Origin of the sequence: Flavobacterium commune, assembly GCF_001857965.1 — a bacterium.
GTDB lineage: Bacteria > Bacteroidota > Bacteroidia > Flavobacteriales > Flavobacteriaceae > Flavobacterium > Flavobacterium commune.
This window is the reverse complement of sequence record NZ_CP017774.1, coordinates 749,729-1,211,101: the sequence shown is the minus strand read 5'-3', so window position 1 is coordinate 1,211,101 and position 461,373 is coordinate 749,729. Positions and strand designations below refer to the sequence as shown.

Here is a 461,373-nt window from a genome sequence, read left to right as displayed (position 1 = left end):
TTTTGCTTGTTAGGTTTTGGTTGTCAATTTTCCAGGTTGCCACATATTTTTTCTTTGTATTTAAAGCTAATGTTATTGTAAAAGTGTACCATTGATTTCTTTTGATTTTGCTTTGAAAAGAATGGCTTGGATTAGCTTGCGAAGTGGCATAAACAATAAGATCATCGGATGCAGCATTCAGTCCCTGACGAACAGTTTCTTTGCCATAGCCAATTTCAAAATCGAGTTCGTGGGTATCATCACTGTATAAAAAAGCACCTATGCTGGCACAATCGCCCACTCCCATTTCAGGGACAAAAACGCGCCAGGAATACGTTCCTGTAGCATAAGTAGCAATCGATTTTATTTTAGTTCGATCCCAAGTATTAGCATTGGTAAACAGGCGTAAATTTCCATTTTCGATAAAATAATTAGCTTCACCCACCTGAGTAGCATCATCCCATTCATCTAAGTTGTTAAAATCCCAAAATTTAGAAATATTGTTTTTAACAGGGGTGGTTTTTGACGTTTCGGAAGAATTCGTATTAGATGCTGCTGTAGAATTTTGACTATCTTCTGTTAAGTCTTGGGTGGAACAGGAGAATAGTAACATTCCCAGAGCAAGACAGGCTGCTTTGTAGAATTTTATCATAATGTTTTGGTTTTCTGTTGGTTATTGTAAATATAAGCAATTGTTGTAGTAATCAATTATGGCTTTGCCTTTTAGTAAAATATCGGCTCCAATGATTCCGTCAACAGTTTTTGATTTGTAAGCCGTCAAGGCTTCATTGACATGTGACATATCAAATATGATCAAATCGAAATTATTATTTTTCCAAGAACCAAGTTGTAATTTATTTGCTCTGGCCGTTTGGGTGAGCATTCCTGTTGCTCCGGCTCCAGAAGCCATGGTCTTAGAATCTTCGGCGTTTAAATTAAATAATGCAATGTGTTCAAAGCCTACACAACTATTAGAAGCTCCCGTATCTAAAATAAAATTACCTTTCACGCCATTGATTTTGGCTTTTACCAACAGATGTTGTGTTTTGGTAATTTTAAATTTTACTTTTTTATATTGATGCTTTTTTAGGATTTCCTGAAGATTTTTCATTTTCGATAGCGATTGAAAACCAAAAGTAAAGCAATTAGAATCAATATACCAAATATATAAAAAATATAACTAATTGACTCTTTGGTGGTTTGTAAATCACCATAATAAATAAAAGTACTCCAGTAATAAGGTGATTTTTTAGCATTGGAAATATCCGGATTTTTTAAGAAATCACGTTTGGCATTAGCATTGGCTTCCAAATAAGATTGACCGTTTTTGATATTTTGGTAAAAAGAATCCATAAAAACTGAGGTCGTATAATCATTAACTTTCCATAGTGAAAATAACAGATTTTGCGCTCCAGCCAATTGAAATCCGCGGGCAATACTCATGGCGCCTTCGGATTTATAGAGTTTACCAATGCCAGTTTCGCAAGCACTCAAAACGACCAAATCAGGATTGATATTTAAATGATACAATTCGGAATACAGGATTTCCTGATCGTAAAATTTTATACTTGCCGGACTAACTACATCGCCAGCATCAGCATGAGTGGACAGATGCAGAATGGAATAATCAGCTGCATTTTTTTTAAAATTATCGAAAGTAGCTTCGGTATTCTCTAAATATTTCCCTTTGAAGTTTTTTTGAATCGAATGCAACTCGTCTTTGGAATAAGTCAGTGTGTAAGGCGTGTTTTCGAAAACTGGAAAAATTCCTAAAACAGTTTTATATTCATTTGTCATCCTGAGCTTGTCGAAGGACAAATAAAATTGCGCCGAATTCTGATACCCAATATTGTAATCATTCAACAAATAATGCATTTGAGCAAAATTAGTTGTGTTGGATTCTTTAGTAATTAAGGCTTCAAAAGGCATCAAACAAAGAAGACCATCAGGGATGATGATGAGGTTTTTGTAGTTTGATTTTTTCGGTAATTGTAAATAACGATAAGCAGAAAAAGCATCTTTTTTGAATAAATCAAGAAGGTTTGTAATGGCACTGGCATCATGAAAAAATCCTATAAATGTGAATACTGATTCTCCACACATAGAACCAATGCAAAATGATTTTAGCGAAATTTTGCCATTTTGAATTGTAAACGAAAATATGTTTTTAGTACCCCAAAAATATTCAACCATAATGGCATCCTCTTTTTCTAATCGGGCATATAAATCATTCAAATTAATGTCGTTATTTGATTTGTTTTCGGTTTTTGATTGTATTTGCTTGATTTGCAACATCAACTCATTTTGTGTTTTAATGGCTTTGTTGATTTTTTGGATATCAGCTAAATCCCCTTTTTGTTGTTCTTTAACAATAATAGTATTTTGGTTTTCGAGTTGTTCTATAAGGGATTTTTTTTGTTTTGAACTCTTTTGATTATTGAACAATCGCTCTTTTAATACAATCGATTTTGTTTTTTCAACGAGTTGAAATGCTTTTTCTATGTAAATCGATTTTTTTTCTTTTTCAAATAAAGATTGATAAATACTAATACATTTTTCAATGCGTTTCCGGTTTCTGGTTTGCGTAATAATTTTTGAGTTTTCATACACAATTAGATTTTGAAATAAATCTTCAATGTGAAAAGCAAGAGCGTAACTGTCTAAAGCCTTTTGGGGTTGATTTTGAATTGTAAATAAGTCAGCTTGAAAGTCTAAGGCATCAAGTAAAATGGTTTCTGCATAGAGGTCTTTTTCTTTAGGGAGAATGTCTTTTTGACTAGGATAATTTGGAATTAAGGTTTTATAAACGGTTTTAAGTACTGTTTGAGCTTCGGTTAATTTATTCTGATTGAGTAATAAAATAATCTTCTCTAGATAAAATTGGGCTTTACTTCTAGGGTTTTTGTTGGGTAGCTTTTCAAAAATAGTTCTTGCTTTTTCGTAATAATTAAATGCTACATTCCGAGGATTACTAATATTGAATTTGTATAAATTGAGATAGGCATTTAATAAATATTCCTGTTGGGATTTATCTTTTTTTAATAATGGAATTGCTGCAATAAAAGTATTTTCGGCACTCAATTCATCATCATTTATTCCTCTTAAAAGATAACTGTTTCCTAAATTGTTTAATAAAATTCCTTTTTGGATGTCAGAAATGGGCTGTGTTTTAATTGTTTTTTCAAGTAAATCAATTGCTTGGTGGTTTCTGCCCGAGTTTTGATATACATTCGATAAATTAAGTATCGCTGCTATTTTTTCATCCTGATTTTTTTCCTGATTGGAAATGTAATAATACTGTTTGATGGTATTTTCGGCATTGTCGTAATCGCCCAGAATGGTGTATAAATTCCCCAAAGGTTTCAGGCAATATTCTACAATGTCGTAATTGTTGAGACGGTATTTTTGATGTATTTTCCAGGCTTTTTCATAACTGCTAACTGCTTCCTGGACTTTGTTGAATTGGTTTTCATAATAGGCTTTGTTGCAATTTAAAATAACAATTGCCAGCAGTTCGTTTTTAGTTTTCGGCGTTGGATTTTTCCAGAATGCGTGTTCGGTACTATTGAGGTTTTTTAAATTTTCTGTTGTTGGATTTGCTACAAAAGTATCTACCGCATTGTAGATTTTGTCTTCTTGAGTAAGTGGCTTTTGTCCGAAAAGAATCAGGGAAGAAACTAGAAGAAAATAGCAAAAAAGTTTTTTCATAAAGAGTTGTTTCACAAAGATACGCAAAGCATTTCACGGAGATTCACGAAGAAATTATTAAAAAAATCTGTGTCAATCTGTTTAATCCGTGTTCCATAAATTTAAAACTTCCATATTCCATACACTTGAAAATAATTGAAATTCTCTTTGAAATTCATCACATAACGGGCGCCTAAACTAGGGCCGATGCGGGCGAAACCCAACGTTAAATCAAACAATAATCCCGATTTGAAATTGCTGAAAGTTTTGCTGTCGGAACTGCTGCTTTCTTCGGTTTTGATAATTGGAGAATCTGGTTTTTCTGATTCGAAATATTCAATTTTAGTGTGTTGTTCCTGTTTTTCCGAAGCATTAATATTGGCTTGGACACCCGCTCCAATACCGATGAAATTGTTGATGTTGTAACGAAGGAGTAATGGAACCTCATTATTAAAATTTGAATAACTTGTAGTTTTGCTAGTACGTGTAGCTTGGCGGACTCCGTTAGCAGTGGTAGTGAAACCATTGGTGATTGAGGTGGTTGAATTGAAATCATGAACACTATTGATTAATTCGGCTTGCCAATACAAACGATAGGATTTATATGGAGAAATGGTCGCGCCCACAAAATAGCTTCTGGATTTGTCTAAATTTGGGTAATAATTATAACCTGCTTTAGCACCAATAGAAATTCCGGGAAGGAATCGGGTGGTGGCGTAATTGGTTATAATAGGTTCGTTTTTGTCGAAAATAATTGCGGTTCTGCTTCGGGTGTTTATTTTATGAAAGTCTTTGTTGAATTTCAAAGAGTATTTTACAAAACCTTTGGTACTGTCTTTTTCTTTTACATTTTTCTGTTCGCTTCCCGGCAGATAAATGTTTTTGAAGGTAAAGAAGATTTGGTTTTGCTTAATTATTGTATCCAGACAGCTAGTAGTTGGGATTTCGCCTTTTGGACAAATAGGACATTTAGGATACATGTCTTCAATTTGAAATGTTTTCTTGTCAAACATATCCGGAATATCGGTTTCCAGACGAATTATTCTTGCAGGACCTTCACCGTTGTTTTGAAAACGGGTTTTGAAATTCACTCTTTTAAAACGAACGAATCGATAATTCATAAAACTTCCGTTAGATCCCATTTTGTTAGGGTCGTGGGAAGTGACAATTTCCATTTCCAGATTTTTTACTTTGTGGTTTTTATAACTACGATTTGGGACATAAATACCTCGCATAGTAATTGTCGCGCTGGTGTCTTTGAGCATTTCGGGAGTAGTCTTGAAAGTGTAAAAAACATTGCGGGTTTCCTGCGGATTAGCATCGTCAAATTCTAAGATGGAAACGTTTTTGAACGTTTTATGCGCTTCGGCCAGAGTGGCGTCTAAATCTTCTTCGGTGGTGGTGTTCTCGTATTTTCTTATTGGTAAATAAGTATTGTTGGATGCCAAATATGAATTGGATTGGTCAATATCGTTGATAGCGGCAAAAGTGTTTTCTGTGACTGTTCTTTCTCCTGCATAAGTTCGAAAATCAGCTAATTGAAAGTTGTTGTCCTTGAATTGCGTTTCGTTGTAAAAAAGATAGATTTTTCCATTGGCGACATAGTTTTCCAAGTTTTGATAGCTCAGGATTACTTCCATTTCCTGGTCGGGAATAGGGTCGCAGTTTTTTTGAAGAGCAAAACCATTTTGGTCAGCAACGGATGCGATTTCGTCAAAATTTTTATCTGATACTTCGTTAATTACTACTTTTTTTGGTCGGGTAGCGGGTGGTTTTCCGTTGTCGTAATTATTGGTAACAGTCAATCGGGTAGTGTAGGTTCCTTTGTTTTTATAAGTATGTTTAGGTTCGGCGGCTTTGCTGTAGTTGCCATCTCCAAATTCCCATAGATAGGAAAAACTAGGTTTTGGTGCGCCAGCAATAGGAATTAATGGTGGCGTTTCGGGTTTGTATGAAACCGTATTCGCATTTTGACTGTAGTTTATTGCGGCTCTTCGGGTAACGGTATCTTTGACTTTTTTTTGTGAAAAGGAGACAACAGAAAGCAGAATAAAGAAAATAGATGCTAGTGGTTTCATAATCAAATCTGGTTTTAGCCCTGATGGTAGCGGCATCCTCTTGTGGCGGTGTTCGCCGCAAGAGATATAGCGGACAGCAGGAATAAGCTACTAATTCTTATTTGGTTAACGGTTAAAAATCTTTTAAAAATAGAAAAAAGCGATGAGCAAATCACCACTTTTTTCAGAAATTAAATTTGGGAATCTTTATTGGATCGCATTGATTGCGGCAATTAATTGAGCTTCGGTACCTACAGTGGTTTCAGCCATTGTGAAAGTGTAAACGTCATTGGCCTGAACGGTTACTCCTTTGATGGCGTATCTCCAGTTTCCATTGTCTTCGGTCGCAAAGATGATGTGACAAGCAAGGCCTACTGGAATTTGACCGTAGTGTTCGCTGAATAAACCTTCGGCTGTGTAAGTATCAAGTTTTGCTAAAGCGTTAGTTCCTTCGCCGTCATAAGATAAATAGATTGCACAGTTGTTGTTGTCGTATCCTTCGGGAGCATCAACAAGAATAGTAGTTTTAGGTCTTGGATCGCTGTAGAATTTATCCACATTTGTCCATCCAAAGTTTCCAAAACTCACATAGTAGTTGTTCCCTTCGGCTTGAACGCCACCTTTTCCACCATTAGTTCCATCGGCTTTACGGGCATCTTCCCAGGCTAAGTTTCCTTCGTCATCGATGATTCCTTTCCATAAAGTCATCATATTGTCAACGCCATCAGTAAGGCTGGCAGGAACTAATAAAGTAATGTTGCAAGTGGTTGCTAATTCTTTGCCATTTTGAGTTGCTTTGATGAAGAATTCTCCTCCAGAGATTAGTAGATTTCGGTTTCCATCGGGCATGATTCCCATTGTTGGTTTGTTAGTTACTAACATGTTTCCTTTGTCGAAAAGTTCTACATACTCAATTTGTACATCGCCGGTTACAGGATTTCCGTCTTTAGTCAAGCAACTTCCGTTGATGGTAATTTTCACTCCGTTTTCAGAAGTTAGGGTTGTAGCGCCATCTTCGGCAGTAATAGTAAATTCCTGAGTGATTTTTTCTAAGGCTGCTTCTCTGACATTTGCAAATTCTGCTGCTGTTGCCGGCGTGTTTTCGATGTTCTCGTTTTCGCAACTTACGAATGAAATTGCCGCTAAAAATAAAAGTCCGATGGTTTTAAAATTTGTTCTCATGATTTCTTGATTTTAATTATGGTTAAAATGGTTTTTACTTGTTTTATACTGTTATATCAATTCGGGTTTTAAATTGTTACCCCAGTATTTTAATTTTTTTTAATTGTTTCTGATTCTGTTGTTATATCAATTCTTGTTTTAATTTGTTACCCCAGTTTCCAAAATATTTTTTTAGTACTTCGGGTTTCTATTGGTATATCAATATGGGTTTTGAATTGTTACCCTTTAATTTGAATTTATTTCAGATTATTTTTTTAAAGCCTGTTTGAAATTTATCAAAATTATTTCCCCAACCCTAAAGGGTGTAATTTTGATGCGTTTTAAGAAATTTTCCCGGTTTCTAACAGCTGGTTTTTTTCTTTAAACATTCAAACAGGCTTTTTAATTGAGTAGGCATTTTTCTTCAAACACATTTCCGTCTTCATCAATAGCAATTAGGATTTCTTTTTTTGGAGTATGGGTTAATGTCAAATAAATCCAGACCACGGACCAGATCCCGAATGTGATGCAAAAGAGTTGAAGATGTAAAGTATGATTGATGCTTTTTTGCTCTTTTGTCAAAACCACATAAGGCAATTTGGCGTTGTATTCGGAGATTTTAAAACCCGCCTGAATTTTATTCGAAAGTTTTTCAGAAAAACTATCAATAATGATTGGAGAGGATAATTGTTCATTTTTCATGATTTATCAATTTGAAAGGTTTCACATCTATATCCACTTGATTTTATATTTGTTACCCATTAAACCGATTTTTATTTCAGATTCTTTTCTACATTAGCAGTTCAATTTTTTTCCTATGTCAGAAAACAAAATTCATCCGGATCAGTATTTTATCGAAGGATTAGCGAATAATGATTCGGCGATTATTCGGTCTATTTACAAAAAGTTTGTTCCCAAAGTGGTTTCCTATATCAGGAACAATTCGGGCGATGAAGATCAGGCTCAGGATGTGGTCCAGGAGATCCTAATTTTGTTGTTTAATCAGGCAAAAGCAAAGCAGCTACAACTGAGTTGTCCTTTTGATGCTTACTTTTTTTTGTTGTGCAAAAGAAAATGGCTTAACGAATTAAAAAAAGCGTCGAATAAAGGGGTAACAATTCAGGATGATTTGACATCTACTAATGAACCCACGGAAGAGATGGTGACACAAACAGAAATATTTGAAGAAAAACAACAGCTTTTTGATATGATGTTTCAAAGATTAGGCGAAAAATGCCAGGAAGTTTTAAAGTGGAGTTTTACTTTGAAATCCATGGAAGAAGTAGCCATGAAACTTAACGTAACCTATGGTTATGTTAGGAAGAAAAAATCCTTGTGTACGGGTCAGCTTACCCAATGGATTCAGGAACACAGTAGTTTTAAAACATTAAAAATTTAAGGAGCCATGAAAGAAGAGAAATATATAGTATTCGATCAATACCTTCAAGGCGAATTGTCGGACGAAGCCCGATTGGATTTTGAAAAACAGCTTTCAGAAAATGAAGAACTGGCATCGGAATTTGAAACTTTCAAAGAAGTACAAATACAGTTAGAAACAAAATTTGATTTCGCAGCTGACAGAGAGGCTTTCACAGCAAATCTAAAAGTGATTTCGAAAGAACATTTTAAAGCAGATAAATCGAAGGTGATTTCAATTAAACCCTGGGCTTATCTGGTTGCTGCCTCGGTGGCGATTTTGTTTGGATTATTTTTGTTTAATCCTTCTGACCCCAATTTTGAAGATTACAATCAATATGAAAACGCTTATTTGACCGAAAGAAGCGAAGGAGTTGATAATCTAAAAAAGGCTGAAGAAGCTTTTAATGCTAAGAATTACAAAGCTGCGATTCCGTTTTTTGAGGCTATTTTGAGAGAAAATAAAACCGTAGAAGTTCAGTATTTTTATGGGATTTCTTTATTGGAAAACAATCAAATTAAGCAAGCCGAGGCTGAGTTTAACTCGATAAAATCAGGGAATTCTATTTATAAAAACAAGGCGATTTATGCTTTGGCTTTGGTCAAATTAAAACAAAAAAACTATAAGGCTTGTAAAGAAATCCTGTTGACGATTCCTCCCGATTATGAGAATTATGATAAGGTTCAGGAATTATTGGATAAGTTGGATTAAAAGGATTCAACACAAAAGACACAAAGAAAAAGTACAAAAGACACAAAGGGTAAAATAGATTACTCTTTGTGTCTTTTGTTTTTAAATATAATTGAGGCGAAACTTTTGTGTCTTTTGTGTTTAAATTTTAAAAAACTTTAGAACTTTGCGTTTTTAAAAATTACAATTGGAAACAAAACCCATAATTACCGATACCCACGCACATTTATACAGCGAAGAATTTGATCAGGACAGAGACGAAATGATGCAACGCGCCTTAGCGGCTGGTGTGACTCGTTTTTTTATTCCGGCAATCGATTCGGCTTATACTGAAGCCATGTATGATTTGGAACAAAAATATCCCGAAAATGTTTTTTTAATGACTGGAGTGCATCCTACGCATGTGAAGGATAATTATCTGGACGAATTGCAATTTGTTGAAGAGGAATTAAAGAAGAGAAAATTCTATGCTATTGGAGAAATTGGAGTCGATTTATATTGGGATAAAACCCATTTAAAAGAGCAGCAATTGGCTTTCAAACGCCAAATCCAACTGGCAAAAGAATACCAATTACCTATTGTGATTCATTGTCGTGATGCCTTTGATGAAGTTTTTGCAGTTTTAGAAGAAGAAAAATCGGCTGATTTGTTTGGAATTTTTCATTGTTTTTCGGGGACTTACGAGCAGTCTTTGCAAGCTTTGTCTTATAATATGAAATTGGGAATTGGTGGTGTAGTGACTTTTAAAAATGGTAAGATAGACCAGTTTTTGAATAAAATAGATTTAAAACACATTGTTTTAGAAACCGATGCGCCTTATCTGGCTCCGGTTCCTTTTAGAGGGAAAAGAAACGAAAGTAGTTATCTGGTGAATGTAATTGATAAGTTATCACATATTTACGGAATTTCAGCAGAGGAAATAGCGAAAATCACTACTGAAAATTCGAAAGCAATTTTTGGGATTTAAAGCAGAATTCGCTAAAATTTAATATTTTTTTTGTTCATTTGTTTTTCTAATAGTACCAAAATGCAAAAGTTTGACGAGATTCGGCCTTATTATGATTCCGAAATAAATAAAGCGATAAAAAAAGTGCTTCATCACCCGATGTTGAAGTCATTGATGAATTTTTCTTTTCCTGATGTAGCCGATGAAGTTTGGAAAGAACAATTGCTAAAAACGCATTCTATTCGTGATTTCCAATGTAATTTTATATACCAGTCGGTTCAAAAAGTATTAGAAAAAAGTTCAGAAGGCTTGATGACTGCGGGCTTTGAACACTTAGAGCCTAATACTCCTTATTTGTTTATCTCTAATCACAGAGATATTTTATTAGATACCACTTTGTTGAATGCCACTTTGTTTGAGCACGATTTGGTAATGACTGCTTCGGCTATTGGGGATAATTTGGTTAAACAACCTTTTTTGAATGTGTTGGCTAAATTGAATCGAAATTTCCTGGTTCAGCGCGGTTTAGGACCAAGAGAGATGTTGCAGAGTTCTAAAACATTGTCAGAATATATCAGTCAGTTGTTGCAACACGAGAACCGTTCGGTTTGGATTGCACAACGTGAAGGACGAACCAAAGATGGAAATGATGCGACCAATCCGGGAGTATTGAAAATGATAGGAATGGCTTCGGATGAAGCTAATTTGATGGATTACTTCAAAAAATTGAAGATTGTTCCTGTTTCTATTTCTTATGAATATGATCCTACCGATGCTTTAAAAATGCCTCAATTATTGGCGGAAGCCAATAATGAAGTCTATGTCAAAGAAGAGAATGAAGATTTTATGACCATTTTGAGTGGTGCTTTAGGACCTAAAAAACGAATTTTTATCCATATAGGGAAAGTTTTAGATACTGAAATTGATGCCATAAAAGCAGAAAACGATAATGTAAATAAACAAATTCAGGCTTTGGCGCAAGCCATAGACGATTCGATTTTGACCAGCTATAAATTGTGGCCTACTAATTATATTGCTTACGATATTTTACATAAAACCGATAAATATTCGCATTTATATACTGAAAACGAAAAAGCAGTTTTCGAACGAAGATTAGAAAAACGAATCGATGCAGAAAATCCTATTGCATTGCAGGGAATATTGGCTATGTATGCCAATCCGGTAGTCAATAAACTGAAATACACCCATGAACTCAAGGACTAAAATTCTTTTAATTTATACTGGAGGAACCATTGGAATGCGCAAGGATTTTAATACCGGAGCATTAAAGGTTTTTAACTTTAGTAAATTATTACAAAGAATTCCTGAGTTGAAACAATTGGATTGTGAGATTGAAACCATTTCGTTTCAGAATCCAATTGATTCTTCAAATATGAATCCGGCAAATTGGGCCGAAATTGCCTTTATAATTGAATCCAATTATTCAGGATTTGATGGTTTTGTGGTGCTTCATGGTTCTGATACCATGTCGTACACGGCTTCGGCTTTGAGTTATATGCTCGAAAATTTATCCAAACCGGTTATTCTTACGGGTTCGCAATTGCCTATTGGTGATTTGCGCACTGATGCTAAAGAAAATTTGATAACGGCCATTCAGATAGCATCTTTACAGGAAAATAACACCCCTGTTATTGCTGAAGTTTGCCTTTATTTTGAACACAAATTGTATCGGGGAAACAGAACAACTAAGATAAATGCAGAGCATTTTAATGCTTTTGCTTCGCCAAATTATCCGGCTTTGGTGGAATCGGGTGTGAATTTGAATTTTAAATCAGAATTGCTTTTGTCGAAAGGCAGTACTAAAGGGTTAAAGCTCCATTCTGTTTTAGATACGAATGTGGTAATCATAAAAATGTTTCCCGGAATAGGAGAAACGGTTTTTTCTACGTTGCTTGAAATTCCAAATTTGAAAGGAGTTGTCTTAGAAACCTACGGTTCGGGAAATGCGCCAACAGAAGATTGGTTCTTGAATGTAATAGAAAAAGCCATTGCTAAGGGTTTGTATATTGTGAATGTTACCCAATGCACGAGCGGAAGTGTTAATATGGGGCAATATGAAACGAGTTCGGCAATGAAGCAAATAGGAGTGATTTCAGGAAAAGACATCACTACCGAAGCTGCAATTACCAAATTGATGTTCTTATTAAGCCAAAATATTCCGTCCAAAGATTTTCAAACTGTATTTGAAACTTCTTTAAGAGGAGAAATGATGTAATTAATTGCAATTTGGCTTTTGTAACTCAGATTTTTTTGTGTTATTTGCAAACCGAAATAGAGAGGTGTCCGAGTGGTTGAAGGAGCTAGCCTGGAAAGCTAGTATGTGGGTAACTGCATCGAGGGTTCGAATCCCTTTCTCTCTGCGATATTGTCTGATTATTAGGGTTTTGTGGTTTTTACACCCAGTTTTACACCTATAAAATTAGATTACAATAATAAAAGGTTGTCTGAAAACTACTTTTCAGACAACCTTTTTGCATAAATTACACTTTTACCATAGCCATTAAATCCTCAATAGCTGAAAGTGAAATATCAGGATTAGCACCTGGCGCCTGAGCTACTAAGGCTCCTATTGCGCAAGCAAAATCAATTGATTCTTGTGGTGCTTTACCAGTTAATAAGGATGTAATTAAAGCAGCTAAAAAAGAATCTCCTGCTCCAACAGTATCCGAAACTACAACAGCATAACCTTCGTTTTTATAAAGTTGTCCTTCCCATAATAATATAGCACCATGTTTCCCTTTAGTAACACACATGGCAGTAGCTTTCGTTTTTTCAGCGAAAAAAAGCATATTTTCTTCCAGAGTTTCAAAAGGAGAATTAATGGCTGAGGCTATTTCTAACAATTCCTCATCATTGAACTTAATGAAATTGGCCGAATTCATTAACTGTGCTAGAATTTCGTAGTTATAATGTGGTTTTCTTAAATTAACATCAAATACTTTGTACACATCCATTTGCAGCAATTCTTCAAGTGCTTGTCTTGACACCTGGTCTCTACAAATTAAACTCCCGTAAATTAAAACATCAGCTTCTGAAACTAAATTTTTAGCTAAATCATTCAGTACAATTTTATCCCAAGCCGATGGATATGCAATTTCATAACTAGCCGAACCACGTTCGTTTAAAGTTACATTAACCAATCCTGTTGGAAAATCTTCCGATTTAATAATAGCATCGGTTTCAAGCCCTAAACTTTTAACTTGATTGATTATAGCTTCTCCATCCTCATCATTCCCTACGCAACTAATCATTCCTACTTCACAACCTAATGTTTTCATGCGTAAAGCTACATTTAGTGGTGCTCCACCAATCTTTTTTTCATTGCCAAAAACATCCCAAAGCACCTCTCCATAAGCTACCGCCTTAAGGTTTTTTCCTTTATTCATTTCTATTCTGTTTTTTAATGTTACTCAGCTTGTGTAAGTTGAAGATTACTAACTGTAGCACTTTGTCCTTCAGCAATAATTCCCCAATTGTACTTATCTCTTCCGTAAATACGGTTTGTTAAGGCTACTTTTCCATTAATATAAAATACCACTACACTGCCTTCGGTAATTATTTCCACATCGTATTTTGTATTTACTTGCAATCCAAATGGTATTCTGGTTGTTTCCTGTGAAGCTGAATTGTATCCTATGATGGCATTTTTTGTAGCATCTAAAACAATTTTATAATAACTTCCTGTATTATTAGTATGAAAAACAAATCCAGTAGTTCCAGTTGTAGTTGTCAAAGTAAGTTCCGCATTTATTTTGGCTCTTTTACCAACAGGCTTAAAAGTGACCATAGCTTTATTGGTAGTGCTACTCAAACTATAACTACCATTATTTACAGTAACACCTCCTAAAGTAGCATCGACCTCAATAGTGCTATTTTTAGAAAAGAAGCTTTTTACTGCTTGTGGCGCCTGAGTTCCTAAAGTTCCATCTGAATTTTGTATTAACTCATGGATGACCATATTTCCAGCCCAATCTTTATTGCCTAAATCAGTTTCGGGTGTTTTTCTGGCATTCCAACCAAAAACATATCTTTTATTTCCATCAGAAGCTGTTTTTCCGGCATAAAAATATTCTCCATCAATTCTATCATTTTGCGGTGTTGTCCAAGGTCCGTTGATAGAAGTTGCCATCTTATAATGTGTTCCTTTAGTAGTACTCCAGTTCTCAGAAAACATTAAATACCAATAATTCCCCATTTTAAAAATATCAGCACATTCCATCATCAAATAATTTTCCTGTGGAGTTGTGGTATAAATAGGTGCCTGAACATCCCAATTTCCAGAAGCTGGATTAGCAGTTGTAAAATGCAACAACACCGCTTTTCGGCCTGGTTCCGTTTGTGTACTTACCAACATCGAATATTTGCTCAACTCTTCATTGTAAAAAACATGTGGATCTCTAAAATCAAAATTATAATATCCGGCAGGTGCCGTAATTTTAAACGAAGGTATTTTTGTCCATGTTTTTAAATCCGGACTTGTAGCACATAAGACACTTTCTCTTGCGTTAGATTGTAAAAAAGCAGGAGTTCCATTGTGTCCTGTGTAATAAAAGTAATAGAGATTTCCCACTTTAACAACAGAACCAGTACCGATGCCAAAATCAGCATCGGTAGTTGTTCCATAAGGAATGACTTGCCCTTCGTAGCTGAAATGAGCCAAATCAGTACTTTGAAATTCGTGGATATCATGAAATCCTTTTCCTGCCGGTTTATTTTTGGCATCATGGAGAAAGTAAATATGGAATTTTCCATTGTCGAAAAATGGCATAATATCACCGGTATAACCCGCACTGTAATACGGTTCACTTCCTCCTCCAATCCATAGTGATGGCGGTACTGGAAAAATATTGGCTATTTCTGATTCTCCACCCGAAATAGAGCCTCCAATATAAGTATCATCCTGATTACAAGACAATAACGAAAAGAAAATGGAAGCTATTGTAATTATATTTCTATAGTTCATTTTGTTGATTTTAATGAGGTTAATTGCCCGCTAAATAATTGATGCTGTTTTGAGTCAAAAGTTTGATATTACCTATGAATTCATTGGCTTGGCTAGGAACTCCGCTACCATTGGTTTCATTGTACCAATCATAAGCTCCCATCGAGATTACTATTACATTTTTATTAGCATTGTTATTTGGCCATTCTGCAATAGTTACACGACCGTCTAAATTATCATCCCAACCTTCACTGGCTAAGTTTGTACCACCTGTTTGATCTCTCCATCCAGCTCCATTTACATATCCGCCCCATTCCGGTACAAACCACCAGGCAGTATGGTTTAATCTATAAGTTCCACTTTGAAGTAAGTAGGCTTTTCCTGTTTCATAAGTGGTAAGACCATTAAAAATAGGATGTGATTCATGACTTCTAAAAGACATTCCCCATGAATTTCCATCAACCCATCCTGCTGGCAAAAAGTCTCCAAAAACATTATTTGGTCCTTTCCCGGAAGGAACAATTCCTAAAGCATCTACATATTGTGAAGCAAAAGAAGTCAGCAATAAGTTTCCTCCATTAGTTCTAAAGTTTTTAAGAGCTGTAGTCACTGCCGGATTATAGGCCACAGCAGGTAAATTTGTAGCAGAATCAAAATGCCACCAAATTACATCCACATTACTTAAATCGGCACCATTTAAAACACTGTCAAAAGAGATGTATTTGGCTCCTGTGAAATTAGCAAACAGCCAGTTTGCAGCTGTAATTTCGTCCATATTAGTAATTTCTGCTCTTGTTGCAGCAGTTCCTAAAAAGGCTACAGTCAAACCACTAACAGGAACTCCCACATTAGCAGTATAATTTACCGTTTTTCCATTTGCAGTAATTACAAAAGTTACAGCATTAGTAAAATTAATGGTAGTTCCTGATGCTGGCGAAATAGAAACTCCCTGAGTCAATTCTATTACAGGTTGCAATGCTGTAAGATTAGTATCCTCAGGTAATACCAGCGTAATGGTTTTGCTAACATCATTGATTGTTGCCGCTACATTATTGATTTTAAAACTCTTTATTGGACTTAAAACCGTAACATTTACAGTATAATCTTTGTATAAATTACCATTTATAACTCTAAATTTTACTGCGTTTGTAAAATTAATAGGGGAGTTTAAAATCAAATTTGATGTTGCTCCTTCCTCTAAAATAATTTCAGGATTTACCGCTGTAATATCGGTGCCATAAGGCAAGGTTACTGCAATTGTTGCTGTTTTTTGATCAATAGTTCCAGCAACTCCGTTTATCTCAAAGGAAGTCACATTAGAAGGCGAATCGACATCAAGACCATTAGTATCGAAACTGTCTTCGCAGGCAGAAACCATAAAAATCAATGCCAGTATCAAAGACCATTTTGTCCAAGACTTATATATAAAATTTTTCATATTCGTTTTCGTAAATAGATTAATAATCCAGATTTTGTTTGTACAATCCTTGACTGAAATTAATTTGCTTCAACGGAATTGGACAATATTCTTCCTTATTGGCGTCAAAGAAAGCATCTTGATAATACGCTCTTTTTGTTTTTTCTTCAGCATAAAACGCATTCATTACCTCATCAGTAACACCCCAACGAACCAAGTCGAAAAAGCGGCTTCCTTCCATTGCTAATTCTAAACGACGTTCCCAACGCAAAGCTTTTCGAGCAAATTCCTGTGTCCAGTTACAATTCGTTCCGTCCACATAAGTATTGATTTTAAAGTTATTCACATACGGAAGTCTTCCTGTGCTTTGCGCAGCTCTTTCTCTAATTTCATTGATTAATGGTAAAGCTTCTGATTGTCTTCCTAACTCAATCAAGGCTTCAGCGCGCATCAAAATCACATCGGCATAACGAATTTGGATTCTGTTTTTTGAATTACCATAAAAAGGATCAATATTGACTACACAACTACAATTTGGCGCTACATTTTCTTTTAACGAAGCATAGTATCCATAAGTTCCCGGAGAACGTACCCATGCTTCAACATATAAAAATTCCGGATCATATTTATAAGGCAAACCAGGCATTGCAACAGTATGATACAATCTAGGATCAACAGTATTTGCATCTATATTTTTATAATCAAAATCGGTATCGTTGTAAGTGTCAAATTCAGGTAAACCATTAGCTCCGGTTTTAAAAGCATTCACTAAGTTTTGACTTGGTTTATGAAAATCACAACAACCTAAACCTTGAGGAGTTGAAAGAACATCGGAGAAATTTAATCTTCCATACAAAGTGCCATCATTATCTGAAAACTGAATAGAAAAAATGGATTCTGCTCCGTTTTCATAAGTCCCCGGTAAAAAGTTATTCGCAAAATCTGGCTCTAAACTCGCTTTTCCTATTACTTTATCTGTAGCTGCAATTACTTCTTGTAAATGTTGCGTATTTGTTCCTGTAACTGTATAAGTTTCATCTTGTGTATAGGCTTGATACAAACGTGTTTTTGCTAAATAAGCATAAGCCGCTTTTTGTGTAGCACGTCCCGCTTGTGGCTGTGTTTCCGGTAAATCATTGGCTGCAGCCTCAAAATCTTCGGCTATTTTATTCCAAAGTTCCTCATTTGAAAATTGTTTGTTCGAAATGGTTTTGTAATCTTCAACAGGAATATCTTCTGTAATGTAAGGCACACTTCGGAACATAATTTTTAACATAAAGTAAAAATGCCCTCTTAAAAAACGCATCTCAGCCATACGTGTTTTTTTCAATGGATAATCTGCTTCCGAAATTTGTTCTAAGGCTTTCAATGCTTTATTGGCTCTTGAAACCCCCACATAACTGATGTACCAGAAATTATCTAATTCGCCAAAATCAGGTCTGATATTATTAGAAACTTCAAAAAAGTGAAAATTCTGAATATCATTAGTTCCACTACCTCCTTTATAGGCATCGTCAGAACGAACATTTCCAAAAGGCCACAAACTATAAGGCGAATCATAATGATCATTTCCTAATTGAGCATAAGCCGCATTCATAAAACCTTCTATAGATTGAGGAGTAACAATATCTTCTTCTGACAATACACCACGAGGGTTATTTTCCAGAAAATCCGAGCAGGAAGCAAAAACTCCCAGCACTAAAAACCCAATTATATATACTATCTTTTTCATGTTTTTCGATTTAATCTTTTGTATTAAAATGTAAAATTAAGACCCGCTGTAAAAGTGGTAGGCTGCGGATATCCAAATCCTGCATTTTCAGGATCTACACCTGTAAAGTTTTTAGCATCAAGGATTAATAAATTTTGTCCGCTGATGTAAAATCTAAAAGTTTCTAAACTTAATTTTTCCAATAAATCTTTTGGAAAACTATATCCAAGTTGTAAAACGCGAAGTTTAAGATAGCTTCCGTTCTCAACAAAATAAGTGGAGAATCTCGATTCGGCATTTCTATCCACTGTTGTTAATGCCGGAATAGTAGAATTTGGATTATCTAAAGACCAGGCATTTAACAAACGTGTTCCTTTGTTTGACCCTACATCATCAACACTCCAAAAATCAGTTTGATATTTGGTATTATTAATTACATCAACATTTGCTGTTCCTTCCCAAAAAGTTGAAAAATCGAAATTTTTATATCCTAGTCCTAAATTAAATCCATAAATCAAACCTGGATTTGGATTTCCTATCCATGTACGATCCTTGTCTGTAATCACTCCGTCTCCGTTTAAATCTTTGTAACGAATACGTCCAAGTCCTTTCCCATCCTGATCAGCCCAAAGATCAACTTCGTCCTGACTTTTAAACAAACCATCAGCAACATAACCATACATAGAATTTATAGGACGACCCAAAATGTTGTCTTCTAGACCATCGCCTCCATAATTGTTTTTTACTTCATCCGGTAATTGTGTGATTTTATTTTTATTGCCCGAAATATTAGCTGAAATATCATATTTCAATCCAAATGAAGTCTCATCATGGTATCCTAAAGAAACTTCCCATCCTTCATTTTCCATCGATGCCCCATTTACCCAACGATTTCCTCCTTCGCCAATTACTCCTAAATAAGGTGGCAAAACCAAAATATCTTCTGTTTTTTTGATGTAGTAATCAACCGAACCACTTAATTTTTGGTCGAATAATCCAAAATCCAAACCAATGTTAGTTTGAGTAGTTGTTTCCCATTTTAAGTCATCATTCCCGGATTGCGTTGCAATAAAACCTGATGGCAGTAAACCATTTCCGTTTCCGGCAATATCATAAGCTGTTCCAAAAGAAGTATTCCATGTAGGATTCCCACCAGCATAACTGGCTAAATAAAGAGAGTAAACAGCTGTATTACTAATTTCCTGATTACCAGTTTGTCCCCATCCTGCTCTTAATTTTAAATCAGAAATAACGGGAGCATTGTCTTTTATAAAATTTTCATTACTTATTCTCCAACCTGCAGAAACTGCCGGAAATACTCCAAATTGATTATTCTTTCCAAAACGAGAAGAACCATCTCTACGAATTGTAGCCGAAAGCAAATAACGGTTATCGAACTCATAATCTGCTTTTCCAAAATAAGACAATAGTGAATAGGATGTTGAAGTTCCGCTGGTAAAAGATTCTCCTGTTCCGGCATCGGGATACATATAGTCAGGAGTTTCAATTAAAAAGTCATTTTTACGCAAACCTACATTGTCAAAAACTTCTTTATACATCTCAGTTCCTGCCATCAAATTCAAATTGCTTTTTCCAAAATTTAAACTATAAATAGCGGTATTGGTCCAAGTCCATTTATCACTAACGGATTGATCAATACTCACTGAAGTTTGGTCATTTTGCAAATAACCTGATTGATAACTTCTTTGTAAACTACGCTTTTTGAAAAAACCATAATCAATACCAAAACTAGTTTTGATGTGTAAATTTTTAACTAATTCTAAATCGGCATACATGTTTCCGAAAAGACGTAAATAATCGTATTTATTGTCTTTATTGTATTCTAAAAGACGAACCGGATTTTGTCTGTCGTTCATTCCGCCTACTGGACCACCCCAGCCTTTTCCATCAACAGTACGCACCGGAATTATAGGTAATGCACGCAGCGCTGGATCTAAAACACCCGGATCAGTAACTTCATTAGTACGATTGAAGCTGAAATTTTCGCCAATAACTAATTTTCCATCAAGATATTTATAAGAACCATTCATTCTGGCAGTAATTCTTTCAAAATCGGTAGTTTTAACAACACCTTGGTTACCGTAATAACCCAATGAAAATACATAATTCCCTCTTTCTGATGCGTTTGAAACTGATAAATCATAAGAATTAGCTACACCTGTTTGCGAAACTTCATCATACCAGTTTGTATTAGCTGATTTCAGTGTTTGATTAGCATCTAAATATTCCGGAACTAAAACCTTGTTTAATTGAGGCTTATTATCTACTACCGACCAATCAAATTGATAACGCAAATTGTTGTTGTTTGGATTTAATCCATCATTAATATTAGCCTGCCAAAGGGCTTGTCCAAATTGATCTGCATTTAAAACACTTAGTTTTCTTGAATAATCAGAAAAAGAAGTATAGGCGTTAAAATTAATTCTCATTTTGCCCGCCTTTCCTTTTTTGGTAGTAATAATAATTACCCCGTTTGAAGCCCGAGATCCATAAATACTCGCTGACGAGGCATCTTTTAAAACCTGAATCGTTTCAATATCATTCGGATTCAATTCGTGCATTCCTGATTTTGTTGGCACTCCGTCAATTACATAAAGAGGATCGGTATTATTCAGGGTTCCTACTCCACGAATAACCACTTTAGTATTTCCTCCACTCGGAGAACCGTCTGATGAAACTTTAACCCCGGCAATTCTTCCCTGTAAAGCTTTAATTGGGTTAGGTTCAGGTTGTTTCATAAGATCCTTCATATCCACAACAGCGACAGCTCCTGTAATATCGGCCTTCTTTTGTTTTGAGTATCCGGTAACCACAACTTCGTTTAGTTTATTGTCATCTGTTTTTAAAGTTATATTGATTACTTTTTGACCTTTTACGGCTATAGATTGTGGAGCAAATCCGACAAAAGAAACTACAATAGTAGCATCGGGATTTATTTTTTGGAAAGAGAAATTTCCGTCTAAATCAGTAACTGTACTGCTGGTAGTTCCTGAAATAAGGACAGTTGCTCCTGGTAATGGCATTCCGTCATCAGACGAAATTACCGTTCCTTTAATTCCGCCTTCCTGAGCCGATAATAGCAGCACTGGAAAGAAGAAAAACAGAAAATAAATAATTTTACTTTTCATAAGTTAATAGTTTTGGTTTTTAGTTTATATTTAATTGGTTAATTACAAGATTATTCAATTCTATTTTTTGACTTGAAGAAACAGAAAGTTCAGTAAATGGCTGGTTAGGGAAGAAGAGCTCAGTCATTACTTTTTCGCCATTGTTATAAAAAATTTCAATAGATGTTTTATCCAAAATGATTTTAAAAGCAGCTTCTTTTTGGTTTCCGTCTAATGGTGCTTTAGTAATTGTAGAAGCAAATTTTTCAGAGAAATCAGTTTTCCCGGATTTTGTTCTGTCTAAAAACAAATAATGATCTGAATTATTAATTCCGAAAGTCAAAGATTCACCTACAGCATTAGAAAGCGTAAAAGTATAAGTGTCTTGTTGTAGATTTTTTAAATCAAAATTGACAATTGCTTTAGTCAAATCTATTTTAGCAGTTGGGACAAGAGCTAATTTTCCTTTTCCTTTTAATGACTTTTCTTTAATGGTTTTAGAAATGTACTTGTTGATTTCTTTTACGGGCTTATTAATCAGACTATATTTATTTCCTTTTTTGATTAATTGGATTTCACGCGCAATAGTAGTGCTTCCTCTCCAGTCAAATGTGGGAACTTGCGATGCATAATCCCAATTAGACATCCATCCGATAATGATTCTTTTGTTATCAGGAACATTATCAAAAGACACACTTGCATAATTATCACGCCCCCAATCCAGCCAAGCGACTTTTTCTTTTTCGAGTTGCTTTGTAAAAATAGCATCCATCTTAAAAGTTTTCCCGTCAAAATCGCCTACAAAATATTGTGCAGCAGAACCGCCATTGGGACCACCCGGATTAATGTTCACGATAAGTACCCATTTTTCTTCATTAGTTCCGTTTACTTTTATTGGGAAAAGATCCGGACATTCCCAAACGCCGCCGTGTCCACCGACATCTTTGCCAAATTCTGAAAGAAAAGTCCAGTCTTTCAGGTTTTTCGAGGCATAAAAATGCTGTCTGTCCTGTGCTGCTAATCCCATTACCCATTGTTCTCTTTTAGCATCCCAAAAAACTTTAGGATCTCGGAAATCTTTAATTCCCGGATTTTTCAATACAGGATTGTTGCTGTATTTAGTCCAGGTTTTTCCGTTGTCTAATGAATAAGCTATTGCCTGAGATTGTGCGTCAATTTCTCCCGCTTGCTCTTTTTTCATATTGTGGTAGGTAAAAATTGCTACCAAGGGTACATTTTTTCCATCACCAAAACCTGATGTATTATCTTTATCCACAACAGCACTCCCTGAGAATATCGCACCTTTCTCATCATAAGCAAGTGCCGGAGTCAATTCTTCCCATTTTATAAGATCTTTACTTATGGCGTGTCCCCAATGCATTTTGCTAAAATCCGGAACACTTTGAAACGGCGTATGCTGGAAAAACAAATGGTACGTACCATTGAGATAGAACATTCCATTAGGGTCATTCATCCAGCCTTTTTTTGGAGTGTAATGAAAATTAGGACGGTACATTTGTTCCTCCATTGTAGTTACAACAGTATTAGTTTGCGCTACAGCTGAAGTGCTTTTGCAACTTGCTATTGATAGCAATACTACACTACAAAATACTAGCGGTAGCTGTTTCTTTAATTTCATCTTTGGTTTTTTTATTGGTTAGATTTTCGCTTAAAGTTTCTAAAGAAATTCCTTTAGTTTCGGGCATCATAAATATTACGAATAACAGCTGCAGTACCATCATGATGGTAAAGATTAAGAAGACTACTTCTGGTCCGATTTCTGAAAATAGCATCGGAATCAATGACGGAATAATCGCTGCCAGAACCCAGTGTACTGAACTTCCAAAAGCCTGTCCTGAAGCACGAATGTGATTTGGGAAAATTTCAGAAATAAAGACCCAGATTACAGCTCCCTGACCAATGGCATGTGAAGCGATAAACAAGAAAAGAAAACCAGGTACTGATAGTCCTCCCCAATCGTAATAAAAAGAAGCAGAAACTAATCCAAGAGAAATAATATATCCAATAGAACCAATGTACATTAACAACTTCCTTCCTAATTTGTCAATTAATGCAACACCAATTAAAGTAAATATTAGATTAGTAATCCCGATTCCAATACTGCTTAATAAGGCGGTATTTTGTCCTAAACCGGCTTCTTCAAAAATTCTGGGTGCGTAATACAGGAATGCGTTAATTCCGGAGAATTGATTAAAAAAGGCAATTAGAAAAGCAAGCATTAATGGGAAACGGTATTTTTTCATGAAAATGTTTTCATGTTTGTTAATACCATTTTCTCTGGAGTCATCCATAATGTCACTCAATTTTGCAGATGGATCAATTTCAAATAACACTTTGCGTGCTTCTTCATCACGATTTTTAGATAGCAACCATCTTGGACTTTCTGGAATTGTAATTATGAAAAGAATATAAATCAGTGATGGAAAAGCCTGAACACCTACCATCCATCGCCAGGCATTTTCTCCAATATCTTTTAAAAAGTAATTGGATATAAAAGCAATCAAAATCCCTAAAACGATGTTGAATTGGTATAAAGCTACTAAGCGGCCACGTTTATCTGCGGGAGCAATTTCTGAAACATAAGCTGGAGCAGCAATAGTTGAAGCCCCAACACCAAGACCTCCAATAAATCGAAATGCAGCAAATACATAAGGATCATTTGCAAAAGCAGCACCTATTGCCGAGACAAAATATAAAATCCCAATCCAGAATAGGGTCTTTTTACGACCTATTTTATTAGTAGGAATTCCACCAAAAATGGCTCCTATAACTGTTCCCCAAAGTGCCATTGCCATAACAACAGATCCATGAAAAGCATCAGATGATTGCCATAAAAGCTGTAATTGTTTATCAGCTCCAGAAATAACTACGGTATCAAAACCGAAAAGAAAACCTGCCAGTGCAGCAGTAACAGACCAAAGTAATATCTTATTCATTGTACATGTATTAAAAACTTGTTGCTAAGATATATTCAATAAAAACAACTTATTTTTAACGATGTTACAATTTAATTAGAGAAATACTGGTGTTTTGATATTTTTACGCGAGTATCTTTGTTTTCAGGACTTTAGCGGTTTTCTTTTTTATTTACGAAAACCTTGTAGGTTTGATATTGTTACTTTTGCTACGAAATTGTTACTTAAAATGTGTCGGTTTTGAACCTGGAATTATAGATTGGATTTGTATTCCTTTGGTGAAATTCCAAATTTATTCTTAAAAGCTGTAGAAAAGTAGTTGGAAGAAGAAAATCCTAGAGAATAAGCGATCTCTGTAATATTCATTTCATTGGCTTTTAAAAGCTCGGCAGCTTTCTCTAATTTTATATTATTGATATGGTCACTAATATTAATTCCTATAATGGCTTTTACCTTTCGATACAATTGTACTCTGGAAATACCTAATTTCTCAGCTAAATCTTCAACAGAGAATTTAGGGTCTTCGATATTCATCGTAATCATATTATTCATCTTTGTAATGAAGGATTGTTCTTGATTTCCAAATCTGGATTCAGCTTCGACAAGGTAAATATTGTTAGTATAATAGTAGCGTAGTTTTTCTCTGTTGAATAGTAAACTTGAAATAGATTGCTTTAAAATAGAAAGGCTAAATGGTTTTGTCAGATACTGATCTACTCCAATTTGTAGACCTTTTAAAACGGATTCTTTATTGCTTTGTGCTGTTAAAATAATAATTGGAATATGAGAAGTGCGTAAATCTTTTTTTAATACTGTGCTTATTTCATAACCATCTTTGTCCACTAAATTAATATCACAAATGATGATGTCCGGAACAATTTCAGTTGCTTTTTCGATGGCATCACTGCCGTCAGAAGTATGAACTACAAATTCATTTGATAATTTAGTTCTTAAAAAATAAACTAAGTCTGTATTGTCCTCAATCAGTAAAAGAGAGGGTTTTTCCGATTCGGAAATTAGATTTTCCTCTTTAAAATCAGCATCTAAATCAGTATCTAAATCAGAATTATCAGTTATTAAATTATTAAAATTGTTTTGAACGTCTAATTTGTTACTGATTTCCGAAGTTTGCAAATGGCTGTTTCCTTTTAATAAAGTGATTACAAATTCGCTGCCATGTTTTGATTTTAATTCAATTGTTCCATGATGCAAAAGCACAAATTCTTTTGACAAATGGAGTCCAATTCCGGAACTGTTTTTATCATTGTTTGAAGCTCTGAAGAATGGACTAAAAACAGTATCTAATTCCTCTTCGGGTATTCCAATTCCGGAATCTTTAAATCCTATTTTTACCGTATTGTCCTGACTTTCTGTTATTGAGATACTTATTTTTCCGTTGTCGGGGGTGAATTTAAAGGCATTTGAAAGTAAATTAAAATAAACCTTATCCATTAATTCTTTATCAATAAAGAGTTCTAATTTTTTGTTTTTACAAATTAGCTTAAAATCAATATTTCTACGAGCTGCTTCTCCTTTAAAATTACTCATTACTTCATTTGTAAAATCATAGATTTTAGTGTTCGAAGCTTTTAAAGTAAACTTTTGTTCTTCTATTTTTCTAAAATCGAGCAACTGATTAATTAGTCGTAATAATCGGTTGGAATTTTTATGAATCAATTTTACTTCGTCGATTAGTTTAGTTTCTTTAATTTTTTTGTTTTCTATTAAAGATTCTACGTAACTCATAATCAGGGTTATTGGGGTTTTGAATTCATGAGAAAGCCCTGTGAAAAAATTAAGTCTGTTTTCATTGCTCTGCTTTATTTGCTCCGCAAATTTTTCTATTTCATTTCTTTGGCTTATAATCTTTGCATTCGTTTTTTCAAGTTCTTTCTTCTTTCTGCTTATTATGATGCGTGAATAGATACTATGGGCAGCAAATAAAAATAATAGCAGACTCAAAGTGATTGAGATTTTTAAAAGATTTCTTTGACTACTGTATTTTTCTGATTGATCTTTTATGAAATTTTGTTGGTTTTCGATATCGGATTGCTGAAGCGATATTTTGTCAAATTGACTACTCATAATTTCTGCATTTAGAGAGTCAATTAATGTAGTATTAAGCTTGTTGTTTTTGGGAACTATTTCTTTATTGCTTATTCTTAATGCTAACTTAATGGCTTCAGCTCCGCCTGTTGGATATAATACTGTAGCTGTCAAAATTCCGTCTTTAACAAATTGTAAGCCTCCATTTGGTACATTAAGTCCATCTACACCTATAAATTTAATTTTATTATTTGGTTTCTTCTTTTTAGAAATTTTCCAGGCATTATATGCTATAACATCATTAAATGCAAAAACATAATCAATATTTGGAATGCTATCTAATATTTTGACATACTTACTGTTTGTTGAATTAAAATCATCCGCATCAATGCTTATTCTATCGATATCAGGAAATTGATCTATTATTTGTTTAAAACCTAAGCTTCTTTCGGTGCCTGGAGATGTTACAGATTCACTTCTAATTTCAACAACGTTAGCACGGCCTTTGGATAATGAAACTATTTGTTTACCGGCAATTCTGCCTACCTCAATATTATCAGCTCCTAAAAATGCAGTGTAATTTGATGTATTTACTTTTCTGTCAACAATAATGACAGGTATCCCTTTTAAATTTGCTTTTTCAATTACAGGAACAATTGAATCAGATTCATAAGGTGCAATTATGATTACATCCATATCTTGCTCAATCATTTTTTCAATATCCTGGATTTGTTTTTTTACTTCTCGATCAGCATTGTAAATCGTTAACTTAACTTCCGGGTGCAGTGAGGCCTCAACTTTCATAGCATGATCCATCGATTTTCGCCACATATCATTATTGATAATTTGAGAAAAACCAATAGATATTGAATCTTTTTTTTCATGAGTGGAATCACATGAGCTTAAGAAATTTCCAATAAATAGTATGATTGTGATTATATGTGTTTTTGACATAAAATTTCAATTATTTTAAAAAGGATAAAATAGTATAGGGTTGGTTTTAGATAGCTATCTAAACAAGGGGATTGCTATATCAGAATTTGAATTACTTAATAAATTTTGAAATTTATGATACGGTGTTTAAGTAATAGAACCTTGTAGGATGGTTGTTTTTTTTAAATCAAAATTACCATTTAGGAATGCTTTTGATATTCACAAATATAAAAAATAAATATAGATTATTATCTGTGTCATCAGGACAAATACATGAGTTTTATTTTTGCCACGAATTACACTAATTTGCCTCAATTTTATCTTCGTGCATATCCGTGGAATGTTAATTCTTTTATTTTTACAAAGACCCTCTTACTATAAGACTGCTTTTATTTTCTATTTGTTCTTTTTTATTATTGAGGATTAATTCGGCAAGGATGCGTCCCATTTCGTTAAAGTCGGTGGATATGGTTGTGATTCCTTCTGCAACTACTTTTTTTAGTGGGGTATCATTGTAAGAGATGATGCCTACGTCCTGACCAATGACTAATTTTTGCTTTTTAGATTGTTCGATAACATTTACCAGATGGCGATCATCGGGGATGATGTAAAGATCTCCTTTCTGGATTTCGTTGTTTTCGAAATTTGAAATGATATCGTAATAAAACTGATGTTTTTTGCAAAAATCAATAAAGCCATCCCTCATTCCGATAGGTTGTTTGTAACTGGAGAAAATCAAAATGAGTTTTTTGTATTTTTCAATCTTATTTTTGCCCGATTCTAAGGCGTTGTAAGTGTCTTTAGCGTGATTTTGATGTACCGAAGGATAGTCTTTTAGTTCCAGGTTAGTCTGATCCAGAATAAAAACATCTTCTTCAGGTAATGTTTTAATTATGGATGCGGCATTGACCAAATTGGTAGGCATGATGATGTACTTGGAATAATTTCCATTATTGTCATGGATGAGTTTTTTAAAAACTTCGGGATTGAAATAATGGAAAAAAATATCTATTTCTGCATTCCGGTTGATGGTTTCCATGAACGAATTGTAGAGGTCTTCCTTGAAGGCGTTTAATTCGTCGAATAATAAGAAAATGCGTTGTTGAAAACTGAAATCTTCACTTTTTACATAATAGCCTTTGCCTAATATCGCATAAATAATCCCTCTTTTCTTAAGTTCATCATAAGCCAGTAAAACCGTGTCTCTCGAAATTCCAAATTCAAGAGATACTTTATTAACAGACGGTAGTTTATCTCCTCTTTTTAACCTTTTTTCGGCTATAGATATTTCTATAGACAAAATAATCTGCTTGTATTTTGGGAGATTTTGCCTTTTGTTGATGGATATTATTTTCATGCTTCAAAATATAAGGCGATAAATATATGTAAAATAACTGGTATATAGTGGTATGGTTTTTTAGACAGGATTTTAAAAACTACTGATTTCTCAGATTATTTATTAATGAATTCTGTGTTGCATTTGAGTTTTATGTTGTAGTTGCTTATTTATCTGGTAGATAAATCTAAAAACTGGTTGGTACTGGTTTGTTTTTGCAAATGTTGTACATACATTTGTTGATTACTCCATAAAAAAGACATTAAAAAAAAATAGATTTGCTATTTTATTCTAAAATCTATTACATCAAAGCAGGATTCGGAATGTAATAAGTGGCAACCTTTATAAAAAACAGCATGAATAGAAATTTACGAATGTGTTCAAGTACAGTTACTGTCGTCGTTAAGAGTGTGTTTTTGATGATTGCTTTTTTTTCCTGTACAGTAAACGCTCAGTTACAAATTAAAGAAAGTGAAATAGGTTTGGGCTGGAGCAATAATTCGGTCAATACTGTCATTTTTAGGAGTAGTGCGCTCACTACTTTTAAGAAAGTACAGTACACTGCTTATTACAATCCTGAAGGGAAAATGGTTTTAGCAAAACGAAAAATAAATTCCAAAAAATGGGATGTAAGAGTTACACCTTATGGCGGTAATGTGAAGGATGCTCATAACGATATTAGCATCGCAATCGATAGTGAGGGCTATCTTCATGTGAGTTGGGATCATCACGATACCCGTTTGAGATATGCTAAAAGTAAAGTGCCTTTTAGTTTAGAATTGGGTGAGGAGCAAGCCATGACCGGCAAAGATGAGGTTAAAGTAACCTATCCTGAATTTCATAATTTGCCTGATGGGAAATTGTTGTTTTGTTACCGTTCTGGGGCTTCAGGACGAGGGAATATGATTATGAAGGTGTATGATGTGAAAACCCAAAAGTGGACTTCATTACAAAATAATTTAATTGATGGGGAAAATCAACGTTCTGCCTACTGGCAAATGTGTGTAGGCAAAAAGGGGATTTATCTTTCCTGGGTTTGGAGAGAAAGTTGGGATGTATCTACTAATAATACTATTTGCTATGCTTTTTCGGCTGATGGAGGGAAAACCTGGCAAAAATCTACGGGTGAGAAATATAATTTACCAATAACCAAGGCAACTGCTGAACACGCCTGGGATGTGCCTCAAAACAGTAGTTTAATCAATCAAACCGCGATGACTGTGGATGAGGCGGGAAATCCTTATATTGCAAGTTATTGGAATAATGATGCTGTACCGCAGTATAAAGTGGTTTATTTATTAGATGGAAAATGGAATTTAATCAATACTGATTTTCATAAAAAATCTTTCACTCTGGGAGGTGGCGGAACCAAAAGAATTCCAATTTCACGCCCTGAAATTTTAGTAAACAAATCGATGTTATACCTGCTTTTTAGAGATGAGGAGAGAGATAACAAAATAACATTGGGGTATACTAATTTGGATAAAAAACAATGGGAACTACAAGATGTCAGCCGTTTTACGGTAGGACAATGGGAACCTAATTTTGATAAGGAACTTTGGAAAAAGAAAAAGCGATTGCATATTTTTTCTCAAAATGTAAGTCAGGCCGATGGAGAAGGATTGACAAAGGTAGAACCACAGCCAGTACAAGTTTTAGAGCTTAATAAGTTACCTTTATTACAAGCTAAATAGTAAAAAACGCACACACTAAAAACCACCAAAATAGATTAAAAATGAGAAGTAAAATAATTTTTGCGCTTTTGCTTGCCGTACAGCTCATCACGGCTCAGCAGCAAAATGAATGGGAGAATCCCAACATTGTAGAGCGAAACAAAGAAGCAGGGAGAACTTCATTTGTTTTGTATCAAAACGAGACTGTAGCAGCTTCAAATAAACCGGAAACTTCGGCTTATTACCAGAGTTTAAATGGCGACTGGAAATTTAATATTGTTAAAAAACCGGTTGATCGTCCTGAGGATTTTTACAAAGTAGATTTAGATGATAAAAAATGGGCTACTATTCCTGTACCATCAAACTGGGAATTACATGGATTTGATATTCCTATTTACACTAATATTACCTATCCGTTTCCAAGAAATCCGCCTTTTGTAGATGATAATTACAATCCGGTAGGAAGTTATAGAAAAATATTCACCGTGCCTGAAAATTGGAATGGCAAAGAAGTGATACTACACTTTGGTTCTATTTCAGGTTATGCGCGTGTTTACCTGAATGGAAAAGAAGTAGGAATGACCAAAGCCGCTAAAACAGCAGCTGAATTTGATGTGACTTCGTTTTTACAAAAAGGAGAAAATCTATTAGCAGTTCAGGTTTTTCGTTGGCATGATGGAAGTTATTTAGAAGACCAGGATTTTTGGAGGTTGAGTGGTATTGAGCGCGATGTATATTTGCAGGCTACACCTAAATTCACCATTTGGGATTATTTTGTAAATGCCGATTTAGACCAAAATTATACTAACGGACTTTTTAAAACCACCGTTCAATTAAGAGCTTTTAAGCAAAATAAAATTAAAAATGCCAATCTGACTTTGACATTGGTAGATGCTCAAGGCAAAAAAGTATATGACGAAACTAAAAAAGTAAACAGTGCGACTAAGGAAGTTGTTTTTACTTCAGTTGTAAATAATGTAAATAAATGGAGCTCGGAAACTCCTTATTTATACCGTTATGTTTTAAAATTAGAAAGTGCTAATCCTGCTGATAATTCAGTGGTTTATGGAAAAACAGGTTTTAGAAAAGTAGAACTAAAAAATGCCCAGCTTTTAGTTAACGGTAAGGCAATATTGATTCGTGGTGTAAATACTCAGGATCATCATGAAACCAAAGGACACGTTCCAGATCACCCAACGATGCGCAGGGATTTAGAATTGATGAAACAAAATAACATCAATGCTATCAGAATGAGTCATTATCCGCACGATCCTTACTTATATCAATTGTGTGATGAGTACGGAATGTATGTGGTAGACGAAGCCAATATAGAAAGTCATGGAATGGGAGTTGAAGGACAAAATATTTCTGTGGAGTCAAAGCATCCTTCTTATGTGCCAATGTGGTTTCCGGCGCATCTGGATCGTATTGGACGAATGTTAGAAATTAATAAAAATCACCCATCGGTTATTATTTGGTCAATGGGGAATGAATGTGGAAACGGACCTGTTTTTCATGAAGCTTACAAGTGGTTGAAAAATCGAGACGCTTCTCGCCTGGTACATTCAGAACAAGCTAAAGAAAATGCCAATACAGATATTGTAGCGCCAATGTACCCAAGTATCAAGTACATGAAAGAATATGCTGCTGCAACCGATAAAACGAGACCTTTTATCATGTGTGAGTACTCGCATGCTATGGGAAATAGTAATGGTAATTTTCAGGAATATTTTGATATTATTAATAGTAGTCCACACATGCAAGGTGGTTTTATCTGGGATTGGGTTGACCAAGGAATTAAAACGAAAGACGAAAACGGAACTCCGTTTTATGCTTATGGAGGAGATTTAGGAGGAAAAGATCTTCTTAATGATGAGAATTTTTGCGCTAATGGATTGGTTAATGCTGGTAGAATTCCTCATCCGGGACTGGCTGAAGTTAAAAAGGTATATCAGGATATTTTGTTTAGTCTAAAAGGTGAAAACCAATTGACGATTAAAAATATATTTCATTATACTAATTTGAAACAATACCAATTCAAATTTGAATTAGTTAAAAATGGTCAGTTAATTCAGGAAAAAACATTCAATGTTGATTGTGAACCTCAAGAAAGTGTAACTATTGATTTGCCTCTTGAAGCTTTAAACGCAAAAGGAGAATATTTCCTGAATGTGTATGCTTATACTAAAACAGCGACCGATTTAGTTCCAGTAAATCACGAAGTAGCCAGAGAACAATTTGCTATTGGAAAAGGGAATTTCTTTGCTGAAAAAACAGTCGAGATTTCGAAAAAGGCAGCGTTGAAAATCAGGAAAAAAGGAAATGAATTGTCTTTTGAAACCAAAACAATTGCCGGGACTTTTGATTTAGTTAATGGTGAAATTAAAAGCTATAATTTTAAAGAAGGAAGTGCTGAGGTTATCACTAATTTCCCTAAGCCTTATTTTTGGAGAGCACCAACCGACAATGATTTTGGAAGCAAAACGCAAATAAAATTAGCTGTTTGGAGAGAAGCACATTTGAATCCGGAAGTAAAATCGGTTACGGTAGGAAAACAAACGGATTTAGGTTTGCCAATTGCCGTTGAATATGCTTTGGCTGAAGCTAAAATACCTTATGTTGTAAATTATCTTATTCAAAATAATGGCGAAATCAAAGTAACAGCAAGTGTTGATATTACCGATAAAAAAATGCCTGAAATGCCGCGTTTTGGAATGCGTTTACAGCTTCCAGGATCTTATGAAAATTTGAGTTATTATGGTCGTGGGCCATTAGAAAATTATTCTGACAGAAAAACAGCTTCGTTTCTGGGAACTTATCAGGACAAGGTAGCTAACCAATTTGTTTGGGAATACATTCGTCCTCAGGAATGCGGTTATAAAACCGATACGCGTTGGTTTAGCTTACAAAACGCTAATGGATTAGGACTTAAAATTACAGGAGAACAAGCTTTAGGTTTTAGTACTTTAAATGTCTCTACAGAATCTTTAGATCCCGGAACGACTAAAATGCAGCGTCACACCACTGATGTGAAACCGCAAGATGCTGTTTTTGTGCATGTAGATTTAGCACAACGTGGTGTGGGTGGAGATAACAGCTGGGGTGCTCTTCCGCATGAACAATATTTACTTACGGCTCCAAAATACAGCTATAGTTATACCTTGAGTTTAATTGCTCCAAATAATTAATATTAAATCAAAATTGATGTTTCAATGAATATAAAACGAATACAATCTGCATTTTTAATGATTTCGATAAGTCTGGTTTTAGTCTTCTTTTCGTCTTGTAGTGCTACTAAAAAAGTAACCGAAAATAACAGTGCTTACTTATTTGTTTACTTCACCGGAAATGCAAAAACCGAAGAAGCCATTCGTTTTGCAATCAGTAAAGATGGCTACAATTATTATGCTTTAAATGATAACAAACCCGTTATCGCTTCGGAAACAATAAGTACAACTGGCGGTGTTCGTGACCCTCATATTCTAAGAGCTGCCGATGGCAAAACTTTTTACATGACCGTTACCGATTTACAAACGGCAAATGGTTGGGATAACCAGGCTATGATATTGTTGAAATCTACTGATTTGGTGAATTGGACTTCTTCCAAAGTAGATATTTCAAAAGTGTTTGCCGGATTTAAAGACGTAACTCGTGTGTGGGCACCTCAAACTATTTATGACGCTAAGGCTAAAAAATACATGGTGTACTTCTCTATGTTGCAGCCTGGAGGAAAAGACATTGTTTATTATTCTTATGCCAATAAAGATTTTACAGCCTTAGAAACCGTTCCAAAACAATTGTTTTTCAGTCCTACAAAAGGATCTTGTATCGATGCTGATATTATAGAAAAAGACGGGAAATTTCATTTGTTCTTAAAAACGGAAGACACTGCCGATAAAGGGATTAAAGTGGCAATTTCAGATAAGCTGACTTCAGGATATGTGTTGAAAGAAGAGTATGTTGACCAAACGAATGAATCGGTTGAAGGTTCAGGAGTTTTCAAACTAAACAATTCGGATACTTATATTTTGATGTACGATATGTATAGAAAAGGAAAATATCAATTCACCTCTTCAACTGATTTGAAAAATTTCAAGGTGATTGATGAGAATGTTTCGATGAATTTCCATCCAAGACATGGTACTGTTTTGCCAATAACCAAAGCGGAAGCCGAATCTTTGATTAAAGCTTATGGCTGGTTTGCAACTGAAGGAACGGTTAAAGCGCAGTCGGCGGCAATTAAACAAAACAACGTTATAATTGATATTGAAAACAAAAAGATGTTGCTTCCAGTAAAGAACGGAACCGACTTGAAACATTTTGACCCTGAATTCAAAGTAAATCAGGGAGCAACTGTGAGTCCGTCAGGAGCGCAGGATTTTTCAAAACAAGCGGTAAAGTATGATTTTGAAATGGGCGATTTAGGGAAAATGTCTTTTGATGTCGAAGTGGCGGTTAGAAATAATCCTTCATTGACGGGTTATTATGCCGATCCTGAAATTTTGTATTCAAATAAAGATAATCGCTTTCATTTGTATCCTACCAGCGATGGTTTTCATGAATGGAGCGGCGATTATTTCAAGAGTTTTTCGTCAACTAATTTGGTGGATTGGGTTGATGATGGAGTTTTGTTAGATTTGAAAAAAGATGTTTCCTGGACTGATGTAAAAGCCTGGGCACCTGCAGCAGCCGAGAAAAAAATAAATGGGCAATACCGTTATTTCTTCTATTACACTGGCGATGCAAAAATAGGTGTGGCGACAAGTGATCATCCGCAAGGGCCGTTTACGGATATTGGAAAACCATTAGTAGCTGCAAAACCTAACGGAATTACCAGAGGTCAAATTATTGATCCGGATGTATTCACTGACCCTGTTTCGGGAAAAAGTTATTTGTATTATGGAAACGGATTTATGGTGGGAGTCGAATTGAATGACGATATGATTTCGGTGAAAGAGAATACTTTGACAGTTTTAAAACCGGATAAGACTTTTAGGGAAGGGACAGAGGTTTTCTATAGAAAAGGGAAGTATTATTTCTTATGGTCAGAAGACGATACCCGAAGCGAGAATTACAGGGTGCGTTATGCTACATCCACTTCGCCACTAGGAGATTTTAACATTCCAAAAGATAATTTGATATTGGCTAAAGATCCTTCTCAGGGAATCTATGGAACAGGTCATAATTCGGTAATCCAAATTCCGGGTACTGACGAATGGTATATTGTGTACCACCGTTTTACTATCCCAAAAGGAATCACCATGGGGCGTGCAGCCGGATATAATAGAGAAGTATGTATTGACCGACTTTATTTTGATGAAGAAGGAAATATCATTGCTGCGAAACCTACATTAGAAGGAATTCAGCCTGTTAAGAGATAAATTAAACCATTTTTAACCATTAAGGAATTAAGAAAATTTAGATTGAATGTCTCTTAATTTCTTAATGGTGAAATTAAATGTTTCAAGGTGAATTCAGGTGTTTTTATTATTTCGCACCTACGGAGCTTAAATGTTTTTGTTGTTTTTTTTCTATAGATATATTGCCACTCTGTGGCTTATCAGCTTTATTTTTAAGCTCTGTAGAGCCTATGTCTATATAAAATTTTTATTATTTCTATAAGCATTTTGTCATTCTGAGTTTTATTAGTTTGGTGTTTTAGCTCCGTAGGAGCGTAATGTTTATAGAAATTAACGTTGTTAGGTTTAAGCTCCATTGGAGCGATATGTTTTTTATAATCCAGTTTAGGTGCAAATTAATTTATAAATAATGAGAAACTACAATTTGATATTTAAGAGTTTGTCGGTGTTTTTTTTGTTTTCAATTTTGGCTAATGCCCAAAATAAATCAGCAACAATTTCGGTAAAAAACAATCTCGATTTTTTGCGAAAAGAAATTGTGGTTGTTTCAGGCAAGCAACTTTCGGATTTGATAAAAGGAAATAAAGCAAACGATTTGCGAATTAAAAAAGAAGGTACGCAGCAATATGTGGTTTTGCAATGGATCGATTTCGATCAGGATGGAGTGGCTTATGAATTGTTGTTTCAGGCTGAGGTTCCGGCTAAAGCCAAAGCAAATTATCAAGTGGTTTTTGATGGAAACATTCCATTAGCTGAAAGCAGAATAGCAACTTATTCTCGTTTTGTACCCGAGCGAACCGATGATTATGCCTGGGAAAATGATAAAGTAGCTTTTAGAACTTATGGTCCTGATGCTCAAAAAAGAGTCGAAGAAAAAAGACAGGAAGGAACATTAACCAGCGGAATTGATCTTTGGTTAAAAAGAACCGATAAACCCATTATCAATAAATGGTATGCCGAGAATGCTAAAAAATCAGGCTATTATCATATTGATCACGGCGAAGGTTATGATCCGTATCAGGTAGGACCAAGTCGTGGAACCGGAGGAACCGGGATTTGGGAAGACAATAAATTATTGGTTTCTAAAAATTTCGTCAGTTATAAAACCATTGCTGTTGGACCTTTACGTACTGTTTTCGAATTGCAGTATGCGGCATACAGTCCGTATGAAGTTAAGGAAACCAAAAGGATTTCATTAGATTTAGGTTCGAATTTTTCTAAGTTCGAAATTTCGATTGATGTCCAAAAAGCATTACCAAATTATACCACAGGTATCACATTACATGAAAATAAAGGCGAAGTAAAAATCAATAAAAAAGAAGGTTGGTTTCGTCATGCCGAGAAGATTGACGGCGTTTTATTAGGCGAAGGAATTGTACTGAATCCAAAGTTAGTTAATGATGCTTTTTCGAATGTTTCAAAAGAGAAAGACCGTAGTGATTTGTTGGTTGTAATGCAGCCAAAAGAAAATAAACTAACTTATTATGCTGGTTTTGCCTGGCAAAAAAGCGGTCAGATTTCGAACGAATCAGATTGGGATGCTTTATTACAAAAAAAGGCTAAAATGTTAGCTAATCCCCTTCGGGTGACTATAAAAGGAGATAAATAAATCTTTTTTTGTAGTTTCGCTAAAAACTAAAAAAACTAAAAAAATTGAAATGGATATAATTGCAGGACTAAAAGATAAGGTAGTCGTAATAACCGGAGGTGCTGGAGTATTAGGTGCCGGATTCACAAACGCATTAGCAAAACAAGGAGCTAAAGTAGCAATATTAGGAAGAGACTTAGTAAAAGCACAAAAATTAGCTGAAGAAATTAATAATGCAGGCGGAAAAGCTTTAGGAGTTTCAGCCGATGTTTGTGATGAAGCGAGTTTAAGAAAAGCACATGCGGCAATTAATGAGCAATTAGGTTTAGTTGATATTTTAATCAATGGTGCTGGAGGAAATCACCCAAAAGGAACTACTGCCGATGTTTTTTTCGATAGAAATAATACATCAGGATTGCAAACATTTTTTGGTTTAGATACTGAAGGTTTACGTTTTGTATTCGACCTTAATTTTATTGGTACCTTGTTACCAACTAAGGTTTTTGCTGCCGATATGATAGGGAGAGAAGGTTGCAGTATTTTGAATATTTCTTCGGTAAGTGCTTTTCATCCTTTGACAAAAGTGGTTGCTTACAGCGCTGCCAAAGCCGCTATCAGTAATTTAACAGAATGGTTGTCTGTTTATTTTGCTAAAGAAGGAATCCGTGTGAATGCACTTTCTCCTGGTTTTTTCTTAACAGAACAAAACAGAACTTTATTGACTAACGAAGACGGAAGTTTGACTGAAAGAGGAAATAAGATTCTTTCACAAACACCAATGGGACGATTTGGTCAGCCAAATGACTTAGATAGTACATTACTTTGGCTTTGTAATCCGGATTCTCGTTTTGTAACAGGAATTGTTGTTGCTGTGGATGGAGGATTTTTAGCTTATTCTGGAGTTTAAAAACACATAAATTAATCAAAAATACAATGGGAATAGAACAAACTTGGAGATGGTACGGTCCAAATGATACAGTGCCACTTTCTCATATTAAAATGGCAGGAGCTACAGGGATTGTAACTGCATTGCACCATATTCCAAACGGAACAGTATGGAGTGTTGAAGAAATTCAAAAAAGAAAAAAAGAAATCGAAGATGCGGGATTGACCTGGTCAGTTGTTGAAAGTATCCCGGTTCATGAGAATATTAAAACCCGTAAAGGAGATTATAAAAAATATATTGAAAATTACTGTCAAAGTATCCTTAATCTGGGAGCTTGTGGTATTGATACAGTATGTTATAACTTCATGCCAGTTTTAGACTGGACAAGAACCGATTTGTCTTTTGAAGTTGAAGATGGTTCTAAAGCCTTGCGTTTTGACAGAATGGAATTTGCTGCTTTCGAATTGTTTTTGCTAAAAAGAAAAGGAGCTGAAAACGATTATACTGCCGAAGAAATTGCTAAAGCTACTACCGTTTTCGAAGCAATGACTGAAGACCAAAAAACATTATTGGTTAAAAATATTATTGCAGGATTGCCGGGAGCCGAAGAAGGGTATACAGTAGAGCAATTACAAGTTGCTTTAGATGATTATGCTGAAATTGGAGATGCTGAATTGAGAAATAATCTTTATGAATTCCTGAAAGAAATTATTCCGGCGGCTGAAAAAGCAGGAATTGTGATGGCAATTCATCCTGATGATCCGCCTTATGCTATTTTAGGTTTACCAAGAGTTGTAAGTACCGAAGCTGATGCAAAACAATTGATTGAAGTTGTGGATAGCAAAAGCAATGGATTGTGTTTTTGTACAGGTTCTTACGGTGTAAGAGAAGACAATGACTTGGTAGGAATGGTAAAACGATTAGGTCACCGTATTAACTTTATTCACCTAAGAGCAACTAAACGCGATGCGGAAGGTAATTTCTATGAAGCAGATCATTTAGATGGCGATGTAGATATGTATGGTGTGATGAAAGCAATTGTTGAAGAACAAGATAAAAGAATCGCTAATGGTCGTCCGGATTACCGATTGCCAATGCGTCCGGATCACGGTCACCAGATGCTTGATGATTTAGACAAGAAAATGAATCCGGGTTATTCTGCTATCGGTCGATTAAGAGGTCTTGCTGAGTTAAGAGGTCTTGAAAGAGGAATCAGAGGAAATCAAAATTAAATAGTATTAAAAAGGAGCAATTTTTTTGCTCCTTTTTTTTGCAATGTCTAATTTGAAACCTTAAGAGAAATAATATAAGTAGGAATTTTGTAAGATTTATTTATATATTAGCGAAAAAAATAATCCTCGTTACCAGTAAGGCCAATATCTATTAAAACGATTGATAAGCACAATAAGTGAGTGAAAAACTGAGTGTATAAAAGAGTTGGTAGCAATTATAACGCAGAATCAAAAATATATTAAATGAGCTATAACGAATTACTCAACGATCAGAGATGGAGAACTAAAAGAAATCAAATTTTGGTTAGAGATAAACATACTTGCCAACGTTGTGGAATAAGTCCAAGTTCAAATTTTAACGCTACCTCATTTAAACTAGGAACAAATTTTCAAACCAATTTTGGTATAGAATACATTAATGAAGATTCAAATACAAAAATAATCCGTTTGGTGAAAAATACAGGACAAGAAATTATATGCAAAACATCACTCGCAGAATATCAAATTAATTTAACTACAGAATATACAATTTTAGTTAATTTCGCAATTAAAAACTTCATTAAATACCCATACAATGGGGCTACAGTAAATAATTTAAAAGATAATATTTTCATTTCTCCAGGAACAAATTCAGCTTTGATTAAAGCTTTAGAAAAACATAAATCAACTCTAGCGATAGATTTGGAAGGTATTTGGTTTGTTGAGAAAAAAAACGAAGAAGAATTTTCTAAAAATTCCCAAGCACTGCACGTTCATCATAAATGTTATAGAAAAAATTATGAGATTTGGAATCAAGATGATGACGATTATGTCTCACTTTGTAATGTTTGTCATCAAATTGTTCATATAAATCAACTAATTCCATACTATGATGAAGTTGGTAGAATTTATCAATATATGAAACCTTGTCCAAGATGTAATGGGAAAAGAATATTAGAATGCTATAAACACGTTCAGAACGGGATATGCTTCCAATGCAAGGGCGAAGGAGTTTTTATGACATAACTGGCCAACATACTACAAGCTATTTGGGTATTATGTTTAATTTTAAATTGGTCTTGTACAAGGAAAACTTGTGGGTAATGGAAAAAACTCGCCTCTTTAATTTCAAACTTCATATAAGACAAGAAAGTTCTTCATTTTTTATATTGAAACAGATAGTTTAATTAAAAATAAGGAATTAGCATAAGGAATTAGCATAAGGAATTAGCATAAGGAATTATTGTTCATAGAAAAATTAAAATTTTTTAAAATATAGATGTTATGGGCTTTAAAATTTTACCAATTTGTTCCAATTGTGGTTACAAAACAAAGTCAATAGCAATTGGCGGAGGAAGGTTAAGTCATCTTACTAATTTTGGCGCACCAGCTTTGAATACTGAATCTAACGAAATTGAGCAAATCAACCTATATGCTTATAAAAAAACTGTAATTGTTAAAAAGAAATTTCTGTACTTTTTTTCCAAAAGCAGTGCCATTGAAATTGAAACAATGGATGAAAAATATATTCCGTATTACGAGCCAAGTATGTTTACTGATGATTTGGAAATTGAAAATCATTATTGGGGTGGTAAATGTTTTAAAAAAAGTAAAAACTTCTGTCCAAAATGCAAATCATACAGTTTAGCTTTTATAGATGAAGGAATTTGGTTTGATTAATTAAAAACAACCCCAATCGATTACTATGATTTTACCAAATAAAAATTTCAAATATGAGATTCTCAAGAGGCTGATTGTTGTTTTTTCAAAGACTGAGGAAATGAGCAATTTTTTTTGCTCCTTTTTTGTTTAAATAGTTTAACAGTTATGTTTTAAAACAGCTATTTTTACCGTTAAGAAATTAAGGGAATTTAGACTCAATGAACCTTAATTTCTTAATGGTAAAAATAAAAGTGTTAATGGTGGAATTTAAAAGAAAACAACAAACGATGAATCTACTTCAAAACCAGTTTAGAGAAAAATTATTTTTTAGTGTTTTGCTACTATTGCCATTTTTCAGTGCTTTTGCGCAAGGAGAAAAAAAATCTAAAGAAACACAAGTAGTAAAAATAGATTCTTTGTACAGAGAAGATCAGTTTTATTTTGGGTTTACATACAATACGTTGAAACAAATGCCGGAAGCTGCCTCTCAGCAAAAATTCTCCATTGGGATTTCGGGCGGTTTTTTGAGAGATATGCCTATTAATAAAGACAGAACCGTAGCTTTTGCATCTGGTTTAGGACTTAGTTATAATAATTACAACCAAAATATCGGAATTAGCGGGACGGCTAAGGAAGCTGTTTATACTATTTTAGGTTCGTCTGCTTTTGATAAAAACAAATTCACACAGTTGTTGATTGATGTGCCAATCGAATTCAGATGGAGAACATCAACGTATGAGAGTTATAAGTTTTGGCGAATTTACGGCGGAATGAAATTGAGTTATTTGGCGTATAGTAAATCGGTTCTTGAAAACAGTGAAGACAGAGTAGTGATTACTAACAATGCCGATTTTAACAAATTCCTCTACGGATTGTACGTCTCAGCGGGCTATAATACCTTTAACGTGTATGCTTATTATGGTTTAAATCCTATTTTTAAATCGGCTAAAATTGACGGTCAAAAAATAGACATGAATGCAGTTACAGTAGGTGTTATTTTCTATATATTATAGCCATAGCCCAGCCATACAAATAATAAAAGAATTTGTGGAATACTGCCTAAAAGTACTCCAATAATTAACTCTTTGGGAGTATGAGCTTTCATGATTAATCTTGATGAGGCTACAAATCCATTCATTAAAACCAGAAAAATCATTAGAATAGTATTCGGAGTTTGGTGATGCAGGCTCAAACCGAATACAAAAAAAGTTAAGGCACTGATCCCCATCATGTGCAAGCTTGCTTTAATGTTAAAAAACAAAAGCGACAATGCTATCAGAGTACTGAATAAGGCGGCTAGCAGAAAAAAATGCAGTTCGGGATAAAGTTCCAGAGTGATGCTTTTTCGAACCAAAAGTATGATTAGAAAACATTGAATGATTAAAGGGAATTTTCGCTCTGATAATTCAGGAACCATAACCGAAGTGATTTTTCCGGTTAATCGCAACAGCAAAAAAAACAGCATTGGAATTACAAATGTGATGATGCTTACCTGAAGTAAAACCAAATATTTTTCTTTATTTATAAAATAAGAATGATTTGAAAAAAGATAAAAAAGGGTTGCATATATCGGTATAAATACCGGATGAAAAAGATAAGAGAAAAACGGAAGGATTCTTTTTGGCATTGTAAAATAACTTAGACTCACAAATATAACGAAACTTATAAAATGACATTGTCTATTGTGATTAGATTTATGCTGAGTCCCTTTTTTTAACGCACGCTGTATGGTTTCAATTTAAAAAGAAGTCTTATTTTTGATGAAGCATAGTTTGCCTTAATTTCTTTTCAATTCGATGAGTATAATAATAAAAAACAGTATTCCAATTCTGGATGCAAAATGGTTTGGAAACCATCCCGAAGCAATAATAGATAATATTTCGATTGATAGCCGCTCCTTGCAAAATAGCGAACATACACTGTTTTTTGCTTTGGTAGGGCCTAATAATGATGCGCATCATTATATCAAGGATTTAATTGCTATCGGGGTACAAAATTTTGTTGTGACTCATATTCCTGAAGAATGTAACGATCAGGCTAACTTTTTAGTGGTTAAAAATACGCTTGTTGCGCTTCAGCGATTTGCGGCATACTACCGCAGTCTTTTTCATTTTCCTATTATCGGTTTAACGGGTAGCAACGGAAAAACCATTGTCAAAGAATGGCTTAATTTTCTGTTGAGTCCGGATTATAATGTAATCCGAAGTCCTAAAAGTTACAATTCGCAAGTGGGCGTACCCTTGTCAGTAATTGCCATTAATGAAAAACACAATCTGGGGATTTTTGAAGCGGGTATTTCTACCGTTGCTGAAATGGATAAGTTAGAAAAAATAATCAAACCGACTCTTGGTGTTTTGACCAATATTGGTTCTTCCCACGACGAAGGTTTTGCCGATTTAGAAGAAAAAATCCAACAAAAAATGCTTTTGTTTCAAGATGCTGCCGTTTTGATTTATCAAAAAAACAGTCAGATTGAAAAGTATATAAGTCCTAATACAAAAGCATTTTCGTGGAGTTTTAAAGAAGAGAATGCCGATGTTTTTGTGTTTCACAAAGAGATTGGAAATCATGAAACCACATTGTCTTATAAATACAAAGACAACTCTTATCAGTTAAAGATCCCTTTTGTGGATAAGGCTTCTATAGAAAATGCCATTTCGAGTTTGATGGTGTTGTTGTATTTTGATTATGAAAGTGATGTTATCCAGTCGAGAATGGAAATGCTTTTTCCGGTCGAAATGCGTTTGGAAGTAAAAAACGGAATCAATAATTGCAGTATTATTGATGATAGTTACAGTTCGGATTTTCAGTCTTTGAAGATTGCCTTGGATGTTTTGGAAAGTCAGAATCAATTTCAAAAGAAGACGGTAATTCTTTCGGATATTTTTCAAAGTGGTTTTCCTAATGAACAATTGTATGCTAAGGTAGCCCAGTTGATTGTTTCCAATAAAATCAATCGCGTAATCGGAATTGGGGAAACTATTTCGGAGTTTAAAGAGCAATTTTCGAATTGTATTACGTTTAAAACTACGGCTGAGTTTATTTCGAATTTTGAAAAACTGGATTTTTCCAATGAAAGCATTTTGATAAAAGGAGCGCGTTCGTTTCAGTTTGAAGAAATCGTGACTTTGCTTGAAGAGAAAACCCATGAAACGGTTTTGGAAATCAACCTGAATGCGATTAGTTATAATCTGAATTTTTTTAAATCGAAGCTAAAACCTAAGGTGAAAATCATGGTGATGGTAAAGGCTTTTGGTTATGGAAACGGCGGACTCGAAATAGCCAAATTACTGGAACATCACAAAGTAGATTATCTGGGTGTGGCTTTTGCTGATGAGGGAATTTCGTTAAAAAACGGCGGAATCAAATTGCCTATTATGGTTTTGAATCCGGAGAGTACCAGTTTTTCGGCCATTATTCAGTACGGTTTAGAACCCGAAATTTACAGTTTGAAAGGCTTGCATGCTTTTCTTAAAATAGCAAAGCAAAAAAATCTGCATCATTTTCCTATCCATATCAAAGTGGATACCGGCATGCACCGTCTGGGATTTGAGGAAGATACGGTCGATGAGTTGATTGCAACTTTAAAAGGAAATTCGACCGTAAAAGTGCAAAGTATTTTGTCGCACATGGCTACCAGCGATGATCCCAATCATTATGAGTTTGCACAATCGCAAATACGTTTGTTTGACAGCCTGTCTTCAAAGATAATTTCCGAATTAGGAATAAATCCTATTCGTCATATTTTGAATACTTCGGGGATTAGTAATTTTCCTGACACACAATTTGATATGGTTCGTTTAGGAATCGGTTTGTACGGTGTTTCTAATGATGCCGAAGAGCAAAAACAGTTAGAAAATGTAGGGACTCTAAAATCTATTATTTCTCAGGTTAGAAATATTCCCGCCGGAGACAGTGTGGGTTATGGCCGGCGTTTTATGGCCGATAAACATACAAAGGTAGCTACGATTCCTATTGGTTATGCCGATGGAATTTCGCGCGCCTGGGGTAATGGTGTGGGTTTTGTAAATATCAAAGAACAAAAAGCAATTATTCTGGGCAGTGTTTGTATGGATATGCTGATGGTGGATGTAAGCAATATTGATTGTATCGAAGGCGATGAGGTAATTATCTTTGGTGAAAATCCTAGTGTTTCGTTCATAGCCGAAAAATTAAATACCATTCCGTATGAAATCTTAACGAGTATTTCTCAACGAGTTAAGCGCGTTTTTTATCGTTAAGAATATTTTTTTTGATTCTAATAATACTTTTTTGTCAAAAAAAATGTTAATTTAGAAATTCAAAAAAGAAGTTTAATCTTTTAAAAATATTAAAATATGGGATTTTTTAGCGATTTTAAGGCCTCTTTAATGAAAGGCGATGTGTTGAGTTTAGCTACTGCCGTAGTAATTGGTGGAGCTTTTGGTAAAATTGTGGGTTCGGCCGTTGATGATGTTATCATGCCAATCGTAGGTTTGCTAACCGGTGGAATCGATTTTACGACTAAGTTTATTTCTTTAGATGGAAATAGTTATGCCGATTTGGCTGCTGCCAAAACTGCAGGAGCTGCTGTGATTACTTATGGTAATTTGGTTCAGGCGATTATCAATTTCGTGATTATTTCATTTTTTATCTTTGTGGTTTTAAGAGCTGCCGAGAAAATGAAAAAGAAAGAAGAGGCTGCACCAGCTGCACCAGCCGGGCCAACTCAGGAAGAATTGCTTACTCAAATCAGAGACTTGTTGAAAAAGTAATACCGCTTCACTATATGTTCAACTAAACCATGCGCCGCGGCGCATGGTTTTTCTTTTATGTTATATTTGTAACTTTTTGTTACTTTTTGTGAACGCGCTTGTTTTCGTTTGAATATTAATTACTTTTGCAGTTCAAAATTTGAATTTTAATAAAATAAAGATATAGCATATGAAAATTGCAGTTGTAGGTGCAACCGGAATGGTTGGAGAAGTAATGTTACAAGTATTGGCAGAAAGAAATTTTGTTACTGCTAATGACGAATTAATTCTTGTAGCTTCTGAGCGTTCAGTAGGTAAAGAAATGGAATTTCAAGGGAAAACATATAAAGTGGTAGGATTAGCTACTGCTGTGGATATGAAACCGGAAATTGCTTTATTCTCTGCGGGTGGAGACACTTCATTAGAATGGGCACCAAAATTCGCTGCAGTAGGAACTACAGTGGTAGATAACTCTTCGGCTTGGAGAATGGATCCAACTAAAAAATTAGTTGTTCCTGAAATCAACGCGGGTGAATTGACTGCAGCAGACAAAATTATTGCTAACCCAAACTGTTCTACTATTCAGATGGTTTTGGCTTTAGCACCTTTGCATAAAAAATACAACATCAAGAGAGTTATCGTTTCTACTTACCAATCAATCACAGGAACTGGTGTAAAAGCGGTAAAACAATTAGAAAACGAATATGCAGGAATTGACGGAGATATGGCTTATAAATACCAAATTCACCGCAATGCGATTCCTCAATGTGATGTTTTTGAAGACAACGGATACACTAAAGAAGAGATGAAATTAGTTCGTGAGACTAAAAAAATCTTAAGTGATAATACTATTGCAGTTACCGCTACTGCTGTTCGTGTGCCTATCGTAGGTGGACACTCTGAGGCAATCAATGTAGAGTTCTCAAATGATTTTGACATCAACGAAGTAAGAAGCATTCTTGAAAGCACTGACGGAGTAGTGGTTCAGGACAACTTAAAAGAGTTTGAATACCCAATGCCACTTTTTGCTCAAGGTAAAAACGAAGTATTTGTTGGTCGTTTAAGAAGAGATGAGTCTCAACCGAATACTTTAAACATGTGGGTTGTTGCTGATAACTTAAGAAAAGGAGCTGCTACAAATACTATTCAAATTGCTGAATATTTAGTAGCTAACAAATTAGTTTAATACTAAATACTTTTTATAAACGGAAAGCTTCTCGATTGAGAAGCTTTTTTTATGGGTTAAATTGTTAATGTCAAAAGAAAGGATTAAGAGGTAATCAGAGTGCGCAATCTTGTCATTCCGAGGAACGAGGAATCTCATCTTTGTGGGCAAGGATTGCAAATCCGCGCTATCGGGATATAACTTAGTTTAATACTGGCGATACTTAAAAACAAAAAAAACTTCTGGAATAGAAGCTTTTTTTTCTCATTGTTGCGGGTACTGAATACTCCCGAAACTTCGGGACTACGCTAACTTTTGTGAATATCAGTGCGGTCGGGGTTTAAAAATAGTGATTCAATAAAATGCCTAATAAAATTATCGTAACTAATGGAAGAAAGATTAGAGTCATCCCAAAAATGTAATCTGTGAATGTCACTTTTCTGTTTTTTGGGTAACCTGAACCTAATACTTTTGATCCAATTTTTTCCCTATATGGTGAATATGGATATTTACCTATGAGAGGCATGAAAATAATCCGAAGTATTTCGTAATAAAAAACGTAGAGTAATGGTAGTAATCCAAAAACGAAATAAGAAAATTTTCTATCTCCTTTAGAAAATATTTCCAATACTATTCCAAAAATTAAACTTACAATTGATAATATTATTCTTTTCTTATACCTTTCTTTTAGTGTTGATCTGCTAATTGTCGCAACATATCCAGATATTAAAAGAAAAGGAATAATTAAAACATTCATTTGATTTAGATTATGTTGTTTTCTGATTTTGAGCTAAGATTAATGCAAACTGTAGTATTAAGTGTAGAAAAAATCACCGTAATATTTAAAATCAAATATATCAAAATATTTTTTACAAATTATTTTGAAAAGCTAATGTTTGTTTTACTCATTAGGATTTTTTATTTCCACCGCTTAACTTTGCAAATGATGAAAAGAAAACAGCTTCTATATAGTTTTACTCTGGCAGCGGCGGTATTGTTCTCGATACTGTTTCAGTCTTTTCACGGTTACGAGCATTTAGAAAAACAACTTTCGCATAAATTCTGTGTTCACAATCATACACAAAATAAAGCCGAACTGACCCACCAGCACAAGGTATTTGAACAATGTGCTGTTTGTCATTTTGAATTTGGGAGCAGTCTTTGTCCTAAATTTATAAGTTACCATTTCTTTTCTGATTTTAGGGCAATCCCTTTTTTCAGTAAAGAACAAAAAGAGATTATTTTTTTTCCGGGGAGTTTGTATGCACTCCGGGGGCCTCCTCAAAGTATTGTTTAATACTATTACTTTTAAAATTACCGCGAAAATCTTTTGTTTTCACCATTAAGAAATTAAGGGAGTTAAGATTTTATTCTTAATGAAACTTAAAAACTTAATGGTTTAGAATATTACAATGGTTTATGTTGTAATTAAAGTCAATTCTAATTTTACTTTCTCCTGTTTTAATTAAAACGGGATGAAATAAACAATACAATCATTTCATGAAAAAATATATAATTGCCCTATTCTTGGGTTTTTCGGCTATGCTGCAAGCTCAAAATGCAGTTTCAGGAACAGTAACTGATGTTTTAAATCAGCCTATAATTGGTGCTTCAGTTTATATTCCGGAATTGCACAAAGGAACAACTACTGATGCCGATGGGAAATTTGCTTTTAAAAATTTACCCAACGGAAGTTTTAGAATTGTTTTTTCGTATGTGGGTTTTAAGACCGTAAATCAATGGATAGAAAAACTCACTAAAAACACCGTTGTCAATATCCGCATGGAAAATGCGGTTCTTGAGATAGACGAGGTGATTGTTTCTACTCCTTTTAACAAAATGCAATCACAAAACGTAATGAAAGTGGAGCACGAAAGCATTGAAAGTTTACAACAAAAAGGAACTTCGACTTTAATAGAAGGACTGGCAACTATTCCCGGAGTTTCACAAATTGCTACAGGAACTTCAATAGGTAAACCTGTGATTCGTGGTTTGAGTGGAAACCGAGTTTTAGTGTATTCACAAGGCGTTCGTATCGAAAATCAGCAGTTTGGAGCAGAACATGGCTTGGGCTTAAATGATGCCGGAGTTGAAAGTGTTGAGGTTATCAAAGGTCCGGCTTCCTTATTGTATGGCTCGGATGCAATGGGAGGAGTTTTGTATTTTAATCCTGAAAAATTTGCCGACGCTCATACTTTTAAGGCTAATTTTAATCAAAAATATTTCAGCAATACGCTGGGAAGTAATGCTTCCATGGGAGTGAAAACATCAACGGATAATTGGAAGTTTTTAGCCAGAGGAACTTACAATACGCATTCGGATTATAAAATTGGACAAGGAGATAGAGTAACCAACAGCCGCTACAATGAAACCGATTTTAAAACCGGAATAGGATACAATAACAGCAAATTTTCTACTGTTGTCCGATACAATTTTAACAAACTGGATTTAGGTATTCCCGAAGAAGGTATTGCTGAGCAAACTTACAGTAAAGATCCTGAATCTCCTCGTCAGGAAGTTGATAATCATTTGTTGAGTTTGAATAGTGTGATTTATTTTGGTCATTCAAAATTAGATGTCGATTTAGGTTATATTTCTAATAATCGTATGGAATTTGAAGATGGCAATGAGGCTTCTTTGGATATGCTATTGAATACATACAATTATAATACTAAATACCATTTGCCTAAAATGGGGCAGTTTGAGGCTGTTTTAGGAGTTCAGGGAATGCACCAAACCAATAAAAATTCGGGTGAAGAATATTTGATTCCGGATGCGACTACGAATGATTTTGGTGTTTTTGGAACAGTGAATTACGAATGGGGAAAAAGTGTTTTGCAGGCAGGATTGCGTTTTGATAATCGTAATTTGAATTCCCTGGCACATGAAGCCGGAGAGGAAGAACATCATGAAGAAACTGAGGAAGAGCATGAAGAACACGAACATCATGGAGGAGATATTGATGCTTTGAGTCGATCTTTCAACAGTATTAATGCTTCATTAGGATACAAAACAAATCTTTCAGAAACCTTGGTGCTACGCATGAATGTAGCTTCGGGTTTCAGAGCTCCTAATTTGGCCGAGTTGACTTCTAATGGGGTGCATCATGGAACGAATCGTTACGAGATAGGAAATGCTAATTTGAAAACGGAACAAAATGTACAAACGGATATTAATTTAGAGTACGGAAATACACATTTTGAGTTTTTTGTAAACGGATTTTACAATCACATTAATAATTATATTTATACTTCGCCTACGGGTGAAATTATGGATGATAGTGATGTTTTTGCCTATGTTCAGGATAATGCCAGATTGTATGGAGGCGAAGTAGGATTGCATTTTCATCCGCATCCGTTGGATTGGTTGCATTACGAAACCAGTTTTGCATCGGTTACAGGAAAAAAAGATAAAGGCGATTATTTGCCATTAATTCCGGCTAACAATTGGAATAATACCATCAGAACCGAATTCAAAATTAAAAACTGGTTTGAAGAAGGATTTGCCAGTTTGAATGTTAATACTACTTTCAATCAAGACAATGTAAGCGGTTTTGAGACCAGTTCTAACGGCTATACTTTGGTGAATTTAGGTTTTGGAGGAAAAATAAAATGGGGAAAAACGGCGTTGAATGTTAGTTTAAACGGGAATAACTTATTTGATAAAAAATACATTGCCCATCTTTCCAGATTAAAAACCGATGGAATTCCTAATATTGGACGAAATATTGTCTTGGGAATGAATTTTAATTTGTAAAACGTTTTTTTACCGCAAAAAATATTTACCGCAAATTCGCAAATTAAAATTTTTAATCTGTGAATCTGCGGTATTTTTTATCCCTATTTTTGTCTAAATCAATAGTTCTATTACTATGCGAAAAACAATTATTATAACCACAATTATCAGTTCTGTAATGACATCATTTGCCCAAAAATCAAAGCCTATTCAATATCCTGAAACCAGAAAAGACAATACAATAGATGATTATTTTGGAACCAAAGTCAAAGATCCCTATCGCTGGCTTGAAGACGACCGTTCGGCTGAAACAACTCATTGGGTAATTGCCCAAAATAAAGTAACCAATGCCTATTTAGACCAAATTCCATTTCGAAATCAATTGAAAGAAAGACTGGAAAAATTGTGGAATTATGAAAAAATCAGTGAGCCTTTTATCGAAGGAGATTTTACTTATTATTTCAAAAATAACGGGCTGCAAAATCAATCGGTTTTATACCGAAAAGACAACGCAGGTAAAGAAACCGTTTTCTTAGATCCGAATACTTTTTCTAAAGAAGGAACGACTTCTTTGGGAGAATTTGCTTTTTCTAAAGATGGTAGAAAAGTAGCCTATTCCATTTCCGAAGGTGGCAGCGACTGGCGAAAGGTGATCATTTTAGATGCTTTGTCTATGCAGGTTTTAGGAGATACTCTGGTTGACGTTAAATTCAGCGGCTTGTCCTGGAATGGTAATGAAGGCTTTTATTATTCCAGTTATGAAAAGCCAAAAGGCAGCGAATTATCGGCTAAAACCGACCAACATAAATTGTACTTTCATAAACTGGGAACTGCTCAAAAAGAAGACAAGGTTATCTTTGGCGAAAGCCAAAAAAGAAGGTATGTAGGTGGAAGTGTTACCGAAGATAATCGGTTTTTGGTAATCACGGCGGCAACTTCGACTTATGGAAATGAATTATACATTCAGGATTTGTCAAATCCGGAAAACCCTATTGTAACTATTGTTGATAATTTTGACAGTGACCATACAATTATCGATAATGATGGAACGAAGTTATTGATTGTAACCGACAGGAATGCGCCCAACAAGCGAATTGTAACGGTAGATGTTACTAATCCAACACCCGAAAACTGGAAAGATTTAATTCCCGAAACGACTCAGGTTTTACAGCCAACAACTTGTAGTGGTTATATTTTTGCACATTATATGAAAGATGCGGTTTCTGTGGTAAAGCAATACGATTATTCAGGGAAATTTTTGCGTGAAATTGAGTTGTCAGGACCGGGGACAGCGGATGGTTTTAGTGGCAAGAAGAAAGACAAAATGGTGTATTATTCGTTTACCAATTATATTACTCCGGCAACTATTTTTGCATTAGAACCGAATTCCGGGAAATCAATGCTGTATCAAAAATCGAAAGCCCAATTTAAAACAGAAGATTATGAATCGAAACAAATATTCTACACTTCGAAAGACGGAACCCGGATTCCGATGCTGATTACCCATAAAAAAGGATTGAAACTTGATGGCAAAAATCCAACTATTTTATACGGTTACGGCGGATTCAATATTAGTTTAACGCCAAGTTTTAGTATTTCTAATGCGGTGTGGATGGAAAACGGAGGTGTTTTTGCAGTGCCTAATTTGCGTGGTGGTGGCGAATACGGTAAAGAATGGCACGATGCGGGAACACAAATGCGTAAGCAAAATGTGTTTGACGATTTTATAGCCGCAGCCGAATATTTGATTAAAGAAAAATATACTTCTTCTGATTTTTTGGCAATCAGGGGAGGCTCTAACGGAGGTTTGCTGGTAGGAGCTGTAATGACCCAACGTCCTGATTTGGCTAAGGTGGCTTTGCCGGCTGTGGGTGTGTTGGATATGTTGCGTTACCATACTTTTACCGCAGGTGCCGGTTGGGCTTACGATTACGGAACGGCTCAGGATAGCGCAGCAATGTTTGATTATCTCAAAGGCTATTCGCCTTTGCACAATATAAAAGAAGGAGTGCAATATCCCGCAACGCTTGTTACTACAGCTGATCATGACGATAGAGTAGTGCCGGCACATAGTTTTAAATTTGCTTCCGAATTGCAAGCCAAACAATCCGGAGAAAATCCTGTTTTAATCCGTATCGATGTAAAAGCCGGTCATGGTGCCGGAAAATCAGTCACAGCAACCATACAGGAAAATGTCGATATTCAGGCTTTTACTTTGTTTAATATGGGAATTACCCAATTACCGAAATAATATTTAGGAGCAGAATGAATTTGTCTTTTTACAAGCCGTCAGTCGGGAGATTGCTTTCAGCCAGTTCGGCTAAAGCCTCGAGTGGCGGTTTTTTTGTTCAAATTGCATGCTAAAAACAGGGTAAATCTTATTTAACAAATAACATCGAAGCCAGTAATTCATCTCTTTTATAAATGTCATTGTAAAAATGAATCGTTCCGTCATTATCAACCCAGGCTGTAAAATAGCCAATATATACAGGGATTTTTTCTTTTAAGGTGAGCCAGCTTTCTTTGCCGCTGTGCATTGCCGAATCAATTTTTTCGGGAGTCCATTCGGGATTGTCTTTTAGGATTTCTATAGCCAATTCTCTTGGTTTTGCCACACGAATACAACCATGACTAAAGGCTCTGGTTTCTTTTTCAAAAAGACTTTTAGAAGGCGTGTCATGCAGGTAAATATCATTCGAATTGGGGAATAAAAATTTAATCAATCCCAGAGAGTTTTTAGGTCCCGGTTTCTGTCTGATGTTGTTGCCGTTCCATTCCATATTGTGTTCGGCTAAATAATTGGGGTTTTTGGCTATGGCCGGAAGAATTTCGTTTTTCTTAATGCTTGCGGGGACATTCCAGTACGGACTAAAAACAATATATTTCATAGGAGCACTAAAGATAACGGTTTTGTTCAGGATTTTACCAACCACAACTTTTGAACGCAAAACCACCTCCTGATTTTTAAAATAAGACAATTGAAAAGAAGGGATATTAATAGCAATTAATTCTTTGGATTTTGGAATATCGCTCGAAACCCATCTGCAGCGTTCCATATTAATCATAATGGTTTTAATACGTTCGCTGATGGGAATGTTTAGATCCTGAATCAATTCTTTTGAAATAATATTGTTGGCCAGATAGCCTCGTCTTAGTTTGTAATGCAAAATTCCCTTAGATAATTCCGTATCATAAACAGGGCTTTCTGAATTGGATTTGAGATCTTCGGAAAGAAATAGTCGTTTTCTGATGTCGGCAATAATTGCAGCACTATCGCCAATTTTGTATGAAGCAACAGCGGTGTCAATTGTAATTGAGTTCCAGCCGCCTTTTTTTTCTATTTGGCGGTATTTATGGAGGGCTTTTTTAAGTAAAGAATATTGACCAATTAGATTTTTTTCATCCTTATTGATTAAAGTAGGATTGGTTAACAGAGAATCCAGATAGTTAATGTAAGATTGTTTTTTTCGGGGAATATACCATTCGGCCTCTTTTGATTTATTGCTGTCCAGACCATGGTAAACATTCATCACATAGAAAAAATACAGCGATGAATGCAATAGTTCGGTTTCAATATTGGGTTTTGAGTTTCCGTTTAAGCTGTTGTGAATTCCGTCAAATTTAGCTTTATAAGGTACATTTATAGCAACGCCTTCTTCTTCCAGATTGTTTGTTTTGTCGTATAAAAGGTTGGCAAATTCGTTGATGCCGTTTTGATCAAACCAAATGTAATGGTATTGGTGTTTTTGATAGAGTTTTTTTACCTCTGGTTGGTATTCTTTTAGTTTGGGATAGGTTTCAAAGAAATCGTTAATAGCCGTGCTGTCAAAAGTAGTCTCGTGTTCCTCAATTACAGCAAGAGGCTGGATGTTTTCATTTTGTTCCTTTGCGTTTTTACAGGATAACAATGTGGAGAAAACAAGCAGTGTAATAATTGAAAAATTGAAAACTATTTTTTTCATGTAGCAACTTTTTAGGTTAATACTGTGATGCAAAACAGAATAAAGAGTTCTTGTTTTATGAAAAATTACAACTTTTTTTTCAAATTTTAGAGTTAGAAATCTTTTTTGTTTGATTTTTCTAAAAAACGGAAAAATATTTTTCTCATTGAAAAGATTGAAAATCTTTAAAATTGATAATTTTTTTAAACAAAATTGTCTCTGCTATGTTAAAATAAGGTTATTTGTTACGGACTTACTTATTTTAGGGGTATGGATGTTATAAATATAAATTATTTTTAAATTTGCCCCGAATTTTAATGGGTTAAAGCTAAAAAATATGAAAATCGAGAAACGTTGGATCATTTCTTTTGTAATTATTAGTATTGTTTGTATTTCAGGACTTTTTTGGGAAGTGCCTTTAGAACCTAAAGCTGTTCATTCACAATTTGGAACAACTGACCAAATTGTTGCTGCTGATGTTGCCTGGATGCTTACCTCCTGTTGTTTGGTGTTGATTATGACACCGGGTTTGGCTTTCTTTTATGGTGGAATGGTAGGGAAGAAAAACGTAATTTCTACGATGTTGCAAAGCTTTATCTGTATGGGAGTTGTTACATTAATATGGGTTGTGGTTGGATTTAGTCTGGCTTTTGGAGAACCCCTTGGCGTTCAGATAGGAGACGGTTTTTACAGTTTTGTAGGTAATCCGGCTACTTTTACTTTTATGGATTTTGTGGGGGTTTTGCCTCATAAAGCTATTGCTAAAACAGTTCCGTTTATGCTTTTTGCTTTGTTCCAAATGAAGTTTGCCGTTATTGCTCCGGCTATCATTACGGGTTCGTTTGCTGAGCGCGTTCGTTTTATTTCGTATCTGCTTTTTATCTGTTTGTTTAGCATTTTTATTTATTCTCCTTTGTGTCATGCGGTTTGGTATCCTACTGGGATTTTAGGCTCTTTCTTTGGTGTTAAGGATTTTGCAGGAGGAACTGTAGTACACATGAGTGCAGGATTTGCAGCTTTAGCAGGAGTTTTGGTTTTAGGAAAAAGAAAAAATAATAATCATGTGCCAACGAATATTCCTTTTGTTTTATTGGGAACAGGAATGCTTTGGTTTGGTTGGATTGGTTTTAATGCGGGATCTTCCATGGAGGCTAATGGTGTTGCAGCCATGGCTTTTGGAACAACCACTACAGCTTCGGCAGCAGCTATGTTAACCTGGATATTTTTTGACAGAATCAATGGAAGAAAAGTTTCAGCTCTTGGTGCTTGTATCGGGGCAGTGGTAGGATTGGTATCTATTACGCCGGCAGCTGGTTATGTAACGGTTCCGGAGAGTATGTTCTTTGGTTTTATTGCTGCTTTGGTTTCTAATAATGTGGTATATTCTAAATATTTAAAAGGAATTGATGATACCTTGGATGTTTTTGCCTGTCATGGTGTAGGCGGAATTATGGGAATGATTTTGACGGCTATTTTTGCTCATGGTGAAGATGCCAGTTTGTTGCACGGTGGCTGGGGAGTTTTTGGACATCACATGACGGCTTTGCTATTGGTTTCTATTTATACTTTCTTTGGAGCTTATTTGTTGTTTAAAATTACCGATAAGATTATTCCAATGCGTGTTTCGGAAGAATCAGAAAGTATGGGATTGGATTTATCACAACATGATGAAACCTTATTTCCTATTGAGTGCGCTGATTAGGTTGTTTCTAAGTTCAGTTTATAGGCTCGGGCAAGTTTTTATTTTGTAAAAGCTTGCCCGAGGTCTTATTTATTTGATTAATTTTGCGCAAATATTTAAAAAACAGTGGGAAGTAAAAATAAATTAAAGCGATTTAAGGAGAACGAGACATTTAATAACGTTTTTCAGCCAACAAGAGAAGAAGTAGTAGGTAATTTGTTTCCTTTAAGAGGGAAATGGAATACTGATTTCTTTAAAAATGATAATCCTGTAGTGTTAGAATTAGGTTGTGGAAAAGGCGAATATTCTGTTGGTTTAGCCGAGAGATACCCTAATAAAAACTTTATCGGAATTGATATCAAAGGAGCGCGTTTTTGGCGTGGTGCTAAAACTGCTGTAGAAACAGGCTTGCATAATGTTGCTTTTGTTCGTACTCAAATCGAATTGATTAATCATATTTTTGCCGAAAACGAAGTAGATGAAATCTGGATTACTTTTCCGGATCCTCAAATAAAATACAAACGTACCAAACATAGAATGACTAATTCTGAGTTTTTGCAGTTGTATAAAAAAATCCTTAAAAAAGATGGTGTAGTCAATCTTAAAACCGATAGTGAATTCATGCACGGTTATACTTTAGGATTGCTTCATGGTGAAGGACATGAGGTATTGTATGCTAATCATAATGTTTATGTAAACGAGGGAAGTCCTGAGGAAGTGACTGCTTTTCAAACTTTTTATGAGAAACAATATTTAGAAATTAATAAAGCAATCACGTACATTCGGTTTAAAATTAAAGAGTAGTTCTCGGGAATTTCAAAACCTTTTATAAACTTTCCTATGAACTTAATTATCTCCCTTTTTTCTGGTTTTATTTCGGCTTTCATAGGAATTACTCCTCCTGGTTTGCTTAATATGACAGCGGCCAAAGTGAGTATGAAGGAGGGAAAACGCAATGCTTTTTGGTTTGTTTTAGGTGCAGTATTGGTTATTTTTTGTCAGGTCTATATTGCGGTTTTATTTGCCCGAATTATTAATGCCCGACCTGATATTATCTTGTTGTTGCGTGAAGTAGGCTTTGTAATTTTTACCGTTTTAACGGTTTATTTTTTGTGGATTGCTAAGCAGCCAAAATTAAAACAGCCTAAAATTAAGAAACACAGTCAAAAGAAGCGTTTTTTTATGGGAATGCTGCTTTCGGGACTCAATTTTTTTCCTATTCCTTATTATGTTTTTGTAAGCATTTGGTTGTCGTCTTATGCTATTTTTTCTTTCGATTTTACTTCTGTCTCAATTTTTGTGAGTGGAGCTGTTTTAGGTTCTTTACTTGTGTTTTATTTTTATATTGGTTTTTTTAAAAAAATAGAAAAGAAAGCCGATTTCATTCTTAAAAATATGAATACAATTATTGGAGGTATTACCGGATTGGTTTCGGTGATTACTTTAATTAATATCCTGGAATATTATTTGGGATAATTAGTTTGTTATCGCATTCAATTGAATTGTTTTGCAGTATTTTACGTATTGAAAATAATGTAAATAATTCCAAATCATCCTTTTTTTAGGTTATATGTCGAATGTTTTTTTGCGATTGATAAGAAAGTTGGATAATTGTATACCTTTATTTTTTTATCCTAAGTAAATTGTAGTCAAGTATGTTTTTAAGTCTTGTGTTTTTTGTAACAGGATTGTTGGGTTTTCTGACTTTTACTGTTGTGGCTGCGCAATATCAATGGAACAGAAAGGTGAATTTTTATCTTTTAATTTTACTTTTAGCCGCCTCATTTCGGTTTTTCTTTAACGGAATTCATATTTTGATTCCTTTTCCAATTGATGAAAATATTGGGATGTTTTTCAGGTCTTTCGGTTGTGCTGTTTTTCCTTGTATTTATTTGTATTTCAAAAATTTAATAGAGGATAAAAAAAATCCATCTCATGTTGATTTATTTCATTTTGTAGTGCCGTTATTATTTGGTTGTTCGATTTTTTGGATTCGTGAATACGCTCCTTTTTTAGTGTTGTATTATTATTTTTTGTTTGCAGGAATTGCATTGTTCTATTTGTTTTTAAGCTATGTAGTACTGAAAGATAAATTTTGGACACAGGAACTGCAAGGTAGTAGCGATAATCAACAGGAGTTGCTGATTCGAAATTGGGCATTCTTTTTTTTCGTTGTTTGTGTATTAATAATATTGCGTTTAGTAATTACACTTTTCTTTGATTTGTGGGTTGCGACTTATTCGGATGGGGAAACCTGTTTGTGGATTACAGCTGTAGTAGCTAGTGTTTTGTTTTTCAAAATTTTATTGACTGACGAAAACTTGCTTCATTTGGCTGTAAAAAGGGATGTTAAGGTAAAATTAGCCTTAGTTTTTGATGATTTTTGGATTTTGTCTAAGCCTGTTTCGGTTGATACTGAGGATTTGAAACTTAAGTATATTGTCGAGACAAAATTATTGATCTATCTTCAGGAAATGGAGCGAATGGCTTTGAAGCAATTATATTTTAGAACTCCATCAGTTTCTTTAAGTGATTTTGCGGTTAAATTAGATATTCCTAAGAGCCATTTGATTTATATTTTTAAGTATCATGCCAATGTTAGTTTTGTAGAATTTAAGAGAATTGTTCAAATTTATGATTCTATTGATTTGATAGATGAGGGTTATTTACAATCAAAAACATTGCAATCATTATCTAAAAAAGCGGGTTTTTCTTCCTATGATCCTTTTTTGATTAGTTTTAAAGAAGTTACAGGAGTGATTCCGCAGGAATATGAAAAAATAAATTATAATGGATTCAAATCAGACTAATTTTTTTGAGCGAGTTTATGAGGTGGCTAAGCAAATTCCATATGGAAGAGTAACTTCTTATGGTGCTATAGCAAAATTTCTAGGTGCTGCCCGCTCGGCAAGAATGGTGGGTTGGGCTATGAATGCATCGCATGCAATGGAAGATGTTCCTGCACACAGAGTTGTTAATAGAAAAGGTTTGCTTACAGGTAAATTTCATTTTGACGGAACTAATTTGATGCAGCAATTATTAGAAAGTGAAGGTTTGAAAGTAGTTGATAACCAAATAGTCGATTTTGAAAAATACTTTTGGGATCCGGCAGATAAAGATTAGTCTGTTTTGATGATAAAAATCACAGTAAAGTACTTAATAGTTAGAACTAATTTGGCTATTAATAAATCCAATTTAAATCCTTTAAATTAAGAACTTAATCTCTTATCTTTGCAATCTCAAATCAGTTTAAATAAATACTTGTTTTGACTGAGATTAGCAATTGAAAAACAGTAAACTTAGTAATGAAATTAGATAGAAAAGAAATTCTGAAAGCCCTAGAAACAATCACTGTTGCGGGAGAAGGAAAAAATATGGTAGAAAGTGGTGCTGTTACTAATGTAATCACTTTTGGCGACGAGGTGGTGGTTGATTTAGTTTTGGGTACACCGGCAATGCACATAAAAAAACGTGCAGAGGACGATATCAAAAAAACAATTCACGATTTAGTGAACGCCGAAGCTAAGGTTAAGGTAAATATCAAGGTAGAAGTTCCGGAGAAGCCTGAAATTAAAGGGAAATCAATTCCGGGAATTAAAAATATTATTGCTGTAGCTTCTGGAAAAGGAGGAGTAGGAAAATCTACTGTTACAGCAAACTTAGCAGTTAGTTTAGCTAAAATGGGATTCAGTGTTGGTGTTCTTGATGCCGATATCTATGGTCCATCTATGCCAATTATGTTTGATGTAGAAAACGAGAAACCAATTTCGATTCTTGTTGACGGAAAATCAAAAATGAAACCTATTGAGAGTTATGAGATAAAATTGCTTTCAATCGGGTTTTTTACTTCGCCAAGTCAGGCGGTAATTTGGAGAGGGCCGATGGCTTCTAAAGCTTTAAACCAGATGATTTTTGATGCCGATTGGGGAGAATTAGATTTTATGTTAATCGATTTACCTCCGGGAACAGGCGATATCCACTTGTCAATCATGCAATCACTTCCGGTTACCGGAGCAGTTGTAGTGAGTACACCTCAGGCTGTGGCTTTGGCTGATGCCAAAAAAGGAGTTTCGATGTTTTTATCAGAAGCTATTAATGTACCTGTACTTGGAATTATCGAAAATATGGCTTACTTCACACCTGAAGAATTGCCTAACAATAAGTATTATATCTTTGGTCAGGAAGGAGCAAAAAATCTTGCAGCAGATTTAGCAGTACCATTTTTAGGTGAAGTACCAATTGTTCAATCTATTCGTGAAGCGGGAGATTACGGTCGTCCGGCAGCTATGCAAACAGGTTCAGTAATTGAAACTGTTTTTGAAAATATTACACGTAAAGTAGTTGAAGAAACGGTAAGCCGAAACGAAAATTTACCTGCTACCGAAGCAATAAAAATTACTACTATGGCTGGTTGTTCAGCAGTAAAAAAATAATTTAATAAAAGAAAATGACAACAGAAGAATTAACAATCGAAGTTCAAAAAGCACTTGACGAAATCAGACCTTTTTTAGAGTCAGATGGTGGTAATATTACCCTTATCTCTATTGAAGAAGATAAGCATGTAAAAGTGCGTCTTGAAGGTGCTTGTACTAATTGTAGTGTGAATCAAATGACGCTTAAAGCGGGTGTTGAGACTACTATTAAAAAGTTTGCTCCGCAAATAGAAACTGTTGTAAATATCTTGTAAGGCTAATTTAGTCTTGGATTATTTGCTTAAACTGTTATATTCTTAAAATCAATCAATTCCAAATAGTGAAAAATGGATGTATTAATAAAAATTAAAGATAGAGAAGGAGTTGTTCACGAATTACAGGCTCCTACGGATATGGCTATGAATATCATGGAACTTTGTAAGGCTTATGAATTGCCTGTAGAGGGAACCTGTGGAGGAATGGCCATGTGTGCTTCTTGTCAGTGTTATGTTTTAAATGATGTAAGTTTGCCTGAAATGGGAGAAGATGAAGAAGCAATGCTTTCTGAAGCTTTCTATGTGAAGTCAAATAGTCGTTTGGGTTGCCAAATTCCAATCACAGTTGACTTAGAAGGTCTTGAGTTAGAATTAGCTCCTGAGAGTTAATAAATGATTCTTATATAAAAAAAATGTCCCAAATAATTGGGACATTTTTTTTTGTAATATAAATGCCATACATTCGTAACCTTTTAAGTAAATCAATTGATGTTTTTAAATGAATTCAAATTCGTATTCCCCAGGTTTACATAAGCTAGTTACTCTTCAGGTTGATAATATTCAAAAACTTACCGACAGCAAAGGATATATAGCTGTTACAAATAAAATTTTGAATAGATACGGATTAGAACAAGTAGGTGTTATTGTGCATGATTTTGATAATAGTAGCTTTACTATTTCAGTTTGTTTAAAAGAATCACATATTTGTATTCACACTTGGCCAGAATTTAATCAGTTAACTTTGGATGTTTATTTGTGTAATTATCTTCAGGATAATACTCAAAAAGTAAAAGATGTTACAGAGCAGTATATATCCTATTTTGAAGGAATTGTTTTGAAAGATTTTGAAATTAACAGGTAATGTTTATGGAAGTTAGCTGTATTAATTGCAAACATACTACTCAAATTGATTTAAATTTTGAAGTAAATATTTATGCTTGTACCAATTGTGTTTTTGTTTATAAAAACCAAGATGGGTTTAAGGTCAAAGATCAATTCAGACCCTATTCTTTTGATGAAAAATTAGAGGTAGGGCAAGAAGGTGTTTTTAATGATAAAAACTACATAATAACCGGAATTCTTGTAAAAGACAATCAAGGTTTTGAATGGACAGAATACATTTTGCAAAGCAAAGAGGATTATTTGTATTTGTCTGAGGCAGATGGACATTGGATTGTTTTAGAAGAAATAACGTTAGATGAAAATGTTGGCAATCATCCGGCAACTGTTGAATACAATGATATTACCTTCGACTGTTATGATTATTGTTATCCTAAATTATTAGCCGCCAGAGGTTTTTTTGATTTTGATATTTTTGAAAAATCCGAGCTGATAGAGTATATAAATCCTCCACTATTACTTTCTTTTGAAAAATTAGGCAAGCAACAAACTGTTTTTTTAGGAAAACATATTTCTAAAAGAGCTATTAAGAAAGCTTTTCAAACGAGCATTTTACCAACAAAAAGAGGTGTTGGTTTGGTACAGCCATTTTTGTTTAATTTAAGGGATTTAGCCATTATTTTATGTACTGTTGCATTACTGATTTTAATTTCAAATTGGTATTTAAATAAAGACCGAATAAAGACCGATGTCCTGGATACACAAATACCTTTTGATCATTATGGGGTTAAAGATTTTGTGAGTCCAAGTTTCGTTTTAAAGGGCAGTGCTGCTCCGCTTTCGATTTCATTATACTCGCCAGTTGATAATTCCTGGGCAAATGTTCAAGTGGCTTTGGTTAATGAAAATAATGGAGAAGAAATATATGCGAGCAAGGATATTGAATATTATCACGGTTACACAGATGGAGAAAATTGGGCAGAAGGTTCTAATTCCGAAAACTTTAATTTATGTGGAGTGCCTGCAGGTAAATACCATTTAACCATAACGCCATCTAAAGCAGTAGAAGACAGATCGAGTAGTTTTGTTCAGGTTAAAGCCACTTGGAGTGCTCCATCATCAAGGAATGTTTGGCTAATTTCTATAATTATGATCGGTTTTTTAATAGTGGTTTACTATTTTGAGAAAAATTTTGAAATAAAAAGATGGAGTGATAGTAGTTATTCACCATATAATAACGAATAGATTATGGATAAACTAATGGAATTTTTTAAAAACAATTATCTTTCTCTTGGAGTAGGTTTGTTGTTTTATGTTTTGTTCTTGTATTACAATACATCAGGGAGTCAGTTGTGTGACTGCGAAACTACCGAAAGTTATAGACCGACTGGGTCTTATCGCGGAGGTGTGAATCATTTTTATCATAAATAAATAATATAAACTTACATAACATGGATTTTATCGCGTCAAAACCAATTTTAAATTCGCTTATTTTCTCTTTTTTGGGAATCATTATTTTATTAGTTGCTTATTTTATCATTGAAAAACTTACTCCTGAAAATACATGGAAAGAAGTGACTCAAAAGAATAATATTGCTGTAGCCATTGTTTTTGCTGCCTTTATTATTGGGATTTCAATGATTATTAGTGCAGCTATACATGGGTAAGAAGTTTTTAAGATTTGAATATTTACTTCTTTTTGCGGTATTTACTATTGCAACATGTGGATTAGTTTATGAATTGGTAGCAGGTACTTTAGCCAGTTATCTTCTTGGGGATTCCGTAAAACAATTTTCATTCATCATTGGAGTGTATCTTTTTTCGATGGGAGTGGGGTCTTATTTTTCAAAATTTCTGACAAAGAATATGCTCAACACTTTTGTTGAAATTGAAGTTTTGGTAGGTTTGATTGGAGGGCTGAGTTCAGTAGTGCTTTTTCTGTTGTTTGAAAGTGTGTATTCTTTTCAGTTTATTCTTTACTTGTTGGTTTTTGTAACGGGCTGTTTGGTAGGATTGGAAATCCCGTTATTAATGAATATTCTTAAAGATAAAGTACAGTTTAGGGATTTGGTTTCTAATGTATTTACCTTTGATTATATAGGGGCTTTATTGGCCTCTATATTGTTTCCTTTGGTTTTAGTTCCTCAATTAGGGATTATGGGAACTTCATTGTTTTTTGGTATGATTAATATAAGTATAGCCATCGTGCTATGCTTTTTGTTAAAATCAGAGCTAAAGAAGGTCTATTTGCTCCGTACTAAAGCAATTGCAGCTTTTCTTTTATTGTTTGTTGTTTTTATATTTTCGAATACTATTTTGTCGTATTCGGAAGGGAAGTTGTATGGCGAGAATGTTATTTATTCCAATTCTACTCCATACCAAAGAATTGTTTTAACACACAATAAAAGTGATTATCGGTTGTATCTGAATAATAACCTTCAATTCAGTTCTTTGGATGAATATCGTTATCACGAAGCGTTAGTGCATCCTGCAATGTCAATGGCAAAGAAAGTCGATAATGTATTAGTTCTTGGTGGAGGAGATGGTTTAGCTGTTCGGGAGATATTAAAATACAATGATGTGAAAAATGTTATTCTTGTGGATTTGGATGAAGGAATGACGCAGTTGTTTAAAACGAATACCATTTTAACTGATTTTAATCGTAATTCACTCAATAATCCTAAAGTGAAAGTTTATAATAAGGATGCTTTTGTTTGGGCAAAAAACACTGAAATCAAGTTTGATGTAGTAATTGTCGATTTTCCTGATCCATCTAATTATAGTTTAGGGAAATTATATTCTTTGAGTTTTTATAATACTTTAAAACAACTTCTTACTCCAGATGCAGTGGTGGTAGTACAGACTACTTCTCCTTATTTTGCACCAAAATCTTTTTGGTGTATCAACAAAACTTTAATGGAAATTTTTCCTCAAGTCGATGCTTATCACGCCTATGTTCCATCTTTCGGAGAATGGGGTTTCTCTATTGCTATGAATGGTTTTGAAACTAATTTTAATAAAGTAAACAGAGAAGTTCAAGGGTTACGTTTTTATAATTATCAGTTTGATAAATTCAATTATTTTTCTAAGGATATGATTTCAAAAAACATTGAAATTAATCGTTTGGACAATCAAATTCTAGTACGTTATTTCGATGAAGAGTGGGGAAAATTATAAGCATTCCAGACGTTTCTTTCTGAAAAGTATTGCAGCTTCCTTACTCGTGATTCCATTTTTTCAAGCGTGTCAGGAAAAAGTAATCACTTTGCTTATTCGTTTGTCGGGAACTAATCATATTTTAGGACATCGGTTACGGGTTAAAAATTTTCCAAAACCGACAAGTCAAATTCATATTCCTTATTTAATTGTAGGCGGAGGAATTTCGGGTTTGAGCGCTGCACGTCAATTTTCTAAAAAAGGGATTGATGATTTTTTGTTGATAGAATTAGAAAATCATCTGGGAGGAAATTCTTCTAATGGAGAGAATAAATATTCTAAATTTCCATTGGGGGCACACTATTTACCGCTGCCTAATAAGCAGGATAAGGCTTTGTTTCAATTTCTTGAAGAAGAGAAAATAATTTTGGGTTATGATTCAAAAGGCTTTCCTGAATTTGATGAACTACAGCTCACTTTTGCACCTGATGAACGGTTGTTTTATAGGAACAATTGGCAGGAAGGATTGGTTCCTAAAACAGGAAATTCTTTAGAGGATGATATCCAGTTTAAAAAGTTCTTTTTAAAAATGGATGCTTTTCGTGCGGGAAAAGGAATTGACGGGAAATATTTTTTTGATATTCCATTAGCATTGTCTTCGAATGAAGAATCGATTCGAGTTTTAGATACTATTACAATGGAACAGTGGTTTGAGAAAGAGGGATTTAATTCTAAACCATTATTTGATTATATAGATTATTGTTGTAGAGATGATTTTGGGTTAGGAATTAAGTATGTGTCCGCTTGGGCTGGTATTCATTATTTCGCAGCAAGAAAGCAAGACGCGACAGAAGATGCTAAAGATAATGTTCTTACCTGGCCAGAAGGAAATGCCAGATTAGCCCATCATTTGCAAAAATATGCAGGAAATAAAACGCTAAAAAATCATTTGGTTTATGAAGTCAAAACTACTGATGGGAAAGTTGTTGCTACTGTTTTTGATGCAGAAGAAGAGAGAACAATAGAGATAATTGCCGATAAAGTAATTATGGCTACACCACAATTTGTAAATCAATATATAATTAAGGGTGGAAAAACGTTAGCGCAAAATTTTCATTATGCTCCGTGGCTTTTGGCAACTTTGGTTGTTTCTGATTTAAGAGATAATGAAAGTTTTCCTTTGTGTTGGGATAATGTTATTTATGGATCAAAGGGGTTAGGTTATGTTTATGACCAACATCAATCTTTGCAACAAGTGCAGTCTAAAAAAGTAATTACCTATTACCATAGTTTTTCTTCTGCAGATGTAAGGAAAAGTAGAAAGGATTTATATTCTAAAAAAAGTACGTATTGGAAACAATTAGTTTTTGATGATTTGAAAATAGCCCATCCTGATATTGAAAAAGTTACCGAGGAAATAAATATTCATCTTTTAGGGCATGGAATGATTAGCCCTGTGGTTGGTTTTATCTTTGGTGAAGCTAAAAAACAAGCCGCACAAAATATCGAGAACAAAATTTTCTTTGCACATTCCGATTTGTCCGGGATTTCAATTTTTGAAGAAGCTTTTCATCAGGGAATTAATATTGTAAATCAAATTATAGATGGTTCAACCTTGGATTGATAAACCTCAAACAGATGGTTTTTTTATTCTAGCACCTTCATTTGTTGTGGTGGCTATTGTTTTTTTATTTCATGAAACGTTGAAAGATATTGAAGCTAATTATTCTTTTTATACTTGGCTTTTTTTAATTGTTTTTATTGATGTTGCCCATGTTTATGCCACATTATTTAAAACTTATTTCGTTGCCGAAGAGTTTAAAAAAAGAAGAAAATTATTAATTACTCTGCCTATAGTTTGTTTTGTTATTGGAATCATTCTATTCAGTTTTGGAAATGTCTTTTTTTGGTCAGTTTTGGCATACATAGCAGTTTTTCACTTCATACGACAACAATATGGTTTTATGCGTCTATATTCTCGGAAAGAAGTGAAAACAAATTGGAGCATAGCTATTGATAATTTAATTATTTACACTGCAACAGGATATCCAATGTTGTATTGGTTTTTATCTTCACCTAGGGCATTTAACTGGTTCACGGAGAAAGATTTTATTCGCTTTGAGAATCAATTGTTGCTGGAGATTCTGGGTTGGATTTATGGGATAATAGTAGTTTTTTATATTGTAAGAACGGCGTATAAAAGTATTAACTCCCATTATTTTAATATTCCTAAAAATGCAATTATCATAGGGACATTTCTGTCGTGGTATTTTGGGATAGTGTATTTTAATAATGATTTGGTTTTTACATTACTTAACGTTGTTTCACACGGGATACCCTATATTGCATTGATTTATCTTAATGAAATAAATAAAAAACAACAAGTTGATTTAGGAGTTTTAAATGCTGTGAAAGGACTTAAGGGAATACTTTTTTTTATTGCTTTTTTGTTCGCAATTGCTTTTTTTGAAGAATATGTTTGGGAGATTTTTGTTTGGAATGAACAATTTTCAGGGTATGATTTTGATTTTTCAAATTGGCAATTTTTGCTGGTTCCGTTACTAACGGTACCTCAGTTTACACACTATATTTTAGATGGGTTTATATGGAAATCAAAATAGAAAAATTAATTTAGTAATTGCTAAAATTTTGAAGTCTCATCTCCAGAGGGTTAATTTCTCGCTTTTAGTTTTGTAATATCGCAATTGCTTTCGGGAGCAGGCGTTGTACAAATAAGGTATAGGCATCGGTTGATGGATGCAGACCATCACTGGCAACTAAATTACTGTTGCTTAATCCTTGGCGAGTAATATCGGTGATGTTGATGAAGAGTATCGAATTGGTTTCGCAATAGGATTTTGCAAAAGCGTTGTAACTGTCAATTTCTGTTGAAATAATAGTTGGGTTTCCATAGCTTTGTCCAAAAGGAGTATAAGCATAATCAGGTATTGAAACTACTATCAGTTTTGCTTTGTTTCCTTTGACAAGACTAATGGCTTTAGCAACTAATTCTGGAAATTCCTTTTCATAAACGCTAAAATTTATTCCTTGGTATTGATTGTTTACGCCTATCAAAAGGGTAACCAAATCAAATTTGGCATCTGGTTTTTTGTTCTCAATTGCCGAAATTAAATTAGTTGTTGTCCAGCCTGTCTGAGCAATTATTTCCAGAGAAAAATTGTTTTGCAGATTACTGTTTTTTAAAGACTGTTTGAGTTGTTCAGGAAATCGGCAGGTTTCACATACACTTTGGCCAATGGTGTAACTGTCGCCAAGAGCTAAGTAGTTTATCGTTTCCGGTCGAGTAGGGAGTTGTAGAGAAGAATCGGTTTTCGGCGGTGTTATTTCAGATTCCATAATTGAGTTTTCATTGCTACAGCTTGTGTTTATAACAAAAGTAAAAAACGTAACTATTATTTTTAATGTCGTTCTCATGAGTATGAAATTGAGTTTTAATAGTAGTTACGTTTTTTATCTAATTCCGGATTGCTTTTTTAAGCCATTTCCACTTTCATGGTGATGATTTCTTCGATGGCATTCCAGAGTTCGATTCTTTTTTCGAGTGCTAAAATGGAAACTTCTTTAACTTCTTCCCATTTTTGAGCGTCTTTTTCGCAAAGCTCTGTAATCATTTGCATAGCCATAGGCCCATGTTCGTCAGCATCTAATTCGATATGTCTTTCGAAATAATAAATCAATTTGCTCAAATCGGTTTCCGGGAATTGCTCCTGAAAATTTTTCAATATAGCATGAAACATACTCGGAATCAAATCTTCTCTTCCAAAAGTGAATGCCGCGGCAATTTCATGGGGTTTTCCTTCTTCTATTACTCTAAAAGTAAAGTCCAGAAACGCTTTAATATTGGGGTGTAAGTCACTTTTTTTAATAGCGACAAATATGTTTTGTAAAGATTGTATTTCGGACAGAAAAGTGTTGACTTTGTTAGTGTCGGCACCACAGGCTTCCATGGCTTCAAGGTACATTTCGTAGTGACTTTGATGTCTGCCGTCCAGTGTTAAATCAGTTTCTTCAGCCAGAACAATTTCGTTTATCAAATATCTTGTTTCAGGGTTGCTAGTGGCAAACCAAGGGGTAGTGGTACAGGTTAATCGGGCTTGTAAGGCTTTTAATAAAGACATGAAATCCCAAACGGCATAAACATGGTTTTCTAAGAAAATGTGAAGATCTTCTATAGTTTTTACCTTGTTGTAAAGTGAATGCTCTAATAATGCACTTTTTTGGGTTTTAATGCTGTTGTTGATATGCTGAATGTTCATTGTGAAATAATTTGACGTAAAGATAAAAAAGATGCTATTTTTCAAAAGAATTAGTTATCAATTTTATCAATACTTTAATAAGTGTTTATTTTATTCGATGTCTAAATTCCTTTTATGGTATTTACGATTTTTTTTGAATAAAGGTTTTAAAAGCTATTATTTAAAGGCCGAAATTCCGGTGATATCCATTCCGGTAATCAATAAATGAATATCATGAGTTCCTTCATAAGTAATTACTGATTCGAGATTCATCATGTGGCGCATAATCGAATAGTCGCCTGTAATTCCCATAGCTCCTAAAATCTGACGCGCTTCACGGGCGATGCTAAGAGCCATGTTTACATTGTTTCTTTTTGCCATCGAAATTTGGGCTGTAGTTGCCTTATTTTCATTTTTTAAAACTCCCAATCGCCAGGTTAATAATTGCGCTTTGGTGATTTCGGTAATCATTTCGGCTAATTTTTTCTGTTGCAATTGCATTCCTGCAATGGGTTTGTCGAATTGGATTCTCTCTTTGGCATAACGCAAAGCGGTATCGTAGCAATCCATGGCTGCGCCAATGGCTCCCCAGGCAATTCCATAACGCGCCGAATCCAAGCAACCCAGCGGTGCACTCAATCCTGATTTATTAGGTAGAAGATTTGATTTTGGAACTTTTACATTATTAAAAATCAATTCTCCTGTTGCCGATGCGCGAAGCGACCATTTGTTGTGGGTTTCAGGAGTAGAAAAACCTTCCATGCCGCGTTCAACAATCAGTCCGTGTATTCTTCCTTCTTCGTTTTTTGCCCATACTATCGCAATGTCAGCAAATGGAGCGTTAGAAATCCACATTTTAGCTCCGTTTAGTAAATAATAATCACCCATGTCTTTGAAGTTGGTGGTCATACTTCCGGGATCTGAGCCATGATTAGGTTCTGTTAGTCCAAAGCAACCCATTAATTCCCCAGTGGCTAATTTGGGTAAGAATTTTAATTTTTGCTCTTCGCTGCCGTATTTCCAAATAGGATACATCACCAACGATGACTGAACCGAAGCTGTAGAACGAACGCCAGAGTCGCCTCGTTCTATTTCCTGCATAATCAAACCGTATGAAATTTGGTCTAATCCAGCTCCGCCATATTCGGTGGGAATGTACGGGCCAAAAGCGCCTATTTCGGCTAATCCTTTGATGATTTGATTGGGAAATTCTGCTTTTTGAGCATATTCTTCGATAATATGGGAAACTTCACGTTTGACCCATTCCCGTGCGGCATCACGTACCAATTTATGTTCGTCTGTCAATAGTTCGTCAAGGTTGTAATAATCCGGGGCTTGAAATAAGTCTGGTTTCATGATTACGGCTTTTATGAAATTTAATAAGCATCTAATGTTATTAAGTATCTATAAATTTACATAAAGCAATTTAACCGTGTATGAAAAATAGAGTTAATTTTTGATAAATTGATTTTTTTCTCAATTACATCTTCAAATAAAAATCTTTCGTCAAAGCAATATATTCTGGAGTATAGATATGTCTTGCGGTTTCGATGATTAATTCATCAACTAGGAAATTAAGATTTTCATTTCGGCTAAATGCTAAAAGACTGCGTTTGATTTCAGAAGTGGGTGTTCCTTTTACGTGGGTAATTTTTAAAGGGTATAATTCATGTTCATTGGCTAAAGCCAAGAATTTTTCTTCTTCTTTGAAAGGAATAATAACGGAGAAGATTCCGTTTTCAGAAAGTAATAAAGCAGCGGCTTCAATCAAATCTTCAAAAGGCATGGCGTCTTGAAAACGCGCCAAGTCACGTTGGTCGTTACTGGATTTGTAATCTTCAGCATAAAAAGGAGGATTGGAAACAATTAAATCGTATTCATCTTCCGGTTCTTCGACAAATTCATCTAAACCAGCGTGAAAACAAAACAAGCGGTCATTCCAAGGGGAATTTTCAAAATTATCTGTGGCTTGCTCGTAAGCGTCTTCATCAATTTCTAAAGCGTCAATTTGTTCGGCATGACTTCTTTGGGCTAACATCAATGCAATGATTCCGGTTCCAGTGCCAATATCCAAAATACTAAACGGATTGTTTTCAAGAGGAGTCCAAGCACCAAGTAAAACACCATCTGTGCCTACTTTCATAGCGCATCGGTCTTGTTCGATAGAGAATTTTTTGAATTGGAATATAGACATGAAGATTTCAGATTGTAGATTAACGATTTTTGATTTCAGATTTTTTCAAATAACCGAATAAACAAATAACCGATTAAACCTTTTAAAGATACATCTCCACTAATCCTTCTGGTAAATCCATGATGATTTTTTTGTTTTCTCTGTCAACTTTAACTAAGAAATGATCAATCATTGGAATTAGGATTTCGGCTCCGTCTTTTATTACTTCAAAAAGAGGCTGTGCTGTAGTGTCGTTAATAGATTGAATTTCTCCAACGTATCCCAATCTTTTATCTTCGATTTTAAAACCAATTACTTCATGGAAATAGAATTTGTTTCCGCTAAGTTTTGGTAGCATTTTTAAAGGAAGATAAATGTCGCTACCTATAAGATTGTCAGCATCAGCTTCGGTATTGATGTCTTCAAAAAGGACTCTTAGAAAGTCGTTTTTGTGTAATGAGCTGTTTTCAATAAAAAAAGGAATCAAGTGTTTGTTTTGTTCAACAAACACTGATTCCAGATTTTCGTATAACTCAGGTTCATCCGTATCTAAGTAGATAAGAACTTCCCCTTTAAAACTAAATTTTTTGGCGATTTTGCCTAAATAGAAACAATCTTCTTTACGCATCTTCGCTGTTAAAATTATGCTTGAGTTTCTTCGTTGTTTTCTTCTGCAACTGGAGCTTCTTCTTCAGTTTCAGTTGTAGCTTCTTCAGCTTGAGCAGCAGCAATTGCATCAGCTTCAGCTTGAGCAGCAGCAGCGATACGTTTAGCGTTTACTTCTTGTTCAGCTTTGAATGCTTTAGCTTTAGCATCAGCTTGCGCTTTTGATAAACCATCTTTTTTAGCGTCAACTTTACCAGCTTTAGCTTCTAACCAAGCAGCTAATTTTGCATCAGCTTGTTCTTGAGTTAAGGCTCCTTTACGAACTCCTCCATCTAGGTGGTGTTTCAATAAAGCTCCTTTGTAAGAAAGAATTGCTTTAGCAGTATCAGTTGGTTGAGCACCATTGTGTAACCATTTAACTGCGCAATCAAGGTTTAAGTCGATAGTTGCTGGGTTAGTATTAGGGTTGTAAGTACCGATTTTCTCTAAGTATCTACCATCTCTTTTTGAGCGTGCATCTGCAGCTACTACCCAGTAAAAAGGTTTTCCTTTTTTACCGTGTCTTTGTAATCTAATTTTTACTGACATAATCTATATGATTAAATTTTGAGGTACTCGACCCCGATTAATTAAGGCTGCAAAGATACATTATTTTTTTATATGACAAGAGTTAATTTAGTATTTTGATATGTAATTGTTTAGTGGGGTTTTTTGAGGCTTTTTTTGGTGATTAATTAGATGATTTTAGTATTAAAAGTTTATTTTTGTTTGTAAAACTTTCTATTTATGAAAAAATATTTTCTGTTTTTGATTGTGCTGTTCTCTTTGTTTTCCTGTCAGGAAGACGTGAGATTTAATAATCCTTCTTTTCAGGGTACGAAGGATAATGAATTCTGGAGAGCTGTTCAGTCCATTGCTACGGTTAATTCAGGAGGTTCATTGGTGATAGAGGCATATACTGCAACTGAAGTTGTTACTTTAAAAACAAATTCAGCCTTAGCCGGAACTTATTCTATTGGAACAACTCCAATGAATACTGCTTCTTATGTTTTTACGGATCCTTTGACTAAAGAAACAATTGATTTTTCTTCGGGTTTTAATGTGGGTGATGGTCAAATTGTTATTACAGAATATGATGCGGTAGCTAAGACTATCTCTGGTACGTTTAAGTTTAATATTGTAAATACTTTTGATAATCCTTTAGCAGGGCCTACTTTGAATTTTCAATATGGCGTTTTTTATAAGATTCCCGTTACTGTTCAATAGTGGTGAGTTAGATTGTTTGGTGATTTGTTAGAATTTTCAATAATTTATTATTGAGTGCTTTTGTTGAATATTTTCATTTGCAATATAAATAAGCTTATTTATAGTTGGTTATAGAAAAATAAGATTACATTTGTGACTATTATTATAAATAAGTATATATGAATATTTTTGTTGGAAGCCTTCCATTCAGTATTGAGGAAGCAGATTTAAGAGAGTCTTTTGAGGCTTATGGAGCAGTTGACTCTGTTAAAATTATTACTGATAAATTTACTGGAAGAAGTAAAGGATTTGGTTTTGTTGAGATGCCAGTTGATGCTGAAGCTCAAAAAGCAATTGATGAATTGAACGGAGCTACTGTTCAGGGGCGTACAATTGTAGTAAATAAATCAGAGCCAAAACCAGAAGGTGAAAGAAGAAGTTACAACAACAACCGTGGAGGTGATTCTCGCGGAGGTTACAGTAACAACCGTGGTGGTGACCGTGGAAACAGAGGAGGATATTAATATTTTTTCTTTATATAAAAAAAGGGGACAATGTAAATTGTCCCCTTTTTTGTTATGCAAATGTTTCGCCCTGAAATAGCGATCCGCAAAACAATCGTTATGAAGAAAAAAACAAATTAAAAGTAAGTCAACAAGATTATAGTTTGTCGTTAAATCTTAAAATTGTTAGTGAAAGGAAAGAGGTTTAGCAACCGTTACCCAAGTCCGAAACAATACGGTATTGAAAAGAAGAAAATTCTTTATTAATTATTTTAGCTGCGTAAGAAATAATCCCAAACAACTATTATATTTGTGATTACTAACCATTGATTATTTACTTTATGAAAAAAATTCTATTCATCGCAATTGCTTTTTTTACAATAGAACTCGTTTCTGCTCAAGAAACGACAACTGATTCAAATGATCCCATATATAGTACTGCTGGGCTAGAAAAAAAACCTGAGTTTCCAGAAGGGGTTACGGCTTTTTATAAATTTATTGCCAAAAATTATAAAACCCCATCTAAATCTGTAAAAGGTAAAGTCTATGTAACTTTTATAATTGAAAAAGACGGTAGTCTTTCAAATATTAAAGTGCTACGAGATATTGGTCATGGAACTGGGGAAGAAGCAATAAGAGTTTTGTCAATATGCCCTAATTGGATTCCAGGAGAGAAAAATGGTCAAAAAGTAAGATGTCTTTATAGTTTGCCTATTTCTATAACGTCTTAGTTTTATTGGAAACTCTCGGAAAAGTAATTCTTGACAAAATTAGCCATAAAAAAAGCTGCCAAAATTGACAGCTTTTTTTGATTTTATAAAAAGATACTAATTAGATATTAGCAGCTAACCAATCTCCAACTTCTTTAGTTCCGTATGCTTTACCACCATCGGCTAAATCTTCAGTAACGATTCCAGCTTCTAAAGCTTTGTTTACAGCATCTCTCATTGCTTTTCCTTCTTCCATTAATCCGAAGTTTTCAAACATCATAGCAGCTGATAAAACAGTAGCCATTGGGTTAGCAATGTTTAAACCAGTTGCTTGTGGATAAGAACCGTGAATAGGCTCAAATAAAGATACTTCAGCTCCCATAGATGCAGAAGGCATTAATCCCATAGAACCTGAGATTACAGAAGCTTCGTCAGTTAAGATATCACCGAATAAGTTTTCAGTAATTAATACGTCATAAGAATTTGGCCATTGAACCAAACGCATAGCAACTGCATCAACAAATTCGTAGCTTACTTCAACTTCCGGATAATCTTTCTCCATTGCCTGAACTGTTTCTCTCCATAAACGTGAAGTTTCCAAAACGTTAGCTTTGTCTACACAACATAATTTCTTAGAACGAGTCATCGCTAATTCGAAACCTTTTTTAGCTAAACGTTGTACTTCTGCTCTTGTGTAAACACAGTTGTCAAAAGCAGTGTCTCCGTTATCTCTTCTTCCTTTTTCACCAAAGTAAATACCACCTGTTAATTCTCTTAAGAAAACTAAGTCAGTTCCTTCAATTCTTTCTCTTTTTAATGGAGATTTATCTAATAAAGACGGGAATGTAAACGTAGGTCTTACGTTAGCAAATAAACCCAATGCTTTACGCATTTTTAATAAACCTTGTTCTGGTCGTACAGGTGCAGAAGGATCGTTATCGTATTTTGGGTGACCAATTGCTCCAAAAAGAACTGCATCAGCATTTTTACAAACTTCATGTGTTGCATCAGGATAAGGTTCACCTACTGCATCAATTGCAGCAGCACCGGTTAAAGCTGGTTTCCAAGTAATTTCATGTCCAAATTTTTGTGCAATTGCATCTGATACTTTTACTGCCTGATCAATTACTTCCGGTCCGATTCCGTCCCCTGCTAAAAGTGCGATATTTAACTTCATTATTTTATGTTTATATTAATTTATTGTTTTTGTTCTAATTTAAACTGCTATTACGTTGAGCATTTTTTGAGTTGCAATTATAGCTGCTACCGTTTGGTCAGAATCCAATCCTCTTGTTTTGAATTCTTTCCCCTCGTTTACCCAGGTGATAATGGTTTCGCATAAAGCATCCGAACTACTTCCAGGAGGGATTCTTACCGCGTAATCAGTAAGTTTAGGTAAAGTCATTTTTTTGGTTTTATAAATTTTTGTCAAAGCATTCATAAAAGCATCAAACTGACCATCTCCTTGTGCGTGTTCCTCAATGATTTGTCCGTCTATTTTTAAGCAAATAGTAGTTGACGGTCTCATTCCTTTGGCGTGAGATAACAAATAGGATTCTACGGTAACTTTTTCCTGATACGTATGACTGTCTAATACGTCAGAGATGATATAAGGCAGATCTTCTTTGGTAACTGTTTCTTTTTTGTCTCCCAATTCAATAATTCTTTGGGTGACCAATTTTAAATCTTCCTGATTTAATTGCAAACCTAATTCCTGAAGGTTTTTTTCAATATTAGCTTTTCCGGAAGTTTTTCCTAAAGCGTATTTTCTTTTTCTTCCAAAGCGTTCCGGAAGTAAATCGTTGAAATATAAATTGTTTTTATTGTCTCCATCAGCGTGAATTCCGGCTGTTTGAGTAAAAACATTGTCGCCTACAATTGGCTTGTTGGCTGGGATTCGGTAACCGGTAAAGGTTTCGACTAATTTACTAACTGAGTATAAAGAAGTTTCTTTTACACCAATTTCGATTTCGGGCATGAAATCATTGATTACTGCAATCGTACTGGCCAGTGGCGCATTTCCGGCGCGTTCTCCCATTCCGTTTACGGTCACGTGCAATCCGTGAATACCTGCTTTTAAGGCTTCCATTACGTTAGCAACGCTTAAATCGTAGTCGTTGTGTGCGTGGAAATCAAAATGAATTCCGGGATATCTTTGAGTGATTTCTGAAATATATTCGAAAGTTTCCGAAGGAATAAGTACGCCCAAAGTATCTGGAAGCAATATTCTTTTTACGGGTTGGGTGCTGATGAAATCTAAATATTGGTAAACGTATTCAGGTGAATTACGCATACCATTACTCCAGTCTTCTAAATAAACATTGGTTAAAATTCCATTTTCGTTCGCTAAAGCAATGCTTTCGGCAATTTCAGAAAAATGCTGTTCAGGTGTTTTTTTTAATTGATGTGTAAGATGGTTGAGTGAACCCTTGGTTAAAAGATTTTGAACTTTTGCACCCGATTTTTTCATCCATTCAATAGAGAGCCCTTTGTCAACAAAAGTTAATACTTCGATTTTATCGGTATATCCTTTTGTTTCTGCCCAAGTCATAATTCCTTTTACACCTTCAAATTCTCCTTCGCTTACACGAGCCGAAGCTATTTCGATGCGGTCAACTTGTAACTCTTCTAATAATAATTGGGCAATGGTTAGTTTTTCTGCAGCAGAAAATGATACTCCTGAGGTTTGTTCACCATCACGAAGCGTCGTATCCATTATTTCAATTTTTCTTTTTCCCATTATAAATTTGATGCTAAAAAAGGTTCTGATTTCATTATTTCGAAATCATTATTTTGTGTGTTTTATAAAACGGTAAAAGCAGCTGCCAGATAATTCCGTGTGGAATGTTTTAGCAGCTGCATTTTTGTATGATTGTATTATTTAGTAAGGAAGCTTGCTGGCAAAACTTACGATTTCTTCTTTCACACTTTGTAAATAGTCAATATCATCAAAACCATTGATCATATTGTTCTTTTTGTATCCGTTGATGTCAAAGGATTCTTTTTCGCCTGTAGCTTTCAAAGTAATTGTTTGCTCTGGTAAGTTGATTTCTAATTCTGTATTAGGATCAGCTTCGATAGCTGCAAAGATTTTATCTGAGAATTCAGGAGAAACTTGTACTGGTAAAACTCCGATATTTAAACAGTTTCCTTTGAAGATGTCAGCAAAGAAAGAAGAAACTACAGCGCGGAATCCGTAATCGTAAACTGCCCATGCAGCGTGCTCACGAGAAGAACCTGAACCGAAGTTTTTTCCACCTACAAGGATTTTTCCGCTGTAAGTTGGGTTGTTTAAAACGAAATCAGCTTTAGGAGTGTCATCTCCATTGTATCTCCAGTCTCTGAAAAGGTTGTCTCCAAAACCTTCACGTTTTGTAGCTTTCAGGAAACGAGCCGGGATAATTTGATCAGTATCTACGTTTTCTATCGGTAGTGGCACTGCACTACTGGTAAGTATATTAAATTTATCGTATGCCATTTTTATTTTAGATTTCAGATTTCAGAATTCAGATTTTAGATTTTCCATTAAGGGAAATAAACCATGAATATTTAAAATCTTTTTATTTTTATTCTTTTTTGAAATTGTTATTGCTGTTGAAATTCAATTACAACAAATCTCTTGGGTCAGTTAATTTTCCAGTAACTGCTGCTGCTGCTGCCATAATAGGCGAAGCTAACAATGTTCTTGAACCTGGACCTTGACGACCTTCGAAGTTTCTGTTTGAAGTACTTACTGCATATTTCCCAGCAGGTACTTTGTCATCGTTCATAGCTAAACAAGCTGAACAACCTGGCTGACGCAATACAAAACCAGCTTCAGTAAGAATATCTAAAATTCCTTCTTCTTTAATTTGAGCTTCAACAACGTGAGAACCTGGAACTAACCAAGCTGTAACATTATCTGCTTTTTTACGACCTTTTACAATTTCAGCAAAAGCTCTAAAGTCTTCGATACGACCATTAGTACAACTTCCTAAGAAAACATAATCAATTTGTTTTCCAATCATTACATCGTCTTCTTCGAAGCCCATGTAAGCTAATGATTTTTTGTAAGTTTCCTCACCACCTTCAACTTGGTTGGCAGCTGGGATATGTTTAGTGATACCAATTCCCATTCCAGGATTTGTACCATAAGTAATCATTGGTTCGATATCTTCTGCGTTGATGTTTAATTCAGCATCAAATACTGCATCAGCATCAGTTTTTAAAGTTTTCCAATATTCTACTGCTTTAGTCCAAGCTTCACCTTTAGGAGCATACAATCTGCCTTCTAAGAAATCAAAAGTAGTTTGGTCAGGAGCAATCATACCTCCACGAGCACCCATTTCGATACTTAAGTTACAAACAGTCATACGACCTTCCATAGTCATTTCTTCGAATACATTTCCTGCGTATTCTGCGAAATATCCTGTACCTCCGGAAGTAGTCAATTTAGCAATGATGTATAACGCAACGTCTTTAGGAGTAACTCCTTTGCTTAATTTTCCGTTTACGTTAATACGCATTTTTTTAGGTTTTGGTTGCATGATACATTGAGTAGAAAGAACCATTTCTACTTCAGAAGTACCAATTCCAAAAGCAATAGCACCAAAAGCACCATGAGTAGAAGTATGTGAATCTCCACATACAATTGTAGCACCAGGTAAAGTAATCCCGTTTTCAGGCCCTACTACGTGTACAATTCCATTTTTTTGATGACCTAATCCCCAGTGAGAAATACCGTATTCAGCCGCGTTAGTTTCTAATGCTTTTAATTGATTAGCAGATAAAGCATCGGCAACAGGTAAGTGTTGGTTTATAGTTGGTGTATTGTGATCGGCAGTTGCGAATGTGCGCTCTGGATATAATACTGATACGCCTCTTGATTTTAGACCCAAGAAAGCTACTGGACTTGTAACCTCGTGAATGAAGTGACGATCAATAAAAAACACATCTGGTCCGTCTTCAATTTTACGCACAACATGCGAATCCCATACTTTGTCAAATAATGTCTTGCTCATTTTTTAATTTTTTTTAGTGTATTTCTGTGTTTTGCACTACCCGGTTTTCTAACAGAGTAATAACAAGGACGCAAAAGTATAAAAATGAAATCATGTATTCAATTAATATTATCGATTATATACGATACCCAAACTATATTAATAAGATTGTATGCTTTTATTTTGCTTGCTTGTGTTTTAGAGAGTTAGTTTTTTTATTTCTGTTTGAGAATTATAAAGTTGCGTTTGTAACAGTTGGTAGTTGCTTTGGGTTTTGTGAATTTTTAAGGGTTTTTGATGAATTTCGTTGTTTTGTTTAATAAATCATTGAATGTCTGATTGAAAATAAAAAAATCAACAAGGTTTTGTTTTTGGGTTGTGTTTGTTAAAATCTTTTTTTGTTTAAAAATAAACTACAGTGAGTTGTTTTTTTAAGATGATTTTATTTTGATGAAATATTACGACAACCAAAAAAATAAGAAAGTTGAATTTAATAGGTGTTTTTTATGTTTTTTATTCGTTAATTGTTTGAAAGTTTGTCTTTTTTTAATATTGTCTTTTGTTAATAACTTCCCTTTTCAAGGCCTTAAAAAAAGACTAAATTTGAACTTCTTCTGTTTTCTGTTTATCATTTTTTTATATTTCATGAAATCAATGGTTTATAGGGGTGATAAATTGGAATTTGGAACTTTTTAATTTGGCTTTTTTTTAAATTATGTATTTAATATTCGATACCGAAACTACGGGATTACCTAAGCGTTGGGATGCGCCTATAACCGATACGGCTAACTGGCCGCGATGTATTCAAATTGCATGGCAGTTGCATGACGATATGGGACAACTCATCGAGCATCAGGATTATCTGGTAAAACCGGAAGGTTTTAATATTCCCTATGATGCCGAACGAATTCACGGTATTTCGACCGAATTAGCAGAGGCGGAAGGAATCCCTTTAACCGAAGTTTTAGAGAAATTCAATATAGCTTTAGGCAAAGCCAAATTTATTGTGGGTCAGAATTTAGGTTTTGATGTCAATATTATGGGCTGTGAGTTTCATCGAATGGGAGTCGATTCGCCTATGGCTTCGATGCCGGTTTTGGATACTTGTACCGAAGTAACAGCTTCTTTGTTGAAATTACCGGGAGGTCGTGGAGGAAAATTTAAACTACCAACTTTAACGGAATTACACGAATATTTATTCAGCGTTCCTTTTGCCGAAGCGCACAATGCAACTGCTGACGTTGAGGCAACCACGCGTTGTTTCTTAGAATTAATTAAAAGAGAGGTTTTTACTAAGGAAGAACTGGATGTTCCAGCTTCTTATTTTCAGGAATTTCAGGCTAAAAATCCGAGAGAAATTCAACTCATCGGATTAAAACATATCAATTTAAAAGCGGCTTCGGATAAAATCAGGGAGCAGCTGCAAAAAGCGGAACCGAATGTTTCGCAAACCACGATTTCAGCAGCCGACAAAGAAGGTTTTGCTGCGGCAAAGTTTGCGCATTTGCATAACCATACCCAGTTTTCAGTTCTGCAATCGACTATTGGGATTGGACCGTTGGTTTCGGTTACGGCTAAAAATGGCTTTCCTGCTGTTGCCATGACCGACACTGGAAACATGATGGGTGCTTTCCATTTTGTGAGTGCGGTAATGAATCACAATAAAGGGGCTTCCGCTAAAAATAAAGCTTTAGTAGAAGCTGGCGAAGAGCCAACAGAAACCGAAATCAAACCGATTGTAGGTTGCGAATTCAATATTTGCGAAAACCATTTGGATAAAACCAAAAAAGACAATGGTTACCAAGTCGTTTTATTGGCAAAAAATAAAAAAGGCTATCACAATTTGGCCAAAATGGCTTCGATTGCCTATGTAGATGGTTTTTATTATGTACCAAGAATTGATAGAAAAGTTGTAGAAAAATACAAGGAAGACATCATGGTTTTGTCTGGGAATTTATACGGAGAAATTCCGAGCAAGATTTTGAATATTGGCGAAAACCAAGCCGAAGAAGCTTTACTTTGGTGGAAAGCACAATTTGGAGATGATTTTTATCTCGAAATCATGCGCCATAATCAGGAAGATGAAAATCGTGTAAACAAAACTTTGATTGAGTTTTCGCAAAAGCATAATGTTAAGTTAATTGCAACGAATAATACCTATTATTTAAATAAACAAGATGCCAATGCGCACGATATTTTATTGTGTGTAAAAGACGGAGAAAAACAAGCAACACCTATAGGACGTGGTCGTGGCTATCGTTATGGATTACCCAATCAGGAGTATTATTATAAGTCGGGAGAGGAAATGAAAAATCTCTTTGCCGATTTGCCTGATGCCATTATCAATATACAGGAAATAGTTGACAAGGTCGAAATTTACTCGCTTTATCGTGATGTATTGCTTCCAAAATATGATATCCCTCAGGAATTTGTTGATCCTGAAGATGAAAAAGACAATGGTGTTCGTGGTGAAAATGCCTATTTGCGTTACCTTACCATGGAAGGAGCCAAAAGACGTTACGAAGAAATAACCCCCGATATTCAGGAACGTTTGGATTTTGAGTTACTGACCATTTCAAACTCTGGTTATCCGGGTTACTTTTTGATTGTGCAGGATTTCATTGCCGAAGCGAGGAAAATGGATGTTTCTGTCGGACCAGGACGTGGATCGGCGGCAGGTTCGGCGGTGGCTTATTGTTTAGGAATTACCAATATTGACCCGATTAAGTACGATTTGCTTTTTGAGCGTTTCCTGAATCCGGATCGTGTGTCCATGCCCGATATTGATATCGATTTTGATGATGAGGGGCGTGGTCGTGTAATGGATTATGTAATCAATAAATATGGAGCCAATCAGGTAGCACAGATTATCACTTATGGTAAAATGGCGACCAAGTCGGCAATTCGTGATACGGCGCGTGTACTGGATTTACCTTTATTTGAAGCCGACAGAATTGCGAAATTAATTCCGGCTATGATGCCATCTAAGTGGAATTTGGCGCGTTTTATTTCTGAAAGCGAAGAAGATGTAAAAAAGTCATTGAAATCTTCGGAAGAATTTGACAAGGTAAAAGAACTAATTGGAATTGCTAATGAAGATGATTTAGCAGGAGAAACCATTCAACAAGCCAAAATATTAGAAGGTTCGATGCGAAATACAGGTATTCACGCCTGTGGAGTAATTATCACGCCTTCGGATATTACCAATTATGTGCCGGTAACCACCGCAAAAGATTCTGATTTATATGTGACTCAGTTTGATAACTCGGTGGCTGAAAGTGCAGGATTGTTGAAGATGGACTTCCTGGGGTTGAAGACCCTGACTTTGATAAAGGATACCGTCAAGTTGGTAAAATACCGAACAGGAATTCAATTGGATCCCGATACTTTTCCAATTGATGATGTTAAAACCTATGAGTTGTTCCAAAGAGGAGAAACAGTAGGGATTTTCCAATACGAGTCACCCGGGATGCAAAAATACATGAAGGATTTGAAGCCGACGGTTTTTGGGGATTTGATCGCAATGAATGCTTTGTATCGTCCGGGACCTTTGGAATACATTCCTTCTTTCGTTCGAAGAAAAAATGGAGAAGAGCCTATCGTTTATGATTTGGACGCCTGCGAAGAATATCTTGGGGAAACATATGGGATTACAGTTTATCAGGAGCAGGTAATGCTTTTGTCCCAATCCTTAGCCGGTTTTACTAAAGGTGAGGCCGACGTTTTGCGTAAGGCGATGGGTAAGAAGCAGAAGGACGTACTGGATAAAATGAAACCCAAATTTGTAGAACAAGCAGCTACTAAAGGACATGATCCAAAAGTTTTGGAGAAAATATGGAAAGACTGGGAAGCTTTTGCGAGTTATGCCTTCAATAAATCGCACTCGACCTGTTATGCCTGGATTGCCTACCAAACGGCTTATTTGAAAGCTCATTATCCGGCTGAATATATGGCGGCGGTACTTTCGAATAACATGAATGATATTAAACAGGTTTCGTTTTTTATGGAGGAATGTAAGCGAATGGGCTTGCAGGTTTTAGGTCCTTCTGTTAATGAATCCTACTATAAATTTACAGTAAACGATGATTATGCCGTTCGTTTTGGAATGGGAGCTATCAAAGGAGTGGGAGCCGGAGCAGTGGAAACCATTGTAGAAAATAGAAAAAACGGATTATACAAATCAATTTTTGATTTGGCTAAGCGAATTGATTTGCGTGCCGCTAATAAAAAAGCTTTTGAGAATTTAGCTTTAGCTGGAGGATTTGATTGTTTTGCGGATACTCACCGTGCGCAATATTTTCATGATGAAGGTGACGGAATTACCTTTTATGAAAAAGCCATGCGTTATGGTTCGAAATTTCAGGAGAATGAAAATTCGTCTCAGGTGAGTCTTTTTGGGGAAGCCAGTGAAGTGCAAATTGCCGAGCCTGTAGTGCCGCCTTGTGAGGATTGGAGTACGATGGAAAAATTAGCCAAAGAGAAAGAAGTTGTTGGTATTTATATTTCAGGGCATCCGCTGGATGACTTTAGATTTGAAATGAAATATTTCTGTAACGCTAAGTTGGAAGCACTCAAGAATCTCGAAGCTTATGTGGGTAAAGCATTGACTTTTGGAGGAATTATCAATGATGTACAACATCGTGTGGCTAAGAATGGTAAAGGCTGGGGGATGTTTACACTGGAAGGATATGATGAGAGTTATGAATTTCGGATTTTTGGAGAAGAGTATTTAAAATTTCGTCATTTTCTGATACAGAACAATTTTACCTATATGAAATTAACGGTAAAAGAAGGTTGGGTGAATCAGGAAACTGGCAAAAGAGCAGAACCAAGATTACAGTTTGTAGAAATAAAACAATTGCAGGATGTTTTAGAAACTTTTGCAAAAAAACTAATCGTATTGCTGAACATAAAAGATTTGTATCCTGAATTTATACATAAGTTGAGTCATCTTTTTAATGAAAATAAAGGAGATAATCAGGTGACTTTTGAAGTGATGGAGATAGAAAAAATTAAGAAACTGGTCGAAACAGTTCCGGTTATGGAGGATAATGAAGAAGTAGTTTTCGAAGACGAAAATGACGATTCTGAAGCTTCTGATGTACCGATAACCAAGGCGGTTCAGGTTACCGAAGTAGAAGAAGTAAAGGTAGTAACTAAGTTGAGTATGGCCAGCAGAAAGTTGAAAATTAAAATTTCGACCGAATTATTACAGGAATTAGAGAAAATGCAGGTTAATTTTAAGTTGAATTGATCCATTGAGATAGTTATAAAAACCCGTCTTGTTTTATAGAATGAGACGGGTTTTTTGTGAGTTTCATTTTGTGTCTATGGCATTATTGTTGTGGAATCAGGATTTGTTTTTAAGAAAAGAAATCGAGCAGCGTTAACAGGACGGAACAGGATGCTTTAGAAGCCGATGTTTTATAATTTCCCCAAATAGAATTAGAATCATTTAGTTCCTCTTAATGATTTATAAATAAATTAAATGTATTAATATAAAATAAATGAAAAAGAAACTCAATTACATTCCGTTTTTTGCCGGGATTCTATTTTCTTTAAATGCTGTGGCTCAAACAAATCCTTGGCCAGAAACTAAAAACGTCAACAAACCATGGGCTCGTTGGTGGTGGATGGGAAGTGCAGTAGATAAACCTAATTTGAAATCCAGTTTGGTTGATTTTCAAAAAGTGGGAATTGGAGGAGTTGAAATCACTCCTATTTATGGAGTAAAAGGTGTGGAGAATAATTTTATCGATTATTTGTCTCCAAAATATATGGAAATGCTGGGCTACACGGTAAAAATTGCTGATAGTTTAGGATTGCAGGTCGATATGGTTCTTGGGACGGGTTGGCCTTACGGAGGTTCTCAGGTCACGCTTCCACATGCAGCTACAAAATTAGTAGTTGAGAAATATGAGGTTAAGAAAAACGAACAATTCAATAAAGAAATAAAAGTAGATCCAACAAAGGAAAAAGTACCAGCCCAATTATTGGCGGTTTCGGCTTATGGTACTGACGGTTCTTATCTTGATTTGACAAGCCAATTAAAAGGAAATCAGTTAAATTGGAAAGCTAAAAAAACAGATTATACGCTGTATGCTGTTTTTGCCGGAAAAACAGGTCAGCAGGTAAAACGTGTTGCACCCGGAGGAAAAGGCTATACTTTAGATCATTATTCAGAAGAAGCGTTGAATGCTTATGTAGTTCCTTTTGATAAGGCATTAGCAGGGTTTGAAGGGAAATTGAGAGCTATTTTTAATGATAGTTATGAAGTATATGGTACCGATTTTACGCCTCAATTTTTGCAAGAATTTGAGAAGCTTAGAGGTTATGATTTGAAGAAATATTTGCCTCAGTTGTTGAGTAAAGAAGATTCTGAAATTGGAAACAGAGTAAAAAGTGATTATCGTGAAACCATTTCGGATTTATTGTTGCATAAATTTGATTTGCCTTGGACGAATTGGGCAAATGCTAAACAGTTTAAAACTAAATTACAGGCGCATGGTTCGCCGGGTAATTTAATTGATTTATATGCATCGGCAGATATTCCGGAGTGTGAAACCTTTGGTTCTATGCCGTATGATATTCCGGGATTCAGACGTGAAAAGGAAGATATTAGAGAAGGTGATGCCGATCCTGTAATGTTGAAGTTTTCTTCTTCGGCGGCACATATTGCCGGAAAACCATTGACTTCTTCGGAAACTTTTACCTGGTTAAGAGATCACTTTAAAACGGCTTTGTCACAATGTAAGCCGGAAGCCGAGGATTTATTACTGAACGGAATCAATCATATCTTTCTTCATGGTTCCACTTATTCGCCTAAAGAAGCAGCCTGGCCAGGATGGAAATTTTATGCTTCAGTAAATTTTAATGCTACGAATTCTATTTGGGAAGATGCTCCGGGATTGTTCAATTATATTGCTAATTGCCAATCGATGTTGCAGGCTGGAAAACCAGATAATGAAACCTTGTTGTATTATCCAGTTTATGATACTTGGGGAAAAAATTTAGAAGGGAATTTATTTTTCCAGTTCAAGATTCATTCTTTAAAAGAATGGTTGCACGGAACATCATTTTATGATACGACTAAAAAATTAATGGGGAATGGATATGGAGTTGATTTTATTTCGGATAGTTTTATTGCTCAGGCCAAAGTTGAAAACGGAATACTTGTATTGCCTGGAGGTAGTTATAAATCATTAGTAGTACCAAATTGTGATAAAATGCCATTGGCAACTTTAGAAAAATTAATCGAATTGAAAAAAGCGGGTGCTTCGATTATTTTTGAAGGATTGCCGGAATCAGTTCCGGGATTGAAAGATTATGAAGCTCAAAATACAAAGTTAACTTCATTACTTTCAGATAATAAATCGATTGTGACTCCGGTTATCGATTTGTTTCAGGCATTACAACAAGCTAATATTCAATCGGAAGATTTGGTTAAAACAGGTTTGAAATTCATCAGAAGAGATTTAGATGGAGAAAAAATCTATTATTTAGTGAATCATACGCCTAAAACAATTGAAGGATTTATTCCTTTGGCTGTAGCCAATAAAGAAGTGTTGATTTTAGATCCATTGAATAGAAATGTTGGTAATGCGATTGTTAAAAAGGAAGGACAAATTACTTTGGTAAAATTGGGCATCGAATCAGGAAAATCATTTATTCTGAAAACAGAAAATACAGCTTCTGAAAAACCTTGGAAATATTACGAAGCCGCAGCTGAGCCAATTGCTTTGAAAGGAGATTGGAAATTGACTTTTGAAAAAGGTGGGCAAGCTTTACCCGCTCCTGCAAAAGTAAGTACTTTAGAATCATGGACTAAAATTAGCCCAGAAACTGAAGCTTTCTCAGGAACAGCATTATATACTTTACAATTTGATGCTCCAAAAGTAGCTGCCGATAACTGGCAATTAAATTTAGGTGATGTGAGAGAAAGTGCTAAAGTTTGGTTGAATGGAGAATATATCGGTGATACCTGGTCAGTGCCATTTACTATCAATTTAGGGAAATTGAAGAAAGGCAAAAACGAATTGAAAGTTCAGGTTACTAATCTTTCTGCGAATAGAGTGATTGATATGGAAAAGAAAGGAAAAGAATGGAAAATTTTCTACGAAATCAATATGGTAGATAAAGATTATAACAAATTTGATGCGACTAAATGGGCTCCAATGCCTTCTGGGTTATTAGGGCCAGTTACCATAACTCCTTTAAAGAATTAGATTTTACTTTAATTCTTAGTACTAAAAAAACTTCCTAAGTGCTCCGGTTTATAGAGTATTTAGGAAGTTTTTATTTTTAAGATAATTTTAATGAATATCTGTTTCTTGTACCAATTATTGAAATGGCACACAGATAAAACTGATTTTAACGGATTATCGCAGATTGTGATTTACAAAGAGCTATGAAAATCCGTTTTTATCTGTTCAATCAGTGTCACCTGCCTGTCGGCAGACAGGTCTGTGGCCTGTTTTATTATTTAGTCTGCTAAGCGGACAGTAATATTAATTTTTTTTAAACCATTTTGTATTCTGCGTATTTGAGCTAGAACGAACAATAATCGAATCAGAAAGTTCTCCTTTGATATCGAGTTTTGCTGCTTTAGGTGTTTTAAAATCAATTTGGTTAAAAACAATATTTCTAGAATCTAATAAAAACAATGTTGAATCTTTTGTTGTAATTGATAGGTTCTTAAAAGTGGCATCTCGAAGGTCGTGAGCATTAAATAATTCTTGACAATTTACTTTAGCATTTTTAATAGTCAAATTGGTTACTGGCGATTCAGGAATGCCAAAAACCTTTATAAAAGTGGAGCAGTTTTCGACAATAATATCTTTAATAACGATATTACGGTATTTTGGAGTAAGTTTATTAATTGCTCTTGCCGGTAAACGATCGGCGAGATCACCAACACTGCCTGAAGCGCCTAACATATCCCATTTGATGGCTGTTAGGTCAAGATTCATTCGAATGCGTTCGTAAGTTAGGTTTTCACCACCACCACCACGTGATCTTCGGGTTTTGAATAAAATACCAACTCCCGAATTTTTAAATACACAATCGTGAACATATAGATTTCTAATCATTCCCGCTGTTTCACTTCCGCAGGTAATTCCGCCATGTCCTTGCAAGGCAAGACAATAACGCACCACTACATTTTCGGTGGATTTATTTACTCTAATACCATCTTCACCGCGACCTGCTTTCATGGTAAAACAGTCGTCGCCAGTGCTTAGATTACAATATTCGATTAATACATTTTTGCTGGATTCAATGTCAATTCCATCACCACGAGGAGTATTTACTGAATTTACGGTTACACCACGAATAATTACATTGTCACAGTAAACAGGAACAATATTCCAAAAAGCAGAATTTTCCAGAGAAACACCTTCGATATAAACCTTTTTACAATTGATAGGCGAAATAAACATTGGTGGAAAAATCCAGTCTTGTTTCTTTCCGTCAATAATACGTTCGGCTACAGGAGTATTAGGATTAATAACATTGTCGATTACATCTTTTGTTAAAATTCGGTTGCGAATAGAACCTTTTTGAGGGCCTGTTAATTTTCCTTTTCCAGTTACGGCAATATTTGTGGCTCCATTGGCATAAATACAAGCGCCGAGTGACATGACTTCAATTCCTTCAATTCGGGTAAAAACTACAGGAAGGAAATCTTTTATTTCGCCACTAAAAACTAACTGAGCTTCATTGTCTAAATGAAAATTAATATTGTCTTTCAGTTGAATTCTTCCGGTGAGCCATTTTCCATTTGGGACAACAATTGTTCCTCCGCCTTTAATACTTAATTGATCAATTGCTTTTTGAATTGTAGCAGTATTTATTTCAGTTGTAGAAAGTGTTAGTGTAACTTTTTCTGATGGGAAAGTTGGTTTTGTAAATTGTATGGTTTTAAAAGGAGCTTTTACAGGCGCAATTTCTGCCGAAAGCATTTTGACACCCACTTCGTTTTCTGTTGGAATGTTTATGGTTGCAGTTGGATTGTCGAGTTGTTTTTTAGTGCTACAAGCAAATACTATTGCTGCTAATAATGTCAGGAATATTGTTGTTTGTAATTTCATGGAGGGGATTTTCTTAAAATTAGTGTGATTCTTCTTTAAAGAAGTAAAATTTCATAGCAAAACTAATTATTAATTTTAATTTAGCAGGATGCTACAGGACAGGAAATAGGGATTTCTAAACTATTTTTACCAGATTAATTTTTATATTAAAATTATTAAGCTCTAAAATTCATTATTAATTCAAAAAAAACAAAAGACAAATGAAGAAATTGGTTTTCATCTTTACATCCTTTTTGTTATACAATTCGGCTTCGGTTGCTCAGCAAACTTTAGATAAAAAAGCAGTTTTGGCACAGATGGAATTGGCTAATAAATATTTTATGGACAAATGGCCTGATACAGGTAAAACCATCATTACAAATAAAGAGCGTCCAAGTAATATTTGGACTCGTGGGGTTTATTATGAAGGATTAATGGCTTTGCACGAAATCTATCCTAAAGAGGTATATTATAAATATGCTTACGATTGGGCCGAATCACACAAATGGGGATTTAACGGAGGTAACACCACTCGTAATGCCGATAATTATTGTGCTGCTCAAACTTATATTGATTTGTACAATTTAGAACCGGATGCTAAGAAGTTGAAAAATACCAAGGCAAATATCAATATGTTGTTGAATACACCTCAAAATGACGATTGGTCCTGGATTGATGCTATCCAAATGGGGATGCCGGTTTTTGCAAAAATGGGTGTTTTGGAAAAAGACAATCGTTATTATGAGAAAATGTATGAAATGTACATGTATTCCAGAAATAATCATGGAGACAACGGATTGTATAACCCAAAAGACGGATTATGGTGGCGTGATGCCGATTTTGATCCTCCTTACAAAGAACCAAATGGAGAAGATTGTTACTGGAGTCGTGGAAACGGGTGGGTAATTGGCGCATTAGCAAAAGTATTGACAATTATTCCAGAGGATGCACCACACAGAGAGCAATATGTAAAAGATTTAAAAGCGATGGCTAAAGCCTTAGTGCCTATTCAAAGAGCCGATGGTTTCTGGAATGCAAGTTTGCATGATCCAAATAATTATGGAGAAAAAGAAGCTTCGGGAACGGCGTTGTTTGTTTACGGAATTGCGTACGGAATTAACAATGGAATTTTAGATAAGAAAACCTATTTACCTGTAGTTGAAAAAGCCTGGAAAGCATTAACAACCGAAAGTTTACATAAAAATGGATTCTTAGGATATTTACAATCTACAGGAAAAGAACCAAAAGATGGTATGCCATTAAGCTATGATAAAATTCCTGATTTTGAAGATTATGGATTAGGTTGCTTCCTGTTAGCGGGTTCTGAAATTTATAAAATGAAGTAATATAAAATCCTATTTTAAATAAGTTTGAAATAGTTTGTAATAAAAAAAGGGAAGTTAATTAACTTCCCTTTTTAATGGATATTAATTGCTAAAACGCCTAATTTAATTGATTTTTAATGAAATTTAAGATTCTAATTGCAGTAGTTTTTTTGAATAGTTTCTTTTGTTTAGCAAAAGAATTCTACGTCGCTCCTTCAGGAAATGATACTAATGACGGAGCAATTAAAACTCCGGTTGAAACAATCAAAAGAGCGCAGGAATTAGCCAGTTCAGGTGATACCGTTTTTATAAGAGGCGGAGTTTATACCATGCGGGAAGACCATATTGCACAACAAAAAAGTATTTGGGCTTTTGTTACCAAATTAGATAAAGACGGAATTTCGTATTTAGCCTATCAAAATGAAAAACCTGTTTTTGATTATAAAAATATTAAACCTGCTGGAAAGCGTATTATTGCTTTTTTAGTCGATGGGAATAATATTCATATAAAAGGAATTGAAGTAGTAGGCGTTCAGGTAACACTTAAAAAACACACACAATCCGAATGTTTTGAAGTTCGTGGAAGCAACAATAAGCTGGAACAATTAAGTATGCACGACAATATGGCTATTGGAGTTTACATGCTTAGTGGTTCTAATAATTTAGTTTTAAATTGCGATGCTTATAATAATTGGGACTCGGTTTCCGAAGGCGGAAAAGGTGGAAATACCGATGGTTTTGGATGTCATCTTGAAAAAGGAAGCATAAATAATGTTTTTAGAGGTTGCCGGGCTTGGTTTAATAGTGATGATGGTTTTGATTTGATTAGTAATGCTGAGCCGGTAATAATTGAAAATTGCTGGGCTTTTTATAATGGCTATTCTACCGGTTTTATTGGGCGTGCTGATGGAAACGGTTTTAAAATTGGAGGCTATGGAGCAGGAAAGAGACCTTATAATGATCTCATAGAAAACTATGCTCCGATACCTAAAAATACAATCCGATTTTGTTTAGCCGTAAAAAATAAACAAAGCGGATTTTATGCGAATCATCATTTAGAAGGCAATTATTGGCAAAACAATACGGCGTATCTGAATAAAAGGAATTACAATATGCTCAATTGTGTAGCTTTGAATCCAACAGATTTTGGTACTGATGGGCCGGGATGGAATCACGAAATGGTTAATAATTTAGGTTTTAGGGCAATTTCAGAAGAATTGACTAATATTGATAAGTCACGTTGTATTTTGAAAAATAATTATTTTGATTTATCTCAAATTACGATTTCAGCTGCTGATTTTTTAAGTTTGGACGAAAAATTATTGATGGCACCAAGACAGGCCGATGGGAGTTTGCCCGATATTGATTTTTTAAAATTAGCTCCATCGAGTGATTTAATTGATGCCGGAGTTACTATTGGTTTTCCATTTAAAGGGAAAGCCCCTGATTTAGGTTGTTTTGAACAAAAATAAAAAGCAGTAAAATGAATAATGAACCGCGTATTGTAGTAATAGAATTTAAAAAAATGATGAATAAAATGAACAAAACACTATTTGGATTGGTACTTTTTTTAGGATTGTCCATTAATGGATTTTCACAGGAAAGTGCAGCATTTCCCTTGTGGGATAAAATTCCCGGAGTTATTAAAAATGAAACTTATAAAGAAGAAGCCCGATTAGATACTCAGGGCAATCGAACAGGAATCAGAAAAGTAGTAGAGCCTACTTTAATGCCTTTTTTGGTCGAAAATAAATCGGGTAAAAACCCAGCGGTTATTATTTGTCCCGGTGGTGGATATTCGGTTTTGTCTATAGATAAAGAAGGAATCAATGTGGCAAAATGGTTTAATTCTATTGGCGTTTCGGCTTTTGTTTTGAAATACCGTTTGCCATCGGATGAAATCATGAAAGACAAAACTGTTGGCCCATTGCAGGATGTTCAGGAAGCTATCAGAACATTGCGAAGAAATCCTGCAAAATGGAATTTGGATGAAACAAAAATCGGAGTTATGGGATTTTCTGCCGGAGGGCATTTGGCTTCAACAGCATCCACGCATTATTTAGATAAAGTATATGACTCGAAAGGAGAAATTAGTGCCAGACCTGATTTTTCAATGTTGATTTATCCGGTAATTTCAATGGAAAATGGAATTACTCATAATGGTTCGAAGGAAAGTCTTTTGGGAAAAACAGCTTCGGCTGATTTGATTGCTAAATATTCGAATGAAAATGCAGTTGATGAAAAAACGCCGCCAACATTTTTAGTTCATGCTACTGATGATCATGCTGTTCCTGTAGAAAATAGTATTAATTACTACATGGTTTTAAAGAAAAACAAAGTAGCTGCCGAAATGCACCTGTACCAAAACGGAGGTCACGGTTTTGGATTGGGAACAAAAGGCACACATACTGATTGGTCTGCTTCTTTAGAACATTGGTTGGTAGCCAATAAAATAATTGCTGAAAAATCGGTTTATCTTTTTTCATATTTCAAAGGAAATGGAGAAGATGGTTTGCATTTGGCTTATAGCGAGGATGGTTACAAATGGCTATCTTTAAAAAAAGATGCTTCGTTTTTAACTCCCGAAGTTGGAAAAGACAAGTTAATGAGAGATCCTTGTATTATTAAAGGTGGCGATGGTTTGTATCACATGGTTTGGACGGTAAGCTGGACCGATAAAGGAATTGGATATGCTTCTTCTAAAGATTTGATTCATTGGTCAAAACAGGAATTCTTGCCTGTCATGGCTCATGAAAACGGAACTCGTAACACCTGGGCTCCCGAAATTACTTATGATGAGGTGAATAAAGAGTACATGATTTATTGGGCAAGTACCATCGTGGGGAAATTTCCTGAGACACAATCTACTGAAGATAGCGGTTACAATCACCGAATTTATTATACAACCACAAAGGATTTTAAAACTTATAGTCCAACAAAATTGCTGTATGAGCCAGGTTTTAATGTGATTGATTCTTCGATTTTAAAAGATGGTAAAGGCTATATAATGTTTTTGAAAGACGAAACAAAAGTTCCTGCTCAGAAAAACCTAAAAGTAGCTTATAGCGATAAATTAACAGGGCCGTATTCAAAAGCAAGTGCTCCAATTACGGGGAATTATTGGGCAGAAGGGCCAACAGCTATTAAAATTGAAGGGAAATGGTTGGTGTATTTTGATAAATACCGAGATCATAAATATGGTGCTCTGAAACAAACCGATAATGGCTGGGAAGATGTTTCGGATAAGATGGTTTTTCCATCAGGAATTCGTCATGGAAGTGTTTTCGAAGTACCAAAATCAATGCTTGAGCAGTTGATGAAAGAATAGAAAGAATTTTTACGAGATGAAGTTCCTTAAAAGTGATTGTTATAAGGAGTTTTTACTTTAATCTTATACTAAAACCCGATTGATTAGTTTGTACTAAATCAGTCGGGTTTTTGCATATATGATATGTTTTCTTTCATAATTTAGTGTTTTTTGTTTTATTTTGAGTCTTTTTATTTTTATAGTGAAATAATTTTTTATATTTGGTAATCGATTACAAGTTTTTATTTGGGATTATTGCTTTTTTTTAGCAAAGAATAATGCAAAGGATTTTTAGGTGTTGTAAAGAAATAGAAATATAATTTAGAAGTAAAATGGAAAAGTTTTTGACAAAAGAAATGGTTGATGAAGGAGTTTCCTTTACAATAAGTTTAAGTGAAAATTCGAGAATCCCAAAATACAAACAAATTGTAGATTCGATAATTAATAATATTTCTACAGGCAAATTGCAGATGGATCAAAAGTTACCTTCTATCAATATGCTGAGTGAGGAATTTTATCTTTCCAGAGATACAGTTGAAAAAGCCTATAATATTTTAAAAAAAAGAAAGATTATTACTCCTATTAGGGGAAAAGGCTATTATGTTACCCGTACCAAATTAATTGCAAAAGTAAATGTGCTTTTCCTGATTAATAAATTGAGTTCCTATAAAATGAGAATTTATAACTCTTTTATTAACAGTATTGGAGGGAACTCTCAAACCGATTTACATATTTATCATTGTGATCAGACGCTGTTTTTAAATCTTATTGATAAATACCTTGGGGGTTATGATTATTATGTAATTATGCCTCATTTTAAATCAGATGATTTAACTCATTTTAGTTCGGGTGAAGGGGTGCTACAGGCAATCAATAAAATTCCGAAAGAGAAATTAGTTATTTTAGACAATAACAAAGGTATAGAAGACTCAGTAATCGAAGTTTGTCAGGATTATGAAAATGATATTTATGGTGCTTTGAAACAAGGTTTAGCAAAAATTTCAAGATACAATAAACTAATTTTAATTTATCCCGAAAGTTCTGTTTATCCTTATCCAAGACGAATTTTAAACGGTTTTAAACGTTTTTGTGTCGATTCAGGATTGGAGTATGAAGTTCTTAGAGAAGTTTATGATGATATTGTATTGAAAAAAGGTGATTTGTTTATTACCATAGAGGAATCTGATTTGGTGAGTTTAGTAAAACAAATCAGAGATAAGGATTTTGAATTAGGAAGGGAGATTGGTGTTATTTCATATAACGACACACCGTTGAAAGAGTTGCTTGGAATTACCGTAATTTCAACCGATTTTAAAATGATGGGAGCCACTGCTGCCAGTATGATTTTGAATAAAGAATCCGGGAAAATTAAAAATCCATTTAATTTTATTGACAGGAATTCTATTTGATTTTTTATAGAGTAGAGAAAATAAAAAAAGCTTGTAAGTCTTACGATTTACAAGCTTTTTCTTTTATTCAATTCTTCAGAATAATAAGTTTTAGGGATAAAAAAATGGAGATCATTTGACCTCCATTTTTGATGAATTGTAACGGGTTTTTAATAACCAGGATTTTGCATTTCTTGTTTTTCGGCTGCCGTTAAAGGTCTTCCATTTACGTATACTCCATCTAAGAACGTTTGAGGTATAGGGCGTAAGTTGTGGTAGTCTTGTATATTAGGTTTTGCTTCAGGATTGTATTCTTTAGCTCTGGCTACCAATGTTTTTGTTCTGCTTAGATCCTCCCAACGGTGGAATTCACCACAAAGTTCTCTGGTGCGCTCGTTTAGGATTAAACATAGCATACGGTCATAATCAGCCGTGTAACCTAATTTGGTTATTACTGCCTGATCGGCTGCCGGAAGTGCATTAATACCAGTAATAGTTAAATCGGTAGCAGCTGTCGTGTTTGAGATGTTGTTTGACTCATAGTAAGAGTTTTCCGCTATAAAAGAACTAGCTCTTCCTCCTTGTACAGCAGTAGTCCATGCAGCTGAACCATCAGTGTAAGCGGCTCTGTCTTCACCTGATTTGTAGGTAGCACGATTACGAACGGTGTTGATGTAGCTCAAAGCATCACTATAAGAGCCAGTCCCTAATTTTGCTAAACGAATTTTAGCTTCTGCTGCCATTAAATAGGTTTCTGCTGAACGAGCTAATATGATGTCACGACTTCCTTTTGTGGCGTTAAAATCAAGTCTGGATCCATCCATGTATTTACTTAATGAAGGGAATCGTACATCTTTCATTAATCCAAAATTGTCTGCAGCATAAGCTACAAATACGCGAGGAATAGTTTTTCCTGTTTTGGAATAGATTATAGTTCCATCGTTTCTGGTTAAGGCAAATCGATTGTCTGTTGGACTATTCATTACATACATGATACCTAGATCGCCATTAACGTATCCGCTTCCTGCTGCAGCATTATTAACAATACTTTTAGTTTGAAAACTTTTCCAGAAACGCGAGTCGTTTACCTTGTCATATATATCGTAAGTAAAGTAGGTAGGGGCTAAACGGCTAAATGGTCGTCCTCCGGCTGTATTACGAATCATTTGAGGTAATTGATCATAAGTAGAAAGGAAATACAAATGTTGTTGGTTTCCTCCTGTAGTTAATTGATTAGAATTAAAATCGGCTGATAAAATTAATTCAGATAATTTTTCATTGGCTCCATTGGCAGCTTTAAAATCCCATAAGTTAACATAGTTGGATGTTAATGGGTGATTTGCAATAACTTGGTCGGATAAAGTAACCACTTGCTGTAAGTCGGCTGCTTTAGTGGATGAATTCCAGGCATCGTTAATTTCGCTTGCACGGGTTAAATAGGCTTTTGCCAGATAATGTGCAGCGGCGTCTTTGGTAATTTTATTTGGACCTCCTGTATTACTTAATAAATTGTATGCTTGGGTGAAATCAGCTATAACCTGACTTAAAACTTCTTCACTGGTTGCTCTGGTGAATTCTCGTTCTACTACATTGCTTGTGTTTAATTTTATTGGAACACCACCATATTGTCTTACTAATTTTAAATAATTGTAAGCTCTCATAAAATGACCTTCTCCTAAGGCTATTTTTTTAACGGCATCATTGGTGGAAGCAATTGCAGTAGCCGATTCAATTAATTGATTGGCATTTCCTATTCCGATGTATAGGTTGTCCCAATTGGTATTAGCAGCAACCGTATTGGAGTTGGATACGGTTACAAATGATCCAAATCCTGAAGCATAAGAATTCCATAATCCGTTAGATGGGTCGCCTCCAACATGGAACTCGTCTGTTCCTGATTGATTTGCTGTAAGCGGAACTTCTCGGTTCATATCTAAGGCAAAAACCTGATAGTAGGTTCCAACTGATAAGGCAAGGATTCCTTCTTCTGTTTTTAAATATCCTGAATTGTAACCAGTAGTTAATTCTTCGTCTAGGAAATCCTGGCTGCAAGAGGTGCTAAGTCCTAATGTAGCTACCAGCATTAGGTTGATATATAGTTTTTTATAATTTTTCATAATTTATTTATTTAATTTTCTTAGAATTGAACATTTAACCCTAAGGTCATACCTCTGTTAGAATATGTAGTTTGAGTGTCCAGATCAACCCATTTCACTTTTGAGAAAATCATACCCGGATTAGCTGCCTGTACATAGACTCTTAGTCTTGATAGTCCTAATTTTTGAACTAAATCTTCTTCGAAATTATATCCCAATGAGATGTTTCTTATTTTTAAGAAAGAACCGTTTTTGTAACCAAAGATCGTATTGTATAAGTCACCAGTACCAGCTGAAAAGAATGGTTTTTGGTATTCTGCATCGGTGTTGTCGTCTGTGTAATAATCCAGTTTTCGTTGACTTGTTTTTCCGCTTAAGTTTTCTCCGCCTACATTGTATAAATATCCAAAACGTCCAATAACGAAAAAGGATAATTCGATGTTTTTGTAATTGAAGGTGTTGGTTAAACCGGCGATGTATTTTGGTTCAGTACTTCCTAAGATTACACGGTCATTATTTGCATCAATTTTATAATCACCGTTTTGATCTACCGGTCTGGCGTTACCAAATGTGAAAATAGGTGAGTTGACAGGAAAGAAGGCATTAAATTTAGCCATTTCTTCTGCATCTTCCGGTTTCCATACACCATTATTTTCAAAACCGTAGATAATACCTCGGGTCTGTCCAATAAATAGGTTATTGTTAATATCGTCAAATTTACCAGTTTGTAATTCAACAATGGTACTTTTTTGATAAGAAGCGCTTAGGTTAGAACTCCATTCAAAATCAGCAGTTTTAACGTTTACAGTATTTAAGGTAAGTTCAATACCGTTCCCCTTTGTTTTTCCAATGTTTGCAAGGGAGCTACTGAATCCAAGAACTGTTACAGTGCTTGCGTCAAATAATAAGTCACCAGTTTTAGAAGTATAATATTCTAAACTTCCTGAAATTCTGTTGTTGAACAAACCAAAGTCGATACCATAGTTATATTGCGTAGTTTTTTCCCAGCCTAATGCAGTATTACCCAACTTTAGATTGGTTTGAACTCCAGATGAATTGGAATAAAGTACTTGTGTTAATGGAGGTTGCGTTGCATAAGCCGGTACCGCAGCGTTACCGGTTACTCCGTATCCTGCTCTTAATTTTAATGCACTAAGCCAGGAGATGTTTTGTAAAAAATCTTCTTTGTCTATACGCCAAGCTAAAGAGGCACTTGAGAATTGGTCTCTTCTGTTTAATTTTGAAAGTTGTGATGCTGAATCATAACGAAGTGATGCGGTTACAAGATATTTGTCATCATAGCCATAGGTTAGTCTTCCCATGTAAGAATATAGTCCGGTTTCTGTGATGTTTGAAGAATAGTTCTCTAAGGTCACATTAGCAGGAGTCAACGCATTCCACTTGTTGTCAGCATTTTTTATATTTTGTGCAGACATAGCGCTTTCTTCATTAAAGTATTCTGTCTGGCTTTGTAATAAGGTTACGCCAAAATCATGCTTTCCAATTGTTTTGTTGTACAAAAGTAAATTATCCAAAGTGTAGGATATGGTTTGATTTTTCGCTAATGAGGCAAAACTGGTTCCGGAACGGGCTGAAGATAGTCCATTTAAAAATACTCCATTGCGATAAGAAGTAAGATCCGGTCCAAAATTGATCCGGTATTTTAAACCATCTAGTTTGGAAGAAAATCCACCAAAATCCAATTGAGCATACAAACTACCAAAAGCACGTAATGTTAAGCGTTGATCCTGAGAGTATTTGTGTTCTTCAAAAACGTTCCTAATGGTAGAGTCTCCTCCCGGATTTTGAATTCTGTTGCCATTGGCATCAAGTGGTACTGCATAAGGTAAATTTTGTCTGGCAGTAAGGTAAATCCCATCAGAAGATGCAACTGCAGATCGGCCTACATTGGATAACCCATATTCGTTCAAACCGTAACTGGTGTTAAGGCTAACTCCCATAGAAAACCATTTTGTAGGTGTGATATCAACATTAGCAATACCGTTGTAACGTCGGTAACTTTGCCCTTTTAAGGTTCCTGTGTTGTCAAGGAATCCGAAAGAACCATAAGCTTTTATTTTTTCGGCACCACCGCTAACGCTCAAAGTATGTTGTTGGGTAACTCCTGTTTGAGTAACATATTTAGTCCAGTCGGTTGTACTTACTTTTGAACCGTCCCAAGTTCCTCCAGCCCATCCTTTTTCTATATTGGCCCAAGCAGCAGGATCGGCTGTTGCTAAAAATATGTCTCGGTCATTGGCAATAGTTGGTGCATTTCCTTTTGGAAAACCTGCCGGATTAGAATAATGTCTGGCCCAACGACGTAATTCAATGTATTCTCCGGCATTCATCAATGGTGCTCTTTCATTGATTGTTTCTGTACTAACAGCAGAGTCGTAATTGATAGTGAATTTTCCGTTTTTTCCTTTTTTGGTAGAAACAATGATTACACCATTAGCTCCACGAGATCCGTAAATGGCGGTTGCGGAAGCGTCTTTAAGTACGTCAATAGATTCAATGTCAGTAGGATTGATAAAATCGATACCTCCGGAGTTTAATGGGATTCCATCGACTACATACAAAGGAGAATTAGATGCTGTCAAGGAACGTGATCCACGAATATTAATATTACCTACAGTTCCGGGACGTTCGTTAGAACCAATGTCAACACCAGCAGCTTTTCCCTGCATGGCCTGTACAGCATTTTGTACAGGTCTGGATGCAATTTCTTCAGCGCCTACACTAACAACGGATCCTGTTAAGTCTTTTTTCTTTCTTGTACCATAACCTACCACGACTACTTCTTCTAATTTTGCTCCTTCCTCTTCTAGTTTAAAGTTAATATTGGTCTGGTTGCCTACTTTTACTTCGGTTGTTTTCATTCCGATAAATGAAGCAACAAGGATGTCGTCCGGTTTTGCTTTGATAGCAAATTTTCCGTCAAAATCCGTTTGTACACCACTCGTGGTGTTTTTGATTAATACATTGGCACCAGGTATTGGCATGCCTGCATTGTCTTTGACAGTTCCTGTGATGGTATTGGTTTGTGCTAAGGCAATCATGTTGGTCAGCATGATGCTAAAGAACACCAAATACTTTACGAATGAATGTTTCATAAAAAATGGTTTTTGTTAATTAATTAGGTTTGGTTTTTTTTGTGTAATGATAATATGTTAAAAATTTGTGACTATAATTTAAAAATACAAAAAAAATAGTTAAAATAATTATGGATGCTAAAATAAAATTAACTTTTAATTAACGTATCCTGTACCTACCTGTTTTTCGAAAAAAAATAAGCATAAGATTAAAATGCTGGTTTTTTTAATAAAAAGGCTTACAAATTATCCATTTTTTGAAAAAAAAATTAACTCAAAAACTATTTTGAAAGAATTTTTAGTTATTGTTTTTTGTTAAAAAGTAAAAATGTGATTTGTTAATATTTTCTTGTGTTCAATTTTAGTTACTAAAAGAGTGAATTTGTTGGCAACCTAACAGTGCAGGATACTGCTTTGTCCTGAATAAGCTACTTTAGTCCTTTATTTAAAAAGTAAATCAGATATTTTATGATTCGAAAAAACAAGATGGTTTTCCTAATGCTTTTATGGTGTAGTTTTCAGGTTGTAAATGCAGCAACCGTTACTGAAGAAATACTAGCAAAAACTATTGTAAAAGATTCTAATACAATAGGAGAGAAAGTTTTTTTATTTGGAAAAAAAGTAAAGAAAAGCAAAAAGGCTGTAATGCTTAATAAATCAGTAAGCTATGATTCAGCTACGGGATACGGATTTGATTTTAATACTGTGGTAAATGTGAAAGTCAATAAAAATTCTTTTGCAACTGAGAAGCCAACTTATTTTTCGGTAAAAGTTCCTGAAGGCAATTATCAGGTTACGGTAACTTTTGGCAGTAAAACTAAAAGTACTACAACTACTATTAAAGCTGAATCCAGAAGATTGTTTTTAGACCAGCAAGTACTTAAAAAAGGAGAAACGACTACTAAAGTTTTTAATGTAAATGTGAGAACTTCCAAAATTGATGAAAAATCGCAAATTCAACTAAAAGACAGGGATTTGGGACAATTAAATTGGGATGAAAAATTGACTTTGGAATTTCTGGGAACAGTTGAAATTAAAAGTATTAGTATTACTCCAATAACCAATGTTAAAACAGTTTATCTGGCTGGAGATTCTACAGTAACCGATCAGGATTTAGAGCCTTGGGCATCATGGGGGCAATTCATTACCAATTATTTTGACCAAAATGTGGTGGTGGCAAATTATGCGGTTTCCGGAGCTACATTGCGTTCTTTTAAGGCAAGTTTGCGTTTGAAAAAAGTCTTGTCTATTATCAAACCGGGAGATTATTTAATTGTTGAATTTGCTCATAATGATGAAAAAGAAAAAGGCGAGGGCATTGGTCCTTGGGATTCCTATTCAGCTTCCATTCGTGAATATGTTCAAGCAGCCAGAGACAAAGGTGCAATTCCAATTTTGATAACTCCGGTTCAACGTCGTGCTTTTAATGCCGACGGAACTTTAAAACCAACACATGGGGATTATCCTGATGCCATGCGAAAAGTAGCTCAGGAAATGAATGTTCCTTTAGTAGATATTACAAAATTAACTACAACACTTTATGAAAGCTGGGGAGATGAACCATCCAGAAAAGCATTTGTTCAATATCCAGCGAATACTTTTCCGGGGCAAAAAGAAAAATTAGAAGATAACACCCATTTCAATTCTTTTGGAGCCAATGAAATTGCACTTTGTGTGATGAAAGGACTTCGTGATTTAAACAGCCCTTTGGCTCAATATTTCTTAAAAGAAGTGCCTCAATATAATCCTAATCAGCCGAATGCTTTCGCAAAATGGACGCTGCCTATGAGTAATCGTTTTGAAATTGTAAAACCAGACGGAAACTAATTCTATAATCAAATTTTATGTTTTTTAAAAAATCATTACAAGCTGCCTTTGCATTATTTCTACCGTTTTTATGTGTAATAACTGCAAATGCTCAAGAAACTAAAAAAGTGTTCCTCTCAGGGACAGATTTTGAACATCCTGTAAAATGGGATTTTATGTGTACCGCTGGAAATAACAGCAAGCAATGGTCTAAAATTAATGTGCCGTCAAACTGGGAACTGGAAGGTTTTGGCGAATATACTTATGGCCGTTGGTACAAAGAATTAAACCAAAAGGAACCAAGTAAAGAAGAAGGTTTCTATAAACATGAATTCCAAATTTCGGCTTCAGATAAAGGCAAAACCATTTATATTGTTTTTGGCGCAGCCATGACTGATACAGAAGTTAAAATTAACGGAAAATCAGCAGGACCCATTCATCAGGGTGGTTTTTACGAATTCAAATATGATATTTCGTCTTTGTTGAATTATGGAGGAAACAATGTTTTAGAAGCACATGTTTCTAAACATTCGGCTAACAATTCAGTAAATGCTGCTGAAAGAAAGGCCGATTGGTGGCTTTTTGGAGGAATTTATCGCCCGGTTTGGCTAGAAATCATGGCAAAAGAAAATATAGCTCATGTTGCTGTAGATGCTAAAATGGATGGAACGTTGAATGCACATTTAGATCTTCAGAATATTTCTCAAAAAGGCTCGATTACGGCTTCTATTTCGGCTGATGGAAATAATAAAATCATTGGAACACATACTTTTGATGTTAATGCTAAAGAAGCTAAAAAAGTCATTAACATGCAGTTTCCAAATATCAAGCCGTGGAGTCCGGAAACGCCTAATTTGTACAATCTAAAATTAGAATTGAAACAAAACGGGAAAACCATTCACGAAATTACTGAACGTATTGGTTTTAGAACCTTAGAATTCATCAAAAAAGACGGAATCTATGTGAATGGAAAGAAGATTATCATGAAAGGAGTTAACCGACATGAAATTTGGCCAGAGTCTGGAAGAAGTACCAGCAAGCGTTTGAGCATCATGGATGTGAATTTGCTAAAAGATATGAATATGAATGCTGTGCGTGGCCATTATCCTGCGGACAGTCATTTTCTACAAGTTTGCGATTCATTAGGGATTTTTGTTTTGGATGAATTAGCAGGTTGGCAAAATTCTTATGATACTGAGACAGGAACTAAATTAGTAACAGAAATGGTAACGCGAGATGTCAATCATGCATCGGTTATTATTTGGGATAATGGAAACGAAGGCGGATGGAATTATAATGTAGACAAGGTTTTTAGAGATTTAGATCCTCAAAAACGTATTGTTATTCACCCTTGGTCAGATTTTGATGGTTGGGATGCGCATCATTATCCAGCGTATCAAACCGGAATTCACCGATTCGTAAAGGGAGAAAATGTTTTCTTTCCAACAGAATTTATGCACGCTACTTATGACAATGGTGGAGGGGCAGGACTGGAAGATTTTTGGAATCATTTTAAAGAAAGTCCGTTGTTTGCAGGTGGATTTATCTGGGTTTTTTGTGATGAAGCGGTGAAGAGATCTGATTGGACAGGAAAAGAACAATTTGATTCGAAAGGTTCTTTGGCTGCCGATGGAATTTTGGGACCTCACCGTGAAAAAGAAGGAAGTTTTTATGCGATTAAGGAAATTTGGGCACCAATTCAATTTTCTCCTGTAAGTATTACATCAAAATTTGATGGCACATTTTTTATAAGTAACGATTATATTTTTAGCAACCTTAATTCTTGTACCATGGAGTACAAAGTGGTTAAGGCTAATAAAGACGCTTTATATGCTAAGAATGAAAATTCGATTTTAGATAAAGGAAAAATTGAAATTCCAAGTATCGAACCAGGTGAGAAGGCGAAAATAAAAATTCCGGTTTCGGCTAATTTTTTCGAAGGAGATTTAGTCGAAATCATAGCACATGATCAACATGGAAGAGAGATTTATACCTGGACATGGACGATTCATAAAGCAGATTATTTTGCTGAGAAATTTTTGTTGAAAAAAGAAACCAAGGCAAAAGTGAGTATTAAAGACGAGGCAGCTTCAGTTTCATTGATTAGTAAAGATGTTCAGGTTATATTCGATAAAAAAACTGGAAAAATTATCACAGTTAAAAACAAAAACGGCATTGTTCCTTTAACTAATGGACCTACGCCAATTGGGATGATAGCCGAAGTAAAAAGTGTTGAAACCGCTGTCGAAAATAATGCTGCTGTACTTACAGTAAATTATGTTGGCGGAATCAAAAAAATCAAATGGACGATGACTGCCGATGGTCGATTGAAAATGGAAATGTTAGCGCTAAAAGATGCTGGAGCTAACAATGGTTTTGATGGTGCTTTTTTCCAGGATAAAGTAGATGCTTTTGGTATCACTTTTGATTTTCCTGAAGAAGGAGTTGAGAGCATGAAATGGTTTGGAAAAGGGCCTTATCATGTTTGGAAAAACAGAATTCAAGGAACAACTTATGGAGTTTGGGAGAAAGAATACAATCAGACTATTCCTGGAGAGAGTTTTGAAAATATGATTTTGCCAGAGTTTAAAGGTTATCATGCTGATTTTTACGCAGGAGCTTTGAAATCCAAAGGGAATAATAGCTTCAAAATGTTTTCTGCCTCCGAGAAAGTTTTCTTAAGATTATTTACACCGGATTTACCTAAAAATGCTTTTGAAGGTGCTTATCCGCAACCGGCTTTCCCTGAAGGAAATATTTCGTTTATGTATGAGATTCCGGCCATGCGTGACTTTAAACCTATTGAGCACCATGGGCCACATAGCCAGCCAGCTAGTATTAGAATTAAAAGTGGCGATGAAGGAATTCAGATGAATTTATGGTTCGATTTTAGAATAGCAACCAAATAATAATAAAACCAAATAAAAATGAAGATTAATAAATTAATGCTATTTGCCTTTTTAGCACTTTTTTTAGCACAATTTAAGGCTGAGGCACAGCAAAAAATAACAGTGTATACCGTAGGCGATTCTACAGTTAAAAATGGTCGTGGCGATGGAGCTGGTGGTCTTTGGGGCTGGGGCGATTACATTGGGCAATTTTTAGATTCTACCAAAGTTAGAATTGAAAATCATGCGCTGGGTGGAACAAGTTCCAGATCGTATCAAAATTTAGGATTGTGGGATGCGGTTTATAAAAAACTGAAAAAAGGCGATTATGTTTTAATCCAATGGGGGCATAATGATGATGGCCCGCTGAATGATACCATTAGAGCCAGAGGAACCATAAAAGGGATTTCTGATAAGACAGAGGAAATTGATAATTTGATTACCAAAAAGCACGAAATTGTGCATACTTACGGTTGGTACATCCGTAAAGTAGTGAAAGAGGCTAAAGAAAAAGGAGCTATTCCTATTGTGATGTCGCCAATTCCAAGAAATACCTGGAAAGACGGAAAATTGCCAAGAAATAATACTTCTTATGGATTATGGGCGAAACAAATTGCCGATCAGGAGAAAGTAACTTTCATCGATTTGAATGATAGAATGGCTAAGAAATTAGAGCAATTTGGCGAAGCCAAAGTAACAGGAACTTATTTTTATAAAAAAGACCATACACATCCATCGGCTAAAGGAGCTGTGATGGCTGCCACTTCAGTAATCGAAGGATTAAAGGCATCTGCGAGTCCTTTGAAGAATTACATTTTAGAAAATCCGGTAATCAAATTGCCTAGAAAAATTAATGTTTTCCTGATTGGCGATTCGACTATGGCGAACAATAACAATGAAAATGCAGTAGGATGGGGAGTAATGGCTCCGCGTTATTTTGACACTACCCGAGTAAATATCGTTAACAAAGCAAGAGGAGGTAGAAGTTCGCGTACTTTTGATTTTGAAGGACTTTGGGACAAGGTGAAAAAAGAAATCCAACCGGATGATTTTGTTATTCTTCAATTTGGACATAACGATGCAGGTAAAATTGATAGCGAAAAATTCAGAGGTTCTATCAATGGAATTGGCGAAGAAACACAACAGGTAAATCGTGCTGATAGTTTGATGGAAACAGTACATACTTATGGCTGGTATTTAAAGAAATTCATTCGTGAAACCAAAGAAAAAGGAGGAACTCCAATTGTTATGAGCTTAACGCCAAGAAACGAATGGCCAAATGGAAAAGTGGAGCAAAGAGATAATACTTATATCAAATGGGCTCAGGAAGCTGCCGCTGCCGAAAAAACAGATTATATCAATTTAAGTAGAAAAGTAGCCGATCAATATGAAGTTATAGGACAGGAAAAAGTAAAAGCATTTTTTCCTAAAGATCATACTCATACCGGCAGAGCAGGAGCCGATTTTACAGCTAAAATTGCTGCCGAAGAGTTAAGAAACTTAAAAGGAAGCAAAATTAGAGATTTGGTTTTAACAAAAAAAGAGGTAGATAATCTGCCTCCGGTTGAGTTGAATAAATAAATTAGTTTCTATCAGGATAAAAATTGGCACACAGATGAAACGGATTTTAGCAGATTATCACAGATTGAATTTTTCTTAGTTAAGAGAAATCCGTTTTTATCAGTTGAATCTGTGTTATCTGTGTGCTAACTAGTCCGCTTGCGGACTTTTTTATAGATATGAGATACCGTTATTTAAATGGTATCTCATATTTTTTTTGTCCTTTTGGGTAAATCGCTAATTGGTCAATTACAATTCCGGTTTGATTTACCTCGATTTTGATAGTGTGTTTTCCTGTGTTTTCTATTTTTACAGGAAGGCTAACAATAGCTGCATTTCGTAACACATTTGCTTTCCAGTTGGCATCTCTGTCATAGCTGTTCAACTTGAAAGTTTTGCTGGTATTTGAGTCGAATGTAACTGTTGCCTGATGATTGGAATCATTAGCGTGTGTTGGGATAAAACGCACTTCAATCTCATATTCGCCAGTATTCTTAGTTTCGAAAGTATAAGTTACCGAAGGTTTTTCGGTTTCAAAATAACTTGATTTTAAAGGAAACAGCGTGATAGCCGCATTGCTGTATCCAAAACCTTCTATCGCTTTCCATTGGTAATTTTTTACCCCTTGAGTTGCTGAAAAATGGTTTGCCTGAATCGCGATTAATTCAGTAGTTGTTGCTTCTTTCTTTTCTTCAATTTTTATTGGGTTATCGTATTTTATAGCATCAAAAACAGGCAGTTTTCGCGGAGCCATACTCATCATGTTAGCCCATTTCCCATTACTCATTTCAGTATTGTAATAACGAGTCAATTCTTCAATTTGACGATATCCTTCTTTCGATAAATTTTCGAATTTTTCCTTTTCTGCCTGATCTTTACTTTCTAAAGATAATTTCCAATATAGAAATTTATGATTGATGTAAGCTGCAGCTTTTACAGGATAAACAACCAATTGGAACCAGGCATCTTTTCGCTCTTCAGGAATAGAAGAAGATAAACCATTTACTTTTTCGACTAATTGATCATAAAGTTGAATTCTTCGTTTGGCTTCTTCAGTAGTAAATTCAGATGGTTTAATTTGGGTAGTAGGTTCGGTTTGGCTCCAGCCCATGAATTCCGGTTTTCTCAACATCGCTAATCTATAATATTCACTCATGACGTTGCTAACATCATTGGCAACGGCATCATTAAATTCTCTTGCTGCCCAGTTTTTCAGATGTTGGTTAATTCCATCTGGTTTTATGGAGTTGATATCCCAGGCCAAGTCCATGAAGAATTCCAAATCGTATTCGGCAGGTTTGATGTCGCCCACATTCACAATCCACATTTTTTTGTCTCCGTTGGCGTAAGCTTTAGACATTTCTGACCAAATTAAACCCGGCTGCATAGACGATAGCCATAGATAATCATGAGGTCTTCCCCAGTAACTTAAATGATAATAAATACCGCCACCGCCAATTCTTTTTTGTTCTTTTTCGTTGCTAATTCGTCTGATGTAGCCATAGTTGTCATCGGTCCACATCAGGGTAATATCTTCAGGAACTTTTAGTCCTTTGTTGTATTGTTCCAAAACTTCTTTATACGGAATCAATACTTGCGGAATCGAAGTAATAGGTTTTTTAAATGTCGAAGCCAGCATTTCGCGTTGTTTCACAATGATTTTTTCAACCATATTTTTGGCTTCTTCTGCATTTTTTGCACCTTCCATTTGGCTGTCATGAACGCCACGCATTCCCATTGTGAAGACTGCTTCTGCTTTACTGTCTCGAACTTCATTTAAGCGCCCTTGCCAATATTTATTGATGTTTTCGCTATTGGTAAAATAATTAAAAGCACCCATGGTTTCTTTTTTCCACTCGTCCACATTGTTTCTCAACATTGGCTCGGCGTGGGAAGTCCCCAATAGAATATGGTATTTTTGGGCCATTTCTTTATTGCCTTCAATATGAAAAAACGCTTTAGTCGATTCGTGCATTGCCGGCCAAATGGTATTGGCTTTCAAACGCAATAACAATTGGAATATCTTTTCGTAGGTTTTAGGGCCAATATCACCAGTTTCTTTTTCGAAAGTTTTAGCCGCCCAGGGTTGTAGTCCCCAGTCTTCATCATTTAAGAATATGCCACGAAATTGCACCGAAGGACTTTCGGTAATTCCTTCGGTAGGAAGAGTAAGAACTAATGTTTCTTTTTTAATATTGTTGACATCAGCCCACCATTTCCAAGGGGAAATCCCTAATCTTTCGGCAGTTTCAAAAATTCCGAAAACCGTTCCGCGCACATCGCTCCCCACGATATACAAATTGTTTTTTTCGGTACTGATGCTGAATTTTTCCCAGGCACCTTTTAAGTTCAATTTTTTATTGTTTTTAAAGAGATTTTCATTGATTTGCCCAATGTAAATTCCGTTTTCTCCCTTTGATTTTTGGGTTTTAACAATAGCAGGTTTTTGGGTTGTGATTTCCTGAATGTCGTTTGCCAATTCATTGACAGCCCAAACCACCAGTTGGTCTGCATTTTGGTCGATGTAAATAGTACTTACTTTATTTTTATCGGCAATAAGAAAGCTGCTTTTGCTTTCCTGACTCCAAAAAAGATGGCTTGTAAAAAAGAGTATTAGTAAAGAGGAATATTGAATTTTGTTTTTCATTAAATGCTTGTTTTGATTGGTTTTGTTAGGGTATTTAATAGTCGTCTAAAATAAGATAATAACGCCTAATAATGAAGTGATTTCGTGATTTTTTACAATATGTAATCGATTACTAAAAGCTGGGTTTTTTTTCTTTATTTTTGGGTTTCGATTCCTTTTGGTTTAAAGGATGAATAATTAATTTTTTTAGATGATGAAGTATATTTTAGTATTGTTTTTTTGTGTTTTTTCAGTTGCTTCTATTGATGCGCAGTTAAAAAAAGATTTGGATAAAAAGATAACCGTAGCCCAAGATGGAAGTGGCGATTTCAAAACCGTTCAAGCGGCAATTGATGCTGCCAATACTGAAAAAGAATCCGTTGTGATTTACATCAAAAAAGGGATTTATAAAGAAAAATTAGTCATTCCATCTTCAAAACCAGGACTGAAATTACTAGGCGAGAGTAAAGACAATACGATTATTACGTATGATGATTATTCGGGGAAAGCCAATCCAAATTCGAATCGAAATATTGGAACTTCCGATTCATACACGCTTTTGGTTCGCGCCGATGATGTTCGAATTGAAAATTTAACGATTGAAAATACATGGTGTGAGAAAGGGCAGGCCGTTTCTTTATGTGCAAAAGGTAATCGTTTTATAATTAAAAATGCTAGAATTTTAGGTTGTCAGGATACGCTATTGACCGATGGTGACGGAACCTATCAATATTATCAAAATTGCTATATCGAAGGAACGACCGATTTTATTTTTGGACCGGCAACGGCAGTTTTTGAAAATTGTGTCATCAAAAGTAAAAGGGATTCTTATATAACAGCGGCATCCACTCCAGAGAATCAACAATTTGGTTATGTGTTCTTGAATTGTAAACTGATTGCCGATGCCAATGTAACCAAAGTTTTCTTAGGCAGACCTTGGCGTCCTTATGCTAAAACGGTATTTATGAATTGTAATTTAGGAAGCCATATTTTGGCTGAAGGCTGGAATCCATGGAAAGATGAGCGATTCGCCGATAAGACGAAAACGGCTTTTTACGCCGAATACAACAACAAAGGAAAAGGAGCTAAAACGGATAAAAGAGTGGCTTGGTCGCATCAATTGTCAAAGGATGAAGCTGCAAAATATACCTTGAAAAATATTTTTCCTAAGGATGATTTTTGGAAAAAGATTCGATGAAGCTTTTACCGTAAATAGAGCCACGAATTCACGAATTAATTTTTAATAATTTGTGAATTCGTGGCTTTCATTTAGCTTCGAAAAAAAATCTGCGAAAATCTGCGAAAATCTGCAGAATCTGCGTGAAAATCTTATGTTTGGACGGAATAAGGATTTTTAAAAGCCGCGTTGCAAACGCTTTATTTTGTTCTTAAACGTAAGTAGGTACTCGTTGTAAACGAGTACCAGATGGAGTAGCCTGGTCACACCAATTGTCTAAAGAAGAAGCTGCAAAATATACTTTGAAAAATATCTTTCCTAAGGATGATTTTTGGAAAAAGATTCGATGAATTTTTAGCTTGGCTCCTCAAAGTCTGTGACTTTGAGGATGCATTAATCTGTCTCTGACAGACATAATATCGGTTGTAAACCGATAATCGCTACCGCAAAGTTGCAAACTTTGCGGAGCTGGTAAGGATTTTTATTATAAATTATCAAATGAATAATCTGAAATTCCATTTTTGTCATTGTATTCAATAGGTATGATGCCTAGTTTCGCCGAATCACTTGGTAATGCATTAAAAAAAGGAATCATTTTCCATGCTCCAGATTGAGCTGAAGGAAAATTTTCTGAAACATGCCGATAAATTTCTTTTTCACTAAAAAAAATATTATCTCTTTGGGTAGTTGGTATTTCATCTAATAAATCTGCAATTTCCCATTTTCCATTATGAGAAATTATTCTTATTCTTTGTTTCCATTTTTTGTAATCGGATTCAAAATAAATTTCAAAAGCGTGCATATTTCCGTCCTCATTAGGGAGATAGCTTTTGAAATTTTCTACTTCTATTGATTGGATGTTATAACCAGCCCATAGTTTTGAATATCTTATAGCTACAATAGGTATAATATATTTTTGATCTGTTATGTTTTCTCTAAGATAATCAATAGTAACTTTTTTAGGTATGTTTAAACAATTAGGAATTACCCATATACTTATTTTTAAATTAGGAATACTGAAAGAGCCATGTGTGTTTAAATAAAAACCACCTTTTTTAAGTGAAAGTTCAGGATAACTATTCCCGCCAGTTATTTGTCCAATAACTTCGTCTTGTGCTTTAATAGTTGCATTTTTTCCTTCTATTGTCTGGTTGAGAGTTTCGACTATTTGTTTGTAATTTTTCTGCAATTGCTCACTCGCTTTTTGTAACTGTTCATTGGCTTCTTGTAGTTGTTCACTTGCTTTAATCGTTTTCTTTAGGTTATCGACAACTAAAGTGTTGTTTTTTGAAAGAGCTTCACCAGCATCATTTAATTTTTTCTCTGAATTAGTTACTATTTCATCAATTTTTATGACACCGTCTTTGATTTTTTCTTGTGCATTATCATTGTCAATACTAGTTTTAAATACGTAAATAGCACCTATCATCGTTGCTAGAAGTATTATTCCTTGGGGACTTATTAATGCCTTGATATAATTTATTATGTCCATAATTAAAAGAGTTTATTTGTAAATATTGAATAAGAATAAATCCTAATCGCACAGATTTACTATAATCATTAGCATTGTCTCGTTATATAACGAGAGTGTGCCTGCAAAGATTGGTAAAAAAATTCAATAAGTAAATAAAAATATTTTTCTTACAAACATTAAAAGCACAGCCTAAGCTGTGCTTTTAAAAAATATATCTAAGATAAACTTTTAAGGAACCAATTTAATATTTGGTTTTGGAGCGGTTTTCATGCCGGTTCCCATATAAAAACTGGTATGTGGCGGCTGGTTGTAGCCTACATTTTGCCAGGCAATGGCTAAACGATATTGGGAATCGTGCATTAAGGTGTATTGTCTGATAGTCGTTGGAATTGTAGTGGAATAAATTCGTAATTCGCTGTTGTCCTCACTTCTTAAAATCAACTCTTCTCTCCAATCGCCTAAAATATCAGCTGAAAGGGCAGGAGTAGATTTAGTTCCATTGTTAGAACGGGCACCTTCGGCAGTGAAAATTCTACCTTTTCCATATTTGTCAATATAATTGGAATTCAGAATTTCTCTTGAAGCATCACCATCCCAATAAATTACAAAATTAGCTGCTCGTGGTGCTTCTCCAATTGCATTTCCTTTGATGTCGTATAAACCTTTAGAACCTGACCACCACATTTGGGCTCCAATTCTGCTAGGGTCAATGTTGTCAGCAACACCTCTTCCTACGTCTTCATTAGGAGCGGCAGTAAACAGTACTTTTCCATTAGCAGCCGAAAATAAAACTACTCCCGGACCTTTTGTACCTTCTTCAATTTCGTGAACACCAAAAACTTCCTGACCAGGGATTTCAGGATCTAAATCGCTTACATGTAATGCATCACCATGTCTAAAACCGGTAGTGTATAAACCTTTTCCATCGTTGTCAACAACCATTGAACCATAGACAATTTCGTCTTTTCCGTCATTATCCACATCGGCAACCGAGAGTCCGTGATTCCCCATTCCGGAGAACGGATTATTCCCGTCTTTGCTGTCAAAAACCCATTTTGAGCTTAGTTTTTTGTCCTTAAAATCCCAGGCTGCCATAACAATTCGGCCATAATAACCTCGGCACATCACCACAGATGGATGTACACCATCAAGGTAGGCAACACAAGCCGTAAAACGATCGACTCTGTTTCCGGTTCGGTCATTTTTCCCGTTTCCGCCTTTTCCTCCCCATTTTCCAATATCCCCTCTTTCAGGAATGTAAGGAACTGTATTGATTATTTTTCCCGTTTTACCATCAAAAACAGTCAGGTATTCAGGTCCTTGTAGTATTTTACCAAAAGTAGCCGACTTTTGATCGGTATCTCTCCAGTCTTTTGAGGCGTCTCCTACCACATTATTGGCACTATCGGTTGTGCCGTCGGCAGTTTTACAAACAAATTCGGCTATGCCATCTCCGTCTAAATCATAAACCATGAATTGAGTATAATGTGCGCCTTCGCGAATGTTTTTGCCTAAATTAATTTCCCATAAAAATTTACCTTCCAGAGTATAGGCCTGAAAAATTGGAGGGTCGGTCAATCCGGTAAAAGAATTGTCGGCTCCTTTTCCAGTCATGTGAACAATTAAATCATAACGTCCGTCTCCGTCTAAATCTCCCGTGGAACAATCATTAGGAGTATAACCGGATATCCCTTTTAACGGAATGGATAAATAGTTTTTATCGGGACTATTGGCTGGAATGCTGAAACTTCCTTTGGCTTCTTTTTCGACTCCGTTGCTAACGGTTTTTACAAACCAGCTATTCTCTTCGGCAGGATTGGCTTTGTCATCAATCAGATTGGTTGCGCCAGAAATAGGTTGGTCGTTTACACGAACTGCTGCGTTTGTTCCGCTTTTTCGATACAAATTGAAAGCCAAATTATCGGCGTCAGTACCTAAAACTCTCCAGCCTACATAAAAATGACCGTTTTCTTTTACTGCAATCAATCCTCTGTCGAGGGATTCCATTTGTTTTTGGCTGAATAATAATGAACTGGATAGTTGAAAGACCAGTGCTATTATTAGGTTTTTATTCCAGGTGTTTTTCATTTTTTTTGTTGGTTTGGTTATAGAAAAAGCTGTATTTATCAATTTCTATACCATAGGACTACAGAAAAAGAAATATGTTTAATGGGATAACAACTTTTTTGTTAAATTTTTTTAAATGCTTTATCAATGATATTCTGTTTAGACTGATAAGTTTTGGTTTTAATAGTTATAATTTTCTTTTTTGCTTGATCAAAAAAGAAACAAAAAAATCAAGTCTTTGCACCCTCGTCGGTCAAATTAGTTTTCGAATGCTAAAAGAAAAGAACTCTCCGCCGCGGCGGATCAAACAGCTTTTCTTTTTACGCATTCTTCAAACATTTGACGCTCGACTGCGGATGCTAAGGACGTTTAAACCTCACAATAATTGTAATAAAACAGATGTGAAAAAAAAATCCTGAGAATTTTTAATTCTCAGGATTTAGCATATTAAAACATTTTTTCAAGACCTTCCCAACGTACATCCCACTTACCATCTTTAGGGAAACCCGGATTTTTTTCGGTAGTGCCATCCCATCCGGCACACATCATGGCTACTGCCGTAAGGATTCCCCCATTTCCCGGTAAGTAAATAGGCAAACGACCTTCTTGGTAATTGTGTCCGTTGACCAAATACGTATTGGTTTGAACATTCATAAACAAAGCATCAACCGCTTTTTCAGGCATTCCTAAACGAGCCGCAGTCATAGCCGTCATCGGGAAATCCCAACCCCAGGTTTCTTTCCATGACCAGGTTTTCCAAATCAAATCGAAGGTATTCTTCATGATGTTTTTGTCCAATAAAGTCGTTTCCGGTAACATTCCGTATGTTCCAAATACCGAAGGATGGTCGGTTTTGTATTCCGGATTGGTATAAGAATCGGTAGCACTTTCAGTAGCTAAATACACATTTTCCTGAACAGGCAGCTTGGATAATTGAGCAACAACATCCTTCCATTTGGTTACTTCCGGTTCTCCAACTCGTTTTTTCCATTCTAAGGCCGTATTTAAAGCCCAATTCCAATAAGCCAACTCGTAAGTAGGATTAAAAGTTTCTTCGGCTTTAAAGCGCTCCTGTGCCGGAATTATCCCCGGTCCCAGTATGTATCTGTTTTTCTCTTTATCGAAATAAGCAAATGAAGCCATAAAATCGGCAGTGGCAAAAACACGTTTTTTGTATAAATCTAAAGTGGCTTTGTCTTTATGATCGCGGTACATTAATTCGGCATAGGTAATAAAATGAGGTTGTTGCCAAATTAAAGCGGCTCCAATAGAAGAAGGCGCTTCGTTACCGTCAGGATCGGTCATCTTTTGCCATCTTACTCCGTCAAAACCTTGTCTTTCGGCAATTTTTTTAGCGTTATCATAGACTTTGTTGTACCAAGGCAGGCTTTTTTCCAGTAAATTAGCTCTTCCCCATAGCGGATAATGAACCCCATGCCACCAGTGCATTTCTAAATGCGGTTTTCCATACCAACTATTGTACGTTAATCCTGTTTCTTGCGGCGGTTCGTTACCTGCACATTGTAATTTAGTCAAGTATTGAGAGAGAATAATTCTTCGTTCCAATTCAAAAGCGCGTTCATCAGTACATTGTGAAAAATCAACGGCAGCCCCGCTTTTCCAGAATTTTTCCCAGCCGGAAATACTGCTGGTTTGTATTGCAGCTACATCAGGAATGTTTAATTTTCCTTTATATGCCGGTGCAAATTGACAGCTGAAAGCAAATTCACTATTCTTTGATGGAGTCAGGAGATAATAATGAGGTTCTTTTTGGGTAATGGCTGCATTTCCTTTCCATTTCAGACCAATGTTGTAGGTAATCGAATCCATTTTATGTTTGATAATGGCTTCGTTTTTTCCGTTGTTTGAAAGCGTACTGGTATAAGCAAAATCGGCTTTCCATAAATTTCCGTTGTCGCCCCATTTCATCGTAGGGAAAGGAATACGCAGGCGGATTTTTAATTGGCCTTTTTTAATCAAATCCGAAACTACTTTAACACCAATAGCGTCTTTTTCCTGATGCGAAGCCGTCCAGACTTTTACAGCAGTACCATCAAAAGTAAACGAACTTTCAATTTCTCCAGTCCAAACATTCAAAACTTGTTTGATGTTTTTAATGTCTGAAGGCTGTGCTAAAGCACCGTTTTTTTTATACAATTCAAAACCTAAATTCCCTAATTGCAGTCGGTGTGCATTGGCACGGAAATATTCCACGGCTTTTGCAGCATGCTCCGGTGTTTTTTGTTGCATCGAATAGGAAACGGGTCTGCCGTGTTGTTCTAAAATTCTAAGTGTTTCTTCAAATTTATAATTTTCGGTATTCGGAACAGCATCCCAGCCCCATTCGGATTGGGTTCCCAGTGGTACTCCCGCCTGATAATAATCGGGGAAAGTTTGTAAACCCGTAGCGTCTACGGTATACGCAAAGGTTCCGTTACCTACTGATAAAGAACCCAGGGTGTCTATTTTAGTAATGTTAACATTGTGTCTTGTTACCAATGCTTTTCGGTCTATTTTTTCCTGTGATTTTGCTGTGGTTAGTAGCAAACATAAAGATAGTGCGATGAATACCTTTTTCATAAATTATAATTTAGTTGATTTTAAAAATAAAAGCCGAAGCAGTTTCATATTTCCCACCTTGTGAGGCAGTAAATAAATAAGTGGGTTTGCCATTTTGAAATAATAGTTGTGGTCTTTCAACCCGACCGTAACGGTTTAAATGTTTTGGAGCCGGTGGTTGTGTAATATATTTACTTAATTCCTGATAGCCAATTAATGGTTTTGACCAATGCTTGCCATCTTTGGATTCCATGTATAATCCTTTGTCAATTCCGTAAACGCCCATGTCTCTGGCGAGCATTTTGAATTTCTTGTCTTCGTACCAAACATAAGCATCTTCACATTGTTGGTTGTTTCCCATATTGTGAAAATCAACAACCGGATTTCCTTCGTATTTGGTGTAAGGTTCTTCCAATGATTTGGCTATAGCCAAACCATATTTTCTGTTGCCTTTAATTTCAAATTTTGGATGAACGTATCCTTCGGTATCCAGTGATTTGTAGTACAACCAATATTCACCATTGGGATGTTTTATAAAGGATGGGTTAGTGGTCAATAAATCGTCCCATTCTCCTTCTTTTCCCGGAAGCAATAATGGCTCATCGGGTCTTGTCCAGGGTCCGTAAAGTGAATCGGCTGTAGCCAGACCAATGCGTTTGGTATCCATTTTTCCGTTAGAATTTCCTAAAAAGAATAAGGCATATTTTCCATCAACAAAATGGATACTCGGGTTGTGGCAGGTGGTCGCATCCCAATAACCGGTACCTCTTGGCGAAAGCACAGTACTCACATATTCGTAAGGACCTTCGGGTTTGTCGGCAACAGCATGGGCAATTTCAGAACTGGAAATCCATCCGCCCATACCTTTGGCTTTTGGCCAACGGGAAAAAAACACATGGATTTTTCCATCCGGTCCTTCAATAGGACTGTTGCACCAAACATAAAAATCTTCAAATTCTAAAGCACGACCTACCGGACTTAGGCTTTTTTCAAAGTCGGAAAGTTCAGGCTGGGTATTTGCAGTTAAAAATTCATGGGCACGCATAGGAAGCATCGTAGCTAACGAAGCCAGAAATGTGGTACCTATAAATTCTTTTCTATTCATCTTATTTCTTGTTTAATGTTAAACTCATAATACCAATAATCACATCATTGGCAACGGCTTTAATTGCTATGTTTTTTAGATTTTTGTTTTTGTCCAACGGTATATCAATAATTGTTCCGGCTCCGCCTTCGATACCAAAATCACTAAAGCCTTTTATCGATTTAAAATCTTTAAAATCTCTAGTAATCGTTCCTGTTTTTAAGTATACCCTTGGCGGTTTTTGCGCATCGGTGGTAAAAGCATATCCATCGGTATAATAATCCTGTTCTATAGGCCACCAGTTTTCAGGATTTTTCAATTCCAGTTTTTCGCTGCTTCCATCGCTGTAAGTTACAATTATTTCGCCATTGGTAAAACGGCTTTGCATCGGATTAGTCGTTCCGGCCATCATCAGGTAAGCATGAGATGCTTTTCCTGAAAGGGGAATCGCTAGTGATTCAGGGAAATTATCCCATTGTGAAACAAAGGCAATATTTTTATCGGCAGTGGAAGAAGTGGCAAACGGTATCCCTTCCGGACTGATAATTTGGTTATTTGTTCCGGCTTTGGCTCTTAATCCTGAATCATTTATTTCAGGTTTTATCAAAGGATAACACCAGTTCCCAATTCCCTGTGTTGGAAGCTGAAGGCTTGGTGATTGCGACCTTGGGCTTAGGTATTTGTTTTCAAAAATATTCGTGATTTTATCATTAAAAAGCTCGTCCAGTTTTACAGTTTCCCATTTTGTTTTAGGATTACTGTTAATATCCCAATTCGTAAAAATCAATTTTGTTTGAGTTCCGGCTTCAAAATTCATTTCAATTTGATTCGTTCCTGAAACAAATTGGTTTAAAGGAATTTCGATGCTGTTTTCTGAATTGGCTTGTAAACTAAACTTCGTTTTCTCTGTTTTTTGATTTGAAATAAGGAAACCGTTTACTGTTTTAGACAAGTTGTTTTTGATAGTTACAATCGCATTTTCCCCTTTTAGCGAATTCGAAACAATTTCAAATTTAGGAGTGATTTTGAGATCAATCGCCTGCCACCAAATCATTTCTTTTTGTTTTAATTTAACAAAGAATGATTTGTTACCGATACCATTCGCCACCGCATTGATTTCATTATTGCTTAAAACAGTTTTTGCCAATGCGTTTTGGGTATCTTTTATTTCCAGAATAGTCGCTTTGTTTGTTGCAATACGAATTTTTTCGCCTTCGCAAATAGAGGAAACCACCGTTGGTTGTTCTAAGGTTTCGTTACTCCATACAATTTCGATTTTGTACGCATCGGCATAAGGGTTTTCTATACTTATTTTTGGACTTCCAATAGTTCCCTCAATCATTTTCCATTGTACTTCTTTTCCATTTACAGTCAGTTTACTGATGCTTTCATGCGTGGCATTGACTACTAATTTCAAGTTCATTTTTGTTGAAAAATGAGGCGTAATTTGATAAATATCGGTATTTTTTGTTCTTTCGAAAGCAAAAGCTACATCAGGAATTTCAAGCGAAGCATGATCCCAGGATTTAGGTAAGCCCGGCTGAATGGTTAAAGTGTTTTTAAGCGCATCAGGTTGAATTCCGAAAAGTCCTTCGACTAATGTTCGTCCTGCCATTCCTACCGGGTCGGCAAAATCGCGATACAATTCGCCACGAATCGCATCCTGAAACAACAATTGTTCAAATCCACCCGGAGAAGCTCCCAGATACATACTTTCGATTAAGCCACTTTCCCAAAGCTGGTATGCTTTTTCCGATTGTCCACCTTGCCAATACGCCAATGCTGTGTGTAAAACTTCGGCAAGAGCTACATTGTTGACAGACCAGGTGTAGGGTTGCCAGTTTGTGGTGGAAATTAATTCCAGATTGTCTCTCTCTAAACCTTCGGCAGCAACAGGAATACGAGGAATTTCATTGTCAATATATTTTAAAGCCTGGTACGCCTGAAAAGGATTCGCAATTTCGCTATCTAAAGCATGATAGACCGTCCAGATTCCTGGCGTATCATGCGTCAATTGATTTCCTAAAAGGTCTTTGTATTCCGCAAAAGTACCTTTATTATTTTTCCATAATTTTTGCTGAATGGCCTGATGAATGTGTGCAGCTTCTTTTGCATAAGAACTTCCGTCTTCGCCCACAATTTGTGCTAATTCGGCAGCCATTTTATTCGCATAATAATTGTATGCCGAAGTATAGGTTACACCTCCTCCGCTGTAGCCTAATCCGTCGCTCGCCCAGATAGCGGCATAAGCATCATACAATCCATCACCATCTACATCATAATTTCTTTTTTCCCAGGCCAAATGCCTCTTGATAACAGGCCACATTTTTTTTAGGAAATCCACATCGCCAGTCCATTTAAAATGGCGGATTAATTGGTCAATAAAAACCAAATTCATATCATAATGATGCGCTACTTTGTTGTTGTTCGGATTGCGGCTGATGTAACCGCTACTGAACATTGAAGTGCCCATTTTCTCCAGTTGACGGGCATAATTTCTGGTAGTGTCAGGAACAACCGGACCTGATTCTGGCTCAATAACTTGAGAATTTCCATAGCTTTCAAAATGCGTTTTGGCTCTGTCATGCCAGCCCAAAGGGTCGGCAACATAGGCGCCACGCCAGGCGTTTAAGTACATTCTCCAGGCAACAGCTCCGTGTAAATAGGCCGGGTTTTCCCAAATGGCATCGGCAGCCATCGCCAATGCACCCCCAAAAGTATTGATGTAAGGATCGGGTGTGTTTACTTTGATTCGGTTAGCCAGAAGTTCGCTTTGAGCAAGGGCTTTTTTGAATTTTTCGGCTATAGCATATTGAGTTGTGTTTTCAATTTTTGCTGTGTTTTCGAATAACCAATAATTTCCGTCTTTAGCAAATTGATTCAATTGTCCAATAATCATTGGAACAGAGTCTGCTTTTGAAGTATAGTTTTCTAAAGGTGTTTTTAAGAAATTGGCACTAGACAAATGGGTATTCGAATCCGGAAAAACAGCGCTGATTACTTGAGTGTTTTCAGTTGCTTTTTTACTGCTTGCAGAACCATAGGAAACACTAAAATTGTTTTTGTTGATTTGGTATTTATTGTTGATGCAATATTCGGGTTGTAAATAAAACACCGATTCCGGATCGCCACCGATGTCTCCATTTCGGGAGAATTTTTTTCCACTGGCACCACCATAAGCCCAAATAAGCGAAGTGTTTTTGGGTACATTATTCCCAATAATTTTTAGAATAAAACCATCGCTGTCCGCCAGAGCTACAATTTGAATGGTTAAAGTTGCATTAGCAAGTAAGGCATCTTTTATTTCGTATTCAACCGTTCCGGGAGTGTATTTTGTATTTATTTTATCGGCTTCGGTAAGCCATTTGCTGTTTTTTCCGTTGATTAATCCCAGTTTGAAATTACCGCCCATTCCAGGCATGTACATCGCAAATTCTGGTAAATCACCTGCTTCGACCCTAAAAGCGGTGTTGGTTCCGTATAAGGCACGATTGAATTTTCGGGTTCCGTTTTTTAAAACAAAACTCCGGCCTTCAGGTGTGTAATGGATTTTTCGTTTTTCTCCATGCCATAAATTTTGACTTTGAGCGGTCAAATTTGGAAGAGAAAAAGAAAGAAGTAGGAGGGAAATAGCGATTTTAGATTTCATTATCAATCGATTACTTTTTAGTATTGTTAGCTGCATTTGAAAAATCTACATTCTTTGAATTTTCAATTTTCAGGGTCGAATGGTCTAAAGCATTTATAGTTACATTGTCTAAAATCCAATTGCTGCTATAGGCAATGTTTCCCGCAGTTTCGGCTGTAATGTGTACGTTTTTCAGGTTTACGTTTTCAACAATGGATTCCTTTAATCCCGCTACCGAAATGGCTTTTTTAGCACCTTTGATATCGATGTTTTTTAAATAAATATTTCTGAAAATAGGAATTCCTCTGGATTCAGGTTCTACCTTGGTCAACATTTTTTTCCAATGTGGAGGCAAAGTTTCTTCGGTATAACCGGCAGGAAGTTTGGAATAGCTGTAAGCAGGATTCCAATTCATCGAAACGGTGATAAAAGTACCGACACTTTCCATTTTTATATTTTCCATGTAAATGTCTTCTACAGTTCCGCCTCGGTTAGTGGCCGATTTTATGTTGAGTCCGTTTTTAGTGCCGTATCCCTGGATGTTAGAAGCGTATACATGACGTATACTTCCCGAAGTTTCGCTGCCTAAAGTGAATAAACCGGCACCCTGACGGGCAATGCAATTGCGTACGACTACATATTCGGTAGGGCGGTTGACTCTTAATCCATCCCAGTCACGCCCTGCTTTTAGGCAGAAATTATCATCGTTGCAGTCGATGTCACAGTTTTGAACCAGAATCCATCTCGATGAATCAATATCCACTCCATCGGTACTTGGACCATGTCCGTCGATGTTGTTTCTTATTTTGATGCCATCAACGGTAATGTATTCCGAATACAATACCTGAACCGTCCAAAATCCTGCTCTTTGGATGTTTAAATCTTTAAGAAATACATTTTTGGAATTCGTGATTAAGATTGTTCTCGGACGTTTGGCATCATAATCTACAATCCATCGCAAATCTTTGGCTTCGTATTCCTTGCGCAAATTCCAATAATAATCCCAATACACTTTTCCTTGCCCATCGATAGTTCCTTCGCCATCCAGAGTTACATTTTTTTGGTCTAAAACATTAATTAAAGCTGCTGGCCATTTCATTTCGATTCCGGCCACACGGGTATCGATTTCCGGGTAATCGGAAATGTTTTCGCTGCCTAAAATAGTTGCTCCTTTCGGGACATTAAAACGCACTCCTTCTTTGATGAATAAAGAACCGCTTAAGTAATTTCCGGGTTTGAAAGTAAGTGTACCACCACCATTTTTACTGCATTCGTCTATGGCTTTTTGGATGTTTTTAGTCGAAAGTGTTTTGCCATCATTTATTGCTCCAAAATCGTTTGCATAATAAATTTTAGATTTAAAAGTGTTTTCTTTAGCGCCTACTTTGTTAATCCACTCAGGTTCAAAATTTGCAGAACTACTGCTCACTTGTGCAGTTTGTTTGCACGAAAAAAGCAAAAAGAATAAGGAACTTAAAATGATGTGGTATTGTTTCATTACAATTGATTTTATCTTCGAAAATCCTTATTTTATATCAAAAAAGTATCCTGTACTTGCCTGATTTTAAACCGAAATTCGATAAATTGATAAAAACGGGATAGTTTTGGATAATTTAGTTTTGATTTTCGGACAAGTTATAGCCGTTTAAGTTTATTTGACTGTCCGCTAAGCGGACTAACAATTGAATAATGGCACACGGATGACACAGATTAGACAGATTTTCGCTGATTATTATAGAAAAATCTGTTTTTATTAGTTTAAATCCTTGTCATCCGTGTACCATTTTCAAAATAGGTACAAGTAACGGATTGTCATATTAATTTATTCTCCGCCTGAATTTACTTCTTTAGAATCTTTTGCAAATTGAACTTCTAAATCTTTTGTTAGTTTATTCGTCACATTAGAATGTGTTAGCACCAGATTTTTTTTCTCTTCAGGATCTTTTTCGATGTTGAAAAGTTCAAAAACAGTCGGGGCATTTTTATGTCTGGTTCGAATTAATTTCCAAGGTTTTTCAGTAATACTTTCCTGTAAATGACCACGAATGTATATGGATTGATTTGGGATAGAATCATTAGTGACAATGGAGTTCCAAATGTTTTTTCCTTCGACTGTTTTAGGCAGCGATTTGGCTCCGGTCAATGATAGAATAGTAGGCATTAAATCGGTTACCGAGATGTAATTTTGATTTAAAGAGCTGTTAATTTTGTTTTTCCAATAGATAATTGCCGGCACTCTTACGGCTCCTTCATAATTTGTCGTTTTCCAGTCTCTCAGCGGATAGTTGCTTCCCAAAACGTCATTTGCTGTATGTCTTCCCTGGTATTGGTTTCCCGGAATCCATTTGTCCATAGCGCCATTGTCGCTCATGAAAATAACAACGGTATTTTTGTCTAAATGCTGTTGTTTTAAAGTTTTTAATATCTGGCCGATGCTGTAATCTAAATGCGACATGGCAGCGGCATAATCTCTTCGGGAGTTGTTTTTAATGGTTTTTAAATAAGGCTTTTTCCATTTGTCTTCTTCCTGTAAAGGAAAGTGCGGAGCGCTATAACTCAGCTGAATGTAGAAATTTTTAGAAGGATCTCTTTTGGTTTTAAGCCAAGTTATGGCTTCGTTTTCGACCAAATCAGTAACGTGTCCTTTTTCGGTAATAAACTGACCGTTTCTGTGCCAACTTGGATCTCCGTTTTTGTATTCGTGACTGTATTGGTCAATTTGCCCATGTAAAAAACCATAGGAATAATCAAATCCATAGACTTTAGGACCACTGGACGGATTTAAGCCCAAATGCCATTTGCCAAACAAAGCTGTTTGATAGTTTTGTTGGTGTAAGGCTTGCGGTAAGGTGGTAACATCACTTGGTAAACTCAGATTACTTTTGTCGCTTATAGGCGCTACAATTCCCATACGACTGGAAGGTCTTCCTGTAAAAAAGCTGGCTCTGGATGGCGAGCAGGTAGGGGCAGCGTACAAGCGGTTGAGTTGCGAGCCATTTTTAGCAAGCCAATCAATATTCGGGGTGTGAATTTCCGAACCATTATAGCCCACATCATTCCAGCCTGCATCATCAGCAACAATAACTACAAAATTAGGTGTAACAGGAGGAACGGCTTTCTTTTCAGTTGCCTGACCAAAAGTTGAACCCCATAAAAATAATGTTGTTATACTGCTGATGACGAGTCTGTTCATAAATTGTATTTTAAATTTATTTACGAGTTTTTAATTGTAAAGAGCTATCGTTGATTTCGAATTCGTTGTTTTTAAGCATCAAAATAATTTCTGACCCCGCTAAAATTACAGGTCCATAACCATGAGCTGCAAAAACATTAATTGGGCGGTAGTAGTAAAAAGCAGGGTCAAATCCCATTCCGGTTCCTACGCAAGTTCCTTCCACTTCTCCTTTGTCGTTTACTTTTGTAGCAACGGCATTCCAGGCTAATAAAGCCGCAGGAGCATAAGCTGCCTTGTCAATATAACCTCTGTTGATAGCGCGGGTGATTGAATAAGCATAAATGGCAGTTGCCGATGTTTCTAAGTAAGTGTCATTGCGGTCAATCAATTGATGCCAGAAACCGGTTCCATCCTGATAAGCAACCAAACCTTTGATATGTGCTCTTAACTGATTTAAAACCATATTGTATCCCGGATGGTCTTTTGGTAAAACTTCTAATAATTCCACCATAGTCATCACCGCCCAACCATTGGCACGAGCCCAATGAAATTGTGGATGTTCTTCCATTGATTGCACCCAGCCGTGCATGTATAAGTTTTTCTGGCTGTTAAACATTCGTTCTGAGAATTGCTTTACTTGTTTAACGGCATCATCATAATATTTAACATCGCCTGTTAATTTACCCATTTGTGCCAAAGCAGGGACAGCCATAAATAAATCGTCCAGCCATAAAGTATTAGGCTGAGGTCTGTTTCTGGCCAGTGTTCCGTCAGTTAAACGAAATTCTTTGCTGCTGATATAGTCCATGAAATGGTCAATTAATGGTCTCAAATTAGTTTTTAAGCCAGCTCTTTGTGCTTTAATCATCGAGGCAGTAACAGCACCGCCATCATCCAAGGCATGTGGCATTAAAAAGCCGTGAACTGGAGAAGGGAATTTACTGTTTTTAGCTAACTCTTTTTTGTAATAAGGAGAAATGTCTGCTATTAATTTTAATCGTTTGTTAGTATAATTGGCATATTTTGTATCACCTGTAGCTTCTGTAGCTAATAACATTCCGGCATAAGTTACTCCCCATTCGTAGCTGGTCAATCTAAAAGTTCCGGGAGCAAATATCGTGTTTTCATTCAGTTTTTTCAGGTCAGTTACTTCCTGTTTTGTTTTGCTGTCTATCAGGCTGGCAGGAGTTGTTTTTTCTAAAAAAGCGTATATTTTATCTATAGTCGCTTTGATTTCCTGCGTAGTTTTTGCTCCATAAGGAGTTGGATAATCCGGTTGTAAAAGATGTAACGGTGCTGTAACATCGTTAGCGGGTTGCTGCGCATTTGCAAGCGTTGGAATTGCCATTATTGCTGCCGCAACGCCTATTTTAATTCCAGTGGTGAATGCTTTGGTTCTCATTTTACTAAAATTTTGGTGGTTAGTTAGATTTTTAATAGCTATCATTTTACGGCCACATCCCAGACTTTTGACAATTGGGAAGTCCCTTTTGGCCCTTGAATTTTTAAAATTACAACATATTTGCCGGCTTCTTTATATTGATGAATTGGATTTTGTTCAGTTGAGGTCGTTTTGTCTCCAAAATCCCAATTCCAGGATTGGATTTCGCCTTCCGATTCATCAACGAAAGCGACTTCTCTTTTGTTTATATTGACAACTTTAAAAGACCATTTGGCTTCGATATCTTTTTTGAATTGTTTTTCCAAAGGCATTAGTTTAAAAGGCAGACTGTAGGAAGCATTTCCATACATTTTGTGCTCTTTTGAAAGATTCCAAAAGCCGTTATTTTCTGTTTTATTGACATCGTCATAATCGATAATTGCCCAGCAAAGACCTATGTTTTTGTTTTCTGTCAATATGGATTCCACCGCTCTTGAAGGATCATTTCCTGCATAATCAAAAGGAGTTATCCAGAATTCCAGGATTAATTTTCCGCCTTGTCCCGGTTTAAAATCATAATGATATGAGGTATTTGCATAAGGCAGATTTTTAATCCAAGGCTGACTGCCCCAAACCATAGTCCAGTCCTTTTCTACGGCAGGAGTGAAAATATGATAGTTTTGCGCATGAACTCCATGATAGGAAAAATAGGCGTCCATGGTGTTTGTCAGAGTTGGATTGGGATGAAAACGATCAATAAACGGTCCGCCAGATTGATCCGCATCGACTATGAGTTCGAAAGTATCGTTATGTAATCCCGGAAGCGAAAAATCCCAATAATCATCATAAGCTTCATAAAGAAAATACAAACGATTGAGTCCTTTTACCCAACCTACTTTTACGCTAACGTCCAGGTTTTTTGGGTCGGATTTGGGTTGTTTTCCGCTGTCGTCCCATAATTGATCCATTCCTACCACGTAGTTTTTAGGGACAATTTGCCAATCTTCGCTATTTCCATCAATTGTTGGTATTTTATTGGCAGGAAATTGAAAAACCTGAAAACTTTTATTGTCCTGAGCATTGGTTTGGATGCCAATGAATAGCAGCAGTAATGCTAAAAAAAAGCCGTGTTTTGCTTTTATTTTAAAATTGAAAAAGGATTTGATTCTAAAAAGCATTGGATATTTCTTTAAGGTTTTTGGTTCAGAATTTGCTAAGTTAAAAAAGCCCCAACAAAAGTTAGGGCTCAAAACTAAAAACTCACTCTGAAACTAAACTAAAAACTAAATTATGGTTATCCATAATGGATTGAATTGCTCTGGTATTGTGAAAAACAGGTACTACTTTTTTATAAAACAAAAAAAATAAACCGAATTAATTTTGTTCTTATTAATACATCAATATTAGAGTTTAAATTTGATATTAGAGTCCTGTACTGTCCTGTTTTTTAAAGGATAAGTCGGTTGGTGATAAAAAAAAACAGCCAACTGTACTAAAAAGTGTGCTGTTGGCTGTTTTAAATGGGGAACTTTTTTTATTAAAAAAAGACTCTTTTTTAGATGTATTGGTTGATGATGTTTTCGAAAAGTTCTTGTTTTCCGCTTTTTAAATCCAATTCACCGTTTTCTAAAGCAATTTTATACAAATCCTCTAATCCTAATTTTCCATTTTCGAAATCTTTACCTTTTCCGGAATCAAAAGAGCTGTATCTTTCGGTTCTTAATTTGTCATAAGGAGAAGAAGAAATGATTTTATCAGCAGTTAATAAGGCTCTTGCAAAAGTATCAGCACCACCAATGTGAGCTAAGAATACATCTTCCATATCTGTTGAATTTCTTCTGATTTTAGCATCAAAATTAACTCCACCACCTTGTAATCCACCTGCTTTTAAGAAAACTAACATTGCTTCAGTAGTTTCCTGAATGTTGTTAGGGAATTGGTCTGTATCCCATCCGTTTTGGTAATCCCCACGGTTAGCATCTAAACTTCCAAGCATTCCAGCATTGGCAGCTACTTCAATTTCGTGTTGGAAAGTGTGTTGTGCTAATGTTGCATGGTTAACTTCAATGTTAATTTTGAAATCATCTTGTAGACCGTATTTGTTCAAGAAACCAATTGCTGTAGCCGAATCAAAATCATATTGATGTTTCATTGGTTCCATTGGTTTTGGCTCAATAAAGAAGTTTCCTTTGAATCCTTGTGCACGTGCATAATCTCTGGCTTTTACTAAAAATTGTCCCATGTGGTCTAGTTCACGTCCCATATCAGTATTTAATAAAGACATATAGCCTTCACGTCCACCCCAGAAAACATAGTTTTCGCCATCTAAAGCAATAGTCGCATCTAAGGCTAATTTTACCTGTCCACCTGCTCTGGCTACTACATTAAAATCAGGATTTGTAGCAGCGCCATTCATATAACGTGCATTTGAAAAACAGTTTGCTGTTCCCCAAAGTAATTTAATTCCTGATTCGGCTTTCTTTTGTTTTAGGTATTCAGTGATAGTAGCTAATCTGCTTTCTGATTCTGCAAATGTTGCTCCTTCCTGAACTAAATCGTAATCGTGAAAACAGAAATAATCAAATCCCATTTTGCTAATGAATTCAAAAGCAGCATCGGCTTTGTCTTTTGCAGCTTGGATTGGGTCGTTTGATTGATCCCAGGCAAAGTTTTGTGTTCCAGGTCCAAATGGATCTGAACCTTGTCCGCAGAAGGTGTGCCAGTAAGCAATTGAAAATTTAAAGTGCTCACGCATTGTTTTTCCTGCTACAATCTGGTCTGGATTGTAATATTTGAATGCTAACGGATTGTCAGATTCTTTTCCTTCAAATTTGATTTCGCCAATACCCTTAAAGTATTCTTTACTTCCTATTATTGCCATTTTTTTGTTTTTAGTTTATTTGTTTATAATAAGTTCTAGTTCTTTTTTCCAATTTTGATATGCGATTAAATAAGGTGTGCTATTTTGTAAAGGCATAAATGTCATTACGTGGTCGTTTTTGATAATATTATCACCAAAAGTCTCATAATCACCATCAATTAAACCGACTGCTCTTGCAGCTCCAACAGCTCCTGTAGTGTTGTAAATTTCTATTTCGTGACCAATTAATGTGGCAACGGTATTCGAAAAAATTTCGGAGCGAAACAAGTTGTCATTTCCTGCTCGAATCACATTTATTTGTGCATTATCAGCTTTCATGATTTCCATTCCATACACAAAAGCAAAGGCAATTCCTTCCAGAGTGGCACGGTACAAATGCCCGTGTCCATGTTTGTTGAGGTTTAGATTCAAGAAATGACTACCAATGTTTTTATTGTTAAACATTCTTTCAGCTCCGTTTCCAAAAGGAATCACAACCACGCCGTCAGAACCTACCGAAACCTCTTCGGCTTTTACATTCATGTTTTCATAAGAATCCATTCCGCAATGATTGCGTAACCAGCGGTACTGAATTCCAGCGCCATTAATACACAATAATTTACCTACCGTAGGTTTTTCGTTGGCATAATTAACATGAACAAAGCTGTTGATTCTGGAAGTCTCTTTTGATTTTAACTGATCAGTTACAGCATATATAACACCTGATGTTCCGCCTGTTGCAGCAACTTCACCTGGTTTTAAAATATTTAATGATAAGGCATTGTTGGGTTGGTCACCCGCACGATACACTACAGGAATGCCAACAGGAAGTCCAGATTCTTTAGCTCCTTTTTCGTTCAGGAAACTTTGGTTTGTGAAATTGTCAACAATTGTTGGGGTTAGTGATGAATCAATTCCATAATATCTCAGTAGCCAATCGGCGACTTCATTTTCTTTGTAATCCCAAAGCATTCCTTCGGAAAGACCGTTTTTGGTAGTATTTATTTCTCCAGTCAATTTGTAAGCTATAAAATCACCAGGCAACATGTATTTGTAAATCTTGTCGTAAATTTCAGGTTCGTTTTCTTTTACCCAGGTTAATTTGGATGCTGTGAAATTTCCCGGTGAATTCAGTAGGTGAGTAGCACATTGCTCTTCTCCTAAATCTTCGAATGCTTTGTCTCCAATTTCTACCGCACGGCTATCGCACCAAATGATAGAATTTCGCAATGATTTCCCTTCTTTGTCAACTACGACTAATCCGTGCATTTGATAAGAAATACCAACGCCGGTTATTTTTGAAGCGTCAATATTGGCTTCTTTGATGGCTCTTTTGCTTGCAATGCAACAATATTCCCACCACATTTCAGGGTCTTGTTCGGCCCAGTCTTTATGGTAGGCTGTAATTGCCATTTCATCGGCTGGTTCATGCAGTGCTATAATTTTTTTTCCTGTAGCTGCTTCAACCAAGGCTACCTTGACTGAGGAGCTTCCTATATCGTATCCTATATAATACATAATTTATAATGATTCTCTTTTTATTAAATTAGTTGGTATGTAAATTTTCATGGGTTCATCTTTGGACACAAACTCTGCTGCTTTTATTCCTAATTGGTTAAAATCAGTTGTAACGACCGAAATGCCTTTGTAGATGAATTTTTTCATTGGGGTTTCATTATAGGATAAAAAGCCAATGTCTTTTCCGGGTTCAAAATTTTTCTCCCGGCATTGTTCTAAAAACATTCCCAGAATTCGATCGCTTACACTAATGTAGGCAGTGTTTTTTTGAAGGTAGAAATCGTTGAGTTTGTAGATGATTTTGTGTTTTAGATTAAAATCAGAACAAAACTTTTTAAAATATTCCAAAGTCTCTTTTGGGTGATAGGTAAAAGGAGGATAGATGAAAATGACTTGTTCGTATTTCTTAAATAAATTTTCTCCTTGTTTTAGGGCATCATAAAAAGCTTTACCAAAATCCTGAAATACAAAATTGTTTTTAGATTTCGAATGGATATTCCAGTCAATCAATAATAACTTTTCGTTTGAAATTGATGTCAAAGTTGAAGCAACTTCTTTATCATCAAAATTCATTACTACATATTTATAGTATTTGCCGATGCTATTATTGATGATGTTTTTGAAATTGTCAATATTATAATGATGAAATTGTACATCTACAATAATATTTTCAGCCAGATTGTCAACGAAAGAATGGTACAGTACTTCTTTATAAGCTTTGAAGGTGTCCAGGACTAAAAGTACTTTTCTGGTTTCTCCGGCTACAAAGTAACCTTTGTTAGGAACGGAGTCAATTAGTTTTTGCTCCTTTAAAATAGAATAGGCTTTAAAAACAGTATCTCTTGATAATTGGTTTTTTTGACAGATACTATTAACAGAAGGCAGTTGTTCTCCTTTGCCTAAAATGTTTTCCGCAATAGCATTGTTAATGGAATTGACTAATTGCTGATATTTAGGAATATCGCTATCGTGATTGATTTTGAAAGTAAATTTCTTTTCCATAACTATACTGTTCTGTTCCGGTATGCAAATATAGATTTATTTTTTAAATTTTAAAGGGATTGAGATTTATTTTTAAATTCTCTGTTGGTTTTTGAGTATAATTATTTGTTATTCAGTTGTTTGTTGTTTTTTGTATCTTTATAAAACTCTTTTATTTATGATGTAAGTTGTTGATTTTGTATTTGTTGCTGTTTTTTGAGGTTTGAAGTGCTTTTTTAACAATTTTTTTTGATTTAGGTTAGCTAAGAGAGTAAGTTTTAAAATTTGGATACAGAGTTTGTTATTGTTTTTAAATGTAAAATTTATGTTAATTTAATATACATGTGTTTTTTACATTTCAAGAACAGGGAAAATAGATGTTGAAGACCAATAAATACAATGGTTTTTCTATTGCTAAAATATTAGTAAATAGAATGCGATATGTATATTTAATAATGAGTTTTTTTAAATATATATAAAAAACAGGATACAGCAGGATAGATGTAATAAGTTGAACCTATAAATTTGAAAAGTTAAATACTAACAAAAAAACAGTTAAAAAAAACACAATTAATTTATTCACCACTTTATAAGCTAACCAATAATGAAGAGAAAAATTAACTATTATTTATTAATCCTACCTCTTCTGGCATTGTTTGCCAGTTGTAGTCGAGACGTATTTGATGAATACTATGCACGTCCAGATTATCTTGAAGACCCCATTTACCAGAGATTGGAAGAGCTAGGTAATTATAAAAATTTCACAGCCTTAATTGAAAAAGCAGGCTACAAGGACATCTTGAGTAAGTCAGGATATTGGACAATGTTTGCGCCTAACGACGCGGCTTTTACAGCTTATTTTCAGGAGAATGGAATCTCAAGTGTAAGTCAAATAGATGAGGCAACAGCATCTAAGATTGTTAGATATGCACTTGTTTATAATGCCTTTAGAGAAGATCAGCTTTCTGATTACCAAAGTGCGCAAGGTTGGGTTAAGGATAATGCCTTTAGAAGAAGAACAGCCTATTATGATGGTTATCAAAATAAAATAGTAAACGGCACTCCAATGGTTGTAGTTGATGCCAATCGTAATGGAGGTTATGCCTTTGCTGATAACAATAATAAGTATGTTACTTATTTTACCGATGAATATTTTACGGCTAAAACCTTGAGTTCTTTTGATTTTAATTATTTCTATCCTGATAAAGAATATACAGGTTTTAATTTATTTGATGGAGGTGTTCAACAAGCTGATATAATTGCTGAGAATGGTATTATTCATGAAGTAGATAAGGTTAGTTTACCTCCATTAAGCATAGGGAAATATTTAGAAGAAGATAATGCTAAAGGAGTAAATAGCAAATACAGTAAATTTTATAAAATGCTTGAGGAACATTTGGTTACCTATGTTTTTAATGAAACAGTAACTACCAGTTACAAAAATTTTACTGGAAAATCAGATAATGTTTTTATTAAGTTTTATAATTCCGGATTATCATTTTCACCAAATAGTGAGAACTATCTTAAAGAGGCAGATAATGATGGTCAAAGTGATGCTTTTACAATGATTGCCCCAGATAATGCTGCTATGGAGCCTTTTGTAAGAGATATTCTTTTAAAACATTTTACAATGGATAATCTTCCTCTGTATGTTTTCCAAGATTTTTTTAATGCTCACATGGTTAAAAATGCTGTATGGCCATCAAAAGCTGCAAGCTATGACAACGGTTTAGGAGAAGATTTACGATTTGATTTTAATACAAATATCATTGATAAAAAAATATTAAGTAATGGTTTCTTTTATGGCTCAAATGTAGTACAGAAATCGAATTTATTTTATAGTGTTTATACATCAGCATACTTAGATCCTGCTTTTACACTTGCCACAAGATTGTATAATAGTACAGAAATCAAACAAATGATTAGTAATATCAGAAATAAATTTGTTTTGTTTTTGCCTTCTGATACTTTGCTTCGTTCTTTAGGTTACAATTATGATATTAATAGTTCTCAATGGGTTTACACCTCTCCAACAACAGGGTTAAGCGTTTCAGGAGGAGCAGCAAGTTCACGTTTGTATCGAATACTTTACAATAGTATAGTTGCTACTCCAAATGGAGAATTAGATGATATATTTACTTCTTCTGGAATTATACGTACCGGAGATTTGGATTTCCCTGGAGAGTATATTAAATGGGATCATGGCAAATTGTATGCTGCAGGTAATGAAGTTGCGGGTACTGTTGTTAATATAGTAGGAGATGGAGATGTTCAACAAAATGGAGTAACTTATTATATAGATAATTTACTTGGATTTACTGATAGACCTCAAGGTTTAGAGATTAAAGAATTGGCCGAAATACCAGGATCTCAATTTTCATCATTTTTTAATTATCTTAAAAATTCCACTCTTTATAACGCAACTACAGGTGCTATTCAAGGGGTTAGTCTAGGAACTTCTTATACTTTTTTAGTTCCTGATAATGCAGCGATTGCTAGGGCTAAATTGGCTGGAGTTTTGCCAGCTTCAGATAATCCAAGTTTACAAGGTGATAAAGATAAAGTAGCTGATTTTATTAGTTATCATATTTTAGTTAATGCTACAGCTTCTGATGATGGCTTGGTAACAGGTCTATTTGAAACCCTTAGAAAAGATAGTTTTGGTGAGAAAACATACGTAAGAGTTGAGAGTACAAATTCGCCAAGGACTTTATCCTTTAAAGATGCAACGACAGATAGTTCAATTGGAGGTAATAATCCAGCTGCAAATTATATTAAAGCTTCAAGTAACAACTTGGCAGACAGGTCTTTGATTCATTTAATAGACAACTATCTTACACTTCCTAAAATTCAGTAATAAAATGAGACAACCAATTATAAATATATTACGCAGTTTTACTTTTGCCTTTTTTATTCTGGCAGTTATGCCTGCATTAGCCCAACAGCCAGCAGCAGCTACTATGTTACGTGGTCAGGTCTTTGATGCTGGGGATAATTTAACGATTCCTGGAGCAACCGTTATTGAGCAGGATGCAGAAAATCGTACCGTAGGATCCACAGTAACCGATTTTGATGGAAATTTTGCTTTACGAATTAAAAATCCAAATAATAAAATAGTAGTTTCTACTATTGGATATAAATCACAGACTATTACTATCAATGGGAGACAATCAATTAAAGTTAAATTGGTTTCTAGTGTTGAATCATTAAAAGAGATTGTTCTTACTGCTTCTAAGTCATCAGATAATGGTTTGATGAGAATTGCGGATCGTGATCGTACTACCAGTTCGGTAAGTATTAATGCGGCCGATTTAGAAAATACACAAGCGGCATCTATCGACGAAGCTTTACAAGGTCGTTTGTCTGGAGTTGATATTGTTGCCAGTAGTGGAGATCCGGGAGCAGGGATGCAAATTCGTATTCGAGGAACTTCTTCAATTACGGGTTCTTCAGATCCTTTAATAGTTGTTGATGGGATGCCTTATGAAACTTCAGTACCTGATGATTTTAATTTTGGATCGGCTGATGATCAGAGTTATGCTGCCCTAATTAATATTGCACCATCCGATATTGAAACCATTACCATTTTAAAAGATGCAGCCGCTACGGCCATATGGGGATCTCGTGCAGCTGCAGGAGTTTTATTAATTACGACTAAGCGTGGATCAGTAGGTGCGCCAAAGATTACTTATACTTACAGAGGGACTTATTCTAAGTTGCCTCCTACTATTCCTATGTTAAGTGGAGATCAATATTCACAATTAATCCCAGAGGCATTTATGAATAGAAATGGTGTGCCTTTGAATACACTTACTGTAAAGGAGTTTCAATATGATCCTCAGGATGTATATTATTTTAATAATTACAGTCAAAATACCAATTGGGTAGATGCAATCACTCAACCCGGTATTACAGGAGATCACAACCTTTCTTTGCAGGGAGGAGGGCAAAAAGCAAGATATTTTACCTCGGTAGGTTATTATAAACAAAAAGGAGTTACTATAGGTACTGGATTAGAAAGAGTAAACGCAAGGTTAAATCTGGATTATGTTGTATCTGACCGTATTAAGTTTAAGACAGATATTTCATATACACATACAGATACGCAACGTAATTATGTTAACTCTAAAGATAGTGAAGACAAATTAAGAGGAGTAGCTTATACCAAAATGCCTAATATGAGTATTTATGAGTATGACGAAGTAGGAAATTTGACTCCAAATTATTTCTCACCAGCATTCAACGTTCAGGGTACTTATGGAGGTACTTATAATCCGCTTGCCATGGCTGAGTTAGCTATAAATGATATAGCAGAAGATCGTATTGTTCCTCACTTCAATTTGAGTGTTAGTATTATTCCTAAGGTATTTATGTCAACTTTTGATTTACAATTTGATTATGCCTCAAGAAAGAATAAATCTTTTTTACCTCAAAATGCAACAGGTCGTCCTTTCACAGAGACAGTTGTTAATAGAGCTTATGATGGTGATTCTGATCAGTCTAGTATTATTACAAAAACAAATTTTATTTACACGCCTAATATAGGAGAAAAACAAACATTTCAAGCTTTATTGTCATTGCAGTCGAATGATTTTCGTTATACTGCACATCAGGCAATGACTTCTAATACGGCTTCTTCTTTATTGACAGACCCCTCAAATCCATCCAGAACACAAACAGGTTCATTATTTACTTCTAATACTCAAGCAAGAAACGTAGGAGCTGTGTTTAGTGCTCAATACGGTTTGTTAGATCGCTATTTGATAAATGTTGGTTTAAGAGCTGATGGAAATTCAAAATTTGCAGATAACAATAAATACGGTTATTTTCCTTCTATATCCACTCGTTGGAGGATTTCAGGAGAGCCATTTATGCAAAATTTTAAAAATATCGATGACTTAAGTATGCGATTGAGTTATGGACATTCAGGAGGAGCACCTAAAGAGGATTATGTTTTCTATAATATTTATAACAATTATCAAACACAGTATTTAGGTCTTAATGGTGTTGTTCCGGGAAATATGCAGTTGAATAATTTGCGTTGGGAGACAAAAATTGGTTCCAATTTAGGATTCAATCTTCAAATGTTTAATAAACGTTTGAGTATAGATGCTGAGATATATAAAACAACTACCAAAGATCTTCGATTTGAAGACCTTGGTGTAAGTGCTGTTTCTGGTTATAGTGTAATATCTGATCAAAACGTAGGAACGTTGGAAAATAGAGGATGGGAAATAGGTCTTAATGCTACTCCTTATAAATCAGGAAAATGGAGGGTAGATTTTAATTTCAATATTGCTGCAAATCAAAATATGATTACTGAAATTTCTGAATTTGTTGCCACTGAAAGTGGAAATACAGATAGAAATGGACAGTTCAAGCGTTTCCTTCAGGTGGATAATCCTTTTGGTTCTTTTTATGGATACCGTTTTAAAGGAGTTTATACTGATCTTGAAGCAACTAAAGCCAGAGATGCCAGAGGTAATGTAATTGTGGGACCAAACGGACAAGATGTGTTTATGCGTTTTAATTATCCATTAACTGATTATACATTTCAACCAGGTGATGCTATTTATGAAGATATTAACAAGGATGGTAATATTGATAGTCGTGATGTGGTGTATTTAGGAAACAGTAATCCTAAACTAGCGGGAGGTTTTGGTCCAAATGTTAGTTTTAACAACCAATGGAAATTAAACCTTTTCTTTACCTATCGTTTGAATTATGATATTATAAACGGTACTGATATGAATACTACAAATATGTATGGATGGAGTAACCAAAGTACTGCAACTTTGGCCAGATGGCGTAATCCGGGAGATGTTACTAATATGCCCAGAGCAGTTTATGGAGCAGGATACAACTGGTTAGGTTCTGATCGTTATGTAGAGGATGCTTCTTTTGTTCGTCTTCGTTCGGTAACTCTTAGTTATAACTGGGGTAAAAATCTATTGAAAAAATTAAATTTAGATGAAGTAAGAATGTATGTGACAGCAGATAACTTATATACATTTACAAAATACAGAGGTCAGGATCCTGAGGTAAGTATGGGAAGAGGAGCTTTTGGAATTTCAATAGATAACGCATCTACACCCCCTACAAAACGTTTCTCATTTGGTCTAACAACCCGTTTTTAAATAAAAAAATATTTGATTTATGCAAACTAAAATAAAAACAATATTAGCAATCTTTATACTTTTCGTATCGACAAGTTCGTGCGATAGCTATTTGGATTTACGTCCTCAGGATGGAATTATACGTGAGGAATTCTGGAAAACCAAAGAAGACATACAGGCAGCGGTAATAGGGATTTATTCTTCGATGTTAAATTCGCCTCCTGGGGTAAATGATTTGCCTTTGTCTCAATATTTATTTATGTATGGAGAATTGAGGGGAGATATGATTGCTCCCGGAGGGAATGTTACCGAAGATCAAAGAGATATTATGAATTCGAATATCATAGCTTCTAATGAATTAACCGATTGGTCTGCTTTTTACAGAACTATCAATTATTGTAATACGGTTATTGATTTAGCCCCAGCAGTTAGAGCAGAGGATCCAACCCTAACCCAAACGCAGTTAAATCATTTTCTTTCAGAAGCTTTGGCTATTAGGGCCTATTTGTACTTTACATTGGCTCGTACCTATAGAGATGTGCCTTTAAAATTAGATGCAACATTAAGTGATGCAGATAATTTTCAATTACCAACTAATACTCAAAGTGAGGTTTTTGCTCAGGTGATAAAAGATTTAGAATTAGCAGAGCAATATGGAGTAGAAGATTACGGAGATAACGCATCAAATAGAGGTCGTATAACTACTTATGCTATTAATGCAATGCAGGCAGATGTTTATTTATGGGTAGAAGATTATGAAAAAGCAGTCATTGCTGCTGATAAGGTAATTGCTTCACCAAGATTTAGATTAATACAAGCTTCTAGCAATTGGTTTACAACTGTGTATGCCCAGGGTAACTCTACAGAGAGTATTTTCGAATTTCAATTTACACCATCTAACTTAAATTCTTTCTATAATATATTTGTTATAAGACCTCAGTTTTTAGGCAGGGAAAGTGTTTTGGAAGATGTTTTTGGTATTGATTTAGAAAATGCTAACAATAGGGATGTACGTGGAGAACGTGCCTCTTTAGTTCCGGGTACTTCTCAAATCTATAAGTATGTAGGCTTGAATTTTAATGATTATAAAGAAGTACAAAATTCAGATACCCATTGGTTTGTTTATCGTTTTGCTGATGTGTTGTTAATGAAAGCCGAAGCACTTACTGAGTTGAATAGAGGTTCAGAGGCAATAGAAATTATTGAAGAAATACGATTAAGACGGAATGCTTTGGAAGTAACCTCACAAGAAGTAGGTTCCGAAAACAAAATCGAAATCATAAATTATTTATTGGCTGAGCGTGCTCGTGAATTTGCTTATGAAGGGAAGAGATGGTTTGATATTCTTCGTAATGCCAAAAGAAATAATTATGAAAGACTTGATATAATACTTGATGCAGGAGTTTCGGGTGCTCTTCCGGAGCAACAACAATCCGTAGTTGCTAAATTAAGAGATCCAAATAGTCATTATTTACCTATAAACACGAATGAACTTTTTGCTAATAAAGCACTTGTGCAAAATCCTTTTTATAAATAAAAAATTTTTAAGTCATGAAAAGATTACTAAGATTACCTAGCCTGTTGAGACTTACTTTAGTTTTTTTAATAGCTTTAGTGTTTCAAAATTGTTCTGAACAAAAAATAAAAGAAACGACCGATGAAACTCTTAATATAACTGAATATCTAAGAGAAAATCCGGATTACTCTATGTTTTTAGAAATTCTGGATATTACTAATTATGCTTCCTTTATGAATACTTATGGAACTTACACCATTTTTATTCCCAATAATGCTGCTGTACAAGCTTATTTGAATGATGTAGGAGCTACTTCATTGAGTCAGGTTCCAATGACTGATTTACAAAATATTGCTATGCTGCATATTTTAGATCAAAAAGTAAATACGACTTCTTTTACTGATGGTAAAATAGCGACGCCTAGTTTGTATGGTCAATATTTAGTAACAGGAGCTTCAAATAAAAACGGAGTTTCTTCTACAACTGTAAATAAAGATGCAAGCATAATAGCTTCTAATATTGAATTAGGAAATGGAGTAGTCCATGTTATTGATAAAGTATTGCGTGTAGCTGATAAAACATTGGCACAAACTATTGAAGCTGATCCCAACCTTTCCTTATTTACAGAGGTTTTAAAGGCAACAGGATGGTTTGAAACATTAAACCAACCTTTGACAGACAAGACTGATATTGATAGTTATTTAACTGTTTTAGCTCAAACTAATGAAGTTTTTGAAGCAGCAGGATATACTACTTTAGATCAACTAAAAAGCAGATACAGTCATTTGAATAATCCGTTGGATTTAAAAGACAGTTTGAATTTGTTTGTTAGCTACCGTGTTTTGCCAAGATTACAGTATCTGGCTGATATTGCTATAACACCTTCTTTAGTTACAAAAGCTCCTTTAGAAGTAATTAGTACAAAGTTGAGTAAAGATACTATATTATTAAATGAAGATATCTTTAATGGAGTATTAGAAAAAGGGGTTGCTATAGATAGAAGTGTAAGTGATGTAACAGCATCTAATGGAGTGTTGCATTATGTAGAAGGGAATATGGCGATTAAAAAACGTGTACCTGCTCCGGTATATTTTGAGTTTACTGATATAGCCGAATTCAGAAGATTAACCGCTTTTTGGAAAAAACCTGGTGCAGCCTATGAAAAACTTACAGTTGACAACGCAGGTATTGATGTTACTTGGGATGGTAAAGCAAGTGATGCAAATGCTTATATAGCCTATAATAAAGCAGCAGATGGTACTGGTATAACAAGTGGTATTGCCGGATGCTGGGGAGCAGATGTTTGTGAAATTTTCCGTTTTAGAGATGCAAATGCTCAGAATGTTGCTTTTAAAACACCAGTTATTATTAAAGGAAGATATAAAATTTGGATTTCATATAGACAGCAAGCCACTAAACTAGGGAATGTGAAAGTGTTTTTTGATGGAATAGAAATGCCTAGACAAGTAAACTTACATGAGGGAGGTAATACTGATACTGCAAACACTCCAGAAACCGTATTGGAATCTCAAGGATATAAGCGTTATGCTTCACCATGGTCAAACAGGGTAAATTGTAGATTAGTAGGTGTAGTAGATGTAACAACTACGGGAAGACATACTTTAATGTTACAAAGTCAAGGGAATTTTTCGGCTCAATCATGGTTTGATATTGCAGAATTCCGTCCTGTAGAAATGAATCAATTGTGGCCAAAATTTGCTGCTGGTAAGAGTACTTTAGTCCAACAACCTTAAAATACATCAATTATAACTTTAATCAAATAGAAATGATTTTAAAAAATAAATATAGGAGGTTATTAGCTAGTGTTTTCGCACTAGCTATAATCTCATGCTCTAATCCTTGGGATGATCGTATAGATAATGGTGATGCTAATCTGGGAATTACGCTTGATGAAGCTATTAGCAAAACATCTGAAACTTCCCAGTTTGCCGAATTGTTGGTTCAAACCGGATACGATGAAATATTAGCTTCATCTAGGACTTTTACTGTTTTTGTTCCTACTAATGCTGCTATGTCTCAGGTAGGTAGTGAGATATTAAACAATCCGGAAGCACTTAAAACATTTGTTGCTAATCATATTACTCTAACTGCTTATTCTTCGGAGAGAACTAATCCGAACGAGAGAATTAAGATGTTTAGCAATAAAAATTTAATATTTAAAGGGAGTACTATGATTGATGATGCAACACTTGTTAGTGCGGATCATTATGCTGCTAATGGTGTTTTTCATATCATAGACAAAGCCTTGACACCAAAATTAAACATTTGGCAGTATGTTAATTCTCAGGTTGACAACTCTGCTATGAGTGCTTATTTGTCAAGTTTAAAAGATTTTAGTATTTATACCTCAGATTTAGCTGCGAAAGTCTTGTCTGAAGAAAGAGGTGCAGGGTACCTATCAGATTCTTTGACCAATTCCTATTTAAGAAATGTCTATAATTTGAATAACGAGAATAATTTGTACACTTTATTTTTAATGGAAGATACAGGTTATACAGATGAAGTAAATAAAATGAAGCCTTATTTGATTAAAACTTCAAATGAACCAACAATCGATTCTACAGCTATTTATGCCCAATATTTTACATTAAGAGATATGGCTTTTGCTAAAAAGTATGAATTGGATGAATTACCAGCCACTTTAACCTCAAGATTTGGAGTTGAAGTACCAATAGACAAAACTCAGATTGCTCAACAAATTCATTTAAGTAATGGTATTGTCTATATCATGAAAAAAGTTGATGTTCCACTTACTAAACGTTTAGTAACTACAAGAATTGAAGGAGAGAAAAATTCAGGTTATATAGGGTCGCGAACCCCTATTCTTTATCGTGATAGAAGAGATCCTTTAGGGATGCTGTTTAACGATATTATGGTGCAAGCACCTACCAGAGGTAAGTTTACGCTCTTATATAATGCAAAGGATATGTATAGTACTACATACAAAGTGTATTGGAGAGCAGTTAATGACAGAACAACAGCTACTCTTTTTCAACAAAAATTAGGGATAGGAGGATCGATAGTGTTAACAGGTAGTACTTATGATGTAGCTAATTTTTTTGAAGCAGTTCCTCTTACGATTATTCCATTTAACAATTATGATGAAATCCTTGTAGGGCAATTTACAAAAACTGATGCGGGTAATATTGACCTCATCTCTTTAATAGGTGGAGCTACAACTGCTACTAGTGGGCTTACTCTTGATTATTTGAAATTTGTTCCTGTTCTTAAATAATATATTCTATAAAAAAATAGTTATGCTAAAAATTATAAAACTAAGCTGTCTTGTTAGCCTATTTTTTGCAGCGGAATTCTATACACCACTGTACGCTCAGGAGGTTCAGGATTCTACTGCTACTGCAACGACAAATTTAAATAAAACAACAAAAGGCATTTTAGTAAAAGGTGTTGTAAAAAGTGCTAAAACCAAATCCGCTTTATCAGGGATAAATGTTGCTGTCGATGGTTTTTCGGCAGCCATTACTCATGATGACGGTAGTTTTGATATTAAAGTTCCTAATTTAGAAGCAGTTCTTAAAATTAGTGGCGAAAATTTTCAAACTAAGGTCTATGCTTTAAGACGACAAGAATCAGGAATTGAAATATTTTTAAGTGAGCCTCATTATGCTCCTGCTTATGAAATGGCCAATTTAGCTGCCGGAGAAAAAATGCAGTACAATAACACCACTGCAGCAAGTGTTGTTGATTTCAAAAATGATCAATGGTCTGCTCCTGTTAATGAATCAGTAGGTGGTTTTCTTCAAGGTAAAGTAGCCGGTTTAAGCACAGTTAGGAATTCAGGAACTCCTGGAGCCGGTACTTATTTGTCTTTACGTGGATTTACTTCTTTGTATGCCACTAACAAACCTTTAATTATTGTTGACGGAATGATTTATGATGACGAAGATTATGGATCAGGTATTTTGCAAAACAATATGTCTTCTCCTTTAAGTAATATTGATGTTAAGGATATTGAAGATGTAACTGTTATAAAAGATGGTTCCTCTCTTTATGGGACTAAAGGAGCTAATGGAGTAATTAAAATTACTACCACTCGTGCAACAGAATTATCTACTAAGATTGATTTTACGATGTATGGAAGTGTTAATCAAACGCCGGATGAGTTACCTTTATTAGATGCTAAAGGGTATCGTACACATTTATCACAATTAGAATTAGGACGTGGTTTATCACCAGTACAGATTTCTAATTTGCCGTATATGAATGATCAAGTAGGTTCAGCGGGATATTATAAATATCATAATAACACAAACTGGCAGGATCAGGTTTTTAAACCTAGCGTAAATCAGAATTATTTTCTTAAGATTCGCGGAGGAGATGAAATAGCTAAGTTTGGTTTATCAGTAGGTTATTTGGATAGCAAAGGTATTATCGATCAGGTGAATACTAAAAGATATAGTACGCGCTTAAATGCCGCTTTAAAATTAACAAACAAATTATCTGTTGATGCTAATTTATCTTTTATCAATAATGTTCAGGAACAATGGGATCAGGGTTTTGCTTATAAAACAAGTCCTTTGTATTTAGCATTGACTAAATCACCATTTTTAGCGGTTAATGATATTAATGATGCAGGAGAAGTTTCTCCTAACCTAGCTGATGTGGATGATTTTAATGTAGGTAATCCGAAAGCTATTTTTACTAATGGATTTGGAAGGAATAATAACTATCGTTTTTTTGGAAATCTTAAATTCAAGTATGTTTTGAATAAGTCTTGGGATATTAATACTATTCTGGGATTAACACTCAATAAAGAAAGAGAATCTTTCTTTATTCCAGATCAAGGCGTTGCTGATGTTGTTCTTCCTACAGCTATTGGTACTAACCGTTCAGGAAGTGAAATTCAAATTTATAATAGTCTCTATACAGATACTTATGCTAATTATTTAAAAAATTTTAATAATGATCATAATCTTGAAGTTCGTTTTGGAGTTAGAACACAAAGAAATAAATCAGAGAGTGACCTAGGTTTAGGGTATAATTCATCAACTGATGATTTTACATCAGTAGGTGCTGGATCTAACTTACTACGTCAGGTGGGGGGAGTTTTAGGCGAATGGAACTGGTTGAATATTTATGCTAATGCTGATTATAATTATCGAAATAAATATTTCCTGACTACAAGTTATGCTGTTGATGGTTCCAGTAGATTTGGAGATAAAGTCAATGGTGCTAATAAGTATGCATTAATGACATCTATAACCGGAGCCTGGTTAGTATCTTCTGAAGGTTTTATGAAGAATGTAAAAGCTATTGATTACTTAAAATTGAGAGCTACTTATGGTCATAGTGGAAATGACGATATAGGAAATTTTACAGCTCAAAAATATTATATCTCTCAAAATTTATTGGGGATGCAAGGTATAGTAAGAGGTAATATTGCTAATCCTAACTTGCAATGGGAAACTGTTAAGAAATTTAATGTTGGTGCCGATTTAGGTATTTTCAACGAAAGACTGAATGCTTCTATCGATGTTTTTTCTAACAGAACAAGGAATATGATTGTCTATGAAACGGTTAGTGATGCAAGTGGTTTTGATTTTGCAGCCTCTAACAATGCTTCAATGCGTACTATAGGAGCTGATTTATCATTAAAAGCTCGTATTGTTAAGTCAACTGATTTTACTTTTGATTTAGGAGTGAATGTGAGCCGTTATAAAAATGAAGTCCAAGGCTTGCCTAATGGTGACATCCTTACTCAATTTGCAGGTGCTACTTATTTAACATCAGTTGGCAATGATGCTAATTTATTCTACGGTTTAAAAGCAGCAGGTGTTTATAGTACTACTGCTGAAGCCAGTGCAGCCGGTTTGAACCGAAGATTAACTAATGGAGAGTTAATTCCTTTTACAGCAGGAGATATGCGATTTGTAGATACTAATAACGATAAAGTTATTGATAACAATGACCGTATGGTAATAGGTAATCCAAATCCGGATGTATTAGGTAGTTTTTCAACTAATTTAACTTATAAACGTTTCAGTCTTCAGGCCTTGTTTAATTTTTCAATTGGTAATGATATCTATAATGGATTGCGTTACAATTTAGAGAAAATGAGTGGATACGAAAATCAAAGTGCCGCAGTAGCTAATCGTTGGAGAGCCGAAGGACAGCAAACGGATATTCCAAAAGCTGCTTGGGGAGATCCAATGGGGAATTCAGAATTTTCAAGCAGATGGATTGAAGATGGTTCTTATCTAAGATTAAAAACTTTGGTATTAGGGTATGATTTTAAAGTAAATGATGCAAATTATGTTAAGTATATCAAGCTTTATGCAACTGCAAATAACCTGATTACCTTTACTAAATACCTTGGATATGATCCTGAGTTTAGTGCAACTTCGTCTATTTTCGGACAAGGAACAGATATTGGTTTAGCACCTCAGTTTACAACAGTTCAACTAGGATTGCGTTTAGGGCTTTAATTATTTACTCTTTATAGAAAGAACATACAGATGATAACAACAATAAAAACAAAAACAACAAAAAGTATCGTGTCGATAGTATCGGTTATGGCACTATTATTTAGTTTTGGCTCATGCCAGGACTATCTGGATGTACAACCTGAAGATAAGCTTGTAGGTGATCAATTATATCGTGATGTTTACGATGCTGATGCTGCCGTAATAGGTATTTATGGTAAGTTTATGGCTCTTGCGGAAAAACACGTTATTCTGAATGAGATGCGTGCCGATTTGATGACTACTACCAGGAATTCAAATCCTTATTTAGAGCAATTATCAGAGCATAATGTTACAGAAGAAAACCCATACATTAGTCCTAAACAATTTTATGAAGTAATTCAAAATTGTAATGATGCCTTAAAGAATTTTGACATCATGTTAGCCGATAAGAAATTTACACAATCACAATATGAACAGCGTTATGCTGATATCGCTTGTATTCGTTCCTGGGTTTATTTACAATTAGGGATTCATTTTGGTAGTGTGCCTTATATTACAGAACCAATTGAAACACTTGAGGACGTTAAAAACATCAATAAATATCCAAGAATTCCTTTTGATCAGCTTTTAGATCAATTGGTCACTTTTACAGAAGCTTTAACTTATAAAAATATTTATGATGGACAAAGTAGTTTGTTGGTAACAGTGGATGGTTATGATACCAGAAAATTCTTTATTAATAAGGAATGTTTATTGGGTGATTTGCAGTTATGGAAAGGGAATTATCAGTTGGCTGCTGCTCATTACAAAAATGTGATGGAAGAAACGCCGGCTGGTGGTGTACAAACCGTAGATAATTACCGTGTAAAATTTGCAGAGGTTATTACTAATGAGGATTTGGCTGTGGGTTATTTAAGAAATTTTGAGACAGATGCAACCACCTTGGTAGATAGTAATACTAAAGGATGGCGTTCTATTTTTGGAAGAACCAGAGATGTCTTGTGGAATTCAGAGTGGATTTGGTCATTGCCTTTTGAGAGTAGTTTTGCTCCTGCAAATCCATTTATTGCTTTCTTTTCTAAAACATCAGGAGATTATTTAGCCAAACCATCTCAACGTGCAATTGATTTATGGAATTCTAATAATCAGGTTTTTGGTTCTGTATTTGGTTATCCTTATGATGCACGTGGTCCAAAGTTTACTTATAGAATGGTAGCTGGAGATCCTGTAATTATGAAGTATATCTATAAATTTGAAGGAGCTGCAGATCAGTTTAAAAGAAACGGAGATTGGTTTTTGTATCGTGCGGCTAAGTTGCATTTGCGTTATGCTGAAGCGGCAAATAGAGATAATCAGCAAAAAATTGCTTATGCTCTTTTAAATCAAGGGATTAAGGCAGCTTATAGTCCTTCAGGTACTATTCCTACAGATGTGACTGATATACAGCAGACTAAAGAGCCCTTTCCGTATGATTTTGATGCTCGACAAGGAGATTTTCCTAACTACAGAGCACCTTGGCATCGTAATACAGGGGTGAGAGGACGTGCTAGATTAGAGTCGGTTGGTGCAATTGGTGATGATGTAATTACTACTGAGAATAATATTATTAATGAGGCTGCTTTAGAGCTAGCTTACGAAGGAAACCGTTGGGAAGATTTAGTGCGTATTGCCAGACGAAGAAATGATCCTTCCTTCTTGGCCGATAAAATCTATGATAAATTGAGCAAAGACGGAAATGCTAAAGCAGACGAAGTGAGAGCTAAATTAATGAATCCTAGTAATTGGTACCTGCCATTTAAATGGTAATATATAGATTGAATAATTTGTAGTGAATTAGCCGTCCCGATAGTCATCGGGACGGCTTTTTTATTCGTGAAAATCAGGTGTTAACTCAACAAAAAAAAACCGCCTCAAAACTTAATTTGAAGCGGTTCTTTGTTTTTGTAAAACGAAAAAACTAAACGTTTTTCAGATTGATAATCTCCTGTTCGGTAAGTAATCTCCAGTTTCCTCTAGGTAAGTTCTTTTTAGTCAAACCTGCAAAAGCAACACGGTCAATACGCAATACATCATATTCGAAATGTTCAAAAATGGCGCGAACTACTTTTACGTTTGAAGTTTTTAATTTCAATCCAATTTCGCTTTTTGCTTCTCCTTCAATGTAGCTTACTTCTTCAACAAAAACACGGTGTCCGTCTAAAACTAATCCTTTGTTGATTTTTTCTAAATCTTCAAATTTCAGGTTTTTGTCAAGAGAAACCTGGTATATTTTAGATGATTTTTGATTAGGTAAGGTAAATTTTCTAATCATGTCGGTATCATTGGTGAACAATAATAATCCAGTGGTATTTTTATCCATGCGTCCTACAGCTGCAATTTTAGCTGTTGTAGAGCCTTTTACCAGTTCCAATACATTTCTGTATTCCTGACCTTCGTCAAGAGCTGTAGTAAAGTTTTTAGGTTTGTTAAGCAAAATGTACACTTTTTTCTCCGGGGTTAATTTTACTCCGTCAAAATTTACATCATCACCGGGTTTTACCAGATAACCCATTTCGGTAACCGGAACGCCGTTTACTTTTACATTTCCTGATTGAATGTAAATATCTGCATCACGACGAGAACAGACACCTGAATTTGAAATGTATTTATTCAAACGAATTTCGTCTTTTGCTTTTGGTCTTTTAGCCGTCGGATTTGGCTTTTTCTCAACTTTATTTGCAGGAGCTTCAGCAGCTTTTGTATTCGGTTTTACTTTTTTAGGGCCTTGCGCTCTTTTTGGCATTGCAGGTTTAGCTCCGCTCCGCTCGGCTCCGCCTCGGGTTGGCTTGTTAGAACTTGGTCTGGAGCTATTAGGTCTGGAACCTCCTCTTTTATTGTTGCCTTCCTTATTATTCATAATATTCTATAATTTACTTCGTCTGTTCGGCCTTTAATGGCCTCGAGTGTGCAAAGATAGTATTTATATAATAGCTAATTGATAAATGCTGATTATAAAACATTAACTAACTCGTTGATAAGTTGTTTCTTCTGATTAGAATTGTAATCAAAAAGAAAGCAACAGCTTTTTTCCGTGCCATAAAACACTTGGATTGATTAGAATAATACAGAAAACTCCTGAAACAATCAGGAATTTAAGTACGTTGTGCAGTAATAAGAATTGAGCTTTAGTATTCGATTTCCATAAATATTTCAAGAAAAACAGCAAGATAATGAGACAGGAATAGAAATAAATATCCATGTAGCCTACATCGTAAATTTCGATTAAAATATAAACAGGGAATAAGGTTAGAAGACTCAGGAAACTGATGATTTTTTTTGAAGTTGTTTCACCATATAAAACCGGGATGGTATGGTAGTTATCGACTAAATCGCCTTTGATGTTCTCTAAATCCTTAATCATTTCCCTGATAAGTAATAATAAAAATAAAAAAGTAGCATGAGCTGAAATCACCACAAATTGACTTTTGTATGTTTCTATTTCATAAAAAGGAAGTTTAGTGTAATAATATAATAATATCGCAAAAAAAGGCATTACTGCTAGGATGGATGCCATAAGATTGCCTATAAGAGCTATTTTTTTGATTTTGTGAGAGTAAAACCAAATTAGGAAAATATAAGCTGAAAAAAATAAAAAAGCCCGCCATGATAGATAGGCTGCTACTAATGCTGCTATAAAGTTAAGTGAAAAATATACTTTAAGTTTGGTGCTTTGACTGACTAATCGATCGAGCATTGACTTAGTAGGACGGTTAATTAAATCTTTTCTACTATCATAAAAATTATTGATAATATAACCCGAAGCAATAGTTACTGTGGAGGCAAAAACAATGAGAAATAAACTAAAATCCAGCAAAACATCTAATGCTCTTATCTCAGGAGCCAAGATAAATATGGCAGATAAATATTGTGCCAAGATAATGATGGGAATGTTGTAACCTCTAACCACAGAGAACAAACTAATGATTTTTAACGCTAAAAGTTTGTTTTTTCTACTAAGCATTTTTTGTTTTCGGTCAGTTTTTAAGTTCTTTATTCAAATTTAAGGGTTTGTTTTTTAAAACAAGCTTATTTGAATTAAAATAACTAAAAAATTAAGCACTTTAGTATCGCAATCAGGAGATTAATTGGTCGTATTTTTTGGGTAAATTGATGGTGAATTTTGTTCCAATGTTGATTTTTGATGTAATTTCGATGGTTCCGTTTAGTGTTTTAATAGCATCTTTTACCAAATAAAGACCTAAACCGGTGCCTTTGTTGTTGTTATTGGTTACAAAAAACATATCGAATATTTTGTTTTGATATTCCGGTTTTATACCAATACCATTATCCGAAATGACAATTTTATTCCCCTGATCGTCTGCATAGGTATTGATGGTAATGTAGCAATTTTCTTTTCCCGAATCCGAATATTTGATGGCATTGGTCAGTAAATTATTGATGATGATTTTTAGTTTTAATTCATCACTGTCAATATTGTCAATATTCAGAGTTTTGTTAATGCTGATTTTTTTGGTTTCCTGTCTGAATTGGTTTTGATTGATTGCTTCTTCTATTGTTTGAATCAGGCTCACTTTTTTGATAGCAAGTTTTGTTTTTTTATTTCTGGAATACTCAATAATGTCTTTTATAAATTGATCTTGTTTATCCAGATTTTGATTCATTAGTGCCAAATAAGCCCTTAATTGGGTCACGTTATTTTCGGTGTTCATGATTTCAATTAATCCTTTTAAAGAAGAAATAGGTGATCTTAAATCATGAGACGCACTGTAAACAAATTGGTCTAATTCTTTGTTGACTATCGTTAAACTCTTGTTGGTTTCTTCGGTTTCTGTCTTAGATCGTTTTAGTTTAGTGACGATTACCCAATAATAAATACTGACACTTCCTATGATAATTAATGAAAAGAAAATATTAATCAGTAAAAGAAGATTTTTAATCGAACGCGATCCCGAACTCAATTTTTCAGAAAATGCTTTTTCGTTTTGGTTGAGCTCTATACTTAATGTGTTGATTTTTTTTAGGATATTTTCTTTGTCGGCACTAGTTAGACTTTTAGCTGTTATTTTCTGATTTACATTTTGTCCCAGAATAGCTAATTTCTCAATTGATAGATCGGCATTTTCCCATTCTTTTATTGCTTCTGCAAAAAAAGAAACGGATCTAAAGTTCTTAAAAAGCCATATTAAATCATCAAAATCCTCGGAGTTATTTCTTCCGGCTCTAAGTCCGGCTTCGATTGTTTCAATAGGAGCATTGTTAATCAAACCTAAACGAGCAATTTTATCTCCTTTAGGAACACTTAATTCTCTTTGAAATGACTGCCATTCGTTACTGTCACTGGTTAAAAGATAGGTCGTTAAATGACGGGTTGCATCTTTTTGTCCTTTTGAATAATGAGATTCACCATTGATGTACGCTCTCGATGCCGATAAAATTTTTATAGTTAGATAATTGCTTGCTATTAAAAGGGTACATGACAGAGCTACTACCAGCAATGGAATAAAAACATTGTCTAATCTAAGTTTTTTGAGAAGAGTATTTTTAAGCATATTGTTCTTATTTAGTTGATAAATAGAAAACGGAGTTTAAAGATACGCTGTTTTTTCTTATCAAAAAGTAGGAATTGGTCAAGTTGTTTACTGAAATAAAAACGCTATAGAATAAGTAAAACCAGTACTTTTCAAGTAAAAGAATAAAGTAAGAAGGAATTAGAATTGATAAACCACTTCTAATTTGTAATCTTTCAATGAAGCTTTAGCACGTTCTATATCTTCAGTAAAACCAAGAATATAACCGCCACCGCCAGAACCGCAAAGTTTTAAATAGTAATCATTTGTTTCAATTCCTTTTTGCCAAATTTCATGAAATTGCTCCGGAATCATAGGTTTAAAATGGTTTAAAACTACTTTAGATAATTTTTTGGTGTTGGTAAATAAGGATTTCATATCACCGTGTAAAAAGTTTTCCACACAGGCATCGGTATATTTTACAAACTGATTTTTCAGCATTGCACGGAAACCTTTGTCTTTTAAGTTTTCCATGAAAATATTGATCATAGGAGCAGTTTCGCCTATAATTCCTGAATCTAATAAGAACACCGCACCTTTACCGTCAAAACTTTGATTTGGGATTCCGGTTGCTTCAATATGATCTTTTGAATTAATCAAAATCGGGATACTCAAATAGCTGTTTAAAGGATCTAATCCGGAGCTTTTTCCATGGAAAAAACTCTCCATTTGAGAAAATATATTTTTTAACTGCAATAATTTTTCACGGGTTAAATTTTCCAGAATAGTGATTTTATTATTGGCATATTTATCGTAAATAGCAGCAACTAACGCTCCGCTACTTCCTACACCATAACCTTGCGGAATACTGGAATCAAAATACATTCCAGTATCAATATCATTTTTTAAAGACTTTAAATCAAAAGAAACTAAATTTGTTTGTTCGTTTTCTAAGGTTTCTAAATAATTAGCAAAACGTTTTAAACTGGCGTTAGAAGCAATGGCTTCGGCAGAAGGATTCTCTTCTTTTTTCAATGCACCATTATAAAAATTATAAGGAATAGACAATCCTTTAGAATCACGAATAATTCCATATTCTCCAAAGAGTAATATTTTTGAGTAAAATAAAGGTCCTTTCATATTTTTATTTTAAGTCTTTCAATTTATTTGGGTTTTGTCTGGTGTCAAAAACAGAAACAATAACAATATGTTTGATGTTGTAATGATAAAACAAACTGGTTTGTTTACTAATAACAACTTTTCTAATTTTTTTATTTATGCTCGAAATTGGAAATAATTCTGGATTTTCAACAATTAATTGTATTGTGGAATTAATCTTATTTGAAAATTTTCTTTTTACTTCATTATTCCATTTTGTTTCCAAGTAGTTAAAAATTTCTTCAACTTCCATTTTAGCTCTAGGAGTAATTACAACCTCCCTTTTCATCTCTAAAGATGTAGTTTTATAAAATCATCAAAAGAAGAAAAATCACCTTTTTTATATTCTTCTAAAGATTCGTTTATTGTATTTTGTTGCTCTTCAGTCAAATCATCCCAAAAATCTTTTTTCTTTGAATTAAAAATGTTTTTAATGGATGCAATAATAGACTCATCATTGGTTTCAGCCAATAATTTTATCAATTCTAACTTTTCTAATTGAATATTCATCATCTAAAATTTTACTAAAGATACAAAAATTACAATTGCATAGCACCTGTTCCAATTTCGTCACAAAGGTACTGCCCATTTTGACAATAGCCAACTAATTCGTCCTTAATAAATTGCAAAACGCTTTCTTTATCTTTATTTGGGTATAAAACATGCACATTAGCACCGGCATCAAGAGTAAAACAAACCGGTATTTGGGTCTCATTTCTGAATTTCCAAATTTTATTGATAATTTCCAATGTATTTGGTTTCATTAAAATAAAATAAGGCATTGATGTCATCATCATGGCGTGTAAAGTCAGGGCTTCACTTTCGACTATTTTAATGAATTCTTCCAGATTACCATTTTCAAAAATTACAATTAATTTGTCCAGATTTTCATGTGCCTGTGCAAATCGTCTTTCGGCAAAAGGATGATTGTGCATCAGGTCGTGACCTACAGTACTCGAAACTTGTTTTTCTCCTTTGTCAACCAGCAAAATAGTATCTTGATAGTTTTTGAAATTTTCGTGAATGTTATATGGAAATTCCACGCCATATAAATCCGAACTCCTTTTAATGTTTCTTTGCTGTCCCCAAGTTACCACTTGACCTTTTACGCTTCGGCAGGCACTTCCTGAACCCAATCGTGCTAATAGCGATGCTTTTTGATAAAAATAATCTTCAGTCATTGCAGGGTTCAAAGCTTTTTCCAGACTCATTAAGTTCATCGCTAAAGCTGCCATACCTGATGCTGAAGAAGCAATTCCTGAACTGTGCGGAAAGGTGTTTTGAGTATCTATTGTAAAATGATAATCTTTCAAAAACGGCAAATAAATTTCGATTCTTTCAAAGAATTTTTGGATTTTTGGCTTGAAATCTTCTTTTGGTTTTCCTTCAAAAAACAAATCGAAAGAGAAATTATCCGTATTCTGTTTTTTGGCGAAAGCCAATTTGGTAATCGTTTTACAGTTGTTCAACGTAAAACTCACCGAAGGATTAGCTGGAATTTGATTCGCTTTTTTCCCCCAATATTTCACCAAAGCAATATTGCTGGGTGCGCTCCATTGAAAATTACCACTTTCTATAGATTCTGAATAGGAAGTTGGAATAAAATCGTTTGCTGTAAACATGAATGATAAAATTTGCGCAAAGATACTTTTTTGAATTATATGCAAGGTGTTCGCTTTTAAAAAAAGTTGGACACGACCCGAGAGATAGCGAATTGGCGAAGCAATTACACCAATTGTCACTAATTCTAATCAAATGATTAAAGTCGAATGACACAAATTTCAATCTGCTTTAATGATTCGTGTAATTAAAATGAGGTATAATTTGTGTTTATTTGTGTAATTTGTGGCAAAAAAAATTAAGTGCTATTGCCTAGGAATATACGTTGATTGTATTATTTGTTCAATCGGTGTAGAGTTTAGTATTTTTGGAAAAAAATAGAATAATGAATAAGATTACTAAAATAATTGTTGCAGTTGCTATTTGTCTAGGCGTAGGATATTCTTCCAGTATTGTTACGAGTTCGGCAATTTTAGATTGGTATCCAACATTAGTGAAACCAAGTTTTAATCCGCCTAATTGGGTTTTTGCTCCTGTTTGGTCTCTGCTATACGTGATGATGGGAGTGGCTGCTGGACTGGTTTGGGACCGAATTGCTTACGAAAGTGAAATTGTTCAGAAAGCTTTGTTGTTTTTTATCATCCAGTTGGGATTGAATGCTTTGTGGTCCTACCTGTTTTTTGGATTGCACAACCCTATGTTAGCCGGGATTGAAATTATTCTTTTGTGGTTGCTAATTTATGAAACCTATATTCAATTTGCTAAAATCAATAAAATAGCTGCTTATTTGTTGATTCCATATTTGGCTTGGGTGAGTTTTGCTGCTGTGTTGAATGCCAGTATTTGGTGGTTGAACAGATAGGTAATTGCAATTGCAAAAATCAATGACAATAACTAAATAATAATTGCAATAGTTTAATGTCAAAAAAACAATAAAAAGATTTATTCCGGAGCGTTGATTTTCTTGAATTCAACGCTTTTTTTGTATAAAAAATCCATTAATTCAAGATTGTTCGAATTTTTGGATAACATTTTTTTGGATTCGGGATCAAAATTGCAAAAAGTAAGGAAGGCTTCCATTTCTTCTTTTTTTAATTGTAAAGTTTCGGTATAGAACTTTTGATCAAAGTTAGCCGCAGCAATTTCTTTGAATGCTTCAGGATTCTCGGCTTTTTCTTTTTTTCCTTTGAATAGGTCACCAAAAATCATTTTTCCTATTTTGACAAAATCCATTCCGTTTTCAATCGTTCCATTATATACGCCCGAATTTTTTAAAGCTTTGGCTTTTTTTTCCATGGCAATTTCATGATTTTTTTCTTTCTCCCATTTTTTATCCAATTTCCAATCAATATTAACCTGATGAACCACTACTTCTTTAAGTTCTTCTGCTTTTCGTGTAATTTCTATTTTAATTTTGGTTGTGTTAAGATCATCGGAGCTTATTTTGATCCCTTTCAATTCATAATCTTTATGGAAAATCAGGATGCTATCGTTGATTTTTGCAGCAATTGAGAATTCACCATTAGCATTGGTAGTTGTGCTTCGTTCTGTAGAAAGGTTGATGATTTCAGCGTCTGGGATGAGTAGATTTTGAGAGAAAACACTACCATTGATTACTTTTCTGGATTGTGAAAAACTAAATTGAACAATCGTAATCAATAAAATGACAGCTAGTTTTTTCATACAAATACTACTTTGAGGTAAAAGTAGTAAAGTTATTGGTCTTAAAAAGTTAAAAATTATGTAAATACTTGTTAATTATGATGATTTAAAATCTGATTTTTAAAAAGTATTAGGGGTGTAATTTTTCTCCTTTTATCACTTTGTTTATAGTATTTGCTATTCGTTCTACTTTGGTTTCATCCTTTTTTGCCGAATAAATCCAATCAATAAATGCTTTTTGTTCACCTTCTTTTAAGTTGATAAAAGTTTCATAAGCCAATGGTTCATCTTTGAGGCAGAGTTCTAGTTCATTTGGAATTTCCAAAGGATTTTCGTCTTTGTATAAAATCACTTTTACATAATCTCCGGCTTGTTTTCCTATTTTTTTTCGAACTGCAGCTTTTAGCGGAAGAAATAATTTTCCGTTTCCCATGGGCATGAGTTTGTAATTTTTTAATTCGTAATCGTCAATACTTCCACGAACTTTTACCCAACCAAAAGGAGTTTTTTTATCTTGTAGTATTTCTGGAATTGCTGCGTATGTCCAACCTCCTTTTCCCGGGAATTTTTCTAAAAGATATTCTTTACTGATTAAAGGTTTTTCCATTATTTGATGTTGGTTATAAGACTTTATTTCTTGAATTTTTCCATATTTTCTTTTACACGAAATGCAACTATTTTTCTGATTAGTTCATAAGGGATAGGCGCATCAAGAGGAAATTGAACAGAACCTTTGCCTTGCTTGTATTTTGATAATGCTTCAGAAAATTGTGTATGTCCTGAAGGAGTTGCATATAAACCAATGTGATTTTTGTAGGCAGCAAAATAGACTAATGGCTTTCCGAATGTTTTGTAAGCCGGCATTCCATAAGAAATTCTTTCAACACAATCCGGAGCTTCATTTTTAATAATGTTTCTTATTTCTTGTGCTATTTTTTGAATTTCAATGGGAAATGTGTTAATATATTCTTCTACTTCTTCCATTTTAAAAGGGATTAGTTATATTTAAGAAATTCCATTCGCCAAAATAAACCCACTGGTCCAGGCATTCTGGAAATTAAATCCACCTGTAATAGCATCAATATTAACGATTTCACCAGCAAAATAAAGATTTTCATGTAATTTGCTTTCCATGGTTTTGAAATTGATTTCTTTTAAATCAATTCCACCTGCAGTTACAAATTCTTCTTTAAAAGTACTTTTTCCATTGACTTGAAAAGTAGCATTGGTTAATTGTTTGGCCAGATTTTGTAATTGAGTTTTCGATAAATCGGCCCACTTGGTTTCGGTGGAAATACCGGAAGCAAGAACTAAGCTTTCCCATAGTCGATTAGTAATTTCAAAAGGAGATTTTTTTGAAACCGTTTTTTTAGCATGTTCCTGTTTTAGGTCTTTCAGGATTTTTTCAGCTTCGCTGGTTTCAATGTCGTTGAGCCAATTCACAAAAATCGTGAATTGATAATTTTTATCGTGTAAAATGCGTGCACCCCAAGCCGATAATTTTAATATAGCCGGTCCGCTCATACCCCAATGAGTGATTAACAAAGGACCGGTTGAAGTGAGTTTAGTGTCTTTTACTTTTACAGAAACCTGTGCCGAAACACCTGGTAATTCCTTAATTCGGGAATCTTTGATATTAAAAGTAAATAGGGAAGGTACAGGACTCACAACGGCATGACCTTTTTGTTGCAGCATTTCCCAAATCTTAGGATTACTGCCTGTTGCCATTACTAATTTTTCGCAAATAAATTGTTGGTTTTGAGTGTCTATTTTCCAGACCGATTCTCCCGAGACTTCGGGACTGAAAATCGATTGTACGCTTTGTCCGGTCAGGACTGTAATTCCTAGTTTTTGGGTTGCCTTCAGAAAACAATCAATAATGGTTTGGGACGAATTAGAAACAGGAAACATTCTGCCGTCCTCTTCGATTTTTAACGCTACTCCATGTTTTTCAAACCATTCTATGGTATCACCAGAACAAAATTGATGAAAAGGACCGCGTAATTCTTTTTCACCACGAGGATAAAATTTTACTAATTCATTAGGTTCAAAACAGGCATGGGTTACATTGCAACGACCACCCCCAGAAATGCGGACTTTTTGCAAAACTTCATTACCGCGCTCCAGAATAGCTACTTTTAATTTGGGGTTTTTTTCGACAATATTTATGGCTGTGAAAAATCCTGCTGCGCCACCGCCAACAATTATGATGTCAAAATTTGAATTCATTTTTAAACCATTAAGGGAGTTAAGAAATATTAAGTTGTTTTGTGTTTTTAAACCATTAAGAGAATTAAGAAATATTGAGTGATTTTTTCTTTTAAAATACTATAATGCTCTTATGGTTTAAAATAAATCCTGTCTGGAAAATCGGAGATGATTCCGTTTACGCTAAAGGATTGCATTTTTTTGATGTCGGCTGTTTCGTTGACTGTCCAGGGATATACTTCAAAGCCGTTTTCCTGTAGTTTTCTTGTGTTTTCAATGTTTAATAATTGAAAATCAGGGTTGATAGCTTTTGCCTGAATTATTTTGGCGAAAGCCAGAGCTTTATCTAAATCCGTTTCGGTAAGTACCGCAATTGGGATTTTGGAATTGACAAAATTAACCTCTTCTAAGGCATCCCAATCGAAGCTGGAAACTAAAAAATCACTGTATTCCCAGTTTTTCTCCCGAATGTATTTTTCGATTAAATCGACTACTTTGGCAGCGGTTTCAAAAGTTTTCAATTCGACATTGATAAAACAACGACGGCGTACTAAGTCAAAAACTTCTTGGAGAGTTGGAATTTTATGTTGGTTTTCAATACAAAAATCTTGCAATTCGGCTTTGGTAAATTGATTGACTTTGCCTTTTCCATTGGTTGTTCTGTCAATGGTTTCATCGTGAATAACCATGAGTTCGTTATCGACGCTTAAATGCACATCGAGTTCAATAGCATCAACTTGTAAGTCAATTGCTTTTTGAAAACTGGCTAAGGTGTTTTCGGCTTCGTAAGCTTTGGCACCGCGATGACCTATTTTAAGCATAGTATTTTTTTAATTACAAAGTTCGCAAAGTTTTTTCAGTTTTATCACAAATATTCGCAAAGTAACTCGGAGAAACACTAAGTTTTCAAAAAGTATAGCGAGCTTTGCGGTAATGAATTTATTCTAATTCCAAAATCAAAGCCGATTTGCCTTCGATAGGAATTGCTTGAGATAAGTCAAAAAATAAATCAGTTAAGATTTCTTTTCCAGTGATATGATTTTTAATGTTTTCCTCGAATCGTTTGGTCATGATTTCTTGATTTTCGGGATTGTTGTTAATCAATACCATTACCGTTTGATTAGTATTGTATCTAAAATAAACGTACACATTATTTTCTGGTATATAATGTGTTGTTTTTCCAAAATGTACGGCAGCATTCGTTTTTCGCCAATGGAATAATTTGGAAGTGAAATCAAAATAGGCTTTTTGACATTCGGAACGAGTTTCGGGAAGGAAAGCATTGTTTTCATCATTTTCCCAACCGCCGGGAAAATCTTTTCGAATATCGGCATCGCCTAGGTTTTGATCACCGGCCATCCCAATTTCGGAACCATAATACAACTGAGGAATTCCGCGCAAAGTAGCGAGCATACACATTGCCATTTTGTATTTTCGAATGTCGTTATTATAAATGTGATTCAGTCGTCTGGTATCGTGATTTTCACCAAAAATCAATAAATTATTCACATTTGGGAACAAAAAATCTTTCGAAAGGATGTCATAAATTCTGGTGATTCCCTGATCCCAGCTGTCATCATCTTCGTTGAAAACACTTTGTAAAGCATCGGATAAGGCAAAATCCATTACGCTGGATAAATGTGAATTAAAGTTTTGGATTTTAGCAATGGGACTGTCTTTTTGCCAATAAGAAAGTAAACCCTGATTGCGCATGGTGATTTCGCCTACCAAATTAAAATTGGGGTATTCATCGGAAATGGCTTTAGTCCATTTTGAGATGTATTCGGGTTCTGAATAATTGTAAGTATCGACTCTAAAACCGTCCAAATTAGCGTATTCAATCCACCAAATGGCATTTTGACAAAGATAATTGAAAACTAGGGGATTGGTGATATTCAAGTCGGGCATTGAGGGAACAAACCAGCCGCTCAAACAAATATTACGGTCAATTTTTGACGCATTAATGTCGCTTATCGTACTTCTTTTGTGATTGGTTTCGGTATAATTTTCAAATTGATGAATCCAGTTTTTTGCAGGCGAATCTTTGAGCATCCAGTGGGCTAATCCCCAATGATTTGTTACATAATCCATAACTAGTTTCATGTTTCTGTTATGGATTTCTTTGGCTAAACGCACATAATCTTCGTTAGTACCAAAACGAGGATCAATTTTGTAAACATCTGATTGGGCATAGCCATGATAAGAGTATTCAGCTTCATTGTCTTCACAAAGTGGCGTACACCAAATAGTGGTAATTCCCAGTGATTGTATGTAATCCAGATTTTGAATTATCCCTTCGATATCGCCGCCATGTCGTCCTCCCGGCAATTCCCTATTGTATTTTTCGGTAGTCTTAGTGTCGTTTTGATTGTTCTTGTTTCCGTTTGCAAAACGATCGGGCATTAAAAGATAAATACTGTCTGAGGAATCAAAACTTTTACGAGTAGCGGAGTTTTTCGTTCGTTTTCTTAATTCATATTTTTGAATAAAACCCGATTTGTCTTTACGTTTGAAGACAAAATCAATTTCGGTAGTGTTTATCTTTTGCGTGTTGATGGTTACAAAAATAAAATTGGGATTTTCGGTGCGTTTTACATTGGTAATAGCATTGCTGTTTTCAATTGTAATTTGGCATTGACTGATATTGGTTCCGTAAAAAAGAATTTGAAGTTCAGGATTGTGCATTCCGGAAAACCAAAATGGTGGTTCGATTCTTTGTATTTGTTTGTTTAACGCAGTACTCATAAAATAGAGAAATTAAAGCATAGCGGTAAAAAACAAAAACGTTATGCTTACTCTTAGTTAACGAATGTAGTAAAAATATAGCGTTTTGATATGAATTTAAATTGAATAATTACTTTTAGAAAAACCAAAAGCTACCCGGTTTATTGAGTAGCTTTTGGTTTTATATAAAAATAAGGTTGAAACTTATAGTTTTCCATTTTTGATTTCTTCCACAATTTCCGGATTTAATAAAGTTGTGGTGTCTCCAAAGTTTGAAAAATCCCCTTCGGCAATCTTACGAAGAATGCGTCGCATGATTTTCCCGGATCGGGTTTTTGGCAATCCGGAAACAAATTGAATTTTGTCTAATTTCGCTATAGGACCAATATGATCTGCGATATGTTGGTTGATTTCTTTAGCCAAATTAGCTTTGTCGCGTTTTTCTCCTGTTTCTTTTAGAATTACAAAACCGTACAAAGCATTTCCTTTGATGTCATGAGGGAAACCTACAATAGCACTTTCGGCAACTGCCGGATGTTCGTTGATGGCATCTTCAATAGGAGCAGTTCCTAAATTGTGTCCTGAAACAATAATTACATCATCCACACGACCTGTGATTCTGTAATAGCCCACTTCATCACGTAAAGCACCGTCACCACTGAAATATTTTCCCGGGAAAGTAGAGAAATACGTTTCTTTATAACGTTTGTGATCACCCCAAATGGTTCTTGCAATTCCAGGCCAAGGGTACTTAATACACAAACTTCCTACTACCTGATTGTCTTCAATCTCGTTGCGTTTTTCGTCCATCAAAACAGCCTGGATTCCCGGAAGAGGGAGAGTGGCATACGTTGGTTTTGTTGGTGTAATGAAAGGAATTGGTGAAATCAAAATTCCTCCGGTTTCAGTTTGCCACCAGGTATCCACAACAGGACAACGTTTTCCGCCCACGTGGTCATTGTACCAGTGCCAAGCCTCTTCGTTGATAGGTTCTCCAACTGAACCAATTACTTTTAACGAACTCAAAGGATATTTTTGTACATAATCTAAACTTTCTTTGGCCAAAGCTCTGATGGCTGTTGGTGCCGTATAGAATTGGTTTACTTTATGTTTTTCGATTACTTCCCAAAAACGACTGAAATCAGGGTAAGAAGGAACGCCTTCAAAAATAACAGTGGTAGCTCCGTTTAATAGCGGACCGTATAAAATATAAGAATGTCCGGTAATCCAGCCAATGTCGGCAGTACACCAGAAAACATCATTCTCTTCGTAGTTAAAAACATTTTGGAAAGTATAAGCAGTATAGACCATATAACCTGCTGTTGTATGTACCATTCCTTTTGGTTTTCCGGTAGAACCCGAAGTATAAAGGATAAACAACGGATCTTCGGCATCCATGATTTCGGCAGCATTATTGTCTGATGCTTTTTCCACTAGAGGAGCTAACCATAAGTCACGTCCTTCTTTCATTTGGATATCCGTATTGGTTCTTTGAGCAACTAAAACCGTTTCTACCGATGGACAGTTAACCAATGCTTCGTCAACAATTCCTTTTAGGTCAATGGTTTTATTTCCACGATAACCACCGTCAGAAGTAATCACCATTTTACATTCGCTATCGTTAATTCGGGCAGCAACAGCCGATGCTGAAAATCCGGCAAAAACTACTGAGTGAATGGCTCCAATACGGGCGCAAGCTAATGTAGTAATGGCTAATTCAGGGATCATAGGCAAATAAATACATACACGATCTCCTTTTTGAATTCCTTGGCTCAATAAAACATTTGCCATTTTGCTTACACGTTGGTGTAATTCATTGTAAGTGATCGATTGTGAAGCTTCGTCAGGATTGTTAGGTTCAAAAATGATAGCTGTTTTGTCTCCTTTTTTAGCTAAATGGCGATCGATACAGTTTTTGGTGATATTTACCTTAGCATCTACAAACCATTTTATTTCGGCTTCTGCCATGTTGAAATCAACTACTTTGTCCCATTCCTGGTACCAGGTAAAGTTTTCAGAGGCAATTTTGTCCCAAAATTTCTTCGGGTCTTTGATTGATTTTTTGTACTCTTTAAAGTATTCTTCGAAATTACTAATCTTGTAACGACTCATGATTTTTGTTTGTATTTAGTTTTGTTAGTTTATTAATTCCTGGGCTTGTTCAACGAGTTTTTTCAGAGAAAAAGGTTTGGTTACGTATAAATTAGCTCCTAATGCGAGTCCTTTTTCAATGTCTTTTTCTTTGTTTTTTGCCGAAATAAAAATCACTTTGCAATGATCCAATCGGGCATCTTGTTTGATTTGTTCCAATGTACTGTAACCGTCAACCATAGGCATCATCACGTCGAGAATAATGATGTCCGGCAATTGGTTCTTTAAAATATCCAATGCCTCTTGTCCGTCGCGGGCTATGAATACCTCAAAATTATTTTTTTTAAAAGTGTATTCCAGTGACATTACAATATTAGGTTCGTCATCTACAATTAATATTTTCTTCATTTTTCAGTAGTATTGTAATTGGGTAATGTAAAAATAATGCTTGTTCCTTTTCCGGTTGAGCTCTCCACCCATATTTTTCCTTTATGATGTTCAATAATTTTTTTGCAAATAGCTAATCCTAAACCGCTTCCTATGGGTTTTTTTAGGTTTTGATTTCTGGATTGATAAAATTTATCAAAAATGGCTTCAAAATCTTCGGGTTTTATTTCTTTTCCATTGTTGTGGATACTAACGGATACAAAATCAGGATTTTCGATTAGTTTAATAGTGATTTTCCCGGCTATGCTTTCGCAGAATTTAATCGCATTCGAAAATAGATTATGCAATACCTGAATGATGCGCTCTTCGTCATAAAAGGCTTTTACTTCCCGGGATTGGTCTTTAAAGTCAACATATATATTTTTGTTGGCTATTAATTGTTGTAGCGATTCAAGGGTGTTGTTGATGGTTTGGCAGATATTGTTTTTAGAAAGATAAATTTTTTGTTTCCCGGTTTCAAATTTTTCTAAATCCAAAATTTTGTCAATCAAACGATTGAGTCTGTCGGATTCGGAGATGATATTTTGCAGAAATTTTTGGCGTACTTCGGCAGGAATATTTTCGTCGTCATGCAGGATTTCGGTAGCGGCACGTATTGCTGTTATGGGCGTTCTTAATTCGTGGGTTACCGTGTCCAGAAATTCATCTTTTTGAATGTCTTTGTTAATGAGTTCTTTATTGGCAATTTGAAGTTGCTCTGATAATATTTTTAGCTCATTCGAACTCTCGGTTAGTTTTTTGTTGATGATGATGTTTTCTTTGGATTCTTCCAGAATTCGCAAAACCTCAGGCAGACTTATTTTGTCTTCTTTGGCTACACTGGAAATGACTATTTTGGCGGAAGCCGTACCTATATGACCTGTGAGTAAATTTTCGGCAAATTTGATAAAACGTGCATCGGCAATCTTATTGTCTTTGTCAATATTGTATTTCAGGTTAAAAATAGTCATGGCGCGTTGGGTTCTTTCGATACCTAAAAAACGCTCTAATATTTTTTGAACATCCGAAATATTGGCTGTTCCTTTCCATACATAAGCATTCTCGTGATTGGTGATGTATCGGTCAATATCAACAAACATTTCAGCATAATTGCGTTCGCGATAATTACCGCTAAAACTTACCGAAACCGCCATATAGCTTAGAAAATTGACTAATAAACTCCAGAAAACTGCCTGTGGAATGGGTTCTAAATAATCCAGTCCAAAAAGCTGAAAAGGTTTTAATAATGCGATTCCCCAAGGGCCTTTCTGTACAAAGGTGCTCGCTGAGTTTGTTGTTCCAAGTGCGTATGGAATTAATAAGGTATAAAAACAAACTAAAAAGCCAAGGATAATGCCGGTTATAGCCCCTTTTTTAGAGCCTCTTCTCCAAAATAAACCTCCGAAAAATGCAGGAGCTAATTGAGCTATAATAACAAAAGAAACTAATCCGATGGAAACTAAAGTGTAATCTAAAATAAAAACACGATAGATAATATAGCCTAGAATGATGAGCGAAAAGATTCCGATTTTTCGACTAAGAACGATTCTTTTGGTGTTTTTTTCTTGAGAAACATTTTCTAATGAACCAATAAAACCATAAGGGATTAAAAGGTTGTTACTAAGCATAGTGGCAAGTGTAATCGAAGAAACAATAATCATCGAAATGGCTGCTGAAAATCCTCCCAGAAATACTAAAACGGTTAAGAAATTATTGTTGAAATATTGCGGAATTAGTAATGAATAAGTATCGGAATTCAAACCCTGAGTTCCAAAAAGAATGTTGCCTCCCCAGGCTATTGGAAATACAAAAACATTAAAAAGTAATAAGTAAAGCGGAAGCAACCAAATGGCAGTTCGAATATGTTTTTCCTGATTGTTTTCGACAATTGCGGTGTGAAATTGTCTTGGTAAAATAAAAATGGCAAACATAGAAATCAGACACAGGAAAAACCAGTTGAGTCCGTTAGTCAAATTGCCGATGGTGTTTTTTTTGTCAAAGTTTTCTAAAACGGATGCTTTGGTATAAATATCGTCAAAACCATCGAAAACAAAATAAGTTACATAGATGCCGATAATCAAAAAGAAGACTAATTTTAAAATCGATTCAATGGCTATGGCGGTTACAATTCCGCGTCTTTTTTCGGAAGCATCAACGTATTTGTTACCGTAATAAGAAGCAAATAGTGCTAAGGCAATGCAAATATAAGTAGTGTTGTCTGTAAAAATATTGGAACTCGCCTGTGTCTTGGTAACAACGTGAAAAGTATCGGATATGGCTTTTAGCTGTAAGGCAATGTAGGGTACAATTCCGAAAATAGAAATTAAAGTAACTAAGGCTCCCAGTGATCGACTGTTGCCGTAACGCAACGAAATAAAATCGGCAATACTGGTTATTTTGTTGACTCTCGAAATTCGGATAATTCTTTTAAGGATGATAATCCAGGTGGGAATAATGATTATTGGGCCTAAATAAATGGGTAAATAATCCAAACCGGTTTGTGCTGCTAAACCAATACTACCGTAATAGGTCCAGGCAGTACAATAAACCGCCAGTGAAAATGAATAAACATAAGGGTTGTTAGTCCATTTAGAATGGCTTCTTTTTTCAGACCAATGTGCAATGTAAAAAAGCATTACTACATAGATGGCTAAGATTAACAACAGCCCCAGACTACTCATAATATTTTTTTACAATTAGGTAGGTGGTGCCAATTGAAAATAAGCAGGCCGAAAAGATGTAGATATAAGTAATAGGGAAACCAAATAAGGGTTTCGAACTATCAAATAATAGAATAAGCGGAATGTTCAATGCTAAAATCATCAGCATTGAAAGGATAATTAATTTTTGTTCATGTCTTTTTTTCATTGAACTAAAAAATACAATAGCCTTAAATGAATAAGGCTATTGCATGTTATTTTTTATAAAGGTAAAAGCTGTTTACCTAATTTTTCATTAATTACAATTGCGGCTGCTTCGTAAAAAGCAAAAAATCCGCATAAAATTCCTTCGTAACCTGCAATGGTATGAATTTGTTCACTTCCTGTAAAACTAGCTGCTGCTAATAGCGCAAATAAAATTACCAGTGAGCCAAAAATCAATTTTCCAACGGTATTACCATTTAGAGTTCCTATAAAAAAAGCAAATGTAAATAATCCCCACATCCCTAAGTAGCATCCCATTGAAGCGCCATCAGGTTTGTTGACACCTATTAAAGGCAGCAGCCATAAAGCAACCAATGATAACCAAAAGAAACCATAAGAAGTAAAGGCTGCCATGGCAAAACCGTTTCCTTTTTTCCATTCCATAATTCCGGCAATAACCTGTTGTGTTCCGCCAAAAAATATTCCCATTCCCATAATCATCGCATTGAGATCAAAGAATCCTGCATTGTGGATGTTTAATAAAATAGTTGTCATTCCGAAGCCGAAGAGTCCCAGTGGAGCTGGATTGGCAGTAGTGTCTTTTAGTACTTGTTCCATAATTGGTTTAAAATTTTAAGGTTGTTTTGGGTTAAATAGGATAGCAAATTCAGTTTTTTTGTTTGTATAAAAAAATAATATATATATAATTGTAAAGAGTATAGTTATTTTTTAAATCGTTCCCATTTGATAAGCATGAATTTATCACCCAGTTCGGTGATAATCATTCCTGCACCTGAGATGGTTTCTTTGTTTTTTATATATTCTACTAGTTCTAAGTGGTTTAGTATTTTGTATGTGGGATGGTAGTTAGTGTTTACCGGTTTTTTTATATTGAAAGATTTTATCCAATTGCTTATGCTTACATGCGAAACGCCAATAATGCGTTCGATTTCTCTGTAACTCAATCCTTCGAGATAAAGTTGTAAGGCTTTGGTAACATAGTAATCGTCTATTTTTTTTCCCAATTTGCTCACAGTGAAAAAATAGTTGCATTTTTTGCATAAATACCTTTGCTTTTGGTTAATAACACCACTTTTTACTATTTTATTTTCCTGGCATTTTGGGCAACTGATATCTTCCATGTATATAAAATTTGCATAAATATACTAAATTAGCAAATATGTTTCAATAAAACGTTATTTGTTATTTTATACTAATGAATTTTGCAAAAAAATGAGCGTCTTACTGTGATTGGGAATAAGGGTTTTAGGTTTTTTTTGTGTGAAATTAAAAAAAAGTTATAATTTAATGAGTATATAATAAAAAAGATGTCCTTTATATAGGAAAGAACTTTTTTGAATGTGATTTTGGTTAGTCATATAGTTGGTAAAAAGAGTTGCTGTTTTATTGGTAACTCTTTTTTAAGATAATAAATAAGTTTTCAGGAATAACAAAATAGTAATTTAAGTAATAAACTTTTGAATTTGAAAAAGCAAATTTTACATAACACAGTTCTTGATGATAACGAACTATGGTTGGAGATGAAAGCCGGGGATGAGAAAGCTTTTTCGACACTTTTTAAGAGGTACTATGGTTATTTGATTCAGTACGGGAATTCATTCTCGTCCTTTTCTGAAAAAATTCAGGATTGTGTTCAGGATGTTTTTACTGATATCTGGGTATATAGAAATAGTTTGAGTGATACAGTAGTGGTAAAAGCCTACTTGCTGTCGAGTGTTCGTAAACGTATTGTGCGTTTACAGCAGCGTGATAAAATTTTCAGCAAAACAACATCGGTGGATGCAGTTGCTTTTTTACTGGATTTTTCGGTAGAGCATCAGTTGATTTCGGATGAATTGACTGCCGGGAAAGTGGCGCATTTGAATAAGTTATTAAATGTTTTACCGGCCAGACAAAAAGAGGCCTTGTATTTAAGGTATCATCATGGTTTGAATGTGGAAGAAGTTGCCGGGATTTTGAATGTTAATTACCAGTCGGCTAATAATTTACTGCATCGTGCCTTGGTAAATATTCGTAAGGAGTGGAAGGGGAATTTAATTTTGATATTAGTTTTTTGGGCTAATTGGATATAAATTAAAGTTAGAAGTTAGTGAGTATGAAAGTTGGATGCTGTCCTTATTAAGACAGAATAATATAGTTTTTTAAATGAAGAATCGTAATCAATATAGTGAAATAGAAGATTTTTTGGCAGATGAGTCATTCCGATTGTGGATGCGGTCAAAAGAAGATTCGAACGGTTGGGAAGAATGGACTTTGGAAAATCCTAAGCGGGCAAAACTGGTAGAAGAAGCCCGTTTGTGGTTGTTAGCTATGGAAGTTCCGGAGGTTAATGTGTCACAGGAACAGCTGGATGCTGCTTTGCAAAATACCTGGATGAAAATTGAAAAAGCAGAACAGGAAAGTAAAATGGAACTCAAGCTAATCCAGTTGTGGAATACTTCTTGGTTTAGAAAAATTGCTGCCATTCTGGTAGTTGGTTTGCTGTCGTTTTATGCTTATGATAATTATTTCAGTACTGAAAGATATGCTGCTAATTACGAACAAATAGTAAGTAATCTGGATGAAGATGGCTTGATTGAGCAAATTAATAATTCAAATAAACCTCAAATTTTGACCTTGTCTGACGGGAGTTCAGTATTGTTGCAACCAAAGAGTAAGTTAAGTTATCCAAAGCTATTTGAAGGTAATGAGCGAAATGTATATTTATCAGGAGAAGCTTTTTTTGAAATTAGCAAAAATCCCAAAAAACCATTTTTTGTTCATGCCAATGAGATTGTTACCAAAGTTGTAGGAACCAGTTTTAGAATCAAAGCTTATGCTGACCAATCGGATGTGGAGGTTGTAGTACGAACAGGAAAGGTAAAAGTAAATGCTGAGAAATTAATTCGAAATTCATCTCAGGAAGAAATCGTGCTGTTGCCTAATGAGGCATTACGATTTGAGAGAAAAAACAAAACTTTTGATAAAATTACTGATATCACTTTGGATAAATCCATCAGTAGTTCGGTAAAAAGTATAGAACAATTGAGTTTCGAGTTTAGTGATATTCCTGTAGCTCAAATTTTTAAAACGATAGAGCAGGCTTATTCTGTGGAGATTGATTACCCAAAACAGCAATTAGAAAAATGCCATTTAACGACTTCTTTGAGTGATCAGCCATTGCCTGAAAAACTAAAGATTATATGCAAGAGTATTGGTGAGAATTCCAGTTATACCATGAACGGAAATCAAATAACTATTGTTTCTAAAGGATGTAATTAGATGAAAAAAACAGCGAAATAAAATATAAAAAACAGCGTCGATATGCTGCAACATCATCGACGCCTAAAGCTTCACCCTCACTCTGCAAAGTGGGGTTGAAATGTTTCTTAGAATACCCACAAATAGTATTAATTAATAAACAAACCAAAATTATGAAAAAAACCGTAGTAAAACAACGATTACTAATCCGACTCATGAAGATGACTTTATACCAATTTGTATTAGCGCTGGTTTTCTCAACTGTGACTATGGCAAATAGCCTGGGACAAGGAAAATTAGATACCAAAGTAACTATTTCTATATCTGATATGAACTTAAATAAAGCATTATCTGAATTAGGAAAATCAGCCGATGTTAAGTTTTCTTATAATTCCAGAATGGTTGCTTTTGATCAAAAAGTGAGTGTTGAAGCGACTAATGAAGTCTTATCAACAGTGCTTTCAAGAGTGCTAAAGCCGCTTAACATTACTTACACTCTTGTTAGTAATCAAATTGTTTTGCAAAAAGCAAAATCAAACGAAGCACCTGGTGTTTCTGCAGTTGAGCAACAACAAAAAGTACTTACAGGGGTAGTTGTAGATGCCAATGGACTTTCGTTGCCGGGTGCAAGTGTTCTTGTAAAAGGAACCACTAACAGTACTTCAACTGATATGGATGGAAAGTTTTCTATTCGTGTGGATGATGCAGCTAAAATATTAGTGATTTCTTTTATTGGTTTTGATACTGTAGAAATCCCGGTAGCAAATAAAACCGATTTTAAAATTACTTTGAAAGAATCATCACAGAGTTTAGAAGAAGTTGTTGTTATTGGGTATGGTACCGTTAAAAAATCAGATTTAACGGGAGCTGTTACTAGAGTTAGTGCAGAAGAATTAAATGATCGACCAGTAAGCAATGCTATGGAGGCTTTACAAGGGAAGGCAGCCGGTGTTGATATTACTACCAGTGAACGCCCAGGGACACTTGGAACGGTTCGTATTCGTGGACGACGTTCATTAGATGCTACCAGCGATCCTCTTTATGTAGTTGATGGAGTACCATTGTTATCTTCTTCAGCTATTGAAACTTTGAATCCTAGAGATATTGAATCTATTGATGTTCTTAAAGATGCCTCTGCTACGGCTATTTATGGTTCTCGTGGTGCAAACGGAGTTATAATTGTTACAACAAAACAAGGGAAATCCGGAAGATTCAATTTGAATTACTCAGCTACATTAACAACTACTAACATTGTAGATCGTTCCCCATCAATGAGTGCAGCTGATTTTATTCAATTCAAACGTTGGGCGGCATATAACTCAAGTATGCTAGATCCAAACTCATTCCAATATGCACACCCAGACTCACCTACCTATGCTAGTGATTTTCAGTTGTTTGCCAGTGGTTTAGACGTTAACGCTACACGAGATAATGTATTGAAAGGTTGGGAAAGCGGAACATGGGATCCCTCAAAGGTAACTAACACCAATTGGACTGACTTTGTAACCCGTACAGGTATCATGAATGAACACGTAATCAGTGGTAGTGGTGGATCTGAAAAAGTAAATAGCTACGTTTCTTTTGGTTACTTAAGCAACAAAGGAACACAAAGAGGGCAAGACTACTCTCGTTATACTACAAAATTGACAACCAACATTACACCTGTAGATTGGTTTAAATTGAATGCTTCATTGAATATTTCATGGAGCGAACAAGATTTCGGTATGTCCACTTTAGGAGGACGTAGTGGATCTGTACCTAATGCAATTTACGGAGCAGCTAAATCTATTTTTAATATGGCTGTTCCTTATGATGCGGATGGCAACTTAATAATTAATCCAGGTGGAGAAAATGGAATCTATACCATAATGGACGAATGGAAAAAAAGCACTCAATTGTCACAAACTATGCGTGCTTTAGGTAATATTTCTGCCACTATTGAAATAGGAAAAATTTGGGAACCTCTAAAAGGATTGAGTTACAAATTTAATTTTGGCCCCGATTTTCGTCATTGGAGAGAAGGGGTTTATATTGACGGTACTTCTTCACACAGAATTAATTCAAATGGTACTCCTGGAAGAAACTTTGCCCGATTGAGAAACGAACGTGATTTCTCTTGGACTTTGGATAACATGATTGTCTATGATCGCACTTTTAGTAAACACAAGGTGGGAGCTACTATAGTACAAAGTGCATCTTCTTGGGATGAAGAATTCTCTTCTTTAGCAGCAAGTAACATTGCTAAACCTTCTTTCTTATGGAATGCTTTAGGCGATATCGATTTAACAAATGCTAATAATGGTGCAAGCATGAGTTCTGGTATTATACAACGTCAAATTTATTCGTATTTAGGTCGTTTTAATTATGGATTTGATGACCGTTATTTATTAACCGTTTCAGGACGTTATGATGCGGTATCTCAATTGTCTGAGGGATACAAATGGGATTTCTTCCCTTCAGCAGCCTTAGCCTGGCGTTTGGATCAAGAGGAATTTATTAAAAACACTGACTGGATTAACAACCTTAAACTTCGTTTGGGATTTGGTACTGTTGGGAACTCTGCTATAGACCCTTATGACACTAAAGGAAATATCAGAAACTTAAATCTCCCATTCAATGGAATAAGTAATCAAGTAGGTTATACTACCAATGAACCTTATTACACAGGCGATTTAACACCAATGGCAAACCCTGCACTGGGTTGGGAAAAGACGACGCAATACAATCTTGGGGTTGATTTTGGTTTTCTTAAAAATAGAATTAGCGGTAGTATAGAATTTTATAGATCCTTTACAAATGATTTAATATTGAACACAGCTTTACCAACATTGACAGGTTACGACAGAACTATTGCTAACATAGGAAAAACCAGTAATAAAGGAGTTGAAGTTACTTTAAATTTCACTCCTATACAAACAGAAAGTGGATTTACATGGGAAAGTAGTTTAAATGCAGCCTGGCAAAAAGATAAAATTGAAGGATTGGCTTATGGTAAAAACGACATGGTGCAGGATACACGCTTCATCGGCCAACAAATCAGTGTTCGATATGGTTTTGACAACTTAGGTTTATGGCAAGACACCCCTGAAGACCAAGCCGAAATGGCATTATGGAAAGCTAACGGCTATAATTTTACACCAGGTAATGTACGTCCAAAAGATCAAAACGGGGACTACGACATGACTATTGAAGACAGAACAATCATAGGTAATAGTGATCCAAATTGGACTATGGGATGGAGTAATACTTTCAATTACAAAGGCTTTGAGTTATCAGCACTATTGTACGGACGTATGGGTTATACAGCCTCCTTAGGTGGAGAAGCGTTGACAGGAACAAGCAACCAACGCCAAGTAGATTACTGGACTCCTGATAATCCAAATGCTGAATTCCAAAAACCATTGTTAGGACAAGCATCTGCCGGATCAAGAGATCCTTATTCAGGACTTCTTGGGTTTACAAAAGCTTCTTTTGTAAAAATCCGTAATATTTCTCTAGGGTATAATTTCCCTAAAGAATACACTTCAGCAATTGGATTAGCTAATTTAAAAATCTATGCTCAGGCAGTGAATCCTGGTAGTATTTATCAATCAGTTGACTGGTATGATTTTGACACTAATTCAACTATCTTCAATCGTAGTTTTGTTATGGGAATTGAAGTTGGATTTTAGTAAAATACGTTATAACGAATCTAACAAAGTAATAATATTAAAATATAGTAAAATGAATAAATTTAAAAATATAGGAATCGGTCTGCTGCTATTAACGGGACTGTCTTTCAGCTCTTGCTCCAAAGACTTTCTGGATGAAGAGCAAACAAATCGCTATTCAACAGATTATTTTGAGACAGCAGAAGGACTTGAAGCTTTAACCCTATCACTTTACGGTAACATCAGATGGCATTTTGGGTTTGAATGGGCTTATGGAATTACACTTTACGGAACGGATGAGTTTACCAATGCGAATGACTTAACCAATCAAATGTGGAATAATTATGATAACCGTTTAGCACCTTTTAGAGCAACTCCTGCTTTAGGAGCTGCAAATAATAACGCAACAGGACCGGAAGCACTTTGGGATCAGATGTATTTTGGTATTGCGTCAGCCAATAGAATCATTGCCAATGCCAATAAAATTTCAGACCTAACAGTTAGGAACCGTTGTTTAGCACATGCTTATTTCCTTCGCGGATACAATTATTATCGTCTTACTGCTCAATATGGAGGTGTAGTATTACAGACTAAACCTGTAGTTGGAATTGTACGTAACTTTACCCGTTCTACTGACGAACAATGTTGGGAGCAAGTAATTTCTGATTTCCGTAATGCTTACAATTTGTTTGAAGGAGAAATTTTTACTTATGGTAAAGGAATTACATGGACAAAGGCTACAGCTGCACATTTCCTAGCAAAAGCCTTATTATTCCGTTCTTCAGAACGAAATGATGCCTGGAACAGCGCTTACAAAGATGCAGATTTGAATGAAGCTATTGATGCTTGTACTTATGCTATTAATGCTCGAGGTCCATTAACGAGCAACTATAGAGATTTGTTCGGAAACTGGACTGGAGTGGATTCGGCTGCTGAGCAACAAAACGAAATTCTTATGGCAGCAGGACACAATGCAGACCCAATTACAGCAGGACGTTTTGGAAACCGTACCTACAATTATTTCGCTCCTCAATTCTCAAATTTTGCAGGAGGTTGGGTTCGCCGTGGGGTATGGATTGGAAGTATGGATTTTCAACGTTGTCGTCCTACTGAGTACAGTTATGCCGTTTATGATCACGTCAATGACTCCCGTATGTGGAAAACATTTAAAACCGTTTATGGTGCCAATACTATTGTAGGAGCAAATCCAAACGGAGTTCAACTTGGCGATCCTGCTATTGTAATGATTTTAAATACAAAAGACGATGCTACTTATAATGGCTATACTTTTGGGTCAACCAACCAAAATCCAACATGGAGAGATGATAATAGTAGATTGCCAGCCTGGACTGTTGGTTCTCGTCAAACAGCTACTTCCGGATCTTTAACTACCAAAGTAGGACACTATTCTCCGAACTCATTAGTATTGTATAAAAATGGAACTTATGTAGCTCCAACATTCGGGACAGGTACTAGTTTCAGTAACTTCTTTGCAGGTATCAACAAAACCGAAGATGGATCTCGCCAGGCAGAAAGAGGAGATTCACGACGTGATGTAACTATGGCACGTTTGGGAGAGACTTATCTTGTTAGAGCTGAATGTTATGCACGTTTAGGACAATATGCTGAAGCAATGGGAGATATTAATATCATTCGTGCCCGAGCCCAATGGAAAAATGGAGAAAATAGATCATATTATAGAGATGGTTCACAAGCGTTTGAAACGAATGGATTAAATACAGGGACAAATGCAACCAATTATATCAATTCTAATTTGAATATGAATACGTATTATTTGTCTAATCCTACTCTTGCTGTCACTACAGCTGCGTCTAATTTACAATTAACTTCATTTCCGGCTAATTTACCTGCTGAAGATGAAGCTGTAATGACTAAGGTTGGAGCAAGTTCTAATTACCAGCGTGCCTTACACTTTATATTAAACGAGCGTACTCGTGAATTATTAGGAGAATGGCAACGTTGGGAAACTTTATCGCGTACTGGAACCTTAATCACCCGTGCTAAAGCGTTTAACACAGAAGCAGCTCCTAATATTACTGCTAACAAACATGAATTACGTCCTATACCGCAATCTTTTATAGATGGCTTACGAAATGATGATGGTTCTAATTTAACTGAAGCACAGGCAAGAGCTTGGCAAAACCCAGGATACATAACGAATTAAGATTTTTCTTGTTTTTAAATTACCCTCAAATTGTATTTTACTTTTTGAGGGTATTTTTTTTATAATTATTTAAGCTTGAATTAATAAATGTTTTTTTTACATTTGTTAATTCGGACTTCTTGTTAAAAAAAACAGGACAAGTTAATTTTATAAAGAATAAAACCAATGAAAAATAAAATGAAACTGAGTATTGTTGCATTTATAATGAGTTTTGTAATGGTCTTACCAACTTTTGCAAACAACAATATAAAGTTAGCCCATCCGGGTTCAGTATATTTATTTGCCTATACTCCGGAAAATTTATCGGGTAGAACAGGATTACAGTTTGCCTGGAGTGTCGACAGAAAAAATTGGTATTCGGTAGGGCAGAATTATAATTTTTTATATTCCGATTATGGAAGATGGGGTTCTCAAAAAAAGATGATAGCGCCTTATCTTTTTAAGGCTGTTGACGGAATGTGGCATTGTGTGTGGAGTTTGAATGATAAAGATGGAACTTTTGCGCATGCGGCTTCTAAAGATTTGATTAGCTGGGGACGTCAGTCGTATCCTGTGGTCATGAAAGATAATAATTGCCTGAAACCGATAGTTTCTCAAAATAACGGAATTTTTGCGATATCATGGAAGAGTTCGGCTAATGCCACAAATGGATTATTTGCTGTAACTACAACGGATTTTGTAAAATATGCTGCTACAAAAACAATTCAGGAATCAGAGCGTGTCGATTTAAGGGAAGCTGTTGCCATTGCTGGGATTGTTCAAAACGGAACCGTAAACAAAGTTTCCTGGGATGTGGTGAATGATTTAATTAAGGCTGAACAACTAGTAGCTTATAAAAATCAATTGAATGGGGAAACTTCAAAAACCGATGCTAGTCGTTTTGCTTCACTTAAAACACTAAATGCGACCATTACTGTAGAAGCTTCTCAAAGTAAAAAAATAAGCAACATGCTCACGGGGGTGTTTTTCGAAGATATCAATTATGCTGCTGATGGAGGATTGTATGCTGAGTTGATTCAGAATCGTGATTTTGAATATGCTTTGAGTGACAAGGAAGGTCACGATAAATCATGGAATAGTTCTAAATCCTGGACTATTGAAGGAACTCAAAATACATTTAATATCGATTCAATTTCGCCAATTCATGAAAATAATAAGCATTATGCTGTTTTAAAAATCGCTGAGGTTGGAAAAGGATTTATCAACGAAGGTTTTGATGGGATTGCTTTGAAAGCGGGTGAGAAATATGATTTTTCGGTTTTTGTTAGCAATTTGGCTGGAGCCAATACAAAATTACTGGTTCGTTTAGTAGGTGAAAATGGAGAAAAATATGCCGAAACGACTATTAATTCGAACAGCGTAAATTGGAAAAAATATAATGCTGTTTTGGTTTCCAATAAAACAATAGCCGATGCAAAATTGGAGATTGTTCCTCAAAATATAGGAAGTATTGCCTTGGATATGATTTCGTTGTTTCCACAAAAAACATTCAAAGGGCGTAAAAATGGCCTTCGTGCCGATTTGGCTCAAACTATTGCTGACATTCAGCCAAAATTCATGCGTTTTCCGGGTGGATGTGTAGCTCATGGTGATGGATTGGGGAATATTTACCATTGGAAAAACACCATTGGTCCATTAGAATCCAGAAAACCACAACGCAATCTTTGGGGTTACCACCAGTCGATGGGATTGGGTTATTTTGAGTATTTTCAGTTTTGTGAAGATATGGGAGCAGCTCCTTTACCGGTTGTAGCTGCTGGAGTTCCTTGCCAAAATTCAGGAACAGGCGGAGCCGGACAACAAGGCGGAATCCCGATGAGTGAAATGGACGAATATGTTCAGGATGTTTTAGATTTAATCGAATATGCCAATGGTGATGTGAATACCAAATGGGGAAAGAAAAGAGCCGAAGCAGGACATCCCAAACCATTCAATCTTAAATATGTTGGTGTAGGAAATGAAGATTTGATAACGGATATTTTTGAAGAGCGTTTTACGATGATTTTTAATGCTGTAAAAGCAAAATATCCCGAAATTACCGTTATTGGTACGGTTGGACCTTTTTATGAAGGAACGGATTATAACGAAGGTTGGGCTCTTGCCGATAAATTGAATATTCCAATGGTGGACGAACATTATTACGAATCAGTGGGATGGTTTATCAATAATCAGGATTTTTATGATAAATACGATCGTTCGAAATCAAAAGTATATCTTGGGGAATATGCTGCTTTTTTACAGGGACGTCCTAATAATATCGAAACAGCTTTGGCGGAAGCCTTATATTTAACGTCAATTGAACGCAATGGAGATGTGGTAAGTATGGCTTCTATTGCGCCAATGCTTGCCAAAGAAGGTCACACACAATGGAATCCGGATATTATTTATTTCAATAATTCGGAAGTGAAACCAACAGTGGGTTATCAGGTTCAAAAAATGTACGGAAACAATGCAGGAGATGTTTATTTCTCTAATGATATTAGTATTTCTGATACCAGTGAATCGGTTAGAAAACGCATTGGAGTTTCGGTTGTGCGCGATAGTAAAAGCAATGATTTAATTGTAAAATTGGTTAACATGCTTCCGGTTTCGGTAAATACACAATTGAATTTGAAAAATCTTGGAGTAGTGGCTTCCAATGCAAGTCGTACGTTGTTAACTGGAGCACCAGATAGTAAAACGGCTTTGCCAAAAACAGATACTATTGCAGTAAACGAGGAGTTTTCAAGTGAACTGCCAGCGTATTCATTTTCGCTTATTCGAATAAAAACCAAAAAATAATTAGAAATAAATCAAGGAGGAATTTATTTTCTATAATCCAACTAAAACCAAAATTATGATATTAAAAAATGTAAAAAACAATCTATGGTCGGTTGTTTTGATTACGCTGAGTGCTACTGCTTATAGTCAGTCAGCACAATTGCAGTCTTTTCCGTTAATTTCTGTTCGTTTGTTAGAAAGTCCTTTTCAAAAGGCGCAGCAAACCGATATGAAATATATTTTAGAACTCGATGCCGATAGGCTGCTGGCACCTTATTTAAAAGAAGCCGGAATCACGCCTCTAAAGGATAATTATGGCAATTGGGAAAATACAGGATTGGATGGTCACATTGGTGGACATTATCTTTCGGCTTTATCGGAGATGTATGCCGCAACTGGAAATCAGCAAATAAAAGAACGTTTAGATTATGTGCTGGATTGGCTGGAAAAATGCCAATTAAAAAATGGAGACGGTTATATAGGCGGTGTTCCTGGAAGTAAGGCATTGTGGGCTGATATTGCTAAAGGCAAGATTGATGCGGGTGGTTTTTCGTTAAACGGAAAATGGGTGCCTTGGTATAATGTTCATAAGGTTTACGCGGGTCTTGTGGATGCTTACAAACTAACGGGGAATGAAAAAGCTAAAAAGATGCTAATTCAATTGTCCGATTGGTGTTTGAAATTAGTGGCTAATCTTTCGGATGAGCAAATCCAATTAATGCTAAAAAGCGAGCATGGCGGAATGAACGAAGTTTTTGCGGATGTTGCCGCAATTACAGGAGATAAAAAATATTTAGTTTTGGCTGAAAAATTTTCGCACAAGACCATTTTGAATCCTTTGTTAAAAGATGAAGACAAGCTGAATGGTATTCATGCCAATACACAAATTCCAAAAGTAATCGGTTTTATGCGTGTAGCCGAAGTAGGTGGTGATACAAAATGGGCTGATGCGGCTAACTTTTTTTGGAAAACAGTAGTCGAAAATAGAACCATTTCCATAGGAGGAAATAGTGTGAGAGAACATTTTAATCCTTCGAATGATTTTTCGTCCATGCTTGAATCCAGAGAAGGTCCTGAAACCTGCAACAGTTACAACATGCTTAAATTGAGTAAGCATTTGTTTCTGGCACATCCTGAGGCTAAATACATGGATTATTACGAGCGTACCACTTACAATCATATTTTATCATCGCAGCATCCTGAAGGAGGATTTGTTTATTTTACGCCTATTCGTCCGCGTCATTACCGTGTGTATTCGGAGTCACAGGAATCTTTTTGGTGTTGTGTGGGTTCTGGTTTAGAAAATCACGGAAAATATGGCGAAATGATTTACGCTCATGATGCTACCAATTTGTACGTGAATCTTTTTATTCCTTCCACTTTAGAATGGAAAGAAAAAGGATTGAGGCTGACACAAAATACCAAATTTCCTTTCGAAGAACAATCAGTCTTTACATTGGATTTGAAAAAAGCGCAAAAGTTTGCGGTTAAGTTCAGATATCCTTCCTGGATAACGAACGAAGAAATGAAAATTAAGGTAAATGGCAAAGAAGTAGCGATTGAAAAAGATGCGAATTCTTATGTTTCTATTAATCGAAAATGGAAATCAGGAGATGTTATTTCAATAGTGCTGCCAATGCACAATAGCGCAGAACAACTTCCGGACAAATCGGCTTGGGTTTCATTTGTGCATGGACCAATAGTTCTGGCTGCTGTTACAGGTGAGACTGATTTAATAGGCTTAAGAGCCGATGGAAGCCGAATGGGGCATATTGCAAACGGACCAATTTATCCAATTGAAGAAGCGCCAATGTTGGTTTCAAATTCGACTGATTTAGCACAGTCAATAACAGCAGTAAAAAACAAACCTTTTACGTATTCGATTTCAGATATTACGTATCAGGATCAGTTTAAGAATCTACAATTGGTACCTTTCTTCCAAATTCACGATGCCAGATATATGTTGTATTGGCCTTTTACCACAAAGGAAAAATTACCTGAGTTGCAAGCTGCAATGAAAGAAAGAGAAGATGCGAAAATGAAATTGGAAGCTGTAACAGTAGATTTAGTTACGGCTGGAGAGCAGCAACCTGAAAACGATCATAATTTTAAAGGAGAGAAAACTGATACCGGAATTTATAAAGAACGTCATTATAGAAACGGAACGGGATTCTTTAGCTATGATTTGAAAAACCCAAAAGCGGAAGCACGTAAGTTGAGAATCACTTATTTTGGTTCGGATAAAAACAGAAAATTTGATGTTTATCTGAACTCCGTTTTAGTTGCTTCGATTGCGATGGATGGAAAAGAAGGCAATCAGTTTATTGATAAAATAATTGAAATTCCGGCCGAAATTTTAAAATCAAATGCAAAGTTGCTGGAAGTGAAATTTCAAGCCAAACCGAATTCGTCTATTACAGGTATTTACGAAGTACGCTTGATGAAATAGACTCAAAAATAATAATTAGAAAACCTTTTGGAAACAAAAGGTTTTCTAATTTAGTGCCACAATTGTAACAGACAGAAAATCTTAACAAGAAAATATGTTAGCAAAAATAATCAGTACAAACAATTCTAAAACCATAATACTCATTCGTTTAATTGTGGGGGCAGTATTTTTATCAGAAGGTATTCAAAAGTTTTTATTTCCGGCACTTCGGGGAGCAGGAAGGTTTGAAAAAATAGGTTTGCCATCGCCTGAATTCTTAGGCAGTTTTGTTGGTGCGTTTGAAATTATTTGCGGTTTGTTGCTCTTAATCGGGTTGTTTTCAAGGTTGGCAAGTATTCCTTTGATTGTAATTATGCTTGTGGCATTGGCAATAACAAAATCAGAAGTTTATTTAGAGGAAGGATTATGGGAATTGATCCACGAAAGCAGAACTGATTGGGCAATGCTTTTAGGGAGTTTCTTTTTATTAATTGAAGGTAGTGGCGGTTACTCATTTGACAAAATGATAATAAGGAATGGTAGATAAAGCAGAATTAAAAGATTTAGCAAAGCTTTTTTTAAAACTCGGTATAATTGGTTTTGGCGGTCCTGCGGCTCATATTGCAATGATGCGGGAAGAAGTAGTTGTAAGGCGAAAGTGGTTAACGGAGCAACATTTTTTAGATTTAATAGGTGCGACCAATTTGATTCCGGGGCCTAATAGCACCGAAATGGCTATTCATGTTGGACATGAAAAAGCAGGCTGGAAAGGTTTATTGATTGCGGGACTTTGTTTTATTTTACCTGCGGTTTTTATAACAGGAATTTTTGCCTGGCTTTACAAGCAATTCGGGCAGCTTCCTCGGGTGCAGCCTTTTGTTTACGGAATAAAACCTGCAATAATTGCTGTGATTCTGGGGGCTATTTTTCCATTGGCAAAAAAATCATTAAAATCATTCGAATTGCTCATCGTTGGTCTTCTGGTTTTAAGTTGTTCTTTGCTGGGTATTAATGAAATTTACCTGATGTTTGGAGCAGGATTTCTTGCTTTGTTTTTGGATTCTATTCGAAATAAATCCTTGAGAAATACCAATAGTGTTTTCCCTTTAGCTTTTTTGCCGATAACCAAGACCGTTTTTCTTTCGGTAACCAACTCAAATCTATTTTTGATTTTTTTAAAAATAGGCGCCATACTTTATGGAAGTGGTTATGTATTGTTTGCTTTTTTAGATACTGAGCTGGTCGCAACGGGATTTTTGTCAAGAGCTCAACTTATTGACGCTATCGCTGTTGGGCAATTTACACCGGGACCGGTTTTTTCTTCGGTAACATTTATTGGTTATCAAATTAATGGACTATCCGGAGCTGTTGTTGCTACTATTGGGGTTTTTCTGCCGTCTTTTGTTTTTGTTGTCTTACTGAATCCATTGGTTAAGAAAATGCGGAATTCAAATAGCTTTGCTGTATTTTTAGATGCCGTAAATGTGGCTTCGGTGGCAATTATTGTTGCTGTTTGTGTGCTAATGACCAAAGAAACCATCACAGACTGGCGTACTATTTTAATTGCGGTTTTGAGTATTGGAGTAAGTTTTGGTTACAAAAAACTAAATAGTGCGTTTGTTGTTTTGGGAGGTTCTTTAATGGGGTATTTGTTGGCGTTGCTGTAATTTTTTTGAGATAGTTTGCTTGTTCTTTTTCTAAAAGATAAAAGCGAATAACCTAAAAAATCCGTTTTTATTTGCTGAATCAGTGTCATCCGTGTTCCAAATTGTTACAAAAACAAAAAACCCGAACTCTAAGAATTCGGGTTTTGTGGTACCTCCAGGGATCGAACCAGGGACACATGGATTTTCAGTCCATTGCTCTACCATCTGAGCTAAGGTACCGTGCTTGTTGCGGGTGCAAATATAGAACCATTTTTAATATAACCAAAACATTTTTATGAAAAAATCTATTCGTACATTCGCTAAACCAAAAATCAAAATATGATATTAACTGTTGATGTGGGGAATACCCAAATTAAAGCGGCTGTTTTTGAGGGTGATACCATTTTGGAGCGTTTTGTTTTTGATAAAAAAGCCCTTGAGAAAAAGATAGAAAAAATTTTAGAAAAATTTGAAACAATAGCTCATTTGGTGGTTTCTTCGGTAGCATATGTCGAAAAACAATCTTTTTTAGCATTCGAAGATAAGGTTAAGGTTCATTTTGTTTCAAATGAAGATTCTTTTCCGTTTTCCAATAATTATGGGACTCCAAAAACTTTAGGAATTGACCGTATGGTACTTGCTGCAGGAGCTACTTTGTTATATCCCAATCAAAACAGATTGATAATCGATGCAGGAACCTGTGTTACCTATGATTTTGTCGATGAAAATAATGTATATCAGGGCGGTGCCATTGCGCCGGGATTGCGGTTGCGATATGAATCTTTGAATCAGTTTACGGCAAAACTTCCGTTGTTGACTTTGCAAAGTCCAGAAAGCTATATCGGAAAATCAACAGCTGAATCCATACATTCGGGTGTGGTTAACGGATTGGTCTATGAGATTGACGGTTTCATAGATGAATATAAGGCAGCTTGTACAAAAATTATCATAATTTTAACGGGTGGTGATGCAGATTTTTTGGCTAAACGATTAAAAAATACCATATTTGCCAATTCAAATTTCCTTTTGGAAAGTTTGAGCCAAACATTTCAATACAAAATCAAAAATGATTAGAAAAATTATAACAAGCTTTTGCTTGCTTTTATCACTGCTGTCTTTTGCTCAGGAGGGGACTTCTTCACCTTATTCTTTTTACGGAATTGGAGATGTACGATTTAAAGGAACTATTGAAAGTCGTTCGATGGCTGGAGTGCAGGTGGAACAGGATAGTATTCACATCAATTTAGATAATCCGGCGAGTTATTCTAATCTAAAATTGACCACTTTTACGGTGGGTGGAACTTATAACCAAACAACGTTGAAAAATACTACTGCTTCTGAACGGGCTAAGAGAACTACTTTTGATTATTTGGCAGTAGGGTTGCCTATGGGGAAATTAGGTGTGGGATTTGGTTTGATACCTTATTCTTCTGTGGGTTTTAAAATTACGAATACTTCTGATGTGGCAGATGGACAAAATACTCGTGATTTTGGAACGGGTGGAGTAAATAAAGCTTTTTTTGCTGCTTCTTATAAAATACTTCCTAATTTTAGTATAGGTGCTAATGTGGATTATAATTTTGGACGAATTGAAACAACTAATTTGCAATATATTAATGGAGTTGTTTTAGGAAGCAGGGAATTGAACAGAGCTGATTTATCAGGTGTAAACTTCAATTTTGGAGCTTTGTATCAGGCAAAATTGACTAAGAAACTGAGTTTGTACAGCAGTTTGAGTTATAGATTAGAAAGCAAATTGGCTTCTGATAATACCCGAAACAGAGATGTTGTGAGTCTGACATCTGATTTTGATGTGACTTCAGTAGAAGCATTGGATGAGGAAAAAGATTCAGAAAACCTGACTTTGCCAAGTGAATTAAGAATTGGTCTTGGAATAGGAGAATCTAAAAAATGGTTAATTGGGGCGCAAATTATTTCGGCAAGTCAGGGAGATTTAGCAAATACTTATAATAATTTGCCTAATGTGTCTTACGAAAAAGCAATGAAGTATAGTTTAGGAGGTTATTTTATTCCTAACTATAGTTCTTTTTCAAACTATGCTAAAAGAATTGTTTACCGAGCAGGGATTAGATATGAAGAGACAGGTTTGGTTGTTAATTCGCAATCAATCAAAGATCAGGGTCTTAGTTTAGGTGTAGGTTTGCCTATTACAGGAAGTTTTTCTAATATAAACTTAGGTTTTGAATTTGGGAAAAGAGGCACTACTTCTGCATCTTTAATTCAGGAAAACTATGTTAAACTTAGTGTTGGACTTTCGTTCAATGACAGATGGTTTGTAAAGAGAAAGTTTGATTAATAATTGCTTTAAGGAAATTTTGCTTAGTTTCACTTTGCTTGTTTAAAACTATGTTTTTATTTAAAAAAAATAAAATGTTTATGGTAGTCACGGCCTTAGCTGTGACTCTGTTTTTTGGGTGCGAAAGTAATTTTAAAAAAGTACAAAAAATTAATTTTACCGAATTTACTCCCTCAGGTGACGCCGACAATGTTCATCTAAAATACACCGATTCGGGTTTGATAAAAGCAGTTTTGCTTAGTTCAAAAATGCTGGATTATGCTACTGTGGATTTTCCTTTTACCGAATTTCCTAAAGGAGTTGATGTTACTTTGTATGATAAAAAAGCAAAAAAAACCCGGGTAACATCTAATTATGCAGTTTCATACAAGCAAACCAATATTATTGATTTGCAGGGAAAAGTAAAAATTGTTTCCCAGGACGGACAAATGTTAGAGACCGAACAATTGTATTATGATCAAAAAAACGAATGGTTTTTTACCGAGAAAAAGTTTAAATTTACTGATTTAAAAGGCGCTTCAAACGGTCAGGGAATTGATTTTAGCAAAGATTTTAAAGTAATTAATTCACAAAGAATAACAGGCGAAGTTTTAACAGCCGAATAATCATTAAATTTTTATACTATGAGTTTTTTAAAATATACTCCTTATGTTTATCTTATCCTGGCAGCTTTCTTTATTTATGATGCTATCGAAAAATGGAATGTAGCCGATGCAACGCCTGTGTTGAGTCTTTTAATGGCGGGCTTAGGGATTTTTATGTTTTTCTTTAGAAGAAGATTTGCAAAAAAAATGCAAGACCGTAACGGTAAATCATAGTTTATGGAAATTAGTATTATAATTCTATGTCTAATACTATCTGCATTTTTTTCAGGGATGGAAATTGCGTTCATCTCTTCCAATAAAATTTATCTTGAACTTGAGAAAAAACAAGACGGTTTTATCTCCAAAATCCTCACTAAACTTACTGAAAAACCATCTAAGTTTATAGCTGCAATGCTTATTGGGAACAATATAGCATTAGTAGTTTATGGTTTTTTTATGGGAGATCTCATTATGAAATGGGTAACTTCTTTTAGTTATCATTTTTCAGATTTTCTGAGTTTGTTTATTCAAATAGTGATTTCTACGGTGATTGTTTTGATTACAGCCGAGTTTTTGCCAAAGGTTTTTTTTCAAATTTATTCCAATAGTTTAATCAAGTTTTTTGCCGTTCCGGCTTATGGTTTCTATTTGCTTTTCTATTTTATTTCGACATTTTTAATTTGGGTTTCCGATTTTATTTTGAAGAAATTCTTTCGAACCGAAGGAGATCAGGTTCAATTGTATTTTTCGAAAGTAGAATTAGGGAATTATATCACTGAGCAAATGAGTACGGTGGAAGATGACGAAGAAGTGGATTCGGAGATTCAGATTTTTCAAAATGCACTGGAATTTTCGGGAGTAAAAGCGCGTGATATTATGACGCCAAGAACCGAAATTGTGGCTGTAGATTTGTATGATTCGGTGGCTGAACTCAAAGATTTATTTGTGCAAACCGGTTATTCTAAAATTGTGGTTTATGAGAATTCATTAGACGAAATTGTAGGTTATGTGCATTCGTTTGATTTGTTTAAAAAACCCAAACATATCAAATCAGTGGTTATTGCTGTCGAATATGTTCCTGAAACCATTTATATTAAAGATGTCATGGATTTGCTTACTAAAAAGCGAAAAAGTGTGGCCGTGGTTTTGGACGAATACGGAGGGACTTCAGGTATTATTACGGTGGAAGATATTGTTGAAGAGCTTTTTGGCGAAATTGAAGACGAACATGATTTAGACGAAGAATTAATCGAAAAAGAATTAGAAGAAGGCGTTTATCTTTTTTCGACCCGATTTGATGTAGAATATTTAAATCAGACCTATAAATTTCAGATTCCTGAGAGTGATTCCTACGGAACTTTGGGGGGATTTATTGTCGATTTTACAAAAGAAATTCCTCAAAAAGGCGATGTTATTGCCATTGAGAACTATCATTTTGTGATTGAAGAGGCAACAAATAAAAAAATTGAATTAGTAAAAATGACGGTAAAAGAGTAATTTTTTTAGAAAAGTGAAAAATCTTTTAAAATAAAACGTTACTTGTATTGTTATTAGCGAGATAATTGTATTTTCGCAAACTGAATATAAAATTAACAACAATAAAAATGGCAGTTTTATCAAAAATTAGACAACGATCCGCTTTAATGATTGCAGTAATTGCACTGGCTTTATTTGCATTTCTAATAGGTGATTTGTTTCAGAGTGGTACATTTAGCAGTACTTCAAAAGATGTAGGAAGCATCAATGGAAAAGATATTTCATTTGAGGATTTTAGACTTAAAGTTAGTGAGGTTGAAAAAAGTGGTCAAGGAATCACTCCTACAGCTGCAGCTAACAGAGTTTGGGAACAAGAAGTTTCTGTGGCTTTGCTAACTTCTGAATTTGATAAATTAGGATTGAGAGTGGGTGAAAAACACATCATCGAAATTTTAAAAGCTGACCAGAATATCGGTCAAAATCCAATGTTCCAGAATGCTGCGGGTATGTTTGATTTGGCTAAATTTAAGGATTACTTTAAAGCAAATCCTGCACAGGCAGAATATTTGAAACAAAGAGAAAAAGATGCTGTACTTAATGCAAAATACCAAATTTACAGCACTTTGGTACAATCTGCTTCTTATACAACTAAGGCTGAAGGAAAATTGAAATATAGAATGGAAGCTGATAAGGCTAATTTCTCTTATGTTGGAGCTTTATTTTCGTCAATCAAAGACAGTGAAGTAAAAGTAACTGATGCTGAGATTTTAGAATACATGAAGAAAAACGAAAAAAGATACAAAGCAGAAGAATCCCGTTCAGTAGAATATGTTTTGATAGAAGACAAACCATCTGCAGCAGACGTGGCTGAGGTAAAAGCCAGAGTTAACGCTTTATTGACAGGAAGTGTGGTTTACAATCAGGCTACTGCTAAGAATGATACTTTAGCCGGATTTAGAACAGCTGCAAATGTTATTGAATATGTAAACTCAAATTCGGATATCCCTTATGATTCGACTTATGTTGCTAAAAAAGATTTGCCGGCTGTAGATGCTGACAGATTATTTAATTTAGCTCCGGGCGAAGTTTACGGACCTTATGTTTATGGAGATTATTATTGTATTTCAAAATCTTTGGGTAAAAAATTAGGTGTTAATGCTAAGGCAAGTCATATCTTAATTAGTTACGAAGGAGCGCAGGTTCCTAATCAAAGAGAAAAGAGAACTAAAGAAGAGGCAAAAGCTAAGGCTGAAGAGGTTTTAGCTCAGGTTAATGCTAATCCGGAAAGTTTTATGATGTTAGCTTTCCAGTATTCTGATGATTCATCTGCACAACAAGGTGGTGATTTGGGGTATTTTGGGCCTAACCAAATGGTGAAACCTTTTAATGATTTTGTATTCAGTAGTAGTATTGGTAAAATCGGTTTAGTAGAAACTAATTTCGGATTCCACATTATAAAAGTTACTGATAAGCAAGACGGAATTCGTTTGGCTACTGTAGCTCAAAAATTAGAAGCTTCTGAGGCTACTTCAGATGAAATCTTTGCAAAAGCTACTCAATTCGAAATGGATGCAGCTGATAAAGATTTTAATAAATTAGCAAAAGATATGAAACTTAAGGTAGCTCCTGCGGTTTCTGTAAAAGCAATGGATGAGACTTTTGGTTCTTTAGGAAACCAAAGAAATATTATTAGATGGGCTTTTGAAGACGGTACTAAAGTGGGTTCAGTAAAACGTTTTGAAGTTGCTAATTTAGGTAACGTAATTGCAACAGTTAAAAATATTGATGATTCCGGATTTGCACCAATTGATCAGGTAAGACCATTTGTTGAAACTAAATTAAAGAATGCTAAAAAAGCCGAATTGTTAAAAGCTAAAATGAATGGAAGTTCACTTGAAGCTATTGCTAAGGCTACAGGTAGCAAAGTAGAGCAAGCGGTTAATGTAACCTTGGATAACCCAGTATTGAACGGTGGTGTTGGTCAGGAGCCAAGAGTAGTAGGAAACGCATTTGCTTTAGCAGCTAACAAAATATCAGCTCCTATTGAAGGTAACACAGGAGTTTATGTAGTGAAAACTACAAGTATTATCAAAGCTCCGGCAGTAAAAGATGTTTCTCCTTATGTTGCAAAAGTAAAAGCGCAATCAGCAGGAGATGTAAACAGAGTGTTGCCTGCTCTTAAAGATATTGCTGATATTAAAGACAACAGAAAACTGTTTAATTACTAGTTTGATCTGGTTAGATTAATTTTAATTTCACATAAAAAAAACCGATGTAATTCAAACTTACATCGGTTTTTTTTGTGTCTTTTCGGTTGTAAATTGCAGTGTTTTTTATGACAACACCTAGACAATTGAAGCGTGATTTAGATTGCTTTTTTGGTAAAAAAATTTAGTTCGAAATGGCGTTATTAGCTAACTATTTCTTCTTTTTGGTCTTTTTTGTTTGCTCTAAGCCAAAATCAGGTAAGGCAGTCAATTCGGCAATTTTTACAATTACTTCTACGGCTTTTTGCATACTTTCTACAGGAACATATTCGTATTTTCCATGAAAATTATGTCCGCCGGCAAAAATGTTAGGACAAGGTAATCCCATGTACGATAATTGCGAACCGTCAGTTCCGCCACGAATGGGTTTGATGATGGGTTTGATATTTAGTTCTCTCATTGCTTTTTCGGCAATATCCACAATATGTTTTACAGGAAGTACTTTTTCTTTCATATTGTAATATTGATCTTTAATCTCGGCAATAACAATATCTTCTCCAAATTGCTTAGCAAATTTCCTGTTGATTTTGCGCGCTATTTTTTGGATTTTTTCTTTTCTCTTTTCAAATTTTTTCAGGTTGTGGTCTCTGATAATCAATTCAACAATCGTTTCTTCGATGTTTCCGTTGAGGTGATGTACATGATAAAAACCCTGATAACCTTTCGTCTTTTCAGGAACTTCTTCTGAAGGTAATTCATTAATAAAGGCATTTGCAATTAACATGGAGTTAATCATTTTTCCTTTGGCATAGCCCGGATGGACGCTTTTTCCTTTGAAAGTTATTTTGGCGGAAGCCGCATTAAAATTTTCATATTCTAATTCGCCTATCTGACTTCCGTCCATGGTGTAAGCCCATTGTGCTCCAAATTTTTCCACGTCAAAAAAGTGTGCCCCACGACCAATTTCTTCATCAGGGGTGAATCCAATTCTTATTTTTCCGTGTTTGATTTCCGGGTTTTTAATAAGGAATTCCATGGCGGTAACAATTTCGGTAATTCCGGCTTTGTCATCTGCACCTAATAGAGTTGTTCCGTCAGTGGTAATTAAGGTTTGACCTTTGTATTGCAATAAATCTTTGAAATAATCTGGTGATAAAATAATGTTTTGTTTCGCATTCAAAACAATGTCTTTTCCATCATAATCAGTTACAATTTGTGGTTTTACATTAGCTCCGCAAAAATCAGGCGAGGTGTCAAAATGTGATACAAATCCTATTGTAGGTACTTCGTGCTCAACATTACTTGGCAAAGTTGCCATGATGTATGCTTTGTTGTTTATAGTAACGTCTTGCATTCCAATAGCTTTTAGTTCTTCGACTAATTTATTGGCTAAAACCCATTGTTTTTCTGTGCTTGGAGTTGTTTTTGAATCAGGATTGGATTCGGTATCAATAGTTACGTAACTGATAAAACGATCAATAATATTTTGCATAAAATAATTTTTTATTGGAGTCCAAAGATAAGATTAATTTGCAGCATAGTAAATCCAACTTTATTTCATATTTTCCAGCATTTGGATTATTTTATCTAATTTTTCTACATCAATAGAGTTGAGTTTTGTTGCCAAAGCTTCGATTTCAAGTTTTGCTTCTTTATTGGTGTCATAATCTTCCTGAGCCTGGATGCGATCCCTTTCGTTTTGACGGTTTTGTGACATCATGATTATAGGTGCAGCATAAGCCGCCTGAGTAGAAAATAAAAGGTTGAGCAAGATAAAAGGATAGGCATCCCAATGCTTAAAATAAGCAATAAGATTCAATCCCATCCAAATGATTACAAATACTGTTTGAATGATTATAAATCGCCAAGAACCCATTCCTTTGGCTACTGAATCGGCAATACGGCTCCCGAATTCCAGGCTATCATAATGTTGCTGATGCCAGTTTTTATTGATATTCATATGCGGTGTTTTTTATTTAAAAGTAAAGAATGTTTATAAAAAAAACTGCAAATTCAACAATTGCTGAATTTGCAGTTAATTTTAGGATTATTTAATTTCTCAATTTGCTTAATTTTTCTTCTTCTTTGACAAGATCTGCGTTGAGTTTGTTTATCTTAATTTGTTGTTTGCTGATTTTGATATTTTCTTTTTCTATATCAGTAGAACTTAGTTTGCCTTTTGATTTTTTACTATCTAATTTTTCTTTGTTTCGGGTCAAACTTTTTTCTTCATTAGCAATTTTAGTTTTTAACTTATTGACTGATTTTTCGCCTGACAAAATTTTGTTTTGCTGTTTTTCAAAAGCTTTTTGTTCTTTTTCAAAATCTTTTTGCTCTTGTTCTAATTTTTTAGCCTCTTTTAATGCCTTTTTTTCTTCCTTCATTTTGGCCTGAAGCATTTTTTCTTCTTTTTTTAATGCCTCTTTGTCCGGGATAGTTGCAGCTGCTTCGGGAACTACTTTTATAATGGTGTCTTTAACGGTGGTGACTGTAGTTATAGTCGTTTTTTTTACGGATTTTATAGTGTCGTTTGTGATTTCCTGTGCTAAGAAAACTTGAAAACTAGCAAGTAATACAGCGGTAAAAATAAATTGTAGTTTCATGATAATGTGTTTTAAGTTAATAATAAAAATGAGTCATAATTATTAATTTCTCTAATACAATATAAGAAAAATCTTTTCGAAAAGCCATGTTTTTTGGATTTTATATAAGTTAATGAATTGTTTTCTGGAGTAAATAGCTGTTTTTTAGTTGTTTCTGATTTGTTTTTGTGCTTTGTTTAACTAATGTTTAGCTCATTTGTAGGTTCTTTCAGTATGTGAACTCAATTCTTGTGTTATAATTTTTTTATCCATTAGATAATTCTATTTTTGCAGACAAATTAAAATCCTATGTATAAACAGTTTATCCGACCGCTATTTTTTTGTTTTGATCCTGAAAAAATACATCATTTTACGTTTTCGTTAGTTCGCGTTACTTCTAAAATACCTGGTTTTTCAGCTCTTTACAGATCGCTTTATTTGGTAAATGACAAAAGATTAGAAACGGAAGTTTTTGGGTTGAAATTTAAAAATCCTGTTGGTTTAGCTGCCGGTTTTGATAAGGATGCCAAATTGTACAAGGAGTTGTCTAATTTTGGTTTTGGTTTCATCGAAATAGGGACTTTAACACCAAAAGGGCAGGAAGGAAATCCTAAAACACGTTTGTTTCGTCTTAGAGAGGATTCGGCAATTATTAATCGAATGGGATTTAATAATGGTGGTGTGATGGAAGCTGTTGAAAGACTGAAATCGAATCCCGGAGTTTTAATTGGAGGAAATATAGGTAAAAATAAAGTAACTCCTAACGAGGAAGCAACTTCGGATTACGAAATTTGTTTTGATGCTCTATACGATTATGTGGATTATTTTGTGGTGAATGTGAGTTCGCCAAATACGCCAAATTTACGCGCTTTGCAGGATAAAGAGCCGTTGACGCAGTTGTTGCAAACTTTGCAGAATAAAAATTTGGCTAAGCCAAAACAAAAACCAATTCTGTTAAAAATTGCTCCTGATTTGACTGACGAGCAATTGTTAGATATTATCGATATTGTGAATGAAACCAAAATTGCAGGTGTAATTGCTACTAATACTACCATTTCGCGTGAAGGTTTACAATCGGCAAATAAAACTGAAATGGGCGGATTATCAGGAAAACCGTTGACGAAACGTTCTACTGAGGTGATTCGTTTTCTTTCACAAAAAAGCAATAAGGCTTTCCCGATTATAGGGGTAGGAGGAATTCATTCTGCCGATGATGCTATCGAAAAATTAGAAGCGGGAGCCAGTTTGGTACAATTGTACACCGGTTTTATTTATGAAGGTCCAGCCTTAGTAAAAGCCATCAATAAAAAGATTTTAAGTCGTTTGTAATATTTCGCAAAGGTTCACAAAGAAGGGACTAAGATTCGCTAAGTTTTTTTACTTAAAAACAGATTGTTTTTAACTCTGTGCACTTTGCGAATACTTTTTCCAAACTTTTGGGATTAAACTTTTTAAATTTCTTTGTGTAGCTGTGTGTTTTCTTTGTGAATCTTTGTAAAACAAAAGGCCGTTTTTTTGTTTATTCTAAATTTTGCCGCTTTCCAAGTTTTAGTATCTTTGAAATCTATGGAGCCAATCAAAATTATAGAATGTCCGCGCGATGCCATGCAAGGCATTAAAACATTTATTCCTACCGAAAGGAAAGTGTCGTACATTCAGTCTTTGTTGCGGGTAGGATTTGATACTATCGATTTTGGCAGTTTTGTTTCGCCAAGAGCAGTTCCGCAAATGCAAGATACAGCTGCTGTTCTAGACCAATTGGATTTATCTAAAACCACAAGTAAATTATTAGCTATTATTGCTAATACTCAGGGAGCGAAAACAGCTTCTGAATTCGAGCCCATTCAGTATTTGGGTTTTCCTTTTTCAATTTCTGAAAATTTTCAAATGCGTAATACGCATAAAACCATTGCAGAATCGATTATTAGTTTGGAGGAAATTCTGGAAATTGCCGATAAAAATAATAAAGAAGTGGTAGCTTATTTGTCTATGGGCTTTGGTAATCCTTATGGAGATCCTTGGAATGTGGATATTGTGGGCGAGTGGACTGAAAAATTAGCGGCAATGGGAGTGAAAATACTTTCACTTTCGGATACCATCGGGAGTTCTACGCCGGAAGTGATTCAATACTTATTTTCGAATTTGATTCCAAAATATCCTCAGATTGAGTTTGGAGCACATTTGCATACTACTTATGATAAATGGTTCGAAAAAATAGAAGCAGCCCATCAGGCGGGTTGCCGTCGATATGATGGTGCCATTCAGGGATTTGGTGGTTGCCCAATGGCAAAAGACGAGTTGACAGGAAATATGCCAACTGAGAAGTTGCTGTCTTATTTTACAGTCAATAAAGAGAATTTAAAATTGAATCCGTTGAGTTTTGAAAGTGCTTACAATGAGGCTTCTAAGTTATTTGGAACTTTTTATTAGTTGTTGTAATTGTAATAAATGTTTATTATTATTCGTTTGCTTAAATTGAAATTTGTGATCAACAAAAGATGAGAAAATATCATTTTATAAGAGTATTGAGTCTGGCACTTTTTTTAATGTGCTCTTTCTCCTGTTCCAGTGATTTGAATTTTGATCAGGCCAACGATTTGAAATTAACTCCGGTTATTGAGGGAAATTTAAGTTATTTTGATGTTCCCGCAACAGCTTTTGTAGCCGATGATGGTTCAGCCTATCATTGGGATTCTGATGATCAAAACTTTGATGTTTTTAGAGACAAGTATTTTAATAGTTATTTGCAAAAAGCAGATTTCCATTTTGAAATTACCAATACAATTAGCCGAGCTTTTTTGTTGAGTATTGTTTTGTTAGATGATAATAGTAATGCGTTGACAACTATAGCTTTTGATATTCCGGCTTATTCAGCTTCAGCTAATAATGTGGTTACACGAACTGAAGTATTTGAAAATGTCAGACTGGATTTGCTTAAAAGAGCCAGAAAAATGAGATTTTTAGTTGTAATGAAGTCTGGAACAGCTTTAAACCAAAATAGTACAGGAAACTTAGTGTTGCGTTCGAGTGCTACTGTTTATTTGGAAATATAATGAGAAAAAGGCTTTTATTTTTGTTGGTTTTTATCTCTGTTGGTTGTTTTTCTCAAAACAAGCAAATTCTGTATAATTTAACTTCTGTGCCTCAGTCTTTAATGCTGAATCCCGGAGCCGATTTTAAGTACAAATATTATTTTGGCGTTCCTTTGCTTTCCGGAATGTCCTTTAAAGTAGGTTCGACCGGATTTTCAGTTTATGATTTGTTTGCAAATGACGGAGTCGATTTCAATCAGAAGTTGCGAAATGTGGTTTATTCTACAAGCCGAAACGATCATGGAGCTATAAATGAGCAAATCGAGATCTTTAATGGCGGAATTAAACTGGGCGATTGGCTTGAAGACAAAGGGTATCTTTCATTCGGAATGTATCAGGAGTTTGATTTGTTTGCTTATATGCCAAGAGATTTGGCGATTTTAGCCTTAGATGGAAATCAAAATTACATAGGTAAGTCTTTTAACTTAGGCGATTTGAGTATGAAATCCGAATTGGTTTCGGTTTTGCATCTGGGCTATCACAAAAATATTTCCGAAAAGCTGATAGTAGGAGCCAGAGGAAAAATTTATTTCAGTGGATTTAATGCTACTTCTACAAATAATTCAGGTTCGATAATTACTACCAATTCCAATACCACTGTTTATAATCAGGAAATTAATTCCAATTTATCCTTAAATACTTCCGGGATTTCTAAATATATCGACGAAAATTATAATGGAGATGTAGCGACTGATGTTAGAAAACAACTGTTGCTTGGAGGCGATATGGGTTTGGGGTTTGACATTGGATTCACTTATTATCCTAAAAAAAATATCCAGATTACAGGGAGCATTTTAGATGTTGGTTTTATAAATCATGCTAAAGATGTAGAGAATTTTACCTGGAAAGGTTATTATAAATACGAAGGAACCAATCCGAATTTTTCAGGAACAGATGATCCTGATGGTGTTTATGATGATTTTAGAGAAGCCATTCCGTTAGATACTTTGTATAACAAATACACTACCTGGCGACCTGTAAAATTAAATGCTTCCTATCAATATTCGTTTGGAACTTCTACCGATGAAGATTGTGTGTGTACAGCAACCGAAAAGCGTTATAAAAATGCTGTAGGAGCACAGTTTTTTATGATGAGTACACCAAGACTTCCCATAACAGCTTTGACGGGTTTTTATCAAAGAAATGTTTCGGATAAATTGCAACTAAAGGCAACCTATACATTGGATTCTTATTCTTATACTAATGTAGGATTGGGATTATCGGCAAATCTCGGGAAGTTCAATATGTATTTTATGGCTGATAATTTATTGGAATACCGCGATGTTTCTAAAGCCAATAGTCTTTCGTTTCAGTTTGGATTTAATTTTATTTTCGCAGATAGCAATGAGCCGCCTTATTGAGCTTTAAATTAATTGGATTCCGAATTATAGCAAATTCAAAATAATTTGCTATATTTGCACGCAATTCAACTAGAAATTGCAACATGATAGCACACAACTCCAAGATTATCGGCGAAGGTTTAACTTACGATGATGTATTATTAGTTCCTAACTACTCGCAGGTGCTTCCTCGCGAAGTGAGTATCAAAACAAAATTCTCAAGAAACATTACACTTAACGTTCCTATTGTATCTGCTGCTATGGATACAGTTACCGAAAGTTCTATGGCAATTGCTATGGCGCAAGAAGGTGGAATTGGTGTTTTACATAAAAATATGACTATTGAGCAGCAAGCTGCTAAAGTAAGAAAAGTAAAACGTGCCGAATCAGGTATGATTATCGATCCGGTTACTTTGCCTCTTAATGCGACTGTTGCTGATGCTAAAGCGGCAATGAAAGAATTTGGTATTGGCGGAATTCCGGTTGTTGATGAAAATCAAACCTTGAAAGGAATTGTTACTAACCGTGATTTGCGTTTTGAAAAAAATACTACAAGACCTATCATTGAAGTAATGACTAAGGACAACTTAGTTACTGTTGCCGAAGGTACTTCCTTAGAGCAGGCTGAAGTGGTTTTGCAAGGTCATAAAATCGAAAAACTTCCTGTAATTGATAAAGACAATAAATTAGTAGGTTTGATTACATTTAGAGATATTACTAAATTGAATCAAAAACCAAATGCTAACAAAGATAAATACGGGCGTTTGCGCGTAGCTGCTGCCTTAGGAGTTACTGCCGATGCAGTTGAAAGAGCTACGGCTTTAGTAAATGCAGGTGTTGACGCTGTAATTATTGATACTGCTCATGGACATACCAAAGGAGTAGTTGATGTTTTAAAATTAGTTAAGGCACAATTTCCTGACTTAGATGTAATTGTTGGAAATATTGCAACTCCTGAAGCAGCTCAATATTTAGTTCAAAATGGAGCTGACGGAGTAAAAGTAGGAATCGGACCTGGTTCTATTTGTACTACCCGTATTGTGGCTGGTGTTGGATTTCCACAGTTTTCAGCGGTTTTAGAAGTGGCTGCTGCTATCAAAGGTTCAGGTGTTCCTGTAATTGCCGATGGTGGAATTCGTTACACAGGAGATATTCCTAAAGCGATTGCTGCAGGTGCTGATTGTGTGATGTTAGGATCTCTTTTAGCAGGAACTAAAGAATCTCCAGGAGAAACTATCATTTTCGAAGGAAGAAAATTCAAATCATACAGAGGAATGGGTTCTGTTGAAGCAATGCAAACAGGTTCTAAAGATCGTTATTTCCAAGATGTAGAAGATGATGTAAAGAAATTAGTTCCGGAAGGAATCGTTGGTCGTGTGCCTTACAAAGGAGAGTTAAACGAAAGTATGTTACAATTTGTTGGCGGACTTCGTGCCGGAATGGGATACTGTGGTGCTAAAGATATTGCTACTTTGCAGGAAACAGGACGTTTTGTACGTTTGACTTCAAGTGGAATTTCTGAAAGTCATCCTCATAATGTTACGATAACTAAAGAAGCACCAAATTATTCCAGATAATTGGTAGTGTCTCACTAACTGTGTAAGTTGAAAAGTTATTCTGAAAAATATTTGAGCTCCTTTAAAAAGCTCAAAAATATTTTTCGGAAATAACTTTTTGTTATTTTTAACCTTACATAATTATGATTGACAAAGACGACTTATTAAACAACAAGGATTTCTATAAATCCTTCAAGAATGCAGAAGATTTAACCTCATTCTTTCAAACGATGCACAAACGAGCTGTTGAACATATGCTCGAAGCCGAACTTGATGCTCATTTAGACAATGAAAAACACGATAAAACCACTAAGGGTAATTATCGCAACGGACACGGAACTAAAAAAATAAAGACCTCTTTTGGTCAACAAGAAATCAAAGTTCCTCGTGACAGAGATTCTTCCTTTAATCCCCTGCTTGTTCCTAAAAGAGAAAATATAGCCCAAGGTATTGAAAATGTCATCATCTCACTTTATGCTAAAGGCATGAGTGTTAGTGATATTGAAGAACAGATCAAGGAGGTATATGATTTTGAAGTGTCTTCTTCGACTATATCACGTATTACCAACACAATTACAAATGAAGTAGTTACTTGGCAAAACAGGCCACTAGAAGAGCTTTATTTAATTGTTTGGATGGATGGTATTGTTTTTAAGGTTAGAGAAGGTTCGAAAGTTATCAATAAAACTATTTATTTAGCTGTAGGGCTTAACAGAGATGGTAAAAAAGATGTTTTAGGAATGTGGCTTGGTAAGAATGAAAGCAGTAGCTTTTGGATGAGTGTTTTGACTGATTTAAAAGCCCGTGGCGTTGAAGATATACTTATTACAGCTACCGATAATTTAAATGGATTTACTCAAACAATCCGAAGTGTTTTCCCTGAATCTCAAACACAAATCTGCGTGGTTCATCAAATTAGAAATGCTTGTAAATATGTCGTTTGGAAGGATCGAAAACAATTTACTGCCGATATGAAACATATTTATAACGCTCCAACAAAACAAGCAGCAGAGTTGGCTTTAAACGATTTTGCAGACAAATGGGAATCCAAATATTCTTATGCAATTAAATCCTGGCGAGATAACTGGGATGAATTGACCGTATTTTTTGATTTTCCAATTGAAATTAGAAAAATCATTTATACAACAAATTTAATCGAGAACTTAAACGGAAAAATTAGAAAATACACTAAAAATAAAATGTCGTTCCCAACAGATGATGCTGTATTAAAATCGGTATTTTTGGCTTTAAGAGAAGCGACCAAAAAATGGTCAATGCCTATTCAAAATTGGGGAATTGTTTTAAACCAATTTACCCTTATATTTGAAAAAAGGCTCCGATTATAAAAACGAAGCCTTAACTTTTCAACTTACACACTTTTTGGGATAGTGTCAGATAATTTTTAAGCTAAAATCATTATAAAAGGGCTGTCTTGAATTAAACTCAGGACAGCCCTTTTTAGTTTTTTAGCAATCTTTTTATTTTAGTACATGAGTAGCTAAAACATTGTGGACATCATATACATTAACCGATTTGTTGAATTGTTTTTTAATGCTGGGATGTTGTTCGCTGGAAATCCAGATTTTCAATTCGGCTTCCAAATCAAAAGTTCCGGCGGTTTCTATGCTAAATCGGGAAATGTTTTTATACGAAATAGATTGGTACTCAATTTTATTGCCTGTCAGCCCCTGTTTGTCAACCAGAATAAGCCTTTTATTGGTAAAAATAAACGTATCTCTAATTAGTTTAAAACCTAATTCAATTTCTTCGCCATTAATCAATAGCTTTCCGTAATCTTTTTGTAAATCTTCCTGGCTAACCGTTCCGGCGTTTCCAAGTAATGCTGAAAATAATCCCATGATATTTTTTAGTTGTTAATTTATTTGAAAATTTATTTTTTAGTTTTTTTTTGGTTTTTCTTTCGCTTTTAGTCCAACAGGGATTTTTAAATCACCTGTATCATACATATTGATATATATGTCGAGTGTGTCTTTACTACCAATTTCAGTTATTCTGTACCTGTCAAGCATGCCGATATTGCTAAAGCCATTTGGTGTTTTAAATGCACAACAACTCCCAGCTCTGTAGTAGGTCATCTTTTTATCATTTGGGCCAAATAAGGCGTTTAAAAATCTTCTTTCGTTTCTGGGGCCGCTGTTTTCCCGTGCACCACCCACTTTTATGGGGTTTGATTTGTCATATCCGTATGTTTTGTCAACAGCTGTTTCGGTTAATAAATAGGTATCATCATTGATGTATTCGACTGTTTTTGTTCGGGTGTCTCCAATACCTTTATCTGTGTCTACTGTGTTTAGCTGTTTTTTTGTTGTGCATCCTATTAACGCAAACATTCCTAAAATAATTATTTTTTTCATGTTAAAAGATTATTTTGTTTGAATTGGTTTAAAAGAACTACAGCTAGGGTTTTCAAATATAATAAAATAGTTATTTTAGAGTAGGAAAAGTTTTTGTTTTTATTTGAAACCTTAGAGCATAAAAAAACCTCGTTTCTACTCATAATGAGAAAAACGAGGTTTGTTATTTTAAAAGATTGAGGTTTTAAGATTTCAATCTTTTTTTAGAATATTATAAATCATATTTCAAAACAGCGCCATTACTGGCATTAGTAACTAAGGAACGGTATTGTCCTAACCATTTTGAATTTAATTCTTTTTTTAGCGGAACAAATTCTGCTTTTCTTTTTGCGATTTCTTCGTCTGTTAAATTTACAGATAAGATGTATTGATCTACGTCGATATGGATTTCGTCTCCGTCTTTTAGTAAACCAATCATTCCACCTTCGGCAGCTTCAGGAGATACGTGACCGATAGATGCTCCTCTGGTAGCACCACTAAAACGACCGTCAGTAATTAATGCTACTGAATTCCCTAGTCCCATTCCCATAATTAATGAAGTTGGTGCCAGCATTTCCTGCATTCCCGGGCCTCCTTTTGGACCTTCGTAACGTATAACAACTACATTACCTGCTTTTACTTTTCCGCCCAGAATTCCTTCTATAGCTTCCGGCTGTCCGTCAAAACAAACTGCCTTACCAGTAAATACTCGGTCTCCTGTAATTCCAGCCGTTTTAATAACTGCACCTTGCTCGGCTAAATTACCATATAAAACAGCTAAACCACCTACTTGAGAATATGGATTGTCAATTGTGTGGATAATATTAGTGTCTTTGATATAAGCGTCTTTGATTTTTTCTAAGACGGTTTCTCCGGTAATAGTCAGGTTGTCTAACAAAATATCATCACCTCTTTTAGTCATTTCTTTCATCACTGCATTTACACCACCGGCAGTATTAATATCTTCCATATGAACGGTTGATAAACTTGGAGAAATTTTAGCAATATGAGAAACTCTTTTGGAAATTTTATTGATGTCTTCCAAGTTAAAATCAACATCAGCTTCTTTAGCAATAGCAAGCATGTGTAAAACCGTATTCGAACTTCCTCCCATTGCCATATCTACAGCAAAAGCATTTCTTACGGCATTTTCGTTAAGGATATTTCTCAGTTTGAATTTTTCAGTTTTAGCGCTGTCTTTTGCAATTTCGCAGATTCTTCTAGCCGCTTGTCTGTACAATTCTTCACGTTCTTTAGTCAAAGCTAGGATCGTTCCGTTTCCTGGAAGTGCAATTCCCATAGCTTCCATTAAGGTATTCATGGAGTTTGCTGTAAACATTCCGGAACAACTTCCTCCACTAGGACAGGCATTGCACTCGATGTCTTTTAATTCCTCATCGGTTATTTCTCCTAATTCGTGTTTTCCAACTGCTTCAAAAGCTGTAGCCAAATCGATAGGCACACCATCTTTAGTATGTCCTTTTTTCATTGGTCCACCACTTACAAAAATGGTTGGAACATCTACTCTCAAAGCTCCCATAATCATTCCGGGAACAATTTTATCACAGTTAGGAATAGCAATCATAGCGTCTAACTTATGCGCATTCATTACTGTTTCGATAGAGTTTGCAATGATTTCTCTTGAAGGCAAAGAAAAAAGCATTCCATCGTGACCCATTGCAATACCGTCATCTACACCAATTGTATTGAATTCAAATGGTACACAACCATTGGCTTTGATTTCTTCTTTGATCACTCTGGAAACTCTGTCCAAAAAAAAGTGTCCCGGAATAATTTCGATATAAGAATTGGCAACACCAATAAATGGTTTGTCAAAATCCTCGTCAACTAATCCTGTTGCTCTAAATAATGATCTATGCGGGGTTCTTTGATGTCCTTTTTTTACTTCATCACTTCTCATGCTATGTCTTTTTGTGTAATTATTTTTTTTTCGGGCTCAAAGATAGCTATTCTTATACTTTATTAAAAAAGTATCTTGGATTATATCGGATATGAAATGGTAACTTTGATGGTTGTTTTAATGATTCGTTGACTGAAATTGTTTTTAATGCTTTCTGCCAATGTTGTGTTATTCTAATATCATGTCTTTATACGGAATAATCGTGCTAAAGCCTTTAGATGTAAAATAAGTAACAGGACTTACTTCAGAAACTACCATGATAAAATCGCCGCCCCAGGCACCTAAGCTTTTTATTTCGCCCATAAAATCAGAAAAGAGATTTTCTTTGACAGTTACCGTTTCTAAAATGTGACTCATTGTAGCTTCATGTTTAGCCATAGCATGAGCCAATGCCGTTTCGGTCTTAGCATGAATAATTTCATGAGTTAGTTTGTCTATTTTAGCAACATCTTTTTCTATATCACTAGATTTGTTGTTTTGGTATTTGGCTATAGCTGTTTTGCTGCTTTGTTTTTTGTTCAAATACACAAAGTAAATATTGTCCTTAAAATTGGGGTTAAAACTGATGGTTTCCACCTTTGGTTTGCCGTGTTTTAATTGGTATGTAATTGGGCTGTTATTTTGTGCACAGGCAATGTCATAACCGCTTCCTCCAAAACTATTATTCAATAATTCGAAAGCATCAATTTTGAGCCATTGCGCCATATTGTTGATAAGGGTAGAAGAAGTACCTAACCCCCATTTTTTTGGAAAAGTTAATTCGGTGCTTATTTTGTATCCTTTTTCCTGATTTAGAAACACAGGATTTAAAAGGTAGGCCTGATGTAGAATTTGGATTAAAGTGTTTTTTATAGATTCAATTTCGATATTTTTTGGCTCTTTTATTTCTGAAAAAAGAATTTCTTCTTCAAACCAAATGCTTCCATCTGCATCATAACTGGTCCATTTTATTTCCTGATAGTCGCCTTCTTCAATAATTAAATTTTGTCCAAATTTAGTTGGTAATGCTAATGCTTTAGCGCCGTCTAATACTAAATATTCAGCGGTAATTAATAATTTTCCGTTGCTGTAAAATGTTTTTTTTGTATCCATTTTCGAATTGAATTAAAATCGCTGTGCTATTGTTTTCTGATACTTTCAATAAAATTGACGACTCCGCTGTGCGATACCACATGATTTTTAAAGTGTTTTTGTACCAAATGACGTTCTTCGGCGGTGGCTTCAAATTGGTTCAAAATATTATTCAGATGCATTTTCATATGTCCATCCTGAATTCCTGTTGTAGTTAACGAACGTAATGCAGCAAAATTTTGAGCCAATCCTGCAACAGCAACAATTTCCATTAATTCTCCGGCAGATGGATTTTCGAGCATTTCCAATGAAAGTTTAACCAAAGGATGCAAACTCGTTAATCCTCCTACAGTTCCTAAAGCTAATGGAACTTCTAGCCAAAAACTAAAAATTCCGTTTTCTATTTTAGCGTGTGATAAACTGCTGTATTGACCATTTTTAGCTGCATAAGCATGAACTCCGGCTTCTACGGCTCTAAAGTCATTTCCGGTGGCAAGGATTACGGCGTCAATTCCGTTCATGATGCCTTTGTTGTGTGTTACAGCGCGAAAAGGTTCGACTTCGGCAATTTGAACTGCCTGAACAAAACGTTCTGCAAAAGCTTGTGGATTATCGATGTGTTTTTCGGCTAAGTCTTCTATTGGACAAGAAACTTCGGCTCTCACGATACAATTTGGAACATAGTTCGAAAGAATACTCATCACTACTTCGATATTTTTCTCTTCCTCGGTAAAGATTTCGTATGCCTGAGCTTCTGATTTTAAGATATTGGCAAACTGCTCTAAGCAGGAGTTGATAAAATTAGCTCCCATGCTGTCTTTAGTTTCAAAAGTAGCATGAAGTTGGAAATAATTGGACAATAAAGCGGTTTTGTCTTCCAGTGTAATGTTTAGAATTCCACCGCCACGTTGTTGCATATTTTTGGTCAAATGTTCTGTTTCTGAGAAAAATTTAGCTTTGGTTTGAACAAAAAATAATTCCAGTTTAGAAACATCTCCTTTGTACATAAAATGTACCTGACCGATTTTTTCGGTATTGATTACCGTAGTTCTAAAACCGCCTCTACTTGCCCAAAATTTAGCCGATTTAGAAGCAGCAGCAACAACAGAGCTTTCTTCGATAGCCATTGGAATTGTATGGTATTTTCCGTTGATAAGGAAATTAGGAGCAACACCCAGTGGAATATAGAAATTACTAATAGTGTTTTCTATAAATTCATCGTGTAGTTTTTGGAGTTTTTCGTCGCTGTTCCAGTATTTTTTTAATAATTGGATGGCATTTTCCGGATTTGAAAAATAGGCTGAGGCTATCCAGTTTATTTTTTCTTCTTTCGATAATTTAGAGAATCCTGCTACGGCTTTGTTCATTTTCAGTGGATTATAGTGTAATGAGGCGCAAAGATACGTTTTCAGCTTTTTATTTGCCATTAATTTAGTGTCAATAATAAGATATATTGTTAATTTACCAACTGCATTTAGATGAATTAAATGTGAGATAATTGTGATTTTTTTATTAACATTGAATGTGTTTAATTTAGTCTTTGAATTATGAATTATAAGTTGCTGCCTTTGGTTTTGTTTTTGTTGACACTGAGTGTTTCTGGACAACAAAAAATAACAGTTGAATCTATTTATCGCGGAATGTTTCGAACTCAGGATATGGATGAGTTGCATTCGTTAAAAAAAACCAATCAATATGCGGTTTTGAATTACAATCAGGCGGCACAGTCCACACATATTGATTTGTTTGATTTTGCTACTTTGCAAAAAACAGCCACCATTATCGATACTAAAGATCATAAAGACATGCCAACGATTGACAGTTATACTTTTGACTCGAATGAAAAAATGCTTTTATTGGCTTGCAATTCTTCCCCTATTTACCGTCGTTCCTCAACTGCTGATTATTATTTGTATGATATTTCGAAAAAAGAATTGACACTATTATTCGACTTCCAAATTCAGGAAGCTACTTTTTCACCTGATGGAGCGAAGATTGCTTTTGTCCGAGAAAATAATTTATATGTATATGATATAGCATCAAAAACAACAAGCCAGATTACGACTGATGGGAAGAAAAATGTCATTATTAACGGAATTTGTGATTGGGTTTATGAGGAAGAATTTGAATTTGTACGCGCTTTTGATTGGTCTGCTGACAGCAAAAAGATAGCTTACATTCGATTTGACGAATCACAAGTGCCTGAATTTTCAATGAATATTTTTGGTCAACAATTGTATCCTGTTAATCAGACTTTTAAATATCCAAAAGCAGGGGAGAAAAATTCGGAAGTGTCTTTGCATATTTTTGATGTAGTTTCGAAAGATTTCAAAACGGTGGATTTGAGCAATTATTCCGATTTTTATATTGCCCGAATGCAATGGACTAATGATGCCAATGTGTTGTCAGCTCAGATTTTAAATCGTCATCAGGATAATTTAGACTTACTTTTTATTGATGGAAATTCAGCTGCTAAAAAAGTGGTTTTGAATGAAAAAGACAAAGCTTATGTTGGCATAACTAATAACCTTACTTTTCTAAAAGACAACAGTTTTATCTGGACTAGTGAAAAAGATGGATTCAATCATATTTACTATTATGATAAAACGGGGAAATTAAAAAATCAAGTAACCAAAGGGAATTGGGAAGTGACTGCTTTTTATGGTTTGGACGAAAAAAACAATACTGTTTTTTATCAATCAACCGAAAATGGTTCTATTAACCGAGGTGTTTATAAAATAGGATTGAAAGGCAATAACAAAGTGGCATTGTCTAATCAATTAGGAACTAATGAAGCGACTTTCAGTCCAAATTTTGATTACTATATTCGGACTTTTTCCAGTGCGAGCCAGCCCACAACTTACACTTTAAACGAAGTAAAATCAGCAAAAGAATTAAAAGTGATTGAAAATAATGCTGCTTTATCCAATTCTTTAAAAGGATTTAATTTACCAACCAAAGAGTTTTTTGTTCTAAAAACAGAGAAAGGCAACGAATTGAATGCCTGGATTATCAAGCCGAAAGATTTTGACGCTTCTAGAAAGTATCCTGTTTTTATGACGCAATATTCCGGGCCGGGTTCACAACAAGTGGCTAATAAATGGAATTCTCTGGATGATTATTGGTGTTTAATGCTTTCGCAAGAGGGTTACATCATCGTTTGTGTGGACGGTAGAGGAACCGGTTATAAAGGTGCCGAATTTAAGAAAGTAACGCAATTACAACTAGGGAAATACGAAGTGGAAGATCAGATTGATGCGGCAAAAGTTATTGGGAATTATCCTTATGTTGACAAATCCAGAATTGGAATTTTTGGTTGGTCTTATGGCGGATTTATGGCTTCAAATTGTATTTTGAAAGGAAATGACATTTTTAAAATGGCAATTGCCGTAGCTCCGGTTACCAATTGGCGCTTTTATGATTCGGTTTATACCGAAAGATATATGCACACTCCACAGGAAAATGCTAGTGGTTATGATGATAATTCGCCAATTAATTTTGCAAATCGCTTAAAGGGAAAATACCTTTTGATTCATGGTAGTGCCGATGATAATGTGCACGTTCAAAATTCGATGGAAATGATGAATGCCTTGATTAAGTCCAATAAACAATTTGATTCCCAAATTTATCCCGATTGCAATCACGGGATTTACGGTGGAATGACCCGAATTCAATTGTTTAATAAGATGACTAATTTTATAAAGGAAAATCTATAATTCAAATAAAGAAGTTAGAATTTTAGAAGTATATTTGGATTAGAATTTTTAATTCCCCAAAATTACCATTAGAAATACCAACCCACTAACATCTCATTTATGAATCAGGATACTCAAGATAATTTTTTTAAAAGCACCGTTTTAGGACATCCTGCGGGATTATTTGTATTGTTTTTTACTGAAATGTGGGAACGGTTTTCATTCTACGGAATGCGGGTATTGTTGATTTTGTTTTTGACAGCTTCTGTTTCAGGAGTAAATCCGGGTTGGGGATGGAATGCCGAAAACGCAGGAGCTTTGTATGGAACTTACGCTTTGCTTTTATATATCACTCCTATTTTTGGAGGAATTATAGCTGATAGGTACATTGGTTACAGTTGGGCTGTTGTTGTGGGTTCTATTATCATGACTTTAGGACATGTTGCTATGTTTCTGGATACTCCTTTTATGTTGTATTTAGGTTTGGGATTGTTAGTAATTGGAACCGGTTTTTTTAAACCCAATATGACTTCGATATTATCCGAAATGTATAAAGCTTTTCCAGAGAAAAAAGATGGTGCTTATACTATTTTTTATATGGGAGTCAATGCTGGAGCTTTTTTTGGAATGATGCTTTGTGGTTATTTGGCTTCTAATTTAGGTTGGCGCTGGGGATTTGGTTTAGCAGGTGTTTTTATGCTTTTAGGAACTTTACAGTTTTGGATGGCAAAGCCATTATTTGGAGGTATTGGTGATGTTCCTTCGAAAGAAAAAAGAGAAGCAGCTGTGGCGAAATCAAGACTTTTGAATGATCCTGAAGACAAACCAAATCCTTTTACAACTATAGATTATGCTTTAATAGTATTTTCTACTGTAATTGGTTTGTTGTATGCTTTTAATGATCCGCTTTCTAAAATTGGTGGAATCAATTTGTTTCCTTTTACAGTGAATGGACTTGATGGTTCTATTTTTGTAATTCTTGTTGGCTTATTATTGTTTTTATATTTAGTTATCTCGCGTTTGTTGCGCTATACCACAGTTGTTAGAGACCGAATGATTGCCGTGATTGTTTTTGCATTCTTTACTATCTTTTTCTGGATGTCTTTTGAACAGGCAGCATCTTCTTTAGTGCTTTTTGCAAGAGACAATGTGGATAGAAGTTTAGAAGGAACTTCTTTGACGGTTTTTAATTCCATCAATACTTTGTTAACTGTAGTTCCGTTAATTATTATTTCGGTGGTTCTATTTTTATTGGCTAAGCAAACCTGGAAAAAGATAACCATATCTAACATTGTATTAGCGATTACTTTTTTAATGGTTTGGGGTATTTCGATTTGGATGCTGAATAATGAATTTAGCAAAGAAGCTTCTGAGATTGACCCGAGTTGGTTCTCGATTTTGAATTCCTTTTTTATTATTGCTTTGGCATCTACCGTTTCTAAACTTTGGGATAGTAAGTACAATCCACCAGCTTCGGCTAAGTATGGTTTGGGATTAATTATTATGGCTATTGGATTTGGATTGTTGGCTTATGGATCTTATGGGATAAGTACGGGTGTAAAAGTATCGATGATTTGGTTGGTGTTGGCTTATTTATTTCATACTATTGGGGAATTGTTTTTATCTCCTGTAGGATTGTCGTATGTTTCTAAATTAGTTCCTGCCCGTATGGTTGCTTTTATGTTTGGTATGTGGTATTTGGCCATTGCAATAGGTAGTAAATTGGCAGCAGTTTTGGGAGGACAAATCGAGAATATTACTAATACTTATTCGTTGTCAACTTTCTTTTTAATATTTACTATAGTGCCTGCTGTTGCAGGAATAATAGTGATAGCATTAAATCCTCTTATGAAAAAGTTAATGCACGGTGTGAAATAAAATTTAGGTATTATATTTGTTGTGAATTCGATAAAAAATAAAAATGAGAAAAATATATTTAATTGCCATTTTCTGTTTAGGTCTGGTTTCAATGCAAGCTCAGGAGCTCAAATGGCATACTGATGTTAAAGAAGCTATGGCAATTGGAATTAAAGAAAAAAAACCTTTGTTGTTGTTTTTTACAGGAAGCGACTGGTGCGGTTGGTGTATTCGTTTGCAAAAAGAAGTACTGAAAACCGCGGAGTTTACTAAATGGGCAAAAGAAAAAGTAATATTAGTAGAATTAGATTATCCTAGATCTGTACCACAAACACAAGAGCTCAAACAGCAAAACTACGGATTACAAAATGCTTTCGGAGTACAAGGATATCCAACGGTTTGGTTTGCTACACCTCAGTTTAAAGATGGGAAACCAAGTTTTGGCGGTTTAGGAAAAACAGGTTATGTAGCTGGTGGTCCGGTGGCCTGGCTGGAAGTAGCTAACGGAATTTTGAATCAGAAATAAAAATACAACTTAGTTTAATTGGAAGAATCCCTTTTCGGCAGTAGCGTGAAAAGGGATTTTTTGTTTTTCACAACTCGCTTCCCATTGTTTTAAAAAGCTTTTGTAATTAGAACCATCAGCAATAACTATTTTAGGTTTTAAGGATAAAAGCATTCGGTCTAAGTTAATTTTAGGGGATTGAGTAAGTAATACAATATCCGGTTTGATGTTTTTTGGAAAAATACCCATGCTGTCCAAAAGCAAGATTTTATTTCCCTTAAAATAAGTCAGGTGACTTAGTGCTTTTTGTTTTTTTATCTGGCTAAAATTACCAAGTAAGTAAGAGTGTAGCATTTTGTTTTTTGCGGAAGCGCTATTATTCGAATATAGATGAACGTCATTTCCTTGACGTTGTACAATTAGTGTTTTCTTTTTTTGATTAAAAACAATCCATTCTTCCTGATTTTGAATCTTCCATTGATTGAATAAATAGGCTGATTGCAAGCCGATAATTGCACATAAAACAAATACAAGTTTGTTAAAATCCGGTTTTTTTAGCCAAATGATTATTGCTAAAATGAAAAGATAAGAAGTTGTAAGTAATACAAAGTTAAAGGGAATGTCTTTGATGATGAATTGTTCGAAAGAAGCAATAGTATTGATGATTTTGTTGAGTAAAATAATACTCCATTCCAAAGGTTTTGTCAGCCAAAATGCGGTAAGTCCTATTGCAGCAAAAGACATGACGACAACACCCCAAAACATAATGATACTAACCAGTGGAATCACTGCCAAATTAGTAATAAAAAACAATCCGGGGAATTGATGGAAATAATACAAACTTAATGGTAAAGTGCCTATTTGTGCCGCAAATGAAACCGTGATAATATCCCAGCTGTATTTTAATATTCTGTTTTTGGGTTGCCAAATTTTGGATAGAATGGGCTGAAACCAAACTATGAAAAACACAGCCAAATAACTGAGTTGAAAACCAACATCAAATAAAAAATAAGCCTGAAAAAGCAATATTAGCAACATGGATACTAACAAAGTGTGATAGATATTCACGCTTCTTCGAAGGTGTAATCCAATGGCAACAAAGGAAAACATAACAACCGAACGTATAATGGAAGGAGACAAACCAGCAATTAACGCAAAGAGAAATAAGCTTAGTAAAGTTGTTGTTAATTTTATAAAAGACCCTTTTCGGGTATTAGGAATTGGGCTTAACAGGAATTTGATTAACAGAAAAATAAACCCCACATGTAAACCCGAAACCGATAAAATATGTACCGCTCCTGCATATTGATAATCCTGAATAATTTCGGGAGCAATGTCTTGCCTTTGACCTAAAATCAATGCAGAAGCGACGGCTAAAGCAGTTTTGTCAAAATGCGATTCTTCTAAATTATGGCTAATTCGCGAATTGAGTTGAGCAACATAAAACCAAATGTCTTTTTTGACTTCAGTACTCACTTTGATATTTGACGGAATCGCATAGAGTTGGGCATAAATTTGTTTGTTATTGAGATAGTTGCCGTAGTCAAATTGATTAGGGTTGTCGGGCTTTTTGTTTTGTTGTAAATGCCCTTTGATATTGAGTATTGTCCCAATTTCAAATGTAGTCGATAGATTTTTTGGAATGTTTAATAAAATTCTTCCGCTGTAATTTTTATTGTCGATTTTTTGAACTAATGCAATGTAACGTTGGTTGTATTTTGTATTTTTTAATTTTTCTCTCAGAATGAGCGTAATGCTATGCTCTTTTTCAAAAACAGTGTTGTGATTACTGTAGTTGTTCTCCCGGAAAGAATCCGTTTGTACAATCAAACTGCTCATTCCGATTAAAAGGGAAATAAAGTAGCTAAGGATAGAGAAATAATTCTTTGTGCTTTGGTTGGTTTTTGTTCGAGAAAACAAAACAGATAGCAAGAGTAGGAATACAACAAGAAGTCCGAAAATCCATTTCGGATTTAGAGGAAAATAGAATGCAATCAGAATTCCCAGCAGGAAAGCTAGTGTGATTTTTGCCAAAGGAAATTCGAATACTTTCATTACTCTAAAGTACGAATTTTCTATTGTATTGTGTTTTTTTATGGCAAAATTCTATTCAGTTGGGCAAAAGTTTTGTCGTAGTAAGATTCTTTGGTTGAGGAAATTATAACACCTCTGGAAGTAGAGGAATGAATAAATTCCAGTTCGTCGTCTTTGGCATTGGTTACAATACCCACATGGTTGATTTGGTTTCGATTATTGGTTTTAAAAAAGATTAAATCCCCTTTTTGTGCTTTCGAAATATTTTTTCCTAAATCAATTCCCACTTTAGATTGCTCGGCTGAACTTCGAGGCAGTTTGATATCGTATTGATTAAAGGTCGAAAAAACCAATCCCGAACAATCAAAACCGGATTTTGTTGTTCCGGCATATTTATAAGGCACACCCAAATTTTCGGATGCTGTATTGATTATTTTTTGAGCCAGATTAGCAGATGATTTACTGGTTGTTCCTGATGTCGATTTACAAGAAGTAAAAAAAATTGCAATCAGGATTAGAAAAAAGTACGGTTTTAAAAGAGTTGTTTCACGCATTCAAATCGGCAATAATTAATTGAGCTGTTTTTTTACTGGCACCATTTCCGCCCAGTTTTTGTTCTAAAGCATCGTATTGAGCTAACAAATTCTTGCGGTATTCCGGATCCAGTATTTTAGTTAACTCTTTTTTGATGTTTTTAGTATTGCAATCGTCCTGAATTAATTCGGTTACCACTTCTTTATCCATAATTAAATTAACTAATGAGATGTATTTTAAAGTAATAATGCGTTTTGCAATTTGGTACGAAATGGAATTCCCTTTGTAGCAAACTACTTCCGGGACTTTAAAAAGTGCCGTTTCTAAGGTGGCAGTTCCCGAAGTGACTAAGGCAGCGTGAGCAATTTTTAATAAATCATAGGTTTTGTTAGAAATGAATTTAATGTTTTTATTGCTGATAAAAGTCTCGTAAAAAGCAAATTCCTGACTCGGTGCTCCAGCAATTACAAACTGATAATCCGGAAAATCATCCACCACGCTAAGCATTACCGAAAGCATTTTGGTAATTTCCTGTTTTCTGCTTCCCGGAAGTAAGGCAATAATAGGTTTTTCATCTAAATTATTTTCGGTTTTAAAATCGGCTGCATCAATTGGTTTTTGATTTTGAATAGCATCAATCAATGGATGTCCCACAAATTCTACCGGAAAATGATGTTTGTCTTCGTAAAAGTTTTTCTCGAAAGGCAATATCACATACATTTTATCGACATCTCTTTTGATAGCTTTGATTCGGCTTTCTTTCCAGGCCCAAATTTGTGGCGAAATGTAATAATGTGTTTTAATTCCAATTTCCTTAGCCCATTTGGCAATGCGCATATTAAAACCGGGATAATCTATAAAAATAATCACATCAGGTTGAAACTGACTAATATCCTCTTTGCAGATTTTGATATTGTTTAAAATGGTTTTCAAATTAAAAAGTACTTCTACAAAACCCATGAAAGCCAAATCGCGGTAATGTTTGACCAAAGTTCCACCTACAGCCTGCATTAAATCGCCTCCCCAAAAACGAATTTCAGCATTAGAATCTTGCTCCAAAAGTGATTTCATCAAATTAGAACCATGTAAATCACCTGATGCCTCTCCGGCTATAATGTAGTATTTCATTGTATGCAGTTTCTTTTTAAAACGGAAATCAAAATTAACTATTCCATCCTGAGGAATCAAATAAAGCTGTTCTTTTAAATTATTCGTTCCAATTCCAGGTATTGAGTTGCTGTGTGGCGTGATAAGCAGTCAAATCAAATTGCACAGGAACGATAGAAATATATCCGTTATTTAATGCCCATTCGTCTGTATCTTCGCCTTGATCCTGGTTTACAAATTCGCCCGATAACCAGTAATAATCGCGACCTTGAGGCGTTTTTCTTTTATGAAATTTTTCCATCCAAAGTGCTTTTGCCTGACGGCAAATTTTAATTCCTCTGATTTCTTCTTGCTTTAATTTTGGAAAATTAACATTTAAAACCACGTCCTGTGGTAATTTCTTTTTTAAAGTTTCGGCGGTTATTTTTCGAATAAAAGGTTTGATAGCTTCAAAATCAGCATTCCAGTCAAAGTCTAAAAGTGAAAATCCAATGGCAGGAATTCCCTCGATTCCGGCTTCAATAGCCGCACTCATCGTTCCGGAATATATCACGTTTATCGAAGAATTCGAACCGTGATTCACACCCGAAACGCATAAGTCAGGTTTTCTTTTCAGAACTTCATTAGTGGCAATTTTAACACAGTCGGCAGGAGTTCCTGAGCAACTGTAAATGCTAATAGCATCATTTTCGGTTGAAATTTTATTGAGATATAAAGTTTCATTAGTGGTGATGGCGTGTCCCATTCCGCTTTGTGGTTTGTCCGGAGCTACCACTATAATTTCTCCAATTTCGGACATCACTTCAATTAAGGCTTTGATTCCGGGAGCCGAAACACCATCGTCATTAGTAACTAGAATTAAGGGTTTGTTGTTGTTCATTGGAAGTTGATTAGCTGATTTTTTTGGACTTTAAAAAAGAATAAAATACTACTTTTTTCAACAAAGTAAACAAATTTTATTTAGTTGCATGATTATTGTTATTAAGAAAAAAACAATTTTATATCTTTAACAAAAAATTATGGAAGCCTTATCATTGTTGGCTTGGTTTTTCCTGTAACTTAGTTTAAAAAATTAGATGAATACTATTATTAGTCTTATGAAGAGAAATTATAAAATACTTCTTGTCGTTGCTTTTTTATCAGTAACATTGTTTGCTTTTAAAATAAATTCGGCTTCTGAAACCAATCCTGATAAAGATAAATTACTTTTAGAATTACTGACTTTTGTTATTGAGAAAGGACATTATAGTCCATCGGCTATAGATGATACTTTTTCTAAAGGAGTTTATAAAGATTATATTCAGGCATTAGATCCATCAAAAAGGTTCTTTTTACAATCAGATATTGAAGAGTTTTCTAAGTACGAATTAGAACTTGACGATGAATTGATGAATAAAGATTTAACTTTTTTTACATTAACTTACGATTGTTTGATGCAAAGAATGAAGGAAAGTCAGGGGTTTTACAAGGAAATCTTGAAGAATCCTTTCGATTATACGATAGATGAGAGTTTCAATACGGATTACGAGAAAGCACCTTATGCTAAAACGGATGCTGAATTAAAAGAACGTTGGAGAAAACAGTTAAAGTTAACTACGCTTTCGTCATTGACCGATCGTTTAAAAATGCAGGAAAACAAAGGAAAGCTTTCTAAAGAAGAAGCGGCTATTCTTTCTAACCCTTTGGAAAATCCGGAGGATGTTGTTCAGGAAGTAAAAAAAGAAGTTTTGCCAGCTGATAGTAAACCAAAATCTTTTGAAGAATTGGAAAAAGAAACCAGAGAAAGTACTTCAAAATCTTTGGATGAATATTTTGGATTTATGAAAGATTTAGACCGTAACGATTGGTTTTCGGTTTATATTAATTCTATTACCGCTCGTTTTGATCCGCATACTAATTATTTTGCTCCGGAAGAAAAAGAACGTTTTGATGTTAGTATCAGTGGAACATTAGAAGGTATTGGTGCGCGTTTGCAAAAGAAAAATGAATACACTGAAATTTCTGAATTGATTTCGGGAGGACCAGCCTGGAGAGGAAAACAATTAGAAGCAGGTGATATTGTGATGAAAGTTGCGCAAGGCGAAGGTCAGCCGGTAGATGTAGTAGGGATGCGTCTGGATGATGTGGTGAAGAAAATTAAAGGGCCAAAAGGTACCGAAGTACGTTTGACTATCAAAAAAGTAGATGGAACTATTAAGGTGATTTCGATTATTAGAGATATTGTTGAAATCGAAGAAACCTATGCTAAATCAAGTATCGTTAACAAAAACGGATTGAAATATGGGGTGATTTATTTGCCTAAATTCTATATCAATTTCGAAAATAAAGACGGAAGAGATGCAGGAAAAGATATTGCTCAGGAAGTAGCTCGATTAAAAGAAGCTAAGGTTGATGGTATTGTTTTAGATGTTCGTGATGATGGTGGTGGTTCTTTATCTACCGTTGTTGATATTGCCGGATTATTTATTGAGCAAGGACCAATTGTTCAAATAAAATCGGCTGGTAGAAAGAAAGAAGTTTTGTATGATAAAGACAAAAAAATAGAGTGGGATGGACCATTGGTAATTATGGTGAATAGCTTCTCGGCTTCAGCTTCTGAGATTTTAGCAGCGGCTATTCAGGATTACAAACGTGGCGTTATTATAGGCAGTAAGCAAACTTACGGAAAAGGAACGGTTCAAAATGTGATTGATTTGAATCAGTTTGTGCGCAGTAATGAGTTAGGTGATTTAGGTGCGCTTAAAACCACTACTCAAAAATTTTACAGAATCAATGGAGGTTCTACACAATTAGAAGGTGTAAGTAGTGATATTGTAATGCCGGATCGTTATTCTTATTTAAAAATGGGTGAGCGCGATGTTGAAAATGCTATGCCTTGGGATAAAATTGATGCCGCTGATTATACTGTTTGGAATAACAACAGTAATTTTGCTAAAGCTATTTTGCACAGTAAAGAACGTATTGCAGCTAATCCACAATTTAAGTTAATTGAGGAAAATGCAAAATGGATTGATACTCGTAGTGACGAAAATGAATACAGTCTGAATATTGATAAATTCAGAAAAGCGCAAACGGCTATCGAGGAAAAGGCGAAGAAATTCAAGCCTATTTCTGATTATAAAAACAATTTAAAATTTACTTCTTTGCCTTATGAAACGGAACAAATGGGTAAAGACAATATTTTAAAAGAAAAGAGAGATCGTTGGCATGAAAGTTTGGCTAAAGATATTTATGTAGAAGAAGCATTAAATGTTTTAGATGATTTGCAAACGAAAGTGAATTTGAAAAAATCTATAGCCCCTGCTACTACTAATACTATGAAGAAGCAAAAATTAGCTAAAACGTATTAATTTAGTAATATTAAAAAAGAATTTGCTCTGGAAATTAGTTTGATTTTCAGAGCTTTTTTATTTAAAATAAGCGGTATGAATTTTAGGTTTTTTTACGGAATCATTTTGTTAGCTGGTGTATTTTGGACTTCTCAGCAATATGGTATTCAACAAAAGACAGCATTGTCTAAATCCGGCGATTTGAATTTCTATTTGCCAAAATCAACAACTTCTCAAATTGTAAAGCATCAATATTATACATTATCGTATAGTGAAAAAGCAGAACAAGCTGAATGGGTTGCTTATGAATTAAAGAAAAATAACATTAAGAAAAGCGATTTTAAACGCCCTTTTTTTATTGAAGATCCTAAGGTGAAAACACAATCAGCTGATTGGAGAAATTATAAAAAATCAGGTTATGATAAAGGGCATTTGTGTCCTGCTGCCGATATGGAATTTGATATAAATGCCTATAATGATACTTTTTTTACATCCAATATTAGTCCTCAAAATCATGCTTTTAATTCAGGAATTTGGAACCGGTTAGAACAGAAAGTACGTTTTTGGGCTGTAAAGAATGATGGTCTTTTTGTTATTACCGGAGGAGTTTTGAAAGGGAATTTAAAAGCAATAGGTAAAGAAAAGGTATTTGTTCCTAACTATTTTTACAAGATTTTGTTGTGTAATTCAAAAGGGAAATATAAGGTGCTTGCTTTTTTAGTTCCCAATGAAAAAAGCAGTCAATCAATATACAATTATGTGGTTTCTATTGACAAACTGGAATCAGTTACAGGTATAGATTTCTTTCCTAAACTGGATGATGAGTTAGAAAATAATTTGGAAAAAAATGTTGATTTGAATCTATGGCTTGCCAAATAGATTTGTTTAGCCTACCATTCATTAACCTTATTAGCATCCATTTTAAGGAAGATAAAAAGTAAAATAGTAAATCCCCATAAACCGGAACCTCCATAAGAAAAGAAAGGCAGCGGAACTCCAATAGTTGGAAAAATCCCAATCACCATGGCGATATTTACAAAAAAGTGGATAAATAAAATCCCTGCGCAGCAGTAACCATAGACTCTGCTGAATTTAGTTTTTTGTCTTTCGGCGAGATAAATGATTCTTAGAAATAAGGTCGCAAATAAGCCAACTACTACCAATGAACCAATAAAACCCCATTCTTCACCTACTGTAGTAAAGATGTAATCAGTGTGTTGTTCGGGTACAAAACCACCTTTGGTTTGTGTTCCTTCGAGAAAACCTTTTCCAAACAAACCGCCTGATCCAATGGCAATTTCGGATTGGTTGGTATTGTATCCAATTCCTTTTAAATCGACTGTTTTTCCAAGTAAGATATTAAAACGGTCTCTGTGGTGTTGTTTAAAAACATTTTCGAAAACATAATTTACTGAGAATACAAAACCGGAAATAAGTACAAAAACAATACTACTTGCCACAATGTTTCTATCGGCTAATCGTGATCTCCAATAAACGATTAGTATGGTTATTAAAGCCATTAAGATGACATATTGTGGCTCGAAAATTAAGGTGAAAACAAATAAAACGATAGCTATGAAGCCTGTCCAGATATACCATGCAGGTAAGCCCTCACGATACAAAACAATTAAGAAAATACTATAGATAAGTGCACTTCCCGGGTCAGGTTGAGGTAAAATAAGCAATACAGGGAAAAATACAATAGCTAAAGCTTGTACTTGTCGGTTAATGTCTTTTAAATTAATTTGGGAATCACTAAGATATTTGGCTAAAGCCAATGAAGTTGCGGCTTTTGCAAACTCAGAGGGTTGTAGTGTAAAACTTCCTATGGCATACCAACAGCGTTGTCCAGCAATGGTTTTTCCAAAGACAAATAATCCCATTAAAGATAATAATGAAATCCCAAAAATGATAGTTGCATATTTTTCGTAGAATTTACCATCTACGGCAAGAATCATAAAAATCAAAGGAATGGTTAAAGAGATAAAAATTAATTGTTTTTGGTAGGTATCTTCAATAGACGACAGCGATGAAGAATAGATATTTAGCCATCCTAAAATTACTAATGCACTATAGATAATAACGCATATCCAGTCAATATTTTTCTTAACACTTTGATTTTTCATCAGTAAATGAATGGCTTAATTAATTTTTTTGGTTGTATCAGTTGCCGTGTTTGTTTTTGCTTCCTTATATTTTTGGATTGTATCTTTAGGGGTACTTTCAATAGCATTGGCTTCTTTCATTCCTCCTAAAATTGCATATCGGTCTCTCAAACTTCTTTCCAGAATTCTTTTTTCTAAATCAGTTCGGGTGATTTTTTTTCTCAAATATTTTTCAATCATCAAACTCGCGATTGGTCCTGCAATAGTGGCTCCATATCCTCCGTTTTCAACCATAACCGCAATGGCAATTTTTGGATTGTCTTTTGGAGCAAAGGCCACAAATATAGAGTGGTCTTCAAGTTTGACTCTTTTACCGTCTATTTTTGCAAAGTTTTCTGCGGTACCTGTTTTTCCGCAAATATCAATTCCATCTACTCTAAGTCCTCTGGCTGTTCCTAAGTTATAAACATCGAATAATCCATTTATTATAGGAGTGTAATATTCTTTGTTAATAGTGGTTTCGTGCTTAACCTTGAATTTAGGATCAATATTTTCGCCCTTAATTTTCTTAATGATATGAGGGGTGTAGTAATAACCCTGGTTTGCAACGGTTGCCATCATATTGGCCAGTTGAATAGGAGTCATTAATACTTCACCTTGTCCAATAGCATTAGAAACGATAGCGGTACTTCTCCATCCTCCGTTAGGATAAATACGTTTGTAGGTTTTAGAAGAAGGAATGTTTCCTCTTCTTCCAGTTGGTAAGTCATAGCCCATGAATTGTCCTAGTCCAAAACTTTTAACGTGATTACTCCAAACATCAACGGCATAAGAAGGTTTTACGTATTTGTTGATGGTTTTCATATAAGCTGTCCCGAAATAAGCATTACAGGATTCGTAGATTCCGCGATGCAGTTGTAATGCGCCTCCATGACAGTGACATCTCATAAAACGTCCTCTGGCATAACTAAAACCATGTCGGCAAAAAACCGTAAATTGTTCGTCAATAACTCCTTCCTGAAGTGCCACGAGTCCCGTTAAAATTTTAAATGGCGAACCGGGTGGGTATTCGGCCAATAGACCTCTGTCGTATAATGGTTTTGCAATAGAATCATGATACAAAAGGGTATAGTTTTTAGAACGTTGACGACCCACTAGAATTGAAGGGTCGTAAGAAGGAGCTGTAACCAATGCTAATATTTCACCAGTTTTAGGTTCTATAGCTACAATTCCACCTCTTTTATTAACCATCAGTTGTTCCCCATAACGTTGGATTTCGGCATCAATGGTCAGGTTGATGTCTTCTCCTTGTACAGCTATGGTATCGTATTTTCCGTTTTTATAAGAGCCAATTAGGCGATTGTATTTGTCTTTTTGAAAATACTTAACCCCTTTTATTCCTCTTAGAATTTCTTCGTAGTATTCTTCAACTCCCTGTTTTCCTATTAAGTCACCACTTTTATAGTATGGATTTTTTTTGATGACTTGGTCATTTACCTGAACTATAGAACCAAATATATTGGCTCCAAAATCAACTTCATAGTCTCGAAGTGATCGCTTTTGAACATAAAAACCTTCAAATTTTCTAATTTTTTCCTGAAAAGCGGCATATTCACTTTTGTTTAATTGAGGTAGGAAAACAGAAGGCAATCTAGGACTGTAAACTTTAGCCTTTTCTATTTTTTTGATGAAATCTTCTTTGGTAATATCTAAGAGTTGGCAGAATTCCAAAGTATCAATATTTTTAATTTCCCTTGGAATTACCATGATATCATAAGAAGCCTGATTGGCAACTAAAAGTTTCCCGTTTCGGTCGTAAATATAGCCTCGTTCAGGATATTCGTATTGTATTTTAATAGCGTTGTTTTCTGATTTTAATTTGAAAGTATCATTGATTACCTGCAAATAAAAAATCCGAATTAGTAGCAAAGATGCTGCGACAATAATGATAGAAGGCAGCAGAAGTTTTCTCATCGTTTGTTAGGCTTAATAAGATATATTATTATAATACAACTAATGATTGTAAATATGGTACTGAGCAGGGATCGAATTAAAATATCTAAAATAAAACTGACCTGAAAGGCTTCTAATATAAATAGCGTTAAATGGTGTAGTACCACGGCTAAAAGTATGAATGAAAATCGTTCCGGAGTTAAGGATTCGTTTAATTTTATGGTTTGGTATTCGTAACTAACCCCAAATGCAAACTTAAATAAATAAGGTCTGTAATAAGCCAAAATTAAGCAAGCAGCTGTATGAATTCCACCTGAATTTGAAAATAAATCCATAATGATTCCAAGTGCAAAACTACTAAGTATTAAAGCTGATCTGTTAGCGTTTACAGGATATAATATAATGAATAGGATATAAGGTAGTGGCATTATAAAACCTAAAAACGTCATATTGTTGAATATGAGAATTTGAAGGGCTAATAATAAAATAAACCTTAAAATATTGACTAACAAACTGCTATTCATCTTTTTTGTTTCCTTTTTCTAAATTAGTAACTTCCTCTTTATCTCTGCTTTTGATGATATACACATGACCTAAATTGGTCATGTCATTAAATAATTTTATGTTTAAAACGTAATAATTAGTTTCTTCCTGTATATAAACTTTGTCAATTGTTCCAATGTTGATGTTTTCTGGGAAAATTACCGATTGTCCTCCGGTAACAATAGTGTCTCCTTTTCTAACTGAGGCTAATCTTGGAACGTCAATTAATTGTACAAAACCAGTGTTTTTTCCATCCCAGGTTAATGAACCAAAATGATTGGATTTTTTGATTTTAGCATTAATCTGCGATTTTGTATTTAAAATACTCACTACAGTAGCATATCTTGGCGATGTTCGGTCAACAATACCCACAATTCCTAAGCTGTTAATAACCCCCATATCGGCTTTAACGCCATCGTTTGCTCCTGAATTTAAGGTAAGGAAGTTTTCGTGAGAGTTGTAAGTATTATGAATTACTTTTGAAACTATAATATCATTTGGCCCTACATTCTTAAGGTTTTCGGGTTTTTTTATAGTTGTGGTGTCTTTAGTATTGAAAAGGATGCTTTTAAGTCTGGCGTTTTCAAGTGCCAGTGCCTCATTTTCAGTTTTCAGATTTAAGTATTCGGTAATGTTGTTGATTTCTTCATAAACACCTCCTGTGAAAAAATTAGCCGAACTAATAATTCTGCTTTTATGGTAAGAATGAGACTGTATCGTAAGTAAAAACGAAATGCTTAATAACAGCAAAAACAGTATTCTATTACTGTTTTTGAATATAAAATTAAATATTTGCTGCATTCTCTAGTTTGATTATTAATTTCAGGATATGCGAATAATGTATTTCAATTTGTAAAGTGCTATAACTTATAGGCTACAGCACTTTAGCACTTTTATTTTATTAAAATACTTTTGAATTTTCCAATATTTTTCAAGGCCATTCCTGTTCCTCTAACTACGGCTCTTAATGGGTCTTCAGCAATGTAAACCGGTAAATCTGTTTTTTGAGAAATACGTTTGTCTAATCCTCTAAGCATAGAACCTCCACCTGCAAGGTAAATTCCTGTGTTGTAGATGTCGGCAGCTAATTCAGGGGGAGTTTGAGACAGGGTTTCCATTACGGCATCTTCAATTCGTTGGATTGATTTATCTAAAGCTTTGGCAATTTCTCTATAAGAAACATCTACTTGTTTTGGTTTTCCGGTTAGCAAATCTCTACCTTGAACAGACATGTCTTCGGGAGGAGTTTCTAAATCTTCGATAGAAGCACCAATTTGTATTTTTATTTTTTCAGCTGTACTTTCTCCAACAAATAAGTTGTGTTGGGTACGCATATAATAAACAATATCATTTGTGAAAACGTCACCGGCAATTTTAACCGATTTGTCGCATACAATTCCACCTAGAGCAATTACAGCAATTTCAGTTGTACCACCTCCAATATCCACAATCATGTTTCCCTTTGGTTGCATAATGTCAATACCGATACCGATTGCTGCTGCCATTGGTTCGTGAATTAAATAAACTTCTTTTCCGTTTACACGCTCACAAGACTCTTTTACGGCTCTCATTTCTACTTCAGTAATTCCGGATGGAATACAAACCACCATTCTTAAAGCCGGAGTAAACATTCTTTTTTTCAATGCAGGTATGCTTTTGATAAACATACTAATCATCTTTTCAGAAGCATCAAAATCAGCGATTACACCGTCCTTCAAAGGTCTTATCGTTTTAATGTTTTCATGTGTTTTACCTTGCATTAAGTTGGCTTCTTTACCAACTGCAATGATTTTGCCGGAAATTCTATCACGGGCAACAATTGACGGGCTATCAATAACTACCTTGTCATTGTGAATGATTAGTGTGTTTGCGGTACCAAGGTCTATCGCAATATCCTCGGTCATGAAATCAAAAAATCCCATAAGTTTTTTAAGGGTTTATAAGTTAAAAATTAGGAGCGTACAAAGTTAGTCAAATTAATGTTTGAAATGACGTGTTCCGGTAAATACCATTGCCAAATTATTTTCATTGCAATAGTCAATGCTTAATTGGTCTTTAATCGATCCTCCTGGTTGGATTACAGCTGTAATTCCTGCTTCTTTAGCAAGGGCAACACAGTCAGGAAAAGGGAAGAAAGCATCACTTGCCATCGAAGCTCCTGTTAAGTCAAATCCAAAGTGTTTTGCTTTTTCAACAGCTTGTTGTAATGCATCTACTCTTGAAGTCTGACCTGTTCCTGATGAGATTAAAGTTCCGTTTTTAGCAAAAACAATTGTGTTTGATTTGGTGTTTTTACAAATTTTAGAAGCAAAAATTAAATCTTCAATTTCTTGCTCCGTTGGACTTGTAATGGTAACGGTAGTTAAATCTTTTTTATTGTCTGTGATGTTGTTTCTGTCTTGAATTAACAATCCGTTAAGACAAGTACGAACTTGTTTTTGTGGTAATTCAACATCATTTTGAACTAAAATAATTCTGTTTTTCTTTTCCTGTAAAATAGTTACAGCCTCAGCATCATAAGCTGGAGCAATTACTACTTCACAGAATAATTGGTTGATTTCTGTAGCTGTTGCTACGTCAATTGTAGTATTCGAAATTAAAACACCTCCAAAAGCTGATGTAGGATCGCAAGCTAAAGCGGCTAAGTAAGCTTCGCTAATGGTTTTTCTTGAAGCTAATCCGCAAGCATTGTTGTGTTTTAATATAGCAAATGTAGGGCCGTCAGTTTTGAATTCGTTAATTAAATTTACTGCAGCATCAACATCTAATAAATTGTTGTATGATAATTCTTTTCCGTGTAATTTTTTGAACATTGCGTCAAAATCTCCAAAGAAGAATCCTTTTTGGTGTGGATTTTCTCCGTAGCGCAATACCTGGCCATTAGCAATACTTGCTTTGTAGATAGTTTCGTCAGTATTGAAGTAGCTAAAAATAGCTCCGTCGTAATGAGAAGATACATGGAATGCTTTAGTAGCTAATAATTTTCTGTCTTCAAGAGTTGTTGCTCCGTTTTGTTTAGTAATCATATCTAAGAACAAAGCATATTCGTTCATAGATGGAACGATAACGGTATCTTTGAAGTTTTTAGCAGCGGCACGAATCAAAGAAATTCCGCCAATGTCAATTTTTTCAATAATATCTTGTTCGCTAGCTCCAGAAGCTACCGTTTTTTCGAATGGATATAAATCTACAATTACTAAGTCAATCTGAGGGATATTGAATTCCTTCATTTGTTGAACATCACTCTCATTGTCTTGACGGTTCAAAATTCCTCCAAAAATTTTTGGATGTAGCGTTTTTACACGTCCACCTAAAATTTCAGGAAAAGCAGTAATGTCTTCAACAGCAACTACAGGAATGCCTAAATTTTTTATAAAGTCTTCAGTTCCTCCTGTTGAATAAAGAGTAACATTTTGACTGTGTAATAATTTAACAATAGGCTCAAGACCTTCTTTCGAAAAAACCGAAATTAATGCAGACTGAATTGTTTTAGATGTGCTCATGTATAGTTTTAATTATAAAGTGCAAAAATAGTTTTTTAATGTGAAAATTAAGCTATCTTAAAATGAGATAATTTGTATTTAATTGTGCTTTTTTAAGAAGATGACGAAATAGCTGGATTTTATTGTGTTAAAAGAAATTTATATTAGGATTTTGAATATTATTTACAGAATTTTACCTTATTAAAAATAGATTTTATGTTGTTATATCTTCGATTATTGAAAGAAAGTTTTGCTTTTGCGTTAAATGCACTGCGAAATAATAAGTTAAGAACACTTCTTTCTTTGCTTGGAGTAACTATTGGAATTTTTTCCATCATAGCTGTTTTGGCCGCTGTAGATTCTTTGGATAGAAAAATTAGCAGTGATTTAAGTGGTTTGGATAAGAATACGATTTACCTGATGAAATTTTCTTTTGGACCTACAGATATTCCAAATTGGAAGAGGGAGCAATTTCCGAATGTAAAATACGATGAATATATTTATTTGAAAGGAGCAATGAACAATACCGCTGAATTGGGATATCAGATCTTTACTAAAGGGGAGACTATAAAATACGATTCTAAGCTGGTGAGCGACGTAAATATTGTTCCGGTTTCTCATGAATTTATAGATATTCAGGGACTTGAGTTTCAGGATGGTCGATTTTATACTGAATCGGAGGCTAATTCGGGAGCTAAGGTTATTGTTTTAGGAAACGAAATTGCAACTTCTTTGTTTGAAGATGCTAATCCTATTGGGAAAGATGTACGGCTTTATGGTCAGCGTTTTACAGTAATTGGGGTTTTGAAGAAAAAAGGAGCAGGACTTTTTGGAGATAGTAATGATTCGGCGGTGTTTATTCCGGTTAATTTTGTTCGACAAAAATTTGGAGATAATAATACTTCGCTAACTAATGTTATCATTTTCAAACCGGTAGATGGGGTAGATATGGAGGAATATAAGGCGGAAATATCGCAAAAACTACGTGCTTATCGCGGAATTAAAGCCGGCGAAATTGACAATTTTTTCATCAATGTTTTTTCCGGATTTACTGATTTTATTGATGGGATTATTGGTAGTATGAAATTAGGAGGTTGGGTGATAAGCGGTTTCTCACTTTTGGTAGGTGGTTTCGGAATTGCCAATATTATGTTTGTTTCGGTAAAAGAGCGTACCCATTTAATAGGGATTCAGAAATCATTAGGAGCTAAAAACCGATTTATACTGTTTCAGTTTTTGTTTGAAGCCATAATTTTATCGGTTATCGGTGGTTTGATAGGTTTGTTAATGGTTTGGGGAATCGCCTTTGGTTTGACTAAAGCTTTGGATTTCGAATTTGTATTAGGATTAGATAATATTCTTTTAGGTGCTGGTTTAGCGGGGATTATTGGATTGATTTCCGGAATTTTACCAGCTATTTCGGCTTCAAGGCTAGATCCTGTGGAGGCCATTAGGACGGGGATGTGATTTTAGATTGTAGAATGCAGATTTTAGATTTTAGATTTTTCCGCATAGTCATTGCGAGGAACGAAGCAATCTCATGATTTAATTTCGTCCTATTTCGAGAGATTTGTATGTTGGTATGGGGTGTTTTTTATTTATAAAATTTGATTTTAGTTTTATCCCATTTGATGCTATCTGAAAAATAATATTCATTGTTTTTCTTGTATTTTAGAACAGTATCTTCTTCTTGTGTCGTTCTCCTTATTTTAAAAGCGTCTATTTTACTTGATAGGGAATTGTTTAAAAATGTTAATATTTTATTGAAATTCATATTGTTAATAGTGTCTTTTTCAGATGCGATAATAATTTGTCTTTGACGTTCCGCCTTGTTGGAAATGTTTAGTTTAATAAAGTCTACGCAGCTATTATTAGGTATTTTGATGATTTCAATGGGTTTGAGATTAATAAAGTCAGGAATTGTGTCTGTTTCTGATTCGATGCAATGCCACGGGATAGCTTCTTTTTGATAAAAATAGAAATCGCCATTTTTATCTATAATTATTTGATTATGAAAATAAAATTCAGGTAAGGGTGGAGGTATATTTTGTTTTTGTAAATGAGTCAAAAACTTTTTGTCTTTTTCAGAAATTATATAAAGTATGTTTACTTCTTTATTCTCTTTCTTTTTATTGCAATTCCAAAAAAGCAAACAAATCATAAAGCCTATAATTATTCTTTTCATATTCGAAGATTTGAATTAAAGATAAAAAAAATCCCATCCCGATAGCAATCGGGATGGGATTTTGTATTTATAGCAATTCGAAAATTATCTAATTTCGTTGTTTTGAATCAAATCAATATACAAGTTAATCTTGTCTTTTAATTCTTTTCTTGGCGTGATAAAGTCAAGGAAACCGTGTTCTAAAAGGAATTCAGCAGTTTGGAAACCTTCCGGTAAATCTTTACCTGTGGTATCTTTAACAACACGAGGTCCGGCAAATCCAATTAAGGCACCAGGTTCAGCAATGTTAATGTCTCCTAACATAGCGTAAGAAGCCGTTGTTCCTCCTGTAGTTGGATCAGTACACAAAGAAATGTAAGGTAATTTTGCTTCAGAAAGCTGAGCCAATTTTACCGATGTTTTAGCCAATTGCATTAATGAATAGGCAGCTTCCATCATTCTGGCTCCTCCTGATTTTGATATCATCACAAAAGGTAATTTGTGTTTGATAGCATAATCAATTCCTCTGGCAATTTTTTCACCTACTACAGCTCCCATAGATCCTCCGATAAAGGCAAAATCCATACAACAGATTACTACATCTTTCCCTTTGGATTTACCAACTCCGGTACGCACAGCATCTTTCAGTTTGGTTTTTTCCATTACATCTTTCAAACGATCTGCATATTTCTTTGTGTCCACAAAGTTCAAAGGATCTTTAGAAGTAATGTTTGGGTCTAATTCAGTAAACTCATTGTTGTCGAATAAGATTTCGAAATAAGTAGCACTACTTATTCTTACGTGAAAACCATCTTCAGGGCTTACAAATAAGTTACGTTCCAGTTCTTCGGCATCAATAATCTTTCCTGTTGGAGATTTGTACCAAAGTCCCTTTGGAACGTCCATTTTCTGTTCGGTAGGAGTTGTGATTCCTTTTTCGTGTCTTTTAAACCAAGCCATAATTTTTTAATTTTGGTTTGAAGCTAGGAGTTGGAAGCTGGAAGATTACTCCCAACTTCTAACTTCTAACTTCCAACTTATAGTGTGTTAACGTTGTTCAAGTCAGCAAAAGCCTGCTCTAGTCTTGCGTTGAAAGTTACTTCTCCTTCGCGCAACCATTTTCTTGGGTCGTAATATTTTTTGTTTGGAGCATCAGCACCTGTTGGGTTACCGATTTGAGTTTTTAAGTAATCAATATTGTTTACCATAAAATCACGAATTCCTTCAGTGAAAGCAAATTGTAAATCAGTATCAATGTTCATTTTGATAACTCCGTAGCTAATTCCTTCTCTGATTTCTTCAAGAGTAGAACCTGATCCACCGTGGAAAACAAAATCAACCGGGTTATGTCCTGTGTTGAATTTTGACTGAACGAAATCCTGAGAATTTTTTAAGATTTTTGGAGTTAATTTTACGTTTCCTGGTTTGTAAACACCGTGAACGTTTCCAAAAGCAGCAGCGATAGTGAATTTTGGACTTACTTTAGATAATTCTTCGTAAGCATAAGCTACTTCTTCCGGTTGAGTGTATAATTTTGAACTGTCAACATCAGAGTTGTCAACACCATCTTCTTCACCACCTGTAATTCCAAGTTCGATTTCTAATGTCATCCCGATTTTGCTCATTCTTTCTAAGTAAGTTTTGCAAATTTCGATGTTTTCTTCGATTGGCTCTTCAGATAAATCAATCATGTGCGAACTGAATAATGATTTTCCAGTTGCAGCAAAATGTTCTTCTGAAGCGTCTAATAAACCGTCAATCCAAGGCAATAATTTTTTTGCGCAGTGGTCAGTATGTAAAATTACAGTTGCTCCGTAAGCTTCTGCTAATGTGTGGATGCTTTTTGCTCCGGCAATTGCTCCGGCGATAGCTGCTTTTTCTCCCGCATTAGAAAGTCCTTTTCCCGCATTAAATTGCGCTCCACCGTTTGAGAATTGGATGATAACTGGTGCGTTTAATTTTGCAGCAGTTTCAAGTACACCATTAATTGTGTTAGATCCTGTAACGTTTACAGCAGGAAGTGCAAATCCTTTTTCTTTGGCATAATTAAATATTTCTTGTACTTGGTCACCAGTTGCTACACCAGGCTTAATGTTGTGTCCCATTTTGTTTTTTGTTTTTAGTTAGATTTTTTGTTTTTAGATTAAGACCGCAAAAATAAGAATTTATTAGGATTAGAACGGATAATTTATTCCAAAATTTAAAACGGAGTGGGCAAAGTTGTAATCTCTAAACCATTTTTTTGCAGTTTCTTCAGCTGGGTTATAGGTTTTAAAACCAAAATCAAAGCGAACGACAAAGAAGTTTAAATCATATCTAAGACCGAATCCTGAGCCCAATGCGATGTCTTTTAAACTTGAAAAATTCTTAAAAGTTGATTTTTCATCAGTTACATTGTCAAAAACATTCCAGATGTTTCCGGCATCGGCAAATAAAGCTCCTTTTAAATCGCCCAGAATTTTAAATCTATATTCGGCACTTATGGCAATTTTCATGTTGGCTTCGTTAAAATCATTTGTTGCGCCACTACTTCCTGGGCCGAGACTATAAGGTTGCCAGGCTCTATTGTCATTAGAACCTCCTGAGAAATAACTTCGGGAAAACGGAATATAATCAGAATTTCCAAATGGGATTGCAATACCAAAGAAGCTTCGTACTGCTATAACTCGTTCATGATTTAAGTCCCAGTGTTTGATGTAGTCAAATTCGGTTTTAATGTATTCAGAATATTCCAGATTGAATAATTCGCGGTTTCCATTTTGATTTCTCTTTAGGTTTGTAGCATTTCCAATTAAGGATAATAAAGAACCTGCCGATTCGATTTTGGTTTTAAAAAGATAAAAATTGTTGTCGGCTAAATCTGTTTTTGTTGTTTTGCTAAAACTAAAGTTGGTTGCAAGAATAAAATCGTTTTCGGTTAATCGCACTCTTCTTTCTTCGATGCCTTTTACTTCATTAAAATCATTTGTAGGTAAATTTGTTACTCCTGTTAAAACATCGTTGATAAAACCATTAGTTCCTGATTCAATTTTTAAGTTATTGTTGTTGTCAACATAGTCAGGGTTGGTGTTGTATGTTTTTCCAATTTCATTTAGTGCATCATAAGACGAACCATAGACATTAAAGTAATTTGGAGAATTTAAGTTACGGACATACTGAATATTGAAAAGATCAAAACGGGCTGTATTATTTCTCTTCGGATTCCAATTGTATGAAAAAGTTCCTGTGAAATTCTCTTTGTCTAATCCAATATTCCTTTGTGTAGCATAACCAAGACCTATTAAGGTAGACGGAATCATGCTTTTTGGGATAATTTTCTCGGTAGGAAAAGGCAAAAATATTCTTGGAAAATTCAGTTTGAAATCGACTCCATATTCTGACACGTTGAAGAATTGGTTATTAGGATTAGCTAAATCTCTTGAGGAACCAATATTGGCACGGACTGAGACTTCTAATGTTTCGGCACCGTTAAAAATATTTCTAATAGTTAATGATGGACTAAATGAGATTCCTATATCCTGAATGTTTGAGTGCATGATATCTACAGATGATCCAAAGCTATATTTTTTTCTGGGTGTTAAATAAATTTTTGCAATAAGCGAATTGTGAAGTGTGTCTTTTTTATCTACTTCATATTGTATGCTCGGAGCATTGAAAACTTTAAGATTATTAAGGTATCTGGATGTTAGTACTGTTTTGTAATCGGCAAAAGAAGTTCCTTTAGTGATAAAAATAGCATCTGTTATGGCGTGCGGTTTGTAGCGTAGTTTCCCTCGGCTGTAAATATTAAAGTTTTGATGGGAAATACTGTCGGTAATGTTTTGTTTGCTGGTGTTAGGTAAATAATCGGTGTAGATGTCAACACTGCTTATTTTGTATAATTTAAAAGATTCTGTTTTTGTTGAATCTTTGTCCTGATAGCTGTAGTCGCTGATGTTTATAGTTACATCGGCTTTGTTTTTTTTACCAATAGTATCAATGTCAAAAACAACAGCTGTGGGTTGAAAATAATAAGCTCCGTGATTTCTAAAATAGCTGGCAATACGATTTTTTTCATTCGAAAAATCGATTGTCTTGTATTGATTCCCAGATTTAATAAGTGCGTTTTGCTTACTGTTATTGTACAAAGAGTCCAGGTCGGGCGAACTGATATTGGTTTTTATCGAATCTAAAATATAGGCTTTGTTAGTGGTAATGTTGTATTTTATCCGACCTCTTTTTAAGCTTAGGGTATCATGTTCAAAGTTAGCTTCGACATTAAAAAAACCATTATTGAAATAATAATATTGAAGTCTAGAAAGCGATTTTTGTGTTTTAACAGAATCAATAATTACAGGAGCTTCTCCAGTTTTTTTTAAAAAATCATGAATTCCGTGATGCCAAAAAGATTGTCCGAGCCGATCAACTTGTTTTGCCGAAAGCCATTTTGCTTTTCGCTCGTATTTTCCCGGATTATTGGTAAATTTTGCCTGGTAGGTCGAGTCAGGATTTAGATTCGCTAAATTGTATAAATTCAATCGCAAACGATAACCAAGTAAGGTACTATTAGGTTTTTGGTACAATTGGTTTGATACGTCTTCGTCGTTGGTTTTTTTGCCATTTACTAAAATTTGATTGCTCGTAAGTAGTTGTTTGCCGTCAGGAACTCTTTTTTCGGCGTTACAGGCAGATATAATTATTCCTATTAGAATAAATAGTGATATTTTTGTTGAAATTTTTTTCAAGAGGTCTAAAATATTTAATTCAAAAGTACATATTTTTATGGTTAGTAAAAACCAAATAAAACTTATAACTAGTTTACAGCAAAAAAAGTATCGAATTAACAATCAATTATTTTTTGCTGAAGGTGTAAAAGTAATTCAGGAGCTTTTGCAGTCTAATTTTGAATTAGAGCATTTATATACTACCCAGTTTGATTTTGAAGAAGTTCCCGCTGCTAAAAAATCATTAATCCATGAAAATGATTTGAAAAAAATTAGCGCACTAGCAACTCCTAACAGTTGTTTGGCTGTTTTTAAAATCCCTCAGCAAAAAGAAATTAGTAATTCGGGCTTAATTATAGCATTAGATGATATAAGAGACCCGGGCAATTTAGGAACTATTTTGCGTTTGTGCGATTGGTTTGGAATCAAACAAGTTGTTTGTTCGAAAGAAACAGTGGATATTTATAATCCTAAAGTAGTTCAGGCAACTATGGGGTCTATAACCAGAGTAAATGTGAGTTATGTTGATTTAGCCGAATATATTACTCAAACCCAATTGCCTGTTTTTGGGACTTTTATGGATGGTGAAAATATTTATAAGAACATTTTGCCTCAGGAAGGAATCATTATTATGGGAAATGAAGCCAATGGTATTTCGGAAGAAATTGAAAAAATAATCAAAAACCGACTTTCGATTCCTCGTTTTGGCGATTTACAAAAAACAGAAAGTTTGAATGTAGCTACTGCAACTGCAATTATTTTAAGTGAATTTAAACGAAATTTAGCTTAGCAATTTTAATGAAAAGTAAAGTTAATAAAGATGGCTCTGCTTTTAAGTGATTCGATATTTCCTGTCCACGGACTATTAGGATTGTTGTCTCTAATGAGTTCGTCTTTAAGGCTAAAACAGCCACGAATAGAGGGTGAGAATATAAAATATTCCGAGAAAAAATCAATGCCAAATCCTAATTCATAATTGGTACTCCAGGGTTTTACTCTAAATTTTTGTTGTTCATTATCGTCTATGGATTTTGAATTTCCTGATAAATTGAGCGTGGTTGATACTCCGCCCACAAGGTATGGTCGGATGTTTCCTGTGCGCAATGCTGAAAATTTTAATAACAAAGGAAAATGAATATAGGTGCTGTTTACTTCTCTAAGGGCATCAAGTTCTGTTGTGAAATTAGGATAATGTAGTGTTCTTTTAGTATAATATAAGCCGGGTTCAAAACGAAGATTGATATATTCCTGAAGTTTTAAATCGGCAACAACGCCTACATTGAATCCGGTAGATTTTTCTACCTGAATGTCAGGGGCTACTGTTTTATAATCTATTTTAAAATCGAATGAGTTAAAGCCTAAATAGTAGCCAAAATACAAACGTTGTTTTTGAAAATTTTCTAAATTGATAATCGGGTCTTTACTAAACATACCTTTAGACTGCGAATATCCGTTTAAACACAGTATGAGTAATAAGTTAAAGACGGCGATTTTTCTCATTTTCAATTCAACTTAGGTTATTGTTTAGATGCAAGATAAATGGTAGCGACTCCAAAAGTTTGCGGCATTGCTTTTACATCTATAAACCCAATTTTTCTTAAAATATTGTTTAGAACTTCACCATAAGGAAAAGCAGCTGCAGACTCTGATAAATAACCGTAAGCAACATTATCTTTTGAGAATAATTTACCTATAATAGGAAGGATATTGTTGCTGTAAAAATGATAACCCTGTTTGTAAGGAGTTTTGTCCGGTACTGATGTTTCCAGGATCACAAAAGTTCCTCCGGGCTTTAATACACGTAATATTTCGGCTAATCCTTTTTCCAGATTTTCAAAATTTCGTACCCCAAAAGCAACGGTAATGGCATCAAAATGATTGTCTTCAAAAGGTATGTTTTCAGAGTCGCCTAAAATCATTTCGATAGTGTTGGATAGGTTTTTTTGAGCAATTTTTTTTACTCCTACTTCCAGCATTCCTGCCGAGATGTCTAATCCAGTGATTTTTTTAGCGCTGGTATTTGCCATTAAAATAGCTAAATCGCCAGTTCCTGTGGCTATATCTAATATAGTTTCAGGATTTGTATTAGCAACTATTTTTAAAACTTTTTTTCTCCATTTAACGTCAATGCCAAAAGAAATAACACGATTCAGATTGTCGTAGTTTCCGGAAATAGTATCAAACATTTTTGCAACCTGTTCTTTTTTTCCTAATTCAGAGTCTTTATAAGGGGTGATGTTTTTTGACATTTTTTAAATTTTGACAAATATACTATAATGGTGTTTAAGTTGAAACTGAAATTAATTTTCAATTGTAATTGCCGTGTTTTTTGTGTGTTTTTAATTCAAAAAATCACGGAAAGTGGGTATTGTGATGTAAGATTATTATTCTCAATTTTACCAAATGAATTTACTTGCAATGGATAATAAGGAATTGACGGTTCAACTCAGATGGTTGTTTTTTGCGTTGGCAATATCATTTGTTCTTGTAATTTGTTTTGACGGTGCTGTTTTGTTTAAAGGCAGTACTTTAAAAGAAGCGCAAAATACGTTCTTAGGATTCAATTTATTTTTGGAAATTTTAATTTTCATTTCCTTTACTACCTTTGTGGTATTTGGTATTAAAGGTTTTTTTGAGATGTTTTCTCGAAAGATTGCAAATTTGATTATTCTCGTTTCGGGAATGAGTTTATTATTTGCTAATTTGGTGTTGGTCTGTCAAATTATTTTTCAAGATTAGAGCTGTTTCCTTATTGTTGTTGCAAATTAAAAGCACTAAAAAAGCCATTCATTCGAATGGCTTTAGTTTTTATAAGAATAATGGATACTTACAATCCAAATGCTGTTTTAATTTGGTCAACATAGTCTAGTTTTTCCCATGTAAACAATTCTACAGTTACTGTTTTTTCTTCTCCTCCAGGAGCTGAGAAAGTTTTTGTAACTACTTCAGGAGTACGTCCCATGTGTCCGTAAGCAGCAGTTTCGCTATAGATAGGGTTTCTTAATTTTAAACGTTGTTCGATAAAATACGGACGCATATCAAAAATAGCTTCTACTTTTTTAGCAATTTCACCATCAGTTAGGTTTACTTTTGCTTTGCCATAAGTGTTGATAAAAATTCCCATTGGTTGAGCTACACCAATAGCATAAGAAACCTGAACTAAAATTTCGTCAGCTACACCCGCAGCAACTAAGTTTTTAGCAATATGACGGGTAGCATAAGCAGCACTTCTGTCAACTTTACTTGGGTCTTTTCCTGAGAAAGCACCACCACCGTGAGCTCCTTTTCCTCCGTAAGTATCAACAATAATTTTTCTACCAGTAAGTCCGGTATCACCGTGAGGTCCGCCAATTACAAATTTCCCTGTTGGGTTGATGTGGTAGTTAATTTTATCGTTAAACAAGTGAGCGTGCTCTGGGTTTTTAGTAATAATTCTAGGAATCAAAATTTCAACAATGTCTTTTTTGATTTTAGCAAGCATCGTAGCTTCTTCATCAAAATCGTCGTGTTGTGTAGAAATTACAATCGCGTCAATACGAATTGGTGTATTGTCGTCACTGTATTCAAGGGTAACCTGAGATTTTGCATCCGGACGTAAATAAGTGATTTCGTTGTTTTCACGTCTTAAAATTGCAAGCTCAATTAAAAGTTTGTGAGACAAATCAAGTGCCAATGGCATGTAGTTTTCAGTTTCGTTAGTAGCATAACCAAACATCATTCCCTGGTCTCCCGCACCTTGCTCTTCCGGGCTTTTTCTGTCAACACCCTGATTGATATCGGCTGATTGTTCGTGAATAGCCGAAAGAATTCCGCATGAATTAGCTTCAAACATATATTCACTCTTAGTGTATCCAATTTTTTTGATTACATCACGAGCAATTTGTTGAACATCTAAATAAGTATTCGATTTTACTTCTCCTGCTAAAATAACCTGACCGGTAGTTACTAAAGTCTCGCAAGCTACTTTTGAGTCAGCATCAAATGCCAGGAAATTATCAATTAATGCATCTGAAATTTGATCTGCAATTTTGTCTGGATGTCCTTCGCTCACAGATTCTGACGTAAATAAATAGGCCATAATATATAATTTATTTAAAATTAAGCGAGGAAAAATAATTGCAAAAAGGACTAAAGGAGGGTTTCTGCTTTAGCATTTTTTTCTACTGAAATTTTTCAGTATTCATAATGGCTTTGTGTCATTATGAAGAGGTTGCAATCAGTTCAAATTTTTCCTCTTGTATTTTGAGCCGCAAAGGTATGAAACCATTTTTGAATTGTAAATTAATTATGGACTAATTTTTTAATTAAAAAACAGGGGGATTTGACTAACTTGAGTTGGTTTGAAATTAGTCAATTAAAAAATCAAATGGTCTGTTTAATGGAGTAGGTGTTTTTTGGAAATATTATAATGACTTTAATTTAAAGTAGAGTTAACATTGGATTTGGATTTCGGTTGTATCTTTGGCATATCAAATCAGAAGGGCGGAATGGAGTTAATTTTTTAAATTATCTTGGAGAAAAGGCTCTTTTTTGATTTGTTTTTTTAGTCTGAGTCAAAAAATGATGTTAAAAAACATAATTAATTGTTAATTAATGTAATTGGCGGAATTTTTTTCAAAATAATAATGAGTCATAAATATTAATTTGTATATTTGTGACTCTAAATAAAAACAAGAAATGAATTTTATTATTTGTAAAAAATCGATGGTTAAAGCGAAGGAAATCGGCGGGAGTGCGATAGCTTAATTTTTTTATTCAAAATAAGATTAAAAATATAGCAAAAGCCTCCCGAGAAATCAGGAGGCTTTTTTGTTAGAAAACAAATAATTAAAATAAGATTCAATTACAATAAGAATTACAATGATTACTATTAATATTAAGAAAAATAAACAGTTTACAACAGTCTCTATGTCTTGCGCAAAGTTACTGGTCTGTTGATTTCCAAAAGTATCGTTTATAATAATATAAACCCTTTTGGTAAATACTCCAAAAGGGTTTTTTTTATAGAAAAAAGTAAAACAAAATAACAACAAACAATAAAGTTAAATTAATTAAATTAAAACATCATGAGCACAAAAAGAATGATTACAAGGGCGTTAGAACTTATAAGGAATATAAGGAGTACTAACATTGAGAAAAAAGAAAATAGAGTAGAATTGACAAATGCCAGATTTGGGATTAATTTGGATCCAAATTTTAAAGACCAAAAGAAAGTCGCCAATTCATTAACGTTTATGATGTATTCTAAAGAAAATGAAACACTGTTCATCTAAGTATAGTTTTGTAAATATAGGTTTCAAACGCAGGTGATTTCTGGATTTTGTGTTCAGTGATGACTTGCGTTTGTTTGTTATGTTAATGCTGGTTTGAATCTATAATCAGCAAAATTTGTTTGTTTGAAAAAATAGTGGTTACTTTGCCACTTTAAAGTTCGTAAGCATATTGAAATGTTATAAAGAAAGGACGAGGGATTAGACCCGATGATGCCTTAGCAACCCTTCGATTGTCGAAGAAGGTGCTACATTCTATCCGCCATGGCGGAAAAGATAACAATGAAAATCTTCTGGTTTATTTGAGCTTTCTTTTTAATGTTTCCATAATCAATCCTATTTAAAGATTTGAAATTGGAAAATAAACCCAATCACATTATAATTCAAAATTTCACTACCGAGAGTGGTGTATTATACCCTGTTTTAAATTTAAGTTACCAGTCTTTTGGTCCTGAATTGAATACAGCACCTGTTGTTTTAGTCAATCACGCCTTGACCGGAAATTCTCAGGTTATTGGTTCAGCGGGATGGTGGAATGATTTAATTGGAGAAAATAAAACTATTGATACCAATAAATACAGCATTTTAGCTTTTAATGTTCCCGGAAATGGATTTGATGGTACTATTGTAGAAAATTATTTGGATTTTAATGCCAGAGATGTTGCAAAGCTTTTTATCGAAGGAGTTAAGCAACTTAAAATTCAGCAATTGTACGCCATTATTGGAGGCTCTGTAGGTGGCGGAATTGCCTGGGAGATGATTGCCTTAGAGCCTAAGTTGGCCTTGCATTTAATTCCTATTGCAACCGATTGGAAATCGACTGATTGGTTGATTGCAAATTGCTTTTTGCAAGAGCAAATTTTGAAAAATTCGTCTAATCCAATTGAAGATGCCAGGATTCACGCCATGTTGTGTTATAGAACTCCGGAATCTTTCAAGATGAAATTTGACAGAACCATTAATGAAGAATTAGCTATATTTAATATTGAGAGTTGGTTGTTGCATCATGGTAAGAAATTACAAAAACGCTTTCAGCTGGCTTCTTATAAAATGATGAATCAATTGCTTAAAACGATTGATGTAACCAGAAATAGCGATTCTTTTGAAGAATTTGCCTCTAAAATAGAAGCTACAATTCATATCATAGGTATAAATTCAGATTTGTTTTTTACCGCAAGAGAGAATAAAGAAACCTACCAGGAATTAAAAAAGTATAATGTCAATGTTTCTTATAACGAAATAGAATCCATTCACGGACATGATGCATTCCTGATAGAATATGAACAATTAAACAACTTGCTTGCTCCTGTTTTTTAGTAGCAACACAAAATAGAATTACATGAAAATATTAAAATTTGGAGGTAAATCTTTATCGAACGGTGAAGGAATCAATAAAGTTGTTTCTATTATTACAGATAAAGTAAATCAAGGAGAAGAAATAGCCATCGTTGTTTCGGCACGTGGGAATGCTACCGATGAGTTAGAAGAAATATTAACAGTTGCATCTAAAAATGCCGATTATAAAACCTTACTTGAAGAGTTTAAGAAATACCAGCAAGATGAATATGCAACAGTAGATTTGTCTGAGGAATTTGCTGTTTTAGATAAATTATTCGAAGGAGTAAGCCTGATAGGAGATTATAGTTCTAAAATTAAAGATCAAATTCTTTCGATTGGAGAGTTGCTTTCGGCTAAATTATTAACGGCAATTTTAATCGAAAAAGGAATCAACGCCCGATTTGCTGATTCTAGAATTTTCCTAAAAACGGATTCTAAATTTGGAGATGCGCAACCGCTGGAACAAATTTCGAAGAAAAATGTAATTCAGTATTTTAAAGAAAATGCAGGTTCAGTAGTTAATGTTGTAACTGGTTTTATTGGTTCTAACAATAATAATGTTACTACTACTTTAGGTCGTAACGGAAGTAATTATACAGCTTCTTTATTGGCTAATTATTTGAATGCTAAAGAACTTCAGAATTATACTCACGTCGATGGTATTTACACTGCTAATCCGGATTTGGTTTCTGATGCTAAAAAAATAGACCATTTGACTTTTAATGAGGCGAATGAGTTGGCTAATTTTGGAGCAACTATTTTGCACGCCAAAACGATAATTCCTTTGTTAGAGAAAAATATTCCATTGCGAATATTGAATACTTTCAATCATGAAAACGAAGGAACTTTAATTACGGCAACTTCTAAAAATGCAGGAATTAAAACACTTTCGGTTTTAGAAGATGTAGCTTTAGTTAATCTTGAAGGTAGAGGTTTACTAGGGAAAACAGGAGTTGATGCCCGTATTTTTAAAGTAATGGGTGATAATAATATTAGTGTGAGTATTATTTCGCAGGGTTCTTCTGAAAGAGGAATCGGATTAGTAGTTGCGGAATCTCAGGCTACAAAAGCAATGATTGAATTAGAAAAAGAATTCGAAAATGATTTCTATTCTAAAGACGTTAATAAAATTTCGGTAACCGATGATGTTTCGGTAATTTCGATTATTGGACAAGATTTAAGTACTTTTTATAAGCCTTACACGGCTTTAATTAAAAACAAAATTGTTCCTATTCTTTTCAATAATACGGTTACTGGGAAAAATGTGAGTTTGGTAGTTAAGAAATCAGAACTGAATAAAGCATTAAATGTTATTCATGGGGAGATTTTTGGAGTTTCTAAAAAAATCAACATTGCCGTTTTTGGTCATGGATTAGTAGGAGGAACTTTGATTAATCAAATTTTAGAATCGGCGGTTGCTATTGAGAAAAGAAAAGACATCAAATTGAATGTTTTTGCCATTGCAAATTCTAAAAGTGTTTTACTGAATAAAGACGGAGTAACGCCAAATTGGATTAACGAAATTCAAACTAACGGATTCTCTTATACTATTGATGATATTATTGCTTACGCCAATGAGCATCATTTAGAGAATTTAATTGCGGTGGATAATACGGCTAGTGCAACATTTGTTGAAAATTATATTCCTTTGGTTGAAAATGGTTTTGATTTAATTTCTTCGAATAAAGTAGCCAATACTTTGAGTTATGGTTTTTACAAACAATTGCGTAGTGTATTGGCTGAAAATCAAAAGAGTTATTTGTATGAAACCAATGTTGGTGCAGGTTTACCATTAATTGATACAATAAAATTATTGCATCTTTCGGGTGAAAATATCACTAAGATTAAAGGGGTTTTCTCAGGAACATTGAGTTATTTATTTAATAATTTTTCGGCAAAAGATGTTCCGTTTAGTGATATTTTGAAAGAAGCGATTGATAACGGATATACTGAACCGGATCCAAGAGAGGATTTATGTGGAAACGACGTAGGTAGAAAATTGTTGATTTTAGCGAGAGAATTGGATTTGCAAAATGAATTTGAAGAAATTGCAATTCAGAATCTAATTCCGGAACATTTACGTGAAGGAAATGCTGCTGATTTCTTGACAAAATTAAAAGAGTTCGACCCAATTTATGATAAGATAAAGAACGAGCAACAACCAAATCACGTTTTGCGTTACATAGGCGAATTGTCTGGTGATTTGCAAAATGACAAAGGAATATTAGAAGTGAAATTAGTTTCTGTTCCTTCAGATACAGCATTAGGTGGATTAAAAGGTTCAGATTCTTTCTTCGAAATTTACACTGAATCTTACGGAGACAGACCAATTGTTATTCAGGGGGCCGGAGCTGGATCGGCAGTAACGGCAAGAGGGGTTTTTGGAGATATTTTGAGATTATCTGACAAAGGATAAGTCATTGCGAGGAACGAAGCAATCTTACTTCGCAAAGTATTCAGTATTCAGTTTTTGAGTGTTCAGATTTCAGATTAAAAAAAATAAAAATCCGCGTTTGAAATCCGTTTCATCCGCGTTCCATAAATAAATAGTATTATGAAAATAACATTAGAAAGAGTAAACGAAAACTTCCATTTTCAATTAAAAAATGAAAGAGGACATATTGTAAATGTAGATGCGCGTCCGGATTTTGGAGGAAATGATATGGGGCCAAGCCCAATGGAATTAGTCTTGATGGGTGTTGCAGGATGTAGCGGAATTGATATGATTTCGATTCTAAAAAAACAACGTCAGGAAATCACTTCTTTCAAAGCTGAGGTTGAAGGAGAGCGTGTACAAGTAGGAGAAGCAAAACCGTTTAAAGATATTCATGTGGTTTTTTCTTTGGAAGGAAATATTAAAGAAGACAAAGCGGCTAAAGCAGCGCAATTGTCTTTCGAAAAATATTGCTCAGTTTCTAAAACAGTAGAACCTACAGCTACAATTCATTATAAAGTGATTTTGAACGGAGTAGAATTAGCGAAAATTTAAAACTAATAATATAATAATTAAGCCTTTTCAGGGAGAAAGAGAAAGAAAAACTTTGTGATTCTCTGCGTTTTCTTTGTGAATCTTTGTGAAATAGCTTTAAAATAATAAAAAATGGACGAACAAGAATTTGGTTTTGAAACTCAAGCCATACGTACACATATAGATAGAACACATTATCAGGAACATTCAACGCCTTTGTTCTTGTCTTCAAGCTTTGTTTTTGAAGATGCTGAAGATATGAGAGCTTCTTTTACGGAAGAAAAAGAACGTAATATTTACAGTCGTTTTTCTAATCCCAATACAACTGAGTTTGTAGATAAGGTTTGTGCTATGGAAGGTGCTCAGGCAGGTTATGCTTTTGCAACCGGTATGGCGGCAATTTATTCAACTTTTGCAGCTCTGTTGGGTTCGGGAGATCATATTGTGTCTGCCGGAAGTGTTTTTGGTTCTACGCATGCGTTGTTTATGACTTATTTTCCAAAATGGAATATTACCACTTCTTATTTTGATATTAATAAGCCGGAAACAATTGAAAGTTTTATTCAGCCAAATTCTAAAATTTTATATGTAGAAACACCAACTAACCCTGGTGTTGATGTGATTGATTTAGAATTGTTAGGGAATATTGCTAAAAAGCACAATTTGATTTTGATTGTGGATAACTGTTTTGCAACGCCTTATATTCAACAACCTATAAAATATGGTGCTCATATTGTAGTGCATTCTGCAACTAAGCTGATGGATGGTCAGGGAAGAGTTTTAGGAGGAGTTGCTGTTGGACAAGCCGATTTGATTCGTCAGATTTATCTTTTCTCAAGAAACACAGGTCCGGCAATGTCGCCATTTAATGCCTGGGTTTTGTCTAAGAGTTTAGAAACTTTATCTCTTCGTGTAGACAGACATTGCGAAAATGCCTTGAAAGTAGCTGAGTTTTTAGAAAGTCACCCTAATGTAAATAGTGTGAAATATCCTTTCCTGAAATCGCATCCTAAATATGAAGTAGCTAAAAAGCAAATGCTTTTAGGTGGTAATATTATTGCTTTTGAAATCAAAGGAGGTATTGATGCAGGTCGTGCTTTCCTGGATAAAATAAAATTATGTTCGCTTTCTGCTAATATTGGTGATGCTAAAACTATTGTTACGCATCCGGCTTCAACAACTCATAGTAAATTATCTGTTGAAGAGAAATTGGCAGTTGGGATTACCGAAGGTTTGGTGCGTGTTTCTGTTGGTTTAGAAACTGTAAAAGATGTTATTGCCGATTTAGAGCAGGCACTTTCTTAAAGATTTCAGAATAAAGATTAACGATTTTTGATTGCAGATTTTCTGTAAATCAAAAATCGTTTTTTTATGTTTATTAGGTCAAATAATATATTTTTGTCATTATTAAGTGTGTTTTAGTTTTTTATAAATCAAAAATCATCAATCGTTAATCATCAATCAAAAATCATAATGCTTTCAAAGAAAACAAAATACGGAATTAAAGCATTGACTTTTTTGGCGCGCCAGGAAGATCAAACGCCTGTTGCTATTGCTGATATTGCTAAAAGCGAAAATATTTCGATTAAGTTTCTGGAAAGTATTTTGTTGTTGCTTCGCAATTCGGGATTTTTAGGTGCCAAAAAAGGAAAAGGAGGAGGTTATTATCTGATTAAAGATCCTAAAGAGATTAGTATGGCAAAAGTGTATCGTATTCTCGAAGGACCAATTGCTTTGCTGCCTTGTGCGAGTCATAATTTTTATGAAAGATGCGATGATTGTGAAGACGAAAAGACTTGTGCAGCGCGTCGTTTGATGACTGAGATTAGAGATAATACCTTGATGGTTTTAGAGAATAATTCTTTGGCTGATATTGCTTTCTAATTTTTTTGACAGTCATATTTAAAAAGCCCCTTTCGTTGAATGAACAATGAAAGGGGCTTTTAATATTTTTTATTTTGTTGTCTTTAGAAGATCAAATTGTATCCTACAAAAAACAACATTACCGCAATTGCATTTCTAAGGAATAAATCAGGTACTTTACCACTCAACATACTTCCCATATAAATTCCCGGAAGAGATCCCATTAATAATTGACCCAATAAGGCTAAGTCTAAGTTTCCCATTGAAGCATGTCCTAATCCTGCTACGAGTGTTAGTGGAACTGCATGCGCAATTTCGGTTCCTACAAGTCTTGGAGTTGGCAGAAGTGGGTAAAGGAAGAATAATGTCACCGTACCCAATGCTCCGGCACCAATCGAAGTAAGTGTTACAGTAGCTCCCAGTAAAACTCCTATAGCAATAGTGAGCATGTTTTGAGTTTTGCTTTGGCTGTGGAATTTATCTCCGGCATGTTTTTGAGAAAAGTCCAGTAATTTCTTTTTGAATAGAATGGCTACCGAGGTAAATAATAATGCCCAGCCTAAACTATATTTTATTACGGCATTAATTGCAGTAACATCAGCTTTTATATTGTGTAGAATCCATAAAGTTAATAGGGCTGCCGGAATACTGCCTAATGAAAGCCAGCCTGTTATAACCCAATTGACATTGCTTTTTTTATTATGTACAAGGATTCCCCCGGTTTTTGTGAATGCAGCATATAATAAATCGGTACCTACAGCCTTTGTTGGCGGAATACCAAAGTATAATAAAATAGGAGTCATTAATGAACCGCCTCCTACACCTGTCATACCTACTACAAAACCAACAAATAAACCTGCGACTATAAGCCCTATTTCAAAATCCATAAAAATATTTTTTTGCAAAAGTACAATTGTTTTACAATAATCCTATGGATATAGTAGAATTTGTTTTTTGCCTTGAATGATTTTGTTCTTAATTAGATGCTAAGATTCTGAAATTTAAAAGTTTGTAAAATGGATTTGCTTTACAGGAAATGGTTTTAGGTTTTTTAAAAATGCTTTTGAGTAGCTTTTTACTGATTTTTAATGTTTTAAAGTTTTGTTTTTGATTCTTTTAACTATAAAAACAGTAAAATATGTTTTGAAATTTAGAAATAAGTAGTATTTTTGCGGAGTAATCTACTAAACCGATAGGGTAATGGATTTTAAAAGAATAAAATTTTAATTTTTTTTCTTGTCAAGGAATAAGATTGTTTAATGTTAAAATAAAAATGAGTTTGGATTCAAAAAAGAATAATGAGGTTACAAAATCAGAATTTGATTTAAAAGATCGATTGTGGGTTATTGTTCCGGTTGCATTATTAATTGGACTTATTTGTGTTTTGATATACAAGCATCACGATGCGTTTTCCTGGGATGGATTTATTGGAGGATTTAATCAGGAGTTTTTAGTGTTTTTTGCAATTGGTGTTTTTGCACAATTAGTGGATGGAACATTAGGAATGGGATATGGGGCAACTTCAACTTCATTTTTGTTGTCTTATGGGATTCCGCCGGCAATAAGCAGTGCCGGAGTACACGTGGCTGAAATGTTTACCACCGGAGCTTCTGCACTTTCGCATCATAGATTTGGAAATATTAATAAAAAATTATTGAAAAATCTTTTAATTCCCGGTGTGATAGGTTCAATTACCGGAGCTTATTTGTTATCGGATGTGATTGATGGCGATGTGATTAAGCCTTATATTTCGGTTTATATGATGATTTTAGCGGTTGTTATTATTGCAAAAGCATTAAAGAAAAATATAACAAAAAAGAAGACTAAAAAATTAGGATTTCTAGCTACCTTTGGCGGTTTTATGGATTCTATTGGCGGCGGTGGTTGGGGGCCTATTGTAACCTCTACTTTATTAGGTCGTGGAAGGAATCCCCGTTATACTATTGGGTCGGTGAATGCAGCTGAATTTGCAGTAGCATTTGCAAGCGGAATTACATTTATGATTTTTGGAGGGGTAGAAGGATGGCAGTTGATTATTGGATTGATTTTAGGTGGTGTAATTGCAGCGCCAATTGCTGCCTATTTAGTTAATAAGATTCAACGAAAACCAATGATGATTTTTGTTGGAATTTTAATTATAATATTGAGTTTAAAAACTTTGTGGAAGTTTTTGTAAAATAATAAAATAAAGACTTTCCTCTTTTTTGGGAAGTTGAGTTAAAAATAGAATAATGAGTGAAGCAATAGTAAAAGATTTATTAGAAAAAACAGCAGGATTTTCGATTGAGGAAACACTGGTTTTTTTGGCTGATGAATACAAAGATAAAGTAGTTTTTTCTACGTCATTTGGTCAGGAAGATCAGGTGATTACTGATTTAATTAATAAAAGCAATGCGGCTGTAACCATATTTACTTTGGATACAGGACGTTTGTTTCAGGAGACTTACGATGTTTTTCACAGGACACAAAAGAAATACAAAACATCTATAAAAGTGTATTTTCCTGAAGCTAAGGCGGTGGAGGAATTATTGGAGAAAAAAGGACCTAATAGTTTCTTTGAATCTGTTGAAAACAGAAAAGAATGTTGTTTTATTCGTAAAGTAGTGCCGCTTAAAAAAGCTTTGGCCGGGAATAAGCTTTGGATAACAGGTTTAAGAGCGGAGCAATCAGAAAACAGAAGCGATTTGCATTTGTTTGAATATGATGCTAATTTTGACCTCGTAAAATTCAATCCGTTGTTGAGATGGACATTGGAAGAAGTACAAAAATATATTGACGATCATAATGTGCCACAAAACAGTTTGCACAAAAAAGGATTCGTAAGTATTGGTTGTGCCCCTTGTACCAGAGCCATTGTAGAAGGAGAAGATATTAGAGCAGGAAGATGGTATTGGGAACAAAGCCATAAAGAATGTGGTTTACACGGGAAATAATTAAGAAAAAAAGTTAATTCAATAGATTTAAATAAAAAAAATGAGTTCAGTTTTAAAAACAAATGCTTTAGAGAGCGAAGCGATTTACATATTCAGAGAAGTAATTTCTCAATTTGATAAGCCTGTGTTGCTTTTTTCAGGTGGTAAAGATTCGATTACTTTGGTAAGATTAGCGCAAAAAGCGTTTTTTCCAGCTAAGATTCCTTTTCCATTGTTGCACGTAGATACAGGACATAACTTTCCTGAGACTATCGAATTTAGAGATAAATTAGTTGCTGAATTAGGTTTAGAGTTAATCGTTCGTAATGTACAGGATGCTATTGATGAAGGAAAAGTAGTTGAAGAAACAGGTAAATATGCTAGTAGAAACAGTTTGCAAACTACTACGCTTTTAGATGCTATTGACGAATTCAAATTTGATGCTTGTATTGGTGGAGCGCGTAGAGATGAGGAAAAAGCAAGAGCTAAGGAACGTATTTTTTCAGTTCGTGACGATTTTGGTCAATGGGATGAGAAAAATCAACGTCCTGAATTGTTCGATTTGTTAAATGGAAAAATTGAAATGGGTCAAAACGTACGTGTGTTCCCAATTTCAAACTGGACAGAATTAGATGTTTGGAGTTATATCGAACAAGAACAAATTGAAATTCCATCTATTTATTTCTCTCACAAACGTAAAGTTTTTGTTAGAGATGGTATGATTTGGTCACATTCTCCTTTTGTTTACCAAGATGAAGATGAAGAAGTTGAAGAAAGAATTGTTCGTTTTAGAACTGTTGGAGATATGAGTTGTACTGCTGCGGTAGAATCTTATGCAGGAACAATTGCTGAGGTAGTAGGCGAAATCAGAGCTTCTACTATTTCTGAGCGTGGTGCACGTATTGACGACAAACGTTCGGAAGCAGCAATGGAGAAAAGAAAACAACAAGGATACTTTTAATAGTTGATCGTTTTTCGTTTATAATATAAACCACAAACAAACAACTACAAAATAATAAACAAAACAAGAATGGAAGTTTTAAAAATAGCAACAGCAGGAAGTGTAGATGACGGAAAGAGTACATTAATAGGTAGATTATTGTATGATACACAATCATTGACTACAGATAAATTAGAAGCAATTGAAAAAAGCAGTAAGCAAAAAGGATATGATTATTTAGATTTCTCTTTGGCTACTGACGGATTAGTTGCAGAGCGTGAGCAAGGAATCACTATTGACGTAGCTCATATTTATTTTTCAACAGCTAAGAAAAGTTATATTATTGCCGATACTCCAGGGCACATAGAATATACGCGTAACATGGTTACAGGAGCTTCAACTTCTCAGGTATCTATCATTTTGATTGACGCCCGTAAAGGAGTAATTGAACAAACATACCGTCACTTTTTTATCAATAATTTATTGAGAGTAAAAGATGTGATTGTTGCTGTAAACAAAATGGATTTAGTTGATTATTCAGAAGAAGTTTTCAATAAAATCAAAGCTGATTTCCAGGCATTGAATGCTAAGAGTTCATATAAAGAACAAAATGTAAGTTATATTCCATTGAGTGCTTTAACAGGAGATAACGTTGTAGAATCATTAGGAAAAATGCCTTGGTATACCGGGCAAACTATTTTACAGCATTTAGAAGCTTTAGAGTCAAAAGATATTTATGATACAGGAAAAGCTCGTTTCCCGGTTCAAACGGTAATCCGTCCTAAAACTGAAGAATATCACGATTTTAGAGGGTATGCCGGAAAATTATACGGAAATAACATTAAGGTAGGAGATGCTGTAACAGTATTACCATCTTTAACAGAATCTAAAGTGACTAATATTCATTTCTTTGATCAACAATTTGATGAAGCTGCTGCAGGTTCTTCAATCACAATTGAATTAGAAAATGATATCAATGTAACCAGAGGAGATATGATTGTAAAATCGAATGAATTGCCTAGAGTTGAGAAAGACATCACTACGACAGTTTGTTGGATGGATAGCAAGAAATTAGTTGCGGGAACTAAATATTTAATTCAACACAATACTAACAGAGTGTTGGCAAAAGTAGATAGTGTCAAAAATGTTATTGCAACTGATTATTCAGGAACAACTCCTGCATCTCAATTAGCAATTAATGAAATTGGAGAGGTAACAATTAAATTGAGTAAGCCATTGTATTTTGATGCTTATAATGATAACAAATCAAATGGAGCGTTTATTTTAATTGATGCTTCAACAAATACAACGGCAGGAGTAGGGTTTATTAGATAGCCTTTGGCTTTTAGCCTTATGCAAAATAAATAAGATATAACCATTACAAGCTGTTAGCTGATAACTAATAGCAAAAAGCAAAAAAAAAGATGCAAAGTTTTAGAACAGAAATAGAGGATCCGATTGTCCAAAAAGAGATTATCGATTTAGAAAAAAAGATACACGCATTCCGTGGTGGAAAAATTGACGATGAGCGTTTTCGTAGTCTTCGTTTAGCGCGTGGTATTTACGGTCAACGTCAGGAAGGTGTTCAGATGATTCGTATCAAATTACCTTATGGTAAAGTGACCAGCGAGCAATTGAAAAGAATTACTGAAGTTTCAGATAAATATTCAACAGGACGTTTACATATTACAACACGTCAGGATATCCAAATTCACTATGTGAGTTTAGATAGAACTCCAGAACTTTGGGCTGATTTAGCTAAAGATGATATTACTTTAAGAGAGGCTTGTGGAAACACAGTTCGTAATATTACAGGAAGCGAATTAGCAGGTGTGGATGTTGATGAGCCATTTGATGTGACTCCTTATGCACACGGTTTGTTTCAATATTTGTTGCGTAACCCAATCTGTCAGGAAATGGGACGTAAATTTAAAATTTCATTCTCTTCATCAGAGAAAGATTCTGCTTTGAGTTATTTACACGATTTAGGATTTATTCCTAAAATTGTAGATGGACAAAAAGGTTTCAAAGTAATGTTAGGTGGTGGATTAGGTTCTCAGCCTTCTCACGCCGAATTGCTTTCAGAATTTATTCCGGTTAACCAAATTATTCCAACTGCAGAAGGAGTAATCAGAATTTTTGACCGTTACGGTGAAAGAGCTAAACGTTTAAAAGCTCGTTTGAAATTCTTAATCAAAGATTTAGGTCGTGACGAATTCTTGCGTTTAGTAGACGAAGAGAAAAAAGCATTGCCTTTCCATAGTTATGAAATTGACACTACTGCTTTTGAAGGACCAATCGCTGAGCCTTTATTAGAAGTACCAACAGTTACTATCGAAGATGTTGCTGCTTATGAAGCCTGGAAAAAAGCAAATGTTATTGCTCAAAAACAAGCGGGTTATGTAGCTATTGGAGTAAAAGTTCTTTTAGGAGATTTTTATACTGATAAAGCCAGATTATTAGCTGATTTGATAAAAAATTACGGAGCTAATGAATTGCGTTTTTCATTACGTCAAAACATTGTGATTCGTAATATTAAAGAAGAAAATTTACCATTCTTCTACCAGGAGTTAGCAAAACTGGATATGGTTTCTTTAGGTTACAATACTATTGGAGATATCACGGCTTGTCCGGGTACTGATACTTGTAACTTAGGTATCGCAAGTAGTACAGGTATTGCTGACGAATTAGAAAGAGTGTTAAAAACTGAATATCCTCAATTTGCAAACAACCAGGAAATTGCAATCAAAATTAGTGGTTGTATGAATGCTTGTGGTCAACACAACATGGCTGAAATTGGTTTCCAGGGAATGTCAATCAATTCAGGGAAATTAGTTGCTCCGGCATTACAAGTATTATTAGGTGGTGGAATTTTAGGAAACGGAAACGGTCGTTTTGCCGATAAAGTTATCAAAATCCCTAGCCGTCGTGGACCTGAGGCTTTGCGTTTAATCTTAAATGATTTTGAAGCAAATGCTAACGGAGCTAAATTCTTGGATTACTATGATGCTAACGGAGAGAAATATTTTTACGAATTCTTAAAACCGTTGGCTGATGTTACCAACCTTACAGAAGCTGATTTTGTTGACTGGGGTAATGCTGATAACTATGTGAAAGCAGTAGGTGTTGGAGAATGTGCCGGTGTTGTAATCGACTTAGTTGCTACTTTGTTATTCGAAGCTAAAGACAAAATAACTTCTGCTCAGGAATTATTAGAGGAGCAAAAATGGTCAGATGCAATTTACTTAGCTTACGCAGGATTTGTTAACGGTGCTAAAGCATTGTTATTGGCTGAGAAAGAAAAAACAAATACACACGCAGGAATTATCGATTCTTTCGATACTGTTTTTGTTGAAGGAAACAAAATTGAATTAGGAACTTCTTTCAGAGAATTAGTTTACCAAATCAATAAAAATGAGCCTTCTGAAGCTTTTGCAAAACAATATATTGAAGAAGCGGTTTCTTTTTTCGCAAAATTAGAAGCTTACAGAGAGCAAGATTTAGCTAAAGCATAATTCAAAAAAGATGAGTGAAATTAAAGATATAGCAGGAAAGGATTCAAATAGCCAGGAGCGTAACGAATTGTATCCGATTTTTTTAAAGCTGCATAACCTTAGTGTGCTTATTGTAGGCGGAGGAAATGTGGGGTTAGAAAAGCTGTCTTTTTTGCTCAAATCGAGTCCCAATGCAAAAGTTGAGGTTGTTGCAACGCGTTTTATTGATGAATTAGTCACTTTGGCCGAAAGTCATCCTACGGTAAAACTGACTAACAAAAAGTTCAAGAAAAAAATGCTGAAAAAGCGCAACATGGTAATTGCCTGTACAGATGATTTGAAGGTCAACAAACGTGTATACGAATTATCCCGAAAAAGGTATTTGATATGCAATATTGCTGACACACCTGATTTGTGTGATTACTATTTAGGAGGAATTGTAACCAAAGGAAATGTAAAAATTGCTATTTCCACCAATGGAAAATCCCCTACAACCGCTAAACGATTGAGAGAGTTTTTTGAGGAAGTAATACCTGAAGATATTAATCAAATGGTTCAAAACCTCAATGATTATCGCAATACTTTAAAAGGGGACTTTGAAGCTAAGGTTCAAAAAATGAATGAGATTACTCAATCATTAAAAAATAAAGAATAAAAATGTAATTCGCGGAAAACGAATGACAGAAATCATGTGGTAAATATGATTTTTTTCGTTTCTTTGCAGTTATTAAGAATGATTATAAATAAATAAAAAATGATAGAAACAGATATCCTTATAATAGGAGCCGGTCCAACTGGTTTATTTGCCGTTTTTGAAGCAGGATTATTGAAATTAAAATGTCACATCTTAGACGCTTTGCCTCAACCAGGAGGACAATTAGCTGAGTTGTATCCAAAAAAACCAATCTATGATATCCCTGGATTCCCAGAAGTATTGGCAGGAGATTTAGTAGATAACTTAATGGAGCAAATTAAGCAATTCGAGCCAGGTTTTACACTTGGAGAGCGTGCTGAAACTATTGTAAAACAAGAGGACGGAAGTTTTATTGTAACTTCTAACGAAGGGACTGAATTCCATGCTAAAGTAATTGCTATTGCTGGAGGATTAGGAAGTTTCGAGCCTAGAAAACCTTTAATCGAGGATATTGAGTTTTACGAGAATAAAGGAGTAAAATACTTTATTAAAAACCCTGAAGAATTCAGAAACAAGCGTGTGGTTATAGCAGGTGGTGGAGATTCAGCTTTAGACTGGAGTATTTTCTTGTCTAATGTTGCTTCTGAAGTGACTTTGGTACACCGTCGTAATGAATTCCGTGGTGCTTTGGATTCAGTAGAAAAAGTACAGGAATTAAAAGATGCCGGGAAAATCCACATGATTACTCCTGCTGAGGTAGTTGGAATCAACGGAGCTGAGCACGTAGAATCTATTGATTTGGACGAAAACGGAGCACACCGTAATATTCCTTGTGATTATTTCATTCCACTTTTTGGGTTAACACCAAAATTAGGACCTATTGGAAACTGGGGATTAGAAATCGAGAAAAACGCTATCAAAGTAAACAATGCTTTGGATTACCAAACTAACATTCCTGGAATCTTTGCTATTGGAGATATCAATACATACCCAGGGAAATTGAAGTTGATTCTTTGTGGTTTCCACGAAGCGACTTTAATGTGTCAGGCGGCATACCAAATCATCAATCCAGGAAAACGTTATGTATTGAAATACACAACTGTATCAGGAGTTGACGGATTTGACGGAACCCGTAAAGAAGCGCCAAAAGCAGTCGTAAAAGCGATAAACTAAAACACTCAGTTGTTTACAATTATAAATAGCCTTATCACTTGCAAGTGGTAAGGCTATTGCTTTACTTTGCATTTCCTAAAATATAAAATATCAGGAGCACAGCATTAGGTGTTTTTAAGGGAATTAGTTCCCGTCATTCGCTGTATCTTGTGGGGCATAAACGCCCGCCCCACAAGGATGTCGCTACTGCCGGGGCTAGAGAGTTACAGTAGTGATTTTAAGGAAATAAATAAAAAACAAAAGCTAGTGCCTTAGTGCCTTAGCGGCAAAAAAATAAGTTATGCCAAGCATTCAAGAAGAAATCAAAAAAAGAATACTCGTTCTCGATGGAGCCATGGGAACCATGTTGCAACGCTATAATTTTTCGGAAGAAGATTTTAGAGGCGAACGCTTCAAGGATTTTCCCCATTCTCTAAAAGGGAATAACGATTTGTTGTCACTGACCCAACCTAAAGCCATTGCCGAAGTGCATGCCGCTTATTTTGAGGCTGGAGCTGATATTGTGGAAACCAATACCTTCTCAGGAACAACCATCGGTATGGCCGATTATCATATGGAGGATTTGGTTTACGAATTGAACTATGAGTCGGCAAAAATTGCCCGTCAGGTAGCCGATGAGTTTACTGCTAAAAATCCGGACAAACCTCGTTTTGTTGCCGGTTCAATCGGGCCAACAAACAGAACAGCAAGTATGTCTCCTGATGTGAATGATCCGGGATACAGAGCCGTAACTTTTGATGATTTGCGTATTGCTTACAAACAACAGGTAGAAGCTTTAATGGATGGTGGTTGTGATTTGCTTTTAGTGGAAACTATTTTTGATACGCTAAATGCTAAAGCAGCACTTTTTGCTATTGAGGAAGTAAAAGACGAACGCAATATTGATATTCCAATCATGGTTTCAGGAACAATTACTGATGCTTCTGGAAGAACACTTTCGGGACAAACGGTAGAGGCGTTCTTGATTTCGGTATCGCATATTCCATTATTGAGCGTAGGATTCAATTGTGCTTTAGGAGCCGATTTATTGAAACCGTATTTACAGACTTTGTCGCATAATACTTCTTTCAATGTGTCAGCACATCCTAATGCCGGATTGCCTAATGCTTTTGGGGAATATGATGAAACACCAGAGCAAATGCAAGCTTTTATCAAAGAATATTTAGACGATAATCTCGTAAACATCATTGGCGGTTGTTGTGGTACAACTCCAGATCATATCCGTATGATTGCAGAAGCTGCGGCAAAGTATAAGCCGAGAGTTTCAACGGCGAGTTTGTAACTTGAAAGAATTGGAATGGGCACGGATTGCAAATCCGCGCTATCTGGTTTAGCAAGATGTTTTATAGTTTTTTTAGAGATAATAATAATTTTATGGAAAATCATTTTTTTGAATTACCTATTTATAGATGTTCTGAAGAGAAATATTCTAAAGAATTGGATGAACTCAGTAAAAAAATTGATTTAAACATTCCATATTTAAAAGGACAAGAAAAAGAAACAGAAAAAATTAAAACAGATTTGTTTTGTCGTTTTTCACATGGATACGTATACAATGAAGTTATTGGGTGGATTCAACTATATGTTTTAGGAAATCAAATAAGAGGCAAATATTATTTTGAAGTAAATCCTTACGATAAGAGAACGATAAAAAAACGGTTGGATAAATGTATAAGAAAAAAGCAATTCGAATGTATAGGGAAAGCTTTTGAGTTTTCCGTTTATGAGAATGATAGTTCAGATGAAATTTATTTAAAAATAATTAACCAAATTAATTATTTGAAAGAAGAGAAACCATTTAAAGGGAGAATTATAGATATTAGTAAGTTAGAAAAAATCTCTACGTTTGTTGATTGGAAAAGACTTTTAAAAGATTTGAATCCTTATAATAATAAATTTTGAAATAGACTAGATAGCGGATTTGTAATCCTTGCCCGCAAAGAGAATAAAAATATAATAGTCTAGTTTTGTCATTCCGACGAAGGAGGAATCACATAACGGATATAACATGATGAGATTCCTCCTTCGTCGGAATGACAAAAATGAGGATATAGATATTGAGATTGCTTCGTTCCACTCGCAATGACTTGGACGAATAAAAATATAAAAAGAAAAATGGCAGTAGTAGAACCAAGAAGAAATTTAGTTTTATCGGGATTAGAACCTTTGATTATTACGCCCGAAAGCGTTTTTGTAAACGTTGGGGAGCGTACTAATGTTACGGGATCTAGAAAATTTCTTCGATTGATTAAAGAGGAAAAATACGACGAAGCTTTGAGTATTGCTAAAGAGCAGGTAGAAGGAGGAGCGCAAATCATCGATATTAATATGGATGAGGGAATGCTGGATGGCGAATACGCAATGGTGAAATTCCTGAACCTGATTGCTGCCGAACCGGATATTGCCCGTGTGCCTATTATGATTGATAGTTCGAAATGGCACATTATCGAAGCAGGATTGAAAGTGGTGCAAGGGAAATGTGTGGTAAACTCGATTTCGTTAAAAGAAGGCGAAGAACAGTTTATTCATCACGCAAAATTGATCAAGCGTTACGGTGCTGCGGCGATTGTTATGGCTTTTGACGAAGTAGGTCAGGCAGATAATTACGATCGTAGAGTAGAGATTTGCCAGCGTTCGTATGATATTTTGGTGAATAAAGTAGGTTTCCCACCTCAGGATATTATTTTCGATTTGAATATATTTCCAGTGGCAACCGGAATGGAAGAACACCGATTGAATGCTCTTGATTTCTTTAGGGGAACCGAATGGGTGAGAGCTAATTTACCACATGCGCATATTAGTGGTGGGGTGAGTAACGTATCCTTTTCTTTCCGTGGAAATGATGTGGTACGTGAAGCGATGCACTCGGTTTTTCTGTATCATGCTATCAAAGCGGGTATGACAATGGGAATTGTAAATCCGGAGATGTTGACTATTTATGATGACATTCCGAAGGATTTGTTAGAATATGTAGAGGATGTAATTTTAGATAGAAGAGACGATGCAACGGAGCGTTTATTAGATTTTGCCGAAAGCGTAAAAGGTGAAGGGAAAGCCACTGAAAAAGCGGTGCAGGAATGGCGAAATGGTAGTTTCCAAGATCGTATTACTCATGCCTTGGTAAAAGGAATTGACCAATTTATTGAGGAAGATGTTGAGGAAGCCAGATTAGCTGCAACTAAGCCAATTGAAGTAATCGAAATCAACCTGATGGCGGGTATGAATGTGGTTGGGGATTTATTCGGAAGCGGAAAAATGTTCTTGCCGCAGGTAGTTAAATCGGCACGTGTAATGAAAAAAGCCGTTGCTTATTTGTTGCCATTTATTGAAGCTTCAAAACAGGCGGGAGATAAGGAAGGAAACGGAAAAATATTGATGGCAACCGTAAAAGGGGATGTGCATGATATTGGAAAAAATATTGTTTCGGTGGTATTGGCTTGTAATAATTACGAAATCATTGACCTTGGGGTGATGGTTCCGCCAGAAAAAATTATTGCAGCTGCATTGGAACACGACGTAGATATTATTGGATTGAGTGGTTTGATTACGCCTTCGCTGGACGAAATGGTGTTTTTGGCCAAAGAATTGGATAGAAGAAATCTAACAATTCCTGTGATGATTGGTGGAGCAACCACTTCGCGTGCACATACCGCTGTGAAAATTGCACCGCAATATCGTGCAACTGCAATTCACGTAAATGATGCTTCGAGAGCGGTTACTGTGGCTGGAAATTTATTAGATCAGAATAAAGAATCTTACATGAACGGCATTCGAGAAGAGTATGATGCTTTTAGAGAATCGTTCCTGAATCGTTCGAGAGATAAAAGTTTCCTGTCTATTGAAGATGCCCGTAAGAATAAATTACAGTTGGATTGGGCCAATTATACGCCTAAGAAACCTAATTTTATCGGGACAAAAAGTTTAGAAGTAGATTTGGATGTTTTAGTTCCTTATATTGACTGGACTCCGTTTTTTCAAACATGGGAATTGTATGGGAAATATCCGGCTATCCTGACCGATGAAGTGGTAGGGGAGCAAGCTTCTTCGGTGTTTAAAGATGCACAAGAGATGTTGGAAGTGATTTTGAAAGAAAAGAAATTCACAGCTAAAGGGATTTATGGAGTTTTTCCAGCCAATCAGGTGAATGATGATGATATTCAATTGTATGATGAAAGCGGGAAAGAATTGGAAAAATTCCTGACTTTACGTCAGCAATCACAAAAAACTAAAGGTGCACCTAACATTGCATTAGCCGATTTTATTGCGCCAAAAGACAATGAAGTGATTGATTACATGGGAGCTTTTTGTGTGACAACCGGTTTTGGTGTTGATGAATGGGCTGATGAATATCGTGATAATTTAGACGATTATAACTCGATTATGGTTAAGGCATTAGGGGATCGTTTGGCTGAAGCTTTTGCCGAATATTTACATGAAAAAGTACGAAAAGAATTTTGGGGTTATGATGCCGATGAATCTTTGTCAAATGAAGAATTAATCAAAGAAAATTACAAAGGAATTCGTCCCGCCCCCGGATATCCGGCCTGTCCTGACCATTTGGAAAAACCAACGATTTGGAAATTGTTAAAAGTAGAAGAGGAAATTGGAGTAACTTTGACCGAGAGTATGGCTATGTGGCCGGCGGCATCGGTTTCAGGATATTATTTTGCAAATCCTGAAAGCAGGTATTTCGGACTTGGAAAAATAAAAGAAGATCAGGTAATTGATTACGCTAAACGAAGAAGTATTTCAACAGACAAAGCCATGAAATGGTTGAGTCCTAATATAGCAGATTAAAAAGATCGTTTTTGTTTGTTGGTTTGTCGTTTATGGTTTTAGACCAGAACGAAAACAACAAACAATAAACAACAAACAATACACATGAAAGTAACAGAGCACTTAGAGAAAGCAAAAGGGAAACCTTTATTCTCATTTGAAATTGTCCCGCCACAAAAAGGGAGTAATATCAACGAATTGTATGTAAACATCGATCCATTGATGGAGTTTAAACCGCCTTTTATAGACGTTACTACTTCCAGAGAAGAGTATGTTTATATCGAGAAAGACGGCCTTTTTGATCGAAGAATTACCCGTATGCGTCCGGGAACGGTTGGGATTTGTGCTTCTATTCAACATAAGTATGGTGTTGACGCTATTCCTCATGTTTTGTGTGGTGGTTTTACCAAAGAAGAAACCGAATATTTATTGGTAGATTGCCAATATTTAGGAATTGATAATTTGGTTGCACTTCGTGGTGATCCTATGAAAGGGGAGAAATATTTCGAACCAACTATTGGAGGGAATCATTATGCAGTGGATTTGGTTAAACAAATTAAAGCGATGAATGCAGGGAAGTTTTTGCACGGTGAATTGCCTATTCAAAACGCACCTGATTTTTGTGTAGGTGTAGCCGGATATCCGGAAAAGCATATCGAAGCTCCAAGTCTTGAGGCTGATTTGAAAAGACTGAAAGAAAAAGTAGATGCCGGAGCTGATTATATTGTGACGCAAATGTTTTTTGATAACCAACGTTATTTTAAATTCGTTGAAGCTGCCCGTGCTATAGGTATTACGGTGCCAATTATTCCGGGAATCAAACCGGTAGCTGTAAAGCGCCATTTGCAATTATTGCCACAGGTTTTTTGGTTGGATATGCCTGAAAGTTTGATTAGTGCTATTGAAAACGCTAAAGACAATGCAGCAGTTCGTCAGATTGGAGTAGAGTTTGCGGTTCAACAGTCTAAAGAGTTGATTGAATTTGGAGTGCCTTGTGTACATTATTATTCGATGGGTAAATCAGATAATATTCATCAAATAGCAAGTCAGCTGTTTTAAATAAATATAAAACTCGTGTGAATAAAATTACACGAGTTTTTTTACGCCCTTTTAATTTGTTTTAATTTAGAATAAATAAAAATAATTTTGTAGCTTTCTTTTTATTTTATAGTTTTGCGGCTTATTAATTAAAAAATAATTAGAATGAATTGTATTTGTGTATATAAGTCGAGAAAAAATAATATTTGGTTTAGTTTTTTGCTAATTTTTTTCATGTCAATTGGATATTCGCAAACTAATAATGGTGTAGTTTCTGGTGTTGTAAAAGATGTTACAGGTAAACCAATAGAAGCTGTAATAGTTGTGCTTAAAAAAACGAATAAAAGAGTACAAACCGATGAGAATGGTGTTTTTAAGTTGAGTAACGTATCAATCGGGCAAACTGTTTTTGTGATTAGGAGATTAGGTTATTTAACAATAGAAAAAAATGTCCAAGTTAAAACAGAAGGAATTACCGTTATAGATGATATTGTTTTGACGGAAGATTTGACTCAATTGAATGAAGTAAGTATTTATGGCAATAAAAATAAATTTGCAAAAAAAGAAACTAAATCTATAGCTCGTTTACCGCTTAAAAACCTCGAAAACCCACAAGTTTATAATGTAGTGGGTAAAGATTTGATGAAAGAACAAATTGTTTTAGAACGTACTGATATTTATAGAAATGTTCCGGGTGCTGTTCCTAATTATTCGGCAGGTGGTTCTCAGGGATTAACGATGCGAGGGTTTTCGAATACAAGTGGAATGCTCAATGGTATGAATACTAGTCCGGTTTATCCATTAAATCCAGCAATTTTGGAAAGTATTGAGTTTATTAAGGGACCTTCAGGTACTCTGTTTGGAGGGACTAGGAATACTTCTTTTGGCGGGGTTTATAATTATGTGACTAAAAAACCTTTTGGGGTTTTTGGAGGAGAAGTTAGTTTTGTTGCAGGAAGTTTTAATTTCACTAGAGTTGCTGCAGATGTAAATACTCCGTTAAATAAAGAAAGAACGGCTTTATTAAGATTAAATGTTGCAGGGCAATCTGAAGGTTCTTTTCAAGATCAGGGCTATGCTAAAAACTATGTTTTTGCTCCCTCTTTTTCATATCAGGTAACTGATCGATTAAAGTTCTCTGTTGATTTAGATATTACAAAAAGCACTTATACTATGACTACCATTTCAATAGGTTCTTTAACTAATGTTTTAGCAAGAAGTTTTGAGGATTTGGAATTTGATTATAATCGTTCTTATACAAATAATGATGTAGATGCAGAAATAGGAGTAAATAATTTAGGAGCACAAATAGATTATAAAATATCAGATCAATGGAAATCAGAAACAAAATTTTTAAGTTCAGTGGGATACTACAAACACTTGCTTTGGACAAATTTGAATGTTTTGACTGATTCTACAGCAACCAGGGTTATTAGAAATCAAACTCCAGAAACATTTGGGAATATTCATTTACAACAGAATTTCATAGGAGATTTTAAAATAGGGTCTCTTAGAAATAGAATGTTAATTGGGTTGGATTATAATAATGCTTATAATGAATTAAATCGAGTTGTTGGTATAAATTATGATGTGATCAATGTGAATCAGCCTTTAAATGATTTTAATGCAGAAAAAATAAGAGATTTGTCATATGCCAAAGGTTTTAGTGCTAGTAATACAAAAGCTGAGACTTATGGATTTTATATTTCGGATGTTGTTAATTTAACCCCATCTTTAATGGCAATGTTAAGTTTGCGTGTAGATAGATTTTCTACCAAAGGGACTTATAATGTTTCAACAGGGATTTACGCACCTAATACCGCATATCAACAAACTTCTCTAGCGCCAAAATTTGGATTGGTCTATCAACCTGTTGAAGGAAAGATTTCTGTATTTGCAAACTATATGAATGGTTTTACAAATTTAGCTCCGGTTGTTCAGCCCGATAATAGTGTATTGAAATTAGATTCTCAATATGGTACACAATGGGAAACGGGTATTAAAGTAGATATTTTAGATAATAAACTCAGCGGATCGATTAGTTACTATGATATAAAAGTCACTAATTCTAATTATAAAGATGCAGTAACAAATTATACTATTCAGGACGGAACCCAAAGTAGTAAGGGAGTTGATGTTGAACTTATAGCTAATCCAATTCCAGGTTTGAATATAGTAGCCGGATATGCTTATAATGAAAATAAATATACAAGAGCGAGTACCGCATTATTAGGGAAGTCACTTGCGGCCAGCCCTAAAAATGTAGCTAATATTTGGGCAAGTTATGCTGTTCCAGAGGGGGGAATTAAAGGTTTAGGAATTGGAGTAGGTGGGAATTATGTTAGTGATTCTTGGTTTGAAACAACTAATACATTTGTTCTGCCATCATACACTTTGTTGAATGCAGCATTATTTTATGATCAGCCAAAATATAGAATATCATTAAAAGGAAATAATCTTTTAAATGAAAAATATTGGAATGCTACAGGAATGCCACAAAAAACTATAAATCTTCTTGTTGGCCTTGCTATTAAATTCTAATTTTTTTTCATCATAAACTGAAAAAGCATCGTTTCAAAATAGAGATGATGCTTTTTTGTTTATTCTTTAGTTATAATAATTTCGCTAAGTCATTAGGGTTTCTGAGATTGTTCCAAAAAACATGTAGTGCAATGTTTTTTGGAACAATGTTAATGCTGTAATATAAAGTAGTTTGTTTTGAAATTACAGAGCTATAAACATTACTATTTTTATTGTATGTGCCTATTTCTGGGTTTTTAGATAATCTTAGTATGGATTATGTTGAAAAATAATCGGTATAAATTGGGATGGTAATGTTTTGATTTTTAGCTGTTAAAATGGTATATTTGAGTTCACTGTAAAAGTATTTTCAAGATGAAACATTTTTATTATACATTTTTAGCAACTGTTATAACTTTTACTTCTTGTAAAAATGATGACATTAAGAAAGCACAAGTAACGAATGGGACTATAGTGCCTTTTACACAGCAAACTACTATAGCTAAAAGTTCGCAAACTCCAGTAGCTGAAAAGCATAATTTGTTTCGTGAAAATAATGTTGTTACGGCTTCCTCTGCATCTGTTGTAGGAGCTGTTAATCCTGCACATGGTCAGCCTAATCACCGTTGTGATATCCCTGTTGGTGCTCCTTTAAATAGTCCTTCAAATAAAAGTGCTGCTGCTGTTAGTCAAACGAATGTTCAGCCTCAGGCTACTCAGACAATAACCTCTAAAATGTCCACACCTAAAGTAGTAACTGCTGAAGGAATGAATCCTCCACATGGGGAAAAAGGGCATCGTTGTGATATAGCTGTAGGTACACCATTAAATTCTAAGCCGGCTGTAAATGCTGCTGTTTCAGATGTTCAGTCTACACCAAATACTAATGTTCAGCATCCTGTTCCTGCTTTGTTGTCTACAAAAGCTGCAGGAACGAAAACTCTTGAAGAAGCGAAAACTACCGGAGGGGAGTAAATCCTCCTTATGAAAAAAGGACAGTGCTGAGATATTGCGGTTGGTGTCCTTTTTGTATAGATTTTTTTTTAATTATTTGGTAATCTCTCTGAATACGGCTTCCAGATTTTTATTTTTCTGATTAAGTTGTAAAGTCTTTAGACCGTTGTCATGAGCAAAGTCAAAAACCGCAGGACGCATATCCTTGTCGGCTATAAATGTGAGTTCCCAGGAGAAATCATGAGTGTTTTTGTATGATTTTAAATGTGGAATTCTGGCAATAGCTTGTTCTTCGATTTGGTAATCAAATTCCACTTCGATAATTTGTTCTTTATCTGCAGAGATTAAATTGTTTAGTTTTTTATCGGTGACAATTTTTCCCTGGTTGATAATGATGACACGGTCGCAAATAGCTTCTACTTCCTGCATGATGTGAGTAGAAAGAAAAACGGTTTTGTCTTTTCCTGCGTTTTTAATTACGTTGCGTATTTCTAAAAGTTGGTTTGGGTCTAACCCTGTAGTTGGTTCGTCCAGAATCAATACGTCTGGATTATGAAGTAAAGCATTAGCCAGTCCTACACGTTGACGGTAACCTTTAGAAAGTTGGCTTATTTTTTTGTGACTTTCGGTGTTTAATCCGGTGAGTTCGATTACTTCTTCAATTCTTGATTTGGATATTTTGTAAACATCGGCGTTAAAAGCGAGATATTCTCTCACGTACAAATCTAAATACAATGGATTGTGTTCCGGTAAATAACCAATAGAAAGTTGAACTGCTTTTGGATTAGTGCTGATGTCTTGTCCGTTTACTAAGGCTGTACCCTCGTCGGCAGCAAGGTAAGTTGTCAATATTTTCATTAAGGTCGATTTTCCTGCTCCATTTGGTCCCAGGAAACCAACGATTTCTCCTTTTTGTATAGAAAACGAAATGTTGTCCAATGCCTTTTGGTCACCATAACTTTTGGATATATTTTTTACTTCTATTGACATGTTTCTTTGATATTTGAAGCAAAAATAAACAGAAAAAGTATTGCTTTATTTTTTTTGTACAAAATGCAAAATATTTTTTGCTGAATTAAAAATAAATTCTACATTTGCAAAGTAAAAAAAAATATTTACAGCAAATTATATCAAAATGTCAAATAACCGTTTCTATTTTAGTACTTCTTTTTATTTCTTTAGCGAGAGATAAGGATTGTGCTATGGTAATTTGAAAATATAAGATAAACAAATAAAACTAATATACAATCCTGATGAAAATCAGGATTTTTTTTTGAATAAATGGAAACAAAAATTGCGATACAAGGTATAGTTGGTTCTTTTCATCATCAGGTGGCTCAGGAATATTATGATCAAGATGTGGTTGTAGATGAGTGTTTGTCTTTTGATGAATTGGTAGATAGTCTTTTGTCAGGAAAATCAAGTCAGGCAGTAATGGCTATCGAGAATTCTATTGCAGGTCCTATTATTCCAAACTATGCGTTAATTGATAAGAATGATTTACATATTATCGGGGAGCATTATTTGAGGATTCATCAAAATTTGATGGCATTAAAAGGACAAAGTATTGCCGATATAAAAGAAGTTTATTCGCATCCAATGGCATTGTTGCAATGTATGGATTTCTTGAAGCAATATCCGCACATCAAATTGGTTGAAGATAAGGATACGGCTGAAACGGCTCGTAGAATTCAGGAAAATCAACTTACAGGAGTTGCGGCAATTGCCAGTAAAGTAGCTGCTGAAATGTATGGTTTAGAGATTTTGGCTCCCAAAATTCAAACGATTAAAAATAACATGACCCGTTTTGTTATTATTAATAAAGAGAATTCATTTGTTCCTGAAAATGAAATAAACAGAGCTTCTTTAAAATTTGAATTGGATCATAAACGTGGAAGCTTAGCAGCGGTTTTGAATGTGATGAGCGATTGTAAAATGAATTTGACTAAAATTCAATCATTGCCAAAAATTGAAACACCTTGGAAATATTCTTTTTTCGTGGATGTTACTTTCGAAAAATATGAAGATTACGCCAAAGCAAAATCGTTATTAGAGATTATGGCAGAATATTTTAAAGTATTGGGAGAATACAGAAATACCAAGCCTTTAATAAATGAAGATTAAAAAAGAGTAAAAAATATAAGCAGATTGTCAATTCGAGCAAAGTCGAGAATAGTTCAAAAGCAAAGAATAAAATGATTACAACAGCAAATAGATTAAATACAGTTGAGGAATACTACTTTTCATCAAAATTGAGAGAAGTGAGACAATTGGCATCAGAAGGAAAACCTATCATTAATATGGGAATTGGAAGCCCTGATTTGGCACCATCGAAAGCTGTTATTGATGCTGTTGCATTGGCTATTCAAGACGAAAATGCACATGGATATCAAAGTTATCAGGGATTGCCGGAATTGAGAAGTAGTATGGCGGCTTTCTATAAGAACAATTTTCAGGTAGAATTAAATTCAAATACGGAGATTTTGCCTTTGATGGGTTCTAAAGAAGGAATCATGCACATTTCATTGGCATTTTTGAACGAAGGAGATCAGGTTTTAATTCCTAATCCGGGATATCCAACTTATACTTCGGTTACGAATTTAGTAGGAGCAGAAGCTGTTTATTATGATTTGGCAGAAGCTAATAATTGGGAACCTGATTTTGAAGCTTTAGAAAAATTAGATTTATCGAAAGTAAAATTAATGTGGATAGGTTATCCGCACATGCCAACAGGAGCCAGAGGAAGTTTAGAGTTATTTAAAAATTTAGTGGCTTTCGCCAAAAAACACCAAATACTGTTAGTGAATGACAATCCATACAGTTTTGTTTTGAATGACAATCCTATGAGTTTGTTGCAGGTGGAAGGAGCTAAAGATGTGGCTTTAGAGTTGAATTCATTGAGTAAGACTTTTAACATGGCGGGATGGCGAGTAGGAATGGTTTCAGGAAACGCTGACCTTATCGATGCTGTTTTAAGAGTGAAAAGTAATATGGATAGCGGAATGTTTTTTGGAATCCAAAAAGGAGCTATCGAAGCATTAAAGAGTGATCAATCATGGTTTGATTCCATGAATGAAATATATAAAAGACGCCGCGTTTTAACGGAGCAATTAGCCGAAAAATTAGGTTGTAAAGTTTATAAGGAAGGAGTAGGTTTATTTGTTTGGGCTAAATTACCTGAGGGAATACAATCAGCAGAAAAGTTCATTGATCAGATATTGCACGAAAAATATATTTTTATTGCGCCGGGAACTATTTTCGGTTCTAATGGAGAAGGATATATTCGATTTGCATTATGTGTGAAAGAAGAGAAAGTTCAGGAAGCAATAGATAGATTTTAACAAAATGAAAGTATTTGTAATAGGTATAGGATTAATAGGTGGTTCGATGGTTTTAGACATCAAAGCACTTTATCCGGAAGCTACTATTTACGGAATAGACAATAACGACAAACATTTGCAGCAAGCATTAGAGTTAGGAGTTATTGATGTTGCGGCTACAATGGAAGATTTGCAGGAAGCAGATTTTGTAATTGTGTCGGTTCCTGTAAATGTTGCCATTAGTTTATTGCCTAAAGTACTGGATTTAGTTGGAGAAAATGCCATTGTTTTAGAAGTAGGTTCGACTAAGAATCCAATTTGTAAAGCGGTAGCGAATCATCCTAAAAGAAGAAATTTTATTGCCACTCATCCTATTGCCGGAACGGAATTTTCGGGGCCTTCGGCAGCTTTGAGAAATTTGTTTAGAGATAAAACAAATATCATTTGCGAAGTAGAAAAAACGGCTTTCAAATTACAGGAAAAAGCCTTGGAAGTGTTTAAAGCTATGGGAATGCGTATTCGTTATATGGATCCAAAATCGCATGATAAACACATTGCTTATGTTTCGCATTTATCGCACATTAGTTCCTTTATGTTAGGAAAAACAGTGATTAATAAAGAAAAACACGAGCAGGATATTTTTGATATGGCGGGTTCCGGTTTTGAAAGTACGGTGCGTTTAGCTAAAAGTTCACCAGCGATGTGGACGCCAATTTTCGAACAGAATAAAGCACAGGTTTTAGAATCATTAGAAGAATATATTTCGAATCTGACTCAGTTTAGAGATTTATTAGTACAGGATGATTACAATGCAATTTATGAAGAAATGGCAAGCGTAAATAAAATCAGAGAAATACTAAACGGAATAAGCGTTAAAAAATAGAAGAATAATAACAACACATAATTAAAAGAATAAATAACTAAAAAGATGGAAAACACAAAAGAAATGAGAAATTGGTTGGATGCTTTCAAATTGAATCATCCATTTGTGATAGCAGGACCTTGTAGTGCTGAAACTGAAGAGCAAGTATTAAAAATTGCTCACGAATTGAAAAATTCTGATGTAAGCGTATTTAGAGCAGGAATTTGGAAACCAAGAACTCGTCCGGGAGGATTTGAAGGAATTGGAGAGATAGGATTAAAATGGTTGAAAAAAGCTAAAGAAGAAACAGGATTGTTGATGGGAACTGAGGTTGCTACAGCGGCTCACTGTAAATTAGCTTTAGAATATGATATCGATGTATTATGGGTTGGAGCTCGTACAACGGCTAATCCATTTGCAGTTCAGGAAATTGCTGATACATTGGCAGGAACTGATAAAATTGTTTTGGTTAAAAACCCGGTAAACCCTGATATGGCTTTATGGCTTGGTGGTGTTGAGCGTTTACACATGGCTGGTATCAAGAATTTAGGAGTAATCCACAGAGGTTTCTCTACTTATGAGAAAACTAAATACAGAAATATTCCAGAATGGCAAATTGCTATCGAATTGCAAAATAAATTCCCTGATTTACCATTAATCATCGATCCATCTCACATTACAGGAAACCGTAATATGATTCTTGAAGTAACTCAGGAAGCTTTAGATTTGAACTATGATGGTATGATTATCGAAACGCATATTGACCCGGATAATGCTTGGTCTGATGCTGCTCAACAAGTTACTCCAGATGCGTTAAAACAAATCCTGAAAGACTTAAAAGTGAGAAAAGTGAGCGGTGATACTGCTGATTTCGAACAAAAAATGACGAAATTAAGAGCTAATATCGATGTTTTGGATGCTAACTTATTAGAGCTTTTAGGAAAAAGAATGAAAGTTGCTGACGAAATTGGTCAGGTGAAAAAAGAAAACAATGTAGCTGTTCTGCAAAACACTCGTTGGAATGAAATCCAGGAGAAAATGGTGGCAGAAGGAGCTAAGAAAGGATTGTCTGCTGAATTTATCACCAAATTATTCAAATCAATTCACCAAGAGAGTATTGAGCACCAAGAGAAAATTATCAACGGATAATTGACTTGAAATATAAAATCGAAATCCCTTTGGCTTTACAAAAGCTGAAGGGATTTTTTTTAGCATATAAAAACCTCTCTTTTTTCAATAGTATACCAAAAACAATCATTTATCTTTGCAAAGGTTTTAGATTAATTTAAAATCTGGAATCTGATATCTAAAATCTGAAAATGACAGGAATCGTTTATAAATCAACAGGAAGCTGGTACACGGTAAAATCCGATGAAGGGAATTTTGTAGAGTGTAGAATAAAAGGAAAGTTTAGGATGAAAGGTATTAAAAGTACTAATCCTATCGCTGTAGGCGACCGTGTTGATTTTGAATTAGAAGAATCAAATGCCCAGATAACAGGTGTGATTAATACTATTCAGGACAGGAAAAATTATATTGTCAGAAAATCGGTTAATCTTTCCAAACAAACCCATATCATTGCTTCTAATATTGATATTGTTTTCTTGTTGGTAACGATTAATAATCCGCCAACTACCACCAGTTTTATTGATCGTTTTTTGGTGACTGCTGAGGCTTATGGCATCGAAGCTATTTTAGTGTTTAATAAGATTGATACTTTTGATGAAGCAGCCTTGGATGAGCAGTTGTTCCTGCAATATACTTATGAAAATATCGGTTACCAATGTTTGCGTGTTTCCGCACAAGAGCGTAAAGGTCTGGATAAGCTGATTGATTTGATGAAAGATAAGGTAAGTATGTTTTCGGGGCATTCGGGAGTTGGAAAATCAACTTTGGTGAATGCTATAGAACCTACTTTGAATTTAAAGACTAAACAAATATCTGAATCTCATTCGCAAGGACAGCATACCACTACTTTTGCCGAAATGTTTGATCTTTCTTTTGGAGCTAAAATTATTGATACTCCCGGAATTCGTGGTTTTGGAGTGGTAGATATGGAAAAAGAAGAAATTAGTGGATATTTTCCAGAGTTCTTTAAGTTGAAAGATAAATGTAAGTTTAATAATTGCCTTCATAAGGAAGAACCTAAATGTGCTATAAAAGAAGCTTTAGAGAAAGAAGAAATTTCGTGGTCGCGTTACAATAGTTATCTTAAATTGTTAGAAGGAGATGACGAACATTACCGTACCGATATTTATGACGAGGACAGAAAGAATAGTGATAAATCCAGAGGTTAATGAGAGTTGTAATTCAAAGAGTTTCGTCGGCATCGGTTACTATAGATAATAAAATTGTTGCTGAAATAAATAAAGGTTTATTGGTTCTTGTTGGTGTTGAAGATGCCGATACACAAGAAGATATTGATTGGTTAATTGCTAAAATTGCTAAAATTCGCATTTTTGGTGATGAAAGCAATGTGATGAATCTATCAGTCCAAGATGTTGATGGAGATATTATTGTAGTGAGTCAATTTACACTTCATGCTGGCACTAAAAAAGGAAACAGACCTTCTTATATAAAAGCGTCCAAACCTGAAATTGCGATTCCGCTTTATGAAAATTTTGTTCGAAAATTAGAATCAGAAATTGGTAAAAAAGTTCAAACCGGTGAATTTGGTGCTGATATGAAAGTAGCCCTACTTAATGATGGTCCTGTAACTATATGGATCGATAGTAAAAACAGGGAATAAACTTGGTTTAAAGCTCAACTCCTTCATGAGTTATCCTTTTTTTGTTATATTTGATTATGTACACCTTATGTGTAAATCACGGTAAATCAATGCTATTTTGCCCCGAATAGTTTTGTGTTAATTTTTCAGTATGCCTATTTGGTAACCTGAAAAAAAATATTTATACGAAATTATTTATTAATTATTTTAATATTTGATGGTTTGGCAAAAATTAAACACACTAACACTTATGATGTAGTCGATCATATTTTTACTGCAGCTAAAGAAAAAGGAATTATGCATATTAATTCTGAAGAGCAAAGTTTTAATGGCGAAAAATTTACTATTAAAGGACGTGAATTAGTGAATTTTGGTACCTGTGGTTATTTAGGATTAGAAAAACACCCCAAAATATTAGCTAAAAGTCATGAATTATTGGATAAATACGGGTCGCATTTTTCAATTTCCAGAACTTTTATAAAAGCACCTTATCTTGAAGAATTAGAGAATTTAGTTAGTAGAATCTTTGATAATCGCCCTGTTATTATTTATACGTCAACTTCTGTTGCTCATCAATCTATTATTGGGACTATAGTTGAATCAAATGATTTGATTATTCTGGATCAACAAGTGCATTATAGTGTTCAATATCCTTCTCAATTTGCAAAATTGCAAGGAACTATGGTAAAGATGATTCGGCATAATAATATGGAAATGTTGGAGGATTTCATTAAACGAGGTTATAATCAATACAATAAAATTTGGTATATGGCTGATGGGGTTTATTCAATGTATGGGGATTTGCCGCATAAGAAAGAATTACTTTATTTATTAGAAAAATATCCAAAATTACATTTGTATTTTGATGACGCACACGGGGTAGGCTGGACTGGGAATAAAGGATGTGGTACAGTGTTCGGGAGTTTTAAGTATAATGAAAGAGTAGTTTTGATTAGTACTTTAGCAAAAGGTTTTGGGAGTATAGGTGGTATTGCTATTTTTAATGATAAAGAAATGTATCGGAAAATAAACATATATGGAGGAGTTTTGGCATATACGCATCCTTTATCTCCTGCCAATGTTGGGGCTGCTATTGGTTCGGCAGAAATCTTACTTTCGGATGAAATAGATGAGTATCAAAATGAGTTGAAAGAGTTAATTAAGTATTTAAATATTAAATTGGCGGAGTTTAATTTGACTAATACTTCTTCAGAGGAAACTCCTATTTATTTTATTGGTACAGGTTCGGCAAAAGTGACACATAATTTAATTCAGAAAGTTCTGGCTGATGGTTTTTATGTAAATACGGCAACATATCCAGTTGTACCCAATGATAAAACAGGATTGCGTTTTACATTAACTAGGCATAATACTAAAAAAGATATTGATCAATTAGTTTCTTCAATAAATAAAAATTTTCATTTAGCTGTTGAAGAGGAAAATGAGGATTTAGAGAAAATTTATAAAGTGTTCAATATTCCTTTTAAAGGAAAACTAATAGAAAAGATTATTGAGGAGAAGAATGTTTTTGTTGAGAAATATAAAAGTATCAGTGAAATAGAGCCTTGTTTATGGGATCGTTTTTTTAGTGATAAAGGAAATTATTCTTATAACGGTTTGAAGTGTATTGAAGAAATTTTTTCAAATAATGATAAAGTAGAAGAGAACTGGAGTTTTCATTATGTAATCATTAAAGATAAAGATGGAAATGTTGTATTAGCTACTTTTTTTACAGGAGCTATTTATAAGGATGATATGTTGTCTCATACTAATGTGTCCAGACAGATAGAGGAAGAACGTAAACATAATCCTTATTATCTTTGTTCGCAAACATTAGCAATGGGATGTTTATTTACCGAAGGGACACATTTGTATATAGATGCAGAACACGTTTTGGTAAATCAGGCATTAAACAGTTTTTTTGTTGAAGTTGAAAAAATAAAAAATGAAACTAATTCTAAAGTAGTTATTTTGAGAGATTTTCAATCCGATTTTAAATTTCAACAAGTATTTGAAAATGAAGGTTATGTAAGAGTGAGTATGCCTAATACTAATATTGTTTCGCTTCCAAAATGGAATACAAAAGATGAGTTGTTGTCATTTTTGAGTTCTAAAAATAGTATAAACAATATAAAACGTTATGTTTTTAAATATGAAGATCAATATGATATTTCGATTAAAAAAACATTGACAGATGCTGAAGCTGAAAAACATTATCAATTGTTTACCAATATTAAAAAAGCAAATTATGCGTTTAATTTCTTTTCATATCCTAACAAAATAGCCAAAATTTTATCTCAATATGAAGACTGGGAATTTATAGAATTCCGTATTAAAGATTCTGAAGAATTGATTGGTTGTATATGGCATTTTGTAGGTAAAAATCATTCCTGTCCTCTTGTTGTTGGTTTGAATTATGATTATGTTAAGTCTCATCATTTGTACAAACAAGTGATGTATTATATGGTAAAAAGAGGTAATGATTTAGGGAAATCAAAAACATATTTAGGAATAACATCTGATTATGAAAAACAAAAGTATGCTGCAGTTAGTATGCCAACTTTTGCTTATATTAGAATTCAGGATACATACAATTCAGAGATTATTAATTCTTATTCAAATATGTAAAAAAAATGGAAATGGTAGAAAATGAATATGCGCGATTTTGGTTTGAAAATGGAGTGTTATAAATGAACTTAAAGAACCTATTGAAATTGATTTAAAAATTATGTCTAAATTAATAGAATTAAGGCATGAAATTTCGAAAAATACGAATCAATATTGGTGTATGGATGGTGCAAAAATAGTTTCCCTCAATAAAGAAGCAAGAGATTATACGGAAAAATATGGTCAAGATTTTATTCATGCAAATGCAATGATGGTTGATTCACATGTTACAAAATTTATATATAATATGTATGTGAAATTAAAATCACCTGGTTTTCCTTTTCAGGTATTTACCGATAGAGAAAAAGCAGTTAAATGGTTGTTGGAAATAAAGTCAGAAAATGAAAAAAAATGAGACATGAAAGAAGCCGAAAATGATTTTATTAAATTTTGGATAGAAGATGGAATCCTGTATTCTCAATTTAAAAAAGTAACGGAAGGCACTATCGAAACTTTAAAATCAATAATTGACCTGCGAACTGAAATATCAGCTGGTGAAAAGCAATATTGGTGTTATGATTTTAACGGAATTAAATCCTATAATAAAGAGGCTCGTGATTATGCTGATCAATATGGACAAGATCATCTTTATGCCTGTGCAGTAGTGTTGAATTCCCATGTTGTCAAATATATTCTTAATACTTTTATGCTCTTAAAGAATAGTACAGTTCCTTTAAAGGGTTTTACTAAAAAAGATGATGCAGTCAATTGGTTGAAAGAATTAAAAAAGAAAGAGAAACACTAATAGTGGATAAAGTGTAAATTACTATATATTTAGCGTTTTATAGATAAATAATAATACATAAGTTGGTTTCAATAAGTAGAAAATCATGAAAGATAGTTCAGTTAAAAATGATTATATAGAGTTTTGGTTAGAGAATGGGATAATGTTTTCAAGATTCCGTGAAGGAGTAGAAGTTGATCTTGAGAGGATGAAAGGTGTTGTCAGGCTTAGAGAAGAAATTTCAGAAGGGAAAAATCAATATTGGTTATATGATTTAAGCAATGTGAAAAACATTACTAAAGAAGCTCGAGATTATGCTGATCAGTATGGTCAAAATTGTTTACATGCTGTGGCGGTATTAGTGAATTCTCATATAACAAAGTTTATTTATAACACTTATATCAAATTAAAAAAACCTATTATGCCCTTTTTAGTTTTTACAAATAAAGAGAAGGCATTAGCTTGGTTATTAGAAGTTAAAGAACAGAGTTAAATAATATAATGTAATATTTTTTTTAATTTAACAATGTTGGTTGTGTTTTTTAAAAGATATTTCTTATATTTATTTTTTAAATACGTAATAATAGTTTTACTTTTTCGTTAATGTAAAAAATGTTATCCTATTCAATATTGAATGTAAAAGAATTAGATGTCTAAACTGGAAAAAATATTAGCCCTGGTGCGCTCCATAAACCAAGATGAGTTTCAGGAGCAACTAACTCATGGAGATAGTTTAGATGATGTTTATGAGGAATTGTTGTTTTTGGCTGAGAAAATTGATTCCAAAAAGAAAAGAACTGCTGTTATTGTTGAGCAAATATCCAATTGTTTTGCAGGAGATTTTTTCAATTATTTGCCCATTTCAGATGCGCATGATGAGCTGGATGTATTTTGCATGGGGTTCAATACTTATATTGAAGAGCTAAAAGCAGCTATGGTTTCTAAAAAATTAGTAGAAACTATAAATGAAAAATTGGTTGAAGAAAAAGAGCGTACCGAAAAATTAACATTGTCAAGAGATCAATTTTTGTCTAATATTAGTCACGAAATACGTACTCCGCTTAACGGGATTTTAGGATTTACCGATTTATTATTAAATAGTCCGGTATTAGGTTCAGAGGAGAAGAGTCAATTAGAATACATCAGGATGTCGGGAGATATTTTGTTAGTAATTATCAATGATATTCTGGATTTAGCTAAAATGGAGGCAAAACAGACTGTTTTTTCAAATAAACCATTTCAAATAAGTCAATTAACCAGAGTAGTGCAGGAAACTTTTTTGACAAAGTTCCAGCAAAAGCAAATAGATTTTAAAATATCCATCGATGAAGAGTTACCAACGGTTTTAAATGGCGATTCGGTTAGAATTACTCAAATTTTATTTAATTTAATCAATAATTCCATCAAGCTTACGCCTGAAAAAGGGAAAATCAGATTAAAAATTAAGTTTAAGGATGAGGAGGATGATTTTTATGTGGTAAAGTTTGTTATTAGTGATTCCGGAAAGGGAATAGCCGAGGATAAATTAGCCGAAGTTTTTAATCCTTTTGTTCAGCTGAGTGATGATGCTGATTCGGGTCTTGGTTTAACCATTGTCAGAAAGATTGTTTATTTAATGAAAGGCGATATTCAGGTAAAGAGTCAGCCGGCTAACGGAACTAAATTTATTATAACACTTCCTTTTTCAAAAAATGATTATTATTTCTCGGTGTCTAAATCTTTTATAGACAAAAAACCGTCTGATAAAAAAACAAATACTAAAGACCGGAGTACCAGAATACTTTTGGCCGAAGACAATCGCATTAATCAGGTTTTAGTGCAAAAACTGTTGTCAAAATTTAACATGGAATGTGTAGTAGTTGCTAATGGGCAATTAGCCGTTGATGCTGTTATTGCAGAAGATTTTGATGTCATCATAATGGATTTGATGATGCCGGTTATGAATGGTTACGAAGCGGCTTCGGCAATCCGAAATTTAAAAAACCATACTAAAAAAAACATCCCAATTGTTGCCCTCTCTGCCGTAGTTACCAGTACGGTTACTAATGCCTGTAAAGCAGTAGGGATTAACCAATATATTTCCAAGCCTTTTGATTCGGCTGAATTGCATGCTGTTATTGTAGCGCTTATTGGGAATGAGTAATTGGGTTGATTTGCAATTTATTTTTACTTTTCGTAACTGCGTATAGTTTTTTGCAAAATATTTTTTACTACTCCATAGATTTATTTCAAAGTTGTTTTTAAAGCTAATTTGTTTATTTTTAAATGTTTGTTTTGAAAATTAGCATAAACAACAATTTTTTTAGTGTATTTTAGAGAGGAATTCTGCTGTGGTTATTTCTTGTTAAATAAAATAAAAATAATTGATTGTATTTTGTATGATTTGTTTTATTTTTGGTGATAATCGATAGTTGGGAAAGAAAAAATAAAAGCATTTTATTTAGGTGTCTTTCCCTCGATTTAATCATTATTTATATTCTCAAAATTTATATGAAAATCAAGAAAATACAATTTGCAATAATCTCAATGTTTTTTGCATTTCAACTTCAGGCACAAAAAAGCGAGTATCCTCTATTACTTATTGCTGATAGTTTAAAAGAAAATGCGAATGCTGTTATTCGACTAAATCAAATAGATGTTGTTATTTCTTCGCAAAGAAGTATGAATATTAAAACTAAAAGAGTAATCACTGTTTTTAATGAAAGTGGTTTGTCTTCAATAGATGCTTATGAAAATTATGACAAAAAAAGCTCAGTAAAAGCTATTGAAGTAAAAGTTGTTGATGTCTTTGGTAATGAAATCAAGAAAATAAGGAGAAAGGAATTTAAAGATGTAAGTGCCATAAGTGGCAGTACTCTTTTTTCAGACAACAGGTATATTTACCTGGATTATACGCCTACACAATATCCTTTTACAGTAATTTACGAAAGTGAAATAGAGACCTCAAATACGGCTTTTATACCTAGTTGGTTTCCGGTTCAGGATTATCTTGTAGGAGTGGAAGAGAGTGTTTTAAATGTTACTTATCCCAGTATTCTTGGTTTTAAAAAGAAAGAATTTAATTTCTCGGGTTTTAATATTCAAAAAACTACTGATACTAATACACAGCTGAGTTATAAAGCCACCGGAATTTTAGCTCAAAAACAAGAACCTTATTGTGCTACTGCTGTTATTTTTCCAAGATTAATGATGGGGTTAGAGTACTTTAATCTGGAAGGAGAAGATGGAACGGCAACCTCTTGGGAGGAATTTGGTAAATGGTATTATGACGAAATTTTGACAGGGACCACTCAATTATCTCCTGAAACTGTCAATAAAATAAAAACTCTTGTTGGAAATGAAACAGAACCTGTTAAGAAAGCTAAGTTGATTTATGATTATGTTCAAAAAAAATCAAGATATGTTAGTATTCAAGTAGGTATAGGAGGATGGAAACCAATGTTAGCTGATGATGTTGATCGATTAGGTTATGGTGATTGTAAAGCATTGACTAATTACACCAGAGCACTTTTGGATATTGTTGGAGTACCGTCTTACAACACAATTTTATATGGCGATACTCAAAAAAAGGATATTGTTTCGGATTTTGTTTCTATACAGGGGAATCACATGATATTAGCAATTCCTGTTGAGAATGATTATGTGTGGTTAGAGTGTACCAGTCAGGATGATCCTTTTGGATACCAGGGTAAATTTACTGATGACAGAACTGTATTGGTAATAAAACCAACTGGGGGAGAAATTGTTCATACTAAAATTTATGAGGATAAAGCTAATCTGCAAAATAGCAAAGGAACTTATACCATTGATGAAAAAGGAAATTTATCAGGAAACATAATTATTGCTTCAGAAGGTTCTCAATACAGTAACAAAGCAAGTTTAGAACATAGTCAGCCAAACGATAAGGAAACGCATTATAAGGAATATTGGAGTAATATTAATAATCTTAAATTAAATAAAATTAATTTTTCTAATAATAAAGAAAAGATAGTATTTGTAGAGGATGTGGTTGTAGATGCGGTTAATTATGCTGCTGTTTCGGGAGCAAAAATGATTTTTACGCTCAATGCTTACAATCAATTTACGGGTTCCGTGAAGCGAATTAGAAACCGTAAAAATCCATTCGAAATTCAGCGTGGGTATGTAGATGTTGATGAGGTTGAAGTTGCAATGCCTTTGAATTATGCTATTGAATTTCTTCCGTCTAATTTTGAATTGAGTTCAAAGTTTGGAGAATATAAGACTGAAATTATAAAAAAAGATGCTACTCACTTAGTTTATAAAAGAACTTTATTTATCCATAAAGGGTTTTATCCTAATACCGAATACGATCAATACCGTCTCTTCATGGAGCAGGTTTCCAGAAATGACAATGCTAAAATTATCTTAACCAAAATTTAAACCAAATGAAGTGCAAAATTTTAATAGCAACAGTTTTATTTTCTTTTATAAATTTTAATTCTAACGCGCAAGATTTTAGATTAGGAAAAGTTTCGATTGAAGAATTAAAACAAAAAGTGCATCCTAAAGACTCATCGGCTGTTGCGGCAGTGCTTTTTGAAAAAGCAGAAAATAAAATGGTGTTTAGTCAGAGCAATGGTTTTGAGACAGAATTAGTAGTTAGAGCCAGAATTAAAATATATAAGAAAGAAGGTTATGAATGGGCTAATAAAAAAGTTCGTTATTACTTAGATAGTAATTTAAGAGAAAGGGTTTCGTTTGCCGAAGTGGCAACTTACAATTTAGTTGATGGAAAGATAGAAAAAACAAAATTAAAGAGTGATGGAGAATTTGATGAAGAAGTAAATAAGTATTGGGGGCAAAAAAAAATAGTAATGCCTAATGTAAAAGAAGGTGCTGTTATTGAATATCAATATACTTTGTATTCGCCTAGTATAGGAAATCCCAGGGATTGGTATTTTCAGTCTGATATTCCGGTAAATTATTCAGAATACATTAGTTGTGTTCCGGAATATTTTGTTTTTAATACGAATGTAAAAGGATTTATAAGACCTAAAATAACGGTTGAAAAAGCAAATAAGGTGATAAATATGGATTCAAAAGAAAGAATAGTTGGTTTTATGGGGCGTGTTACTACTAATCATAATACGGATAACATTTCTTATGTAGAAACAAGAACAATTTATTTAGCCGAAAATATGCCAGCCATTAAAGAAGAGGCATTTGTTAATAATGTTAGAAATTATACAACGAGTTTGGAACAGGAATTATCGATGACTAAGTATCCTAATGCTATGCCTAAAATGTTTTCAACTAATTGGGAGGCTGTAGTAAAAACAATATATGAGTATGATGATTTTGGTTCTGAATTAAACAAAACAGGATATTTTGAAGATGATTTGAAAGTTGTACTTGCAGGATTAAATACCCAGGATGAAAAAATTAATGCCATATTGAAATTTGTAAAATCAGCTGTAAAATGGAATGATTACTACGGTTATTCCTGTAATGATGGAGTAAGAAAAGCCTATAAAGATAAAACAGGAAATATTGCCGAAATCAATTTGATGCTTACTGCAATGCTTCGTTACGCAGGTTTAAATGCAAATCCGGTTTTGGTGAGTACAAGGTCAAATGGAATTTCATTTTTTCCCAATAGAACTGCTTTTAATTACGTTATTGCAGCAGTTGAAAATGGAGATGATATGATTTTGTTAGATGGCTCAGATCCTTTTTCAGTGCCTAATGTTTTGCCTTTTAGAGCTTTAAATTGGTTAGGGAGGTTAGTGCGTAAAGATGGGACTTCTGCTTCAGTAGATTTAATGCCTAAAAAAGCTTCAGTAGAACTAAATGCTTTGAATTATTCTATTAATGATAAAGGCGAAGTTTTAGGAAAGTTAAGATGTCAGAAAACAGCACATAATGCTATGCTTTTTAGAGAAGAAATAAAAGGAGTTAAAGAAGATACTTATCTTGAGAAATTGGAAAATGCAAACAATAAGATTGAAATAAATGAATATTCATTGCAAAATGAGAAAGATTTTAGTTTACCGGTAATAGAAACTTATTCTTTTGTAGGGAATAATTTGAGCGAATTGATAGGAGGGAAAATCTATGTCAATCCTATGTTGTTTTTCACTAAAAAACAAAATCCGTTCAAGCAGGAAAATAGAGAGTATCCAGTAGATTATGGATTTCCTTTTCAGGATAAATACGCAATAAATATTCAAATTCCCGAAGGATACAAGGTGGAGAATTTACCTCAATCTATTACATTAACAATGAATGGGAATTTAGGTGTTTTTAGATATTTAACTAGTTCCAATGGTAATTCAATTCAGATTTCAATTTCTAATCAAATTAACTCATCTATAGTTCTTTCGGAGGATTATGTAGCTTTAAAATCATATTATCAAAAGATGATTGAAAAACAGAACGAGAAGATTATTCTAACTAAAATATAAAAGCCAAATGAAAAATAGGTTTTTAATAACAATATTGATGCTTTTTTTGATTGCTTTTAATTCTAATGCACAGGAATTTCGATTGGGAAAAGTGTCAATCGAAGAATTAAAAGAAAAAGTACATCCTAAAGATTCATCGGCTGCTGCGGCAATTTTGTATAAAAAAGGGAGAACTTACTTTGATTATGATTTTAAGAAAGGTTTTGTAGCCAATCATGAAATCCAAATCAGAATTAAAATCTATAAAAAAGAAGGTTTGGATTGGGCTAATTTTGAAGTTCCTTATTATATAGGTTATCAAAATATAAGCGATGAGACCGTTAGTTTCTCTGACGGAATTACCTATAATATTGAGAATGGAAGTATTGTAAAAACGAAATTAAATAGTGAAGGGACATTTAAAGAAAATGTAAATGAAAATTGGAAAAAAGCTACTGTAACAATGCCTGCCGTAAAAGTAGGTTCGGTTATTGAATTAAAATACACAATCAAATCAGAGAATTTAACCAAATTTCCGGTATTCCAAATTCAATATTCCGTTCCGGTAAATCATGTGGAGTATTGTAGTGAAATCCCGGAGTATTTTATTTATAAACAGCTGCTTACCGGGTATGTTGATGTTAAATCAGATTCGAAGTTAGAACAAACTTCAAAAAACTATGATAATGAATACAGACAAACAAATTCTATCATTTATCAGCAAATAAAATCTACGTTTGTGGCAGATAATGTGCCTCAGCTGGTTAAAGAAAGTTATGTTGATAATATCAATAATTATAAGTCTTCATTGCAATATGAATTAGAAACAACAAGATATCCTAATCAGCCTGTAAAAGATTATTCTCAAACCTGGAATGGAGTTGCCAAAACTATTTATGATGATAAGAATTTTGGTAAGGAGCTTCAGGAACGGTTGTATCTTTTAAATGACCTCAAAAAAATCATAAGCAATCTTGGAGAAACGGTAACGGATTCAGACAAATTGAACGTTATTTTTAAGTTTATCCAAAGTAAAATGAATTGGAATGGGGAATATGGTTATTATACCGAAAAAGGAGTGAAACAAGCTTATCTTGATCAAACAGGAAATGTTGCCGAAGTCAATTTTAACTTGATTAATATGTTGAATTTGGCAGGGATTTCGGCTTATCCGGTATTAGTTAGTACCAGAGAACATGGAATTCCTGTTTTTCCCAATAGAACCGTTTTTAATTATACTATTGTTGCTGTCGAAATTAATGGAGAAAGAATTTTGTTAGATGCCGTTAATAAACATACTGCTCCTAATATATTGCCTTTAAATGTGTTAAATTGGAATGGGAGGCTTGTTAGGCAAGATGGAACATCTGAGGAAATTAATTTAGTGCCTAATAAACCATCTAAACAGCTTTATAATTTAAGTGTTGTTGTTGCTAATAATGGAAATATTTCGGGTAAGTATTTAGTTCAAAAAACGGATTATGAAGCACTGATTTTTAGAGAAAGAGAAGCTGATGTAAAAAAAGAAAACTATTTGGAGAAAAAAGAAAATGAATTTAATGGAATTGAAATTAGTGACTACACGGTTGAAAATAAGAGTGCTGATTTATCAAAAGCTGTTATTGAAAAATTTACTTTTGCAAGCAACAATCATTGCGAGATGATAGGTGGTAAGATGTTTATAAATCCACTATTGTTTTTTACAATGGAGAAGAATCCTTTTGTTCAGGAAAAAAGGAAAATGCCTGTTTATTTTGGATACCCAAGACAAGAGAAATATAATTTTAATTTTGAAATTCCCGAAGGTTATCAGGTAGAGTCGATTCCTAAAGCGATGAGAATTGCAACAGATGATAAAATGCTGGTGTTTTCTGTGAATAGTTTACTAAGTGGTAATAATATCCAAATTTCAGTTGCAAAAGAAATAAATACAGGAATGGCTTCAGCAGATATTTATGATGGTTTAAAAGAATTCTATCAAAAAATGATTGAAAAGCAGCACGAAAAAATTGTACTTAAAAAAATATAAGAATGAATCTAAAAAACGCTCAATTAGACGTAGATACCTGGATAAAGGAACACGGTGTTCGTTATTTTAATGAATTGACAAATATGGCTCAGCTTACTGAAGAAGTAGGTGAGGTAGCTCGAATAATTGCACGTCGTTATGGAGAGCAATCAGAGAAAGAGAGTGATAAAAACAAAGATTTAGGTGAAGAACTAGCCGATGTGGTTTTTGTGGTTTTATGTTTGGCTAATCAAACCGGAATCGATTTACAAGCCGCTTTTGATAAAAAAATGGATTTAAAATCAGTTCGTGATAAAGACCGTCATAAAAACAACGAAAAATTAAAATAATTATCAGTTGTGGATTATGAATTGTGAATTGTGAGTGGTAAATTGCGCCCTCAAATTATTTAAGTTAAAGCTCATAGGCAATAACTAATAATTCACAACTAATAATTAAAAAAATGAATTTACTACTACAAACAACACATTCTAACTTAAATGCCCAAATAGCAGTTACAGGATCTAAAAGTGAAACGAATAGATTGTTGCTGCTAAAAGCGTTATTTCCTAATATTACTTTGGCTAATACTTCTAATTCTGATGATAGCGAAGTAATGCAAATGGCATTGAGCGGAAATGAAGAGGTAGTAGATATTCATCATGCAGGAACAGCAATGCGTTTTCTTACTGCTTATTTTGCTGTAAAAGAAGGTCGCGAAGTGGTGTTAACCGGTTCTAGCCGTATGCAGGAACGGCCGGTTAAAATTTTAGTAGAAGCATTACGTCAGTTAGGAGCTGATATTTCTTTCTTGAAAGAAGAAGGATATCCGCCAATTAAAATTAAAGGACAAAAAATCACCAATTCTAAAGTTACTATGGCTGCTAACGTAAGTAGCCAGTATATTTCGGCTTTATTATTGGTTGCACCAAAATTAGAAAACGGTATCGAATTGACATTGGAAGGAGAAATTACTTCGATTCCTTATATCAAAATGACTTTGGCTTTGCTGAATGATTTGGATATTAAAACTAGTTTTGAAGGTAATGTAATCAAGGTTTACCCAAAACAAGAGGTTGAATCTAAAGTGATGACCGTAGAGTCCGATTGGAGTTCTGCTTCTTACTTTTTCAGTTTAGCGGCTTTGTCTGATGAGGCTAGTATTTCATTGACTAGTTACAAAGAATCAAGTTTGCAGGGAGATTCAGCTTTGGTTTCTATTTATAAAGAAATGGGTGTTGAAACCCAATTTAATGGAGATACGATTACCTTAACTAAAACTAAGAAATTCAACTATCAGGATGTAACTTTCGATTTGAATAACACACCTGATATTGCTCAAACTATTGTAGTTACTTGCCTTGGTCTAGGAATTGGTTGTCATCTTACAGGTTTACATACTTTAAAAATTAAAGAAACGGACAGATTAGAAGCCTTAAGAATTGAACTAAGTAAACTGGGGGCGAATATCTCTGTTACGAATGATAGCCTAACTCTTGTGGCTAGTTCAGAAATTAATTCGAATGTAAAAATCGGAACGTATAATGACCACCGAATGGCGATGGCTTTTGCTCCATTAGCATTAAAAGTGCCAATTATTATCGAAAATGCCGATGTAGTTTCTAAATCTTATCCTGATTTTTGGGATGATATGGGAAAATTAGGTTATAAAGTCTCCGATTTAGTAGGTTAAAAGTTTTAGTCACATCCTTAAAACATTGACTCTTTGAGGTTTTGTTGTTTTAATTCTAAATTAAACGGCAAAACACTTGACAACGCCTATTTCACAATCGTATATTTGCAACCGATTATAATATTAAGAATCAAAACTTAAGACTTATAACTCATAAACTTATAACTTTTTTGAATGAAATTATCACATTTTAATTTTGACTTACCAAAAGAACTTTTAGCTGAATTTCCAGCCGAAAACAGAGACGAAGCTCGCTTAATGGTTATTGATCGTAAAAAACAAACAATCGAACATAAAATGTTCAAAGATGTTATCGATTATTTTGACGATGGAGATGTAATGATTTTGAATAATACCAAAGTTTTTCCTGCTCGTTTATACGGTAACAAGGAAAAAACAGGAGCCAGAATCGAAGTGTTTTTGCTTAGAGAATTAAATGCTGAGCAACGCCTTTGGGACGTACTTGTTGATCCGGCTCGTAAAATCAGAATTGGAAATAAATTATATTTCGGTGATGACGATTCGTTAGTTGCTGAGGTAATTGATAACACCACTTCTCGTGGTAGAACTTTGCGTTTTCTTTACGATGGTTCTTACGAAGAATTCAGAAATAAATTAACTGAACTTGGAGAAACTCCAATTCCTAAATACATCAACAGAGAGGTTACTCCTGAAGATGCCGAGCGTTACCAAACAATTTATGCTAAAGAAGAAGGAGCTGTTGCAGCACCAACTGCAGGATTACACTTCTCTAAACATTTATTGAAACGATTGGAAATAAAAGGAGTAAATTTTGCCGAAGTTACACTTCACGTAGGTTTAGGTACTTTTAACCCTGTTGAGGTAGAAGATTTGTCTAAACATAAAATGGATTCTGAGGAATTAAAAATTACTCAGGAAGCCTGCGATATTGTTAATGAAGCTAAAGGAAAAAGAAAACGTGTTTGTGCTGTAGGAACTACTTCTATGCGTGCTATTGAAAGTTCGGTTTCTTCTGCAAATACATTGAATCCTTACGAAGGATGGACTAATAAGTTTATTTTTCCTCCACATGATTTTAGTGTGGCTAATTGTATGATTACAAATTTCCATACACCAAAATCGACTTTATTAATGATGATTTCAGCTTTTTGTGGACACGATTTAATGAAGAAGGCTTATGATGAAGCTATCAAAGAAAAATATAAATTCTATTCTTACGGTGATGCAATGTTAATTCTTTAATCACCATCAAAGGTTAATTCACTTAAGAAAACTCGTCAGCAATGGCGAGTTTTTTTATGCTTTGTTTAGAAATAGCAGTTAGAAAAGATGTTTAGTCGAAGCCTTTTTTAAATAAAAATGATTGTCAGTAGTTTTTTTGAATGGCATAAGGTAAAAATAAAATCTAAGTGGTAAAGAACTACATTGAGGTTTTTAGTTATTTTTACTAAACAAAATTTAGCTTATGATTTTCGAAAACACTAAAGAATTTGCCCAACAGCTCGATTCTCAGGATAGTTTAAATCAATACCGTGACGAATTTCATTTTCCAAAAGTGAACGGTAAAGAGGTGGTTTATTTTACCGGAAATTCATTAGGCTTACAGCCTAAGAGGGCTAAGGCTTATGTTGATGAAATCATGAATGACTGGGCTAATCTGGCTGTTGAAGGTCATTTTTATGCCGAAAAACCTTGGTGGGATTACCAAGAGCGTTTTGCAAAACCATTGAGTAAGATTGTTGGGGCAAAACCGCTTGAAGTTACTGTCATGAATACGCTTACGGTGAATCTTCATTTATTGATGGTTTCTTTTTACCGGCCTACAAAAACAAGGTTCAAAATTATTTGCGAAGAAAAAGCCTTTCCTTCAGATCAATATATGTTTCAAAGCCAGGTCAATTTTCACGGTCTAAAACCCGAAGAAGTAATTGTTGAGGTCAAAAGACGTGAAGGCGAACATAATATTCGAACAGAAGATATTTTGGCAAAAATCAAAGAAGTAGGCAATGAGTTGGCTTTGGTCTTAATAGGCGGAGTGAATTATTACACAGGTCAGGTTTTTGATATGAAAACTATTACTGCTGCGGGACACAAAGCAGGAGCTTATGTGGGTTGGGATTTGGCTCATGCAGCAGGAAATATAAAATTGGAACTGCACGATTGGAATGTGGATTTTGCTGCCTGGTGCAGTTATAAATACATGAATTCCGGGCCGGGAAATGCTTCTGGTTGTTTTGTGCACGAAAAACATCATAATAATCCGGAGTTACCAAGATTTGCAGGATGGTGGGGACATAACAAAGAACGCCGATTTAAAATGGAACCTGCTTTTGATCCTATTCAAGGTGCTGATGGTTGGCAAATTAGTAATTTACCCGTTTTGTCTTTAGCTCCTTATCTGGCTTCGGTAGAAATGTTTGACGAAATAGGTATGGATACATTGATAGAAAAAAGAGATCGAATTACGGCTTATTTGGAATTTATTCTTCGTGAAATTGACAAAGAAGTAAGTAGTAGTTTCGAAATTATTACGCCTTCCAATCCTTCGGAAAGAGCTTGTCAGTTATCTGTTTTTTTGCATGGAGAAGGTCGCAGTTTATTTGATTACTTAATGAAAAACGGTGTGATTGTGGATTGGAGAGAACCCAATGTTATCCGACTGGCACCGGTTCCGTTGTATTGCTCTTTTGAAGATATGTACAATTTTGGACAAATTTTAAAAAGAGGAATTTTAGAAAAATAATTTTTTAGCCACGAATTTCACAAATAATCACAAATGATAATGAAATAAAATATTACACAAATTCATTGTTGTTTATGCATTTGTGTAATTGTTAAGAAGGTGAAATTCGTGGGTAGTGTCTCACTAACTGTGTAAGTTGAAAAGTTATTCTGAAAAATATTTGAGCTCCTTTAAAAAGCTCAAAAATATTTTTCGGAAATAACTTTTTGTTATTTTTAACCTTACATAATTATGATTGACAAAGACGACTTATTAAACAACAAGGATTTCTATAAATCCTTCAAGAATGCAGAAGATTTAACCTCATTCTTTCAAACGATGCACAAACGAGCTGTTGAACATATGCTCGAAGCCGAACTTGATGCTCATTTAGACAATGAAAAACACGATAAAACCACTAAGGGTAATTATCGCAACGGACACGGAACTAAAAAAATAAAGACCTCTTTTGGTCAACAAGAAATCAAAGTTCCTCGTGACAGAGATTCTTCCTTTAATCCCCTGCTTGTTCCTAAAAGAGAAAATATAGCCCAAGGTATTGAAAATGTCATCATCTCACTTTATGCTAAAGGCATGAGTGTTAGTAATATTGAAGAACAGATCAAGGAGGTATATGATTTTGAAGTGTCTTCTTCGACTATATCACGTATTACCAACACAATTACAAATGAAGTAGTTACTTGGCAAAACAGGCCACTAGAAGAGCTTTATTTAATTGTTTGGATGGATGGTATTGTTTTTAAGGTTAGAGAAGGTTCGAAAGTTATCAATAAAACTATTTATTTAGCTGTAGGGCTTAACAGAGATGGTAAAAAAGATGTTTTAGGAATGTGGCTTGGTAAGAATGAAAGCAGTAGCTTTTGGATGAGTGTTTTGACTGATTTAAAAGCCCGTGGCGTTGAAGATATACTTATTACAGCTACCGATAATTTAAATGGATTTACTCAAACAATCCGAAGTGTTTTCCCTGAATCTCAAACACAAATCTGCGTGGTTCATCAAATTAGAAATGCTTGTAAATATGTCGTTTGGAAGGATCGAAAACAATTTACTGCCGATATGAAACATATTTATAACGCTCCAACAAAACAAGCAGCAGAGTTGGCTTTAAACGATTTTGCAGACAAATGGGAATCCAAATATTCTTATGCAATTAAATCCTGGCGAGATAACTGGGATGAATTGACCGTATTTTTTGATTTTCCAATTGAAATTAGAAAAATCATTTATACAACAAATTTAATCGAGAACTTAAACGGAAAAATTAGAAAATACACTAAAAATAAAATGTCGTTCCCAACAGATGATGCTGTATTAAAATCGGTATTTTTGGCTTTAAGAGAAGCGACCAAAAAATGGTCAATGCCTATTCAAAATTGGGGAATTGTTTTAAACCAATTTACCCTTATATTTGAAAAAAGGCTCCGATTATAAAAACGAAGCCTTAACTTTTCAACTTACACACTTTTTGGGATAGTGTCAATTCGTGGCTATTTTTTAGTTTAAGCTACTTCTAATTTTGGAATTTCAATGTTAAATAATTCGTTTTTATAACTATTAAGCCGATTTAAAACTTCATTTTTTATAGTTTCAAAATTAGGAATGGTCGAAAATAAATTTTGATAATATTCAATTCCTTCCAAAAGATTGCTTTTAAACGATTCTAATTTTTTGGTTTTAGCAGTATTGATTTCTTCAGTAATGGACTGGATATCATTTTTTAAATAATCAATATACATTTTTAGTTCTTTTACAAATAAATTCGGTCGGGTTGTATCTCTGAGAACCGTTGCATTTCCATAAATATGCTGAATCATTTTTGCTAGAGAAACTTCCTGATCAAAATACGCAATATTAGGTCCGGGACAAATCACTACGCCTTGGTCTTGTCCTTTTATTTTAATGTTGTTTTCTAAATAAGAAGCATTGGCTAATCCTACGCAAAGACAAGATTTCTCGGTAATTTGTTGCTTGGCTTTTTCATAATTTTCAATTGAAATCGTATTTCTTTTCTCTTCTAATTCCTCGAGTTTTCCATCCTGATATTTTTTGGATGCGGTACAAATTCCTTTGCCTTCAGCATCTTTATTAAGTGCCAGGAATTTTTTCGGGCAGGAACTTCCAGCCTTGTTTTCCTGAATTCGTTTTTGTTTTAATTTTTCGTTAGTAGTTCCTCTCAAAGTGTTGAAAGGAACTCCCAATGGCGAAATATGACTTAAATACAAATCTTCTTCCTTGGCATTGATCAATAAATTTCGGGTTGCCTGATCTACCGAAGTAGCTTCGGGAACTAATAAAAAAGGCGAACCCCAGCCCACAGAATCTACATTGTAATATTCCAATAGAAATTCATGCTCTTCCGAAGTTCCTACGCCACCCTGAACTGTGATTTTTAAATCCAAAGGAGTTTGAGGAATTGCCATTCCTTTTTGCTCTAATGCTTTTATCATTAAATCATGGGCCGATTGAACAAGTTGTTCTTTCTTTTGTTTGAATTCCTCCATGATAGGTCCTAATAAAAGGCCGTCGGTTGCAAAGGCATGTCCTCCACAATTCAGTCCTGATTCAATTCTATATTCAGAAACCCAAAGTCCTTTTTTAGCTAAAAAATTTCCCTGAATCATTGCCGATCGGAAGTCGCTTACTTTTAAGGTGATTTTCTTTTTTAGCTGGTTGTTTTCGTCAGGATAAAAGTCGGCGAAGTTTTCAAAATAACTGTACAATCTCGGATTCATTCCAGCCGAAAGAACAATCGAAGAGTTCACAGTACTATTTGCAAAACCTCTTAATGCGGCGTGTGCGTCATTATAGATAATAGGCAACTGTTCATTTTTGTCAAAATTATCTTTGTCTAATTTGGTCATGATATTAACATCAATTGCACCGGCTGATAAATGTTTTTCAACATAATTTTTGATGTTTTCTTTCCAATGAAATCCTTCTTCAACTAAGTTTTGTAGACCTTTTTTAATTTCAGATTTATTTGGTAAAAGGTCAATGTAGTTTTCTAAAGCTTCTTTGCTTTCGGCTAATTCGTTTTTAAAATTCTCGAATTTTTCTTTAACAATTTTGTCAACTAAATTTAAGTACGAAGTGATTCTTTTAGCTCTGTAATCAGCTACTTTTTGTGATATTTCCTGATAGGGAAGATTGAATTTTTGATGATAAAAAGCATTCATTTTCTCAATCAGTTCGTCATCGGCAATTGAAATCACCGAAGAAATTCCATATTGAGCCACACGAATAGGACTGTCTATAGTGTAAGCTAATCCCATAACCGGGATATGGAAGCTATGTAATGGTTTTGGATTTTCTGTCATGTTGATACATTCATTATAATTTGTGCAAAGTTTGTGAAATACATTGGCTTAAAAACTGATAAATATCATGTGTACTTTGATGTTAGCTACTATTTTGTTGAAATAAATAAAATGTTGTTTTTGAAAATCAGTGATTTACAGAATTTTGATAAGCAACAAATCAGCAATTTTGAATCCGGTTCAAACAATAAATCAGTAATTTTGTTTAAATCTTTACAGGATAATTATGCAAACTCCTAAAAAAATAGCGATTGTAGGTTCCGGTTTAGTGGGTTCACTATTAGCTATTTATTTAAAAAAAGCAGGACATACTGTTCATATTTATGATAGGAGCCCGGATATTAGAAAAATACAATTTTCAGGGCGATCGATTAATTTAGCAATGTCAACTCGTGGTTGGAAGGCCTTAGATGGAGTAGGTGTGGGCGAAGCTGTGCGGCAAATTGCAATTCCAATGGATAAACGCGCTATTCATTTGGTAGATGCTCTTAAATTTCAAAATTACGGTCAGGAAGGAGAATCTATATATTCGATTTCCAGAGGGACTTTGAATCGGAAAATGATTGATCTTGCCGAAGAAGCTGGTGCCGAATTTTTCTTTGAGCATAAAGTTTGGGACGTGACTTTGGCTGAAGCTACCATACATATCGGTGAAACCGAAAGAGGCGAGTGGGAAGAAAGGAAATACGATATGGTTTTTGGGGCCGATGGTGCTTTTTCAAGAATTCGCCATCGTATGCAACGTCAGAGTATGTTTAATTATTCACAGGAGTTCTTAAATATTGGATATAAAGAATTGAATATTCCGGCAAATAAGGATGATTCTCATAAATTAGATAAGAATTCATTCCATATTTGGCCAAGAGGCGAATATATGTTAATTGCTTTGCCTAATCTTGATGGTAGTTTTACCTGTACTTTATTTATGCCTTTTGAAGGTGAAAATTCGTTTGGTTCATTAAAGGATAGAAAAGAAGTGGAAGCTTTTTTTGAAAAGAATTTTCCTGATTCTGTTGAGGTAATTCCTGATTTGGCAGAAGATTATTTTAAAAATCCTACTAGTACTTTGGTAACTATGAAATGTTTTCCATGGACTTATAGTAATAAGGTAGCTTTGATTGGCGATGCTTGTCATGCGATTGTGCCTTTTTATGGACAGGGAATGAATGCCGGTTTTGAAGATATAACGATACTTCATGAAATGATTTTAAAGTACGGTGAAGATTGGGAAACTATTTTTTCTGAATATCAAAAATCACGTAAACCTAATGCCGATGCTATTGCAGAACTTTCGTATCGGAATTTTATGGAAATGAGTTCTAAAACCGCAGATGATAAATTTTTGTTGCAAAAGAAAATTGAGAAATGGTTTTCAGGAAAGCATCCTGATAAATGGATACCTTTATATAGTAGAGTAACTTTTAGTGATCGTCCTTATGTGGAAGCTTTGGCAATTGGTGATTTTCAAAATGCAATTATGGAAGAAGTTTTGAAAATGGATAATATCGAGAATATTTGGAATTTTCCAGAAGTAGAAAATAAAATTTTAGAATTATTGTTGTGTCAATAACAATTTTAAAAATTAATATCAATGGCAATTTCAAATTTGAGATTGATTTTTTGAGATTGATTTTTTGATATTGCCATTGATATTGCTATTGTTTTATTTTTTTAAGAATTTAGAAAGAATTCCAAAAGCACCACGAATAAAAGTAGCACTGGTAAGTACTTTTAAAACCGATTTTCCAACTACTTCTGAAGTGCTTGGTTGGTTAGAAGTTTGGGTTTGTTTGGTTTCGTTTTGCTCTTCTTCTTTTTTAGCGTTTTCGTCTTCGATAGCGGTAATTTTTTTGTTCAGCATTTCGTAGGCGCTTTCACGATCAATGTTTTCGCTGTATTTTTTTACCAACTTCGATTTATTGTTGATTTCCTGAATTTCACTTTCGGTCAGGATATCCATTCTGCTCATTGGTGCCCGAAGCATCGTAGCAGCTAATGGAGTAGGAGTTCCTTTTTCGCTCAATGCCGTTACCAGAGCTTCTCCAATTCCAAGACTTGTTAACAGTTCGCTGGTGTTATAGAATTCAGAGCTTGGGTAATTATCTGCGGTTTGTTTTATGGCTTGTCTGTCATTAGCGGTAAAAGCTCTCAAGGCATGTTGAATTTTTAAACCCAATTGAGCCAATATTCCGCTAGGAACATCCATCGGGTTTTGGGTAATGAAATAAATTCCAATTCCTTTAGAACGGATTAGTTTTACAATGGTTTCTATTTGTTCCAAAAGTGCTTTGCTGGCTTCTTTGAAAATTAAATGCGCTTCATCAATAAAAATGATTAATTCCGGTTGGTCGGCATCTCCTTTTTCAGGCATTTGCTGGTAGATTTCGGCTAATAAACTCAACATGAAAGTCGAGAATAGTTTCGGTTTGTCCTGAATGTCGGTTAAACGAAGAATGTTGACGTATCCTTTGCCGTTTTCATCAATGCGCATTAAATCATCAATATCAAAAGACATTTCTCCAAAAAACAGTTCGCCTCCCTGTTGTTCTAATTCAATAATTTTTCTCAGAATAATTCCTGTGGTCGAAGTTGATATCTTGCCATAGTTTTCGGTAATTTCATCTTTGCCTTCTTCGGTAATGTAATTGATTACTTTTTTAAAGTCTTTTAAATCGAGTAATGGCATTTTGTTGTCATCACAATATTTGAATATAATGGCAACTACTCCGGCTTGAGTGTCGTTTAAATCTAATATTCGCGAAAATAAGACCGGACCAAATTCAGATACAGTTGCTCTTAAGCGAACGCCACTTTGTTCTGATAAACTTAATAGCTCTACGGGGAAACTGCCGGTTTGATAAGGGATATTGATTTTAGTATGTCTTTCGGTGATGAAAGATTTCTCTTCTCCTTCTTTGGCAATACCGCTAAAATCTCCCTTGATATCCATCATTAACACAGGAATTCCAAAAGATGATAATTGCTCAGACAGAACTTGAATCGTCTTTGTTTTACCGGTTCCGGTTGCTCCGGCAATGAGTCCGTGTCTGTTTAATGTTTTTAAAGGGATTTTTACATGAGCATTTTCTAAGGTTTCTCCTTCTAAAATTGCTCCGCCCAGTATGATGCTTTGCCCTTTGGATTGGTATCCAAGGTTGATTTGTTCGCTAAATAGTTTGCTCTTATCCATGAAAATAGAATTGTTTTTTAGATTTTCTAATTATGTTGTAAATGTTTTTAAGTTGTGTTTATTTAGTGGTTACTGTAATTTTAAGCCTTTTTTTTTGTTAAATATTTAAAAAATATGTTTTTTCTGTTTTGGAATTAGATGTTGAAATATTACCTTGTAAAGTAACAAATTAATAAATTATTTTGTCAAAATCTTTGAATTTTAATGGCGAAATTGATAATAAAACAATAATTATATTTTTTAAAGTTCAATTTACAAATGATTAATTTGAATATAACGAAAAAAAATTTTTTTATTTGAACGAAACGTATAAATTTGCGGGACTACAAGTTAATTATAACTCAAATAAAATTATTTAAAACTATTAAAATTTAAAAAAAATGGCAAACGTTAAAAAAGAAAGCAGTTCAAAAGGAGGAGGAATGATTTCAGGAATCATTATTTTATTATGTGTGGCGGTAGGAGCTGTAATTTGGAAATTCATCATGGGGTCTCCTGCTAACTTCGAGGGTGGAAATCCAGAAACAGGTCACCCAATTAATACTTTAGGACAAGTTTATAAAGGAGGATTTATTGTACCTATTTTGTTAGGTATGTTATTAATGGTTATTGTATTCTCTATTGAGAGATTCTTTGTAATTACTAAAGCTGCTGGAAAAGGAAACTTAGATGTTTTCATGACAAAAGTACAATCTAGTATCAAAGGTGGTCATATTGAAGAAGCTATTGCAGCTTGTGATAAACAACAAGGTTCAGTTGCAAATGCAATTAAATCAGCATTAGTAAAATATCAGGATGTTAAGAAAGAAGGATTCAACAGTGAAGAAGCTTCTGAAACTATCCATAAAGAAATCGAAGAGGTTACTTCTCTTGAAATGCCAATGTTAGAGAAAAACATGACTATCATTTCTTCTTTAGTATCTTTAGGAACTCTTGGAGGTTTATTAGGAACTGTATCGGGGATGATTAAAGCGTTTGGTGCGTTAGCTTCTGCTGGTACTCCGGATCAGGCTGCACTTGCAACAGGTATCTCTGAGGCACTTATTAATACTGCAACAGGTATCTCTACATCTATCTTGGCTATTGTTGCTTACAACTTCTTTACTTCAAAAATTGATGATTTAACTTATTCAATTGACGAAGCAGGAACAACAATTGTAAATACTTACAGAAAGTTCAGAGGAAGTTTGAAACAATAATCATTTTTGATATATTTTATAATATCAAAATAAAAAACAAAAAGAATGGCTAAAATAAAAATGAAAAAGAAGTCAACATCGACAGATATGACTGCCATGTGTGATGTTGCGTTCCTTTTGCTTACCTTCTTTATTTTGACAGCTACAGCTAAAGTGCCAGAGGCAATGCCTGTTGATACGCCTGCATCAACTGTACAAGTAAAATTGCCGGATTCTGATTTGGCTACTATTACAGTTGGTAATGTTGACGGTAAGGATAAAGTGTTCTTTGATTTGAAAGGAAAAGATATTCGTAAGAGAACATTAGAGTTGATGTCAGATAAATTCGGAGTGACTTTTTCTGATGAAGACAAAGAAAAATTTGCTTTGATGACTGATTTTGGTGTGCCAATTACAAGTCTTAAGCAGATAATTGATATGAAGGCTTCTGATCGTGTAAAAGCGAATCAACCTGGAATCCCAATGGATTCATTGGATAATCAATTAAAAGAGTGGATTTATAATGCTCGTATTGCAAATAATGAATACAATAATTCTATTGGAAGCAAGCAAGAATTACAAATTGCCATTAAAGGAGATGCTAAAGAGGAGTATCCGGTTATTAAAAAAGTAATGGATATTTTGCAAGATCAGCATATCAATTCTTTTAGTTTAGTAACAGGATTGAGAGGAAAAGATTTTTAATTAAAAAAAATATACTAAAATGGCTGAATTAAATACCGACAGTGGTGGTGATAAAGGCGGCAAGGTAAGAAGTAAAAAGCAAAACTCGAAGGTAGATTTAACTGCCATGGTGGATTTAGCGTTCTTACTTATTACATTCTTTATGCTTACTACTTCGTTGTCAAAACCTCAAGCAATGAGTTTAGGCTTGCCAGATAAAGATCCGAAGAATAAAGTTGAGGATATGAAAGTTGATGAGAATCGAACAATGACTGTGTTGTTGGGAGATAATGACAAGATGTATTATTACATGGGGATCATCAACACTCCTATGGCTCCTAAGGATATTGCTTATGGTAAAGATGGAATTCGAAAAGAATTATTGAAAAGGAAAAAAGAAGTGGCTGCTTATACAGCTGCAAAAGGAAAGCCTGAACAAGGGATGATTGTTATTATCAAACCGGGTAAAAAATCAACCTATAAAAATGTAGTTGATATTTTAGATGAAATGGCTATTTCTTCGATTCCTACCTATACAATCGTTAATGATTTTTTACCTGAGGAACAAAAATTGTTAGAAGGGAAATAAGAGACATCTTATTTTCTTAATAACCTAATAATTAAGAAAAATGAAATTAGATATATTAAAAAACCAATGGGTTGAAATTGTTTTCGAAGGTCGTAATAAGCTTTATGGAGCTTATGATTTGAGAAAATCTAACCGAAAGACTACTACTAAAGCGCTGCTTATAGGTGCTTTCTTTTTTAGTCTGGCTGTTAGTGCGCCTCTTATCATTAGTTTGATTCCTAAAGCGACAGATGAAGAAGATAATTCAATCAAGGATATTAAACTTACAAATGTTAAGTTGCCTCCAAAGAAAGTGGAACCGCCAAAATTAAACGCTCCACCACCGCCACCACCGCCACCGGCAGTAGATCAGGTAAAATTTGTTAAACCTGTTGTGGCTAAAGCGGATGAAGTTGTTGAGGAACCACCTAAGATTGAAGAAATCAAGGAGAAAAAAACAGGTACTGAAACAATCAAAGGAGATCCTGATGCAGTATTAACTGTAGCGCCAGCAGGTACTGGTCCTAAAACCAGCCAGGTTGTTGAAGAATCAGATGATCAGGTTTATAGTACAGCTGGTATTGAAGTAAAACCAGATTTTCCTGGAGGTATGGAGAAATTTTATGGCTTTGTTAGTAAAAATTATCGTATGCCTGAAGAAGATGGTTTAAAAGGAAAGGTTTATGTTTCTTTTGTAGTTGAAAAAGATGGTTCGTTAACTGATATTAAAGTATTAAGAGATATTGGTTATGGAACAGGAAAAGAAGCGATAAGAGTTTTACAAAAATCTCCTAAATGGAATCCTGGTATTCAAAACGGAAAACCGGTAAGGGTTCAATATTCGTTACCAATTTCACTTGTACAACAAGAATAATGTTGAGAAATATTATAACCAATATTAAGAAGAAATCGCTTAAAGAGCGATTTCTTCTCGTTATAGCCATTTTGTTTTTCCTGATTTATTTGATTTTAGGTTTAATGGTTTTGTTTATGACGAGTCTGCCGTTGAGTCTGCCAACGAATTACAGAATAGCTTTTGGGCTTCTTTTGATTGTTTATGCAATTATTCGTTGTGTGAGAATTATTAATGATAATAAGGAAGAGTAAGTTAATATTAGCAAGATTGTTAGTGTGCTTAGTCAATAATAAAAAATGTCTATGAAGAAAATAAAATTTTTATTGTATCCTTTTTTCTTTTTTGTAGCTGTTTTGTTTGTTTCATGCAAGCAATCTGAAGCTAAAAAAAGCAAAGAAACTATTATTAAAGGGAAAACAGTTTTGTTAGTTGATGAGACTATAAAACCATTAATTGAGGATCAAATAGCGGTTTTTGAAAATACTTATGATGCAAAAATTATTCTTGAAGCAAAATCAGAAAAAGAATTGATGCAGGCTTTTCTTAAAGATACATCTCGAATAGTAGTTTTGTCCAGACAATTGAGTGTTGATGAAGCTAAGTTTTTTGAACAACTAAACATCAAGCCCAGAGTAACAAAAATAGCAACGGATGCTATTGCTTTGATTTCGAATAAAAAAGATGCGGATACTTTGATTGCTATGAAAGATGTCGTTGCTTTTTTGAAAGGTAGCGCAGGAACTAAGATCAAAGGTTTGGTATTTGATAATCCAAATTCAAGTACGGTAAGGTTTATGACCACTCTTGCAGGACTAAAGGAGGTTTCTCATAAAGGAGTTTATTCTTTTAAGTCTAATGAAGAAGTGGTTAAGTTTGTTTCTGAAAATGATGGTATGATTGGTGTAATTGGTGTGAACTGGTTATTGCAGCCTACGGTAAATATTAAAGATTATTTAACTAATATTAACGTTTTAAGCGTACAGGGATTAAATAAAAATTCTTATTTTGCACCAACCCAAAATAATCTGGCAGAAGGAACTTATCCTTTGGCACGTGATTTGTTTATTATCAATTGTCAGGGATATTCAGGTTTAGGAATGGGATTTGCCTCATTTTTAGCCGGTGAGATTGGACAAAGAATAGTGTTGAAATCAGGGATGTTACCAACGAAAATGCCCGGTAGAAAGATTTTGATAAAAAGCAGAATAAAATAATTGAGGGAGAGAATTAGAAAATGAATAAATTAAATATAATCACAATGAACAAGTTTACAATTTTAAGTGTTGCACTTTTTGCTTCGGCTTCTGTGTTACATGCGCAGGATATTAATGAAGTGAAAAAACAGATTGATGCAGAACAATTTCAAAAAGCAAAAACATCTTTAAAATCGATTATAAAATCAAATCCTTCTGAGGGTAAAGCTTTTTTTCTTTTGGGAAATATTTATTTGAATCAAAGTGTAATAGATTCTGCAAAGATTACTTATGATGAAGGTTTGAAAGCCAAAGATAATGCTCATTTTAATTCTATTGGATTAGGTCAGATTGATTTAGAAAAGAAAGATTTAGCAGCTGCAAAAGCAAAATTTGATGCAGCAAAAGCAGGAATGCGTAAAAAAGATTTCGAAGAATATATTTATATCGCTAAGGCATATATGGATAATTCTTATCCTGATTATAAGGCAGCATTAGCTGTTTTAGCTCAGGCAAAAGAGAAAAATCCAACTGAACCACAAATTTTATTGGCTTTAGGAGATGCTTTTTACGGAGATAAAAATCAAAATGAGGCATTTACATCATACCGTAGTGCTTTCCAGGCTGATAACACTTTGATTAGAGCTAAAATGCAATTAGGGGTTTTGTTAAAAGGAGCGAAAGCATATCAGGAAGCTGTAGCTGCTTACAATGAAGTAATTGCTTTAAGTCCTAATTATGGTCCGGTTTACAGAGAGTTAGCACAAACTTATTACTATTGGGCACTTAATGTTCCTGGTCGTTATGACCAATACATCAAGCAGGCTTTGACTTTTTATGAAAAGTATATGACGCTTACTGATTATTCATTGGCTTCCCGTATGCGTCATGCAGATTTCTTGATTTTGGCAAAAGATTACAAAGCTTTAGAGATTGAAGCTAACAAAATGAAAGAATTGGATAATGTAAATCCAAGAATCTTCAGATACTTAGGATATGCAGCTTATGAAAATGGTCATATTGACGAAGCTATTTCTTCTTTAGAGCAGTATATTAATAATCCGGCTAATAAGGTTATTTCATTAGACTATTTATACTTAGGTCAGGCTAAAATCAAAAAAGGAACTAATGCTGATGAAACTGCTGTAGATCCTGTTTTGTATGCTGATGGTATTGCTCTTATTAAAAAAGGAGTTGAACTTGAGCCTTCGGTAGCTGATGGTTTAGGGGATTTAGGAAAAAAATATTATGAGAAAAAAATGTTTGCTGAGGCAGCTACCATTTTAGAAATTGCAACTTCTTACAAAGAAAGCAAGTCATTCTTGATTGATAATTTTTACTTAGGAAACGCTATTTATTTTGCTAATGCAGGGAAACCGGTAGCTGAAAGAAACATGGAGGCATTAAAGAAAGCTGATACAGCTTACGCAAATGTATTAGAAGCTTCTCCTGATACTGTTGATGCTTATATTTCTCGTGCAAGAACAAATAGTTTGTTAGAAGATGATCAGGCAATGATTAAATATTACCAAGAGTATGTAGATCGTGTTACTGCTAAAGGAGCTGAGGAATTAGCTAAACAATCTGTAAAAACTAAATTAATTGAGGCTTATAATACTATGGCTGCAGGATATGCAAACTTTGACAAGCCAAAAGCAATTGAGCATTTTAATAAAACGCTTGCTTTGGATCCAGCTAATAAATATGCTACTCAATCATTGAAAACACTTCAATAATTTTATTTTAAAATAGGAAAGCCGGTAGAAATACTGGCTTTTTTTATGCACATTTGTTAACCTATTGATAAATTAAGTAATCTCTTTACAAATTCGTTATCTTTGCACCCTAAATTATCAAAATGCTATCAAAAGAAATTCAATTAGAAGTGAACAAAGGTGCTATGTTGCCTTTGATGGAGGAATTTTATACCATTCAGGGAGAAGGATTTCATACTGGAACAGCAGCTTATTTTATTAGAATCGGTGGATGTGATGTTGGCTGTCATTGGTGCGATGTTAAAGAAAGTTGGAATGCCGAATTGCATCCTCCTACAAGTATTGATCACATAGTTGATAATGCCAGTAAATATGCTGACACCGTTGTTATAACAGGGGGAGAACCTTTAACTTGGGATATGTCTTTATTGACTTCAAGGTTGAAAGATAAAAATTTGAAAGTACACATTGAAACTTCTGGAGCTTATCCGCTTTCGGGAACTTGGGATTGGATTTGTCTTTCGCCAAAGAAAAATAAATTACCAACAGAAACTGTTTACAATGCTGCTCATGAATTGAAGGTGATTATTCACAACAAGCATGATTTTATTTTTGCAGAAGAGCAAGCAGAATTAGTAAATCATAAGGCTATTTTGTTTTTACAGCCTGAATGGAGTAAAAAAGAAGAAATGACGCCGCTAATTGTAGAGTATGTAATGAATAATCCAAAATGGAGGGTTTCGTTGCAAACACATAAATATTTGAATATTCCTTAAATAAAGACAAAGCCGACAGTTATTAGCTGTCGGCTTTGTCTTTATATTGAAAGTCTGGCCAGATAGTCATAATGTTCGCCTTCTATAATTAGTTCACATTGCAGTCCGTTATCATTTGCTGCATTTTGCAAAGTATTGTAGTCAAGATAAAGCCAAGGAAAAGAATCTTCTTTTTCGCCTTTATAGCTAACGGTAAATTCTAATTCACCATAATAAGTATTCGCTGGAACTTCGTATGCGCCGTCTTCATCTTCGTCAAACATATAAATGATGTCCGAACTGTCAATCAAAATTTGTCCTCCGGGATTTAATAAGGATTTTAATTTTTGAAGAAACTTAGGAGTATTTTTTAAAGTGCCAAAAATACCTGTGCCATTCATAAGTAGCAAAATAGTATCGTATTTTTCATTTTCTAAAGTCAAAATGTCTTGAACCAAAGCTTTTTTGAGACCGCGAAGTTGGCAAGTTTTAATAGCATTTGCTGAAATGTCAATTGCAGTTATGTCTAAATTCCTTTCGTTTTGTAAATACAAACTATGGCTTCCGGCGCCGGCACCAACATCAAGTGTTTTTCCTTTGGCTAATTGCAATGCTTTTTGTTCGATAGTAGGCATTGCTTCGAAATTTCGGAATAAATAAGTAACACTCATTTCATCTTCTTCCGAAATAGTGGTTTCAGTAATTAAATCTTCTGGAGAATTATTCGTTTGGTGGTCAAGAATGGCTTTTCCAAATAGGTCTTTCATAATAGTTTTATTGGGTAATGTGATAAATTGTTTGTCGATTTGAGTAATTTTGGAGCGTTGTTTTTAAATAAACGAAAAATCAAATTTGCAAATGCTCAAACCTTCTTTAAACGATCTCGGAAAACTAGCCAAAGATAAGCAACTTGAAAACAAAAAGTATTTTGATAAGCTTAAAAAGAAAACGCCTAAGAATTTAGATTATGTGATGCAGGATTTACACGATGCTGAATTTAAGAAAACGGATTGTTTAGAGTGTGCTAATTGTTGTAAAACGACTGGACCATTATTTACTTCTGCCGATATTGAACGAATTTCAAAACATCTAAGGCAAAAACCACAGCAGTTTATTGATCAATACCTTCGCATAGATGAAGATAAAGATTATGTTCTGCAAACTGTTCCTTGTGCTTTTCTGGATTCGGATAATACTTGTTTTATTTATGATGTGCGCCCTAAAGCTTGTCGTGAATTTCCGCATACCGATAGAAAGAAGTTTCAGCAGATAACCGATATTACTTTAAAGAACATACCGATTTGTCCGGCGGCTTATAATATTGTAGAGGAAATGAAAAAGAAAATGCCTCTTTAATATTTGTGTTGTTAACGTATGGATTCGGTATATAATATGGTTAGATTAGCGAATGGCTAAGAATAAAGCTGTATTTTTGAACATCAATTTTGAAAACAAATCACTTGAATTTAGAATATTTCATTGCCAAAAGACTTATTACTGCTAAAGATAATAAAAGTAGCATATCTGCGCCTATTATAAAAATTGCAATTTCGGCTATTGCTATCGGAATGATTATGATGATTGTGTCGGTGGCAACAGGAATTGGACTTCAGCAAAAGATTCGCGAAAAAATTTCCGCATTCAACGGACATATTATTATTGCTAATTTTGATAATAATAAATCTGATGCTACTTTGGTTCCGGTTTCTAAAAATCAAAAATTTTATCCTAAATTTAGTTCAGTGCCCGAAGTAAGTCATGTTCAGGCTGTAGCTAGCAAGGCGGGAATTATAAGAACAGCCGAAGCTTTTGAAGGAATTGTTTTTAAAGGTGTTGGTACAGATTACAAATGGGATAATATAAAGGAATACCTGGTTTCGGGTAGATTGCCTAATTTATCGGCAAGTCTAAATTCGGAAGTATTGATTTCTCAATTTTTGGCTAATAGGTTAAAGCTTAAAGTAGATGATGAATTCAATACCTTCTTTATGAGAGAAGGGCAAAATAAATTACCTAATATAAGGAGGTTTAAAATCGTTGGGATTTTTAATTCAGGTTTTCAGGAATTTGATGCAACTTACGTATTGGGTGATATTCGACATATTCAGCGAATTAATAAATGGAAACCAGATCAGGTTGGTGCTTTTGAGGTTTTTGTAAATGATTTTGATAATATAGAGACTGTCGGAGAACAGGTTTACGAGCATACTGGTTCAACTTTGGATTCACAGACTATAGTTGAGAAATACAGTTATATTTTTGAATGGCTTCAATTGTTTGATTTCAATATTGTAGTTATACTTATTGTAATGATATTAGTTGCGACCATCAATATGGTTGTAGCATTGTTGGTTTTGATTTTGGAGCGAACACAAATGATAGGGATTTTAAAAGCAATAGGTGCTAGCAACTGGACAATCCGAAAAATGTTTTTGTATAACGCTTCCTATTTAATATTCCAAGGATTGTTTTGGGGGAATCTAATAGGTATTGCGATTCTCTTAATCCAAAAGTATTTCGGAATCGTTGAGCTTAATCCAGAGAATTACTATGTAAATCAAGCGCCTGTTTATATAAATGTCGTTTATATTATACTATTAAATGTATTAACGGTTGGGGTTTGTTTCTTGGTCTTGCTAATTCCGTCTTATATTATTACTAAAATAACCCCGGTAAAAGCAATTCGATTCGATTAATTAAGTGTTGATTCATTATATAAAGAGACTAAAATGGTATTGCATTGCTGTTTTAGTCTTTTTTATTAGTAGCTATTTCCCGCTATCCGCTATATCTCTTGTGTCCGCTGTCGCTACCACAAGAGGATGCCGCTGCTATCGGGGCTAGGGTTGTGCGGTTAAAATGATATTGGTTGCTATAATTGTTAGATAAAGCTCTTAGCGAATCTCCGTGTTTTCTTTGAGTATCTCTGCGAAACAGCTTTTAGGTAACTCTAAAACCTTACAAAACGCTAAAAAAGTTAAAAAATAAAAACCACGTTTTCAGAGTGTTAAAAAATACTTTCAAAATAGTTTCGAAAAGCTATTGTCAAAACGAATAAAGGTTCTACTTTTGCACCCGCAACAACGCAGACGTTCATTAAAATACTGACAAACACTAAATCTAAATTATAGATTTATTTCTAAAAAAAAAGGTTTAAAAAAGTTTGTGAGATTTAAAAACAGATGTTACATTTGCACCCCGCAAAAGCGACAAGTTATTTGAAAAGCTGGTAAGAAATTGAGAAGCGAAGAAGAGTAAAATTTTCTAAAAAAAAACTTTAAAAATTTCTTGCGAGATTAAAAAGAAGTTGTACTTTTGCACCCGCTTCGAGAGACACGCTACGGTGTGAAAAACGAAGAGAAAAAATAAGAAGAACACGTTCCTAGACATATTGAATTGACAGCCGTCCCGATTAATCGGGACAAAAGAATAAGAGTAATAGAATCGAGAGATTAGAATAAAACCACTAGAATTTCAGTCAGATAATAAATAGTCTGCCACGGCGGACAAACAATATACGATGAAGAGTTTGATCCTGGCTCAGGATGAACGCTAGCGGCAGGCTTAACACATGCAAGTCGAGGGGTATAGTTTTTCGGAACTAGAGACCGGCGCACGGGTGCGTAACGCGTATGCAATCTACCTTTCACAGAGGGATAGCCCAGAGAAATTTGGATTAATACCTCATAGTATAGCAGTTTCGCATGAAACCACTATTAAAGTCACAACGGTGAAAGATGAGCATGCGTCCCATTAGCTTGTTGGTAAGGTAACGGCTTACCAAGGCTACGATGGGTAGGGGTCCTGAGAGGGAGATCCCCCACACTGGTACTGAGACACGGACCAGACTCCTACGGGAGGCAGCAGTGAGGAATATTGGTCAATGGACGCAAGTCTGAACCAGCCATGCCGCGTGCAGGATGACGGTCCTATGGATTGTAAACTGCTTTTGTACAGGAAGAAACACTCCTTCGTGAAGGAACTTGACGGTACTGTAAGAATAAGGATCGGCTAACTCCGTGCCAGCAGCCGCGGTAATACGGAGGATCCAAGCGTTATCCGGAATCATTGGGTTTAAAGGGTCCGTAGGCGGTTTAGTAAGTCAGTGGTGAAAGCCCATCGCTCAACGGTGGAACGGCCATTGATACTGCTAGACTTGAATTACTAGGAAGTAACTAGAATATGTAGTGTAGCGGTGAAATGCTTAGAGATTACATGGAATACCAATTGCGAAGGCAGGTTACTACTAGTTTATTGACGCTGATGGACGAAAGCGTGGGTAGCGAACAGGATTAGATACCCTGGTAGTCCACGCCGTAAACGATGGATACTAGCTGTTGGGAGCAATTTCAGTGGCTAAGCGAAAGTGATAAGTATCCCACCTGGGGAGTACGGGCGCAAGCCTGAAACTCAAAGGAATTGACGGGGGCCCGCACAAGCGGTGGAGCATGTGGTTTAATTCGATGATACGCGAGGAACCTTACCAAGGCTTAAATGTAGATTGACCGGTTTGGAAACAGACTTTTCGCAAGACAATTTACAAGGTGCTGCATGGTTGTCGTCAGCTCGTGCCGTGAGGTGTCAGGTTAAGTCCTATAACGAGCGCAACCCCTGTTGTTAGTTGCCATCGAGTCATGTCGGGAACTCTAACGAGACTGCCAGTGCAAACTGTGAGGAAGGTGGGGATGACGTCAAATCATCACGGCCCTTACGCCTTGGGCTACACACGTGCTACAATGGCCGGTACAGAGAGCAGCCACTGGGTGACCAGGAGCGAATCTACAAAGCCGGTCACAGTTCGGATCGGAGTCTGCAACTCGACTCCGTGAAGCTGGAATCGCTAGTAATCGGATATCAGCCATGATCCGGTGAATACGTTCCCGGGCCTTGTACACACCGCCCGTCAAGCCATGGAAGCTGGGGGTGCCTGAAGTCGGTGACCGCAAGGAGCTGCCTAGGGTAAAACTGGTAACTAGGGCTAAGTCGTAACAAGGTAGCCGTACCGGAAGGTGCGGCTGGAACACCTCCTTTCTAGAGCCTTAGTGTTAGCTATATGCACGCTAAGGAAAAAGACGAAAAGAACTATTGGTCATTAATATTGACATTTTATTACTCTTGCTGTTAATTTAAAAAAAAAGAATAAGAATTTAAGTAAAAAACAGAGTCTCGTAGCTCAGCTGGTTAGAGTACTACACTGATAATGTAGGGGTCGGCAGTTCGAGTCTGCCCGGGACTACTTTTTAAGACAAAAACTTAAAAAGACTGTAAAAAACTTAAAAGGAAATTTTAGAAGTTGAGTTGCACTATTAGTGACGAACCGTATAGGACTGTTAACTAAAAACTGTTAACTGTACACTAAAACCGGGGGATTAGCTCAGCTGGCTAGAGCGCCTGCCTTGCACGCAGGAGGTCAACGGTTCGACTCCGTTATTCTCCACAAAAAAGTACAAAGATATAAGTACAAAGTATCAAGACAATGTCTTAATACTTAATACAAAAATCTTAATACTTATTAAAGTTCATTGACATATTGAGATAAAAAATATTAAAAAGTAGAAAGCGTTTTCTATTATTTATAATAGGAAACAAACAAAACGGTCTTGTTTTAATTAACAAGATTGGTACAATAAGCAAAATAAGGGCGTATGGGGGATGCCTAGGCTCTCAGAGGCGATGAAAGGCGTGATAAGCTGCGAAAAGCTACGGGGATCTGCACACAAGATTTGATCCGTAGATACCTGAATGGGGCAACCCACTATGTTGAAGACATAGTACACCGATAGGTGGGCAAACCCGCTGAACTGAAACATCTAAGTAGGCGGAGGAGAAGAAAACAAAAGTGATTCCGTAAGTAGTGGCGAGCGAACGCGGATTAGCCCAAACCAATGTTGTTACGGCAATGTTGGGGTTGTAGGACCACGAGATTTTATGCATGAAGAATTAGAATCTACTGGAAAGTAGAGCCAAAGAGAGTGATAGCCTCGTATAAGTAATGATTGTAATAGATAGTGGTATCCTGAGTAGGGCGGGGCACGTGAAACCCTGTCTGAATTTGGCGGGACCATCCGCTAAGGCTAAATACTCCTGAGAGACCGATAGTGAACCAGTACTGTGAAGGAAAGGTGAAAAGAACCGTGAATAACGGAGTGAAATAGATCCTGAAACCATACGCTTACAAGCGGTCGGAGCCCTTTTGTGGGGTGACGGCGTGCCTTTTGCATAATGAGCCTACGAGTTAACGTTGCTGGCAAGGATAAGTACTTCAGGTATGGATCCGTAGCGAAAGCGAGTCTGAATAGGGCGCTTTAGTCAGTAGTGTTAGACGCGAAACCGTGTGATCTACCCATGGGCAGGTTGAAGCTGTGGTAACACACAGTGGAGGACCGAACCGGTTGACGTTGAAAAGTCTTCGGATGACCTGTGGGTAGGGGTGAAAGGCCAATCAAACTCGGAAATAGCTCGTACTCCCCGAAATGCATTTAGGTGCAGCGCTAGATATAAGTTATATAGAGGTAGAGCTACTGATTGGATGCGGGGGCTTCACCGCCTACCAATTCCTGACAAACTCCGAATGCTATATAATGTTCTCTAGCAGTGAGGGCTTGGGTGCTAAGGTCCAAGTCCGAGAGGGAAAGAACCCAGACCATCAGCTAAGGTCCCCAAATATATGTTAAGTTGAAAGAACGCGGTTTGTCTGCCCAGACAGCTAGGATGTTGGCTTGGAAGCAGCCATTCATTTAAAGAGTGCGTAACAGCTCACTAGTCGAGCGGACGAGCATGGATAATAATCGGGCATAAACATATTACCGAAGCTATGGATTTTGCGTAAGCAAAGTGGTAGGGGAGCATTCCAGCAGGGTTGAAGGTGTATCGTAAGGTATGCTGGACTGGCTGGAAAAGAAAATGTAGGCATAAGTAACGATAATGCGGGCGAGAAACCCGCACACCGAAAGACTAAGGTTTCCACAGCTATGCTAATCAGCTGTGGGTTAGTCGGGACCTAAGGCGAACCCGAAAGGGACAGTCGATGGACCACGGGTTAATATTCCCGTACTACTGTTAACTGTGATGGGGTGACGGAGTGATGAAAGCGCCGCGAACTGACGGAATAGTTCGTTAAAGTACCTAGCTATATTCTCTATAGGCAAATCCGTAGAGAATGGTGAAATACGATAGTACACGGAGACTTCGGTTGAAGTGATAGTGCGCCTAAGGGCTTCCAAGAAAAACCTCTAAACTTCAGGTTAATAGTACCCGTACCGCAAACCGACACAGGTAGTCGAGATGAGAATTCTAAGGTGCTCGAGAGATTCATGGCTAAGGAATTAGGCAAAATAGACCCGTAACTTCGGGAGAAGGGTCGCCCGCCGTAAGGCGGGCCGCAGTGAAGAGGTCCAGGCGACTGTTTATCAAAAACACAGGGCTCTGCAAAATCGTAAGATGAAGTATAGGGCCTGACACCTGCCCGGTGCTGGAAGGTTAAGAGGAGATGTTATCTTCGGAGAAGCATTGAATTGAAGCCCCAGTAAACGGCGGCCGTAACTATAACGGTCCTAAGGTAGCGAAATTCCTTGTCGGGTAAGTTCCGACCTGCACGAATGGTGTAACGATCTGGACACTGTCTCAGCCATGAGCTCGGTGAAATTGTAGTAACGGTGAAGATGCCGTTTACCCGCAGTGGGACGAAAAGACCCTGTGCACCTTTACTATAGCTTAGTATTGACCTTGGATAAATGATGTGTAGGATAGGTTGGAGACTGTGAAGTGGCGTCGCCAGGCGTTGTGGAGTCATTGTTGAAATACAACCCTTTGTTTATCTGAGGCCTAACCCCCAACCGGGGGGACATTGCTTGGTGGGTAGTTTGACTGGGGTGGTCGCCTCCAAAAGAGTAACGGAGGCTTCTAAAGGTTCCCTCAGTACGCTTGGTAACCGTGCGAAGAGTGCAATGGCATAAGGGAGCTTGACTGAGAGACATACAGGTCGATCAGGTACGAAAGTAGAGCATAGTGATCCGGTGGTTCCGCATGGAAGGGCCATCGCTCAAAGGATAAAAGGTACGCCGGGGATAACAGGCTGATCTCCCCCAAGAGCTCATATCGACGGGGGGGTTTGGCACCTCGATGTCGGCTCGTCACATCCTGGGGCTGGAGAAGGTCCCAAGGGTTGGGCTGTTCGCCCATTAAAGTGGCACGCGAGCTGGGTTCAGAACGTCGTGAGACAGTTCGGTCTCTATCTACTGTGGGCGCAAGAAATTTGAGTGGATCTGATTCTAGTACGAGAGGACCGAATTGGACTAACCTCTAGTGTATCTGTTGTCACGCCAGTGGCACTGCAGAGTAGCTACGTTGGGAAGGGATAAGCGCTGAAAGCATATAAGCGCGAAACCCACCACAAGATGAGATTTCTTTTAAAGGTCGTGGGAGATGACCACGTTGATAGGCTATAGGTGTAAAGGCAGTAATGTCATAGCCGAGTAGTACTAATAACCTGTAAGCTTATGTACATCCGCTTGTCCCGATGTAAATCGGGACAGCAAACTTTCTAATGACAATTTAAATTATTTATCTCAGTATGTTAAGATATTTGCTCGACGCGAGCAGTTATGAGTTTTGAGTTATAAGTTAAGAGTTTAAAAACTGCAAACTATAAACTGTGAACTGAAAACTAACAACCTTAAGGTGGTTATTGCGGCGGGGCTCACCTCTTCCCATCCCGAACAGAGTAGTTAAGCCCGCCTGCGCAGATGGTACTGCAGTTTTGTGGGAGAGTATGTCGTCGCCTTTCTTTGAAAACCCTATCCTAATCAGATAGGGTTTTTTGTTTTATACCTCAAGTCACCGGACTTACTTCTCTTAATATCAAATGTCGTATTTAGCTTCGTTCAGTTTGGACTAACGTCCTCGAGTCTTTGAAAGCCCTATCCAACCGGATAGGATTTTTTGTTTTATAGTATTATCGATATTTGTTCAAGAGAGAATAGGAAACGAATCAATTATAAAAAATGATTGATACCTAATTTATGTGCAATATTAGTAATGCTATTTTATTCCAAAATATAATTGTTTTCTAATTATTTGACCAGACCAGTTTGTGTGGTTTAAATCATAGATTTGAGCTTGTTAGCTTGTGAGGTCTTATTTTATCAATATTCTTATTCATGGGATTTTATTTTATTTCTTTGTGTCTTTCATAATTGGTTTTAATGATACAGACCAGTACAGGACGGCGCAGGATACTAATAAAATGTTAAAGTTATAGTTTTGGAATAACCAACCTTAACTATTTATTTATGAAATTTAAAACTTTACTTTTTAAACAAGTCCCAAAAGCCTTAATGATTTGCGGACTTGTATTGAGTTCTGGGAATTTATGTTCCCAAACATTAGCCTTTCCAGAGGCTACAGGATTTGGAAGGTTTACCACTGGAGCAAGAGGTGCTGCTAATCCTCAAATTTATTTAGTTACCAATTTGAATGATAGCGGCCCAGGTTCGTTTCGTGATGCGGTAAGTCAAGAAGGTCGTTTTGTGATATTTAAAGTCGGTGGTATTGTTAACTTACAATCTCAGATTGTTGTGGCAAAGAACACCACCATTGCAGGACAAACAGCACCTGGAGAGGGAATTGTTTTTTTGGGACCAAGAGTCACATTTACAGGGGCCAGTAACACTATAGCCCGTTATCTTCGTATTCGCTATGGGGGAACTGCTCAAAATCAAGATGCATCCGGTTTAGCAAATGGAGCGAATATGATTTTCGACCACATGACTTTTACCTGGGGAACTGACGAAGTGTTTTCTATTAACTGGGATAGTAAAGGAACGAGTCCTGATAATATAACTATTCAGAATTCCATTATCGGTCAGGGATTACACCGTCATAATCATTCTGCGGGTGGTTTAATTCAGCCTTCGGCAGGTGGTAAGATTAGTTTAATTGGAAATTTATACATCTGTAATAAGACTCGTAATAACAAAATAAAAGGAATTAATGAGTTTGTAAACAACGTTGTTTATAATTGGGGTAACTATGGAAATACTTATGGACATAGTGAATCCGGAGATGCTTATATTATGGGAGGAGATTCTGCAGGAAGTTCTGATGTGAATATTATCAATAATTATTTTATTGGAGGTCCTAATACAAGTACTTCTGTTTCTACACCTTTTAACAGAGGTAATGCTAATTTCTTTTTATATGGTGCCGGGAATTATTTTGACAATAATAGAAACGGAATATTAGATGGAACACTAGTTCCTCAAGATCTAACTGGTTATCCAACCGGGGATGCAGCAAGTATTTTGCCAAATCCTTATGATTATCCAATGAAGAATCCAAATCTTACAGCTCAAGGGGCTTTTGATAAAATAGTTTCAAGCGTGGGAGCTTCATATCCAAGACGTGATCAAGTAGATAATTTAATGATTTCTGATTTGTTATCTAAAGGAACGACTGCAACTTATGTTTATGTTCAATCGGATTTAACTTCAAAGTTTGGTTTTGTAAACGGAGGTGCAGGACATGTTTATGGCGCACCAGCTCCTTTAGATACTGATAATGATGGTATGCCAGATGCTTGGGAAGATGCAAATGGATTGAATAAAAATAGTGCTGATGCTTTGGCAGTAAGCACAACGCAGGCACCTTATTTGAATATTGAAGTTTATATTAATGGCTTAACAAATCAGACGCCTCCTGATTTTATAATTCCTCCAACAGCAATTACTTTTAATGCTAGTTCAGTTGAAACTCCTCCTTCGAGTACAGTTGTTTTAAATTGGAAAGACAATTCAGAAAACGAAACTAATTTTGTAATTGAGCGTTCAATCGATGGAACAAACTTTACACAAATTACAGAAGTTCCAGCAAATACAATTACATATACTAATGCAGGTTTAGTTCCTAATACTAAATATTATTATCGTATAAAAGCCATTACAACTACCGAATCTTCAAGTTATAGCGATGTAAATTCAGTTACTACTCCAGCGATTCCTTCGGCACCAGCTAAAACTGCGAATCCGAATCCTACAAACGAATTTAACTATGCTGAGCCAACTAATGGAAGTCTTATCTTAAAATGGACTGGAAGTAGTAATACTACAACTTATGCAGTTTATATTGGTACAGATCCTTCGAACCTTAACAAAGTTGCCGATGTAAATTATGTTGCTAGCCCTTCTTATTCAGTGTCTGGTTTAAATTCAGGAACTAAATATTATTGGAGAGTAGATGCAACAAATGTTAAAGGTACAGCAACTGGGAATGTATGGAATTTTAGAACAATTTCTGAATTTCCTTTGAACTTGGTGGGGCATTGGCCATTTAAAGAAGCTGCCGGAGAAGGTGATGAAATTGCCGATTTGTCAAATTATAGTAATAATGGAAAATTAGATTCAGATTTTGATAATTCGACAGTAAAAATTATAGGGAAAGCTAATAATGCTCTTAATTTTTCGACATCAAAGAGCAATAATTATATGGCAAGTATTCCAAATGAAGATCAGATTTATTTAAATAAGAATTCATTTTCTATTTCATTTTGGATGAATGCGGCACCTAGTTTGCTACCAACTGGTTCAACAGCTTCTGCTTATTTATTGTGCAAAGGATCTTTTACAAAAAATACAACTACAGGAGCAACAGGTAAACGTTATAATATTGAATTCAAAAGTGGCGAACTTCGCTTTGCTATAGATGATGATGTTATTAAAAAAGAATTAAAAGGAGTAGGTTCAAGATTCTACACTGGAAACTGGGAACATGTTGTTGTAATGCGAGATGTTACTGCCCATAAATTACGTTTGTATTTGAATGGCGTACTTCAGAGTGAACTTGACGAAACAGGAGTAACCGGTATTGGTGAACCAACTGATTTGATTCTTGGAAATATTGGTACACTTGAATTAGCTGTAGGCACGGCTCCTGCTCCTTACAAAGGGAAATTAGATGAGTTAAAGGTATTTAATTACGCTTTATCGGCTGCTGAAATTGCTGCAATATACAACACAACAGTTATCAACGCTCCATCTAATCTAACATTCGAAACGAACACTGTGGCAACTCCGCTAGCTTCAACTACAGCTATTTTAAATTGGAATGACAATTCAAATAATGAAGCTAATTTTGTGTTAGAAAGTTCATTGGATGGTATTGATTTTGAGCAAATTGCAGAACTTGCTGCTAATACAACAACTTATACTGATACAAATGTAGTTCATAGTACTAAATACTACTATCGATTGAAAGCAATAAACAAAACGGATTCGTCTAATTACAGCGAAGTATTTGAGGTTGTTACCGAAGCTGCTCCGGCACCGGTAAAAGCGACTAATTCAACTCCGGAAAATGGATCTTACTTTTTAGAGTTGCCTGTAGCAAATTTCAATTTAGCCTGGAAAGGAAATATAGATGCAACAAAGTACACGGTATATTTTGGAACTGATCCGGAAAATCTAAGCCCACTGACTGATGTTTCTTATTCAGAGAATTTATTTTATCAATTGCCTTTGGATTTAACTTCCAGAGTGTATTATTACTGGAGAGTAGATGCTACAAATGATTACGGAACAACAACAGGTGATGTGTGGAGTTTTAGAATAACTACAAATGAAATTGTTGTACATCCAAATCCTGTAAAAGAACAAGTGAATATTAATATCCCGAATTATAATTCTCCAAATATTACAGCTACTTTGATGGATACTAGTGGAAATAAAATTTTCGAAAAAACTTTAGAAAGCAATGGTAATAGTAAAGGCAATTTTAAAATACATTTTACCGATAGAAAAATGCCGGGAGTTTATATTCTAAACATTACAGGCGAAGATTTAAACAACAATGTGAAATTATTAATCAAATAATGAAATTGTAAAAAAAAGCCAAGCTAATTTTGAATTGCCCCATTGAACAAATGGGGCTTTTTTATGTCTAAAAGGGGTATAAAAAGCCCCCTATAGGGGTTATTAATGTACTAAAAAGCCTTTTTTTAGTCCTGTATTGCCTTTTTTAGGTATGGTGATAGACTCTTTTTAGAACTAAATAGTCTTTTTTAGATACCATAAGGGGACTTTTTAAGTACTAAAAGACCTTTTTTAAGTACGTTATAGGGTGTTTTTAAGTCCCTTTTTGTCTTTTTTAGGGTTTATGGTGGCTAAATAACATATTTGCTTATGTTACACAATCACATCCGGAAAATGCGAATCCAGCTCGAAACCTTAAGAGAAATTATACAAAAACAATAAAACTCTAACTGGGTTTGTAGCATTTATTTATATATTAGCAAAAAATAAAGCAAAACAAACCTCCGCCAATCTATCATAATTTGGATGTATATACGAAGGTTTTTGCCAATAAACGAGTTATTGGCTAGCTTAAGAGAAAAACGACAAACGATGAGCATTGAAATTACTTCAAAAATAATTGGGCAACTAAGACAAGAAGAAAATTTTTCTGATTGGTGGAAAAGTAGCGAAATTGAAATTCCGTTTTTTGACAAAGAAAAATTATCCATAATATTTATGGATTTTGAACCCGAACACGACAAAACATTTATTGCCGAAGCTGACCAAGCTTTGACATCCTTTTTGAAATTAAACTCTGACGATAGAAACGCAATTTCCAACCTTGCTTATAAAAACTGTATGGACTTTTTAGAAGCAGTTGAAATTGACTCAGCGTACAAAGCATTAAGACAAATAAAAAACAAAAACGAAATTTGGAATTTTATTCAACCATCTGAAATTTATGTAACGAGACGCCCCTACAATGAACGAGACATTTATATTCAAATTGCTTGTGAATGTGATTGGGAACAGGAACACGGACTTCAGCTTGTATTTCGACAAGGAAAGAAATTAACGAGAATAAGTGACCAAGACGGACATTTGACAGAAGCAGACGCTTATGGGAAATCCGATTCAGAAGATAAATTGTTAAGTCAATTTAACCAAAAAGAAAATAAAAATGAAACTGAGTGGTGGAAGTTTTGGAAATGAAGCCAGTCACTGACAGCTATTACAGTGGATTTGGACAATGGGCTTAATTTAGTCCCAAACCCGATTTATTACTTAATGGTAATTCCGTCAGAAACATCATAAATCAGTAAAATATGGGAATTCTTGTTTTTAGTCTTATGTTTATCATCTTTTCAATAGGAGGAGGGATATTATATTTAATTTATTTACCTTTCAAAATATACCTTAAAAGAAAACAAAAACTTTCACGCAAATTGAGTCGAAAAATAAATATAGCTTATGTTATAACTATTCTGTTCGCAATAATTTACATTACTTATGACTCCCTTTATCCTTCTGAAAGTTTTTATGAAGAAGAATTTAAAACTGTAACTTTGAGAGAAATTCCCGAATCGGCAGAATTTATTGAAAAGTCAGCTTCCTATCCTGATTTTAAAGGAGAATACTGCTCTAGTTCACAAATTAAATTATCTAAATCTGATTATAAAAAGCTTTTAAAGGAATTAAATGATGACAAAAGAATTACTGTAGAAAAAGAAATTGTTGGTTTCTCAGAATTTAGAAATACGTTAAAAGAAAAAAAAGAAAACAAAATAATTAAAAAATTTACACGAAAAATTAAGGGCGAAGAAGATCATTATTTAAACATTTTTTTCTACGATGATAAGCAAACGATTTTTGTTAATATTTGTGTGACCTAAAGAAACTACCACAAAAAGCTAGAGTTTCATTGTGCTCAAAAGTAACAATGAAACTCTAGTTAAACTAAATCGCTGAAATCCCATATTTCGAGTATTCTAAAAAAGTTTCTAAAAAGAAATAATTTACTGAATACTATCTTTGGTTTCTTCTAAATCTTCGGATTGTCGTCCTATTTTTATCTTCGGGTTGTCTTTATTTCCTGTTATGGTTAATGGAATTCCAAGGATTCCAAGAGGTGGTAAACCGAGTCTCATTTTAAGATTTAATCTTCCATCTAAGCTCGTAGTTCCTTCAATTCGTGGTCTGAATCCGGCAAATTTAAACTTGAATCGTTCTACCGTAATAATGTTGTTTTTAATAGAACTCTTAATATCCACTTGACTCAGTTCAGGGTTTTTTATACTCTCTTTATTGGTTTTTTTAGCCACGCTACCAAACATTTTCATGCCGTACATTTTGACATTTTTTACAGAGATAACTCCATTTCCTAACAATGAAGGAAACACAGGTTCCATATTAGCATTTAATCTTCCTTTTAAATTATAGTCTAAAGATATAATTCCCTGTGCTTTTTCGGCAGCACTGGCCATTTCTCTAAAGAGTTTTACTTCTTTATAAGCGCGTTTGATATCAAATTCGTTTGCTTTAATATGGTATTCAAATCTTGCGTTTTTAGAATCGACACTTTTGTAAGTAGCGTTCATAGCAACAGTACAACCGATTAAATCAAAACCGGTATTTTGCATGCTAAGCAAGCCGTTTTTCATGTTCAAACTTCCCTTTGCGTTTTTAAGTTCCAGTCCGTTGAGATTCACTTTTTGCGCATTGGCTGTAAAATGCAAATCTAAATTTGGCGGAACAATAATTACTCCTGTTTCTGTTTTAGCAGCAGTTGGAGCATTGCTTGTAGTTGTTTCGGTTGTATTTGCAGTGGTATTCGACATGAATTCATCAGCGTTAATGTATGTAGAATTCATAGAAAAAGAACCGTGTAAAACTCCTTTTTTTGAAGCCATGAAATTGAATACATTTTGCAAATAACCATTCAATTGAAAATCAGATTGTCCATAAGAAGCCAAAAAAGTATTGAAACGCATCTTATCATTATTGAATTTAAAAATCCCTTCTTTTATAAGAAATGTTTTTGGTAAATACTCAGATGCTAATTTGATGTTTCTAATTTCAAGCGTTCCACTATTTTTAAGTTTCGAATAGTTTCCTTTTTCGGCATCGCTTTGTTTTCCTTTTAGGGCTAAATCGGCTTTAATAAAACCGTTAACGTCGAGTCCTTTTTGAGAAAAAACCTGGTAGATTTTACCAATATCCAAAGTTCCTTTGGCAGTAACATCATACACAAGATTGTCAAAATTACTCAAATTGGCTTTTACAAAAACCGGATTCCCTTCAAAAGTAAATTGCGCGGGTTGTAAAACTACTTTCAAATCTTCGAAAGTACCTTTAGGATTCGAAATAGTAGAAACAATTCCAATATTCGTAATTGGATTTGGATAATATTTCGTTTTTAGAAAACCATTGTTTAAGTTGATAACGGCATTTGTTACAGGAAATAATCCGTTCTTTTTATCGAATTTTCCTTTGGAAGTTCCGTTAGCTACCAGCATTCCTTTTAATTCAACATCAGGAATTCCGATTGCTCGATTTAGTTTTTCCAGATCTATTTTGGCGTTAAGTGCAGCATTAATATCCAGAACAGCAGTTCCTGTGCTGTATAATTTTGCTTTCAAAGATTCTTTATCAATGTTGAGCGATAGGTTTCTTAGATCTACAATAAGCGAATCAGGATTTAAAGAAGGCAATTGCGTATCAAAATCAACATCTAAGTTGGTTACAGTGGCTGGACTTTGATTGTAATTGATACTTCCGTCTTTGATTTTAAAATCCAATTCCAATTTTGGCGCAATATTTTTAGAGGCAATATAATTTCCTTTTAGGGATAATATACAGTCTGTTTTTCCGGTTAATTTCGTTTTTTCAAGCCAAGTGATGAATTTTGGCGGAAAAGCAGTAAAAAAATCATGCAAGTTACTGTTAGTGGTTTTTAGGATAAAATCCATATTGTAACCTTCTTTAAGGAAATCGAATTTTCCTTTGAAATCAACAACCAGATTGTTTATTTTTAGGTCATTTTGTTCAAAAATTAATGAAAGCGAGTTTACATTTACTTTGGTAATCAAATCGGCATTGACTTTTTTGTTCATCAAATAAGGCTCGTTATCATACAAAAGATTGAGTTTTTCAATTTGAGCTTTAGATGATAAATCAAATATAGCTTTGCTTAAATCGCCTTTTCCTATATAATTAAAACCAAAAATGTCAAAGTGGAGTTTAGTCGATAAATCGTCATAAACAATTTTACTGTTGGTTATTTCGATTTTCTCCAGTTTTAAGGAGCTGTCCTCTTCTTTTTTAGTTGTTTTAGTTTTGTCAGCTTTATAGACGTTGTAATTTGCAAATCCTTCTTTGTTGACTTTTACATTAATGTCAGCATTAGAAAGAAATATTTTGTCGATATTGACTGATTTTCCAAAAATTAAACTAGGAACATCAATACCAAAAGCAATTTCTTTAGCTGTGATTAGATTTTCATTTTGATAAGGAGCCGAACCATTAAGTTTAAAATCATTTAAACTTACAGTTAATGATGGAAAATGATTAAAAAAAGAAACATTCGATTCAGAGTAATCCAGTTTAGCATTTAGTTTTTGATTAGCTACTTTTTTTATTTCAGCATTAATTTTATCTGCAAAAATATAAGGAGCAATAAACATAAAAGCCAATAAACTGATTAGCGTGATTCCTATATATTTTAAGATTTTAAAAAATATAGCTTTTTTTTGAGACATGATACTGAAAGTTATATGAGAAATAAGGTTAGGAACGTTTTTTAGAATAAATTATTATCCGTGAATGGTTTCGTTCTTTCCGTAGTTTGTAATTATTGAAGTTTCATACTCAATCCACTCTTTCCAGCGTTTATCCACATCAACGTTGTCGGCATATTTTCGGGCAAAGCCTAAAAAAGTAGTATAGTGGTTTGCTTCGCTTATCATTAAATCACGATAGAATTTAGCTAATTCTGGATCTTTGATGTTTTCTGATAATACTTTGAAACGCTCGCAACTTCTGGCTTCAATCATAGCCGAAAAAAGCAAACGCTCGCACAAAGCATCATTACGGCTTCCGTCTTTTTTCATGAATTTGAATAGTTCATTAACGTAGCTGTCTTTGCGTTCACGTCCAAAAGTGAGTCCTCTTTCTTTGATAAGGTCATGAACCATTTTAAAATGTTCTATTTCTTCTTGGGCAATAAGCACTAATTCAGTGACCAATTCCTCTTTTTCAGAGTTTTGGGTAATAAGACTTATAGCGTTAGAAGCTGCTTTTTGTTCGCACCAGGCATGGTCGGTTAAAATTTCTTCGATATTAGATTCTACAATGTTGACCCATCTTGGATCTGTGGCTAACTTTAATCCTAACATATCATTATAATTTTATGCAAAATTAATGTTTATTTTAGTGATTTTTGTCTAAACGAGAGGATTAACGATAAATTTAGTATTATTTTGTGACAAAATTTTATGTTGATATGAATCAGATGCAATCGCTTTTAATAATTGGTTTTGTATGGCCTGAGCCTAATTCTTCTGCTGCAGGAGGAAGGATGATGCAGTTGATTTCTTTGTTTCAAAAGCAGGGCTTTGAAATTACTTTTGCAAGTCCGGCTCAGGATAGTGATTTTATGATTGATTTGAAATCTTATAATGTAGAACGAAAGTCGATTGTACTGAATTCTTCCAGTTTTGATAATTTTATAAAGGAGTTGAATCCTTCTGTGGTTTTGTTTGACCGATTTATGATTGAGGAGCAATTTGGCTGGCGAGTTGCCGAAAACTGTCTAAATGCTTTACGAATTCTAGATACCGAGGATTTGCATTGTTTGCGATTAGCTAGACAAAAAGCATTTAAGGAAAAACGAGAATTTCAAATCTCAGATTTATTAGTTGAAGAAGTTGCGAAGCGTGAAATCGCCAGTATTTTACGTTGTGATTTGTCGTTGATGATTTCCGAATATGAAATCGAATTATTGACAACTGTTTTTAAAATTGATCAAAGCTTATTGTGTTATTTGCCTCTTTTATTAGAATCGAATGCAATTCCTGATTTAGCGAAATTGCCTTCTTTTGAAGAACGAAAAGATTTTGTTTTTATAGGTAACTTTCTTCATGAACCCAATTGGAATGCGGTTCAGTATTTGAAAGAAACGATTTGGCCACTAATTAAAAAACAATTGCCTGAAGCTGTTTTAAATATTTATGGAGCTTATCCTTCTCAAAAAGTATTGCAATTAAATAATGTTAAAGAAGGGTTTTTGATTCAAGGACGTGCTGAAAATGCGAATGAAGTTGTTCAGAAAGCTCGAGTAGTTTTAGCTCCGTTGCGTTTTGGTGCAGGAATAAAAGGAAAATTACTCGAAGCAATGCAATGCGGTACGCCAAGTGGAACGACAACAATTGGAGCTGAATCGATGCAGGATAATTTACTATGGAATGGTTTTGTTGAAGATAATCAGCAGCAATTTGCTGATAAAGCAGTACAATTGTATCAAGATGCAACTACCTGGCTTCAAGCTCAAAAAAACGGAATCACAATTATGAATCAACGTTATTTGAGGAATTCATTTGAAGAAGATTTTACTACGCAAATTGAGCTTTTAGTTACGAATATAAAGCAACATCGGTTGAATAATTTTATGGGCGAATTGCTGCAACATCATACTTTAAAAAGCACAAAATATATGTCGAAATGGATTGAGGAGAAGAATAAGGATTAGTTGGATCATTAAGGAGGTGTCTGATTGCATGAGGGATGGAAGCGGCATCTCCCGAAATAGAAAAACAAGGTTTTTTTAACCGAAGTTTTTCATATTCGGGAATATAGCGAACAGCCCGACCACGCTGAAACGATAGTGGAAGCGTGGGCATGCCCAAATAAAAAACCCGTCAAGTTTTTATACAAGACGGGTTTTTGGTTTTATACAGAATCAGTAATTATGCAAGCATTGTCACTGGGTTTTCAATGTATTGTTTTAATGTTTGTAAGAACTGTGCTCCAGTTGCTCCATCGATAGTACGGTGGTCACAAGCAAGAGATAACATCATTGTGTTTCCAACAACAATCTGACCGTTTTTAACCACTGGTTTTTCAACGATAGCTCCTACTGAAAGGATTGCAGAGTTAGGTTGGTTGATGATAGAATTGAATTCAGTGATACCAAACATTCCAAGGTTAGAAATAGTAAACGTACTTCCTTCCATTTCTGATGGTAATAATTTTTTGCTTTTAGCTCTACCTGCCAAATCTCTTACACTTGCTCCAATTTGAGATAAACTCATGCCATCTGTAAATGGTAGTACAGGAACCACTAATCCGTCTTCAACAGCAACAGCAACACCAATATTTACATGATAGTTGATAGTGATAGCGTCAGCAGACCATTGTGAATTGATTTTTGGGTGCTTTTTCAAAGCTAATGCGGAAGCTTTAATTACCATATCATTGAAAGATACTTTGGTATCCGGAACGCTATTGATAATTCCTCTTGATTTCATTGCTTCGTCCATTGTTACCTCAATTACTAAATTGTAATGTGGCGCAGTAAACAATGATTCAGATAAACGTTTCGCAATGATTTTACGCATTTGCGAATTTTTGATTTCTTCAGTTGCAATTTGCCCTGCTGGAACATAAGGTTTTGGGGCTGGTGCAGCAGCAGCTTCAGCTTTTGCAGACGCAGCAGCTTGTGGGGCGGCAGCAGCAGGAGTGAAGTTCTCGATATCGCTTTTTACGATACGTCCGTTTTCTCCAGAACCTTTTACTTGATTTAATTGAATTCCTTTGTCGCTAGCAATTTTTTTAGCTAATGGTGAAGCCAAAATTCTTTTACCGTCAGCAGCAGCTTCCTGAGCAACTGGTGCAGCAGTTTCAGTAGCTGGCGCAGCTTTAGTTTCTTCGGCAGCAGGAGCAGCCTGAGTAGATCCTCCAGCAACATAGTTATCAGCAATTCCGCTGATGTCTGTTCCTGCAGGTCCAATGATAGCTAAAAGACTATCAACAGGAGCTGTATTTCCTTCCTGAATTCCGATATATAATAAGGTTCCTTCGTTGAAAGATTCAAATTCCATTGTTGCTTTATCTGTTTCGATTTCAGCAAGAATGTCACCTTCAGCAACTGAGTCACCTACTTTTTTCAACCAGGTAGCTACTGTTCCTTCAGTCATTGTATCACTCAAACGAGGCATAGTCACAACTACAACACCAGCTGGTAAAGAAGCGGCTGGTTTAGCAGCAGCTGGAGCTGGAGCAGCAGTTTCTTCTTTTTTAGCTTCAGTAGCAGCCGGAGCGGCAGCAGCTGGTGCAGTATCTCCAGAAAGTAAAGCAGAAATGTCTTCACCTTCGTTTCCGATAATTGCTAATAATGAATCTACTGGGGCTGTTTCTCCTTCCGGAATTCCAATATGTAAAAGTGTTCCTTCGTTGAAAGATTCGAATTCCATCGTTGCTTTGTCAGTTTCAATTTCAGCAAGAATATCTCCTTCGCTAATTTTGTCTCCTACTTTTTTAAGCCAAGTTGCTACCGTTCCTTCCGTCATAGTATCACTCAAACGAGGCATTGTTACTTTTATCGCCATAATATTTTTATAGTTTATGAGGTGTAAATGGATAATCTTCTTGTGCGTAAACTACGTCGTATAATTGTTCAAGTTCTGGATATGGAGAAGATTCAGCAAAATCAACACATTCCTGAACTAAGTTTTTTACTCTTTCGTCGATAGCTTCGATTTCTGCATCGGTAGCGTATTTTTTATCTTTAATGATGTCCAATACCTGAGTAATAGGGTCAATTTTTTTGTACTCTTCTACTTCTTCTTTAGAACGGTATAATTGAGCATCAGACATTGAGTGTCCTCTATAACGGTATGTTTTCATTTCTAGGAAAGTTGGTCCGTCACCACGACGAGCTCTTTCGATAGCTTCGTGCATTGCTTCGGCAACTTTTACAGGGTTCATTCCATCAACTGGTCCACAAGGCATTTCGTATCCTAAACCTAATTTCCAGATATCAGTATGGTTTGCTGTTCTTTCAACAGAAGTTCCCATAGCGTAACCATTGTTTTCAACAATAAAAACTACTGGAAGTTTCCATAACATAGCCATGTTGAAAGCTTCGTGTAAAGAACCTTGACGAGCAGCTCCATCACCAAAATAGGTCATTGTAACTCCTCCTGTATTGAAGTATTTGTCTCCAAAAGCTAAACCTGCACCAACTGGAATTTGACCTCCAACGATACCGTGTCCACCATAAAAACGGTGCTCTTTTGAGAAAATGTGCATGGATCCACCCATTCCTTTAGAAGTTCCTGTTGCTTTTCCAAGTAACTCAGCCATTACACGTCTGGGATCAACACCCATACCAATTGGCTGAACGTGGTTTCTGTAAGCAGTAATCATTTTGTCTTTGGTTAAATCCATTGCATGCAATGCTCCTGCAAGTACGGCTTCCTGACCATTATATAAATGTAGAAAACCTCTAACTTTTTGTTGTATGTATAATGCAGCTAGTTTATCCTCAAACTTTCTCCAAAGCAGCATGTCTTCATACCACTTTAAATATACTTCTTTTGTAACTTCTTTCATCTCAAGTGTTCTTTTACTAAAGTTTTTATTGTGTTGTCAATTAGTACTTTTTTCGCAAATTGATTTTATAAGGTCGAATTTGCGAAATGCAAAAATAGGACATTCCAATTAAGAACTAAAATTATAAAGCTAATTTTTAGGTTTATTAGAGCAGTTTTTTGTTAAATATTAAAGGGAGTAAGTTTTTTAAAGATTCCGATTTGTAAATCTTACCTATTTCTCCCATGAAATAAATTTCAATTGGACTGTCTTGCTTAATCTCGTATTCGGCTATAGATTGTCGGCACGCACCGCAGGGTGTAATTGGTGATGTAATTCCTGTTGCTTCGGGTGAGGCTGTAATGATTATTTTTGAAATTGTTGCCTCCGGAAAATTTGATGCAGCCTGATATAATGCGACTCTTTCTGCGCAAAGACCAGAAGGGTAAGCGGCATTTTCCTGATTGCTTCCTAAAATTATTTCTCCATTGTCTAAAGAAATGGCTGCCCCAACCCTGAATTTCGAATAAGGAGCGTAAGCGCTTTTTTGAGCTTGTATTGCTTTTTCGAAAAGGCTTTGAATTTCATTAGGTAACTCTTTTGTAGAATTGTAAGTGGTGAATTTGCTTGTAATGATAATTTCTTCCATTGTATATTGAGTAAAAAAAATCCAAATTTCTTTAGATGGAAATTTGGATTTTTGGTATGCTGTTTTTGTTGAAAATTAGTATTGTTCGTATTTGTCTCCAAAATTAAGTGTTAATGAAAAACGGAGTGTGTTTTCCAAAGGATTTGGGATTTTAGAGGCAGAGAATAAATAAGATAAATCGATTTTTAATGAAGTATATTTAAAACCTGCTCCAAGAGAAAAATATCGTAATCCGCTTTTGTTAGTGTTCTCATGATGGTACCCCATACGCATAGCAAAGGCATCCTGATAAGAATACTCGGCACCTACGGAATAAATGACTTCTTTTAGTTCTTCGCTAAATCCGTCAGGAGCGTCGCCTAAAGATTTAAAAACACCCGAAAACCATCCGGTTCTTCTGTATTCGTTATTGGATAAGCTAAAGTCTGTATTGTCAACAACGCCATCACCATTCATGTCGGTACCTGTGTAAGTACCGCTGTTATTGTCGTATCCTACTTTTGGTGTAGGTACAAGTAGCTTGTTGAGTTCTACGTTTAATCCTAATTTGTTATAATCGTCTAAAATAAAGTCAAAACCCGTTCCTAGTTTTAAATTGGCTGGCAAAAAGTTAGAGCTAATTTCGTCATTATCATAGCTGATTTTTGGTCCCAGATTTTGAATATTGAATCCGGCTCTCCATCTTCCGTTGAAGCTGTTGTATGCTATTTCTTCCGATTGGTAAAAACCGGCTATATCAATTGCAAAGGAACTCGCAGCGGTAGCGTCTCCATTGTCGGTTGCAACTTTTAGATTAGAATGAATGAATCTTGCGCCAACAGCCATGGAAAATTTTTCACTTAGTTTAAGTGAGTAAGATCCATCGATGGCAAATTCATTAGGAGCGACAGTTGCAAATGCTTCGTCAGGTTCTCCTGTTCTTCTTAATTCGATGTCTCCAAAGCCAAAATAGCGAAGGCTGGCTGCAAAAGCACTACGGTCAGAAATTTTGTTGTAATAAGTAAATTGTCCTAATGAAATATCGTTAGCAAGACCTGTTAAATAGGGTGTGTAACTGCCGCTGACACCTTGTTTGTCAATGGCAAAAGCATATTTGGCAGGGTTCCATTGTTGCGAAAAAGCATCCGCAGAGGTGGCTACCCCTATGTCGGCCATACCCGCGGCTCTTGCGTCAGCAGTAACAGATAAAAAAGGAACTGCTACTGTGATGGGTCTTTGTTGGGCTTGGATTAGCGAAATAGAAAACAAAGAAAGGGTTAAAAGTATTGTTTTTTTCATTGGTTAGAGGGTAATTAGTAGAACAAATATAGTGTTTTATTAAAAAGTTGCAAGTTTTTAGTTTTTTAGTTTTTGCAACTTAATTTACTGTTTTTTAGTTTTTGACTCATAGATAATTATAACTGCTGTTTTTGGATAATATTGTGTTTGCTTGTGTTGTATGTTTAATAAAGAAATCAAAAGAGTAAAAAAAAAGCATTAAGTATGTGAATAAATAATAAATAGTATAAATTTGCGTTTATTTTGAGTAAAGAAGCGATTATAATTATTAAAATAACATTGCAGGTTAATCGTTAATTATTATATTGCGACGCATAAATATTACCACAGTAAAGAGTATGAAAGTAGATAAAATTACAGTTTTTCGCTTGATGTTGTCAGTGATAGTAGCTTTAGGTTTTGCTAGTTGTAGTAAAAAATCTAGCTCTAAAGGTGCTTCGAGGGCAACGGGTTGGAATGTAGATAATAAGACAGCAGCCAAAAAACAAGAGGCAGGTCCGGGTTTGGTTTTTGTTGAAGGTGGAACTTTTACAATGGGAAAAGTACAGGATGATGTAATGCACGATTGGAATAATACTCCTACTCAGCAACACGTCCAGTCTTTTTATATGGATGAGACTGAGGTGACTAATTTTATGTATTTAGAATATTTGGATTGGGTTAAAAATGTTTTTTCTCCTGATGATGAAAATTATAAAGATGTATATAACGGCGTTGTTCCTGATACACTTGTGTGGAGAAATCGTTTGGGATACAATGAAACTATGACCAATAACTATTTGAGACATCCTGCTTATGCAGATTATCCTGTTGTTGGGGTAAACTGGATTCAGGCTGTTGATTTTGCTAATTGGAGAACTGAGCGTGTTAACGAAGCTATTTTGGAGAAAAATGGGTATTTGAAAAAAAATGCAAAAACAGATGATGTAAATGCGGATAACGCTTTTAGTACTGAGGCTTATTTAGCATCGCCGTCAACTGCACGAGGCGGAAGCGAAGAAATTGTTTTAAAAAGAGCAAAGGGAAGAGCGGTAAAATCGAAAGACGGAAGTGTTCAGGAACAAAAAAATGTGTATGCTCAACGTTCTTCAGGAATTATTATGCCGGAATACAGGCTTCCAACTGAGGCTGAGTGGGAATATGCTGCTGCTGCTGATGTAGGTCAAAGAGAATATAATATTTATAAAGGACAAAAGAAATATCCTTGGTCAGGTGAATATACACGTTCAGGAAAAAGACAAAGCAGAGGAGATCAATTGGCCAATTTCAAACAAGGAAATGGTGATTATGGTGGAATTGCAGGTTGGTCTGATGATGGTGCTGATATTACAAACGCTGTTAAATCATATCCGGCAAATGACTTTGGATTGTATGATATGGCGGGTAACGTTGCCGAATGGGTAGCCGATGTTTACAGACCGATTATCGATAATGAGGCTAACGATTTTAACTACTTTAGAGGTAATATGTACACTAAGAATAAAATTGGTGCTGATGGAAAAGTAGAGATTGTTACCAGAGAAAACATGAAATACGATACTTTAAGTACCGGAAAGTTAATGGCTAGAAATTTTCCTGGTCAAATTGCCAGGGTTCCTGTTGATGAGCAAGAAACTTATTTGAGACAAAATTTTGATAAGAGTAACAACATAGGTTATAGAGATGGTGATAAGCAATCTTCTAAGTATTATAATTTTGGATCTTCTGAATCAGATGGTGAAAAAGAAAAAAACATTGCTAAAATGTATAATTCGCCAGTACACAATGTTACTACCGATAGTTTAGGTTCAATGGTGAGAAAATACGATAGATCAAGTAAAAGAACTACTTTGATAAACGATAAAATTAGAGTTTACAAAGGGGGGTCATGGAGAGACAGAGCGTATTGGTTAGATCCGGCTCAAAGAAGATACTTTCCTCAGGATATGGCCACCGATTATATTGGGTTTAGATGTGCGATGTCCAGAGTAGGTTCTAAAGCTGATAAAAGAAAAACACCAAGAAATTAATTTCTAAAATAAAATAAATAAAAAGCCCTTTGATTAGGGCTTTTATTTTTTAAATCATTTTTATATGGATATCAATTACATTCATAGTTTATTTTTAAAATGTAGCGGAGTTTCGATAGATACCCGAAAAATTGAACCAAAATCATTGTTTGTTGCTATTAAAGGCGATCGATTTGATGCCAATACTTTTGCTGCAGAAGCATTAGAGAAAGGTGCTTCTTGTGTGATAATTGACAATGAAGCTTACTACATTGATGAGAGAACGGTTTTAGTAGAGGATAGTTTAGTTGCTTTGCAGGAATTGGCAAAGTTTCATAGGAATTATTTGAAATTGCCTATTGTTGCTCTTACAGGAAGTAATGGGAAAACCACTACTAAGGAGTTGATTAATGTGGTTTTGGCTAAAAAATACAAGACGAAAGCTACTGTTGGGAATTTGAATAACCATATTGGTGTTCCGTTGACCTTGTTGTCTTTTGATGCAAATACCGAAATTGGGATTGTTGAAATGGGTGCCAATCACAAAAAAGAAATCGAATTTCTTTGCGAAATTGCCCAACCTGATTATGGTTATATTACTAATTTTGGTAAAGCACACTTAGAGGGCTTTGGGGGTGTGGAAGGCGTTATTCAAGGAAAGAGCGAAATGTATCAATATCTTGCAAAGAATGATAAATTAGCTTTTATTAATCTTGAAGACCCTATTCAGCTTGAAAAATCCAAAGATTTAAAACACTATTCTTTTGGAATAAATAAGAAAAACGCAAATGTTGTGATTGCTGAAGTTAAAGCTAATCCTTTTGTAGAAGTTGGTTTTGATTCGCTTCAAATCAAAACGCATTTGATAGGTTTGTATAATGCCAATAATGTAAATGCGGCTCTGACTATTGGGAAGTTTTTTGAAGTTGAGGATGAAGCGATAAAAGCAGCATTAGAGAGTTATATTCCTGAGAATAATAGATCACAATTGTTGACTAAGGGAACTAACGAGATTATTCTGGATGCTTATAATGCCAATCCAAGCAGTATGGCTGTTGCGATTGCTAATTTTTTACAGCTTGAAAAATCAAATAAAATAATGATTTTAGGAGATATGTTCGAGCTGGGTGAGGAAAGTCATAAAGAGCATGAAGCTTTGGTGAATTCGTTAGTGAACGAAGCTAATGTAAGATGTTATTTTGTTGGGAAAGCTTTTTTTGAGTGCCAGCTAGCAAAAGATAATTTTTATTTTTATGACAGTTTTGATGCTTTTTCGGTTGGTTTAGAAGGAGTAAATTTCGAAAATAATACAATACTAATAAAAGGTTCTCGTGGTATGGCTTTAGAGCGTACTTTGGATTTTATAAAATAATTTATTCTTTTTTTAAATTCAAAAAAGAATAATCCAATAATAATGAATTAACTTTAGACTTGTGGTTGTAAAATACAACAGCAAGTTTAAAGTTATTTTTTTTTTTTTGATGAATAGAGAAGAAAAGTTTAATCAACTTCGTGAAAATACCGAATTTGATATCGTTATAATTGGTGGAGGAGCTACTGGCCTCGGTTGTGCTGTTGATGCTGCCAGTCGTGGATATAAGACCTTGCTTTTGGAGAAGTATGATTTTGCCAAAGGAACTTCCGGCAGATCTACAAAATTAGTTCATGGCGGAGTAAGGTATTTGGCTCAGGGCAATATTCATTTGGTTCGGGAAGCTTTGCTGGAACGCGGTCGAATGCTTAGAAATGCACCGCATGTTTGTCATAAATTAGGATTTGTAGTACCGGTATATTCGTGGTGGGATAAATGGTATTATGGTTTTGGTTTGTGGATTTACGAGTTTTTGTCGGCTAAATTTAGTCTGGGAAAAACACGAATACTTTCAAAAGCAGCTACTTTAAAACATTTGCCTGATTTGGATTCGACCAACTTAAAAGGAGGCGTTTTGTATTATGATGGGCAATTTGATGATAGTCGATTGGCAATTAATTTAGCTCAAACCGCAATTGAATATGGAGCACTAGTGTTGAATTATTGCGCAGTTTCTGATTTTATAAAAAAGGACAATAAGATAATTGGTTTAATTGCAAAAGACGAATTATCAAATCAGGAATATAGTATTAAAGCGAAGGCAGTTGTTAATGCAACTGGTGTTTTTGCGGATGATTTACTGCAAAAGGCGGAAGGACATGCAGAAGTAACCATTGCGCCATCGCAAGGAATTCATCTGGTATTGAATAAGTCTTATTTTGAAGGTTCTTCGGCGATGTTGATTCCTAAAACGTCTGATGGCAGGGTTTTGTTTGTAATTCCCTGGCATGATAAAATAGTGTTAGGTACTACCGATACTCCTGTTAAAGAAGTAGCATTGGAGCCAAAACCATTGGAAGAGGAAATTCATTTTATCATCAATCATTTTAATAAATATTCGAAACATAAAATTGATTATGCTGATCTAAATAGTGTTTTTGTAGGTTTGCGTCCGTTGGTGAAAGTAGGTGCTGAGAAAAAAACAGCTTTGTTGTCAAGAGAGCATAGTATTAAAGTACTTTCTTCTGGATTGATTAATGTGACTGGAGGCAAGTGGACTACTTATAGAAGTATGGCCGAACAGACTATCAATAAAGCAATTCAGGCTTCGGGATTGAAATTTGTCAGATGTAAAACCAGACGTTTGCAAATACACGGATATTCAAAAGAAAAAACGAATTCCCATTTCGCAATTTATGGTTCTGATGCTCATTTGATACAACAAATAATTGCTGCTGATGTTTCTTTATCTGAAAAAATTCATCCAGACTATCCTTATACAAAAGCAGAAGTAGTTTGGGTAGTAAAAAACGAAATGGCTCTAACTGTTGAGGATGTTTTAGCAAGAAGGATCAGATTGCTTTTTCTTGATGCAAGAGCGGCAATCCAGGCTGCTCCTGTTGTTGCAGAAATAATGGCTTTTTTGTTAGGAAAAAATACTGAGTGGAAGGAGGAGCAAATTGTTTTGTTTCATGAATTAGCTGAAGGATATTTGGTAAAATAAAAAAAATAACTCCATTATTTCTAATGAAGTTATTGAATTAGCTTAGGGATATTTACTGACTCTGGATTAGTTTTATACAAGTTCCTAAAACTGCAGCAATTACAATGATATAAGGCTCCTGGATTTTTTTGTAATAAATTAAAACCAAAACAGTAGTTGCGGCTATAAGTAAGGTTGGGATGTCTGTAATGCTTCGTTTAGCTATAATAATAACTGAGCCAACTAAAGCTCCTACAACAGTAGCAGTAATACCTTCGACAAATGCAGATACAGATTTGTTATTTGCAATCTTGTTAAAATAAGGAGCTAAGATTATGGTAAACAAATAACAAGGTAAAAATGTAGCCAATGCCGCAACTAAGGCTCCCAGAAATCCGGCAACCAGATACCCAATAAAACCTACTGTTATTACAACCGGACCTGGAGTTATCATGGCGACAGCAACCGAATCCAGAAACTGTTGTTCTGTTAACCATTGGTTTTCAGTTACGACTCCCGAATGTAAAAAAGGTACGATTGCCAATCCGCTTCCAAAGACAAAAGCTCCGGCTTCGGCAAAGAAAACGGCTATTTTTAGAAGTATTGGGTTTTCGTAATCCCAAAAGGAAATTTGACAAAGAATTACCGAATTGACAATTGCAGTATTTCGTAATCGGGGAGGGTTTTTTATAAACATGTATAACAGTCCTGCGGCTATAAAGAATAATATTTGCTCTTGCTCGGTGATATAAGTAATCACTGTAGCCAGAGTAAAAAAGAACCACAATAACCATTTTGATTTAAACGATTCGGGATTCAATTTTCCAATAGATTTTAATGTCAGTTTATAAGAGCTCAAAGTGATTATCCCTACAACGGCAGCTCCAACTCCATAGAAAACAGCTTGTATCCATGATAAACCACCGTACAATTTATAGACAATTGCCAGTAATATTACCATTATAAAAGAGGGAAGGATGAAAGCAAATCCAACTAAAGTAGCGCCAAGTAAGCCGTAATGTACGTATCCTAAATAGATTCCTAACTGGGCTGCTAAAGGTCCCGGAGCTAATTGTGCTAATGCAATTCCTTGTTTGTATTCTTCTTCGGAAATCCATTTTCGATTTTCAACTAAATCTTTGTGCATGTATCCTACTAAGGCTACCGGGCCACCAAAGCCTGTAGTTCCTAGTCTTAAAAAATATAAGACGATATCTTTTAAGCTGTATTTTGGTTTTGTTATCATAATTTTAAAAAGCTATTCCAAATTGAAAACTTGCGGTAAAAGTTGTTGGGTGATCATTGCCAAAACGAACAGGAAATGGTATGGCTACAAAATAACTGCAGTTATTGTTTTTCATGATAGTTTTGTTAAAAACAGCTGTTATTCCGTATCTGCCATTAGATTCAAATGCTGCTCTTCCTGCAAAAGTATATCCTTTTCCTAAAGCGACTAAAACTCCCGGGTGAAATAATAAGTTGGTTACTTTGCTTGTTCCCTGATCGTCTTTGATATTTGGGACAACTTCAAAGGAGAACCCGATTTTTTCGTTTTTCCAGATGTTGATTCCTGTGGGAAAACCTACGGCATAATAATCTCTGAAGTTTACTGTAGTTTCCTCTTTACTGATCGAAACTATCGGATGCAGTATGCCAAAATAGCCTGTGATTTTTGGGTAAACAGTTTGCGAAAAACCGGCAATACTTGATAATAATAAGGTAATAAAAAGAGTGGGCTTAAGTGACATAGTTTTGGATTTGATAATAAAAGCAAAGCTATGAACAGGAATAGTACTATAAATAGAATCCTATTTACCTTTTGTATCTGGATTACTTTTTTGTATTCTTTTTCGATAAGAAGACGGGTTTTTCCCAGTATGCAATTTGAAAATTCGGGTAAAATGGCTTTGATCTGAAAAACCGGTCATATAAGCTATTTCCGTTAATGTGTAGGATGAATTTTCGATAAGATTAATTGCTTTTTCAATTCGAAGTTTTCTAACATAATCTCCAAAATTCAAATCTTCAAAATACTTAGAAAACTCTCTGGATAAATAAGACGGATTCAAATTCAAATCATTTGAGATTTGTTTTAAATCAAAGGTGAATTGGGTGTCAATTTGATCCTGAATGATTTCTTTTAAGTCTTTAACCCAGGAAGGAGTTTTGCTTGAATGTTTTTTGTCTTTTAGGAATTTATTGTAAACTTCATGCAGTAAGTTTTCAAAAGGACTATTTTGTAAATGCTTTTGTTGGTACAAGTGAGTAGCCCAGCTGTATAATGCGTCATAAACAATCATGCCTGTTTCCAGTAATTTATAATCGTCTGTGATGTTGTATGAAAGTCCCGCTGAAATTGCCCAAAGTCCCGCCGATTCTTTTGCAATGTCATGTCTGTCAGTGTCAGCTCCTCGCACAATTTCGGCTATAATTGAAATAGCAGGATCGTTAATTTGATACTTTTTGATAATATAATCAAAGGTGCTTTCTTGGTTATAGTGTGTGAATTCTACGTTTGGAATGTCAAACGGAATTGCATTTAATTCTTTTGCCTTGCTTAAAACAATATTGAAGGGGACATAAATGAACTCGGCTTCAGTATCGACAAATTTTTTAATCAGCCAAGGGCATGCAATTCTATCTATTTTTGGTCTTTCTCTGGTAATCCATTTCATTCCAAATAATATTAAAGGAAATTTAATTTTTAAATGTGAAGCTAAGCTACATTTATTTTAGGATTAAAAAGCTAAGATACGGCATAAAAAAAACTCCTTAATTGCTTAAGGAGTTTTTTGGTGGGCGATGAGGGGTTCGAACCCCCGACCCCCTCGGTGTAAACGAGGTGCTCTGAACCAGCTGAGCTAATCGCCCTATTTTACTAGGTTGCTGTCGTTTGTGATTGCGAGTGCAAATATACAATGCTTTTTCGAGTTTGCAAGCAAAAAACGAAAAAAATTATAAAATTTCTGCAACTACAAAGGTACTTCCTCCCACATATATGAAATCGTTGGAATTAGCTGATTCTTTTGATTTTTTATAAGCTTCTGGAACAGAGTGTAGTATTGCTCCTTTTAAGCCGAATTGTGCTGCTTTTTCTTTTAATGCCAATGCTTCGAGTCCTCGAGGAATATTTGGTTTGCAAAAATAATAAATTGCATTTTTAGGGAACAAAGGCAAAACTTCGTCTAAATCTTTGTCGTTTACAACTCCTAAAACAATATGCAATTGCTCAAATTTTTCTTTTTTAATTTGGTTTAGTACAATCTCTAATCCGTTTTTGTTGTGTGCGGTGTCACAGATGATTTTAGGGGAGCTGCCTAATTGTTGCCATCTTCCCAAAAGTCCGGTGTTTTTCACTACATTTAATAAGCCTGATTCAATGTTATTTTGATTAATAGAAAAATCAGTTTTAGTATTTAAAATTTGGATGGTTTGTATAACCGTTTTTTTATTGTGTATTTGATAATCGCCAATTAAATCCGAGGGAAGGTTTTCTGAAATCAAATCGGAGGCGAAGTAGATTTCGGAATTGGTTTCTTTTGCTTTCGCTTCGAAAACAGGTTTTGTTTCGTCGGTGTATTCTCCAATTACAACCGGAATTTCAGTTTTGATAATTCCGGCTTTTTCAAAAGCAATTGCTTCTAAGGTGTTTCCAAGAAACTGAAGGTGATCTAATCCAATATTTGTTATCACCGATACTAAGGGAGTGATGATATTAGTAGCATCGAGTCTTCCGCCCATTCCGACTTCAATAATAGCAATATCGACTTCTTCTTTGGCGAAATAAGCAAAGGCCAATCCAACGCTCATTTCGAAAAAACTAATGTCATTGGTTTCAAAAAAAGATTTGTTTGAATTGATAAAATCACAAACAAAATCTTCAGTAATTTCGAAACCGTTTATTTTAATGCGCTCTCTGTAATCTTTTAAATGAGGCGAGGTATAAAGTCCCACTTTGTAACCCGCTTCCTGAAGTATGGAAGCCAGCATATGAGAAGTAGAACCTTTTCCGTTTGTCCCGGCAACATGAATACATTTTAAATTGGTATGCGGATTATTGAGGTGATTTATCAGTAAATGCGTATTGGTTAAATCTTTTTTGTAAGCAGAAGCTCCTTGCAATTGGTACATCGGAAGTTGATTGAACATCCAGGCTGTAGTTTCTTGATAATTCATTTATTTTTTGATAAAATTAGTTCGGGACTGAAATAAATTTCGGTTTTTTTAGTTTAATATTGCAACTAAAAGTTACTGCAATGCAAAATTGAAGTATTTTTTATAATTAATGAGTAAAATTAAAAAATAATATATGTTTAGTTATATCCAATTACAGGCCGATACTATTGCTAATGCTGCTTCAAATGTTGTTGTCGAAAACGTGGCTTCAAATACTGAAATTTCTGTTTTAGGTTTTATTTTAAAAGGAGGTTTTTTCTTAATCCCAATTTCAATATTATTATTTTATACTTTTTATTTAATTATTGAGCGTTATTTATACATAAATAAAGCTTCAAAGATTGATACTCATTTATTAAAAGATGTCAGTGTAAATCTTATTTCAGGGAAATTAGATATGGCACTTGCTATAGCCGAGAGAAGCAATACCGCTTCCGGGAATATACTTAAAGAAGGAGTTCAGGTCGTGGGAAGACCTATTACTGAAATTGAATCGAATATGGATCGTGCAGCAGATATTGAAATAGGGGAGATGGAGAAACATCTGGGACAATTAGGGCTTATTGCCGGTATTGCGCCAACATTGGGATTTATCGGTACTATTTCGGGGGTTATTAAAATATTTTACAGTATTTCGGTAACCGAAAATATCAGTATAGGGAACATTTCCGGTGGATTGTATGAAAAGATGATTAGTAGTGGAGCCGGATTGATTGTGGGGATTATTGCATATAGCGGTTACCATTTGTTGAACGGAAAGATTGATCATTTTGCTTTAAAAATTCAGAAACAAATATTGGAGTTTGTCAATATTATTCAAAAATCTTAAATTATGTCAATTAAGCGCAAAAGAAGATTTCATGCCGAAGTGGCTACTTCGTCATTGAGTGACATTATGTTTTTCCTGTTGCTTTTTTTCCTGATTATATCAACTTTGGCAAATCCGAATGTTATCAAAATGACTTTGCCAAAAGCCAAGGCTAATGAGAAAACAAACAAACAATTTATTAGTTTGTCGGTAACTGAAGATAAAAAATTTTATATTGATAAACAGCCCGTTGTTTTTGAAGAGCTGGAAACAACTTTAATGTCTAAGATGGATACAGAAAAAGATCAGACAGTAGTAGTTAGAATTCCGTTCAATTTACAAGTACAGGATTTGGTTGATGTGTTGCAAATAGGAGTTAGAAATAATTTAAAATTTGTAATTGCAACGAGTCCAAAATAATTTTAAGAATTAACGAGATTTAAAAATCAAACCCATAAAAAAGATAGAGCCTTAGTTTGCAAACTAAGGCTCTATCTTTTTTATGATTTATGCTTTTTTTGAACAAAAGGAGTTTTATTAATTCAGTTTGAAATTATATATAATTTTACCCGTTTGCTTTTCAGGAGCATTACTGCTTGGATCCCATCGGGTATTCATTGCTGCAATTTTGGCTTGCTCTAATAGGCAGCTGATTGTGTTAGTTGTTCCTTTTATTCCGGCAATAGCGCTTACTGTCCTTCCGTTTCGATCTACTGAAACTTCAACAACAACTCTTCCTTCTTCATTGCAAGTGTATTTAGGAACAGGTTTAGAAATTGCTTTTCTATTTCCTAGTGAATAACCTATTCCATCACCAGAACCACTTCCTGAGCCTCCGCCATAGCCACTTCCGCTTCCTGAGCCAGTGCCTGTTCCGTTACCTGTTCCATTGCCTCCTCCGGTTCCTCCACCAGAACCACCAGTGCCATAATAACTATTGGAGCTTAAATTTCCGTTGGGTCTTCCTTTGTTGCCTGCTGTTTTGTCGTCCCCGTCACCACCTCGGTTAGAACCTTTCATAATGCTGGCTAAGGCATCATTAGTGCTGTTAGAAACTTTAGGTTTTGCAACAACTATAGGTTTTGGTTCTTCTTTTTTTACAACTACTATAGTTTTTTTTGTCTTTTCTTTCGGTGGAATTACAACACTTTCTTCGGTGGTGTTTTCCTGTGATAAAATAGCTTCGTCAGGAATTGTTTTCGAAGGTGCTGGTTTGGCGTGGTTTTTTACTTCCAAAATCTCACTTTTATAATTAGAACCGGAACCAAAATCACTATCTCCAAAATTAACAGTAACACCGCCGCCACCGCCACCACCAGTTAGCTCGTCCAAATTTGCAGGAGGCCAAAAACGGATGAAGAATAAAATCAGTAGCAGTGTTGCGTACAAAAGCGTAGAGATTGCTAACGATTTTTTTTGATCTGATGAAATGGTTGAACTCATTGGTATTTTTAAATTTTGATGCTAGTATTAAAAACGTCGAAAAGTACTAAAAATTGTTAAGAGTAAAAAACACTGCTTTCAATTAAAATAACTCATTGGATTAAATTATCAAAATGTCAGTTCGAGTGTTTTTTGTCTAATGTCCCGAAACTTCGGGAGTAACAAAAAAATGCCTGTTTGCCACCGGCAGGTATAGAGAACTTAGTTTTAATTATGTTTTGGCAAGTAAATAAAACCAGAGCTATGATCTTCTCTTGCACCGGTCACGCTGCTTAGCACATTGATTTCGTCTCTCAGTTTTAGGATTCCAAGTAAGGCAAAAATTAAAGCTTCTTTAAATTCCAGAATTTTGTTTTCGGGAATGATGAGCTTCATTTCGGGTAAATAATGTTGGATTCTGGAAATAAGAAAATCATTGTAAGCACCGCCTCCGGTAATCAATAAACTACCTTTTTTTGTTGGCAAAGCCAAGGCCGTTTGTAAAGAAATATGTTCGGTAAAAGTGTGTAGTTTATCTTCGATTGAAATATTGAATTTTTCTATCAGCGGCAACACAGCTTCTTTTACAAATTCGAATCCTAAGGATTTTGGATGTTTTTTTTGATAAAAATCGAAAGCATTTAATTCGTTTAATAATTCAGTACTGATTTTTCCGGTTTTCGAAATTTGACCTTTATCGTCATAATTCAATCCCAGTTGATTGGCATAAAAATTCAAAACGGTGTTTACAGGCGAAATGTCAAAAGCAATTCTTTGATTATTTTCTTCGAAAGAAACATTGGAAAAACCACCTAAATTGATACAATAATCGTATTCGCTAAATAAAATCCGGTCACCAATAGGAACTAATGGAGCGCCTTGTCCGCCTAATTGAACATCTTCAACCCTAAAATCGCAAACTATTCTTTGTTGGGTCAAAGTAGCAATTTCCGGAAGATTTCCTATTTGAAGTGTGAATCCGTTTTGCGGTTGGTGTAAAATGGTGTGACCATGGGAACAAACGGCGTCAAGATTGATGATTTTATTTTTTTTGATAAAATCAACGATGATTTTTGAAAGTAGCTGGGTGTAATTTTGATTCAAAATCTCGAGATTTTCTTTCGAAAAATCCACTGCTGATTTTAATTGGTTCACCCAATCAGTGCTATAAGGAACGGTTTCGCTTTCCAGAATTTTAAAAGACCATTGGTTTTGTTTTATTTCGAATTGAATGTGAGCCAAATCAACTCCGTCAAGTGAAGTTCCTGACATAACGCCAATTACGTTGTAAAATTCTTTTTTCATATATTGGAAATGAGAAGCGATTAAAATATTAAAAGTCGAAGTTGCTTTTTTTAAATAAAAGTAAGTAAATTTAGAAAACACAAAAGCAATAAGCGAAGATTGTGTATGGAATTTTGAAATATTTTTTACGTTCCAAATGCCTTTTTTCATTCGTATTTGAGGACTTAATTTATAAAAAGCATTATTATGGATTTCAATTTGACCGAAGAACAAAAAATGATTCAGCAGGCTGCTAGAGATTTTGCCCAAAACGAATTATTGCCGGGAGTGATAGAGCGGGATGAGTTTTCTAAATTCCCCGCCGAACAGGTGAAAAAAATGGCAGAATTGGGTTTTCTGGGAATGATGGTCGATCCTAAATACGGAGGTTCGGGCATGGACAATGTTTCTTATGTTTTGGTGCTCAGCGAAATTGCAAAAGTCGATGCTTCATCTGCGGTCATTATGTCTGTAAATAATTCTTTGGTTTGTGCCGGATTGGAAAAATATTGCAACGAAGAGCAAAAACAAAAATATTTGGTCCCATTAGCAAAAGGTGAGATTATTGGTGCTTTTTGTCTTTCGGAACCTAATGCGGGTTCTGACGCCACTTCGCAAAAAACAACAGCCATCGATAAGGGAGACTATTATTTACTGAATGGAACAAAAAACTGGATAACCAATGGTTCTACGGCTTCGACTTATATTGTGATGGCACAAACGGATGCTGAAAAAGGACATAAGGGGATTAATGCTTTTATTGTCGAAAAAGGTTGGGCTGGTTTTGAAGTTGGTCCTAAGGAAAAGAAGATGGGAATCAGAGGCTCAGATACACATTCGCTCATATTTAATGATGTAAAAGTACCAAAGGAAAATAGGATAGGGGAAGATGGTTTTGGGTTTCATTTTGCTATGGAAATTCTTAATGGCGGTCGAATAGGGATTGCTTCCCAGGCATTAGGAATTGCCACAGGGGCTTATGAATTGGCATTGAAATATTCCCATGTAAGGGAATCTTTTGGTAAAGAAATTTTTCAACATCAGGCTATTGCTTTTAAATTAGTGGATATGGCGACCCAAATTACGGCTGCTAAATTGCTGTGTTTAAAAGCCGCTTCAGAGAAAGATGTGGGTATGGATATTACCCAATCGGGAGCGATGGCTAAGTTGTTTGCTTCACAAACAGCTATGGATGTTACTATTGAAGCTGTCCAAATTCACGGCGGAAATGGCTATGTAGCCGAATATCATGTGGAGCGTATGATGCGTGATGCAAAAATTACCCAAATTTATGAAGGAACATCAGAGATTCAAAAAATAGTGATTTCAAGAACTTTGTAGTTGTAAAAATAAGCCCAATATTGTTTTGGGCAAGCCAATGACTATTTTGTAGCTTTTGTTTATTTTTGTGACATGAAGAATATTATTATTACAGGAACCAGTAGAGGAATTGGTTTTGAATTGGCTTTACAATTTGCTAATGCAGGACATCAGGTTTTAGCTATTTCGAGAAAAACACCTCAAGAGTTAATCGTTCATGAAAATATCAGTTGTCTTTCGGTTGATTTGTCGAACGAATCTGATTTAGAAAAAGTAGAAAATTTTCTTGCTGAAACATGGAAACAGGTTGATGCTGTGATTCACAATGCAGGAAGTTTAATTTGTAAACCTTTTGAAACCTTAACCCAAACAGATTTTGAAAATGTGTATAAGGTGAATGTTTTTGCTGTTGCAAATTTGACTCGTATTTGCATTCCGTTTTTACAAAAAGGAAGTCATGTAGTTACCATCAGTTCGATGGGAGGCGTTCAGGGCAGTTTGAAATTTGCCGGTCTTGCCGCTTATAGTTCAAGTAAAGGAGCTGTAATTTCGCTTTCGGAATTATTAGCCGAAGAATACAAAGAACATGGCATTGCGTTTAATGTTTTGGCATTAGGAGCTGTGCAAACGGAAATGTTGCAAGAAGCTTTCCCGGGTTATCAAGCGCCAATTTCGGCAGAAGGCATGGCAACCTATATTTTTGATTTTACATTGAACGGAAATAAATATTTTAACGGAAAAGTATTGCAGGTTTCAACTACCAATCCGTAAAATTTAAATCTCAAATTTTAAATTCCAAATCCCAATTGAGCGATACCTTAGCAAAATATCTTCCTGATCACGCAGTCAAACCTGTTTTTGAGTTGATTGTGGAGCATGGAGTACATTTGAAAATCGTTAACGAGCGTGCGACTCGTCATGGGGATTATCGAAAAGCCATGAACGGAAAACACGAAATTACCGTAAACGGAAGTTTGAATAAATATCGTTTTTTAATTACGCTCATTCACGAAATTGCGCATTTAGTAGCTTTCGAAAAATTTGGTCGCAACATTAAACCGCATGGAAATGAGTGGAAACATACTTTTCAGCAATTGATGGTGCCTTATATTCGCCCTGAAATTTTCCCAAACCAATTGCTACCTTTGTTAGCCAGACATTTTAGAAATCCTAGTGCCAGCAGCGATACCGATACTACTTTGTCCCTTGCCTTAAAACAATTTGACAAGCAAAACGATAAAAATTATGTTTTCGAAATTCCCTACGGCAGTGTATTCCGAATTAAAAACGGTAAGGTTTTCAAGAAAATAGCAGTTCGTACCAAACGATATGAGTGCTTAGAAATGAGTTCTGGACGTTTGTATTTATTTAATCCCAACGCTGAGGTGGAATTGATTAAAAATTCCAACTAATAAATAAATTCCAAAATAGAAATCCCAAATTCCAATCCCGAAATTTCGGGGTAAAGTTGGAATTTGGGATTTTGATTATTTGGAATTTAAAAGAGTTATTCTTTCAAATGTGCTTCTCTTACTTTTTTGAACAAATTAGAAGAATATACAAAAGCAACAACAGCTTCGTTATCAGTTCTGAAAATTTCTTCTTTAGTACCTTCCCAGGCTTTTAAACCGTTTTTTAAGAATAGGATTTTCTCACCTATTTCCATCACTGAGTTCATATCGTGTGTATTGATTACTGTTGTGATATTGTATTCTTCGGTGATTTCTTTGATGAGGTTATCAATCAATATTGAGGTGTTAGGGTCTAATCCGGAGTTAGGTTCATCACAAAATAGGTATTTCGGATTGTTTACGATAGCGCGGGCAATAGCCACACGTTTTTGCATTCCTCCTGAAATTTCAGAAGGTAATTTTTTATGAGCGTCAATTAGATTCACTCTTTTTAAAACAAAATCTACCCTGTCTTCAATTTTTGCTTTGTCGTCTTTGGTAAACATTTTCAATGGGAAAGCCACATTTTCGGCAACGGTCATCGAATCGAATAAGGCACTTCCTTGAAAAACCATTCCAATTTCGGTACGTAATTCTCTTTTTTCATCGGGATCCAATTCAGAATAAATACGACCATCGAAAGAAATCGTTCCTACTTCGGGTTGGTGAATTCCAAGTAAACTCTTTAATAATACTGTTTTTCCGGAACCACTTTGTCCAATGATAAGATTGGTTTTTCCGGTTTCGAAAATAGTGCTGACTCCTTTAAGAATTTTACTGTCTCCAAATGATTTCTCTATGTTTTTTACTTCTATCATGATCCTAGTAACAACTGAGTTAGTATATAATTGAAAAGTATGATGGAAACCGATGTCCAAACAAAGGATACTGTACTTGCTTTACCTACTTCCAATGCGCCACCTTTCATATAATAACCGTGAAAAGATGGAATTGTAGCTAATAACATGGCAAAAATGATGGTTTTAATAAAAGCATAAGTAATATGAAATGGGATAAATTCCATCTGAGCTCCATTGATAAATTCGGCACTTGAGGTAAAACCACCATAAACGCCGGCTATCCAGCCTCCTAGGATTCCTAAAAACATACTAATTCCAATAACAAATGGATACAATAATAAGGCGATGATTTTAGGAAAAACTAAGTAGTTTAATGAATTAACTCCCATTACTTCCAGAGCGTCAATTTGTTCAGTAACACGCATGGTTCCGATACTTGAGGTAATGAATGAACCCATTTTTCCGGCCATAATTACTGAAATAAAGGTTGGCGCAAATTCCAAAATTACCGATTGGCGGGTTGCAAAACCGATTAGATATTTTGGGATTAATGGATTGGTTAAATTCAAAGCGGTCTGAATAGAAACTACTCCACCCACAAAGAATGAAATGAAGGCAACAATACCTAGTGAGCCAATGATTAAATCGTCTATTTCTTTAAATATGAGATTGCGCATCACAGACCATTTGGTTTGTTTGTTAAAAATCTCTTTGAGCATTAGGAAATATCTTCCTATTTGCGATAAATATCGAATGAGCATCATAGTTTTTTGAATATGGGCTAATTTACAAAATTAGTTATGAGTTATGGATTTTCATTAGAAAAGCTTCTCTTTCATCTTTTTCAAGCGATAATTACGAATGAATTTAGCTTGTTCAGCAGTTACCATCAATGGTTTTTTTTCTGATTTTGCTTTTAGAAATCCCTGGATGTAATCAAAAAACAACAAAGGTTTCTTTTTCATAAAAGACAACTTAGCTGAAGCAATTGAAGTAATCCAAAATCCGTAACCCAGAGTATAAAAAGCTTCCCCCTGTTTGTAACGAGCTGTTTTATTGTAATTGGCTCCCGTTGGTTTTAGGTGTTTTACTTTCAAAGAAGCATCGGTAACGACTTTCCAATTGTAGAATTTACAAAGTAATTCATCAACAGTATCCCAACCCATTTGTGGTCTTAAACCACCAATTTGTTTGAAAGTTTCTTTTCTGTAGGCTTTAAGCGCACCACGGATGTGATCTTTGTCAGTTAAGTTTTCCAGAACCCATTCGCCGTTTTTTTCGATATAACAAAATCCTCCCACCATTCCAATTGTTGGGTCAGAGTTAAAGTGTTTAGTTATAGTCTCGAAATAATTGTTTGGAAAAATTAAGTCGGCATCCAATTTTACAATTACATCATAATTCTCATCTAAGGTTTCAAATCCTTTTTGAAAAGCCTGAATTACTTTGCTTCCCGGTAAATGAATGGCACTCGATTTTTTTTCTACCAATGTGATAAACGGATTGTCTTTGGCGAAAGCCTGAACAATTTCGGCAGTGCTGTCGGTAGAATTATCATTTACGATAATCACTTTTTTAGGTAAAAGTGTTTGCGAAACTAAAGATTCTAAGGTCAAAGAAATAAATTCTTCTTCGTTATGAGCAGGAATAACTATGTAGTAGTTCATTTAAAAAATTTTAGATTTTAGATCTCAGATTTTAGATTTGTTTTGGTGTCATCTAAAAATCAGAAATCAAAAATCGTTAATCAACAATCTTAAATCTTAACTTTTTCAGCAAATACAATATAATATCTTGGTGTGAAATAACGTAATAAAGGTCTGAAGCCTAATTTCTTTACAGGGTGGGTGAATTTTTCTCTTGCTGTAATTTTCCAGCCTGTTTTTTCCAATAGCCAGTCCAATTGCCAATCTTCAAATTCGTGGTAATGTCTGTCCCACATGTCGGTTTTGCTTCTGTAAGCTGGCGAAAACCAAAGGCGTAACGGAATTGAAATTAACAATTTGTCGCATTTTACATTTTCTAAAACCGTATAAGGATTCAATAAATGTTCGAAAATTTCGAAAGCAGTAAAGACAGTATAAGATTCGGTTTGTAAAGCCGTTTGGTCTTTGTCTAAATCTTCTCCTGTGGTGTTTTTTACCTGATATCCATTTTCTTCCATGATTTTAGAAAAAGGATTTGGAACTCCTAAGTCAAAAATAGTTTCAGAAGTTGAAATGTGTTTTTTTAAAAAATCTAAGGTGTGTTTGAATCTTTTATTAGGAAACGTTTTTTCGTACATAGTTATTGGGAAGAACGAAGCAATCTCTCGTTCAGTATTAGGTTATGTTTTGTTCAGAAATTTTGCTTGCAAATGTACAAAGATATATGTCTTGTTTTATAGAATTTGGTCTGGGATTATTTAGCTTAAACAGAAAAATCCGCAACTAAAATAATTTTAGGTTGCGGATTTGTATTGGATTCTAAAAAGAATTAGTATCTGTAAACAAAAGCATTAATATTCATTCCTGCTCCAACAGAAGCAAAAATAAGTATGTCACCTTTATTAATTTCATGATCTTCAATTTGTCCGTTTAAAATCAAATCAAAAAGAGTAGGAACGGTAGCCACACTGCTATTTCCTAAATCGTGAATACTCATTGGCATAATGTTAGCCGGAGCAGTTTTATCATATAGTTTGTAAAAACGATCTATGATAGCTTCGTCCATTTTTTCATTGGCTTGATGAATCAGGATTTTTTTGACATCATCTATCGCGATTCCGCTTTTGTCCAAACAGCTTTTCATGGCAGCAGGAACATTACTTAGGGCGAATTCGTAAATTTTTCTACCATACATTTTGATGTATTTGGTATTTTGATCCAAGCCCGGATGATACGATTTTCCGTAGAATAAAAATCCGGCTTCTTCTTCGGTGTAAGAGGCAGTTTCATAAGAAAGCATTCCGGTTTCGTTGTCAGAAGCTTCAATGATTGTTGCTCCGGCACCATCCGAATAAATCATCGAATCACGGTCGTGGTCATCCACCACTCTCGAAAGAGTTTCGGCACCAATAACCAAACAACGATTAGCCATTCCGGATTTGATAAAAGCATTGGCTTGTAATACACCTTCAACCCATCCCGGACAGCCAAAAATAAGGTCGTAAGCCACACATTTTGGGTTTTTAATCCCTAATTTATTTTTAACACGACTGGCTAAACTCGGTATCATATCTGATTGTACCGTTCCGTGTTTTACATCACCAAAATTGTGTGCAAAAATAATATAATCAATAGTTTCAGGATCAATTCCTGCATTTTCAATTGCTTTTTGAGAAGCTAAAAAAGCCAAGTCAGAAGTGTTGTATTGACTCTCTGCATAGCGTCTTTCTTCGATTCCGGTTATTGCTTTGAATTTTTTAATAATAACTTCATTCGACTGTTTGATTGGAGTACCATCTTCATTTAGAAATTGATGAAGTTCGAAATATTTATCGGAAATTATTCTTTCTGGAATGTAACTTCCTGTACCAGTTATTTTTATTTTCATTGGGCTTTTCTATTAAAAAAAGATAGCGAAAATTTAATATTTTCAAAACAAGGAGAAAATACTAAATGCTATACGTGGGGGCAAAATTACAGATATTTTTTTAAAGAATTTTTAAAATCAACTGCTTTTAATCCAAGGGATGTGTTGCTAGGGGAATTAAAAACTTTAGAACCGTAATTTTGTGTTAGTTATAATAAAAATGCCTCGATTATTTCGAGGCATTTTTATGGTGAAATGTATGTTTAACTTTCCATATAAGCTTCAATAGGAGCACAGCTACATACTAAATTTCTGTCTCCAAAAGCATCATCGGCTCTGCGAACAGAAGGCCAGAATTTGTTTTCGGCGATGTAATCCAATGGGAAAGCTGCTTGTTCTCTACTGTATGGGAAATCCCAGTTTTCAGTAGTTAACATTGCTAATGTATGAGGCGAATTTTTCAAAACATTATTCGAATCTTCGATAGATGCAGCTTCAATTTCTTTTCTGATTGAAATCATCGCATCACAAAAACGGTCTAATTCTTCTAAGTTTTCACTTTCTGTTGGCTCAATCATTAAAGTTCCGGCTACCGGGAAAGAAACAGTTGGAGCGTGGAAACCGTAATCCATCAAACGTTTTGCAATATCGGTAACTTCGATTCCTTTTTGTTTGAACGGACGGCATTCTAAAATCATTTCGTGTGCCGCACGTCCCATTTCTCCTGAATATAAAGTGTCGTAATGACCGCTTAATTTTTCTTTGATATAGTTAGCATTCAAAATAGCGTGTTCAGTAGCCGATTTTAAACCTTCGGCTCCAAGCATTTTGATGTATCCATAAGAAATCAAGCATACTAATGCAGAACCCCAAGGAGCAGCAGAAATAGCCGTAATTGCATTTTCTCCACCTGTAGGAACTACGGGATTTGTTGGTAAAAACGGAGCTAATTGTGGCGCAACACATATTGGTCCCACACCAGGTCCTCCACCACCGTGAGGAATAGCAAATGTTTTGTGTAAGTTTAGGTGACAAACGTCAGCACCGATAGTTGCTGGATTGGTTAATCCAACCTGAGCATTCATATTTGCACCGTCCATATAAACCTGACCACCATTATCGTGAACAATTTTAGTGATTTCTTTAATCGCGCTTTCGTAAACACCGTGAGTGGATGGATAGGTAATCATCACACAAGATAAATTGTCTTTGTGTAAAATAGCTTTTTCGCGTAAATCTTCTACGTCAATATTTCCGTTTTCTAAGGTTTTGGTAACAACCACTTTCATTCCTGCCATAGCCGCAGAAGCCGGGTTGGTTCCGTGAGCCGAAGCGGGAATCAAAGCAATATTTCTATGATGATCGCCTCTTGATTCATGATACGCCTGAATTACCATTAATCCTGCGTATTCTCCTTGTGCACCTGAATTTGGTTGCAAAGTAGTTGCAGCAAAACCGGTAATTTCATTTAGGTATTCCTCCAGTTTAGAAAGCATTTTTTGGTATCCTTTTGCCTGATCTAAAGGAGCGAATGGGTGAATGCTATTCCAGCTTGGAGAACTTAATGGCAACATTTCGGCTGCGGCATTTAGTTTCATCGTGCAAGAACCTAGTGAAATCATTGAGTGATTTAAAGCTAAATCTTTACGCTCTAACATTTTGATGTAACGCATCAAAGCAGTTTCCGAATGATATTTGTTGAAAACTTCGTGTTGTAAGAACGTTGAAGTTCTGATTAAACTTTCCGGGAAATGATTCGTTTCTGATAATTCGCTAATTGTAATTGTAGCTAATTCTTTTGCAGCAGCAAAAATTGAAACTACCTTATTCAAATCGGCAAAACCGATGGTTTCATTCAATGAAATAGAAACTGAATTTTCATTTGGATAAAAGAAATTCACTTCGTTTGCTTCGGCAATTTCTCTTATTTTTTTAGCATCTGCTTTTATAACAATAGTGTCAAAGAAAGCAGTATTGGTTTGTTCGAAACCTAACTTAGCTAAAGTATTTGCTAAAGTCACCGCCGAAGCATGTACTTTGTTTGCAATGTATCTTAATCCTCTTGGACCGTGATAAACAGCATACATACTCGCCATAACTGACAATAAAACCTGTGCAGTACAGATGTTAGAAGTTGCTTTATCACGTTTAATGTGTTGTTCACGTGTTTGCAATGCCATACGCAATGCACGGTTTCCATTAGTATCAACAGTTACCCCGATGATTCTTCCTGGCATAGAACGTTTGTATTCTTCTTTGGTAGCAAAATAAGCAGCGTGAGGACCACCGTAACCTAACGGAATTCCGAAACGTTGTGTAGTTCCAAGTACTACGGCAGCTCCCATTTCTCCCGGAGGAGTTAATTTAGCTAAACTTAAAATATCGGCAGCAACAGCTACTTTGATATTGTTTTCAGCAGCTTTTGCAATAAAAGGAGTATAGTCATTTACCTGACCGAATTTCCCAGGATATTGTAAAATAGCTCCGAAGAATTCATCAGAAAAGTCAAAGTTTTCGTGATTTCCTATTACTAATTCTACTCCAATAGGTGTAGAACGGGTTTGTAAAACCGATAAAGTTTGTGGTAAGATTTCTTCTGAAACGAAGAATTTACAAACATTAGCTTTCTTTTGCTCTCTGGTTCTTACATCAAATAATAATGCCATAGCCTCAGCTGCAGCAGTACCTTCGTCAAGAAGTGAAGCATTGGCGATTTCCATTCCGGTTAATTCGATCACCATCGTTTGAAAATTCAAAATTGCTTCCAGACGACCTTGCGCAATTTCGGCCTGGTAAGGCGTGTAAGCCGTGTACCAGCCCGGGTTTTCAAACACGTTTCTTTGAATAACCGCAGGAACGATGGCTTGGTTGTAACCTAAACCTATGTAGGTTTTGAACATTTTATTTTTACTTCCTAAAAGCGTAATATGTTTTAAATATTCATATTCCGTCATTTCAGGATCTAAATTTAGAGGTGCTTTTAGACGTATATCATCCGGAAGGGTCTCATAAATGAGTTGTTCTATCGAGTCAACTCCTATTGTTTTCAACATATGTTGTAAGTCTGATTCCTCTGGACCTATGTGTCTTAAAGCAAAAGCGTCTGTTTTCATTTGTAGATAATATCTGTTTTTAATCGGAAAATGGAATTCACATAGAACTTCATTTGTTTCTTGACCAAATTTATGGTCATGCTCATTTCATGTAGCTATAAAAAAGGTTCTATTTTTCGTGGCGCAAAAATAAACATAATTCCGCTTTAAATCATTGTTTTTTAGGATTGATTTTGTTTGTTTAAAAGGAATTTATAAATATTCTTTCTAAATGATTAATTTTGTTAGATGATTCGTATTCAAGCCCTTTTTGATTTTTATCTTAAATCCAGTATTCACGTCGCTTTATCGGTGTATGCTCTGGTGCGGATGACACAATTTATGTTCGAAATTCCCTATGATGAATCCATTGCGCTTTTTTCTTTTTTTGGAACCATTGTTGGCTATAACTTTGTAAAATACGATGCTTTGGCCAGAGCCAAAAAAAGAGTGATGCGCAACGAACTGAAAATGATCGCTGTTTTGAGCTTTTTTTCATTTTTGGCTGTTGGTTTTTATTTTTTTAAGTTAGAAAGAGTCACCCAACTTGTGGCTGTCAGCGTTTTAATCCTGACGTTATTGTACACGCTCCCTTTTTTTCCTAATCGAAAGAATGCACGAAACTGGGCTGGAGTCAAAATATATATAGTGTCTTTGTGTTGGGTAGGAGTTACTTTGGTTTTGCCGTTAATCAATGCTCATGTTGATTTAGGTTTTGATTTTTTGATTAAATGCATCCAACGATTTATATTGATTTTCGATTTAATTTTAGTTTTTGAAATTATCGATTTGTCTAATGATGATCCGCATCTTAAAACCGTTCCGCAACAAATAGGCGTTAAACGAACCAAAATCATGGGTTTGTTATTGTTGTTTCTTTTTTATTTTTTAGAGTTTTTTAAAAATAATTTTATCGAAAAACAATTGGTCGTCAATTTGATTTTGGTAGTGATACTTTCTCTTTTTATTATTTTATCGAATGAAAATCGCTCTAAATATTACACTTCTTTTTGGGTAGAAAGCATTCCTGTTCTTTGGTGGTTGATGGTGCTTTTGTTTTAAATGAAAAACTGAAGCAATAACGCTTCGGTTTGAATTAGTTTAAAAATTTTCAATTTAATTGATTGCTGCTTCTTTCGCTTTTCTTTTTCCTCTAAAGAAAAAATATAAGTTTAGAAAAAGCATAATTCCTAAATAAATGGTAAAGCCCCCAATTTTGTAACTCAATTTTTCAATTAATAATTGGTAACTATCATTTTTCATTTTCATTTCCAAAATCATTAGAGCAAAACCTAAATTGAGTAAGTAAAATCCGGTTTCGAAGAGTTTGTTGGTAGCATCGGCAATTTCTTCTCGTCCTCTAAAAATATCCATCATGTAGACTTTACTGTTTCTAAAAAGAGTTCTAGAAACATAGTAAGTCAAGAACAAAGCAACGGGTAAATAAACAGCGTATCCGATTAAAATTTTTGTAGTTTCCATAATTGAATTTTTTAAATTAATTTTTTGATGTATTTTGTTAGTATGATGATATTGATGTAATGCATAGCTGCTATTATACAAATTATTATTGCCGATTTGGAGGAGATAACTTCGATTAATTGTATGATTGAGTTGATTTTATTCCATGAGATTAGTGTCATTGCGCAATAACCAAGATTCATTAAATAATAGCCTATCAGTAAGATTTGGTTGATTTTATGACATAGATCTTCATGGTTTGGAATGAGTGTCGAAACATATACGTTTCCATTTTCATAACATATTCTTCCCACTCTTAAAATTATAATTGTGGTGATACCTAAATAGATGCAATATCCAATGATGTTAAGGTTCATGATTTTATTTTTCGTTTATTTTCAACAGTAATTTTAGAGCCTTTGGCTAAGAATACAGAAACAGGTTTTGATTCGTTGAGGAAAGCAAAATCTTTTCCGTAATTGTTTTCAAAATCTACATCAATTTTATAATTGATTATTTCAAATTGTTCCCATCTTGGGTGTGTGACTTCATATTCAAAAGTGATGTTTTTATCATATTTGGTATAACCAAAATAATGCTCTGTTATGAATTCGGCTTCTGAATTTAATTCGATAGCTGACTGATCTAATTTTGTTTCCACTTGAATAGAATTCCAATGGTTGTTGTTTTTCCATTGATAGGTAAATGTTCTTGAGGTATTATTTTCGGTAACTCCATGACTCATCTTGTTGGTTTGATAATGTTCCTTATACCAGGTGTTTGCTATTAAGCTTAGTGCTCGTTTTGGAACTACTTCTTTTATAAAAACTACACCACGTTTCCATCCACCATTTTCAAATCGTTTGACATAAAACCTAAGATTTACTTCTTCAAAGTTGATGTGAAATGGAATTTTTAAACCCAATAATTTAGTGTTGTTGAACATAAAGCCCACCAAGCTAACATAACATTTGTCATTCCATAAATCTATTTCGGTTCCCTTTGGAAGGTATTTGTTTAGCATCTTAGGATTAATCACGTAATTGATTAATGCTAAATTGTTCCAGTTTGCAGTTAAGAAGCTCATTTGTTTGCTTTTTTATAGATTATTATTGAAAGATAGATTGCTAAAATGGGTGGTGTTGAAATCAATATGTAAAACATTGGATTTTCATAATCGGTAATTAAACAAATGAACCATAAAATAAAGAATGTTAATACGCCAATTATGTAAGCCATGAGAAATTTGTCATTTGGTTTATCTATTAACATTTTTATTCCTATTGTGACTTGAAATAGCCCAGTCATTATAACTGAAAGTAAACCGAAAAATAAAAAGCTGTCTTTTAAAATTCCGATTAGAAATAAAATTGTTGGAACTCCAACAAAAAAGTAATTTAGGTAGTTTATAATTTTCATAATTTTCTTTTATTTTAAACTTTCAGAAAAAAATGAAAGTTTTAATTAAATTTTTTTAGTTCTATTTCATAAACTTGACTACTAGTTTGGTCAACCAGTTGTCTTTGTATTCAGTGATTTTGTCTAATACATTATCGGCTTTCAAAACAAAATCATAGAGTTTTGTGGTTTGCTCGATAAACTGAATTTCTTCGGCTGTGTTATTTGATTGTATCGAAGAAACTTCTTTTAAAATTTTTAAAGCTGGTTTAATTTCTCTTTTACTACGCTCTTTAGCAATTTTTATGGCTAATTCATCTAAATCTTTTTCGGCGGTAAAAAACTCTCTTCGCTCTCCAGCTTTGTATTCTTTATAAACAATACCCCAGTCCATCAAAGCTCTTAAATTCATACTAGCATTTCCGCGTGAAATTTGCAATTGTTCCATCACCTCTTCCATAGAAACAGCTTCAGTAGAAACCATTAGTAAAGCATGAATTTGTGCCATGGTTTTGTTAATTCCCCATTGCGAACCAAGTGCTCCCCAAGTCTGAATAAATTTATTTTTAGCTTCTTTGATTTCCATGACTCAAATGTAAGTAAAAGTTTTTAAACTTTCAAAAAAAAATGAAAGTTTGTTTATTCAATTATAAAGTTATGTTAATTGAGGCTTTGAAAGTTTCTATTAAATAATGAGAAAGATATTTTTGTAAAAATCACTTTTTATGGAATTATATTATACTTTTTCAGTACTCATTGTATTGGCTTCTTTTTTCGCTTATCTCAATTTAAGATTTTTAAAACTCCCGGGGACTATTGGAATCATGATTATTGCTATGTTAGTTTCAGTAGGAATTCGTGTACTTGGAGATTCTTATTTTCCTCATACTACAAAAGAGTTTTTTTAGCTGATAAAAGAATTCGATTTCAATGAGATATTGATGGGTGCGATGTTGAACTTTCTTTTATTTGCAGGTGCACTTCATGTGAATATGTCCGATCTTAAAGAGCAAAAAGTTCCTATTATAATTTATTCTACGGTTAGTGTAGTATTGTCGGCATTAATTATCTCTATATTACTGTATAATATTACTCCAATTTTTGGAATCAATATTCCTTATATATTTTGTTTGGTTTTTGGAACGTTAATTTCGCCAACGGATCCTATTGTAGTACTGGGAGTTTTAAAGCAGGCTAAAGTTCCTAAACGAATAGAAACTAAAATCGTTGGTGAATCCTTATTTAACGATGGAGTAGCAGTAGTGATGTTTGCCGTTGTTTTAAAAATGGCAACTGATCCTACATTTGATATGAGTTTTGGTTCAATTGCATGGTTGTTTGCTAAAGAAGGAATCGGCGGACTTTTATTAGGAGCGGTTTTAGGATTCTCAGCATCGAATGTGATGAAGAAAATAGATGATTATAAAGTTTCTGTATTGATTACGCTTTCTATTGTAATGGGTGGATTTTTAATTGCGCAAAGTTTACATGTTTCCAGTCCGTTAGCGATGGTAATAGCCGGATTAATCATTGGTAATTATGGCAAAAAAGTTGCCATGAGCGAAGAAACTAAAGATTATCTGGAAAAGTTTTGGGAGCTTATAGATGAGATATTGAATGCTATTTTATTCTTGTTTATTGGTTTCGAATTATTATTGTTGCCCGATTTGAATAAACAGTTGCTAACAGGTTTTGTGGCGATATTTATAGTGTTATTTTCAAGAATTGCTTCTATCGTTTTACCGTGGATGTTTTTTGATTTTTTTAAGTTTTTCGGAATCAAATCAGCTTATAATAAAGGTTCGTTAATGGTTTTAGTCTGGGGAGGAATTCGTGGAGGAGTTTCCATTGCATTAGTACTTTCGATGCCTGATGGAGAATATAAAAACCTGCTACTTGAAGTAACTTATATTGTAGTACTATTTTCAATTTTAGTACAGGGATTGACTGTTGGAAAACTGGCCAAGAAAGTTTTAGAGAAAGAATAAAATTAGTGCAAAATAGATATAAAAAAACCGAAGCAATAACGCTTCGGTTTTTATCTGTATTCTGAAATCTAGGTTCTGTAATCTTTAAATCAATCCCGCTCTTTTTAACAAAGCCTCAGGTTTTGGTTCCTGACCTCTAAAGCGTTTGTATAGAGTCATCGGGTTTTCGGTACCGCCTTTAGAAAGTACATTGTCTTTAAATTTAGTTGCCACTTCTTTGTTAAAAATGCCATTTTCTTTGAAATATTCGAAAGCATCAGCATCCAAAACTTCAGCCCATTTATAACTGTAATATCCTGATGAATAACCGCCTTGGAAAATATGCGAAAAAGCGGTACTCATGGCATTTTCTTTTACATCCGGATACAATTGAGTATTAGCAAATTGCTCGGTTTCAAAAGCTTTTAAATCGGTAATATTAGTCGGGTCTTGTCCGTGCCAAGCCATGTCTAGTAATCCAAAACTCAACTGACGCAAAGTAGCCAAACCTTCCTGGAAACTCGCGCTTTCTTTGATTTTTTCTACATATTCCATCGGAATTACTTCTCCGGTTTGGTAGTGAGTGGCAAATAAAGCTAAGGCTTCCGGTTCGTAACACCAGTTTTCCATCACCTGACTTGGCAATTCCACAAAGTCCCAAAATACCGAAGTTCCAGATAAACTTGGATAAGTTGTGTTGGCTAACATTCCGTGTAAACCGTGACCAAATTCGTGAAATAAAGTCGTTACTTCATTAAAAGTTAATAATGATGGTTTGGTTTCGGTAGGTTTTGTAAAATTGCAAACATTCGAAATATGTGGTCTTTCGTTCACGCTGTCTTTAACATATTGTGATTTGAATGAAGTCATCCAGGCACCGTTTCGTTTTCCTTTTCTTGGGAAAAAGTCGGCGTAGAATATGGAGACCAAATTATTGTTTTCGTCTCTAACTTCATAAGTCATCACTTCATCGTGGTATTTGTCAATGTCAAATACTTCGGTAAAAGTGAGTCCGTATAATTTCCCGGCGATTACAAAAGCACCGTTAAGTACTTTTTCTAACTGAAAATAAGGTTTTAATTTTTCGTCGTCTAAATTAAAAAGCTGCTGTTTTAATTTCTCTGAATAGTAAGCGCCATCCCATTTTTCCAATTGCTCGATGCCGTCCAGTTTTTTTGCAAATTCGGTTAGTTGAGCAAATTCTTTTTGTGCAGCAGGTTTGGCTTTCGCCAATAAATCATTTTCAAAAGCCATTACTTTTTCAGGACTTTCAGCCATGCGTTCTTCCAGAACAAAATGGGCATGGGTTTGGTACCCTAATAAATTGGCTCTTTGCTGGCGTAGTTTTACAATTTTTAAAACAATTTCCTGATTGTCATATTCGTTATTTTGAAAACCTTTTGAACCAAAAGCAATTGCCATTTTTTTACGCAATTCGCGATTATCGGCATACGTCATAAACGGAAGATAACTTGGATGATCTAAGGTGAAAATCCAGCCTTCTTTTTCTTCGCTTTTCGCCAAAGAGCGAGCTGCTTCGATGGTGCCTTCGGGTAAACCGGCTAAATCTTTTTCATCAGTTAGGTGTAGCTGAAAAGCATTGGTTTCAGCCAATACATTTTCGCCAAATTGTAAACTTAATTTCGATAATTCTTTGTCAATTTCACGTAATTCGCTTTTCTTTTCTTCAGATAAATTGGCTCCGTTTCTGGAAAAACTCTTGTATTTTTTGTCTAAAAGCGTAGCCTGTTCTGTATTTAAATTCAACGTGTCTTTTTGTTCATAAACTGCTTTTACACGTGCAAACAAATCGGCGTTTAGCGTAATGTCGTTCCCGAATTCTGACAACAAAGGCGAAACTTCCTGCGCAATTTTTTGCATTTCGTCACTGGTTTCAGCCGAATTTAGATTGAAGAAAATACTCGAAATTCTATCAAGAATAGCTCCCGAATAATCCATCGCTTCGATAGTGTTTGCAAAAGTGGGTGCTTCAGGATTATTTACAATCGCATCGATTTCGGCTTTCGCCAAAGCAATTCCTTCCTGAAAAGCAGGGAAATAATCTTCGTTTTTAATTTGCGAAAAAGGAGCGGTGTTGTGTTTGGTATCGAAATGTTTTGTTAGAATGCTCATGTGGATTGTTTTGTTACGCAAAGATTCGCAAAGAGAACACGCGAAGAGACGCTAAATGTTTTGCGAGTCTCTGTGTTTTCTTTGCGAATCTCCGTTAAATTATTTTATTTCTTTAAGCTTTCAGAAGCTTTAATTACAGCTTCTTTTAAGTTTTCTTTATAGTCAATGATTTTGTTTAAAACTGTAGCATCAGCACTTCCGATGATTTGTGCCGCTAAGATTCCGGCATTTTTTGCTCCGTTTAAGGCAACAGTAGCTACTGGAACACCGCCCGGCATTTGTAAAATAGATAAAACAGAATCCCAGCCATCAATAGAATTGCTTGATTTTACAGGAACCCCAATTACAGGAAGCGGTGACATCGAAGCAACCATTCCTGGTAAATGAGCCGCACCTCCGGCACCGGCAATAATTACCGAAATTCCTCTTTGATGCGCATTATTACTAAAATCGAATAATTTCTCAGGTGTTCTGTGTGCCGAAACAATATCTACTTCTGTTTCGATTCCAAATTCTTTTAATATGTTGATGGCTTCCTGCATGACTGGCATGTCAGAGATACTTCCCATGATTACGGCTACTTTGCTCATTTGTTTTTATTGTTTTTTATTTAAAAATAAATAATAGATTATGTATAATGTAAGTGCTATTAGAAATAGATAAACTGCAATTAATAAAATAACTGCAAAAAAGCTAATTATTCTTTCTCCTAAATATTCATTTTTATCAGAGAAAACATTCCAATTTTTCTTTACAAGATTTTCTGAATCAGTAAGATTTAATAAATTTATTATAAAATCTAGTATATCCATTTATGCAATTACTCTAATCGTATTCTTTACATCCTCGGCAATTTTTCTTGCTTCGGTCATGTTTTCGTTTACAATGGTTACGTGTCCCATTTTTCTAAAAGGACGCGTTTCTTTTTTACCGTAGATGTGTGGCGTAACGCCGTACCATCCTAATATTTTCTCGATGTTTTTGTATACTACATTTCCTGAAAAACCTTCTTCGCCTACTAAATTTACCATAATCCCGGCCACTTTACTATCTGTATTTCCAAGAGGTAAATCTAAAATAGCACGTAAATGGTTTTCGAATTGAGAGGTGTAACTTGCCTCGATAGAATAGTGTCCTGAATTGTGTGGGCGAGGAGCAACCTCATTTACTATAATTTGGTCGTCATGCGTTTGGAACATTTCGACAGCTAAAAGTCCAACATGATTGAAGTTTTGAGAAACATTCAATGCAATAGCTCGGGCTTTTTCGGCTACTTTTTCGTCTATTCGTGCAGGACAAATTACATATTCTACCTGGTTAGCTTCGGGATGAAATTCCATTTCGACCACAGGGTAAGTTTTGATTTCTCCCGATGGATTGCGACAAACGATAACTGCCAACTCATTTTTGAACGGAACCATTTCTTCGGCAATACATTCTACATTAGGAAGATGATCTAAATCAGCAATTTCACGGATGATTTTTACTCCATTACCGTCATATCCAAATTCAGTGCATTTCCATACAAAAGGCATTTTTAGCTTAGAATCTAAAATTTGCACCACAAGACTTTTTAAATCATTAAAGCGTTTGTAGGCTGCTGTAGGGATGGAATGCTCTGTGTAGAAATCTTTTTGAGTTCCTTTATTCTGAATCTTTCTCAGTGTTTTTGGAGAAGGATATACTTTTAGACCTTCGTCTTCCAGTTTTTCTAAAGCTTCTAAATTAACCAATTCGATTTCGAAAGTAAGTACGTCGACCTTTTTACCAAATTGATAAACGGTGTCAAAATCCATTAAATCGCCTTTAAAAAATTGGTTGCAAGCCATTCGGCTGGGAGCCTCATCGCTTGGATCCAAAACGTAAGTTTGTATGTCGAATTTTCTAGTATCGAATAAGAGCATTTTTCCCAATTGTCCGCCTCCCAGAATTCCTAATTTAAAATCAGAAGAAAAATAATTCATCTTGTAAAATAATTATAATATTGTTGTTTTAGTTAAAAATTCATCAGGTGTGAAAACCTTAATTTCCGAATTTTTAAAATCTTTTAAATCTCTTGTAACAATGCAGTCCATGTTGTGAATGGATTGCGCAGCGGTAATTTGAATGGCGTCTTCAAAATCTTTATGACTCGATTTTAGACTTTTTCTCAAAATAGTTTCCGTAATTGGAATTATAGAAATAGTGTCTAGTAAATCGTCAATAATAGATCGAAGTTCTTTTTCGTCAACAATTTTTTTTGCTATATAATGTAAGTTGGCAATTGAAATGGAAGTCGAATACATTTTGATTTTTTTTCTCTGACAATGATCGAAAATTTCGATTGCATCCTTAGAAAAAGGTTTTCTATTGGCGACAATATCTACTAAAATATTGGTATCTAAAAAAATCTGATTAAATACCATATTTCTCTTTATAGTAGTCATCCCTTGCTTTATTCTCATCAAAATCTTCTGGAAGAGTGATTCTTCCAATCAATTTTTTAACTTTCGGATGAATATCGTCTTCTTTTTCTGTTTTTTCAGTCAGATTTTTAAAATAACTTTCCACTAGTTCAGATAAACTTCTGCCCGTTTTTTTAGCATAGGATTTTGCCTGTTCTATGACTTCTTTTTCTAACGATAAAGTGAGCTTAGTGTTCATGATACGTATATTTTTTACAAATGTACGTAATAATTATTTTTGATGGTTTATTTTCTTCAAAATATGCTTAGAAACCGATTTGTAAGCTGCAGTATGCGTGCTGAAATCCTTAGCTAAAATGGTTTGCAATTCGGGATGAATCCAATGGTATTCTTTTCCTAAAAGCAGCAAACTACGCATGGCATACACTTTTGAAGCGACTTTTGTATCGGTTATAAGCCAGTCAAAATTAATTTCGATGAGTTCTTGGCGTTGGGTTTCGGTAAAATGAATTTCATTTTTCGGAGTTTTATAATGTGCTTCGATGAGTAGAAAAATAACTTTTGAAAGTGGTCTGATAGCACTTTCATTAGAGAGTGTTTTGCTTTTAGAACAAATTAAAGGCAGGTAATTTTGAAAGGAATCCAGTTTTTCTAAAGCAATCAATTCCATGACCCAACAGGCTTTGTAATGGTCAGGATTGGTGTTTTCGAAACAAATTTGCATAAAATCATCCATCAGTTCAGTGTGTTTCATGATGTAATTGGCAGCGGCTTGTCGGCTGTTTTTATATCCTGTTGTTTGTGCAATAATTGTGGCTAATTCACTCATGGTTTTGTAAGAAATGGCATTAAAAATACAAATTAAGAATCAATTGTAAAACTCAATTTCGAAATCCCTATCTTTGCGCATTATTTTAAAATAAAAAATAATGATTCAACTTCACGATAAACAATTTGTTCCGTTTATTTCTGCCGAAGAAATTGACTTTGCTATCCAGAAAATGGCAGCTCAGATTGCAGATGATTTTGTTGATGAAATTCCGGTTTTTGTTGGTGTTTTGAACGGTTCTTTCATGGTGGTTTCCGACTTTGTAAAAAGTTATAAAAAACCATGCGAAGTGAGTTTTGTGAAAATGGCTTCTTATAACGGATTGTCGTCAACTGAAAAGGTGAAAGAATTAATCGGTTTGAATCAGGATTTAACGGGGCGTTCGGTTGTGGTGATTGAAGATATTATCGATACTGGTCACACTATTGTTGAGTTGAAAGCTTTGTTTAAGAAACAAAACTTGAAACATTTTAAAATAGCGACTCTTTTTTTTAAGCCTGAAGCTTATAAAAAAGAGGTTAAAATTGATTATATTGGAATTCAGATTCCAAATAAATTTATAGTAGGTTTTGGTTTGGACTATGATGGTTTAGGCAGGAATTTACCGGAAGTATATCAGTTAAAAGAATAAATCATTAAATAAAAATTAAAAAAGTTTATGACTAACATTGTTTTATTTGGGAAACCAGGAGCAGGAAAAGGAACTCAGGCAGAGTTTTTAAAAGGGAAATACAATTTGACTCATCTTTCAACAGGTGATATTTTTAGATTTAATATCAAAAATGAAACTGAACTGGGAAAATTAGCGCAAACCTATATCAATAAGGGTGAATTAGTTCCTGATGAAGTGACAATTAAAATGTTGCAAAGTGAAGTGGAAGCTAATCCGGATTCTGCAGGTTTCTTATTTGATGGTTTTCCTAGAACAATTGCTCAGGCAGAAGCTTTGGATGCTTTTTTGACTACAAAAAATCAAAAAATTACAGCTACAATTGCATTAGAAGCTGATGATGAAATTCTTGTAGCCAGATTATTAGAAAGAGGTAAAACTTCTGGAAGAGCTGATGATCAGGACGAAGAAAAAATTCGTAACAGATATCAGGAATACAATGAGAAAACAGCACCTCTTATTGGATTTTATAAAGAGCAAAATAAATTTTATGCAGTAAACGGTATTGGATCTATTGCTGAAATTACAGAGCGTTTAAGTAATGTAATTGACAATTTGTAAATAAAAAATGTTTGATGTTTAAAGTTTAAAGTTGCTAGAGTTATTTTAGCGACCTTAAACTTTAAATTTTTAAACTAGCAACATACTGAATGGAACTATTTATAATTCTTTTTTTGATTTTACTTAACGGACTTTTTTCGATGTCCGAAATTGCATTGATTTCGGCAAGGAAATCAAGACTGGAAAATTCTGCTAAAAAAGGAAATAATAGTGCACAAATAGCGCTGGATTTGGCTAATTCGCCAAATAAATTTCTGTCAACAGTTCAAATTGGGATTACGCTAATCGGAATTTTGACCGGTATTTTTAGTGGTGATAAGATTACGACTGATGTAGAAGTTTTTGTTTCGGGTTTTGCAATTTTAAAACCTCAAGCGCATTCTATCGCAGTAGGAATTGTGGTGGTAGTATTGACTTTTTTCTCATTAGTATTAGGTGAATTATTGCCCAAAAGAATTGGCTTGAATTATCCTGAAGCGATTGCAAAAGGAGTTGCCATGCCAATGAAAATAGTTTCGATTGTTACCGCTCCATTTATTTGGATGTTGACCCATTCGACCGAGTTTTTATTGAATGTTCTTCAAATAAGACCAACGGCAGATGGGAAAGTTACTGAAGAAGAAATTAAAGCTATTATTAAGGAAGGAACTGAGGTAGGGGAAGTTCAAGAGATTGAACAGGATATTGTGGAGCGTGTTTTTCATATTGGAGACCGTAAAGTAAATTCGTTGATGACCCATAGAAATTCGGTGGTGATGTTACCATTAGATTCGAATAAAAGTCAGGTCAAAGAGTTTATGCTTCAGGAATTACATTCTTTTTATCCGGTGTATAAGGATAATTTTGATGAGATTGTAGGTGTGGTGAGTCTGAAAAATATTTTTGCTACCATTGAGAAAGAAAATTTCAAATTGGAAAGTATCATGACAGAGCCGCCTTATTTAATGGAGTACACAACGGCTTATAACGCATTGGAAAACTTTAAAAAGACAGGGATTCATTATGCTGTTATTGCTGACGAATACGGTGTTTTTCAAGGGATAATCACGTTGAATGATATTCTGGAAGCATTGGTGGGTAACGCATCTGATTTTTATAAAGAAGATTTCCAATTGATTGAAAGGGAAGATGGCAGTTGGTTAGTTGACGGACATTATTCGTTACATGATTTCTTGACTTATTTTGATTTGGACGAATTGTTAAGCGATTATGAAGTAACAACTGTAAGCGGATTAATCATGACCGAATTGTCACGTATTCCAAAACAAGGAGAAAAATTGATATGGCACAGATTTGAATTGGAGGTCATCGATATGGATGGTGTGAAGATTGATAAAGTAATGGTGAAAGCCCTAAAATAAAAGTATTCAGTGTTCCCGTTTTTAGTTGGCAGTTTTTGCGATTAAAAAAATGAACATTGAAAAATGAATTAAATTGTCGAAAGATTTAGTTTTAATTTGGAGCAATCTGAAACTGAATACTAAAAACTGATGACTGAACACTTAAAAAAATGACAGAAGGAAATTTTGTAGATTACGTAAAAATATTTGTTTCATCCGGAAAAGGAGGAAAAGGTTCTACGCATTTACATAGAGAAAAGTTCATCCAGTATGGAGGACCAGATGGTGGTGATGGTGGTCGTGGAGGACACATTTATTTAGTCGGAAATAAAGGACTTTGGACTTTGTTTCACTTGAAATTTGCACGCCATATTAAAGCGGGTCACGGTGGAGACGGTGGAGGAGATAGAAGTACCGGAGCTGATGGAGAAGATAAAATTATCGAAGTGCCATTAGGAACTGTTGTGAAAGACAAAGAAACGGGTGAAGTTTTATTTGAAGTTACTGAACATGGAGAGAAAAGAATTCTTTGCCAGGGAGGTAAAGGAGGTTTAGGAAACTGGCATTTTAGAAGTTCTACAAATCAGACTCCAAGATATGCTCAGCCAGGGTTGCCGGGTACAGAAATGGACGTTATTCTGGAATTGAAAGTTTTGGCCGATGTAGGTTTAGTTGGGTTCCCAAATGCAGGAAAATCTACTTTATTATCGGTTTTGACTTCTGCTAAGCCAAAAATTGCTGATTATCCGTTTACGACTTTAAAACCAAATCTTGGAATTGTCGCCTATAGAGATTTTCAATCTTTTGTAATTGCCGACATTCCGGGGATTATTGAAGGAGCAGCCGAAGGAAAAGGTTTGGGACATTATTTCCTGCGTCATATTGAGCGTAACTCTACGTTGCTGTTTATGGTTCCTGTAGATACGCCGGACATTAAAGCGGAGTACGATATTTTGGTTAACGAATTGACCAAATACAACCCCGAGATGTTAGACAAAGAACGCCTTTTAATCATTACTAAATGCGATATGCTGGATGATGAATTGAGAGCTGAGCTAAAAGTAGAATTGGATGCTGCTTTCAAAGATGTTCCTTATTTGTTTATTTCTTCTGTTGCCCAACAAGGATTAACAGAATTGAAAGATAAACTTTGGAAAATGTTGAATGAGTAAATAACATTTTTACAATATATAAAAACCACTAAGGAATTGAGTTCTTTAGTGGTTTTTTTGTTTTAAAAAAAATCAATATTTTTCTTATTCTCTATATGTATCAAACAAATATTGCAAAGTTTCAGGGATGTTATTGGCTTGCATTTTTGGATAAATAATATCCTGGTTGAGCCAATTTTCTATAATTGTTTCAAAGTTTTTTCCAACTTCATAAACCACAGGAACTCCCATTCTTTTCAATGCTGCTGCATTACATTCTTGTTCGTAATGTTTTTTGATAGGAATAGAAAGGATTTTTTTGCCCAAGTGTAAAGCTTCGGCTGGAGTTTCAAAACCACCGCCCGTGATGATTCCTTCACAGGAAATTAAACTGTTGTTAAATTTTTTTTGATTTACCGGAAAATAGGTAATATTTCCAATAGTGTGTTTGAATTCTACTCCTTGTAGAAACCAGTGAAATTGCACGTCTTTTACTTTGTTGAACGCTTTTTCGAGACAATCTTTATCGAAAGAAGGCAAGTAAACCGTGATGTGTTTTAAGTTGGTTGGTTCGGCTTGAACAATCTCATCTTTGATGATGGGAGGAAGAATAAAAGAGTCGTATTTTTCAAAATGTAAGCCAATGTTCTTAGGAGATGGCGCATAATGTTTCAGAATCATTTCGCCCATTATGCTCTTTTTTTCGGGTCTGGGAGTATTGGCAGAAATAAAACTCGCCTGATGTCCTAACTGAACCGAATGTACTTTTTGCATTTTACAAGTAAGGGAAGTAATAGAATCAAAATCATTGATGATTACATCATAATTTTTTAACGGAAGCGCATCGGCATCTTTGTATATTTGGCGTGGTTTAATGTTTTTAAGAATGTCCCAATAATTTAATCCGCCACATTTGCTGTAGTGTAAACTACAACCTTTACTCTTGAATTTTATGGGTAATTTGATGTCTAAACTGGCATTGTTTCCACTTAAAAAAAAATCTACTTTACCAAATTTTTGTAGATAAGGATACAATTGTGTTGCTCTACTGATGTGCCCATTTCCTGTTGCCTGTATGGCATAGAATATTTTCATATTTCTGAATTTTCATCTTACGAAAGTAAATTAGAGATGTTATTAAAAGGTTGTTTTAAGATTTCTATTAGGTTACTATTTATTGTTTTTATAAGAGATAAAGTTTTTATAATCCTTTTAAATTTGCTTATTTTTGGAAAATGAAACACATTCTGCTGTTATTATTTTTATTTCCTATAGTGGTTTTTTCTCAGGCAAATTTTGAGAAAGCCCAGCAATTATTTGAAGAAGGAAAATTCGAACAGGCTAAGCCTATGTTTGAAGTTCTTTTGAAAAAAAATCCATCCAATATAAAAATCATGGAATGTTTAGGGGATATTGCAGGACGCAGTAAAGCTTGGGATGAAGCCTTGTTGTATTACGGAAAACTGAAGAAAGCCAAACCTTCTGAGGCTAATTTTTATTTTAAATACGGCGGTGTTTTAGGAATGAAAGCTTTAGAAGTGAATAAATTCAAGGCATTAGGAATGATTGACGAAGTGCGGACGAATTTTGAAAAAGCAATACAGCTAAATCCAAAACACATTGAAGCCAGATGGGCTTTGATTGAATTGAATCTTCAATTGCCGGGAATTTTGGGAGGAAGTGAGAAAAAAGCCATTCAGTATTCGAATGAACTGTTGCAAATATCCGCTGTTGACGGTCATTTATCCAGAGGGCATATCGATGAATATTTTAAAAGATACACAAAAGCCGAGCAACATTATAAAAAGGCAATAGCTGTGGGGAATTCGAAGAAAACCTATCAAAAATTGGCTAATTTGTATGCCAATAAAATGAAATCTCCTGATAAGGCTCAAGCGGTTTTAGAAGAGTATAAAAAGAAAAGCGACAATTAATTAAGGAAAATAAACTTACGCATAAGCGAATAATTAATATGAAAACACATTTTATAGCTATTGGCGGAAGTGCCATGCACAATCTGGCATTAGCATTACACAACAAAGGATATCAGGTTACAGGAAGTGACGATGCTATCTTTGAACCTTCGAAATCACGTTTAGAGAAAAAAGGAATTTTACCCGCTGAATTAGGTTGGTTTCCTGAAAAAATCACTGCTGATATTGATGCTGTTATTTTAGGAATGCATGCCAAAGCCGATAATCCTGAATTGTTGAAAGCTCAGGAATTGGGATTGAAAATCTACTCGTATCCTGAGTTTTTATACGAACAATCTAAGAATAAAACCCGTGTAGTTATTGGTGGTTCACATGGAAAAACTACTATTACTTCAATGATTTTGCATGTCATGCATTACCACGATATTGAAGTGGATTATATGGTGGGTGCACAATTAGAAGGTTTTGATACGATGGTGCATCTTACCGAAGAAAATGATTTCATGGTTTTGGAAGGTGATGAATATTTGTCTTCGCCAATTGACAGACGACCAAAATTTCATTTGTACCAACCTAATATCGCTCTGATTTCAGGAATTGCCTGGGATCATATCAATGTGTTTCCAACGTATGAAAATTATGTGGAACAGTTTGAAATTTTTATTGATAAAATTACCAATGGCGGAATTTTAGTTTACAACGAAAATGATCCCGAAGTTAAACGAGTAGCAGAAGCAGCTACAAATCCAATTCGAAAAATACCTTATTCTACACCAAATTACAGAGTAGAAAACGGAACAACTTTATTAGAAACTCCGGAAGGTGATATGCCAATAGAGGTATTTGGAGCACACAATTTGAATAATTTGGCTGGAGCCAAATGGATTTGTCAAAATATGGGTGTGGATGAAGCCGATTTTCATGAAGCGATTGCGAGTTTTAAAGGAGCTTCGAAGCGTTTGGAAAAAATTGCTGAAAGCAAAACAAAAGTAGCTTACAAAGATTTTGCACATTCTCCATCTAAGGTTTCTGCAACTACAAAAGCCGTAAAGGAACAGTATCCGGATAGAACCGTCGTGGCTTGTTTAGAGCTGCATACTTACAGCAGTTTGAACGCCGAGTTCTTGAAAGAATACGAAGGGGCTTTAGCTAATGCCGATACAGCGGTTGTGTTTTATTCTCCCGATGCGGTAAAAATTAAGCAATTGGAAGAAGTAACTTATGAGCAAATTGCCAAAGCATTCAATCGTGAAGATTTGATTATTTATACTAATCCTGCTGAGTTTAAAGAATATCTTTTCAATTTAAAACTGGATAATTCTGCTTTATTATTGATGAGTTCTGGAAATTATGGTGGATTGAATTTTGATGAAGTAAAAGGTTTGATTGAATAAAAACTAACTTCAAAGTTTGTCTTTCCATAGGAATCTCAATTTAGAGGAGTTACGAGTTTGTGTTTAAAAGATTTAGTACTATATTTACTATATGTGAGTTGTTGTAAACTGAATCTTTTGCTATGGAAAACAATCATTTCCCTATTACCAATTGGTCTGAAGACGATAAGCCTAGAGAGAAATTGATGCTCAAAGGCAAAAGTGCTTTAAGTGATGCCGAGTTAATTGCTATTTTAATTGGTTCTGGAAGCAGGAACGAATCTGCGGTTGATTTAAGCAAAAGGATTTTGTCCAAAGTAGCTAATAATTTGAATAGCCTTGGCAAATTGTCTATGGCGCAATTGATGGAATTTAAGGGTATAGGTGAGGCAAAGGCGATTTCGATAATTGCCGCCATGGAACTGGGAAGACGAAGAAGAGTAGAGGAAGCTGTTGAATTAACTAAGGTTACTTCGAGTAAGACTGTTTTTGAAATCATGCAACCCATTATTGGCGAATTGCCACATGAGGAATTTTGGATTTTGTATCTGAATAATTCCAATAAGGTGATTTCGAAAGCACAAATTAGCGTAGGCGGTATTACAGGAACAATTGTAGATGTGCGTTTGGTTTTTAAAATGGCACTCGAAAAAGGCGCAACTGCTTTGATATTGTGTCATAATCATCCATCAGGGGCTTTAGTTGCAAGTGATGCCGATAAACAAATTACTAAGAAATTGAAACAAGCAGGAGATAGTCTAGATGTTAAAGTTTTGGATCATTTGATTGTGACTGAGACAAAATATTTTAGCTTTGTGGATGAAGGGATTTTTTAAAAAGTAAAAATGAGAATTGATAATATAAAAGATGTGTTTTTTGATTTGGATCATACCCTCTGGGATTTTGATAAAAATTCGAAAATAACCTTTGAGACTATTTTTGCTCAAAGTCATCCTGAAGTAAACATCTATTCATTTATTGCTCATTATATTCCGATTAATCAGGCCTGTTGGAAATTGTATCAATACGATAAAATTACACATCAGCAGTTGCGTTACAATCGATTGAAATTATCCTTTGATGCGATTGGTTATGAGATTTCAGATGCCGAAATTGATGTTATTTCGAATCAGTACATCGATTTGTTGACTGAGAACAATCATCTTTTTGAAGGGACTTTTGAAATTTTGGAATATCTGAACAAAAAGTACAAGTTGCACGTCATTACCAATGGTTTTGCTCATGTACAAGTTAAGAAGCTTACAAATGCTAATTTAAATACTTATTTTTCGACTGTTACCAATTCGGAAATGGCTGGAGTTAAAAAACCGAATCCTATTATTTTTGAATATGCTTTGGATTTGGCAAAAGCCAAAAAAGAAACCAGTATCATGATTGGCGATTCCATTGAAGCGGATGTTTTAGGAGCTTTAGAAGCGGGAATTGATGCTATTTATTTTAACGAAAGTAAACAGCTTGTAGATAATAATATTAAACAAATCAATCATTTATTAGAACTTAAAAATTACCTGTAAATTATTTTTTATTGATAGTAATCTTTGAAGCAACTAATTGAATAAGACACAATCTATATACTATAAACTAACAACAATCAAAATTAACTTAATATGAAAAAACAATTCTTATTGCTTTTATTACTGGTTTCCAGCTTTGGATTTGCACAATCTTTAAACGATTATAAAACGGTAGTTGTACCTTTAAAATACGAATTTTTAAAATCAGAAAATCAATATCGTTTGGCAACTTTATCTAAGTTTAATTTGAATAAAGTGGGTTTTGATGTGTATTATTCGAACCAGGTTGTTCCAAATGACATTAACAGATGTGCTGTGTTGAATTATGATATAGTAAAAGAAAATGCCTTTTTAACAACAAAATTATACATTACATTTAAAGATTGCTATGGCAAAATTGTCTATCAATCAGAAGTAGGTATGAGTAGAGAAAAAGAATTTCAATTAGCTTATACGGATGCTTTAAATAAGGCTTTTACTTCGGTTTATGAACTAGAATACCAGTACAATGGCGGAACAAATGTTGCTGTAGAAGCAAAACCGGCAAGACAGGAAAAAGTAGAGAAGATTGAAAAAGTAGAGAAAGTGGAAACAGTACCACAATCGGTAGCAGCTGTTGTTATTGATCCAAACGAATTGCTTTTTGCACAGCCACTTGCAGGAGGAAATTACCAGCTTATTGACAGCAAACCAAGTGTGGTGATTAAACTTTATAAAACCTCTGATGCTAATTCTTTCTTAGCTCAAAAAGGAAATCAGCAAGGTGTTTTGATTAAAAAAGAAAACCAATGGTTTTTTGAATATTATCAAAATGATCAATTAGTTTCCGAAAAGATAAACGTTAAGTTTTAGTTCAGATTTCAGTCCCGATAGCTATCGGGTTCAGATTTCAGATTAAGAATGTTAATCATCTAGTCTGAAATCTGTTTTTTTACTTCTAACCTCTGACTTCTAATTTCTAACTTTCTTAATAGCCGTATTTGTCTTTCCAGCGGTTTTTAAGAAATTCCCGGGTTGTTTTTTCCCTGGAATTATCACCGGGAACATATATAGGAGTGTTTTTAATTTCTTCGGGTAAATATTCCTGCTCTGCAAAATTATTAGCATATTCGTGCGAATATTTATATTCTTCGCCATATCCCAGTTCTTTCATTAATTTAGTTGGTGCGTTTCGCAAATGGATTGGAACAGATAAATCTCCGGTTTGTTTCACTATTTGTTGTGCGCTATTTATTGCTATATAGGAAGCATTGCTTTTAGGTGAGGTAGCCAAATAAATAGCGCATTGGCTCAGTAAAATACGGCTTTCGGGATAGCCAATAGTCGTAACCGCCTGAAATGTATTATTGGCCATAATTAAGGCTGTTGGGTTGGCATTTCCGATGTCTTCACTGGCTGAAATCAGCAATCTTCGGGCAATAAATTTTACATCTTCGCCGCCTTCAATCATACGGGCTAACCAATAAACAGCACCGTTGGGATCGCTTCCACGAATGGATTTGATAAAAGCCGAAATAATGTCATAATGTTGTTCACCACTTTTGTCATACAAAACTGTGTTTTGTTGAACCAATTCAAGAACACGATTGTTTGTGATGATAATTTCGTCTCCAGCCGAAGCATTTACGACCAATTCGAAAATATTTAATAGTTTGCGTCCATCTCCGCCTGAAAGTCGCAACAAAGCTTCGGTTTCGTTTAATCGGATGTTTTTGGTTTTTAAATAAACATCCGTTTTCATTGCACGTTCCAATAGGGATTCCAAATCAGCTTTGGTAAAGGCATTTAAGACATAAACCTGACAGCGCGAAAGCAAAGCGGGAATGACCTCAAAACTCGGATTTTCAGTTGTGGCACCAACTAGTGTAATCCAACCTTTTTCGACAGCAGCCAGTAGTGAATCCTGCTGTGATTTGCTAAAACGATGAATCTCATCAATAAATAAAATTGGGTTTTTGGCAGTGAAAAGTCCGCCACATTGTTTGGCTTTTTCTATTACATCACGAATGTCTTTTACCCCCGAATTAATGGCGCTTAAGACAAAAAACGGACGTTGCGATTCCTGCGCAATAATTTGTGCCAAGGTGGTTTTCCCCGTTCCCGGTGGTCCCCAAAATATTAATGACGGAATAATTCCTTTGGAAATTTGTTGTGTCAAAGAACCATTTGGCCCAACCAAATGGGATTGACTGATGTATTCGTCCAGTTTTTGCGGGCGTATGCGTTCTGCTAGTGGTGCTTCCATGCCGTAAAATTACTATTTTTATTTGAAGCTATTCCAGCTCTCCACTATATCTTTTATCTCGTTTGGTTAACGAGATAAAAGGATGCCGCTTCGATCTGGGCTAAAATACGTGCGTGTTAAGTGGTCTAATTTCTTTTTGAAATAAAATAAATTAATTCCTGACAAAATAGCATTATCTTGACTTTGGTTACATAATTGATTGAATTTTTCAAAAAGAAACAAATGGATAAACATTTCAAATTTACAAACGCGGTTGTAGCACTCCCACTTTTTTTTGTGTTGACGTTGTGGTTTGTTTATTGGCTCCAAATTCGTTTTGATTTTGACTTTGTAGAAAAAGGAATTTATCCGCGGATTTTCTCAGGATTGCAAGGTGTAATTTTTAGCCCGTTTATCCATTCCGATTTGAACCATCTTTACAATAACTCCATTCCGCTTTTGGTTTTGTTGGCAGCTTTACAGTTTTTTTATTCGAAATTGTCTATTAAAGTTATTGGTTACGGTATTTTGTTTTCGGGTATTTTAACCTGGTTAATTGGGAGGGAAAGTTATCACATTGGCGCCAGCGGATTGATTTATGTGTTGTTTGCTTTTATCTTTTTTAAAGGAATAATGACACAATATTATCGTTTGGTGGCTTTGTCTTTGGCAGTAATTATGATGTATGGCGGAATGATCTGGTACGTTTTTCCTGAGGTGGATAATAGTATTTCCTGGGAAGGGCATTTGGCCGGATTGATTACAGGTTTTGTTTTAGCAGTTTTGTATCAAACGCCTGAGTATAAAAAGGTGCCTAAATACGAATGGGAAATGCCTGATTATAATCCGGCAGAGGATAAGTTTATGCAGCGATTTGATGAAAACGGTAATTTTGTAAATCCTCCAAAAGAAGAAGTGGAGGAATTGGATGGTTTTCAGAATTACTATATTTCAAATCAGGAAGTGAATTATGAAATTGTCCCAAAAGAAAAAGACGAATCAAAACCTGAGTCTTAATTCGCCTTTTTTATTTTAATTAAAATCTATCCTGATAGCTATCGGGACTGAATTCTAAAATTTTTAACTTCTCTGTCTTACCACTTCGTATAAAAAGGCACCACAGGCTACAGATACGTTCAAAGAACCAATCGTTCCAAACATAGGTAGTTTAGCTTTTTCGTCAACAATTTTTAATACTGATGGATTTACTCCACGATCTTCAGAACCCATGATAATGGCTACTGGTTCGTTCATGTTAACATTATAAATAGTGTCGTCTGTTTTTTCAGTTGCAGCAACGGTTTTGATTCCACTTCCCTGCAAAAGGAAAATAGCATCTTTAATGTGCTCTACTTTACAAATTGGAATATTGAAAACTGCACCGGCAGATGTTTTAACAGTGTCTCCATTTACAGGAGCTGATCCTGATTTTTGGATAATGATTCCGTTTACTCCGGTACATTCGGCAGTCCTGATAATAGCACCGAAATTACGGGCATCCGAGATTTGGTCTAAAATTAAGAACAATGGTTTTTTACCGTTTTCGATAACTGTTTCAATCAAAGTTTCTAAATCAAAAAACGAAATAGGGGAGATAGAAGCTACCGCACCCTGATGGTTGTTAGGAGTGAGTTTGTTTAGTTTTTCAACAGGAACATAAGAAAAATTGACATTAGCGCGTTTCATGACTTTCATCAAGTCTTTCATCAATTCACCAGAGGCTTCTTTTTGAATATATACTTTGTCTATTGTTGTTCCAGCCTGAATAGCTTCAATAATGGCTCTAATTCCGAATATTTGATGTTCTTTTTCCATGGCGCAAATATATAAAAAAAATCCATCCCGTTTTAGGATGGATTTTTTTATATAAATAGCTTGTTTTATAGGGTCAAATTAGGCCAATTAGTGTTGTCTGTTCTGGTTAAAGTGGTGTCTCCAAATTCTCCAAATGAGGTTTCCCAATGAAAAGTTAATTTGTTTCCGTTTACAACTAGATTGGACATAGTGAAAGTGTCGCCATATTGATTTGATCCTTGAAATGAAATTTGGTTACAAATGTCTTTTAGTTCCACACCAATTGCTGTTTCGTCATATAAGGCAGTGTAACCGCCAAAGGTTCCGTCAGAAATTATATAAACTCCCCCTCCTTGATCTTCAAACGTAACAGTTCCAGTAAAAACGTCAGATGTAAAATAAGAACCATCTCCTATATTAGTGGTGCTGTAGTTGTATGTGCCAGCTAAATAAGATGGACAAGAAACATTGTACGTTTGGAATACTTTGTACAAATTAGAAGTTGCAATGTTAGAACTGAAATTATTAGTCCCATCATCATTCATTATTTTTAAAACAGTGCCATCTTTCAAAGTTATGTCAGCTGAAATAATTAATTGGTCTCCTGTGGCAAAATCTTCAGAACTGTTTAGATTTTCAAAGGCATCATATAAATCGTTGCGATTAAGATTAAATGAAACAGGAAAAGAAGTGATATTTGAAGCTAGAGTAGCTTTAATTATTGTTCCGTCAGATTTAATGTATAGACCAATTATATCCATTGAAGAAATTTTACCAATGGCTAAATCAACAGAGAAACCTAAATTGATTTCCTGATTATTTTGTACAGCAACTAGATCAATAAAACTATCACTGTTTTCTAATTTTTGGATATTAGGCAGCGCTCCTTTTTGTGTGCTTATTTTAGAATCTCCTCCGTCGTTTTCACAACATGGGAGTAAAAATAATAAGCAGAGTATCGTGATTATGTGTTGAATTTTTTTCATGACTCTTTATTTTGATTAGTTTTCCCAAAAGATTTTGTAAGTCCCGGGTGTTTTTTGAGCCGGAGCATTTTTGTTTACGTTTAATTCGCTCTGTGGCCAAAATAATGAACGTGGATAGGCTGTATTGAGTATCGTTTCGGAATCAATTAATGGAAAATCATCTTCGTTGTTTAACTGGTATTCACCTGATGTTGAGTTAGGATTTGCTAAAACAGGAAATCCGGTTCTTCGGTAATCCGTGTATTGATCCATTGGGTCTCCAAAAGTGGCTACCCATTTTTGAGTCATGATAATTTCAAGCTTTTTATTATCGTTTCCACTGTTGAATTCGGTAATTATATTGTCTATGAAATCTTCCACTTCTGTACTTCCTACTAATTTAGGTACAACTTGTGTGGTTCCGCTATTAACTACTACTTGATCCACTTTTGCAAAACTGGCTTCCATTGCTTCCTGCAGTTTTGTGGCTACGTTTCCGTTTAGTAAATCAGCTTGAATTAATTCGGCTTGAATGTATAAAAATTCATCGTAGGTTAATATTCTGTGAGGTGCTACACCTGTTGCAGTTGTCGCATCCATAGTTTCTCCTTCGCCATCATCATATCTTCCTCCGCATGGAAAAATACCAGGGTAAGTATTTGAATTTTCTGCGCTAAAATCTCTCCAGGGACCCTGGCTACCAAAACGGATACTGAAAAAACCAGTATTAGCATCCCAATAATCCGCTTTTGGATCGCCTGTATCCTCGTCTGCTAATTCAGGTAATTCTCCGGCTTCAAGTTGGTTATAGAAATAATACTTAATTCGGGGATCAGGATTTTCATGGTGAATATTTGGATTCATTCCCATAAGTATTTCATAGAACCATGGACTCATGTAGGTGCCAAATTGAGAGCTATTGTATGATTCCAGAAATAATTTGTTTCTTTCGTCTGTAGGTGATATGTTTTTAGTGTGTTTAAATTCAAAATCATCATCAATAGACTTGAAGAAGTTGTTTTCGGCAATTAAAGCATCAAGACCATCTTGATCAAAGTTTGTTGTTAAGCGGGTTTGATTGTATAGTTTTAATTTAAAAGTATTAGCAAAACGTACCCACTTTTCAGTATCTCCACCATAGAATAAATCATCCGCTTTTGGTTTAGAACCTTGGTTGCTTTTTAAATTTGTTTTAGCGGTTTCGATTAGTTCAAATACAGCGGCGTAGATTTCTTCCTGATCATCAAATTTAGGAGCTATAATGCCGTTTTTGAGTTGATTGGCTTCTGAAAAAGGAACGTCTCCCCATAGGTCTACTGCAACCGACATTAAATAAGCTTTTTGCATTTGTGCAATTCCTACATAGATTAAATCTTCTGATTCTTGAGCTTGTGAAATAAGAGTTTCGATATTTGTAAGGGTCAGGTAAAGATTTTGCCAGTCATTTTGAACTCCGGTATTGTTTACTTTGGCTCCATATTGATCTTGTTCCTCCCTTGCGGTCATTTGATGGGTGTAAACTTGCAAAACATTACCTGATTGATCTAAAAAGTTGGTGGTTTTGTTTAAATCTACTTGTGTTCCTGTAAGTAAGAAGCTTAAAGGAGCCGTTGTTGGATTGTCTTTGTCAGTGTTAACATCCATATAGTCATTACAACTTAAAAAGAGTATCGAACTCAATAACACCACAAATTTTGAGGTATTTTTTCTTGATTTTATTAGCAGTTTCATGATGTTCTTTTTAGAAGGTTAAGTTCAATTTTAATCCTAGTCTTTTGGCTGTTGGGGCTGATGTTACTTCAACTCCTTGTAATCTGTTAGATCCAAAACTAGTTACTTCAGGGTCAAAATTTGTATGTTTTGGTACGTTTGGAGCAAAATACCAAAGGTTGCTACCTAATATACTTAAGCTTGCTTTGTCTAAAAATGATTTTTTTAATAATTGAGAAGGAAAATCGTAGGTTAGACTAATTTCTCTTAATCTAAATACGGTTCCGTCATATACTGTTGCTTCATCAACACTGTTGATTGCAAATGTATTTCCGTTTGTTCCGGGAGAGAAATACAAATCATTCATTGTGATTTGAGTCGTATTAGGAATTTTTTGATCGTTGCTGTCTAGCATTGGAGTTCCGTCAGTGTTTCCTAAATACCCTGGAATGATGTAAGTGTGTTCTCTGTCTTCTGTGTCTCTGGTAACTCCTCTTCCTAATAGACTTTCTATGGTTGTTGAATGGATATCGCCACCTTGTTTCCAGTCAAATTGAGTTCTTAAACTTATATTTTTATACTTGAAGGTATTGATAAAACTCATTTTGAAATCGGCATTTGGATCCCCAATAATACCTGTTTCAGTAGCTGCAAGAATACCACCGCTTGATGGATCAATTAGATAATTTCCTTCGTTGTCTCTTGCAAATTTTGTTCCGTAAAAAGTACCAAAAGCTTCTCCCTGAATGATGTAACCTACTTGATCAATGTCTATTGGACTTCTGTCCAGACCTTCGGCAATTTTAGTTACCTTGTTTTTGTTTTTGGTAAAAGTTGAGAAAAGAGTCCATTTGAAATCCTGTGATTTAATTGGGACTAGAGTAAGGCCTACTTCGATTCCTTTGTTTTCCATTTCTCCTACATTGGTGTTGTAAGATAAAAATCCACTAGAAACAGGAACGCTAACTTCGGTAATTAAGTCAGTTGTGCGTTTTTTGTATAAACTGAAATCCAGAGCAATGCGTCTGTTAAAGAATTCTAAATCAGCACCAATTTCATATTCCTGAGTGAATTCAGGTTTTATTTGTTGATCAGATAAATAATCATTGTTTCCAATAACCGGATTTTCATTGTAAGCATCTCCAATTAATAAGGTTGAGTTTAAAAATTCGGCAGCAGCATCATTACCTACTTTAGCATAGCCTCCACGAAGTTTAGCAAATGTCAGTACTTTGCTGTCTAGTTTTAGGGCGTCTGTTACAATAAGCGAACCACTAACAGACGGATAAAAGTAAGAATTGTTGTTAGCAGGCAGAGTAGAAGAAAAATCATTACGTCCTGTAGCGTTTATAAAGAAGTAATCTTTATAAGAGAAAGTAAGGTCGGCAAATATCCCGGCATTCCTTTTTATGTCTCCCTCATCATAAAGGCTGGAGATGTTTTTAGTGTTTCGCATATTAAAGATATCAGGAACGATAAATTCTTTTCCTAAATAACTGGTTCTGCTTGTTTTTGTTTGCAGAATGTTGTTTCCAAGTATGGCTGTTAGTCCAATGTCTTTGGATAATTGATAGTTGAAATTAATTAACAGGGTAGATTCGATATCTTCATTGTTAAAGTTTTCTGTTTTTAAAACACCAATTCCACCGTAAGCGAGAGAACCTTTGTCTCTAATTTCCTGACGATTTAAGTCGTATTTATTGTAACCCATACGGTAAGAAGCAGAGATGTGTTCGTTAAATTTGTAATTCATATTAACGCCAGCTACTGTTCTGGTGGTATTGGTGGTGATTTTGTCGTGTTTCCATGACCACAGAGGATGATCAAATTGATTGCCGTTTGGGGTTACTGATTTCCCGGTTACAGGATTTTCGAAAGGTAGGTTTAAATCCCAGTTTCTGGCTATGAATAGTGTTCTTGCGAATGATGGAGCAACTGCTTCGTCAACAAAAGAATCGTCTCCAAAAAATCCTCCAATTTGTTTAGTGTCAGAAAAGCTCATGTTTCCACCAATGGTAAATTTGTCTGAAAGATTGAAATTTCCACCAATAGAAATAGAAGTTCTGTCGTAAGTATTGTAAGGGATGTATCCGTCCTGGTTTAAGTTGGAAATAGTAGTATTGAAACTGCCATCTTGCCCAGTGTAGTTAAAGCCTAGGGTGTTGTCTGCTACTAGACCTGTGCGAAACAAATCTTTTACGTTGTTTGGTTTGGCAACATAAGGAACGGTAGATCCTAATTCCGGAGCTACTTCAGCAACGGTTGCCCATGTTGGAATGGTGCCGTCATCATTTAAGTTGTAAACGACTCCTGCTTTTCCAAAAGCAGGTCCCCAAGAGCCATTAGAAGTTTCACTGTATTTAAAATTAGCGCCTGCTCCGTATTTGTTTTGGTAATCGGGAAGGTTAGCAATGTTTTCAAAATAAATACCAGAGCCAAAAGTTACGGTTGATTTATTTGTTTTTGCTGACTTAGCAGATCCTGACTTAGTGGTGATAACAATAACACCGTTTACAGCTCTCGAACCGTATAGCGCCGATGCCGCTGCACTTTTAAGAATATTTATGGATGCAATGTCGTTTGGATCCAAGGTAGATAATGCTGATTCGTATGCTCCGCCTCCTGTAGATTGGTTGGATGTGGTAACAGAGGTGTTGTTATAGGTTACACCATCAACAACGATAAGAGGTTGGGTGTTTCCAGTAAAGGTATTGACGCCTCTTATTGTAATTTGGTTGGCCGCTCCTGCTACTCCGCTGGAAATATTTACATTAACTCCCGCTACTTTGCCTGAGAGCGAACGTATTAAATCAGGTTCGGAGTTTTCGGTGATTTCTTCTGTTTTTATAGAGCTTACCGAGTAGCCTAAGTCTTTAGGATTTCTTTTTATTCCAAAAGCAGTAATGACAACTCCTTCAAGTTCAATAGAGTCGTCTAGGAGTTTTACTGAAATGCTTGTTGAATTAGCTGGTATTTCTTGGGTTTTCATACCAATGTAGCTAAAAACTAGAGTTTGTGTCGGAGCAACTTTGATGTTGAATTTACCGTCAAAATCAGACTGTGTACTGGATTGTGTTCCTTTGACTAAGATGCTTACACCAGGTAGTGGTATTCCGGTGTTGTCTGAAACGGTTCCAGTTACAAGTCTTTCCTGTGAATAAGAAAGCTGTGTTATTATTGCTGTAAATAGCAATAATATTACTTTGAGTTTTGGTTTCATTTTTGATAATTTGGGTTCTTATTAGCAAAAATCTTAAATTATTGTTAAATATCCTAATATTTATGCTTCTTTTTGTCTTGAAAAAGAAGTTTGTTGTGGTTTTGGGGTGGGTGTTTGTTTGTTGAAAAACGCAAAGAAGATAATCTGGTTGAAAATTAATGAATTAACATTTGTAGAGTAAAAAATAATTTATACATTTGCAACCCCGTAAAAAGCGGGATTTATATTTACATAATAATTTTTAGTATTAATTATGCCAACAATTCAACAATTAGTAAGAACAGGAAGAACTCAGATAACTAAGAAGAGTAAATCGGTTGCTTTAGATTCTTGCCCTCAACGAAGAGGAGTTTGTACGCGTGTTTACACTACTACACCAAAAAAACCAAACTCAGCGATGCGTAAAGTAGCGCGTGTACGTTTGACTAATGGTAATGAAGTGAATGCTTACATCCCTGGTGAAGGTCACAATCTACAAGAGCACTCGATAGTATTAGTTAGGGGTGGAAGGGTAAAAGATTTACCAGGAGTTAGATATCACATCGTTCGTGGTGCGCTTGATACATCAGGTGTTGCTGGAAGAACGCAAAGAAGATCTAAGTATGGTGCTAAACGCCCAAAAGAAGCAAAAAAGTAATTTAAAACGTTAAGAGTTAGAGGTTAGGAGTTAAGGGTTAGGGTTGAAACGTAAGTAGAAATCTGTAACACATAACATTTAGCGGATACCCCATAACTTTTTATTAAAAAAAAGACATGAGAAAAAGAGCGGCAAAAAAGAGACCACTTTTACCAGATCCAAGGTTTAATGACCAACTGGTAACGCGTTTTGTGAATAACTTAATGTGGGATGGTAAAAAATCTACAGCTTTTAAAGTTTTTTATGATGCAATTGATATCATTGAAACTAAAAAGCAAAATGACGAAAAAACTTCATTAGAAATCTGGAAAGATGCTTTAACAAACGTTATGCCTCACGTAGAAGTACGTAGCCGTAGAGTTGGTGGAGCTACATTCCAGATTCCAATGCAAATTCGCCCAGACAGAAAAATTTCTATGGCAATGAAATGGTTAATCCTTTATGCTAGAAGAAGAAATGAAAAGTCTATGGCTCAAAGATTAGCTTCAGAATGTTTAGCTGCGGCTAAAGAAGAAGGAGCGGCTGTTAAGAAAAGAATGGATACTCACAAAATGGCAGAAGCTAACAAAGCATTCTCTCACTTTAGATTTTAATTCGTAAGAAATGGCTAGAGACTTAAAATATACAAGAAATATCGGAATTGCTGCTCATATTGATGCTGGTAAAACAACAACTACTGAGCGTATTCTTTTTTACACGGGTAAATCTCATAAAATTGGTGAGGTGCACGATGGTGCTGCAACAATGGACTGGATGGCACAAGAGCAAGAAAGAGGTATTACTATTACTTCGGCTGCTACAACTTGTGAGTGGAATTTCCCAACTGAGCAAGGTAAATTGTTGCCGGAATCATTACCATACCACTTTAATATTATTGATACTCCTGGGCACGTTGACTTTACTGTAGAGGTAAACCGTTCTTTACGTGTACTTGATGGTTTGGTTTTCTTGTTTTCTGCTGTTGATGGTGTTGAGCCTCAATCAGAGACTAACTGGAGACTTGCTGATCAATATAGAGTTCCTCGTATGGGATTCGTAAACAAAATGGACCGTCAGGGTTCTAACTTCTTGGCGGTTTGTCAACAAGTTAAAGATATGTTGAAATCAAACGCTGTTGCTATTACTTTGCCAATTGGTGAAGAAAATGATTTCAAAGGGGTGGTTGACTTGGTGAAGAATCAAGCTATTGTATGGCATGATGCAACTCAGGGTGCTACTTTTGATATCGTTGATATTCCAGCTGATATGATTGATGATGTGAAGCATTATCGTTCTATCCTTATCGAAGAAATCGCTACTTATGACGAGAATCTTTTAGATAAGTATATGGAAGATGAAAACTCTATTACAGAGGAAGAAATCAACAATGCGTTAAGAGCTGCTACTATGGATATGGCTATCATTCCTATGATTGCTGGGTCTTCTTTCAAAAATAAAGGAGTTCAATTCATGTTAGATGCAGTTTGTAAATATTTGCCTTCTCCAATGGATAAAGAAGGTATCAAAGGAATTCATCCGGATGATGCTGAATTGTTAGAGGAGGATCAAACTCAAATCTTACGTAAACCAGATGTAAAAGAGCCATTCGCTGCTTTAGCGTTTAAAATTGCTACTGACCCATTCGTAGGTCGTTTAGCTTTCTTCCGTGCTTATTCTGGTCGTTTAGATGCTGGTTCTTATGTTTTGAACACTCGTTCAGGAAACAAAGAAAGAATTTCTCGTATCTACCAAATGCATGCTAACAAACAAAACCCAATCGAGTATATCGAGGCTGGAGATATTGGAGCTGCTGTTGGATTTAAAGATATCAAAACTGGAGATACATTGTGTGATGAAAAACACCCAATTATTCTTGAGTCTATGAAATTCCCTGCGCCGGTAATTGGTATTGCTATTGAGCCTAAGACTAAGGCTGACGTAGATAAAATGGGTATGGCTTTGGCTAAATTAGCTGAGGAAGATCCAACATTTACTGTTAGAACTGATGAGGCTTCAGGTCAAACAATTATCTCAGGTATGGGTGAGCTTCACTTGGATATCTTGGTAGATCGTATGAAACGTGAATTTAAAGTTGAGGTTAACCAAGGTGAGCCTCAGGTAGAGTATAAAGAAGCGTTTACAAAATCTGCTCAACATAGAGAGGTTTACAAAAAACAATCTGGAGGTCGTGGTAAATTCGGTGATATCGTATTTAGAGTTGAGCCTGCTGATGAGGTTGATGGTAAAGTTCCTGTAGGATTACAGTTTGTGAATGAAGTAAAAGGTGGTAACGTTCCTAAAGAATATATTCCTGCTGTTGAAAAAGGTTTCAGAGAGGCTATGAAAACTGGTCCTTTAGCTGGGTACCAAGTTGATAGTTTGAAAGTGACTTTGTTAGACGGATCTTTCCACCCTGTGGATTCTGATGCTCTTTCTTTTGAATTAGCAGCTAGAATGGGTTATAGAGAAGTGGCTAAGGCTGCTGGAGCTGTAATTCTTGAGCCAATCATGAAAATGGAGGTTATTACACCAGAAGAAAACATGGGAGATATCGTAGGTGATATTAACCGCCGTAGAGGTCAGGTTAATGACATGGGTGATAGAAATGGTGCGAAAACTATTAAAGCTGATGTGCCTTTGTCAGAAATGTTTGGATATGTAACTACATTGAGAACATTGTCTTCTGGTAGAGCTACTTCTACAATGGAATTCTCTCACTATGCAGAAACGCCTTCTAATATTTCAGAAGCAGTAATCAAAAAAGCAAAAGGAAACGCTTAATCTTTAAGAAAATGAGTCAAAAAATCAGAATAAAATTAAAATCTTACGATCATATGTTGGTAGATAAGTCTGCTGAAAAGATTGTAAAAACGGTTAAGACTACCGGAGCAGTTGTAACAGGGCCAATTCCTTTGCCAACTCACAAAAAATTGTTTACTGTATTGCGTTCTCCGCACGTAAACAAAAAAGCTAGAGAGCAATTTGAAGTAATGTCATATAAGAGATTAATTGATATTTATTCATCTTCATCTAAAACTATCGATGCTTTAATGAAATTAGAATTACCTAGTGGAGTTGAAGTAGAAATCAAAGTTTAAGTTTTTTTCAAGAGTAAATTAGAGCACTTCGTTTAAGTGAAAAGTTTTTTTGGTTTGTGTGTAAATAAGTTATACTTTTGCACCACTTTAAAAACGGCTTCACTTAAACGATTGTGTTCTGTTTTTATATTTAATAATTAATAATTAATATTTATGTCTGGGTTAATTGGTAGAAAAATCGGCATGACTAGTCTTTTTGATGAGAACGGGAAGAATATTCCTTGTACTGTTATTGAGGCAGGTCCATGTGTTGTTACCCAAGTCAGAACCAAAGAGGTTGACGGGTATGAAGCGTTGCAACTTGGTTTCGATGACAAAAACGAGAAACATTCCACTAAAGCGGCTTTAGGTCACTTTAAAAAAGCAGGAACTGTTGCTAAGAAAAAAGTCGTTGAATTCAAAGAATTTGCAACTGAACAAAAATTAGGAGATCTTATTGATGTTTCTATTTTTGCTGAAGGAGAATTTGTAGATGTACAAGGTGTGTCTAAAGGTAAAGGTTTTCAAGGGGTTGTAAAACGTCACGGTTTTGGTGGTGTTGGTCAAGCAACTCATGGTCAACATAACCGTTTAAGAGCGCCAGGTTCTGTGGGGGCTTCTTCTTATCCATCTAGAGTATTCAAAGGAATGCGTATGGCTGGAAGAATGGGAGGAGAAAATGTAAAAGTTCAAAACCTTAGAGTTTTAAAAGTAGTGGCTGATAAGAACCTACTTGTTATTAAAGGATGTGTTCCTGGTCATAACAACTCTTATGTAATCATTCAGAAGTAATGGAAGTAAAAGTATTAGATTTCAACGGAAAAGATACTGGAAGAAAAGTTCAACTTTCTGATTCAGTATTCGCAATTGAACCAAATAATCACGCTGTATATCTTGATGTTAAGCAATATCTTGCTAATCAAAGACAAGGAACGCATAAAGCTAAAGAAAGAGCTGAAGTAGCGGGAAGTACGCGTAAGATTAAAAAACAAAAAGGTACAGGTACTGCTCGTGCAGGATCTGCTAAATCACCTGTTTTTAAAGGTGGAGGAACTATTTTCGGGCCTAGACCAAGAAGTTATTCATTCAAATTGAATAAAAGCTTGAAGCGTTTGGCAAGAAAATCGGCGTTCTCGATAAAAGCAAAAGAGTCAAATATTATTGTTCTTGAAGACTTTAATTTTGAAGCTCCAAACACTAAAAATTTCATTAACGTTTTGAAAGCTTTAGAGTTAGAAAATAAAAAATCTCTATTTGTATTGGGTAATACCAATAAAAATGTATATTTGTCGTCACGTAATTTAAAAGCGTCTAACGTTGTAAGTAGTTCGGAATTAAGTACTTACGATATTTTAAATGCTAATAATTTAGTGCTTTTGGAGAGTTCTTTGGAAGTAATTGAAGAAAATTTAAGTAAATAATAGGAGATGAGTATCATAATTAAGCCTATAGTAACGGAAAAAGTAACCAAAGAAAGTGAAGTTTTAAACCGTTTTGGGTTCGTTGTTAATAAAAAAGCAAACAAAGTTGAGATTAAGAAAGCTGTTGAAGCTGCTTATGGTGTAACTGTTGTTAGTGTTAATACAATGAATGTAAGACCAGATAGAACTACTAAATACACTAAAAGTGGTTTAATCAGTGGAAAGACAAATGCAATCAAAAAAGCAATTGTTCAAGTACAAGAAGGAGAAACAATTGATTTTTACAACAATATCTAAGATATAACAATGTCAGTAAGAAAATTAAAACCTATTACCGCAGGTCAGCGATTTAGAGTTGTGAATGGTTATGACGCCATTACAACTGATAAGCCGGAACGCTCTTTGATAGCGCCGATAAAAAACTCTGGAGGTAGAAATAGTCAAGGAAAGATGACCATGCGTTATACGGGTGGTGGTCACAAGCAGAGATATCGTATCATTGATTTTAAAAGAACTAAAGATGGAATTCCAGCTACAGTGAAATCAATTGAGTACGATCCAAACAGAACTGCTTTTATTGCTTTATTAGCGTATGCTGATGGAGAGAAAACTTATATTATTGCTCAAAATGGATTGAAAGTTGGTCAGAAATTAGTTTCTGGTGCTGACGCTCAACCAGAAATTGGGAATACATTACCTTTAAGTAAAGTTCCTCTAGGAACTGTAATTTCTTGTATTGAATTGAGACCTGGTCAAGGAGCTGTTATTGCTCGTTCTGCAGGAACTTTTGCTCAATTAATGGCAAGAGATGGAAAATATGCTACAATTAAAATGCCATCTGGAGAAACAAGATTAATCTTGTTGACTTGTTCGGCTACAATTGGAGCAGTTTCTAATTCTGATCACCAATTAGTAGTATCTGGTAAAGCAGGTAGAACAAGATGGTTAGGTAGAAGACCAAGAACAAGACCAGTAGCGATGAACCCTGTTGATCACCCTATGGGAGGTGGTGAAGGTCGTTCTTCTGGAGGTCATCCACGTTCAAGAAACGGAGTACCGGCTAAAGGTTATAGAACTCGTTCTCCGAAAAACCCGAGTAGTAAGTATATCGTAGAACGTAGAAAGAAATAATTAAGATATGGCACGTTCATTAAAAAAAGGACCTTTCGTTCATTATAAGTTAGAAAAGAAAGTTGAAGAGAACATTGCAGGTGGAAATAAAGGAGTGGTTAAGACTTGGTCTAGAGCTTCTATGATTACTCCTGACTTTGTTGGACAAACTATAGCAGTTCATAACGGTCGTCAATTTGTACCGGTTTACGTAACAGAAAACATGGTAGGACACAAATTAGGAGAATTTTCACCAACTAGATCTTTTAGGGGTCATGCTGGAGCAAAAAATAAAGGTAAAAAATAAGAAGCAATGGGAGTTCGTAAAAGAGAAACAGCAGATGCGAGAAAAGAGGCTAATAAGTCTATTGCTTTCGCGAAATTGAATAACTGCCCTACTTCACCTAGAAAAATGCGCTTAGTAGCGGACTTGGTAAGAGGTCAGAAGGTAGAAAGAGCACTTAACATCTTAAGATTCAGTTCTAAAGAAGCTTCAAGAAAATTAGAAAAACTATTATTATCTGCAATCAATAACTGGGAGCAAAAAAATAGTGAAGGTAATTTAGAAGAAGCTGGATTATTTGTTAAAGAGATCAGAGTAGATGGTGGAATGATGTTAAAAAGACTTCGTCCAGCTCCACAAGGTCGTGCACACAGAATTAGAAAACGTTCAAATCACGTAACAATCGTGTTAGGAGCTATTAATAACACACAAGCAAATTAATACAAGATGGGACAAAAGACAAATCCAATTGGAAATAGACTTGGTATCATCAGAGGATGGGACTCTAACTGGTATGGTGGAAATGATTACGGCGATAAATTAGCTGAAGATCACAAAATCAGAAAGTATGTACATGCTCGTTTATCAAAAGCTAGTGTATCAAAAGTAATCATCGAGAGAACTTTGAAACTTGTAACCGTTACTATCACTACTGCTAGACCTGGTATCATTATCGGAAAAGGTGGTCAAGAGGTAGACAAGTTGAAAGAAGAACTTAAGAAAATTACTGACAAAGAGGTTCAAATTAACATCTTTGAAATCAAAAGACCTGAGTTAGATGCTTATTTAGTTGCAACAAGCATCGCTCGTCAAATCGAAAGTCGTATTTCTTACAGACGTGCAATTAAAATGGCTATTGCTGCTTCTATGCGTATGAACGCTGAAGGTATCAAAGTTTTAATTTCTGGTCGTTTGAATGGTGCTGAGATGGCGCGTTCAGAAGGTTTCAAAGAAGGAAGAATTCCTTTGTCAACTTTCAGAGCCGATATTGATTATGCACTTGCTGAAGCGCATACTACTTACGGTAGAATGGGTATCAAAGTGTGGATCATGAAAGGTGAAGTTTACGGAAAGAGAGATCTTTCTCCGCTTGCTGGAATGGACAAAAAACAAGCTAGCGGTAAAGGTGGAGATGCTCCTCGTGGAAAATCTAACTTTTCGAAAGGTGGAAAACCAGACGCTCGTAAAAGAAAGTAATTTTTAAATTAAAGAAAAATGTTACAGCCTAAAAGAACAAAATACCGTAAGGTACAAAAAGGTAGAATGAAAGGAAACTCTCAGAGAGGGCATGAACTTTCTAACGGAATGTTTGGTATTAAATCTGTTCATGAAGATGGTATGTTCTTAACTTCTCGTCAAATCGAAGCTGCACGTATTGCTGCAACTCGTTACATGAAAAGAGAGGGACAATTATGGATTAAAATATTTCCAGACAAACCAATTACTAAGAAACCTCTTGAGGTACGTATGGGTAAAGGTAAAGGTGCCGTTGAATATTGGGCAGCTGTTGTTAAACCCGGAAGAATTATGTTTGAAGTAGGAGGAGTTCCATTGTCAGTTGCAAAAGAGGCTTTACGTCTTGCAGCTCAAAAACTTCCAGTAAAAACTAAATTCGTTGTTGCTAGAGATTTCGAAGCATAATCTATATTATTATGAAACAATCAGAAATAAAAGGTCTTTCTGCAGCACAGTTGCAAGAAAATCTTAGCCAGGCTAAGAAAACTTATGCTGACCTAAAATTAGCTCACGCAATATCTCCAATTGAGAATCCGCTTCAAATTAGAAGTTTAAGAAGAACAGTTGCTAGATTGGCTACAGAGCTTACTAAAAGAGAATTGCAATAATTGTAATCTGCGAAAGATGGAAAAAAGAAATTTAAGAAAAGAAAGAATTGGTGTTGTAACTTCAAACAAAATGGATAAATCTATTGTTGTTGCACAAGTTACTAAAGTAAAACACCCATTATATGGTAAGTTCGTATTGAAAACAAAGAAATTTGTTGCACATGACGAAACAAACGACTGTAACATTGGAGATACTGTAAGAATTAGCGAAACGCGTCCTTTAAGTAAGTCAAAATGTTGGAGATTGGTTGAAATCCTAGAAAGAGCTAAATAATTATGGTACAACAAGAATCAAGACTAAAAGTAGCAGATAACACAGGAGCTAAAGAAGTTTTAACTATCCGTGTTTTAGGAGGTACTAAAAGAAGGTATGCCTCTGTTGGTGACAAGATTGTAGTATCTATAAAAGATTCAACTCCTAACGGAAACGTGAAAAAAGGAGCTGTTTCAACTGCAGTTGTTGTACGTACCAAAAAAGAAGTGAGAAGAGCTGATGGTTCTTATATCCGTTTCGATGACAATGCATGTGTTCTTTTGAACGCTGCAGGAGAAATGAGAGGAACTCGTGTATTTGGTCCGGTAGCAAGAGAACTTCGTGAAAAACAATTCATGAAAATTGTATCATTAGCACCAGAAGTGCTTTAATTCGTTATAAGATGATAAAGCTAAAAATAAAATCAGGTGACATTGTAAGAGTAATTGCTGGAGATCACAAAGGTGCTGAAGGTAAAGTTTTACGTGTTGACCGTGAGAAAAACAAAGCGATTGTTGAAGGTGTAAACTTGGTTTCAAAACACACGAAGCCAAGTGCAAAAAACCCTCAAGGTGGTATCGTAAAGAAAGAAGCTCCTATTCAAATTTCTAATATCTCTCTAATTGATCCTAAAACTAAGGAAACAACTAGAGTAGGTGTAAGAGTAGAGGGGGATAAGAAAGTAAGATTTTCAAAAAAATCTAATCAAGTACTATAGTAATGGCGTATATACCTAGATTAAAAGAGGAATATAAGAGTAGAGTAATCTCTGCTCTTAAAGAAGAATTCGGATACACAAACGTAATGCAAGTTCCTAAACTTGAAAAAATCGTTTTGAGCCGTGGAGTTGGTGCAGCTGTATCTGATAAAAAACTAATTGACTATGCAGTTGATGAGTTAACTAAGATCACTGGACAAAAAGCAGTTTCTACAATTTCAAAGAAAGACGTTGCGTCTTTTAAATTGAGAAAAGGAATGCCTATTGGAGCAAAAGTTACTTTGCGTGGAGAAAGAATGTATGAGTTTTTAGATAGACTTATTACTTCAGCTTTACCTCGTGTAAGAGATTTTAGTGGTATCAAAGCTACTGGATTTGATGGTAGAGGTAATTACAACCTTGGAGTTTTAGAGCAAATCATTTTCCCTGAAATTGATATTGACAAAGTAAACAAAATTTCAGGAATGGATATTACTTTCGTTACTACTGCTCAAACAGACAAAGAAGCAAAATCATTATTGACTCAATTAGGTTTACCTTTTAAAAAGAACTAAGACATGGCAAAAGAATCAATGAAAGCCCGTGAGGTTAAGAGACAAAAAACGGTAGAAAAGTATGCTGAGAAAAGAAAAGCTTTGATAGAGGCTGGAGATTTCGTAGGTTTGCAAAAATTACCTAAAAATGCTTCGCCAGTACGTTTACACAATCGTTGTAAATTAACTGGAAGACCAAGAGGGTACATGCGTCAATTCGGTATTTCACGTGTAACTTTCCGTGAAATGGCTAACAGTGGATTGATACCAGGAGTTAAAAAAGCCAGCTGGTAAAAAACGAATTTTAATTGGTTAAAGGTTCAATGAGAGAGACTCAAAGAAAACCATAGCCGCAAATTAATAAATATGAACACAGATCCTATTGCAGATTATTTAACGCGAGTTAGAAACGCTGTGGCTGCAAACCACAAAGTTGTTGAGATTCCGGCATCTAATCTAAAAAAAGAAATAACTAAGATCTTATTTGATCAAGGTTATATCTTGAGTTACAAATTTGAACAGAACACCGTTCAAGGTTCAATTAAAATTGCTTTGAAGTATGATAAAGATACTAAAGAGCCAGTAATTAAAGATATCCAAAGAATTAGTAAACCAGGTTTACGTAAGTATGCAGGTGCAGCCAAATTACCAAGAATCCTTAACGGATTAGGAATTGCTATTGTTTCTACATCAAAAGGTTTGATGACAGGAAAACAAGCTAAGCAATTAAATGTAGGTGGTGAAGTAATTTGTTACGTATACTAATTTTAAAGACTAAATAAGATGTCAAGAATAGGTAAAAGCCCAATTGTAATCCCTGCTGGAGTAACTGTAGAAGTTAAAGACGGTATTATTACAGTAAAAGGAAAAAATGGTCAACTAACACAGGAGTTCTCGGACGTAACTGTAACAGTTGAAGGTGATCAAGTTTTAGTAGAAAGATCATCTGATCATAAAGATCAAAGAGCAAAACACGGTTTATATAGATCTTTAATCAGCAATATGGTTGTTGGTGTAACTGAAGGTTTTACTAAATCATTAGAATTGGTAGGGGTAGGTTACAGAGCTTCTAATCAAGGACAAAAATTAGATTTGGCACTTGGATTTTCTCATAATATTGTTTTAGAAGTTGCTCCAGAAGTAACTGTTGAAACTATATCTGAAAAAGGTAAGAACCCAATTGTAAAATTAACATCATTAGATAAACAACTTTTAGGAGCTGTAGCTGCGAAAATCAGAGGTTTCCGTAAGCCAGAACCATACAAAGGAAAAGGTGTTAAATTTGTAGGTGAAGTATTAAGAAGAAAAGCAGGTAAATCAGCTTAAAAAAATAAGAGATTATGTCATTAACAAAACCTGAAAGAAGACAGAGAATCAGATTCAGAATCAGAAAAACGATTAGTGGTACTGCTACTAGCCCAAGATTATCTGTATTTAGAAGTAACAAAGAAATTTATGCTCAATTAATTGATGACGTAAACGGAGTTACATTGTTGTCTGCTTCTTCAAGAGAAAAAGAAATAGGAAAAGGTACTAACGTTGAAGTTGCAGCTGCAGTTGGAAAACTTGTTGCAGAAAAAGCGTTAAAAGCTGGGGTTGAAACAGTAAAATTCGATAGAGGAGGATACTTATACCACGGTCGTATTAAATCATTAGCAGAAGGCGCAAGAGCGGCTGGACTTAAATTCTAATATATTATGTCTAAATACAAAAATGTAGAATTAGTAAAACCAAGTGGTCTTGAACTTAAAGATCGTCTGGTAAGTGTTAATCGTGTTACTAAAGTTACAAAAGGTGGTAGAGCTTTCGGTTTTTCTGCTATTGTAGTTGTAGGTGATGAAAACGGAGTAGTTGGTCATGGATTAGGAAAATCTAAAGACGTTTCTGAAGCAATTGCGAAAGCAGTAGAAGATGCTAAGAAAAATTTAGTTAGAATTCCATTGAATGGTCAATCAGTTCCTCACGAACAAAAAGGAAAATTTGGTGGTGCACGTGTGTTCTTAATTCCTGCCTCTCATGGTACAGGAGTTATTGCTGGTGGAGCTGTTCGTTCGGTTCTTGAATCAGTAGGTATTCACGATGTATTGTCAAAATCTCAAGGATCATCAAATCCTCACAACGTAGTGAAAGCAACTTTTGATGCTTTATTACAAATGAGAAGTGCTCACACCGTTGCAAAACAAAGAGGAGTATCTTTAGAAAAAGTTTTTAAAGGTTAATCAAGGAAATTATGGCTAAATTATTAGTAAAACAAGTTAGAAGTAAAATCAACTGTCCACTTGATCAAAAAAGAGGATTAGAGGCTTTAGGTCTACGTAAAATGAATCAAGTTGTAGAGCATGATTCAAACCCTGCAATCCTTGGGATGATAAACAAAGTTAAACACTTAGTTTCTGTTGAAGAAGCTAAATAACAAATACTGTTATGAATTTAAGTAACTTACAACCAGCTGAAGGGTCAACACACAATCAAAATAAGAGAGTTGGTAGAGGAGAAGGTTCTGGAAAAGGTGGTACCGCTGCACGTGGACACAAAGGAGCAAAATCTCGTTCTGGATATTCTAAAAAGATTGGTTTTGAAGGAGGTCAAATGCCACTTCAAAGACGTGTTCCTAAGTTTGGTTTTACAAACATCAATCGTAAAGAATACGAAGGTGTTAATCTAGATACACTTCAATTATTAGTTGATAATGGTGTGATTACAGATACTGTTGATATGACAGTTTTTGTTGCAAACCGTTTGGCTACTAAGAATGAAATTGTAAAGATTTTAGGAAGAGGAGAATTGAAAGCTAAATTAAAAGTAACTGCTCACAAATTTACTGCTACTGCAAAAGCTGCTATTGAAGCTGCTGGTGGAGAGGCTGTAACAATATAATTTTTCAATTAGTATGAAGAAATTTATTGAATCATTAAGTAATGTTTGGAAAATCGAGGAACTAAAAAACAGAATCCTAATGACCTTAGGACTGCTTTTAGTTTATCGTTTTGGAGCACACGTTACTCTTCCGGGAATTGACGCTACACAATTAAACAGCCTTGCTGGTCAGACCGAAAACGGTCTTGGATCTATCTTGGATATGTTTACTGGAGGAGCTTTTTCTAAAGCGTCAGTTTTTGCTTTAGGAATTATGCCTTATATTTCTGCATCTATCGTTGTACAGCTTATGGGAATTGCTATTCCTTATTTGCAAAAATTACAAAGTGATGGAGAAAGTGGTAGAAAAAAGATTAATCAAATTACACGTTGGTTGACTATCGTTATTACTTTAGTTCAGGGACCTACGTATATCTACAATCTTTACAGAACGCTACCAGGAAGTGCATTTTTATTAGGTTTTAATTCTTTTGAATTCTTATTTTCTTCAGTAATTATCTTAGTTACAGGTACTATTTTTGCCATGTGGTTAGGGGAAAAGATAACTGATAAAGGAATTGGTAACGGTATTTCACTATTAATTATGGTGGGTATTTTAGCAAGATTCCCTCAAGCATTTATTCAGGAATTTACAACTAGAGTTACTAATAACAACGGTGGACCAATGTTGTTAGTGATTGAAATAATTATTTGGCTTTTAGTTATCATTGCATGTGTGTTGTTAACTATGGCTATTCGAAAAATACCAGTTCAGTACGCACGTCGTACTGCTTCTGGTGATTTTGAACAAGATATGTTAGGTGGAAACAGACAATGGATTCCTTTGAAGCTTAATGCTGCTGGGGTTATGCCTATCATTTTTGCGCAAGCAATTATGTTTATTCCTGCTGCTGTAGCAGGATTGTCAAAATCCGATACTTCACAATCTATTGTAGGTGCTTTCAGTAATATGTTCGGTTTTTGGTATAATTTTGTTTTTGCAACTTTAATCGTTGTATTTACATTCTTTTATACTGCAATTACGGTTCCTACTAATAAAATGTCAGATGATCTTAAAAGAAGTGGTGGTTTTATTCCTGGTGTTAGACCAGGAGCTGAAACTTCTGATTTTCTTGACAAAGTGATGTCTTTGATAACTTTTCCAGGTTCTTTATTTCTTGCTCTAATAGCTGTGTTCCCAGCCATTGTTGTAAGTCTTATGGATGTTCAGCAATCTTGGGCAATGTTTTTTGGAGGTACCTCATTAATTATTATGGTAGGTGTTGCAATTGACACAATTCAACAAATCAACTCATACTTGTTGAATAAACATTATGATGGTTTAATGAAAAGCGGAAAAAATAGAAAAGCAGTAGCTTAATTTTATGGCAAAACAATCAGCAATAGAACAAGACGGATCAATCATTGAAGCATTATCAAATGCGATGTTCCGTGTAGAATTAGAGAATGGACATGTTGTGATTGCTCATATTTCGGGGAAAATGCGTATGCATTATATCAAATTATTACCTGGTGATAAAGTGAAACTGGAAATGAGTCCTTACGATTTGTCTAAAGCAAGAATTACTTATAGATATTAAAGATATTCACAATGAAAGTAAGAGCATCAGTAAAAAAGAGAAGTGCCGAGTGCATTATCGTACGTAGAAAAGGAAGATTATACGTAATAAACAAAAAGAATCCTAGATTTAAACAAAGACAAGGATAATTATGGCAAGAATAGCAGGGGTAGATATCCCAAAAAACAAGAGAGGTGTTATTGCACTTACCTACATCTTCGGATTAGGAAAAAGTAGAGCTATTGAGATTTTAGAGAAAGCTCAAGTTAGCCAAGATAAAAAAGTTCAAGATTGGAATGATGACGAGATCGGAGCAATTCGTGAGGCTGTTGGAGCATTCAAAATTGAAGGGGAGTTACGTTCAGAAGTATCTTTAAACATCAAACGTTTAATGGATATTGGATGTTACAGAGGAATCCGTCACAGAACTGGTCTTCCATTAAGAGGACAAAGAACTAAAAACAACTCTAGAACTAGAAAAGGTAAAAGAAAAACTGTTGCTAACAAGAAAAAAGCAACTAAATAATAAGTAATATGGCTAAAGCAACTACAAAAAAACGTAAAGTTATCGTTGAATCAACGGGAGAAGCTCATATTTCTGCTACCTTCAATAACATCATCATTTCTTTGACTAACAAAAAAGGTGAAGTTATTTCTTGGTCTTCAGCTGGTAAAATGGGTTTCAGAGGTTCTAAAAAGAACACTCCATACGCAGCTCAAATGGCCGCAGAAGATTGTAGTAAAGTAGCTCTTGAAGCTGGATTGAAAAAAGTTAAGGTTTATGTAAAAGGACCAGGAAACGGACGTGAGTCTGCTATCCGTTCTATACATAACGGTGGAATCGAAGTAACTGAAATTATTGACGTTACTCCAATGCCACACAACGGTTGTCGTCCTCCAAAGAGACGTAGAGTTTAATATTAAATTTAAGTATAACTAGGTAGAATCACGATTATCGAAGGATATGACCTGAATTCATAATCTCTACCTTAATTAATTCATTGAAATGGCAAGATATACTGGTCCTAAAACTAGAATTGCTCGTAAATTTGGCGAAGCAATCTTCGGAGATGATAAATCTTTCGAAAAAAGAAATTACCCTCCTGGACAACACGGGATGGCTAAAAAAAGAGGTAAAAAATCTGAGTACGCTATCCAGTTAATGGAGAAGCAAAAAGCTAAATATTCTTATGGGATTTTAGAAAAACAATTCAGAGGTTTATTCAAAAAAGCATCAGCTACTAAAGGTGTTACTGGTGAGGTTCTTTTGCAATTATGTGAGGCAAGATTGGATAACGTAGTATTCAGAATGGGCGTTGCTCCTTCTAGAAGAGGTGCTAGACAATTAGTTTCTCACAGACATATCACTGTTAACGGTGAAGTTGTAAACATTCCTTCTTACCACCTTAAACCTGGTGACAAAGTTGCAGTTCGTGAAAAATCTAAATCTTTAGAGGCTATCGAACGTTCTTTATCTAATTCAAGTCAAGTTTATGAATGGATTACTTGGAACAATGACGTTAAAGAAGGTACTTTCGTAGCTGTACCTGCTAGACTTCAAATTCCAGAAAACATTAAAGAACAATTAATCGTAGAGTTGTACAACAAATAATAATTGACTTAGTCGAAATTTATGGCAATATTTAATTTTCAAAAGCCCGATAAAGTTATCATGATCGATTCAACCGATTTTGAAGGTAAATTCGAATTTAGACCTTTGGAACCAGGATATGGATTGACTGTTGGTAATGCACTTAGAAGAGTTTTGCTTTCAGCATTGGAAGGGTATGCAATTACATCTGTTCGCATAGAAGGTGTAGATCATGAGTTTTCTACTATTTCAGGAGTTGTTGAAGATGTTACCGAAATTATCCTTAATCTAAAACAAGTACGTTTCAAACGTCAAATTGAAGATATTGATAATGAATCAGTTTCTATTTCTGTTTCAGGTAAAGATCAGCTAACAGCTGGTGATTTTCAAAAGTTTATTTCAGGTTTCCAAGTTTTGAACCCAGAACTTGTTATCTGTAATTTAGATTCTAAAATCAAATTAAACCTTGATTTAACAATCGAAAAAGGTAGAGGATATGTTCCTGCTGAAGAGAACAAAAAACAGAATGCTGCAATTGGAACTATTTTTACAGATTCAATTTTTACTCCGGTAAAAAATGTAAAATACGCTATTGAAAACTTCCGTGTTGAGCAAAAAACAGATTATGAAAAATTAGTTTTTGAAATTAAAACTGATGGTTCTATTAATCCAAAAGATGCACTTACTGAAGCGGCTAAAGTTCTAATTCACCATTTCATGTTGTTCTCTGACGAAAGAATTACACTTGAGGCTGATGAAATTGCACAAACAGAATCTTATGATGAGGAATCATTACATATGAGACAATTGCTTAAAACTAAGCTTGTTGATATGGATTTGTCTGTGAGAGCCTTAAATTGTTTGAAAGCGGCTGAAGTTGATACACTTGGTGATTTAGTATCGTTCAATAAAAATGACCTAATGAAATTCCGTAATTTCGGTAAAAAATCTTTAACTGAGCTAGATGAACTTGTAGCAGTTAAGAATTTGACTTTCGGAATGGATTTAGCGAAATACAAACTAGATAAAGAATAAATAACTTCGTATTTTGCTCTCCAAAGAGGATTGTAGCAAGATGAAGGTTTAAAAAAAAATGTCATGAGACACGGAAAAAAATTCAATCACTTAAGCAGACAGACTGCGCATAGAAAATCTATGTTAGCTAATATGGCTTGTTCTCTTATCGAGCACAAACGTATTAATACTACTGTTGCTAAAGCAAAAGCACTTAAACAATTTGTTGAGCCGCTTATAACAAAATCTAAAAATGATACGACTCACAATCGTCGTATTGTTTTTGCTAACTTACGTAGCAAATATGCGGTAACTGATTTATTCAGAGACGTAGCTGCTAAAGTTGGTGACCGTCCAGGTGGGTACACTCGTATCATTAAAGTTGGAAATCGTTTAGGAGATAATGCTGATATGGCAATGATCGAATTAGTAGATTTTAACGAACTTTACAACGGAGGTAAAAAAGAAGTTAAAAAAGCAAAAAGCCGTCGTGGTGGTAAAGCTAAGAAAACAGAAGAAGCTCCAGCTACTGAAGCTCCTGCTGCAGAAACTGATACTACTGCTGAAGCTGCTGAATAATTATGAAGATAATCATTCAATAAAATCAAGGATAAACTATTTATTTAGTTTATCCTTTTTTTTTGATTTTTTGTTATCCAAAAGTTACCTTGGCAGTTAATTATAAGTTCTAATTTCAATTTTGAAATAATTTTTTAAAATTGTTGCTTTCACTGCTTTAATGAATTAAATTTGCACCATATTTAAAAACAAATGAAATACACAACACGAAAAAGCGCCGTTCTATTATTAAGTGACGGAACTATATTCCACGGAAAATCTATCGGAATCAGCGGAACCACTTTTGGTGAAGTTTGTTTTAACACAGGAATGACTGGTTATCAGGAAATTTTCACTGATCCATCTTATTTTGGACAAATCATGGTGGCCACTAACACGCACATTGGAAATTATGGCGTTAATGAAAATGAAGTAGAATCAAACGGAATTAAAATTGCTGGTTTGGTTTGTAAAAATTTCAGTTTTAACTATTCCAGAGTAGATGCTTCAGGAAGTTTAGAAGATTATTTTGCAAAACACAATCTAATCTGTATCTCTGATGTAGATACTCGTGCTTTAGTAAGTTATATTAGAGAAAACGGAGCTATGAATGCTGTAATTTGTACAGATGGTACTCCAATTGAAGAATTAAAAGCATCTTTAGCTAAGGTTCCGGATATGAAAGGTTTGGAATTAGCTTCTAAGGTTTCCACAAAAGAGCCTTATTTTTATGGAGATGAAAATGCTAAATATAAAGTTTCGGCTTTGGATTTAGGTATTAAAACTAATATTCTTCGTAATCTGGCTAAGAGAGATTGCTACATTAAGGTTTTTCCTTATGATGCATCTTATACAGATTTAGCTTCTTTCAATCCTGATGGTTTCTTTCTTTCAAACGGTCCTGGAGATCCGGAGCCTTTAGATGGTGCTATAGCTGTTGCTAAAGAAATTTTGGCTAACAATAAGCCGTTATTCGGAATTTGTTTAGGACATCAGGTTATAGGTTTGGCTAATGGAATTTCTACTTATAAAATGTTCAACGGTCACCGTGGAATCAATCATCCGGTTAGTAATTTGATTACTGGCAAAGGTGAGATTACTTCTCAAAATCACGGTTTTGCAGTAAATAGAGAAGAGTTAGAGGCTAATGCTGAGATGGAAATTACACATCTTCACTTAAATGACGGAACTGTAGCTGGTATGAGAATGAAAAATAAAAATTGTTTTTCTGTTCAATACCACCCGGAAGCTAGTCCAGGCCCACATGATTCTTCTTATTTATTTGATCAATTTGTTGAAAATTTGAAAAAATAATTTTTTGATATTCAAGTATATTGGTAGGCTAAACATTTTTTGTTTGGCCTATTTTTTTTGTCCTAAGTCTTTGTGTTGCTTATAAATTGTAAACTTTATTTTAAATTATGTTTAAAAAATGTTTTTATAACGTTTTCGTTGATAACGAATGAAAAAAATAGTGCTTTGTTTGAAAAACTTAGAATATATTTGTAACCGAAAATTTAAAAACTAAGTAATATGAGTATTATTATCAAAATTCATGCAAGACAAATTCTTGATTCAAGAGGTAATCCTACTGTAGAGGTAGATGTAATTACAGAAAATGGTGTTTTAGGTAGAGCTGCTGTACCTTCTGGAGCTTCAACTGGTGAGCACGAGGCTGTAGAATTACGTGATGGAGGAAAAGCTTTTTTAGGAAAGGGAGTTTTAAATGCAGTGAACAATGTTAATACTGTTATTGCTGAAGAACTTGTTGGAACTTCTGTTTTCGAACAAAACTTAATCGATCAAATGATGATTGATTTAGATGGTACTCCAAACAAATCTAAATTAGGAGCTAATGCTATTTTAGGAGTTTCTTTGGCTGTAGCTAAAGCTGCTGCTGCTGAATTAGGATTGCCATTGTACAGATATGTAGGTGGGGTTTCTGCTAATACATTACCTGTTCCAATGATGAACATCATCAACGGTGGTTCTCACTCTGATGCTCCAATCGCTTTCCAGGAATTCATGATTTTCCCGGTAAAAGCAACTTCTTTTACTCATTCTATGCAAATGGGTACTGAGATTTTTCATAACTTGAAAAAAGTATTACACGATAGAGGTCTTTCTACGGCTGTAGGTGATGAAGGAGGTTTTGCTCCAAACTTAGCTGGTGGAACTGAAGATGCTTTGGATACTATCAAATTGGCTGTTGAAAAAGCGGGTTATTCTTTTGGTGACGAAATTATGATTGCTTTAGACTGTGCTTCTGCTGAGTTTTATGTAGACGGTAAATACGACTACACTAAATTTGAAGGAGAAACTGGTAAAGTAAGAACTTCTGCTGAGCAAGCTGAATACTTAGCTGAATTAACAACTAAATACCCAATTATCTCTATCGAAGACGGTATGGACGAAAATGACTGGGAAGGTTGGAAATTATTAACTGAAAAAATTGGTGATAAAGTTCAATTAGTAGGTGACGATTTGTTTGTAACTAATGTTCAACGTTTGTCAACTGGTATTGAAAAAGGAATTGCTAACTCAATCCTTATCAAAGTAAACCAAATTGGTACTTTAACTGAAACTATTGCAGCAGTTAACATGGCTAAAAATGCAGGTTATACTTCAGTAATGTCTCACCGTTCAGGAGAAACTGAAGATAATACAATTGCTGACTTAGCAGTAGCTTTAAACTGTGGTCAAATTAAAACAGGTTCGGCTTCACGTTCTGATCGTATGGCTAAATACAACCAATTGTTAAGAATTGAAGAAGAATTAGGAAATACTGCTTATTTTCCTGGATTAAAAGCATTCAAAATAAAATAAGAATAACAGTTTGTTATTTTTTAAAGCCATTCATATTAAATGAATGGCTTTATTTTTTTAAATTTAACAATATCACTGCTTTTTTCCCTTTTTAATTAATGTTATTATCCTTAGATTTGGTAAATTATTAAGTGTAAAGAATTATTTCAAATTATTATGTCAAAAACAGCTATATTAGAAATTGATGGTAAGAAGTATGAGTTTCCTGTTATTAAAGGAAGCGAGAACGAAGAAGCAATCAATATTAACAAGTTAAGAGATTTAACAGGAGCAATCACTATTGATCCGGGTTATAAAAATTCAGGTTCTTGTACTAGTGGAATTACTTTCTTAGATGGAGAACTGGGAATTTTGCGTTACAGAGGATATGCTATTGAAGATTTAGCAGATCAGGCTAACTTTTTAGAAGTTTCTTATCTTTTAATTTTTGGTGAATTGCCAACAGCTGCTCAATTAGAACAATTTGAAACAGATATTAGAAAACATACCTTAGTAAATGAGGAGATGAAAGGTATTATCGATGGTTTCCCTAAAACAGCTCACCCAATGGGAGTTTTAGCGGCTTTAACTAGTGCTTTAACTGCTTTCAATCCAAAATCAGTTAATGTTGAGAACGAAAAAGAATTGTACCAGGCAGTTTGTAAAACTATGGGTAAATTTTTAGTTATTGCAACATGGACTTACAGAAAAAGTATGGGGTATCCTTTGAATTATTATGATAATACTAAAGGATATGTAGAAAACTTCATGAGATTAATGTTTGAGTTGCCAACTGAGCCTTATAAATTAAGTCCTGTTGTAACTGAAGCTCTTGATAAATTATTTATTTTACATGCTGATCACGAACAAAACTGTTCTACTTCTACAGTAAGAATGGTAGGTTCTTCTCACGCAGGTTTATTTGCTTCTATCTCTGCAGGAGTTTCTGCTTTGTGGGGACCATTACACGGTGGTGCAAACCAAGCGGTATTGGAAATGTTAGAAGAAATTCACCAAAATGGTGGAGATACTGAAAAGTATTTGGCTAAAGCAAAAGATAAAAACGATCCATTCCGTTTAATGGGATTCGGACACAGAGTTTACAAAAACTTTGATCCTCGTGCTAAAATTATCAAAAAAGCAGCTAATGAAGTTTTAGGAACTTTAGGAGTTGATGATCCAATTTTAGAAATCGCTAAAAAATTAGAAGCAGCAGCTTTAGAAGACGAATACTTCAAAGCTAGAAATTTATATCCAAACGTAGATTTCTATTCAGGAATCATCTACAGAGCTTTAGGAATTCCTACTGATATGTTTACAGTAATGTTTGCTATCGGAAGATTGCCAGGTTGGATTGCACAATGGAAAGAAATGCGTGAAAACAAAGAGCCAATTGGAAGACCAAGACAAATTTACACTGGATCTCCATTAAGAGAATTTAAAAAACCGGTATAATATAGAATACATCAAAGTAAAAGCTTCACTGAAAAGTGGAGCTTTTTTTTATCTTTGGTGTAAGCAATAAATAATATTTTGAATTAAATGAAACAAGTAACAAATTCAGTTTTGATGATTCGTCCGGTAGCTTTTCGAATGAATGAGCAAACGACAGCCAATAATTATTTTCAAAAAGAATTAAGCGGAATGTTGCCGGCAGCAATAAATGCTAAAGCACAACAGGAATTTGATGCTTTGGTAAGTCAGCTCCAAGGTGTGGGGGTTGATGTTATTGTAGTAGATGATACTCCTGAAACGGATACTCCGGATAGTATTTTTCCAAATAATTGGATTTCGTTTCACGATAATGGTGATGTGGTTTTGTATCCAATGTTTGCCGAGAACCGCAGAACTGAACGTCGGGAAGATATTTTGGATATTTTGGAAGAAAAAGGTTTTGTGATTGAAAATGTAGTTGATTTTACTTCGGCGGAAGAAGAGGGTGTTTTTTTGGAAGGAACAGGTAGTGTGGTTTTGGATAGAGTTAATTCGATTGCTTATTGTGCTTTGTCTCCAAGGGCCAATGAAGAACTTTTTATTGAATTCTGCGAAGATTTTGATTATGCTCCGGTTATTTTTGAAGCCTATCATATGGTTGGCGGAAAACAACAATTAGTTTATCATACTAATGTGATGATGAGTGTTGGAGAACATTTTGCAATAATTTGCGCCGATATGATTGATGATAAAAAAGAGCGCAAAATGGTTTTGGATAATCTAAGAGCCAGTGGGAAAGAGATTGTTCTAATAAGTGAGCAACAAGTGGAGCAATTTGCCGGAAATGTGTTAGAACTTTCGGGTACTAATGATAAAAGGTATATTGTAATGAGTACTACAGCTCTTGAGTCGTTGAACGCTGCACAAAAGAATCAGTTGGGGAAATATGGGAGTATTTTGAGTGCTGATTTGCAAACTATCGAAAACTGTGGCGGAGGAAGCGCCCGATGTATGCTAGCTGAGATTTTCCTTCCCAAGAATTAATGAGTTTGATAAGTTAGGTTGGTTTTAATATTCAGGGTAAATCCAGGGGTTCTATTTTTGCCCCGAATTACACTAATTAACGCAAATAGTAGTGATTAAACACACACACACACACACACATTTTTATCTGCCTTTGGCAGATTCGTGAAATATTATGACATCCCAATTTGTGTTTTTTCGTGGAATTCGTGGTCGTTTTTTATTTTTGGAATTGGTGTGTATGTCCTGTTTTAATAGCTCGTTGGTAGTTCTATTTTTACTACTTTTGTAAAAAATAATTCGAAATGAAAAATAAAAAAACTTTGGTTCTTGGAGCCTCTGCAAAAGCTCATAAACCAGTGTTTAAAGCAATTGAGCTGCTTGTTGAAAAAGGACATTCGGTCTTAGCGATTGGTCAAAATACAGCTGAAGTGGCGGGAATTAAAATTAGGACTAAAGCTATTCCTTTAAAAAATATTGATACTATTTCTTTGTATTTGAATGCCAAAAATCAGCGTGATTATTATAATTATATAGTAGAGGCACAGCCTAAACGTGTCATTTTTAATCCGGGAACAGAGAATCCGGAGTTGTACCAACTTTTAGAATTAAATAATATAAAAGTAGATGTGGCTTGTACGCTGACTTTGTTGGTAACAAATCAATATTGATTTTTCCGATTTTTTAAAAAAATAAGCCGTTTTCCTAAAGAAGATGGCTTTTTCATTTTAGAATAATCAATAATTTCAATAAACAAATTGTTACATTTGCAACTATGGAATTTTCTTCAAAATTATTGGAAAAAGCAGTCAATGAAATTTCGCAATTGCCCGGAATCGGTAAGCGAACAGCTTTGCGACTGGTTTTGCATTTGTTAAAACAGCCTAAAGAGCAAACCGGTTTTTTAACACAGGCATTGGTTGCTATGCGTGAGGAGATTAAATTTTGCGAAAGCTGTCATAATATTTCGGATACAGCCATTTGTGAAATATGCAGTAATACAAACAGAAATCATCAATTGGTATGTGTGGTTGAAGATATTCGTGATGTAATGGCTATTGAAAACACAGGGCAGTTTAAAGGTGTTTATCATGTTTTGGGAGGAAAAATTTCGCCTATTGACGGAGTTGGACCCAGTCAGTTAAAGATTGCGAGTTTGGTCGAAAAAGTGAAATCAGGAAAATTGAGTGAAGTTATTTTTGCACTGAGTTCTACGATGGAAGGAGATACCACCAATTTTTATATTTACAAGCAAATAGCTGATTCAGGGATAATTATTTCAACAATTGCGCGGGGAATTGCCGTGGGAGATGAATTAGAATATGCTGATGAAGTGACCTTAGGAAGGAGTATTTTACAGCGTTTACCGTTTGAAAAAGCTATAAAAAATAATTAATCGGTTTAATACAAACGAGGCTTTCAATATAATAAATGAAAAGCTATATTTGTTATCTAAAATAATAAAATGGGTAAGTATCTATTTGGTTTATTGCTAAGTATTAGTGTGTTGTTTTCCTCCTGTATTTCAACAAGGGATTTGGTTTATTTGCAAAATAAAAACGAAACCAATGCTGAAACATCGATTTCGGCAGTGGTGTCTAAGCCTTATCGTTTGCAATCTAATGATGTTTTGAGTATTAGTATTAAAGCGAATGATCCTAAATTAGTCGAGATTTTTAGTACTACAAGTAGTGGAGAATCAGGAAAATCAGAAGCAGCTTTGTATTTTAGTGGTTTTACGGTAGATGATCACGGGAATATCAGAATGCCTATTTTAGGAGAGTTAAATGTAATAGGTTACACTCTTGATGAAGTAAGACAACGTATAGAAAAACAATTATTAGCCGAATATTTTAAGAAAGAAGCCAATATTTTTGTGATAGTAAAATTGGCCGGTTTTCGTTATACTATTAATGGCGAAATAGGAAGTACAGGGACTAAAACTTTGTTTCAGGAAAATGTAAATATCATGGAAGCCATTGCTAACGCTGGCGATATTACACTTTTAGGAAATAGAAAAGCGGTTACCATTATCCGGAAAACCCCAACAGGAAATGAAATGCACGACATTGATTTGACAGATATAAATGTGGTAAATTCACCTTATTATTATTTGCAACCCAATGATTATATTTATGTAAAACCGCTAAGACAAAAAACCTGGGGTACAGGGAAAACAGGTATAGAATCTTTAGGTACAATCTTTACATTGATATCATTAGGTACAACTGTTTTTTTATTATTAAGATAAAACACATTTTAATAAATGTTAGATATAAAAGATTTTTCCATTTTTGAAAACCAAGTTAGTTTTGACTTTAAAGGTTTGCTAATAAAAATACTGAGTTATTGGAAATGGTTTTTAATTAGTTTAATCATTACATTTACTATTGCTTATCAGGTGAATATTCGTAAAGAGAAAATTTACGAAATGGGAACTTTGATTTCGGTAAAAGAAGAGAATAATCCGTTGTTTACTTCTAATACGAGTTTGACATTCAATTGGGGAGGAGTTTCCGATCAGATGCAGACCATTTTAACCACCTTACAATCCCGCTCTCATAACGAATTAGTTGTTGATCAATTGCAGTTTTACATTGATTATCTGGTACAGGAAAAGTACAATATGGTCGATGCTTATGGTGCTGTTCCGTTTTATCTAACTATTGATAAAAACAAAGGGCAGCTTTCAGGAGCTTTGATTGCTATTCAATTTTTAAGCGAATCGGAATATCAAATAAAAATTATTTTTGAAGGTAATTCGGCTTCATTAATTACTTATTCTGATAATTCGTACAGTAATACTGCTGTAGCTGTAGGTGATTTTGTTAAGAAATACAAAGTAGGCGAACAGGTTTCGTTGCCGTTTTTACACTGGAAATTACAAATAAAAGACAATCCCGGTTTTTATAAGGGTAAAGAGTATTTTGTACGATTCAATAACTTTGACGGTACCGTTTCCCGTTACAGAGGAATCAACGTTAGTGCTGACGAAAAAGGAGCTTCGATACTTAGTTTAAAATTAACTGGGACTAATAAGGCCCGAATGGTAGAGTATCTCAATGCAACGGTGAATATGTTGATTAAAAGGCAATTGGACAAGAAGAATCGATTTGCAACCAATACCATTGCTTTTATTGATAGTACTCTTGTGGCTATGGAATCGCAATTAAAGACAGCCGGAGAAGAGCTGAAGTCTTTTAAGAAAGGAAAAGATGTTTTAAACATTGAAGATGGAGGAGCTAAGTTTTCGGATAAAATTCTTCAATATGATGTGGAAAAAGATGCTATTGTTCGAAAAATAAGTTATTATAATTCGCTTAAAGCCTATTTAAAAAACAGTGTTGATTATTCCAGACTTCCTGCGCCATCCGTTGCCGGAATTGAAGATCCTAATATTGTAGCTAATATTTCCAAGCTGATTGCTCTTTCTACCCAACGTTCAGAAATGGCTTATGCTGTAAAAAGTGATAAGATATTCCGGGATTTTGACAATCAAATGGAGGCTGTTAAAAGTGTTTTGTTAGAAAATATCGCTAGCGCAAAATCATCATTGCAATTTGACTTAGGTTTGATAAACAGTAAAATTAATCAGGCTGAAGGGAATATTAAAAAGTTACCTGATGATCAGCAGGAATTGGTTAAAATAAAGCGGAAATACGATTTAAGTGATAATATTTACAGCACTTTTCTTCAAAAAAGAAGCGAAGCCGATATTGTAAAAGCAGCCAATTTATCCGATATTCATTTTATCGATCCGGCCAAAGATGTGGGCGGAGGCTTGATAGGACCTAATTCTTCTGTAAATTATGTATCGGCACTTTTTCTGGGAATCTTAATTCCGTTGCTTTTTATTTTTGTACTCTTTTTTATCAATAATTCGGTCCAAAACGCAGAAGATGTAAGCAAGCAAACTCAAATTCCGTTAATAGGAGTTGTAGGTGTGTATAAGGAAAATGGGGAATTGGCGGTTTTTGATAAGCCTAAATCGGCTTTATCTGAATCTTTTAGAGCCATTCGCTCGTCTTTACAGTTTTTGTATAAAAGGCAGCATGTTGAAGGAGCTAAAACCCTTATGATAACTTCTTCGGTAAGTGGTGAAGGAAAGACATTTTGTTCGATTAATATCGCTACGGTTTTTGCTTTAAGCGAAAAGAAGACAGTAATTGTTGGTTTGGATTTGAGGAAACCAAAATTGTCTCAGGAATTTAATTTGACCAATGATGTCGGTGTGGTTAATTATTTGATTAAACAAAAAAGTTTAGACCAAATAGTCAATACAACCTCAATTCCTTATCTGGATGTGATTCTTTCAGGGCCGGTTCCGCCTAATCCTTCGGAGTTGATTATTGGTGAAGCTATGGCAGAGTTGATTGAGGAGTTAAAAAAGAATTACGATTACATTATTTTAGATACTCCTCCTGTTGGTTTGGTTTCGGATTCTTTGGAGTTAGGGCAATATGCTGATGTTACTTTGTATATAGTAAGGCAAAATATTACTAAGAAAGAAATGATTCCGTTATTGAATAACAGGGTTAAACGTGGAGAAATGAATAATGTGAGTATTATTTTGAATGGATTTGAAAATAAAGCCAAGTATGGATCTGCTTATGGGTACGGCTATGGCTATGGTTACGGAGATTATTCTAACGGTTATCATGAAGAGGAAAAACCAAAGAATGTTTTGAAAAAAATAATGAAGAAAATTAGAAAAGTCTAATAAGAAATTCAAATACGTCAGTGAGAGAAATAACAAAATATACCATTTTAATTACCGGAGGAGCAGGATTTATAGGTTCTAATCTGTGTGAATATTTTTTGTCCAAAGGCAATAAGGTGATTTGTCTCGATAATTTTGCCACAGGTCACCGTCATAATTTGAAAGCCTGTATTGATAATCCTGATTTTCTTTTAATCGAAGGTGATATTCGAAATTTCGAAGATTGTAAAAAAGCGGTTCAGGGTGTTGATTATGTGTTGCATCAGGCGGCTTTGGGTTCGGTTCCGCGTTCTATCAATGATCCGATTACGACTAATGATGTTAATGTTTCGGGTTTTTTGAATATGTTACAGGCAGCTACAGAGGGCAAAGTAAAACGCTTTGTGTATGCCGCCAGTTCTTCAACTTATGGAGATTCAGTAGGATTGCCAAAAGTAGAAGATGTTATCGGTAAACCACTTTCGCCTTATGCGATTACTAAATATGTAAACGAGTTGTATGCTGAAATTTTCAGTAAGACGTATGGAATAGAAACAGTAGGTTTGCGTTATTTTAATGTTTTTGGAAGAAAACAAGATCCTAATGGCGCTTATGCGGCAGTAATTCCAAAATTTGTAATGCAATTAATGAATCACGAAAGCATTACTATCAATGGTGATGGGAATTACTCACGTGATTTTACTTATATTGATAATGTAATTCAAATGAATGAATTGGCAATTTCGACAGATAAAATTGAAGCGGTCAATACGGTTTACAACACCGCTTATGGAGACAGAAATACGCTGAATGATTTGGTTGGCTATTTAAAACAATATTTGAGTGTTTACGATGCTAAAATTGCAGATGTAACAGTTGTTTACGGACCCAATAGAGCCGGAGATATTCCGCATTCATTAGCGAGTATTGATAAGGCAAAAGATTTGTTAGGGTACAATCCGGAGTATTCTTTGCAGGAAGGACTTAGGATTGCGGTAGATTGGTATTGGAATAATTTGAAATGAAGTTAGAAGTCAGAAGTTGGAAGTTAGAAGTTGGAAGTTAGAAGTTAGAAGTTAGAAGTTAGAGGTTAGAAGTTAGAAGTTACTGTTGCGCTTAGATTTCATGACTCGATACATAATAGAAAATAAAATAATGGGAATTACAAAAATTTGTTGCATTGGGGCGGGCTATGTTGGTGGACCTACAATGGCAATTATAGCACAAAAATGTCCGCATATACAGGTGACTGTGGTGGATTTGAACGAAGAAAGAATTGCAGCCTGGAATGATGCGGATGTGAATAATATTCCAATTTACGAACCCGGACTTTCGGAAATTGTAAAAGAGGCCAGAGGTCGTAATTTGTTTTTTTCTACCGAGGTGGATAAAGCTATCGATGAAGCAGAGATGATTTTTATTTCGGTAAATACACCCACCAAAACCTATGGAAAAGGGAAAGGGATGGCTGCCGATTTGAAATACATCGAATTGTGTGCCCGACAGATTGCCAAGGTGGCTAAGTCGGATAAAATTGTAGTTGAAAAATCGACTTTGCCGGTGCGAACTGCCGAGGCGATAAAAAGTATTTTGGATAATACAGGAAATGGAGTAAAATTCCAGATTCTTTCTAATCCGGAATTTTTGGCTGAAGGCACCGCTGTTCAGGATTTGTTAAATCCCGATCGTATTTTGATAGGTGGTGACACTAGCGATGAAGGTGAAAAAGCCATTCAGGAATTGGTTGCTGTTTATGCTAATTGGGTTCCGGTCAACCAAATTTTGACTACTAATGTTTGGTCCTCTGAATTGTCAAAATTGACAGCTAACGCTTTTTTGGCACAACGAATTTCTTCGATAAACGCCCTGTCAGAACTGTGCGAAAAAACAGGTGCCGATGTGAACGAAGTGGCGAGAGCCATAGGAATGGACAGCCGAATTGGTCCTAAATTTCTAAAAGCTTCTGTAGGTTTTGGAGGTTCTTGTTTTCAAAAAGATATTTTGAATTTGGTTTATATCGCAAAATCTTATGGCTTAAACGAGGTAGCAGATTATTGGGAACAGGTGATTATTATGAATGACCACCAAAAAAGAAGGTTTTCAAATAATATTGTAAAAACGCTTTATAATACTGTTTCCGATAAAAAGATTGCATTCCTGGGTTGGGCTTTCAAAAAAGATACTAACGATACCAGAGAGTCAGCAGCTATATATGTAGCGGATGATTTGATTAGTGAAAATGCTAAAATTGCGGTTTATGACCCCAAAGTATCCCGAAAAAAAGTTTTAGCCGATTTGGATTACCTACAGTCCAGAACAGCCGATGAGAATGTCAATAGTATTTTGTCTTTCGATAATCCTTATGAAGCCTGTAATAAGGCTCATGCCGTTGCTATTCTTACCGAATGGGATGAGTTTGTAACTTATGATTGGCAGAAGATCTACGATTCGATGCAAAAGCCTGCCTTTGTCTTTGATGGAAGGAATATATTGGATAAAACGGTTTTGGAAAAGATTGGTTTTGTTTATCAGGCGATTGGGTCTTAAAACTCACCCTAGCACTCTCCAAAGGAGAGGGAGTCGAAGTGTAGCCAGTTTAACCCAGAACCCGCATTAGGATTTTTTTGTTTTTTTGTCCCGCAGATTATGCAGATTATCGTAGATTTTATGCTTAAAAATAATTAAAAAATCCGTTTGAATCCGTTTAATCTGTGTTCCATTGCGTAATCCAGGTTTAAAATATTTAGAGCTTTTATATTTCTATTTCAATGAAGAAGGAAAGTATGAATTGGTATGTAGTTTACACCAAACCGAAGTGGGAAAAAAAAGTAGCCGAACAATTAATTCAAAAAGGGATTGAGTGCTATTGTCCTTTGGTTACTCAGGTTCGTCAATGGTCGGATCGAAAGAAAAAGGTGGAAGTGCCACTTTTTAATTCCTATGTTTTTGTCCGTTTAGCAGAGAATGATCGGAATTTAGTATTCCAGTCTTCAGGTGTTGTGCGTTATCTTTTTTGGTTGGGAAAACCGGCGATTGTGCGTGATGAGGAAATTAACACTATTAAGAAATGGCTCGCCGTGCCTGATAAGTATGAGATTTCAGTTGCTTCTTTACAGGTAGGGGATAAAGTCGTCTTGGAATCTGGGCCTTTTAAATCCCAGGAAGCTGTCGTTCAGGAAGTAAATAGAAATAATTGTATCCTTGTTTTGGAATCAATGGGATGTGTTTTAAAGATGAAAAAGATATAAGAGTGAATTTATATCTTTTTTTTGTTTTTAATTTAGAATAGAAAGAAAGTTCTTATAGTGTTGTTGGCCTGCTTATTAAAGATTTTTAATTTGAAGCTTTCTATTTATTAATGTTTCTAATTTGTTATTTTCGTTCAATTTCAAAAGTATTGATAGGAATTCAACTTTGAGTCGTTTATATTTGCGGATGAAAAAAAAGTCGGATTCTAACCCATTTTATGTGAGTTGGAACCGCGAAGCGTTGGAGAAAAGTCAGTAAAGTAGACATAAATAAAGGGAAATCAGTGGAGTCTAATTCTAAAATAGCAGTTATAGGTCTTGGTTATGTTGGTTTGCCATTGGCTCGTTTATTTGCTACAAAATATGCAGTTGTTGGATTTGACATCAATCAAAAACGGATTGAAGAATTGCAGGCCGGTACAGACAGTACTTTTGAAGTTGAAGAATCGGTTTTAAAATCGGTTTTAGTTTCAAAAGAAGACACGTCTGTAGAAACAACGATGCAAAAAGGACTTTATTGTACAAATCAATTAAAAGACATTGCCGATTGTAATTATTATATAGTTACTGTACCAACACCTGTTGATAAAAATAACCGTCCTGATTTGACTCCTTTGTATAAGGCCAGCGAAACAGTAGGTCAGGTTTTGAAAAAAGGAGATATTGTTATTTATGAATCAACGGTTTATCCCGGGGTGACGGAAGACGAATGTGTGCCGGTTTTAGAACGAATATCAGGATTGCAATTTAATATTGATTTTTTTGCGGGCTATTCCCCTGAAAGAATTAATCCGGGTGATAAAGAACATACTGTAGATAAAATATTGAAAGTTACTGCCGGTTCTACTCCGGAAATCGGAGAAAAAGTAGATAAACTATACCAATCAGTAATTACGGCAGGAACGCATTTGGCACCTTCTATCAAAGTAGCCGAGGCGGCTAAAGTAATCGAAAATTCCCAACGCGACATCAATATTGCTTTTGTCAACGAATTGGCTAAAATATTCCATTTGATGAATATTGACACCCAGGCGGTTTTGGCAGCTGCGGGAACTAAATGGAATTTTTTGCCATTTAAACCGGGATTGGTTGGAGGACATTGTATAGGGGTTGATCCTTATTATCTGGCGCAAAAAGCACAGGAACTAGGATATCATCCTGAAATTATATTGGCCGGACGACGATTGAATGACAGTATGGGAGAGTATGTAGCTGCCCAAGTAGTTAAGTTAATGATTAAGAAAGGGATTTCGGTTAATGGAGCCAGCTTATTAATGTTAGGAATAACTTTTAAAGAAAACTGTCCAGATGTTCGCAATACCAAAATTGTAGATGTAATTAAAGCATTGCAGGAATATGGGATTTCTATAAGCATTTATGATCCATTAGCTAGTCCGGTTGAAGTAGAAAAAGAATACCAGTTAAACACAAGCAATCAGATACCACAGGAAAAATTCGATGCCATCGTATTAGGAGTATCACATACTCCGTTTTTAACAATGGATTTGTCAAAACTTCAAAATACAGCAAGTATAATTTACGATGTAAAAGGAGTTTTAAAGACTAATGTGGACGGGAGGTTATAATATAATAGTTGTCTGTTTTCGGTTGTCTGTTTTTAGTAATTCGACAACACAGCCCTAACCCCTCTAACTCTATTTAATATTTTTATTAGGAATCGTTGAGTCTTCGATTTCAAGAGGGGAATTCGTCCAGATTATACAAAACAAATTCCCTCCTTGAGGAGGGTTAGGGAGGTGTAAAACTTTAAAATAAGATATGAGATAAAAAGGTTGTTTTTAATCGACTACTATTTTTTAACAACCGATAACACACAACCAATAACTGAAAACTCTCAACTGACAACAGAGAAATGAATAAAACCCACACAATCATACACGTAATCCTTACAGGAGGAATAGGAAGTCGTTTATGGCCTTTATCACGTAAAAGCCAACCTAAGCAATATTTGGAAATTTTTGAAGGCAAGTCCCTATTTGAATTGACTGTAGAACGCAATAGTGATATTGCCGATAAGGTAATCGTGGTAGGGAATGTAGATAACTGCCATTTGAGCAGAAAGATTTTAGAAAAAAGGAATACGCCTTATCTGGATATTGTAGAATCGACACCAAGAAATACGGCGGCAGCAATTGCTTTTGCAGCATTTGCCGCTAATCCCGATGATATTTTAATTGTGACACCAATGGATCATATCATTGAAAAGAAAGATTTATATGATATAGCGGTTGTAGATGCCATAGAGAAAGCAGCTAATGGTTATATTGTCACATTTGGAATTGTTCCTACCAAACCTGAAACCGGTTATGGTTATATTGAAGCAAAAGGAGAAAATGTATTATCCTTTAGAGAAAAACCAAATTTAGTTACAGCCAAAGCTTTCATTGCCAAGAAAAATTTTCTGTGGAATAGCGGTATGTTTTGTTTTAAGGCAGGGGTATTGTTAGAGGAATTAAAACATTTTCAACCTAAAGTATATAAAAAATCTAAAAAAGTTTGGGAGCATAATGACAATGGGAAATTAGATTTAGATTTATCACTTGAAATTCCATCTATTAGTATTGATTATGCGGTGATGGAAAGAAGTAAAAAGATAAAGGTAGTTCCTTCCCAGTTTTTATGGTCCGATTTAGGCTCATTTGAGTCCGTTTACGATTATTTACTTTCTAAAGGGCATCCTGTTGATGAAAATGGAAACATGACAATTGGAACCCAGAATTACACGGCATTTATAGGTTTAAAAAATACCATTTTGATAGCAACTGATAATGCTAATTTGGTTCTGCAAAAAGAATATTCCCAGGATGTTAAGGATTTGTATAACGAATTAGAGCTTGAGAAACCGGAGTTGTTACAATAATTTTTTAGAAATAATTAAACTCGTCTTAGTAGAGAGGGCTATTTATAGTTGTTTCATGAAAAGAAAAACAATTTGTGTTTAAGTAGTAAAGGAAAGATGTGAGTTGTTAGTGGGATTTAATAATGAAACAAGAAAGAGGTAGGATAGCTATATTAGATGGATTTAGAGCATTGGCAATTTTTTTTGTTATGCTTTGTCATTTTTTTTCAAGATACATAAAACCGTATCATAAAGAAGATTTGTATCCTTACGGAGCTGATTATGATTATTTTAGTTATGGATTTTTAGGAGTGCAGTTTTTTTTTATTATTAGTGGATTTGTTATTTTTTTTACTTTAGAGAATACTTTAAATTTTAGCACATTCTGGAAAAAAAGATTGATAAGACTTTTTCCCTCCATGTTAGTAGCATCTATAATTATTTATTTATTTTTTAATTTTTTTGAAGATTCTAATTTTTTATTATCGCATAGATTACTAAACTTTATTCCAAGTTTAACTTTTATAAAGCCTGAGCTTATTAATAATTTGGTTGAATCTACATTTGGGATTCAGTTAAATTTAGACTATCTGAATGGGTCTTATTGGAGTTTATGGGTTGAAATACAATTTTATTTATTCGCAAGTTTATTCTTTTTTTGTGATAAACTAAATTTTATAAGAAATATAATAATTATTTCTGCTTTTTTATGTATTTCTAATTTAGTTATGTATAACATAGGAGGGAGTAATATTTTGGGAATTTCTTATGCAAAAGAAATTACTTTTTATTTTACCAAATGGATTGCAGGAGGCTTTAATTTGTTAGATTATTTACCTTTTTTTGTGATCGGTATGTTGTTTTATTTGATGTTTAAAAACAAGGATGAAAATAAAAAGAATACAATTTTTGTAAAAGGAGCTTTGTTATTTTTTATGAGTTTTGTATTGTTTTTTTCAAGAGATAATATTGTGAGGTTACTTTTGATGTTGATGTTTTTTTTGTTTTTTGTTTTTATTTATTATCCAAATAGACTAAAGGTATTGCAAAATTCTTTTTTTAAAAAGAATGGCGAGGCTTCTTATTTTATGTATTTAATTCACGAAAATATAGGTGTTTTTCTGATTATAGTTTTTGGATCTTTTTTCAAATCTTTTGGATTTGTCTTGCCTCTTTTGATTATTTTATTTTTCTCTTATTTAAGTATTTTGTATTATAAATACGACACAAGAATAAATAGGTTTTTTAAAATAAAATTATTAAAAGAATAAAAACATCATTATGAACCGTTTATAATGGTTAAACTATAGAATGAAAATTTAATAATTAATTTGTATTGTGGGTTATCCAATGAATAGCAGTCAATAAGATAAATTAGAAATTGAAAACTAGAGTTAATTAAAATTTGAAAATAAATATTGTTAATTCAAAAACAATAAATTAAGATATATAAATGTTAGGGGAGATAAAAACATACATTGCTGAAAAATTTGAAATTTTATATTATTTCTATAAGTATATAGGTAATAGTTTCTTTTTATTGTTAGGGTTTAATTTTTTATCCGTTTTGATGGATGGTTTAGGGTTAACCATGTTTGTTCCACTACTTCAAATTGCTGATAATAATGTTGGTTTGGAAGGTAATAATGGGGAATTAGTAAGTTTGGTTAAGTCTTTCTTTAATTATTTTAATATTCCATTAAATGTGTTGACAATGCTTTTGTTGATAGGGAGCGTATTTATTTTTAAAGCATTGTTTTCTTATTTTACCATGTCATTCCAGTCGATAACATTAAATGTTTTTTCTCAAAAACTGAGGAATAAAAATTCTTTAGGTTTGAGTAAATTAAATTATAAGGAGTTTATATCTGCAGATATAGGTAGAATGCAAAGCACTTTAACAGGAGATGTTTATGCCGTTACTGCTGCTTGTACCAATTATATCGAAACAATAAAAAACGGTATGATAGTGTCAGTATATATGGGATTTGCCTTTTTTATGGATTGGAAGTTTTCCATTCTTGTGATGATAGGTGGTTTACTTACAAATTTTATCTACAAATTTTTTTATAAGCATACTAAGAATTTTTCTAAAAAAGATACAGATTATGAACATCAGTATACTGGTTTAGTAATCCAAGGAATTAATCATTTTAAATATCTAAAAGCAACGTCAAGAAACAGTTTGTTTGACAAACGAATGTTGGATTTGTTAGAGGTATCAGTAGAAAATAAAATTAAGAGTGGGAAATTGAATGCTTTTATCACTTCATTGAGAGAGCCTTTAATGGTTATTGTTGTTTGTGTGGTTATTGCTTTACAATTAATCGTTTTTAAGGCTTCATTATCTGCCATTATGATAGTCTTGATGCTTTTTTATAGAGCAATGGCTTATATTATGTCCGTTCAAATTTGTTGGAATATTTATCTTAGTAATATTGGAGCTATGGATAATATGAGGGATTTTGAAAAATATTTATTAGAAAACGAAGAGAAGAAAAATGGAAGCATTAAAATTAATCAAATAGATACTATTCATTTAGATAAGATTAATTTATCATTTGATGAGTTTAAAGTAATAGATAATTTAAGTTTGGATATTAAAAACAAACAATCTGTTGCATTTGTAGGAGAAAGTGGTTCAGGAAAGACAACTTTAGTAAATATTATTTGTGGCCTATTACATAGTAATAACGGGAAATTAGAAGTAAACGGAATTCCTGTTGATAAGATTGATTTAAAGTCCTATCGCTCTAAAATTGGTTATATTTCTCAAGAACCTACCATCTTTAATGGTGATATTTTTGATAATGTTACTTTTTGGGCAGAAAGAACACCTGAAAACATCAATAAGTTTATGGATACTATGAAAAAATGTAGTATGATAAAATTTTTAGATAAATTACCTCAAGGCTATAATGAATTGTTAGGTTATAACGGTTTAAATTTAAGTGGAGGTCAAAAACAACGAATTTCTATTGCCAGAGAATTGTACAGAGATATTGATGTTTTGATTATGGACGAAGCGACTTCGGCTTTGGACTCTGAAACAGAGAAGGAAATTAAGGAAAGTATTGATGCTTTAAAGGGTACGGTAACCATCATTTCAATTGCACATCGATTGTCAACCATTCAAAATGCAGATGTTATTCATTTGATGGCAAATGGAAAAATTATAGATTCAGGAAATTTTAAAGAATTAAAATCGTATTCTAATAATTTTAAAAAGATGACTGATTTGCAAGGGATGTAATTTTTTCAGTGCATAATTTTGTATATTTTAAAATATTGTTAAGTAGGTTGTCTGTTAAATAAATCTCTGATTAGCATTTTTTTGAAGGATTAAAGAATATTAAATTAATTAAAGTGAAGCATAATTCAAAAATATATATAGCAGGTCATAACGGAATGGTTGGAAGTGCAATTTTAAGTAATTTGCAAAAACAAGGCTATTCAAACTTTGTTTTAAAATCATCCAAAGAGTTGGATTTAAGAGATTCAATTGCTGTATCTGAATTTTTTAAAACCGAGAAGCCAGAATATGTTTTTTTGGCAGCGGCAAAAGTGGGAGGTATAGTAGCCAATAATACTTATAGGGCAGAGTTTTTATATGATAATTTGATGATTCAAAACAATGTAATTCATCATTCGTATTTGAATGGGGTTAAAAAATTACTTTTTCTAGGATCCAGCTGTATTTATCCAAAGTTGGCTTCTCAACCATTGAAAGAGGATTATTTGTTAACAGGGGTATTAGAACCTACCAATGAGCCTTATGCTATTGCAAAAATTGCAGGAATCAAAATGTGCGATGCTTACAGGAGTCAGTATGGATGTAATTTTATTTCGGTGATGCCAACTAATTTGTATGGTAAGAATGATAATTATGATCTTGAAAATTCCCATGTTTTACCAGCGATGCTGCGCAAATTTCATGAAGCTAAAATAAATAATGAAGAATCAGTTACTTTATGGGGGACAGGAACTCCCATGAGAGAGTTTCTAAATGCAGCTGATATGGCTGATGCCTGTGTTTTTTTAATGAATAATTATGATGAACCGGGATTGATTAATATCGGTACAGGAAAGGACATAAGCATTAAAGAATTAGCTGAAACCATAAAAAAAATCGTTGGTTATGAAGGAGAAATTATTTGGGATACTAATCGTCCGGACGGTACACCCAGAAAATTAATGAATGTAGATAAGCTAAGTAATTTAGGCTGGAAATATAGTATTGAATTAGAGGAAGGTATAAGACAGGTTTACGGAGAAAAATTTTTATAATATAAATGACAAAAGTAGCATTAATTACGGGAATAACAGGACAAGATGGTTCTTATCTGGCAGAATTATTATTAGAAAAGGGATATGAAGTTCATGGAGTTAAGCGTAGAGCTTCTTCATTTAATACCCAAAGAATTGATCATTTATATGTTGATTTACATGAAAATAATGTTCATTTTAAGTTGCATTATGGTGATTTGACTGATTCAACCAATATTATCAGAATTATCCAGGAAGTGCAGCCAGATGAAATTTATAATTTGGGTGCTATGTCCCATGTAAAAGTAAGTTTTGATTCCCCTGAATATGTGGCTAATGTGGATGGTATTGGTACTTTACGTATATTAGAAGCGGTTCGAATTTTAGGCTTAACTCATAAAACCAGAATCTATCAGGCATCGACTTCGGAACTTTATGGAGGTTTAGAAGAAAATAAAAATGAGAAAGGTTTTTATGACGAAAATTCACCCTTCTACCCTCGATCTCCTTATGGAGTGGCTAAAATTTATGGTTTTTGGATAACTAAAAACTATAGAGAAGCTTATAATATGTATGCTTGTAACGGAATTTTATTTAACCATGAATCGCCTAGACGAGGGGAGACCTTTGTTACGAGAAAAATCACGATGGCTACTGCAAAAATTGCATTGGGTAAGCAAGATTGCCTGTATTTAGGTAATTTGAATGCACAGCGGGATTGGGGACATGCTAAAGATTATGTAGAGGCAATGTGGGCCATGTTGCAACAGGAAAAAGCTGAGGATTTTGTAATTGCTACAGGGAAAACAACCTGTGTTCGTGATTTTGTCAGAATGGCTTTTGCTGAATGCGGTATAGAGTTGGCTTTTTCAGGAAATGCCGAAAATGAGATTGCAACAGTTGTAGTTTGTAATAATCCTGAATTCCAAATCGAAATAGGGAAGACTGTCGTTAAAATAGATCCAGAGTATTACAGACCTACAGAAGTGGATTTATTAATTGGAGATCCTGTTAAAGCAAATACTAAATTGAACTGGAAGCCTAAATATGATTTAGGCCTTTTAGTAAAAGAGATGGTAACTTCAGACTTAAAAAAAGCATTAAATAACGAGATATAATTTTATATGCCTAAATTATCCATTATTACAATAAATTATAATAATAAAAATGGTTTAAAAAAGACCATTGAGAGTGTTATTAATCAAACATGGAAAGATTTTGAATATATTATTGTTGATGGAGGTAGTACCGATGGTAGTCTTGATATTATAAAACAATATGAAAATCAAATAAATTTTTGGGTAAGTGAACCTGATAAGGGAATTTATAATGCTTTAAATAAGGGAATCAATTATGCTAAAGGGGAATATTTACTTTTTTTGAATGGAGATGATTGTTTAATACATAATGAAATTTTGTGTAAAATTAATAATCATATTAAGGGTAAAGATTTAATTTATTTTGATGTTGAAACTGTCGATGATAATAAAAAGAATACTATTTATTATCCTCATCAATTATCGTTCTATTTTTTTTATATCACTACAATTTGTCATCAGGCGGTTTTTTTTAAAAAAGATATTTTTATAAAATATGGATTATTTGATGAAAACCTAAAGATAGTTTCTGATTGGAAATTTATAATGCTATCAATAATTAAATATAATGTTAGCTATAAACATATCAACGATGTATTTTGTGTTTTTGATGGAAGAGGTATAAGTAGTGCAAAAGACAAAAATAATAAGCATGCAATGCTACATATTCAAGAAAGACAAAAAGTTTTATCAGAAGAGTTCCCGTTGTTTGTTTCAGATTATTCAGAGTTTCAGTTATTAAAATTTTATTTTGAAAAATATAAATTGGGATATATTAAGAAAATTGCGATCTCTTTAAGGCAAAAATTTAGTTTTTAAAAATTCATTTAAATTTTTGAATATCCATTATTAAAATTACTATATAATATAATGAATTTTCCACTAGTTACAGTTCAAATACCTACTTATAATCAAAAGCACTATATTAAGGAAGCGATTGATTCTGTTTGTTCTCAAAGTTATAATAATGTAGAAATAATTGTATCTGATGATTGCTCCCCTTACGATATTAATGAATACCTAAAAGATTTTGTTTGCAAACAAAATTTTAAATTGATCGCTAATAAAGTTAATTTAGGCAGGGTAAAAAATTATCGGAATACTTTGTATAATCATGTTAAAGGAAAATATTTTGTTAATTTAGATGGAGATGATTATTTTATAGATAGTTCTTTTTTAGAATACGCTGTTAATATACTTGAAGAATATGAAAAAAATTATAAACCTGTAGTTTTTGAGTATAATCACAATGTTCAAAAAATAAAAGACATAGTAGGAGAATATATTGTTATAGATGAAAATTCCATTTTGATTGACGGTATAAGGTATTTTCAAAATCTTCATAAAATAAATGAATTCACACATGCATCTTGTATTTTTAAAACTGAAACAGCCAAGTCTATAGGCTTTTATTCAATCGATAGTCTTTGTTCTGATTTTGATTCAGCTTGTAGAATATTATTAGAGGGAAGTATAATAGTTTCTAGTGCAAAAGTTGCAGAATGGCGGATTCACGAAAATAATGCTTCCTGGTCTTTGAATACAGAACAATATTTTTCGGAAAAAAAATCTATTAAAAATATTATTGATTCTGCAAAAGGGAAAGTTAAGCCAGTAGATTTATTACCATTAGAGAAAGCTTTAAATTTTGGACTATATTATAAGACTTTATCTCTGTTTGAAAATGATAAAAATTATAAAGAACAGATTAAATTTATTTTATTTAATTCAAAGGTCAATTTTTTATATTTCAAAGCAATAGCTCGTTTCATGATTAATAAAATGGTTAAATGATTTTTAGTATTATTATACCTGTTTATAATTCTGAAAATTATTTAATTGAGTGTTTAAATAGTGTAATTAATCAATTATATACTAATTTAGAAATCATTTTAATTAATGATGGTTCGACAGATAAATCACTTGAAATATGTGAAGATTACGCTTCCAGAGATAAGAGAATTTCCGTTCTTTCACAAAGTAATAAAGGACAAGCTTCAGCAAGAAATTTAGGTTTACAGCATTGTACAGGTGATTATGTATTGTTTGTTGATTCTGATGATGCTATTTCATTAGATTTAATACAGCTTAATTATGATATTTTAAAATGTAAGACGGTAGATTGTTTGCAATTTCCTGTCATAATGAATTTTTCATCTAAAGATGATGAACGATTATTATTTGATAAATATGAAAATTTGTATTTAACCAGTAAAGTTGAGATTCTGAACCATTGGTTAAATGAAGTCAATATTTCATGGATTGTGTGCAATAAAATAATAAAGAAAGACATTGCATTGAGGATTCAATTTGTTGAAAAAATGATTTATGAAGATAATAAGTATGTTGTTGATTTAATTAAAGAAATTGAAAATATATTCTTGTCCAACAAAGGGAGTTATCATTATTATCAAAGATTAAATTCTACCACAACATCAAAGCTTACTTTAAAAAAAGAAATTGATACAATTAAAGTTTTGGATAGTCTATTGTCTACTTTTGGTAGTATGCTTGATAATCATTTATATGTTAATTATGTTTTGCGTATAGTTAATATTGAAAAATCAATTAAAAAGAATTTTAAACAATCCATCAAAAAAAGCAAAAAATATACTTCGTTTATTTCTTTTAAATATATTTTTTTAGATAGTAAGCTGGCCTTAAAGGATAAGATAAAATTGCTTATGGTTAAAGGAAATTTTATTAAAGATGAAATTTAAGTTTATTGATTCCATAAGAGGTGTAGCTATTTTGATGGTTATTCTTGTACATACTTCTCAGAGAATTGATGGAATAGATTATGTGACGATGATGATTTCTCAATATGGTCAAATGGGAGTTCAACTTTTTTTTCTTGCATCAGCTTATACCTTATGTTTATCTGCCCAATTAAGGAACAATGAATCTTTAGCTTTAATCAAATTTGGCATAAGAAGATTTTTTAGAATTGCACCATTATATTATCTTGGGATATTAATTTATTTAGTTATTTCTTTAATGCTTTCGAAAATTGGGAGCGGGGAATTTATTCTATCGAATATATATAATGTTAAGAATGTAATTAGTAATGTTACATTTACCCATGGGTTTTATCCTCCAGCTAATAATAATATAGTTCCAGGGGGGTGGTCAATTGGTACAGAAATGGCTTTTTATTCTATATTTCCTTTATTGTTTTTAATTGCAAACAAGAGAATTAATTCATCTTTGGCAAGTATTTTTAAGTACGTATTAATAGGATTAGTATTTTCTCAGTTGATTTTGTTTACACTTCATCAGTTAGACATCAAAGTAATTAATAATAGTTTTGTTTATTATAATTTAATAAACCAATTACCGGTTTTTTTATTAGGGATAGGATATTTTTTTTACAAAACAAAGTTGGCTATAGAATTAAAAACTATTGTTAATTTATTTGGTTTTTTATTCTTTACAATTTTATCTTTTTTACTTTGGCTTTCCGGCATAGATTATTTTTTCTCAGTTATTCCCTTTATATCAGGATTGTCTTTTATTTTTTTGATCGAATTGTTTCGTAAAAATGATTTTCTGAATCATAGTTTACTAATAAGAATAGGGCAACTTTCTTTTTCAATGTATTTATTCCATTTTATTTTTGCGTGGTATATTACAGGAATTTTTACCTCTAAATTTGAGTTAATAAATGGAACTGTTTCTTTTCTTGTATTTTATATTTTTACAGTAATTTCTACATTCGGGATTGCTTTACTATCTGAGAAATATATAGAACAGCCTAGTATTGAATTGGGAAGGAGGATTATAAAAAGGATAGATGTTTTGACTGAATTATACAATAAAAAACATAAAGAAACTAGTACTTAATTGTGTATACCTAATCTTTTTTCGCAAAATTATCATTAAAATTAATTACATCTATTGGTGTTAATTCTCAATTTTTATTTCTTGAAAATGATATATTAATTACAATAATACTATTTTTAATATCATTGATAGTTAGTCATTATAGCTTTATATTGTTTGAAAAACCAATTAATAACTATATGAAAAAGCCAAAGACTGTTTGGGATTCATTATTTAGTTAAGGTTTAATTGACTAAGTATTTTAAATAGTGAATTTTTGTATATATAATTTTGATCATTAAATAAATAATTATAATTGAAACAAAATATTTAAAATTGAAAGACAAATTGTTTTTTTTGAATAAAAGGTTGAAAGGCAGGATGGCGGTACTATTTTATAAATGGTTAAAAAAACCAGAGATAAAAAATACCGATGAAACTATCAATTATATTATCAAAAATCGTTGTTCTGTTTCACGTTTTGGAGATGGTGAGTTTCAAATATTATTAGGTGAATATTTGATTTTTCAAGATTATCATCCATTGCTAGCTGAAAAGTTTGCAGCCATTTTGGCACAGAAAGAAGATTTAAACCATATAACTTGTATACCTTCTGTATTAACTGATAATAGTGAATTAAAAAGTGCTCCTAAAGAATATTGGCATCAATATTTTAGCGGGAATTATTATTATTTAAAGCCTTATTTTACTTTTAAAAAGCCTTATTATGATTCTCTATTGAGTCGTTTGTATATGGATCAATTAAACAGTCAGCTTTCCAAGACACGTTTTGAAATGATTCGGAATGTTTGGGAGGCTCAAGATATTCTTTTTATAGAGGGAGAACAATCCCGTTTAGGTGTTGGAAACGAGCTGTTTGATAACGCGAGATCTATTAAACGTATTCTCTGCCCTTCATTGAATGCATTTTCCTGTTATGATGAGGTTTTGAATTATGTTAGCATAAATATTAGAAAAGATACTTTGATTCTTTTGGCCTTAGGTCCTACGGCTACTGCGATGGCCTGGGATTTATGTAAATTGGGATATTGGGCAATAGATATTGGGCATATTGATATTGAATACGAATGGATGAATATGGGAGCGACCGAAAAGGTTCCGGTTAAGAATAAATTTGTTGGAGATATCTTTACATTTAGTGAAGAGAGCAATGGCAATTTAGAAGAATATAAAAAATCAATAATTAAAATTATAAACTAAATTGAAAATAGTTTATTGTACAGGGGCTTTATACAATCCTGGAGGAGCAGAGAGAGTGTTGATTAGTAAGGCTAATTATCTTGCAGCTACAGGAAATCATGAAGTCTATATTGTAACAGCCGATCAATGGGATAAGCCATTTTGCTTCGCTTTGAATGATAAGATTAAGTTTATTGATGCTTCAGTTCATAGTTTGGTTCCCAAAAGGGTTATTCCTTTGCTTACTAAAAGACTTTTATTGCCGAAAATAGTCAGACATTATCAGTCTATTATAGATGAGATTCAACCGGATATTATTATTGTAAACGAGTTAGGGTATGATGACGAGGTAATTCCAAAGTTACATACTGTTGCAAAAAAGATAAGGGAATTTCATTCTTCACATGAAGCAGTGAAAATGATGATTAAAGCCAAAAGAGATTGGAAATCCAGACTACAATCGGGTTATGTAAACAGGCAAAGTTACAGACAATTTAATAAATTTGATTGCGTAGTTTTGTTAACTGAAACTGATTGTAAAAAAGTAAACTATGATACATTAACTGAGGTTATACCCAATACATTATCCAAACCAGAAATTGAGTGTAGCAGATTAGAGGAGCGTAAAGTAATTACTGTTGGACGTCTTGATAATCTAAAGAATCATATTGAACAAATTGAAGTTTGGGCAGAAGTAGTTTGTGAACATCCTGACTGGACATTACATATTTATGGTGAAGGGCCAGAAAAAAAGCGTTTACAGCAGGCAATTCTTGAAAGAGGATTGGATAAAAATGTTTTTCTGGAAGGTATATGCACAGATCTTACTAAGATGTATCAGACATCGTCATTTTTTTTATTTACATCACTAGCCGAAGGTTTTGGAATGGTTCTTATTGAGGCTATGTCCCTAGGTTTACCTTGTATAAGTTATGATTGTTCCTGTGGACCTTCCGAAATTATAGATAATGGAGTTAATGGTTGGTTGGTTCCGATAGGAGATACTAAAATGTTGACTGAAAAGACCAAAGAGTTGATTGGAAATTCCGAAATGAGAATTAAAATGGGAAGTGCTGCTTATGAAAAAAGTAAGTACTATTTTCCCGAAAATATTATGCCTCGCTGGGAATTGTTGTTTAATAAGTTAGTAGGGAATAATTTATGATTTTGTTGTCTATTATAGTGCCTGTATATAATGTTGCGGATTATTTGGGTAGATGTTTAGAAAGTATAACTGTTCAGATTACTGATGGTGTTGAAGTTATTTTAATAGATGACGGATCAACGGACATGTCTTATGCGATTTGTACTGAGTTTGAGAAGCGTTTTGAATATATCCGTGTTGTTAGACAACACAATAAGGGATTGAGTGGTGCCCGAAATACAGGAATGGATTATGCACAGGGTGATTTTGTCTGGTTTATAGATTCTGATGATTGGATTGTAACCGGAGCTGTCCCAAAGTTGTTGGATTATATACGTAAGTCTCCAGAAATAGATGTATTTCGTTTTGGATTTACTTTGTTTAAAGATGAGACGGATGAACCGGTTGAGGAGTATGTCAATTCTTCAGTTCATGATGTAAAATCAAATAGCTATTTTCAACAAAATGAAATGATGTATCAAGTATGGGCAGGTATTTATAAATGTACTTTTTTAGAAAAGAATAGTATTAGTTTCCCGGAAGGAATGATATATGAAGATATACCATATAATTTGCAAGTGTACACTTCAGCTGCAAGAATGACGGTATTATCACATAAATTTTATTGGTATCGGGTAAGGCAGGGGTCTCTTTTGCGTTCAGAAGTGAATTTGAAGAAAATAGTTTCTGTGGCTCATATTTTAGGCGTTTGTGATACTTTGATTGATAAGTTTGAGGGGAATAATAAGGAGGTGACCATTGCCATTCGAAAAAAGTTAGACTATTTGTATGTCTATATTGATCATTTACACGCATACAATGGGTTTACTTCAGAAGAAAAATGGAAAGCATTTCAGAAATTAAATCTTCATATACCGATACTGCCTGGAGAATCTAAAGGGCTGATATGGAAAAAACTTCAGCTTAGATGGATGCCTAAAATATTTTATAAAAATCGGATTCATTATTTAAAGAAACAATCCCAATTAATTTAGGTCGTTTTTTATTTTATTACAGAAAAAATATATTAACTTTTGTTGTTTACTCAATATGTTACAGTTAATAAGGAAACCAATAAGAAAGCTTTTCTTAAGTTATAATCAGCGTAGGATGAGCAATGTCCCTTTTGTAATTATATCAGATAATTGTTGGGGAGCGGAGATTTATAAGGAGTTTAATCGTCCTTATAATACTCCTTTTGTGGGTTTGTTTTTTCATAGCCCTTGTTTTATTCGGTTACTGGAAGATTTTAATTATTACATGGAGCAACCTTTACATTTTGTTTCGAAGACTAAGTATCCCATTTCAGAGCCTAATTATCCAATAGCCCTTCTTGGAAAAGATGTAGAGGTACATTTTCTTCATTACAAGGATGAAGCTGAGGCTACAGCTAAATGGTTACGTCGTTTAGAGAGGATGAAACAAAATTCGGAATGGAATAATTATTATTTTAAGTTTAGTGTAGAAACAGACAAAACAGAAGAAGTTAAGGATTTACTGGATAGATTTTATTCATTAGCATTTAAAAATAAACTTTCTTTTGCAACATCAGCTTATCAATCAGCAAATCATATATTGATAAAAGAAGATAAACTACCGGATGGGCTTTCACTTTATAGTATTTCACGGATATTATTTGATGTCGAATATTGGTTAATAAATGGGAAAATCAAAAATACATTTTGGAATACTTTAGTTAAGCGGATTTAGAGATGGTAAAACCTACAATTAGCATAATTGTTCCAGTATATAATTCATCTGCTTTTTTAAAAAAGTGCCTGGAAAGTATTTTAATGCAGACTTATTCAGATTTTGAATTATTGTTAATCAATGATGGCTCAACAGATACTTCTTTAGATATTGCTTTATCTTATGCCAATCTTGATAATCGTATTATAATAATCAATCAGTTAAATCAAGGGGTTTCGGCAGCCAGAAATCATGGACTAGTAAAAGCGGGTGGTGATTTTGTTGCATTTATAGACGCAGATGATTGGTTGGAACCTGAATATTTAAATGAGCTCGTTAACGATATGATAACTAATGAGGCTGATTTAGTATGCAGTGGTTATTATGACTATTCTGTATATGCCAGGCGATTAGCAGTACATGATTTTAGCAAAAAAGGCGATTCTGTGAAAATGCCTGAAATGATGTATGCTTTGTTGAATGGAACAGCGGGAGTTCCCTGGGCTAAATTGTATAGAAAAGCTATAATCGACAACTTTGGTATTCGTTTTAATAATCAGGTTAAGATGTCGGAAGATTTGGTTTTTAATTTAGAATATGTTTCTTATTGCGAAAAGATTATAATTAACAAGTATCATGGTTATAATTACAATAGGTTGAATAGTACTTCAGCCTCTTCCAAAATAAATCCTGATTATTTGTCTTCTTATGAGATAAGTAATGAATTAATGATACAATTGTGGAGGAAAATTAAATTAGACGATTTAAAACTTTTTAATTATATCAATCAAAGGCTTCGCCTGTTTATTGTTACTGTTTGCGATAATATTGCTACTAACAAAAACATAGGTGTTTTTAAACGTATTGAACAAATCCGGTTTTTTTTAGAAGAAAGTCTGCCTGAAAAATACATTAAACCGTTTAAAACTGAAAAAGAAATTCCATTATGGTTTTTAATGAATGAATATTACTGGTGTTCCTATTTTTATTTTTGGTTAAAAAAAAGTTTTTATCAATTCAAATTAAAAATGAAAACTTTATGATTAGTATTCAGCAATCCAATCATTTGAAATCCATAGCTATTTTAATGATGCTATGTCTTCATTTGTTTAATACTTTGGATTACGAAGGATTGTTTGAACCTTTAATTTATTTAGGTGAGAAGCCTTTAATTTATTATATTTCTTTGTTTTCGGATGCCTGTGTGCCTATTTTCGCCTTTGTAAGTGGTTATGGATCGTATTTTAAATTTCAGCAAAATCAATTTGCTTACTGGACAGATAATTTAAAGCGATTAAAAAAGCTCTACCTGAATTATTGGGTTATAATATTCCTGTTTCCGGTAGCTTTGGGATTATTGCTACACAAGGAAGATTACCCGGGTTCAATATTCACCCTGATAGAAAATTTATTAGCGGTTAATACTTCATATAATGGAGCCTGGTGGTTTTTTACTATTTATGTTTTGTTTGTTTTGACTTCTTCATTTTGGTTTAAATTACTAGACAAGATAAACTCATATTGCTATTTGTTAGCCCTTTTATGCTTGTATCTTATTAGCTTTTATTTAAGGGTTTATAAACCTTTAAATTATAGTATTCCAATTTTTAATTGGTTTCATACCCAAGCTGCTCTTTATGGATGCACCTTATTTCAATTCATGTTAGGGGCTTTTGCTTTGCGTTTTAATTGGAATATTATTTGGGCTAATTTTTTTAAATCAATAAAAAACAAGGTTGTTTTATTTGCATTAGGAACTATTTTGTTGTTATTCGCACATGGATTAGTGACTAATTTTATTATCGCTCCCTTTACCGCTTTGGTATTTTTATTTTTGTTTACACAAGTTAGATTAAATCAGTTTTTTTGTAAAATTTTAGATTTTTTTACTCCACATGCCACTAATATATGGCTGGTTCATATGTTTTTTTACATGATCTTTTTTAAATCATTTATTTATAGTACTCATTACGTATTGCTAATATTTTTGTTGTTAGTCTTTTGTTGTATTGGTAGTTCAATTGTGGTTAATAAAATAAATAATGTGGTTTTACAACTAGTAAAAATATAATGAAACTACTTTATATAACAAATGGGATTAATGGTTCGGGAGGATTAGAACGGGTGCTTTCTATAAAAGCTTCTTATTTAGCAGAACACTATGGTTATGAGGTTAGTATTCTTTGTTTGAATAATAGTGATGAAAATCCATTTTATACTTTTTCTGATAAAATTAAAATCTATTGTATTTCTGTTAAAGGAAATTTTACCCAATATGTTTTTCAATATATAAAAGGCTTGCAAAGAATAGTCAGGGAGATAAAACCGGATGTTATTTCAGTTTGTGATGATGGATTGAAAGCTTTTTTTGTGCCCCGGATTTTAGGAAAAAAAATACCAACTATTTACGAACGCCATGCTTCCGTTGCTCTAAATACCACTACTTCCATCAAAGGGCGATTAATGCGTAAGTTGATGCAGTCCCAACTTAAGTATTTTGCAAAATTTGTAGTGTTAACCCCTTCCAATATAGAGGAGTGGAAAGAGGGAGATATTATTGCCATACCAAATCCTTTGAGTTTCAAACCCCAATCAGGTAATCTTTTAAACCAGAAAAAGCTTATAGTTGTTGGCTCCCATTCGTATAATAAAGGCTATGATTTGTTATTGAAAGTTTGGAAAGAACTGAGTGGGCAGTATCCGGATTGGGAGTTAATGATTTACGGAAAAACAGATAAGAACCGGCAATTTATAAAAATGGCTGAGGAATTGCAATTGACTAAAACAGTACGTTTTTTTGAACCCGTAGCCGATATACAACAAAAATATCTGGAGAGTTCAATTATGGTATTGCCTTCAAGATCCGAAGGATTCGGGATGGTATTGATTGAAGCTATGGCCTGTGGATTGCCCTGTGTTTCTTTTGATTGCCCTTCAGGCCCCAGAGATATTATTGCTGATTCTGTAGATGGTTTTTTGGTGCCAGCCCAAAGTGTGTCAGAAATGATTATTAAAGTAAAAAAGCTTATAGAAGACGATATTCTGAGATTTGAGATGGGAAATAGGGCTTTTGAAAATGTAAAACGATTTTTGCCTGCTACGATAATAAGCCAATGGGATCAATTGTTTAAAAGTTTGAGAGGATGAGGGTAGCTTTTGTAACGGATCAAATATATTTACATGGAGGAATAGAAAAAGTATTGGCTGAAAAGGCTAATTATTTTGCTGAGGTTTGTGGTTATGAGGTTGTTATTTTGACAAATGAACAAAAAAAGCAAGCTCCCTGTTATGCTATAAGTGCTAAAATACAATTGTTAGATTTAGCTATTAATTATAACAGAAAGAAGAGTTATTTTTCATGGGCTAATTTGCAGAAATTACCCAATCATGTTTATCAATTAAATCAAATTCTACATAAGCTTCAACCCGATGTGGTTATTGTATCTAATTTTGGATATGAAACTTATTTGATTCCTTTTTTGTATAAAAAGGCAAAAAAAATTAAAGAATTTCATTCTTCCCGTTATTTCGAATCACAATTAAGAAAACAAAATGTGTCCTTTCTTAAAAAGAGTTATAATCAGTTTAATGATTGGATGGAATCAAAGTACCATCATTTGGTAGTTTTAAATAAGGATGAGGTAGCGTATTATAAAAGCAGTAATGTGGTGGTAATACCTAATCCTGTTAGCATTCCAAAAGAAAGAGCAAGCTTAACTAATAAAAAAGTCATTGCAGCTGGCAGAATTGCCCCGGTAAAAGGATTTGATAAATTGATTAAAGCTTGGGAAAAGGTACATGCGGTTTTTCCGGAATGGGAATTGCATTTTTATGGTGAGGATTATTTGGAAACCCAACAACAATTAGAAAATTTGATTAAAACCTATAATTTAGAAAATACAATTTATTTTAAAGGAAGTTCTTCTAAGATGCTGGAAATTTTTATGGACTACAGTATATATGCCATGAGCTCTGAAACCGAATGTTTTCCTATGGTTTTATTGGAAGCTTTGTCGGTTGGTTTACCTATAGTTTCTTTTGACTGTCCAAACGGTCCTCGCAATATAGTTACAGATGGGCAGGATGGATTTTTGGCAGAAAATCAAAATGTGAAAGATTTAGCAGAAAAAATTTTATTTTTGATGCAAAATGAAAATAAGAGAACCGTTCTTGGAGTAAATGCGAAATCCAATAGTTATAGATTCTCAACTCCTGTTGTAATGCAACATTGGATTAATTTATTGTATTCTTAGATTATGTTTAATTTTATTCCCGTTGAAAATTATACTACGGTTTATTTCAACTTTTTGTTGTTGGTAGTTTTGATAGTGTTTTTTAGGTCAAAGTCAGTAGCAATTATTGACAGAAGAAATATCAAATCGATGCAGTCATTAGGTTTTTTTATTTTCTTGTTTACTGTTTTGTATATGGGATTACGTCCAATAGACTGGCGTTTTGGGGATATGTCAACTTATTATGAGGGTTTTTTGCGTTATCAACGCGGCGATTTTAGCAGACAAGGTAAGGATATTGGATTTGAAATTTTTGTAAAAATATGTACTCAAATAATGTCTGCTCAAATGTTTTTTTTGGTATGTGTAATTTTATATGTTTTACCTTTATGGCTAGCCTGCAAGACCTGGTTTAAAAATTATGCTTTTTATGCATTTTTAGCATTGATAACTTCTTTTTCTTTTTGGTCGTATGGAACTAATGGAATTCGTAACGGAATCGCGACGTCTCTTTTTTTATACGCTTTATCCAGAGAAAAAATAGTCCCTAAAGTTGTATTTGTTTTAATTGCCATTGGTTTTCATAAATCGGTCGCTATTCCTGCTGCTGCTTTAGGTTTAAGCTATTTGTACAATAATCCCAAAAAATATTTTTATGGATGGTTAGCCTGTATCCCTTTGTCGTTGATTGCAGGAGGTTTTTGGGAAGGGCTTTTTGCCGGCTTTATGGAAGATGACCGTGCCAGTTATTTGACAGCCGGGAATGTTAATGATGATGCTTTTAGTAATACGGGTTTTCGCTGGGATTTTTTGTTATACAGCGCCTCGGCAGTTTATGCCGCTTATTTTTTTCTTTTTAAAAAGAATTTTACAGATCAAAGATATAATCAATTAGTTTGTGTGTATTTAGCAGCCAATGCTTTTTGGGTGTTAGTTATCCGTGCTAATTTTTCCAATCGTTTTGCTTATTTGTCCTGGTTTATGATGGGAATAGTTATTGTCTATCCTTTTTTAACGAAAATTCAAATGAAGAACCAGCATCAGGTATTAGGTTCAGTTTTACTCGCTTACTTTGGATTTACCTATTTAATGAATGCAATATTGTCATAAATGAAAAGTTTAACCGTTTTTACCCCTTCTTATAACAGGGCTTATCTATTACCCCAATTATACTCCAGTCTTTGTAATCAGTCTAATCAGGATTTTATATGGTTGCTTGTAGATGATGGTTCAACCGATAAAACTCAGGAATTGATAAAGGGATGGATTGCTGAAGATAAAATACAGATTCAGTATATTTATCAGGAGAATCAGGGGATGCATGGAGCCCATAATACGGCCTATAAACATATCACGACTGAACTCAATACCTGTATCGATTCGGATGATTTTATGCCTTTGAATGCTGTTGAAATTATACTGGATTTCTGGAATAAAAATAGAAGTGAAAAATACGCAGGTATTATAGGTTTAGATATTGATAAAAATAATAAGATAATAGGTTCGGAATTTGATTGTGATTTAAAATCTACCACATTGAGCGGATTTTATGAGCGGGGGGGAATTGGAGATAAAAAGATAGTTTATCGGACTGACGTAATTAAAAAATATCCCAATTATCCTGTTTTTGAAGGAGAAAAATATGTTTCATTAGGCTATAAATATTTGTTGATAGATCAGGATTATGAGTTGTTGTGTATAAATAAGCCATTAGTAGTTGTAGAATATCAAACTGATGGATCTTCTAAGAATATGTATTACCAATATATCAGAAACCCTAAAGGCTGGTCTTTTATAAGGAAGGTACAAATGCAATATACGCAATCCAAAAAGGTTCAACTTAGAAATTGCATCCATTATGTTTCAACGAGTCTGTTGCTTAAAAACAAAAAGTTTATAAAAGAATCACCATTGAAATTATATACCGTATTGGCCATTCCTTTCGGAATTCTATTGTTTTTTTTTATAAGCTATAAGACCAGAAAATAGATGAGTAAGATAAAGGTGTTACAAGTAGTAACAGTAATGAATCGGGGTGGTATTGAAACCATGTTGATGAATTATTTTAAAGGTTTAGATAAGAATAAATTTGAATTTGAATTTTTAGTACATAGAAATTCAGGTGAGTATGAACACGAAATAATAGCATTAGGGGGAAAAATTCATCGCTTACCGGCTTTGTCATACAAAAGTGTTTTTGCATATATAAGAGCTATAGATGTGTTTTTCAGGGAGAACCCAAACTTTGATATTGTTCATGTGCATAATAATACTTTTGGGTATTTTCCACTAAAATATTCAAAGAAATATGGTATAAAAAAGCGAATCATTCATAGCCATATTGCGGTTATGCCTGAGAAATCAATTAAAACTATTATTGGTAAATACCTGAAATCAAAACTTCCTAAATATGCTACTGATTTTTTTGCCTGTGGTCAATTGGCAGGAGAATGGTTGTATGGAAATGATTTAGAATTTAAAATAATTCCAAATGCCATCGATGCAACTAAATTTAGATATAATTTAGAAATAATTAATGATGATCAAGAAGAAGGTTTAAATATTATCAATGTTGCCCGATTTTCGCCTCAAAAAAACCACTTTTTTTTGATTGCTATTTTTCATGAGTTATTAACAGAGGTGAAGAATGCAAATTTAATTTTAGTAGGGAATGGTGAGCTTGAATTGCAAATAAAAGAAAAAGTGAATCAATTAGGATTAACTGATAAAGTTCATTTTTTAGGCAGTCGTTCCGATGTAAATGAAATTCTTCAAAAAATGGATTTATTTTTAATGCCTTCTTTTTTTGAAGGTTTGCCCGTTTCTTTAGTTGAGGCACAGGCAGCAGGTTTACCATGTCTGGTTTCTACCGGAGTTCCCCGGGAATCGGAAATTGTAAAAGGAAACATGACGTTTTTAGACTTAAATGATTCCAAACAAAAATGGGTTGAAGCCATTTTGAAACTTTCCAAAATAGCTAAACGTGACACTTTTAACGATATTGTCGATGCCGGATTTGATATTCATTCCAGTGTTTTATGGTTACAAAATTATTATGAAAATCTAGTTAGAAATGATACCTAAGATTATACACTACTTTTGGTTTGGAGTAAATGCAATGCCAGCTTTGGCAGTTACATGTATTGAAAGTTGGAAAAAACACCTGCCTGATTATGAATTTAAATTATGGAATGAAGAGAATTTTGATGTAAATGTTTCTCCTTATTGTAAGCAGGCTTATGAGAATAAGCAGTATGCATTTGTATCGGACTATGCCAGATTTTATGTGTTAGCCAAGCATGGAGGTGTGTATATGGATGTGGATTATGAAGTGGTAAAACCTTTTGATGAAATTGTCTTAAATAATAATGTTGTAATGGGCTTAGATGAGGTGGGAGATTTAACTGCTTTTATGGCAGCACGACCAAAATCGGATTATATTTTGAAAATGATAGATAAATATAATTCGTTACAATTTATAAATAATGATGGTAGTTTTAATAATGCTACTATGAACATATGGATGGAAGAGGTTTTAAGTGCTTATGATTTCAAAAAACAAAATGAGAATCAAGTTTTGGATTCAGGAATTGTTTTGTTTAAGGATGATTATTTTCAAGCAAAAAGTTTACTAACAGGTAAGTTTAATGTTACCGAAAACACCTACACAATACATCATCATACTTTGACTTGGGTTAGTACCAAAACTAAAATAATAAAATTCATTAGGATGAATGTATTAATTCCTGTTTTAGGAGTAAGCAATTATATGAAATTGGTAAAATATATAAAAGCTTAATGAAACCTAAAATCATTCGCACCTCTACTGTAGCCCTATCTTTGGATTTTTTACTCAAAGGGCAATTGGCTTTTTTAAATCAGTATTATGAGGTCGTTGCTGTTTCGGGAGAGGATGAACATTTAAGAGCCGTTGCTCAAAGAGAGAGAGTAAGGACAATTCCTCTTCAAATGCAAAGAATTATCAGTCCGTTAAAAGATTTGGTTTCTTTATGGCAATTGTATTGGTTGTTTAAAAAAGAGAAACCCCAAATTGTTCATTCGATAACTCCTAAAGCAGGTTTGCTGTCAATGATAGCTTCCAAATTGGCCGCTGTTCCGGTACGAATGCACACATTTACAGGATTGATTTTTCCAAGTAAATCAGGTTTTTTACAACAGCTTTTAATCTTTATGGATCGTTTGTTGTGTAGTTGTGCCACTCATATTTATCCAGAGGGACAAGGGGTTCGAAATGATTTGATTAAGTATAAAATAACTTCTAAGCCTTTGCAAGTAATAGCAAATGGAAATGTTAATGGAATAGATACTACTTACTTCTCTAAAGAACAGATTTCCGGTGATGGACAAGAATCTTTAAAAAAAGATTTGGGTATTGCTGAAAATGATTTTGTTTTTGTTTTTGTGGGGCGATTAGTCGGGGATAAAGGAATTAACGAATTGGTTCAGGCTTTTAAGCAGTTTGTTGTCAGTTCGAGCGGAGTCGAGAACTCTTCTAAAAAAAGCCAAACTAAGCTTTTGTTGGTTGGGTCTTTAGAATCAGATTTGGATCCATTACAAGAAGAAACGTTAAGGGAAATAGAAACCAATAAAAACATCATTTCAGTTGGCTTTCAAAAAGAGGTACGTTCGTATTTTGCTATTGCTGATTGCCTTGTTTTTCCTTCTTATCGTGAAGGTTTTCCCAATGTGGTTTTACAGGCAGGAGCAATGGGGTTGCCCGCAATTGTAACGGATATCAACGGTTCTAATGAGATTATTATGGATGGAGAAAACGGAATCATTATTCCGTCTAAGAATACAATAGCACTCCAGAAAGCTATGTCGAAAATGATGAATGAAGAAGTTTTTTATAATGAATTGCAGCAAAATTCCCGTAAAATGATTGTTGCTAAATATGAGCAAAAAGTGGTTTGGCAAGCAATTTTAGAAGAGTATAGAAAGTTAGAGGTTAGAAGTCAGAGGTTAGAAGTCAGAGGTTAGAAGTGTAGAGAACAGAAGGCAGTTTAGAATAACAAATAAAACGAGAGAAAACTAAGGACTAAAAACAATATGTATCAATCATTTTTTAAAAGAGTATTAGATTTTGTTGCAGCTTTAATAGGATTAATAATTTTGAGTCCAATATTTATTGCAGTTACTGTCTTCTTGTATTTTGCTAATGAGGGAAAACCTTTTTTCTTTCAGTTACGTCCGGGAAAAAATGGGAAGATTTTCAAAATTGTCAAGTTTAAAACCATGAACGATAAAAAAGATGCTGATGGAAATCTGCTATCTGATGCCGAACGATTGACAAAAATGGGTTCTTTTGTTCGTAAAACTTCTTTGGACGAGATTCCACAATTACTCAATGTTTTAAAGGGGGATATGAGTTTAATTGGACCAAGGCCTTTGTTGGTACATTATCTGGATTTATATTCTGATTTTCAAAACAGACGTCATGAAGTCAAGCCAGGGATAACGGGCTGGGCACAGGTTAATGGTCGCAATGCCATTTCCTGGGATACTAAATTTGAATTGGATGTTTGGTATGTAGATAATCTGTCATTTACTTTGGATTTGAAAATTCTATTCAAAACCGTTTTGAAAGTAATAAAAAGTGAAGGAATTAATGCAGCCGATGCTGCCACAATAGAACCTTTTAATGGAAAATAAACTATTTTTATACGGAGCCAGCGGACATTGCAAAGTAGTGATAGATATTTTGCAATCGAATAAAGAAGAGGTTCGTTTTATTGTTGATGATAATCCTAACGCAGAATGCTATTAGGAATTCCGGTAATTCATTCGAAGGAATTTAGTACAGAAAAATCACAAAAATGTATTGTTTCAATAGGTGATAATATGATCAGAAAAAAAATAGCCCAAAGACTTGGTGGTGGTTTTCATCTGGCGATTCATTTACAGACTATAATTTCAAAATTTGCAACATTAGGAGAAGGTACAGTAGTTGCTCCAGGGGCAATTATAAATGTTGATGCATCTATTGGGAAGCATTGTATAATCAACACAGCGGCAATAGTGGAACACGATTGTGTGGTGGAGGATTATGTCCATTTATCACCTAATTGTGCATTAGCAGGTGGAGTAAAAGTGGGAGAGGGTACTCATATCGGAATTGGAGCCAAAGTAATTCAGGGTATTACAATTGGCAAGTGGGCTACGATTGGTGCAGGAGCGGTAATTATCAAAGATGTGCCTGATTATGCAGTTGTTGTTGGAAACCCGGGTACGATAATAAAAAGTAAAAAAAATATATAAGTTAATTGTTTTAAAAGTAGGGAGCTTCTGTGAACTTATTTAAAACTGCTATGGTTAACGAAAGAAATAAAAACTTATATGACTCCTGCCTGTCGGCAGACAGGTATATGTTTAATAATAAAAACAATAATGAAAAACTCAAAAATATGGCTTTCGTCTCCCCACATGGGAGGAAGCGAACAAAAATACGTACAGCAAGCTTTTAATACTAACTGGGTAGCACCATTAGGTCCTAATGTTAACGGTTTTGAACAGGATTTAGAAAATTATTTAGGAAACGAATGTTATGTAGGAGCTTTGAGTTCCGGAACAGCAGCGATTCATTTGGGATTGATTTTATTAGGCGTCCTGGCAGGTGATGAAGTCATTTGTCAGAGTATGACTTTTTCGGCTTCGGCTAATCCTATTTTGTATTTGGGAGCGACTCCTGTTTTTGTGGATTCTGAAAGTGAAACCTGGAATCTATGTCCAATAGCCTTAGAAGAAGCTATTGTTGACCGAATGGCTAAAGGTAAAAAGCCCAAAGCTATCATAGCGGTGCATTTATACGGAATGCCATTTAGAGTTGCCGAAATAAAAGCGGTAGCAGCTAAATATCAAATCCCCATTTTAGAGGACAGTGCCGAAGCCTTAGGAAGTAGGTATAAAGGAAAGCAATGCGGAACTTTTGGAGATATTGGTATTCTGTCTTTTAATGGAAATAAAATCATAACTACCTCAGGAGGTGGTGCCATTGTTACTCCCAGTAAAGAATTAAAAGACAAAGCTGTTTTTTTAGCCACTCAGGCAAGAGATAACGCACCTCATTACCAACATTCTGAAGTGGGATATAACTATCGTATGAGTAATATTTGTGCGGGAATAGGTCGTGGGCAAATGGAAGTTTTAGATGCCCATATTGCTTTGCGAAGAAAGATGAATGATTTTTATAAAGAATTATTTAAAGATATAGAAGGAATTACAGTTTTTGACGCTCCTAATACGGATTATGTGTCTAATCATTGGTTGACAGCCATTGTGGTTGATCCAGAAAAAACGAACGGAATTACAGCAGAGCAAATCCGACTGGCATTAGAAGCAGGAGATGTAGAATCCCGTCCTTTGTGGAAACCGATGCACTTGCAGCCTGTATTTGAAGCATATCCTTATTATGGTAAAAGTATAGCTCAAAATCTGTTTGAAAAAGGCTTGTGTTTGCCTTCAGGATCTAATTTGACTGATGAAGACCGGGCAAGAATCCAAAAACTGTTTTTAGATTTTATTAAGTTGTAGATATAATTCTACAAAATAAATTGTTAGTGCATTGTTAAGCCTAGGCATCGAATTCCTTATATTTGCACCAAAAAATATAATTTTATGAAATATTTCTGTTTGTCAAAAAGTACTATTTTTCTCTTTTTGATGTTCTTGTTTTTTTCCTGTACTCCTAAAAAAAACATACTTTATTATCAAAATATTGATGAAATGGCTTCGGCAAAATTAAATTCTTATGAAATAAGAATCCAACCTGATGATTTGTTGCAGATTAATATATCAGCCGAAGACCCTAAAATTACAGCTCCTTTTAATTTGAATCCCGTTAATGTTATTGGCGAAGGAGGTCAAGTGACAAGTAAGTCGGCGGTGAATGATTATTTAGTAGATGCTTACGGTTACATCGATTTTCCGGAACTGGGAAAATTGAAATTAAGCGGAATGACGCGTTCAGAGGTGTTGGCACTTTTCAAAAAGAAAATTTCGGCTTATATTAAAAATCCAATTATTACAGTTAGACTTCAAAATTTTAAAGTAGCCGTTCAGGGTGAGGTAGGCGGACCGGGAGTTTTTACTGTTGCTTCCGATAGAATTACTTTGATTGAAGCCTTGACGATGGCAGGCGACTTAAAAACAACAGCTAATAGAAAGAATATTTTAGTGATAAGAGAAATAGATGGGGTGAAATCTTATTTTAGAGTGGATGTAACCAAAGCTGATTTTATTAACTCTCCTTATTATTATTTGGCACAAAATGACGTGATATATGTAGAACCCAAAAACAGAACACTTAGTCCTGATGTCACTTTAGTGACAACAATCAGTTCTTTATTGGTGACTTTTGTTTCATTTATTTTAGTAATTACAAAATAGTTTATGGAGAATAGTAATATGCAGTCAGAGGATTTTGGTCAGGATTTTGATTTAAAAGCTGAGATTAATAAGTATTTAGTGCATTGGAAATGGTTTGTTCTTAGTGCATTTCTGGTATTTTCTATAGCATTTATAAAATTGAGATATACGAAGCCTGTTTACGGTGCTTCGACAAAAATCTTAATGAAAGATACTAAAAAAGGAGGGAGGCTTTCAGAAGCTGCAGCATTTTCGGATTTAGGAATCAATAGCGGGACAAGAAATGTTGATGATGAAATTGAAATAATGAAATCCCGAACAATATCAGAAGCAGTTGTTGAAAAATTGAATTTCAATATATCCATTATTGCTAAAGGTAAGGTTTTAGATGTTGAACTTTTTGATAAAGACTCACCTGTTGAAATTCATTTTATCAACCAAACAGCTGATTTTTATGAAAAATCCATGCAGTTTGATTTTGTTGAAAATGCTTCAGGCACCTTTAGTTTGTCAAGTGCTGATCACTTAATTGATGCAAAACAACATTTCAGATATGGACAACGCATTAAAACTCAATATGGAGACTTAATTATTACGAAGGTTAACAGCGGAAAACAGAGTACTGTAGGAGCTTTGTCTATTATAGTAAGTCCTTTGAAGGCTGTTGCCTCCAGTTACAGAGGACGTTTAACTATTGAACCCATAACAAAGGGAAGTAATGTTATAGTGTTGAATATTGCTGATGCTGTAGAAAAAAAAGCAGAACTGTTTTTAGATTGTTTAGTGAAGACTTACAATGAAAAAGCAGTAAGTGATAAGGAGTTTATTTCAAAGAATACTTCTGTTTTTGTCGCCAATAGATTGAAATTGATAAGCGAAGAATTAGTTGATGTTGAAAAGAATGTAGAGCAATTTAAGGTTAGTAATAAACTAACAAATTTAGAATCCGAATCCGAACTTTATGTAACAGGTTCTACTGAGTTTAACAGAAAAGCTATTGATGCTCAGGTTCAGCTAAATGTGTTGAATTCAGTTGTTGAATATGTCAAGAAAAGTACTAATGAGAACTTATTACCAGCTAATCTTTTTTCGGATGTCGATGGGGACGCTTCTACACTGATAAGTTCATATAACGATCTGATTTTGGAAAGAAACAGAATGTTGAAATCGGCTACGGCTTCAAATCCAACAGTTATGAAGTTAGATGAACAGTTGGCTAGTTTGAAATCGACATTGTTGTCCAGTTTAGATAAAAGTCAATCTATTCTAAAAATACAAAAAAGGAATATTGAACAAAATGAAAACCTATTTAACAGTAAAATACAAAAAATGCCTTCTCAGGAACGTCAATTTAGAGATATTGAGCGCCAACAGAAAGTAAAGGAAGAATTGTATTTGTATTTGTTACAAAAAAGGGAAGAAACGGCTTTAGCCTTATCCTCAACTGAACCTAATGCGAAAGTGATTGATGCTGCCCTATCTACCGGAGCAGTTTCTATAAATCCCAGAGTAATCTACTTGGGAGCATTATTGTTAGGTTTGTTAATTCCTGCGGGTATTATCTTTCTGATTGATTTCTTAGATACTAAAATCAAAAGCCGTATGGACTTGGAAGGACGAACAAAAATTCCTTTCATAGGTGATGTACCTAATTCTGAGGATGCTTCGACGATTATGCAATCGGAAAGCAGATCCAGCTCTGCCGAAGCTCTGCGTATTATTAGAACCAATCTGGAATTTATGGTCAGTAGAGTTCCTGAGGGAATAGCCAAAACTATATTCCTTACCTCTACCTTCCCTAAAGAAGGAAAGACTTTTGTATCGGTGAATCTGGCAGCTACTTTTGCGCTTTCCGGTAAAAAAGTCCTGTTAGTGGGTATGGATATCAGAAATCCAAGATTAGATGATTACTTAACATTGCCGGACAGAGGTTTTACCAATTATTTGTCATCCAAAGATTTAAGTTTAGATGATTTAATAATAAAACAAAAAGGTTACGAAGACTTTCATATTCTTCCGGCAGGTGTCATTCCTCCTAATCCGGCTGAATTGTTGATGAGTAAAAAAGTTGATTCCTTTTTTGAAACGATAAAGCAACAATACGATTATATTATTGTAGATACGGCTCCGGTTAGTTTGGTTACAGACACATTATTAATAGCCAAGCATGCTGATACTTTTATATATGTAGCCCGAGCTAATTTCTTAGAAAAACGTATGCTTGATATTCCTAACGGTTTGTATCGAGATCAAAAACTACCTAATATGTGTATGTTGCTAAATGATACTGATTCTACTAAAGGTTACGGCTATGGTTATGGATACGGTGTAAAAGTAGAAAAGAAACCATGGTACAAGAAAATATTTAATTCATAATTTATTAACTCATACAGAGCATACAGCATCAAAAGTTTATAAAACATCAATTTTATGAATTTTTGATGCTTTTTAATTTATCCAATCTTATAAAATGACAATTGAAAAAACACCTATTCAGGATTTAGTAATCATTAATCCCTCTGTTTTTAATGATGAAAGAGGGTACTTTTTTGAAGCCTACAATCAAGCTAAGTTTAACCAAAACGGGATTAGCTATAATTTTATTCAGGACAATCAGTCTTTTTCTAAAAGAGGGGTTATCCGTGGTTTGCATTTGCAGATTAATCCTTTTGCTCAGGCTAAATTAGTTCGTGTGTTAGAAGGAGAAATTCTCGATGTAGCAGTCGATATCAGGAAAGATTCACCAACTTTTGGGCAGCATTTTTCGGTGGTTTTAAGTGCCGAAAACAAAAAACAGTTAATGATTCCACATGGTTTTGCTCATGGTTTTTCGGTATTGAGCGAAACGGCTTCAGTATTGTATAAAGTAGATCAGGTGTATGACAAGGAGAGTGAAAGAGGAATTCGCTATGATGATCCTGCTTTAAATATTGATTGGCAATTAGATTCAGCTGAGGTTATTGTCTCTGAAAAGGATTTGGTATTGCCGTACTTTAAGGATATTGATTGGGAGTTTTAAAATGCGAATTAAAAACGAATTATCGCGAATTGTCACGAATTTATCTAATCTAAATCGAGAATTAGTATTATATGGAGACAGGTATCAGTTATCAGTTTGTAATTTTTTCTTGTATTTATTCCTAAAAGGGAAAATAATACCATTTAGAAATATAAAATGGTCTTATTGTCAGTTCGAGCGCAGTCGAGAACCTTATATTGAATCTCGACTGCGCTCGATTTGACAAAAAACAATTAGACTTCTCTATATTTCTAAATGGTATAAATTAAGAAGTGATTATTGATCCTATACGTTATAATTTATGACTTCCGCCGCGGCGGATCGGGGAAAACAAAAAAGAATGTAGTTATTTAAGATTTAAAAAGAACCCTTTGTGACTTCTAACTTTAGTGGTTAAAAAAAAAATAATGAAAAAAATACTTGTAACTGGTGCCAATGGACAATTAGGTTCTGAATTGAGAGTGTTGTCTTATGACACAGCTTTCGAATGGGTTTTTACTGATTATCAGGAATTGGATTTGTGTGATTTGGAAAATTTAGCGGATACAATTGCTGAAATTAATCCGCAAATCATTATCAATTGTGCTGCTCATACTGCGGTGGATAAGGCGGAATCAGAATATGAATTATCGGATGTGTTGAATCATCAGGCTGTTGCTGTTATGGCTCAATGGAGTTCGGAAAACAATTGTAAATTGATTCACGTTTCGACTGATTATGTTTTTGATGGGAATTCGGCTGTGCCATTGACTGAAGATGCCCTAACTGCTCCAATAAATGTGTATGGAGTAACCAAGCTGGCAGGAGAAAAAGCCTGTATGCAGAATAATCCTAATGCGATTATTATTCGAACTTCCTGGGTGTATTCCAGTTTTGGAAATAATTTTGTGAAAACAATGTCGCGTTTAATGCAGGAACGCGATAGTCTGAATGTGGTAAACGACCAAATAGGAAGTCCGACTTATGCCGCCGATTTGGCTCAGGCTATTCTAACTATTATCAATCATTCAAATTGGCAAGCCGGAATTTATAATTTCTCCAATGAAGGTGAAATCAGTTGGTATCAATTTGCTTTAGCCATTCAGGAAATAGGAGGTTTTGATTGTACTGTTAGCGGAATTCCTTCTTCAGCATATCCAACACCGGCTAAACGCCCCGCTTATTCTTTATTGGATAAAACAAAAATCAAAACTACTTTTGGTGTTGCTGTTCCCGGATATAAAGAAAGTTTGAGAAAATGTATGGAGCTATTGAAAGTTAGAGGTTAGAAGATGGGAGTTGGGAGTTGGAAGTTGGGAGTTGGAAGTTAGTAAATTTATTTTTCCACCCTTTAGGGAGGGGAAAGAAAAGAAATTTTGAGGAAGAAGAAAAGCATAAATTTTTGTTTTTTTCAATCCGCCGAAATAGAAGCCAAAAATTTAGAGGTAGAAAGAAAAAAAAGAATAATTAATTCGTGTCAATCCGAATTGATTCGTAAAATTAGAAATAAATGAAAAAAATACTAATTACCGGTGGTGCCGGTTTTATCGGTTCTCATGTGGTGAGACGTTTTGTTACAAGATATCCGGAGTGTCAAATCTTTAATTTGGATGCTTTGACGTATGCCGGAAATCTGGAAAATATAGCTGATATTGAAAAGTATCCTAATTACACTTTTATAAAAGGGGATATTGTTGATGCTGCTTTTATAGATCAATTGTTTGCCGAACATCAATTTGACGGCGTATTGCATTTGGCGGCCGAATCGCATGTGGATCGTTCGATAACTGACCCGATGGCATTTGTAAAAACCAATGTTATTGGGACAGTTAATTTGTTAAATGCGGCTAAAACGATTTGGAAAGACAATATTGAAGGAAAACGTTTCTATCATATCAGTACCGATGAGGTGTATGGTAGCTTAGGAGCTGAAGGTTTGTTTACTGAGACTACGGCTTACGACCCTAATTCCCCTTATTCGGCTTCTAAGGCCAGTTCCGACCATTTTGTACGTGCTTATGGCGAAACTTATGGTTTACCTTATGTACTGACCAATTGTTCCAATAATTACGGGCCGAATCATTTTCCGGAGAAATTGATTCCGTTGTTTATCAATAATATTATCAATAATAAGCCTTTACCCGTTTATGGAGATGGGAAATACACCAGAGATTGGTTATTTGTTGAAGATCATGCCGTTGCAATTGATTTGGTTTTTCACGAAGGTAAAAATCACGATACTTACAATATTGGTGGTTTTAATGAATGGCAAAATATTGATTTGGTGAAGTTACTTTGCAAAATCATGGACGAAAAATTAGGCAGAGCCGAAGGAACATCTGAAAAGTTAATTACTTATGTAAAAGACCGTCCGGGACATGATTTGCGTTATGCTATTGATGCGACTAAAATAAACAAAGAGTTAGGCTGGGAACCATCGGTTACTTTCGAACAAGGTTTGGAAAAAACTGTCAATTGGTATATGGAAAATCAAACCTGGCTGGATCATGTGACTTCCGGGGCTTATGCTTCGTATTATGAGAAACAGTATTCGAATTAATTCTCAAAATTAGTAAAACCATGAAAGGAATAATACTTGCCGGAGGTTCCGGAACCCGTTTACATCCCTTAACATTGGCTATGAGTAAACAGATGATGCCGGTGTATGACAAACCGATGATTTATTATCCTTTGTCAACGTTGATGACAGCAGGGATTAATGAAATTTTAATAATTTCTACCCCGCATGATTTGCCTAATTTCAAAAAATTATTGGGCGACGGTTCGGCTATAGGTTGCCAATTTAGCTATGCCGAACAGGCTGTTCCTAACGGTTTGGCACAGGCTTTTGTTATTGGTGAAGAATTTATAGGCAATGATAGTGTAGCCTTAGTTCTGGGAGATAATATTTTCTTTGGTTCTAATATGGATGAGTTGTTACAGTCTAATTGCAATCCCGAAGGAGGAGTTGTATTTGCTTATCATGTTTCTGATCCGGAGCGTTATGGAGTGGTTGAATTTGATAAGGATTTGAACGCTATTTCAATTGAAGAAAAACCATTGGAACCCAAATCCAATTATGCAGTGCCGGGATTGTATTTTTATGATAATTCGGTGGTAGAAATCGCTAAGAATATTCAACCAAGTGCCAGAGGTGAATATGAAATTACCGATGTCAATAAAGCCTATTTAGAAAAAGGAGCCTTAAAAGTTGGTATATTGAGTAGAGGAACGGCCTGGTTAGATACAGGAACTTTTAACAGTTTGATGCAGGCGGGACAATTTGTTCAGGTTATTGAAGAGCGTCAGGGATTAAAAGTAGGCTGCATTGAAGAAATTGCCTGGCGACAGGGATTTATTTCAGAGCAACAACTAAGAGATTTAGCCGAACCTTTGAAAAAATCAGGTTATGGAGAATATCTTTTGGGTTTGTTAAAGCATAAATTATAAGCTTTATATTTGACTGCTTAGTCAAAGACGGATAAAATTTATATACTATTTTACAGTCGTTAAAATTTGTAAAATTAGAGTAATTTGAGGTTGAAAATTAAACTAATGTATTTGTTCAGTAATATGAGTTATGAAAGTTTTTTTTTAACGTCTTTATGTTCTATTTTTGAGGATTAAAAATAAAGGGAAAATATTTTGAGTAAAACTACTAAGAGAGACAATGTTAATAAGATTGTCAATTTTCTTCTAAGAAGAGATTTGATGCTCACTATTCGTAATCTGAGTTATTTACCTAGATGGATTGTTTTAGGTATTGACTTGATGGTGCTTATTATTAGTTTTTTCTTTACAAAGCTGATTATCAATGGTGTTGGCTTGCATTATATCGCTTTTGATAATAAAGTGCCTTACATCTGTTTCTTAATAGGAATAAATGTCTTTTCTTTTTGGATTTTTAGAACTTATGCAGGAATTATTAGACATTCATCCTATACAGATGCCATAAAGCTATTGTTTTCTCAAATTTCAGTCCTGGTTTTTTTTGTGAGTTTAAATTTTGTATTTCAATTTTTCTACGGTTATAAAATTTATTTGAACACAGCACTTTTCATCAATATGGTGCTATCTTTTTGCGGCTTGTTTTTATATAGAGTAGTAGTAAAACAAGTTTTTGAGCACTTTTTTTCTGAAAGAAATGATGTGAAATTACCTAGAACCATAATTTATGGAACAGATGCCAATGCTCTTGCTGTTGCCAATGCTTTAAAACTGGAAGTACCCAGCCGTTTTAAGATTGTGGGTTTTGTTGATAAGAATAGTCAAAATTCATCCAAAAGAATGATGGATTTGCCTATATTAATTCAGAAGAAAAAATTACCTACATTGATGCGTTCCGTAGGTGCCGAAGGAGTCATTATAGCCGATAAAAGTTTGTCGAAAGAGGAACGATTGGTTATCGTGGAGCAATGTTTGGAGTTCAATTTCAAAGTTTATATCGTTCCCTTAATTACCGATTGGGAAAATCAAAAAGAGATTTCTCAAAAAGTAAAAAGTTTACAAATTGAAGATTTATTAGAGCGAAAACCGATTGTTTTAGATGGTAAAGCGATTTCTAAACAATTAAAGGATAAAACTATTCTAATAAGCGGTGCTGCGGGTTCCATAGGTAGCGAAATAGTGCGACAGGTAATGCTTTATAAGCCGGAAAATATCATAGCGGTGGATCAGGCCGAAACCCCTTTGCATAATTTGTCTATAGAATTGGCTAATCTTGGTTTTCAGGAAAAATTAGTAACCATAGTGGCAGATATTAGAAATAAAGATGCAATGAATGCTGTCTTTAAAAAACATCTGCCTGATGTGGTTTTTCATGCAGCAGCCTATAAGCATGTGCCTTTGATGGAAGAAAATCCATCGCAGGCCATTCTGACTAATGTGGAAGGAACTAAAATTATAGCCGATTTATCTTGTATACACAAGGTAAAGAATTTTGTAATGGTTTCTACCGACAAGGCCGTAAACCCAAGTAATGTAATGGGAGCCAGTAAACGTATTGCAGAGAAATACGTACAATCTTTACAGTTAAAATCGATTGCTGAGAAAAATTTTAAACACACTAAATTCATCACCACCCGTTTTGGGAATGTGTTAGGATCTAATGGTTCTGTGGTTCCTTTGTTTACCAAACAAATAGCTGCCGGAGGACCGATAACCATCACGCATCCGGATATTATCCGATACTTTATGACTATTCCTGAGGCTTGTCAGTTGGTTCTTGAAGCCGGGGCTATGGGTAAAGGAGGCGAAATCTATATCTTCGATATGGGAAAACCGGTCAAGATTATCGATTTAGCCCGAAAAATGATCAAACTAGCCGGTTTTGTACCTGATGAAGAAATCAAAATCAAGATTGTAGGTTTGCGTCCGGGAGAAAAATTATACGAAGAATTACTGAATGATACTTCAAAAACAATTCCTACCCACCATCATAAAATTATGATTGCTGAAGAAGTACAGGAAGAATTCGAAATCCTGCACGACGAAATTGAAGAATTGATAACGATTGCTAATTTTCATAAAAAAGAAGCTATTGTAAGCAAAATGAAAAAAATAGTTCCTGAGTTCAAGAGCATGAATTCGGCTTATGAGGTGTTGGATAAATGATGCTAAGTTGGAAGTTGGAAGTCCAGATAGCTATTGGGATTGTGGTAAAGACAAATAAACTGCAAAGTATTAATGTTAATCGCAAAGTTTCAAAGGATAGTTCTTATATCTACTTCAGGAAAATTTAATCAGTCAGAGAGGAACTTATAAAAACTTATATGACTCCTGCCTGTCGGCAGACAGGTATATGGTTTAAAAAAAACACTGCAAAGTTTTGAAAGAAAAATCTGCGCAATCAGTATTTGAAAAACTGATTATTAGCAATAATATCTTTTAGCGGTTGTACCTCTTTTATTTTAATTTTTTGTTCAAAAGCGGCAATATGATTATCATGATGTACATCAGAACCTACAAAATCATACATTCCTTTTTGCAGTAAGCTCTCTGCAATTTTAGTAATGTTTTCTCCGTAATAACCCACTACAGCCAGTAAGTTGAGTTGAAACAAACAACCTGCTTTTTTAAGTTTTTCGTATTCGTTAAAATTTTTGTGATAAAACAAATACCTTTCCGGATGTGCCAAAACTGGAGTGTAACCGGCTACTCTTAAGTCGAATAAAATCGAATACAACTGAATAGGTGCATTGATATACGACATTTCAACTAACACGTGATTATCCTTCAAGGTCAATAAATCGTTCGACTGAAACAAGCGAACAAACTGATCATCCATCAAATATTCGGCAGCTGCCTGAAACGGAATAGTAATGTTGTTTTTATGGAGTTTCTCAACAGTACTGTTTTTATTGGCTATAATCTGCTCATGGGTGTTCTCCCAAACATGTTGAATAATGTGAGGTGTGGTAATGAATTGAGAAATACCAAAACTTTTCAAGGCCTGAGTTAAACGTAAGGAATCCTCAAAAGTTTTTGCCCCATCATCAATACCCGGTAGCAAATGCGAATGGATGTCAATATGATTGTCAGGAATTAATTCCTTTAGAGTTGGCTTGGATTTGAATAGTGTAAACATATTGCAAAGATAGGGAAAAGAAGAGGAAGTTAGGAGTTAGAAGTTGGAAGTTAGAAGAGGGAAGAAAGAAGTAGCAGAATTTAGAATACAGAAAGCAGAAAAAAGAAGTTAGGAGATGGAAGTTAGAGGTTAGAAGTTAGAGGTTAGAAGTGAATAATTTTCGATTTTCCCCAATCCGCTGCGGCGGAAGCCGAAAATTATAATGTATAGCATTAGAAACCACGTCTTAATTTCTTTTCCCCTTTAGGGGTAGGGGCAAGAAAAGAAATTCAACCCACAGCTCTCAACTCACAACTCTCAACCCAAAATTGACAACTGAGAACTGACAACTGAGAAGAATTTTACTATCGAAACCGCATTTTTTAACCATTTTTTACGTCAGTAGTCGGATATATTTGGTGATACTAAAAATTGGGTAGTATATTTACCCATAGCAGTAAGATATCGATTTTATTTCTTATCCAAGAATAAACAAAACAAGTAGCATTGGAAACCCGAATTTATTCAAATAGTACAAAATACAGCATCAAAGAAATCCTGCTCAAAAGCCTCAAAGGCTACCGCAGTTCCTTTCATTTGGCTAAACAACTGGCCAGGCGCGACATTACATCTCAGCACCGCCAATCCATTTTTGGTATCTTTTGGGTAATATTGCCAGTGATTATGAATGCGATGGTTTGGATCTTTTTACAAAGTTCAGGAACCATACAGTTAACGCCTACCAACATTCCTTATCCCTTATTTGCTTTGGTGGGAACTGCCATTTGGTCTATTTTTGGCGAATGCCTGAATATGCCCATGGGAACCATTAATGGCAACAGAGGAATTATTACCAAAATTAATTTTGAGAAAGAAGCTTTGATAAGCTTAGGACTGATTAAGATAGGATTCAATTTTTTGATAAAACTGACCATGATTCTGTTTTTTATCCTTTATTTTCAGGTAATCCCTGCCACATCCATGTTGTTGTTTTTACCTTTTTTGTTCCTGGTTATGCTCTTTTTTATCAGTATTGGTATTATTATTTCACCCATTGGAATTTTATACAACGACATTAGTAAATTCATTCCTATAGGACTTCAACTTCTTATGTACATTACACCCGTATTGTACGTGATACCTAAAAGCGGCTTGATGCACGCCATTATGAAAATCAATCCGTTGAGTTATATTATTACCGATATTAGAAATACACTTACAGGAATGCCTATAGAAAACGGTTTTTTCTGGTTGGGGTTTTTAGTAGTTACATTGTTTTTAAGTCTAATTGCCATGGTAGTGTATCGGGTTTCGATGCCTATTATCACCGAAAGAATGAGTGCCTAATGGAAGCAGAAGTATTAATAAAAGCAGAAAACGTCTCTAAGAAATTTGCCAAGAGCTTAAAGAAAAGTCTGTTCTACGGCGTACAGGATTTAATAAGCGGCATTACAGGCAGAGAGCAAAACAAAGACTTGCGAAAAGACGAATTCTGGGCAGTAAAAGACATTAGTTTTGAAGTGCGCCGTGGTGAATGCCTGGGACTTATAGGACACAACGGAGCAGGAAAAAGCACCTTACTCAAAATGCTTAATGGCTTAATTTCGCCCGATGAAGGCACTATTACCATCAAAGGAAAAATAGGAGCTTTGATAGAATTAGGAGCGGGATTTAACCCTATTCTTTCTGGAAGGGAAAATATCTATAACAATGCCGCCGTAATAGGTTTTACCAAAAAAGAAATCGACCAAAAACTCGATGCTATCATTGCTTTTGCCGAGCTGGAAGAATTTATTGATATGCCGGTACAAAACTACAGCTCAGGTATGAAAGTGCGTTTGGGTTTTGCAGTAGCTGCTCAAATGGAACCCGATGTACTGATAATAGATGAGGTTTTGGCTGTGGGGGATTTGGGCTTTGTTATGAAGTGTTATAAACAAATAGATAAAATAATACCGAATACAGCAATTATTTTTGTTTCACATTCAATGTCAATGATTTCTAGAATTTGTAATCAAATTATTTTAATGGAACACGGGAAGGTTGAATTTCAGGGTTTTGATGTTGCCAAAGGTGTTAATATGTATTATGGTAAGTTTGTAAACAATAATCAAAGTATACTTGTTGATGATAAGGTAATTGAAGATTTTGAATTTAAAATAGAAGCATATAATAATACGATAAATTGGAATGATGATTTTAATTTCACAATTTCTTTTGTAAACAAGAAACTTAGTAAAATGCCTTATTTTTCAATTAGTCTCTTTGATAAGGAAAATAAACCAATTGCATTGATGTATTATAAAGAAGAGTTTTTAACAATAGATAGACAAAAGTATATATTGAATTTTTGTCACAAAAAAATGCAATTGTCAAGGGGGGTGTATTCAATAAATGTAACAGTTAATCAGTCATTTAATAACAATATTATTTATCGGATAAATAATGTCCAACAATTATTTGTTGAATCTGAAATTGAAGATCTTCCAACCTTTTTATTAGAAACATATTTAACTAAATTAAATTGATGTTTAGTCGTAGTTGGGGTAAATTAGATGAAATTGTAATATGAAAAAATATCTTAAAAAATATCTTCCAAACAAATTACTTGATATCTTAAAAAACAACTTAAAAAAGTATAAGTTGTTTAGGCAATATTTGTGCGACCAAAAGATGAAAACAAAGTTGTTTCTTGCAGGTGTTTATTTTACCATTTTTAAAAGAAACTATTATAGTCAAGGTATAAAAATTCATATTCCATTTAATCTAACAGACTTTAAATTTAGAGGAAGATTTGTGTTAAATCAATATGAAGTAGAAGAAGCAAAATATCTTGAAAAGTATTTAGCAAATGATGCAAAAGTATTAGAGTTAGGTGGGTGCATAGGATATGTTTCTTGTTTGATAAATAAAATATTAACAGATAAAACTCAACAAGTCACATTAGAAGCAAATCCTAAATTGATTAATTGGATTAAGAAAAATAGGGAGGAAAACAATTGTTCGTTTTTTGTAGAAAATTCTATTATTTCACTAAAAAAAGAAAACGTTTTTTATATTCATAATTTAATTGTTGGAGGAAGTACTAAAAGAAAAACAACCAATAAAATTACTGTAAATGGGGTTGATATTGATTTTTTAAAAAAAAAATACAACATAGAATTTAATACTCTAGTTATGGATATTGAAGGGGGTGAATTAGATTTTTTTAAAAACTTTAAAGAAAGTCTTTCCAGTTTTAAAAGAATATTTCTTGAGGTACATCCGTTTGCTAATATTTTAACTCAAGAGGAAGCAAAAATATGTGAAAATATTTTAGAGAGTATTGGATTTGAATTATTACTTAGAGATGGTAATTTTCAAATATGGAATAAAAAAACAACACAAAGTATTGTTTAAAGTTTGACTTGTTTTTTTATAAAATAATTTAAAATAGTTTATGTTAAAAGATTGTGTTTTGGTTTTAGGTTCTGGTAAAAGTATTTTAAACTTAACTAAAACAGAACGTGAATTATTAAATACTTGTGAGGTTAAAATAGGTATTAACAAGTTTGCTGCTTTTTATGAACTTGCAGGAATAGAGCCTAGTCATGTTTATTTTCATGATGATTATGATGAATCATCCATAAGAATGTTGAATTATATTTTTAAATTATTCAGGAAAAATAAATTAAAAAAGATGACTTTTATACTTTCTGAAAATTACAAAGGATTTGTATTTACTAATTATGCAGCATTCTGGATTAATAAAGCTTTTAATTTTTTTAAAATTTTTTTAGTTCATTATTTAGTGAAAATTGGGAGATTTACTATAAAAAAAATAAATGTTGATACTTTTAATAGGTTAAATTTTTATATCAGTCATTCCATTACTATAAATCCGGTTAATAGATATAATCTTATGTCTAAAGAGTCTAAAATTGAATTTATAAGGATACAGGATAGTATAGCAAGAGGTAATAAATGGTCAAAATCATTAGTAGATCCTTTGTATCATTTTAAAGGGAGTTTTTCAACTGTTTTAAATTACATTTCCATTTGTTATCCAAACAAGACGATTTTGTTAGCTGGTGTAGATTTTAATTCATCCGATTATTTTTTTGAAGAGGAATTATATAGTTTGAATTTTAATACTAGAGATTGGACTTATGAAATGAGTAAACATCACGATAAGCATTATAGTATAATAGAAACTGATGGTAATAAAATAGACGATGAACTTCCATTAATATTAGATGAATTAAAAAAAACGGATAATGTTGTATATTCTTTAAATGAATTGTCATATTTGGTAGATGAAAAATATATAAAATTTGTAAGGCTAGTTGAGTTTTTAGATAATGAAAAATAATTGTTTAATAAGCATATGAAAATAGCATTTACTATATGTTCCAATAACTATTTGGCTCAGGCTAAAACACTTGGGGATTCTTTTTTGGAATACCATCCAGAGGCAAAGTTCATTATTGGATTAGTGGATAAATTGGATGCTTCTTTTGACTATACTGTTTTTTCTAAATTTATAATTATCCCTGTAGAAGAATTACAAATTCCTTGTTTTGAAGAGTTGAATACTAAATACAATATAGTAGAACTGAATACCGCTGTTAAACCCTTTTATTTTCATCATTTATTTACCGTTTTTAAATCGGAAAAGTTACTCTATATTGACCCCGATATTTTAGTATGCAGTCATTTTGAAGAGGTTTTTGATGTTCTTGACAAGAAAAATATAGTGTTAACTCCTCATATTTGTAAACCTATTGATGATGAGTATGCTCCTACCGATTATCATACTTTAAGAGGCGGTGTTTTTAATTTGGGATTTATTGCTTTGAGTCAATATGAGAAGGTCAAAGAGTTTCTGGATTGGTGGGGAGCAAGAGTCGTAAAATATGGCTTTGCTGATTTTTCCAGAAATATGTTTTATGATCAATTATGGATTAATTATGTACCCACCTTATTTGATAACTATTGTATTTTGAAACATCCGGGGTATAATATGGCTAATTGGAATTTACATGAAAGGGAACTTTCTGTGAAAGACGAGAAATACTTTGTTAATGAAGAATATCCATTGCGATTTTTTCATTTTAGTAGTTATAAATTCGATAAACCGGAACAAATATGTTCTTATCTAACAAGATTTGATTTTAATACCAGACCTGATTTAATTCCTCTGTTTGCTGATTATCAGCAAAGACTTTTAGATAATAATGTACGCATAATTGCTAATCTGAGTGTTTTTTATTACCCTAAGGTAATAGTTAACAAAGTGATTAAAAAGAAAAAAACATTATGGACTAAAATAGGGAATAGAATAAAAAAGGCAGTTAAAGTTTTAGTGTATGGCTAGAAACAATAAAAAAGTAGTTGTTGTAATACCTATACATTCTGAAACCCCAAGTAAATTAGAGTTGATATCGTTTCAGCAATGTTATAAGGTTCTAGGAAAGCATCCGATTAGAATACTAGCTCCTGAGGGATTGAATCTCAATAAATACAAAGCAGTAGTTCCTGTTTTTGAAGTGGTTTTTATAGATCCAATTTGGCAATCATCAGTAGAAAAATACAACAAGCTCAAATTGAGCCAGTTTTTTTATAAATTGTTTGCTGATTATGAGTTTTTATTAACCTATGAATTAGATGCTTTTGTATTTAAAGATGAGCTTTTGCATTGGTGTAATAAAGCTTATGATTATATAGGAGCACCTTGGTTTGTAGGTTTTGATAATCCAACTGATGAGTTTTTAGGAGTGGGGAATTCAGGTTTTTCATTGCGGAATGTAAAAGTCATGCAAAGAGCCATAAAAAAAATATACATTAAAGAATCTGCCTATCATACTTTTGGAAAAACAAACAAATTGGCATTTAAGTTGTCAACATGGCTTAATTATTTACGCATTTATTGGGGGGAAAATTATACAATACAATTGGGAATACATAAAAATGAAGATGCTTTTATAGCTGAAATTTTTACTAAAGAAATAAAAGATTTTAAGATAGCTCCGATTGAAGAAGCCTTACAATTTGCATTTGAAGTTAAACCAGAATATCTTTATGAAATAAATCACGAAAAATTGCCTATGGGCTGTCACGCTTGGTGGAAATATAATTTTGAGTTTTGGAAACCGTTTATGCAAGTAGAGGGGTATATGCTTTGAAAAAAGATGAAATTAATAAGTTATAGTTAGATATCAAGATGAACATCAACTCCAAAATATATATTGCGGGTCACAACGGCATGGTAGGTAGTGCCATTTATAGAAATCTTATAGGTAGAGGGTTTTATAATATAGTTACTCGCACTTCATCTGAACTTGATTTAAGAGATACTGTAGCTGTAGCAGCTTTTTTTACTCAGGAACAACCTGACTATGTATTTCTGGCAGCTGCAAAAGTAGGAGGCATAATAGCCAATAACACCTATAGAGCAGACTTTTTATATGACAATTTGATGATTCAAAATAATGTAATTCATCAAAGCTATTTGCATAAGGTTAAGAAATTATTGTTTTTGGGTTCGAGCTGTATTTATCCTAAATTAGCGCCACAACCTTTAAAAGAAGATTATTTATTAACGGGTTTATTAGAACCTACTAACGAGCCTTATGCCATAGCTAAAATTGCAGGTATTAAAATGTGTGATGCCTATAGAAGTCAGTACGGCTGTAATTTTATTTCGGCAATGCCCACTAATTTATATGGACCTAATGATAATTACGATTTGCAAAACTCACATGTCTTACCAGCCCTATTGCGGAAATTTCATGAAGCTAAAATCAATAATTATCCTGAAGTTACTTTATGGGGTGATGGTTCTCCTTTAAGAGAATTTTTGCATGTGGATGATTTAGCCGAAGCTTGTCATTTTTTAATCCAGCAGTATGATAATTTAGGACATGTAAATGTAGGAATTGGAATGGATTTATCCATAAAAGAATTAGCATATTTAGTGAAAAATATTGTAGGTTATGAAGGAGAGGTAATTTGGGATACCTCAAAACCTAACGGAACCCCAAGAAAATTGATGGATGTGTCTAAAATCAATCAAATGGGTTGGAAAGCTACAATTCCTTTAGAAAAAGGAATCGCTAAGGTGTATGAAGAAAAATTCGTGTTATAAATTTCAATTTTAAATAAGTTTTGAAAGATAGCCTATTTTTTATAGGATTACAAAAAACGATATAACAGCAGGAGTAAACAATGAAAAAGGCTTTAATAACAGGTATTACAGGACAGGACGGATCTTATTTAGCCGAATTGTTATTAGAAAAAGGCTATGAAGTACATGGTATAAAAAGGAGAGCCTCTTCTTTTAATACCCAACGTATCGATCATTTGTATATGGATTTACATGAAGAAAATGTAAATTTCAAATTACACTATGGTGATTTGTCTGATGCAACTAATATTATCAGAATTATTCAGGAAGTACAACCCGACGAGATTTACAATCTTGGAGCCATGTCTCATGTAAAGGTTAGTTTTGATTCTCCTGAATATGTGGCTAATGTAGATGGAATAGGTGTTTTAAGAATTCTGGAAGCCATTCGGATTTTAGGGCTGACCAATAAAACGAGATTTTACCAAGCTTCTACTTCGGAATTATATGGTTCTGTACAAGAAGTCCCTCAGTCAGAGACTACTCCTTTTTATCCTCGTTCACCTTATGGAGTGGCTAAATTATATGGATTTTGGATTGTGAAAAATTATCGGGAAGCCTATAATATGTATGCCTGTAATGGTATTCTTTTTAATCATGAATCACCTCGTAGGGGCGAAACCTTTGTGACCCGAAAAATAACCATGGCTGTGGCACGTATTGTGCTGGGTAAACAGGATTGTTTGTTTTTAGGGAACTTAAATGCCCAACGCGATTGGGGACATGCTAAAGATTATGTAAGAGCCATGTGGTTGATGATGCAACAGCCAAAGGCAGAAGATTTTGTGATTGCAACCGGAAAAACCACTTCGGTTCGTGAGTTTGTGAGTATGGCATTTGCTGAATGTGGTGTCGAACTGGAATTTACAGGAGCAAATGAAAATGAAGTTGGAATCATAAAACAATGCCATAATCCAGAATTGGAATTACCAATAGGGAGCATAGTGGTAAAGGTGGATACTAACTATTATCGTCCTACCGAAGTAGATTTGTTAATAGGTAATCCAACTAAGGCTGTGAGTCAATTAGGTTGGACATTAGAATATGATTTGGCTTCAATGGTCAAAGAAATGGTGCTAAGTGATTTAGAAATTGCAAAAAAGAATTAAAAATGCCTAAATTATCCATCATAACCATCAATTACAACAATCTGGAAGGTTTAAAAAAAACGGTCGAGAGTGTTGTTAGTCAAACTTGGAAAGAGTTGGAGTATATTGTTATTGATGGTGGTTCAACTGATGGAAGTGCAACATATATTGAAAGTCAAAAAGAATATTTTGATTATTGGGTGAGCGAACCCGATAAAGGGATTTACAATGCCATGAATAAAGGAATTAAAGTAGCTACTGGGGAATACTTACTTTTTTTGAATAGTGGAGATCATTTGAATGGTACTTCTTCATTGTTTAAGGTTCAAAATCAATTAAAAGATGAAGATTTTATTTATTTTGATATCAATGTGGTGGATAATGAATCTTCATTCACTTTAGAAAACCCAAAAGAATTTTCTTTTTATTATCTTCATAACAATTTGCCTTGTCATCAATGTACTTTTATTAAAAAAGAAGTGTTTGATAAACTGGGTTATTATGATGAGGATTTAAAAATAGTTGCTGATTGGAAATTTTTACTGATGGCAATTTTAAAATACAATTGTACTTACCGAAAAGTTGCTGATGTGTTTTCGACTTTTTATAAAGGAGGTATTAGTTCTTTAGAAGAAAATCATGCTTTAATTGCAGCAGAAAGGAAAGCAGTTTTAGAAGTAGAATTCTCTGTTTTGCTGAATGATTTAAAGGAGAATTTTAGATTGCAAAGAGTACTAAGAAATTTAAGAAAATCGCGTAAAATAAACTGGTTAATCAAACTAGGTTTACTAAATAAATTTTAGCATTCAAAATGAAACAAACACTTTCGGTTATTATTCCTGCCTATAATGTAGAACGCTTTATTGAAAAAGCGATTCAATCAGTTCTGGAACAAAAGGAAGTAACTGAAATTATTGTGATTAATGATGGAAGTACTGATGCTACACAGCAAATAGTAGAACAGTTCCATTCTAAGTATCCTATAGTTAAATTATACCATCACCCTAATAAAGTCAATAAAGGACGTTCGGCTAGTAGAAACTTAGGTATTCAAAAATCCGTAGGAAATTATATTGCTTTTCTGGATGCCGATGATTATTTTTTACCCAATCGTTTTGCCAATGATTTCAAACTATTTAGAGAAAATCCAACTTGTGATGGAGTTTATAATGCAGTGGGTTTTTATTTTTATAGACCTGCAACGGAATTGGAATTAAAAACACACCAACTCTATACGGTTAGACAAAAAGTCGCTCCAGAAGCCTTGTTTAAAAATTTATTGTATGGTAAATGTGGACATTTTCACATTAACGGATTAACTGTTAAAAAATCCGTTTTTGATGTTACAGGATTATTTAATGAGGAATTAATAGTTGCTGAAGATTCCGAAATGTTTTGGAAAATGGCTATCAAGTGCCGTTTAGAAACGGGAATTATTGATAAGGCTGTTGCCATAAGAGGAGTGCATGAGGATAATATTTTTGATAATGAAGAATTGTATAAAATTTTCAACATAAAACTGCACGAAGCAATGGCTGTTTGGTGTAGTAAAAACAAAGTAAGTACTATTGTTATTGATGATGTATTAAAATGGATTTGGATGTTGAAGTACAAACAGCAAAATAAATTGTATCAGGATATTGGAGCATGGGCACAATTTTTTTTCTCACAACCTCAGCTCCTTTTTACCAAGTTTAGTATTAAATATTTTCCAGTTATTAGGTATAGACAAATGCTTTTTCCATTTTTGTATAGAAGTAAAAATTAAAAAATATAGTTTGAAACCTAAAATTTCCGTAATCACAGTAAACTATAATAATCTAAAAGGTTTACAAAAAACTGTAGAAAGTGTCCGTTCTCAAATCTGGCAAGAGTTTGAATACATCATTATTGATGGAGGTTCAACTGATGGAAGTAGGGCTTATTTAGAACGAAATACTAATTTATTTGATTATTGGGTGAGCGAACCAGATAAAGGAGTGTATCATGCTATGAATAAGGGTATTGCCAGAGCAACTGGCGAATATCTGCTTTTTTTGAATAGTGGAGATCATTTTTATAATGACAAAGTTTTAGAAAAAAATCAACAAGCAATAGTAGATTATGATTTGATTTATTTTAATATGAATGTGATAGGGGAGAATAAAAAATTTGTAAAAGAATATCCGGATACATTGTCATTTGCTTATTTTTTAAAGGATAGTTTACCACATCCTGCTATATTTATTAAGAAAGAATTGTTTCAAACAGTTGGTTTGTTTAAAGAGGATTTTAAAATTGTATCCGATTGGAAATTCTTTATTGATAGCGTTTGTAAGTATAATTGTAAATACTTTCATGTTGACCAATCACTAACAACATTTTATTTGGATGGAATAAGTTCTTTGTCAGAAAACAAGCTGCTTATTGATAAAGAAAAGCAAGAGGTTTTACAATCTAATTATGCAGCTTATACACAGGATTTGGAAGATGTTTTAAAAAACATGACAATAATCCATAGTTTAAGACGCTCAAGAATAATTAAGTACTTAATTCGATTTGGGTTTTTAAATAAATTTTAAAATGAATAGTACACTAGTGTCCATAATTGTTCCTTGTTACAAGCAAGCTCATTATTTAAGTGAGGCTTTGCAGTCCGTTTTAGAACAAAGCTATGCCAACTGGGAATGTATTATTGTTAACGACGGCAGTCCTGATACTACCGAATTAGTAGCTAAAGAATGGCTAGAAAAAGATAACCGTTTTAAATACCTGTATAAAGAAAACGGAGGATTGCCTTCGGCCAGAAATGCAGGGATAAAAACAAGTTTAGGAGAATTTATTTTACCCCTTGATGCTGATGATATTTTGCATCATGATTATTTAAAAAAAATAGTACCAGTTTTAGAATCTAATGATACCTTAGCAATAGTTTCTTGTTATACAAAATTTTTCACCAATAAGCTAAGTAATATTGTTTACGAATTAAAACCAATTGGGACTACTTATCATGCTTTGATATTTCAAAATACATTAGTGGCTACATCGTTGTATAGAAAAAAGTGTTGGGAAGAAGTGGGAGGCTATGATGAAACGATGAAGAAAGGTTATGAGGATTGGGAATTTTGGATTGCCCTTACAAAGGGAGGATTAGAATACAAAGTTGTTGAAGAATTTTTGTTCTACTATCGCAGGGCAAAAAAGTCAATGTTAGTTGATACTCGAAATAAATATGCGGAGAAGAATATGGAATATATTTTTAAAAAGCATAAAGATATTTATTGCAAGCATTTTGATAACACAGCCGAAGTACTTTTTTATTACATCAAAACGCATCGAATGGGAAAGATGGAGTTGAAAAAATCATTGGAATACAAAATAGGGAAGTTGATTATGAAACCGTTTCAAATGTTGAAAAAAATATTTAATTTATGATTCGATTCATTAAAAATAGACTATTGGATAGAATAATAAAAACAGAATGGTGGATTGTTTTAATCGGTTTCCTTTCAATTTTACCTTTTCTATTAATCTCTATTTATGCTAATCCTAGTGCCGATGATATATTTTATCACAACATAGGTCATCTACGTGGTTTTGTTGAGGCACAAGTATTTTGGTATCATAATTGGTCAGGAAGGTATATTTCGACAGCCATATTAAGCATACAGTCTTTAGTCGAAAATCCTTATTACATTTATAAATCTATCCCCATATTTTTACTGATAGTATTGTTGTATTCGATATATAGAATTTCTTTTTTAGTATTAGGAAGTACAAATAAAAGAGAATGTTTGGTATTTATGTTTTTGTTTATGGTTGTTTATTTAATACAAATACCTACCGTTGCAGAAGGTTTTTATTGGTTAGCAGGAGCAATTACGTATCAGTTATCCAATATTTTATTTATTTGGCTCATATACTTTTTATTGAAATTAATCCAAACAAATGTTCTAAAGTATTTTATTCTTACACTGTTTTTAATAGCAATAGTTGTTGGGACGAATGAAACAGCAATGGTATTTGTTGATTTATTATTACTCGTAACTCTAATATTTCATTATAATAGAGATCAGAAAATAAATTATTTTTTACTCTCCTTATTTGTCGTTGCTTTGGTTTGTTCGGCTATAGTTTATTTTTCACCAGGTAATGTAATTAGAGCTTCCAGCTATCCTAATAAGCGTAAAATTATTTACGCATTGTTGAAAACAGTCAATGGTATAGCTACTTATTTAGCAATTTGGATGCCTTTTATGGTGCTTTCTTCATTGGTTTATATAAATTATTTGAATAAAAAAAAGATAAAGTTTGAATCTCAATTTTTAAAAACAAATCCAGTTGGGATAGTTTTAGTAATTTGCTGTTTGCTTTTTATGGGCTTTTTTACAAGTTATTGGAGTATTGGTGGCGCTCCCCAACTTAGAACGCTTAATACCGTTTATTTTGTTTTTTTATTAGGTTTTATGTATTCTATATTTGTTTTATTAGCGAAATTTAATGATGCAAATCGTGTTTTGTTTAGTTTTTCCAAAGAGGTAAAATACTTCCTGGTTCTTTTGATTTTTTTACAATTAGGGAAAAAGAATAATGTTAAGTTGGCTTACAAAGATTTGTTAAGCGGCACAGCATCTCATTTTGATAGGGAATTAAAAAATCGTTACCAATTGATTCAAAATAATGTTGAAGCGAATTGTAAAGTGCCAAAATTAAATAGCAGACCAATAACTATTTTTGCTCATGATATTACAGCTAATCCTAATGAGTGGAAAAATCAGGCTTATAGTATTTATTTTGGAAAGAAAACAATTGTAACAGATTGATAAAATTATAAATAATGATTTCAGTAGTCATTCGAAATAAAAATCAGGCCACAGCCTTGTCTTTTCTGCTAAAGAACTTAACCGAAAGATATGCTGCGGATATTGCGGAAATCATTGTAATTGATAACTCATCTATTGATGATAGTGAAGCAGTAACAATGCAATATGGCGCTCGTTTTGTAACTATTGAAAAGTTCAGTTATGGCGGTAGTGCCAATCGGGTGGCTCAGGAAGCTCAGTTTCCTATTGTGGTGATTTTTAGTGCTCATTCCTATCCAGTGAGTCATGATTTTTTTAAGTTAATTAGAGAAAAAATGGAAGCCAATTCCAATTTAGCAGGACTACGTTGTTTGCACTCAACGAATGATTATCGAAATTACATCAATAAGGTTACAGCTAAAACCGATCCTAACAAATCAGGATTGATTTTTTCAGGCTCTGCCTTTAGTAAAAAAATTTGGGAAAAGCATCCGTTCCGGGAAGATGTAGCTACTTTTGAAGACAAAGAATGGTCTAAAAGAGTTTTAGAAAACGGCTACGAAATTGAATTTGTACCTGCTATCTTTCATTACGAAATAAAAAGAACACCCCAACAGCATTTTTTTCGATTTAGGAACGATGTAGTAGGTAATTACCAATTATGGCATCAGGATATTAGTTTATTGCAAGCTGTAAAAGGATTGGTTGTGAGTATTTGGAACTGTAGTAAAAACTTTATAATAGAGTTTAGATATGCTGTTTTAAGGTTTTTGTATTTGATAAAGTTTATGGGAAATAAACCGAGACAGTTTTAAAAAAGTGAGAGGAAATTAAAAATAATAATTTTATCATCTTATTAATAATTTTAACGCTAATGAAAATATTTCGAGTTTTAAAGAGAAATTATCGTGTGATAAAAACTTTGTTAAGTTCACATTCATTATTTAATGTGATGGATAAAATTAAATTATCAAAAATTAAAGTAGATACTAATAAAAAAGGATTCGTTTTTTTGAAACCAAAAGGGTGGAAACATACTATTAAGATTCGTAAAAATTTTATAGATAAAGAAGTTGTATACTATGTTTTACAAGATTTATATCATTTACCACCTAGTTCATCAAAAATATCGGATAACTCCATAATACTTGATTTGGGAAGTAACATTGGTCTTACTATAGCACATATGAAGCATTTATATCCTGGAGCAAAAATTATTGGATATGAGATGAACCAGCAAAATTTTCTTCTTGCAAAAAGAAACATAAAATTTTATGATAATGTTGTGATTTATAATAAGGCCGTTTGGTGTGAAGATGGTTTAGTATCATATAAAAAAAGTTCAAATTTTGATGCTTATGCTATTATAGATAACAATGATGATCTTAATATTGATGAGGTTATAGAGGTACAATCGATGAGTATGAATAGTGTAATTAAAGATAATAAGCTTACCCATATAGATTATTTAAAGATGGACATTGAAGGTGCTGAAAAAGCAATTCTTGAATCAGAAGATTTAAGTTGGATGGACATAGTGTATATGATGAATATAGAAATGCATTCAATTACTGAAGAAGATGAGTTTAATAAGTTTTTAAAAATTATTGAAAGTAAAGGGTTTTGTGCTTGGAAAGATAATAAGCATTGGTCAAGTATTTTTGCGGTGAGAAATATTCTTTAGTTGTATGTGAATATATTTGTCTTCGAACAAATAATATTTTATAATCTTTACAATACCAAATTTTATTTTTCTAAATAAATTATGCCTCAAAAAATATCTGTTATAATACCTTGTTATAATCAAGCTTCTTTTTTGGAGCAAACGCTTCAATCTGTATTGGATCAAACATATATTCACTGGGAATGTATAATTATTAATGATGGGAGTCAAGATAATACTGAGGAAGAAGTTCGTCAATGGTTGCAAAAAGATACTCGTTTCAAATATATTTTTAAAAGAAATGGAGGTTTGTCGAGTGCAAGAAATATTGGTTTAGCTAATGCGACTGGAGATTATATACAACTCTTAGATGCTGATGATTTATTGAAACCTGAGAAATTTGAATATCAGTTACAAGACCTTCAAATTCATGATATTAGTGTTTCAGATTATTTTTCTTTTTTAGAAAATGATACTGAGAGAAGTGTGCCAAATAGGTATTTGTCTCCGTTTTTGTCTGAACAAGAGTTCAAAAGAGAAATTATTTTAGATTGGGAATATAGAAAATCAATTCCATGTCATTCAGTTTTGTTTAAAAAAATACTAATAGATAAGCATCGACTTAATTTCGATGAATCGTTATTGAATCATGAAGATTGGGTGTTTTGGACGAAGCTCTTTTATTATTCGGAGAGTATAAAAAACAATGAAAATGTTTTAGCTTTATACAGAATTCATAATAAAGCTATGAGTGTAGATTTTAAAATAATGAAACTAGGTTTTTTAAAAGCAGCTTTAATTTTAATGCACTTTTTCAAAACAGAAAAAAATAGAGAGTTTCAGAAACTTTCAAAGATAAAATACAAAGAGATACAGAAAAAAGGGTCTAAATCAATATATAAAAGAATAAAAGATAAATTAGCTCGAATTTACCATTATGCATCAAAAAATTAAACCTATTGCTATTTATTTGCCCCAATTCCATCCTGTACCTGAGAATGATGAATGGTGGGGTAAAGGGTTTACTGAGTGGACAAATGTGACTAAAACCGCTCCTCGATTTCTAGGGCATTATCAACCACATTTACCTGCTGATTTAGGGTTTTATGATTTAAGATTAGAAGAAGCTCGGTTGGCTCAAGAGGCCTTAGCCAAGCAATTTGGAATTTATGGGTTTTGTTATTATCATTACTGGTTTAATGGAAAGAGAATGTTGTATGAACCATTGGATAGAAAATTAAAAAACTCCAAGGAAAACCTTCCTTTTATGATGTGTTGGGCTAACGAAAATTGGACCAAAACATGGATAGAAGCAGAACGAGATATATTGTTAAGGCAAGAGTATTCTGAAGAAGATGATGTTAAGCATATCAGCCATTTATTGACTTATTTTAAAGATTCACGATATATAAAAGTAAGTGGAAAACCAATATTTATAATTTATCGTCCTGAATTATTTTCGGATATAAAAAAAACAATCCAAATTTGGAAAGAAGCCGTTAAAAGAGAAGGTTTCCCAGATTTATATATTGGTTTTGCTCGAAAGTCAGTCAAAGAAAAATTTCCAGAATATTTTGATTTCGCATTTGAGTTTCAGCCCAGTTTTTCAGATACACCAAGAGCTCCAAAAATGAGTTTATTGAAAAGAATCAAAATTAAAAGTACTAAAATTTTAGGTATTTATAAACAACCTAAAATAGTTATTAATGATTATGAGACTTATTCTAATTATCAAATGCAGCAAGTTTATAATCAAAAAGTCTTTCCTGGAATTACCCCCATGTGGGATAACTCAGCAAGGAAAAAGAACTTCCCTTTTATTCTGCATGAATCATCTCCTCTAAAATACAAAAGCTGGTTGCAACATATAAAGGATAATTATCCTTGGGATAAAGTTCCAGAACCATTTTTGTTTATTAATGCGTGGAATGAATGGGCAGAAGGAAATCATCTGGAACCTTGTCAAAAATGGAATTTAGATTATTTAAAGGCAACTCAAGAAGTATTGAAATAAACTTTCTAACAGATAAGGTTTTTTAAAAAGGAGATAATGAAGCAATACATAGTTAGTGTTTTTATGCTTACTTACAATCAAGAACAATTTATAGCGCAAACTATAAAAAGTATTTTGATGCAAAAAACAAATTTTGCCTACCAATTAGTCATTGGAGAAGATGGTAGTACTGATACTACTCGAAATATTTGTGAAAGCTATGCCCAGCAATTTCCTGAAAAAATAAAATTATTAGCTCCTTTAGAAAAAAATATCGGCTTGATTGCTAATTACATGAGAACCATCAAGGAATGTGATGGGAAATACATTGCCATTTGTGATGGAGATGATTATTGGATTGATGAATATAAACTTCAAAAGCAAGTTGATTTTTTAGAAAATAATCCGGATTATTCGATAGTGCATACTGCTGTTAATAGACTTTATGAAGATGGTAGTATAAAGGAGTATCATTACCATCCAAATAAGGAAATAGTAGATTTTGATGATTTAGTTTTTAATAATTATATATACTCTGTGAGTTGTCTATTTAGAAACATACAATCAATAGAGAATTGTTTACCAGTATGGTTTGCCCAATTTCCCTTCGGTGATTGGCAAACTTATTTATGGACGATAAAAGACGGAGGTAAAATTCATTTTATTAATGAAGTAACAGCTGTTTATAGAATGGGAATAGGTATTTCATTTGGCTACATGAAAAAGAATAGTAGTTTTATTCAAATACTTATTAATGTTTTAGAAAATATATATCAGGATAAAGATTTTGAACATAAAAAAGGAATAATTTCAAAAAGCATTAGCAATAAAAGAAAAGATTTAATGACCAGTTTTAATAGGGAAAAAAACTATCTAAAAGCATTTGTTGAATTTTTAAGAATTTTAAAAACTAGTAAATCTAAAAGGAGTTTCATTAAATTCTATTTTTATTCTGTTTTTAAAAGTTTTACCCAAATAAAAGAAAAATGAAAATCCTCCTAGTCGCCATCCCCAATCATCACTTTTTTCAATGGGCGAACCAATTGAAAGAAAGCGGTTATGAGGTGTATTGGTTTGACATTACCGATGGGGCAGGATTTGTAGAAAAAATAAACTGGGTTCAACAATTCAATGGCTGGAAATTAAAGTGGAATTATCCGTTTCGCTACAGAATTAAAAAGTACTTTCCAAGACTCTATTCTTTATTAGAAAAAGTAACAGTTAATAAAACCGAAACAGTACTTGAAACTATCATAAAAGAAGTGCAGCCAGATATGGTCCATTGTTTCGAAATGAAATTATCGGGCTTACCTATTTTATCAGTAATGCAACAGAATAAAATCCCTTTAGTGTATTCATCCTGGGGGAGTGATATGTATGTTTATCAAAATTTAGGAGTCAGTACTAATAATGTAAAATCATTTTTAAATAGAGTGGATTATTTAATTACTGATTGCAATCGTGATTTTCAAATAGCACAACAATTAGGTTTTAAAAATCAATTTTTGGGTGTTTTTCCTGGGAATGGAGGAATTGAGATAGAATCCGAATATATACAATCAATAAATAACAGAAAGGCTATTTGTGTAAAAGGTTATAATGATGGAGTTGGTAAAGCATTAGTTGTAATAAAAGCAATTGAGTTGATACAATTTGATTCATCAATTGATTTTTTAATTTTTAGTGCGGATGAAATTGTAGAAGATTATGTGAAAAAATCAGAGTATTTTAAACAAAGAAAAGTAGAAGTAATTTGTAGAAAGTCTTTTGTGGAGAATAAATTGCTGTTGCAAAAGTTTGGGTCTTGTTTGCTTTATGTAGGAAACAGTATTTCTGATGGCATGCCTAATTCTTTGCTGGAAGCAATGGGAATGGGCGTTTTTCCTGTTCAATCAAATCCCGGAAATGTTACGAAAGAAGTCATTAGGCATGGCGTTAATGGGTTTTTAATTGAAAATCCAAATGAGGTTGTGGCTATTGCTAGCCTGATTAAAATGGCCGTTGAAAATCAAGAAATGAGAGTCAAAGCCCAAGAATATAATGTTAGTTTTGCTCAGAAAAATTATAAAAGAGAAATATTACGAAAAAAAATTATTAATTTATATCAACGGATTTATTTAGAATTGAAGAATGAATAATGACTTGTTCCAATAAAATAATATTCTAATTACTATATATAAAAAATCATTTAAAAAGATAATTTGTTTATGATTACACTAGTTTTAACTAATAGAAATCGTGATTTACGTATTGTTAAGAATTGTTTAGAATCTCTTCGTAATCAAACAACAAAAGAATTTGAATTGTTTTTTGTGGATTACGGAAGTGATTTGGATTACTTAGTAGGATTAAAGAACTTAGTTGTCAGTTATCCTAAAGTTCATTTAATTTTATGTCCAGTGAATGGTCAGTTATGGAATAAAAGTAGGGCGATAAATATCGCTTTGAAACTAACAAATACTCCATATTTTTTAGTTGGGGACTTAGATTTGATTTTTGCTCCACAATTTATGAGTACAGCTTATAAGTTAATAAATAGTAAAGATATCTATTATTTTAAATATGGTTTTTTATCGCGAGAAGAATCATTAAAAAATAAAGTATATGAGGAATATGAAATTGATTTCGATGGAAACATAGATGTTGCAGGAACAACTCTTTTCCCAACTGAACAATTAAAAGATATTAACGGTTATGATGAATTTTATCATGGTTGGGGAGCTGAAGATGTTGATATCCATATAAGAATGAGTAATTTAGGTTGTAGGGTTGTGTTTTATGATTCATCTATTTTAGTTAAACATCAATGGCATCCAAAACAATATAGAAGTAAAATAAGTAAACATCCTTTTCATATTGGTTTAGAAGCGATTAATCATGCTTATATGGATTTAGGTAAAAAAACTAAAAGAATTATTGTAAATCAAAATCAATCATGGGGTAAAATGACTGATATTGAAATGTATGAAAAATTAAAATTAGGCATACCAACTGTTGATTTGTTTTTAACTAATTCATTAACAGTAATTAGTGCTGTTTTGGCTCAGTTTGCGAATTTTAATAAAGAAGTTTTAAATCTTCGAATAGATGAAGTAGACAAACTCACAATATATAAGAACCAAATAAAAAAAAAGCTAAATAAAAAAGCGATTAATTACATAGAGATGGAGCAAGTTAATGCATTAATTTTAGAGCAAATTATTAAAAATTATAGAAATAATCCATATAAATATATTTTTGATAGAGATTTAAAATACATTCAACTTAAAATGGTTTTTTGAAAACTGATGTATTTGATTTGAATAATGTAAATAAGAATAAATTTGAGTAATATTTTAAAAATAGAGATTGATCAAAATAGGATATACGGTTTGGATATTTTAAGGGCATTAGCCATTTTGTTTGTAGTTTTCGGACATGGGAATTATATAGTAGAAACTGAAATATATAAATATGTCAATTTCTTTCTTTTTGAC

The 461,373-nt window shown here is 34.4% G+C and carries 381 protein-coding genes, 5 tRNA genes, 3 rRNA genes, 3 pseudogenes and 1 riboswitch (2 of these 393 only partly in view); of the genes and pseudogenes, 261 read left to right on the top strand and 131 right to left on the bottom strand.

Annotation, left to right across the window (positions count from 1 at the left end; all coding sequences use genetic code 11):
* From BIW12_RS05070 to BIW12_RS05045, 6 genes are all read right to left on the bottom strand, one after another.
* Positions 1-631 carry the 5' portion of a LamG domain-containing protein gene (locus tag BIW12_RS05070; RefSeq protein WP_071184101.1) on the bottom strand. It extends 125 nt beyond the left edge of the window, so 631 of the gene's 756 nt are visible here — the first part of the coding sequence; it begins with the start codon at positions 629-631; its stop codon lies off the left edge, out of view.
* Between the two features lie 21 nt (positions 632-652).
* Positions 653-1,090 (bottom strand): retropepsin-like aspartic protease, encoded by a 438-nt coding sequence (locus BIW12_RS05065; RefSeq protein WP_071184100.1) that lies wholly within the window; start codon positions 1,088-1,090, stop codon positions 653-655.
* A complete protein-coding gene (locus BIW12_RS05060; protein ID WP_232227156.1) occupies positions 1,087-3,687 on the bottom strand; it encodes a CHAT domain-containing protein in 2,601 nt (866 codons plus the stop codon). The genes BIW12_RS05065 and BIW12_RS05060 overlap by 4 nt, the downstream gene beginning before the upstream one ends.
* Positions 3,688-3,788: 101 nt before the next feature.
* On the bottom strand, positions 3,789-5,744 hold the full coding sequence (locus tag BIW12_RS05055; protein WP_071186153.1) for a PKD domain-containing protein: 1,956 nt from the start codon (positions 5,742-5,744) through the stop codon (positions 3,789-3,791).
* A gap of 186 nt (positions 5,745-5,930) precedes the next feature.
* Positions 5,931-6,905: a hypothetical protein gene (locus BIW12_RS05050; protein WP_071184099.1), complete on the bottom strand. Its 975-nt coding sequence runs from the start codon at positions 6,903-6,905 to the stop codon at positions 5,931-5,933.
* 381 nt (positions 6,906-7,286) lie between these two features.
* A complete protein-coding gene (locus BIW12_RS05045) occupies positions 7,287-7,586 on the bottom strand; it encodes a hypothetical protein (protein WP_071184098.1) in 300 nt (99 codons plus the stop codon).
* Positions 7,587-7,701: 115 nt separating this feature from the next.
* Here BIW12_RS05045 and BIW12_RS05040 point away from each other — a divergent pair, with 115 nt between their 5' ends.
* From BIW12_RS05040 to BIW12_RS05015, 6 genes are all read left to right on the top strand, one after another.
* Entirely contained in the window at positions 7,702-8,283 is a 582-nt protein-coding gene (locus tag BIW12_RS05040; protein WP_071184097.1) for an RNA polymerase sigma factor, read from the top strand.
* Between the two features lie 6 nt (positions 8,284-8,289).
* The gene (locus tag BIW12_RS05035; protein WP_071184096.1) at positions 8,290-9,012 is read left to right on the top strand and encodes a tetratricopeptide repeat protein; all 723 of its coding nucleotides are present in this window, start codon (positions 8,290-8,292) and stop codon (positions 9,010-9,012) included.
* 166 nt (positions 9,013-9,178) lie between these two features.
* Positions 9,179-9,958 carry a TatD family hydrolase gene (locus BIW12_RS05030; RefSeq protein ID WP_071184095.1) on the top strand — a complete coding sequence of 260 codons (780 nt, stop codon included), beginning with the start codon at positions 9,179-9,181 and terminating at the stop codon, positions 9,956-9,958.
* Between the two features lie 60 nt (positions 9,959-10,018).
* A complete protein-coding gene (locus BIW12_RS05025) occupies positions 10,019-11,161 on the top strand; it encodes a 1-acyl-sn-glycerol-3-phosphate acyltransferase (protein WP_071184094.1) in 1,143 nt (380 codons plus the stop codon).
* Positions 11,145-12,173, top strand: a complete 1,029-nt coding sequence (locus BIW12_RS05020) for an asparaginase (RefSeq protein WP_071184093.1) — start codon at positions 11,145-11,147, stop codon at positions 12,171-12,173. The genes BIW12_RS05025 and BIW12_RS05020 overlap by 17 nt, the downstream gene beginning before the upstream one ends.
* Positions 12,174-12,231: 58 nt before the next feature.
* A tRNA-Ser gene (locus tag BIW12_RS05015) sits at positions 12,232-12,318 on the top strand.
* Positions 12,319-12,438: 120 nt separating this feature from the next.
* On the opposite strand, the gene BIW12_RS05010 is transcribed toward BIW12_RS05015, so the two are convergent.
* The 9 genes from BIW12_RS05010 to BIW12_RS04970 form a co-directional block, all read right to left on the bottom strand.
* Positions 12,439-13,344 (bottom strand): carbohydrate kinase family protein, encoded by a 906-nt coding sequence (locus BIW12_RS05010; protein WP_071184092.1) that lies wholly within the window; start codon positions 13,342-13,344, stop codon positions 12,439-12,441.
* Positions 13,345-13,364: 20 nt separating this feature from the next.
* Positions 13,365-14,921, bottom strand: coding sequence for a glycoside hydrolase family 32 protein (locus BIW12_RS05005; RefSeq protein ID WP_083382049.1), 1,557 nt, complete (start codon positions 14,919-14,921; stop codon positions 13,365-13,367).
* A 19-nt stretch (positions 14,922-14,940) separates the two neighbouring features.
* Complete coding sequence (locus BIW12_RS05000) at positions 14,941-16,338, bottom strand: DUF4960 domain-containing protein (RefSeq protein ID WP_083382048.1); 1,398 nt, start codon at positions 16,336-16,338, stop codon at positions 14,941-14,943.
* 19 nt (positions 16,339-16,357) lie between these two features.
* Entirely contained in the window at positions 16,358-18,049 is a 1,692-nt protein-coding gene (locus BIW12_RS04995; protein ID WP_071184089.1) for a RagB/SusD family nutrient uptake outer membrane protein, read from the bottom strand.
* A gap of 23 nt (positions 18,050-18,072) precedes the next feature.
* Positions 18,073-21,177 carry a SusC/RagA family TonB-linked outer membrane protein gene (locus BIW12_RS04990; RefSeq protein WP_071184088.1) on the bottom strand — a complete coding sequence of 1,035 codons (3,105 nt, stop codon included), beginning with the start codon at positions 21,175-21,177 and terminating at the stop codon, positions 18,073-18,075.
* A gap of 19 nt (positions 21,178-21,196) precedes the next feature.
* Complete coding sequence (locus BIW12_RS04985; protein WP_071184087.1) at positions 21,197-22,795, bottom strand: glycoside hydrolase family 32 protein; 1,599 nt, start codon at positions 22,793-22,795, stop codon at positions 21,197-21,199.
* Positions 22,758-24,113, bottom strand: a complete 1,356-nt coding sequence (locus BIW12_RS04980; protein ID WP_071184086.1) for a sugar porter family MFS transporter — start codon at positions 24,111-24,113, stop codon at positions 22,758-22,760. Before BIW12_RS04980 ends, BIW12_RS04985 begins: the two co-directional genes overlap by 38 nt.
* Before the next feature lie 231 nt (positions 24,114-24,344).
* The gene (locus tag BIW12_RS04975) at positions 24,345-27,092 is read right to left on the bottom strand and encodes a substrate-binding domain-containing protein (protein WP_071184085.1); all 2,748 of its coding nucleotides are present in this window, start codon (positions 27,090-27,092) and stop codon (positions 24,345-24,347) included.
* Positions 27,093-27,429: 337 nt separating this feature from the next.
* On the bottom strand, positions 27,430-28,428 hold the full coding sequence (locus BIW12_RS04970; RefSeq protein ID WP_071184084.1) for a GntR family transcriptional regulator: 999 nt from the start codon (positions 28,426-28,428) through the stop codon (positions 27,430-27,432).
* A gap of 335 nt (positions 28,429-28,763) precedes the next feature.
* Between BIW12_RS04970 and BIW12_RS04965 the strand changes: the two genes are divergently transcribed.
* The 9 genes from BIW12_RS04965 to BIW12_RS04925 all read left to right on the top strand — a co-directional run bounded on the left by BIW12_RS04965 (position 28,764) and on the right by BIW12_RS04925 (position 41,800).
* Complete coding sequence (locus BIW12_RS04965) at positions 28,764-30,101, top strand: BNR repeat-containing protein (protein WP_071184083.1); 1,338 nt, start codon at positions 28,764-28,766, stop codon at positions 30,099-30,101.
* Positions 30,102-30,142: 41 nt separating this feature from the next.
* The gene (locus tag BIW12_RS04960) at positions 30,143-33,268 is read left to right on the top strand and encodes a glycoside hydrolase family 2 TIM barrel-domain containing protein (RefSeq protein WP_071184082.1); all 3,126 of its coding nucleotides are present in this window, start codon (positions 30,143-30,145) and stop codon (positions 33,266-33,268) included.
* Positions 33,269-33,292: 24 nt separating this feature from the next.
* Complete coding sequence (locus BIW12_RS04955) at positions 33,293-35,461, top strand: family 43 glycosylhydrolase (protein ID WP_071184081.1); 2,169 nt, start codon at positions 33,293-33,295, stop codon at positions 35,459-35,461.
* 388 nt (positions 35,462-35,849) lie between these two features.
* On the top strand, positions 35,850-37,049 hold the full coding sequence (locus BIW12_RS04950) for a DUF4861 family protein (RefSeq protein WP_071184080.1): 1,200 nt from the start codon (positions 35,850-35,852) through the stop codon (positions 37,047-37,049).
* Positions 37,050-37,098: 49 nt separating this feature from the next.
* Positions 37,099-37,935, top strand: coding sequence for an SDR family oxidoreductase (locus tag BIW12_RS04945; RefSeq protein WP_071184079.1), 837 nt, complete (start codon positions 37,099-37,101; stop codon positions 37,933-37,935).
* 32 nt (positions 37,936-37,967) lie between these two features.
* Positions 37,968-39,146 carry a mannonate dehydratase gene (gene uxuA, locus BIW12_RS04940; RefSeq protein ID WP_198033463.1) on the top strand — a complete coding sequence of 393 codons (1,179 nt, stop codon included), beginning with the start codon at positions 37,968-37,970 and terminating at the stop codon, positions 39,144-39,146.
* 243 nt (positions 39,147-39,389) lie between these two features.
* Entirely contained in the window at positions 39,390-40,151 is a 762-nt protein-coding gene (locus tag BIW12_RS04935; RefSeq protein ID WP_071184077.1) for an HNH endonuclease, read from the top strand.
* 258 nt (positions 40,152-40,409) lie between these two features.
* Positions 40,410-40,805, top strand: a complete 396-nt coding sequence (locus tag BIW12_RS04930) for a hypothetical protein (protein ID WP_071184076.1) — start codon at positions 40,410-40,412, stop codon at positions 40,803-40,805.
* A gap of 269 nt (positions 40,806-41,074) precedes the next feature.
* Positions 41,075-41,800: a porin family protein gene (locus BIW12_RS04925; protein WP_071186151.1), complete on the top strand. Its 726-nt coding sequence runs from the start codon at positions 41,075-41,077 to the stop codon at positions 41,798-41,800.
* Here the strand turns inward: BIW12_RS04925 and BIW12_RS04920 are convergent.
* A complete protein-coding gene (locus BIW12_RS04920; RefSeq protein ID WP_071184075.1) occupies positions 41,788-42,414 on the bottom strand; it encodes a hypothetical protein in 627 nt (208 codons plus the stop codon). The two genes, BIW12_RS04925 and BIW12_RS04920, sit on opposite strands and share 13 nt — an antisense overlap.
* A 169-nt stretch (positions 42,415-42,583) precedes the next feature.
* Here BIW12_RS04920 and BIW12_RS04915 point away from each other — a divergent pair, with 169 nt between their 5' ends.
* From BIW12_RS04915 to BIW12_RS04905, 3 genes are all read left to right on the top strand, one after another.
* On the top strand, positions 42,584-45,028 hold the full coding sequence (locus tag BIW12_RS04915; RefSeq protein ID WP_071184074.1) for a bifunctional UDP-N-acetylmuramoyl-tripeptide:D-alanyl-D-alanine ligase/alanine racemase: 2,445 nt from the start codon (positions 42,584-42,586) through the stop codon (positions 45,026-45,028).
* 96 nt (positions 45,029-45,124) lie between these two features.
* The gene (mscL, locus tag BIW12_RS04910) at positions 45,125-45,541 is read left to right on the top strand and encodes a large conductance mechanosensitive channel protein MscL (RefSeq protein ID WP_071184073.1); all 417 of its coding nucleotides are present in this window, start codon (positions 45,125-45,127) and stop codon (positions 45,539-45,541) included.
* A gap of 169 nt (positions 45,542-45,710) precedes the next feature.
* On the top strand, positions 45,711-46,706 hold the full coding sequence (locus BIW12_RS04905; RefSeq protein ID WP_071184072.1) for an aspartate-semialdehyde dehydrogenase: 996 nt from the start codon (positions 45,711-45,713) through the stop codon (positions 46,704-46,706).
* Between the two features lie 319 nt (positions 46,707-47,025).
* Here the strand turns inward: BIW12_RS04905 and BIW12_RS16560 are convergent, their stop codons facing one another.
* Positions 47,026-47,442 carry a hypothetical protein gene (locus BIW12_RS16560; RefSeq protein ID WP_071184071.1) on the bottom strand — a complete coding sequence of 139 codons (417 nt, stop codon included), beginning with the start codon at positions 47,440-47,442 and terminating at the stop codon, positions 47,026-47,028.
* A gap of 186 nt (positions 47,443-47,628) precedes the next feature.
* Here BIW12_RS16560 and BIW12_RS04895 point away from each other — a divergent pair, with 186 nt between their 5' ends.
* The 3 genes from BIW12_RS04895 to BIW12_RS04885 all read left to right on the top strand — a co-directional run bounded on the left by BIW12_RS04895 (position 47,629) and on the right by BIW12_RS04885 (position 52,671).
* Complete coding sequence (locus BIW12_RS04895) at positions 47,629-47,982, top strand: hypothetical protein (RefSeq protein WP_232227154.1); 354 nt, start codon at positions 47,629-47,631, stop codon at positions 47,980-47,982.
* Positions 47,983-48,185: 203 nt separating this feature from the next.
* Complete coding sequence (locus tag BIW12_RS04890; RefSeq protein ID WP_071184070.1) at positions 48,186-50,441, top strand: TonB-dependent receptor; 2,256 nt, start codon at positions 48,186-48,188, stop codon at positions 50,439-50,441.
* Between the two features lie 115 nt (positions 50,442-50,556).
* On the top strand, positions 50,557-52,671 hold the full coding sequence (locus tag BIW12_RS04885; RefSeq protein WP_071184069.1) for a prolyl oligopeptidase family serine peptidase: 2,115 nt from the start codon (positions 50,557-50,559) through the stop codon (positions 52,669-52,671).
* Positions 52,672-52,798: 127 nt separating this feature from the next.
* Here BIW12_RS04885 and BIW12_RS04880 read toward each other — a convergent pair whose 3' ends face one another.
* The gene (locus tag BIW12_RS04880) at positions 52,799-54,382 is read right to left on the bottom strand and encodes a L,D-transpeptidase family protein (protein WP_071184068.1); all 1,584 of its coding nucleotides are present in this window, start codon (positions 54,380-54,382) and stop codon (positions 52,799-52,801) included.
* A gap of 316 nt (positions 54,383-54,698) precedes the next feature.
* On the opposite strand from BIW12_RS04880, the gene BIW12_RS04875 reads away from it, so the two are divergent.
* The 15 genes from BIW12_RS04875 to BIW12_RS04810 all read left to right on the top strand — a co-directional run bounded on the left by BIW12_RS04875 (position 54,699) and on the right by BIW12_RS04810 (position 67,346).
* Positions 54,699-56,063 (top strand): ammonium transporter, encoded by a 1,365-nt coding sequence (locus BIW12_RS04875; RefSeq protein ID WP_071184067.1) that lies wholly within the window; start codon positions 54,699-54,701, stop codon positions 56,061-56,063.
* A gap of 105 nt (positions 56,064-56,168) precedes the next feature.
* A complete protein-coding gene (trmB, locus tag BIW12_RS04870) occupies positions 56,169-56,846 on the top strand; it encodes a tRNA (guanosine(46)-N7)-methyltransferase TrmB (RefSeq protein ID WP_071184066.1) in 678 nt (225 codons plus the stop codon).
* Positions 56,847-56,882: 36 nt separating this feature from the next.
* Positions 56,883-57,518, top strand: coding sequence for a LysE family translocator (locus BIW12_RS04865; RefSeq protein WP_071184065.1), 636 nt, complete (start codon positions 56,883-56,885; stop codon positions 57,516-57,518).
* 179 nt (positions 57,519-57,697) lie between these two features.
* A complete protein-coding gene (locus BIW12_RS04860; RefSeq protein WP_071184064.1) occupies positions 57,698-58,852 on the top strand; it encodes a helix-turn-helix domain-containing protein in 1,155 nt (384 codons plus the stop codon).
* The gene (locus BIW12_RS04855; protein WP_071184063.1) at positions 58,833-59,165 is read left to right on the top strand and encodes an MGMT family protein; all 333 of its coding nucleotides are present in this window, start codon (positions 58,833-58,835) and stop codon (positions 59,163-59,165) included. Before BIW12_RS04860 ends, BIW12_RS04855 begins: the two co-directional genes overlap by 20 nt.
* Positions 59,166-59,347: 182 nt before the next feature.
* Positions 59,348-60,475 (top strand): Mrp/NBP35 family ATP-binding protein, encoded by a 1,128-nt coding sequence (locus tag BIW12_RS04850; protein ID WP_071184062.1) that lies wholly within the window; start codon positions 59,348-59,350, stop codon positions 60,473-60,475.
* 14 nt (positions 60,476-60,489) lie between these two features.
* The gene (locus tag BIW12_RS04845) at positions 60,490-60,729 is read left to right on the top strand and encodes a NifU family protein (RefSeq protein ID WP_026712465.1); all 240 of its coding nucleotides are present in this window, start codon (positions 60,490-60,492) and stop codon (positions 60,727-60,729) included.
* A 72-nt stretch (positions 60,730-60,801) separates the two neighbouring features.
* Positions 60,802-61,119 (top strand): 2Fe-2S iron-sulfur cluster-binding family protein, encoded by a 318-nt coding sequence (locus BIW12_RS04840; protein ID WP_071184061.1) that lies wholly within the window; start codon positions 60,802-60,804, stop codon positions 61,117-61,119.
* 109 nt (positions 61,120-61,228) lie between these two features.
* A complete protein-coding gene (locus tag BIW12_RS04835; protein WP_071184060.1) occupies positions 61,229-61,591 on the top strand; it encodes an S-adenosylmethionine decarboxylase family protein in 363 nt (120 codons plus the stop codon).
* Positions 61,592-61,596: 5 nt separating this feature from the next.
* The gene (locus BIW12_RS04830) at positions 61,597-62,814 is read left to right on the top strand and encodes a DUF4178 domain-containing protein (RefSeq protein WP_198033451.1); all 1,218 of its coding nucleotides are present in this window, start codon (positions 61,597-61,599) and stop codon (positions 62,812-62,814) included.
* A gap of 3 nt (positions 62,815-62,817) precedes the next feature.
* Positions 62,818-63,000, top strand: coding sequence for a hypothetical protein (locus BIW12_RS16295; protein ID WP_157499485.1), 183 nt, complete (start codon positions 62,818-62,820; stop codon positions 62,998-63,000).
* Between the two features lie 20 nt (positions 63,001-63,020).
* Positions 63,021-63,236 (top strand): DUF350 domain-containing protein, encoded by a 216-nt coding sequence (locus BIW12_RS04825; protein ID WP_071184058.1) that lies wholly within the window; start codon positions 63,021-63,023, stop codon positions 63,234-63,236.
* Entirely contained in the window at positions 63,229-64,746 is a 1,518-nt protein-coding gene (locus tag BIW12_RS04820) for a polyamine aminopropyltransferase (protein WP_071184057.1), read from the top strand. The genes BIW12_RS04825 and BIW12_RS04820 overlap by 8 nt, the downstream gene beginning before the upstream one ends.
* The gene (locus BIW12_RS04815; protein WP_083382047.1) at positions 64,724-66,349 is read left to right on the top strand and encodes an NAD(P)-binding protein; all 1,626 of its coding nucleotides are present in this window, start codon (positions 64,724-64,726) and stop codon (positions 66,347-66,349) included. The genes BIW12_RS04820 and BIW12_RS04815 overlap by 23 nt, the downstream gene beginning before the upstream one ends.
* Positions 66,350-66,428: 79 nt before the next feature.
* Positions 66,429-67,346, top strand: coding sequence for a hypothetical protein (locus BIW12_RS04810; protein WP_232227152.1), 918 nt, complete (start codon positions 66,429-66,431; stop codon positions 67,344-67,346).
* Between the two features lie 64 nt (positions 67,347-67,410).
* On the opposite strand, the gene BIW12_RS04805 is transcribed toward BIW12_RS04810, so the two are convergent.
* The 6 genes from BIW12_RS04805 to BIW12_RS04780 form a co-directional block, all read right to left on the bottom strand.
* Positions 67,411-68,082 (bottom strand): SGNH/GDSL hydrolase family protein, encoded by a 672-nt coding sequence (locus BIW12_RS04805; protein WP_232227150.1) that lies wholly within the window; start codon positions 68,080-68,082, stop codon positions 67,411-67,413.
* Positions 68,083-68,219: 137 nt separating this feature from the next.
* Positions 68,220-69,002, bottom strand: coding sequence for a DUF3050 domain-containing protein (locus BIW12_RS04800; RefSeq protein ID WP_071184054.1), 783 nt, complete (start codon positions 69,000-69,002; stop codon positions 68,220-68,222).
* A gap of 156 nt (positions 69,003-69,158) precedes the next feature.
* Complete coding sequence (locus BIW12_RS04795; protein WP_071184053.1) at positions 69,159-70,337, bottom strand: acyl-CoA dehydrogenase family protein; 1,179 nt, start codon at positions 70,335-70,337, stop codon at positions 69,159-69,161.
* Between the two features lie 124 nt (positions 70,338-70,461).
* Positions 70,462-71,169, bottom strand: a complete 708-nt coding sequence (locus BIW12_RS04790) for a tRNA1(Val) (adenine(37)-N6)-methyltransferase (protein ID WP_071186146.1) — start codon at positions 71,167-71,169, stop codon at positions 70,462-70,464.
* 88 nt (positions 71,170-71,257) lie between these two features.
* Positions 71,258-71,782: a ribosome maturation factor RimM gene (gene rimM, locus BIW12_RS04785; protein WP_071184052.1), complete on the bottom strand. Its 525-nt coding sequence runs from the start codon at positions 71,780-71,782 to the stop codon at positions 71,258-71,260.
* 14 nt (positions 71,783-71,796) lie between these two features.
* A complete protein-coding gene (locus tag BIW12_RS04780) occupies positions 71,797-72,348 on the bottom strand; it encodes a 30S ribosomal protein S16 (protein WP_071184051.1) in 552 nt (183 codons plus the stop codon).
* A gap of 198 nt (positions 72,349-72,546) precedes the next feature.
* Here BIW12_RS04780 and BIW12_RS04775 point away from each other — a divergent pair, with 198 nt between their 5' ends.
* From BIW12_RS04775 to BIW12_RS04765, 3 genes are all read left to right on the top strand, one after another.
* Positions 72,547-73,026, top strand: a complete 480-nt coding sequence (locus BIW12_RS04775; protein ID WP_071184050.1) for a DUF6252 family protein — start codon at positions 72,547-72,549, stop codon at positions 73,024-73,026.
* 158 nt (positions 73,027-73,184) lie between these two features.
* The gene (locus BIW12_RS04770; protein WP_071184049.1) at positions 73,185-73,529 is read left to right on the top strand and encodes an RNA recognition motif domain-containing protein; all 345 of its coding nucleotides are present in this window, start codon (positions 73,185-73,187) and stop codon (positions 73,527-73,529) included.
* A 320-nt stretch (positions 73,530-73,849) separates the two neighbouring features.
* Entirely contained in the window at positions 73,850-74,239 is a 390-nt protein-coding gene (locus BIW12_RS04765) for an energy transducer TonB (RefSeq protein WP_071184048.1), read from the top strand.
* A 100-nt stretch (positions 74,240-74,339) separates the two neighbouring features.
* Here the strand turns inward: BIW12_RS04765 and leuB are convergent, their stop codons facing one another.
* From leuB to leuC, 4 genes are all read right to left on the bottom strand, one after another.
* Positions 74,340-75,395 (bottom strand): 3-isopropylmalate dehydrogenase, encoded by a 1,056-nt coding sequence (gene leuB, locus BIW12_RS04760; RefSeq protein ID WP_071184047.1) that lies wholly within the window; start codon positions 75,393-75,395, stop codon positions 74,340-74,342.
* A gap of 39 nt (positions 75,396-75,434) precedes the next feature.
* Positions 75,435-76,958: an alpha-isopropylmalate synthase regulatory domain-containing protein gene (locus tag BIW12_RS04755; protein ID WP_071184046.1), complete on the bottom strand. Its 1,524-nt coding sequence runs from the start codon at positions 76,956-76,958 to the stop codon at positions 75,435-75,437.
* Positions 76,959-77,099: 141 nt separating this feature from the next.
* Positions 77,100-77,696, bottom strand: a complete 597-nt coding sequence (leuD, locus tag BIW12_RS04750; protein WP_071184045.1) for a 3-isopropylmalate dehydratase small subunit — start codon at positions 77,694-77,696, stop codon at positions 77,100-77,102.
* A gap of 127 nt (positions 77,697-77,823) precedes the next feature.
* Positions 77,824-79,218 (bottom strand): 3-isopropylmalate dehydratase large subunit, encoded by a 1,395-nt coding sequence (leuC, locus tag BIW12_RS04745; protein ID WP_071184044.1) that lies wholly within the window; start codon positions 79,216-79,218, stop codon positions 77,824-77,826.
* A 694-nt stretch (positions 79,219-79,912) separates the two neighbouring features.
* On the opposite strand from leuC, the gene dnaE reads away from it, so the two are divergent.
* Positions 79,913-84,451: a DNA polymerase III subunit alpha gene (gene dnaE, locus BIW12_RS04740; protein ID WP_071184043.1), complete on the top strand. Its 4,539-nt coding sequence runs from the start codon at positions 79,913-79,915 to the stop codon at positions 84,449-84,451.
* Between the two features lie 253 nt (positions 84,452-84,704).
* A complete protein-coding gene (locus BIW12_RS04735; RefSeq protein ID WP_071184042.1) occupies positions 84,705-87,422 on the top strand; it encodes a glycosyl hydrolase in 2,718 nt (905 codons plus the stop codon).
* A gap of 282 nt (positions 87,423-87,704) precedes the next feature.
* On the opposite strand, the gene BIW12_RS04730 is transcribed toward BIW12_RS04735, so the two are convergent.
* Positions 87,705-89,285, bottom strand: a complete 1,581-nt coding sequence (locus tag BIW12_RS04730) for a glycoside hydrolase family 28 protein (protein ID WP_071184041.1) — start codon at positions 89,283-89,285, stop codon at positions 87,705-87,707.
* Positions 89,286-89,485: 200 nt separating this feature from the next.
* On the opposite strand from BIW12_RS04730, the gene BIW12_RS04725 reads away from it, so the two are divergent.
* The 4 genes from BIW12_RS04725 (at position 89,486) to BIW12_RS04710 (ending at position 95,305) form a co-directional block, all read left to right on the top strand.
* The gene (locus BIW12_RS04725) at positions 89,486-90,610 is read left to right on the top strand and encodes a glycoside hydrolase family 88/105 protein (protein WP_071184040.1); all 1,125 of its coding nucleotides are present in this window, start codon (positions 89,486-89,488) and stop codon (positions 90,608-90,610) included.
* Between the two features lie 116 nt (positions 90,611-90,726).
* The gene (locus tag BIW12_RS04720; RefSeq protein ID WP_071184039.1) at positions 90,727-92,061 is read left to right on the top strand and encodes a right-handed parallel beta-helix repeat-containing protein; all 1,335 of its coding nucleotides are present in this window, start codon (positions 90,727-90,729) and stop codon (positions 92,059-92,061) included.
* Positions 92,062-92,072: 11 nt separating this feature from the next.
* Positions 92,073-93,917, top strand: coding sequence for a prolyl oligopeptidase family serine peptidase (locus BIW12_RS16145; protein ID WP_232227148.1), 1,845 nt, complete (start codon positions 92,073-92,075; stop codon positions 93,915-93,917).
* Between the two features lie 311 nt (positions 93,918-94,228).
* A complete protein-coding gene (locus BIW12_RS04710; protein WP_394332095.1) occupies positions 94,229-95,305 on the top strand; it encodes a GntR family transcriptional regulator in 1,077 nt (358 codons plus the stop codon).
* A gap of 149 nt (positions 95,306-95,454) precedes the next feature.
* Here BIW12_RS04710 and BIW12_RS04705 read toward each other — a convergent pair whose 3' ends face one another.
* Complete coding sequence (locus tag BIW12_RS04705) at positions 95,455-97,401, bottom strand: RagB/SusD family nutrient uptake outer membrane protein (protein ID WP_071184038.1); 1,947 nt, start codon at positions 97,399-97,401, stop codon at positions 95,455-95,457.
* 20 nt (positions 97,402-97,421) lie between these two features.
* On the bottom strand, positions 97,422-100,496 hold the full coding sequence (locus BIW12_RS04700; RefSeq protein ID WP_071184037.1) for a SusC/RagA family TonB-linked outer membrane protein: 3,075 nt from the start codon (positions 100,494-100,496) through the stop codon (positions 97,422-97,424).
* 447 nt (positions 100,497-100,943) lie between these two features.
* Here BIW12_RS04700 and BIW12_RS04695 point away from each other — a divergent pair, with 447 nt between their 5' ends.
* The 3 genes from BIW12_RS04695 to BIW12_RS04685 are packed head-to-tail and all read left to right on the top strand — an operon-like array spanning position 100,944 to position 106,750.
* Positions 100,944-102,302 (top strand): rhamnogalacturonan acetylesterase, encoded by a 1,359-nt coding sequence (locus BIW12_RS04695; RefSeq protein ID WP_083382045.1) that lies wholly within the window; start codon positions 100,944-100,946, stop codon positions 102,300-102,302.
* Positions 102,303-102,319: 17 nt separating this feature from the next.
* Complete coding sequence (locus BIW12_RS04690) at positions 102,320-105,190, top strand: glycoside hydrolase family 2 TIM barrel-domain containing protein (RefSeq protein WP_071184036.1); 2,871 nt, start codon at positions 102,320-102,322, stop codon at positions 105,188-105,190.
* A gap of 18 nt (positions 105,191-105,208) precedes the next feature.
* Positions 105,209-106,750, top strand: a complete 1,542-nt coding sequence (locus BIW12_RS04685) for a rhamnogalacturonan acetylesterase (RefSeq protein WP_071184035.1) — start codon at positions 105,209-105,211, stop codon at positions 106,748-106,750.
* 169 nt (positions 106,751-106,919) lie between these two features.
* Here the strand turns inward: BIW12_RS04685 and BIW12_RS04680 are convergent, their stop codons facing one another.
* On the bottom strand, positions 106,920-109,376 hold the full coding sequence (locus BIW12_RS04680) for a glycosyl hydrolase 115 family protein (RefSeq protein WP_071184034.1): 2,457 nt from the start codon (positions 109,374-109,376) through the stop codon (positions 106,920-106,922).
* Between the two features lie 190 nt (positions 109,377-109,566).
* Between BIW12_RS04680 and BIW12_RS04675 the strand changes: the two genes are divergently transcribed.
* A complete protein-coding gene (locus BIW12_RS04675; RefSeq protein ID WP_232227146.1) occupies positions 109,567-110,553 on the top strand; it encodes a pectinesterase family protein in 987 nt (328 codons plus the stop codon).
* A 463-nt stretch (positions 110,554-111,016) separates the two neighbouring features.
* On the opposite strand, the gene BIW12_RS04670 is transcribed toward BIW12_RS04675, so the two are convergent.
* The 12 genes and pseudogenes from BIW12_RS04670 to BIW12_RS04615 all read right to left on the bottom strand — a co-directional run bounded on the left by BIW12_RS04670 (position 111,017) and on the right by BIW12_RS04615 (position 131,280).
* The gene (locus BIW12_RS04670) at positions 111,017-112,024 is read right to left on the bottom strand and encodes a coiled-coil domain-containing protein (RefSeq protein WP_157499483.1); all 1,008 of its coding nucleotides are present in this window, start codon (positions 112,022-112,024) and stop codon (positions 111,017-111,019) included.
* A gap of 210 nt (positions 112,025-112,234) precedes the next feature.
* Positions 112,235-114,013 (bottom strand): rhamnogalacturonan lyase, encoded by a 1,779-nt coding sequence (locus tag BIW12_RS04665; RefSeq protein WP_198033450.1) that lies wholly within the window; start codon positions 114,011-114,013, stop codon positions 112,235-112,237.
* Positions 114,014-114,520: 507 nt separating this feature from the next.
* Entirely contained in the window at positions 114,521-116,653 is a 2,133-nt protein-coding gene (locus tag BIW12_RS04660) for a hypothetical protein (protein ID WP_071184031.1), read from the bottom strand.
* 10 nt (positions 116,654-116,663) lie between these two features.
* A complete protein-coding gene (locus BIW12_RS04655; protein ID WP_071184030.1) occupies positions 116,664-117,737 on the bottom strand; it encodes a glycoside hydrolase family protein in 1,074 nt (357 codons plus the stop codon).
* A 1-nt stretch (position 117,738) separates the two neighbouring features.
* Positions 117,739-121,365 carry a DUF4450 domain-containing protein gene (locus tag BIW12_RS04650; RefSeq protein WP_071186136.1) on the bottom strand — a complete coding sequence of 1,209 codons (3,627 nt, stop codon included), beginning with the start codon at positions 121,363-121,365 and terminating at the stop codon, positions 117,739-117,741.
* 10 nt (positions 121,366-121,375) lie between these two features.
* Positions 121,376-122,842: a glycoside hydrolase family 28 protein gene (locus tag BIW12_RS04645; protein ID WP_071184029.1), complete on the bottom strand. Its 1,467-nt coding sequence runs from the start codon at positions 122,840-122,842 to the stop codon at positions 121,376-121,378.
* Between the two features lie 324 nt (positions 122,843-123,166).
* Positions 123,167-124,537: a sulfatase-like hydrolase/transferase gene (locus tag BIW12_RS04640; RefSeq protein ID WP_071184028.1), complete on the bottom strand. Its 1,371-nt coding sequence runs from the start codon at positions 124,535-124,537 to the stop codon at positions 123,167-123,169.
* 136 nt (positions 124,538-124,673) lie between these two features.
* Positions 124,674-125,576, bottom strand: a pseudogene (locus tag BIW12_RS04635) (glycoside hydrolase family 88/105 protein); the annotation flags it as partial.
* A gap of 386 nt (positions 125,577-125,962) precedes the next feature.
* Positions 125,963-127,078 carry a PKD domain-containing protein gene (locus BIW12_RS04630; RefSeq protein ID WP_083382163.1) on the bottom strand — a complete coding sequence of 372 codons (1,116 nt, stop codon included), beginning with the start codon at positions 127,076-127,078 and terminating at the stop codon, positions 125,963-125,965.
* Positions 127,079-127,455: 377 nt separating this feature from the next.
* Positions 127,456-128,781 (bottom strand): xylose isomerase, encoded by a 1,326-nt coding sequence (gene xylA / locus BIW12_RS04625; RefSeq protein ID WP_071184027.1) that lies wholly within the window; start codon positions 128,779-128,781, stop codon positions 127,456-127,458.
* A 15-nt stretch (positions 128,782-128,796) separates the two neighbouring features.
* A complete protein-coding gene (locus BIW12_RS04620; RefSeq protein WP_071184026.1) occupies positions 128,797-130,278 on the bottom strand; it encodes a xylulokinase in 1,482 nt (493 codons plus the stop codon).
* A 3-nt stretch (positions 130,279-130,281) separates the two neighbouring features.
* Positions 130,282-131,280 (bottom strand): GntR family transcriptional regulator, encoded by a 999-nt coding sequence (locus tag BIW12_RS04615; RefSeq protein WP_071184025.1) that lies wholly within the window; start codon positions 131,278-131,280, stop codon positions 130,282-130,284.
* Positions 131,281-131,863: 583 nt separating this feature from the next.
* On the opposite strand from BIW12_RS04615, the gene BIW12_RS04610 reads away from it, so the two are divergent.
* The 7 genes from BIW12_RS04610 to BIW12_RS04580 all read left to right on the top strand — a co-directional run bounded on the left by BIW12_RS04610 (position 131,864) and on the right by BIW12_RS04580 (position 147,143).
* Positions 131,864-134,116, top strand: coding sequence for a fasciclin domain-containing protein (locus tag BIW12_RS04610; RefSeq protein WP_071184024.1), 2,253 nt, complete (start codon positions 131,864-131,866; stop codon positions 134,114-134,116).
* Positions 134,117-134,120: 4 nt separating this feature from the next.
* Positions 134,121-137,396, top strand: coding sequence for a SusC/RagA family TonB-linked outer membrane protein (locus BIW12_RS04605; RefSeq protein WP_071184023.1), 3,276 nt, complete (start codon positions 134,121-134,123; stop codon positions 137,394-137,396).
* Positions 137,397-137,415: 19 nt separating this feature from the next.
* Positions 137,416-138,912, top strand: a complete 1,497-nt coding sequence (locus BIW12_RS04600; protein WP_071184022.1) for a RagB/SusD family nutrient uptake outer membrane protein — start codon at positions 137,416-137,418, stop codon at positions 138,910-138,912.
* 14 nt (positions 138,913-138,926) lie between these two features.
* Positions 138,927-140,645 (top strand): fasciclin domain-containing protein, encoded by a 1,719-nt coding sequence (locus BIW12_RS04595; RefSeq protein ID WP_071184021.1) that lies wholly within the window; start codon positions 138,927-138,929, stop codon positions 140,643-140,645.
* Positions 140,646-140,677: 32 nt separating this feature from the next.
* Positions 140,678-142,147: a fasciclin domain-containing protein gene (locus BIW12_RS04590; RefSeq protein ID WP_071184020.1), complete on the top strand. Its 1,470-nt coding sequence runs from the start codon at positions 140,678-140,680 to the stop codon at positions 142,145-142,147.
* A gap of 22 nt (positions 142,148-142,169) precedes the next feature.
* Positions 142,170-145,358 (top strand): SusC/RagA family TonB-linked outer membrane protein, encoded by a 3,189-nt coding sequence (locus tag BIW12_RS04585; protein WP_071184019.1) that lies wholly within the window; start codon positions 142,170-142,172, stop codon positions 145,356-145,358.
* An 87-nt stretch (positions 145,359-145,445) separates the two neighbouring features.
* Positions 145,446-147,143 carry a RagB/SusD family nutrient uptake outer membrane protein gene (locus tag BIW12_RS04580; protein ID WP_071186130.1) on the top strand — a complete coding sequence of 566 codons (1,698 nt, stop codon included), beginning with the start codon at positions 145,446-145,448 and terminating at the stop codon, positions 147,141-147,143.
* Between the two features lie 151 nt (positions 147,144-147,294).
* Here the strand turns inward: BIW12_RS04580 and BIW12_RS04575 are convergent, their stop codons facing one another.
* The 7 genes from BIW12_RS04575 to BIW12_RS04545 all read right to left on the bottom strand — a co-directional run bounded on the left by BIW12_RS04575 (position 147,295) and on the right by BIW12_RS04545 (position 153,624).
* Positions 147,295-148,233 carry a pseudouridine synthase gene (locus tag BIW12_RS04575; protein ID WP_071184018.1) on the bottom strand — a complete coding sequence of 313 codons (939 nt, stop codon included), beginning with the start codon at positions 148,231-148,233 and terminating at the stop codon, positions 147,295-147,297.
* Between the two features lie 147 nt (positions 148,234-148,380).
* The gene (locus BIW12_RS04570; protein WP_071184017.1) at positions 148,381-149,337 is read right to left on the bottom strand and encodes a geranylgeranylglycerol-phosphate geranylgeranyltransferase; all 957 of its coding nucleotides are present in this window, start codon (positions 149,335-149,337) and stop codon (positions 148,381-148,383) included.
* 112 nt (positions 149,338-149,449) lie between these two features.
* The gene (locus BIW12_RS04565; protein ID WP_071184016.1) at positions 149,450-150,886 is read right to left on the bottom strand and encodes a sensor histidine kinase; all 1,437 of its coding nucleotides are present in this window, start codon (positions 150,884-150,886) and stop codon (positions 149,450-149,452) included.
* 159 nt (positions 150,887-151,045) lie between these two features.
* Positions 151,046-151,984, bottom strand: coding sequence for a mevalonate kinase family protein (locus BIW12_RS04560; RefSeq protein ID WP_071184015.1), 939 nt, complete (start codon positions 151,982-151,984; stop codon positions 151,046-151,048).
* A gap of 4 nt (positions 151,985-151,988) precedes the next feature.
* A complete protein-coding gene (locus tag BIW12_RS04555) occupies positions 151,989-152,291 on the bottom strand; it encodes a type II toxin-antitoxin system RelE/ParE family toxin (RefSeq protein WP_071184014.1) in 303 nt (100 codons plus the stop codon).
* A 2-nt stretch (positions 152,292-152,293) separates the two neighbouring features.
* The gene (locus BIW12_RS04550) at positions 152,294-152,515 is read right to left on the bottom strand and encodes a hypothetical protein (protein ID WP_232227140.1); all 222 of its coding nucleotides are present in this window, start codon (positions 152,513-152,515) and stop codon (positions 152,294-152,296) included.
* A gap of 26 nt (positions 152,516-152,541) precedes the next feature.
* Positions 152,542-153,624: a diphosphomevalonate/mevalonate 3,5-bisphosphate decarboxylase family protein gene (locus tag BIW12_RS04545; RefSeq protein WP_071184012.1), complete on the bottom strand. Its 1,083-nt coding sequence runs from the start codon at positions 153,622-153,624 to the stop codon at positions 152,542-152,544.
* A gap of 323 nt (positions 153,625-153,947) precedes the next feature.
* Between BIW12_RS04545 and BIW12_RS04540 the strand changes: the two genes are divergently transcribed.
* A complete protein-coding gene (locus BIW12_RS04540) occupies positions 153,948-154,424 on the top strand; it encodes a TspO/MBR family protein (protein ID WP_071184011.1) in 477 nt (158 codons plus the stop codon).
* 80 nt (positions 154,425-154,504) lie between these two features.
* Here the strand turns inward: BIW12_RS04540 and BIW12_RS04535 are convergent, their stop codons facing one another.
* The 13 genes and pseudogenes from BIW12_RS04535 to BIW12_RS16705 form a co-directional block, all read right to left on the bottom strand.
* Positions 154,505-155,245 carry a carboxypeptidase-like regulatory domain-containing protein gene (locus BIW12_RS04535; protein WP_071184010.1) on the bottom strand — a complete coding sequence of 247 codons (741 nt, stop codon included), beginning with the start codon at positions 155,243-155,245 and terminating at the stop codon, positions 154,505-154,507.
* Between the two features lie 109 nt (positions 155,246-155,354).
* Positions 155,355-155,831, bottom strand: a complete 477-nt coding sequence (locus BIW12_RS04530) for a YdeI/OmpD-associated family protein (protein ID WP_071184009.1) — start codon at positions 155,829-155,831, stop codon at positions 155,355-155,357.
* Positions 155,832-155,854: 23 nt separating this feature from the next.
* Positions 155,855-156,208 carry an iron chaperone gene (locus BIW12_RS04525; RefSeq protein ID WP_071184008.1) on the bottom strand — a complete coding sequence of 118 codons (354 nt, stop codon included), beginning with the start codon at positions 156,206-156,208 and terminating at the stop codon, positions 155,855-155,857.
* Between the two features lie 21 nt (positions 156,209-156,229).
* Entirely contained in the window at positions 156,230-157,453 is a 1,224-nt protein-coding gene (locus tag BIW12_RS04520; protein WP_071184007.1) for a BaiN/RdsA family NAD(P)/FAD-dependent oxidoreductase, read from the bottom strand.
* Between the two features lie 110 nt (positions 157,454-157,563).
* Positions 157,564-158,253, bottom strand: a complete 690-nt coding sequence (locus BIW12_RS04515) for a glycerophosphodiester phosphodiesterase (protein WP_071184006.1) — start codon at positions 158,251-158,253, stop codon at positions 157,564-157,566.
* A 118-nt stretch (positions 158,254-158,371) separates the two neighbouring features.
* Complete coding sequence (locus BIW12_RS04510) at positions 158,372-160,177, bottom strand: glycoside hydrolase family 13 protein (RefSeq protein ID WP_071184005.1); 1,806 nt, start codon at positions 160,175-160,177, stop codon at positions 158,372-158,374.
* Positions 160,178-160,360: 183 nt separating this feature from the next.
* Positions 160,361-162,268, bottom strand: a complete 1,908-nt coding sequence (acs, locus tag BIW12_RS04505) for an acetate--CoA ligase (protein WP_071184004.1) — start codon at positions 162,266-162,268, stop codon at positions 160,361-160,363.
* A 24-nt stretch (positions 162,269-162,292) separates the two neighbouring features.
* Positions 162,293-162,655 (bottom strand): response regulator transcription factor, encoded by a 363-nt coding sequence (locus BIW12_RS04500; RefSeq protein ID WP_071184003.1) that lies wholly within the window; start codon positions 162,653-162,655, stop codon positions 162,293-162,295.
* Positions 162,652-165,354 (bottom strand): ATP-binding protein, encoded by a 2,703-nt coding sequence (locus BIW12_RS04495; RefSeq protein ID WP_071184002.1) that lies wholly within the window; start codon positions 165,352-165,354, stop codon positions 162,652-162,654. Before BIW12_RS04495 ends, BIW12_RS04500 begins: the two co-directional genes overlap by 4 nt.
* Positions 165,347-165,541 carry a hypothetical protein gene (locus BIW12_RS04490; RefSeq protein ID WP_071184001.1) on the bottom strand — a complete coding sequence of 65 codons (195 nt, stop codon included), beginning with the start codon at positions 165,539-165,541 and terminating at the stop codon, positions 165,347-165,349. Before BIW12_RS04490 ends, BIW12_RS04495 begins: the two co-directional genes overlap by 8 nt.
* A gap of 53 nt (positions 165,542-165,594) precedes the next feature.
* Positions 165,595-166,155 (bottom strand): acetate uptake transporter, encoded by a 561-nt coding sequence (locus BIW12_RS04485; RefSeq protein ID WP_071184000.1) that lies wholly within the window; start codon positions 166,153-166,155, stop codon positions 165,595-165,597.
* A gap of 104 nt (positions 166,156-166,259) precedes the next feature.
* A complete protein-coding gene (locus BIW12_RS04480; protein ID WP_140486086.1) occupies positions 166,260-166,562 on the bottom strand; it encodes a helix-turn-helix domain-containing protein in 303 nt (100 codons plus the stop codon).
* A gap of 21 nt (positions 166,563-166,583) precedes the next feature.
* Positions 166,584-166,679 (bottom strand): annotated as a pseudogene (locus BIW12_RS16705) (transposase-like zinc-binding domain-containing protein); the annotation flags it as partial.
* Between the two features lie 342 nt (positions 166,680-167,021).
* On the opposite strand from BIW12_RS16705, the gene BIW12_RS04475 reads away from it, so the two are divergent.
* The 8 genes from BIW12_RS04475 (at position 167,022) to chrA (ending at position 181,488) form a co-directional block, all read left to right on the top strand.
* On the top strand, positions 167,022-167,630 hold the full coding sequence (locus BIW12_RS04475) for an RNA polymerase sigma factor (protein ID WP_071186129.1): 609 nt from the start codon (positions 167,022-167,024) through the stop codon (positions 167,628-167,630).
* Between the two features lie 73 nt (positions 167,631-167,703).
* A complete protein-coding gene (locus BIW12_RS04470; protein WP_071183998.1) occupies positions 167,704-168,819 on the top strand; it encodes a FecR family protein in 1,116 nt (371 codons plus the stop codon).
* Positions 168,820-168,971: 152 nt separating this feature from the next.
* The gene (locus BIW12_RS04465) at positions 168,972-172,469 is read left to right on the top strand and encodes a TonB-dependent receptor (protein WP_071186127.1); all 3,498 of its coding nucleotides are present in this window, start codon (positions 168,972-168,974) and stop codon (positions 172,467-172,469) included.
* Positions 172,470-172,521: 52 nt separating this feature from the next.
* The gene (locus tag BIW12_RS04460; protein ID WP_071186125.1) at positions 172,522-174,633 is read left to right on the top strand and encodes a RagB/SusD family nutrient uptake outer membrane protein; all 2,112 of its coding nucleotides are present in this window, start codon (positions 172,522-172,524) and stop codon (positions 174,631-174,633) included.
* A gap of 165 nt (positions 174,634-174,798) precedes the next feature.
* Complete coding sequence (locus BIW12_RS04455; RefSeq protein WP_071183997.1) at positions 174,799-177,414, top strand: alpha-L-arabinofuranosidase C-terminal domain-containing protein; 2,616 nt, start codon at positions 174,799-174,801, stop codon at positions 177,412-177,414.
* A gap of 55 nt (positions 177,415-177,469) precedes the next feature.
* On the top strand, positions 177,470-179,842 hold the full coding sequence (locus BIW12_RS04450) for a glycoside hydrolase family 127 protein (protein WP_071183996.1): 2,373 nt from the start codon (positions 177,470-177,472) through the stop codon (positions 179,840-179,842).
* Between the two features lie 94 nt (positions 179,843-179,936).
* Positions 179,937-180,368, top strand: coding sequence for a DoxX family protein (locus tag BIW12_RS04445; protein WP_071183995.1), 432 nt, complete (start codon positions 179,937-179,939; stop codon positions 180,366-180,368).
* Complete coding sequence (chrA, locus tag BIW12_RS04440; protein ID WP_071183994.1) at positions 180,358-181,488, top strand: chromate efflux transporter; 1,131 nt, start codon at positions 180,358-180,360, stop codon at positions 181,486-181,488. Before BIW12_RS04445 ends, chrA begins: the two co-directional genes overlap by 11 nt.
* Positions 181,489-181,634: 146 nt before the next feature.
* Here the strand turns inward: chrA and BIW12_RS04435 are convergent.
* A tRNA-Phe gene (locus BIW12_RS04435) sits at positions 181,635-181,707 on the bottom strand.
* A gap of 99 nt (positions 181,708-181,806) precedes the next feature.
* Here BIW12_RS04435 and BIW12_RS04430 point away from each other — a divergent pair.
* The 6 genes from BIW12_RS04430 to BIW12_RS04405 all read left to right on the top strand — a co-directional run bounded on the left by BIW12_RS04430 (position 181,807) and on the right by BIW12_RS04405 (position 188,072).
* Positions 181,807-182,541, top strand: a complete 735-nt coding sequence (locus BIW12_RS04430) for a type III pantothenate kinase (RefSeq protein ID WP_071183993.1) — start codon at positions 181,807-181,809, stop codon at positions 182,539-182,541.
* Positions 182,534-183,784 (top strand): hypothetical protein, encoded by a 1,251-nt coding sequence (locus BIW12_RS04425; RefSeq protein ID WP_071183992.1) that lies wholly within the window; start codon positions 182,534-182,536, stop codon positions 183,782-183,784. Before BIW12_RS04430 ends, BIW12_RS04425 begins: the two co-directional genes overlap by 8 nt.
* A 74-nt stretch (positions 183,785-183,858) precedes the next feature.
* Entirely contained in the window at positions 183,859-184,389 is a 531-nt protein-coding gene (gene lptC, locus BIW12_RS04420; protein WP_232227139.1) for an LPS export ABC transporter periplasmic protein LptC, read from the top strand.
* 18 nt (positions 184,390-184,407) lie between these two features.
* A complete protein-coding gene (locus BIW12_RS04415; protein WP_071183990.1) occupies positions 184,408-184,602 on the top strand; it encodes a hypothetical protein in 195 nt (64 codons plus the stop codon).
* A gap of 3 nt (positions 184,603-184,605) precedes the next feature.
* Complete coding sequence (locus tag BIW12_RS04410) at positions 184,606-185,865, top strand: hemolysin family protein (RefSeq protein WP_071183989.1); 1,260 nt, start codon at positions 184,606-184,608, stop codon at positions 185,863-185,865.
* A gap of 107 nt (positions 185,866-185,972) precedes the next feature.
* Positions 185,973-188,072 (top strand): peptidylprolyl isomerase, encoded by a 2,100-nt coding sequence (locus tag BIW12_RS04405; protein ID WP_071183988.1) that lies wholly within the window; start codon positions 185,973-185,975, stop codon positions 188,070-188,072.
* A 190-nt stretch (positions 188,073-188,262) separates the two neighbouring features.
* Here BIW12_RS04405 and pepT read toward each other — a convergent pair whose 3' ends face one another.
* The 3 genes from pepT to BIW12_RS04390 form a co-directional block, all read right to left on the bottom strand.
* Positions 188,263-189,543 (bottom strand): peptidase T, encoded by a 1,281-nt coding sequence (gene pepT, locus BIW12_RS04400; RefSeq protein WP_071183987.1) that lies wholly within the window; start codon positions 189,541-189,543, stop codon positions 188,263-188,265.
* A gap of 60 nt (positions 189,544-189,603) precedes the next feature.
* The gene (locus BIW12_RS04395) at positions 189,604-190,011 is read right to left on the bottom strand and encodes a DUF1003 domain-containing protein (protein WP_071183986.1); all 408 of its coding nucleotides are present in this window, start codon (positions 190,009-190,011) and stop codon (positions 189,604-189,606) included.
* Positions 190,012-190,102: 91 nt separating this feature from the next.
* Positions 190,103-190,654 carry a hypothetical protein gene (locus tag BIW12_RS04390; protein WP_071183985.1) on the bottom strand — a complete coding sequence of 184 codons (552 nt, stop codon included), beginning with the start codon at positions 190,652-190,654 and terminating at the stop codon, positions 190,103-190,105.
* Positions 190,655-190,942: 288 nt separating this feature from the next.
* On the opposite strand from BIW12_RS04390, the gene BIW12_RS04385 reads away from it, so the two are divergent.
* From BIW12_RS04385 to BIW12_RS04360, 6 genes are all read left to right on the top strand, one after another.
* Positions 190,943-191,962 (top strand): quinone-dependent dihydroorotate dehydrogenase, encoded by a 1,020-nt coding sequence (locus BIW12_RS04385; protein ID WP_071183984.1) that lies wholly within the window; start codon positions 190,943-190,945, stop codon positions 191,960-191,962.
* Positions 191,963-192,199: 237 nt separating this feature from the next.
* Complete coding sequence (locus BIW12_RS04380; RefSeq protein ID WP_071186123.1) at positions 192,200-193,063, top strand: hydroxymethylglutaryl-CoA lyase; 864 nt, start codon at positions 192,200-192,202, stop codon at positions 193,061-193,063.
* Between the two features lie 68 nt (positions 193,064-193,131).
* A complete protein-coding gene (locus BIW12_RS04375; RefSeq protein WP_071183983.1) occupies positions 193,132-193,686 on the top strand; it encodes a hypothetical protein in 555 nt (184 codons plus the stop codon).
* The gene (locus tag BIW12_RS04370; RefSeq protein WP_071183982.1) at positions 193,686-195,086 is read left to right on the top strand and encodes a DUF5723 family protein; all 1,401 of its coding nucleotides are present in this window, start codon (positions 193,686-193,688) and stop codon (positions 195,084-195,086) included. The genes BIW12_RS04375 and BIW12_RS04370 overlap by 1 nt, the downstream gene beginning before the upstream one ends.
* A gap of 83 nt (positions 195,087-195,169) precedes the next feature.
* Entirely contained in the window at positions 195,170-196,642 is a 1,473-nt protein-coding gene (gene guaB, locus BIW12_RS04365) for an IMP dehydrogenase (RefSeq protein WP_071183981.1), read from the top strand.
* A gap of 122 nt (positions 196,643-196,764) precedes the next feature.
* Complete coding sequence (locus BIW12_RS04360; protein ID WP_071183980.1) at positions 196,765-197,967, top strand: IS256 family transposase; 1,203 nt, start codon at positions 196,765-196,767, stop codon at positions 197,965-197,967.
* A gap of 132 nt (positions 197,968-198,099) precedes the next feature.
* Here BIW12_RS04360 and BIW12_RS04355 read toward each other — a convergent pair whose 3' ends face one another.
* The 5 genes from BIW12_RS04355 to BIW12_RS04335 all read right to left on the bottom strand — a co-directional run bounded on the left by BIW12_RS04355 (position 198,100) and on the right by BIW12_RS04335 (position 203,334).
* A complete protein-coding gene (locus BIW12_RS04355; protein ID WP_071183979.1) occupies positions 198,100-198,480 on the bottom strand; it encodes a PH domain-containing protein in 381 nt (126 codons plus the stop codon).
* 39 nt (positions 198,481-198,519) lie between these two features.
* Complete coding sequence (locus BIW12_RS04350; protein WP_071183978.1) at positions 198,520-198,996, bottom strand: hypothetical protein; 477 nt, start codon at positions 198,994-198,996, stop codon at positions 198,520-198,522.
* Positions 198,997-199,207: 211 nt separating this feature from the next.
* Positions 199,208-200,896: a dihydroxy-acid dehydratase gene (gene ilvD, locus BIW12_RS04345; protein ID WP_071183977.1), complete on the bottom strand. Its 1,689-nt coding sequence runs from the start codon at positions 200,894-200,896 to the stop codon at positions 199,208-199,210.
* A 168-nt stretch (positions 200,897-201,064) separates the two neighbouring features.
* Positions 201,065-201,988 carry a GYDIA family GHMP kinase gene (locus tag BIW12_RS04340; protein ID WP_071183976.1) on the bottom strand — a complete coding sequence of 308 codons (924 nt, stop codon included), beginning with the start codon at positions 201,986-201,988 and terminating at the stop codon, positions 201,065-201,067.
* A gap of 26 nt (positions 201,989-202,014) precedes the next feature.
* Positions 202,015-203,334 carry a hydroxymethylglutaryl-CoA reductase, degradative gene (locus BIW12_RS04335; protein WP_071183975.1) on the bottom strand — a complete coding sequence of 440 codons (1,320 nt, stop codon included), beginning with the start codon at positions 203,332-203,334 and terminating at the stop codon, positions 202,015-202,017.
* Positions 203,335-203,514: 180 nt separating this feature from the next.
* Here BIW12_RS04335 and BIW12_RS04330 point away from each other — a divergent pair, with 180 nt between their 5' ends.
* The 3 genes from BIW12_RS04330 to BIW12_RS04320 all read left to right on the top strand — a co-directional run bounded on the left by BIW12_RS04330 (position 203,515) and on the right by BIW12_RS04320 (position 208,045).
* Positions 203,515-205,683, top strand: a complete 2,169-nt coding sequence (locus BIW12_RS04330; protein WP_071183974.1) for a S9 family peptidase — start codon at positions 203,515-203,517, stop codon at positions 205,681-205,683.
* A gap of 99 nt (positions 205,684-205,782) precedes the next feature.
* Entirely contained in the window at positions 205,783-207,540 is a 1,758-nt protein-coding gene (locus BIW12_RS04325) for a peptide MFS transporter (protein WP_071183973.1), read from the top strand.
* Positions 207,541-207,583: 43 nt separating this feature from the next.
* A complete protein-coding gene (locus tag BIW12_RS04320) occupies positions 207,584-208,045 on the top strand; it encodes a thioredoxin family protein (RefSeq protein ID WP_071183972.1) in 462 nt (153 codons plus the stop codon).
* A gap of 9 nt (positions 208,046-208,054) precedes the next feature.
* Here the strand turns inward: BIW12_RS04320 and BIW12_RS04315 are convergent, their stop codons facing one another.
* The 4 genes from BIW12_RS04315 to surE all read right to left on the bottom strand — a co-directional run bounded on the left by BIW12_RS04315 (position 208,055) and on the right by surE (position 212,579).
* Complete coding sequence (locus BIW12_RS04315; RefSeq protein WP_071183971.1) at positions 208,055-210,079, bottom strand: ComEC/Rec2 family competence protein; 2,025 nt, start codon at positions 210,077-210,079, stop codon at positions 208,055-208,057.
* Between the two features lie 38 nt (positions 210,080-210,117).
* Positions 210,118-210,612: a C40 family peptidase gene (locus tag BIW12_RS04310; RefSeq protein ID WP_071183970.1), complete on the bottom strand. Its 495-nt coding sequence runs from the start codon at positions 210,610-210,612 to the stop codon at positions 210,118-210,120.
* Positions 210,605-211,720, bottom strand: a complete 1,116-nt coding sequence (lpxB, locus tag BIW12_RS04305; RefSeq protein WP_071186121.1) for a lipid-A-disaccharide synthase — start codon at positions 211,718-211,720, stop codon at positions 210,605-210,607. Before lpxB ends, BIW12_RS04310 begins: the two co-directional genes overlap by 8 nt.
* A gap of 79 nt (positions 211,721-211,799) precedes the next feature.
* Positions 211,800-212,579: a 5'/3'-nucleotidase SurE gene (surE, locus tag BIW12_RS04300; RefSeq protein ID WP_071183969.1), complete on the bottom strand. Its 780-nt coding sequence runs from the start codon at positions 212,577-212,579 to the stop codon at positions 211,800-211,802.
* Positions 212,580-212,775: 196 nt separating this feature from the next.
* On the opposite strand from surE, the gene BIW12_RS04295 reads away from it, so the two are divergent.
* Together BIW12_RS04295 and BIW12_RS04290 are read left to right on the top strand one after the other, a co-directional pair.
* Positions 212,776-215,049 (top strand): carboxy terminal-processing peptidase, encoded by a 2,274-nt coding sequence (locus BIW12_RS04295; protein ID WP_071183968.1) that lies wholly within the window; start codon positions 212,776-212,778, stop codon positions 215,047-215,049.
* Positions 215,050-215,124: 75 nt separating this feature from the next.
* Positions 215,125-215,907: a DNA/RNA non-specific endonuclease gene (locus BIW12_RS04290; protein ID WP_071183967.1), complete on the top strand. Its 783-nt coding sequence runs from the start codon at positions 215,125-215,127 to the stop codon at positions 215,905-215,907.
* Between the two features lie 11 nt (positions 215,908-215,918).
* Here BIW12_RS04290 and rodA read toward each other — a convergent pair whose 3' ends face one another.
* The 6 genes from rodA to purH all read right to left on the bottom strand — a co-directional run bounded on the left by rodA (position 215,919) and on the right by purH (position 223,132).
* On the bottom strand, positions 215,919-217,154 hold the full coding sequence (gene rodA / locus BIW12_RS04285) for a rod shape-determining protein RodA (RefSeq protein ID WP_071183966.1): 1,236 nt from the start codon (positions 217,152-217,154) through the stop codon (positions 215,919-215,921).
* A gap of 15 nt (positions 217,155-217,169) precedes the next feature.
* Positions 217,170-219,107 carry a penicillin-binding protein 2 gene (gene mrdA, locus BIW12_RS04280; RefSeq protein ID WP_071183965.1) on the bottom strand — a complete coding sequence of 646 codons (1,938 nt, stop codon included), beginning with the start codon at positions 219,105-219,107 and terminating at the stop codon, positions 217,170-217,172.
* Positions 219,104-219,610, bottom strand: coding sequence for a rod shape-determining protein MreD (locus tag BIW12_RS04275; protein ID WP_071183964.1), 507 nt, complete (start codon positions 219,608-219,610; stop codon positions 219,104-219,106). Before BIW12_RS04275 ends, mrdA begins: the two co-directional genes overlap by 4 nt.
* Complete coding sequence (gene mreC, locus BIW12_RS04270; RefSeq protein WP_071183963.1) at positions 219,603-220,430, bottom strand: rod shape-determining protein MreC; 828 nt, start codon at positions 220,428-220,430, stop codon at positions 219,603-219,605. Before mreC ends, BIW12_RS04275 begins: the two co-directional genes overlap by 8 nt.
* Positions 220,431-220,522: 92 nt before the next feature.
* Complete coding sequence (locus tag BIW12_RS04265) at positions 220,523-221,551, bottom strand: rod shape-determining protein (RefSeq protein WP_071183962.1); 1,029 nt, start codon at positions 221,549-221,551, stop codon at positions 220,523-220,525.
* 54 nt (positions 221,552-221,605) lie between these two features.
* The gene (gene purH, locus BIW12_RS04260) at positions 221,606-223,132 is read right to left on the bottom strand and encodes a bifunctional phosphoribosylaminoimidazolecarboxamide formyltransferase/IMP cyclohydrolase (RefSeq protein ID WP_071183961.1); all 1,527 of its coding nucleotides are present in this window, start codon (positions 223,130-223,132) and stop codon (positions 221,606-221,608) included.
* A gap of 195 nt (positions 223,133-223,327) precedes the next feature.
* Here purH and BIW12_RS04255 point away from each other — a divergent pair, with 195 nt between their 5' ends.
* On the top strand, positions 223,328-224,578 hold the full coding sequence (locus BIW12_RS04255) for an ABC transporter permease (protein WP_071183960.1): 1,251 nt from the start codon (positions 223,328-223,330) through the stop codon (positions 224,576-224,578).
* Between the two features lie 127 nt (positions 224,579-224,705).
* On the opposite strand, the gene BIW12_RS04250 is transcribed toward BIW12_RS04255, so the two are convergent.
* The 4 genes from BIW12_RS04250 to tamL all read right to left on the bottom strand — a co-directional run bounded on the left by BIW12_RS04250 (position 224,706) and on the right by tamL (position 229,999).
* Complete coding sequence (locus tag BIW12_RS04250) at positions 224,706-225,296, bottom strand: hypothetical protein (RefSeq protein ID WP_071183959.1); 591 nt, start codon at positions 225,294-225,296, stop codon at positions 224,706-224,708.
* Between the two features lie 84 nt (positions 225,297-225,380).
* Positions 225,381-226,235 carry an acetyl-CoA carboxylase, carboxyltransferase subunit beta gene (gene accD, locus BIW12_RS04245; protein ID WP_071183958.1) on the bottom strand — a complete coding sequence of 285 codons (855 nt, stop codon included), beginning with the start codon at positions 226,233-226,235 and terminating at the stop codon, positions 225,381-225,383.
* Between the two features lie 77 nt (positions 226,236-226,312).
* The gene (gene fbaA, locus BIW12_RS04240) at positions 226,313-227,380 is read right to left on the bottom strand and encodes a class II fructose-bisphosphate aldolase (RefSeq protein WP_071183957.1); all 1,068 of its coding nucleotides are present in this window, start codon (positions 227,378-227,380) and stop codon (positions 226,313-226,315) included.
* Between the two features lie 69 nt (positions 227,381-227,449).
* Positions 227,450-229,999: a translocation and assembly module lipoprotein TamL gene (gene tamL, locus BIW12_RS04235; RefSeq protein ID WP_071183956.1), complete on the bottom strand. Its 2,550-nt coding sequence runs from the start codon at positions 229,997-229,999 to the stop codon at positions 227,450-227,452.
* 37 nt (positions 230,000-230,036) lie between these two features.
* Here tamL and BIW12_RS04230 point away from each other — a divergent pair, with 37 nt between their 5' ends.
* Entirely contained in the window at positions 230,037-230,768 is a 732-nt protein-coding gene (locus BIW12_RS04230; protein WP_071183955.1) for a TrmH family RNA methyltransferase, read from the top strand.
* A gap of 5 nt (positions 230,769-230,773) precedes the next feature.
* On the opposite strand, the gene porT is transcribed toward BIW12_RS04230, so the two are convergent.
* Entirely contained in the window at positions 230,774-231,478 is a 705-nt protein-coding gene (porT, locus tag BIW12_RS04225) for a type IX secretion/gliding motility protein PorT/SprT (protein ID WP_071183954.1), read from the bottom strand.
* 17 nt (positions 231,479-231,495) lie between these two features.
* On the bottom strand, positions 231,496-232,227 hold the full coding sequence (ubiE, locus tag BIW12_RS04220; protein WP_071183953.1) for a bifunctional demethylmenaquinone methyltransferase/2-methoxy-6-polyprenyl-1,4-benzoquinol methylase UbiE: 732 nt from the start codon (positions 232,225-232,227) through the stop codon (positions 231,496-231,498).
* Positions 232,228-232,396: 169 nt separating this feature from the next.
* On the opposite strand from ubiE, the gene BIW12_RS04215 reads away from it, so the two are divergent.
* Positions 232,397-232,717 (top strand): hypothetical protein, encoded by a 321-nt coding sequence (locus tag BIW12_RS04215; RefSeq protein ID WP_071186119.1) that lies wholly within the window; start codon positions 232,397-232,399, stop codon positions 232,715-232,717.
* Positions 232,718-232,805: 88 nt separating this feature from the next.
* Here the strand turns inward: BIW12_RS04215 and metK are convergent, their stop codons facing one another.
* A complete protein-coding gene (gene metK, locus BIW12_RS04210) occupies positions 232,806-234,056 on the bottom strand; it encodes a methionine adenosyltransferase (RefSeq protein WP_071183952.1) in 1,251 nt (416 codons plus the stop codon).
* A 1,003-nt stretch (positions 234,057-235,059) separates the two neighbouring features.
* Here metK and BIW12_RS04200 point away from each other — a divergent pair.
* From BIW12_RS04200 to BIW12_RS04175, 6 genes are all read left to right on the top strand, one after another.
* Positions 235,060-235,251 (top strand): hypothetical protein, encoded by a 192-nt coding sequence (locus BIW12_RS04200; RefSeq protein WP_157499481.1) that lies wholly within the window; start codon positions 235,060-235,062, stop codon positions 235,249-235,251.
* Between the two features lie 174 nt (positions 235,252-235,425).
* A riboswitch (SAM riboswitch) is annotated at positions 235,426-235,531 on the top strand.
* 71 nt (positions 235,532-235,602) lie between these two features.
* The gene (locus BIW12_RS04195) at positions 235,603-236,565 is read left to right on the top strand and encodes an alpha/beta fold hydrolase (RefSeq protein ID WP_232227136.1); all 963 of its coding nucleotides are present in this window, start codon (positions 235,603-235,605) and stop codon (positions 236,563-236,565) included.
* Positions 236,566-236,587: 22 nt separating this feature from the next.
* Positions 236,588-239,002, top strand: a complete 2,415-nt coding sequence (gene thrA / locus BIW12_RS04190) for a bifunctional aspartate kinase/homoserine dehydrogenase I (protein ID WP_071183948.1) — start codon at positions 236,588-236,590, stop codon at positions 239,000-239,002.
* Positions 239,003-239,140: 138 nt separating this feature from the next.
* Positions 239,141-239,575, top strand: coding sequence for an OsmC family protein (locus BIW12_RS04185; RefSeq protein ID WP_071183947.1), 435 nt, complete (start codon positions 239,141-239,143; stop codon positions 239,573-239,575).
* Between the two features lie 111 nt (positions 239,576-239,686).
* Positions 239,687-240,859 carry a trans-sulfuration enzyme family protein gene (locus BIW12_RS04180; protein WP_071183946.1) on the top strand — a complete coding sequence of 391 codons (1,173 nt, stop codon included), beginning with the start codon at positions 239,687-239,689 and terminating at the stop codon, positions 240,857-240,859.
* Between the two features lie 168 nt (positions 240,860-241,027).
* Positions 241,028-241,438: an RrF2 family transcriptional regulator gene (locus BIW12_RS04175; RefSeq protein WP_071183945.1), complete on the top strand. Its 411-nt coding sequence runs from the start codon at positions 241,028-241,030 to the stop codon at positions 241,436-241,438.
* An 83-nt stretch (positions 241,439-241,521) separates the two neighbouring features.
* Here BIW12_RS04175 and BIW12_RS04170 read toward each other — a convergent pair whose 3' ends face one another.
* Positions 241,522-242,304, bottom strand: a complete 783-nt coding sequence (locus BIW12_RS04170; RefSeq protein ID WP_071183944.1) for a sulfite exporter TauE/SafE family protein — start codon at positions 242,302-242,304, stop codon at positions 241,522-241,524.
* 386 nt (positions 242,305-242,690) lie between these two features.
* On the opposite strand from BIW12_RS04170, the gene BIW12_RS04165 reads away from it, so the two are divergent.
* The 13 genes from BIW12_RS04165 to BIW12_RS04105 all read left to right on the top strand — a co-directional run bounded on the left by BIW12_RS04165 (position 242,691) and on the right by BIW12_RS04105 (position 259,879).
* A complete protein-coding gene (locus BIW12_RS04165) occupies positions 242,691-243,593 on the top strand; it encodes a sulfite exporter TauE/SafE family protein (RefSeq protein ID WP_071183943.1) in 903 nt (300 codons plus the stop codon).
* 55 nt (positions 243,594-243,648) lie between these two features.
* The gene (locus BIW12_RS04160; RefSeq protein ID WP_071183942.1) at positions 243,649-244,350 is read left to right on the top strand and encodes a phosphoadenylyl-sulfate reductase; all 702 of its coding nucleotides are present in this window, start codon (positions 243,649-243,651) and stop codon (positions 244,348-244,350) included.
* Between the two features lie 40 nt (positions 244,351-244,390).
* Positions 244,391-245,290, top strand: a complete 900-nt coding sequence (gene cysD, locus BIW12_RS04155; RefSeq protein WP_071183941.1) for a sulfate adenylyltransferase subunit CysD — start codon at positions 244,391-244,393, stop codon at positions 245,288-245,290.
* Positions 245,291-245,359: 69 nt separating this feature from the next.
* Complete coding sequence (locus tag BIW12_RS04150; RefSeq protein ID WP_071183940.1) at positions 245,360-246,604, top strand: sulfate adenylyltransferase subunit 1; 1,245 nt, start codon at positions 245,360-245,362, stop codon at positions 246,602-246,604.
* A gap of 89 nt (positions 246,605-246,693) precedes the next feature.
* Complete coding sequence (locus BIW12_RS04145) at positions 246,694-248,784, top strand: HEPN domain-containing protein (protein WP_071183939.1); 2,091 nt, start codon at positions 246,694-246,696, stop codon at positions 248,782-248,784.
* A 10-nt stretch (positions 248,785-248,794) separates the two neighbouring features.
* On the top strand, positions 248,795-249,418 hold the full coding sequence (locus BIW12_RS04140) for a precorrin-2 dehydrogenase/sirohydrochlorin ferrochelatase family protein (protein WP_071183938.1): 624 nt from the start codon (positions 248,795-248,797) through the stop codon (positions 249,416-249,418).
* Between the two features lie 99 nt (positions 249,419-249,517).
* A complete protein-coding gene (locus tag BIW12_RS04135; protein ID WP_071183937.1) occupies positions 249,518-250,570 on the top strand; it encodes an NAD(P)/FAD-dependent oxidoreductase in 1,053 nt (350 codons plus the stop codon).
* 280 nt (positions 250,571-250,850) lie between these two features.
* Entirely contained in the window at positions 250,851-251,852 is a 1,002-nt protein-coding gene (locus BIW12_RS04130; RefSeq protein ID WP_071183936.1) for a homocysteine S-methyltransferase family protein, read from the top strand.
* A 92-nt stretch (positions 251,853-251,944) separates the two neighbouring features.
* Positions 251,945-252,472, top strand: coding sequence for a hypothetical protein (locus tag BIW12_RS04125; RefSeq protein ID WP_071183935.1), 528 nt, complete (start codon positions 251,945-251,947; stop codon positions 252,470-252,472).
* Positions 252,473-252,652: 180 nt separating this feature from the next.
* Positions 252,653-255,367 carry a methionine synthase gene (metH, locus tag BIW12_RS04120; protein WP_083382044.1) on the top strand — a complete coding sequence of 905 codons (2,715 nt, stop codon included), beginning with the start codon at positions 252,653-252,655 and terminating at the stop codon, positions 255,365-255,367.
* Positions 255,368-255,451: 84 nt separating this feature from the next.
* Entirely contained in the window at positions 255,452-256,405 is a 954-nt protein-coding gene (gene metF, locus BIW12_RS04115; protein ID WP_071183934.1) for a methylenetetrahydrofolate reductase [NAD(P)H], read from the top strand.
* A gap of 213 nt (positions 256,406-256,618) precedes the next feature.
* Entirely contained in the window at positions 256,619-258,925 is a 2,307-nt protein-coding gene (locus tag BIW12_RS04110) for a TonB-dependent siderophore receptor (RefSeq protein WP_198033449.1), read from the top strand.
* A gap of 354 nt (positions 258,926-259,279) precedes the next feature.
* Complete coding sequence (locus BIW12_RS04105; protein ID WP_071183932.1) at positions 259,280-259,879, top strand: hypothetical protein; 600 nt, start codon at positions 259,280-259,282, stop codon at positions 259,877-259,879.
* A gap of 72 nt (positions 259,880-259,951) precedes the next feature.
* On the opposite strand, the gene gldA is transcribed toward BIW12_RS04105, so the two are convergent.
* Entirely contained in the window at positions 259,952-260,848 is an 897-nt protein-coding gene (gene gldA / locus BIW12_RS04100; protein ID WP_071183931.1) for a gliding motility-associated ABC transporter ATP-binding subunit GldA, read from the bottom strand.
* Positions 260,849-261,139: 291 nt separating this feature from the next.
* On the opposite strand from gldA, the gene BIW12_RS04095 reads away from it, so the two are divergent.
* From BIW12_RS04095 to BIW12_RS04005, 19 genes are all read left to right on the top strand, one after another.
* Entirely contained in the window at positions 261,140-261,982 is an 843-nt protein-coding gene (locus BIW12_RS04095) for a prephenate dehydratase (protein WP_071183930.1), read from the top strand.
* A gap of 71 nt (positions 261,983-262,053) precedes the next feature.
* Positions 262,054-263,199, top strand: a complete 1,146-nt coding sequence (locus BIW12_RS04090; RefSeq protein WP_071183929.1) for a pyridoxal phosphate-dependent aminotransferase — start codon at positions 262,054-262,056, stop codon at positions 263,197-263,199.
* A 4-nt stretch (positions 263,200-263,203) separates the two neighbouring features.
* Positions 263,204-264,061, top strand: coding sequence for a prephenate dehydrogenase (locus BIW12_RS04085; RefSeq protein ID WP_071183928.1), 858 nt, complete (start codon positions 263,204-263,206; stop codon positions 264,059-264,061).
* 45 nt (positions 264,062-264,106) lie between these two features.
* Entirely contained in the window at positions 264,107-265,189 is a 1,083-nt protein-coding gene (locus tag BIW12_RS04080; RefSeq protein WP_071183927.1) for a bifunctional 3-deoxy-7-phosphoheptulonate synthase/chorismate mutase type II, read from the top strand.
* A gap of 170 nt (positions 265,190-265,359) precedes the next feature.
* Positions 265,360-266,337 carry a ribosome small subunit-dependent GTPase A gene (rsgA, locus tag BIW12_RS04075; RefSeq protein ID WP_071183926.1) on the top strand — a complete coding sequence of 326 codons (978 nt, stop codon included), beginning with the start codon at positions 265,360-265,362 and terminating at the stop codon, positions 266,335-266,337.
* Entirely contained in the window at positions 266,337-266,789 is a 453-nt protein-coding gene (gene dtd / locus BIW12_RS04070; RefSeq protein WP_071183925.1) for a D-aminoacyl-tRNA deacylase, read from the top strand. Before rsgA ends, dtd begins: the two co-directional genes overlap by 1 nt.
* A 201-nt stretch (positions 266,790-266,990) precedes the next feature.
* Positions 266,991-269,396, top strand: coding sequence for an aminotransferase class I/II-fold pyridoxal phosphate-dependent enzyme (locus BIW12_RS04065; RefSeq protein ID WP_071183924.1), 2,406 nt, complete (start codon positions 266,991-266,993; stop codon positions 269,394-269,396).
* Positions 269,397-269,454: 58 nt separating this feature from the next.
* A complete protein-coding gene (locus BIW12_RS04060) occupies positions 269,455-269,790 on the top strand; it encodes a DUF7793 family protein (RefSeq protein ID WP_449403954.1) in 336 nt (111 codons plus the stop codon).
* A gap of 3 nt (positions 269,791-269,793) precedes the next feature.
* Positions 269,794-270,180 (top strand): DUF7793 family protein, encoded by a 387-nt coding sequence (locus tag BIW12_RS04055; protein WP_071183922.1) that lies wholly within the window; start codon positions 269,794-269,796, stop codon positions 270,178-270,180.
* Between the two features lie 85 nt (positions 270,181-270,265).
* The gene (locus BIW12_RS04050) at positions 270,266-270,652 is read left to right on the top strand and encodes a DUF7793 family protein (RefSeq protein ID WP_071183921.1); all 387 of its coding nucleotides are present in this window, start codon (positions 270,266-270,268) and stop codon (positions 270,650-270,652) included.
* A 156-nt stretch (positions 270,653-270,808) separates the two neighbouring features.
* Positions 270,809-272,302, top strand: a complete 1,494-nt coding sequence (locus BIW12_RS04045; protein WP_071183920.1) for a hybrid sensor histidine kinase/response regulator — start codon at positions 270,809-270,811, stop codon at positions 272,300-272,302.
* A 347-nt stretch (positions 272,303-272,649) separates the two neighbouring features.
* Entirely contained in the window at positions 272,650-274,560 is a 1,911-nt protein-coding gene (locus tag BIW12_RS04040) for a DUF3857 domain-containing protein (protein WP_071183919.1), read from the top strand.
* 5 nt (positions 274,561-274,565) lie between these two features.
* Positions 274,566-276,584: a DUF3857 domain-containing protein gene (locus tag BIW12_RS04035; protein WP_071183918.1), complete on the top strand. Its 2,019-nt coding sequence runs from the start codon at positions 274,566-274,568 to the stop codon at positions 276,582-276,584.
* Positions 276,585-276,591: 7 nt separating this feature from the next.
* Entirely contained in the window at positions 276,592-278,592 is a 2,001-nt protein-coding gene (locus BIW12_RS04030; protein ID WP_071183917.1) for a DUF3857 domain-containing protein, read from the top strand.
* Positions 278,593-278,594: 2 nt separating this feature from the next.
* Positions 278,595-278,921, top strand: a complete 327-nt coding sequence (locus BIW12_RS04025) for a nucleotide pyrophosphohydrolase (RefSeq protein WP_035661076.1) — start codon at positions 278,595-278,597, stop codon at positions 278,919-278,921.
* Positions 278,922-279,034: 113 nt separating this feature from the next.
* Positions 279,035-280,264 carry a 3-phosphoshikimate 1-carboxyvinyltransferase gene (gene aroA / locus BIW12_RS04020; RefSeq protein WP_071183916.1) on the top strand — a complete coding sequence of 410 codons (1,230 nt, stop codon included), beginning with the start codon at positions 279,035-279,037 and terminating at the stop codon, positions 280,262-280,264.
* Between the two features lie 174 nt (positions 280,265-280,438).
* Positions 280,439-281,488 carry a tRNA preQ1(34) S-adenosylmethionine ribosyltransferase-isomerase QueA gene (gene queA, locus BIW12_RS04015; protein ID WP_071183915.1) on the top strand — a complete coding sequence of 350 codons (1,050 nt, stop codon included), beginning with the start codon at positions 280,439-280,441 and terminating at the stop codon, positions 281,486-281,488.
* Positions 281,489-281,711: 223 nt separating this feature from the next.
* Complete coding sequence (gene kynU, locus BIW12_RS04010) at positions 281,712-282,989, top strand: kynureninase (RefSeq protein ID WP_071183914.1); 1,278 nt, start codon at positions 281,712-281,714, stop codon at positions 282,987-282,989.
* Positions 282,990-283,220: 231 nt separating this feature from the next.
* Positions 283,221-284,423 (top strand): IS256 family transposase, encoded by a 1,203-nt coding sequence (locus BIW12_RS04005; RefSeq protein WP_071183305.1) that lies wholly within the window; start codon positions 283,221-283,223, stop codon positions 284,421-284,423.
* A gap of 68 nt (positions 284,424-284,491) precedes the next feature.
* Here the strand turns inward: BIW12_RS04005 and BIW12_RS04000 are convergent, their stop codons facing one another.
* Complete coding sequence (locus BIW12_RS04000) at positions 284,492-286,309, bottom strand: hypothetical protein (RefSeq protein WP_071183913.1); 1,818 nt, start codon at positions 286,307-286,309, stop codon at positions 284,492-284,494.
* A 226-nt stretch (positions 286,310-286,535) separates the two neighbouring features.
* On the opposite strand from BIW12_RS04000, the gene BIW12_RS03990 reads away from it, so the two are divergent.
* Positions 286,536-287,879, top strand: a complete 1,344-nt coding sequence (locus tag BIW12_RS03990; protein WP_071183911.1) for an FAD-dependent oxidoreductase — start codon at positions 286,536-286,538, stop codon at positions 287,877-287,879.
* Between the two features lie 93 nt (positions 287,880-287,972).
* Here BIW12_RS03990 and BIW12_RS03985 read toward each other — a convergent pair whose 3' ends face one another.
* Positions 287,973-289,499: a helicase HerA-like domain-containing protein gene (locus BIW12_RS03985; protein WP_071183910.1), complete on the bottom strand. Its 1,527-nt coding sequence runs from the start codon at positions 289,497-289,499 to the stop codon at positions 287,973-287,975.
* 380 nt (positions 289,500-289,879) lie between these two features.
* Between BIW12_RS03985 and BIW12_RS03980 the strand changes: the two genes are divergently transcribed.
* The 8 genes from BIW12_RS03980 (at position 289,880) to BIW12_RS03950 (ending at position 296,469) form a co-directional block, all read left to right on the top strand.
* Positions 289,880-290,698 (top strand): MotA/TolQ/ExbB proton channel family protein, encoded by an 819-nt coding sequence (locus tag BIW12_RS03980; RefSeq protein WP_071183909.1) that lies wholly within the window; start codon positions 289,880-289,882, stop codon positions 290,696-290,698.
* Positions 290,699-290,743: 45 nt separating this feature from the next.
* Entirely contained in the window at positions 290,744-291,382 is a 639-nt protein-coding gene (locus BIW12_RS03975) for an ExbD/TolR family protein (protein WP_071183908.1), read from the top strand.
* Positions 291,383-291,401: 19 nt separating this feature from the next.
* Positions 291,402-291,950, top strand: coding sequence for an ExbD/TolR family protein (locus tag BIW12_RS03970; RefSeq protein ID WP_071183907.1), 549 nt, complete (start codon positions 291,402-291,404; stop codon positions 291,948-291,950).
* A gap of 40 nt (positions 291,951-291,990) precedes the next feature.
* Positions 291,991-292,803, top strand: coding sequence for an energy transducer TonB (locus BIW12_RS03965; protein ID WP_071183906.1), 813 nt, complete (start codon positions 291,991-291,993; stop codon positions 292,801-292,803).
* Positions 292,803-293,036 (top strand): hypothetical protein, encoded by a 234-nt coding sequence (locus BIW12_RS16140; protein WP_083382043.1) that lies wholly within the window; start codon positions 292,803-292,805, stop codon positions 293,034-293,036. Before BIW12_RS03965 ends, BIW12_RS16140 begins: the two co-directional genes overlap by 1 nt.
* Before the next feature lie 51 nt (positions 293,037-293,087).
* Positions 293,088-293,999, top strand: a complete 912-nt coding sequence (locus tag BIW12_RS03960) for a PstS family phosphate ABC transporter substrate-binding protein (protein WP_071183905.1) — start codon at positions 293,088-293,090, stop codon at positions 293,997-293,999.
* A gap of 44 nt (positions 294,000-294,043) precedes the next feature.
* Positions 294,044-295,714, top strand: a complete 1,671-nt coding sequence (locus BIW12_RS03955; protein WP_071186117.1) for a tetratricopeptide repeat protein — start codon at positions 294,044-294,046, stop codon at positions 295,712-295,714.
* 122 nt (positions 295,715-295,836) lie between these two features.
* Positions 295,837-296,469 (top strand): 7-carboxy-7-deazaguanine synthase QueE, encoded by a 633-nt coding sequence (locus tag BIW12_RS03950; RefSeq protein WP_071183904.1) that lies wholly within the window; start codon positions 295,837-295,839, stop codon positions 296,467-296,469.
* Positions 296,470-296,510: 41 nt separating this feature from the next.
* Here BIW12_RS03950 and BIW12_RS03945 read toward each other — a convergent pair whose 3' ends face one another.
* Positions 296,511-297,215 (bottom strand): class I SAM-dependent methyltransferase, encoded by a 705-nt coding sequence (locus tag BIW12_RS03945; RefSeq protein WP_071183903.1) that lies wholly within the window; start codon positions 297,213-297,215, stop codon positions 296,511-296,513.
* 91 nt (positions 297,216-297,306) lie between these two features.
* Here BIW12_RS03945 and BIW12_RS03940 point away from each other — a divergent pair, with 91 nt between their 5' ends.
* The 10 genes from BIW12_RS03940 (at position 297,307) to BIW12_RS03895 (ending at position 311,125) form a co-directional block, all read left to right on the top strand.
* On the top strand, positions 297,307-297,804 hold the full coding sequence (locus tag BIW12_RS03940; protein WP_071183902.1) for a YkgJ family cysteine cluster protein: 498 nt from the start codon (positions 297,307-297,309) through the stop codon (positions 297,802-297,804).
* A 104-nt stretch (positions 297,805-297,908) separates the two neighbouring features.
* On the top strand, positions 297,909-299,144 hold the full coding sequence (locus BIW12_RS03935; RefSeq protein WP_071183901.1) for an ABC transporter permease: 1,236 nt from the start codon (positions 297,909-297,911) through the stop codon (positions 299,142-299,144).
* Between the two features lie 821 nt (positions 299,145-299,965).
* Positions 299,966-301,479 (top strand): 16S ribosomal RNA (locus BIW12_RS03930).
* A gap of 131 nt (positions 301,480-301,610) precedes the next feature.
* A tRNA-Ile gene (locus tag BIW12_RS03925) sits at positions 301,611-301,684 on the top strand.
* Positions 301,685-301,811: 127 nt separating this feature from the next.
* Positions 301,812-301,885: transfer RNA gene (locus BIW12_RS03920), tRNA-Ala, on the top strand.
* 187 nt (positions 301,886-302,072) lie between these two features.
* A 23S ribosomal RNA gene (locus BIW12_RS03915) occupies positions 302,073-304,952 on the top strand.
* A gap of 171 nt (positions 304,953-305,123) precedes the next feature.
* Positions 305,124-305,233, top strand: a 5S ribosomal RNA gene (gene rrf, locus BIW12_RS03910).
* Together the 16S, 23S and 5S rRNA genes with 2 tRNA genes alongside form the textbook arrangement of a ribosomal RNA operon.
* A 505-nt stretch (positions 305,234-305,738) precedes the next feature.
* A complete protein-coding gene (locus BIW12_RS03905; RefSeq protein WP_083382042.1) occupies positions 305,739-309,311 on the top strand; it encodes a LamG-like jellyroll fold domain-containing protein in 3,573 nt (1,190 codons plus the stop codon).
* A 531-nt stretch (positions 309,312-309,842) separates the two neighbouring features.
* Positions 309,843-310,445: a DUF6985 domain-containing protein gene (locus tag BIW12_RS03900; RefSeq protein ID WP_071183900.1), complete on the top strand. Its 603-nt coding sequence runs from the start codon at positions 309,843-309,845 to the stop codon at positions 310,443-310,445.
* A gap of 113 nt (positions 310,446-310,558) precedes the next feature.
* Positions 310,559-311,125, top strand: a complete 567-nt coding sequence (locus BIW12_RS03895) for a hypothetical protein (protein ID WP_157499477.1) — start codon at positions 310,559-310,561, stop codon at positions 311,123-311,125.
* A gap of 123 nt (positions 311,126-311,248) precedes the next feature.
* Here BIW12_RS03895 and BIW12_RS03890 read toward each other — a convergent pair whose 3' ends face one another.
* Complete coding sequence (locus BIW12_RS03890) at positions 311,249-313,990, bottom strand: AsmA-like C-terminal region-containing protein (protein ID WP_071183898.1); 2,742 nt, start codon at positions 313,988-313,990, stop codon at positions 311,249-311,251.
* Positions 313,991-314,044: 54 nt separating this feature from the next.
* Positions 314,045-314,626, bottom strand: coding sequence for a tRNA-(ms[2]io[6]A)-hydroxylase (gene miaE / locus BIW12_RS03885; RefSeq protein WP_071183897.1), 582 nt, complete (start codon positions 314,624-314,626; stop codon positions 314,045-314,047).
* Positions 314,627-314,733: 107 nt separating this feature from the next.
* Here miaE and BIW12_RS03880 point away from each other — a divergent pair, with 107 nt between their 5' ends.
* The gene (locus tag BIW12_RS03880) at positions 314,734-315,978 is read left to right on the top strand and encodes a glycosyltransferase (RefSeq protein WP_071183896.1); all 1,245 of its coding nucleotides are present in this window, start codon (positions 314,734-314,736) and stop codon (positions 315,976-315,978) included.
* A 217-nt stretch (positions 315,979-316,195) separates the two neighbouring features.
* Here BIW12_RS03880 and BIW12_RS03875 read toward each other — a convergent pair whose 3' ends face one another.
* From BIW12_RS03875 to porV, 4 genes are all read right to left on the bottom strand, one after another.
* Positions 316,196-317,836 carry a dihydrolipoamide acetyltransferase family protein gene (locus tag BIW12_RS03875; RefSeq protein WP_071183895.1) on the bottom strand — a complete coding sequence of 547 codons (1,641 nt, stop codon included), beginning with the start codon at positions 317,834-317,836 and terminating at the stop codon, positions 316,196-316,198.
* A 7-nt stretch (positions 317,837-317,843) separates the two neighbouring features.
* Entirely contained in the window at positions 317,844-318,842 is a 999-nt protein-coding gene (pdhA, locus tag BIW12_RS03870; RefSeq protein ID WP_035659309.1) for a pyruvate dehydrogenase (acetyl-transferring) E1 component subunit alpha, read from the bottom strand.
* Between the two features lie 145 nt (positions 318,843-318,987).
* The gene (gene cdd / locus BIW12_RS03865) at positions 318,988-319,470 is read right to left on the bottom strand and encodes a cytidine deaminase (protein ID WP_071183894.1); all 483 of its coding nucleotides are present in this window, start codon (positions 319,468-319,470) and stop codon (positions 318,988-318,990) included.
* A 75-nt stretch (positions 319,471-319,545) separates the two neighbouring features.
* Entirely contained in the window at positions 319,546-320,748 is a 1,203-nt protein-coding gene (gene porV / locus BIW12_RS03860; protein WP_071183893.1) for a type IX secretion system outer membrane channel protein PorV, read from the bottom strand.
* A 338-nt stretch (positions 320,749-321,086) separates the two neighbouring features.
* Between porV and gldJ the strand changes: the two genes are divergently transcribed.
* The 3 genes from gldJ (at position 321,087) to BIW12_RS03845 (ending at position 325,771) form a co-directional block, all read left to right on the top strand.
* Positions 321,087-322,757 carry a gliding motility lipoprotein GldJ gene (gene gldJ, locus BIW12_RS03855; protein WP_071183892.1) on the top strand — a complete coding sequence of 557 codons (1,671 nt, stop codon included), beginning with the start codon at positions 321,087-321,089 and terminating at the stop codon, positions 322,755-322,757.
* 64 nt (positions 322,758-322,821) lie between these two features.
* Positions 322,822-324,108 carry a UDP-N-acetylmuramoyl-tripeptide--D-alanyl-D-alanine ligase gene (locus tag BIW12_RS03850; protein ID WP_071183891.1) on the top strand — a complete coding sequence of 429 codons (1,287 nt, stop codon included), beginning with the start codon at positions 322,822-322,824 and terminating at the stop codon, positions 324,106-324,108.
* A gap of 109 nt (positions 324,109-324,217) precedes the next feature.
* Positions 324,218-325,771, top strand: coding sequence for a glycerol-3-phosphate dehydrogenase/oxidase (locus tag BIW12_RS03845; protein ID WP_071183890.1), 1,554 nt, complete (start codon positions 324,218-324,220; stop codon positions 325,769-325,771).
* Between the two features lie 52 nt (positions 325,772-325,823).
* Here the strand turns inward: BIW12_RS03845 and BIW12_RS03840 are convergent, their stop codons facing one another.
* The 5 genes from BIW12_RS03840 to BIW12_RS03820 all read right to left on the bottom strand — a co-directional run bounded on the left by BIW12_RS03840 (position 325,824) and on the right by BIW12_RS03820 (position 329,926).
* Positions 325,824-326,996, bottom strand: a complete 1,173-nt coding sequence (locus tag BIW12_RS03840) for a chromate transporter (RefSeq protein ID WP_071183889.1) — start codon at positions 326,994-326,996, stop codon at positions 325,824-325,826.
* 4 nt (positions 326,997-327,000) lie between these two features.
* Positions 327,001-327,498: a hypothetical protein gene (locus tag BIW12_RS03835; RefSeq protein ID WP_071183888.1), complete on the bottom strand. Its 498-nt coding sequence runs from the start codon at positions 327,496-327,498 to the stop codon at positions 327,001-327,003.
* 60 nt (positions 327,499-327,558) lie between these two features.
* Positions 327,559-328,425, bottom strand: a complete 867-nt coding sequence (locus BIW12_RS03830; RefSeq protein ID WP_071183887.1) for a chromate resistance protein ChrB domain-containing protein — start codon at positions 328,423-328,425, stop codon at positions 327,559-327,561.
* Positions 328,426-328,543: 118 nt separating this feature from the next.
* Positions 328,544-328,621: transfer RNA gene (locus tag BIW12_RS03825), tRNA-Val, on the bottom strand.
* Between the two features lie 84 nt (positions 328,622-328,705).
* Complete coding sequence (locus BIW12_RS03820) at positions 328,706-329,926, bottom strand: bifunctional folylpolyglutamate synthase/dihydrofolate synthase (protein ID WP_071183886.1); 1,221 nt, start codon at positions 329,924-329,926, stop codon at positions 328,706-328,708.
* 133 nt (positions 329,927-330,059) lie between these two features.
* Here BIW12_RS03820 and BIW12_RS03815 point away from each other — a divergent pair, with 133 nt between their 5' ends.
* Both BIW12_RS03815 and BIW12_RS03810 read left to right on the top strand, forming a co-directional pair.
* A complete protein-coding gene (locus tag BIW12_RS03815; RefSeq protein WP_071183885.1) occupies positions 330,060-330,755 on the top strand; it encodes a MotA/TolQ/ExbB proton channel family protein in 696 nt (231 codons plus the stop codon).
* Between the two features lie 3 nt (positions 330,756-330,758).
* Entirely contained in the window at positions 330,759-331,154 is a 396-nt protein-coding gene (locus BIW12_RS03810) for an ExbD/TolR family protein (RefSeq protein WP_071183884.1), read from the top strand.
* Positions 331,155-331,271: 117 nt separating this feature from the next.
* Here the strand turns inward: BIW12_RS03810 and BIW12_RS03805 are convergent, their stop codons facing one another.
* Both BIW12_RS03805 and BIW12_RS03800 read right to left on the bottom strand, forming a co-directional pair.
* A complete protein-coding gene (locus BIW12_RS03805) occupies positions 331,272-332,177 on the bottom strand; it encodes an energy transducer TonB (protein ID WP_071183883.1) in 906 nt (301 codons plus the stop codon).
* 207 nt (positions 332,178-332,384) lie between these two features.
* Complete coding sequence (locus BIW12_RS03800; RefSeq protein ID WP_071186115.1) at positions 332,385-333,461, bottom strand: anhydro-N-acetylmuramic acid kinase; 1,077 nt, start codon at positions 333,459-333,461, stop codon at positions 332,385-332,387.
* Between the two features lie 186 nt (positions 333,462-333,647).
* On the opposite strand from BIW12_RS03800, the gene BIW12_RS03795 reads away from it, so the two are divergent.
* From BIW12_RS03795 to BIW12_RS03785, 3 genes are all read left to right on the top strand, one after another.
* The gene (locus BIW12_RS03795; RefSeq protein WP_071183882.1) at positions 333,648-334,781 is read left to right on the top strand and encodes an acyl-CoA dehydrogenase; all 1,134 of its coding nucleotides are present in this window, start codon (positions 333,648-333,650) and stop codon (positions 334,779-334,781) included.
* Between the two features lie 72 nt (positions 334,782-334,853).
* Positions 334,854-335,531, top strand: coding sequence for an SDR family NAD(P)-dependent oxidoreductase (locus tag BIW12_RS03790; protein ID WP_071183881.1), 678 nt, complete (start codon positions 334,854-334,856; stop codon positions 335,529-335,531).
* Between the two features lie 35 nt (positions 335,532-335,566).
* The gene (locus BIW12_RS03785) at positions 335,567-336,172 is read left to right on the top strand and encodes a SprT-like domain-containing protein (protein WP_071183880.1); all 606 of its coding nucleotides are present in this window, start codon (positions 335,567-335,569) and stop codon (positions 336,170-336,172) included.
* 95 nt (positions 336,173-336,267) lie between these two features.
* Here the strand turns inward: BIW12_RS03785 and BIW12_RS03780 are convergent, their stop codons facing one another.
* The 6 genes from BIW12_RS03780 to gcvP all read right to left on the bottom strand — a co-directional run bounded on the left by BIW12_RS03780 (position 336,268) and on the right by gcvP (position 343,637).
* Positions 336,268-337,029 (bottom strand): ABC transporter ATP-binding protein, encoded by a 762-nt coding sequence (locus tag BIW12_RS03780; protein ID WP_071183879.1) that lies wholly within the window; start codon positions 337,027-337,029, stop codon positions 336,268-336,270.
* The gene (locus tag BIW12_RS03775; protein WP_071183878.1) at positions 337,026-337,775 is read right to left on the bottom strand and encodes an MlaE family ABC transporter permease; all 750 of its coding nucleotides are present in this window, start codon (positions 337,773-337,775) and stop codon (positions 337,026-337,028) included. Before BIW12_RS03775 ends, BIW12_RS03780 begins: the two co-directional genes overlap by 4 nt.
* 54 nt (positions 337,776-337,829) lie before the next feature.
* Complete coding sequence (locus BIW12_RS03770) at positions 337,830-338,678, bottom strand: glycosyltransferase (protein WP_071183877.1); 849 nt, start codon at positions 338,676-338,678, stop codon at positions 337,830-337,832.
* An 89-nt stretch (positions 338,679-338,767) separates the two neighbouring features.
* Positions 338,768-339,295, bottom strand: a complete 528-nt coding sequence (locus BIW12_RS03765; RefSeq protein WP_071183876.1) for a methyltransferase — start codon at positions 339,293-339,295, stop codon at positions 338,768-338,770.
* 191 nt (positions 339,296-339,486) lie between these two features.
* Positions 339,487-340,545 (bottom strand): 3-oxoacyl-ACP synthase III family protein, encoded by a 1,059-nt coding sequence (locus BIW12_RS03760; protein ID WP_071183875.1) that lies wholly within the window; start codon positions 340,543-340,545, stop codon positions 339,487-339,489.
* A gap of 242 nt (positions 340,546-340,787) precedes the next feature.
* Positions 340,788-343,637 (bottom strand): aminomethyl-transferring glycine dehydrogenase, encoded by a 2,850-nt coding sequence (gene gcvP, locus BIW12_RS03755; RefSeq protein ID WP_071183874.1) that lies wholly within the window; start codon positions 343,635-343,637, stop codon positions 340,788-340,790.
* Between the two features lie 228 nt (positions 343,638-343,865).
* Between gcvP and BIW12_RS03750 the strand changes: the two genes are divergently transcribed.
* Positions 343,866-344,678, top strand: a complete 813-nt coding sequence (locus BIW12_RS03750) for a hypothetical protein (protein ID WP_071183873.1) — start codon at positions 343,866-343,868, stop codon at positions 344,676-344,678.
* A gap of 54 nt (positions 344,679-344,732) precedes the next feature.
* Here BIW12_RS03750 and BIW12_RS03745 read toward each other — a convergent pair whose 3' ends face one another.
* The 4 genes from BIW12_RS03745 to BIW12_RS03730 form a co-directional block, all read right to left on the bottom strand.
* The gene (locus BIW12_RS03745; RefSeq protein ID WP_071183872.1) at positions 344,733-345,098 is read right to left on the bottom strand and encodes a hypothetical protein; all 366 of its coding nucleotides are present in this window, start codon (positions 345,096-345,098) and stop codon (positions 344,733-344,735) included.
* A 352-nt stretch (positions 345,099-345,450) separates the two neighbouring features.
* Positions 345,451-346,164 carry a YqjF family protein gene (locus BIW12_RS03740; RefSeq protein ID WP_071183871.1) on the bottom strand — a complete coding sequence of 238 codons (714 nt, stop codon included), beginning with the start codon at positions 346,162-346,164 and terminating at the stop codon, positions 345,451-345,453.
* Entirely contained in the window at positions 346,161-346,496 is a 336-nt protein-coding gene (locus BIW12_RS03735) for a hypothetical protein (protein WP_071183870.1), read from the bottom strand. The genes BIW12_RS03740 and BIW12_RS03735 overlap by 4 nt, the downstream gene beginning before the upstream one ends.
* A 61-nt stretch (positions 346,497-346,557) precedes the next feature.
* Positions 346,558-347,061 (bottom strand): GbsR/MarR family transcriptional regulator, encoded by a 504-nt coding sequence (locus tag BIW12_RS03730; RefSeq protein WP_071183869.1) that lies wholly within the window; start codon positions 347,059-347,061, stop codon positions 346,558-346,560.
* A 139-nt stretch (positions 347,062-347,200) separates the two neighbouring features.
* On the opposite strand from BIW12_RS03730, the pseudogene BIW12_RS03725 reads away from it, so the two are divergent.
* Positions 347,201-348,463, top strand: a pseudogene (locus BIW12_RS03725) (cation:proton antiporter).
* Positions 348,464-348,547: 84 nt separating this feature from the next.
* On the opposite strand, the gene BIW12_RS03720 reads toward BIW12_RS03725, so the two are convergent.
* The 6 genes from BIW12_RS03720 to BIW12_RS03690 form a co-directional block, all read right to left on the bottom strand.
* Complete coding sequence (locus BIW12_RS03720; RefSeq protein ID WP_071183868.1) at positions 348,548-350,575, bottom strand: M3 family metallopeptidase; 2,028 nt, start codon at positions 350,573-350,575, stop codon at positions 348,548-348,550.
* A 104-nt stretch (positions 350,576-350,679) separates the two neighbouring features.
* Complete coding sequence (gene purE, locus BIW12_RS03715; protein WP_071183867.1) at positions 350,680-351,165, bottom strand: 5-(carboxyamino)imidazole ribonucleotide mutase; 486 nt, start codon at positions 351,163-351,165, stop codon at positions 350,680-350,682.
* Positions 351,166-351,387: 222 nt separating this feature from the next.
* Positions 351,388-352,539 (bottom strand): 5-(carboxyamino)imidazole ribonucleotide synthase, encoded by a 1,152-nt coding sequence (locus tag BIW12_RS03705; protein ID WP_071183865.1) that lies wholly within the window; start codon positions 352,537-352,539, stop codon positions 351,388-351,390.
* Between the two features lie 12 nt (positions 352,540-352,551).
* Positions 352,552-352,980, bottom strand: coding sequence for a type II toxin-antitoxin system VapC family toxin (locus BIW12_RS03700; protein ID WP_071186113.1), 429 nt, complete (start codon positions 352,978-352,980; stop codon positions 352,552-352,554).
* Positions 352,970-353,218, bottom strand: a complete 249-nt coding sequence (locus BIW12_RS03695; protein WP_071183864.1) for a DUF6364 family protein — start codon at positions 353,216-353,218, stop codon at positions 352,970-352,972. The genes BIW12_RS03700 and BIW12_RS03695 overlap by 11 nt, the downstream gene beginning before the upstream one ends.
* Positions 353,219-353,251: 33 nt before the next feature.
* The gene (locus tag BIW12_RS03690) at positions 353,252-353,809 is read right to left on the bottom strand and encodes a hypothetical protein (protein ID WP_071183863.1); all 558 of its coding nucleotides are present in this window, start codon (positions 353,807-353,809) and stop codon (positions 353,252-353,254) included.
* A 100-nt stretch (positions 353,810-353,909) separates the two neighbouring features.
* Here BIW12_RS03690 and hpt point away from each other — a divergent pair, with 100 nt between their 5' ends.
* The 4 genes from hpt to obgE all read left to right on the top strand — a co-directional run bounded on the left by hpt (position 353,910) and on the right by obgE (position 357,552).
* Positions 353,910-354,440, top strand: a complete 531-nt coding sequence (gene hpt, locus BIW12_RS16555) for a hypoxanthine phosphoribosyltransferase (RefSeq protein ID WP_071183862.1) — start codon at positions 353,910-353,912, stop codon at positions 354,438-354,440.
* Between the two features lie 27 nt (positions 354,441-354,467).
* Positions 354,468-355,040 (top strand): adenylate kinase, encoded by a 573-nt coding sequence (locus tag BIW12_RS16550; RefSeq protein WP_071183861.1) that lies wholly within the window; start codon positions 354,468-354,470, stop codon positions 355,038-355,040.
* Between the two features lie 89 nt (positions 355,041-355,129).
* On the top strand, positions 355,130-356,401 hold the full coding sequence (locus BIW12_RS03675) for a hemolysin family protein (protein WP_083382040.1): 1,272 nt from the start codon (positions 355,130-355,132) through the stop codon (positions 356,399-356,401).
* A 149-nt stretch (positions 356,402-356,550) separates the two neighbouring features.
* Positions 356,551-357,552 (top strand): GTPase ObgE, encoded by a 1,002-nt coding sequence (obgE, locus tag BIW12_RS03670; protein ID WP_071183860.1) that lies wholly within the window; start codon positions 356,551-356,553, stop codon positions 357,550-357,552.
* Between the two features lie 84 nt (positions 357,553-357,636).
* Here obgE and BIW12_RS03665 read toward each other — a convergent pair whose 3' ends face one another.
* The gene (locus BIW12_RS03665; protein ID WP_071183859.1) at positions 357,637-358,626 is read right to left on the bottom strand and encodes a glycosyltransferase family protein; all 990 of its coding nucleotides are present in this window, start codon (positions 358,624-358,626) and stop codon (positions 357,637-357,639) included.
* A 140-nt stretch (positions 358,627-358,766) separates the two neighbouring features.
* On the opposite strand from BIW12_RS03665, the gene BIW12_RS03660 reads away from it, so the two are divergent.
* From BIW12_RS03660 to BIW12_RS03640, 5 genes are all read left to right on the top strand, one after another.
* Entirely contained in the window at positions 358,767-359,465 is a 699-nt protein-coding gene (locus BIW12_RS03660; protein ID WP_071183858.1) for a tetratricopeptide repeat protein, read from the top strand.
* A 38-nt stretch (positions 359,466-359,503) separates the two neighbouring features.
* Positions 359,504-360,859 (top strand): UDP-N-acetylmuramate--L-alanine ligase, encoded by a 1,356-nt coding sequence (locus tag BIW12_RS03655; protein ID WP_071183857.1) that lies wholly within the window; start codon positions 359,504-359,506, stop codon positions 360,857-360,859.
* Positions 360,860-360,981: 122 nt separating this feature from the next.
* On the top strand, positions 360,982-361,674 hold the full coding sequence (radC, locus tag BIW12_RS03650) for a RadC family protein (RefSeq protein ID WP_071183856.1): 693 nt from the start codon (positions 360,982-360,984) through the stop codon (positions 361,672-361,674).
* 9 nt (positions 361,675-361,683) lie between these two features.
* The gene (locus BIW12_RS03645) at positions 361,684-362,373 is read left to right on the top strand and encodes a YjjG family noncanonical pyrimidine nucleotidase (RefSeq protein ID WP_071183855.1); all 690 of its coding nucleotides are present in this window, start codon (positions 361,684-361,686) and stop codon (positions 362,371-362,373) included.
* Between the two features lie 93 nt (positions 362,374-362,466).
* Positions 362,467-363,225, top strand: a complete 759-nt coding sequence (locus tag BIW12_RS03640; RefSeq protein ID WP_071183854.1) for a hypothetical protein — start codon at positions 362,467-362,469, stop codon at positions 363,223-363,225.
* A gap of 115 nt (positions 363,226-363,340) precedes the next feature.
* Here the strand turns inward: BIW12_RS03640 and BIW12_RS03635 are convergent, their stop codons facing one another.
* A complete protein-coding gene (locus tag BIW12_RS03635; protein WP_071183853.1) occupies positions 363,341-364,618 on the bottom strand; it encodes a replication-associated recombination protein A in 1,278 nt (425 codons plus the stop codon).
* A gap of 222 nt (positions 364,619-364,840) precedes the next feature.
* On the opposite strand from BIW12_RS03635, the gene BIW12_RS03630 reads away from it, so the two are divergent.
* Positions 364,841-365,614: a rhomboid family intramembrane serine protease gene (locus BIW12_RS03630; RefSeq protein WP_071183852.1), complete on the top strand. Its 774-nt coding sequence runs from the start codon at positions 364,841-364,843 to the stop codon at positions 365,612-365,614.
* 63 nt (positions 365,615-365,677) lie between these two features.
* Here the strand turns inward: BIW12_RS03630 and rlmB are convergent, their stop codons facing one another.
* The 4 genes from rlmB to BIW12_RS03610 form a co-directional block, all read right to left on the bottom strand.
* Positions 365,678-366,412, bottom strand: a complete 735-nt coding sequence (rlmB, locus tag BIW12_RS03625; protein WP_071183851.1) for a 23S rRNA (guanosine(2251)-2'-O)-methyltransferase RlmB — start codon at positions 366,410-366,412, stop codon at positions 365,678-365,680.
* 65 nt (positions 366,413-366,477) lie between these two features.
* Positions 366,478-367,377 (bottom strand): hypothetical protein, encoded by a 900-nt coding sequence (locus tag BIW12_RS03620; protein ID WP_071183850.1) that lies wholly within the window; start codon positions 367,375-367,377, stop codon positions 366,478-366,480.
* Positions 367,378-367,392: 15 nt separating this feature from the next.
* The gene (locus tag BIW12_RS03615) at positions 367,393-369,087 is read right to left on the bottom strand and encodes a SusD/RagB family nutrient-binding outer membrane lipoprotein (protein ID WP_071183849.1); all 1,695 of its coding nucleotides are present in this window, start codon (positions 369,085-369,087) and stop codon (positions 367,393-367,395) included.
* 10 nt (positions 369,088-369,097) lie between these two features.
* On the bottom strand, positions 369,098-372,286 hold the full coding sequence (locus BIW12_RS03610) for a SusC/RagA family TonB-linked outer membrane protein (protein ID WP_071183848.1): 3,189 nt from the start codon (positions 372,284-372,286) through the stop codon (positions 369,098-369,100).
* Positions 372,287-372,539: 253 nt separating this feature from the next.
* On the opposite strand from BIW12_RS03610, the gene rpsL reads away from it, so the two are divergent.
* The 77 genes from rpsL to BIW12_RS03235 all read left to right on the top strand — a co-directional run bounded on the left by rpsL (position 372,540) and on the right by BIW12_RS03235 (position 440,255).
* Positions 372,540-372,923 carry a 30S ribosomal protein S12 gene (rpsL, locus tag BIW12_RS03605; protein WP_007136570.1) on the top strand — a complete coding sequence of 128 codons (384 nt, stop codon included), beginning with the start codon at positions 372,540-372,542 and terminating at the stop codon, positions 372,921-372,923.
* Positions 372,924-373,039: 116 nt separating this feature from the next.
* Positions 373,040-373,516 carry a 30S ribosomal protein S7 gene (rpsG, locus tag BIW12_RS03600; protein ID WP_012022493.1) on the top strand — a complete coding sequence of 159 codons (477 nt, stop codon included), beginning with the start codon at positions 373,040-373,042 and terminating at the stop codon, positions 373,514-373,516.
* Between the two features lie 10 nt (positions 373,517-373,526).
* On the top strand, positions 373,527-375,683 hold the full coding sequence (gene fusA, locus BIW12_RS03595) for an elongation factor G (RefSeq protein ID WP_071183847.1): 2,157 nt from the start codon (positions 373,527-373,529) through the stop codon (positions 375,681-375,683).
* Between the two features lie 11 nt (positions 375,684-375,694).
* Positions 375,695-376,000: a 30S ribosomal protein S10 gene (gene rpsJ / locus BIW12_RS03590; RefSeq protein WP_007803605.1), complete on the top strand. Its 306-nt coding sequence runs from the start codon at positions 375,695-375,697 to the stop codon at positions 375,998-376,000.
* A 153-nt stretch (positions 376,001-376,153) separates the two neighbouring features.
* Positions 376,154-376,771 carry a 50S ribosomal protein L3 gene (gene rplC / locus BIW12_RS03585; RefSeq protein WP_071183846.1) on the top strand — a complete coding sequence of 206 codons (618 nt, stop codon included), beginning with the start codon at positions 376,154-376,156 and terminating at the stop codon, positions 376,769-376,771.
* Entirely contained in the window at positions 376,771-377,400 is a 630-nt protein-coding gene (rplD, locus tag BIW12_RS03580) for a 50S ribosomal protein L4 (protein ID WP_071183845.1), read from the top strand. Before rplC ends, rplD begins: the two co-directional genes overlap by 1 nt.
* A 6-nt stretch (positions 377,401-377,406) precedes the next feature.
* On the top strand, positions 377,407-377,697 hold the full coding sequence (gene rplW, locus BIW12_RS03575; RefSeq protein WP_071183844.1) for a 50S ribosomal protein L23: 291 nt from the start codon (positions 377,407-377,409) through the stop codon (positions 377,695-377,697).
* A gap of 9 nt (positions 377,698-377,706) precedes the next feature.
* The gene (rplB, locus tag BIW12_RS03570) at positions 377,707-378,531 is read left to right on the top strand and encodes a 50S ribosomal protein L2 (protein WP_035659232.1); all 825 of its coding nucleotides are present in this window, start codon (positions 377,707-377,709) and stop codon (positions 378,529-378,531) included.
* 7 nt (positions 378,532-378,538) lie between these two features.
* Complete coding sequence (rpsS, locus tag BIW12_RS03565) at positions 378,539-378,817, top strand: 30S ribosomal protein S19 (protein WP_024981511.1); 279 nt, start codon at positions 378,539-378,541, stop codon at positions 378,815-378,817.
* 6 nt (positions 378,818-378,823) lie between these two features.
* Positions 378,824-379,234: a 50S ribosomal protein L22 gene (gene rplV, locus BIW12_RS03560; protein ID WP_071183843.1), complete on the top strand. Its 411-nt coding sequence runs from the start codon at positions 378,824-378,826 to the stop codon at positions 379,232-379,234.
* Positions 379,235-379,240: 6 nt separating this feature from the next.
* On the top strand, positions 379,241-379,990 hold the full coding sequence (rpsC, locus tag BIW12_RS03555) for a 30S ribosomal protein S3 (RefSeq protein ID WP_071183842.1): 750 nt from the start codon (positions 379,241-379,243) through the stop codon (positions 379,988-379,990).
* 18 nt (positions 379,991-380,008) lie between these two features.
* On the top strand, positions 380,009-380,434 hold the full coding sequence (gene rplP / locus BIW12_RS03550) for a 50S ribosomal protein L16 (protein ID WP_008464295.1): 426 nt from the start codon (positions 380,009-380,011) through the stop codon (positions 380,432-380,434).
* Between the two features lie 11 nt (positions 380,435-380,445).
* Positions 380,446-380,637 (top strand): 50S ribosomal protein L29, encoded by a 192-nt coding sequence (gene rpmC, locus BIW12_RS03545; RefSeq protein ID WP_035659227.1) that lies wholly within the window; start codon positions 380,446-380,448, stop codon positions 380,635-380,637.
* Between the two features lie 16 nt (positions 380,638-380,653).
* Positions 380,654-380,911 carry a 30S ribosomal protein S17 gene (gene rpsQ / locus BIW12_RS03540; RefSeq protein ID WP_024981515.1) on the top strand — a complete coding sequence of 86 codons (258 nt, stop codon included), beginning with the start codon at positions 380,654-380,656 and terminating at the stop codon, positions 380,909-380,911.
* 2 nt (positions 380,912-380,913) lie between these two features.
* Positions 380,914-381,282, top strand: coding sequence for a 50S ribosomal protein L14 (rplN, locus tag BIW12_RS03535; protein ID WP_026714640.1), 369 nt, complete (start codon positions 380,914-380,916; stop codon positions 381,280-381,282).
* An 11-nt stretch (positions 381,283-381,293) separates the two neighbouring features.
* Positions 381,294-381,608 (top strand): 50S ribosomal protein L24, encoded by a 315-nt coding sequence (gene rplX, locus BIW12_RS03530; RefSeq protein WP_066329357.1) that lies wholly within the window; start codon positions 381,294-381,296, stop codon positions 381,606-381,608.
* Between the two features lie 2 nt (positions 381,609-381,610).
* The gene (gene rplE / locus BIW12_RS03525; protein WP_071183841.1) at positions 381,611-382,162 is read left to right on the top strand and encodes a 50S ribosomal protein L5; all 552 of its coding nucleotides are present in this window, start codon (positions 381,611-381,613) and stop codon (positions 382,160-382,162) included.
* Between the two features lie 3 nt (positions 382,163-382,165).
* On the top strand, positions 382,166-382,435 hold the full coding sequence (gene rpsN, locus BIW12_RS03520) for a 30S ribosomal protein S14 (RefSeq protein WP_071183840.1): 270 nt from the start codon (positions 382,166-382,168) through the stop codon (positions 382,433-382,435).
* A gap of 72 nt (positions 382,436-382,507) precedes the next feature.
* Entirely contained in the window at positions 382,508-382,906 is a 399-nt protein-coding gene (rpsH, locus tag BIW12_RS03515; protein ID WP_035659221.1) for a 30S ribosomal protein S8, read from the top strand.
* Positions 382,907-382,924: 18 nt separating this feature from the next.
* Positions 382,925-383,467, top strand: coding sequence for a 50S ribosomal protein L6 (gene rplF, locus BIW12_RS03510; protein WP_071183839.1), 543 nt, complete (start codon positions 382,925-382,927; stop codon positions 383,465-383,467).
* A 14-nt stretch (positions 383,468-383,481) separates the two neighbouring features.
* Entirely contained in the window at positions 383,482-383,832 is a 351-nt protein-coding gene (gene rplR / locus BIW12_RS03505) for a 50S ribosomal protein L18 (protein ID WP_071183838.1), read from the top strand.
* A gap of 3 nt (positions 383,833-383,835) precedes the next feature.
* A complete protein-coding gene (rpsE, locus tag BIW12_RS03500; protein ID WP_085949269.1) occupies positions 383,836-384,360 on the top strand; it encodes a 30S ribosomal protein S5 in 525 nt (174 codons plus the stop codon).
* A gap of 11 nt (positions 384,361-384,371) precedes the next feature.
* Positions 384,372-384,554, top strand: a complete 183-nt coding sequence (gene rpmD / locus BIW12_RS03495; RefSeq protein ID WP_071183837.1) for a 50S ribosomal protein L30 — start codon at positions 384,372-384,374, stop codon at positions 384,552-384,554.
* Between the two features lie 11 nt (positions 384,555-384,565).
* Positions 384,566-385,018 carry a 50S ribosomal protein L15 gene (rplO, locus tag BIW12_RS03490; protein WP_071183836.1) on the top strand — a complete coding sequence of 151 codons (453 nt, stop codon included), beginning with the start codon at positions 384,566-384,568 and terminating at the stop codon, positions 385,016-385,018.
* A 13-nt stretch (positions 385,019-385,031) separates the two neighbouring features.
* Positions 385,032-386,378, top strand: coding sequence for a preprotein translocase subunit SecY (secY, locus tag BIW12_RS03485; RefSeq protein ID WP_071183835.1), 1,347 nt, complete (start codon positions 385,032-385,034; stop codon positions 386,376-386,378).
* A gap of 4 nt (positions 386,379-386,382) precedes the next feature.
* Entirely contained in the window at positions 386,383-386,598 is a 216-nt protein-coding gene (gene infA / locus BIW12_RS03480) for a translation initiation factor IF-1 (RefSeq protein ID WP_026714631.1), read from the top strand.
* A gap of 11 nt (positions 386,599-386,609) precedes the next feature.
* The gene (ykgO, locus tag BIW12_RS16130) at positions 386,610-386,726 is read left to right on the top strand and encodes a type B 50S ribosomal protein L36 (protein WP_002987490.1); all 117 of its coding nucleotides are present in this window, start codon (positions 386,610-386,612) and stop codon (positions 386,724-386,726) included.
* 2 nt (positions 386,727-386,728) lie between these two features.
* Positions 386,729-387,103, top strand: coding sequence for a 30S ribosomal protein S13 (gene rpsM, locus BIW12_RS03475; RefSeq protein WP_035659214.1), 375 nt, complete (start codon positions 386,729-386,731; stop codon positions 387,101-387,103).
* An 8-nt stretch (positions 387,104-387,111) separates the two neighbouring features.
* A complete protein-coding gene (rpsK, locus tag BIW12_RS03470) occupies positions 387,112-387,495 on the top strand; it encodes a 30S ribosomal protein S11 (protein ID WP_026714629.1) in 384 nt (127 codons plus the stop codon).
* Positions 387,496-387,583: 88 nt separating this feature from the next.
* The gene (rpsD, locus tag BIW12_RS03465) at positions 387,584-388,189 is read left to right on the top strand and encodes a 30S ribosomal protein S4 (RefSeq protein ID WP_035659213.1); all 606 of its coding nucleotides are present in this window, start codon (positions 387,584-387,586) and stop codon (positions 388,187-388,189) included.
* A 21-nt stretch (positions 388,190-388,210) separates the two neighbouring features.
* The gene (locus BIW12_RS03460; RefSeq protein WP_071183834.1) at positions 388,211-389,203 is read left to right on the top strand and encodes a DNA-directed RNA polymerase subunit alpha; all 993 of its coding nucleotides are present in this window, start codon (positions 388,211-388,213) and stop codon (positions 389,201-389,203) included.
* A 63-nt stretch (positions 389,204-389,266) separates the two neighbouring features.
* Positions 389,267-389,761, top strand: a complete 495-nt coding sequence (gene rplQ, locus BIW12_RS03455) for a 50S ribosomal protein L17 (protein WP_071183833.1) — start codon at positions 389,267-389,269, stop codon at positions 389,759-389,761.
* A gap of 192 nt (positions 389,762-389,953) precedes the next feature.
* The gene (gene carA, locus BIW12_RS03450; RefSeq protein WP_071183832.1) at positions 389,954-391,054 is read left to right on the top strand and encodes a glutamine-hydrolyzing carbamoyl-phosphate synthase small subunit; all 1,101 of its coding nucleotides are present in this window, start codon (positions 389,954-389,956) and stop codon (positions 391,052-391,054) included.
* 219 nt (positions 391,055-391,273) lie between these two features.
* The gene (gene eno, locus BIW12_RS03445; protein WP_071183831.1) at positions 391,274-392,566 is read left to right on the top strand and encodes a phosphopyruvate hydratase; all 1,293 of its coding nucleotides are present in this window, start codon (positions 391,274-391,276) and stop codon (positions 392,564-392,566) included.
* A 156-nt stretch (positions 392,567-392,722) separates the two neighbouring features.
* On the top strand, positions 392,723-394,000 hold the full coding sequence (locus BIW12_RS03440) for a citrate synthase (RefSeq protein WP_071183830.1): 1,278 nt from the start codon (positions 392,723-392,725) through the stop codon (positions 393,998-394,000).
* 87 nt (positions 394,001-394,087) lie between these two features.
* Positions 394,088-395,023, top strand: a complete 936-nt coding sequence (gene ctlX, locus BIW12_RS03435) for a citrulline utilization hydrolase CtlX (protein WP_071183829.1) — start codon at positions 394,088-394,090, stop codon at positions 395,021-395,023.
* Positions 395,024-395,307: 284 nt separating this feature from the next.
* Positions 395,308-395,673: a CoA-binding protein gene (locus BIW12_RS03430; protein WP_071183828.1), complete on the top strand. Its 366-nt coding sequence runs from the start codon at positions 395,308-395,310 to the stop codon at positions 395,671-395,673.
* Positions 395,674-395,777: 104 nt separating this feature from the next.
* Positions 395,778-396,398, top strand: coding sequence for a recombination mediator RecR (gene recR / locus BIW12_RS03425; protein WP_071183827.1), 621 nt, complete (start codon positions 395,778-395,780; stop codon positions 396,396-396,398).
* A 69-nt stretch (positions 396,399-396,467) separates the two neighbouring features.
* The gene (locus BIW12_RS03420) at positions 396,468-397,253 is read left to right on the top strand and encodes a polysaccharide biosynthesis/export family protein (protein WP_071183826.1); all 786 of its coding nucleotides are present in this window, start codon (positions 396,468-396,470) and stop codon (positions 397,251-397,253) included.
* Between the two features lie 15 nt (positions 397,254-397,268).
* Positions 397,269-399,722, top strand: coding sequence for a polysaccharide biosynthesis tyrosine autokinase (locus BIW12_RS03415; protein WP_071183825.1), 2,454 nt, complete (start codon positions 397,269-397,271; stop codon positions 399,720-399,722).
* A 20-nt stretch (positions 399,723-399,742) separates the two neighbouring features.
* Positions 399,743-400,726 carry an SDR family oxidoreductase gene (locus BIW12_RS03410; RefSeq protein ID WP_071183824.1) on the top strand — a complete coding sequence of 328 codons (984 nt, stop codon included), beginning with the start codon at positions 399,743-399,745 and terminating at the stop codon, positions 400,724-400,726.
* Positions 400,727-400,856: 130 nt separating this feature from the next.
* Positions 400,857-402,248 (top strand): UDP-glucose 6-dehydrogenase, encoded by a 1,392-nt coding sequence (locus tag BIW12_RS03405; RefSeq protein ID WP_071183823.1) that lies wholly within the window; start codon positions 400,857-400,859, stop codon positions 402,246-402,248.
* 236 nt (positions 402,249-402,484) lie between these two features.
* Complete coding sequence (locus BIW12_RS03400; RefSeq protein ID WP_071186109.1) at positions 402,485-402,949, top strand: UpxY family transcription antiterminator; 465 nt, start codon at positions 402,485-402,487, stop codon at positions 402,947-402,949.
* 284 nt (positions 402,950-403,233) lie between these two features.
* Positions 403,234-404,535: a nucleotide sugar dehydrogenase gene (locus tag BIW12_RS03395; RefSeq protein WP_071183822.1), complete on the top strand. Its 1,302-nt coding sequence runs from the start codon at positions 403,234-403,236 to the stop codon at positions 404,533-404,535.
* Between the two features lie 287 nt (positions 404,536-404,822).
* Entirely contained in the window at positions 404,823-405,830 is a 1,008-nt protein-coding gene (locus tag BIW12_RS03390; RefSeq protein WP_071183821.1) for a mannose-1-phosphate guanylyltransferase, read from the top strand.
* A 122-nt stretch (positions 405,831-405,952) separates the two neighbouring features.
* The gene (locus BIW12_RS03385) at positions 405,953-407,080 is read left to right on the top strand and encodes an acyltransferase family protein (RefSeq protein WP_071183820.1); all 1,128 of its coding nucleotides are present in this window, start codon (positions 405,953-405,955) and stop codon (positions 407,078-407,080) included.
* A gap of 182 nt (positions 407,081-407,262) precedes the next feature.
* Entirely contained in the window at positions 407,263-409,062 is a 1,800-nt protein-coding gene (locus tag BIW12_RS03380) for an ABC transporter ATP-binding protein (RefSeq protein ID WP_071183819.1), read from the top strand.
* Positions 409,063-409,175: 113 nt separating this feature from the next.
* Entirely contained in the window at positions 409,176-410,096 is a 921-nt protein-coding gene (locus tag BIW12_RS03375) for a GDP-L-fucose synthase family protein (RefSeq protein ID WP_071183818.1), read from the top strand.
* A gap of 5 nt (positions 410,097-410,101) precedes the next feature.
* Positions 410,102-411,193: a GDP-mannose 4,6-dehydratase gene (gene gmd, locus BIW12_RS03370; protein WP_071183817.1), complete on the top strand. Its 1,092-nt coding sequence runs from the start codon at positions 410,102-410,104 to the stop codon at positions 411,191-411,193.
* A 6-nt stretch (positions 411,194-411,199) separates the two neighbouring features.
* On the top strand, positions 411,200-411,991 hold the full coding sequence (locus BIW12_RS03365) for a glycosyltransferase family 2 protein (protein WP_071183816.1): 792 nt from the start codon (positions 411,200-411,202) through the stop codon (positions 411,989-411,991).
* A gap of 51 nt (positions 411,992-412,042) precedes the next feature.
* Positions 412,043-412,966, top strand: coding sequence for a glycosyltransferase family 2 protein (locus BIW12_RS03360; RefSeq protein ID WP_071183815.1), 924 nt, complete (start codon positions 412,043-412,045; stop codon positions 412,964-412,966).
* Positions 412,963-413,892 (top strand): glycosyltransferase family 2 protein, encoded by a 930-nt coding sequence (locus tag BIW12_RS03355; RefSeq protein ID WP_071183814.1) that lies wholly within the window; start codon positions 412,963-412,965, stop codon positions 413,890-413,892. Before BIW12_RS03360 ends, BIW12_RS03355 begins: the two co-directional genes overlap by 4 nt.
* On the top strand, positions 413,882-415,015 hold the full coding sequence (locus BIW12_RS03350) for an acyltransferase family protein (protein WP_071183813.1): 1,134 nt from the start codon (positions 413,882-413,884) through the stop codon (positions 415,013-415,015). Before BIW12_RS03355 ends, BIW12_RS03350 begins: the two co-directional genes overlap by 11 nt.
* Before the next feature lie 315 nt (positions 415,016-415,330).
* On the top strand, positions 415,331-416,215 hold the full coding sequence (locus tag BIW12_RS03345) for an SP_1767 family glycosyltransferase (protein ID WP_157499473.1): 885 nt from the start codon (positions 415,331-415,333) through the stop codon (positions 416,213-416,215).
* A 1-nt stretch (position 416,216) separates the two neighbouring features.
* Positions 416,217-417,359 (top strand): glycosyltransferase family 4 protein, encoded by a 1,143-nt coding sequence (locus BIW12_RS03340; RefSeq protein ID WP_071183811.1) that lies wholly within the window; start codon positions 416,217-416,219, stop codon positions 417,357-417,359.
* Positions 417,360-417,361: 2 nt separating this feature from the next.
* On the top strand, positions 417,362-418,333 hold the full coding sequence (locus BIW12_RS03335; protein ID WP_198033448.1) for a glycosyltransferase: 972 nt from the start codon (positions 417,362-417,364) through the stop codon (positions 418,331-418,333).
* A gap of 55 nt (positions 418,334-418,388) precedes the next feature.
* The gene (locus BIW12_RS03330) at positions 418,389-419,048 is read left to right on the top strand and encodes a DUF1919 domain-containing protein (protein WP_071183809.1); all 660 of its coding nucleotides are present in this window, start codon (positions 418,389-418,391) and stop codon (positions 419,046-419,048) included.
* Between the two features lie 2 nt (positions 419,049-419,050).
* Positions 419,051-420,070, top strand: a complete 1,020-nt coding sequence (locus tag BIW12_RS03325) for a glycosyltransferase family 2 protein (RefSeq protein ID WP_071183808.1) — start codon at positions 419,051-419,053, stop codon at positions 420,068-420,070.
* The gene (locus BIW12_RS03320) at positions 420,067-421,098 is read left to right on the top strand and encodes an acyltransferase family protein (RefSeq protein WP_157499471.1); all 1,032 of its coding nucleotides are present in this window, start codon (positions 420,067-420,069) and stop codon (positions 421,096-421,098) included. Before BIW12_RS03325 ends, BIW12_RS03320 begins: the two co-directional genes overlap by 4 nt.
* Entirely contained in the window at positions 421,098-422,174 is a 1,077-nt protein-coding gene (locus BIW12_RS03315) for a glycosyltransferase family 4 protein (RefSeq protein WP_071183806.1), read from the top strand. Before BIW12_RS03320 ends, BIW12_RS03315 begins: the two co-directional genes overlap by 1 nt.
* On the top strand, positions 422,171-423,280 hold the full coding sequence (locus tag BIW12_RS03310) for a glycosyltransferase family 4 protein (RefSeq protein ID WP_071183805.1): 1,110 nt from the start codon (positions 422,171-422,173) through the stop codon (positions 423,278-423,280). The genes BIW12_RS03315 and BIW12_RS03310 overlap by 4 nt, the downstream gene beginning before the upstream one ends.
* Positions 423,281-423,283: 3 nt before the next feature.
* Entirely contained in the window at positions 423,284-424,369 is a 1,086-nt protein-coding gene (locus BIW12_RS03305; protein ID WP_071183804.1) for an EpsG family protein, read from the top strand.
* On the top strand, positions 424,370-425,248 hold the full coding sequence (locus BIW12_RS03300; RefSeq protein ID WP_071183803.1) for a glycosyltransferase family 2 protein: 879 nt from the start codon (positions 424,370-424,372) through the stop codon (positions 425,246-425,248). It abuts the gene before it with no gap.
* Entirely contained in the window at positions 425,249-426,343 is a 1,095-nt protein-coding gene (locus BIW12_RS03295; protein ID WP_071183802.1) for a glycosyltransferase family 1 protein, read from the top strand.
* Complete coding sequence (locus tag BIW12_RS03290) at positions 426,333-427,058, top strand: glycosyltransferase family 32 protein (RefSeq protein ID WP_071183801.1); 726 nt, start codon at positions 426,333-426,335, stop codon at positions 427,056-427,058. Before BIW12_RS03295 ends, BIW12_RS03290 begins: the two co-directional genes overlap by 11 nt.
* On the top strand, positions 427,058-428,260 hold the full coding sequence (locus tag BIW12_RS03285) for a glycosyltransferase family 4 protein (protein WP_071183800.1): 1,203 nt from the start codon (positions 427,058-427,060) through the stop codon (positions 428,258-428,260). Before BIW12_RS03290 ends, BIW12_RS03285 begins: the two co-directional genes overlap by 1 nt.
* A gap of 69 nt (positions 428,261-428,329) precedes the next feature.
* Positions 428,330-428,932 (top strand): sugar transferase, encoded by a 603-nt coding sequence (locus BIW12_RS03280; RefSeq protein ID WP_071183799.1) that lies wholly within the window; start codon positions 428,330-428,332, stop codon positions 428,930-428,932.
* Positions 428,922-429,047: a PglD-related sugar-binding protein gene (locus tag BIW12_RS16670; protein ID WP_317040850.1), complete on the top strand. Its 126-nt coding sequence runs from the start codon at positions 428,922-428,924 to the stop codon at positions 429,045-429,047. The genes BIW12_RS03280 and BIW12_RS16670 overlap by 11 nt, the downstream gene beginning before the upstream one ends.
* On the top strand, positions 429,038-429,538 hold the full coding sequence (locus BIW12_RS03275) for an acetyltransferase (RefSeq protein WP_317040849.1): 501 nt from the start codon (positions 429,038-429,040) through the stop codon (positions 429,536-429,538). Before BIW12_RS16670 ends, BIW12_RS03275 begins: the two co-directional genes overlap by 10 nt.
* A 129-nt stretch (positions 429,539-429,667) precedes the next feature.
* Positions 429,668-430,810 (top strand): DegT/DnrJ/EryC1/StrS family aminotransferase, encoded by a 1,143-nt coding sequence (locus BIW12_RS03270; RefSeq protein WP_071183798.1) that lies wholly within the window; start codon positions 429,668-429,670, stop codon positions 430,808-430,810.
* Positions 430,811-430,894: 84 nt separating this feature from the next.
* Complete coding sequence (locus BIW12_RS03265; RefSeq protein WP_071183797.1) at positions 430,895-431,665, top strand: polysaccharide biosynthesis/export family protein; 771 nt, start codon at positions 430,895-430,897, stop codon at positions 431,663-431,665.
* A gap of 3 nt (positions 431,666-431,668) precedes the next feature.
* The gene (locus tag BIW12_RS03260) at positions 431,669-434,020 is read left to right on the top strand and encodes a GumC family protein (protein ID WP_071183796.1); all 2,352 of its coding nucleotides are present in this window, start codon (positions 431,669-431,671) and stop codon (positions 434,018-434,020) included.
* Between the two features lie 94 nt (positions 434,021-434,114).
* The gene (gene rfbC, locus BIW12_RS03255; RefSeq protein ID WP_071183795.1) at positions 434,115-434,663 is read left to right on the top strand and encodes a dTDP-4-dehydrorhamnose 3,5-epimerase; all 549 of its coding nucleotides are present in this window, start codon (positions 434,115-434,117) and stop codon (positions 434,661-434,663) included.
* Between the two features lie 407 nt (positions 434,664-435,070).
* Positions 435,071-435,931 carry a dTDP-4-dehydrorhamnose reductase gene (rfbD, locus tag BIW12_RS03250; RefSeq protein WP_071183794.1) on the top strand — a complete coding sequence of 287 codons (861 nt, stop codon included), beginning with the start codon at positions 435,071-435,073 and terminating at the stop codon, positions 435,929-435,931.
* 221 nt (positions 435,932-436,152) lie between these two features.
* Positions 436,153-437,202 (top strand): dTDP-glucose 4,6-dehydratase, encoded by a 1,050-nt coding sequence (rfbB, locus tag BIW12_RS03245; RefSeq protein WP_071183793.1) that lies wholly within the window; start codon positions 436,153-436,155, stop codon positions 437,200-437,202.
* A gap of 20 nt (positions 437,203-437,222) precedes the next feature.
* Positions 437,223-438,092 carry a glucose-1-phosphate thymidylyltransferase RfbA gene (gene rfbA, locus BIW12_RS03240; RefSeq protein ID WP_071183792.1) on the top strand — a complete coding sequence of 290 codons (870 nt, stop codon included), beginning with the start codon at positions 437,223-437,225 and terminating at the stop codon, positions 438,090-438,092.
* Positions 438,093-438,353: 261 nt separating this feature from the next.
* Positions 438,354-440,255, top strand: coding sequence for a polysaccharide biosynthesis protein (locus tag BIW12_RS03235; RefSeq protein WP_083382039.1), 1,902 nt, complete (start codon positions 438,354-438,356; stop codon positions 440,253-440,255).
* Positions 440,256-440,490: 235 nt separating this feature from the next.
* On the opposite strand, the gene BIW12_RS03230 is transcribed toward BIW12_RS03235, so the two are convergent.
* Positions 440,491-441,228: a tyrosine-protein phosphatase gene (locus tag BIW12_RS03230; RefSeq protein ID WP_071183790.1), complete on the bottom strand. Its 738-nt coding sequence runs from the start codon at positions 441,226-441,228 to the stop codon at positions 440,491-440,493.
* Between the two features lie 486 nt (positions 441,229-441,714).
* Here BIW12_RS03230 and BIW12_RS03225 point away from each other — a divergent pair, with 486 nt between their 5' ends.
* From BIW12_RS03225 to BIW12_RS03125, 21 genes are all read left to right on the top strand, one after another.
* Positions 441,715-442,554, top strand: a complete 840-nt coding sequence (locus BIW12_RS03225; protein WP_083382038.1) for an ABC transporter permease — start codon at positions 441,715-441,717, stop codon at positions 442,552-442,554.
* A complete protein-coding gene (locus tag BIW12_RS03220; protein WP_071183789.1) occupies positions 442,554-443,735 on the top strand; it encodes an ABC transporter ATP-binding protein in 1,182 nt (393 codons plus the stop codon). The genes BIW12_RS03225 and BIW12_RS03220 overlap by 1 nt, the downstream gene beginning before the upstream one ends.
* Before the next feature lie 145 nt (positions 443,736-443,880).
* Complete coding sequence (locus BIW12_RS03215; RefSeq protein ID WP_198033447.1) at positions 443,881-444,606, top strand: FkbM family methyltransferase; 726 nt, start codon at positions 443,881-443,883, stop codon at positions 444,604-444,606.
* A gap of 40 nt (positions 444,607-444,646) precedes the next feature.
* Positions 444,647-445,558, top strand: a complete 912-nt coding sequence (locus tag BIW12_RS03210; RefSeq protein WP_071183787.1) for a hypothetical protein — start codon at positions 444,647-444,649, stop codon at positions 445,556-445,558.
* A gap of 15 nt (positions 445,559-445,573) precedes the next feature.
* Positions 445,574-446,563, top strand: coding sequence for a hypothetical protein (locus BIW12_RS03205; RefSeq protein WP_071186106.1), 990 nt, complete (start codon positions 445,574-445,576; stop codon positions 446,561-446,563).
* A complete protein-coding gene (locus BIW12_RS03200) occupies positions 446,556-447,371 on the top strand; it encodes a DUF5672 family protein (protein WP_071183786.1) in 816 nt (271 codons plus the stop codon). Before BIW12_RS03205 ends, BIW12_RS03200 begins: the two co-directional genes overlap by 8 nt.
* A gap of 38 nt (positions 447,372-447,409) precedes the next feature.
* Complete coding sequence (locus BIW12_RS03195) at positions 447,410-448,333, top strand: GDP-L-fucose synthase family protein (RefSeq protein ID WP_071183785.1); 924 nt, start codon at positions 447,410-447,412, stop codon at positions 448,331-448,333.
* Between the two features lie 80 nt (positions 448,334-448,413).
* Positions 448,414-449,481, top strand: a complete 1,068-nt coding sequence (gene gmd, locus BIW12_RS03190; protein WP_071183784.1) for a GDP-mannose 4,6-dehydratase — start codon at positions 448,414-448,416, stop codon at positions 449,479-449,481.
* Positions 449,482-449,483: 2 nt separating this feature from the next.
* Positions 449,484-450,263 (top strand): glycosyltransferase family 2 protein, encoded by a 780-nt coding sequence (locus BIW12_RS03185; RefSeq protein ID WP_071183783.1) that lies wholly within the window; start codon positions 449,484-449,486, stop codon positions 450,261-450,263.
* Between the two features lie 8 nt (positions 450,264-450,271).
* Positions 450,272-451,228 carry a glycosyltransferase family 2 protein gene (locus tag BIW12_RS03180; RefSeq protein ID WP_071183782.1) on the top strand — a complete coding sequence of 319 codons (957 nt, stop codon included), beginning with the start codon at positions 450,272-450,274 and terminating at the stop codon, positions 451,226-451,228.
* Positions 451,229-451,238: 10 nt separating this feature from the next.
* Entirely contained in the window at positions 451,239-452,021 is a 783-nt protein-coding gene (locus BIW12_RS03175) for a glycosyltransferase family 2 protein (protein WP_071183781.1), read from the top strand.
* A 1-nt stretch (position 452,022) separates the two neighbouring features.
* On the top strand, positions 452,023-452,874 hold the full coding sequence (locus tag BIW12_RS03170; protein WP_071183780.1) for a glycosyltransferase family 2 protein: 852 nt from the start codon (positions 452,023-452,025) through the stop codon (positions 452,872-452,874).
* Between the two features lie 23 nt (positions 452,875-452,897).
* Complete coding sequence (locus tag BIW12_RS03165) at positions 452,898-454,262, top strand: DUF6056 family protein (protein WP_157499469.1); 1,365 nt, start codon at positions 452,898-452,900, stop codon at positions 454,260-454,262.
* Positions 454,263-454,276: 14 nt separating this feature from the next.
* Positions 454,277-455,056 (top strand): glycosyltransferase family 2 protein, encoded by a 780-nt coding sequence (locus BIW12_RS03160; protein ID WP_071183778.1) that lies wholly within the window; start codon positions 454,277-454,279, stop codon positions 455,054-455,056.
* Between the two features lie 59 nt (positions 455,057-455,115).
* Complete coding sequence (locus BIW12_RS03155; protein ID WP_083382035.1) at positions 455,116-455,925, top strand: FkbM family methyltransferase; 810 nt, start codon at positions 455,116-455,118, stop codon at positions 455,923-455,925.
* An 81-nt stretch (positions 455,926-456,006) separates the two neighbouring features.
* On the top strand, positions 456,007-456,858 hold the full coding sequence (locus BIW12_RS03150) for a glycosyltransferase family 2 protein (RefSeq protein ID WP_071183776.1): 852 nt from the start codon (positions 456,007-456,009) through the stop codon (positions 456,856-456,858).
* Positions 456,842-457,918 (top strand): glycosyltransferase WbsX family protein, encoded by a 1,077-nt coding sequence (locus tag BIW12_RS03145; protein WP_071183775.1) that lies wholly within the window; start codon positions 456,842-456,844, stop codon positions 457,916-457,918. The genes BIW12_RS03150 and BIW12_RS03145 overlap by 17 nt, the downstream gene beginning before the upstream one ends.
* Positions 457,919-457,954: 36 nt before the next feature.
* Entirely contained in the window at positions 457,955-458,887 is a 933-nt protein-coding gene (locus BIW12_RS03140) for a glycosyltransferase (protein WP_071183774.1), read from the top strand.
* Positions 458,884-460,035: a glycosyltransferase gene (locus BIW12_RS03135; RefSeq protein WP_071183773.1), complete on the top strand. Its 1,152-nt coding sequence runs from the start codon at positions 458,884-458,886 to the stop codon at positions 460,033-460,035. Before BIW12_RS03140 ends, BIW12_RS03135 begins: the two co-directional genes overlap by 4 nt.
* Before the next feature lie 69 nt (positions 460,036-460,104).
* Positions 460,105-461,178, top strand: a complete 1,074-nt coding sequence (locus BIW12_RS03130) for a glycosyltransferase family 2 protein (protein ID WP_071183772.1) — start codon at positions 460,105-460,107, stop codon at positions 461,176-461,178.
* 42 nt (positions 461,179-461,220) lie between these two features.
* Positions 461,221-461,373 carry the 5' portion of an acyltransferase family protein gene (locus BIW12_RS03125; RefSeq protein WP_071183771.1) on the top strand. Its footprint extends 984 nt past the window's final position, so the window shows 153 of its 1,137 coding nt (coding positions 1-153); its start codon is at positions 461,221-461,223; its stop codon lies off the right edge, out of view.

What these genes read in the sequence shown, in the direction of transcription:
- BIW12_RS03975 (WP_071183908.1), top strand. Translation starts at nt 290,744, where the DNA reads ATGGCTAAAATAAAAATGAAAAAGAAGTCAACATCGACAGATATGACT.
- BIW12_RS04310 (WP_071183970.1), bottom strand. Translation starts at nt 210,612, where the DNA reads ATGCGTGAAACAACTCTTTTAAAACCGTACTTTTTTCTAATCCTGATT.
- BIW12_RS04770 (WP_071184049.1), top strand. Translation starts at nt 73,185, where the DNA reads ATGAATATTTTTGTTGGAAGCCTTCCATTCAGTATTGAGGAAGCAGAT.
- BIW12_RS03365 (WP_071183816.1), top strand. Translation starts at nt 411,200, where the DNA reads ATGCCTAAATTATCCATTATTACAATAAATTATAATAATAAAAATGGT.
- BIW12_RS04650 (WP_071186136.1), bottom strand. Translation starts at nt 121,365, where the DNA reads ATGAAATCTAAAATCGCTATTTCCCTCCTACTTCTTTCTTTTTCTCTT.
- BIW12_RS04355 (WP_071183979.1), bottom strand. Translation starts at nt 198,480, where the DNA reads ATGGGATTATTTTCAGCATTACTTGGAAACGCCGGAACGGTTAGCCAG.
- BIW12_RS03215 (WP_198033447.1), top strand. Translation starts at nt 443,881, where the DNA reads ATGAAAACAAAGTTGTTTCTTGCAGGTGTTTATTTTACCATTTTTAAA.
- BIW12_RS03945 (WP_071183903.1), bottom strand. Translation starts at nt 297,215, where the DNA reads ATGAAAGACCTATTTGGAAAAGCCATTCTTGACCACCAAACGAATAAT.
- BIW12_RS04805 (WP_232227150.1), bottom strand. Translation starts at nt 68,082, where the DNA reads ATGGAATCTGAAATAACACCGCCGAAAACCGATTCTTCTCTACAACTC.
- BIW12_RS04175 (WP_071183945.1), top strand. Translation starts at nt 241,028, where the DNA reads ATGCTTTCAAAGAAAACAAAATACGGAATTAAAGCATTGACTTTTTTG.
- BIW12_RS04160 (WP_071183942.1), top strand. Translation starts at nt 243,649, where the DNA reads ATGAGTGAAGCAATAGTAAAAGATTTATTAGAAAAAACAGCAGGATTT.
- surE (WP_071183969.1), bottom strand. Translation starts at nt 212,579, where the DNA reads ATGAACAACAACAAACCCTTAATTCTAGTTACTAATGACGATGGTGTT.
- BIW12_RS04265 (WP_071183962.1), bottom strand. Translation starts at nt 221,551, where the DNA reads ATGGGATTTTTTGATTTCATGACCGAGGATATTGCGATAGACCTTGGT.
- BIW12_RS04090 (WP_071183929.1), top strand. Translation starts at nt 262,054, where the DNA reads ATGATTACAACAGCAAATAGATTAAATACAGTTGAGGAATACTACTTT.
- BIW12_RS04825 (WP_071184058.1), top strand. Translation starts at nt 63,021, where the DNA reads ATGGATTTTATCGCGTCAAAACCAATTTTAAATTCGCTTATTTTCTCT.
- BIW12_RS03170 (WP_071183780.1), top strand. Translation starts at nt 452,023, where the DNA reads ATGAATAGTACACTAGTGTCCATAATTGTTCCTTGTTACAAGCAAGCT.
- BIW12_RS05005 (WP_083382049.1), bottom strand. Translation starts at nt 14,921, where the DNA reads ATGAACTATAGAAATATAATTACAATAGCTTCCATTTTCTTTTCGTTA.
- BIW12_RS03210 (WP_071183787.1), top strand. Translation starts at nt 444,647, where the DNA reads ATGTTAAAAGATTGTGTTTTGGTTTTAGGTTCTGGTAAAAGTATTTTA.
- radC (WP_071183856.1), top strand. Translation starts at nt 360,982, where the DNA reads ATGGAAAACAATCATTTCCCTATTACCAATTGGTCTGAAGACGATAAG.
- BIW12_RS04795 (WP_071184053.1), bottom strand. Translation starts at nt 70,337, where the DNA reads ATGAAACCAGACTTATTTCAAGCCCCGGATTATTACAACCTTGACGAA.
- BIW12_RS04095 (WP_071183930.1), top strand. Translation starts at nt 261,140, where the DNA reads ATGGAAACAAAAATTGCGATACAAGGTATAGTTGGTTCTTTTCATCAT.
- BIW12_RS03900 (WP_071183900.1), top strand. Translation starts at nt 309,843, where the DNA reads ATGAGCATTGAAATTACTTCAAAAATAATTGGGCAACTAAGACAAGAA.
- BIW12_RS04695 (WP_083382045.1), top strand. Translation starts at nt 100,944, where the DNA reads ATGATTCGAAAAAACAAGATGGTTTTCCTAATGCTTTTATGGTGTAGT.
- BIW12_RS03630 (WP_071183852.1), top strand. Translation starts at nt 364,841, where the DNA reads ATGGATAAACATTTCAAATTTACAAACGCGGTTGTAGCACTCCCACTT.
- rplN (WP_026714640.1), top strand. Translation starts at nt 380,914, where the DNA reads ATGGTACAACAAGAATCAAGACTAAAAGTAGCAGATAACACAGGAGCT.
- BIW12_RS03695 (WP_071183864.1), bottom strand. Translation starts at nt 353,218, where the DNA reads ATGAACACTAAGCTCACTTTATCGTTAGAAAAAGAAGTCATAGAACAG.
- BIW12_RS04170 (WP_071183944.1), bottom strand. Translation starts at nt 242,304, where the DNA reads ATGGATTTTGAAATAGGGCTTATAGTCGCAGGTTTATTTGTTGGTTTT.
- BIW12_RS03360 (WP_071183815.1), top strand. Translation starts at nt 412,043, where the DNA reads ATGAATTTTCCACTAGTTACAGTTCAAATACCTACTTATAATCAAAAG.
- BIW12_RS04325 (WP_071183973.1), top strand. Translation starts at nt 205,783, where the DNA reads ATGAATCAGGATACTCAAGATAATTTTTTTAAAAGCACCGTTTTAGGA.
- BIW12_RS04510 (WP_071184005.1), bottom strand. Translation starts at nt 160,177, where the DNA reads ATGAGTACTGCGTTAAACAAACAAATACAAAGAATCGAACCACCATTT.
- BIW12_RS03350 (WP_071183813.1), top strand. Translation starts at nt 413,882, where the DNA reads ATGAAATTTAAGTTTATTGATTCCATAAGAGGTGTAGCTATTTTGATG.
- BIW12_RS04730 (WP_071184041.1), bottom strand. Translation starts at nt 89,285, where the DNA reads ATGAAATTACAAACAACAATATTCCTGACATTATTAGCAGCAATAGTA.
- BIW12_RS04340 (WP_071183976.1), bottom strand. Translation starts at nt 201,988, where the DNA reads ATGGATACAAAAAAAACATTTTACAGCAACGGAAAATTATTAATTACC.
- BIW12_RS03955 (WP_071186117.1), top strand. Translation starts at nt 294,044, where the DNA reads ATGAACAAGTTTACAATTTTAAGTGTTGCACTTTTTGCTTCGGCTTCT.
- BIW12_RS04970 (WP_071184084.1), bottom strand. Translation starts at nt 28,428, where the DNA reads ATGAAAATAATATCCATCAACAAAAGGCAAAATCTCCCAAAATACAAG.
- BIW12_RS03665 (WP_071183859.1), bottom strand. Translation starts at nt 358,626, where the DNA reads ATGAAAATATTCTATGCCATACAGGCAACAGGAAATGGGCACATCAGT.
- rodA (WP_071183966.1), bottom strand. Translation starts at nt 217,154, where the DNA reads ATGAAAAATCAAAGTGTTAAGAAAAATATTGACTGGATATGCGTTATT.
- BIW12_RS05040 (WP_071184097.1), top strand. Translation starts at nt 7,702, where the DNA reads ATGTCAGAAAACAAAATTCATCCGGATCAGTATTTTATCGAAGGATTA.
- rplE (WP_071183841.1), top strand. Translation starts at nt 381,611, where the DNA reads ATGGCGTATATACCTAGATTAAAAGAGGAATATAAGAGTAGAGTAATC.
- BIW12_RS05025 (WP_071184094.1), top strand. Translation starts at nt 10,019, where the DNA reads ATGCAAAAGTTTGACGAGATTCGGCCTTATTATGATTCCGAAATAAAT.
- BIW12_RS04495 (WP_071184002.1), bottom strand. Translation starts at nt 165,354, where the DNA reads ATGAGTAGTCTGGGGCTGTTGTTAATCTTAGCCATCTATGTAGTAATG.
- BIW12_RS04330 (WP_071183974.1), top strand. Translation starts at nt 203,515, where the DNA reads ATGAATTATAAGTTGCTGCCTTTGGTTTTGTTTTTGTTGACACTGAGT.
- BIW12_RS03970 (WP_071183907.1), top strand. Translation starts at nt 291,402, where the DNA reads ATGGCTGAATTAAATACCGACAGTGGTGGTGATAAAGGCGGCAAGGTA.
- BIW12_RS04680 (WP_071184034.1), bottom strand. Translation starts at nt 109,376, where the DNA reads ATGAAAAACAAAATTCAATATTCCTCTTTACTAATACTCTTTTTTACA.
- BIW12_RS03640 (WP_071183854.1), top strand. Translation starts at nt 362,467, where the DNA reads ATGAAAAAACAATTCTTATTGCTTTTATTACTGGTTTCCAGCTTTGGA.
- BIW12_RS03305 (WP_071183804.1), top strand. Translation starts at nt 423,284, where the DNA reads ATGTTTAATTTTATTCCCGTTGAAAATTATACTACGGTTTATTTCAAC.
- rpsS (WP_024981511.1), top strand. Translation starts at nt 378,539, where the DNA reads ATGGCACGTTCATTAAAAAAAGGACCTTTCGTTCATTATAAGTTAGAA.
- rpsN (WP_071183840.1), top strand. Translation starts at nt 382,166, where the DNA reads ATGGCAAAAGAATCAATGAAAGCCCGTGAGGTTAAGAGACAAAAAACG.
- BIW12_RS03205 (WP_071186106.1), top strand. Translation starts at nt 445,574, where the DNA reads ATGAAAATAGCATTTACTATATGTTCCAATAACTATTTGGCTCAGGCT.
- BIW12_RS04985 (WP_071184087.1), bottom strand. Translation starts at nt 22,795, where the DNA reads ATGAAATTAAAGAAACAGCTACCGCTAGTATTTTGTAGTGTAGTATTG.
- ykgO (WP_002987490.1), top strand. Translation starts at nt 386,610, where the DNA reads ATGAAAGTAAGAGCATCAGTAAAAAAGAGAAGTGCCGAGTGCATTATC.
- lpxB (WP_071186121.1), bottom strand. Translation starts at nt 211,720, where the DNA reads ATGAAATACTACATTATAGCCGGAGAGGCATCAGGTGATTTACATGGT.
- rpmC (WP_035659227.1), top strand. Translation starts at nt 380,446, where the DNA reads ATGAAACAATCAGAAATAAAAGGTCTTTCTGCAGCACAGTTGCAAGAA.
- BIW12_RS03645 (WP_071183855.1), top strand. Translation starts at nt 361,684, where the DNA reads ATGAGAATTGATAATATAAAAGATGTGTTTTTTGATTTGGATCATACC.
- BIW12_RS04550 (WP_232227140.1), bottom strand. Translation starts at nt 152,515, where the DNA reads ATGATGAATATTCAATTAGAAAAGTTAGAATTGATAAAATTATTGGCT.
- BIW12_RS04130 (WP_071183936.1), top strand. Translation starts at nt 250,851, where the DNA reads ATGCCAAGCATTCAAGAAGAAATCAAAAAAAGAATACTCGTTCTCGAT.
- BIW12_RS04610 (WP_071184024.1), top strand. Translation starts at nt 131,864, where the DNA reads ATGAAGAGAAAAATTAACTATTATTTATTAATCCTACCTCTTCTGGCA.
- BIW12_RS05060 (WP_232227156.1), bottom strand. Translation starts at nt 3,687, where the DNA reads ATGAAAAAACTTTTTTGCTATTTTCTTCTAGTTTCTTCCCTGATTCTT.
- BIW12_RS03985 (WP_071183910.1), bottom strand. Translation starts at nt 289,499, where the DNA reads ATGGATAAGAGCAAACTATTTAGCGAACAAATCAACCTTGGATACCAA.
- BIW12_RS05000 (WP_083382048.1), bottom strand. Translation starts at nt 16,338, where the DNA reads ATGAAAAATTTTATATATAAGTCTTGGACAAAATGGTCTTTGATACTG.
- BIW12_RS05055 (WP_071186153.1), bottom strand. Translation starts at nt 5,744, where the DNA reads ATGAAACCACTAGCATCTATTTTCTTTATTCTGCTTTCTGTTGTCTCC.
- BIW12_RS04670 (WP_157499483.1), bottom strand. Translation starts at nt 112,024, where the DNA reads ATGGACATAATAAATTATATCAAGGCATTAATAAGTCCCCAAGGAATA.
- BIW12_RS04570 (WP_071184017.1), bottom strand. Translation starts at nt 149,337, where the DNA reads ATGCTTAGTAGAAAAAACAAACTTTTAGCGTTAAAAATCATTAGTTTG.
- BIW12_RS03325 (WP_071183808.1), top strand. Translation starts at nt 419,051, where the DNA reads ATGGTAAAACCTACAATTAGCATAATTGTTCCAGTATATAATTCATCT.
- BIW12_RS04255 (WP_071183960.1), top strand. Translation starts at nt 223,328, where the DNA reads ATGTTGTTATATCTTCGATTATTGAAAGAAAGTTTTGCTTTTGCGTTA.
- BIW12_RS04780 (WP_071184051.1), bottom strand. Translation starts at nt 72,348, where the DNA reads ATGTCAGTAAAAATTAGATTACAAAGACACGGTAAAAAAGGAAAACCT.
- BIW12_RS04135 (WP_071183937.1), top strand. Translation starts at nt 249,518, where the DNA reads ATGATAGAAACAGATATCCTTATAATAGGAGCCGGTCCAACTGGTTTA.
- BIW12_RS04935 (WP_071184077.1), top strand. Translation starts at nt 39,390, where the DNA reads ATGAGCTATAACGAATTACTCAACGATCAGAGATGGAGAACTAAAAGA.
- rpsJ (WP_007803605.1), top strand. Translation starts at nt 375,695, where the DNA reads ATGAGTCAAAAAATCAGAATAAAATTAAAATCTTACGATCATATGTTG.
- BIW12_RS03310 (WP_071183805.1), top strand. Translation starts at nt 422,171, where the DNA reads ATGAGGGTAGCTTTTGTAACGGATCAAATATATTTACATGGAGGAATA.
- BIW12_RS03660 (WP_071183858.1), top strand. Translation starts at nt 358,767, where the DNA reads ATGAAACACATTCTGCTGTTATTATTTTTATTTCCTATAGTGGTTTTT.
- BIW12_RS03135 (WP_071183773.1), top strand. Translation starts at nt 458,884, where the DNA reads ATGAAAATCCTCCTAGTCGCCATCCCCAATCATCACTTTTTTCAATGG.
- BIW12_RS04755 (WP_071184046.1), bottom strand. Translation starts at nt 76,958, where the DNA reads ATGGGAAAAAGAAAAATTGAAATAATGGATACGACGCTTCGTGATGGT.
- pepT (WP_071183987.1), bottom strand. Translation starts at nt 189,543, where the DNA reads ATGCAAAATATTATTGATCGTTTTATCAGTTACGTAACTATTGATACC.
- BIW12_RS04855 (WP_071184063.1), top strand. Translation starts at nt 58,833, where the DNA reads ATGGATTCAAATCAGACTAATTTTTTTGAGCGAGTTTATGAGGTGGCT.
- BIW12_RS03440 (WP_071183830.1), top strand. Translation starts at nt 392,723, where the DNA reads ATGTCAAAAACAGCTATATTAGAAATTGATGGTAAGAAGTATGAGTTT.
- cdd (WP_071183894.1), bottom strand. Translation starts at nt 319,470, where the DNA reads ATGGAAGAAATTATCATTACAAGCAAATTCACCACTTACAATTCTACA.
- BIW12_RS04000 (WP_071183913.1), bottom strand. Translation starts at nt 286,309, where the DNA reads ATGACAGAAAATCCAAAACCATTACATAGCTTCCATATCCCGGTTATG.
- BIW12_RS03420 (WP_071183826.1), top strand. Translation starts at nt 396,468, where the DNA reads ATGGGTAAGTATCTATTTGGTTTATTGCTAAGTATTAGTGTGTTGTTT.
- BIW12_RS03805 (WP_071183883.1), bottom strand. Translation starts at nt 332,177, where the DNA reads ATGAGTTCAACCATTTCATCAGATCAAAAAAAATCGTTAGCAATCTCT.
- BIW12_RS04125 (WP_071183935.1), top strand. Translation starts at nt 251,945, where the DNA reads ATGGAAAATCATTTTTTTGAATTACCTATTTATAGATGTTCTGAAGAG.
- BIW12_RS03270 (WP_071183798.1), top strand. Translation starts at nt 429,668, where the DNA reads ATGAAAAACTCAAAAATATGGCTTTCGTCTCCCCACATGGGAGGAAGC.
- rplD (WP_071183845.1), top strand. Translation starts at nt 376,771, where the DNA reads ATGGAAGTAAAAGTATTAGATTTCAACGGAAAAGATACTGGAAGAAAA.
- fbaA (WP_071183957.1), bottom strand. Translation starts at nt 227,380, where the DNA reads ATGGGACACAACATTAAGCCTGGTGTAGCAACTGGTGACCAAGTACAA.
- fusA (WP_071183847.1), top strand. Translation starts at nt 373,527, where the DNA reads ATGGCTAGAGACTTAAAATATACAAGAAATATCGGAATTGCTGCTCAT.
- BIW12_RS04525 (WP_071184008.1), bottom strand. Translation starts at nt 156,208, where the DNA reads ATGGAAGAAGTAGAAGAATATATTAACACATTTCCCATTGAAATTCAA.
- BIW12_RS04025 (WP_035661076.1), top strand. Translation starts at nt 278,595, where the DNA reads ATGAATCTAAAAAACGCTCAATTAGACGTAGATACCTGGATAAAGGAA.
- BIW12_RS04405 (WP_071183988.1), top strand. Translation starts at nt 185,973, where the DNA reads ATGGCAGTTTTATCAAAAATTAGACAACGATCCGCTTTAATGATTGCA.
- rfbC (WP_071183795.1), top strand. Translation starts at nt 434,115, where the DNA reads ATGACAATTGAAAAAACACCTATTCAGGATTTAGTAATCATTAATCCC.
- BIW12_RS03390 (WP_071183821.1), top strand. Translation starts at nt 404,823, where the DNA reads ATGAATAAAACCCACACAATCATACACGTAATCCTTACAGGAGGAATA.
- BIW12_RS16145 (WP_232227148.1), top strand. Translation starts at nt 92,073, where the DNA reads ATGAATAATGAACCGCGTATTGTAGTAATAGAATTTAAAAAAATGATG.
- BIW12_RS04350 (WP_071183978.1), bottom strand. Translation starts at nt 198,996, where the DNA reads ATGAAAAAAATAATTATTTTAGGAATGTTTGCGTTAATAGGATGCACA.
- BIW12_RS03880 (WP_071183896.1), top strand. Translation starts at nt 314,734, where the DNA reads ATGAATCAGATGCAATCGCTTTTAATAATTGGTTTTGTATGGCCTGAG.
- BIW12_RS04500 (WP_071184003.1), bottom strand. Translation starts at nt 162,655, where the DNA reads ATGAAGAAAATATTAATTGTAGATGACGAACCTAATATTGTAATGTCA.
- BIW12_RS05045 (WP_071184098.1), bottom strand. Translation starts at nt 7,586, where the DNA reads ATGAAAAATGAACAATTATCCTCTCCAATCATTATTGATAGTTTTTCT.
- rplW (WP_071183844.1), top strand. Translation starts at nt 377,407, where the DNA reads ATGAGTATCATAATTAAGCCTATAGTAACGGAAAAAGTAACCAAAGAA.
- miaE (WP_071183897.1), bottom strand. Translation starts at nt 314,626, where the DNA reads ATGTTAGGATTAAAGTTAGCCACAGATCCAAGATGGGTCAACATTGTA.
- BIW12_RS04370 (WP_071183982.1), top strand. Translation starts at nt 193,686, where the DNA reads ATGAGAAAAAGGCTTTTATTTTTGTTGGTTTTTATCTCTGTTGGTTGT.
- BIW12_RS03720 (WP_071183868.1), bottom strand. Translation starts at nt 350,575, where the DNA reads ATGAGCATTCTAACAAAACATTTCGATACCAAACACAACACCGCTCCT.
- BIW12_RS03770 (WP_071183877.1), bottom strand. Translation starts at nt 338,678, where the DNA reads ATGAACTACTACATAGTTATTCCTGCTCATAACGAAGAAGAATTTATT.
- BIW12_RS03200 (WP_071183786.1), top strand. Translation starts at nt 446,556, where the DNA reads ATGGCTAGAAACAATAAAAAAGTAGTTGTTGTAATACCTATACATTCT.
- BIW12_RS03160 (WP_071183778.1), top strand. Translation starts at nt 454,277, where the DNA reads ATGATTTCAGTAGTCATTCGAAATAAAAATCAGGCCACAGCCTTGTCT.
- BIW12_RS03315 (WP_071183806.1), top strand. Translation starts at nt 421,098, where the DNA reads ATGAAACTACTTTATATAACAAATGGGATTAATGGTTCGGGAGGATTA.
- BIW12_RS03615 (WP_071183849.1), bottom strand. Translation starts at nt 369,087, where the DNA reads ATGAAACTGCTAATAAAATCAAGAAAAAATACCTCAAAATTTGTGGTG.
- BIW12_RS03400 (WP_071186109.1), top strand. Translation starts at nt 402,485, where the DNA reads ATGAATTGGTATGTAGTTTACACCAAACCGAAGTGGGAAAAAAAAGTA.
- BIW12_RS03980 (WP_071183909.1), top strand. Translation starts at nt 289,880, where the DNA reads ATGGCAAACGTTAAAAAAGAAAGCAGTTCAAAAGGAGGAGGAATGATT.
- BIW12_RS04530 (WP_071184009.1), bottom strand. Translation starts at nt 155,831, where the DNA reads ATGGAAAAACCTTTAATCAGTAAAGAATATCTTTTAGAAAAATTCCCG.
- mreC (WP_071183963.1), bottom strand. Translation starts at nt 220,430, where the DNA reads ATGCAGCAAATATTTAATTTTATATTCAAAAACAGTAATAGAATACTG.
- rpsG (WP_012022493.1), top strand. Translation starts at nt 373,040, where the DNA reads ATGAGAAAAAGAGCGGCAAAAAAGAGACCACTTTTACCAGATCCAAGG.
- BIW12_RS04535 (WP_071184010.1), bottom strand. Translation starts at nt 155,245, where the DNA reads ATGAAAAAACTAGCTGTCATTTTATTGATTACGATTGTTCAATTTAGT.
- rlmB (WP_071183851.1), bottom strand. Translation starts at nt 366,412, where the DNA reads ATGGAAAAAGAACATCAAATATTCGGAATTAGAGCCATTATTGAAGCT.
- porV (WP_071183893.1), bottom strand. Translation starts at nt 320,748, where the DNA reads ATGAAAAAAACAATACTTTTAACCCTTTCTTTGTTTTCTATTTCGCTA.
- BIW12_RS03150 (WP_071183776.1), top strand. Translation starts at nt 456,007, where the DNA reads ATGCCTCAAAAAATATCTGTTATAATACCTTGTTATAATCAAGCTTCT.
- rplC (WP_071183846.1), top strand. Translation starts at nt 376,154, where the DNA reads ATGTCTGGGTTAATTGGTAGAAAAATCGGCATGACTAGTCTTTTTGAT.
- rpmD (WP_071183837.1), top strand. Translation starts at nt 384,372, where the DNA reads ATGGCTAAATTATTAGTAAAACAAGTTAGAAGTAAAATCAACTGTCCA.
- BIW12_RS03815 (WP_071183885.1), top strand. Translation starts at nt 330,060, where the DNA reads ATGTTTAGTTATATCCAATTACAGGCCGATACTATTGCTAATGCTGCT.
- rfbB (WP_071183793.1), top strand. Translation starts at nt 436,153, where the DNA reads ATGAAAAAAATACTAATTACCGGTGGTGCCGGTTTTATCGGTTCTCAT.
- BIW12_RS03735 (WP_071183870.1), bottom strand. Translation starts at nt 346,496, where the DNA reads ATGAAAATTATAAACTACCTAAATTACTTTTTTGTTGGAGTTCCAACA.
- BIW12_RS04815 (WP_083382047.1), top strand. Translation starts at nt 64,724, where the DNA reads ATGAAGAGTGGGGAAAATTATAAGCATTCCAGACGTTTCTTTCTGAAA.
- BIW12_RS04925 (WP_071186151.1), top strand. Translation starts at nt 41,075, where the DNA reads ATGAATCTACTTCAAAACCAGTTTAGAGAAAAATTATTTTTTAGTGTT.
- BIW12_RS04180 (WP_071183946.1), top strand. Translation starts at nt 239,687, where the DNA reads ATGGACGAACAAGAATTTGGTTTTGAAACTCAAGCCATACGTACACAT.
- BIW12_RS04955 (WP_071184081.1), top strand. Translation starts at nt 33,293, where the DNA reads ATGAATATAAAACGAATACAATCTGCATTTTTAATGATTTCGATAAGT.
- accD (WP_071183958.1), bottom strand. Translation starts at nt 226,235, where the DNA reads ATGGCTTGGTTTAAAAGACACGAAAAAGGAATCACAACTCCTACCGAA.
- BIW12_RS04950 (WP_071184080.1), top strand. Translation starts at nt 35,850, where the DNA reads ATGAGAAACTACAATTTGATATTTAAGAGTTTGTCGGTGTTTTTTTTG.
- recR (WP_071183827.1), top strand. Translation starts at nt 395,778, where the DNA reads ATGGAATTTTCTTCAAAATTATTGGAAAAAGCAGTCAATGAAATTTCG.
- BIW12_RS04035 (WP_071183918.1), top strand. Translation starts at nt 274,566, where the DNA reads ATGAAGTGCAAAATTTTAATAGCAACAGTTTTATTTTCTTTTATAAAT.
- BIW12_RS04430 (WP_071183993.1), top strand. Translation starts at nt 181,807, where the DNA reads ATGATATTAACTGTTGATGTGGGGAATACCCAAATTAAAGCGGCTGTT.
- BIW12_RS03235 (WP_083382039.1), top strand. Translation starts at nt 438,354, where the DNA reads ATGCTCACTATTCGTAATCTGAGTTATTTACCTAGATGGATTGTTTTA.
- porT (WP_071183954.1), bottom strand. Translation starts at nt 231,478, where the DNA reads ATGAGAAAAATCGCCGTCTTTAACTTATTACTCATACTGTGTTTAAAC.
- BIW12_RS04995 (WP_071184089.1), bottom strand. Translation starts at nt 18,049, where the DNA reads ATGAAAAAGATAGTATATATAATTGGGTTTTTAGTGCTGGGAGTTTTT.
- BIW12_RS03610 (WP_071183848.1), bottom strand. Translation starts at nt 372,286, where the DNA reads ATGAAACCAAAACTCAAAGTAATATTATTGCTATTTACAGCAATAATA.
- lptC (WP_232227139.1), top strand. Translation starts at nt 183,859, where the DNA reads ATGTTTATGGTAGTCACGGCCTTAGCTGTGACTCTGTTTTTTGGGTGC.
- BIW12_RS03700 (WP_071186113.1), bottom strand. Translation starts at nt 352,980, where the DNA reads ATGGTATTTAATCAGATTTTTTTAGATACCAATATTTTAGTAGATATT.
- BIW12_RS04845 (WP_026712465.1), top strand. Translation starts at nt 60,490, where the DNA reads ATGACAACAGAAGAATTAACAATCGAAGTTCAAAAAGCACTTGACGAA.
- BIW12_RS03740 (WP_071183871.1), bottom strand. Translation starts at nt 346,164, where the DNA reads ATGAGCTTCTTAACTGCAAACTGGAACAATTTAGCATTAATCAATTAC.
- BIW12_RS04705 (WP_071184038.1), bottom strand. Translation starts at nt 97,401, where the DNA reads ATGAAAAATTATAAAAAACTATATATCAACCTAATGCTGGTAGCTACA.
- BIW12_RS04865 (WP_071184065.1), top strand. Translation starts at nt 56,883, where the DNA reads ATGAACTTAATTATCTCCCTTTTTTCTGGTTTTATTTCGGCTTTCATA.
- BIW12_RS03155 (WP_083382035.1), top strand. Translation starts at nt 455,116, where the DNA reads ATGAAAATATTTCGAGTTTTAAAGAGAAATTATCGTGTGATAAAAACT.
- BIW12_RS04520 (WP_071184007.1), bottom strand. Translation starts at nt 157,453, where the DNA reads ATGAATTCAAATTTTGACATCATAATTGTTGGCGGTGGCGCAGCAGGA.
- BIW12_RS03295 (WP_071183802.1), top strand. Translation starts at nt 425,249, where the DNA reads ATGAGTAAGATAAAGGTGTTACAAGTAGTAACAGTAATGAATCGGGGT.
- BIW12_RS03230 (WP_071183790.1), bottom strand. Translation starts at nt 441,228, where the DNA reads ATGTTTACACTATTCAAATCCAAGCCAACTCTAAAGGAATTAATTCCT.
- BIW12_RS03845 (WP_071183890.1), top strand. Translation starts at nt 324,218, where the DNA reads ATGAATAGAGAAGAAAAGTTTAATCAACTTCGTGAAAATACCGAATTT.
- BIW12_RS03260 (WP_071183796.1), top strand. Translation starts at nt 431,669, where the DNA reads ATGGAGAATAGTAATATGCAGTCAGAGGATTTTGGTCAGGATTTTGAT.
- BIW12_RS04965 (WP_071184083.1), top strand. Translation starts at nt 28,764, where the DNA reads ATGAATAGAAATTTACGAATGTGTTCAAGTACAGTTACTGTCGTCGTT.
- BIW12_RS04840 (WP_071184061.1), top strand. Translation starts at nt 60,802, where the DNA reads ATGGATGTATTAATAAAAATTAAAGATAGAGAAGGAGTTGTTCACGAA.
- BIW12_RS03280 (WP_071183799.1), top strand. Translation starts at nt 428,330, where the DNA reads ATGTATCAATCATTTTTTAAAAGAGTATTAGATTTTGTTGCAGCTTTA.
- BIW12_RS04575 (WP_071184018.1), bottom strand. Translation starts at nt 148,233, where the DNA reads ATGAATAATAAGGAAGGCAACAATAAAAGAGGAGGTTCCAGACCTAAT.
- BIW12_RS04295 (WP_071183968.1), top strand. Translation starts at nt 212,776, where the DNA reads ATGAATACTATTATTAGTCTTATGAAGAGAAATTATAAAATACTTCTT.
- BIW12_RS04580 (WP_071186130.1), top strand. Translation starts at nt 145,446, where the DNA reads ATGGCACTATTATTTAGTTTTGGCTCATGCCAGGACTATCTGGATGTA.
- rpsH (WP_035659221.1), top strand. Translation starts at nt 382,508, where the DNA reads ATGAACACAGATCCTATTGCAGATTATTTAACGCGAGTTAGAAACGCT.
- BIW12_RS04215 (WP_071186119.1), top strand. Translation starts at nt 232,397, where the DNA reads ATGGATAATAAGGAATTGACGGTTCAACTCAGATGGTTGTTTTTTGCG.
- gmd (WP_071183817.1), top strand. Translation starts at nt 410,102, where the DNA reads ATGACAAAAGTAGCATTAATTACGGGAATAACAGGACAAGATGGTTCT.
- xylA (WP_071184027.1), bottom strand. Translation starts at nt 128,781, where the DNA reads ATGGCAATAATAGGAAGTAAAGAATACTTTAAGGGTATTGGCGAAATC.
- BIW12_RS04395 (WP_071183986.1), bottom strand. Translation starts at nt 190,011, where the DNA reads ATGAATATCAATAAAAACTGGCATCAGCAACATTATGATAGCCTGGAA.
- BIW12_RS03850 (WP_071183891.1), top strand. Translation starts at nt 322,822, where the DNA reads ATGGATATCAATTACATTCATAGTTTATTTTTAAAATGTAGCGGAGTT.
- BIW12_RS03705 (WP_071183865.1), bottom strand. Translation starts at nt 352,539, where the DNA reads ATGAATTATTTTTCTTCTGATTTTAAATTAGGAATTCTGGGAGGCGGA.
- BIW12_RS03675 (WP_083382040.1), top strand. Translation starts at nt 355,130, where the DNA reads ATGGAACTATTTATAATTCTTTTTTTGATTTTACTTAACGGACTTTTT.
- leuC (WP_071184044.1), bottom strand. Translation starts at nt 79,218, where the DNA reads ATGAGCAAGACATTATTTGACAAAGTATGGGATTCGCATGTTGTGCGT.
- BIW12_RS03140 (WP_071183774.1), top strand. Translation starts at nt 457,955, where the DNA reads ATGAAGCAATACATAGTTAGTGTTTTTATGCTTACTTACAATCAAGAA.
- BIW12_RS03620 (WP_071183850.1), bottom strand. Translation starts at nt 367,377, where the DNA reads ATGAAAAAAATTCAACACATAATCACGATACTCTGCTTATTATTTTTA.
- BIW12_RS03730 (WP_071183869.1), bottom strand. Translation starts at nt 347,061, where the DNA reads ATGGAAATCAAAGAAGCTAAAAATAAATTTATTCAGACTTGGGGAGCA.
- BIW12_RS04335 (WP_071183975.1), bottom strand. Translation starts at nt 203,334, where the DNA reads ATGAACAAAGCCGTAGCAGGATTCTCTAAATTATCGAAAGAAGAAAAA.
- BIW12_RS03275 (WP_317040849.1), top strand. Translation starts at nt 429,038, where the DNA reads ATGCTATTAGGAATTCCGGTAATTCATTCGAAGGAATTTAGTACAGAA.
- BIW12_RS04045 (WP_071183920.1), top strand. Translation starts at nt 270,809, where the DNA reads ATGTCTAAACTGGAAAAAATATTAGCCCTGGTGCGCTCCATAAACCAA.
- BIW12_RS04200 (WP_157499481.1), top strand. Translation starts at nt 235,060, where the DNA reads ATGATTACAAGGGCGTTAGAACTTATAAGGAATATAAGGAGTACTAAC.
- BIW12_RS04630 (WP_083382163.1), bottom strand. Translation starts at nt 127,078, where the DNA reads ATGCTTTTTAGAATCAAATCCTTTTTCAATTTTAAAATAAAAGCAAAA.
- BIW12_RS03820 (WP_071183886.1), bottom strand. Translation starts at nt 329,926, where the DNA reads ATGAATTATCAAGAAACTACAGCCTGGATGTTCAATCAACTTCCGATG.
- BIW12_RS04605 (WP_071184023.1), top strand. Translation starts at nt 134,121, where the DNA reads ATGAGACAACCAATTATAAATATATTACGCAGTTTTACTTTTGCCTTT.
- BIW12_RS04905 (WP_071184072.1), top strand. Translation starts at nt 45,711, where the DNA reads ATGAAAATTGCAGTTGTAGGTGCAACCGGAATGGTTGGAGAAGTAATG.
- BIW12_RS04375 (WP_071183983.1), top strand. Translation starts at nt 193,132, where the DNA reads ATGAGAAAATATCATTTTATAAGAGTATTGAGTCTGGCACTTTTTTTA.
- guaB (WP_071183981.1), top strand. Translation starts at nt 195,170, where the DNA reads ATGATAGCACACAACTCCAAGATTATCGGCGAAGGTTTAACTTACGAT.
- BIW12_RS03285 (WP_071183800.1), top strand. Translation starts at nt 427,058, where the DNA reads ATGAAACCTAAAATCATTCGCACCTCTACTGTAGCCCTATCTTTGGAT.
- purH (WP_071183961.1), bottom strand. Translation starts at nt 223,132, where the DNA reads ATGAGCACATCTAAAACAATTCAGTCTGCATTAATTTCGGTTTTTTCG.
- BIW12_RS03890 (WP_071183898.1), bottom strand. Translation starts at nt 313,990, where the DNA reads ATGTCTCAAAAAAAAGCTATATTTTTTAAAATCTTAAAATATATAGGA.
- BIW12_RS04990 (WP_071184088.1), bottom strand. Translation starts at nt 21,177, where the DNA reads ATGAAAAGTAAAATTATTTATTTTCTGTTTTTCTTCTTTCCAGTGCTG.
- BIW12_RS05050 (WP_071184099.1), bottom strand. Translation starts at nt 6,905, where the DNA reads ATGAGAACAAATTTTAAAACCATCGGACTTTTATTTTTAGCGGCAATT.
- BIW12_RS04055 (WP_071183922.1), top strand. Translation starts at nt 269,794, where the DNA reads ATGAAAGAAGCCGAAAATGATTTTATTAAATTTTGGATAGAAGATGGA.
- BIW12_RS03320 (WP_157499471.1), top strand. Translation starts at nt 420,067, where the DNA reads ATGATTAGTATTCAGCAATCCAATCATTTGAAATCCATAGCTATTTTA.
- BIW12_RS04410 (WP_071183989.1), top strand. Translation starts at nt 184,606, where the DNA reads ATGGAAATTAGTATTATAATTCTATGTCTAATACTATCTGCATTTTTT.
- BIW12_RS04960 (WP_071184082.1), top strand. Translation starts at nt 30,143, where the DNA reads ATGAGAAGTAAAATAATTTTTGCGCTTTTGCTTGCCGTACAGCTCATC.
- BIW12_RS04425 (WP_071183992.1), top strand. Translation starts at nt 182,534, where the DNA reads ATGATTAGAAAAATTATAACAAGCTTTTGCTTGCTTTTATCACTGCTG.
- metF (WP_071183934.1), top strand. Translation starts at nt 255,452, where the DNA reads ATGAAAGTAACAGAGCACTTAGAGAAAGCAAAAGGGAAACCTTTATTC.
- BIW12_RS03750 (WP_071183873.1), top strand. Translation starts at nt 343,866, where the DNA reads ATGATTCGTATTCAAGCCCTTTTTGATTTTTATCTTAAATCCAGTATT.
- rplV (WP_071183843.1), top strand. Translation starts at nt 378,824, where the DNA reads ATGGGAGTTCGTAAAAGAGAAACAGCAGATGCGAGAAAAGAGGCTAAT.
- BIW12_RS04860 (WP_071184064.1), top strand. Translation starts at nt 57,698, where the DNA reads ATGTTTTTAAGTCTTGTGTTTTTTGTAACAGGATTGTTGGGTTTTCTG.
- BIW12_RS04165 (WP_071183943.1), top strand. Translation starts at nt 242,691, where the DNA reads ATGAGTTTGGATTCAAAAAAGAATAATGAGGTTACAAAATCAGAATTT.
- BIW12_RS04490 (WP_071184001.1), bottom strand. Translation starts at nt 165,541, where the DNA reads ATGAAAAAAAGACATGAACAAAAATTAATTATCCTTTCAATGCTGATG.
- BIW12_RS04250 (WP_071183959.1), bottom strand. Translation starts at nt 225,296, where the DNA reads ATGAAAAGAATAATTATAGGCTTTATGATTTGTTTGCTTTTTTGGAAT.
- chrA (WP_071183994.1), top strand. Translation starts at nt 180,358, where the DNA reads ATGGTAGATAAAGCAGAATTAAAAGATTTAGCAAAGCTTTTTTTAAAA.
- BIW12_RS04655 (WP_071184030.1), bottom strand. Translation starts at nt 117,737, where the DNA reads ATGAATAGAAAAGAATTTATAGGTACCACATTTCTGGCTTCGTTAGCT.
- BIW12_RS04880 (WP_071184068.1), bottom strand. Translation starts at nt 54,382, where the DNA reads ATGAAAAAAATAGTTTTCAATTTTTCAATTATTACACTGCTTGTTTTC.
- BIW12_RS05010 (WP_071184092.1), bottom strand. Translation starts at nt 13,344, where the DNA reads ATGAATAAAGGAAAAAACCTTAAGGCGGTAGCTTATGGAGAGGTGCTT.
- BIW12_RS04895 (WP_232227154.1), top strand. Translation starts at nt 47,629, where the DNA reads ATGATGAAAAGAAAACAGCTTCTATATAGTTTTACTCTGGCAGCGGCG.
- BIW12_RS03300 (WP_071183803.1), top strand. Translation starts at nt 424,370, where the DNA reads ATGAAAAGTTTAACCGTTTTTACCCCTTCTTATAACAGGGCTTATCTA.
- acs (WP_071184004.1), bottom strand. Translation starts at nt 162,268, where the DNA reads ATGAGTCGTTACAAGATTAGTAATTTCGAAGAATACTTTAAAGAGTAC.
- BIW12_RS04515 (WP_071184006.1), bottom strand. Translation starts at nt 158,253, where the DNA reads ATGCTTAAAATAGGTCATCGCGGTGCCAAAGCTTACGAAGCCGAAAAC.
- BIW12_RS04275 (WP_071183964.1), bottom strand. Translation starts at nt 219,610, where the DNA reads ATGAATAGCAGTTTGTTAGTCAATATTTTAAGGTTTATTTTATTATTA.
- BIW12_RS04765 (WP_071184048.1), top strand. Translation starts at nt 73,850, where the DNA reads ATGAAAAAAATTCTATTCATCGCAATTGCTTTTTTTACAATAGAACTC.
- rplR (WP_071183838.1), top strand. Translation starts at nt 383,482, where the DNA reads ATGTCATTAACAAAACCTGAAAGAAGACAGAGAATCAGATTCAGAATC.
- BIW12_RS16140 (WP_083382043.1), top strand. Translation starts at nt 292,803, where the DNA reads ATGTTGAGAAATATTATAACCAATATTAAGAAGAAATCGCTTAAAGAG.
- metH (WP_083382044.1), top strand. Translation starts at nt 252,653, where the DNA reads ATGACTTGGACGAATAAAAATATAAAAAGAAAAATGGCAGTAGTAGAA.
- BIW12_RS03775 (WP_071183878.1), bottom strand. Translation starts at nt 337,775, where the DNA reads ATGATGCTCATTCGATATTTATCGCAAATAGGAAGATATTTCCTAATG.
- BIW12_RS16670 (WP_317040850.1), top strand. Translation starts at nt 428,922, where the DNA reads ATGGAAAATAAACTATTTTTATACGGAGCCAGCGGACATTGCAAAGTA.
- BIW12_RS03385 (WP_071183820.1), top strand. Translation starts at nt 405,953, where the DNA reads ATGAAACAAGAAAGAGGTAGGATAGCTATATTAGATGGATTTAGAGCA.
- BIW12_RS04975 (WP_071184085.1), bottom strand. Translation starts at nt 27,092, where the DNA reads ATGTCAAAAACACATATAATCACAATCATACTATTTATTGGAAATTTC.
- rfbD (WP_071183794.1), top strand. Translation starts at nt 435,071, where the DNA reads ATGAAAAAAATACTTGTAACTGGTGCCAATGGACAATTAGGTTCTGAA.
- BIW12_RS03415 (WP_071183825.1), top strand. Translation starts at nt 397,269, where the DNA reads ATGTTAGATATAAAAGATTTTTCCATTTTTGAAAACCAAGTTAGTTTT.
- BIW12_RS04105 (WP_071183932.1), top strand. Translation starts at nt 259,280, where the DNA reads ATGAAACATTTTTATTATACATTTTTAGCAACTGTTATAACTTTTACT.
- BIW12_RS05065 (WP_071184100.1), bottom strand. Translation starts at nt 1,090, where the DNA reads ATGAAAAATCTTCAGGAAATCCTAAAAAAGCATCAATATAAAAAAGTA.
- BIW12_RS04945 (WP_071184079.1), top strand. Translation starts at nt 37,099, where the DNA reads ATGGATATAATTGCAGGACTAAAAGATAAGGTAGTCGTAATAACCGGA.
- thrA (WP_071183948.1), top strand. Translation starts at nt 236,588, where the DNA reads ATGAAAATATTAAAATTTGGAGGTAAATCTTTATCGAACGGTGAAGGA.
- BIW12_RS04450 (WP_071183996.1), top strand. Translation starts at nt 177,470, where the DNA reads ATGATATTAAAAAATGTAAAAAACAATCTATGGTCGGTTGTTTTGATT.
- BIW12_RS03185 (WP_071183783.1), top strand. Translation starts at nt 449,484, where the DNA reads ATGCCTAAATTATCCATCATAACCATCAATTACAACAATCTGGAAGGT.
- BIW12_RS04040 (WP_071183919.1), top strand. Translation starts at nt 272,650, where the DNA reads ATGAAAATCAAGAAAATACAATTTGCAATAATCTCAATGTTTTTTGCA.
- BIW12_RS03905 (WP_083382042.1), top strand. Translation starts at nt 305,739, where the DNA reads ATGAAATTTAAAACTTTACTTTTTAAACAAGTCCCAAAAGCCTTAATG.
- BIW12_RS03780 (WP_071183879.1), bottom strand. Translation starts at nt 337,029, where the DNA reads ATGATAGAAGTAAAAAACATAGAGAAATCATTTGGAGACAGTAAAATT.
- BIW12_RS04465 (WP_071186127.1), top strand. Translation starts at nt 168,972, where the DNA reads ATGAAAAAAACCGTAGTAAAACAACGATTACTAATCCGACTCATGAAG.
- BIW12_RS04320 (WP_071183972.1), top strand. Translation starts at nt 207,584, where the DNA reads ATGAGAAAAATATATTTAATTGCCATTTTCTGTTTAGGTCTGGTTTCA.
- BIW12_RS03795 (WP_071183882.1), top strand. Translation starts at nt 333,648, where the DNA reads ATGGATTTCAATTTGACCGAAGAACAAAAAATGATTCAGCAGGCTGCT.
- BIW12_RS04385 (WP_071183984.1), top strand. Translation starts at nt 190,943, where the DNA reads ATGTATAAACAGTTTATCCGACCGCTATTTTTTTGTTTTGATCCTGAA.
- leuB (WP_071184047.1), bottom strand. Translation starts at nt 75,395, where the DNA reads ATGAAGTTAAATATCGCACTTTTAGCAGGGGACGGAATCGGACCGGAA.
- BIW12_RS04150 (WP_071183940.1), top strand. Translation starts at nt 245,360, where the DNA reads ATGGAAGTTTTAAAAATAGCAACAGCAGGAAGTGTAGATGACGGAAAG.
- aroA (WP_071183916.1), top strand. Translation starts at nt 279,035, where the DNA reads ATGAATTTACTACTACAAACAACACATTCTAACTTAAATGCCCAAATA.
- BIW12_RS03380 (WP_071183819.1), top strand. Translation starts at nt 407,263, where the DNA reads ATGTTAGGGGAGATAAAAACATACATTGCTGAAAAATTTGAAATTTTA.
- BIW12_RS03690 (WP_071183863.1), bottom strand. Translation starts at nt 353,809, where the DNA reads ATGAGTGAATTAGCCACAATTATTGCACAAACAACAGGATATAAAAAC.
- BIW12_RS04690 (WP_071184036.1), top strand. Translation starts at nt 102,320, where the DNA reads ATGTTTTTTAAAAAATCATTACAAGCTGCCTTTGCATTATTTCTACCG.
- BIW12_RS04800 (WP_071184054.1), bottom strand. Translation starts at nt 69,002, where the DNA reads ATGAACATTCAGCATATCAACAACAGCATTAAAACCCAAAAAAGTGCA.
- obgE (WP_071183860.1), top strand. Translation starts at nt 356,551, where the DNA reads ATGACAGAAGGAAATTTTGTAGATTACGTAAAAATATTTGTTTCATCC.
- rpsL (WP_007136570.1), top strand. Translation starts at nt 372,540, where the DNA reads ATGCCAACAATTCAACAATTAGTAAGAACAGGAAGAACTCAGATAACT.
- carA (WP_071183832.1), top strand. Translation starts at nt 389,954, where the DNA reads ATGAAATACACAACACGAAAAAGCGCCGTTCTATTATTAAGTGACGGA.
- BIW12_RS03355 (WP_071183814.1), top strand. Translation starts at nt 412,963, where the DNA reads ATGATTTTTAGTATTATTATACCTGTTTATAATTCTGAAAATTATTTA.
- BIW12_RS04455 (WP_071183997.1), top strand. Translation starts at nt 174,799, where the DNA reads ATGAAAAATAAAATGAAACTGAGTATTGTTGCATTTATAATGAGTTTT.
- secY (WP_071183835.1), top strand. Translation starts at nt 385,032, where the DNA reads ATGAAGAAATTTATTGAATCATTAAGTAATGTTTGGAAAATCGAGGAA.
- BIW12_RS04980 (WP_071184086.1), bottom strand. Translation starts at nt 24,113, where the DNA reads ATGAATAAGATATTACTTTGGTCTGTTACTGCTGCACTGGCAGGTTTT.
- BIW12_RS03220 (WP_071183789.1), top strand. Translation starts at nt 442,554, where the DNA reads ATGGAAGCAGAAGTATTAATAAAAGCAGAAAACGTCTCTAAGAAATTT.
- BIW12_RS04415 (WP_071183990.1), top strand. Translation starts at nt 184,408, where the DNA reads ATGAGTTTTTTAAAATATACTCCTTATGTTTATCTTATCCTGGCAGCT.
- pdhA (WP_035659309.1), bottom strand. Translation starts at nt 318,842, where the DNA reads ATGAAAGAAGTTACAAAAGAAGTATATTTAAAGTGGTATGAAGACATG.
- rimM (WP_071184052.1), bottom strand. Translation starts at nt 71,782, where the DNA reads ATGCGTAAAGAAGATTGTTTCTATTTAGGCAAAATCGCCAAAAAATTT.
- BIW12_RS04555 (WP_071184014.1), bottom strand. Translation starts at nt 152,291, where the DNA reads ATGAAAAGGGAGGTTGTAATTACTCCTAGAGCTAAAATGGAAGTTGAA.
- BIW12_RS03895 (WP_157499477.1), top strand. Translation starts at nt 310,559, where the DNA reads ATGGGAATTCTTGTTTTTAGTCTTATGTTTATCATCTTTTCAATAGGA.
- BIW12_RS04890 (WP_071184070.1), top strand. Translation starts at nt 48,186, where the DNA reads ATGAAAAAATATATAATTGCCCTATTCTTGGGTTTTTCGGCTATGCTG.
- rpsD (WP_035659213.1), top strand. Translation starts at nt 387,584, where the DNA reads ATGGCAAGATATACTGGTCCTAAAACTAGAATTGCTCGTAAATTTGGC.
- BIW12_RS03130 (WP_071183772.1), top strand. Translation starts at nt 460,105, where the DNA reads ATGATTACACTAGTTTTAACTAATAGAAATCGTGATTTACGTATTGTT.
- BIW12_RS04645 (WP_071184029.1), bottom strand. Translation starts at nt 122,842, where the DNA reads ATGAAACAATACCACATCATTTTAAGTTCCTTATTCTTTTTGCTTTTT.
- BIW12_RS04885 (WP_071184069.1), top strand. Translation starts at nt 50,557, where the DNA reads ATGCGAAAAACAATTATTATAACCACAATTATCAGTTCTGTAATGACA.
- BIW12_RS04920 (WP_071184075.1), bottom strand. Translation starts at nt 42,414, where the DNA reads ATGCCAAAAAGAATCCTTCCGTTTTTCTCTTATCTTTTTCATCCGGTA.
- BIW12_RS03830 (WP_071183887.1), bottom strand. Translation starts at nt 328,425, where the DNA reads ATGAAATGGATTACCAGAGAAAGACCAAAAATAGATAGAATTGCATGC.
- leuD (WP_071184045.1), bottom strand. Translation starts at nt 77,696, where the DNA reads ATGGCATACGATAAATTTAATATACTTACCAGTAGTGCAGTGCCACTA.
- BIW12_RS04140 (WP_071183938.1), top strand. Translation starts at nt 248,795, where the DNA reads ATGAGTGAAATTAAAGATATAGCAGGAAAGGATTCAAATAGCCAGGAG.
- BIW12_RS03330 (WP_071183809.1), top strand. Translation starts at nt 418,389, where the DNA reads ATGTTACAGTTAATAAGGAAACCAATAAGAAAGCTTTTCTTAAGTTAT.
- BIW12_RS04875 (WP_071184067.1), top strand. Translation starts at nt 54,699, where the DNA reads ATGAAAATCGAGAAACGTTGGATCATTTCTTTTGTAATTATTAGTATT.
- BIW12_RS04595 (WP_071184021.1), top strand. Translation starts at nt 138,927, where the DNA reads ATGAAAAGATTACTAAGATTACCTAGCCTGTTGAGACTTACTTTAGTT.
- dnaE (WP_071184043.1), top strand. Translation starts at nt 79,913, where the DNA reads ATGTATTTAATATTCGATACCGAAACTACGGGATTACCTAAGCGTTGG.
- BIW12_RS16295 (WP_157499485.1), top strand. Translation starts at nt 62,818, where the DNA reads ATGGATAAACTAATGGAATTTTTTAAAAACAATTATCTTTCTCTTGGA.
- BIW12_RS03635 (WP_071183853.1), bottom strand. Translation starts at nt 364,618, where the DNA reads ATGGAAGCACCACTAGCAGAACGCATACGCCCGCAAAAACTGGACGAA.
- BIW12_RS04360 (WP_071183980.1), top strand. Translation starts at nt 196,765, where the DNA reads ATGATTGACAAAGACGACTTATTAAACAACAAGGATTTCTATAAATCC.
- BIW12_RS04660 (WP_071184031.1), bottom strand. Translation starts at nt 116,653, where the DNA reads ATGAAAAAGGTATTCATCGCACTATCTTTATGTTTGCTACTAACCACA.
- rplB (WP_035659232.1), top strand. Translation starts at nt 377,707, where the DNA reads ATGTCAGTAAGAAAATTAAAACCTATTACCGCAGGTCAGCGATTTAGA.
- BIW12_RS03765 (WP_071183876.1), bottom strand. Translation starts at nt 339,295, where the DNA reads ATGTACGAAAAAACGTTTCCTAATAAAAGATTCAAACACACCTTAGAT.
- BIW12_RS03290 (WP_071183801.1), top strand. Translation starts at nt 426,333, where the DNA reads ATGATACCTAAGATTATACACTACTTTTGGTTTGGAGTAAATGCAATG.
- BIW12_RS03835 (WP_071183888.1), bottom strand. Translation starts at nt 327,498, where the DNA reads ATGTCACTTAAGCCCACTCTTTTTATTACCTTATTATTATCAAGTATT.
- rpsC (WP_071183842.1), top strand. Translation starts at nt 379,241, where the DNA reads ATGGGACAAAAGACAAATCCAATTGGAAATAGACTTGGTATCATCAGA.
- BIW12_RS03960 (WP_071183905.1), top strand. Translation starts at nt 293,088, where the DNA reads ATGAAGAAAATAAAATTTTTATTGTATCCTTTTTTCTTTTTTGTAGCT.
- rplO (WP_071183836.1), top strand. Translation starts at nt 384,566, where the DNA reads ATGAATTTAAGTAACTTACAACCAGCTGAAGGGTCAACACACAATCAA.
- BIW12_RS04380 (WP_071186123.1), top strand. Translation starts at nt 192,200, where the DNA reads ATGGAGCCAATCAAAATTATAGAATGTCCGCGCGATGCCATGCAAGGC.
- BIW12_RS04835 (WP_071184060.1), top strand. Translation starts at nt 61,229, where the DNA reads ATGAATTCAAATTCGTATTCCCCAGGTTTACATAAGCTAGTTACTCTT.
- BIW12_RS04540 (WP_071184011.1), top strand. Translation starts at nt 153,948, where the DNA reads ATGAATAAGATTACTAAAATAATTGTTGCAGTTGCTATTTGTCTAGGC.
- rplF (WP_071183839.1), top strand. Translation starts at nt 382,925, where the DNA reads ATGTCAAGAATAGGTAAAAGCCCAATTGTAATCCCTGCTGGAGTAACT.
- mscL (WP_071184073.1), top strand. Translation starts at nt 45,125, where the DNA reads ATGGGATTTTTTAGCGATTTTAAGGCCTCTTTAATGAAAGGCGATGTG.
- BIW12_RS04485 (WP_071184000.1), bottom strand. Translation starts at nt 166,155, where the DNA reads ATGGAACAAGTACTAAAAGACACTACTGCCAATCCAGCTCCACTGGGA.
- rplP (WP_008464295.1), top strand. Translation starts at nt 380,009, where the DNA reads ATGTTACAGCCTAAAAGAACAAAATACCGTAAGGTACAAAAAGGTAGA.
- BIW12_RS04725 (WP_071184040.1), top strand. Translation starts at nt 89,486, where the DNA reads ATGAAGAAATTGGTTTTCATCTTTACATCCTTTTTGTTATACAATTCG.
- hpt (WP_071183862.1), top strand. Translation starts at nt 353,910, where the DNA reads ATGATTCAACTTCACGATAAACAATTTGTTCCGTTTATTTCTGCCGAA.
- BIW12_RS04290 (WP_071183967.1), top strand. Translation starts at nt 215,125, where the DNA reads ATGAATTTTAGGTTTTTTTACGGAATCATTTTGTTAGCTGGTGTATTT.
- BIW12_RS03965 (WP_071183906.1), top strand. Translation starts at nt 291,991, where the DNA reads ATGAAATTAGATATATTAAAAAACCAATGGGTTGAAATTGTTTTCGAA.
- BIW12_RS04665 (WP_198033450.1), bottom strand. Translation starts at nt 114,013, where the DNA reads ATGGAATCCCTCGACAGAGGATTGATTGCAGTAAAAGAAAACGGTCAT.
- BIW12_RS04230 (WP_071183955.1), top strand. Translation starts at nt 230,037, where the DNA reads ATGGTTAGTAAAAACCAAATAAAACTTATAACTAGTTTACAGCAAAAA.
- BIW12_RS04390 (WP_071183985.1), bottom strand. Translation starts at nt 190,654, where the DNA reads ATGAAACTACAATTTATTTTTACCGCTGTATTACTTGCTAGTTTTCAA.
- BIW12_RS04445 (WP_071183995.1), top strand. Translation starts at nt 179,937, where the DNA reads ATGTTAGCAAAAATAATCAGTACAAACAATTCTAAAACCATAATACTC.
- ubiE (WP_071183953.1), bottom strand. Translation starts at nt 232,227, where the DNA reads ATGTCAAAAAACATCACCCCTTATAAAGACTCTGAATTAGGAAAAAAA.
- BIW12_RS04585 (WP_071184019.1), top strand. Translation starts at nt 142,170, where the DNA reads ATGCTAAAAATTATAAAACTAAGCTGTCTTGTTAGCCTATTTTTTGCA.
- purE (WP_071183867.1), bottom strand. Translation starts at nt 351,165, where the DNA reads ATGAGCAAAGTAGCCGTAATCATGGGAAGTATCTCTGACATGCCAGTC.
- BIW12_RS04085 (WP_071183928.1), top strand. Translation starts at nt 263,204, where the DNA reads ATGAAAGTATTTGTAATAGGTATAGGATTAATAGGTGGTTCGATGGTT.
- BIW12_RS04620 (WP_071184026.1), bottom strand. Translation starts at nt 130,278, where the DNA reads ATGTATTATATAGGATACGATATAGGAAGCTCCTCAGTCAAGGTAGCC.
- rsgA (WP_071183926.1), top strand. Translation starts at nt 265,360, where the DNA reads ATGACAGGAATCGTTTATAAATCAACAGGAAGCTGGTACACGGTAAAA.
- BIW12_RS04030 (WP_071183917.1), top strand. Translation starts at nt 276,592, where the DNA reads ATGAAAAATAGGTTTTTAATAACAATATTGATGCTTTTTTTGATTGCT.
- BIW12_RS04590 (WP_071184020.1), top strand. Translation starts at nt 140,678, where the DNA reads ATGATTTTAAAAAATAAATATAGGAGGTTATTAGCTAGTGTTTTCGCA.
- mrdA (WP_071183965.1), bottom strand. Translation starts at nt 219,107, where the DNA reads ATGAGAAAACTTCTGCTGCCTTCTATCATTATTGTCGCAGCATCTTTG.
- BIW12_RS04830 (WP_198033451.1), top strand. Translation starts at nt 61,597, where the DNA reads ATGGAAGTTAGCTGTATTAATTGCAAACATACTACTCAAATTGATTTA.
- BIW12_RS04720 (WP_071184039.1), top strand. Translation starts at nt 90,727, where the DNA reads ATGAAATTTAAGATTCTAATTGCAGTAGTTTTTTTGAATAGTTTCTTT.
- ilvD (WP_071183977.1), bottom strand. Translation starts at nt 200,896, where the DNA reads ATGAGAAGTGATGAAGTAAAAAAAGGACATCAAAGAACCCCGCATAGA.
- BIW12_RS03810 (WP_071183884.1), top strand. Translation starts at nt 330,759, where the DNA reads ATGTCAATTAAGCGCAAAAGAAGATTTCATGCCGAAGTGGCTACTTCG.
- BIW12_RS04675 (WP_232227146.1), top strand. Translation starts at nt 109,567, where the DNA reads ATGATGAAGTATATTTTAGTATTGTTTTTTTGTGTTTTTTCAGTTGCT.
- BIW12_RS04110 (WP_198033449.1), top strand. Translation starts at nt 256,619, where the DNA reads ATGTCAATTGGATATTCGCAAACTAATAATGGTGTAGTTTCTGGTGTT.
- BIW12_RS03760 (WP_071183875.1), bottom strand. Translation starts at nt 340,545, where the DNA reads ATGAAAATAAAAATAACTGGTACAGGAAGTTACATTCCAGAAAGAATA.
- BIW12_RS04735 (WP_071184042.1), top strand. Translation starts at nt 84,705, where the DNA reads ATGAAAAAGAAACTCAATTACATTCCGTTTTTTGCCGGGATTCTATTT.
- BIW12_RS03145 (WP_071183775.1), top strand. Translation starts at nt 456,842, where the DNA reads ATGCATCAAAAAATTAAACCTATTGCTATTTATTTGCCCCAATTCCAT.
- BIW12_RS03800 (WP_071186115.1), bottom strand. Translation starts at nt 333,461, where the DNA reads ATGAAAAAAGAATTTTACAACGTAATTGGCGTTATGTCAGGAACTTCA.
- BIW12_RS04145 (WP_071183939.1), top strand. Translation starts at nt 246,694, where the DNA reads ATGCAAAGTTTTAGAACAGAAATAGAGGATCCGATTGTCCAAAAAGAG.
- BIW12_RS03950 (WP_071183904.1), top strand. Translation starts at nt 295,837, where the DNA reads ATGCTATCAAAAGAAATTCAATTAGAAGTGAACAAAGGTGCTATGTTG.
- BIW12_RS03430 (WP_071183828.1), top strand. Translation starts at nt 395,308, where the DNA reads ATGAAAAATAAAAAAACTTTGGTTCTTGGAGCCTCTGCAAAAGCTCAT.
- dtd (WP_071183925.1), top strand. Translation starts at nt 266,337, where the DNA reads ATGAGAGTTGTAATTCAAAGAGTTTCGTCGGCATCGGTTACTATAGAT.
- rpsQ (WP_024981515.1), top strand. Translation starts at nt 380,654, where the DNA reads ATGGAAAAAAGAAATTTAAGAAAAGAAAGAATTGGTGTTGTAACTTCA.
- BIW12_RS04775 (WP_071184050.1), top strand. Translation starts at nt 72,547, where the DNA reads ATGAAAAAATATTTTCTGTTTTTGATTGTGCTGTTCTCTTTGTTTTCC.
- BIW12_RS03195 (WP_071183785.1), top strand. Translation starts at nt 447,410, where the DNA reads ATGAACATCAACTCCAAAATATATATTGCGGGTCACAACGGCATGGTA.
- BIW12_RS04930 (WP_071184076.1), top strand. Translation starts at nt 40,410, where the DNA reads ATGGGCTTTAAAATTTTACCAATTTGTTCCAATTGTGGTTACAAAACA.
- metK (WP_071183952.1), bottom strand. Translation starts at nt 234,056, where the DNA reads ATGGCCTATTTATTTACGTCAGAATCTGTGAGCGAAGGACATCCAGAC.
- queA (WP_071183915.1), top strand. Translation starts at nt 280,439, where the DNA reads ATGAAATTATCACATTTTAATTTTGACTTACCAAAAGAACTTTTAGCT.
- BIW12_RS03265 (WP_071183797.1), top strand. Translation starts at nt 430,895, where the DNA reads ATGAAATATTTCTGTTTGTCAAAAAGTACTATTTTTCTCTTTTTGATG.
- rplQ (WP_071183833.1), top strand. Translation starts at nt 389,267, where the DNA reads ATGAGACACGGAAAAAAATTCAATCACTTAAGCAGACAGACTGCGCAT.
- BIW12_RS04460 (WP_071186125.1), top strand. Translation starts at nt 172,522, where the DNA reads ATGAATAAATTTAAAAATATAGGAATCGGTCTGCTGCTATTAACGGGA.
- BIW12_RS03405 (WP_071183823.1), top strand. Translation starts at nt 400,857, where the DNA reads ATGGGAATTACAAAAATTTGTTGCATTGGGGCGGGCTATGTTGGTGGA.
- gcvP (WP_071183874.1), bottom strand. Translation starts at nt 343,637, where the DNA reads ATGAAAACAGACGCTTTTGCTTTAAGACACATAGGTCCAGAGGAATCA.
- BIW12_RS04700 (WP_071184037.1), bottom strand. Translation starts at nt 100,496, where the DNA reads ATGAAACATTCATTCGTAAAGTATTTGGTGTTCTTTAGCATCATGCTG.
- BIW12_RS04565 (WP_071184016.1), bottom strand. Translation starts at nt 150,886, where the DNA reads ATGCTTAAAAATACTCTTCTCAAAAAACTTAGATTAGACAATGTTTTT.
- eno (WP_071183831.1), top strand. Translation starts at nt 391,274, where the DNA reads ATGAGTATTATTATCAAAATTCATGCAAGACAAATTCTTGATTCAAGA.
- BIW12_RS16550 (WP_071183861.1), top strand. Translation starts at nt 354,468, where the DNA reads ATGACTAACATTGTTTTATTTGGGAAACCAGGAGCAGGAAAAGGAACT.
- BIW12_RS03745 (WP_071183872.1), bottom strand. Translation starts at nt 345,098, where the DNA reads ATGGAAACTACAAAAATTTTAATCGGATACGCTGTTTATTTACCCGTT.
- infA (WP_026714631.1), top strand. Translation starts at nt 386,383, where the DNA reads ATGGCAAAACAATCAGCAATAGAACAAGACGGATCAATCATTGAAGCA.
- BIW12_RS16560 (WP_071184071.1), bottom strand. Translation starts at nt 47,442, where the DNA reads ATGAATGTTTTAATTATTCCTTTTCTTTTAATATCTGGATATGTTGCG.
- gldA (WP_071183931.1), bottom strand. Translation starts at nt 260,848, where the DNA reads ATGTCAATAGAAGTAAAAAATATATCCAAAAGTTATGGTGACCAAAAG.
- BIW12_RS04915 (WP_071184074.1), top strand. Translation starts at nt 42,584, where the DNA reads ATGAGTATAATAATAAAAAACAGTATTCCAATTCTGGATGCAAAATGG.
- kynU (WP_071183914.1), top strand. Translation starts at nt 281,712, where the DNA reads ATGATTTTCGAAAACACTAAAGAATTTGCCCAACAGCTCGATTCTCAG.
- ctlX (WP_071183829.1), top strand. Translation starts at nt 394,088, where the DNA reads ATGAAACAAGTAACAAATTCAGTTTTGATGATTCGTCCGGTAGCTTTT.
- BIW12_RS04545 (WP_071184012.1), bottom strand. Translation starts at nt 153,624, where the DNA reads ATGTTTACAGCAAACGATTTTATTCCAACTTCCTATTCAGAATCTATA.
- BIW12_RS04600 (WP_071184022.1), top strand. Translation starts at nt 137,416, where the DNA reads ATGCAAACTAAAATAAAAACAATATTAGCAATCTTTATACTTTTCGTA.
- rplX (WP_066329357.1), top strand. Translation starts at nt 381,294, where the DNA reads ATGATAAAGCTAAAAATAAAATCAGGTGACATTGTAAGAGTAATTGCT.
- BIW12_RS03940 (WP_071183902.1), top strand. Translation starts at nt 297,307, where the DNA reads ATGCTCAAACCTTCTTTAAACGATCTCGGAAAACTAGCCAAAGATAAG.
- BIW12_RS03990 (WP_071183911.1), top strand. Translation starts at nt 286,536, where the DNA reads ATGCAAACTCCTAAAAAAATAGCGATTGTAGGTTCCGGTTTAGTGGGT.
- BIW12_RS03790 (WP_071183881.1), top strand. Translation starts at nt 334,854, where the DNA reads ATGAAGAATATTATTATTACAGGAACCAGTAGAGGAATTGGTTTTGAA.
- BIW12_RS04640 (WP_071184028.1), bottom strand. Translation starts at nt 124,537, where the DNA reads ATGAACAGACTCGTCATCAGCAGTATAACAACATTATTTTTATGGGGT.
- BIW12_RS05020 (WP_071184093.1), top strand. Translation starts at nt 11,145, where the DNA reads ATGAACTCAAGGACTAAAATTCTTTTAATTTATACTGGAGGAACCATT.
- rfbA (WP_071183792.1), top strand. Translation starts at nt 437,223, where the DNA reads ATGAAAGGAATAATACTTGCCGGAGGTTCCGGAACCCGTTTACATCCC.
- BIW12_RS04470 (WP_071183998.1), top strand. Translation starts at nt 167,704, where the DNA reads ATGAAGAATCGTAATCAATATAGTGAAATAGAAGATTTTTTGGCAGAT.
- gldJ (WP_071183892.1), top strand. Translation starts at nt 321,087, where the DNA reads ATGAAAGTAGATAAAATTACAGTTTTTCGCTTGATGTTGTCAGTGATA.
- BIW12_RS03840 (WP_071183889.1), bottom strand. Translation starts at nt 326,996, where the DNA reads ATGATAACAAAACCAAAATACAGCTTAAAAGATATCGTCTTATATTTT.
- BIW12_RS05035 (WP_071184096.1), top strand. Translation starts at nt 8,290, where the DNA reads ATGAAAGAAGAGAAATATATAGTATTCGATCAATACCTTCAAGGCGAA.
- BIW12_RS04050 (WP_071183921.1), top strand. Translation starts at nt 270,266, where the DNA reads ATGAAAGATAGTTCAGTTAAAAATGATTATATAGAGTTTTGGTTAGAG.
- BIW12_RS04560 (WP_071184015.1), bottom strand. Translation starts at nt 151,984, where the DNA reads ATGAAAGGACCTTTATTTTACTCAAAAATATTACTCTTTGGAGAATAT.
- BIW12_RS04820 (WP_071184057.1), top strand. Translation starts at nt 63,229, where the DNA reads ATGGGTAAGAAGTTTTTAAGATTTGAATATTTACTTCTTTTTGCGGTA.
- BIW12_RS03180 (WP_071183782.1), top strand. Translation starts at nt 450,272, where the DNA reads ATGAAACAAACACTTTCGGTTATTATTCCTGCCTATAATGTAGAACGC.
- cysD (WP_071183941.1), top strand. Translation starts at nt 244,391, where the DNA reads ATGAGTTCAGTTTTAAAAACAAATGCTTTAGAGAGCGAAGCGATTTAC.
- BIW12_RS04850 (WP_071184062.1), top strand. Translation starts at nt 59,348, where the DNA reads ATGAAATTAGATAGAAAAGAAATTCTGAAAGCCCTAGAAACAATCACT.
- BIW12_RS04185 (WP_071183947.1), top strand. Translation starts at nt 239,141, where the DNA reads ATGAAAATAACATTAGAAAGAGTAAACGAAAACTTCCATTTTCAATTA.
- BIW12_RS03460 (WP_071183834.1), top strand. Translation starts at nt 388,211, where the DNA reads ATGGCAATATTTAATTTTCAAAAGCCCGATAAAGTTATCATGATCGAT.
- BIW12_RS04615 (WP_071184025.1), bottom strand. Translation starts at nt 131,280, where the DNA reads ATGGAAAAGAAATTTACTTTCAAAATCAATCACGATAGCGATATTCCT.
- rpsK (WP_026714629.1), top strand. Translation starts at nt 387,112, where the DNA reads ATGGCTAAAGCAACTACAAAAAAACGTAAAGTTATCGTTGAATCAACG.
- BIW12_RS04005 (WP_071183305.1), top strand. Translation starts at nt 283,221, where the DNA reads ATGATTGACAAAGACGACTTATTAAACAACAAGGATTTCTATAAATCC.
- BIW12_RS04080 (WP_071183927.1), top strand. Translation starts at nt 264,107, where the DNA reads ATGGAAAACACAAAAGAAATGAGAAATTGGTTGGATGCTTTCAAATTG.
- BIW12_RS03875 (WP_071183895.1), bottom strand. Translation starts at nt 317,836, where the DNA reads ATGGCGATAAAAGTAACAATGCCTCGTTTGAGTGATACTATGACGGAA.
- rpsM (WP_035659214.1), top strand. Translation starts at nt 386,729, where the DNA reads ATGGCAAGAATAGCAGGGGTAGATATCCCAAAAAACAAGAGAGGTGTT.
- BIW12_RS04315 (WP_071183971.1), bottom strand. Translation starts at nt 210,079, where the DNA reads ATGAAAGTATTCGAATTTCCTTTGGCAAAAATCACACTAGCTTTCCTG.
- BIW12_RS04710 (WP_394332095.1), top strand. Translation starts at nt 94,229, where the DNA reads ATGGAAAAGTTTTTGACAAAAGAAATGGTTGATGAAGGAGTTTCCTTT.
- gmd (WP_071183784.1), top strand. Translation starts at nt 448,414, where the DNA reads ATGAAAAAGGCTTTAATAACAGGTATTACAGGACAGGACGGATCTTAT.
- BIW12_RS04685 (WP_071184035.1), top strand. Translation starts at nt 105,209, where the DNA reads ATGAAGATTAATAAATTAATGCTATTTGCCTTTTTAGCACTTTTTTTA.
- BIW12_RS03655 (WP_071183857.1), top strand. Translation starts at nt 359,504, where the DNA reads ATGAAAACACATTTTATAGCTATTGGCGGAAGTGCCATGCACAATCTG.